This window comes from Kribbella pratensis, assembly GCF_004365355.1.
GTDB lineage: Bacteria > Actinomycetota > Actinomycetes > Propionibacteriales > Kribbellaceae > Kribbella.
The window spans coordinates 1284810-1733748 of the sequence record NZ_SODP01000002.1 but is presented as its reverse complement, the minus strand read 5'-3'; the positions used below and the strand labels follow the sequence as shown (position 1 = coordinate 1733748).

The window sequence follows — 448939 nt, the reverse complement described above, 5'->3', positions numbered from 1 at the left end:
GTCTCCCGTGCTGCGGCGCCGTGCTGCGGCGCCGCACTCGCGTCCCGCGCTGCACCGGCGTCCCGCCCCGTCCCGGCGCCCCGCCCCGTCCCGGCGCCCCGCGCCGGACCCGTCTCCCGTGCTGCGGCGCCGTGCTGCGGCGCCGCACTCGCGTCCCGCGCTGCACCGGCGTCCCGCCCCGTCCCGGCGCCCCGCCCCGTCCCGGCGTCCTGCGCCGGACCCGTCTCCCGTGCTGCGGCGCCGTACTCGCGTCCCGCGCTGCACCGGCGTCCCGCCCCGTCCCGGCGTCCCGCGCCGGACCCGTCTCCCGTGCTGTGGCGCCGTACTCGCGTCCCGCGCTGCACCGGCGTCCCGCCCCGTCCCGGCGTCCCGCCCCGTCCCGGCGTCCCGCGCCGCACCCCGCGTCCGCGCCGCGCCTGCCGGGCCTCGTCTCGGTTGGGGAGGATTTTCTACCCGAATCGGTAGATAATCCTCCCCAACCCGGCGGTGCTCAGCACGCGGGCGAGGGATGGGCCGCCGGGCGGTGGTGGGTTTGGGCGGTCGCTTACGCGTCAAGGGCATGACATACGGTTTGGTATGTGCAGGAGATCAGGACACCGGCTGAGCTGTCGCTGGTGAGCGGGGGTGACCCGATCGTCAAGTGGGCGGCGCAGGGGCTTGCTGCTGGGGCCGATCCTGGACGCCGGTCTCGAGGCGTGGTCCGGGCGTGGCGCCAGGGCGACGCGGTGGCGGTTGCCTCGCCTGACGTGTCCAAGCATGATCGGCTCGCGGTGGTCGGGCAGGTGGAGGATGCGGCGCCGCTGGTGCGCGACGTACTGCGTGAGGTCGGCCCGTCGTACCGTCCGTTCGGGGACGAGGCGCTCGTGCGCGACCTGGCGGAACGTGTGCCGGGGTTGACGTTCTCGGCATCGTTCGGGTGGATGGACGCGTCCGAGATACCGGACCTGACCACGACGGCCGCCTGGCTGGACGGGGATGCCGGTGTCGAAGAGCTCCTGACCGAAGCGTCGCCCAAGTCGTACGCGTGGCCCGGGCGTTCCGGCGTACGGCGGTGGGCTGCCCTGACCGGGGATCGTGGTGAGCTGCTGAGCATCGCGGCCGATGCGTGGAGTGCGCCGGGGGTCGGGTTCCTGGCCGGGGTCGCGACGCATCCCGTTGCTCGGGGCAAGGGGTTGTCGCGACAGGTGTGCGGGTTCGTGACGGCTGAGCTGGTCAAGCGGCACGGGCGGGTCGCGTTGATGGTGGACGGCGACAACGCGGCCGCGATCGCCGTCTATCGGCGACTCGGCTACACGTACCGCCGAGTCGCCGCTGCCGGGATGCGCTAGCGCGTCGGCTGCACCGTGAGGGTGGGGCCGGCGGGCTTGCTTGGCTTCACGATCGGCGTCTTTGTCGGCGCGGCGGTCGGGGTCGGAGTCGGGGTCGGAGTCGGGGTCGGGGTCGGCGTCGGGCCTGCGGTCGGCGGCGGAGTCGTGCGGGTGGCCGGTGCCGGCGGCGGGACGAACGGCGCCCTGGTGGTGTCCTCGCAGTTGTCCGGACCGGTGTCGCCGTTCTCGTCCGGAACGACGACGGCCTGTGGGAACAGGTTGCTGGTCGTGTCGCGGGACTGCGTGCCGTAGTTCGTCGCGCAGTCCTGCTGCTCCAGGCTGATCGGATTCCCGTCCTGGTCGTACAGCCGGACCGAGACTTGCTTGCCCTGGGCATCGAACGGGTAGATGTTCGTGACCGAGTTCCCGTTCAGCATCAGCCCGTTCGACGGCGGGTTGTAGTGCGAGGAGCTGCCCCGGTAGTCGTTGTAGTTGTTGAGGAACCCGAACGAGGCACCGACGTACGCCGCCGCCAGGAACGACGGCACCACGATCGCCGCGACGACGTTGAGCGGGACGACGTACCACAGCCAGCGCCGGTCCTGCTGTGTCTTCCGCCCGATCCAGATCGACACCGCCGCGCCGGCGATCGCCCCGACGACCGTCACCGACGCGGCGCCGAACAGCGCGAAGAAACCGCCGGCACCGATCACGCCGCGGACCACCCACCAGACCGGCTGGCCGATCGTGACGAGTTCGTGCCGGATATTCGGCGGGATCTGGTCGATCCACCCGCGGATGGCGGCGGCGCCGCGCGCCCCGTGTGGGGTGTCCAGCACGATCCGCGGGTCGTGGCCGCGCAAGGCCTGGACGCCGAGGAACGCCGCGACGAACAGGATCCCGAGCCCGAGCAGCCCGAAGAACGGGGTCTCGTCCCGCGACCACGCGAAGATGCTGACGGCAACGAAGAAAGGTCCGGCGATCGCGGAGATCAGCCCCCAGCGCAGGGCCTTCCAGCCGGCGTCCAGATCGTCCTGGCTGACCGGCGCGGACCGCGGGGGATAACCGGCCGCGGTCCGCAGCTCATCGGCGTACTGCGCCGGCGTGCCGAGGCGCTGCTGCAGGTCCGCGAGCGTCGGCTCCGCGCCGAACTCCGCCGCCACCTCGGTCAGGTGACCGCTGACGTCCTGGAGCACGTCCTCCAGCTCGCCGGGCGGCAGATCGTTGAGCTGAGCCCGCACCTGGGCCAGGTAGAGCGCGACCGCTCCGGTCAGGGTGCTGTTCACGCGGCCTCCTTCTCCAGCAGCAGCACCGACATCGTGTCGGCGAAGTGGTTCCAGGTCTTGGTGGACTGCGCCAGCAGGTCCCGGCCGGTCTTGTTCAGCCCGTAGTACTTGCGGTGCGGGCCTTCCTCGCTCGGCTGCACGTACGACGTCAGCGCGCCGGCCGCGAACAGCCTGCGCAGCGTCCCGTAGACGGACGCGTCCGCAACGTCCTCCAGTCCGGCCGCGCGCAGGCGGCGCAGGACGTCGTACCCGTAGCCGTCGGCGTCGCGCAGCACGGCAAGCACCGCGAGGTCCAGGACGCCCTTGAGTAGCTGGCTCGTATCCATCAGGTCTCCTCCAGCAGGTGTTCCGCGCAGAACAGTACTACACACTGCGGAGTACTGCGGTAACCAGTCTGATGGTTCCGCAATTTCGATCAAGTCGGCGGCGGTGGATGGGGGCACAGTGGTGGGCATGGCGGATGTGTTCGAGGAGTTCGTGGCGGTGGTGGCTTCCGGGATGGCCGAGCCGTGCGAGTCGGTGCACGGCATCGGGCTCGCGGAGCGCGTGCATCTGTCCCGGTTCCACTTCGACCGGGTGATCGGTGCGGTGGCCGGCGAGTCGCCGTTCGCGTTCCGGCGGCGCGTGCTGCTGGAGCGGGCGGCGTACCGGCTGCTGACCGAGCCGGTCGCGGTACTCGAGGTTGCGGTCGAGGCCGGGTACGGATCGCACGAGGCGTTCACCCGGGCGTTCGCCAGGGCTTATGGGATGTCGCCGCGGGACTGGCGACGGGAAGCGTCGCGGGTGTTCTTCCTGACGGCGCCGAGTGGAGTGCATTTCCAGCCGCCGGCCGGCCTACGGCTGCCGGCCCGTAGAAAGGTGAGAGGGATGGACGTACTGGTCAGAATGGTCGAGCATCACGTCTGGTTGACCGGCGAGATGATCGAACGCGGCGCCCGCCTGGACGCCGCCGTACTGGACCGCCCGATCGAGCTGTCCGTCGAAGGTATCGACGACGACATCTCGATCCGGTACCTGCTGGACCGCCTGGTCTGGCAGGAGGAGATGTGGCTCGCGTCCGTCGAGGACCGCCCGTTCCAGGTCCCCGAATGCGGTCGCGACGTCACCACCCCGATCTCCGAACTCCGCGTCCGGCACGCCGAAGCCGGCTCGCGTTTCGTTGCCTTGGTCAACCAGCTGAACGAGGACGGCCGCTTCGACGAGAGCTTCGTCGACACCACCTGCGAACCACCACGCGTCTTCACCTACGGCGGCATGGTCGCCCACGTGCTGACCTTCGCAGCCCACCGCCGCTCCCTCCTGATCGGCGCGTTCTACACGGCCGGCATCCAGGACCTCGGCTTCGGCGACCCCATGCAATTCGTAGCCGAAGGCAACTAATCCTGCGAGTCGCGGGATTTGGCTGGAATCGTCAGCCGATTCTCACGACTCGGCAACTGGGTCAGAAGCCAAACTCCACGACTCGGCGGAGCGATCAGGCGGCGAGTCGGGGGTGGCGGCGGGTGTGGAGGTCCTCGGCGATGCGGGCGATGACAGTGCCGGGGGTCTGCAGAAGGTCGTACGCCGTGATCACGCGGACCAGCCAGCCTTCGCGTTCGAGGTTCTCCCGCCGGCGGATGTCCTGCCGCCATTGACGGGCATCACCCAGGTGGTGCCCACCGTCGTACTCGATCGCGAACTGGACCTCCGGGTAACTCAGGTCCGGCTGCGCCAGCCAGCCGCCCCCGGAATCAGTGACGACGTGACCGATCCGCGGCTCGGGGAGTCCGTTGAGAACGATGATGAGCCGCAGCCGGGATTCCATCGGCGAGTCAACGCCCGGCCGGACGAGCGCAGCCGCTTCGCGAGCGAGCCGGACGCCCCGAACGCCGATCGTCGTGGCCGCCAACTCGACCAGGTGCCCCGGCCTGAGATCGGTCCGCCGTACAAGGGCGTCTCCCGCTGAGACCAGCTCGACGAGATCGCAGTACGGCGCCAGGTCGAGGAACGTTCGCTCGGGCGGTGTCATCGGCAGTCCATCCCGCAGTACCCGCTCGAGGCTCCGTACTTCGTGAACGCGCAGGCCGCTGACCCGCGGAAGACTCACCCGCGGATCGCGCTCGACAGTCACATGTACGACGTCACCGGCGCGATCGTCGGCGGTCCACAGACTCAATGCGGTCTGGTGGCTCACGACTGCGCCGGGCGTCAGCAACAACGCGGCCTCGGCCTGCACCCGGGGCGTCACCGCGACGTGCGCGTCGACGTACACCGACCCCAGCACCCGCCGGTAGTGCACTCCGCGCAGCACACCCCGAGACATTCCCGCGACTCGAGCCTCCGCTGCCGTGAACACCACCCGGCCATTGTCCAGATTTCCCCGACCGGGTGACGTCCGTTGTCCACAGCCCGCCGAGTCGTGGCGATTGGCTGCTACCCCACACTGCGAGTCGTGGATCGAGGCCAATTTTCACAGCCGATTTTCACGACTCGGCCAAGAGGCAGGGCCGGTCGGCGGGCCTGGGTCGGGGGAGGGTTAGTTCTTCGGGTCGTGGAGGTTGGGGCGTTGGGTGGGGGTGGTGATGTCGACGTCGATGGGGTGGAGCTGGGTGGGGGCGGTGATCTTGCCTGAGGTCAGCGGGACGTTGAGTTTGCTGGTGGTCAGGTCGATGTCGATGGTGGCGCCGGTGTCGTTCGGGGTGGTCCACTCGGTGTCGGAGAGCGTGACGGCCAGGCCGAGGACGCGGCCCTTGGGGATGACCTGGTCCTGGGCGCGGAGCGGGACGTTGACCGTCGTCCACGTGCCGGGCGTGAGCGGCGTCGGGTTCGAGAGTGACTTGCTGTGGGCGGCGTCGATCCAGCCGCGGCTGACGATGCCGTGATCGCTCTGGGTGGTGAGCTTGTCGACGGTGAAGTAGCAGCTGTCGTCGAAGTCGGTGCTCGAACCCTCGCAGGTGCTGTTGTCAGTGGTACGGATCCCGGAGTACCGCTCGGCGTCGCCGTACTCGATCAGGCGGGCGGTGATCGGGGTCGTCGCGGAGTCGGACTTCACCCGGAGCGTGACCGACGGAGTACCGCTGATCCGCATCGGGGCGGTCAGCGGTGCGGACAGGAACATCTGCCGGCCCGCGATCACCTCGGTCGGATCCGCGACGATGTCGTCCTCGGTCAGATCGGGATCGTCGGTGATCATCACCGAACCCTTGCCGGCGGCACCGAGTTTGCCGGCCGACAGCGGCACCGACGTCGGCCGGTTCACGGCCGGCCAGGTCGTGTAGTTGCGCCAGACATCGGGTGAGGTCTCGATCGAGACGGCCGGCTGTTTCATCACGCCGTTCTGCAGGCCCTGCAGCCAGTAGTCGAACCACTCGTGCAGCTCGTCCACCCACTCGTCGCGGCGGAACTCGAACGGGTCGACGTGGTCCTCGAGCCCGAGCCACAGCTTGCGCGGCACGTTGTTGCGCGACAGCGCCGACCACCACTGCGAGAAGTGGTTGGTCTGCACGTTGTAGTCGCTGAGCCCGTGCGTCATGAAGACCGATGCCTTCACCTTCGACGCGTTCTTCGTGTAGTCGCGCTCGGACCAGAACGTCGTGTAGTTGCCGGTGTCATCGTCGTCGTTGTCACCGAGGTCACCGCGTACGTCGTCACACGCGGGGCTGTCGTGGCCGACGTACCCGCCGAGCCAGGGCATGTAGTCGTCCGAGTACGGAACACCGCCGGAGCGGGTGTAGTCGTACCACGAGGAGATCGCCGAGATCGGCACGATCGTCTTCAGGCCCTTCACGCCGGTCGCCGCGACGCCGTTCGCGAGCGTTCCGTCGTACGACTTGCCGATCATCCCGACCGCGCCGGTGGTCCAGGTCGCCTTCACCGCTTGCCCGTCGGCAGTGTGCGCGGTGTTGCGTCCGTTCAGCCAGTCGATCACGTCCACCACGGACCGGATCTCGTCGGGGCCGCCGACGTCACCGCAGCCGGTCGACCGTCCGGTGCCCAGGATGTCGACGCCGACCATCGCGTACCCGCGCGGGACGAAGTAGTTGTCGTAGAAGAGCGGCATCTTCTGAATCGTGCCGTCGCTGTCGTACGTCTTCTTCTCGTTCTCGTTGCCGCGTCCGCAGCAGGAGTAGTAAGGCGAGGCGTCCATGATCACCGGGATCTTCACACCGGTGAGGACGGGCTCGCTGGGACGGACGATGTCGACCGCGATCACGTCGTCCTTGCCGTCGGAATCGGTGTCCATCGTGGTGTCGACGTACACCGATTCGCGGATCGCGTTGGCGTAGTCGTAGACCGGCTGCGTGCTCTTGGTGCGCGCGTCGACGTGCTGCGGCACACTGGATGCTGCCGGGGCGGCAGCGGGCCCGTCCGGGATCGGAGCAGCCACGGCGGGGCCGGTGACGGTCCCGAGGCTGAGCACGGCGGACGAGACCAGGATCGTCATCCTGGCGCGGACGGTCGTCATGGCTGGGAAGGCTAGTCACTCGCGCGCCGCAACGCCAGGTTCTGCCGGGATTGGCAGCGATCTGCCCGATACTCAGCGTGAGAACGGGCGATTCGATAGGGTGACCGCCACCGCCCCCGGGGGGGACGCACGAAAGGGTAGGCCAGTGAATCTGCGAGCACCGGTGACATTGCTGGACGTTGCACAGCGTGCGGGTGTGTCGGTCGCGACCGCCTCCCGTGTGCTGAACGGCGGGGACCGGGTACCCCGTCCGGAACTGCAGGAGCGGGTCAAGGCAGCCGCCGACGAGCTCGGCTACACGCCGAACGCACAGGCACAGGCCCTGGCCAAGTCGTCGACGAACCTGGTCGGCATCCTGGTGCACGACATCGAGGACCCGTACTTCGCCGCGATCGCGAACGGCGTGATGCGCGCCGCGGACGAACGCAACCTGCTGGTGATGATGGCCAGCACGTTCCGGGACTCCGACCGCGAGATCGCTTACCTGTCGTCGTTGCGGGCGCAGCGGGCCCGCGCCGCGGTGATGATCGGTAGCCGTCGGACCGATGCCGACAGCCTCTCCCGGACGGCGTCCGAGGTGGAGAGTTTCCTCAACTCCGGCGCGGGTCTCGCGCTCGTCAGTCAGTCCGGGATGCCGGCGCACACGGTCGAGCCGGACAACCGCACCGGGTCGGCCGATCTGGCTCGCGAGCTGGTCGCGCTCGGGTGGCGGAAGTTCGCCGTACTGGGCGGTCCGGAGACACTTGCCACGGCACGCGATCGGCGGGCCGGGTTCGTCGACGGTCTGGCCGAGGCGGGGTTGCAGCCCGTAGCGATCGAGACCGGTGATTTCACCCGCGACGGTGGGTACGCCGCTGCCGAGGGGCTGCTTGATCGGCATGCCGATGTGGACTGCATGTTCGCGGTGAACGACGTGATGGCAGTCGGTGCGATGTCCGCCTTGCGGACGCGTGGGGTCGATGTACCGGGCAAGCTCGGGGTCGCAGGTTTCGACGACATCGCGACGCTGCGCGACGTGTGGCCCGGATTGACGACCGTGCGGCTGCCGCTGGAGCAGATGGGCCGGCGTGCGCTCGAACTCGCGATCGAGGGCGGCGACGTGACGACGGAGACGTTCAAGGCCGAGGTAGTACTGCGGGAGAGCACCGCGAAGGCCTGAAATATGCTCGCGGGGTGACTGTCTCCGAGATCTTCGACCCGTCGGCCTGGAAGCAGGTGGACGGCTTCGAGCTGACCGACATCACCTATCACCGGGCAGTTGACGCCGGCGTGGTGCGGATCGCGTTCAACCGGCCCGAAGTACGCAACGCGTTCCGGCCGCAGACCGTCGACGAGCTGTACCGCGTGCTCGATCATGCGCGGATGTCGACCGACGTCGGGTGCGTGCTGCTCACCGGCAACGGTCCCTCGCCGAAGGACGGCGGATGGGCGTTCTGCTCAGGCGGCGATCAGCGGATCCGCGGTAAGGACGGTTACAAGTACGCCGAGGGCACGACGGCGGATTCGATCGAGCCGGCCCGCGCGGGGCGGCTGCACATCCTCGAAGTACAACGGCTGATCCGCTTCATGTCGAAGGTCGTCATCTGTGTCGTTCCCGGGTGGGCCGCGGGTGGTGGACACAGCTTGCACGTGGTCGCGGACCTGACGCTGGCCTCGGCCGAGCATGCGCGGTTCAAGCAGACCGATGCGGACGTGGCGTCGTTCGACGGCGGGTTCGGATCGGCGTACCTGGCCCGTCAGGTCGGGCAGAAGTTCGCGCGGGAGATCTTCTTCCTCGGCGACGAGTACTCCGCCGAGGACGCGTACCGGATGGGCATGGTGAACAAGGTCGTGCCGCACGCCGAGCTCGAGGCGGTCGCCCTCGAGTGGGGCAAGAAGATCTGCGCGAAATCGCCGACCGCGCAGCGGATGCTGAAGTACGCGTTCAACCTGATCGACGACGGACTGGTCGGCCAGCAACTGTTCGCGGGCGAGGCCACCCGCCTCGCTTACGGCACCGACGAGGCCGCCGAGGGCCGTGACGCGTTCCTCGAGAAACGCGACCCGGACTGGTCGCCGTACCCGTACGCCTTCTAGTTGCCTGCGGCATCGGCTGTGACGCCCTTGCCGGACCTCGGGTCGACCAGTTCGCTCTGGTTGCTAAGGGCAACCGTCCGGGTGCGTGCTTGTTTGGTTTGCTTCTACTGCGCCACGCCGTACAGGCGGTCGCCGGCGTCGCCCAGGCCTGGGACGATGTAGCCCTTGTCGTTGAGGTGGGAGTCCATGCCGGCGATGACGAGGTTGCACGGTACGTCGAGGTGGGTGAGTTCGCGTTCGACGCGCTCCACGCCTTCGGGGGCGGCGAGCAGGCAGATCGCGGTGATGTGGTCGGCGCCGCGGTCGACGAGGAACTGGATCGCTGCCGCGAGCGTGCCGCCGGTCGCCAGCATCGGGTCGAGGACGTAGCACTGGCGCCCGGACAGGTCCTCCGGCAGGCGCTCGGCGTACGTCGAGGCCGTCAGGGTCTGCTCGTTGCGGACCATCCCCAGGAATCCGACCTCCGCGGTCGGAAGCAGCCGGGTCATGCCCTCGAGCATGCCCAGCCCGGCCCGCAGGATCGGCACCACGAGCGGCTTCGGTGCGGCCAGCTTGACGCCCTCCGCCTCGGCGACGGGGGTCTGGACAGTGACCGGACCGGTGCGGACGTCCCGGGTCGCCTCGTAGGCGAGCAGCGTGACGAGCTCCTCGGTCAGCCGGCGGAACGTGGGTGAGTCCGTGTGCTCGTCGCGCAGCGCGGTGAGCTTGTGGGCGACGAGCGGGTGGTCCACGACGAGGATCTGCATAAGCCGGAACGCTACCGTCGGCGATTCGCGTCGGGAAACCTCGCTCGCTGTCACACTCGAAAGTGCACCGGAATCTGCCCTGCTTCGCCCACCAGGGAGTACGCCGATGACCCTCGAGCCCAAACCGCGCCTGGTGGTACCCCGCCGTGACCTCGACCGGCTGCGCCGGCGGGCCGAGTTCCTGCGCGAGCTGGAGGAGGCGAAGGCACTCCGCGACCGGATCGCACCCCGGCGGGCGCGGGTCCGGCAGTTACGCGAGGCGATGCGGAGAGCTACCTACCATCACTAGGAGGAGTCGCCGGACCTCCGACTGTTGACCGGTGTTGGTGGATCTGATATCGCTCCGAGATCGCATGGAGAGGCGGAGTCTGGGACGATGACCCGGTGTCCGATGCCATAGCTGGGCCGATGACCACTGACCTCGATTTCGCGGTCGCCGCTTACACCGAGGACGGGAACTGGACCGTCACCCCGCTGGTGCTCCGTGGTGAACCGGACCTGTCCACGCTGGTGTCGGCGCTGCGCCGGTTTCCTGGTGAGGGCGGTGTACTGGGCATGGTGTCGGTCGACGAGGACTTCTTCGTGCTGGTCCGCGTCGCCGGTGGCCGGGCCCGGCTGCTGATCTCCGACGTGACCGCCGCCACCGAGTGGCCGATCGCCCGGCAGGTCGTCGACGAGCTGGACATCCCGCTGGCCGATGACGACGACGAACAGGTCCCGGCCGGCGATCTCGCGATCATCGCGGACCTGGGGATGACCGCGATGGACCTCGGTGCGCTCTGCGACGACGTCGACCTCTACCCCGAGGAGATGCTCGAGGAGATCGCGGAGGCGCTTGGGTTCGGCAACCAGTTCCACGACGCGATCGAAGCTGTTGGCTAGCCCACTGCTGCGGCGCGAGTGGTCGCGGTTGATGACGCTCGCGCTGGAAGAGGGCGAGAAGGCGCTTCCCGACGTACCGATCGGGGCCGTTGTGGTGGATGCCGACGGCCAGGTGATCGGGCGCGGGCACAACGAGCGCGAGACGACGGGTGACCCGACCGCACATGCCGAAGTACTCGCGATCCGGGAGGCGGCGCGGCACGTCGGCGAGTGGCGGCTCAGCGGGTGCACGCTCGTCGTCACGCTGGAGCCGTGCACGATGTGCGCCGGGGCGATCGTGCTGGCCCGGCTCGACCGGCTGGTCTTCGCGGCGTACGACGAGAAGGCGGGCGCGGTGGGATCGCTGTGGGACGTCGTTCGGGATCGCCGGCTCAACCATCGGCCCGAGGTGATCGGCGGTGTGATGGCCGACGAGGCGGGCGCGCGGCTGCGCGATTTCTTCATTCGTCACCGGCCTTGATATTGTCCTCGGCGGTGGCGTGTCCGAGCGGCCGAAGGAGCGCGCCTCGAAAGCGCGTGACGGGCAACCCCCGTCCGAGGGTTCAAATCCCTCCGCCACCGCCAACCGCCCTCCGGGGCGGAAGATAGGCCGAAGACCCTGATGCTGTGTGATGCGTCAGGGTTTTCGTCTCTCGGGACCTGACGTTCGACGGGAGGGCCCCAATGGATGTATCGGAGCTCGACCGGATCCTGCTGGCGGGGGCTGTGATCCTGCTGGTCGCGGTCGTCGCCGTCCGGCTGACCGCGCGGCTCGGGCTCCCGTCGCTGCTCATCTACCTCGGGATGGGTCTGGTGCTCGGCGAGTCGGGGCCGGGGCACATCCATTTCGAGGACGCGCAGCTGGCGCATGCGCTGGGGTTCGCGGCACTGGTCGTGATCCTGATCGAGGGCGGTCTGACCACCCGGTGGAACGAAGTACGCCCCGTGATGCCGCTCGGGCTGGTCCTCGCGACGGTCGGGGTCGCGATCAGCGTCGCTGTGGTCGCCTGTGTAGCGCATTTCGTCCTCGGACTCAGCTGGCAGCTGTCGGTGCTGCTCGGTGCCGTGACGTCTCCCACGGACGCGGCGGCCGTGTTCTCGGTGCTCAGACGGGTGCCGATCCGGCCCCGGCTGCGTGGGGCGCTGGAGGCAGAGTCCGGTCTGAACGACGCACCGACCGTCCTGCTGGTCACCCTGGTGAGCACGGGCGAGGTCGGCGAGAAGGGCGTGCTGTCGTTCACCGGCCTGGTGCTGTACGAGCTCGTCGTCGGCGCCTTGTTCGGTCTGCTGATCGGGTGGGTCAGCGTCGGCCTGATCCGCCGGATGGCGCTCGGCTCCGCGGGGCTCTACCCACTCGCGGTGATGTCGGTCGCCTTCATCTCGTACGCCGGGGGCTCCGTCCTGCTGCACGTATCCGGATTCGCGGCCGTTTACGTGACCTCGCTGGTGCTCGGGCGGGCGGAATTGCCGCATCGGATGGCGACCCGGTCGTTCGTGGACGGAATCGCCTGGCTCGCGCAGATCGGGCTGTTCGTGATGCTCGGGCTGCTGGCGTCACCCGGACGGTTCCGGCTGAACGACGTACTTCTCGCGCTGGTGATCGGGATCGCGGTGACGGTGGTTGGGCGGTTCCCGTCGGTGGCGATCTCCGCGGCCCCGTTCCGGCTGCCGTGGCGGGAGTGGACGTTCATCTCGTGGGCGGGGCTGCGGGGCGCGGTGCCGATCGTCCTGGCGACGATCCCGCTCGCCGAGGGAGTGCCGCAGGCGGACCGAATCTTCGACGTGGTCTTCGTGCTGGTCCTGCTGTTCACGCTGCTGCAAGGGCCGTCGCTGCCGTGGCTGGCGGCCCGTCTCAAGGTGCTCGACGAGAACGCGGCCCACGAGGTCGACATCGACGTGGCTCCGCTGGAGTCGCTCGGCGCGGACATGCTCCAGGTCTACGTCCCGAGCGAGTCGCGGCTGGCCGGCGTCGAGATCGGCGAACTGCGGTTGCCGCCGGGCGTCTCGGTCTCGCTCGTCATCCGCGGCGAACATACCTTCGTGCCGGACCGCCGGACGGTCCTCCGCGCCGCCGACTCGATGCTGGTCGTTGCCCCGAGCGCCGTCCGCGAACAGGCCGTCCGCCGCCTACGAGCCGTGTCCCGGGCCGGCCGCCTGGCCGGCTGGTTCGGCGAACGCGGCCGCGAACAGCACTGAGGTCAGTTCGGGTTCTGGCCGGAGGGGACGGGCTGCGGGGTGTGGATGACCGGGAGGCAGACGGTGGTGCCGGCGGGCACCTGGACCGACGGGATGCCCTTGAGGCGGACCGAGCCGAAGCCGGCGCCGATGACCAGGTCGACGGTGTGGTCGGTGCGGCCGTCGGCGACCAGCACGGCCTTCTGGTTGAGCTGACCGGCGACCAGCGCCAGCTCGGGCGAGTTCGCCGCGACGCCGCGGAGCTCGGCCACGTCGACCTTGTTGCCCTTGGGCTCGTTGGAGATCTTGCCGATGTTGAACCCGCGCTGCTTCAGCGCGTCGGCGACCCGCTGCGCGGAGCCTGCCCGGGCGCCGCCGTTGTACACGTTCAGCACGACCTGCTTCGGGACCAGCCGGTTGTTCGGGAGCTTCTGCTCGACACACGTCGGCTCGGCGCTGCTGTTGATCAGCGAGTTCCAGCCCCACCACCCGCCGCCGGCCAGAATGCCCAGCAGGATCACCATCGTGATCGGCGTACGCCAGCGAATGCGCGAATGCGGCCGCGGTTGCGGATGGATCGCTGTCATCGGCTCAACCCCCCGTGAGCAGACATGGGTCAGTCCACTACCAAGACCCGAGCGTGCAGGACCTGACGCTGCTGCAGCGCGGCACGGAGGGCGCGGTGCAGGCCGTCCTCGAGGTACATGTCGCCCTTCCACTCCACAACATGCGCGAACAGGTCGCCGTAGAAGGTCGAGTCCTCGTCGAGCAGCGCGTTCAGGTCAAGGGTGCCCTTCGTCGTGACGAGTTCGTCCAGCCGCACCTGCCGTGGTGGCAGCGAGGACCAGTCCTTCGGCCGCAGCCCATGGTCCGGGTACGGCCGGTCTTCCCCGACACGCTTGAAGATCACCTCCCGAAGTCTAGCGGGGTAGAAGGTCTCAAGTGGAGGTCATGAATGTCACCGGAATAGTCCGCTGCTCGCATACAACCTTTCGGCGTCGCCAAGCGTCCTAACAGGACGGCGAGGACTAGCATGCCGACCGGGTAGTACCGAGGGATTCCAGGCAACCGGGGAAAGGCACGCTGGCCATGGCTGAGTCAGGCGACGTCGTAGAGACCGTCAAGCAGGGGTACGCGTTCGAGGGGCCGGCACTCGAGCTGGGTGCGTTGCTGGTCGACGGTGAGCCGAAACCGGAGGCGGCGGTCCGGATCCCGCTGGGGATGATGAACCGGCACGGCCTGGTTGCGGGCGCCACCGGTACCGGTAAGACGAAGACTCTCCAACTGATGGCCGAGCAGCTGTCTGCGGCCGGTGTGGCGGTGTTCGCGGCCGACATCAAGGGCGACCTGTCGGGTGTCTCGCAGCCTGGCGAGGGCAACGACAAGCTGCTGGCGCGGACCAAGTCGATCGGCCAGGACTGGACCGCGACCGGGTTCCCGACCGAGTTCTACGCGCTCGGCGGCCAGGGCACCGGGATCCCGATCCGCGCCACGATCACCTCGTTCGGGCCGGTGCTGCTCTCCAAGGTGCTCGGGCTGAACGACGTACAGGAGTCGTCGCTCGGGCTGATCTTCCACTACGCCGACAAGGCCGGGCTGACGCTGCTCGACATCAAGGACCTGCGCTCGGTCATCCAGCACCTCACCTCCGACGAGGGCAAGGACGACCTGAAGGAACTCGGCGGGCTCTCCGCGGCCACCGCGGGCGTCATCCTGCGGTCGCTGATCGGGTTTGCGGACCAGGGCGCGGAGGCGTTCTTCGGCGAACCGGAGTTCGACACCGCCGACCTCCTGCAGCAGCGGGACGGCAAGGGCCTCATCTCGCTGCTCGAACTGCCGAACCTGCAGGACCGGCCTGCGCTGTTCTCCACGTTTCTGATGTGGCTGCTCGCCGACCTGTTCCACGACCTGCCCGAGGTCGGTGACCTGGACAAGCCGAAGCTGGTGTTCTTCTTCGACGAGGCGCACCTGCTGTTCAACGACGCGTCGAAAGCGTTCCTGGACGCCATCGCGCAGACCGTCCGGCTGATCCGGTCGAAGGGTGTGGGCGTCTTCTTCGTGACGCAGACGCCGAAGGACGTGCCGGACGACGTACTGGCGCAGCTCGGTTCGCGGGTGCAGCACCAGCTGCGGGCGCACACGCCGAACGACGCCAAGGCGCTGAAGGCGACCGTATCGACGTTCCCGACCTCGTCGTACGACCTGGGCGAGGTGCTGACCCAGCTCGGGATCGGCGAGGCGATCGTGACCGTGATGAACGAGAAGGGTGCGCCGACCCCGGTCGCGTGGACCCGGTTGCGCGCGCCGCAGTCGCTGATGGCGCCGGCGTCCGCGGAGCAGCAGACCGCGGCGGTGCAGGCCTCGCCGAACGACGCGAAGTACTCGCAGGCCATCGACCGCGAGTCGGCGTACGAGATCCTCGCGGCGAAGGTGCAGGCCGGCGCGGCGCAGGCCGAGGCCGAGAAGCAGGCCAAGGAGCAGGCCAAGCAGCAGCCGGAGTCGCGGCCGCGGGCGCAGAAGCAGGAGAAGTCGATGGTCGAGCAGGTCATCGGCTCGTCGGCGTTCAAGCAGTTCGCCCGGTCGGCCGGCCGGGAGATCGTCCGCGGGCTCTTCGGTTCTGCTCGAAGGCGCTGATTTTCCTTCCTTGCAAGGCAATCCGGCGTCTGATTGTTGATCAAACGACTGATTACCGAAGGATTGTCGATCGTTTCCAAGTCGTCATCCACAGCCGCGCCGCGACGGATTGGGACCTGACGCTCACTCGTCGTACCGTGTGAGGTGATGGTTGCACAGAGTAGGCAAGCGGTGCGTTCCTGGGCGCTCTGGACCCTGACGGTCCCGGCGTTCGCCGTCGTGGTGCTCGTGGACCTGGCCGCGATCGGGTACGGCGTGAAGGCGTTCACGGACCGTCCCGACTGGCGCGGGCTGGATGTGGTGTTCGCGCTGACGGTCTCCGCCCTGATCTCGGTCGAGGGCGCGCGCCGGGTGGAGAACCGGCGGCGGCGCGGCGGCGCGCTGCACAAGGATCTCGCCCCCGCCTGGATGATCGCCGCGACCGTGATCCTGCATCCGGCGCTGGCGATCCTGGTCGCCGTGCTGCTCCGGATCTGGTGGCGGATCCGGGCCGGCAAATGCATCCCGTACCGATGGGCCTTCTCGACCGCGGTCCACGTGCTCGCGGTCGGCGCCGCGCACGAGGTCTTCGTCTCGCTCCGCGGCGTCACCGGCGGCGACTTCGGTCTGGTCGTCTCGATGGTCGGCGCTTCGGCGGCGTACGTCGCGACCGACACCGTGCTCTGCGGGCTGGCGATCTCACTGATCATCCCGGGCAGCAGTCGCCGCGAGGTGATCGGCGGTCTGGACGACTTGGGCACCGACGCGACCGCCGCCACGCTCGGATGCCTGCTCGCGGCCGCCTGCCTGATCAGCCCGTGGTTCGCGTTCGTCGCGATCCCGATCACGCTGACCGCGCAGCGCGCCCTGCTCCTCGGTCAACTGGAGTCCGAGGCACAGACCGATCCGAAGACCAGCCTGACCCGGGTCGACTGGTGGCGCCGGCGGACCGAGGACATGCTGCGGACCGTCCGGGCCCAGCGCGAGCCGATGGCGGTCCTGCTGATCGACATCGACCACTTCAAACAGGTCAACGACCGGCATGGCCATCTCGTCGGCGACGAGGCCCTGCGCGCGGTGGCGACGATCCTGCGCAGCGCGATCCGGGCGAAGGACGTGATCGGCCGGTTCGGCGGCGAGGAGTTCGTGATCGCGCTCCCGGACACCGGGCTCGACGAGGCGACCATCACCGCCGACCGGCTGCGCAACGCGGTCTCCGCCAGCCCGCTGGCCGCGATGTGCGCCGGCGTTCTCGACGCACCGGACCTGGATCCGGACACGTTCCACCTGACCGTGAGCATCGGCGTCGCCGTGTATCCGAACGACGGAGCGACCGTCGACGACCTGCTGCTCCGCGCCGACCGCGCGATGTACGCCGCCAAGGCCGCCGGCCGCAACCGCGTTCGCCTGGCCGCCGACACGATCGCGCTGCCCAGGCTGAGCGGCTCGGACAAGATGTACGACGCGACAGAACCTTTGACCCCGGCGCGGCGTCCTGTTGCCTGAGGGCAACTGGACGGAGGCCGCCGGATGGGTGCTGCGGGGAGTCGCGACGACGACTTCACGGCCTTCGTGCTGGCCAGGTCCGCTCGGCTGATGCACTTCGCGCGGATGCTGTGCGGGGATGCGGGGCTCGCCGAGGATCTGGTGCAAACGGCGTTGGAGAAGGCGTACCTGCGCTGGGACCGGATCGAGATGGCTGATCCCTTTGCGTATGTCCGGCAGGCGGTGGTCAACCAGCACCTGTCGTGGGTGCGGCGACGGCTCTGGCGGGAGCGGCCGAGTGGCGATCCCATGGACCTGGAGCCTTGGGCCGGCGCCCTGAGTGATTCGGCCGGGCTCAGCGATCGTCGGCTGGCGTTGCTCAGTGCTCTGCGGTTGCTGACCCGGCGGGAGCGTGCGGTCGTCGTACTCCGGCATGTGGAGGACCTGTCCGAGGGGGACACCGCTGCCGTTCTTGGGGTGGCAGTCGGCACGGTGAAAAGCTCGAACGCCCGGGCCTTGCGGAAGCTGCGCGCCGCGCCGGCGTTGGCTGGAGTGGGAGAGACGGTATGACCATCGAGAGCGAGCTCCGCGAGCTGCAGACGGACAGCCCGGCGCTGGACCCCGCGCGGGTGATCGCCGGAGCGCGCCGGCGGCGTCGCCGTGGGGTGCTCACGGCCGCCGCGGCATCGGCTGGAGTCGCTGGAGTCGCAGCAGTCGGCCTGCTGGTCGCGCAGGATCCGGTGGCGGTTGGTCCTCCGGTGGCTGCGACGCCCTCGTCGGTGACCCCGTCTGTCACGCCGCCGCGATACGTCTTCCAGAACACCCGACCTGCGGTGGTCCCGCTCGCCGCCGGTGCCGAGGTGAAGATCGGGCCGTACCTGTCCTTCAAGACCAAAGGCACCCAGTGGGCGGTGATCAGCCGGCGGCCGGGTGAGCCGGCGTACGAGCCGTTCGGCTGGCGGCAGACAGTCGGGAACGCCAACATCGGCGACGGCGCGGATCCGGGGCTGCAGATCGCCGACAACGTGGTGACGTCGGTGTTCAGGAGCGAGACGGCGACCACGGTCGTCTACACATCCGGCCGCAAGGCCTGGTACGGGCAGATCCGCCGGCTGGCTGGTATCCCGGGTTGGGTCGCGGCGACGGCGGTGCTCCCGGTCGACGCGCAGTCGGTCTTCGCGTACGACGCCGACGGCAAGCTGGTCGGGTGTCTCGGTGATCCCAAGGACGATCCGTTGCGCCGGTGAAGAACCTTTCCCGCGGCGGGCACGTCCTTCAGCCCGACAACGAAACCTTGCGAAAGGCAACGAGATGCGAGACACGAGAGGGCTGGCCCGGCTGTTGCCGGCCGGCCTCGCCGCGGTCGCGGTGGCGGGCACGATGATCGCTGTCGCGGTATTCACCGGGACGAGCGACAAGGCCGCCGCTCAGGACACCGCGGTGGCGGGCGGTCCGGGTGGGACGATCGTGAAGAGCACCACGCCCGCGGGGCCGGTGAAGAAGGCGCCTAAGGCAACGAAGTACCAGGTCCAGAATGCCCGGCCCGCGGTCGGGACGCTGGCCGCCGGGCAGGAGGTGAAGCTCGGTCCGGGGCTGTACTTCAAGACCAAGGGCACGCAGTGGGCGGTGATCAGCCGACAGCCGGGTGAGCCGGCGTACGAGCCGTTCGGGTGGCGGCAAACCGTTGGTAACGCCAACATTGGCGATGGTGCCGACCCGGGAATGCAGTCGGTCGGCGGTACGGTCAGCTCGGTCTTCAAGAGCTCGCAGGCCGCGACCGTCGTCTACACGGTCGGCACCAAGGCCTGGTACGGGAAGATCTACCGGCTCGCCGGGATCACCGGCTGGGTCGAGTCTTCCGCGCAGGTGACTCCGTTGACGCCGCAGAACTCGCGCAGCAACGGCGTCTTCGTGTACGACGCGCAGGGCAAGCTGCTCAAGCGCTTCGGCGGCGGCGCGGACCCGCTGGCTCGCTGACACCGGGACTCCCGTACGTGGGCGGGCGTACGGGAGTCCCAGCTTGCATCAGCAGGTGCCGAAGGTACCGGCCGAGATCCAGGCCTTTGCGACGTACATGCCGGTATTCACGCGGAGCCAGATGTTGGTGGTGCCCTGGGAACCGGTGACGGTCTCACCGGTGGTCTGGCATTCGACGGTGACCTGTGCGGACTTGCCGGCCATGCCGACGACTGCGCCGGTCGAGTTCGGCGCGTTGCGGACGTTCAGGTAGCCGGACGAGATCGAGACCGTGCCGCGGCCGCCGTCACCCGTCCACAGATAGGTAACGTCGACGAACGAGTTGTCGGCCAGCTTCAGCGCGTCCCAGAACACGCCGTCCGCAAGGTCTATCCCAGCGGGGTTGGCGACGGTCCGACCGAACTGATCCTTGCCTCCGTTGTACCCGTCCTGGTACGCCGCCTGCGCCTCGGGCTTGCCCTGTGGGAGGTCCTTCCACATCTCGCGGGTCGCGCTCGGGTTCCAGTAATCGTCCTTCGTGTTCCACGGCCCGACGTCCCACACCGGCTCGAAGGCGCAGCGTGACGCGGTGCAGACCTTGACGGAGTACGTGCCGGATCCGTTGCCGGACAGCCCGCGCCGTGAGGGCAGTGCGACGAAGTGGTCGCGGCTCACGATCACGTGGCCGTTGGCCGTCGTACCGCCGACGAGGCCTTCGCGGGTGGCGAAGACGTGCGACTTGAGCGGCGCGGCCTGAATGCTCATCCGCGGAGCCGCGATCTTGTCGGCCGGCTGCACGGTCAGATCGGCGACGGACGGGCTGCCGCCGGTCGGTGGCGCGGTGAGGATCACCCGCAGCTGGACCTGGCTGCTCGCGGTGGGCAATGCGGTCGGTGTGCCGGTCTTCGCCTCGGTCCACTCCGACCATCGGCCGTCGGCCCAGGATCGTACGTCGACCGACCCGGACATACCGTTTGGTATGGCGGCCGTGTAGCCGACCACCACGGCCGAGGTCAAGGCGGCGAAGTGGACCGGGGTGAGCTCGGCCAGGCCGGAGCGTTGGTTGATCTCGGTCGAGCCGATCGCGGCGGGTGCGTCGCCGAGGACGATGCGGCCGCCTTCAACGCGGACGTTGCTCGACCCGGCGACCGGCTGCGCGACGGTGACGGGCTGCGCGACGGTGACGGGCTGGGAGGCGGCGGGATCGGGTGTGGGCGCGGGATCGGGTGTGGCGGCGGCGCTCGGCAAGGTTGCGGTAAAGATCGCCGCGGTCACGGCCAGACAGGCGGCGAGTGCGGCTGGACGACTGGTACGCATGGGCGGAACCTCCGGGGCGGTGAAGGCTTGTGCACCCAATGTGACAAACAAACACCACCTCTGTATAGGCCCGTGAATAAATTTCTCCCACTCCGAACAGAACCCGATCGGTGACTCAGCGGGTTTGGACCGGTGTGACAGAGGCTGAGGAGAATCGATGACCCGGACCGCGGACGCCGACTTCGAGCGATTCGTCGTGGCGCAGTCGACCCCTTTGCTCCGCTTCGCGGAGATGTTGTGCGGCGATCGGCATACCGCCGAGGACCTCGTGCAGCAGGCGTTGATGCGGTCCTATCCGAAATGGCACCGGCTGGAGGGCGACCCATTGCGGTTCGTCCGGCGGGTGCTGGTCAACCGATTCCTCTCCCAGGCCCGCCGGCGCTGGAACAACGAAGTACCCAGTGATCCGGTAGCAAACGATTGGGACCAGCGAGCGGTGGCGGACTTCGCCGGGGCGGTCCAGACCAGGGAGGCCGTGCTCTCGGCTCTCAACGGTCTGACCGTCCGGGAGAGAGCCGTGGTCGCGCTGCGCTACTCGCAGGATCTCTCCGAGGCCGAGACCGCCGAGCTCCTCGGCATGGCGACCGGGACCGTGAAGAGCACGGCCTCCCGGGCGCTGGCCAAGTTGCGTCTGGCACCCGACCTGATCGACAGCGGAGTTGGAGGAAACTGATGAGTGACGAGCAGCAAGTACGGAACGCGCTGACGTATGAGATCGAGCCGTGGCAGCCGGACGCCGGTGACCTGATGCGGCGCGGCAAGCGGCTGACCTGGCTGCGCCGGGGACTGGCCGCCGCGGGCGTCACCGCCCTGGCGGGAACCGTTGCGACCGTGTCCGCCGCGGTCGGCGGGCCGACCCTTCCGGTCAAGAACCTGCTGGTCGGCGGAAAGCCTCCGGTGCCGGCAGTGATTCCGGCCGGTACGCCGTCGGCGCCGTCGATCGACCCGACCTGCCTTCCGGCCAAGCCGCAGCTGCCAAAGGTGGTCGTGAACACGACGATCGACCCGAACAACCCGCCGACGCCGACATTGCCGGCCAAGCCCACGCTGCCGGCGAAGCCGACCCTGCCGACGCTGCCGACCGGCAAGCCCACGCTGCCGAGCAAGCCGAGCCTGCCGACCACCCGGCCCTCGTTGCCTGCCAAGCTGGCCTGGCCGACGACGAAGCCGACGCTGCCGAGCAAGCCGGGTATCCCCACCGCCAAGCCCACCTGGCCGACCGGCAAGCCCACGCTGCCGAGCAAGCCGAGCCTGCCGACGACAAAGCCCACGCTGCCGGCGCTCCCGACGGGCAAGCCCAGCCTGCCGACGACGAAGCCGACCCTCCCGTCGCTTCCGACCGGCCAGCCGACGCTGCCGAGCAAGCCTTCGCTGCCGGCCAAGCCGACGCTCCCGACCGCTAAGCCGTCGTTGCCCGGCAAGCCCGCGGTCCCGGCCGTGCCGGACTGCGTGCAGGGCGTGCCGACCGGTAAGCCGAGCCTGCCGATCAAGCCGAACCTGCCGAGCAAGCCGAACCTGCCGACGGCGAAGCCGACCGCACCGAAGCCGGCTGTGCCGACCGTGACGGTGTCGGCCGGTGTGAAGGTGACGGTCAAGCCGCACAGCAAGCCGACGCTGCCGTCGATCCCGACCACGAAGCCGACGCTGCCGACCCCGACGTCCAAGCCGAGCTTCCCGACGCCGAGCATCCCGACGGCGTTCCCGACCGGCCACCCCTCCTCAGGCCGGTAGGGCTCCCGGCCACCGGCGAGTAGGCCACCCTGCAAGACCTACTCGCCGGTGGCTCCATCCACGAGCTCGCGGGCCACGTCCAAGTGGCCCGCGTGCCGTGCGTACTCCTGCAGGACATGGAACAAGATCCAGTTCAGCGTCGGCCGATCGTCGGGCCCGAACCGCCCGCCGGCAGACGCAACCGTCGCGGGATCCATTCCGCTGACGACCTGCCGCGTGAACTCACCACCCACGTGCAACTGAGCCAGCAGGCTCTCCAGCGAGTCGTCTGCCGTCACCGCCCAGCGACCGTCGGGATCATCTCCGGAATCACCCCACGGATGCTCGACCTGCTCAGCGGTGAAGCCCCAGCGCAGCCACCGTCGCTCCATGAAGACCAGGTGCTTCAGCAGCTCCAGTGGCGACCATCCCGACGGCAACCGGCTGCCGCGTAGCTCGGCGTCGCTCAGCCCGGTCAGCTTCTTCTCGATGATCTCGCGATAGCGATCGAGGTACTGCAGATGCAGCTCGATCGTGTCTGCGACCTCCCTGGCCGGCTTCACGAAAGGCTCCGCAGGTACTCCGCGGTCGCATCGTCAGCGGGGTAGAACGACTCGATCATCAGCTCGGACACCGTGACGTCGAGCGGGGTGCCGAACGTCGCGATCATCGTCAGCAACGACAACTCGCGCCCGTCGTGCGTGAGCTTGAACGGTATGACGACCTCAGCCGGTCCGGGTGGTGCCGGCTTGTCGTCCACGGCGTACGCGCGGAGTTCGTCGTACAGGTCCTGGAGCTCGGGGTCGGCGGTGCTCGCGGCCTGGCGTTGCAGGCTGGCGAGTGCGCTGGCGCGGACCTCGGCGATGTTGCCGATCCGTTTGGCCAGGCCGTCCGGGTGCAGGGTCAGCCGAAGGGCATTGATCGGTGCCTGGAGCAACTTCTCGTCGACGCCCGCGGTGAAGATCCGGATCCCGGCGTTGGTCTCGACGATGTTCCACCAGCGGTCGACCACGAGCGCCGGGAACGGCTCGTGCGCCTTGAGCAGGCGGCGCAGCGTCGTACGAACGGCAAGCATCGCCGGCGAGTGCAGCGACGCCTCGCTGTAGATCGGCGCGAAGCCGCCCGCGAGCAGCAGTTGGTTCCGGTCCCGCAGCGGTACGTCGAGGTGCTCGGCGAGCCGCAGCACCATGTCCCGGCTCGGTTTGGACCGCCCGGTCTCCACGAAACTCACGTGCCGGGTGGACACCTCGACCCGGTTCGCCAGCTCGAGCTGACTGAGCCGGCGCCGCTCCCGCCACCCGCGCAGAAGCTCGCCCACCGGGCGCTGGAACGTCTCCTCGATCGTTGCTGCCATACCCCGACCGTAGCGGTCGGCGTAGACATCGCCATTACCTCCGACGTCATCGACCGCCGCCCGGGTACGGCGGCAAGGTTCTGGTCATCGAAACCTTCCGAGGAGGAAACACCATGAACGCAACCGCTCTCGCCGACCAGTACTTCGCGATGTGGAACGCCGCCGACGCCGACCGCCGGGCCGAGCTCATCGCCGCAACCTGGACCGACGACGCGACCTTTCAGGACCCCAGCTTCGAGACCACCGGCCACGACGAGCTGAACAAGCTGGTCGGCGCCGCCCAGCAGATGTTCCCGGGACTGTCCTTCGTCCGCACCGGCGACATCGACGAACACCACGCCTACCTGCGCTGGACCTGGCACCTCAAGGCCGACGGTCAGGAGCCGGTGGCCGGGGGTACCGACATCGTCGTCCTCGACGGCGACGGCAAGATCCAGAAGCTGATCGGCTTCCACGATTTCGCGCCTGAGCACTGAGCCGGGCGCCGACCGCGGACGGTTAATTGAGTGGAAGCCCGGCGGCGGCCGGAGCACCATGGGCGGGTGCTCACCGCCGAAGAGCTGGACGTTTTCGAGCGCGACGGGATCGTGAAGGTCCCGTCCGCGTTCTCCGCCGACGATGCCGCGCGGATGCGGGACGCCTTGTGGGACGAGTTGTCCGAGCGGTACGGGATGGATCGTGCCGACCGGTCGACCTGGACGCCGTCGCGGCCGACGGGTTTGAAGAGCACGAAGTCGTCTCGCGCGGCCCACGCGATCCTCGGGCCGCGGGTGCGATCGGCGCTCGACGGTCTGCTGGGTCAGTGGCTCGAGCCGAAGCACCAGGGGCAGGTCCTCGTCACGATGCCGGAGGGTGGGCAATGGGCCGTCCCGCATCGCCAGTGGCACACCGACGTGGGCTTCGACGAGACGCCCCAGGCCGTCAAGATCTGGGCGTTGCTCGGCGATCTCGAGCCGGGTGGTGGCGGGACACCGCAGGTCGCGGGTTCGCACAAGGTGGTCGAGCGCTTCCTGACCACGACCGAAGAGCGCGAGTTCAAGGCCGTACGTGACGAGGTACTGCGGTCAGATCCGTGGTTCCGCAACCTGACGTCCGAGCAGCGCACGGTGGATCCGATGGCACCGGCAGATCTCGACGGTCTGCCGGTCCGGGTCATCGAGCTCACCGGTCAGGCCGGCGACGTGTACCTGACCCATCCGTGGATCCTGCACTCGATCGCGCCCAACGCGGCCGATGCGCCTCGGATGATGCGCAGCCGCTTCATCTACGCTGCTCGTTCATCGTGAGAGGGCGCTGATCAACCTGGCGCACCGGACCGGATCCTCGGTGAGGCCCGCCTGAAGTCCCCACAGCCAGTAGTCGACGGTCCGCCAGATCACCCAGTCGCGTGCGCGGTCCCGGTCCAGGCCGGCTTCGCGAACCGCGAGATCGAAGTACGGGACGATGTCGGTCATCCTGTCGAGGTCCCACCACAGGACGCGGCCGAGGTCGAACTCGATGTCGCCGCGGTACAGCACCGGGTCGACCATCAGCCAGGCCTCCCGGTGCCCGGCGAGGACCTGGCCGGAGTGGAAGTCGCCGTTGACTGCCGCGGTTGACGTCGTCTCGGTCGGGGCGACGTCGAGTGCCTCGCGCAGGATCGCGGCGTCGAACGGACGACCGAGCCGTTCCCACTGCGGCTCGAGCTCGGCTGATCGCGTCGTCACGATGTCCGCGGTCGACGGCGCATCCGCCGGACCGGAGACGGCGATCCTGCGCATCAGCTGCCCGAGGACGACGGTCACTTCGTCGATCGGCCGGGTCAGCAACGGAGTCGACAGCCGCTCGAGCAGCATCGCTCCGGCCTCGGCATCGTCATCCACCAACAGGACCATGCCGCGGCCGTCCCACCATTTCAGCGCCCGGACCTGCTGGGTGACCTCGGCACCGGGCTGCGACATCCGCAGTGCGAGCTCCATGCCGTCCCGCTCGACCGGTACGACGATCGCGTTCGACCCGTGGGCGATCGGCCCTGCTACAGCGAGGTTCCAGCGGCGGCATTGCTCGTCGACTGCTCGAGGCAACGACGCCAGCCAGGCCTGCCCTTCCGTCCACCACCGCGGCATCTCGAGGAACGACTCGGGCAGCTCGATCACCCTGGAACCGTAGCGGGGCAACCCGGGGCAGCGCTTCCGATTTCCAGAAGGCCTCCCCGGAAACGGGATCGCGGACCATGATGTGGGACATGGGCGGAGAGGTTGACGTTGACGGGTTGCAGTTCGACCCGGAGGTTTCCCAGCAGATCGAGTCCGTGTACAGGACGCCGGATGTGGTCGAGCAGCGACGGGTGGTGCGGGCGGCGTTGGCGTTGCGGCCGGGGGACAGGGTGCTCGACGTCGGTGTCGGGCCGGGGTTGCTGGCCGCCGAGATGGCCGCTGAGGTCGGGCCGGACGGGCGGATCTGCGGCATCGACATCAGCGAGAGCATGCTGGCGATCGCGGGGACCAGGACGGAGGTGCCAGGCGGGCCCAGGATCGAGCTGGAGCTGGCTACGGTCGCCCGGATCCCGCATCCGGCGGAGAGCTTCGACGTGGTGGTGTCGACCCAGGTGTTCGAGTACGTCGATGATGTGGCCGGCGCGCTCGTGGAGGTACGGCGAGTGCTGCGGCCGGCCGGTCGCGTCGTACTGCTCGACACCGACTGGGGATCGCTGGTGTGGCGGTCGAGTGACGACGAGCGAATGGCCCGGGTGCTGACCGCGTTCGAGGACCATCTGGCCGATCCACATCTGCCGCGGACGCTGGCCGACGTACTGGCCACGTCCGGTTTCACGCTGACCCACGAACAGGTGGTGCCGATCCTCAACACGGCGTACGACGCGCGGACGTACAGTGCCGGGCTGATCGACATCGTGTCGGAGTTCGTGCCGGGCCATGCCGGCGTGACCGAGGAGGAGGCCCAGGCCTGGGCGGACGATCTGCGGAGTATGGGGCCGAGCTACTTCTTCAGCCTCAACAGGTATCTGTTCGTCGCGTCCGCGCTCTGAGGCCCCGTACCCCGGCGGGTGCATCCTGGGAGAGACACACCCGCCGGGCCGGTCGTTCTCCCGCCCCTCAGTGGGAGAACTCGCGGCTCGGTGAACACCACCCATGCCCGAATGGCACTGACCGAACCGCGGGACCACCTACAGGTACCCCATCCGGCCCCTCCGCACACACCCCGGCACGCGGAGCGGACGGAAAACTTCACGTTCCCCAAACCTTTACAGCTAGTTACCTGACCTCGCACCTGCTTAGGCTGAGCTGCGATTTCGCCCGCCGGGGGTCGGCGCGCGATCGATCAGGGGGAAGGGGAACGGGGCTATGCCGGAAGTGTTCGACGAGTTGACCGACGACGAGCTGGACCAGCTGGAGGCGCTCGGCGCCGCCGAGGACGCGGAGCTGATCCTCGGCCCGGCGACCGGGGATAAAGATGCCTGAGGCAAGGATTTCCTGGCGGGGCGTCACGATGAACAGGCGGACGGTGGCGATGGTCGAGGCCGCCGAGCAGCTGTACAAGTCCAAGTTCGCGATCCTGCAGGGGTCGTACAACAAGGGCGGCGTGGAGGCGTCGGCCGGCACTCACGACGGTGGCGGCGCGGTCGACATCGACGTACGGACGAAGAGCGCCGCGCAGCGGGTCGCGGTGGTGAAGGCGATGCGCGCGGTCGGGTTCGCCGCGTGGCTGCGGACACCGGCGCAGGGCAAGTGGCCGTACCACGTGCACGGGATCGCGGTCGGCGACAAGGACCTGTCCCGCGGCGCGGCGATCCAGGTGACGGAGTACCACCGCAAGCTCAACGGGCTCGCCAACCGGGGCAAGGACGACGGGCCGCCCGGGTACTACGGGATGACCTGGGAGCTCTACCTGAAGGCACACCCGCCGAAGCAGCCGGTGCCGGACTCGACGATCTCGCTGGCCGCGATGGCGTACGCGCGGACGCATGACGCGATGACCGGTGTGTGGGGCGCGGACCGGGCCCGGGTGATCGCCTGGGCGGCGCACCCGCGGGTCGGCGCGATCACCAAGGCCGAGACGGTGCCGGCCGCGGGCGTGCCGTGGCACCTGCATTTCCAGCGGGTGATCCGGAAGGTGCAGCTGCACTTCAAGCTCGAGGTCACCGGGATCTTCAACAACTCGGTCGCCGCGGAGATGAAGCGATACGGGTACACGATCGTCGCCTGAGTTCGTTTGCGGGCGGACGCGACATGGGCAAGGCCCCACCGGTAGCAGCCGGTGGGGCCTTGTTGGTCCACTACCGCCCGGGCATCCCCGGTGCAGCTGTGGAGGTGGAGAGCGGAACCGACGCCGATGCAGGGGTCAAGACGTCAGCTCCGCTTGTCTATGGAGTTGTCACTATCGAGTCGACTGCCCAGACCTGCGCCTGGTGGAACTCGAGGTGCTGGCGCATCGCCGCCGGAGCGCCGTCGTCTACGCCGAGGTGATTCATGGTCGGTACGACGACCGCGCGGACGTCGGACCTCTTGACTTCGTCGAGCAGTGCGTGGAACGCAGCGGACTCGGCCGCGTCGCGCTCGGTGTAGACGGTGCCGAGGGTGAAGCCCTCCGCGCTGGCGAATGCGGCGAGTGAATCGGTCGCCGCGGCCAGCTCCTCCGCGCAGCTCAGCGCGTCGGCCCGTACATACCCGAGCAGCGTCGGCCGGGTGGTCATCGCTCTGCCGTGTCCACCAGCACCGGCTCGCTCGTCACCCGGAGGGAGGCGAACCGCCGACGCATGGCTTCCTCGTACTGCCCGGCCTGCTCCACGTTCGTGGTGTGGTCCGCGATCGGGTGAGCGCCGAACCAGACCCGCACCCGACGGTGCGTTGCGGGGGTCTCGAGCGTCTCGGTCATCGCGATTCCTTCAGCAGTGTGTGGTAGGCCCCGAACGGCTTTGTCCGGCGCTGAGTAAAGAACACAACATCGGCGGGCCCTTCGGAACCGTTTGGAAGGGACCTTTACAGAGGCCTAACGCAGCGTAGGGAAACCCTACGAACCCGCAGGTCATCGGCCTCTCGGACCGGTACCCGGGGAGTCGGGAAACCATGTCAAGAATGTTTGCCGCAATGTGCCGATAACGATTCGGAGACGCCCCCGGGGTATTCGGCCGGGCTAAAACTATGACGTCCTGCTAACCCTTTGCGCTGACTCGCTCACGTACCGAGATGACCAATTCCGTGCTGTTGCTGCTGGCAACAAGATCGATCAGCTCCGGCTGAAGTGTGCGGGATGACGCGGTACGACGATCAGCGAGAGGACTGCCGCGCAGACGGCCAGCGCCGCGATGAGGTTGAGGGTGAGGCGTAGTTGGAGGGCGAGCGCCATCGCGGGGGCGGCCAGGGCGCCGATCAGCAAGGCCAGTGAGTCTGCGGCGAAGAAGAGTGCGCCGACGCTCGCGAGCACGGCGGTTGGTGCTGTCCGTTGGATCGTGGTCTGGGCCGTGATGAGGAGGATGCTGCCGGGCAGGCCGATCAGAACTGCTGCGGCGACGGCTAGCGGGACATTCGGCGCGTTGAAGAGCGCGAAGTACGCCAAGGCTGTGACGAATTGAGTGAGGGTGAGTAGTTCGCGGGTGCCGAGGAGTCGGGCCGCCCTGGTGCTTGCGGCGGCGCCGATGAGATATCCGGCGCCGAGGCCGGAGATCAGGTAACCGACGACGTACCCCGGAGCGTGCAGGCGGTCGACGGTGAACGGTACGAGGAGCGCGGTCAGGCCGGCGTTCGCGGTGAGGAAGACCGTCTGGCCGATGAGGATGCCGCGGAGCGCCCGGTGGTTGACGACGGCGCGAAGCCCTTCGAGGGGTCGCGGTGGTACGCCGGTGGTCGGGTGGCGGCGGGTGTGGACCGTGGCGATTGTTGCCGCCGACAACAAGTAGCTGACGATGTCGACGATGAGCACGCACGTGATCCCGGGGCCGGCCAGCAGGAGCGCGCCGAGCGGTGGCGCGGCCAGCCGGATCGCGCTGCTGGTGACGGCGTTGATGGCGTTGGCTCTCGCGAGTTCACTCCCCGTGCCGACGACGGCCGGCAGCAGAGCGCGTACGGCGGGCCGGAAGACCGTGGTCGCGGTGTTCTCGAGCAGGATCGCGAGGTAGATCAGCCAGACGTGATCCCGGTCGGCGAACAGGATCAGTCCGACCGCGGCAGCGCTGGCGAGATCCGCGATCCACATCGCCCGCGCCAGGTCCCAGCGGTCGAGCAGTACGCCGGCCCAGGGGCCGATCAGCAACGCGGGAAGGGCTTCCAGGGCCAAGGTCAGTCCCGTCGCGACCGCCGACCCGGTCAACGTGAACACGTAGAACGGGATCGCCACGATCAGCAGCCAGGACCCGATGCCCGACACCGCGCCGCTGAACCAGAGCCTCCGGAAATCTCTCACGGCGCAGCAATCTATCTTCATGGAATAGACAGTCGCAATAGTGTTCTGTGAAGATATGGCTCATGGAGTTGGGTGAGGTACTGCGCGACCGTCGCAAGGCGGCCGGGCGGACCATCGCGTCGGTGGCCGTCGATGCCGGTCTGTCCGTCCCGTACATCGCGAATCTGGAGAACGGGCGGGGCAACCCCACGGTCGCCGCGCTGGATCGGCTTGCGACGGCGCTGGGGGCGGAGCTCGAGGTGAGGATCGGGGACTCAGAGCCACCTGCTCTACCGTCGGCCGGGACCGAGTTGGTGTCCGGGTCCGATCGGGCCGGCTCGGTTGTCGCGCTGCTCGCCGCTGGATCTGCTGGATCTGCTGGATCTGCTGAAGCCGGCGGGGCCGCTCGTGGCAGGTCTCGTGCGGCGGTCCGCCGCGATCTGGTCGCGGCGCTCGACTCGCTCGCCGTCTTGCTCGGTCGCCCGCCGAGCGCGGCCGACCTGAGCCGGTTCCTTGACCTCGTGGTGCTCGCGCAATCCGGTCGCGGGCTGTGATCGGCGCACCGTAAGGTCCGGGGCATGGACATCGGTGCGCGGATCGCCGCGGCTCAGCTGACCGGTTCGGCGCGCTCGAAGCGGCAGGTGATCGCCGGGCCGCTGGCCGGACTGCTGCACGACGACGATGCGTGGTACCTGTCCGGCGTACTCGCGGCTGAGCCCGGGCAACCGTTCGATCCGGACGAGATCCCGTGGGCGATCGACACGATCCGCCAGGCGTTCGCCGCCGAAGGACGATGGGTGCACGCGGAGTTCGTCGACGAGGCGAACCCCGGCTTGGCCGAGGCACTCGCGGCGCAGGGGATGACGATCGTGTCGCACCTCCCGCTGCTCGTGGTCGAGCCTCTTGAGCTGATCGTTCCGTCGTTGTCGGCAGGTACGACGGTGCAGGTGGTGTCGTCTCCGGAGGAGCAGGCCGTGGCGAATGCGGTCGCCGCGGAGGCGTACGAGATGGACAGCGCCGACTTCGCGTACAAGCCCGACCCTGCGGACGGCGGTGCGGTGATCGTTTACGTGGACGACGTACCAGCCGCGACCGCAGCGTGGACCGCAGTCGCCGACGAGGTCTCGGAGGTCGCCGGCGTAGGGACCATCCACAGCCACCGCCGGCGCGGCCTGGGCGCGATCGCCACCGCCTACGCAACCCAGAGCGCCTTCAACCTAGGCGGCGCAACACTGGCCTGGCTAACCCCCGGCGACGACGGCGCAGACCGCATCTACCGCCGCCTCGGCTACACCCCCCGCGCCACCGCCGTACACCTAGGCGACCCCGACGGCCATTTGGCCGACCTGCGGTGATCAACTGCGGCTGTCTGGGCGGAGAAGTCGGGTGATCGTGGTGTTGAGGGTCTTGTTGGCGGTTCGGGTGGAGAGGCGGCCCGCGGCGACCGACTCGCCGGCGGCGTGGCCCAGGGCGACGACGGACGTGACCAGCCAGTCGACCGGAAGTTCGCGGGTGATTTCGCCGGTGTTCTGACCTCGGCGGATCAGTCGGGTGAAGCGCTCGGTCACCGGGTCGTGGCGCTCGTCGGGGCCGGCGGTTCGCGGTACGTGCAGGAGCAAGGGGTGTTGCTCGAAGGTCCGCCAGCTCAGGTTGATCAGCCGCAACAGCTTGTCCAGCGCGGGTCCTTCGTCCAGTTCGAGGTTGTCGATCGCCTCCAGCGTCTCCTGAGTGAATTGATCCAGGACGGCATTCAGCAGTACGTCGCGGGACGTGAAGTGTGCGTACACGGTCTGCCTGGTCACGTGCGCCGCTTCCGCGATGCGCTCCAGGCTCGCGTCGGGCTGCTCGTCGAGCAGGACCACGGCCGCCGCCAGGATCGCCGCCCTGCTGCGGTCGGCGTCGGCGCGGCGGCGTCGTACCGGCTTGTTCTCTGACACCTTGTAAAGGTTAACCGAGGCGCTTATCTTTGACAGCATGTCAGAGTTAAGCGCACGGGAGTTCGTCGCGGACTTCTTCGGCTCGTTCACCCGGGAGGTCGTCGCGGGCGGCGACGCCGCTGAGGTTGTGGACCGGTACTACACACCCGACATCGAACAGATCGCCGACGGCATCACGCTCGACCGGCAACGCCTGATCGACCACCTCCGCCCGATCCGGAAGAACCTGGTCTCCTGCTCGTACGACGTCCACGAAGCGATCCGCACGGAGGACCGTCTGGCCGCGCGGTTCACGATCCACGCCGAGATGCGCCGCGGACGGACGATCTCCACCGAGGTCTACCTGTTCGGCGAACTCGCGCAGGACGGCCGGATGCGACGTACGACCCAAGCAACCCGCAACCTCAGCGCATCATGACGACGTTCCACGTGCTCGGGATGACCTGCGCGCACTGCGTCGGTTTCGTCACCGAGGAACTCGAAGCACTGCCCGGCGTCGACGCGGTCACGATCGATCTGGCGACCGGAATGGTTGACCTGACCACCGATCGCCCCATCGAACCGGCCGCGATCCGGACCGCGGTTGAAGCGGCCGGCTACGAGGTCGCGTCGTGAGCCGTAGTGCGATACGTCAGGAGAGCGACGCCGCTGGGGAACGACGTACTGCCGGTCAACGTCAGCTTCTGTGATGAGCCGTCGGGGAAGAGACGGCGGCCGGTGGCGACCACTGACGGATAGACGAACAGGCGGTACTCGTCGACCAGGTCAGCTGCGATTAGTTGATGGGTGACGTCGATGCTGCCGGTGCAGACGATGTCTCCGCCGGCAGCGTCCTTCAGTCGGCGCACCTCGTCCAGATCGCGGAGGATGGTGGTCGGCTCCCACCCGGGATTCTGCAGCGTCGAGCTCATGACGTACTTCTGCACCTGGTTCAGGTACGCCGAGATGCCGGTCGGATCGTCGGTCTGTTTGGGCCAGAAGCCGCGCAGCTGCTCGAACGTCACGCGACCGGTGAGGAACGCGTCGGCGCGTGCCATCTGCTCGCGCAGCGCTTCGAGCACCTCCGGGCCGCCGTCGGCCGGTCCGAACCAGTCACCCGCCTCGATGACACCGTCGACGGTGATGTTCTGGGTGACGATCAGGTCTCGCATCAGACTCCTCCTGGCTGGATTCACCTGGTACGTCGGAACCAACCGTCATCGCTCGACATGCCTTCCCGTCGGCACCTCGACGGATACCCCTCGAGGTGCCGAGCCGTCCGCCCGACCCGGCACGTCAGCGGACCGTGAATCCCGCGTTCCGGAACGCTTCCGCGAGTGACGTCTCGTCCATCGGGGTCTCAGCCTGCTTGCCACCACGACCCTGGCCGCCCTGACCACCGGGCCCGCGGTTCCCGCCGCGCCCGCCCTGGCCACCACGGCCGCCTGATCCGCCTGGCCCGCGACCCTGCTCACCGGAGCCGCCTCGTCCTTGACCGCCCTGGCGGCCTTGACCGCGGCCGCCTTGGCCGCCCTGGTTTCCGCCGGACCGGGCGCCGCGATCGCCGGGACGTCCGCCGCCGGCGCCCGGTTCGTCGTCCAGGCGCAGCGTGAGTGAGATCCGCTGCCGCGGGATATCGACCTCGAGCACCTTGACCTTGACGATGTCGCCCGGCTTCACGACCTCGCGCGGGTCCTTGACGAAGTTCTTCGACAGCGCGGACACGTGGGCCAACCCGTCCTGGTGCACGCCGATGTCGATGAACGCGCCGAACGCGGCCACGTTGGTGACCTGGCCCTCCAGCCGCATCCCCGGCTTCAGGTCCGCGATCTTGTCCACACCTTCGGCGAACACCGCGGTCTTGAATGCCGGCCGTGGGTCGCGACCCGGCTTCTCCAGTTCGGCCAGGATGTCCCTGACGGTCGGCAGGCCGAACATGTCGTCGACGAAGTCCGCTGCCTTCAGCCGCTTCAGCTCAGGCGAGCCGATCAGCGACTTCACGTCGGACCCGGTCGCGTCGAGGATCCGGCGTACGACGGGGTAGGCCTCCGGGTGCACGCTCGACGTGTCGAGCGGGTCGTCACCGTCGGGGATCCGGAGGAACCCGGCCGCCTGCTCGAACGCCTTCGGGCCGAGGCGTGCGACCTCGCGCAGCGCCGTACGCGACTTGAACGGGCCGTTGACGTCGCGGTGCTGGACGATGTTGTCGGCCAGCCCCGGCGTGATGCCGGAGACGCGGGTGAGCAGCGGCGCGGACGCGGTGTTGAGGTCGACGCCGACCGCGTTCACACAGTCCTCGACGACCGCGTCGAGCGATCGGGACAGCGAGTTCTCCGGGAGGTCGTGCTGGTACTGCCCGACGCCGATCGACTTGGGATCGATCTTCACCAGCTCGGCCAGCGGGTCCTGCAGACGGCGCGCGATCGAGACCGCGCCGCGCAGCGACACGTCCATGCCGGGCAGCTCCTGCGAGGCGAATGCGGACGCCGAGTAGACCGACGCGCCTGCCTCCGACACGACCGCCTTGGTGAGCTTCAGCTCGGGGTGCTTGGCGATCAGTTCACCGGCCAGCTTGTCCGTCTCGCGCGACGCCGTACCGTTGCCGATGGCAATCAACTCGACGTTGTGCGCGGCGGCGAGCGCGGCCAGGGTGGCGATCGACTTGTCCCACTGGTTCTGCGGGACGTGCGGGTAGATGACGCCGGTGTTGACGACCTTGCCGGTGGCGTCGACGACCGCGACCTTCACGCCGGTGCGGAAGCCCGGGTCGAGGCCCATCGTCGCGCGGGTGCCGGCCGGGGCGGCCAGCAGCAGGTCACGCAGGTTGGCCGCGAATACCCGGATCGCCTCGTCCTCGGCGATCTGGCGCAACCGCATCCGCAGATCGATGCCGAGGTGCACGAGGATCTTCGTCCGCCAGGCCCAGCGGACCGTCTCGACGAGCCACTTGTCGGCCGGGCGGCCCTGGTTCTCGATGCCGACCTTGCGGGCGATGGTCGTCTCGTACTCCGTCGGTCCGTCGACCTCGACGCCCGCCGGCAGCGGCTCGACCGTGATCGTCAGCACGTCCTCCTTCTCGCCGCGGAACAGGGCGAGGATCCGGTGCGACGGCATCTTCGTGAACGGCTCGTCGAAGTCGAAGTAGTCCGAGAACTTCGCGCCGTCGGTCTCCTTGCCTTCCCGCACGGCGGACGCCAGCCGGCCCTGCTCCCACAGGCGCTCGCGCAGCTCACCGATCAGGTCGGCGTCCTCGGCGAACCGCTCGACCAGGATCGCGCGGGCGCCGTCGAGCGCTGCCTGCGGGTCGGGGACCTCGGCGTTCACGAACACCGCGGCCGCGGCGAACGGCTCGACGTCCGGGTCGGCCATCAGGCCGTCAGCGAGCGGCTCGAGGCCGTTCTCCCGGGCGATCATCGCCTTGGTCCGGCGCTTCGGCTTGAACGGCAGGTAGATGTCCTCGAGCCGCGACTTGGTGTCCGCGGCGAGGATCTGCTCCTTCAGCGCGTCGTCGAGCTTGCCCTGGCTCTCGATCGAGTCGAGCACGGTCTGCCGGCGCTCCTCGAGCTCACGCAGATACCGCAGGCGCTCCTCGAGCGTGCGCAACTGCGCGTCGTCGAGCTCTCCGGTGACCTCTTTGCGGTACCGCGCGATGAACGGCACGGTCGACCCCTCGTCGAGCAACGCCACCGCCGCCCGCACCTGGTTCTCACCCACCTCGAGCTCATCCGCGATCCGCCGCTCGATCGACTGCACCACCACTGTCCGATTCCCCTCTACCGACAAACCCGCCGAACATTCTGCCCCGGCCGGGCTCCATATCCTTCCCCATCCCACCCCCCACCCCGAAACCCGTCCCACCCCCACCTGTGGACAACCCATGCGATCATCAACCGGGGAGGAACCGCATGGGGCAGTTCAAGCAGTACGTCGAGAGCTACAACCCGCCACGCCTGCACCGCGCGATCCAGGTAGTGGTCCCACTGGCCTTCGTCGTGAAGGCAGCCGTGAACCCCACCCTCGAGAACGTCCTCTGGGCAGCGAGCCTCGTCGTACTGATCCTTCCCTTCGGCATCGCCCCTGAGGCGCATGCCGCCCGCATGGCTGCCCTGGACAGGCGTCCTATCCTGAGCGTCGTCTTCATGTCTCTGGTGCTGGCCGCCGGGCTCTTCGCCATGCTCGTCGAGATCCTCGGTCTCACCCGCACCACCAGCATCCTCATCGCGGTCCCCGTGGCCCTGGCAGCGCCACTCTCCAGCGTCGTCCGCCGACGTGAACGTCCCCGCGGATCGGAATGACCCGAAACGTCAACTGGCCGGGCCGCGGTCCGACGTGGATCGCTGTGCCCGCGCTCGTCGCGATGCTGTTCGGCGGACTGACGTTGCTCGAGCTGGACAGCCGGGTGAGCCTGAGCCATGAGCTACTCGCCGGCGGTGCCGAGAGCGCGGCGAGTTCGGTCGAGGTGGTGGTTTACCCGGGGAAAGGCAGTCCGCTCATCGGTGAGGTTCGGGTCGTCTTCGCCGCCCCTGGCCGGGGGCAGGTCCGGACCGTTCTCCAGTACTGCGAGGACGATCGGCAAGGGATGCCGGAGGGAGTGCAAACACCCGCGCCCGGCACTCGCTACGCGATGCCCCTCCAGATCGTCTACTTGCCGTCCGATCCGTCGACCGCACTGGCGGCCGTCGATGCTCGCGATTGGACCATGGACAGGCGCACGCCACGCAACGGCTGGGGCCTGCTTGTCGGCGGATCGACGTTTCTTCTGCTGGCAATGGTGCTGCTTACCATCGGTGCCCGCCGACGCGGCCTGTCCTGGTGGGAGTGGTACTCCGAAGGCAGGCTCGAAAGGACTGGGCCGCAATGATCGGCGGATCGAGCCTGGCGCGGTCTGGTGCCGCCGTCAAAAGGTGGCACGAGAAGTTCGAACGCCGGAGCCAACGACGTCCCGGTCGGACGATGCGGCTCTTCGCGTTGGCGGGGGCGCTGTTCACCGTGAATGGACTGACCGAGGCAAACGGCTGGCACGACGTTGCGTCGCTGGCCTCGGTGCTGGTGCTCTTGAGCTTCGTTATCGTCGCACCGCGAGCCCTGTACGACGGACGTTCGGGCCCGTGGGCGGATCGGCACAAAGTGCTCTCGTGGTTGCTGGCTGCTGTGTTCATGGGCGCCGCAGGCTTCTTGGCGGTGTCAGCGTTCCTGGACGATTGGAAGTTCGGGCTGTTCGTGATGATGCCGGTTGCAGCCTTGACCGTCGCCAGGTTGATTGCGGATCGCCGCAGGGTGAACACGGACAAGGGGTCGTCGTCCGGACTGGACGACGACCCCTCGGTTCTCCGCAGATCAGGCTGCTTCGAGGAGTAGCTCTTCCTCGTCCTCAACCTCGGACGCCGGCTTCGGCTGGCGCATTACGGTGAGTGCGATGGCTACTGAGGCGGCGACGATGGCGGCGGCTACGGCGAAGGAGAGGTGGTAGCCGTCGGTCAGGGCCTGGAGGGCCGGCTTGGTGCTGCCGGCGGTGCGGGTGGCGGAGAGGGTGGCGAGGATGGCCAGGCCCAGGGCGGCGCCTACCTCGCCCATGGTGCCGATCAGGCCTGACGCCAGACCGGCGTCCTCGGGCTTCACATCTGACATCGACAGACCCATCAGCGCCGGGAAGCAGACGCCGCCGCCCAGGCCCAGCAGTACCAGCACCGGCAGTACGTGGACGAAGTAGTTGCCACCGACCGGAGCCTGGGTGAAGAGCGCCAGTCCGACGACGATCAGGGACAGTCCGGCGATCAGCGGGCGGCGCGGGCCGAAGCGCATGACCAGCTTCTCGGAGTACTTCACCGACAGCAGCCCCATCACCACGGTGGTCGGCAGGAAGGCCAGTCCGATCTGGAGTGCGTCGTACCCGAGCACCCGCTGCAGGTACAGCGAGCCCAGGAAGAAGATGCCGAACATCCCGGAGGCGGACAGCGCCTGGATCAGGTTCGCGCCGGTCAGCGTCCTGGAGCGGAAGATCCGCAGCGGCACCAGCGGGTTGGCCGCGGTCGCCTCACGGGTGATGAAGCCGGCCAGCAGTACTAAGGTCGCCGCAGCCAGCGCCAGCGTCCGCGGAGCGGTCCAGCCGAGCTCAGCAGCCGGCTTGACGATGGTGAAGACGCCCACCATCAGCGCCGCGGTGATCAGCACCGCACCGGGTACGTCGGTGCCCTTGCCGATCCCCAGGCCCTTGTCCTTCTCGATCAGCTTCACCGCGAGTACTGCGGTCAGTACGCCGAGCGGGAGGTTCACGAAGAAGATCCAGTGCCAGCTGATCGCCTGCGTCAGGACGCCACCGGCCAGCAGACCGATCGACCCACCGGCGGACGCGACGAACGCGTACACGCCGATCGCCTTGGCCTGCTCCCGCGGCTCGGGGAACAGCGTCACGATCATGCCGAGGATCACTGCGGAGGTCAGCGCACCGCCGACGCCCTGGATGAACCGGGCGATGACGAGCATCTCCTGCGTCTGCGCCAGCCCGCACAGCACGGAGGCGGCGGTGAAGACGACCAGTCCGGCGGTGAAGATGTTCCGCCGACCGAGGAGGTCGCCCAGCCGGCCGGCCAGCAGGAGCAGGCCGCCGAAGGCGATCAGGTAGGCGTTCACTACCCACGCCAGCGAGGAGCTGGTGAAGCCGAGGTCGTCCTGGATGGCCGGCAGGGCCACGTTCACCACGGTTACGTCGAGCACGATCATCAACATGCCCGCGCAGAGGGTGTACAGAGCCAGCCAGCGCGAGCGGCCGCCCTGCGTGGCCGGCGTAGTCGCCAGGGTGTCGGTCGTCGCGTGCATCTCGAGGTCTCCTTGCAGTTCGTCGTTTTTGGGCCTTACACCCATACGTCGAACTGGCAGACCTCAGATTGACACGTCTTCAGAAGTTTTTTCGCGACGCTGCCGAGACAGTGCGTACGCCGTGAGCGCCGGGACCAGTCCGGACCCGACCACGAGCAGTGTGGGCACCTGTGACGCCAGAGCGAACCAGGTGAGCAGTACGACGACCCCGCCGGCCACCGGCAGCGGCCTTCGCAGCAGGAACAGGTTCGCGGACCTGAACACCGTCTTCATGGTCGCGTCATCGCCCGCCTGAGGCAGGACAGCCAGTCCGCTCAGGTAGAGCCCGAGGATCATCCCGGTGAGCGGAATCAGCACCACCAGCGCGAACACCCGCGCCGGTCCCGAAGCGAACGCCCAGAACGAGAGGCCGAACGCCAGCAGCACCGCACCGGCGTACAGACCGAAGCCGGACAGCCAGAAGCGCTTCATCGCCCAGCGGAACTCCCCGAAGTACCGCCGCAGCAGCTTCGGCTTGTCCTGGCTGATCGCGTCCGCCAGCACCCGCTGCAGCGCGAACGCAGCCGGGAAGAGCGTGAGGATGCCCAGGCTGAGCACGAGGAACACCAGCTGCAGCATGAGCAGGTCTCCGACGACCGACAGCTTCGCCAGTACCGCGTTGGTGCGGCCGACGCCTCCAGCACCAGGGGGAGCAGCCACCGATCGCCTCCTCGTTCCGTCCGAGCGTCCCTTGATCGTATGATCACGAACAATCACGCAAAGATCAGGGGATCGCATGCTTGCACAGGAGCGCCACGAGCTGATCCTGCGGAGCCTGCGGCGGCACGGCCGGCTCCGGGTGGCCGATCTGGTGGCCGAGCTGGGCGTCTCCGCGATCACAGTACGCCGGGACCTGGCCGAACTGGACTCCGCCGGCCTGCTCCGCCGCGTGCACGGCGGCGCGATCGGCACCGGCACGGCCGACCAGGGCGCCCGCGGGAGCCAGCTGACGATCGGCATCATCGTCCCGAGCGCGGCGTCGTACTACTCCGATGTGATCCGCGGCGCCGAGGCGATGGCCGACCGGTACGGCGCGCGCCTGGTCCTCGGCGTCTCCGGGTACGACGTGACGATGGAGCGCGACCGGATCGACAAGGTGCTCGGGATCGGGGTGGCCGGCCTGCTGATCAGCACCGCGCTCGGCGACGGCGACGCCGACCGGCTCGATTCGAGGCTCGACGACATCGACGTACCGGTGGTGCTGCTGGAGCGGGCGTTCGGGTTCCCGCACGTGAACCGCGAGTACGACCACGTCCGCACCGACCACGCGTACGGCGCGATGCTGGCGCTCCGGCATTTCGTCGCACTCGGCCATCGCCGGATCGCGATCAACCTGCAGGCCACGGTCACGGCGTACTGGCTCCGCAGCGGCATCGAAACCGCCGCGAAGGCGCTCGGCGTCGAGGTCTTCCTCTCACCCGTCGACCTCCCGATGCGCGGCGACGACCCCGGCGCCATTACCCAACTGGACGCCTTCCTCGCCGAATGCAAGTCGTTCGGCACCCGCGCCGTCCTGGTCCACTCCGACGAACACGGCGCCCGCCTGGTCGAACGAGCCATGGAACTAGGCCTCCGCGTCCCCGAAGACCTGGCCGTCATCGCCTACAACGACGTCACGGCGTCGCTGGCCGTAGTACCCCTCACCGCCATCTCCCCACCCCGCCGAGCCCTGGGCGAAACCGCCTGCGACCTCCTCCTCCGCAAACTCCAGTCACCCACCACCCCGACCCAGCACCTAAGCCTCCTCCCCACCCTCAACATCCGCACCTCCTGCGGCGCCCCCGACGTCCTGGTCGCAGGGTAAATTCAGAGGACTGCACCGGAATCCTGGGGAGAGTCACGATGGAGTACGCCGAGTTCGCGGTCGAGTACAAGCGGGTATTCGAGGTGATCCTCAACGGCCGCGGAGACCGGGACCTGACTTCAGATATCGCGCGGCTGCATGCCCTGGCCGAACAGATCGACGACGAGGACGACCGCGACGACGCTTTGTTGGAGGTAACGGGCATCGAGGACGTCATCTCCCATGGCACCGGAGAACCTCCGTCCGAGGTCATCCAGCAGGCCCGTGCGGCGTACGCCGAAGCTGTCCGCGACGACGGCACCGATAACGAACGCTTGGCCCGCGCAGAGGAAGGGATCCAGGCTCTGATGGACATCGAGAGCGCCACTCCGGAAGAAGAAGGCGCGATCGGTTCCATGGAACACACGCTGCGGATGCTGGCAGACGCTTTGCGACCCGACGTTCGATGAAGGTCACGACCTTCCGGGAGCTGATGCGCGAGCAGGCGAACGCCGCCGTGCGGATCTCGGGGGCGCACCACTCCTCGTGGAACGGGCGGTACGGGGCGCCGATCGCGGAGACCAGCAAGACGGGCGGTACGGCGAACTGGAACCACACGATCTCGTACAACCCGCGCCATGTGGACGAGCCGCTCCAGGACATGTTCCGCAACAATCGGGTGCACAACCAGGACAAGGCCGAACTCCGCAGGTATCGCGATGCGCTGCGGGTGGTCCTGCACGAGAACGCACATCTGCTGTCGTCGGAGGGCCGGGAGCACTCGCAGGCGGAGGCCGCCTTCAGCCGAGAGCCGGGCGTTCGCCCGCTCGAGGAGGGTGTGACCGAGCTCTACTCGCACCAGGCGTTGAACGAATACATCGACGAACTGGGGATCGACCAGGTCGCGCCTGGCATCAAGGAAGTCAGGACGCAGAAGGTCTACCCGGAGTACACGCCCGCGGTGGAGGGCTTCGCCGAGAGGATCGAGCAGAAGTCGGGAGTCCAGCGAGACGAACTGATCGGTCGGCTGGCCGTCGTTCCTGCCGATCAGAAGTTCAAGGTGGCCGCGGCGGCGATGTACGACAACAGCCGCCTGCGCGGGATGATCCCGGAAGACCAGCGGGAGCACGCCATCGGGCAGGTTGCGAAAGCGATGAGCGCCGAGTTCGGTCGAGTGGACAAGCTCCCCCAATCCGCGGACGCTGACGCGCGGCGAGCGGTCGGTATGCAGGCAGTCGTCGAGGGCTCGAAGGTGATCAGCCGGCTGAAGAAGCAGTGGCAGATGCCGGCGTCGGGTCAGCAGGTGCAGCGTGGCGTCGGTGCCGAGCAAGGGCGGACCGGTCAGCCAGAGCGCGGCGGCACCCCCCAATCTCAGTCGGCGACTGGGGCGTCGCTGGCGTCCTCGGCGGCCACGGCAGCACCTGCGTCTCCGGCTGCCTCGGCCGCCGCGGCGTCCTCACCGGCCCCACCGAGCCCACCTGCTCCGGTGTTGCCGCCGGACATTGCGGCGGCGGCTCGGGCTGGGTTGTCTGGGCCTCCGTTGGGGTCGGCTAGTCGGTTGAGTGCTGATCGGCAGGGGGCGCGTGGTGCGGGGGCGTCTGCGCCGGCGGCTCAGCGGCAGGGGCCGGCCGGGCAGCGGCCAGGTCCTGAGACTCAGCGCTGATTGGCCGCCGCGAGCTCGGGCGCTGGCCTGGGCCGGAATTCTGATCGGTCGGGTTCCGATGTTGATCGAATGTGATCGTTCGAGCGGTGAGGTATTGACGAGGAAAGCCCTTTCCCATACTTTCGCTGCACTTGAGGGGTCGCGGGCCCCCGGCTGAAACAGGCAGCGAAGGAGTTCCCCTGTGAGACGAGGTGTGGGACTGACCGTGCTGGCGGCTGCGCTCAGCGTGGTGGTCAGCGGTTGTGGCAGCGGGGTGATCGACAAGAGCACGGACGGCGTACCGCCGGCCGAGGCGACCGGGACGTTGCGGGTGCTGATCCCGTCGTTCCCGCCCAGTACCAAGGGCCGGGAGGCGTTCCAGAACGTCGTCGACGAGTTCCACAAGACCTATCCGAAGATGAAGGTCGAGCCGGACTTCGCGACGTACAACAACCTGAACGAGAAGCTGGCCACCTCGATCGCGGCCGGGATCCCGTACGACGTGATGGTCACCGGCGTCGGCTGGGTCCAGCCGTTCGCCTCCAAGAACATCTTCGAGGACCTGGGCAAGTACGGCGTGACGCCGGACTTCATCAAGGAGAAGAGCACCCCGGCGCTGATCCCGGCGGTTACGTACGACAAGAAGTTGTACGCCTACCCGCTGCTCGCCGACGCCCGGGCGGTCGCGCTCCGCAAGAGCGCGTTCATCGAGGCGGGCCTCGACCCGAACAAGCCGCCGACGTCGCTGGCCGAGATCAAGGTCGCGGCCGAGAAGCTCACCAAGCGGGACAAGAACGGCAACATCACCCGCAGCGGTTTCGATCTCGCCTCCGCGACGGGCTTCCGGCAGTCGTTCACCACGTTCCTGGCCTCGACCGGTACGCCGCTCTACGTCGGCGGCGAACCGAACTTCGACAACAAGGCCGGCCTGGACACGCTGCTGTGGATCAAGTCGATGATCAACAACGTCCAGCCGTACGGACAGACCAACGCTGCCCAGCAACCTCTGGTGCTGACTGGTGAGGCCGCGATGGGGATCGTCAACGGTGCCGTCGACTGCTCGGACAAGGGCATCGGCAAGAAGAACTGCGACGACCTGAAGTTCTTCCGCTTCGACAGCGGCAAGGAGATCGAGTACGTCGGTGGCGACCTCGCCTCGATCGGTTCCCGCAGCCATCACAAGGACGCGGCCTGGGCGTTCATCCAGACCATGGTCAACAAGCCGACCCTGGACGCGATCGCCAAGCTGAACAAGAAGATCCCGGCGTACAAGGACGCCGGCAACTCGCCGCAGGCGCAGTCGAACCCGTTGAGCAACTTCACCGCGAACGGTCTGCAGTACGCCGCGAACGAGAACGAGGTGCCGTCCAACTGGCTCGAGATGCGCGGCAACTTCGACATCCAGCTCACCCAGGCGGTCCTCGGACAGAAGGATCCCGCCAAAGTGCTGCACAACCTGGCAGGACAGTCACGATGAGCACAACTCTTGAACGTCCAGCACTGGACACCCCGCGCAAGGTCCCCACGGCCAAGGACACCGGCACGCTGCTCAAGGGCCAGAAGCGCACCGGTTGGGCACTGCTCGCGCCGGCCCTGCTGCACTCCGCCATCTTCATCGTCATCCCGGTGGTGGCCGTCCTGGTCCTCAGCCTCACCGACTACAGCTTCGGTGACACCTGGTCCTGGGTCGGGTTCGGCAACTACGCGGACCTCGCCCGCGACGTCGACTTCCTCGCCTCGCTGTGGCACACGGTCCTGTATGCGATCGTGGTGATCCCGATCTCGATGGCGATCGCCCTCGCGGTTGCGGTCGGGCTGAACCAGAAGATCCGCGGCCTCGGCTTCTTCCGGACCGCGTTCTACATCCCGACGGTGACGGCGACCGTGGCCATCGCGACCATCTGGCTGTGGATCTACAACCCGGGCTCCGGCCTGGCGAACGGCTTCCTCAGCCTGTTCGGGTTCGCCCCGAACCGCTGGCTGGCCGACCCGGCGACCGCGCTGCCGTCACTGATGGTTGTCGGCATCTGGCAGGGCCTCGGCACCAAGATCATCATCTACCTGGCCGCGCTACAGGGCGTCTCCCGCGATCTGCTCGAGTCGGCCGACCTGGACGGCGCCAGCCGCTGGCAGCGTTTCGTCAACGTCACCTGGCCGTCGCTCGGCCCGGTGCAGTTCTTCGTGCTGATCACGTCGATCGTCGGCACGTTCCAGGTGTTCGACCTCGTGTACGTGATGACGCGCGGCGGACCCGGTAGTGACACCCGCGTGCTGGTGCTCGACATCTACCAGAACGCGTTCCAGGACCTGAAACTCGGCTACGCGTCCGCGGAGACCGTGATCATGATGATCGTGATCGCGGCCTTCATCGGAGTCGGGCGCCTGCTCCAGAGGGCGGACACCAATGACTAGCGCTGCATTGCCTTCGACCGGTACCACCGTGAGCCGGCGGCCGTCGTCGCTCCGGCCGGGGCGGATCGCGTTGTACGTCGTCCTCATCGTCGGCGCGCTGCTGATGATCGTGCCGTTCCTGTGGATGCTGCTGACGTCGTTCAAGAGCGACCTCGAGGTGCAGCAGTTCAACTGGCTGCCTGGTGAGCTGCGCTGGCACAACTTCGTCGAGGCGATGCAGAGCGCGCCGTTCCTGCGGTACTTCCGCAACAGCCTCTTCATCGCGGTCGGCGAGACCGCGTTCACGCTCGTCGTCTGCACGATGGCCGGGTACGCACTGGCCAAGGCCCCGATCCGGGGCCGCAAGTCGCTGCTGAACTACTTCATCGTGCTGCTGCTGGTGCCGTTCCAGATCATCCTGGTGCCGCTGTTCATGATCGTGAAATCGATCCCGCTGTTCGGCGGTAACAACATCCTCGGCCACGGCGGGATCGGCTGGCTGAACTCCTGGTGGGGCCTGATCATCCCGCTGGGCGCGGCGCCGCTGTTCACGTTCCTGGCCCGGCAGTTCTACGTGTCGCTGCCGGACGAGCTCGCGCAGGCCGCCCGGGTGGACGGTCTCAGCGAGTTCGGGATCTTCCTGCGGATCATGACCCCGCTGATCAAGCCGGCCCTGATCACGATCGCGGTCTTCCAGATCGAGGCCGCCTGGAACGGGTTCCTCTGGCCGCTGATGATCACCACGTCCGACGAGATGCGGCCGCTGCAGCTCGGGCTGGCGATCTTCTCGCAGAACCCGGCCGAGATTCAGTGGCCATACCTGATGGCCGGTACGGCGCTGGCGACGCTGCCGATGATCGTGCTGTTCGTGTTCGCCCAGAAGCGCTTCGTCGAAGGTATGGCGAACGTGGGCATCAAGGGCTGAGACCCAGCCCAGACCCTCGAACAGGTGCTCACCCCGCCCCGGGTGAGCACCTGCGAGGCCCCCTCCACATGCGGTGGTCCCGAAGAAACACCGGAGCTTCCCACGTAGTCCCCCCACTGGGTCACTCGTCACGTTTATCGGCGCAGTGTGCCCGCCGTTACAGCATTCCTGAGGTTTTTTCGCTAGTTCCCGAAATGATTTGCCGAACTGCGTGCGATGTACGACGTTTCGCATGCGCGCGACGACGTTCGGTGAGGGATCAGGCGGTTCGTTGTCTCCCGTTGGGTTGACCTGCCGGCTTGGGTACGATCACGGCGTGACTGCCGGGTCGGCTGCTTCCAGCCATGCACGAGTTGGGGTCCCGGCTGCGTTCTGAACGCCGCGCGGGCTCCACCGGGCGCTTCTCTCCCCGTCTGCATTTCCTGTCACGACCCACGAGAGAAGCGAATCCTGAACGATTTCACCGCCCAGCTCATCGACGAGTTCCGGACGAACGCCGGCCAGGTCGGCGGTCCCTTCGAGAACTCAAGGTTGTTGCTCCTGTCAACAACTGGCGCGCGCTCCGGGCAGCCGCGCACCGTCATCCTCGGGTACTACCCGGACCGTGACCGGGTCCTCGTCGTCGGCTCGGCCGGCGGCAGCCCCAACCACCCGGCCTGGTACCACAACCTGCTCGCCGATCCCGAGGTCACCGTCGACCTCGGCCTGTTCACCTATCCGGCAACAGCAGTCGTACTGCGTGGTACCGAGCGTGACGACGTGTTCGCGCGACTGGTCGAGGCTGATCCGGGATGGGGCGACTACCAGGCCCGCACGACCCGGACCATCCCGGTCGTCGCGCTCGTCCAGCGGCCCGGTCCGCCACCGGGCGCCGACCGCGGGTTCGCCGAGGCTTTGAAAACCATCCATGCGGCGTTCCGGCGCGAGCTTTCCCTGATCCGGGCCGAGGTCGCGAAGTCCGGCAGGCTGGGCGCCCAGCTCCGGATCAACTGCCTGACTGCTTGCCAGGGCCTGCACTATCACCACACCGGCGAGTCGACCGGCCTCTTCCCGGCGCTGGTCCAGCAGCACCCCGAGTTTGCCGACGTCATCGCCGTACTGCAGACCGAGCACGACAAGATCGCCGTCCTGCTGGAGGAGTTGGAGCGGCTCGCCGCGACTCCGGGCACGGAGATCCTGCCCCAGGTCGACGAGCTGATCGCGCAGCTCAAGGCGCACCTGGATCGCGAGGAGGCGGAGCTTCTGCCCTACCTGTGAGGCTGACGCTGGCCTCCTGACCGAGGGCTTCCCGGTCGGCCAGGCTCCGATGACACCCGGAGCCTGGTCGGCCGATCCGGAGTCAGCGGCGGGCCAGCAATGCGTAGGAGTTCGGGAGGCGGCCGGACCACGCGGCGGCGTTCGTGTCGTCCTGCGGTCGCCAGAACGGTTCGGCGTACTCATGGAGGGCTTCGAGGTGCAGACCGGCCGCGGTGATCGCGGTGACGATCTGGCCGAGATTCCACTGCCATTCCCGAGCGCCGTTGCCGGGGAACGTGTCGTTGACGTGCGATTCGGCGAAGTAGCTGCGGTCCGGCCGGATCCGCGGCTCGTCCTCGTCCCATGTCCACAACGGCACGGCCGGGTGCGCTTCGTACATGAACAGATGCCCGCCTGGCCGCAGTACCCGCGCAATGTCCCGAGCCCAGGCGTCGAGGTCGCGCATCCAGATCAACGCGCCCTTGCCGGTGTACACGAGATCTGCACACGCATCCTTCACCGGTACGCCGGGCACTTCCGCCACCAGGTAGTGACACGCCATGCTCAGCTCCCGAGCACGCCGTTGCGCCGCACCCGCAGCCACCGAGCTGTAGTCGATCCCGATAACGCGTTGCGCGCCCGCTTTGACGAGCCCGATGTCATCCAGCCCATGCCCACTCTGCAGATGCACCACTACCGGTTCTTGAGCTAGCACCGGCGCGAGCAACCGAAGCTCCCGCTCCAAGAGCAGCCCGTCTCCCCGAGCCGCCTCGAGTAGTTCGTCATACTCCCGAACATGCTTCGTCGAGGCCTGCTCCCAAACCACCCGATTACCCGCTACCACCTCGTCCATGGGCAAAGTCAATCTCATCAAGCAACTGCATATCGTGTAGATCCTGCGGTCTGAGCTCGTACCCCTGGTGCGATCGCCGCTGTGCGCTGGCGGGCATGCATCGGACTGGCTGACCGCCGATCCGCCCGTCGACAGCCGGTGGGATGAAGTAGGTGTTGCCATCGAAGTCGAGTTGTTCGGTGCCTCCGCCCGGCATCGGCGTACTCGGATGGAGATCGATCCGATGCCCGTCCACGTGGGTCAGTTGCACGGTGACCTGCAGGTAGCGCGCGTCCGTTATGTCGTACTCCAGCGCACCCAACAGCTCCACCACCCGATCCAACTCCGGTCGGGCCACGCCCAGATCCAGATCTTCGTGCGCCCGTGTCTGCCGACCGACCAGCGCGTCCACGCCCCAGCCGCCGTCGACCCAGACGTCCAAGCCGGTCAGGGCATCCAGCACCTTCAGTACCCGCTCCGCCGTCATCTCGGTCATCGGGCTATCTCGTAACGAAGGCTCACCACGCCGTCGGCCGTGGTGCTGCTGGATATAAGACGCAGTCGGGTCGGGAGCGCCCCGGGCTCGAGCTCTGGTCCGTCGAACACAGTCGGCACACCCGCACCTCCGATAGCGGCTGGGAACAGAATCAGATGCAGCTCGTCGATCAGATCAGCTCGCAGCAAGGCGCCGTTCAGCCCGCCGCCGGCCTCGGAGACGACACACGTGACGCCGAGCCGATCACGCATCCGGCGTAGCGCCAGGTCCAGATCCACGTGGTCCTCGCCGGCGACGAGGTACGGAATGTTCTTGCGTCGCAGGTAGGCGAGGTAGGCCATCGGGGTGGCGCGGGACGCGAGGACCAAGAGGTCGATCCCGGCCCCACCCTTCTCCGTCCACAAGACCCGCCCGCGACTATCCACAACTGTGAACCATTTGCGATGCCCCGGATCGTTCACCACGTCGTCCGGCAGGAAGTCGTCGTACGAACTGGTTGCCTCGGGCAACTCCAACGGGCCGCTGTCCGCGGTGACGAACGTTCCGCTACCTTCGAGGATCGCCGTCGGCGCGTACAGCTTCTCCAGCAACGCCGTCCGCGCATCATGCGCCGGCACAAACCCCTCCGGCCACAACGATCGCCACAGCTGCCCGGCCTCGTCGGACAGCAGGAGACGGTCCCGGCCGACGGTCACACGCCCGTCGACCGAGGCTGCCACTGACACCACCACTCGCGGTCTGGCGCTCATGAAAGCCTTCCTATCAAGGCCTTCCGACAGTTTTCATTCGTTGTGCAGGACTTTGGCGATCGTGGTGTGGGCCGCCGATCGCGCAGGGAAGTAGGCGCCGGCGGCGGCGATGAGGATGCCGGCGAGGATCAGGAGGGCCAGGAGCGACCAGGGGTAGACGTGGAGCATGAACGCCGGGATCTCGACCTGGGCGCCGTTGGCCATCGCCGGTACGACCAGTCGATGCGCGACGATGCCCAACGGAATACCTAGCACGCCGCCGACGGCGCCGAGGGCGGCCATCGAGGTGACGACCATGATGGTGACCTGGCTGGGGGTCATGCCGATCGACTTGAGCATGCCGAGGTCGCGGCGGCGTTCGCGGGTGTTGAGGATGACGGTGTTGAAGACACCCAGCGCAGCCACCGTCCCCAGCATCAGAGTGAGCAGTACGACAGTCGCCAGCACGATCGCCACGAAGGTACCGGCATCCTGCCCGTCAGCCCGCATCAGACCCGAGTCGCCCGTCTGGACCGCCGCTACGAACGCGTCCAGGTTCGTACCCGGCTTGACGTTGATCTCGTACAGCGATGCCCGCAGCGACGGCGCCACCAGCGCCAGCGTCTGCCAGTTCGACAGCACCTCGTCGCCTGAGTTGTACATCGCCTTCCCGACGATCTGCGCTCGTACGCTCTTCCCCTCCGACTGCAGCGTGATGGTGTCGCCGACCGCCAGTCCACGCTGTCGCAGGAACCGCTCCGAGACGACCACCTGACCCGGACCGTCGAACCAGCGCCCGTGAAGGATCCGATAGCCGAGCTGCTCGAAGTCCCCGCGATAGAAGGACACCTGTAGGTCGGTACTGGTCCCAGCCAGCCGCATCGGCAGATTCGCACTCGCCGTCACCGACACCGCGCCCGGGGTGGACCGGATCAGCGCCTCGTCTGCCGCATCGCTCAGTTTGGGCGCGGGTGGCGCCTGAGGATCGTTTGGTGCCGGCCCACCGTCAGTCGGGCGCGCAAACAGCGACACGTCCACAGCGTCTACTCGACTAGCAGCAGTCTGGTACGTCATCAGCGACTTCCCCAGCCCCACCGCCAGCGTCACACTCGTCACACCAAGTACGACGGCAGCCAGCGTCAACGCCGTTCGAGCAGGACGTGCGAATGGAAGCCCCAGCCCGAGAGACACGGACCGCGGCAGCCGGGTACCGCTCAGCCAACGCTGCACCCGCAGCCCACGCCCCGCCCGCGGTGCGCTACCCGCGCTGATCGCCTCAGCTGCCGACAGACTCCGTGCGCGCAGCGAAGGCAAGAGAGCAGACAGCGCAACCAGCACCGGTACGCCGAGCACGACGGCCACGTCGACCCAGATCGGCACGGTGACGCCGTCGGCGCCGTAGTTCTCGAAAGCCCTTGTCAGCAGGGACTCTGCGAGCACGTTGCCCAGCACTGTGCCGCCGGCACATCCGATGATCGCGGGGATGGAGATCATCGTCAGGTACACAGCCATGACCTGCGTCGGTGTGAACCCAAGCGACTTCAGCACGCCAATGTGCTTGAAGCCGGAGACCACAGCGCCACTGACCACGTTGGCGACGATCAGGACGGCGACCGCCAGCCCTAGCCAGCCGAACACCATCAGGAACGGCACAAACGTGTTCGGCTCACCTGTGGCGAGTGCTCGCAGCCCGAGGTACGACTGCGTACCCACCAGCGCGCCGGACGGCAGCCCGGAGGTCACAGCGGCCTGACCGGCAGACACCTGCTCGTTAGTGGCCGCCTGTGCGAAGCGGTACAGCATCTGTGTGGCCGTCGGCTTGAACGAGGTCATCTGCGCCGGTACGACCCACGCATCCGCGGACTGACTCACGCTGTACGCGAACCCGACGATCGTCAGCGTCTGTCCAGCCGCGTTCATGGTCGATCCGAGAGTCGGTGCTCCGAACCCGTCAGACGCCGTGGGATTCCGGTTCAGCACGATCTCACCCGTCTTGGCCGCCCAGCGTCCCTTCCAGACGTTGAGGCGGTCGACCGGTCCACCCGGGTCCGCGCGGCCAACTGTCACCAGGGACTGCGGCTCGCCGAACTTCCCGTTGGACCCGAGGTCCAGCGTCGCCATCGCGAACGGACCGGCGTACGCCTTCGCAGCTGACGCCGACGTGGTCAGCTGACTGTCGCTGACCTTGCTCGGGTCGTACGACGCGACCAGGTGCGCACCGCTCTGCCGCGCGTACGCCTGGTCGAACGGACCGCTCGAAGCGGCCAGCAGCCCCAGTGCGACGACGATCATCGTGGTGGAGAGCAGTACGACGACTCCGATCACCACGGTCTGCACGCGACGTCGGCGTACCGCTGCGCGCGACACCGGCCAGACGGCGCTCACGCCGTACGCTCCAGACTGCGTTCGCCGGCGATCTGCCCGTCGACGAAGTCGATGACCCGGCTGGCGCATCGCGTGGCCAGCTGCTGGTCGTGGGTGACCAGTAGCAGCGTCTGACCGATCTGGTTGAGGTCCAGCAGGAGGTCCATCACCTGCTCGCCGGCGCGGGTGTCCAGTGCACCGGTGGGTTCGTCGGCGAGCAGAATCGCCGGGCGGTTCATCAGTGCGCGAGCGACCGCGACACGCTGGCGTTCACCACCACTCAGCTGCGCTGGGTACGTGTTGCGGCGGTCGCCGATGCCCAGCTCCTCGAAGAGCTCGAGTGCGCGCTTCCGTGCGTGCGGGGCCGACGTACCGGTGAGCTGCGCGGCCAGTGCGACGTTGTCGAGAGCAGACAGGTCGTCCAGTAGGTTGAAGAACTGGAAGATCATGCCGATCCGACGGCGCCGGAACAGTGCCAGCCCCTTCTCGTTCAGCGACCCCAGGTCGTCGCCGTGCACCACGACGGCTCCCGACGTCGGTCGGTCCAGTCCGGCCACCATGCTGAGCAGTGTCGACTTGCCGCTGCCGGACGGTCCCATGACCGCGACCGCCTCGCCGGCGTGGATCTCCAGCGACACACCGCTGAGCGCGACCGATTCGCCGTACTCTTTGCGTACGTCGGTGAGCCGTACGACCGCCTGTTCGTTGCCTAGGTCCTCCGTCATGCTCCTCACGCTAGGGCCGCCCGGCCGCCGCTGACGTCACCCTGCCGGCGTAATCTCCGCCGGCCGTCATCCTGCAGATGTACGGCGTGGGCCGGGTGGATGATGCGCTTTGCCGAACAGCTTTGGGACAGTGGATGCGTGATCACCCTGTGGCTGCTCGTCGCGGTACTGGCCGTGCTGGCCGGAGTGCTCGCGTTCGCGCTCGTGCGGGCGCGGCGTGCTCACACCCGGGCGCTGGAGGAGCGCGGGTGGTTGCTGGAGCGTGAAAGGGAGACGGCGGCCCGCAGCGCGGTCGACGCCGAGCGGGCGCGGATAGCGCATGACCTGCACGACATTGTGAGCCACAACGTCAGCGTGATGGTCATCCAGACGGGTGCGGCGCGGCAGGTCCTGGCAACGTCGCCTGGTGACGCGGAGGCGGCTCTGCTCGCAGTAGAGGCGGCGGGGCGCGACACCATGGCTGAGCTGCGCAACCTGCTCGGTCTGCTCGCACCGAAGGCCTCAGGTGAGGATGACGAGGCCCTGTCGCCGCAGCCGAGCCTGAGCCGGCTCAGTGAGCTGATCGACCGGATCGCCTTTGCTGGACTACCTGTGGAAGTGCGGGTCTCCGGAGAGCCTCGACCACTCCCGACCGGGCTCGACGTCACGGCGTACCGGATCATTCAGGAGGCGCTGACGAACGCGCTGAAGCACGGCGATGGGGTGAAGGCTGAGGTGACAGTGCGGTACGCGCCTCATGCTCTGCGGGTGGAGATCCTCAACACCGGGCCCAGCATCCTGACCGGAGGTCGGCCATCCACTCCGGAAGGCGGCGGACGCGGTCTGCTCGGTCTGAAGCAGCGGGTGGCCGTGTACGGCGGTGACCTGGACGCCCGGCGCCGTCTGGGCGGTGGCTTCCGGGTCCGCGCCAAGCTCCCGCTGGAGCGCCCATGACAACCAGAGTGGTGATTGCGGACGACCAGGCGCTGGTGCGTACCGGCTTCCAGATGATCCTCAAGGCCCGCGGCATCGAGGTCGTCGGCGAGGCCGCAGACGGCGCCGAGGCGGTGGACGCCGTACGACGCCTGCGCCCGGATGTCGTACTGATGGACATCCGCATGCCGGTCATGGACGGCCTCGAGGCCACCCGCCGGATCCTCTCCGGCCCGACCGACTGCCGCGTGCTGATCCTGACGACCTTCGACCTCGATCGCTATGTGTACGCCGCACTTGCGGCCGGCGCGAGCGGCTTCTTGCTGAAGGACGTCACGCCGGAGCACCTGGCAGCCGCAGTACGCCTGGTCACCACCGGCGACGCGCTCCTGGCCCCGTCCATCACCCGCCGCCTCGTCGAACGGTTCGCCGTACCGGCCGCCGCGCAACCAGCCATCCACCGCGACCTGACCAGCCTGACCCCGCGCGAACTCGAAGTACTCACCCTGATGGGCCAAGGCCTCTCCAACGCCGAGCTGGCCACGGAACTAGCCCTGAGCGAGGCAACCGTCAAAACCCACGTCGCCCGAATCTTCGCCAAACTAACCCTCCGCGACCGAGCCCAAGCCGTAGTCCTCGCCTACGAAACCGGCCTGGTCTCCCCGGGGGCGCGCGACGACCGCTACAGCTAGTGCCGCTGCAGGGAAGGTTCGGGTCGTAATCCACCCACCGTCGTGCCGCGGTCGTACGCCGATCCACTGGCCCAGCCCGCCCCGACGGACCGACCACGTTTGGTGGGTCAGCCAGCACATTTGGTGGGTATGCCCACCAAATGAGGGGTTGGCCACCTTGAATACGACTGGCCAACCCCTACTTTGATGGGCATACCCACCAAACGCCGCTCGGTCGAGCGAGTCCGGACAACCACCTGGGGAGGATTACCCCCCGAATCCGGCACACCATCCTCCCCAACCTCGATCCCTTGATGCCCTGAACGGCACTGGGGCATACCAACCAACACCAACCGCTCAGGCCCGCCCCAGCCCGCCCCAGCCCGCAGTGGCACGGACCGGGCAGGATTACGACCTCAACCCTTCTTGACGCGGCACTAGCTGCGCCTTGGTGACCACTAACTCTGGAAATCTTCGGGTGCGGATGTCGAGAACGTCGGGTTGGCTTCGTCCCGGGGGTGTAAGAGGTCGCGAGGAGCTAGGAGAAGTAGCGTCATGATTCAGATGGATAACGTCGGCATTGTTGTTGAGGACACGGATGCCGCTGTTGCGTTCTTCACCGAGCTCGGGCTGGAGTTGGAGGGCCGGACGCAGGTCGAGGGGGCGTGGGCGGACAAGACGGTCGGGATCGACGGAATTCGCTGCGAGATCGCGATGATGCGGGTTCCGGGTGGGCACGGGCGGCTCGAACTGTCGCAGTACCTGACGCCTGTGGCGAGTCCCGCCGTACCGGAGAACGCGCCGTACCACATCGTCGCGATGCACCGGGTGATGTACCGCGTCGACAGCATCGAGGAGCTTCTGCCCCGACTGCGCGCACACGGCGCCGAACTCGTCGCCGAAGTGGTGGAGTACGGCGACATCTACCGGCTCTGCTACGTCCGCGCCCTCGGGGGCGTCATCATCGGCCTCGCCGAGCAGCTCAACTGAGACAGGGAGAATCTGATGGCGAAGTACCTTTTGCTGAAGCACTACCAAGGCGGTCCGGCCCCTGTCGTGGACGCGGGGCCGATGGACAAGTGGACGCCGGAGGAGGTCAGCGCACACATTCAGTTCATGAGCGACTTCGGCGCGCGGCTGGAGGAGACGGGCGAGTTCGTCGATATGCAGGCGCTGATGCCCGAGGGAGCGTTCGTGCGGTACGGCGGGGAGGGGCAGCCGCCCGTGACCGACGGACCGTTCGCCGAGACCAAGGATCTGATCGCCGGCTGGTACGTCATCGACGTGGAGTCCTGGGATCGCGCGGTCGAGCTGGCGAGTGAGCTGTCGGCGGCCCCCGGACCCGGTGGCAAGCCGCTGCACGAATGGCTCGAGGTCCGGCCGTTCTGGGGCGAGCCGCCCACGGTCACCGAGTGAACGAGCAGTTGCTGCGGGACCTTGTGCCCGCGGTGATCGGTGTCCTCGTCCGGCGTGGTGCCGACTTCGCGCCGGCCGAGGACGCCGTACAGGACGCTCTGGTCGAGGCTGTACGCGTGTGGCCGGACGACCCGCCGCGGGATCCCAAGGGCTGGCTGGTGACCGTTGCCTGGCGCAAGTTCCTCGACGCCACCCGCTCAGAGAACTCTCGCCGTCAGCGCGAGGAACGGGTCGAAGCCGAGCCGACACCCGACCCGGGCGGAGCGTTGGACGACACTCTCCAGCTGTACTTTCTGTGCGCGCACCCGTCGTTGTCTCCGGCATCATCCGTCGCCCTGACGCTGCGCGCGGTCGGAGGATTGACGACTCGCCAGATCGCACAGGCGTACTTGGTGCCCGAGGCAACGATGGCCCAGCGGATCAGCCGCGCCAAGCGGACCGTCTCCGGCGTCCGGTTCAACCAGCCCGGCGACGTCGCCACGGTGGTACGAGTGCTCTACCTGGTCTTCAACGAGGGGTACTCCGGCGACATCGACCTCGCCGCCGAGGCAATCCGACTCACCCGGCAGTTGGCGGCGATGACGAACCACGAGGAGGTCGCCGGTCTGCTCGCCCTCATGCTGCTCCACCACGCCAGGCGTCCGGCACGCGCCCGCGCCGACGGCAGCCTTGTACCGCTCGCAGAGCAGGACCGCAGCCTGTGGGACACCAAGCTGATCGCCGAGGGCGTCGACGTACTCCAGACCGCCCTAGCCCGCGACCGTCTGGGCGAGTTCCAGGCCCAGGCCGCGATCGCCGCCCTCCACGCCGACGCCCAGACCGCCGAGGAGACCGACTGGGTGCAGATCGTCGAGTGGTACGACGAACTGGTCCGCCTCACCGACAACCCGGTAGCCCGCCTCAACCGCGCCGTAGCAGTAGGCGAAGCCGACGGTCCCCAGGCCGGCCTGACCGCCTTGGCCGAGCTGGACCCCGCACTGCCCCGCCACACCGCCGCGGCGGCCTATCTACACGAGCGCGCCGGCGACCCAGCCACAGCAGCCCGCCTGTACGCCGAGGCCGCCCACGCCGCCCCCAACCTCCCCGAACGCGAACACCTGACCCGCCAGGCCGCCCGCCTCAACACCCAACTACGCAACTGAGTCAGTGCCGCCCGTTGCCGCCGTCGCTACGGCGGCGTTGGAGCGTGAACTTCTCGAAAACCGACAGCTCGCCGGTGGGCGTGATGATGTTGTAGTAGGTGACGTAGATGCGGGTCATGTCACCGGGGTGACGGCCCGGGTCGACGCTGAACTCGGCGAAGCCGTACGGATGCTCCGCGTCGCGGACGCCGATCCAGACCGCGGTCTCCTTCTCTTTGCGCGAGTTGAACTTACCGAGGTGCTCCATCTGGACCAGTGCCGAGTGATGCCCGTGACCGTCGGCGTCGTCGGTGGTGAAGCTGTTGTTGGTGATGCCGGACACGCCGCCACCACCGAGGACCATGTGTGTCGTGCCGTGCGCGCTGTCGATCACGTCGAGCGCGGTCTGACTCGGGTTCGGCGTCAGGGTGACGCTGCCGGGGACGACGCCACGCACCGCCAATGAGCGCTCGTAGTCGTGCTCGTGGCCACAGACCACCAGGTCGACGCCGTACTTGTCGAACAGCGGTCCGTACGCCGCGCGCAGTGCGACGTCGGCGCCGTTCGCGGCGGTCGCGGAGCTGATCATCACCTGGTGCATACAGACCACAATCCAGTCGATGTCCTTCGAAGCCCGCGCCGACTTGAGCTCCCGCTCCAGCCAGGCGAGCTGCCGACCGCCGGAATAGCCGTTGATGTAGATATCGCCGCCCTCCTGAAGGGCGATGTCGTCGTTCTGCAGGGCTATCACCTTCACCGAGCCAACCGTGAAGGAGTACCAGAGGTTGTCGAGCTCCGGCTGGTTCTCGGTCGAGGGCAGCTCGAAGTAGGTCTGGTATGCGTCGAGACCGAGCTTGCCGTTACCCGACTCGATCTCGTGGTTACCCGCGCACGGCATCCACGGACGGAATCGCGCCGAGCGGCTGTTGTTGGCGAGGAAGTCGTGCCAAACGCGGATGCGGTCGGGGCCGGTATTGGCGTAGCAGAGGTCACCGTTGAGGAGGTGGAACAGCGGGCCGACCTTCTCGATACCGGTGACGATGTCGGCAGAGGCGGGTGTGGCGTTGGGCTCGAAGTCCCGGCCCGAGGCGTCGGCCGGGTTCGCTCCGGTCTTCCACGTCACACTCGGCGAACCCTGGTCGCCGAAACTGGTGAATGTGAACGGAGCCCTGCCGGACGGCGCCGTGTGGAAGGTGCCGGCGTCGGGGGTGGAGCCGTCGTGCTGCGCTGCGTACAGGTAGTCGGTATCCGCCCTGAGCTTGTCGATCAGCGCGTGATGGACCCAGACGGTCCGCCCAGAGGTGCCGTCCATGTAGGTCTTCGTTGTCGCGTGCACTGTGGAGCCGAAGCCTCCACTCAGCGTGCCGTAGACGACGCGCGGCTTCTTGACGGCTGCGTCGGTGACCCACGAGACGACCATCTGGTGGCGCGGGTCCGCGCCGAAGGTCAGGTGCAGGCCCTGGACGGGCGTGGTGGTCGAGCCGGTGGTGAGCCCGGTGACCTCGGACTTCGCCGGGACCGCCTCGGCGGTTCCGGCGCCGAGGATCAGTGGCCCGGCGGCGGCGCCGGACACAGACGCGCCGAAGACGCCGAGCGCGTTGCGGCGAGAGATTCGAGTTTGCTTGGGTGCTTCGGACATTCCGGGGCCTTTCGCGTCGTCGGGTGCGGCCGAACACCAACCGGAGAGCAGCGGTTCGAACCTGACAGCGGTCTGCGGCAGGCCAGTGGTGCGCACACTGACGGACGCTAGGAACCACGGACGACCGGCGCGGCGGGACGCGGATGAACGTCAGATGGCAGTCAGCACAACGGACGGCGACTCACGACGGCCGGGTGCGGCGGGCGAACGCAAAAAGGCCGGACCACGGTCGTGATCCGGCCCTCTGAGGTGGCGGAGGATACGAGATTCGAACTCGTGAGGGGTTGCCCCCAACACGCTTTCCAAGCGTGCGCCCTAGGCCTCTAGGCGAATCCTCCAAGCGGAGAGGATACCGAAGGGGACGGGGGAATCCGAAATCGGGGCGTGGACCTCGGAGCCGCTCGTCTAGGGTCGGGCGCATGGACGAGCTGGTACTGCGGCCTGTCGGGCCGGCAGACGTGGACGCGTTGCAGGAGCTGATTGAGTCCGATCCTGGGTACACAGAGCGGATTACCGGCTACCCGCCGGGTCCGGCGGGCGCCCAGAGCTTGCTGATGATGCGCCCAGAGGACCTCGCGGAGGAGTCGAAGATCGTCCTGGGGGCCTTCGCGGCGGACCAGCTGGTTGCGGTTGTTGACCTGCTCCGGGGCTTCCCGAACGACCACACTGCCTTCATCGGCCTCTTGGAGGTCCACGCCAAACACCAGGGCCTCGGCCACGGCAGTACGACGTACAGCCTCGTCGAGCGGTACGTGGCGACCACCTGGCCCGAGATCCGCACCCTGCGCCTCGCTGTCGTGGACAGCAACGCGCAGGTCGCCACGGGGTTCTGGCTGCGGCAGGGGTTTGAGCCGACCGGTGAGGAGCGCCCGTACCGGTACGACAAGCTCGAGTCGATCGCCCGCCTCTACGAGAAGCCGCTACCCGAGCAGAGTGGGAGCTAGCGTCCGCCACTGCTCGATCGGCTGCGGACCTGTCTCCCCAGTGATGACGTTGACTGCGACGTGGTCTGCCCCGGCGTCCAGGTGCTCGCTCACCTTGGCCTTGATGTCGGCCGGACTGCCCCACGCCGCCAGCGCGTCGACCATGTGGTCGGGCAGCTCAGCCTGATCATTCTCGTCGAACCCCTGCCGCTTGAACGACGCGATGTACCCGGGGATGCGCGTGAAGAAGCTGATCGTGTCCCGAGCGATCGCCCGCGCCCGGTCCGGGTCCGTTTCGAGTACGACGAGGTGGCTGACGGCCAGGAGCTTGTCGGGGCCCAGAACCTTCCGCGCCTCCGCGGAGTACGCCGGACCGATCAGGAACGGGTACGCCCCGGCAGTCCGCTCGCCGGCCAACGCCAGCATCTTCGGACCGAGCGCAGCGAGCACTCGACGCTCCACAGGTACGTCCAGCTCGTCCAGGTACGCGGTGAGCGTCGCGATCGGCTTGGGACCGTGCGCTCCGCCGAGACCAGCGGTGAACCGCCCTGGCGCAGTCGCTTCGAGCGCGGCGTACGTCGTACTCACGTCGGCCGCGCTGTACTTCGACACCCCCAGGATCCCGCTGACGAACTTGATCGCCGTCGTCGCTCCGACCAGATCTGTGATGGTCTGCAGCCCGGGCAGCGGACCGCCGGACAGCCAGATCGCCGGATACCCGAGCTGCTCCGCCGCCTGCGCCGCGGCGATCGACTCAGCACTGCTGTCAAGCCCGGTCGTGATCCCGAACGGGCCGAATTGATGATCCGTCACTCAGCCAGAGTGAGCCCGGATCGGGTCGGACGGCCAGGCTGTTCGCTCAGAGCGTGTGCGGTGGAGTCCGATTCCCGGTTCGCGCGAGGGATCCCGTACACTCATGGCTGGTTCCCCGCGTGGCGGTATCTCGCCCAAACCCCCCAGGGCCGGAAGGCAGCAAGGGTAAGTGAGCTCTTCCGGGTGCGCGGGGAATCCTTATGTCCGGGGCCTGGCGTCGTGAGGAGTCCGATGAATCCCGAGAGCCGTTACCTGCAGGAACTGATCATCGCCGAGCTCGGCGTACCCGCGAAGTTCGACGTGGACACCGAGATCGAGCAGCGGGTGGAGTTCCTGGCCGACCGGCTCCGGACGACCGGCGCGACGGGCTACGTGCTCGCCATCAGCGGTGGCGTCGACTCCGCCGTCGGAGGGCGCCTCGGGCAGCTCGCGGTCGAGCGGATCAGGTCCGAGGGCGGTCAGGCGACGTTCATCGCGATGCGGCTGCCGTACGGCGTGCAGGCCGACGAGGCGGACGCGCAGCGCGCGCTGCAGTTCATCAAGCCGGACGAGACGCTGGACGTGAACATCAAGCCGGCCACCGACGCCATGGTCGAGTCGGTCCGGCACGCCGGGCTCGGCGACCGTGAGGACTTCCACGTCGGCAACATCAAGGCACGCCAGCGCATGGTCGCGCAGTACGTCGTGGCCGGTGCCCGTGGCGCACTCGTCATCGGGACGGACCACGCGGCGGAGGCGGTGATGGGCTTCTTCACCAAGTACGGCGATGGCGCCTGCGACCTGACCCCTCTGTCCGGTCTGAACAAGCGCCGCGTCCGCGCGGTCGGCGAGCGGCTCGGTGCGGACCCGGAGACCACTGGCAAGGTGCCGACGGCCGACCTGGAGACGAACAACCCCGGCGTACCGGACGAGGCCGTGCTGGGCGTCACGTACGACGAGATCGACGACTTCCTCGAGGGACTCGACGTCGACGAGAAGGTGGCGCGCACGATCATCGCTACGCACCGCCGTACCGCTCACAAGCGCGCAGTGCCGCTCGCCTTCAGCTGAGCAGGAACTCCGTCACCAGCTCGGCGTAGAGGTCCGGCTGCTCGGCGTGCGCGAAGTGGCCGGCCCTGGCCGCGTAGTAATAGGTGCCGTTCGGTACGTCGGAGCGGAACAGCTCGATCTCCTGCTCGCTGGTGGCGGGGTCGTACCCGCCCTTGATCAGTAGAGCCGGCTGGGTGAGCTGAGCGAAGTACTGCAGGACTGGTTCGCCGAAGCTGGCCGACCTGGTGATCTGGTCGTGGAAGTGGCCGGAGCGCGAGTGGTACTCGCCGGAGATCTCGGTGTCCGCCGGCAGCTGGAGGTCCCGGGAGTCCGGTCCGGTGTAGATCTCCATCCTGCGATCGCCGAGCTGAGCGAGCACTGCGATCCGTTCGTCCCACATGGCCTTCGTTGCCGGACCAGTGTGGGGCGGCGGGGCTGCCACGCCAGGGAGCAGCGGAAGCGCTGCGCGGAGGAGAGTGTCGCTGGCGAGGACCATGTCCCAGCCGGGGTTCTCGAAGACGACCTTGGTCACGGCGTCCGGGTGAGGGACGGCGTACCGCAGCGCCAGGCGCCCGCCGTACGAGTGGCCGAGGATCGACCACTGCTCGACCCCGAGCTTCTCGCGGAGTGCCTCGAAGTCGGCGATCAGGTCGTGCTCGCTCACCGGTCCGGTCAGGGGGTCGGACTGCTGTACGCCGCGCTGGTCGACCGCGATCAGCCGGAAACTCTGGCCTAGGCGATCGCCCTGGAATGCCAGAAAGTCGTACGAGCCCGCGCCGGGACCTCCGTGAATGAACAGCAGTGGCGGCGCGTCCTCTGCTCCGCGCTGGACGACGTGCAGCCTGGTGCCACGGATCTCCATGAGCATGGCAGGGAGCGTACGGCGGCAGCGGGTCGCGTCGTCAGGCAGCGTGACTGAACTGTCGGACGCGGTTGGCGAGGCGGGCCAGCCGGATCGTGGCGATGTTCCGGTACGCCGGACGCAGAACCGTCGCCAGCGGACCGGACTGCTCGAACGTGTGGGTGACGCGGCTGTCCGGACCGATCGTCCACGTCCCGACCTCGCGGAACCCGGGCACCTGCCAGCTGATCTCGATCCGGTCCGGCTCGACCACTGTGTACTGCAGCTCGCCGGCGAACCCCGGCCGGACCCGCAGCGCATAGCTGCTGCCGGGCTCCGCCTCGGCAGGTCCGTCGATGGCCAGGAACGCCTCGTTCCACTCCGGGAGCGCGAGCGCGTCGAGCAGGACGTGCCGGATCGCCGCGGGACCGGCGTGGATGACTTCGGTGGCCTGTTCCATGACTAGTTCTCCTGAGTGGCGAGTTCGGGATGCCGGCGACGGGCCAGGGCCGCGCCGGCCGGGAAGGCGTCGGCGAGCGTGCGGAGCGTGCTGATGGTCTCGTCGAGGGCCTGTCCGGCGACGAGGTCGTTCATGGTGCGGTGCAGCCGGTTTTCGGCGGTGACGATGCGGCGGTGCAGGGCCCGTCCCTGCGTGGTGAGGCTGAGCGTGAGGTAACGCCGGTCGACCTTGTCGATGCCGCGTTTCACCAGTCCTTGGGCGACGAGGCGATCGACAAGACGGCTCGGGCTGTTGCCCGTTTCGCAGACGAGCAGCCCGCCGAGAGCATTGAGTGTGAGCGGACCGTGGTCCCGGAGGACGCGCAGAACCTCTGCCTGGGAAGGCGTTATGCCCAGCGGGCGCAGCTCGGCGGCGAGCAGCCGATTGCCCTCGCGCTGGATCGCCAGCACGAGATAGCGAAGCTCCTCGACAACCTTCATGGCTAATACATTACACGACACGTATGTCATGTCATCTATCGGTCAGCGAGTCTTCCGGAATCGGTCGGTAACTGTTGCCTGAGGCGACGGGTTCCGGAAGAGTGCCGGAGAAAGTCCGGTTGAGGTCATGGCCAAGGCGACGTGCTGGCTGGCACAGTGTCTGCATGAAGGGTCTGATGCAGAATTACCAACTGTCCCTGGACACGATCTTCCGCCGGGCCGAGCAGTTCTACCCGGACAAGACGGTCTATACCGGCGGTCCGGCGCCTACCAAGATGACGTACGCCGAGTGGGCGGGGCGGACCAGACGACTGGGCGGCGTCCTGGACACGCTCGGGATCACCGCCGATGGCCGCGTCGGGACGTTCGCGTGGAACTCAGGGCGCCACCTCGAGCTGTACTTCGCCGCGCCCTGCACCGGGCGGGTGCTGCACACGCTCAACATCAGGCTCTTCCCGGACCAGATCGTCTACATCGCGAATCACGCCGAGGACGAGGTCGTGTTCGTCGACCGCTCGCTGCTCGGGTTGTTCCTGCCGCTGCTCGAGCGGCTCCCGGAGCTCCGGCACGTGGTCGTGATGGACGACCTGCCGCCTGGGGCGCCGGGTGCGGAGGTTCCGGACGACCCGCGGTTCCACGACTACGAGGAGCTGCTGGCCGCGGCGGAGCCGGTCGAGTTCCACGTCGAGGACGAGAACCAGGCCGCCGCCATGTGCTACACGAGCGGTACGACGGGGCATCCGAAGGGCGTGGTCTATTCGCATCGGTCCACCTGGCTGCACTCGATCGGCGTACTGACGAACGCCGGGATCGGGCTGGCCGAGACGGACACGGTGATGCCGGTCGTGCCGATGTTCCACGCGAACGCGTGGGGTCTCGCGCACGCCGCGCCGATGGCGGGCGCGTCGCTGGTGTTCCCAGGGCCGGACATGACCCCGGCGGGGATCCTCAAGCTGCTCCAGGAGCAGGAGGTCACGCTCTCGGCCGGGGTGCCGACGATCTGGCAGGGGCTGTTGCCGTTGCTCGACGGCGTCGACTTGCCGAAGCTACGACGCATCCCGTGCGGCGGCTCCGCCGTGCCCCTTGCGCTGTCGGAGGCGTTCCGGGAGAAGCTCGGCCGGCCGATTCTGCAGGCGTGGGGGATGACGGAGACCAGTCCGGTCGCGACCGCCTCCCATGTTCCCTCGAGAAGCACTGATCTTCCCGAGGAGGAGCAGGCCCACCTTCGCGCCCGGGCCGGTCTGCCGCTGCCCGGGGTCGAGGTGCGCATCGTCGAGCCCGGTTCGATCGAGGCGCTGCCTTGGGACGACGAGGCCACCGGCGAGCTGCAGGTCCGTGGCCCGTGGATCGCCGCTGAGTACTACCGGCCGGACGACGGCGCCCAGCTGAACACCGAGGACGGCTGGATGAAGACGGGCGACGTCGCCGCAATCGACCAGTACGGTTCAGTGCGGATCGTCGACCGGACGAAGGACCTGGTGAAGTCCGGTGGCGAGTGGATCAGCTCGGTCGAGCTGGAGAACCTGCTGATGGCCCATCCTGCGGTGCGAGAAGCCGCAGTCATCGGGGTGCCGCATCCCAAGTGGGTCGAGCGGCCGCTCGCGTGCATCGTCGTCCAGGAGGGCGCGACCGTGACCGGCGAGGACATCCTCGAATACCTCCGTCCGCTCGTCGCGAAGTGGTGGGTCCCGGACGCGGTTGAGTTCATCGACGAGGTCCCGAAGACCTCGGTCGGCAAGTTCTCCAAGAAGGACCTCCGCACCAGGTTCGCCAACTATCACCTGCAGTGACTCCGTGCCGGACTCACGTTGGTTGCCGTGGGCATGCGAGGTGCATGCCCACGGCAATCATCAGGAGTTGCCCGGGTCAGGCGAAGTCCACTTGGAAATGATTGCGAAGGTGGGTGAGGGTCGCGTCCACGAACTCCGCCGGCCAGGGGTTGTTGGTCAGCTTGGCCAGGGCCGTGCCGCGGGTGATGAACTGGCGGCAGATGTACTGATTCGCCGCGATGATGTCGGCGGGATCGGTGCCCGCTGCAGGGATGGCTTCGAGGGCGGCGCGTTGCTCGTCGGAGAGTAGGGCGTTGAGGCGCTTGGCTCCGGTGGTTCGGCGTACGCCGCGTTCGGCCAGCATGAGCGCGACGAGTTGGTCGCGAAGGGCGCCGACGCCCTGGTTGCCGACGATTCGCTCGTCGCGGCCGAGGACCGTGACCAGGTTCCCGAGGAAGTAGAAGAAGAGGTTGACGTTCGGCGTCGGCCAGTACGGTTCGCCGGGCTGACCGCCCTTCGCGACGATGTCGCCATCCGGAAACAGCGTCCCGTCCCGGTCGAACAGCACGCGCACGCCGTCGTACTGATCCCGTTCGAATGACGCCAACGGGTGCACGAACAGATCCACGTGCAGCCAGTCCGGTGTGATCCCGAGGCCGCCGATCAAGCCCGGGACCTCGTCCGTCAACACGGTCGGCCCGGTCAGCTCCCGCAGTACGTCGTCCCAGTGCTCTCCGAACCACTGCAGGCTGTCGTCCGTCACCACGAGATGCAGGTCGACATCGCTGAACTGGTCGGCCGCGCCCGTCGCATAGCTCCCGATCAGGTAGACCCCGAGCACCCGCTCGTCCCGGGGTAGGACGTCCGCTGCTCGTGCAATGACAGCCTGCTGCCTCTCGTCCCCAGTCAACATCGCTCCACGCTAGGTCGTCCCTGGCGTTTTCCGGGATCCGGGGCCTACGGTCGCGAGGTGACGACTCGACAGGCCCTTCTGACGCGATTGGTCGGGTCGATCGTCGGCATTTCCCGGGATCGGCCGGTGCGGGTTGCGGTGGACGGGCCGGATGCGGCCGGCAAGACGACGCTGGCCGACGAGCTGGCAGATGCGCTGTCCGGCATCCGTCCCGTGATCAGAGTCAGCGTCGACGACTACATCCGCCCCGCCGAACGGCGACCCCAGTCGCCGGGCGTCCCGGCAGCGGGCTACTTCGACGACAATTTCGACCTGGCTGCACTGATCGCCGGATGCCTGATTCCGCTGGGGCCGGGCGGCGATCGCAACTATCGGGCCCCGGACGGCACGAGCGGAAGGGCGCCGTACGACGCGGTGCTGCTGGTCGATGGAGTGTTTCTCTTGCAGGCACGACTTCGCCCGTATTGGGATGTCGGTATCTATCTGCACATCGGCCCTGACGAGATGCTGCGGCGAGGGGTGCTCCGCGACCGCGATCAATATGGCGGGGAGAGCGCCGCGCGGAGCATGTTCGAGACGCAGTTCGTCCCAGGCTGGCGCGCGTACCAGGCTCAGCATGATCCGGCCGCGGCCGCGACCATCGTCATCGACCACGAAGAGCCATCCCGCCCGGTGATCCGGCCGAGCAGCGCGGGCGACGGAAATGTCGGGTGGCAGCGCTAGGGTTGCGGGCGTGGAAGCACCCCTTGCGCTGTATCGCCGGTACCGCCCGGAGACGTTCGCGGAGGTGATCGGGCAGGATCATGTCACGGCGCCGTTGCGTAACGCGTTGAGCAACAACCGGGTCAATCACGCCTACCTGTTCTCCGGACCGCGCGGGTGTGGAAAGACCACCAGTGCGCGGATCCTCGCCCGCGCGATCAACTGTGAGAAGGGCCCGATCGCCGAGCCGTGCGGGGTGTGCAAGTCGTGCACCGACCTGGCCCGCGGCGGTCCCGGCAGCATCGACGTGATCGAGATCGACGCGGCGTCGCACGGTGGCGTGGACGATGCGCGTGATCTCCGCGAGCGTGCGTTCTTCGCGCCGGTCGAGAGCCGCTACAAGATCTACATCATCGACGAGGCGCACATGGTGACCACGCAGGGCTTCAATGCTCTGCTGAAGCTGGTCGAGGAGCCGCCGCCGCACCTCAAGTTCATCTTCGCCACCACCGAGCCGGACAAGGTCATCGGGACGATCCGGTCGCGTACGCACCACTACCCGTTCCGCCTGGTGCCGCCGAAGGTACTGGCCGACTATATGGCCAAGCTGTGCGAGTCCGAGGGCGTGGCGATCGAGCCGGCCGCGCTGCCTCTCGTTGTGCGCGCCGGTGCGGGCTCGGTGCGTGACTCCCTGAGTGTGTTGGACCAGCTGATCGGTGGAGCTGGGCCGGAAGGGGTGACGTACGAGCTGGCGGTCGCGCTGCTCGGCTTCACTCCCGATTCGCTGCTCGATGCGTGTGTGGACGGGTTCGCGGCGCATGACAGCGCGGCGGTGTTCGAGACGATCGAGAAGGTCATCGAGACCGGTCAGGACCCGAAGCGATTCGCCGAGGATCTGCTGCGGCGATTGCGCGATCTGGTCGTGCTGTCCGCCGTACCGAACGCGGTTGTGTCGGGTCTGATCGAGGCAGCCGAGGACCAGGGCGAGCGCCTGCAGACGCAGGCGGCCGGGATCGGTCCGGCCGAGCTGACGCGCGCGGCGGACATCGTCGCCGCCGGTCTGCTGGAAATGCGCGGCGCGACCGCGCCCCGCCTCCAGCTCGAACTGATCTGCGCCAAGGTTCTCCTCCCCGGCGCCGACGACTCCACCAACGGCATCCAGGCCCGCCTGGACCGCATGGAACGCCGCCTGGACATCGGAACACCAGCTGGCACGCCGGGTGGCGCACAGCCAGCTACCGCGCCTGCGGGCCAGCCGCCGGCATCCGGCGCTGCCAATGCGGTACAGCCATCGGGCGCCGGTACTCCGGGTGCTGTTGCGCCCGGCGGCGCCTCGGACGACTCCGGCGTACCCGGGGCAGACGCCGCATCAAGCAGAGCGGCTGCGCGAGCTGCTGCAAGCGGTGGGGGCCCGGCCCAGGCCGAGTCTGCTGATGGCCCAGCCGACGATGTTCCCGCGGGTCGAGCTGGTGCAGGTGATGCCGGCCCTGCAGCGCCGACGCCCGCAGCGGCGCCATCGGCAGGATCTGCGAGCTCGCGGTCGGCAGCCGGCGCGCGCGGTTCTTCGGGTGGAGCTGGCGGTGGGCGTACGGGGGCATGGGGCGATGGAGCTGAGTCCTCGGCCGTCCCTGTAGGTGCTAGCGACGTCGCCGCCAGTGAGGTAGCTACTGGTGGTGGGGCTGCGGGTTCTGGTGGTGCTGTTGGGCTGGCGGATATTCGGCGGTTGTGGCCTGAGGTTTTGGAGGCTGTGAAGAGCAAGCGGCGGTTTGCCTGGATCATGCTGAGCCAGAACGCGCAGGTGATTGCGATCGACGATCAGACGTTGACGCTCGGGCTGGTGAACGCGGGGGCTCGGGAGAGCTTCGCGCGTTCGGGGAGTGACGAGATCCTCCGTCAGGCGATGAACGACACCATCGGCATCGACCGCCGAGTCGAAGCCGTCGTCGACCCCTCCACCGACCCAGGCGCCGCAGGTTCCGGAAACGCCGGTGGTCCCGGTGGTTCCGGAGGCGCCGGTGGTCCCGGTGGTCGACCGAGTGGTGGTCACAGCGGCGGTGCACCAGGCGGATTCGGTGGAGGTGCGCCCGGTGGTCACGGTGGCGGTCCGGCTGGGCCAGGTGGCGGTGCTGCGGGCGGGTCGAGTGGTGGTGCCGGGGGCGGACCTGCGGGAGCCGCCGACGCTGCGACCGGTGGTGTGCCGGCCGGTGGTGGGCCGGGTGGTGGTGGGGATGCAGCGGGTGCTGGACGCGGGCTGGAGGCTGCCGGGATGGCGGGCTCTGGAGCGAGCGGCTCAGACGCAGGCGGTCCAGGCGGTCCAGGCGGCCCGGGCGAGGCTGGTCGGGGCGTCAGTGGGTCGGATGCGTACGGATCTGACTTACGTGGTGCGGGATCGGTGTTGGCCGAGCCAGCTGGTGCAGGTCCAGGTGGTCCGGGGACAGAGGCCCCGGCCGGTCGCGGGAGCGCCGGGGGCGGCGCTGACGGCGTTGAGGCGGCTGGTCGCGCCGGTGGAGGCTCGGGCCTCGGCAGGGCTGATGGCCGCGGTTCGGCGGGTCGGGCGGGAGCAGCCGCCGGTGCCGGTGCGGGTGCCCGTGCGGCAGGTGAGGCGGGAGCAGCCGCGGGTGCGGCAGGTGGGGCGGGTGCGGGTCGGGAGTGGGCGGACGCGGCGGGGAGTGTTGCGTTGCGGGAGCCGCCTGATTCGGAGTGGGACGTGCCTCCTGGGTCGGATCCGTGGGACGACCAGCGGGCTCCGGTGACGCCTCAGGCGGCGCCTGTGGATCGGCGGGAGCAGGCGGCCAGTAAGCGGCGGGCGGCGGAGGCTGCGGTGGCGGCTGAGCAGGCTCGGGCTGCGGCGCGGGCCCCGGTCGTGCCTGAGGCGCCGTTGACGCCGGAGGAAGAGGCCGCCTCGATCGGCGAGGACGACGTGGTGCTGGATGACGATCCGCGGACGCATACCGAACTGCTGAGGGAGACCCTTGGCGCCCAGATGATCACCGAAGAAGCCAACTGAGTCCTGCTGAAAGTCACTCGCACAGGCTCGTCCACAGCTCTCGCCAGAGCGGCGCGGTGGGTGTCCACATGATCCACAACCCTGTGGGAAAAGATGTCCACAAGGCTGTGGATAAGTTTGGGGAGACTGGTCGGTTTCTGGGTGTTCGTGGGGTTGTCCGAGCGACCGGCTAGTGTTGAGTCTCCGGTCGTCGGACGCGTGTCGGGGGCCGGATCAAGCAAGCTCGGGGCTCGGGAGAGCGGTTCGGACGAGGAGATCGCAGTGTTCGACGGTGGCGGTGCTGGGGGCTTCGACATGTCCAACCTGCTCGCGCAGGCGCAGGCGATGCAGAACCAGCTGATGGAAGCGCAGGCAGACCTCGAAGGTCAGGAGATCGAGGGGTCGGCCGGTGGCGGTCTGGTGACTGCCCTGGTGTCTGGCACGGGCGAGCTGCTCAGCCTGAACATCAAGAAGGAGGCCGTCGACCCCGACGACACCGAGACGCTGGCCGACCTTGTCGTCGCCGCGGTGCGCGACGCGTCCGAGAACGCGAAGCAGGCCGCTGCTGCCGCGATGGGCCCGCTGGCCGGTGGGCTGGGCGGTGCGTTCGGCGGCGAGGGCGGGATCCCCGGCTTCGGCGGCGCTCCGGCCGGGCAGTCGGCGCCGGCAGGCTTCGGCCTGCCCAGTGCGCCCCCGGCGGTCGAGTCCGCGCCCCCAGCGGTCGAGCCAGGGGCAGGCGATGACCCTGAGAGCGGCCCGGGCGAAAGCCGCGGCCAGGCGCAGGACGAGACTCGTGGCGGCGTCGGGTTCGTGAACCCGGGCAGCGGGACCGGCGCGTCCGGTCAGAACCCGGGCTGAAGTGTACGAGGGAGCCGTTCAGGATCTCATCGACGAGCTGGGGCGGTTGCCCGGAGTGGGTCCGAAGTCCGCGCAGCGGATCGCGTTCCACCTGCTCGCGGCCGACGAGACCGACGTACGGCGGCTGGCGCATGTGCTCGTGCAGGTCAAGGAGAGGGTCAAGTTCTGCGAGATCTGCGGCAATGTCGCGGAGGAAGCGCAGTGCCGGATCTGCCGTGACCCGCGCCGGGATCTGAGTCTGATCTGTGTGGTCGAAGAGGCCAAGGACGTGGTCGCGATCGAGCGCACCCGCGAGTTCCGCGGCCGGTACCACGTGCTCGGCGGGGCGATCTCGCCGATCGAGGGGATCGGGCCGGACGAACTGCGGATCAAGGAACTGATGCAACGGCTGGCCAGCGGTGAGGTGACCGAGATCATCCTGGCCACCGATCCGAACCTGGAGGGTGAGGCGACGGCCACCTACCTGAGCCGCCTGCTGCGGCCCATGGGGTTGCGCGTCACCCGTTTGGCTAGTGGACTTCCTGTAGGCGGTGACCTCGAGTATGCCGACGAGGTCACACTCGGACGGGCGTTTGAAGGGCGACGATCAATCGATGACTGAACCAACCGATATTGCAGAGCGCGCATTGGCCACGGACTCCGAGGACCTCACCGAGTTCGCCGAACAGATCGCCGACCAGGTCCGGAGCTTCCTGATCTCGGTGCGCGACATCGCCGCGCAGCCGGACGAGGACGGGGTCGACGAGGGCCTCGCCTCGCTGCCGTACCTGCTGCTCGAGGTGAGCCAGCTGCTGTTGGCCGGCGGCCGGCTCGGGGCGTTCGAGGACTTCGTCCCGGAGGAGCGGTTCGAGAGCGACGCCGGTCCGGACCCGGACCTCGATGCGATGCGTGACCGCCTGGCGGCGCTGTTCGAGGGCCTGGACGAGTACGCCGAGGTCTTCGACCCGTACGCCGCTCCGCCCGAGATCACCGTGAACCGGCTCTCCGACGACCTCACCGCGATCGCGAACGACCTGGTGCACGGCCTCGCGCACTACGAGGACGGCCGGGTCGTCGAGGCGCTCTGGTGGTGGCAGTTCTCGTATGTCTCCACCTGGGGTGCTGCCGCGAGCGCGGTACTTCGGGCCATCCAGTCGCTGATCGCGCACGACCGGCTCGAGCCGGCGCACGACGCGGAGACCGAGGCGACCGACCGCGAGCTCGTCGAGGTCGCCGAAGAGGCCGTCCAGCGCCGCTGAACACAGGTGTCAGTTCATGAGCTGACCCGGCGGTTGCCGGATGTCGGCACGGTGCGGCGGGTCAGCCGGGCGTTGGCGGTTCTCGACCTGGTGCTCAACGAGGACGAGAGCACCAGGTACTACGAGTTCGACGCGCGCTGGTCCGAGACCGAAGAAGCCGCGCTGATGCGGGACGGGTCGGGTGACGAGTACTCGATCGTGTTCTCGCCGGACGGCGCATTCGCGTACGGGTTCGACCACGAGTCGCCGATGTCGCCGTACGCGAACGGGCACAAGCCCTGGCCCGGCCTGCTCGATGGCGTGCCTGAGGTCTTCCACGCCGCGCGAGACGAGAAGGCGTTCAGCGACGACGGCGTGCCGCGCGCGACCGTGTGTTTCTGGCGTACGACGGATGCCCCGGTCTGGAGCTCCGGCCCGGTGGAGAGCGCCCACCGCGACGGCGCCGACTGGCTGTTCGAACTGGTCGCGGACTGCCGGCCCGAGGCGTACCTGACGTTCGCCGAGGAGTACTACGAAGTCGCGCTCGACCTCGACGCGATCCGGCACGTGTACGCGCTGATGCCGCTGTCCGAGTACGTCGTCACCTCGCTGAACAGGCAGCGACGATTGCGCGATCTCTCCGAAGGGATCGCCGAGATCGGTTACCCGCGGTCCTGAAGCGCGTTAGCGTGTCGCCCGATGACAACGCATCCACACGATCCGGCCGTGGTCGGATCGTTCGCGATCCAGGGCCGGCTCGGCCGTGGGGCGATGGGTGCGGTCTACCTCGCTCGTTCGCCGGGCGGGCGGCTGGTCGCGGTGAAGGTGGTTCGCGACGAACTCGCCGGTGACCCGGGATTCCGGGCGCGGTTCGCGCGCGAGATCGACGCTGCGCGGAAGGTCAGTGGCGCGTTCACCGCTGCGGTCGTCGACGCCGATCCGGACGCGGATCGCCCGTGGCTCGCGACGGAGTACCTGCCGGGACCGACGCTGCAGAAGGCGATCGAGACGTCCGGACCGTTGTCGCCGTCCGGCGTGCAGTCGCTCGCGAGCGGGTTGGCCGAGGCGTTGATGGCGATCCACGCGAGCGGTGTCGTGCATCGCGACCTGAAGCCGTCGAACATCGTCCTGACCGACAACGGCCCGCGCGTTATCGACTTCGGTATCGCGCGAGCGCTGGAGGAGGCGAGCCTGACCGCGACCGGGATGGTGATCGGTACGCCGGGCTACCTCTCGCCGGAGCAGATCACCGGGACCGGGATCGGGCCGGCGAGCGACCTGTTCGCGCTCAGTGCGGTCCTGGTGTTCGCGGCGTCGGGGCGCGGTCCGTTCGCGACCGGGAACCCGGCGTCGATGCTGCACCGGATCGTCCACGAGCATCCACACATCCCACCGCTCCCGGGTCCGCTGCACGAGGTCGTACGCCGGTGCCTCGCCCGCGATCCCGCGCAGCGGCCGACACCGATGGAGATCCTGCAGCTTCTCGGACCGCCCGTCCCAACAGCCCTTCTCCATCCGCCCACGATCGTCCTGCCACCTGCGACAAGGGTCCTGCCGCCAACGGTAGGAGGGGCATTGCCGGTATTACCCACGCCCGTTCCGCCGCCGGCTGGGGCGTTCGCCGACGGCCCGACGCCGGGTGGTGTGACGGGGCCAGCCGTGGTTGGGGCGAGTTTCGCGACGAGTCGGATCCGGCCGGTGGTGTTCGCGGCGATCACCACGCTGCTCTGCCTGGCATTCGCTCCGCGCGACCCGCAACTGCAGGTCCTGCACCCGATCATCTCGACGCTCCTCGGCTTGGTCTCCCTCACCTTCTTGTACTTCGCGATCCGCCACTGGATCCTCGTACTCAGGCCAAAAGTCGTCCTTCGCCTGTCTCCACAGGGATTGACGGTCAACCGCGCCTACAGCGAAGCAACCATCCCCTGGTCCGGTGTGACGCGGCTCCACGTCGGCGGCGACAGTAAACGGCCCTGGCTGATCGCCTGGCTCGAACCGCAGTACGCGAACAAGCTGCCGATCTCCCACCGTCGCCACCACGGCGGCCTGCGCGTCTACCCGATCGCGCACGGCGCTACCCATGCCCGCCGCCAGACCCAGGTCAACGAGCTCCGCGCTGCCCTCAACTGGTACGCGGGCCGGATCCACGACAATTCCTACTGATGAAGACCAGACCAGCCACCGCCGCGGACAGCGCCGCGATCAGCGAACTCCTCATCCAGTCGTGGGGCAGCCACATCGCGGTCGCTCACGGGGTCGCGTACGACGCCACCACGCTGCCGGCGATCCTGGCGGAGGAGGACGACCGGATCGTCGGATTGCTCACGTACAACCTGCAGGATGAGGAGATGGAGGTCGTCACGCTCGACGCTCCGGTGCCCCACCTCGGCGTAGGCACAGCCCTTCTCAACGCGGCCGCCGAAGCAGCAAAAGCGGCGGGTGCCCACCGGCTCTGGCTGATCACGACCAACGACAACGTCGACGCCCTGCGTTTCTACCAACGCAGAGGGATGCGCATCGTCGACGTCAGGCCCGGTGCAGTCGACGAGTCCCGCAAACTCAAACCGTCGATCCCCGCCACGGGCGCGTACGACATCCCCCTCCACGACGAACTGGTCCTCGAACTCCGCCTGCCCGACCAGCCCAGCTCGGACAAGCCAGCCACCGACGAGCCCAGCGGCGTCTAGTCGGGCAGCATCGGCATCTCCAGCCCCTGCCGTTTGCCGAGCAGGATGCCGCGAGTGATCGCGTCGGTGCCGAACTTGTCCTTGACCTGATCGAGCGCCGAGTCGAGCTCGTTGTTCGCCGCCTTGTCGAACGGCAGCGCCAATTGCAGAGCCGCTTCGTTCTCCAGGTTGCCGACGGAGATGCCGATCATCGTGATGCCCTGCGCGGCGATCAGCGGCTGCGCCGCCCGGAGCAACGCCCGGGCCGTGATCAGGATCGCCCGCGTCTGATCCGTTGCCTGAGGCAACGTATGTGAGCGGGTCGCCCGGGTGAAGTCGTCGAAGCGCAGCCGCAAGGTGACCGTCCGCCCCGAGCGCCCCGCGTTGCGCATCCGGCGGCTGACTCGATCCACCAACCCGGCCAGCACGGCGTCGAGCGTCGCCGGCGACTTCGGTGACCGACCCAGCGCCCGCTGCGAGCCGATCGACCGGCGCCGTCGCCCGACCTCGATCGGTCGCGGGTCCCGGTTGTGCGCCAAAGCATGCAGATGCCGCCCGGACGCCCGCCCGAGCATCGCGACCAATGCTGCCTCCGGCAGGACCGCGACATCGCCGACCTTGGTGAGCCCACGGCTGCGCAACTTCTCCGCGGTCACCTCGCCAACACCCCACAGCCGCGAAACGTCCAACGGATGCAGGAACTCCAGCTCCCGGTCCGGCGCGACCTCGAGCAGCCCGTCGGGCTTCGCGACCCCGCTCGCCACCTTCGCCAGGAACTTCGTCCGCGCCACCCCGACCGTGATCGGCAGCCCGACGCGCGACAGCACCTCGGCCCGCAGCCGTCGCGCGATCTCCACCGGAGTACCGCGGATCTTCCGCAGTCCGCCGACATCCAGGAACGCCTCGTCGATCGACAGTCCCTCGACCAGCGGCGTCGTGTCCTCGAAGACCTTGAACACAGCCTTGCTGGCCTCGGAGTACGCCGACATGCGCGGCTCGACGATGATCGCGCCGGGGCAGCGGCGCAGCGCCTGGCCGCCGTTCATCGCCGTACGCACGCCGTACGCCTTGGCCTCATAGCTGCAGGCCAGCACCACGCCCGCGCCGACGATCACCGGCCGGCCGCGCAGGCGCGGGTCGTCCCGCTGCTCGACCGACGCGTAGAACGCGTCGAGATCGGCATGCAGGATGTTCGCACCACCCAAGGACACGAACACATGTTCGCATATACCACCGACAAAACGAGATAGGGAGAATTCCCGAGGCGGTGACCGACGATGTCAGGAAAGAATGCAGCTTATGGACCTGTCGGCGTACCGCGATCTCTGGAAGACCCACGGCGTGGTGGCGCTCCTGGCCTCGGCGCTGGTCGCACGGATGCCGGTGCTGGCGACGATGGTCCCGCTCGCGTTCCTGGCGAAGGACGCCGCCGGCAACTTCGGCTGGGCCGGAGTGGTCGCGGGCGCCTACTCGGTCGGTACTGCGGTCGCCAGCGTGGTCTGGTCGCGGATGGCGGACCGCAAGGGAGCACGGAAGGTCGTCATCGGCACTGGGATGGCGTGGGGGCTGTGGATGGCAGTGCTCGCCCTGATGCCCTACAGCTGGTACCGACTGCTCCCGATTGCCGCCGTGCTGGCCGGTGTGTTCGTGTCGCCGGTCACCTCTGCACTCCGCGCCAACTGGCCGCGCATTGTGCACGGCTCTCGTCTACGGGCCGTCTACTCGCTGGATGCCACCGCGCAGGAGCTCCTGTTCGTCTTCGGCCCGATGCTTGGCGCGGTGATGGTCAGCTTCGCCAGTCCGCGCGCCGGCCTGCTGGCGTGCGCAATCACAGCAGCCGCCGCGATCTGGTGGTTCGGGATGAACCAGCGGACCGACGTACCGCACGACGAAGCAGCCGGACCGCGTCCTACTGCCTGGCAGCTGATCTTCCATTCGCACCGCACGCCGATCCTGCTCGCCTGGGCCTGTTTGGTGATGGGCTTCGCGTCGATGTCGCTCGGCATGGTCGCCGTGGCCGATGAGCACGGCAACCGTTTGATCGCAGGCATTCTCGAGACTGTGGCCGCGGTGGGGAGTGTGACCGGCGGCGTGATCAACGGTGCGCTCCCCGGCGGCCGTACGTCGGCAGTGTGGCGGCGCATGCTGGTGTTCTCCGCGTTGGTCACGGTCTGCATCTTCGCCACGTCGTCCGTTGTCGCACTCGCGATAGCGATGTTCGCGACGGGCTGCATGATCGCGCCGACTGTCGCGGCCCTCTACGAGCGCGTGGGCGCGCTGACGCCCAGAGCTGCGCACACCGAGATCTTCGGCTGGACGCAGAGCGGCGGCATGGTTGGGTCGGCGATCGGCTCCGCTGTCGCCGGTGCAGTGGTCGAGGCGTTCGGCGTCCGCTACGCGTGGGTCCTCACGGCCGTCCTCGCCGTACTGGCGACTCTGTCCCTGCTCCGCGTGCCGCCCCATCGGCCGGCCGAGACAAGTGTTGTTGAGGGTACGGCGGTCGCGGCGTAGCGCACGCGGTAGTTCGCCTCGAGTACGCCGCCGTCGCGTGCGCACATCGAGATCAGCCGGAGCGGACGGCGATCCAGCAGCATGCCCCGGCCTGCGGCGACGGGGTGGATGAGCAGCGAGACCTCGTCGATCAGTCGCCACTTCAGCAGCGAGCGGATCAGCGACAGACTGCCGATCACGTGCAGGTCGTCGCCTGGCACCGACTTGAGGGCGGCGAGGACGCGGCGGATGTCGCCGTGCAGCAGTTCGGTGCCGGGGCGGGCGACCACCGGACGGGATCCGACCACCAGGTTCCGGGTGTGCTCGAGGCCGGCCAGCGTTCCGCCGTACCGCTCGAAGGTCTTGCGGCCGAGCAGGACGGTACCGGCTCCGGCGACCAGCGCCCCGAGGGCCGGCCGGGGCTCGGGCAGCCACTGCTCCGGCCGTTCGACGATCCCGTCTTCGGACATGCACAGCCTCGCGACGATGTTCCGCATATCAAGCCAGATGCAAACTCCGGGCCGAAGGTTGTCAGTCCTTCCGGCGGCCGCGGTGCAGTTCGGTCTCGAGGGCGTCGAACCGGTTGATCCAGAACTTGCGGTACCGGTCGAGCCAGGTGTCGATCTCGCGCAGCGGGCCGGGGTCGACGGCGTACAGCCGCCGGGTGCCGTCGACGGTCACGGTCGCGAAGCCGTTGTCGCGCAGTACCCGCAGATGCTGCGAGACGGCCGGCTGGCTGATGCCGAACTCCGCGCCGATCGTGCCGGCGATACTGCCGGCCGGCAGCTCACCGTCGGCGAGCAGCTCAAGGATCCGCCGCCGGACCGGATCGCCGAGAATGTCGAACGCGTGCACCGGACAAGTATTTCAGTGATGACTTATATGAACAAGTCACCGGACGGTTTGCGGTTGGCGACGGCCGGTCCCGGGGAACCTTCCGGTACTGACAGTGATCTGCAGGACGGGCCGGCCCGGGTGCTGGTCAGCCGGTAGGCAACGGTCAGGTCACGGCTAGAATGACCGCGAGACTACGCCTGGTGCAACGCCGCACGGCGTACCGCAACCAGTGGTTTGAGGAGAAACACTGTGGGACGCGTCGTACACAAGTACGGCGGTTCTTCGGTCGCCGACGCCGATTGCATCAAGCGCGTGGCCCAACGGATCGTCGCGACAAAGAAGGCCGGGAACGACGTCGTAGTGGTGATCTCCGCCATGGGCGACACCACCGACGAGCTGATGGACCTGGCCCAGCAGGTCTCTCCGCTGCCCCCGCCGCGCGAGCTGGACATGCTGCTCACCTCGGGTGAGCGGATCTCCGCCGCGCTGCTGGCGATGGCGATCGCCAACCTGGGCTACGAAGCACGCAGTTTCACCGGTTCGCAGGCCGGTGTGATCACGACGTCCGCGCACGGCAACGCGCGCATCATCGACATCACGCCGGGCCGGATCGAGGGAGCCCTCGGTGAGGGCCACATCGCGATCGTGGCCGGTTTCCAGGGCGTCGCCCAGGACACGAAGGACATCACCACGATGGGCCGCGGCGCCTCCGACACCACCGCGGTGGCGCTGGCCGCCGCGCTCGAGGCGGACTACTGCGAGATCTACACCGACGTGGACGGCATCTTCACCGCGGACCCGCGGATCGTGCCGGCCGCCAAGCACATTCCGAAGATCTCCTACGAGGAGATGCTCGAGATGGCCGCCTGCGGCGCCAAGGTGCTCCACCTGCGCTGCGTCGAGTACGCGCGGCGCTACAACGTCCCCGTCCACGTGCGTTCCTCCTTCTCGCAGAAGGAAGGCACCTGGGTCGTCGATGCCAAGGAAATGGATGAGATGGAACAGGCGATAATCTCCGGCGTGGTCCAGGACCGCAACGAGGCCAAGATCACGGTCGTCGGCGTACCGGACAAGCCCGGTGAGGCGGCCCGGATCTTCGAGACGGTCGCCGGTGCCGAGACCAACATCGACATGATCGTGCAGAACGTCTCGGCGATTGCCACCAACCGCACCGACATCTCGTTCACGCTGCCCCGCGTCGACGGCGCCCGGGCGATGTCCGCACTCGCCCGGATCAAGGACGAGGTGGGCTACGAGCAGTTGCTGTACGACGACCAGATCGGCAAGGTCTCGGTCGTCGGTGTCGGAATGCGCTCGCACCCGGGCGTTTCGGCGAAGTTCTTCTCCGCGCTCGCCAACGCAGGCGTGAACATCGAGATGATCTCCACGTCGGAGATCCGGATCTCGGTGGTCGTGGACGAGAACCTGGTGGATGCTGCCGTGACCGCGGCGCACACCGCATTCGATCTGGACGACGAGCACACCCAAGCTGTCGTGTACGGAGGAACTGGACGGTGACCCCTGTGAGCGCTGTGGAGAACACGATCGAGGACCGGGCGGGTCTGCCATCGCTGGCGGTGGTCGGTGCGACCGGAGCCGTCGGGTCGGTAATGCTGACCCTGCTCTCGACCCGGGAGAACGTCTGGGGAGAGATCCGGCTGATCGCGTCCGAGCGCTCCGCGGGTAAGCGGCTGAAGGTCCGCGGCGAGGAGGTCGAGGTCGTCGCGATCAGCGAGGACGCCTTCGACGGGATCGACGTGGCGATGTTCGACGTACCGGACGAAGTGTCCGCGCACTGGGCGCCGATCGTGGCGGCCAAGGGTGCGGTCGTAGTGGACAACTCGGGCGCGTTCCGGATGGACCCGGACGTCCCGCTTGTGGTCCCCGAGGTGAACGCCGAGGCGGCGCGCAACCGGCCGAAGGGCATCATCTCCAACCCGAACTGCACGACGCTGTCGATGATCGTGGCGATGGGCGCGCTGCACCACCGCTACGAGCTGGAGCAGCTCGTCGTCGCGTCGTACCAGGCCGCGTCGGGCGCCGGGCAGGCCGGTATCGACGCGCTGTACGACCAGCTCACGAAGGTGGCCGGCAACCGTGAGCTGGGCAGCTCGCCGGGCGACGTACGGCGGGTTGTGGGCAACGATCTGGGCCCGTTCCCCGCGCCGCTCGCGCTGAACGTCGTGCCGTGGGCCGGCTCGCTCAAGGACGACGGCTGGTCGTCGGAGGAGCTGAAGGTCCGCAACGAGTCGCGCAAGATCCTCGGCCTGCCGGACCTGAAGGTGTCCGCGACGTGCGTGCGGGTCCCGGTCGTCACCACGCACTCGTTGTCGGTGCACGCGCGGTTCGTCCAGGAGGTCGACGCCGACGGCGCCCGGGAGGTACTGCGGGACGCTCCCGGCGTACTGCTCTTCGACAACCCGGCCGAGGGTGAGTTCCCGACGCCGGCCGATGTCGTGGGCACCGACCCGACCTGGGTCGGGCGCATCCGCAAGTCCCTCGACGACCCGAACGCCTTGGAACTCTTCGTCTGCGGCGACAACCTCCGCAAGGGCGCCGCACTCAACACGGCCCAGATCGCCGAGGTCGTGGCCAAGGAGTTCACCCCCGCCGCCTCCTGATCCGCGCCGACGTCTCAGGGGTCAACCCCTGAGTTCGTGGGTTCGGCCGCCAGAATCTCGGGGGCCAACCCACACACTGCGGGGTTGACCCCTGAGATGGGGACGGCTGGGGGTTAGAGCCAGTTTTCGCGGGCGGCGTGGAGGGCTAGTTGGAAGCGGGTGCTGGCGCCGGTGCGGTTCATCAGGCGTTCCAGGTAGCGGAAGAAGGTGCGGCGGCTGATTCCGAGGGTGCGGGCGATGGTGTCGTCGGCTGCGCCGGTGGCCAGGAGGGCGAGGAGGCGGCGTTCGATCGGCTCCAGGCGGTCGTCCTCGGTGCCGACCGAGGCGTGCAACGGCAGCGCATTGCGCCAGCACAGCTCGAACATCCCGATCAGTGCGGTCAGCAGGCTGCTGGGCCGGATGATCAGCAGTGAACGGTTCACCTCGGTGTCACGGACCGACATCGAGACGTAGGCGATCGACCCGTCGATGATGGTCAGCTTCGCCGGTACGTCCGGCAGCACGCGAGCCTGCTCGCCCGCCTCCACGCACGGAAGGATGTTCTCGGTCAGGTAACCCGGCACCTCGACGGACTCCGGCGAATACACGACCCGGTAGGCGACGCCACGCTTCAGGTGGTCGATCTCCTCCTGGTTGGGGCCGCCGATGTAGTACGGCGGGGAGTCGATGGCCAGGATCTCGCGCTGTGCGCCGCCCTTGATCTGGTGGATCCGCTCGACGATCGCGCTGCCGGTGACCACCTCGATCAAGTGGGTGGTGGACTCGTTGTGCACAGTCCGGCGGAACTCGTCGTACGCGTTCAGGACGTCGATGCGGGCCTGCTTAAGCTCCGACTCGCGGCGCAGCGTCAGGGCCTCCAGACCGGCGTCCGGGGGCACCGGCAGGTAACGGGAGTGGTCCGAGCCGGACCGCCGGGCCAGACCGGCCTGCACGAGTCCGCTCAGCACGGAGTCGATCGGGTGTTCCCGGTCAGGGACTGCGTCGTCCAGTTCGGTGATCGACGACGGTCCGGTCCGCAGCAGGTGCTGGTAGACCTCGATCTCGTCGTCGTTGAGCCCGAGCACCTTCAGATGGCCGGCACGCTCCGTGTCGGTTGTGCTCACGTTGCTCCCCTCCCTTCCCAGTGCTGTCACCGTCCGCTACCGTCCCTCAAGCGTAGATGGGGCGGTCCAGCGCCGTCGGCACGGTCCGTGTCGACGTGTATGCGTCCAGCGAGATTTGTTGTCCAATCAACATTCTTGTGCCGTGTCACCATCTGGCCACCATTTCCGCGCAGTTGTGAGCGAGAATTGAGGTCCAGCAGCCCGGCGACGGACCACCTGAGCGCCGCCGGGCTGCTGTTCCAATTCTGGCCTCTGTTCGCTGTCTCGTCAGCGGAGCCTGTTTCGGTTGGGTCTCGATCCCGGCGCATCGGTGCCCTCGCACTTCCGTGCCATCACCGGCTGTGCTGAAGGGTGTACAAACTGTGGCATCTCCAATCGTGAGGCCGATGAGGAGGAGAAGCCCGATGCGACCGGTTCCGCCGTGTGCCGCAGCCGCTCGTGTCGATGCTGCCGTCCCCAGCGCGCTGGCATCTTTGCAGGGATTCCAGCCGCCGCTGTCCTCCGCCGGCCTCCGGTCCGTCTCCACACCTGCTGCGCGCACCTGCCGGCGTCCGCAGCCGCTCTGGGGACGGATTAGAGGCGCGATGACCGCCGCCCTGGTCATCGTGCCGGCCGATCCGGTACGGCGTGCGTCCGCTTCCGCCCAGCGTGGACGTTGCCCCGGATCGACGGTGGGCCCCCGGAAGGTGCAGACCGGTGCTCCGTGGATGGTGAGGCTGTCCATGGGGAGCGCGGATGTGATGTTGCGCGTCACGTCCTCCGCCCGGCTCGCTCCGGCCAGGAAGCATCTTCCGGGGTCCCGCCGATAACAGTGCTTTTCGGCCTCGCCTCCGGCTCGGCGTGGTCATCGGTCAGGTCTGGTGTGGCAGGTCACGTCAACTTCGCGTCGGTGCGTAGCGTCGTACCCATGAATTGACCGCGATTTGACTTGGCTGCAAGGCGTTTTGGTCGTCGCTGCCTGTCAAATGTATATTCCGGATAACGATCGGCGAAGGACGACTCAGGTGTTACTGATGCAGTGTCGTACGGGGTTTCGTAGCCGTCTGTACGTCGTTGCTCACTAAGGAGGACCGCTGTGTCGTCGGCGTTGAAGCCGATCCGCTACTCTGCTTCCCGGTCTGCGTGGCACGCCGCCGTACCCCGGGCGGCAGTCGCCGAAACCCAGGTGCCCGGCCATCGTGGATCCAACTTTCCGGCAGAGAGAGGCGTCGCCTGAATGAACGCGACTAGCGTCGACGAGGAGTTCAACCCGTCGGTGCACGTGTACGAACCACACAAGGTCGGCCTGCCGGCCCTGCGCCCGTACTTCAAGGCGCTGTGGCAGCGGAGAGAGTTCGCAGCGGAGATGTCCCGGACCAACATCCGGGGTGCGCACACGAACACCTTCTTCGGCCAGGTGTGGCTGGTGCTGAACCCGCTGTTGCTCGCCTTGGTCTATTACCTGCTCACCGACATCATCGCCGGTGGCAGCACGAAGGTGGACGCCGGTCTGCGGTTCGCTCACATGTGCGGCGGCCTGTTCGCCTTCTACTACTTCTCGGGTGCGATGACGGCCGGTGCGGCCAGCGTGGTCGGCGGCGGCAAGCTGCTGATGAACCAGTCGTTCCCGCGGATGCTGCTCCCGCTGTCCGCGGTGCGGACGGCGTTCTTCCGCTTCCTGCCGACCTTGGTCGTGTACGTCGCGATCCACGTCATCGTGGGGCTGAAGCTGCACTGGCAGATGCTGCTCGCGCCGGTGTTCCTGGTGCTGCTGACGATCTTCGCGGCCGGTATGGGGATGATCTTCGCCGCGCTGCAGGTGTACTTCCGGGACACCACCAGCTTCCTGCCGTACTTCGTGCGCATCTGGCTGTACATGTCGCCGGTGCTCTGGTTCGCCGAGCAGGCGCCGGCGAAGTTCAAGGGCTTCATCCAGTACAACCCGCTCTACTCGCTGCTGGGCGGCTGGACCGACCTGCTGGTCAAGGGCCACATCCCGGAGTGGAAGATGTGGGCGGGCGCCGTGGTGTTCGCGGGAGCCGCGTTCGTGATCGGCTCGTTGTTCTTCATGTCGAGGGAGCGTGAGTTCGTTGTCCGTCTCTGAGACCGAGAAGAAGCCGATGCACAAGAGCCCCTCGGACATCCCCGCCGTCAAGGTCCAGGACGTGTCGATCACCTACCGGACAACGTTCGAGCGGGTGCCGACCTTCAAGAGCGCGATCATCCGGCTCGGCCGCGGCGAGCGCGCCGTCCGCGAGGTCAAGGCCGTCCAGAACGTGTCCTTCGACGTCAACCACGGCACCACGATCGGCATCATCGGCGCGAACGGCGCCGGAAAGTCGACGCTGATGCGCGCGGTGGCCGGCATCCTGCCGCCGACATCGGGCCGGATCGAGGTGCACGGCCGGGTCTCCACGCTGCTGTCGCTGGGTGTCGGCTTCAACGCCGCGCTCTCTGGCAAGGAGAACGTGGTGCTGGGCGGCCTGGCGGCCGGCCTGAGCCGCAAGGAGATCGAGGCGCGGTACGAGGAGATCGCCGAGTTCGCCGAGCTCGGTGACTTCATGGAGATGCCGATGCGGACGTACTCGTCCGGCATGTTCAGCCGGCTGGCGTTCTCCGTCGCGGTGCACATGGACCCGGACATCCTGCTGATCGACGAGGCGTTGTCCGCCGGTGACGCGTCCTTCAAGACCAAGGCCGCGGCCAAGATGGGCGAGCTGGTCTCGAACAGCCGGACCATGTTCCTGGTCAGCCACGCGATGAGCAGCGTCCGCGAGATGTGCAACGACTGCATCTGGCTGCACAAGGGCAAGCTGATGATGCGCGGCGAGCCCAACGAGGTCATCCAGGCCTACACCAAGTTCCTGCAGGTCGGGGAAGAAGAAGCCGTCTCACTCGAGGACCTCTGACCGATGTCACGCAGCTCGGCGCCGGACGTGGGAATCATCACGACCGGTCACGACGTGGCCGACGCGCGCCTGCACAAGATCACCGCGGCCCTGCAGAACCGCGACCTCACGGTCGAGCTCTGGGGCCTCGGTGAGGCCGCCGGCGGGCCGGCGGGTGCGGTCGTGCACGCCGGACCCCGCGGCACGATGGTGCACCGGCTGGCCCGGACCGCCGTGCTGCCGTGGCGGACCAACGCGAAGGTCGTGATGACGGTCGATCCGGACATGATCCCGATCGCCCGTCTCGTCACCGGCCTGCGGCGGCGGAAGCTGGTCGTCGACGTCCACGAGGACTACGAGCGGCTGCTGGCCGACCGTGCCTGGGCCAAGGGCCCGGCTGGTCTACCGGCCCGGTTGATCGTCCGCGCCGGTTCGAAGCTGGCCGCGGGCGCCGATCTCACCGTGGTCGCCGACTCGCATCTGGCGCCGCACCAGGCCAAGCACCGCCTGGTGGTTCAGAACCTTCCTGACCACGGCTTCCTGGCTCCGGCCCCGGCGACCGGCGCTCCGCGCGCTGTGTACGTCGGTGACCTCCGGGAAAGCCGCGGACTCTTCGACATGGTCGAGACCGTCGCTGCGGCGCCGGAGTGGTCCCTCGACCTGGTCGGGCCGGTCGCACCGTCGGACCGGGACAGGCTCGAAGCCCGGATCGAGGAGCCCGAGCTGGCCGGCCGCGTCCGGCTGCACGGGCGCCAGCCACCCGCGGACGCCTGGCGGATCGCGCAGGGTGCCTGGGCGAGCCTTGCCATGCTGCAGCCGACCCCGGCGTTCATCGAAGCGATGCCGTCCAAGATCTACGAGTACCTCGCCAGCGGTCTTCCCGTGCTCTCCACCCGGCTGCCCCGGCAGACCAGGGTGATCGAGGAGTCCGGTGGCGGAGTCCTGGTGGACTCGGTGGCGGAGGCTGCCGAGACCCTGCGGCGCTGGTCCGCGGACCCCGGTGAGCTGGAGAAGTTGCACGACCACGCGCTGCAGTGGGCAGCGGAGCACCTGCCGACCAATACGCCGTACGACGACCTGGCCGACGCGATTCTCAATCTTTTAAGAGGAAGTGCATGACCGACCGCCCTCACCTGTTGTACGTCGCCTGGGGCTTCCCGCCCTGCCGGGGCGGCGGTGTCTACCGGGCACTGGCCACGGCCAACCGGTTCGCCGCGCTCGGCTGGAAGGTGACCGTGCTGACGGCCGACCGCGACACGTTCTTCCGGTTCACCGGTGCGGACCTGACTCTCGAGGAGCGGGTCGACCCCTCCGTCGAGGTCGTCCGGGTGCCGTTCGAGTGGCCGATCCTCGAAGCCGACCTACGCAAGTGGTCCAAGCGCCGGGCGCAGAACCCGAAGCTGTGGAGCAAGTGGCGCACCAAGCAGGACCAGATCCCGTTCCCGGAGACCGGGTACGGGCCGTGGCGCTCGGTGATCGAGAAGGCCGCGGAGCGGATCCACAAGGCCCACAAGGTCGACCTGACCGTCGCCACCGCGAACCCGCATGTCGCGTTCACCGCGGCGTACCACCTGCACAAGAAGTTCCAGGTGCCGTACGTGATGGACTACCGCGACGCGTGGCTGCTGGACGTGTTCACCGGCGACCGGCTGCACGAGCCGAACAGCCGCGCGGCCAAGTGGGAGAAGAAGCTGGTCGAGTCCGCTCGCGAGGTCTGGTTCGTCAACGACCCGATCAAGGAGTGGCACGAGAAGCTCTACCCGGCGCACGCGTCGAAGATGCACACGGTCGCCAACGGCTTCGACCCCGACCTGGTGCCCGACACCGCCGACCGCGGCGCGGTCACGGACCGCCCGCTCGTCTTCGGGTACGTCGGCACGGTGTCGCCGAAGGTGCCGCTGACAGAGTTCGTCGAGGGCTGGAAGCTTGCCAAGGAGCAGTCCGAGGAGCTGGCCGGCGCGAAGGCCAAGATCCACGGCTACCTCGGGTACTACGCGCAGCCGCGGGCCGACATGCTCGCGACGATCAACAGCGCGTCCGAGGCCGGGGTCAGCTACGAGGGTCCGGTCGGCAAGGCCGAGATCGCCAAGGCGTACGACGAGTTCGACGTGCAGTTGCTGATGCTGGGCAAGGGGCGGTACGTGACCAGCGGCAAGGTGTTCGAGTACCTCGCGACCGGGTTGCCGGTGGTGTCGGTGCACGACCCGGAGAATGCGGCGTCCGACGTACTGCGGGGTCATCCGTTGTGGTTCCCAGTGTCGGACGTGACGCCGGAGGCGATCGCGGCGGCGCTGATCGAGGCGGCGCACGCGGCGCGGACCGCGGACGAGGGGATCCGGGCGAAGGCGCGCGAGTTCGGTGCGTCGTACCGGCGGGACCTGCAGCTGGATCCGCGGATCGAGTCGCTGGCTGCGTCTGTGAAGGGGGTTGCGGCGTGAACAACACCGTCGTCCTGCTGTCCACGCGGCGGCTTCCGCCGACGTACTTCGACCAGGTCCGCGAGGATCTCGGCGACCCGAACATCGTCATCGACGTCGTCGGCTGGGTAGCCCCGTCGGCGTGGGTCGCCGACAAGGTCAACACCTTCACCCTCATCGGCCCCGGCCGCATGCCCGCCCAACCGGCCCCCGACCCGGAGCCGGCCGCGGAGGTGTCGGAGGAAGCTCCCGACGCCGTCATCGCGCCGGAAGCGGTCGCCGATCCGGAGACTGTCGTCGCCGACGAGGCAAAGATCGCCCCGGCTGCCGCCGAGGTCGCCGCAGCCGAGCCGGCGCCGCAGTCGGCACCGCAGCCGTCGCCGCAGTCGAAGCCCGTCTCGAAGCCGAAGCCGACCGGGGCCAAGCGGGTTGTCAAGGCTGTGGAGTGGCGTGCTCGTAGGGCTCGTAAGGTTGCCGGTCGGATGTTGCCTAAGGCAATTAAGACGTCGGCGCCGGTGAAGTATCTGCGTGGGCAGCGGGCGACGAACGATCTCGGGAAGAACTACTGGGAGCGTGTGCTCAGCCGCCGCGACGTGATGGCGACCATCGACAAGGCCGACGTGGTGGTGGCGCTGGATGCCGGTGCGATCTGGGCCGGCTGGAACCTCGGCCAGCGGAAGTCGAGCACCCCGGTGGTGCTCGGTCTGCCGGCCGCCCGCCGTGAGTTCGACCAGTTGAAGGCACCGGCAGGTAATGGGTGACACGACGACGATGACGATCCGCGAGCACCTGCCGGCGCCGCTGGCCCGGACCGCGGGAGCGGTCCGGCGGCGCCTACGGGGCTTGCGGTACTCGTTCGCGCAGCTGCCGGCGTTCCCGCCGGCAGCGACGACGCCGGTGCGGATGTGGGTCGGACCGACCAACTCCGCCGGTCAGGGCCACGCTTGGGCACGGGCTGCTCAGACCCTGCCGGACGTCGACGCCGTCTCGTTCACCCTGCAACGCAAGGGCCAGTTCGAATTCACCAACGACTACGGCGTACCGCTGGCCTGGTTCGGCCAGCCGCGCTGGCAGCGCGCCCAGCAGCAGCACATCCTGTCGAACTACACGCACGTGATGGTCGAGTCGCTGCGCCCGGTCTTCGGCTCCCGCGGCTACCCGGACGCGACCCCCGACATCGAGGCGATGCTCGAGAAGGGCATCAACGTCTCACTGCTCTTCCACGGCTCGGACATCCGCCTGCCCAGCCGGCACGCCAAGCGCGAGCACTGGTCGCCGTTCACCCCGGGTGACGAGCTGACCGAGCGGCTGGAGGCGCAGGCACGCCGGCACGCCGAGCTCGTCGAGTCGCTGAAGCTTCCGGTCTTCGTCTCCACGGTCGACCTGCTGGACGACGTACCGAACGCGCAGTGGCTGCCGGTCGCGATCGACCCGGCGCCCTGGCAGCAGGCGGCCCGGCCGCTGTTCGGCCACGCCAAGCCCGTCGTCGCTCACGTTCCGTCGAACGCGAAGCTCAAGGGCACCGCGGAGATCGACTCCGTCCTCACCGCGCTGCACGACAGCGGACAGATCGAGTACCGGCGCATCACCGGCGTCCCGCACAGCGGCATGCCGGCCGTGATCGGCGACGCCGACATCGTTGTCGACCAACTCCGGATCGGTCTGTACGGCGTGGCGGCTGCCGAAGCGCTGGCTGCCGGGCGGATCGTCGTTTCGTACGTCGGTGACGGTGTGCGTGACCGTGTGCGTAGTCTGGCCGGGCGAGAGGTGCCGATCGTGGAGGCGGATCCCCACACCCTGGGTGATGTCGTCACCGGTCTGATCGCCGATCGCGACGCCGCTGCCGAGCGGGCGGTTGCCGGTCCCGGCTTCGTCACGGAGCTGCATGACGGACGCCGCTCGGCCGAAGTACTGAAACCCTGGCTGACCCAGAAGGAGACCCTGTGACGTCCCGCATCGCGCCATCCGCCGACGTCGACGACAGCGCCCAGATCGGCGACGGTTCGTCGGTCTGGCACCTCGCGCAGATCCGCGAGAACGCCGTCCTCGGCAAGAACTGCATCGTCGGCCGCGGCGCCTACGTCGGGACCGGGGTCCGGATGGGCGACAACTGCAAGATCCAGAACTACGCGCTGGTGTACGAGCCCGCCTCGCTCGAGGACGGTGTGTTCATCGGACCGGCCGTCGTACTCACCAACGACTACTTCCCGCGCGCGGTGAACCCGGACGGTTCGCCGAAGAGCGGGCACGACTGGGAACCGGTCGGGGTGACGATGAAGGAAGGCTGCTCGCTCGGTGCGCGCAGCGTCTGCGTGGCCCCGGTCACCATCGGCCGCTGGGCGACCGTCGCCGCCGGTGCGGTGGTGACCAAGGACGTGCCAGACTTCGCGCTGGTCGCCGGGGTTCCGGCTCGTCGGCTCAAGTGGGTCGGCAAGGCCGGAGTTCCGCTGCTCGACGTCGGGGACGGCGAGTGGAAGTGCCCGAACACGGGCGAGATGTACATCGAAACCGACGGGCGGCTGCGGCCGGCCGAAGAAAACCTGGAGGAGAACTGATGGTGCAGCCGATTCCGGCCGCGAAGCCGATCATCGGGAAGGAGGAGCGCGAGGCCGTCGACCGTGTCATGCAGTCCGGCATGCTGGCCCAGGGCCCCGAGGTAGCGGCGTTCGAGCAGGAGTTCGGCGCAGCGCTGGTCTCCGGCCGTGCGTGCGTCGCGACGAACTCGGGCACGTCGGGTCTCCACCTCGGCCTGCTGGCCGCGGGCGTCGGACCGGGTGACGAGGTCATCGTCCCGTCGTTCACCTTCGCCGCCACCGCGAACAGCGTCGCGCTGACCGGCGCCACCCCGGTGTTCGCCGACATCGAGCCGACGTACTTCTGCCTGGACCCGAAGGCGGTCGAGGCAGCGATCACCGAGAAGACCAAGGCCGTCATGCCGGTGCACCTGTTCGGCCACCCGGCCAACATGACCGCGCTGCAGGCGATCGCGGACAAGCACGGCATCCAGATCTACGAGGACGCCGCGCAGGCCCACGGCGCCACCTGGAACGGCGCGCCGGTCGGCACCTTCGGCGAGTTCGCGATGTTCAGCCTGTACCCGACCAAGAACATGACGTCCGGTGAGGGCGGTATGAACTCGGTCGCGAACGCCGAGATCGAGCGCCGGATGCGGCTGTTCCGCAACCAGGGCATGCTCAAGCAGTACGAGAACGAGGTCGTCGGCCTGAACAACCGGATGACCGACCTGCACGCCGCCATCGGCCGGGTGCAGCTGACCAAGGTCGGCGGCTGGACCAAGCAGCGGCAGGAGAACGCGGCCTTCCTGGACGCGAACCTCGCCGGTGTCGGCATCCCGGCCGTGGCCGCCGAGGCCAGCCACGTGTACCACCAGTACACGATCCGCGTGACCGAGGACCGCGACGGCTTCGCGAACGCGCTGCGGACGGAGTACGGCGTCGGCTGCGGCGTCTACTACCCGATCCCGAACCACCGGCTCCCGTCGTTCCAGCGCGAGCTGGACCTGCCGGAGACCGAGAAGGCCGCGGCCGAGGTGCTCTCGCTGCCGGTCCACCCCTCGCTGTCCGAGGACGACCTGAACCGGATCGTGGCCGCGGTGAACACCGTGGCGAAGGCGGGTGCGTGATCATGGCGAACCTGCGTGCGGGCCTGATCGGCCTGGGCATGATGGGACGGCACCACGCTCGCGTGCTGGCCTCCCTCGAGGGCGTCGACCTGGTCGCGGTCGCCGATCCGGGCGGTGACAAGTTCAACGTGGCCGGCGGTCGTCCGGTGCACGAGAACATCGAGCAGCTGATCGCCGAGAAGCTCGACTACTGCATGGTCGCGGTGCCGACGCAGTACCACGCCGAGATCGCGAAGGCGCTGGCCGAGGCCGGCGTGCACGCGATGATCGAGAAGCCGCTGGCCGGCTCCTCGTCCGAGGCGACCGAGATCGCGAAGGCGTTCGAGGCGGCCGGGCTGGTCGGCGCGGTCGGTCACATCGAGCGGTACAACCCGGCGCTGCAGGCGCTGCGGGTGCGGCTGGAGGCCGGCGAGCTGGGTGAGACCTACCAGATCACCACGCGTCGGCAGGGCCCGTTCCCGGCCCGGATCGCCGACGTCGGCGTGGTGCTCGACCTGGCCACCCACGACATCGACCTGACCGCGTGGGTGACGCAGTCGCCGTTCGTCACGGTGTCCGCGCAGAGCGCCCACAAGTCGGGCAGGCAGTACGAGGACCTGATCGCCGTGACCGGCAAGCTGGCCGACGGCACCGTCACCAGCCACCTGGTCAACTGGCTGTCCCCGATGAAGGAGCGGCTCACCGTCGTCACCGGTGAGAAGGGCGCGTTCATCGCCGACACCCTGACGGCCGACCTGTCGTTCCACGCGAACGGCACGGTGCAGACCGCGTGGGACGACGTCGCGCACTTCCGCGGCGTCAGCGAGGGCGACATGATCCGGTACGCGATCAGCAAGCCCGAGCCGCTGAAGACCGAGCACGAGGCCTTCCGCGACGCGGTCCTGGGCAAGGAAGCCGACATCGTCACGCTGCAGCAGGGTCTGACCACCGTCGCGGTGGCCGAGGCCGTGATCCAGTCCGCCGCCGAGGATCGAACCATCAAGGTCGCTGGGGAGTCTGCCTAGCATGAAGGTTCTGAGTGTTGTCGGGGCTCGCCCACAGTTCGTGAAGCTGGCGCCGGTTGCGGAGGCATTCGCCGCGGCGCAAGAGCAGCATGGGCACCAGCACGTGATCGTGCACACCGGGCAGCACTACGACAAGAACATGTCCGACGTGTTCTTCGCCGACCTGCGGATCCCGGACCCGGACGTCCACCTGGGCGTCGGGTCCGGCAGCCACGGCGTCCAGACCGGCGCGATGCTGGCCGCGATGGACGCCGTACTGGACGAGCACAAGCCCGACTGGGTGCTGGTGTACGGCGACACGAACTCGACGCTCGCCGGTGCCCTGTCCGCGGTGAAGATGCACCTGCCGGTCGCGCACCTCGAGGCCGGCCTGCGCTCGTTCAACCGGCTGATGCCGGAGGAACACAACCGGGTGCTGACCGACCACGCGGCCGACCTGCTGCTCGCCCCGACCCAGGTGGCGATGGACCACCTGGCGAACGAGGGCCTGACGGACAAGTCCCGGCTGGTCGGCGACGTCATGACCGACGTCTGCTTCCGGGTCCGCGACGCGGTCGGGGACAAGCCGCTGGACCTCCCGTTCAAGCAGGGTGAGTACGTCGTCTCGACCATCCACCGGGCCGAGAACACCGACGACCCGGCGCGACTGGCCGCGATCGTCGACGGTCTGGCGGCGGCCGGTTCCCCGGTGCTGCTGCTGGCCCACCCTCGCCTGGTCGCGAAGTGTGCGGAGCACGGCATCAAGCTGGAGCGCCCGGACGGTTCCCTGCACGTCCGCGAGCCGCTGGCCTACCCGGAGATGGTCGCGGCCGTCCTCGGCTCGGCCGGTGTGGTGACGGACTCCGGCGGTCTCCAGAAAGAGGCCTTCCTGCTCGGCCGCGTGTGCACCACGCTGCGCACCGAGACCGAGTGGGTGGAGACGCTCGAGGACGGGTGGAACGTTTTGACATCCGACGTGAGTAAGCTGCCCGAGTTGGCCGCACGGCCGGCTCCCACGGGGGAACGCCCGATGCCCTACGGCGACGGCCACGCTGCTGAGCGTGTCGTCGCCACTCTCGCGGAGTAACTACATGACGAAGGCCGCCGAAGAGAACCAGACGCCGTCGACCCAGGAGCTGCCTGGGTCGACAGATGTGGGGACCCCGCCGCCCGGCGCGCCCGTCAGTGTCTTCCCCGGCGAGTCCGGCACACCGCCGGCTTCTCGCAGCGGACGACTGCCACGAGTCGAGTCGCTCACCGGCCTTCGCTGGTGGGCGGCCTTCTTCGTGTTCTGCCATCACATGACCAACCTGGCGCCGCTGCCGATCTTCGACTTCCTGAAGTACGGCACCTCCGGCGTCACGTTCTTCTTCGTCCTGTCCGGTTTCGTGCTCACCTGGTCTGCCCAGAAGGGCACGAAGATCCGGACGTTCTACCGGCGCCGGTTCGCCCGGATCTTCCCGCTGTACTTCCTCACGCTGGTCGCGGCGTTCTTCGTCTTCTACCGGGCCGACCCGCCGGCCGGGATGTCCTGGATCAAGCCGATCTCGGTGACCGTGATGGTGCTGTCGTTGTTCCTGGTGCACGGCTGGTCGAACAACCCGACCATCCTGTACGGCGGAAACCCGGCTGGGTGGACCTTGTCGGTGGAGGCGTTCTTCTACGCGTACTTCCCGTTCGTCTGGCGGGCCACGCAGCGGCTCAAGACGACCGGCGGCCTGATCCTCTGCGTCGCGGTGCTCGTGGCGGGCGGTGCGTACCGGCTGGCGCTGTTCCACTACAAGGACGTCGTACCGATCCTGCCGCAACCGATCCTGCATTCGGTGGCGTTCCTGTTCGGCATCGGCCTGGCGATCTCGCTGCGGTCCGGCTGGAAGCCGCGGATCCCGGTGTGGTTCGCGTTCCTGGTCACCGGCGGCGGTCTGTACATCCTCTGGTACTCCGGTGCGCACCCGGCGAACTTCCCGGGCGCGGTGACCATGGGTCTGTGCCAGAAGGAGATCCTGACGTTCCTGTACGGCTTCCTGATCCTTGCGGTCGCGTCCCGCGACACCCGCGGCGGCCGGTCGCTGCTGCGCAGCAAGCCGATGGTCGCGCTCGGCCAATGGTCCTACGCCTTCTACCTGGTGCACGCCACGATCCTGTACGCGATCAAGGAGCACCACGGTGTGGCCGGCCCGATCGGCTGGTCCAACCTGACGTGGTACGCCGGTGTCCTCGTCCTCTCGATCATTGCCTCGTGGCTGCTCTTCAAGTTCGTCGAGCACCCGCTGGAACGGAAGCTCCGGGGCCCCCGATGAAGAATCACTACCTAGTGGAGAACCTGTGCGTGTCAGTGTTGTTGCCTTAGGCAAGATCGGACTGCCGTTGGCGGTCCAGTTCGCGGCCAAGGGCCATCAGGTCGTCGGCGTGGACATCAACGAGAAGTTCGTCGAGATGGTGAACGCCGGCAAGGAGCCGTTCCCGGGTGAGGCCCACCTGCAGGAGCTGCTCGCCGAGACCGTGGCCGACGGCCGTCTGCGGGCGACCACGGACTACGCGGACGCCATCCCGAACAGCGACGCGGTCGTCGTGGTGGTGCCGCTGTTCGTCGACGAGAAGACCGGCGAGCCCGAGTTCGGCTGGATGGAGAACGCGACCCGTTCGCTGTCCGAGCACCTGAGCCCCGGCACCCTGGTCAGCTACGAGACCACGCTCCCGGTCGGCACCACCCGCAACCGGTGGAAGCCGATGATCGAGGAGATCTCCGGCCTGACCGAGGGCACCGACTTCCACCTGGTGTTCTCGCCGGAGCGGGTCCTCACCGGCCGGGTCTTCGCGGACCTGCGCAAGTACCCGAAGCTGGTCGGCGGTCTGTCCGAGGAGGGCGCGAAGCGCGCCATCGCCTTCTACGAGGCGGTGCTGGACTTCGACGAGCGTCCCGACCTGCCGCGCGCGAACGGCGTCTGGGACCTCGGCTCGGCCGAGGCGTCCGAGCTGGCGAAGCTGGCCGAGACCACCTACCGCGACGTCAACATCGGCCTGGCGAACCAGTTCGCCCGGTTCGCCGGCCAGAACGGCATCGACGTCCACGCCGTGATCGAGGCGTCGAACTCGCAGCCGTACAGCCACATCCACCGGCCCGGTATCGCGGTCGGCGGCCACTGCATCCCGGTCTACCCGCGGCTGTACCTGTGGACCGACCCGGAGGCAACCGTTGTCCGGGCCGCCCGCGAGGCGAACGCCGGCATGCCCGACTACACCATCGGCCTGCTCGAGGGCGCTTTCGGCGACCTGAAAGGCGCGAAGGTGGTCGTGCTCGGCGCGGCGTACCGTGGTGGCGTGAAGGAGACGGCGTTCTCCGGTGTCTTCCCGGCCGTCGAGGCGCTGAAGGCGCGCGGCGCCGAGGTGTCCGTGCACGATCCGCTGTACACCGACGAGGAGCTCCAGGGTCTCGGCTTCACGCCGTACACGCTGGGTACTCCGGTCGACGCGGCCGTGCTGCAGGCGGACCACGCGGACTACGCACAGCTGAGCCCGGCCGACCTGCCGGGTGTGAAGGTGCTCGTCGACGGTCGCGACCGCACCGACCCGGCCCGCTGGGCCGGCGTGCGTCGGATTGTGATCGGAAGGTCGGTCAGCCAGTGACAACTGCCGACCTGCGGGTCGTGATGATGGTCGCGAACGACGTCACCAACGACAGTAGGGTCCGCAAGGAGGCCGCAGCACTGGCCGAGACCGGAGCAGAGGTAACTGTGCTCGGGGTCTCGGCCAGCGGCCTGCCGTCGAGGGAGATGCTCGACGGTGCGCTGATCGTCCGGGTGGCAGTGCCGTTCGCACTGCGTGAGGAACGGAAACGAAGCCGTACGGCGCGACGCAACTGGCGGCCGCCGTTGGTGGGGTACAAGCACCGCACGACCTACGTGGCGCGCAGCGAGCGGATCCAGGCCGAGCTGAAGGAGCTCAAGGCCGACTCCGGGCACGCGATCGCGCGGGCGAAAGCGGGCCAGGGGAATCCACTCCAGTTCAAGGCCGGCGTCGGCACCCGCCTGCTCCGCCGGGCGCGCTGGAAGGCCGCCGAGCGGGCCAGCTGGGTCCGCAAGGGCGTTGGCAACAAGGCCGATGCGCCGTTCAAGTTCAGCTGGCGGGCGTACGACGGTGTGCTGCACCGGCTGCCCTGGCCGGCGCCGTGGCGCAAGCTGCACCCTGAGGCGCTGGACCTGGAGCTCGCGTTCGGCGACCTGATCGACCGCCTCGAGCCGGACGTGGTGCACGCGCACGACATGCACGTGATCGGTGTCGCGACCCGCGCCGCCGGTCGCGCGAAGCTGCGTGGCCGCACGCTGAAGGTGGTCTACGACGCGCACGAGTACGTCGCCGGCCTCTCGCAGTACGGCGCGCGCACCCGGCGTTCGATCGCGGCCTGGGCCAACCACGAGCGCGAGTACATCGGCGACGTCGACCGGGTGATCACGGTCAGCCCGGCGATCGCCACCCGGCTGCAGGCCGAGCACAAACTCAAGCTCAAGCCGACCGTCGTGATGAACACCCCGAACCCTGCGGACGTGTCGGTCGAGGTGTCCGACATCCGCAGCCAGCTCGGCCTGGCTTCCGACGTACCGCTGCTGGTTTACAGCGGTGGCGTGACACGGGCGCGTGGCATCCACACCGCCGTGCAGGCGCTGGTCGACCTGCCGGATGTGCACCTGGCTGTCGTGTGCGTGCCCGGGGTGGCGACGGACGCCGTACGCGAGCTGCAGACGCAGGCTGCGCAGCTGGGGGTGGACGACCGTCTGCACTGCCTGGACCCGGTGAAGCCGGACGAGGTGGTCGCGTTCCTGCGTACTGCGGACGTCGGGCTGATCCCGATCCTGCGGTACCCGAGCCACGAGATGGCGCTGCCGAACAAGCTGTTCGAGTACGCCTTCGCCGGTCTGCCGGTGGTGGTCAGTGACATGCCGAGCATGAAGGAGTTCGTCGAGCGCACTCGCATCGGCGAGGTGTTCACCGCCGAGGACACCAAGGGCCTCGCGGCGAAGGTACGGACGGTCCTCGGGGACCTCGACAGCTACCGGGAGCGCGTCGCGGACCCGGTGTACCAGCAGGAGGTGTCCTGGTCCGGCCAGGCTGCCAACCTGCGCGCGCTGTACGGCGAGCTCACCGGGCGTCAGCTGGACGTCGTCCGTCGGCGCGGGTCTGTGGAGAAGCGGCAGCCGCACCTGCTGATCGGTCCGGTCAACAGCGCCGGCCAGGCCTGGCTGTGGGCGACCGCGGTCGAGCGCGAGGTGCCGAACGTCAAGGTCGAGTCGCTGACCACGGGCAGCGGCACGTTCGACTTCAAGGTGCACCGCACCGGCACGTACAAGCAGTACCGGACCGACCTGCGCTGGCAGCTCGAGCTGACCGCGTACGCGTTGCGTGAGGTCACCCACGTGCTGTTCGAGGCCGGCCGGCCGATGTTCGGTCAGCAGCGCGGGCAGATGTGGACCACCGACGTACCGATCGTCGAGCAGGCCGGGATCAAGCACGGTGTGCTGTTCCACGGCTCTGAGATCCGCGACCCGGCCATGCATCGGGCGCGCTACCGGTACTCCCCGTTCCGCAACCCCGAGGACGAGCTGACCCAGCGGCTGCAGTCCGGCAACGACAACATGCGCCGGCACCTGCAGGGGTACGACGGCCCGGTCTACGTGACCACGCCGGACCTGCTGGAGTTCGTCGAGAACGGCATCTGGATCCCGCTGGCCGTAGACGTCGAGGGCTTCGCGTCGAACCGGCCGGTGCTCGAGCGCGAGGTCCCGGTGGTACTGCACGCACCGTCGGCCAGCGCGCTCAAGGGTTCGGCGTACGTCGACCCGGTGCTGACCGATCTGGACGCGCGCGGCCTGATCACGTACCAGCGGGTGCAGGGTGTGCCGCATGCGGAGCTGGCCGAGATGGTGAAGGACGCCGACATCGTCGTCGACCAGATGCTGCTCGGCTCGTACGGCGTCTTCGCCTGTGAGGCGATGGCCGCCGGCCGGGTCACCGTCGGCCACATCGCGGACCCGGTCCGGGACCTGCTGCCGAGCGAGCTGCCGATCGCCGAGGCGACGCCGGACGACCTGGCCGAGGTGATCGAGCGGCTGGTCAGCGAGCGCGACTCGGCCCGGAAGATCGCCGACGCCGGCCCTGGCTACGTCCGGGACCTGCACGACGGACACCGGTCGGTCGAGGTGCTGCTGCCGTTCCTCAACAACGAGCTCACCCCACGTGAGGCCGGCGAGTAAGTGCGGATTCTGATGATCGCGCAGTCCCCGATCGCCGGGGACTCGCGGATCCTGCGGGAGGCCACGGCGCTGGCCGCGGCCGGTCACACGCTGCACGTGATCGGCCGCGACGTCCCTGAAGGCTTCGAGATCGGGCCGGGCATCACGGTGGAGTCGGTCTCCCGCTCCTCCGGTCTACGGAGCGGGAACGGCGGTCTGGCGGTCGGCCACGGGCGCAACGGGCCGAAGGTGCTGGTGCAGCGCTTCGGTCGGTGGCTGCTGCTGCCGGAGCACCGCAACCGCACAGAGAAGCATTGGCGTACCGCTGCGGCCCCGGTTGTGGCCGCGGCGGGACCCGTTGACGTCGTCCATGCGCATGACTTCAACACGCTGGAGCTTGCGGCGGAGTACGCCGAGAAGTGGTCGGCGTCGCTCGTTTACGACAGCCACGAGCTGTGGTTCGACCGGGCGCTGCCTGGCCGGCCGACTCCGTTGTGGCGGGCGCGCGGGCGGCGGTACGAGGTTTCGCTCGCGTCGCGTGCACGGGTCGTGTTCACGGTGTCCGACGGGATCGCGGAGCGGTTGCGTTCACGCGGGTTGGCGGACGTGCGCGTCGTACGGAACACGTTCCCGCGCGCGGACGACGTACCGCCGGCGCCGGACCGGCCGGAGGGGTTGCTGTACGCCGGACGCGTCGGGGCCGGACGGGATCTGCCGACGGTCGTTGCGGCGGCGCGGCAACTGTTGCCGTTCCGGACGGTGCTGATGGGGTCGGTGGATCCCAACTATCGCTTGGATCTGGGCCCGGTGGAGACGGTGCCGGAACGCTCGATCGACGAGGTCGACGACACGCTCCGCACGTACGGCATCTCGCTCGTCACGCTGACGAACACCTGCGAGAACCACCGCCTTGCCCTTCCCAACAAGCTGTTCCATGCGGTCCGCGCCGGTGTTCCGGTTGTCGCCGCCGACCTCCCCGAGCTGCGCGCGGTCGTCACGCAGTACAAGCTCGGCGGTTTGTACGAGCCCGGCAACGCGCAGTCGCTGACCGACGCGGTCCGCTCGGTGATCGACAACTACAGCACCTACACCGACGGCGTCCGATCGGCGGCCGCAGAACTCAACTGGGCAAAGGATTCCGCGACCCTGGTCGCTGCGTACGCCGACCTGTCCGGCTGACGCCGCAACCTTTCCCGCCCTCGCTGTATCAGAGGGTGTGAGAGGGGTGCACATGAATCGACGACTCATTGCCTTGGCCAGTGGCGCTGCGCTTGCGCTGACCGCTTTGATGCCGGCGGCTGCAAACGCCCATGGGGCGGCGAAGCCGGACCCGACCAAGCCCGGCGCGACGGTGCCGGGGACCAACCGGAAGATCACCGCGGCGCAGGCCAATGCCTGCTTCGTCTGGCAGGGCGGGGTGACCGCGAGCGGCGGCCACCACTTCGCGGACCCGACCGCGACGGTCCCGCCGCAGGTGCCGGACGACTGGACCACCGCCGGCGTGTACACGCCCGGGCAGGTCCGGCTGAGCGCGCGGCAGACCATCGAGCCGGACATCTCCGGCACCGATCGCTACGGGTACGTCGTGATCGGCGACACGCTCTACTACAGCTATTACCAGGTGTACGGCGACGGGACCATCGACAACCGATCGCTGAGCCGCGTCGGTGGCGGGTGGGGCAGCTTCACGTTCCTGGAGACGTCCGACTACGAGAGCCCGGACAACGGGACGAAGAAGATCTACCGGTCGACGTCGTACGCGCTGCGCAACGACGGCGTGCTGTACCGCTGGAACGTCGGCGAGAAGGGCTGGCGCGCCAGCGGGTCGTACCCGGGCTTCTCGTCGGTCAAGACGATGACGCTGATCGCCAAGACCCCGACGTACGACACCTTCCTCGCGAACACCCGCGGCGGAGCGCTGTACACGATCCGGATCCCGTCGGCGTCGCCGATGAAGCCGGTCGTGAAGCAGGTCCGCACCCGCACCTGGCAGGGCTTCGAGACGCTGTCCGCGATGGGCTGCGGCCAGTACGGCACGCTGCTGCTCGCGATCGACAAGGACACCAAGAAGAACTACCTGTACGCCGTAGGCCACGCGAACGGCCTGTCGACCGTCATCCAGTCCCGCGGCGAGGTAGCCGGCAACTTCAGCGACCCAGTCAACTTCCGATGGGTAACCATCCCCGTCTACGACACCGCTAACGGCGAGTAGTAGCGGAGTCCTGGGTCAGCCAGGATGCGGTGGCCTGATCCGCTGGGGTGTAGGTAATGACGAACTGGCTGTTGTCGCCTGGGAGTTGAAGGGACTCCAGGGTGAAGGTCAGGCGGCCGGCGCGTGGGTGGTTCAAGGTCTTCGGGCAGTGGGAGCGGTTCTGGACGTTCTGGGAGAGCCAGAAACGCTCGAAGTCGGGGCTGGCGGTGCGGAGTTCCTGTACCAGTGCCGCCAGCTCCGCATCGTCGGCGTACTCCGCCGATGCGCGACGGAGCAGAGCGACCGCGTCCTCGGCGACGGATTCCCAGTCGGCGTAGAACTCGCGGGACGACGGATCGATGAAGTACAAGCGGGCCAGGTTTCGCTGCGCCGGATCCTCGAAGTCGGCGATGACTGTGGTCGCGGCGGAGTTCCAGGCGAGTACGTTGCTCAGCCGGTCGACGACGATCGCAGGGAGGTCCTGCATCGCGTCGAGCATCGCCTGCAACTGGGGGCGGACAGGTGCCTTCGGGGGTACGGCGGGCGGGGCCGCGCACGCCAGCGAGCGCAGGTGATCGCGCTCGGCCTGATCCATCCGCAGCGCATCGGCGACCGCGGTGAGGACCGCGACGGACGGGTTGCCGGCGCGGCCCTGCTCGAGCCGGATGTAGTAATCGACGCTCACGTTGGCGAGGAGCGCAACCTCCTCGCGACGGAGGCCGGTGACGCGACGGTCCGGACCGGGCCGCAGACCCAGGTCCTCAGGGCGCACCCGGGCCCGTCTGGTCTGCAAGAACTCTCCCAGCGCACTCACCCGTCCAGTATCCCCGGAACGCTCAACACACTGGGTGGTACTGCCAGACCTACGGTCGAAGCGGATCTTCTGAGCCGGCCGGGTCCGTCGGACCGTAGAGCCATGAGTACTTCACGTATCGCACTCGTCACCGGCGCCGCCAGCGGAATCGGTGCTGCCATCGCCACTCGTCTCGCCGCAGACGGTGCAGCTGTCGCACTACTCGCCCGCCGTCGCGACCGCCTCGAGAAGGTCGCCGCGCAGATCGCCGAGGCCGGGGGTACGGCGCTCGTCGTACCGGCGGACGTCACGTCGGAGGAGTCCGTGGCCGAGGCCGCGGCTCAGGTCCAGGAGCGTTTCGGCGACCTCGATCTGCTGGTCAACAACGCCGGGCTGATGTCGGTGGTCCCGTTCGCGGACGGGCCGGTCGCCGACTGGCGCCGTACCGTCGAGGTCAACCTGACCGGCGTCATCACGGTCACGCACGCGTTCCTCCCGGCGCTCAGGCGATCAGCCGAGAATAGGACAACCGACCTCGTCAACGTGTCCTCGCTGGCCGCTGACAGGTTCAACCCTGGCATGGCGGCGTACGGCGCCTCGAAGGCCGGCGTCAGCCACCTGACCCGGACGCTGCGGGCCGAACTCGCCGGTGAAGGCATCCGGGTAACCAACCTCGAACCCGGCATGATCGACGGCACTGAACTGGCCGACAGCTTCCCAGCCGATCTGCAGGCGATGGTGAACGACCTACGCAGCAACCTCCCCGCCGTCCCGGTCACTGAGGTCGCCGAACTCGTCGCGTACGTCGTCACCCGCCCGCGCGACGTCAATCTGCCGCACCTGATCATCCAACCGTCGAAGGAGATCTAGCACCTGTTCGCACGGTCTGGAACACGATCGTTCAGACCACAAGGTGTAGCTTCACCGCGGCGACGGCGACCTCGATGCGTTGGCCCCAGGTTGCGGTGAGGGTGTCGGATTCGATTCCGTCGCCGAAGACGACGAGGTCGGACTCGGCGGTGATCGTCAGGGAATCGGGGGCCTTCAGCAACCCTTCGGTGTTGGTGGTGCCGGTTGCTGGTGATGGCCAGGCCTCGCGGACGAACCAGCACAGGGTCGGATCGGTCGGTGCTGGCAGGCCGAGCGGGCTGCGTCGTTCCTGCCAGACGGATCGGCACCAGCCGGTCGATCCAGAGCCGGTGCCGATCAGGATCCCTGACGACGACTGGCGCTCGGGCAGCCCGTCGGGCGAGGTGAGGCGGTAGCGCGCGGACTGGTGCGTACGGTGGCCGACGTACACCTCGTTCAACGCCAGCAGTTGCTGTCCGTCATCGGTGCTCGCGGCAACCATCGTCCGTTCGGCGACGGTCCGGGTGGTGAGGAGGTCCGCGATCGCGTCCGGCTCGTGCGGCACGAGTACGCCGGGATTGCGGGCCGGCTCGGGGTTGATGCCGATCACCGGCTGGCCGTCGAGGTACTTCGCGACGTTGGCGACCAGACCGTCCTGGCCGACCGCGATCACGACGTCCTCCGGCCCGAACCCGAACCGGTCGAGGTCGTTGCGCTCGGCAACAGCTCGCCGCCAGTCCAGCGGGATCGCCGCCGACACCGTGGCGAGCGCGTCCTGCTGGGCCTGGTGCCGTGCATCGAGCTCTGCCAGGTCGCGCCCGCGCCCGGCCAGGAAGAACCCGGCCTGCTGCCTCGTCCCATGCCGGGCGACCAACTCGGTCAGCTCGGTCGCCCGATGCACGATCACCGCTCTTGGGGGGAGGCTCATCGTGTTTCGGCCAACTTCGTCAATAGTGGGGTGAGCAGGTCCGGGGTCAGGTTCAGCGTGCCGATCTCGGGCAGGGCGCCCTGCTTGATCGCGAGCGCGAGGATCGTGCCTTGGTCCAGGTCGGCGTACGCCTCCAGCAGAGCCTTCTCCGCAGCAGCCTCCGCGGCGCCGATGACCCGCTTCGCGTCGGCCTCGGCCTGGCTCAGCGTTCGCTGCTGGCTCGCAGCCGCCTCGGTCGTGATCGCCTCGGCCGCCACGGCTTCGGTCGCGCGCAGACGCTCGTTCTGACCGCGCTGGTTCACGAGCTGCTCCTCGCGGCGGGCGAGCTCGATCTGGTTCTGCAGCTCGTTCTCGGCGATCGAACGCTCCCGTTCGACGGCCATCGCGCGACGTTCGTACGTCGCCTTGTCCGCGGCCTGCTGCACCATCTCGCGCGTCGGAGTCTGTAGCGCCTTCTCGACGTCCCGCTCAGCCCGTACGGCGACCACCCGCACGTCCTCGACGCCGATGCCGAGACCGGTCAGGCGCTGGTCGTTGCGCAGCCCGCTGCCGACCGCCGTACGCAGACCTGTCATGCCCTCGGACAGCGCCTCGGTCAGCGTCATGCGGGCCAGCAGGTCCAGTGCGGTCTGCTGTGCCAGCTCGGTCAGCAGACCGCCGAGCTGCTCGAGCGGGGTGGCTCGCCACAGCCCCGTGTCCGGGTCGATCCCGAAGTCGAGGCGGCTGGACGCCAGCGCCGGGTCCGTGACGCGATAGGTCACGCTCGCCTGCACGGCGACGTCCTGGAAGTCCTGCGTGCGGCCGTGGAACAACAGCGGCTGCTCGCGGTCGTCGATCGGGATCTCGCTCAGCGACGAGTTCAGCGCCCGGAACCAGAACGCCTGTCCGGCGCCGTCGTGCGCAAGCTTGCCGTTGCGCAGGTGCCGCACGTGGGTGGTCGGGTTGGCTCGCAGGTGGCTGATGAAGCGGAACCGGGTGATGTCTGCCATCTCTTCGTTCTCCTTGTCGTCACTATGACGATAAGTCCGGAGGTGACTTCTCGTCAAGATGACGATTAGAGTGGGTTCCATGGACTTCGAGCCGCTCGGCCTGGCCGCCGACCTGGTCATCCTGACCGTGCGCGACGGTCGCCTCCAGGTGCTGCTGATCCGCCGCGGCATCGCGCCGTACCAGGGTCGCTGGGCGCTGCCCGGCGGGTTCGTCAGACCTGACGAGGACCTGGAGACGACCGCTCGCCGCGAGCTCGCGGAGGAGACCGGGCTGTCCTCGGAGCGGATCCACCTCGAGCAGGTCGCGACGTACGGCGCTCCTGATCGCGACCCGCGCGGCCGGGTGGTCAGCGTGGCGTACCTGGCCCTGGTCCCGGACCTGCCCGCGCCGGTCGCCGGGTCGGACGCGGCGTCGGCGCACTGGGTCGATGTCGCCGAGGTCGATGCCGGGCGACTGGCGTTCGACCATCACCGGATCCTGGCGGACGCGGTCGAGCGAGCCCGCGCGAAGCTCGAGTACTCGCCGCTCGCGACGGCGTTCTGCCCGCCGGAGTTCACGATCTCCGAGCTGCGCGGGGTCTACGAGGCGGTCTGGGGTACGCCGCTCGACCCGCGCAACTTCCACCGCAAGGTCACCAAGACCGCCGATTTCGTCGTACCCACCGGCGGTACGACGACCCGCGACGGCGGCCGCCCCGCCCAACTCTTCCACCGCGGCACCGCCACCACGCTGCACCCGCCAATGACCCGCGGCTGAGTCTGAGGAGGTGAGTCGAGGCGCGGGGTGAGGGTGGTGATCGCTGGAGGTGGAGGTCGTGTGGAGTGGAGCGGAGGCGCCTGGCGAGGGTGGAGTTGTGTGGGGGTAGAAGGACGCGGGTCAGGTTGTGTGGAGGGTGTGGGGTGCTGGCTTGACCTGCAGTCGGCTTGAGGTGCTTGCCTGTCGCCCATGACCTTCGCCGGACGACACGTCCTGATCACCGGAGCCGGCCGCGACACGGGGCGCAAACTCGCCCTGGCCTTCGCCGCCGGAGGTGCCCACGTCCTCGCAACCGCCCGGTCGCTCGCCGCCGCTGAGGAGACGGCCGCCCTCATCCACGCAGCCGGCGGTACGGCGACCCCCGCCGTACTCGATCTTGCCGACCCGGCGTCGATCGAGCAGTTGCCCGTCGACCGCCTCGACATCCTCGTCAACAGCGGCGCCCGCTACCTGGACGACGTGGCCTCGCCCGCCGACATCGCCGACACCATCGCAGTCGCTGCAACCGGGACCGTTCTGCTGACCGAACGACTACTTCCCCTCCTCCGAGCCTCCAGCCGCCCCGACATCGTCAACCTGATCTCGGCCGCCGGCGAGACCGGCCAGCACCGCTCCGAAGCCCACGCAGCCTTCTACGCCGCGAAGCATGCCCAGTCCGGCTACGCCGAGATCCTGTCCGGACGCCTACGGCTGGAGGGCATCCGGGTGATCTCGCTCTTCCCACCAGACTTCGTCCAAGACGGCCCGCGCGAACCAGGCGCCACCCTGACCGCCGACTCGGTCGTCGACTGCGTCCTGTTCGCCACTGACCTACCCCGCGACTGCTTCATCCGCGCCTTCCATTTCGAACAGCTAGCTCCTCGGCCGTGATCAGGTCGGCAGGCACTTGGAGTCCCCAGTCCGCCGAGTCGTGGCGATTGGCTGGTGCCCCTAACCCCGAGTCGTGGATCGCGGCAGATCTTCAGAGCTGATTTTCACGACTCGGCGGGAGGGGGACGAGCCGATGCGCACGACTGGGAAGAGCTGTGTCTTCAGGTTGCTGTTCGGCTTCGGAGGGCTAGTTCTTCGGCGGTGATGAGGTTGGTGTGGGTGCCGGGGGAGCCGCAGGCCCAGGCGCCGGCGATGGTGCCGGCTTGGGCGGCGTCCTGCCAGGGGGCGCCGTCGAGGTAGCGGGCCAGGAAAGCGGCTACGTAGGCGTCGCCGGCGCCATTGGTGTCGACGACGGGGCGGTCGGGGAAGGTGACGGCGGGGAAGTGGCGGGCGGGTTCGCCGCGGACGTGGAGGTAGCTGCCGTCGGCGCCGGCCATGGCGACGACGACTTCGGCGCGGCCGTTGGCGAGGATCCACTCGACGCCGTCGGACGGGAGGGAGCTGGTCGAGACGAAGACGATGTCAGAGGCCGTCGCGAAGTCCTTGTGGTGGTCGTTGCGGCCGTCCCAGTCGTGCAGGTCGGTGGAGATCGAGCGGTCGGCGGCGATCGCGTCGCCGAGGGCGTCGCGGGCGTAGTCCATGATCGAGACGTGGACGTGCTGCGCCTGGCGCATCACCGGTCGCCACAGGCCCGGGTCGACGCGCAGCCCGGCCGGGTGGCGTCCGTCGTACATCGAGAGCCGGCGACCGTCCGGGCTCACCAGGTTCACCGATCGACGGGTGCCGCTCCGGTGCAGCGCGACGCGCAGCGGGAGGCCGAGCTCCTGGTACGTACGCCGGATGCGGGCGCCCTCGGGGTCGTCGCCGATCACGTCCACCAGCCCGGCGTTCAATCCGAGTAGGTGGCAGCCGAGCGCGACACCGTGCCCGGTGTGCCCCAGGTACGACTCGATCGGATCGACCGCGATCGAGTCGGCATCAGCCAACGGCAGGCTCGGCACCCGCACGATCGTGTCGATCCCCACTCCACCGATGACCAGCACATCCAACTCCACGGGTCCCGTCATACCCGACTTTCGCCGACGATCACAGGTGTCTTCCGCAAGCTGAACGTACAGTTGGTCTCCCGGCACCGTCAGTCCAGGCGCAATCGCCGACAGCTCCCGACCTCAATCAGGCGCTGCCGGAGACCGCGTTCATTGCTTGATCGGGGCGCCGGTCTTCTCCTGGAGCTCGTCGAAGGTGACGCCGTCGGCCAGCTCGACCAGCTGCAGGCCGTCGTCGGTGATGTCGAGGACGGCGAGGTCGGTGATGATCCGGTTGACGACGCCGCGGCCCGTGTACGGCAGGTCGCACTCCTGGAGGATCTTGTGCGAGCCGTCCTTTGCGACGTGCTCCATCAGCACGATCACCCGCTTGGCGCCGTGCACGAGGTCCATCGCGCCGCCCATGCCCTTGACCATCTTGCCGGGGATCATCCAGTTCGACAGATCGCCCTTGGCCGAGACCTGCATCGCGCCGAGGATCGCCGCGTCGATCGCACCGCCGCGGATCATCCCGAACGACAGCGACGAGTCGAAGAACGACGCGCCGGGGAGCGTCGTGACGGTCTCCTTGCCGGCGTTGATCAGATCCGGGTCCTCCTCGCCCGCGACCGGGTACGGCCCGACGCCGAGGATGCCGTTCTCGGACTGCAGTACGACGGTGACGCCGTCCGGGATGTAGTTCGGCACCAGTGTCGGCAGGCCGATACCGAGATTCACGTACGAGCCGTCCTCCAGCTCGGCGGCTGCCCGCGCCGCCATCTGCTCACGGGTGAGTGGCATGCTCAGGCCTCCTTCATCTGGACGGTACGCTTCTCGATCCGCTTCTCAATATCCTTGCCGACAGCAACAACTCGCTGGACGTACACACCGGGCAGGTGGATCGAGTCCGGGTCCAGCTCACCAGGCTGGACCAGCTCCTCGACCTGCGCGATCGTCACCCGGCCGGCCATCGCGGCCAGCGGGTTGAAGTTGCGAGCGCTCCGGTCGAAGACCAGGTTGCCGTGGGTGTCGCCCTTCAGCGCGTGCACCAGGCCGAAGTCCGTGGTGATCGAGTCCTCCAGCACGTACGTCGTGCCGTTGATCTCCCGCGTCTCCTTCGGCTCCGAGGCCTTCGCGACCGAGCCGTCCGCGTTGTACTTCTGCGGCAGCCCGCCCTCCGCGACCTGGGTGCCGACACCAGCCAGGGTGTAGAACGCTGCGATCCCGCAACCGCCGGCCCGCAGCTTCTCGGCCAGCGTGCCCTGCGGCGTCAGCTCGACCTCGAGCTCCCCGGACAGGAACTGGCGAGCGAACTCCTTGTTCTCCCCGACGTACGACGAGGTCATCTTGGCGATGCGCTTGTCCGCGAGCAGGATGCCCAGGCCCCAGTCGTCGACGCCGCAGTTGTTCGACACCACGCTGAGCCCGCTCACTCCCTTGTCGTGCAGAGCGCTGATCAGCTGCATCGGGTTGCCGCACAACCCGAAGCCACCGACCGCAAGGCTCGCCCCGTCCCCGATGTCCGCCACCGCTTCCTGCGGCGACCCGTACGTCTTGTCCATCAGCTGCTCCGTTGCAGTCGTCGGTGCCGATTCGCTCCCGACTCTAACCAGCAGCACCGCCGGCCGCGATGTGGCTGCCACCACACCTCAGCCAGGACCTAGGCCGACTCCTCGGACGCATTCAGCGCGCGGAGCTCGTGCAGGGCCTCGAAGTGGGCGTCCTCGAGGTTGGGGAGGTTGAGTACGGCCGAGAGGTGGGTCCGAGCCGCCGGAACGTTCCCGGAGTGCCGGGCTGTACGCGCCAGCCCCAGCCGCGCCGCCGCGACGGTCTCGGTGAGTTCTGCGTGCTCACCGATGGACAGGGCGCGGCTGTAGTCCGCGTGGGCGTCCTCCAGCTTGCCCAGCCGCCGGTAGAGGTCAGCGCGCTCACACAGCAGCAGCGCCGTCTCCTCAGCGAGGCACAGCTGCTCCGCGAGCTCCAGCGCCTCGGTAGTGATGTCCAGCGGCTCGTCGACGACCTGGCGGAGCGAGCACAAGGCCAGGAACATGCCCCAGCGGTCCTCGAGCATCCGGAAGCGGCCCAGCGCCGTACGCAAGGCCTGCGCGGCATCGCCCGGCGCAGCCGCAGTCAGGCCGGGATAGCCCCGGCAGAGCTCCACGGCGGCCCGCGCCCACGCGTCGCCGGCCTCGTTGCGCTCCAGCACGTCCTCGACCACACCGGCAGGCTCGAACGGTCCGAAGACCAGTGCCCAGAGCAGCACAGTCACGGAGTACCGGAAGGGGCCGGTCGTCGTCAGGACGATCTGTTGAGCGAGCTCCAGCTGCTCCTGCTCGGCCGACCCGGCGCCGTGGATGACGGCGAGCAGGTACTCCTCATCGAGCCCGACCGGGACGGTCCGGCCGAGCATGCTCAGGACCCGCTCAGCAGCGGCCGCTGCCTCGTCCTGGAGCCCGTTGGACCACCAGTACGCCGAGTAGCGCGCAACGAGCCGCAGGGCGGTCCGTAGGTCGCTCTCACACGCGCGCTCGATCGCGCTGACGACCTGGTCCGCCTCCAGACTGTGTGGTTCTCCGGAGCCCCCCAAGTTCACGTACCTCATTGTTGCGCGGCCGTGTTAACGCCGTGTCACAGGGGTCGCGGGGTCAGAATCTCAGGACGCCCCAGCGGTCCGGCCGGTGCATGTCCTCGATGTGCTGCGGGGACCAGACCCAGAACTCGATCTGCTCGCCCTTCACGTACGCACCGTCGACGACCTCGTGCGGCCACTCGCAGCGCATCAGGTTCATCCGCCACTCGTCACCCCGGTTCGGCGGCGTCGCCCGGCCTTCGTTGTACGGCGCGAGGTCGGCCCACGGTAAGGCCAGTTCGACCGACCACGCGGTGTCGGTGTCGGACGGGTCGTTGACCGTGCCGTCGACGTGGATCGCGGTCCGCAGACCGGGCAGGTTCGTCGGGTCGATCGGCAGGCCGCCGTCGACGTACGGCTTGGGCAGTGTCAGTTCCCAGATCGTGCCGAGCGGGTTGATCTCGAACTCGTAGTAGTTCAGCCCGTCGCCGTCCGGGTCCAGGAACAGCTCGAAGTTGTTCTCGTGGAAGAGCTTGCTGTTCTTCTCGGTCATCGTCGACCAGATGTGCGGCTCCTCGAGCAGACCGCCGACGTACAGGTACTGGTCGTCGTACATCAGCTTCGCCCGGGTCCGGAACCGCGGCGCGGGGCCGTCGTGGATCGGGACGAAGTCCGTCGTCCAGGGCGCGGCCTCCCAGGCGGGATCGGTCAGGGTGCCGTCGAGGTTCGGCGCGGTCGCGGTCCGCGGGCACTCGTAGACGGGCAGGTCAGGCATCGGCACGCTCCAGCAGTCGGGCGACGAGATTGGCGAGCAGGAAGGTGATCGCGGTCAGCGCCGGTACGACGGCGATGATCCACGGCGAGTCGAGATGACCGGTCAGGAACGCGACGACGAGCGCCACCATGAACGCGACCCCGAGGAACGGGACCAGTCGCGGGTGCGGCATCGCCAGCCGGCTGAGCGCGAGGCCGCCGAGCACCATCGTCACGACGACGATGACCACCAGCAGCGGGAGCCCGAGGGCACCGCAGTTCGTGGTGTCGCGGAACCGGTCGCAGCTGCGTTCACTCAGCCAGACGAAGGCGATCGTCGCGAACCCGCAGAGCAGGCCGACAACAGCCAGGATCAGCGCCGGCGGCAGCGGCGGGGCGTCGTACCGGCCCGCGCGGGCCTCGTCCTCTTCCTCGTCCGCGGCCTCCAGAACGGCTTCCAGGTCGTCCGGCATCCGGTCGTCGTCCTGACTCATTCCCGAAGGCTATCGGGCTCCCAGGGAGTTCGCGATCGCGTCACGCACCTCCGCGTCGGTCGGCGTGGGTACGCCGCGTTCGGCCGCGAGCTCGGCCAGCGAGGTCATCGTGACGTCGTGCAGCCCACAACTCGTGAATGTGTGAAACACCGTCATGGCGGGATCGACGTTGACCGAGAAGCCGTGACTGGTGACGCCGCGCCGGATCCGCATCCCGATCGAACACAGCTTCCGGCCGTCCTCGGTCCACACCCCGACGAGGCTGCTCGCGCCCTTCGGCGTGTCCCGGCGTACCAGCGGGAAGCCGAGCGATCCGAGCGCGTCGATCAGCCCGTTCTCGACCCAGCGGACGATGTCGACCGGCCCGCGCTGTTTCAGGTCGATGACCAGGTAACCGACCAGCTGACCTGGCCCGTGGTACGTCGCGAAGCCGCCGCGATCGACCGCGATGGCCGGCGTACCGGCGGGCAGATCGTCCGGGGAGGTCCGCGGGCCGTAGGTGATCACCGCCGGATGGCTCAGCAGGAACAGGCGGTCCTCGGCGTTGCCCTCGATCCGCTCCTCGACCCAGCCCCGCATCTCCTTCGTGGCGACGTCGTACTCCACCTCACCCAGCTCAACTCGCTGCATGCGTTCAGCCTAGGCATACGGTGCGCGGTGCAGGATGTCGTAGAGCGTCACGCGGTCCAGCAGGAGGCCCTCCGGCTGCAGCCATGCTTGGAGCTGGCTGGCCGCGGTCTGGGCGGGCAGGCAGGTGATGGCGGCCTCGGATCCCAGCGCGGCGGTGATGCCGCCCTGGCCGTCGACCGGCGGGTGGACGACCAGGAAGCCGCGAACCTCGACCGGGTCGAGCCGCTTCCGCCAGGCGGCGACGGCGACCTCCAGACCTGCGACCGGGCTGTCGAGGGGTACGCCGTTCAGCTGCAGGGCGCCGTACACGTCCAGCGCGTAGTGCCCCGGCGGTCCGACGACCGATGAGATCAGGGCGACGCGATGACCGTTGAGGAGTAGGTGGCTGACCGCCACGTCGCCGATCCGCGCGCCGTGCACCAGCTTCGAGGCCGGGAGCGCGTTGACGACGGAGTCCAGCAGCCGGGCGGTCCGCCGATGCCGCAGTACGTCGGCCGGTGCGAGCCACGCCGTACGTCCGTCGTCGACCAGCGGCTCGCCCGGTCGGCCCCACAGGTTGAAGTCGTACGCCGCGGTGGCGTCGATCGCCCGGTCCAGCTTGTGGACCTTCGACCAGCGGCCGGTGAGGAAGCGGGTGAGCACCAGGCCTAAGAGCAGGGCGATGATCACCACCCGCTGGAGCGCGGTGGCGCCGCTCTTCGAGAAGGGGAACAGCACCAGGAAGTACAGGATCGCGGTGACGATGCCGAACGCCTTCAGCAGCCGGTGCAGCGGTATCCGTCTGCTCCAGTGCGGCGGCATTGCGACCACGATCATCGCGACCGTGCCGACGGCGAAGACGATGTCCGACACGCCTTTGAGACCGCCGATGGCGATGATCGCGATGTCCAGCACGGTCAGGACGGCCAGCGACAGCAGCGCCGGCAGTCGCCACCGTCCGAACGCCGGGACCACCTCGATGCCGCCGGACAGCGGCTCGGGCACCGGCTGCGAGGCCTGCGCCGAGGTCTGGGTCCAGGTGAAGGGATCCGGCTCAGGCTGGGGCTCGGGTTCCGGGTCGGGCTGTCGGGTGTACGTCGGCTCGTCGTACGTCGGCGTACTCGTCTGGCCGTCCAGCGTGCGGTCGTACGCCGCGCGCTTCGCCGGATCGCCGAGCGTGGTCCACGCCTCCTGCACGAGCCGGAACAGCGCCGCGTTGCCGCCCTGGTCCGGGTGGACCTGACGGACCAGGCGCCGGTACGCCGACTTGATCTCCGCCGTCGTGGCGGTTCGCTCGACGTTCAGCACCTCGTAGTGGTCGGACACCCCAGCGCACCTCCACGAGACCCCTGAAGCGCACTCAGGGCCAGCCACCTAAGTGACTGGCCCTGAGTGTTGGTCGGGCTGACAGGATTTGAACCTGCGACCTCTTCGTCCCGAACGAAGCGCGCTACCAAGCTGCGCCACAGCCCGAAGTCGCGAGTAGCTTACATGTGCTCAGCGTCCGAACGAAATCGGGTTAATCCGTGGGACGAGCGTGAGCAGCGTCGCCTCCGGCCGGCACGCGAATCGGACCGGCGCGTACGGCGAAGTGCCGAGGCCGGCCGACACGTGCAGAGCCGCCTGGCGGCCGTCGTATCCCCAGGTGGACAGGCCCTTCACGCGGGACGTGTCGAGGTCGCAGTTGGTCACCAGCGCGCCGTACAACGGCACCGCCAGTTGGCCGCCGTGCGTGTGACCGGCGAGGACCAGGGGATACCCGTCGCCGACGAACCCGTTCAGGACCCGCTGGTACGGCGCGTGGGTGACGCCGACGGACAGGTCGGCCGTCGGGTCGATCTCGCCCGCGACCTCGTAATACCGATCGCGTTTGATGTGCGGGTCGTCGGTGCCCGCGAAGTCCAGGCGCAGGCCGTTGACCTTGAGAGTGGCCTTGGCGTTGTTCAGGTCGGTCCAGCCGGCGCCGGTGAACGCGCGGCGCATCTCCTCGTACGGCAGGTCGGGGCCGTGCGGCTTGTGGCGCTGCTTGTGGGCCGGCAGCAAGTACTTGCCCGGGTTCTTGAAGTGCGGCTTCCAGTAGTCGTTGGAGCCGAACACGAACACGCCGGGCAGGTCGAGCAGATCGCCGTACGCACGCAGCAGCGGGCGGACCGAATCCTCGTGCGAGAGGTTGTCGCCGGTGTTCACGATCAGGTCGGGCTCGAGCGCGGCCAGCTCGTTCACCCAGCGGATCTTCTTCTCCTGCGTCGGCCACAGGTGCAGGTCGGACAGATGCAGCACCTTCAGCGGGTCACTCCCCGCGGGCAGCACCGGCACAGTGACTCTGCGCAGTGTGAACCAGCGCACCTCGATCGCGGCCGCGTACGCGACGCAGCCAGCACCCACGGCACCCACTACGGCTGTGGTCTTCAGGGTGTTACTGGCGATCCCGCGCAAGCTCATTCCTCCAGCCTGCCACAATCGTGGTCATGTCCAACTCCGGAATGAAGCAGCGCCTGCACGACGACATGACCGCGGCCCTGAAGGCACGCGACGAGATCCGCAAGTCGACGCTGCGGATGGCGCTCACCGCGATCACCAAGGCGGAGGTGGCCGGCAAGGAGGCCCGCGAGCTCAGCGACGCCGAGATCGTCGACGTGCTCGGCTCCGAGGCGAAGAAGCGCCGCGAGTCCGTCGTCGCCTACCGCGAGGCCGGCCGCGCCGAACTCGCCGACAAGGAACAGGCCGAGGCGGACATCCTCGCCGAGTACCTCCCCGAACAACTCACCGAGGACGAGATCAAAACCCTCGTCACCGAAGCCATCGCAGCAACCGGCGCCGCCGACCTGGGCCCCCGCGGCATCGGCAAGGTCATGGGCGCCCTCCAACCCAAGGTCAAAGGCAAGGCCGACGGCTCCGTAGTCTCCGCCGAGGTAAAGCGCCAACTCGGCGCCTGAGGGCCGGTCCGTCGAGTCGTGGAGAGTGGTTCAGAAAATCTGCCGTGATCCACGACTCGGCGTTCGGGGTCGGAACCGTTCGTCACGACTCGGCGAGGGTTGCGGATGATGCAGGCCGACGGGGCCTCGTCCGGGTGGACGAGGTCCTTCGCATTAGCCGTGGCCGCGGCCGCCGCAGTTGGGGTATTTGGGGTTCCAGGGTGGGCAGTTGGGGTTGATGGTGGTGGGGCCGCCCGGGGGTTTGGTGGTGTTCTGGGGCTTGTTCGGCTGGTTCTTGTTGTTGCCGTTGGAGACGTAGATCGTCACCAAGGAGCCTTCGGGGGCGCCGTCGCGTTGGCGGGGGTCGGTGTAGGCGACCGTGCCGGCGGTCTCATCGGAGTTGACCGTGCCGGAGGCGATGGCGACGTCGAAGCCGGCCTGGCGGAGCTTGTTCGCGGCGTCGTCGGGGTTCATGCCGTTGACGAACGGGAGGCTCTTCACGTCGCCGCGCTGGATCTTGTCGGACGGCGCGACGAAATGCGTGGTCGGGTAGTCCTTGAGCGCGCCCTGCATTGCAGTCATCCAGAGCGGACCGGCGGTGCCGGAGCCGGACGCGTCGTACATCTTCTTGCCGTTGAGGGTCTGGCCGATCAAGTTTTTGTACGGCAGCGAAGCGTCCGCCACGACTGACGCGGCGGCCAGCTTGCTGGAGTATCCGGCGTACCACACCGCCTTGTTCGCGGTGATCGTTCCGGTCTTGCCGGCCAGGTCGCTCTTGCCGAAGTTCAGCTTGGAGCCGGTGCCGCCCTTCTGCATGACCTGATGCAGTACGGCATTGACGCCGTCCGCGACCTCAGGCGCCAGGGCCTGCTTGCAGTCGGCGCCCCGGGTTGTCACCGACTTGCCGGCCGCGTCCTTGATCGAGGTGACCAGCCACGGCGTGCAGTACATGCCGCGGGCGGCGAAAGCGGCGTACGCGCTGGAAAGCTGGAGCGGGGTCACGTAGCCGACGCCGAGCGTCATCGAGGCGACCTGCTCGAGCGGCTTCGCTGTCTGGGCGTCGCCGGTCTGGGCGTCGTACAGCCCCAGGGACGCGGCGATCTTGGCGATCGGGCACAGACCGATCTTCTGTGACAGCAGCAGGAAGTACGTGTTCGTCGACTTCTGCGCGGCCTGGATCATGGTCGGGTCCGGGACGTTGTTCGTCGAGTTGCTCGGTTGGTAGCTCGGGTCCCGGGTGGTCCCGTTGCAGGTCTGGAACTTTGTGTCCCGCAGGTCGAGCGTGTTGGGCGAATTGATCTTGTAGGTCAACGGAATGCCCTTCTGGATCGCAGCGGCGATCGTGAAGGCCTTCATCGTCGAACCGTTCTGGAACCCGCCGTACCCACCTGGGTACGACTTCTCGACGTTGTAGTTGTACGACGTCTGGTTCTTCTTACCGCCGTACGGCTTGCTCTGCACCATGGCCTTCACCAGACCGGTGCCCGGCTCGACGATCGTGATCGCCGCGATGGACTGGTCGGTCGGCTTCGAGTGGATGTCGATCGAGTGCTGAGCAGCGGCTTGCGTCTTCGGGTCCAGGGACGTCTTGATCGTCAACCCGGCCGTCTTCAGGTAGTTCGCACGGTCGGTCTTGGTCTTGCCGAAGGCCGGGTTGTCCTCGAGTTGAGCGACGACGTACTCGCAGTAGAACGGATACTTGCCGTTCGCGCAGCCGAGCTTGTTGGGACGGACCTTGGCTGGGTCGATGACCGGGGTCTTCAGGGCGGAGTTGGCCTGGGCGACCGAGATGACGTGCAGTTCGAGCATCCGCTTGATGACCACGTCGCGGCGGTCCTTGGCGCGCTTGGCGTTGTTGGTCGGGTCGTAACCGGTCGGGTTCTTCACCAGGCCGGCCAGCATCGCGGCCTGGGGCAGCGTCAGCTGGGAGGCGTTCACCGAGAAGTAGTGCTGAGCCGCGGCCTGGATGCCCCACGCGCCGTCGCCGAAGTTGGCGAGGTTGAGGTACTTCTCCAGGATCTCCTGCTTCGAGTACTGCTTCTCGACCGCGATCGCGTACCGCAGCTCGGCGACCTTGCGCTGGTAGTTGTCGGCGGTCGCCGCCGCGACCTCCTCGGGCGTCTTCGCCTTCTCGACCAGGCTGATCTTCACGTACTGCTGGGTGATGCTCGAACCACCCTGCTGCACCGAACCGGCGGACTGGTTCTGCAGCAGCGCGCGCAGCGTGCCCTTGAGGTCGAGCGCGCCGTGCTCGTAGAACCGGTCGTCCTCGATCGCGACGATCGCCTTCTGCATGATCGGCGCGACCTGGGCCAGCTTCACCGGAGTCCGGTTCTGCTCGGCCAGTGTGGCGATGACGGAACCGTCCGCCGCCAGGATGACGCTCTTCTGCTTGACCGGCACCTCGTCAAACTGTTGCGGCAGGTCTTGGAGGGTGGTGGATGTCTTCTCGGTGGTGAACCCGGCGAGCCCGGCGAAGGGGATCGCGAGACCGGCGGCCAGAGCCCCCGACAGCACGCTCACCCCCAGGAACAGAACCACCGATTGGACGACTCCACGGTCACCTTTCTCCCTCACGCGCATGGTTATAGAGACTACGGGATGCGTTGTTTGGGTTACGGCGGCGCTTATGACTTCAGTCACACCTGCTGGACAAAGTTCATCCAAAAGAACGAGGGCCCGAGCAGATCGCTCGGGCCCTCGCTGTCAACTACAGCTGTACTTCGTTATGCGGCGTACTGGTGTGCCTGTACCTCGGCCGGCTCCAGGGCCAGCTCCAGCACATCGCGGACGTCGCTCACCGGGTGAACGGTCAGCTCCGCGAGCACGGACGCGGGTACATCCTCCAGGTCCGGCTCGTTCCGCTTCGGGATCAGGATCGTGGTCAGCCCTGCCCGGTGTGCGGCGAGCAGCTTCTGCTTCACCCCACCGATCGGGAGCACCCGTCCGGTCAGCGACACCTCACCGGTCATCGCGACCTCCGAACGGACCGGCCGTCCGGACAGCAGCGACGCCAGCGCCGTCGTCATCGTCACACCCGCCGACGGTCCGTCCTTCGGGACAGCACCGGCCGGCACGTGGATGTGTGCGTTCCGCTCGGCCAGGTCGCCTACCGGCAGTCCCAGCTCCGCACCGTGCGAGCGCAGGTACGACAGGGCGATCTGCGCCGACTCCTTCATCACGTCACCGAGCTGTCCGGTCAGCGTGACCCCGGTCGGGCCGGTCTCCTTGTCGGCCAGCGACGCCTCGACGAAGAGCACGTCACCACCCGCACCGGTCACCGCCAGTCCGGTCGCCACACCCGGAAGCGCCGTACGCTCGGCCGACTCCGGAGTGAACTTCGGCGAACCCAGGTACTCCTTCAGGTCGGTCCCACCGATCGTCAGGCTGCCCAGGTCCTCACCAAGGGCCAGCTTCGCCGTGACCTTCCGCAGTACGCGGGAGATCGACCGCTCCAGCTGCCGTACGCCGGCCTCCCGGGTGTACTCACCCGCGAGCACCCGCAGGGCCGAGTCCTCGATGGACACCTCGTCCGCCGTCAGGCCCGCCCGCTCCAGCTGACGCGGGAGCAGGTGGTCACGGGCGATGATGACCTTCTCGTCCTCGGTGTACCCGTCCAGCTGCACCAGTTCCATCCGGTCCAGCAGCGGCGCCGGGATGGAGTCCAGCACGTTCGCCGTGGCCAGGAAGACCACGTCGGACAGGTCCAGCTCGACCTCCAGGTAGTGGTCCCGGAAGGTGTGGTTCTGCGCCGGGTCCAGGACCTCCAGCAGCGCGGCCGTCGGGTCACCCCGGTAGTCCGCACCCACCTTGTCGATCTCGTCCAGCAGCACGACGGGGTTCATCGAACCCGCCTCGGTGATGGCCCGGACGATCCGGCCCGGTAGCGCACCGACGTACGTACGCCGGTGACCGCGGATCTCGGCCTCGTCCCGCACGCCACCCAGAGCGACCCGGACGAACTTCCGTCCCATCGCACGGGCCACGGACTCACCCAGCGAGGTCTTACCCACACCAGGAGGACCGACCAGGGCCAGTACGGCGCCACTGCGGCGTCCGCCGACCACTCCGAGACCACGGTCCGCGCGGCGACGCCGTACAGCCAGGTACTCGGTGATGCGCTGCTTCACGTCATCCAGACCGGCGTGGTCCGCGTCCAGCACGGCCCGCGCCTCGCGGATGTCGTAGCTGTCCTCGGTCCGCTCGTTCCACGGCAGCTCGAGAACGGTGTCCAGCCAGGTACGGATCCAGCCGACCTCGGGGGACTGCTCGGCGGTCCGCTCGAGCTTGTCGACCTCGGTGAGCGCGGCCTTGCGGACGTGCTCCGGCAGGTCGGCCGCCTCGACGCGGGCCCGGTAGTCCTCTTCCTCGGACTCGGCCTTACCGTCCAGCTCGGCCAGCTCCTTGCGGATCGCGGCCATCTGCTGGCGCAGCAGGAACTCCCGCTGCTGCTTCTCCATACCCTCCTGGACGTCCTTCTGGATCGTCTCGGAGACCTCGAGCTCGGCGAGGTGGTCCTTCACCCAGCCGATCAGCTTCTCCAGCCGCTCGGAAACGTTCGCGTTCTCGACCAGCCAGGACTTCTGCTCGTTGTTCAGGTACGACGCGTAGCCGGCCAGGTCGGACAGCTCGGAGGGGTCGTCCACCTGCTTGATGGAGTCGATGACCTGGTACGCGCCGCGGCGCTGCAGCACGGAGGTCGTCAGAGTCTTGTACTCGCGGGCCAGTTCGACGGAGCGGTCGTCGGTGATCTCGTGCATCACCGTCGCGCCCACCCAGAGCGCCGCACCCGGCCCGGTCGTCCCGGCGCCGATGCGGACCCGCTGGGTCCCGCGGATCACGGCCGCCTGGGCACCGCCCGGCAGCCGGCCGATCTGCTCGATCTCACCGAGCGTTCCGGCCTTGGCATATTTACCGTCGAGCCGCGGCACCAGGAGCACCTGGTCCTGACCCGCGGCCTGCGCGGCGTCGATGGCCGCCCGGGCCTCGCTGTCGGCGAGTCGGACCGGCACGACCATTCCCGGCAGGACCACGACGTCGTCCAGCGGCAGTACCGGAAGATTCAACGTATCGGTCACGCTGTCACACCCTTTTCCAAGTTGAGTCTGACAGGCTCAACCGTTGGCGCCACCAGGTCATTCCCGGGGCCTTCGGGTGTTCGCTGACGGTGAAATCAAGTAATCATGCGGTCAGCAGGTCGCCGATCTCGCGTAGGCCGGTCAGGTCGTGGACGTCGTCGGCCAGGGCCGGCACCTCGACGGTCCGGATGGCGCGGTGGCCGCGGCGGAAGCGGTCGGCGCGGCGGTCGTCGCCCACGACCTGTTGCATCTTGTCCGCGTGCAACCGCAGTACCGCGGCCGTCAACGGCGACTTGTCCGCTTCCTCGAGCTTCTCGGCTGCAGCGAGTGACCGCTCCGCCGACAATTCCGTGGCCTGCGAGTTCGTCACCCGATTCAGCACGACGCCGGCCAGCGGCATTCCCTCGGCGCGCAGCCGCTCGGCGAAGTACGACGCCTCGCGGAGCGCATCGTTCTGCGGGCTGGCCACCACCAGGAATGCGGTGTGCGGCTCCCGCAGCAACGCCACCGTCTGTTCGGCCCGCTGGCGGAATCCGCCGAACAGCGTGTCGAACGCGGCAACAAACGTTTGTACGTCGGTCAGCACCTGGGCGCCGAGCACCTTGTTCAGCACCGACATCGCCATGTTCACGCCTGCCGACATCAGCTTGAACGGCCCACGCGCCGGCGCCAGCAGCAACCGGAGGAAGCGACCCTCGAGCAACGAAGCCAACCGCTCCGGTGCGTCCAGGAAGTCCAGCGCGGATCGCGACGGCGGGGTGTCGACGATGATCAGGTCCCAGTCGCCGGTCTGCTCGGCCTGCTTGTGCAGCTGCCCGAGCTTCTCCATCGCCATGTACTCCTGCGTGCCCGCGAACGACGAGGAGAGCGCCTGGTAGAAGGGATTCGCGAGGATCTGCTGGGCCTTGTCCGGCGTTGCGTGCTGCAGGACGACGTCGTCGAACGTCCGCTTCATGTCGAGCATCATCGCGTCCAGCCGCCCGCCGTTCGCGGCCTCCACATCGGCCACCGCGCGCGGCGTGTTGTCGAGTTCGGTCAGCCCGAGCGACTGCGCCAACCGCCGAGCCGGGTCGATCGTCAGTACGACGACCTTCCGCCCGCGTTCGGCCGCCCGTAGTCCCAGCGCCGCGGCCGTGGTGGTCTTGCCGACCCCGCCCGCACCGCAGGTGACGATGATCCGCGTCCCCGCATCGGCGATGAGCGCATCCAGATCGAGTTCCGTCATCCGCGTCCTCGCTTCGCTGCGGGCGCGGATGACGGATTCGTGCTCTGCTTGTTGATTCGTTCGCTACGCTCACTCATGGCGCAACTCCTCGGCCAGGTCGAACAGGGCGCCGTGGTCGATACCCTCGGGCTGTAGCTCCAACTCGACAACTTTCTTGCCCAGGGCATCTATCCGGTCGCGGTTCTCGCGTTCGAGCCCGACCCGGATGGCGTGGTCGTGCGCCTCGTTCGCGAGCGTCTCGACCAGGTCGGCGCCGACCGTGATCCCAGCGGCCTTCAGGCCCCTGGTGAGCTCGGCGGCGGGCAGTTTCTCCTTCACGGCAAGGGCCAGCGCGTCATCGTCGAGCGGGCTGTTGCGGACCATGTTCACCACGATCGAGCCGATCCTCAGGTCGATCTTCTCCAACTGCTCGACCGCGTCCAGTGTCTCCTGGACCGGCATCTCCTCGAGCAGCGTGACCAGATGGACCCGGGTGACGTCCGAGCGCAGCATGCCCATGATCGCGTCCGCCTGGTTGCGGATCGGCCCGACCTTGGCCAGCCCGGCGACCTCGTGGTTCACGTTCAGGAAGCGCCCGATCCTCCCGGTCGGCGGCGCGTCCAGCACCACGGCGTCGTACGCGAGCCGGCCGTGCGCCTTGCGGCGGGTCGCCTCGTAGACCTTGCCGGTGAGCAGTACGTCGCGGAGCCCCGGCGCGATCGTGGTGACGAAGTCGATCGCGCCGACCTTCTCCAGCGCTTTGCCGGCGCGGCCGAGGTGGTAGTACATGTCGAGGTACTCCAGCAGCGCGGCCTCGGCGTCCACGGCCAGCGCGAACACCTCACCGCCGCCGGGGCCCTGCGCGATGCGGCGTTCGACGTACGGCAGGGGAGGTACGTCGAAGAGCTGGGCGAGTCCTTGGCGGCCCTCGACCTCGCAGAGCAGGACCCGCTTGCCTTCCTCGGCCAGCGAAAGAGCCATCGCGGCCGCAACAGTCGTCTTCCCGGTCCCCCCTTTACCGGTGACCACGTGCAGTCGCGCCATAGGTCCCAGGGTAGGACGTGTGCCAGGACACACCGTTCCTGACCGGGGCAGTGGGGCGGGGAAGGTATCAGTCCTGACCGGGGCGGTGGGGCGGGGAAGGTATCAGTCCTGACCGGGGCGGTGGGGCGGGGAAGGTATCAGTCCTGACCGGGGCGGTGGGGCGGGGAAGGTATCAGTAGAGTCCCCTGCATGAAGAAGTTCGAGTACTTCACCGCGCCGCTGCTGGTCCACTCGACCAAGGAGATCCTGGACAACTTCGGCCAGGACGGCTGGGAGCTGGTCCAGGTCGTCCCGGGGCTGAACCCGGAGAACCTGGTCGCCTACTTCAAGCGGGAGATCGAGGACAAATGAGCCACCCCGAGGAGAAGCTCGCCGGGCTCGGCCTGAAGCTGCCCGACGTGGCCAAGCCGGTCGCCGCGTACGTCCCGGCGGTCCGGACCGGTGACCTGGTCTACACGTCCGGTCAGCTGCCGCTGCGCGAGGGCACGCTGATCGCCACCGGCAAGGTCGGTGGCGAGGTCAGCGCCGAGGTCGCCAGCGAGTGCGCCCAGCAGTGTGCGCTGAACGCGCTGGCCGCGGTCAAGGCCGAGATCGGCGACCTGGCGAACGTGAAGCGCATCGTCAAGGCGGTCGCGTTCATCGCGTCCACGCCGGACTTCACCGGCCAGCCGCAGGTCGCCAACGGCGCCTCCGAGCTGTTCGGCCAGGTCTTCGGCGACGCGGGGCAGCACGCCCGCAGCGCGGTCGGCGTACCGGTCCTGCCGCTGGACGCCCCGGTCGAGGTCGAACTCATCGTCGAGGTCGGTTAACCCGATCGTGCGGGACCTGAAGTCCGAACTGATGACCGGCCGGATGGCCGAGACAGCCCTCGAGCACGCCCGGACCGGCCGCACCCCGGTCGAGGCGCGACCGGCGTCCACAGTCATCCTGCTCCGCGACGCACCAGCCGGAGCAGCCGGAATGGCCGGCGGCCCGGAGGTCTACTTGTTGCGGCGGCAGCGGACCATGGCGTTCGCCGCCGGGATGACGGTCTTCCCGGGCGGGCGGGTCGATCCGGCCGACTCGGCGATCGCGGGCTCCTGGTCGGGTCCGCCGCCGGAGGACTTCGCCGCCCGGCTCGGCTGCTCTGCGGAGCTGGCGGCGGCGTATGTCGCCGCCGCCGTCCGCGAGACGTTCGAGGAGTCGGGCGTCCTGCTCGCCGGCCCGTCCAGCGAGACGGTGGTCGGCGACACCACCGGCGCGGACTGGGAGGCCGACCGGGTGGCGCTGGAAGCCGGACAGTTGACGTTCGCCGACTTCCTCCAGCGGCGCGGGCTCCTGCTCCGCGCGGATCTGCTTCGCGCGTGGGCGCACTGGATCACGCCGGAGTTCGAGCCCAAGCGGTACGACACCGCTTTCTTCGTAGCGGCACTCCCGGCCGGTCAGCTGACCCGGGACGTGACGAGCGAATCCGATCAGGTCGCGTGGGTCAGGCCGGGAGACGCGGTGGCCGCGGTCGACGCGGGCGAGACGCTCATGCTGCCCCCGACGTACCTGTGCTGCCGCGATCTCACGCAGTACGACGACGTCGCCGCGGTACTGGCCGGTGCAGGCGACCGTGAGATCCGGACGATCATGCCGACCGTGCGGATCGACGGCGACCAGGCTTATCTGGAGACGACATGACCGAGTACGCGACGCTCGTGCGGGCGGACAACCCCGGCCCGATGACGCTGGACGGGACCAACACCTGGATCCTGAAGGCGCCGGACGGCGAGCGCTCGGTCGTCGTCGACCCCGGCCCGCTGCTCGAGGAGCACCTCACCGCCGTCCTGGAGGCGGCCGGCCCGGTGGCCGTCGTACTGCTGACGCACAAACACCCGGACCACTCCGAGGGCGCCGCCTGGTTCGCCAACCGGGCCGGCTGCGGCGTACGGGCGGTGGATCCCGCTTTCCGGATCCCGACCGATCACGCCCACGGGCTGTCCGAAGGCGACGTGATCACCGCCGACGGCCTGCGGATCGAGGTCCTGCCGACGCCCGGCCACACCCTCGACTCGGTCTGCTTCTGGCTCCCGCAGGACGGCTCGCTGCTGACCGGCGACACGGTCCTCGGCCGCGGTACGTCGGTCGTCGCACACCCGGATGGTGCCCTGGGCCCCTACCTCGACTCCTTGAACAGCCTCCGCGCCTTCGCCAACTCACCGGCCGGCGTCGCGCGCCTGCTGCCGGGCCACGGCCCCGTCATCGACGACCCCGCCGCCGTACTCACCTACTACCTCAACCACCGCGAGGAACGCCTGAACCAGGTCCGCGCGGCCATCGCCGAGGGCCACACCACTCCCGAGGCAATCGTCGAACACGTCTACGCCGAGGTGGACAAGACCCTCTGGCCCGCCGCCGAACGCTCGGTGCGGGCCCAGTTGGACTACCTGAACGGCTAGAGCTAGCGCGCCCGGCGTTGGAGGCGGTCGACGTCGAGGAGTACGACGGAGCGCGGCTCGAGGCGGACCCAGCCCCGGGAGGCGAAGTCGGCCAGCGCCTTGTTCACGGTCTCGCGGGAAGCGCCGACGAGCTGGGCGAGCTCCTCCTGGGTGAGGTCGTGGTGGACGTGTACGCCGTCGTCGGCGGTGCGCCCGAACCGGCTGGCCAGGTCGAGCAGGGCCTTGGCGACCCGGCCCGGCACGTCGGAGAAGACCAGGTCGGCCACCACGTCGGAGACCTTGCGCAGCCGCCCGGCCAGCTGCAGCAGCAGGCCGCGGGCGACCGCGGGGCGCCCGTCGAGCCAGCGGAGCAGCTCGTCGTGGGTCAGCGACATCAGCTGGGCGTCGGTGACGGCGGTGACGGTCGCGGACCGCGGTCCCGGGTCGAACAGCGACAGCTCGCCGAACATCTGGCCCGGGCCGAGCACGGCGATCAGGTTCTCCCGGCCGTCGGCCGACGTACGCCCGAGCTTGACCTTGCCCTCGACCACGACGAACAGCCGATCACCGGAGTCGCCCTCGTGGAACAGCACCTGGCCGCGCCGCAGCCGGCTCTCGGACATCGATGCGGCCAGGGCGTCGGCCGCCTCGTCATCGAGCTGACTGAACAGCGGTGCCTGTCGGAGCACTGCGGCATCCACTTTGGGCCTCCTAGGACCTTCGACCACGACTGCGGACGTGGGATCCGCCACGTCCGTCGACCGATATGTGTACACCCGGTCGCCACAAAACCGTAGCCCCTCGGGTGTCGGCACCGCCACGTAGGCTTGCCTCCATGCCATCCCCGCGTGTCGCGGAACCAGTCCCGGGAGCCCTCCCGACGGTCTCGCTGAACCTCCCCCGCAAGGCCCCCGTGGTCGTCGACGAGACCCACACCCAGCTCGTCCGCCGGGCCCGCAAGATGCACAAGGTGCTCACCGACACCTACCCGGACGCCCACTGCGAGCTGGACTTCACCACCCCGCTCGAGTTGCTGGTGGCCACCATCCTGTCGGCCCAGACCACCGACGTCACGGTGAACAAGGTGACGCCCACGCTCTTCGCGAAGTACCCGACCGCCCAGGCGTACGCCGAGGCCGACCGGGACGAGATGGAGGCCATCCTCAAGCCGACCGGCTTCTTCCGGGCCAAGACCAACAGCGTGATGAAGCTCGGCCAGGCTCTCGTCGACGAGTACGACGGCGTCGTGCCGAACAAGCTGACCGAGCTGGTGAAGCTCCCGGGCACCGGCCGGAAGACGGCCAACGTCGTCCTCGGCAACGCCTTCGGCATCCCCGGGATCACGGTCGACACGCATTTCGGCCGCCTGGTCCGCCGGTTCGGCTGGACCACCGAGGAGGACCCGGTCAAGGTCGAGCACATCATCGGCGAGCTCTTCCCGAAGAAGGACTGGACGATGCTGTCGCACCGGCTGATCTTCCACGGCCGCCGCCGCTGCCACGCCAAGAAGCCGGCCTGCGGCGCCTGCCCGATCGCCCAGTGGTGCCCGTCGTACGGCACCGGCCCGACCGACCCCGAGGTCGCCGCGAAGCTGGTGAAGGTCCCGGCGTGAACCGTCCAGCACGATCGCGTACGACGTCCCGCCGCCGGCCACTGGTCCGTGCGGCGACGGGCGTCGCGCTCGCGATCCTGCTGGCTGCCTGCGGCACGGAGAAGCCGGGAGCCACGTCAACGCCGACTCCGGTCGCGGGCGCGGACAAGCTGGCGGCCTGCCCGTCGACGCCGTCGAGACCACCCACCACCGGCGCATTGCCGGACGTCACGCTTCCGTGTCTGGGCAGCGGCCCGGACATCCGGCTCGCCGACCTCCGCGGTCCGCTCGTGATCAACGTGTGGGCGCAGTGGTGCGGTCCGTGCCGCGACGAAGCGCCGTACCTCGCCAACCTGGCGAAGGCGGGGACGGTCAAGATGCTCGGGATCGACTACGACGACCCGCGGCCGGAGCTTGCGGTGAAGTTCGCGACCGACGAGGGGCTGACGTATCCGCACGTCGTCGACCGGGACAAGGCGATCCAGCGTGCGTTGAAGATCGGCGGCCCGCCGCTGACCGCCTTCATCGACAAGGACGGCGCTGTCGCCTTCGTGCATCGCGGCGTGCTCACCTCGCAGCACCAGCTCGATCAGCTGGTCGAGGAGCACGCGCGATGACGTTCGATGTGGAGATCCCGGACTGGCTGCGTCCGTTGGCGAAGGCGTCCGACGACGTGGACCCGAACCAGTTGTCCCGCTTCCTGCCGCCGGACGATCCGTCGGTGCGGAAGTCCGCCGTCCTCATCTTGTTTGCCGAGGGCAACGACGGTCCCGAGGTGCTGCTGACCGAGCGGGCCTGGACGTTGCGCAGCCATGCCGGGCAGATGGCGTTCCCCGGCGGCGGCGCCGATCCCGAGGACGGGACCGGTGACGAGGGTCTGGTCCGGACCGCATTGCGCGAGGCCGAGGAAGAGACCGGGCTGGATCCGGCCGGCGTCGTACCGTTCGCGATCTGGCCGGCGCTCTGGGTGCCGGTGAGCAACTTCGGTGTGTCGCCGGTGCTCGCGTGGTGGCGGAAGCCGTCGCCGGTCGCGGTGGTCGACCCGGCCGAGGTCGCCTCGGTGCACGAGGTGCCGATCAGCGCGCTCGCCGACCCGGCGAACCGGATCAGCTGCCTGCACCCGTCCGGCTTCACCGGTCCGGCGTTCGTCGTCGACGACCTCTACATCTGGGGCTTCACGGCGGGGTTGCTGGATAAAGTGCTCCTTCTCGGCGGATGGCGCCGCGACTGGGACCCCTCGGTCGTCGTACCGTTGCCCGACCGACTGGTCGAGGCGGCCTGGCGGAGGCACGGGGACAAGTCGGAAGGCGTGGAATGAGCTGGCTCGACTGGGCGGTGCTCGGCACCGCGGCACTGGTGGCGATCTCGGGGTACGTCGAAGGGTTCGTGCTCGGCGCCTGCGCCACGCTCGGCCTGCTCGGCGGCGCCGCGATCGGCGTCTGGGGCGTTCCGAAGATCCTGGACCACTTCTCACCGAGCGTGACGGTGTCGTTCGCCGCGCTGGTGCTGGTGGTGGGACTGGCCGCGCTCGGGCGAATGCTCGGGGCAATGGTCGGCACCAGAGTGCGCAACCGGCTGTCCTGGAAACCGATCCGGTTCCTCGACGCGCTCGGCGGCGCAGCGCTGGCGGCCGCCTCGGTGCTGATCGTCGCGTGGGTGCTCGGCGTCGCAGTGAGCGGGGCTCGCATCCCCAGCGTGACGTCGGCGGTCCGCGGGTCGCAGGTGCTGGCGAAGGTCGACGAAGTCCTGCCGAGCAGCGCCGATCGGGCGCTGCAGTCGTTCAACGACGTGGTCAACACCGATCTGTTCCCGCGGTTCCTCGACCCGTTCGTGCCGGAGCGGATCCGCGACACCCAGCCGCCGGACAGCGCGATCGCGCGCCAGCAGCCGGTGCGCTCGGCGTACTCGCGGATCGCGAAGGTGACCGGCGTCGCCAGTTGCTCGCGCGGTCTCGAGGGCAGCGGGTTCGTGTACGCGCCGCAGCGAGTGATGACGAACGCACACGTCGTGGCCGGCGTCAGCTCGCCGCAGGTCGAGGTGAACGGGAAGAAGTACGAAGCCAGGGTCGTCGTGTTCGACCCCGAGACCGACATCGCGGTGCTGTACGTGCCGAACCTGAAAGAGCAGCCGCTGACCTTCGACTTCGCCGGTAAGGCCGACGACTCGGCGGTCGTGCTCGGCTACCCGGAGAACGGTCCGTTCGACTCCGAGCCGGCCCGGATCCGCTCCGAGGAACGGCTCCGTGGCCCGGACATCTACGGCGACAAGACCGTCACCCGCGACGCGTTCTCGATCTGGGCCTCGGTCCGCCCCGGCAACTCCGGCGGCCCGCTGCTGTCGGCCAAGGGCACGGTGTACGGCGTGGTCTTCGCCGCCTCCGTCGAGGACAACCGGACCGGCTACGTCCTCACCGCCGAACAGGTCTCCGCCGACGCCCGCACCGGCACCACCGCCACCCAAGAGGTCTCCACCCAATCCTGCACGTGACGCAGCGGAATCCGTCGTACGCCGCGTTGAAGGAGTGTGACGGTGACGACGAGGTCGCTCCCCTTCGATGAGCTGGTGCAGTCGAGCGAACGCCGGCTGCTGCGGCTCGGGCTGATGCTGAGCGGCAGTGTGCACAGCGCAGAGGACCTGGTCCAGACGGTCTTCACGCGCGCACATCGCCGGTGGAACCGGATCGGTGCGCTCGAACACCCTGAGGCCTACCTCCGCACGATGGTGGTGAACGAGTACCTCAGCTGGCGCCGCCTGCTGAAGAACCGCGAGGTACCGCTCGCCGAGCCTGTCGAGCAGCCGACCACCGAGGACATCAGCGCCCGTCAGGCCCAACGCGACGCCACCTGGCAACTCCTGTCCGGCTTGCCCCGCAAACAGCGTGCTGTCCTGGTTCTGCGGTACTACGAGGACCTACCGGACAGCGAGATCGCCGACGTTCTCGGCATCACGCCTGGCACCGTCCGCTCCAACGCCGCCCGAGCCCTGGCAACGCTCCGCGATCGTCTGCCCGAAGAGGAGGCCTGACATGGCCAAGCTGACCGATGAAGAGCTCGGCGACCTCCTCCGTGAAACCTTCGCGGACCGGGAGACCCTGGCCGATCACCTGCCTGAGGCGACGAAACGCCGCAACCCTGGCCCGGTCCTGCTCGCCGCAGCCGCCATCCTCGCCGTACTCGCGGGCGTTCTGTACGGCGTGCACCGTGCCGACCGGCCGGATCCCGCGCCACCCGTGGCGACCGCCCCGGAGCCGGGTGACATCTGGGGCGCCGCGATCGTCACCATCGCGCGGAAGTTCGCTCCGGCCGGTGGATGGCAGTCGATCGAGGTGTACGGGCCGGGGGATCGCCCGCAGTCCCTTCCGCCGAAGGCGACCCCGACCCCCGTCGTGAAGATGACTGCCCAGGACCGGAAGCGGATCGAGCAGGTGGTCGCGCCGGTCGCGCCGATCGTCTGGGACGGCCGGGACTCCGGAAACTCCTGCGACGGCCGGCGGGTAGCGACCGTCACGGTGGGTTCGATCGTCGACAAGGGAGATCACCAGGAGGTTGCCGTCAGCATCTTCTACGATTGTGGCCGCGGCTGGCTGCCGAACTACCGCATCGAGAAGGTCGACGGGGTCTGGAAGGTCACCGGGACGATCGGCTATCCGGAGGGTGTCGAGCCTGTCGGCGGCTGTCCTACGCCGCTAAGGACTTCAGCCAGTCCACGACCAGGCTGTTGAACAGGTCCGGTGTCTCCTCGTGGGGGAAGTGGCCGGCCGTAGCGATCAGCTCGTGGCGCAGGGGTGCGGCGACCAGTTTCGGCGGAGTGGTCGCGGTGGGGGAGACGGCGGAGTCCTGCGCGCCGTGGACCTGAAGCACGGGTACGGCGACCGGCGTACGCATCTTGTTCGTGTACTTGCGGCCGTCCGGACGGAGCCGGGAGCGGGCGAACCAGCGGTGGTACTCGAGGGCGCAGTGCGGCGCCGGCCACACCTGGAGCGCCGCGCGGTAGCGGCGAGACGCCTCCGCGTCGGGGAAGGTGCCGTCCGGCGCGGCCCAGGCGCGGAGGAGGCGTTCGATGTGGATGCCGTCCTGCGCCAGCAGCCGCCGCTCCGGGAAGATCGGCAGTTGGAACCAGGCCGTCCGGCTCAACGCCTTGGCCCGGCCAGCGCGGGCCAGCACGAGCGGATGCGGCGCCGACACGGCGGTCAGCCCACGGACCTGCCGGGGCGCCAGGACTGCGGCCGACCAGCCGATGAAGCCACCCCAGCCGTGCCCGACGACTGCGGCGTCGGTCGAACCGAGGGAGCGGATCACGCCGGAGACGTCAGCTGCGGCGGTGTACGGGTCGTAGCCGCGGGGTGTTTTGTCGCTGGCGCCGTACCCGCGCAGATCCATCGCCACCGCGCGATAGCCGGCGGCCGCGACGACCGGCAGTTGGTGGCGCCAGGCCCACCAGAACTCGGGAAAGCCGTGCAGGAACAGGACCAGTGGGTCGTCGGCCGCGCCGCATTCGGCCACATGGAACCGGGCCCCGTTGGCCGCGACCAGTGAGTGCGACCAGGGGCCGTCGACCAGCAGGTCGACGACTCCCGCCGGGCTCAGCGCCGTACGCCCGACTCTGGCAAGGCCGCGTGCTCCTCGTCGCCCTTGCCGATCGCCTTGAACACCTCGACCGACTGCTTCGAGGTCTCGATCGTCCGCTCCGGACCCTTCGCGCTCTTCAGCGCCCGCCTCCCGATCAACACCAGGATCGCGGCGATCAGCAGGTAGGCTCCGGCCACGATCAGGAACGCGACGGCCGGGTGCAGGCCGGCCGCGGTCAGTCCGTACGCCGCGGAGATGCTCAGCAGGATGACCGCGAGCAGCGCCAGGAATCCGGCCGCCGAGAACATCCCGGCGCCCGTGCCGGCCGCGACCGCGGTCTTCTTCAGCTCGGTCTTGGCGAGCTCGACCTCGCTGCGGACCAGGCTGGACAGTTCCTTGCTGGCATTCGCGACAAGCTGGCCGACCGTGGGCTCGTTCCCGTTCTGCCCCATCGACATCGCAAAACTCCTTCCCACGTGTCCGTAGCCTGACACTACAGTCCGTACCCGCCGTCAATCGGCGTACGCGCGGTTTCGGCGAGCCAGCAGGAGCGCGGCGATCAACGCGGCCAACACCGAGGCGACCAGTACGGCGGCTTTGGCGCGCTCGACCTGGGCGGGATCGCCTTCGAAGGCGAGCTGTGCGATCAGCAGCGCGACCGTGAAGCCGATGCCGGCCAGCACCGACACCGCGGCGACGTCTCGCCAGGCCAGGTCGGAGTTCAGCTCGGCCCGTGTGAAGCGTGCGGTCAGCCAGGAGCCACCGAACACCCCGACAGACTTGCCGACCAGCAGCCCGGCGACCACGCCGATCGCGACCGGGTCGGTCAGCATCTGTCGCACGGCGGTCCCGCTCAGCGTCACGCCCGCGGCGAAGAGCGCGAACACCGGTACGGCGACACCCGCGGACCAGGGGCGCAACCGGTGCTCGATCCGCTCCGCCGGCGCGTGCTCCTCACCGGGATCGGCGACCACGCGGGTGACGAGGCCGAGCGCGACACCGGCGATCGTCGCGTGGATCCCGGACTCGTGCATGCACCACCACGTCGCCAGTGCGATCGGTACGTAGAGGAACGGCGTACGGACGCGACGTCGCTGGAGCAGGTACCAGACCGCGATCAGGGCGATCGCGGCGAGCAGCCAGAGGAGATGGAAACCGTGTGAGAAGAACACCGCGATGACGAGGATCGCGCCGAAGTCGTCCACCACCGCCAGCGTGAGCAGGAACGCGCGCAGCGCGCTCGGCAGCGACGACCCGACGATCGCCAGCACGGCCAGCGCGAAGGCGATGTCGGTCGCGGTCGGCACCGCCCAGCCGTTGGGTTTGCCGTCCTTCGCGATCAGGTTCGTGATCAGGTAAATGATTGCCGGAAGCACCATTCCGGCGACGGCGGCGACCACCGGCACGACGGCCTCGGTGAGCTTCGACAGCGTGCCGACCACCAGCTCACGCTTCAGCTCGACACCGGCCAGGTAGAAGAACAACGCCAGCGCGCCGTCCGACGCCCAGGCCTCGACCGTCAGCGGGCCGAGCCGGGCGTCGCGGAGGTGGTGGTACGCGTCCTGCCACGGCGAGTTCGCCCAGACCAGCGCGATCACGGCCGCCCCGAGCAGCAGCAGCCCGCCGGTCGTCTCGGCGCGCAACGTCTCGGCGAGGAACGCTCGCTCGCGGCCGAGAATGCGCGGGAAGGCGCGTTTTCGCTGCCGGATCCGTGGGTGCTCGCTCATGGACGGCCCTTCATTCGGGGTCGGTCGGACGGAATGCCGACCAGACTTCCCGGCGCACCAGCCCACATTCTAACGGCTGGTGTTTGCCCGTGGCGGCTTGTTGCGGCAGGGTTGGGCCCGGTGCGCCGGGAAGTCTGGTCGGCAAACTCGTGCCCACACCGGGCGCGAGTCCGCTGCAGCTGCCCGAGAGGTGCCAGAGCCCTGTGAGAGACACCACCGGACCCCGCGGACCCGGCGTACGCTGCGAGCGTGCACGGAGAGCAGATGGCCGAGGACTTCCCGGTGGTCGGGCTGGACGACGACGCCCGGCAGGCGGTCGAGCTGCTGGCGTCGCACCGGCTCCCCGGGCTGATCGTGACGCAGGCCGACGGCAGTCCGTGCTGTGTGCTGCCGGCCTCGCAGGTGGTCCGCTTCCTCGTCCCGTCGTACGTGCAGGACGACCCGTCGCTGGCCCGGGTGATCGACGAATCGCTGGCCGACCGGGTCGCGGACAAGCTGGCAGGTCTCACCGTCCGCAAGCTGCTCCCGGACGAACCCCGGGAGATCCCGGTCGTCAACCACGACGACACGATCCTGGAGATCGCCGCCGTGATGGCGCGGCTGCGGAGCCCGCTCGTGGTCGTCATGCGCGACCGGCACATCCTCGGCGCGGTCACCGCGTCCCGCCTGCTCGAGCTGGCCGTCACTCCGCACTGACCCACGGGACGGCCGGATGACGGTCGTCGCGATCACGGTGTTCGTGATCGCGTACGTGCTGATCGCGACCGAATGGACGCACAAGCTGCTCGCCGTGCTCGGCGCGGCCGGGGTGCTGTTCGCGCTCGGGGTGACCGACTCCGAGCACGCGTTCTACTCCCCGGACACCGGCATCGACTGGAACGTCGTCTTCCTGCTGTTCGGGATGATGGTGATCGTCGGCGTACTCCGTCGTACCGGGGTGTTCGAGTACGTCGCGATCTGGGCGGCCAAGCGGGCCAAGGGATCGCCGTTGCGGATCATGATCCTGCTGACCCTGATCACGGCGGCGGCGTCCGCCTTCCTGGACAACGTGACCACCGTGCTGCTGCTCGCACCGGTCACCCTACTGGTCTGCGACCGGCTCGGGATCGACCCGGTCCCGTTCCTGATCGCCGAGGTGATGGCGTCGAACATCGGCGGCGCCGCGACCCTCATCGGTGACCCGCCGAACATCATCATCGGCAGCAAGTCGGGTCTCACCTTCAACGACTTCCTGCTGAACCTCACACCGCTGGTCGTGATCGAGCTGGTTGTGTTCTGCCTGGTGCTGCCGTGGCTGTTCAAGGGGTCCTTCGCGGTCGACCCCGAGCGGGTGAACGACGTGATGCGGCTGAACGAGCGGGAGGCGATCGAGGACCGCACGCTGCTGATCAAGAGCGGAGTCGTGCTGCTGTTCGTGTTCGTCGGCTTCGTCGGGCGCTCGTTCCTCGGCATCGAGCCGTCGATCGTGGCGCTGCTCGGCGCCGGGGTGCTGGTGCTGATCTCGAAGGTGCCGACCCGGCACTACATGGCCGCGGTCGAGTGGCAGACGTTGCTGTTCTTCGCCGGGTTGTTCGTGATGGTCGGCGCCCTCGTGAAGACCGGCGTGATCGCGAACCTCGCGGATCGGCTCGGCTCGGTGATCTCCGGGCACGCGCTCCTGGCCACGATGCTGATCCTGGTCGTCTCCGCGGTGCTGTCGGGCGTCATCGACAACATCCCGTACGTCGCCACGATGAGTCCCGTCGTACTGGAACTGACCAAAGGGATCGCCGATCCGGGACAGGCGCACGCGCTGTGGTGGGCGCTCGCGATCGGCGCCGACTTCGGCGGCAATGCCACCGCGGTCGGCGCCAGCGCGAACGTCGTGGTGATCGGCCTGGCGCTGCGGGCCGGGTCACCGATCAGTTTCTGGGCGTTCACCCGCAAGGGCGTGGTGATGACCGCGATCACGATCCTGGTCGCCGCCCCGTACCTCTGGCTGCGCTACTTCGCCTTCTCCTGAAGGCCATCCGCGGTGAGCTCGGTCGCCAGCGCTTCGAAGTCGGCTGCGACGACGTCCGGTGCGAGGAATGACTTCGGGTACGGCGTCTTCCGGCGGTCGATGTACAACCCCTGGAGACCGGCGCGCCGGGCGCCGTCGATGTCCCACGGGTGGACCGCGGCGAGCGCCATCCGTTCCACGGGCGCTCCGCACACCTCGGCGGCGTAGCGGTAGGCGGCGGGGTGCGGCTTCCAGCGCTGAGGGGTGGCGACCTCGAGGCGGTGCTCGAGGAACGGCATGATCCCGCCCTTCTCGAAGACCTCCTTCGACATCGCCGCCGACCCGTTCGTCAGCGTGATGATGCGGATGCCGGCCTCGTGGATCCGGCGCAGTCCTGGTGCGACGTCGGGGTGCAGCGGCAGGCGGGTGAAGCCGGACAGCACGCGCGTGACGGTCTCGTCGTTCGGCTCGATCCCGGCGGCGATGAGTTGTGCCTCCAGGAGTTCGGCGGCGAGCTCGCGGAAGTCGGCGTACGCATCGACCGCGGTCAGCGCGAACCCGTCCCGCAGCGTCGCCGCGAACCACGCGTCGAGGCTGTGCCTGGGCAGACCCACCGCCTCGAACCCGTCCCGCAGCGGCTCCATGTCCGTCAGGGTCTCGTTGACGTCGAGCACCAGTACGTCGATCATCACGACTCCTCATATCTTGGATCGTTCGTTCCAAGATAAGATGCCAGGTATGGCGGATGTCAAACACTTCGACGAGGCGGAGGCGCTGGCCACCGTCGAGCAGCTGTTCTGGCGTCGTGGGAGCGCGGCCACCGGGATCCAGGACGTGGTCGCGGCGACCGGGCTGAGCCGGTCGAGTCTGTACAACGCCTTCGGCGGGAAGGACGACCTGTATGCGGCGGCAGCCCGTCGATACCTCGAGCACCGGTCCCGGCCGATGTTCGATCAGTTGGCCGCGGACGGTCGTGGGCTGGCCGCAGTACGCGCGTTCTTCGACCGGTTGCTGCGACTGCGGCTGTCGGGGGAGTACGCCGGATGGGGCTGCATGATGGCGAATGCGAACGCCGAGAACCCGCCCGACGCAGTACGGGCGGTGCTCGCGGAGCATCACGCCGTACTGCGGGATTCGCTGGCGGCCGCGTTGACGGTTGCTCAGAGCAACGAGGAGTTGCGGTCCGGGGTCGAGGTCGAGGGCGCGGCGGAGCTGCTGACGCTGCTCGCGTATGCGGTGAACCTGCGGTCACGAGCTGGTGCGACCCGGGCGCAGCTCAGGTCGGCGGTCACCGCGGCGCTGGCTGCGCTGGCTAGCTGATCCAGACGCGCGGATCGGGGCCCTTCGGGACGATGCCCGTCGGGTTGATGTTGTGGTGGGTGACGTAGTAGTGCCGCTTGATCTGGTCGAAGTCGACCGTCTCGCCGAAGCCAGGGCGCTGGTACAGGCGGCGCGCGTAGGCCCAGAGGTTGGGGAACTCGGTCAGCTTCTGCCGGTTGCATTTGAAGTGCCCGTGGTACACCGCGTCGAAGCGGACCAGTGTGGTGAAGAGCCGGATGTCCACCTCGCGAAGCGTGTCGCCGAGTAGGTACTCACGGTCCTGCAGCCGTTCCTCGAGGACGTCGAGACGCGCGAACAGGGCGTCGTACGCCTCGTCGTAGGCCTCCTGGCTGGTCGCGAAACCGCAGCGGTACACGCCGTTGTTCACGTCGCGGTAGATCTCGTCGATCAGGACGTCCATCTCCGCGCGATCCGGCGGGATCAGTTGCGGGGCGCCGGGCTTGTGGAAGTCGGTCCACTCGGTCGACAGGTCCAGGGTGATCTGCGGGTAGTCGTTCGTGACCACGTCGCCGGTGTTTGTGTCGACGATTGCCGGCACGGTCACACGTCCGTCGTACGACGGGTCTGTGCGCAGGTAGGCCTCGGAGAGGAACTTGATGCCGAGGACGGGGTCGGTGTCGTCCGCGTCGAGGGTGAACCGCCAGCCGCGCTCGTCGCGGATCGGGTCGACGATCGCCAGACTGATCGCGTCCTCCAGGCCGAGCAGCCGGCGGACGATGACGGATCGGTGCGCCCACGGGCAGGCCAGGCTGACGACCAGCCGGTACCGCCCCGGCTCGACCGGCCAACGGCCTTGGTCGTCCGGGCCCTCACCGGGTGCGGAGCTCGAGTCCCGTGTGATCCGGCCGGTGAATCTGTTGCCCTGCCGCTTCCATTCGCCGGCCGATGACGTCTCCTGCACGAACTGTCCCGGGGTCATAACGACAAAACTACCTCCCGCTGGGAATTGGCTGGGGCTGCGGATCGTCACTGGCCGTGAGACGGCACTGGACGTTACAGTCGGGCTGACAAGGTCGTTCGGGACAAAGTAGTCGCGAGCGTCTTGCGCGGTACGACTGACCGCGGCCCGCGTACCCCGGCAACCGGTTTGCCGGGCAGATTCCCAGGGATACTTGAGCTCATGGCCCGCCCACGGAACAACCCCGGCGATCTCGCCGAGCTCCCTACCGAGCTGCGGACCGATCGTCCGAAGGGTGACCAGATTCGCGAGATTCTGGAGAACCTCACCCGCTCGCTGGCCGTCGGCACCGTGCTGCCGTCCGAGCGCGTCCTGGCCGAGCGCTTCGGCGTGGCCCGGATGACGGTCCGGCAGGAAGTGGACCGGGTCGTGGCCGAGGGCCTGGCCAACCGCCGGCCCGGTGGCGGCACCTTCGTCGCCGAGCCGCGCCCGTCGCGGATGCTCGCCTCGTCGTTCAGCCAGGACATGATCAACCGCGGCATCCAGCCCGGCGCCAAGGTCCTCGAACACCGCGTCGGCGCCGCCGACGAGGATCTCGCCCGCGAGCTCGAAGAGCCGATCGGCACCCCCGTCCTGCACCTCGTCCGCCTCCGCACCGCCGACGGCGAACCGATGGCGATCGAACGCACCGCCCTCTCCCTGCACCGCTACCCCGGCCTCGACGAGATCGACTTCGCCGAGAAGTCGCTCTACACCGAACTCTCCACCCGGTACGGCGTGACGCTCGGCATGGTCTCCGCCTCGATCGTCGCCGCCCCGCCCGAGCCCGGCGACGCCGAACTCCTCGAGATCGACAACTCCACCCCCTGCCTCATCATCACCGTCGCCCCCCGCACCGCCACCGACCAGGTGATCGAATTCGGCCGCTCCGTCTACAGGTCCGACCGCTACGACATCACCGTCGCGTACCGCGCCACCTGAGAACCGGAGTCCTCCAGGTAGGAGGGGCTAGAGATCGAGGTAGGAGTGGACCTCGGTCAGGATGAGGTCCACTGGTTGTGCGGAGTCGACCTGTAGGTAGCCCTCGGATGGGCGTTTGGTTCGGTGGAGCCAGGTTTGGAACAACTGGTGGCCGTCGGGGTCTGTGTCGCCTGCGTCGATCGCGTGCAAGTTGATGGCTCGGCGTTGGCTTCGTAGCGGGACCCGGGTCCTCAGCCGGCCGTCGATCAGCGTGAGATCGTCCGTGACCAATTCGACGTACCTGTAGGCGACGTCCCGCTCATCAGCGATCGCGCGGCCCGTCGTGACAATCTCGTCGTACCCGCACGGGCTGTCGATCACCACGCTGAAGCCTTGGGCCAGGAAGCTTCGCGTCAGCTCATACATGACCGGATACGCGACCCGGCCGCTCGCCTCGACCGATACGCCGCCGTCGAGAACCGCGCTCCTGATCACATCGAGATCCACGACGGCCGCGCCGTACCTTGAGCCGACCTGACGCGCGATCGTGGATTTCCCGGATCCCGGAAGGCCGGACATCTGCAGAAGAAACTGCTTCATGGCTGCCTAGACGTTCAAACTGCGGAGAACGTTCGGGGTTTCGCCGCGCTCTGCCAAGCGTGTGACGATTTCGACGGTCAGCGCCTGGACGAGCATCGCGCCGACCATCGCCGACGTGGCACCGGCGAGTTCCGGCGAGCCGGGAACCTCGATCAGGGCATCACCTGGTACGCCGCAGTTGTCGATCACTACGTCCGCGGTCTCGAACAACCGCTGACCACCTGGAGCCCGCGACGTGGTGGAGGTCGTGTGCGCAAGAGACGTCAGCGCGATCACCTGCGCGCCCCGCTCGCGTGCACCCAGAGCGAACTCGACGGGTACGGCGTTCCGCCCCGAGTTCGACGCGATCAGTACGACATCGCCGGACGCCAACTGATTGACCTCCAGCAGTACGGCGGCCAGCCCGGGCAGCCGCTCGAGCAGCGAGCTCTTCTGCAGCCCCTCGTGCAGCATCAGCCCGGGTTCGAGAATGGCCCGTACGTCGGCCAGCCCGCCGGCCCGTCCGTACAGCTCCTCGGCCAGCGTGTGGCTGTGCCCGGTCCCGAACACCCAGAACCGCTTCCCGCCGGCAAGCGCCTCCGCGACCAGCCCCGCCGCCACCCGGATCGCCCCGAGCTGCGTCTCGGCCGCCTGGTGCGCGATCGCCAACGCCTTACCGAAGTACTCCTCAGCCCCAGCCATACGCCGAACCTATCGCCCACGCTGCTGAACCAGCGAGGTGCCCGTCTAGACCACTACTCCGATCGCCGTACGGTGGTGCGCCGGCTGGTCCACTTCGTCGACGAGCGCGACCGCGAGATCGGCGTACGAGATCCGCGCGTCGGCATCCGCAGGCACGACGCGGTACCGACCGTGACGGGAAGCATCGGCGTGGTCGAAGTCCCCGGCCGGAGCGATCGAGACCCAGTCGAGCGCGGACGCCGTGAACACGTCCAACGCTGCCTGGTGTGCGCGGAAGAACGACCGGTACTCCCGCGGGTATCCGTCCGTGTCCATCAGCAACGTCCCGTCGGCAGCCGGCAGGATCGACGCCAGGCCGACCCACACCAGTCGGTTCACGCCGGCCTTCGAGAGCCCCTCGACCAACGCCCGCGCCGCAGCCGGGAAGAAGACGCCCGGGTCGCTCGAGCCGTCGTACACCGCCGCGATCACCGCGTCGTACCCCGCCGCGAGTTCCGCGAGACGCCCAGCATCCGTCACGTCGCCGCCACCTGCCGTTCGCGATACTCCGACCACCTCATGGCCCCGCCCAGCAGCCTCCTCCACAGCCGCCGAACCGGCTCGGCCCCGCGCGCCGATCACCAGAATCTTGCTCACCGCAACCTCCTTGAACTAGGTACGGCGACCGTAGGCGGGGGCGTGGTTACCGATTGGATACCGTGGTGAGCGTGGAGGCGTTGAGAGCGGACATGTTCGAGGAGATCTGCCCGTCGACGCTGTTGCCCCTCCGGGTCGGCGGCGACAAGTGGGCGGGCCTTGTCCTGCGCTGTCTGGAGGACGGCCCGCGGCGGTACTCCGAGTTGCGCGTCCCGCTGGCGCGCGTCAGCCCGAAGATGCTGACGCAGTCGCTGCGGGCGCTCGAGCGCGACGGGTTCGTCCGGCGGACAGAGTACGCCGCGCCGGTACGACGGGTCATGTACGAGCTGACCGACCTCGGCCGCAGCCTGCTCGAGCCGTTGCGGGCCTTCTGCGATTGGGCCGAGGACCACTGGGACGAGCTCCTGGACGCGCGCGAATCGTAGGTGCGGCCAACGCTGGGGTCACGGACGACGAACCCGTCTCCGCTTACACTGCCCGGGTGGACGAGCAGACTCCGACCGCCCTGACTCAGTTGCCGAGCTGGCTGCTGACCCAGAGCGCGGCCCAGGCGCACCGGATCGTCACCGAGTCGTTCGCTGCCGGGGGTGCGCGGGCGTACCACTTCCGGCTGCTCGCGACGCTGGTGGAGTTCGGTGCGGCCAGTCAGGCGACGCTCGGGCGGCGTAGTTGCATCGACCGCAGCGACGTAGTTGCCGCGCTCAACGAGCTGGAAGGCGACGGGTACGTCGAACGCAGCCCGGACCCGACCGATGCCCGACGCAACATCATCACGATCACCACGGCCGGCAAGCGGCACTACAAGCGGCTCACGAACCTGGTCGGCAAGGCGCAGGAGGAGATCTTCGCGCCGCTCTCGGCCACCGACCGTGCCCGGCTGGCCACGATCCTCACCAAGCTCCTGGGCTATCACCAGGACCTGTAGGACTACCCGTTCGGCAACTGGGCGCGGGCTGCCCGTTGAGTACGGCGTACGCGCAGTTCGCGAGCGTGAACCCGCCGGCGGGCGGCCCGCGAGATCTTCCGGCGTTCCTCGGTCACGGGGGTCGGCTGGGAGTCGGTCTGCATCGCGTTCACATCCGGTCCGATGCACGGTCCGGCGCGATGGTTCCGCCGTACGCCGGATTTCTGCTCCGCCCGACCCGGAATTGGTCCTGTTCGGCGCAGATTCGAAACGACTCGGCGATACACCGGTTCCGTGGCAGGGTCAGCGTTGGTAGAAAGGTAACCGGGCGCGCCGGCGCGCCGAAGCCAGCGATGAGGAGTCGTCGACGTGACGAATGCAGAGTCACCCAAGCCCGAGGCGCAGTCCGACGCGCTGTCGAACCTGATGCACGAGGAGCGCCGCTTCGAGCCGCCCGCCGAGCTCGCCGCGAACGCGAACCTCAAGGCCGACGCGTACGAGCGGGCCGCGGCCGACCCGGAGGGGTTCTGGGCCGAGCAGGCCAAGCGCATCACCTGGGCCACCGAGCCGACGGAGACGCTGGACTGGAGCAACCCGCCGTTCGCCAAGTGGTACGCCGACGGCAAGCTGAACGCGGCGTACAACTGCGTCGACCGCCACGTCGAGAACGGCCTCGGCGACAAGGTTGCGTACTACTTCGAGGGTGAGCCCGGTGACACCCGCGAGATCACCTACGCGCAGCTCAAGGACGAGGTCAGCAAGGCCGCCAACGCGCTGCTCGAGCTGAACGTCCAGGCCGGTGAGATCGTCGCGATCTACATGCCGATGATCCCCGAGACCGTGGTCGCGATGCTGGCCTGCGCCCGGATCGGCGCCCCGCACACGGTCATCTTCGGTGGCTTCTCCTCCGAGGCGCTGAAGGACCGGATCCTGGACTGCGACGCCCGCGTCGTGATCACGTCGGACGGCGGCTACCGCCGGGGCGCTCCGGCGGCGCTGAAGCCAGCCGTGGACGCCGCGTTGGAGGACTGCCCCGACGTACGGAATGTGCTCGTGGTGAAGCGCACGGGCCAGGAGACCGCGATGGTTGAGGATCGCGACCTGTGGTGGGAGGACTTCGTCGGCAAGCAGTCCGCGGACCACACGCCGGAGGCCTTCGACGCCGAGCACCCGCTGTACGTGATGTACACGTCCGGCAGCACGGGCAAGCCGAAGGGCATCCTGCACACGACGGGCGGCTACCTGGTCGGTACGTCGTACACGCAATGGGGTGTCTTCGACCTCAAGCCGGACACCGACGTGTACTGGACCGCCGCCGACATCGGCTGGGTCACAGGCCACAGCTACATCGTGTACGGCGCCCTCGCGAACGCGACCACCTCCGTGCTGTACGAAGGCACCCCGGACACCCCACACCAGGGCCGCTGGTGGGAGATCGTGCAGAAGTACAAGGTGTCGATCCTGTACTGCGCCCCGACCGCGATCCGCACCTTCATGAAGTGGGGCGCGGACATCCCGGCCAAGTTCGACCTCTCGACGCTGCGGGTGATCGGATCGGTCGGCGAGCCGATCAACCCCGAGGCGTACATCTGGTACCGCGAGAACATCGGCGGGAACAAGGCGCCGGTCGTCGACACGTGGTGGCAGACCGAGACCGGTATGCACATGATCTCGCCGCTGCCTGGTGTGACCGCCGGCAAGCCGGGCGCCGCGATGCGGGCGATTCCGGGTGTGTCGGTCGACGTGGTGGACGACGCGGGAAACTCGGTGCCTGATGGGTCCGGCGGGTACCTCGTGATCACCAAGCCGTGGCCGGCGATGCTCCGGACGCTGTGGGGCGACGACCAGCGCTTCATCGACACGTACTGGTCCCGCTGGCCGGGCGTGTACTTCGCCGGCGACGGCGCGAAGAAGGACGAGGACGGCGACCTGTGGCTCCTCGGCCGCGTCGACGACGTGATGAACGTGTCGGGGCACCGGCTGTCCACGACCGAGATCGAGTCCGCCCTGGTCTCGCACCCGAAGGTGGCCGAGGCCGCCGTCGTCGGTGCGTCCGACCCGACCACCGGTCAGGCGATCGCCGCGTTCGTCATCCTGCGCTCCGAAGCTGGTGACGGCGGCCCCGACGTGGTCCAGGAGCTCCGCAACCACGTAGCCAAGGAAATCGGCCCGATCGCCAAGCCCCGCCAGATCATGGTCGTCTCCGAACTCCCCAAGACCCGTTCCGGCAAGATCATGCGTCGCCTCCTCCGCGACGTAGCCGAAAACCGCGAGGTAGGCGACGTCACCACCCTCGCCGACTCCACCGTCATGGACCTCATCAAAACCAACCTCGCCGCCGGCAAATCCGACGAAGACTGACCCGCTCCACCATCCGCAACCTCCCGGCCCGGCAGCCGAGTCGTGGATCCAGGTCCGCGAAACGGACCGCAATCCACGACTCGGCAAACCCACCGCGGACCATCTCCCACGACTCGGCGGCAGAGCGTCAGGCGGGCGGGTCGAGGAAGGACCGCAGGGACTCGAGAGTCGTGACGGCGGTCGGCGGGAACTGGTACTGAGGACCGCTGGGACCTTCCTCGGGGCCGCGGAGGTAGCGGTTGATGAACTGCTGGGTTTGGTGGAGGACGGTGGCGCACTGGATCGGGGTGATCTGGCCGGCAGTGAGGGCGTCGGCGAATTCGTCGAGGTCGAGGAGTTGGTAGCGATTTGCGGCCGGTGGGATCAGTAGGTCGACGTACAGGTCGCGGACCAGCAGGCCGGTGTCGGTGTGGTCGATCTCGACGAGGTCGACGTACCACCAGCCCTCGACCGGGCCCTCGAAGACGGCCGGCTTGGTCAGTTGGATGCCCTCGTTGAGGAGTAGGTAGCTGCGGTCGACGGTGGGGCGGCCGGGCACCTGGTACTTGGGCAGGATCTTGACGTCGTAGGCGACAACGTCCCCGACCCGCCGGCCGGGGCACCACTGGCCGCTTCTATGGAACACCTGGATGTCATCCACCGCGTGACTCTTTCACGGGAGGACCCTGGGTGGGGATTACCGTCGGGGGGTGACGGCGGTGCTTGCGATCATTCATGCGGGGTTGGCGGCTGCGTGGGTCGGCGGGATGGCGTACTCGTTGTTCGTGGTGCAGCCGAAGCTCAAGCGGTACTTCGGGGCGGACAGCGACGGGCGGGAGCAGCTCACCGCGGTGATTGCCTCGGGCAACCGGTGGAAGGTGGTCGGGCTGATCGGCGCGATCGCCGTCACCGGGCTTGCGATGCTGCTGATCGACCACCACGACTGGTGGATCCACGCGGTCAAGGGCCTGCTACTGCTGATCGCGACCGGCATCTTCTGGTACGTCTCCTGGCGCCACTGGCCGCAGCGCGTATTCGCCACCGCGGCCGAGCTGCCCGCACTCCAGCGCCGGCTGATCGTCCTCGCGACGACGATGCTGGCGCTGGCCGGAGCGGCGTTCGCGCTGGGCGTGCTCGCAGTACACCTCTGAGAGCTTGGTCACAGAAACGATCGCTTGTGTCACTCATCGCGAGAAATACATTGGGGAGGAATGCATCTCGCGAGGCAGAGGAGCGACCGTATGTGTGGCATCACCGGGTGGGTGGCGTACCGGCAGGACCTCGGCGCGGAGCGGGAGGCCGTCGACGCGATGACCGAGACGATGTCGTGTCGCGGGCCGGACGCGAGAGGCACCTGGTACGCGCGGCATGTCGCGCTCGGGCATCGCAGACTCGCGGTCATCGACCTCCCCGGCGGGGAGCAGCCGATGACCACCGAGGTCGTCCACGAAGGACGCACGATCACGCTCGGGATGGTCTACAGCGGTGAGGTCTACAACTACACCGAGCTGCGCGACGAGCTCCGCCGCCGCGGGCACGCGTTCACGACCGACTCCGACACCGAGGTCGTACTTCGTGCGTACGTCGAGTGGGGTACTGCGTTCGCCGAGCGGCTGAACGGGATGTACGCGCTGGCCATCTGGGACCCGCGGACCGAGACCCTGGTGATGGTCCGCGACCGGATGGGCATCAAGCCGTTCTTCTACTACCCGACCGCGGACGGCGTGCTGTTCGGTTCCGAGCCGAAGGCGATCCTGGCCAATCCCGCCGTACCGGCCGTCGTCGAGGCCGAGGGCCTGCGCGAGCTGCTGACGGTGTCGAAGACGCCCGGCAAGTCGCTGTGGGCCGGGATGTTCGAGGTCGAGCCGGGCACTGTGGTCACCGTCGATCGTGCCGGCATCCGTCGCAACGCTTACTGGCGGTTGGAGACCAGGCAGCACACCGACGACCAGGACACGTCGGTCGCGCACATCCGCGAGCTTCTCGACGACATCACGCGGCGGCAGCTCGTGGCCGACGTACCGCGGTGTGTGCTGTTGTCGGGCGGGCTCGACTCCAGCGCGATCACGGCGCTCGCGGCCGGTCAGCTGGCGGAGGAGGGGAAGAAGGTCCGCAGCTTCGCGGTCGACTTCGTCGGTCAGGAGGAGAACTTCCAGCCGACCGAGCTCCGCGGTACGCCGGACACGCCGTACGTGCATGACGTCGCGGATCTGGTGCATTCGCAGCACTCCGACATCGTGCTGGACAACGCCGTGCTGACGGATCCGGAGATCCGGCGGAAGGTTGTGCGGGCGAACGATGCGCCGCTCGGCGGGGACATCTTCAACTCGCTGTACCTGCTGTTCGCGGCGATCCGGGAGCAGTCGACGGTCGCGCTGTCGGGCGAGTCGGCCGACGAGGTGTTCGGCGGGTACCTGTGGTTCCACGACCCCGAGGTGCGGAACCGGCCGATGTTCCCGTGGATCGCCTACACGCTGTCGCGGCGGCAGCCCGGTCAGGTCCACGCGCTCCGGAAGGACGTGCTGAGGCAGCTCGATCTCGGCGGTCATCTGCGGGACCGGTACGCCGAGGCCGTGCGCGAGGTCGAGCGGCTCGACGGTGAGTCCGACGACGAGTGGGCGATGCGGAAGGTCTGCTACCTGCACCTCACCCGGATGGTGCGGATCCTGCTCGACCGCAAGGACCGGATGAGCATGGCGGTCGGGCTCGAGGTGCGGGTGCCGTTCTGCGATCACCGGCTGGTCGAGTACGTCTACAACACGCCGTGGTCGATGAAGACGTTCGACGGGCACGAGAAGAGCCTGCTGCGGGCGGCGACCAGCGACGTACTTCCGCAGTCGGTGGTGGACCGCCGCAAGTCGCCGTACCCGCAGACGCAGGATCCGGCGTACGTCGAGGCGCTGGCGGGCCAGGTCCGCGAGCTGGTGGCGGATCGGCATCCGGTGTTCGAGCTGGTGGACCGCAAGGGCGTCGATCAGGCGGCGCGGTCCGCGGATGGGGTGGCGCGGCGGCAGCTGGAGCAGACGCTGTCGCTGGCGACCTGGATCGACCTGTATCACCCCGACATCAGGCTCTCGCTGTAGGAGTTGTTTGGCAGGCTGTGCCAGGATGGCGCTTCCCCTCGGAGGTGATCGACATGGCGGCGGCGGAGACTCTGCTACTCCTGGTGAGCATGCACCGGATCGTCAGACACCTGCGCCGGAGCAGGACCACCACGGTCATGCACCCGACGCAGTTCCTGGCGCTGATGCTGATCGCCGACGAGCAACCGATCCGGATCGGCGAGATCGCCACCCGGGTCCCCTGTTCGCAACCCACCGCGACCACGACGGTCGCCGCGCTGGAAGAGGCGGGCCTGGTCCGCCGCGAGCCGGACCCGGTCGACGGCCGCGCAACCGCCGTGGTCCTCACCGAAGCCGGCGCCGCCACAGTCCAGGCCTCCGGCCAACAGGCCGCCGACGAACTCTCCCACCTCCTCAACCGCCTCGACGACACCGACCGCGCCCTGGTCCTCAAAGCCGGCCAAGCCCTCTCCCGAATAACCAAAGACCTGTAACGGGGTTTCCCGGGGCATCCGGGGGCAGATACAGAAAGCCACTCCCACAACCGCAACTTCCCGCTACAGTTGATCTTGCTCGTGGACAGAAGAGTCCCTTGAAGTGGACCCGGCAGCCATCCGGACGGTCGGTGAGCCGGGTCTCGCGCTTCTTCAGAGGTCGCGCAGGCCACTGAACGTCGCCACTGTGCGGCGCCAGTGTCCTGCGCGAGCCCACGCCCACCCGATGGCATCGGGCACCCACAGCAGTGGATCCAGCTTCGGCACCATCAGCTCCCACCTAAGTTCGAAGCACTCGAAGCGCTGGCATGCGGCATGCAGCGTCTCTCGGTCCCTCGCAATCGTCGACTCGTCCCGCTCGATGACGAGGCGCTCCGCGTCAGCTGCCGTGTCGCGAACGATGGCCTCGAGACAGCGTCGCCTGTTGGCGAGCGTCTCTCGCTCGGTCGCATAGATGTCGACCATCAGGTGTAGCCCGGCGATGACGTCAAGGATCTGCTTGCGGCGCGCATCGGTCTCGTGCCTGAAATGCAGGCGTTCCTGTCCGGGCAGTAGCAGGCCGCGGAGCGCCTTGCGGTTGACCGCGACATCACCTGATGGGCACCGAGCGGCAACCATCAGGAATCCCCGAGTCTTGTTCTCGTCGACGAACACGTGGATTGGCATTTCCCCGCCTTGTTGAGTGGCAAGGGTCGAGATTCACACGTGTGCGGACTGATCGTCGAGCGTGACACCGGGGCATCTCGGGGCAACCTGGGGCAGATTGGGAAATGCGCCCGTCGCACGTAAATCAAGGCGTTATGGTGGTGCTGCCTCGGGATAGAGAATCCCTTGGAAGTTGGGCGGGCAGCTCACCGGACGGTGGACGAGCCCGGTCCGCGCAGGTGGGAGCCGCCGGAGAGGTGAGTCCTCCGGCGGCTCCTGCAGGGTTAGTTGCGGTTGAGGGTGAAGGTGGTGGTTGTGTTCTGGATGTCTACTGCGTTGTTGGTGAGGGTCAGGTTGTTGAAGGTGGCGGAGCCTACGGCCGGGCCTTGGCCGGGTTCGGGGAGTTCGTTGGCCCAGATTCCGAAGCCGGACTTGCTGTCGAAGGCGTCGCCGGATTTGCGTGCTCCGGAGATGGTCGTGTTGGTGAAGACGGTGTCCGCGACTGGGAACTGCGGTTGCCCGCCGACGTAATTGGTCTGGAACATGATTCCGCTGTACGTCGGATCGACGACGTCGAGATCATTGACGCGAATCCCCTGGAAGATCTTCGATGCCGAGAAGATCCACACCGCGGGGAAGGCCTGATTACCCCAGAAATGCCCACCCGACCGCACCACCGAGGCATTTTCGAAGACCGTCGGCGGCGTAGCACCGAAACCGTTCATCGGAATGCCGAAGTCGAGCGAACTGATCGTGATCCCGGGATACGTGAGCATGTCCGCCGCGTACAGATTTCGGAAGATGTTGTTCGTCCCGCCGTACACCGCGAAGCCGGCCGCCCGCCACGTCAGCGACGCGGACAGATTCTCGAAGACGTTGTCCCGGACCTCGCCGCCGCCGTTGTCGGTGGCGTTGAAGAGCGCGAAACTGTCGTCACCGGTCGACCGTGCGTCGTTGTTGCTGACGGTGTTCCCGGCCGATCCGTTCGTCATGTTGATGCCGTCGGCGAACGTGTCCCGGATGCGCGAGTTCTTGATCACCGAGTTGTCGGTGTTCGCGCCCCAGTACAGGCACATCTGGTGCTCGACCCAGATGTTGTCGATGGTCATGTTCGACGTACCCGCGAAGTTGAAGACCTTCCCCGGACCGTCGTTGCGGCTGTCGTAGTTCCCGAAGTACGAGAATCCGCTGAACGTCGACCCGTTCGCCGACGACTGCGCGTCGAACCCGACATCGGTGTTGGACTGGTTCTGCGGAGCCACGAACCGGGTGAACCACGGCCCCGCGCCGACGACGCGGATCGCACGGCCGTAGACGTTGAACTTCGACGAAGTCTGGTAGTCACCCGCCGGCAGATACACGCCCTGCAGCGTGGTGTCCTGCCGCACCCGGTCGAGCGCGTTCTGCACGTCCTGCTGCGTGAAGCCGGCCGGCGTCACATACCCGGCGCCCGGATTCGGGATCGCCGTGACGGCCTCGGTGTCGATGAAGTCGATCGCGTACGTCGAACCGTTCGACGGGTCCTTCTGCAACCGGATCTTCGTCCCGACCGGATACGTCTGGTCGAGCATCAGGTTGGCTTCGTCGTAGATGTGCCGCGCCGGCCCTGATCCGGGCGAGTTGTTCGGCGACGCCTCCGCGCCGTACAACCAGGCGTACTTCGAGGTCAGCGGCAACGTTTTCGCGAAGCTGCCGTTGATGTACACGCTGATCGACGAGCTCTGCCCGCCGCCGGCTGCGGAGTCCGGCATGGAGAACCGCGTGACCAGCGTGTTCGTCGACGCCCGCGTGGTGAACTCGACGTACGAGCCGTTCGAGTTGAGCGTCACCGCACGCCGGCCGGACGCCTCGCCGGCCAGGTCGCCGATCGCCCGGTTCGGGCCGATGCCGGTCGCGCCGCCGCCGACCGAGGCGTCCTCGGCCTCCAGGTGGTCGTACGGCATGTTCGCGCCACGACCGACGAACAGCGGCCGGTCGCTCGTGTTGTTCGTCCGCTTCACCGGCAGCTCGTTGGCGTCGTCTGCAATCACCACGCGCACGGTGTAACGCCCGTTCGCCGCGGTCCAGTTGCCAACAGCAACAGCTGAGCTGGTCGCGCCCGCCGCGATCGCACCGTTGTACGAACCGGTCAACGTCGTGACCACCGACGACCCGTTCAGTACCGTCAGCGTAATCCCGTGCGCACCAGACGCAGAGGCGACGCTGCCTTGGTTGCGTAGAGCAACGGAGAAGGCGACGGAATTGCCCGCCGATGGGTTGCCGGGCGTCCAGTTGACCGCCGACGCGACGAGGTCGGAGCTCGCGACCGGCGTCACCACCAGCGGCCCGGAAGCGTTGGCGGTGTTGTTCCCGTCGTTCTGCTCGATCACCGTGTTTGCCTCGTCGACCTTGGCGCTCAACGCGTACGACCCCGCGTCGCGCGTTCCGATCGACGCGCTGATCGTCGTCGACGCCCCGGCCGCGAGCGCGCCGACTGCCGCCGTACCGACCTTGGTGTTCCCGAGGTAGAAGTTCACGTCGGTCGCCCCGGAGCCCGCCGTACCGCCGTTGTTGACCGTCGCGCGGACCGTGATCGCGTCGGTCTCGACCGGCGACGTCGGCGTCCAGCTGACGCCCGACAAGGTGAGGTCCGGGTTCGGTGCCGGTACGCCGAGCACCTGCAACTCGGCGACCTGCCCGGCCGGTGCGCCGGTGTTCCCGGTGAAGTTCAGCCGTACGTCGGCGACCCGCGCGCTGACCGGGATCGTGACGCTGTTGCCGCTCGCCGGGTTGAAGTTGTACGACGCGGACGCAGCGATCGTGGTGAAGGTGGACGAGCTCTGCTCGCGACCGAGGATCGAGAAGGTCTGAGTGCGAGGACCCCACGCCGGGTCCGGGTTGAGCCGGACCACGATCGAGCTGAGATCCGCGTTCGCACCGAGCTGTGTGGTCAGCGTCGCCGGGTTGGCATTGCCCTCCCAGTACGTCGTCACGTCGTCGTCGTTCGCGTTCGCAGGCACGTAGGTGAACGTGTATCCGGACGCGGTGATCGGCTTGTGCAGCGCAAGATTGCTGCCCGGGCCGCCGCTGCCGTTGCGGGTCACGACCGCGCTGTTCGCCGATTGGTTGCCAGCAGCATCTTTTGCGCGAACGAAGTACGAGACCGAGACGTTGGCCGGCTGGTTGTCGGTGTACGTGAGCACGTTGCCGGCCACGCTCGTCCGCAGTTGACCGTTGGCGTAGACGTCGTACCCGGTGACGCCGACATTGTCGGACGACGCGTTCCAGGTGAGGCGGATCTGGCCCGCGCCGGGCTCGGTGAAGGCCAGGCCACCCGGGGCGGTGGGAGCCTGGGTGTCACCGGTCGCCGGTCCGTAGACCTCGAGCTCGGACAGTTGCCCGGCCGGCCAACCGGTGTTCGCCGTGATCCGGACCCGGACGTACCGCGTGGTCGCCGTACCGTAGTCGACCGTCACGGTGTTGCTCGGCGGGCTGAACGTGCGCGCCGCGGACGCCGACAGGTCGGTGAAGCTCTGCCCGTCGACGCTGCCCTGGACCGCGAGGGTCTCGTCGCGGGCGCCCCAGTTCGCGGTCGGCAGTTTGAGCACGACCTGGTTGGTCGCGACCGACGAACCGAGGTCGACCTGGACCCACTGCGGGAACGCGTTGTTGGCGCTCTCCCAGTAGCTGCTCTGGTTGCCGTCGGTCACGTTCGACGCGACGTAGGTCTGGGTGCTGCTACTGGCCGAGGCGGCTTTGCCGGCGGCGAGGTTCGGTCCGGCGAGTACGGCGGCCTGTGCGGCGGGCGCCGGTCGGACGAGGGGTGCCGCCGCGAGACTCGCAGCCAGCAAGGCGGTCAGCAACCGCCATCTCGGAATACGCATGGGCCTCTCCTGGTGGGCGGGTCAGGGAAGAGCTGCCGCGCGGGAGTTCAAAACTTTCGCTCCCTTGCTAATTTCTTGCGCGACGATGGCTCATTGTTACGGCACCATCACGCAGGCGTCAACGGTTCAGGAACGACGAAGGCCCGGCTCGCACACAGCGAGCCGGGCCTTCGGGGAACAGCTTCAGTGCTTGGGTCAGTGCTTGTGTCAGTGCTTGGCAGGGCCCTCCGCGCCGGCGCCGGTGAAGGCGCGGACCGAGAGCTCCTTGTAGCGCAGCTCGCTCGTCTTGTCCCGGCCGAGGTACGTGCCGAGGACGCCGAACAGGAAGCCCAGCGGGATCGACACGATGCCCGGGTTCGACAGCGGGAACCAGGCGAAGTCGGCGCCGGTGATCATCGATGTCGGCTTGCCCGACACCACCGGCGAGAACACCACCAGGACGACGGCGGAGATCAGGCCGCCGTAGATGCTCCAGGTCGCGCCCGCGGTGTTGAACCGCTTCCAGAACAGGTTGAACAGCAGAGCCGGCAGGTTCGCCGAGGCCGCGACCGCGAAGGCCAGCGCGACCAGGAACGCGATGTTGAGCTTCTGCGCCGGGATCGCCAGCGCGATCGACACCGCGCCGATCCCGACCGCCGCGAACCGCGCCACCCGCAGCTCGGCCTTCTCGGACGGCTTCTCCTTGGCGATCACGTTCGCGTAGAGGTCGTGCGCGAACGACGACGCCGACGTCAGCGTGAGCCCGGCGACCACCGCGAGGATCGTCGCGAACGCGACCGCCGCGATCAGCGCCAGCAGGATCGCGCCACCGATCGAACCGGCGCCACCGCCCAGGGACTCCGCCAGCAGCGGCGACGCGACGTTGCCCTTGGACTCGGCCACCGCCGAGCCCTTGCCGGTGTCGAGCAGTGCCGCCGCGCCGAACCCGAGGGCCAGCGTCATCAGGTAGAACACGCCGATCAGACCGATCGCCCACTGCACCGAGCGCCGCGCAGCGCGCGAGTCCGGCACGGTGTAGAAGCGGATCAGGATGTGCGGCAGACCCGCCGTACCCAGGACCAGGGCGAGGCCGAGCGACAGGAAGTCGATCTGGCCGGTGAGGTCCTTGCCGTACAGCAGACCGGGCTGCAGGAACGACTCACCATGACCGGACTTCGCCGCGGCCGAGCCGAGCAGGTCCGAGAGGTTGAAGTGGAATTTCAGCAGTACGAGGAACGTGATCACGACGGTGCCGGCAATCAGCAGCACGGCCTTCACGATTTGCACCCAGGTGGTGCCCTTCATGCCGCCGACCGTCACGTAGATGATCATCAGCGCGCCGACCAGGATGATCACGGCCGCCTTCAGGCCCTCGCTCTTCACGCCGAGCAGCAGCCCGACCAGCGCGCCCGCGCCGACCATCTGGGCGAGCAGGTAGAAGATCGACACCACGATCGTCGACGTCGCGGCCGCCGTCCGGACCGGTCGCTGCTTCATCCGGAACGCGAGCTGGTCGGCCATCGTGAAGCGGCCCGAGTTCCGCAGCAGTTCGGCGATCAGCAGCAGCGCGACCAGCCAGGCGACCAGGAACCCGATCGAGTAGAGGAAGCCGTCGTACCCGTAGAGCGCGATCGAGCCCGAGATGCCGAGGAACGACGCCGCGGACATGTAGTCACCGGAGATCGCGAGGCCGTTCTGCGCGCCGCTGAACGAGCGGCCGCCGGCGTAGTAGTCGGCAGCGGTCTTGTTCTGCCGGGACGCCCACCAGGTGATGTACAGCGTCACGGCGACGATCGCGCCGAACAGCGAGATGGTCAGTGCCCGGTTGCCCGGCTCGGTGGCCAGCGGGATGAGAAGCGAGTTCACCGGCGGCGCTCCCTCTTGTACTTGGCGTTCAGGCCGTGGGCCAGCGGATCGAGCTTGCGGTTGGCGAACCGGCCGTACAGGGCCGCGATCACGAACGTCGACACGAACTGCAGCAGGCCGAAGATCAGCGCGACATTGATGTGGCTGTCGCCGATCCGGTGGCTCATGAAGCCGCGGGCCCAGTTGCAGCAGGCGACGTAAGCCAGGTACCAGGCCATGAAGGTGATGGTCCACGGCACCACGAAGTTCTTGTAGCGCCGCCTCAGCTCGGTGAAATCGGCCGCCTCGTACACAGCCTCGTAGGCGCGGGCATCCCGCTCGCGCACCGCCTGGTCGTCCATCAGATCCCCTTTTGCCCGGACACGAACAGGTGCACGTTAGCCGCAAGTCGCACGTTTGTGACCTACTGCAACCAAAACGTTTCTACAGATGCGGTGCAACCGGCCCATCGACGGTACGGCGGTAATTGGCGAACTCGCTGGGGTGCGCCCGGAAACAATCGGTGAAGTACGGCATCCGCAGCGCCTCCGGCGGCCGGGCGGTGTGCTCGTAGATCAGCTCGATCTGGTCCAGGACCTGGTCGCGGCGGGTGTCCTTGAGTACGGCGACCCGCGAGTGCGACTGGGCCAGCTGCCGCAGACCCTCGCGGTTCAGGTCGTGCCAGTGCCGGAACCGGAGGAACTCCGGCGGGGTGAACAGGTTCGACTGGTCGAGGATCGGCACCGGGTCGAACCGGTCGCTGCCCCCGGCGCCGTCGCCCTGGATGACCTGGAAGATCCGGCGGACCCACGGCACCACCGTGTCCGCATTGTTCCAGAGCAGGCCCAGTACGCCGTTCGGCCGCAGCACGCGGGCGATCTCCGGCAGCGCGCGGGCGTGGTCGAACCAATGGAACGCCTGCCCGACGATGACCGCGTCGACCGAGGCGTGCGCGAGCGGGATCGACTCCGCGGCGCCGACCATCGTGTCGATGCCGGAGCGCCGGCGGCAGACCTCGAGCATCTCCTGCGACGGGTCGACCGCGATCACGTCGTGTCCGAGCTCCGCGGCGACCGCGGCGAGCTTGCCGGTGCCGGCTCCCAGATCGAGGACCTGCAGTCCGCGGCCCGGGCCCAGGATCCAGGCCAGCGACTCGACCGGGAACGTCGGCCGGCCCACGTCGTACGCGGCCGCGACGGCGCCGAACGACGTCGCCCGCGCCGCGTGCGCGCCGTTGGCGGGGCTGTCCGCGGAGTCCCCGGCTGGATCATCGGTGGTCATCACCGTAAATCATGCCGTAGTGGACGGCCTGCGTGTCGTCACTCGCCGAGCTTCTTCTGCTCGATGTGCGCGTTGAGCGCGGCCAGCTCCGGGTGGACGTCCAGGATCGCGACCAGTTCGGCGCAGCTGAGCCGGGGCGCGTCGAAGTCCTCGATCAGGGCGTCGAGCAACTTCCAGTCGTCCGCGGTGTCGAGCGTGAGCCGGTACTGCGCCGCGTTCCTGGACCCGCCCGACCAGGGCAGATTCAGCAACCGCATCTCGCCGGACCGGTTCTGATGCAGGTACGGCGTGACGTGCTCGCGGTCGGCCTTGAGCGTGGCCTTCGCCTCCGCGTCGTACAACCGGGCGGTAGAGAAGATCTCGAAGTCCATGCCGCGAGGGTAGGTCCGCTCGAGGCAGTTCGAGATATACAGGTCGAGGTCGTTCTCGGCCCGCCACCGATCGACGCCCGCGGCAACGATCTCCGGGTCGATCAGCGGGCAGTCGGACGTCACCCGGACGACCGCGTCCAGCTCGTGCTCACGGGCGGCGCCGGCGAACCGGCTCAGGACGTCGTCCTCGCTGCCGCGGAACACCGGGATGCCGTCCTCGTGACACACCTGCACGACCAGGTCGTCGTGGACGTTGGTGGTGGTGGCAACGATCACCGGCAGGCCGGTCCGGCTCAGCCGGTCGAGGTGGTGCTCGAGGTAGGAACGGCCCGCGACGCTCAGCAGGACCTTGGCCGGCAGCCGCGTGCTGGTCACGCGCACCTGCGTGATGATGCCTACTTTCAGGAGTTCCATCGGAACATCTCCCGGATCTCGGCCGGACCGGCGACATGGTCGACGCCCAGCTCGGTATCGGTGAACTCACGCGCGACCGCCGGCGGGACGAACGGCTGGTCGAGCTCCGGCCACAGCCGTTTGATCCGCGCCTGGCCGCCGAACGACGGGTGCTCGTTCTCCAGCACCATAGGATCACCGTAGACCCCGGGCTGCAGTCCGAGCGAGGCGCCGTACAGAACGGCGGAGCTGAGGCGGTTGGACGCGACGCGCTCGTGCTTGCGGAGCTCACGGAGCTGGTTGACCAGGAACTTGGCGTTGGTACGGCGCCAGTGCAGGCCGCGGTAGCCGTGCGTGATGACCCGGAATCCGGCGTCCTTGTAGACGTTGCGGATCGCGGGCTTGTCGTACTCGTTCCAGTACAGGCAGACGGTGACCGGGCCGGTCTCGTGCTCGTTGATCGAGGCAACGATCCGGCCGTGGTCGCCGAGCACGTGCTGACCTTCCCAGCCGTGGAACGGGTAGAAAATGGTGCCCTTGGCACGTTTCGCGGGGGTGGCGAGCTCGGGGTGTACCTTGAGCAGGTACAGCCAGACCGAGCCGATCACCGAGTAGTTGCGCAGGCCGAGCGCGTGCCCGCGGCGGCGGACGCTGTCGGACCAGACGAACTTCGGCATTCCCGGCGCGAAGTTCGTGCCGTGCGCGAATCCGTCGAGGATGTTCCAGCCGTGCTGCAGGTAGCCCCAGATGCGTGGTGGCTTCGAGAGCCCGGCGTACGCGGCCATGATGTTGGCGTGGCCGTAGAAGTGGTTGGCGTGGTGCATCAGCGCCTCACCTTCCGCAGTACCCGCTTGAGGCGGCGGCGGATGACGCGAGCCGGGTTGAGGACGGCATGGCCGACGCGATACGGGAGCGAACGACGGATGCCGCTCACCGTCCCTTCGAAGAGGATCGCGCGGGCGCTCGCGTGGGCGAGCTCGTCGGCGAGCCGGGCGACTGTCGCGAGCTGCTCGGCGCTGCCGCGCGGCCGGATCACTTCGTCGGGGTTGAACTCCCGCTCCGGCACGGTGATCCCCGCCATCGCGGCCAACCGCGCGGTCAAGGCGTGCGGATCAGCTGCCGCCGGCCATGGTTGTCGAGAGCCACTTTCCAGCGCCCGCTTCGCGAACCGCTCCAGGTGCTCCACGACATCCAGCTCCTGCGGTTCCCCGAACAGCCGGTACGACGCCCCGTCCAGGATCACGTTGTCCGGCGACCCTGCGCCCCCTGCCGCCAGCCAAGCCACGTACCCAGGAATCACCCGCCGAAGCTCGGCCTGATCATCACAGCGCAGGGCCAGCAAAAGGTGCTCCTCCAGCAAGACACCTTCGCCCTCCGGCACGACCCCCGCAGGCAACACACTTCGAGCATCCGCTCCAACCACGAAGTACCAAGCCGGCGCCAGTTCCACCCCGAGCCCGGCCGCAGCTGCATCGAGCACCACCCGATACGGATCCATCAAGACCGGCCCATCGTTCCGTGAAGCAACATGCCGGGCCGCGACAACACCGGCAAACCCATCAACCGCGCTCAGCGCAACCTCCGCCTGAGTCAGCGACGGAAACACCGCATAGGTCCGCACGCTGCCTGCATGGGCAGCAAGGGCTTCTTGGAGTGCGGCGGTGAGAGGTTTGAGACCAGCTGGCGCACGGTCGGCGACGTCCCGCCCCCAGTCCTCGTCCCGCGGTAGAGCCGCCGCGATGTCCGGCTGCACCAACCGCTGGAACCCGAAGGAGTTCTCCGCCCCAAGCAACAACCGCCCACCCGGTGCGAGCTGCCCCTGAAGTCGCGCAAGCGCCTCACCCCAGGAGAACTTCGCTGTGTCCGGCCCGACCAGCCGCTCCAACCCGTCCAACGCAACGACCACGTCGTACCCGCCGCTCTTGTGGTCGAGCGGGAAGCGGTCGAGAGAGCCGCAGAAGACCTCGCCCTTGGTGGTGGAGAGGAGTTCGGCCAGCTCTTCGGCGTCCGGCGCGGAGCGGACGAGCAGATCCACGGACGTTACCTGCACCGCGGCGGCGGTGATGAGGTCGGCAGCGTGAGGTCCTGCGATCAGGACGGAGTCCTCCGGCTGCAGGGCGGCGGCCAGGAGTGCTGTGGCTGCGGGTCCGGCGGCCGCGGGGCGGGCGTCGCCCGGGTGCAGGTCCGACCAGTTGAGCATCTCTCCGCCGATCAGGTTCGATCGGGTCACATCTGTCACGTTAGCCAACCAGTCTGAGCAAGGTCTCGATCACCCGGTCCACGTCACCGTCGGTGAGGGCCGGGAAGAGAGGGAGGGACAGTTCCTCGGCGTAGTACCGCTCAGCATTCGGGCACAAGCCGCGCTGGTAGCCCTGCCGCGCGAATACCGGATGCCAGTACACGGGAATGTAGTTGACCTGGACGCCGATTCCCGCCGCGCGCATCTGCTCGAACACCTCGCGCCGACGCCCGCCGAGGACGCGGATCGGGTACAGGTGCCACATCGGGTCGACGCCGTCGCGCTGCACCGGCGTACGCAGACCGTCCACGCCCGCGAATGCGTCGTTGTAGCGCGCGGTGATCTCTGTACGACGGCGTTTGAATTCCGCGAGCCGGGTGAGCTGCGAGAGGCCGAGCGCCGCGCCGAGATCCGTGAGGCGGTAGTTCACGCCGTACTCGTGGACCTCTTGGTGCCACGGGCCCTCGTCGGTGAGTTCGAAGCGCGAAGGGTCGCGGACGAGGCCGATGAAGTGGAACTCGTGGGCGCGCTGGGCGATGGCCGGGTCCTTGCAGATGACCGCGCCGCCTTCGCCCGTCGTGAGGTTCTTCGTCGGGAAGAACGACATGGTGGTGACATCGGCCAGGTCACCGACGGGGACTCCGTCAGCAGATCCGCCGACGGAGTGGGCGGCGTCGGCCAGCGTCTGTGCGCCGACCCGGTCCGCCAGCGGTTGTAGCGCGGTGTAGTCGGCGGCTTGGCCGGCATAGTCGACCGCGGCGATGACCCTCGACTGCTCGGTGAGAACAGCTTCCACAGCGGCGGGGTCGATCAGGCCCGTGTCGTAGTCCACGTCGGCGAAGGTCACCTTTGCGCCGAGGATGGCCGCGCAGGACGCGGTGGCTACGAAGGTCATGGGGGTCGTGATGACCTCGTCGCCCGGTCCGACGCCGAGGGCGGCGTACGCGATGTGCAGCGCTGCGGTGCCCGACGTACAGCTGACTGCTCGATGTCCTCCGGAGAGCTCCGACACGGCCTGCTCGAAGGCGGTGACTGCCGGCCCGGTCGTGAGCCAGTCACCCCGCAGTACGGCGGTGACCGCCGCGATGTCCTCCTCAGAGATCGACTGGCGTCCGTACGGCAGCACGGTCAGACGTCGCTCTCGAGGATCTTGCGGATCTCCTCGATCGAGTACCACTGGTCGTTGGTGTCCGACGCGTAGTGGAAGTCGCCCGCGACAGGCCGGCCGTCGGCGGGCGGCTGGTAGCCCCAGGTGGCCAGGTCCGGCTGCAGCACGAAGCGGTTGCCGAGGGACAGCGCGCGGCGGCCTTCCTCCGGGCTGATCATCTCCTCGTGCAGCTTCTCGCCGGGGCGCAGCCCGACGTCGTGCATGCTCGCGCCGGGCGCGATCGCCTCCGCCAGGTCGGTCACCTTCATCGACGGGATCCGCGGCACGTACAACTCGCCGCCGGTCATCAGGTCGAACGAGTCGACGACGAACTCGACCGCCTCCGGCAGCGTGATCAGGAACCGGGTGCAGCGCAGGTCGGTGATCGGCAGCGACTGGCCGGCCGCGTGCAGCGCGCGGAACTTCGGGATGATCGAGCCCCGGCTGCCCATCACGTTGCCGTACCGCACGACGCTGAAGCGGGTGTCGTACGCCGCCGCGTAGTGGTTGCCGTTGATGAACAGCTTGTCCGCGGTCAGCTTGGTCGCGCCGTACAGGTTGATCGGGCTCGACGCCTTGTCCGTGGACAGCGCCACGACCCGCTTCACACCGCAGTCGATCGCCGCCTCGATGACGTTCTGCGAGCCGATCACGTTGGTCTGGACGAACTCCCAGGGGTTGTACTCACCGCTGTCCACCTGCTTCAGCGCCGCGGCGTGGACGACGTAGTCGACCCGGTGCATCGCCCGCAGCAACCGGGAGCGGTCGCGGACGTCGCCGAGGAAGAACCGCAGCCGCGGGTCGTCGCCGAACAGCTGGCGGACCTCCCACTGCTTCAGCTCGTCGCGGCTGAAGACGATGATGCGGCGCGGGTTCAGCTGGTCCAGCACGTGCCGTACGAAGCTCCGGCCGAACGACCCGGTGCCGCCCGTGACCAGGATGTCTGAGCCGGTAAGGATTGACACGCGAGCGGGACCCTTCTGACGGACAGTTCCGAACCGCACACACGCGGTACGGACCTCGAAACAATAGCTGCCCCGTGAACCAGTCCTTCAATCCACTGTCTCAGCCCGGGGTGATCAAACGTACGCTGGCCGCCGTGAAACGCGTCGGAGTGCGATGTGATGTGGGGCCGGACCGGGGCATCGGCCACGTGATGCGCTGCCTGGCGCTCGCCGAGGAGGTACGCCGGCGCGACGTCGAACTGCTCTTCGTCTGCGACGCGCACACCGTGCCATGGGCCGCGGACCAGATCGCGGCGCGCGGTATCGACGTACATCCCGCGGTTTGGACGCCTGCCGAGCACGTCGAGCTCTTCGGACGGCTGGGGCTCGACGCGGTCGTCTTCGACTCCTACGACCTGGACGCGTCCGTCTACGCGGCGGTCCGGGCGCTTCCGACGTTGGCGATCGTCGACGGCGACTTCCGTGGCGCCGAGGCCGACGTACTGGTCGACCAGAACCTCGCCGCCGAGCACGACCACCCCACGCTGCCAAGGGACTCGGTCCGGCTGGCCGGTCTGCCATACGTGATGATCCGCGACGAGGTTCTCGACCACCGTCCCGCGGAGCCGCCGACAGCCCGGGAGACCGCAGTACCGAAGGTGTTCGCGTTCTTCGGTGGCACAGATGCCTTCGGCGCCGGCCCGTACGTCGCCCGCGCGCTCGCGGCGACCGGTCTGCCGTTCGAGGCTACCGTGGTCGCGCCCAGTCCCGAGCTGGCCGCACGGATCGCTGCGGTCGAGCTGCAGCCGCATCAGCGGCTCCAGACCATCGGCCCGACCAATCAGCTGGCCGCGCGGGTTCGCGAGGCCGATCTGACCATCAGTGCGTCGGGTACGTCGACCTGGGAGCTGCTGTGCCTCGGTGCAACGACCGGGCTTGTCTGTGTGGTCGACAACCAGGTGATGGGCTACGAGCGGGCTGTCGGCACTGGTGCGGCGGCTGGACTGGGTCTCTTGAGCGCACTGGAGACAGACGCGTCGTCCGCGGTCACAACTCTCAAGCGGTTGCTGACTGATCCGGCAGAGCGTGGCCGGTTGGCGAGCGCCGGGTGGGCGCTGGTCGACGGTCGAGGGCGAGAGCGGGTCGCCGACGCCCTCCTGCGACTCACTTGAGCTCGTAGATCGTTGCGTCCAGAGTCGCGTGGCGCAGGCGGACGTAGTTGCGGAGCGCGGGCGACACTCCGCCGGCGCGGTTGTCGGCGTACAGCCAGCGCACTCCGGCCTGGCGCAGTCGCTCGATCGACGCCGGGGTGGGTGACTTGAAGACGATGTCGTTGGCCGCCAGCTCACTGCTGTCCCAGTACGGGATGAGGCTCGGGTTGCCACCGGTGGTGAGGGCGATCCGGTTCGCCTGGTTGGAGTACGACCAGCCTTCGATGAGCACTGGGCGCTCCGACAACGCAGCGAGCCAGAAGTGGCGACTGTCGCAGATGCCGTCGCGCTGGATGATGCAGTGCGCGTTGGTCGCGACCAGATCGCCCGGTGTGCTGTTTCGCTGGAGCCACCGGGCAGCGCCTGCTTCAGCGGCCGTCGCACCGCCGCGGAACGGATGAGCGAAGACCAGATTCGACGCCTTGTCCGAAACGAGCGCCTGCAGAGGCACCAGCGCTGCACCGATCATGCACGCTGCCACCGCGGCACCGAGCAACGCCACGAAGAAGTTGCCCGGTCTCCGCGCCAGCTTCCACACGACGGCCACCAGCACAGCAACCGCCAGGACGGCCGCCAGCGTCCACAGCCACGGCCCCTTGATGCCGGGCAGATCAGCGGACTGCCATCGAGCGATCGCCAGCGCGACCAGACCGAGCAGTCCGGCTGCCCCGACGAGCACGACGGCTCGTCGATCGCCGAGCCGCCCGACCAGGTTGGCCAGCCCTGCAGATGCGAGTACGGCGACCACGGGGAACGCCGTACGGAGGAAGTAGAGCTGACTGACACCGGACTGTGTCGTCAGCAGCGTGCCCAGCAACCCGGCGACCACGAAGCCGGCCAGGAAAACCGCCCCGGTGTCCCGCCACCTCCGCCCGAGGAAGAACAATCCGGAGGCCGCCAGCGCCCAACTCAGCAAAGTCGTTGCCCCAGACAACAACTGCGCATGCGGATTCGGCATCAGCAGCGAGTACGGCGCCAGCTGGACGAACGTCTCGAACGGCTTGATCTCCGTACCCCAGGTGCTCCCGCCGAAGATCGTGATCAACGCGGCCACGAACACCGCGAGCGACAGCAACCCACCGAAGAACGCAGGTCGAGTACTCCGCCGCGCCAGCCCCAACTGCAGGAACGCGAACGCGAAGCCGACTCCCACTAGCGGCAGGATCGTCGACTTCGCCCCGGCCGCGACCAGCGCGAGCAGCACCAGCAACACCCACCGGCTGCGCGGCTTGCCGTCGGACCGCAACAGGTCCACCGTCACGACGCACACGGCCAGTGCGATCAGTACTCCGAGGTTCTGCGTCGGACTCAGGTACGCCGCGACCGCAGTGGACACCCCGCCCAGTCCAGCACTGGCGAACGGCTGCATGGCCCCACCGAGGCCGGCGACGAACACAGCGAGCGGCCCGGCCCAGGTCGCGCCCGACTCCGACGTCGGAGCGAGCCGAGTGGTCAGCGCGAACACCAGACCACACCCCGCGAGGAAGAGTGGCAGCCAGCTCAGCGAATGGATCAGATCGGTCAGATCGATCCGCGTACCCCACTGCGTCGCAGCCGTCGCCTGGTGGAAGAACGTGTGGTATTTCATCGGCTCCCCGCCGAGCCACAGCGTCGAGATCGGTACGTCGTACTTCGCGCTCGCGGCCAGCGCCTGCTGAAAGGCCAGATCCGGGTACGCGCGCAGCGGATCGGTGTACGCCGGGAGGAACTGCCCCGGACCGCGCCGATAGACGATCAGCAGCACCACCGCGGTCGACGCCGCGAGCAGCCACGCTTGCAGCGGCCGCAGCGGCTGCTCGACCCGCCGCCAGACCCGCGCCCGGGCGTCACTGTCGACGAACGCGACCACCAGCACGACCGGAGCCCAGACCCACGACCACGCCTGCAGACCGATCGACGCACTGGCCAGGTAGACCAGCACCTGCCCGGCTGTCCCGACGGCGAACCCCGCGGACAGGTCCTCGACCAGGTTTCGCGCGTACCCGCCGATCAGCCTCCACAGCGCGAACCCGGGGAGCATGACCACGACCCCGGTGAACAGCACGAACCGGACGAGCTCGAAGAACGTCGCGTGCAGCGCGAGCAGGACGAGCGCCAGCACCACGACGGCCAGCCCGGCGACCAGACCGGAAAGGGAAGGCCCCGCAGTACGCGGCCCCCGCCGCCTCGCTCTCGCGCGCATGCCGTAACACTAATGTGAAATTCGCCGCAGAGCGTGCCCGGCGACTCACGGGTGGTCACCTCGAGGTCACCGTGATGCCTTAAGCTCGACGCCCTATGAGTTGGTACGACGCGCTCGAGGCCGGTGAACTGACCGTCCGGCCGTCCGTTGACGCGGCCAAGCGGTTCGGGGTCTCGATCGACCGGATGTCGGTCTCCGCCTCCGCCGGTACGCCGCTCGCCGAGGTGCTGGGTGCGGTCGAGCGGTCGACCGCGGACGTGATCGTGCTGCGCTACCCGGCCCGCGAGACCACCTGGTTCGCCGCGCTGGCCAACGGACCGCGGCAGGCGCTCCTCGCCGACACTGTCGTCTACTGGTCGCTGCCGACCGGCAAGGGCCGGCGCCCCGCGCCGCTGGCCGGCTTCAGCACGCGGCTCGAGCCCACCGCCGACGACGATCTGGTCGACGACCTGGTCGCGGACGTCTTCGGCGACTCCGGCAACCACTACTGCTCGAACCCGCTCTTCGACCGGACCCTCGCGCTGGCGGGTCGGCAGGACTGGGCCCGGCGGCGCATCGCCGAGGCAGGCGCCGTCGTACTGCGGGGGCCCGACCGCCGGGTGCTCGCGCTGGCGGCGATCGACCAGCAGCGCTCCTGGACCGAGATCCAGCTGGCCGGCGTCGTACCGGCCGAGCAGGGCCGCGGACGCTACGGCCACCTGCTCGCTGCGATCGAGGATGCGTGCACCTCCCGGCGGCTGGTCGTCTCGACGCAGGGCCACCAGACCGGCATCCAGCGGATCTGGGCACGTTACGGGTTCGAACCGGTGCATAACCTCCTGACCGTTCACCTCGTTGCCGCTACGTAGTCCCCCTGGGGCCCGCGTACCGCTGTCGAGGGAGGAAACACCGGAGTGACGCCGCGGCTGAGCGTGGTGGTGCCCTTCTACGGCGTCGGTGAGTACCTCGGAGACTGCCTGGAATCGATTGCCCGGCAGGCCTGGACCGACTTCGAGGCGATCCTCGTCGACGACGGTTCGCCCGACGACAGCGCCGTCGTCGCCAAGGAGTTCTGCGACCGGGACCCGAGGTTCCGGCTGATCCAGCAGGTCAACGCCGGTCCCGGCCCTGCCCGCGACCGAGGGATCAGCGAGGCGACCGGCGAGTACCTCGCGTTCGTCGACGGCGACGACCTGGTCTCGCGGTACGGGTTCGCGGCCCTGGTCCGGACCTTGGACCGAACCGGTTCGGACTTCGCCGGCGGCAACGCGCGGCGGTTCAACAACAGCTTCGGCGTCCGGCCGTCGTGGCTGCACAAGCAGCCGTTCGCCCGGGTCCGGCACGCCACGCACGTGACGGAGTTCCCCGACCTGGTCCTGGACCGGATGCTCTGGAACAAGGTCTACCGCCGGTCGTTCTGGACCGAGTACGGCTACACCTTTCCGCCGATCCGGTACGAGGACTACCCGGTCGCGCTCAAGGCGCACCTGGACGCAGTCACCGTCGACACCATCACGCAGGCCGTCTACTACTGGCGCGAGCGGGAGTCCGGCGAGTCGATCACCCAGCAGAAGTTCCAGCTCGGCAACATCCGGGACCGGGTCACGTCGGCCGGCATGGTCCTCGACCTGGTCGAGGACGCCCCACCGGTGGTCCGCCGGCGTACGCATGCCCACCTGGCGCAGATCGACGTGCTGACGCTGATGTCCGCGTTCGGCACCGTCCCGGTCGAGGAAGAGCAGCACCTCGTCGACCTGTCGCGCGAGCTGCTCGACCGGATCGACACCGACGTACTGGCTGCCACTCATCGCTACGACCGGATCCAGCATGCTGCTCTTCGCGCAGGTGATGTCGACCTGCTTCGTCGGCTCGCGGTCTTCCGCAACTCCGGCGGGCTTCGCGGCGGCGCTCGGGCGGTTCCGCGCGGCAAGCGTTCGCGGCAGCTCGACTACAACTACCCGGGGCAGGGCGAGACTGTCGTACCGCGGCGGCTGTACGGGCTGCGTGAGCAGGACCTGACGCTCGCGACAAGCGTGCGTGAGGTCGTCTGGGTCGATGGCAAGTTGTCGGTCAAGGGCACCGCCGAGATCCGCCACCTGGAGACCGATCGCTCGTCGAAGCTGCAGATCGCGCTGGTCGTCGACGACGCGTCACATCCCCTCGAGGTACGCCGGTACGCCGCGCTGGACCTGCACGGCGACAAGTCGCTCGTGGGATTCGAAGTACTGCTGGATCCTGAACTGCTCGCTCGTTGCACAGGGGCGCCCGCGCACTTCGAGGTGCGGATGCGATCCGGCCGGCGGGACCGGAAGGGCATGCTCGGCGGCCAAGGACCGGGCAGCCCCGGATGGGCGCCGGGTGCGTGGATCGACGAGACCAACTGGATCCAGCCCGGGCCGGGCAAGTACGGCTGGTTCTCGCTGCGACGGTTGACGGACCCGTGCCGGTTGACCGCGGTCGAGCAGACCGACGACGAGTTCGTGCTGCACGGGCGGGCGTCGTTCGACGAGCCGGAGTTGCACCTCAGCCGGCCGGTCGTCGGCGGTGAGGAAGAGATTCCGCTGCAGGTCGACGGGCGTGACTTCACCGCCCGGCTGCCGATCCGCGACATCCTCGCGGCGGCGAACCACGACGATCCCTTCGGCCAGCGGACGACCCGGTCGTTCCGGGTCCACGGTCCGGATGGGCAGCAGCGCGTGCTGCTGTGGACCGCCGGCGACTCGGCCGTCTCGCGCGTCGTCGACGATCGGGTCGTCACGCTGACCCGGTCGACCGGCGGGTACGTGAACCTGCACGAGTCGCCGATCCGGACGACCGCGGCCCATGCTGTGGCTGAGGGCAACCAGTTGGTCGTGCGCGGTTCCGAGGGCCGCGACGTCACCTTCAGCTGGCGGCGGTACCTGGCCGACTCCGACGATCACCTGGACGTCGAGTGCCGTCGTACCGTGTCCGCCGACGGGTGGTCGGCTGCGGTCGACGTCGACGCGCTGATCCCGGTGACGGCGGTGAAGGTGTCAGTCGACCCGCTGGCCGCGTTGGCCGACTGGATCCTGTTCGCGACCTCCCCCGACGGTGCGGCGCACGCCGTACAGTGCGAGCCCTTCCTGTGCAGCCGGTTGCCATTGGCAATCACATATGGCACGCACGGGACGCACGCGCTGGCCGTCCGACCCCATGCCGGCACTCTGCACGTCGAGGCGCGCTGATGCATCATCACAACCACTACTACGGCCAGACGCACATCCTGTCGCGGTACGCCGGGTTCGACTTCGACCATCCACCGCGGCTCCGGGGTTACCTGCAGCACGGCTGGAACATCGGCTGCGGCTGGAACCCGGTGCACGAGTTCTACGACGGTGCCTGGCGGTTCACCTGGAGCGATGCGCCGCGGCGTCGCGGGCACGCGCTCGGCCGGCGGAACTACCACAGCATCGGTGCGCCGTTCCTGTACCTGATGGAGCTCGAGCCGGAGAAGGACGAACCGGTGGAGCGTGAGGGCACGCTGTGGTTCCTCTTCCACGGATGGGAGGGCGGCAAGATCCACGGCGACCACCGGCGATTGATCGACGAGATCCGCGAGACCGAGCCCGGCCCGGTGACGTTCAGCCTGTACTACACGGAGTACGACCGGCCCGAGGTGCGCGGGTTCTACGAGGACGCCGGGTTCCGCGTGGTGTCGTTCGGGCGGCGCGGGTTCTCCTACGAGGGGACCGATCGGCGCTTCCTGTTCAAGCAGCTCGCCGAGCTGCGCAAGCACAAGCGGGTCGCGGCCAACCGGCTGTCGACCGCGATCTTCTACGGTATCGCGGCCGGCTGCGAACCGGCGGTGTACGGCGATCCGATGGAGATGGAAGGCGAGAACCCGTTGTTCGGCGGGCAGAGCCGGATCGAGCGGCTGTGGCCCGAGATGCTCGGCAAGTCGATCGACCTCGAGGCCTCGCGTGCCACCACCGACCTCGAGCTCGGGAAGCCCTGGATGATGCCGCCCGCAGAACTGCGGAGTCTGTTCGATTGGAGAGAGCGTGTCTGAGGTCCAGGTGGTTCGCGGGGAGATGCAGCCGTGGACCGATCACACGACGCCGCGGCCGGCGCTGGCGGCGCTGCTGACCGACGTCGTCCCGGCCAACCGCCGGACGCTGATCCTCGGGCCGCACGCGCCGCAGCAGATCGAGTCCGTCCTGGCGCACTCCGCCGACGTGACGATCCTGGTCCGCTCGGTCGCCGACGCTCAGCAGCTCGGCGAGGACTTCGGGCCGTGCCTGCAGGTGATCGCGGGCGCGCTGGACGGGCTGGAGGGCGAGCCGTACGACGTCATCATCGCGACCGACGGGCTTGACCGCGTGCTCGGCTACGACAGCACCGACCTGTCGTGGACGGAGCGGCTCGCCGCGTTGTCCCGGCTCGCGACGCCGGACGCAGTCGTCGTGCTCGCGCTGGAGAACGAGTTCTCACTCCTGAACCTGCTGGACAGCCGGCCCGCGCACGAGCGCCACGGCGACGACGAGTGGCGCCCGCTCCACGACGACCCCACCCGCCCGGTCTCTGTCGACCAGCTGAAGGCCGCGCTGCCGTGGCGAGCCGAGGTGTACGCCGACTTCGCGTCGCGCACCTTCGTTCGCGCCGACGTGGCCGCAGGCGCCCGCCCCGGCGAGCTGCCCACCCGGCTGGCGATCGGAGCGCTCGAGGCCATCGACGTACCGCTCCTGTCCCCACCGCACGAGGGGGTCGACACGGCCGCGCGGGCGGGCCTGCTGGCGTCGGTGCCCACCGGCTGGCTGGCGATCTCCGGGGCCCAGCCGTCGCACGATCTGTATGCGCAGACAGCTCAGGCTGTCCTGACCGCCGACCAGAACCTGACCGGCTGGGACACCACAACGACCATCGGTCCAGGCGCCGCCGAGTCCGATGTCGAGGCGCGTCCCACGGAGGCGCTGTCCTTCGACCCGTCCGTCGTCCCGACCACCGTTCCCTCAGGTGTCTCGGTAGAGACCGTGTTGTTCCGCCTCGCGGCAGCCGAGGACGTGCCCGCCTTCCGCAAGTTGGCTGCCGACCTTGGCGAGTGGGTGACCGCGTCTCGCGTGATCGTGCGGTGGGACGACATCATCTTCGACGGCGAATCCTTCGCGTACGGCGTCTCGCCGTGGGTGGCCCAGGAGTGTGTGGACAAGGACGATCTGCTGACGGCCGCGTGGGTGCGGTTCCAGGATCGCCTCCTGGGGCAGCACCGGCGGCACCCGTGGCCGCCGTGGATGGTCGGCGACGACCTGGTGTCTGCGTGGCTCGGGATGTCCGGGATCGAGCCGCCGGAACAGCTTCCGGCAACCTCGCCGGACACCCCACCGGCGACCGCGCAACAAGTTGCTCGCGGCAAGGAGTTGGCGGCGGCGCTGGACCTGGTCCTCGAGACCCGCAAGGGCACGGTCGACGTACGCACGGCTCTGGCCGCCGCCGAGGAAGCCAAGAAGGAGTTGTTCGAGCTCAAGGGGCACGTGTACGGACTCGAGCGGACACTCGGCTTCCGCAACAAGGCGATGAAGACGCGCGAGAACCGCATCCGCGAGCTCCGCGGCCAGTTGCAGCGGCTCACCACCGCCCATGAGCGCATCCGCGGTTCCCGGACGTACGCCGTCTCGCGGGTGATCTTCCACGCAGCACAGGTCCGCAAGCCCAAGACCGTTGCCCGCAAGGTCGCCCGCCGGATCCGGAAGCGATGAGCAGTCCGCGCCTGAGTGTGGTGGTGCCGTTCTACAACGTCGGTGCATACATCGGGGACTGCCTGGACTCGATCGCGCGACAGACCTGGGGCGACTTCGAGGCGATCCTGGTCGATGACGGCTCGCCGGACGACAGCGCCGTCATCGCGAAGGAGATGTGCGCCCGCGACTCGCGGTTCCGGATCGTCGAGCAGGACAACGCCGGGCTCGGCCCGGCCCGCAACACCGGGATCGAGCACGCGACGGGGGAGTACCTCACGTTCGTCGACAGCGACGATCTGGTCACCCGCCACGGCTTCGGGTTGCTGATCAAGGCGCTTGACCGGACCGGTTCGGACTTCGCCGGCGGCAATGCGCGACGGTTCAACAACAGCTACGGCGTACGGCCGTCTTGGCTGCACGGGCAGACGTTCACCGAGGACCGGTTCGCGACACACATCTCCGAGACGCCGCAGCTCGTGCTCGACCGGATGGTGTGGAACAAGGTCTACCGGCGGTCGTTCTGGGACGAGTACGGGTACCGCTTCCCGGCGATCCGGTACGAGGACTACCCGGTCACCCTCAAGGCGCACCTCGACGCGGTCACCGTCGACACGATCGCGGCGCCGGTGTACTTCTGGCGCGAACGCGAGTCGGGTGACTCGATCACCCAGCAGAAGTTCCAGCTCGCGAACATCCGCGACCGCGTCGTCTCGGCGGGCCTCGTGCTGGACGAGATCGAGGACGCGCTGCCGGAGATCCGGCACCGGGTGCACGCGCATTTCCGTCAGATCGACCTGCACTCGATCTTGTCCGCGTTCGGCACGGTCCCGCCGGAGGAGGAGCAGCATCTCGTCGAGCTGACGAGCGAACTCCTCGGCCGGCTGGATGACGCCGTACTCGAGACGGCGTCGCGGGTCGCCCAGCTCCAGTTCGACGCTGTCCGTGCGGGCGACGTCGAACTGCTGCGCCTGGTCGCCCTGGACCCGGACGCGGTGAAGGAACACCTGCCGCTGTCCAAGACCGACTTCACGCTCGCGACGAGCATCCGGGAGGTGAGCTGGATCGACGGCGAGCTGTCCGTACGCGGCACCGCCGAGATCCGCCACCTGCAGTCCAAGCCGTCGAGCCTCCGGGTCGGTCTCGTCATCGCGGGCCGGAACTATCGACTTCCAGTACGGCGGTTGCCGGCGACCGACCTTCGGGGCGAGGAGAGCCTCGTCGGGTTCGAGGTCCGGGTCAGCCAGGAACTGCTCGCCAAGTGCCCGGCAGGCCCGTCGCATTTCGACGTACGGATGCGTGTCGGCGGGATCCGCCGCCGGGACCTGCTGCGCGGTCAGAAGGCCGGCAGCCCGGGATGGCCGCCAGGGATGTGGATCGACGGCACGAGCTGGATTCAGCCAGGTCCGGGTAAGGAAGGCGCCTTCGCCGTACGGCGGTTGGCGGATCCGTGCCGACTGACGTCGGTCGAGCAGACGCCCGATGCGCTCGTGCTGCACGGACGGTCGGCGTTCGACGAGCCGTCGTTGTTCGTCAGCCGGCCGTTGTCTGGCGGCGAGGAGGAGCTGCCGCTCGAGGTCCATGGTCGCGACTTCACTGCGCGGCTGCCGATCCGGCCGATGCTCGAGGAGATCAACCCGGACGATCCGTTCAGTCAGCGCACGACGCGGGCGTTCCGGATGCGTGGTCCGGAAGGCCGCGAGCAGGTGCTGCTGTGGACCGCGGGCGACCGGCTGGTCTCACACGCCGAGGGCGGCCGCGTGGTGATGCTGACCCGGTCGACCGGCGGGTACGTGAACCTGCACGAATCCCCGATCCGGATGACCGCCACCGCAGCAGTTGCTGCTGGCAACATGTTGGTCGTGCGGGGCCCTGACTGGGGTGACGTCGACTTCAGCTGGCGACGGTATCTGCCCGACTCCGACGACTACGTGGACGTTGCGTGCCGTCGTACCGTGTCCGACGACGGTTGGGCGGCAGTCGTCGAGATGGCGGCGCTGGAGCCGGCCGACTGGATCCTCTTCGCGACGGCGCCGGACGGTACGTCGCACGCGGTGCAGTGCGAACCGTTCTTGTCGAGCCGGCTGCCGCTGACCATCACCCGCGCCCGCCACACGTACGCCGTACGCCCGCTGGCCGGCACCCTCCACCTCGAGGCCACCTAGGCTGCCGAAGCGCGCAGTTTGGTGGGTATGCCCACCAAACTGTGGGTTGGCCCACCGGATTCCGGTTGGCCAACCCACCTTCTCGTGGGCATACCCACCAAACTGCACGGGGTTAGCGGCGGGCGATGAGGAGCTGGTGGGTGACCGGCCAGTCGACGGGGTCACCGTCGGGGGTGGTGATGGAGGCGACCGGGGCGATGCGGTTGTCGATGACCCAGTCGTTGCGCCACGCGTTCGAGGCCGGGTCGATGGTGAAGCCGGCGCGTTCGGCGACCGCGGACCAGCCGGCGAAGTTCAGGCCGCAGAACTGTTCGTGCGTCTCGCTCAGCCAGTTGTCGACGTAGTCCTTGCGGGTCAGGAAGTCCATCGCGTCGGCCAGCCGGAGCGTGATCCTGTCGCCGGTGAGGTCGAACGTGAACGGGACTTTCGCGTTGCGCCGGAAGTCGTGCGCGAACTGGAAGAACCGTGCGCGAGTGGAGAGCTTGGTGATGTACGCCGCTGGGTCGTCGAGCACTTCGAGTTCGGTGACCTCGGCCGGGTTCGCCCCGTCGCTGTCGTCGAGTTGCAGCACGACCGGGCGATCGGGCTCATCGGGGCCGCAGACGTCGGAGTTGATCCAGACGCCGTGTGGTGCGGTGTGTGCGAAGAGCGCGTCGGCGAAGCGCTGGACGGTGCCGGGGCGCGAACCGTCGGCGTACGACCAGATCTCGTGGGTGAGCGCGAGCGTCAGCGTGGTGTCGATCGACCGCGGCGGGAAGACGGCCGAGCCGAGCATGTTGCGTTGGTAGAAGTAGACGTTCGGGTTCGTGAAGAGGCCTTGCTCCTTCTTGTGTACGCATTCGGCGTACAAATGCCGGGCGACCTCGACCCCGATCAGGTCCGACTCGTGGAAGCGCGGGTCCGCATCGATCAGTTGCAGGGTCGCGCCGGTCGCGCAGCCGATGTCGAGGATCCGGCCCGGGCGCACGAAGTCCTTGATCTGTTGCCATTTCCGGTCGGCGGCGGTCTCGAAGGCGTCGGCGTACGTCTTGTAGTCGCGCGTGGTCGTCAGGCCGCCGTCGTCACCGACGACCGGGTCGTTCACGCAGCGCGCTACGTGCGCGTCCAGAGCGTACCGTTCGAACACGTCCACGGTCGCCGGATGCGCCAGCTCCTTCCACTGCTCGTTGCCCGCCGCAATCATCAGCAGCACGTCCCACGGCCGCGCCGTACCCTCGGGTTCGACTCCGATCACCTGGTATCCGAGCTGCTCGTACAACTTGCTCACCTCAGGCGTCGAGCAGGCGACCACGGTGTTGTCCGGCGTCAACCGCATCAGGTCGTCGGTCCCGGCCTCGATCGCCTTCACCGTGACCTCGGCGAACTCATCCGTCGGCGGCGTATCCACCACCCCCACCACCAACGACCGAATCCCCGTCCCCACACTGAACCGCTCGATCGCAGCCTCCCGCCGATCGAACCCCACCGGATTCCGCTTGGTGGTCGAGTGATTGGCCGAAGTCACCGCCCACACCACGGTCCTCCCCGCGAACCGCCGCAGGAACTCCCCCTGGAACCGCGTCAACACATGATGCCGCCCAGGAAACAACAAGTACTCGGTCACGCCGGACCCTTCCGTGCGTAGCATGCGTCGGACACGACGACATGATCGCAAGGAAAGGGGCTTCGGTGGTCCGCTGGGTGGCTGCGGCCGGGTGCCTGTTGCTGGTGCTCGCCGGGTGCGGAGCCGCCGAACCGCCGGCGGCCGGAGCGCGTCCGCCCGGCGACGCGGCATCCGTGCCCTCGGCAACTCCCTCGACGACTCCAGTGCCGTCGCCGAACTGGACCGAGCTCCCACGGACGTCGGTCACGCCCGCGCCGCCGGCGAGGTTCCGGTACCGGACTGCTCAGCTGGAGGCGGCCCTTCCGTCGATCTACGGGAAGGCGAAGCTCGAGAAGTTCGGCGCGATCTTCCCGCCGCTCGCAACGGCGAGGTCCGCGGTCGACCCACTGCCGCCCGGACAGGTTTCGCCGGAGCTGTGCCGGAAGTTCATCCAGTTCGACGGGACGCCGGGGATCAAGGGCGACTTCGTCGCACCGGGTACGCCGTCGGCGCTGACGGACGGCGGTGCGCCCATGGGGCCGTTCCTGACCGGTCCGCAGGTGTTCGCAAGCGTCGTCGAGCTCCCCGGCGCGCTCGGTGACCGGCTGCTCGACCAGCGCCTGCCCACCCCGGCCGAGTGCGCGCACATTCAGCTCGACGGCCATGACCGGGCCTCGATGGTCGAGCGTCCGGTGCCCGGGTTCGGCGTCCGCGCGCGGTACGTCGTGACCAGCTATCGGGTCGCCGACGTCCGCTCCGTCGAGCGAAAGCTGTACTACCGGACTCCGACCTACGTCGTGGAGGTCCGGATGACGGGAAATGCCGCGACCGATGCCACGTTCTTCGCGTTCGCCCGGGTCACTCGTGATCGGCTGGCCGCCGCGTTGAAGGGCTAGAGCAGGTCCCAGGTTAGGGGAGTGCCGGCCTCGGCGGCCACGCGGAACGGGCGGCCCTCGACCTGCGAGTAGGCGTCGGGGGCGAGACCGCCGGCCGGGCGGATGGAGCGGACGTTTTCGGGGGTGATGGGGTCGCCTGCTTGGACGTCGCGGGTGACGTAGAGGGAGCGGCGGAAGCGGAGGACGTTCTCTTCGGCCTGCTTGGGGCCGATGACCGGTTTGCCCAGGGAGAGCTGGGCGACGCGGGTGCTCTCGACGAGGAGCTCCAGCTCCCACGGTTCGAGCGAGAACGCGGAGTCGACACCACCGTCGACCCGCTTCAGCGTCACGTGCTTCTCGATCACCGTCGCGCCGAGCGCCACGGCAGCCACCGCCGCGCCGATGCCCATCGTGTGGTCCGACAGGCCGACCTGTACGCCGAGGGCGTCGCGCAGGACCGGGATGCCGCGCAGGTTCGACTGCTCCGGCGGGGCGGGATAACTCGCCGTACACGACAGCACGATGATCTGCTCGTTGCCGGTCGAACGCGCCGCCCGGACCGCGGCGTCGATGTCGGTGAGTGTCGCGGAGCCGGTCGAGATGATGATCGGCTTCCCGGTCTCCGCCATCCCGCGGACCAGCGGCAGGTCACCGATCTCGTTCGACGCGACCTTGTACGCCGGGACGTTCAGCTTCTCGAGGAAGTCGATCGCGGTCTGGTCGAACGCGGACGAGAACGCGACGAGCCCGAGCGACGTCGCCAGCTCGAAGATCGGCTCGTGCCAGGCCCACGGGGTGTGCGCCTCCTCGTACAGGTCGTACAGCCGCGCCTCGCTCCACAGCTCGTGTTCGACCGGCAGCCGGAACGCCGGCAGGTCGAGGTCGAGCGTCATCGTGTCCGCGGTGTACGTCTGTAGCTTCAGCGCCTGCGCGCCGGACTCCGCGACCGCCCGGACGATGTCGAGCGCCCGCGCCAGGTCCCCGTTGTGGTTCCCGGACATCTCGGCAATGACGAACGGCTGATGATCCGGTCCGACCGGCACACCGCCGATGTCGATGGTGCTCATTACTTCCCCTTGCGTCGATCCTGCTTGCGCAGGCTGATGGGTATCACGGTGAGTTCGCGGCCGTCGGCGTACCGGACCTCCGGCGTACCTTCGACGAACCGGAAGCGCCGGTTCATCTGCCGGACCACCGTGTTGTGTTCGAGCACCTCGCCGCTGAGTACGTCGAGGTCGAGCTCGTCGAACGCGTACGCCGTGGCCTCGCGCATCACCTCGATCCACGCGGGCAGCGTCTCCCCGCGCTCGGCGAGCCCGTCGGCGTCCAGGAAGAACCCCCACGCACCCGACGTGCCCTCGAGATCGAAGAAGTTCACGACGCCGGCGGTCGCACCGTCCCGTTCGTAGATCAGGACGCGGCGGCTCGGGTCCTTCGACGTCTTCGCCCACCACGCAGCGTGTTCGTCCGCGGAGATCTCGTGGGAGGTGATGCTGACGTCACGATTGGCCTGCTGGTTCCGCAGCCGCCGGATGGTGTCGACATCAGCTTCAGTCGCGGTGCGCAGCATGTACCTAACCTAGCGCCATCTCAGCAAGCACTGTTCTAGATGGCCTTCGGTGTGTAAACATCTTTCGACTTCACGTTGAATGACGGTCGGAGAGTGACATGAGAGTCTGGCGAGCGATGGGTGTTCTTGGTGTGGCGGCGGGCCTGGTGCTCGGCGGTCTGACAGGTACGGCGTCGGCCGCGCCCGCGGACCAGCAGAAGTGTGCGCCCAGCGCGACCACTCCGCTGCGGCAGTTCCGGGCGAGCTGGATCTCGTCGGTGGTGAACATCGACTGGCCGTCGAAGACCGGTCTGAGCGCGGCGCAGCAGCAGGCCGAGCTGATCGGCTGGCTCGACGACGCGGTCCGGCAGCACCACAACGCGGTCATCCTGCAGGTGCGCCCGACCGCGGACGCGTTCTGGCCGTCGAAGGTCGAGCCCTGGTCGCAGTACCTGACCGGTCACCAGGGCGGTGACCCCGGCTACGACCCGCTGGCGTTCGCGGTGGCCGAGGCGCACAAGCGGAACCTCGAGCTGCACGCGTGGTTCAACCCGTACCGGCTCTCGATGGGCACGGACATCAACGCGCTCATCCCGACGCACCCGGCCCGGCAGCACCCCGACTGGGTCGTCACGTACGGCGGGAAGCTCTCCTACAACCCCGGCATCCCGGCGGCTCGCAAGCTCGTCGAGGACGCGATCATGGACGCGGTCTCGCGGTACGACATCGACGGCGTGCACTTCGACGACTACTTCTACCCGTACCCCGTGGCCGGCCAGACGTTCGACGATGCCGCCACCTTCGCGCAGTACCCCGACGGTTACACCAACCTGCAGGACTGGCGGCGGCACAACATCGACCTGCTGATCCACGAGCTGACCGAGAAGATGCATGCGATCAAGCCGTGGATCAAGTTCGGCATCTCGCCGTTCGCGGTCTGGCGGAACAAGGCGACCGACCCGGAGGGCACCGACACCACGGCCGGCGTGCAGACCTACGACGACCTCGCGGCGGACACGCGCAAGTGGGTCCGCGAGGAGTGGATCGACTACATCGTCCCGCAGGTCTACTGGGCCGGCGGATTCGCGCCCGCCGACTACAACAAGATCGTCCCGTGGTGGGCCGACCAGGTCCGCGGTACGCACGTCCACCTCTACATCGGCGAGGCGACGTACAAGGTCGGTACGTCGACGCAGTCGCCGGACTGGTCGGACCCGCAGGAGCTGAGCGACCACCTGGCGTTCGACAGCGCGATCCCCGAGGTGAAGGGCAACATCTACTTCTCCGCGAAGGACGTCCGCGCCGATCGCCTCGGTGCGACCACGCTCCTCAACAACACCTGGTACACCAAGCCGGCGCTGATCCCCGCTATGCCTGCGCTCGACTCCCGCCCGCCGCTCCCCGCCCACGCGGTCCACGCGTCGCGCACTGCGGACGGCGTACAACTCAAGTGGTCCCGCACGTCGAACGACACCACGTCGTACGCGATTTACCGTCGTGAGCTCCTCGGCAGCGACCACTGCCCGGACAACGACGCCCGCAACCTGCTCGCGACCCTCCGCTCCACCGGCGCCACCCAGTCGTACGTCGACCCGACCGCAACACCCGGCAAGGCCTACATCTACACAATCACCACCCTCGACCGCCTCTCCAACCAAAGCACCGGCATCCCCGCCGTCTCGCTCCGCTGACTCCTACGGGCTCGTGGGTCCCGGCGAGGTCGGTTGTTGCGTCGGGGCCGAGCCTGTGGGGAGGCTGGCGGTCGGCACGCTGGCCGTCGGCAGGCTGCCGGTTGGGAAGGGCTGGGTCGGTTGGGTTTGACCTGGTGACTGGCTGTTGGTCGGGCTGGTTGGGGAAGTGGGGGTCGGGCCTGGGCTGCCGGTGGGTGAGGGCGTTCGGGTCGGGAACGGGGTCTCCGGTGGTGGGGGATAGATCTGGTAGACGCGGACACTGCCCAGCTGGAACCTGAGCTCGGTCAGCTTGTCCAGGTTCTTCGGTGGTGCACTGACGCGGTCGTCGAGCAGCAACCACTGCACGTCGTACTTCGTGCGCAGCGTCTCGATCACCTGGCGGGTGGGGTTGCTGAATACCTCGTCGTTCAGCTGCAGCCGCTCCTGGTCCGCATAGGGCCCCTGCACGCCGGCGGGATACGTGTCGTCGACCCTGGCCTGGTACGCCCACCCCTCCACCAGCACGTGCCGCTCGGCGTAGCCGGCGATCCAGTACGAGCCGATCTGACAGTGTGACGCTCTCGCCTGGTGGCAGTGCACGTTGGTGGCGATCCGGTCGTCCGACCCGGAGTTGCGCCGGATGAACCGCGCCGCCTCGATCCCGCCCGGCGCGATCGACTCGTACGACGTCAACGGCGGGCCGGCGAACTTCCGTACGGACGCCACCGTCGGCGACACCGTCGTACCGACCAGAGCTCCCACGGCGATGACAGCCCAGGTACGCCGAGAGCCGCGCAGTACCAGCCCGAAGACGCCGATGCCGATCGCAGCGATCACCAGTGCGACAACGAGGCCCTGTCCGAAGCAGCTCGCCGACGTGCACGACTTGTCCGAGCGATAACGACCCCAATAGATGGCTGCGACGCCGATCACCAACGCAACCGCAGCAATCCAGTACTGCCGCCGCTCCAGTGACCCAAGCCCCCAGGTCGCAAGCAGTACGCCGAACATGAACCCGGTCCGAATGAAGAACAGTTGCGTGTCACCGCGATCCGCCAACAGCGACGCACCCAGCAGCGCCGCGACGAATCCGCCGACCAGGAAGACCAGCATCGGGTCGTGCGCCAACCGAGGCTTGATCAGCAGCGCACCGACCACCGGCATGACCCACCCGACCACAACGACCGCAGCGATCACCGGGACAGCGGACCCACCGCCCATTCGATCCGCCAGGCTGTCGAAGGTCGCCCCCGGATCGAACCGCACGCTCGACGCGGCGCCACGCAGTACGAAGAAGAACGTCAACGCATACGCCGTCGCGACGCTCACGCCGAGCACGAGAGCACGCAGATTGAGCCGGCCGGCCCGGACCGTCAGATAGATCCACGCAACGGCCAGACCGGTCGCGTAGACAGGCAGTGCGGTCGCTTTCGTCAACGCCAGCGCAGCAATGAGGACACCTGCTGCAACGAAGAGCCGAAACAACTCACCGCGCGTCCTGGCCGACTGACGCCGCAGAAGCAACGTCGTGACCGCGATCAGCGGCAGCAGCAACACCGTGGAGAACGCCTGCGGCGGATTGGTCAGCTGTCCGAGGGAAAACGGCCCGTCCGCGAACACCCGGTCGGACACCGCCCACGGCCAGGCAACCAGGTCGCCTGCGGCCACCACGAGCCCTGCAGCGATCGGTGCGGCAACGGCACGACCAGTCAGCATCATCCCGACCGCGGCCGCACCCAGCACCGTCAGCAGGATCCACGCGAACGGCACCATCCGATGCGTGAGTACGTCGAGCGGAACACTCGTGATCCAGTGGGCGGACGCGATGTGGTCGTACGCCGTCCAGTGGCTCGTCAGCCAGTCGCCATCGGCGTACGGGACGCGCGGCGGGAAATGGTGCGTCACTTCACCCGCCAGCGCGAGGCTGTGCGGTGCGTCCGAGTCGGGCCGCAGCGCCTGCGATCCGTTGAGCGGAATGAGCCGCGAGCCGACGCGCACGAACCACGCGGCCGCGACCCCGACCGCGACCATCGCACCGGCGATCGCCCACCACGGTGTCGGCCGCTCGGGCAGCTTGAGTCGCGGTAATGCTCGCCACACCCCGAGCGCCAGCGCCGGCATCAGCAACGCCGCGAACGGCATCTTGAACAGCATCCCGATCGGGTAGACCAGCGCCTCGACGGCCAGGCCGAACGCGGTACCCAGGACGATATCGGCCGAGAACCACCCGACACCGCCGGTCAGCCGGCGCCAGAACATCGTGCCCGGTACGACGATCACGATCAGGAGATAAGCCAGGTACGCCGCGGGCATCCAGGGCGGATGCTCCTGCAGCGCCACGAACCAGGCCAGCGGCAGGACGGGCAGGCTCGCGAAGGCCGCGATCCGCTTACCCCGCCCCGCGATCGGCTTGCCGCGTCCCGCAGTACGGCGCCTGCCCGCTCTGATCATCGCGCAAGTGTATGAGTCCGACGAGTCGCGTTCGTGGCCGGTGAGCCGTTTACCACGGTGAAGATCGCATTTACACTCAGTAACCTCCCACACCGCTCAGTCGCCGGGAGGTCCCGATGGTCAAACGGTTGACAGCCTGGGTGCTCGATGGTGACCCGCTAGGCTTCGGGACTATGAGTTCGGTGGCGCGGGGTCGGGTCAGGGAGATGATGGGTGAGGTAATGACGGCCCAGGGCCGGTCATTGCCGGCCGACGACACAGCGGATCTCCGCGAGATCGGCTTCCGATCACTGGACTTCTCCGAGTTGGCCCTCCGGGTGGAGGACGAGCTCGGCGACGAGCTGAACTTCGACGCCCCTGGGCTGCGCCGGATCGCGACGGTCGGCGACGTACTGGATTTCATCGAGCAGCTCCAGTCCGCGTGACGGCCGCCGTGACCAGCCGCCGCCGGACCACCGCCCTGATCGGTGACGACAACACTGTCGTCGTCGCCGGTAAGCGCCTGACCTGGCGGACGCTGCACAAGCTGCCGCAACTGCCTTCGCCCGCAGCGGTCCTGGTCGACAGCGGCGCCGACGCGCTCGCTGCCGTTCGGCACCACGCCGTCCACGGCACTGAGCTGCTGGTCGCGACCCAGTCCCGGGTGGATCTGCGGATGCGCGAGGAGCTGGGCGAGTCCGGTTTCGCCATCGTCCTGCCCGATGGGGCAGTGACGCCGGCCAGGCTGAAGCGCGTCGAGGAGTCCGGTCGTGCCTGGCTCCTCACGTCCGGCTCGACCGGTCGTCCGAAGCGCATCGGCCACACCCTCGAATCCCTGACCACGGTCACCGGGGATCAACCGCCACGCACCTGGTTGCTGCCGTACTCGCCCGGGACGTACGCCTGGTGGCAGGTCGTCACGCTCTCGCTGACCCAGGCCGACCAAGGCCTGGTCGTGATCGAGCCCAATGAGCTCGAGGAATGGCCGGCGGTCGCGGCCGAGCACGGCGTCACAGCAGCCTCGGGTACGCCGACGTTCTGGCGGCAGGCCATCTACCGGGACGCCGACGCACTCGCCGCCGTACCGCTGGAGCAGATCACGCTCGGCGGCGAGCCGGTCGACCAAGCGATCCTCGACCAGCTGCGCGAGGTCTTCCCGAAGGCACGGATCTCCTGGATCTACGCGTCCTCCGAGGTCGGCGCCTCGATCGTTGTGCACGACGGCAAGGCCGGGTTCCCCAAGTCCTGGCTGGACCGCGAGCCCGATCCGGAGCGTCCGGTGCTGAGTGTCGAGGGCGACGAGCTGGTGATCCGCTCGCCGCACCACGGCGCGGGCCTGGTCGGCGCCGTACACACCGGCGACAGGGTCGAGTACGACGGCGACCGCGTGCTGATCACCGGGCGGCTGGACACCGACGAGATCAATGTCGGCGGATCCAAGGTGTCAGCGGGCGTGGTCCGCAACGTGCTGATGGGTCATCCGGGTGTTTCGTGGGCGCGGGTGTTCGCGCGCAAGGCACCGCTGGTCGGCCGGATGGTCGCGGCCGAGGTCGTCCCGAACCGCGCGCTCGGCCCGATCACGGATGCCGACCTGGTGCAGTGGTGCTCGACCCGCCTGCCCGACTACGGCGTACCCAGAAGGATCAAGTTCCTCGACGAGATCCCGCAGAAGGAAACCCTGAAGAGTGATGTCTGAAGTCAGTCTTGTCCCGCCGGCCACGGTCGTGCTGGTGTCGGGCGGCTCGCGCGGTCTCGGCCTGGCGATCGTCACCGACCTGCTTGCGGCCGGCCTGAAGGTCGCCGCCTTCGCCCGGACCGTCACGCCGGAGCTGAGAGCGCTCGGCGAGAAGTACCCGGACCACCTGCACTACGGCTCGGTCGACGTCAACGACGCCAAAGCCGGTCAGGCCTTCGTCAAACAGGTCGAAGAGGTCCTCGGGCCGATCGATGCCTTGGTCAACAATGCGGCGATCGGTCAGGACTCGCTGCACGTCCACACGTCCGCCGACCACCTGGCCGAGATCATCCAGACCAACCTGACGTCGCCGTTGATCCTGACCCGTTTCGTCCTGCGCCGGATGCTCGCCAAGGGTCTGAAGGGCCGGATCGTCAACATCACCTCGATCTGCGCGCAACGCGGCTATCCCGGCCTCGTGGCGTACTCGGCCACCAAGGGCGGTATGGATGCGGCCACCCGCTCACTCGCTCGTGAGCTCGGTGGCCGCATCCTCGCCAACTCGGTCGCGCCGGGCTTCTTCGCCTCGGAGATGTCCGCGGTCCTAGGTCAGACCCAGCTCGACCAGATCGTCCGCCGTACTCCGACCGGCCACCTGACCGAGCCGGAGGACGTGCTGCCGGTCGTCCGCATGCTCCTGCTGGAGAACACGAACATCAACGGTCAGGTGCTGGTCGTGGACGGCGCCGCCTCCATCTGAGTCAGGCTCTCGACCGGCGCCGGTTCGGTGCGGAACCAGTTCCACGGACGGACGCTGATCACGATCATGGTCAGGCTGAGTCCGGCGTACACCAGTGCGCCGATGAAGGCTGCGTGGACCCCGTCGACCAGGACCTCCCGCGGTACGACGGAGGTCGAGTTGCGGCTCGCCGTACCGAAGATCGTGACCAGGATGCCGAGGCCCAGTGCGCCGCCGACCTGCTGGACCACGTTCAGCATGCCCGACGCGGCGCCCGAGTCCTGCGGTGCGACACCGGAGATGGCCCGGCCGACCAGCGGGATGAAGATCATCCCGGCACCGCCGCCGAACAGCAGCAGCGGACCGACCACGTCGTGCAGGTAGGTGCTGTGCGCGTCCAGTCGCGTCAGCCACACCGTGCCCAGTACGACCAGCGTCGATCCGGCCAGCATCAGCTTCGCGCCGTCGATCCGTGCGACCAGCCGCGGTACGACGCGCGACGCGGTGAACAGCAGACCGGTCATCGGCAGGAAGGCCAGGCCGGCCGACAGCGGGCTCAGCGCGAGCACGCCCTGCAGGTACTGCGTCAGGAAGAAGAACATCCCGAACATCGTCCCGACGACGAGCAGCATGGTCAGGTACGACGTCGACCGGGCGGCGGACTTGAACAGCCGCAGCGGCACGATCGGGTGGCTGACCCGGCGCTCGATCAGTACGAACGAGACCAGCAGCACCACGCCGGCCGCGAAGGCTGCCAGTACTTCGGCCGACGTCCAGCCGGCCTCGGCGACGCGGATGAAGCCGTAGACGAGTGACGTGATGCCGAGCGTCGACGTGAGCGCACCGGCCACGTCGAAGCGACCGGTCTCAGGCTCGGTCTCGGTCAGCACGCGTCGCGCGGCGAAGACCAGCGCGATACCGATCGGGACGTTCACGAACAGGCCCCAGCGCCAGGACGCCCACTCGGTCAGCATGCCCCCGAGGACCAGGCCGACGCTGCCGCCGCCGGACGAGACGAGGCTGTAGTAGCCGAGTGCTTTCATCCGCTCGGGACCTTCGCGGTACGTGAGCATGAGCAGCGTCAGCGCGGCCGGAGCGGCGATGGCGCCACCGATGCCCTGCAGGACCCGGGCGGCGAGCAGCAGCTCCGCGTTCGGCGCGAGACCGCCGAGCAGCGAGGCGAGCGTGAAGACACTGATACCGGTGATGAACACCCGGCGGCGGCCGAGCAGGTCACCGGCGCGGGCGCCGAGGAGCAGGAGACCGCCGAACGCGAGTGCGTAGGCGTTCTGCACCCACGACAGGCTGGACGGGCTGAAGTGCAGGGCCTGCTGGATATGCGGCATCGCGATGTTCACCACGGTGCCGTCGAGGATCACCATCAGCTGGGTGACCAGGATGACTGCGAGTACTACCCCCGGCCGCCGAGCGGGCGTGCCGGATCTGGCGCCGGCCGGCGCCGCGGCTGTTGCCGACATGTTGCTCCTTACCCCGAGGGGGTTACAGTTGTGAGAGGAAAGCGGAGCGCTCCTCCGGATACGATACGGAGGCATCCTCCGCTTTGCAAGCGATATTCTGAACAGACCCGTGCGAGGAGGTTGGATGGCGCCGCAACCGCTGCCGTGCACGCGGCCGACCCGTGCGGACGCGGCCCGGAACTACGACCGCCTGGTGACGGCCGCCCGGGAAACCTTCGCCGAGCACGGCACCGACAGCTCGCTGGAGGAGATCGCCCGCCGCGCCGGAGTCGGCATCGGCACGTTGTACCGGCGGTTCCCGAGCCGGACCGCGCTGCTCGAGGCCGTCTACGTCGAGGAGATCCAGTCGGTCTGCGACCGGGCGTACGACTTCGACCGTGAGTTGGAGCCGTTCGACGCGCTGGCCGCGTGGCTGCGCAGCTTCCTCGGGTACGGCTTGTCCAAGGGCACGCTGGCCAGCGAGCTTACGGTTGCCCTGGGCAAAGATTCGCCGTTCTTCAAGGCCTGCAAGGTGAACGTGCAGGAGGCCGGGAATCTTCTGCTGGACAAGGCGAAAGCGGCCGGCGAGGTGCGGGCGGAGCTCGACCTGGCCGACGTGATGCGGCTGGTCGGCGGCATCAACATGGGCCGCGACATCGAGCCCGAGCAGGCCAACCGCCTGCTCGACATCGTGTTGTGCGGGCTCAGACCCGCTGCTGCCGCAGCTTCTCCAGCGAAGGGTTAGCAGCGTCCCGCTCGGTGTAGTTGAGCTCCCGGACCGGCCACTCGATCGCCAGCTCCGGGTCGAACAGATCCACGGCCACCCGCTCCGGCGACCAGTGCTCGTTCACCAGGAAGTTGTACGTCGTGTGCGGCGTCACCGTGCAGAACGAATTCCCGACCTCGCGCGGCACGTACAACGCCTGCTCCGGACCGAGCTCGAACGTCTCCACCCGGCCGAAGGTCTCGTTGTCCCGCAGGTCGACGATCGCCGCGAACACCCGACCCGATGACGGCGACATGTACTTGTCCCACGGCTCGGCGTGGATGCCACGGACGATCCCGGCTTCGGCGAAGTACGCGACGTTGTGCTGTACGACGTCCATCCCGAGCTCGGCCAGCTTCTCGCGGTGGAAGTTCTCCTTGAACCACCCGTCGTGGTTGGGCTTCACCTCGAGCTCGATCCGCAGTACTCCAGGGATTGTGGTCTCCTCGATCTTCACCTCCGCACCTGCCGGCGGGCGTCGAGCTGGGCCTGGTCGGCGGCGGTCAGGCCCGCGTGCCATCCCGCGCCGTTGGTGATCCGCGTCCGCCGGGTCGTCGTGTTCGGGAACAGCTGCGTGAACAGCGCGTCCACCTGCTCCTCCCGCTTGGCCAGCACCGGCAGCAGACGACCCGCATCCGCTTCCGGTACGGCGGCCTGCGTCGCGGCCGCGGTCTGCTCCAGCCGTTCGCCGATCCGCAACGCATACGCCATCAGGAACGACTGCCGGAACGAGCGCGTCCTGGACTCACCCCGATGACCGATGTGCTTGCCAGCGGCAATCATTGCCCGGTTCGCCTGCACGAGCAGCGAGGTGCTGAGGATCTCCGTGTGCTGCAGATCAACCTCCGCGCCGACGATCGTGACCACAGCCAGGTCGTCGATCACTACCGTCCGGCACCGGTTTGCCGACGCGACCGCGCCGACCAGTTGCGCCTTGGCCGACACGTACGGCGTCTCGACCCACAGCCGCCGGGCAGCTGAGTCGTCCGGGAGCTCCACGTCCGCCTCGACCAGCGCACTGTCCAGCGAGAACTTGGCCATCAACTCCTGCGCCTTCCCCGACAGCGCCTCGGCCTCATCCGGAAACTCGGTCGCCTCCGCCTTGGCGAGCAGCGCACGAATCCGCGCCAGCATCTTCCCGTTCGCCGGCACGACATGGTGCGGCTGGCGGACCGTCGTACCGGGCAGTGGAAAGATCCGCGCCAGGACCGGGAGCGTTTGGAGGAAACCGGCCAGGGACAGCGCGTGGTGCAAGGTGAGGTAGCGGCCGACGCGAGCACCGGCGGCCCACGCCGTCAGGCTCAGCTCGGTGAACGGCTGCGGGACGCCGAGGTCACTCAGTTGTTCGAGCCAGCGGGAGTCGATCGTCGCGGCCTTGTAGCCCACGTGTTCGGCGGCGATCGCGGCCAGCAGCAGCGGCTCGACGCCGGGATCCAGGCTGCGGCGGCCGTGCTGGACGACGTCGGCCGGCGCCCAGCCGCGCTCCCAGGTGGTGCGGAGCAGTCCGGTGAGGAACGCCTGCACACAACGGTCCACCTGCGCCTGGTCGCGCTCGTCGTACGCGCCCAGTCGGGCCAGGTGTTCGTCGGCGCGATCGTCGCGCATCGCCACGACGGCAGCCGTGATCGGTAACAATTGCAGGATTTCCTCGTCACTCACGCCGACGAGTCTGACACCCAGCGAAGTTCCTGCCCAACCGGGAATCCGTTCCCTTGTGGATAACCCCGGCGAGTCTGCAGGCTGCCCGAAAGAACGCTGACAAGCGAAGCCGGGCACCTGGCCCGGCGGCAACACATCGGGGAGGGGACTGGAATGACGTTGACGGTGGGGGAACTGCGCACGGCGTTGAGCGGGACCGTGTTCGCACCGGAGGACGCGGGGTACGACGAGGCTCGGCGGTTGTGGAATGCCGAGCACGTCCGGGAGCCGGCTGTGATCGCCCAGGTGCATTCGGCCGAGGACGTCCAGGCCGCCGTTCGGTACGCGGTGGCGGAGGGACTGGAGATTGCCGTCCGCGGCGGCGGCCACAACATGGCAGGACTGTCGTCGGTGGACGGTGGTCTGATGATCGACCTGAGCCGGCTCAACCAGGTCGCTGTCGATCCCGAGGCGCGGCGTGCTCGCGTTGGCGGCGGAGCGCTGCTGCGGGATCTCGACGGCGCTACGCAGGAGCACGGTCTCGCGGTACCGGCGGGCATCGTCAGCCACACCGGCGTCGGCGGGCTCACGCTCGGCGGCGGTATGGGGCTCCTGACCCGGATGCACGGACTCAGCATCGACAACCTGGAGTCGATCCAGGTCGTCACCGCCGACGGCAGCATCCTGCGTGCCGCCGAGGACGAGAACGCCGACCTGTTCTGGGCCGTCCGTGGTGGCGGCGGCAACTTCGGGGTCGTCACCGAGTTCGAGTTCCGGTTGCACCGGGTCGGACCGATCGTGAACTACGGCATCGCGTTCTGGGGCCAGGAGCAGGGTTCCGAAATGCTGCGCGCGGCGCGCGACGTGATCCCGGCGCTGCCCCGCGAGGTCAACGTGGTGATCGCCTGCCTGAACGCGCCACCTGCGCCGTTCGTCCCGGCGGAGCATCACTTCAAGCTCGGCTACGCGCTCGTGATGGTTGGCTTCGGGTCGCCGGAGCAGCATGCCGAGGCGATGGCCCGGATCCGTGGGCTGGTGCCGCCGCTGTTCGAGTTCGCCACCCCGATGCCGTACGCCGCCGTACAGCAACTGCTCGACGAGCCGAACGCGTGGGGTGCGTTCCACTACGAGAAGGGCACGTACCTCGAGGCGCTGACCGACGCGGCGATCGACGTGATCACCGACCAGGTCCCCCGGAAGACGTCGCCGATGTCGGCGACGATGTTCTATCACCTCGACCAGGGCTACCTCGAGACGCCGGACGACGCCACGGCGTTCAGCGGACAGCGGGGCGAACGCTATGCGATGTTCGTGATCGCGACCACGCCGGTCCTCGAAGCGCTGGAGCCGGAGCGGGCGTGGGCACGGTCGTTCTGGGACGCCATGCAGCCGCATGCGATCAGCATCGGCAGCTACGTGAACGGTATGGCAGAGCCCGAGGAGGCGCGGATCCGGGCGTCGTACGGCGACAAGTACGACCGGCTGGTGGAGCTGAAGCGGAAGTACGACCCGGACAACGTGTTCCACCGGAACCAGAACATCAACCCAGCGGCAGCTGGTAGCTGATGAACTTCTGGTGAGTGACGAAGCCGAGGCGCTCGTACAGACCGAGGGCTCCGGTCGGGTTGTCGGCGTCGACTCCGAGCGCGGCCCGCTGGTACCCGGCCTCTGCGGCCTTGGCGAGCACCTTCGCCAGGGCCGCGCGGGCCAGTCCGCGTCCGCGGTACGCCCGCCGGGTGCCGACCTGGCCGATGTACAGCTCCCGGACCCCCGTCACCTCGGTGTCGGCGTCCCACTCGTAGGCGTTGGCGTACGCCGCCACGACGTCGCCGTCCAGGACGTAGTACGACTGCTGGCCGCGGAAAGCACGTGATCCGACGTTCCTGGCTCGCCAGCCCTCTGTGGTGGGCGGCGTCCAGCCCCAGTGGTCGGAGAAGGCCTCGTAGTGGGCCAGCCGCAACGCTTCCTCGTACGATGTGTCGTACGACCTCAGCTTGAGCCCGCCGGCGACCGGCGCGTCCGGGATCGGCTGGTCGAGCGGCCGGCGCATGTCGAAGAAGTAGCGCTCCTCCTCGAATCCGAGGTTGCGCAGCATCCGGTCCGCGCCGGCATTGGCGCTGCTCGCGCCCACGCCGACCTGACCGGGGGCTTCCGGGTGTTTGGCGGTGTGCAGTTCGCCGGCGCGCTGGATCAGCCAGCGCATCAGCATCGTGCCGAGGCCCCGCCGGCGCCATTCAGGGTGGATGGTGCCCTCGACATTGACCCGGTCCACGTCCACCACGGCGGACTTCACATGCGCGATGCCGTAGCCGATCATCCGGTCGCCGGACCACAGGCCGATCGTGTCGTGGGCCAGGTCCAGGTGCGGGTGCTCCAGCTGCTCGGCCAGGTCCTCGGCGCTGTAGTTCTCGCCGTCCTGGTCGACCTCTTCCTTGGCGGCGACGAGCTCCGCCCACGCCTCGACGTCATCCTTGTCGATCGGGCGCGCCTCGATCCCCTCCGGCCACTTCATGGCACGAAGGTACGGCGTCCGGAGGGTCGAGGCACGTCAATTAGCTCAGCTGTTCGGCGAGCCACCGCACCGCCATCGGGTAGCGGTACTCGATCCCGCCGTGCGTGCCCTCGAACAGCTCGAAGTGCATCCGTTCGTCCGGCAGACCGGCCTGCTGCGCGGCCCGGTGGAACGCGGTCGCGCCCAGGTCGAGGTAGTACTCGTCCTGCTTGCCCGCGTCGATCCACACCGCGCGGAGCGAGCGCAGTGCATCGGCGTACTGCGGCTCCTTGACCATCTCCACCGGGTCCCGCGACAGCCAGCGCGCCCAGACGTCCGGGACGATCGACCCGAGGTCGTCGAACGGCAGTAGTACCGTGCCGTCGGGCTCAGCGGAGTACGCCGACGCGTAGCCGTACATCTCCAGCAGGTGCAGGTCCTCGTTCGTCGTACGGCCGGTCCGGGTCGCCAGCACCTCGAAGTACTTCTCGTAGCTGCCGTCGTACTTGTCCCGCAGCGTCCGCGCACGCTCCGGGAACTCCGGCCGGTAGCAGACGTCGAAGAGCGCGTCACCGGCGTGGGTGGCGAGTGCCCCGAACACATCCGGCCGCAGCAACGGCGTCACCATAGCCGTGTACCCACCACTCGACTTGCCCGTCACAGCGCGGTGGTCGCGGTCGGCCACGGTCCGGTACGTCGAGTCGATCCACGGCACGATCTCGTCGCACAGATACGACTGGTATTGCCCGGTGCCCGGCGAGTCGAGGCACTGGCTGCCGCCGTACTTCGTCCAGGAGTCGACGAACACCACTACCGCCCGCGGCACGCTCTCGTCCGCGAACATCGCGTCCAGCAACTCCGGGTACGGCTGGCGGAACGGAGTCCGGTTGAACCACATCCCGACGTGTCCGGTGTAGCCCATCGTCACGTAGATCGACGGGTAGCGGTCCTCCGACTCGTCGTACCCCGGCGGCAGGTAGACCAGCACCGGGCGCTCGTGCGGATCGCCGAGCGGGTTCCCGCGCAGCAGTTCGCTGGTGAACGTCAGTTGTTCCAAGCGTCCGTTCAGCTCGGCCGACCACGGCAGCATCCGTACCTCCAGTGAGTCACATCGCGTCAGGGGCCTCGATACCGAGCAGGCCGAGTCCATCCTGCAACACGGCGCGGGTTGCAGCGCAGAGGGCGATCCGGCTTGCTCTGGTCGTGCCTTCGCTGCTGAGAACCGGGCACTGCTCGTAGAAGATGGAGAGAGCGGACGCTACGTCGTACAGATAGGTGCATAGTCTGTGTGGCTGGAGCGTCTCGGCGACCTGCGCGACGGTGGCCGCGAAGCCGGTCAGGAGGAGGGCCAGCCGCTGCTCGGCGGGGTCCTTGAGCTCGGTGACCTCTGTTGCCGTCTCAGCTTTGGACAGGAGTCTGGTGAGCCGGGCGTGCGCGTACTGGAGGTACGGTCCGGTGTTGCCGGTCATCGCGACCATCCGGTCCAGGTCGAACACGTAGTCGTTACCCCGGTCGCTCGACAGGTCCGCGTACTTGACGGCGCCGATGCCGACTGCCCGCGCGGTCGCTGTCCGGTCGACTCCGTCCCGGCCTTCCAGCAGAGAGTCGGCCCGGGCGACTGCGCTGTCCAGTAGTTCGACCAGCTTGACCGTGCCGCCGGCTCTCGTTTTGAAGGGCTTTCCGTTCGGCCCGAGGACGGTGCCGAACTCCACGTGCTCGGCCGGCACGGTCTCCGGCAGCCAGCCGGCCGCTCGGGCCAGCGTGAAGATCATGTCGAAGTGCAGCGCCTGCCGGTGGTCCACGACGTACACGATCCGGTCGGCGTGGAGGGTGTTGATCCGGTGTCTGATCGCGGCCAGATCGGTTGCGCTGTAGCCGAATCCGCTGTCGGACTTCCGGACGATCACAGGGAGCGGACTGCCGTCGCGGCCAAGAAATCCGGGGAGGAAGGCGCACATGGCGCCGTCGGACTCGGTCAGGAGGCCCTGGTGATCGAGGTCGGCGACGACCTGTGGGAGGCCGTCGTTGTAGGCGCTTTCACCGACTACGTCTTCTCTTGCGAGGTTCGATCCGAGTAGGGCGTAGACCTTCTCGAAGTCGTCCAGGGAGACGTCGACCATGTGTTGCCAGCCGGCGAGGGTCTCCGGATCGCCGGACTGTAGCTTGACGACCCGCAGCCTGGCCTTGTCGGCGAAGTTGCCATCAGCATCGAAGTGTTTCCGGCTCCGCTCGTACAGGTGCTGCAATCCCTCCAGATCAAGGGATTCCGCGGTCCCGCCCTCCTCGAGCAGCTGCTCGATCATCATCCCGTACTGCGTTCCCCAGTCGCCGACGTGGTTCTGCCGGATCACCTCGTACCCGACGTACGTCAGCACGTTGCACAGTGCGTCGCCGATCACCGTCGACCGGAGATGGCCGACGTGCATCTGCTTCGCGACGTTCGGCTGCGAATAGTCGACGACGACCCGTTGCCCGTTGCTGGTAAAGGATTCCGGCTCGTTGACAGCCTTGGCCAGGGTGGACTGCAGCAGCGTCAGGTTGATGAATCCGGGCCCGGCGATGGTTGGCTGTTCGCAGAGGTCGTCGAGGTTCAGCTCTTGCAGCAGGCGTGCCGCGACATCCCGCGGCGGCTGTTTGAGCGAGTTGCCGATCCGCAGGGCCAGATTGCTCTGGTAGTGGCCGAACTCGGGCTTGGTGGCCGCCCGCAACTCCGGGTCGTAGGGCGTGCCGAAGGCGGCCTCGGCGGCAGCGGACAGTCTGGTGGCAAGGACAGGCAGAACTGCGGACATAACAGGGTCCTTCGAAGAGACGCGACTGGAACAGGCTGGGGTGTTCAGACAGTGCGTCGTCGTCGCAGGCTGAAGCTCACGCGCAGGGCGTGGGACGGCTTCAGGCTGATCGACATGTCAGCCATTATGCACGAAGTACGCCGAGGGCGCCGGTGACCGGTCGGCCAATGGCACGATCGCGGGGACGTCGGTCTCGCCCAGGAAGACCCGCCGTACGACGCGCTCGGCCGCCTGGCCGTCGTCGAACTCGCAGAACTTCTCCCGGTAGAGGTGCCGGTGCTTGGCCGCCTCCGGCGTCGCGAAGGTGCCGTTCCGCAACGCGGCGAACAGCTCGTCGGACGATCGCGTCACCACCCCGGGCGGGAAGTCGGCGACGTCGAAGTACGTCCCGCGCCGGCTGTTGTAGAACCCCTGGTCCTCGACGTGCAGCATGATCGGCCGGTCGAGGTTCGCGTAGTCGAAGGTGATCGACGAGTAGTCCGAGATCAGTACGTCGGCGGCCAGCAGCAGGTCCTCGACCCGCGGATGCCGGGACACGTCGAGCACCTTGCCGTCGTGCGATTCCGGTGCCGTGGACAACGAATAGTGCGTCCGCACGAGCACCCGGCCGTGGTCGCCGGCCGCGCCGGCCAGCTGGCCCGGGTCGAGCTGGAGACCGGTCCCGCCGAGGTCCTTCAACCCGGTCGGCAGGCGGACCGAGTCGACCCCGTCGCGGAAGGTCGGCGCGTAGAGGATGACCAGGTGCGAGTCGTCGAAGCCCAGCTCGGCCCGGATCGCCCGGACGTCGTCGAGGGTCGCGGTGAGCAGGCGGTCGTTGCGCGGATAGCCGTACTCGAGCTCCTCGAAGTACGCCGGGTAGGTGCGCTCCCAGATCTCCGAGGAGTACCGGTTCGAGGAGAGGTTGAAGTCCCAGCGGTCGACCTGGCGCATCAGCTCCTCGAGGTCGAGGTCCTTCGCCGCCTGCGGGAAGTTGCGCAGATCGGTGCCCATGGTCTTCAGCGGCGTACCGTGCTGGGTCTGCAGGTGGATCTGGCCTTCGCGCTTCTCGACCTCCTTCGGCCAGTTCATGTTGCTGATGAAGTACGTCGCCTTGCTGAGCAGCTTCTCGTACGCCGGGGAGTCCGCGACGACGTACTCGACGCCCTCCGGGATCGCGCTCAGGTGATCGTTGTCGACCACCCAGACCCCGCGGATGTGCGGCGCGAGCTCGGCCGCCTTCTCGTAGATCGCCCGCGGGTTGCAGGCGTACTGCTTGAACCAGTACGCCGTGTACGCGGCCAGGTTCGGGTCGAGCTTGCTGCGGCGCAGCATCTTGCGGACCGTCTTGCGCGGACTCTGGCCGTGCAGCATCCGCGAGCTGAGCTTCAGCGTCGAGTAGGTCGCGTAGTCGTCGTGGATCAGCAACCAGCGCTTGAATCCGCGCGCCGTCCGGTCCGTGGTGTAGCCCTCGGGCTTCCAGCGCTTGGCGAACGCGTGGGCCGCGTGGAAGAACTCGGCCCGGTCGTCGGGGTCGATCCGCTCCGGCTTCGCGAGTACGGCGACGATGTGGTCCAGCGACCGGTCGAACGCGAACCGGCGCCAGCCGGCCAGGTCAGGGTCGGACTGGATGAACGCGTGCACCCGGTCGTACTGGTCGAAGATGTCCCACTGGCGGCGCCCGCTGGTGGCGTGGATGTTGCCGCCGGTCCGGTGCTGCCGGTAGTGCACGACGACCCGGTCCAGGGTGGCGATCCGCTCGGCGGTCAGCATCGTCGAGTACGTCCAGGGCGCGTCCTCGTAGAAGCCGGAGGTGAACGCGAAGCTGTGCCGGGTGAGGAACTCCCGCCGGTACGCCTTGTTCCAGACCACCTCGAGGAAGGTCAGGAAGATCGGCCGCTCGGCCGCGGTGAACACCCCGGCCCCCTCCCGCGCGAACGCCTCCTGGCGCTGGCTCGCGACCACCCGCCCGTCCCAGAAGATCCGCTCGTAGCCGAACAGCACGATGTCCGGCTGGTTGGTGTTGTCGATCCGGGTGGCGATCGCGTCCAGCGAGCCCGGCGTGTAGGTGTCATCGGCGTCCAGGAACAGCACGTACTCGCCGCGGCACTCCTTCAGCCCGGCGTTCCGGGTCAGCCCGAGCCCGATGTTCTCGTCCAGGTGCAGCGCCCGGACCCGCGGGTCGGCCGCGGCGTACTCGTCCAGGATCCGGCCGGAGCCGTCCGGGTCCGCGTCGTCGACGCCGATCACCTCGAAGTCGGTGAACGACTGGCTCAGCACAGAGTCCAAGCACGGCCGCAACCACGCCCGCGAGGCATGGCAGGGGACCACAATGCTGAACCTGGGGACGGTGCCGAGCGCCATACGACGTCATCCTAGGCTGCACGCATGAGTACTGATGTGTTCGAGCCGTTGGCTGGGCTGGAGGGGGTCGGGTCGGCGGCGGCTGCGGCCCGGGATGCGGTCGACGTACTGCTCCGGGACCGGGGGTTGCGCCGGGTCGGTTCGGACATGACAGCCGAGGCTCTGCTGCGCGGCGCCCACGCGTCCGCCGCCCTGGCCGGCAGTACGTCGACACCGGACGAGGTACGCCAGGGCGCTGCCGACGGGCTGGCCTCCGGCGCGGTCCGGCTGACCGGTGAACTGATGGCACTCGCGCCGCAGCTGGACAAGGCGCCGGTGCAGGTCTGGACCAGACTGCACCAGTTGGCCGCGGCCGATCTGAGCGACGAGGACCAGTTGGGCCATCTTCGGACCAGTCGGGAGCCGGTGCCCGACGACATCCCCGGGCTGCCGCCGGCGCCGGGCGCGGACGAGATGTGGGAGCGGTTGAGCGCTCTCGCGCAGAACCTGACCCGCCCGACCAAGGCGCCCGGGCTGGTCGTGGCCGCGATCGTGCACGCCGAGCTCGCGGTTCTCCGCCCGTTCCCGAGCGCGAACGGACTGGTTGCCCGGGCCGCCGAACGCTGCCTATTGGTTGCCCGAGGCATCGACCCGGTCGCGGTGACGGTACCCGAAGGTGGTCACTATGTGTTGCAGGCATCGTATGCGAGCGGCCTGACCGACTACGCAGTGCAAGGATTGACCGGAGTTCGTGATTGGTTGCTGCGGTCCTGCGAAGTCGTGACAAAAGGTGCCGAGCTGTCCCCGCTCGTGTCCTGAGCTCACATGCGGACGGCGTTCTCGATTGAGAACGCCGTCGCTGGCACAACACCCTGGTTACCATGCGTGCACCGGTTTGCCGCCACAGGACTGGCCTGGGTCGCGCTGCCCGTTTGGGATGGGCTGGTCGCCGCGTGGGTGCCTGGTTGCCGTGCAATCTCTACCGGACCCGAAAGTCCTTTGTGCTTCCTTTGTACTCCTGAAACCCCTTTCTGGGAAGGGGATGCGGCGCCTTCATGGAGTTGAGAACAATGAAGCTCTCTTCAGCTTTCAAACACTCCGGGAGCGCCGGCGGGAGGCTAGCAACAGTGCCCCGGCGGCAACGGCCGCGACCACGCCGGCGGCTACGGCACGTCGCCGTACGCCGGGAAAACCCGCGCGCTCGACGGGCTCGGCGAACTCCAGCACCGGCCACCCGCGCTGGACCGCGATGCGGCGCAACGCCTTGTCCGGGTTGACCGCGAACGGGTGCCCGACCGCGGCCAGCAGGGGCTCGTCGGTGATCGAATCCGAGTAACCGTAGGAGGTTGCGAGGTCGTAACCCTCGGCAGCGGCCAGCGCCTCGATCGCGGTCACCTTGTTCGGACCGTAGGCGTAGTCAGCGATCTCGCCGGTGTACTTGCCATCGGCAACCACCATCCGAGTGGCGATCACCTTGTCGGCGCCGAGCATCTTGCCGATCGGTTCGACCACCTCCGCGCCGGACGACGACACGATCACCACGTCCCGGCCGGCCGCGTGGTGCTGCGCGATCAGCTCGACGGCCTCGGTGTGGATCATCGGCCGGACGATGTGGTCCAGGGTGTCGGCGACGATCGCCTTGACCGTCGCGACGTCCCAGCCGGTGCACATGGCGGAGATGTACTCGCGCATCCGCTCCATCTGGTCGTGGTCGGCGCCGCCGAGCAGGTAGACGAACTGGGCGTACGCACTGCGCAGCACGGTCCGGCGGTTGATCAGCCCACCCGCGTAGAACGGCCGGGAGAACGCGAGCGTGCTGGAGCGCGCCAGAATGGTCTTGTCCAGATCGAAGAAGGCCGCCGATCGAGCCGTCCCGGGGTCCGCCATGGGACCGAGCATAGGCAGCTGCGCGAAACGCCGAGGGACCCGGGCTTTTGTGTGGGCCGGTATCCCGTTAGACTGGTCGGCAGTGTGACAGTGACACTGGCCGGAAGCGCCCGTTCGGGCGCGACCAGCGCTCGGGCAACAGACGTTCAGTCGAAATTGAACTGAGATGTGTGAAGCCCGATCTCGGGGGGTACATACCTCCTGACAGTGGCAGACTGTCGCCTCCTGAACGGCCCCCGGCTCCTCCCCCCGAGCCCGTGGCCGAAGACGGCCCCCGGTCACCCCCCCGCCGGGGGCCGTCGCCTTTCTCCCTTCAGCCAAGTAAGCGTAAAGATTCTCGCTTTTCCGGGCGTGAGAGCGTTCCCACTTTATGCAGGGTCTTGACAATGTAATTGCTTGGTCACAGGTTGTAGAACATGAAACCGCCTGCGTACCGCCCCCAGGCAGCGGTCGTCATCAGCCTGCTCGCCGTCCTCATGGCCTTCCTGGCCCCCGGTGCCGCCTACGCGGCTACCAATCTCGTCACGAACGCCGGCTTCGAGTCCGGCACGCTCTCCGGCTGGTCGTGTCCTGCCGGTGGCGTCACCACGACCGCTCCGCACTCCGGCTCGTACGCCCTCCAAGCGACCCCGAGCGCGAGCGATATCGCCCAGTGCTCGCAGTCCGTAGCGGTACAGCCCAATACGGCGTACACGCTGTCGGCATGGGTCAAGGGATCGAATGTCTACCTTGGCGTGGACGGTGGCCCCTCCACGTGGGCAACCTCGTCCACGTGGAGCCAGTTGACCGTTCCGTTCACGACGGGCGCGTCGGCGACCTCGGTGACGATCTACGTCCACAGCTGGTACGCGCTCCCGGCGTACCAGGCCGACGACGTCGTACTGGATGGTCCTGGTGGTGCGCAGGACACCACGCCGCCGTCGACGCCAGGTGGTCTGACGGTCGGTAGCCCGACCTCGAGCTCGCTGAAGCTCAACTGGTCCGCTGCATCCGACGCGAACGGGATCGACCACTACGACGTGGTCCGCGGGACCGGAGCCGCCCAGAGCGTCGGCAACGTCACCAGCTGGACCGCCACCGGTCTTGCCGCTAGTACGACGTACTCCTTCAAGGTGCGGGCGTGCGATCCGAGCGGGAACTGCTCGCCGTACGGCGCAACCGTGTCGGGCACGACGTCGGACGGTGGCACCAACCCGCCCGTCGGCAATCTGCCCGCGCATGTGCTCACGGGGTACTGGCAGAACTTCAACAACGGCGCGACGGTGCAGAAGATCTCCGACGTGCCTGCGGCGTACGACCTGATCGCAGTGGCCTTCGCTGACGCCGACTCGTCCCGGCCGGGTGCCATCACGTTCAACCTCGACAGCGCTGGGCTCGGTGGCTACACGGTCGCCCAGTTCAAGGCCGACATCGCGGCGAAGCAGGCGGCCGGTAAGAAGGTCATCCTGTCCGTCGGCGGCCAGAACGGCACCATCTCGGTTGCTGATCCCACAGCGGCCTCCAACTTCGCATCCAGTGCGCTGTCGGTGCTGCGGACCTACGGATTCGACGGGATCGACATCGACCTGGAGAACGGGGTCAATGCGCAGTACATGGGTCAGGCGCTGCGCAGCCTGCAGAGTCAGTTCGGTAGCGGACTCGTGATCACCATGGCGCCGCAGACGATCGACATGCAGAGCACGTCGTTCGAGTACTTCAAGCTGGCGCTGGCGATCAAGGACATCCTGACCATCGTCAACGTGCAGTACTACAACTCCGGCTCGATGAACGGCTGCGACGGACAGGTCTACTCGCAGGGCTCGGTCGACTTCATCACCGCCCAGGCCTGCCTCATGCTGCAGGGCGGGCTGCGTCCCGACCAGGTCGGCTTCGGCCTGCCGGCGTCGTCGCGGGCGGCGGGGAGCGGGTACGTCTCGCCCACGGTCGTCAACAACGCTCTGGACTGCCTGACCAAGGGCACCGGCTGCGGCAACTACAGGCCGAGCTCCCCGTGGCCCTCGCTGCGTGGAGCGATGACCTGGTCGACCAACTGGGACGCGTCGAACGGCAACCAGTTCGCGAACCAGGTCGGCAGCCACGTGCACTCGCTGCCCTGATCATGCACAGTTATCGACCGGCTCCGGTGCTGGAGGCGCTCGGTGTCTGCTCGGAGGACGAGCAGCTCTACCGGGCGCTTCTGGCCCGACCGGAGTCCACGGCAACTGACTTGACCACGTTCGTCGACTGGCCCGCCAACCGGGTCGGCCGGCATCTACGGTCCCTGCTGTCGCTCGGCCTGGCGTCCCGTACGCCGGGCCGTCCGGCCCGCTACGTGCCCGCAGTACCGGAGGCCGCGGTCGAGCTACTCGCGCTGCGGAAGCAGGCTGCGATTGTGGAGGCGCGACTGGGCGCTTCGGTGCTGACTGCCGAGTTCCGGCAGCCGGACGCGTTCACAGTGATCCGGGGCACCGAGGCGATCGCGCAGCGGTTCTACCAAGCGCAGCAGTGCGCGCAGGACGAAGTACTCGTGCTGGATCGCATGCCGTACGCCGTGGAGCCGCGTCGGGCGCACGGTGTGAGGTACCGAACGATCTACGACATGGCGTCGTTGTCGGAGCCGGGAGATCTGATTGCGGCCCGATCGTCGGGCTGCTGCCGGATGCTGCGCGACGTACCGCTCAAGCTGATCGTCATCGACCGTCGGACTGCTCTGCTGCCGACGGCATCCGATGTGGTGGTTGAGCTCGGTCCGTCCGGCCTCCTGGACGCCCTGCTCCGCCTGTTCGACCTCTTGTGGCAGCAGGCGAGTCCGCTGACGCCGGCGGTCTCCGAAGGTCCGCTGACGGCTGACGACCAGCAGCTCCTGTCGCTGGCTGCAGCAGGTCTGACGGACCAGGCCATAGCCCGCCGGCTAGGAGTGGCTCAACGAACCGTAGAACGGCGAATGCAACGCATTCTCAAGGCACTGGACGCTAGAACCCGCTTCCAGGCCGGACTCCGCGCCGGGCAGCGCGGTCTGCTCGTCTAATCGGTGACGTCAGCCACTGTTGCGTTCAGAGCCTTGTTGAGCGCCTGGGCATCCACGGTGATGCCGACGCCGTGGTCCCCACCGCCAATCGAGATGGTGCCGGTGATCCGCTCGTCCGCGATCACCGGCCAGGCGTGCGTGCTGCCGAGCGGCGTGATCGTGCCGCGGACGTAGCCGGTGACGTCGAAGGCTGTGTCCTTGTCGGGCATCGAGATCCGGTTGACGCCGAGCAGCGACCGCAGCTTCGGCCAGGCGATCTCGCGATCACCTGGCACCAGGACGAACCGGTAGTCGTCGTCCGCCAGGCGCACGACGATCGTCTTGATCAACCGCGCAGGCTCGATACCCCGCGCTGCCGCCGCTTCCTCCAACGAGTTCACCCGGCCGTGCCTGGTCACCTCGTAGGTGAGACCCAACTGGTCCGCCGCATCCGTCGCCTTCGTCACCTGGCTAGTTTTGCACCTTGCTCGGAACGTTCTTGAGCAGGACGGCAAGGATGAACGTCACGACGAACAGTGCCCCTGCCTCCGCTGCCACCCCGGCCCACTCCGCGCGGCTCCACGCCGTACCTGCGAGGCCTCCGAAGACCGAGGACCCCAGGTAGAAGGAGAAGAGGTACATGCTGGACGCCTGTCCGGTCCCGACTCCGCTCGCGTGCGCTCGAGCCGGCACCCAGCCGCTGGCGACTCCGTGCACCGCGAAGAACCCGGCAGTCATCACGGCCAGGCCCAGCACGATCAGCGGCAGTGGAGCGGCGAGCGTGATGGCCACTCCGGCCAGGGTGATCAGACACCCGATCGGCACGACCGCCCGTCGTCCGTAGCGGTCGGCGAGCGTTCCCGCCGTCGCCGAGCCGGCCGAGCCGAGCAGATAGACACAGAAGACCAGCCCTGCTGCTCCAGCGCTCAGTTGGTACGGCGAGCCGGACAGTCGGAAGACCGCTCCGTTGTAGACCGCCACGAACGCACCGACCGCTGTCGCGGCAATCCCGTAGAGGGCTAGTAGGGCTGGATCTTTCAGTACCTGGACCGAGAACAGGTCGCGGCGGCGACGGGCCGGGTTTGGTCGGAAGTTGCATGACGCGGGAAGGAGCAGCCAGACGACCGCGGCGCACAGTACGCCGACCGCTGCGATCCCGCCGGTCGCGAACCGCCAACCGCCGAGGTCCGACAAACCTCCCGCGATCAAGCGTCCAGCCATGCCGCCAACCGCAGTACCGGCGATGTAGAGACCGCTGGCCCGCGCGTGGCTGTCCTGGTGTACCTCCTCGCGCAGATAGGCCATCGCGACCGCCGGCAGACCGGCCATCGCGATTCCCTGCAGGCCTCGCAAGGCCAGCAGCGTGTGCCACGTCGGAGCGAACGCGCTGAGCAGTGCGAACCCGGTGGTCGCAGCAACCGACCAGCGCATCAGATTGGTCCGGCCGAGAACCTCTGACGCCGGCCCGGCGACCAGCAGCGCAAGACCGAGTCCGAACGTGGCGAACGACACGCTGAACGCGCTCTGGCTGGGGGAGACGTGGAAGGCGTCGACGAGCTGGGGCAGCAGCGGCTGCGTGCTGTAGAGCAGAGCGAACGTGGCCAGTCCGGCCGCGAACAGCGCGACGGAGAGCTTGCGGTACTCCGGGTCTCCGGGCAGGTACCCGGTCTGGCGGGCAACGGACTGGTGCATGTCTGAGACGGTCGCACGCCTGCAGTGATACGTAAAATGTCAATTTCAGTAGGAATCGATACGCTTTCAGTATGCATATCGAGGATCTGCGGTGGTTCGCCGTACTCGCGGAGACCGAGCACCTGACCGAAGCGGCCGCCGCGCTCGGGACCAGCCAGCCGAATCTGTCCCGATCGCTGCAGCGGGTCGAGCGAGCGTTCGGGGTGGCGTTGTTCGAGCGAGAACGCCGCGGCGTGCGGCTGAATCCGTACGGTCGGCTCGTTCTCGAGGCCGCGCGGGCCGGCACGGCCGCGGTCGACACGGCCAAGCGCCGGATCGACGCACTGGTCGACCCGGAGTCCGGCACTGTGCGGCTGGCGTTCCTGCACTCGGTCGCGACGAGCCTGATGCCGGACCTGCTGAAGGCGTTCCGCGCGGATGCGCCGAATATCGGCTTCGAGCTGCGGCAGGAGCCGGCGCACGACATCGTCCAGGACCTCGAGACCGGCGAGGCCGAGATCGCGATCATCGCGCCGCGGCCCGACCCCGCTCACTTCGGCTGGCATCTGCTGGAGCGGCAGCGACTGTGCCTGCATGTGCCGCCTCGGCACGCTCTGGCGTCTCGGCATCGGGTCGAGCTGGAGGAGGTCCGGGACGAGCCGTTCGTCGCTCTGCAGCCCGGCTTCGGCTTCCAGCGGGTGACGGACCGGTTGTGCCAGGCCGCAGGCTTTACTCCGCGCTTCGCCTTCCAGGCGACCGACCTCGCCACGATCGACAGTCTGGTCGGTGCCGGACTCGGTGTGGCGATCCTGCCGGCCGGTGCGGTCCGCGGGAACGACAGCGGCGCGGTGTCGATCCCGCTGGCCGGCGTACAGGCCCGTCGGGAGATCGGGATGTCGTGGCGACTGAGTACGCCGCTGACGCCGGCAGCGGAGCGTTTCCGGACGTTCGTCCGGTCCCGGGCGGCCACGTCCAGCTGACTGCGATGACAACGACTTCCGTAGCGTTCGTCCAATTTTCCAGGTGTCGACTTGCAGTGAGAGGCCTTTCCACCGCACTCTTTCCTGCGTGAGGAAGCGCCTGGGTTCTTTCCGGCCGAGTCGCCGGCTGCTGTTCGCGGCCGGGACGGCGGCGGCTGCGTCGACGGTTGCGGCGGCGTCCGCGGCCGAGGCGGCTCCGGTCTCTCCGCAGTCAGCGACCGACGGCACGACCGGACTGGCCTATCTGGGCAACTATGGCTCCGGTGTGCTCGGCGCCTGGGAGCGTCAGGCCCGCGCGATCTCGAACGAGGCGCAGATCCGCAGGACCCGTGAGAACGACGGCGTCTTCATGTTCGGCGACAGCATCGGCGTCCAGGACGGACCGGCGCTGGCCCGGCAGTTGGCCCAGCTCGGCATCATGACCGCCGTCCACAACTGGGCCGGGCGCCCGGTGACGCCCGCGGTCGACGCGTTGGACACCTGGGCCCAGGAGTACGGCCTGCCGCACCGGATCCTGATGTCGGTCGGCTCCAACGACATCTTCACGCCGCCCGCGGTCGCTGCGCAGGTCGACCGGACCATGCGGATCGTCGGCCCGGAGCGGACCGTCTACTGGGTCAACGTCCAGGCCGCCCGCACCGCGTTCATCCCGGAGATCAAGGTTGCCGACCAGCGCAACAGCGCCTGGATCAACCTGCAGCTCGCCGAGGCCGCGCGCCGCTACGACAACCTGCGGATCATTCACTGGGCCGAGCACCTGGCGTCCAGCCCGAACCGGCTGGCCCGCTATCTCCGCGACGGCCTGCACCCGTCGATCCCGCTCGGGCGGAACGCCCGCAACGGCCTGATCATCGAAGCGATCAAGGCCGGCTGAGTCGCTTTCCGGAGTACGGCGGGATGCCGGACGCGCATCCCGCCGTACCTCTCGGGTCAGAATCCTGCGGTGATGCGGGTGAAGTCCCAGTCGCCTTGAGCGATGCCGCTGCAGTTCGAGACCACGCCGCCGCCGGCGCAACCGCGGTCGCGATTGACCGACCAGAACGCCAGCCGGCCGAGCCCGTTGCTCTTGGCCCAGTTGGTGATGTTCTGCCAGGTCGCGGTCGTCGTCATCTCCTGCTGGTCGGACAGACCGTTCATGCCGGAGATGCCCTGGTGTGCGTACGCCTCCGCGGTGGACCAGCCGAAGGTCGACTTCAGCTTGTTGTTCAGGCCCTGGGACGCGCCGACCGTGTCGTTGTAGATGTTCGAGCTACCGAAGTCGAACGGCATCAGCGTGAAGATGTCGATGTTCGCGCCGAGTGCCTTCGACTGGTCGATCAGCCGGTTGCCGTAGTACGTCGGACCGGTCGTCGACGTACCGAACGTGACGATGGTCCGGATACCCGGGTTGTTCTGCTTGACGATCTTCAGCGCGGTCAGGATGCGGTCCTGCACGGCCTCGTTCTCGAACTCGTCGGAGTTCTCGATGTCGATGTCGATCGCCTTCAGGTTGTAGGCATTGATGACCTGCTGGTACGCACCGGCCAACGCCTCGGGCGTGCCGCAGTTCGGGCCGAGCTTGTTGCCGCTCCAGCCGCCGAACGACGGTACGACGTCACCGCCGCCGGCCCGGATCGCTGCGATGGCGCTGGCGTCCGCACCGCCTTGGAGTGGCCGGGTGCTGTCCCAGGCCGGGCTACAGCCGCCGCCCGACAGGACGAAGGCCATGGTGAACCACTTGATCCCGGTTGCGTTCATCACGGTCGACGGGCTCGGCGGGTCGCCCCAGCCCATGTACAGGTACGGCGCGGCCTGCTTGGTGCCGGTGTTGCCGCCGCCGGTGCCTGTGGTCACTGAGACGGTGTTGCTCTTGGGTCCCTCACCGACGCTGTTGGACGCGCTCACCTGATACGAGTACGACGTGTTCGCGCTGAGGCCGGAGTCCGTGTAGGACGTGCCGCTGGGCGAGCCGACCTTCGAGCCGTTGCGGTAGACGTTGTAGCTCGTGGCGCTCGAGGCAGCGGACCAGGACAGGTTCACGGACGTGCCTGACGCCGTACCGGAGAGGCCTGTGGGTGCGCCGGGGGCGGTGCCGCCACCGCCGCCCGAGCAGGAGCCGCCGTTCAACCGGCAGGCCGCGATCCCGGCGAAGTTGCCTGGGCTGCCGTTGAAGCCGAAGCTGACGCTTGCGCCGGGCGCGAGCGGTCCGGCCCAGCTCGGCGGCGTAAACGTGTGCGTCTGTCCGCTGCTGGTGTGGTTGGCGTCCCAGGTGGTGGTGACGGTGTAGCCGGACGGGAAGTCGAGGGCGACCGACCAGGTGCTGAGCGAGCTGGTGGTGCCGTTTGTGACAGTCACCTTGCCCTCGAAGCCGCTACCCCAGTCGGACACTTTGGTGAAGGTGGCAGAGACTCCTGCCGCGCTGGCCGCCTGTGCGGTCAGCAGAGCGATGACCACGGCCGAGACGGCCGCTATCGCCAGAGTGATACGTCGTTTCATGATGCTCCGATCAGTGGGCGGTACGTGATCAGACCCGGCCCCAGAGTGCGGGGACGTTCGGTGGCTCCCAGCCGGTCAGGGAAGTGTGGCCCTGGATGCACTTGTAGGTGACGCCGTTGTAGGTCACCAGCGCACCGGTTGCGTACGTCGTGTTCGGCGCCCACGGGGTGGCCGAGGTGGGCGGCGTCGTCGGCGGCGTGGTGGGAGGCGTGGTCGGGGGAGTCGTGGGAGGTGTCGTGGGCGGAGTGGTCGGCGGAGTGGTCGGGGGAGTCGTGGGAGGCGTGGTGGGCGGCGTCGTCGGAGGGCCGCTGCAGCCGGCGGTGTCGGCGTTGACCGAGTCGACCACGTTGTTGAAGAGAGTCACGCCCGGGTCGAGTGCCTCGAGGGAGTACATCATCGCTCCGGCCAGACCGTTGCAGTGCTGGTAGTCGGCCTTGGCCTTGATCGACTGGGCGTTGTCACCGGACCAGAACGTGCCGTTGCTGTAGAACCAGGAGGACTTCGTCGCGTCGTCGAAGTACGTCGATGACGGGTTGTCGACGAAGCCGGTCAGCTCCTTGTAGAACGAGACACCTGGCACGTTGCCGCTCAGGGCGTGTCCATCGGCCGGTCCGGTTGCGGTCTGGTACTTGCCGTTGGCCGCGGCCGGCACACCCTTCCATCCCCTGTAATAGAAGGGGTATCCGATGCTCAGCTTGTTCGCCGGGAACCCACCGGGGATGCCGTACGCCGAGTCGCCGGTCGTCCACGCCTTCACCGCAGCGTCGACGGAGTACTTGCCCTGACCCGGTGGGATCGGGTTGCTCGGGTCGTTCGGCGCTGTGTAGAGCGGGTCCTGGAAGTTCGTCGGCCCGGTGGCTTCCCAGCCACCGTGCATGTCGTACGTCATCACGTTGTTGTAGTCGAGGTACTGCCCGATCTTGTTGGTCTCGATCGTGGCGATCTTGTCCTGGCCGGCCGGAGTGGCAGCGGTCAGGTAGTACCGCTTGCCGGTCTGGCTGCCGTACGCATCGAGCTGGCTGCGGAACTCGGCCAGCAACGACGTGAAGTTCTGCTTGTCCGCAGCGCTGTAGTGGTTGCCGACGTGCCCGTTCGGCGAGCCGGGGTACTCCCAGTCGATGTCGACGCCGTCGAAGATGCCTGCGGCCGAACCAGCGCCGCCGAACCCGTCGATGACCGGCAGGTCGCCCTTGAGGAACATGTTCACGCAGGAGCTCACGAACGCTTTGCGCTTGGCGTCGGTGGAGGCGGCGTCGGAGAAGTACTTCGAATAGGTCCAGCCGCCGATCGAGATCAGGATCTTCAGGTTCGGGTACTTCGCCTTGAGCTTCTTGAGCTGGTTGAAGTTCCCCTGGATCGGCTGGTTCCACACGTCACCGACTCCGTCGACGCTGATGTCCGCGCCGTACGACTTGCCGTAGTCCGCGAACGCATCGCCCGCTCCGTCGCCGGCGCTCGGGTTGTTCTCGTCCTGCGAAGCGGCCTTGTTGGCCATGAAGCAGGTGTGATTCGTGGGATCGATGTTGGCGAACGCGTAGTTCAGGAAGTTCAGCTTGCCGGCCGCGCCGGTGGTGATCAGGTTCTTCGGGTAGAAGGCGTTGGCGTAGATACCCCACTGGGTGAAGTACGCCGTTTTGACGCCGCCGCTGGACGCCTGCGCCGTGGTCGCAGCGTTGGCGGTGGTGGCGTCCTGGCCGGCGAGCGAGACGCCGGCGGCGGTGAGCAGGGCCGTGGCCGCGACGGCTGAGGTGGCGGCAAGCATGCGTAATCGACTCATCAGAGATCCTCCGGAGCGATGGGACGGAAGCGGTCCGGTGAAATTTAGTTAAAGACGCTTCGAAAGGAACCGTAACTGTTCCCGGCGGGTTGGTCGCCGGCTCGCCGTGGCGGGTTCCCGCTGCTGACGGAAACCCGACAACGCTTTGTCCACAGGGATTCCGCTCGGGTGCTCGGAGCAGGCCTGACGACGGCATCTTCTTGGCATGGACAACTCACCATCCACCTCGGTGCTCATGGCAACTACCAACGAAGCCCTGCTCGACGATCTCCTGCGACTGGCTGCGGCCGCTGCTGTCACACCCCTTGTCGAGCCGGACCTGCACGGCCTCCGGCGCAACTGGCAGACCTGCTCGCTGGTTGTGATCGGCCGCGACCTGGCCGAGCCGCTGGCCCGCCTCCAGCCCGCCCATCGACCAGGAGTCGTCGTGGTCGGCTCGGCGCGCGACGGCGACGAGCTCTATCGCTGTGCCTTCGACGTCGGCGCTGATGTCGTCTGTCGTCTACCCGACGACGAGTCCTTGCTCGCCGGCAAACTGGCCGACGCCCTGGACGGGGTGAATCGCAAGGCTGTCACTCTCGCCTTCGTCGGCGGCTGCGGGGGAGCGGGAGCCACCACGCTCGCCGCTGCGGTCGCGGTCCTTGGCAATCGGCGCGGATTCCGGACGATGCTCATCGACGGCGATCCACTCGGCGGGGGCATAGAGCTTGCCCTAGGCATCGAACGCGATCCCGGCGACCGTTGGCCCAAGCTTCTGAATGCATCGGGTCGTGTCAGCGCAGCGGCCCTTCGCTCTGCGCTGCCGTCCGTCGACGGCCTCGCCGTCCTGTCCTGGGATCAGTCCGATGTCACCGTGCTGCCGCCGGACACGATGAGCTCGGTCATCGGCGCCGCCCAACGCAGCAACGACCTCGTCGTACTGGACCTCCCTCGCCGCGCTGACCCGACCGTCGAGGAAGGCTTCATCCGCGCGAACGCGACTCTCCTCGTCGTCCCCTGCGACGTCCGCTCCGTCGCGGCTGCCAAACGCCTCTCCGGCCCGCTTCGCTCCGTCGCCGGTGACCTCCGCGTAGTGGCCCGCAGCACTCGTCCCGCCCTGTCGCCCGCTGACGTGTCCACCCATCTCTCATTGCCCTTAGCAACAAAACTCGGCCTCGATCGCACCCTCCCGACCGCCATGGACCAAGGCCACTTCACCCCCGGTCCCCGAAGCCCCCTGACCCGAGCCGCCACGACCCTCCTGAACCTTTTCGACCTGGCCAACCCGGCAGCGGCATGACCGCCCCTGTCCTACCTATCAGAGTTGGTGATTCTGTGACCACCACAGTCGTCCCCGCCGACCTGCTCGACCGCGTTCGCGGCACGCTGGCGGTCACCGGCGCCGAGCCGACTCCCGTCCACGTAGCGGCGGCCCTCCGTGCTGACGGCACCATCTGCGGCGACGCCATGGTCCTCGCCGTCGTCACCGCCCTCCGCCGCGAAGCCCTGGGTGCAGGCCCACTCGACAGCCTCCTGGCCGAGCCGGGCGTCACCGACATCCTGGTGAACGGCCCCGACGAGGTCTACATCGACCGCGGCCACGGCCTCGAGTTCGTAGCCATCCGCACCGGTGACGAACCCGCGATCCGCCGCCTGGCCACCAGACTCGCCGCCGCAGCCGGCCGTCGCCTCGACGACTCCACGCCGTACGTCGATGTCCGCCTGGCTGACGGCACCCGCTTCCACGCCGTACTCGCACCGATAGCCGCACCAGGCACCTGCCTGTCGCTCCGCGTCCCGTCTCGCAAGGTCTTCACCCTCGACGACCTCGTAGCTGCCGGCGCACTCCCGCAAGCCGGCGTCGCAATCCTGCGCGACCTACTGGACTCCCGCCTGGCGTTCCTGATCAGCGGCGGCACAGGCACCGGAAAGACCACCCTCCTCAACTCGCTGCTCTCCCTGGCCGACCCGTCCGAACGCCTGGTCCTGGTGGAGGACGCCAGTGAACTACGCCCCAACCATCCCCATGTGGTCCGCCTGGAAGCGCGGCCGCCCAACGTGGAAGGTACCGGCGAAATCTCCGTCCGAGATCTGGTCCGCCAAGCCCTCCGCATGCGCCCGGATCGTTTGGTTGTGGGCGAGGTCCGCGGACCGGAAGTCGTGGACCTCCTGATCGCGTTGAACACCGGCCACGAAGGCGGCTGCGGCACCATCCACGCCAACTCGGCCGCCGACGTACCCGCTCGCCTAGAAGCGCTAGGTGCCCTGGCCGGGATCACCCGGGAAGCCATCCACAGCCAGATCGCCTCAGCTCTCCACGCCGTGATCCACCTGACCCGAACCGCAACCGGCCGCCGCCGAATCGCCGAGATCCACACCTTCACCCCTCACCCCAGCGGCGCCCCAACCACCCACCCCGCCGTCACCTTCCACCCCGACAACACCCTCACCCTCCACCCACCCGCCCACCTCTTCACCAACCTCCCCGCAACTGCGGTCGATGCAGCATGACCCCAGCCTTCCTAGCCGCCATCCTGACCCTCCTAACCTGCACGCTCACGCTCCCACCCCCGGCCCCCCTCCACCGCCTGCAAACCCAACCAAACCTCACGCCCCCACACCCAACCCCCAACTCACAGCCAACCTCCGGTCCCCTGCCAACCCGCAGCCGGCCGCCAACCCGCGGTCCACAGCCGAGCCGCGGCCCGCAGCCGACCCGTGGCCCGCTGCCACCCGGCCCGCAGCCAACCCGCAGCTCGCAGCCGACCCGCAGCCAGCTGCCAACCCACGGCTCACAGCCGACCCGCGGCCCGCTGCCACCCGGCCCGCAGCCAACCCGCAGCCCGTACCCGACCCGCAGCCCGCTGCGAACCCGACTAACCCGGGCGGCTCTCCTAGCCCCGCCAACCGCCTTGGCCACCGCGATCCTCGGCTCTCAAGCCCTCGTCTCAACCCTGGCGATCGCCGCAGTACTAGTCCTGATCGCCAACCAACGAGCCCAACACCAGCAGCAGAAATCCACCGCCGCCCGCCGCGCCAACATCATCGAAGCCCTCGACGTACTAGCCGCCGACCTCTCGGCCGGCCGCCCACCCATCGCTGCCCTCGAAGGCGCAGCCTCCATCAGCCCAGACCTAGAAGTAGCCCACGCCGCAGCCAAACTCGGCGCCGACGTCCCCACCGCCCTGATCCGAGCATCAAACAAACCAGGCGCCAACAGCCTCCGAGCTCTAGCCGCCGCCTGGCGAGTCACCGAGGAATCCGGCGCCGCCTTCGCCGCCCTCACCGAACGCTTAGCCAACTCCCTCCGAGCCGACGAAGCCATCCACCGCCAAACCGAAGCGAGCCTCTCCGGCGCCCGCTCGACCGCCCGAATCCTCGCCATCCTCCCCGCCTTCGGCATAGCCCTCGGCTACGCGCTAGGCGCCCACCCTTTCACCTTCCTCACCACTACCCCACCCGGCTGGCTCTGCCTAGCAGCAGGCCTGGCCCTCACCACCACAGGCCTCCACTGGACCACCCGCCTCTCCCAACCCGCAACCCCCATACGAGTTCCCCATGCCTGAAGCCGTCGCCGCCGCAGGCCTCCACCGGATCACCCGCCTCTCCCAACCCGAAGCCCCTGTACGAGTTCCCATGTCTGAAGCCTTCGCCGCCGCAACAGCAGTTGCCCTGGGCATCTATCTCGCCCTCCCACCGCGCCCCAACCTCCGCCGCCTAACCCGACCCCAACCCCGCACCAACCCGCGAACCCCACCCCACCACCGACTAGCCGCAGCCACCACAGCCCTAGGCGCCCTACTCCTCATCGGCCTCCCCCGGGGCGCGATCCCGGCCGCCATAGCCCTGTACGCCGTCCCGCGAGCCCTCTCCCGCCTAGAACCAGCCACCACCAAACAACGCAACGCCCAGCTAGCCCGAGACCTCCCCCTAGCCATCGACCTACTGACCGCCTGCCTCCGAGCCGGCCGCCCACCTCAACACGCGCTGACCCTCGTAGCCGAGGCCCTCCCCGGCTCCCTAGCCGACCTCTTCACGAAGATCGCCCACCACCTAGCCCTCGGCGCAGACCCAGCCACCGCCTGGGCTCACCTACGCGCCGAACCCACCTGCGCGCCCATGGCCCGAGCCATCACCCGCTCCCTCCGCTCCGGCGCCCCGCTCTCCAAGACCCTGGAACACCTAGCCGACGAAACCCGCCGCTCCCACCACCACGCCGCCGACCAACAAGCAAGAGCCACCGAATCCCGAGCAGCCCTCCCACTAGGCCTCTGCTTCCTCCCAGCCTTCGTCCTCCTCTCCATAGTCCCCACCATCGCCGGCTCCCTGATCCCGTACGTCCTAAACCCCTAACCCCACAATCCACAACCCCAAAGTCCCCACCAAAAACCCCACCCAACAACGGCATGTTCTCAACGAATCACAAATCCTCAGGAGGCAACACATGTCCACCCAGGTAGTAGCCCTCAGCAACCACTTCCACCCCACCCAGCCCGGCCCACTCGACGCCCTCATCCCCAGCGATCTCAAAGCCACTCACTCCCACACCCCCGAGCCCTTCGATTCCTCCGTCTCAAACCAGCTTCCGACTCACATCCCCGCGCCCTTCGACTCGTCCGTCTCAGAGCAGCTTCCGACTCACACCCCTGGGCACCTCTTGTCCCAAGCCCTCGAGCACCTGCCGCACACCCCCGAGCACCTGCCGCACACCTCCGAGCACCGCCGCGCCCACACCCTCCGTCGCGTCCGCTCGCGCACCTTCCGGCACATCCGCACCCGCACAGAACGCGGCGCCGCAACCGCCGAGTACGCCGTCACGATCGTCGCCGCCTGCGGCCTAGGCGGCATCTTGGTAGCCCTCCTCAAATCCCCCCTGATGCAGAACGCCCTCAAAGCCCTCATCAATTACGCCCTGAAAATCGCCGGCGTAGACGGCGTCCACCTCTAACCCACCCCCACAGTCAGGCGACCGGTCGGCCCACCCCTCCCCGACCGGTCGCCACCCCAAGGGAGCCCCAATGCCCCACCTGCCCGCCCATCACCCCAACCCCACAATCCGACCCACGGTCTCCCGCCCCACTGCCCTCTCCAACGACACTGCGTTCTCCCGCCACACTGCGGGCTCTCGCCCCACCGCCGGCGCACGGCCCACTACCGGCCTTCACCCCACCGCCGGCTCGCAGCGCACCAGTCGCTCGCGGCCCACCACCGGCTCCCACCCCACCACCGGCTCTCACCGCACCGACGAGTGCCACCGTACCGACCGAGGCGCGGTGACGGCCGAGCTGGCTATCGCTCTCCCCGTCCTGTTTTCCCTGCTCCTACTAGGCATCTGGTCCATCGGCCTAGTCGTGCTCAACATCCGATGCATCGACGCGGCCCGAGACGTAGCCCGCGCAGTAGCCCGCGGCGAACCACCCGATCAAGCAAAGGCCCTCGGCCACCGCACCATCCCCACCGGCACGATCACCATCACCCGCGAGTCCTCGGACATCCACGTAACCGTCACAGCAACCTCAACCCACACCCCTCCACTCCTCACCCTCCTAACACCCACCCACCTAACAGCAACCGCCACCCTCCAAGCCGAACCAGAGACGGCCCCATGACCCACCCGGAACGAGGCAGCGCCACAATCCACACCCTCCTGGCCGCCTTACTCCTCACAACAGCCCTAGCCGCAGCAACTCTCTGGTCCACCATTTCCATCGCCCGCCACGAACTCGCCGCCGCCGCAGACCTAGTCGCTCTAAGCGCCGCCCAATCCCTCGCCACAGCAGCCAACCAACCCACAAACGCCACCGCACCGACTGCGACCACCGGAACGACCGCCATCACCGGACCGACCGCCATCACGGGACCGACCGCGACTTCCACACCGACAGCGACCTCCGCACTGGCCGCCAAGCTAATTCCGTCCACGGGCGCGGAACTCACAACGGCGCTCACACCGACGACAGCCGCCGTACGCACCCCGGACTTTGCACCGAGCACGTCCTCCGCGCACCCCGCCACTTCCCTGACCACGCAGCGACTTCGCGACACGCGCCCGTCAATCGCCGATCAACCCTCGACCACCACCGCACCCGCAACGCCGTGCGAAACCGCCGCCCGCATCGCGATCCTCAACAAGGTCCACCTGACCAACTGCAACACGACCACCGATGCCGTAACCGTGGAGGTATCGCTCAAGCTAGATCTTCCGCTCGGCCATCCAACCCTCAGCGCGACTGCCAGGGCCGGTCCGCTCTGACGCCAGCCCATCCGGCAAACTTGAGCCTGGTTCTGGTGTGGTCGCGATCTGGTCGCAATCTGGTAGAGATGCCGCGTTGATGTGGACTACTCGTGTTGCCGCGCTCCATGATCTGGAACCGAGTCCAACTCATCTTCCCGGACGTACTTCCCCGACGCCCGGACGGATACCTCGGAGGCACGCTTGCCCGACCGGATTCGGCTGTTGCTGGTCGACGACCAGATCCTCAGCCGAGGCTTGCTCCGCAGCCGTCTGGAGCGCGAGCGCGATCTGGAGATCGTTGCCGAGCTCAACAGAACCGACGACGTCGTAGGCGCAGCGAAACGACACCGCGCCAACGTCGCCCTGCTCGACGCGGCCGGACCGGGGAATCACAGCATCACCGTCACCACCAAGCTCCGCACGTCGATGCCCGAATGCCGTGTCGTCATGCTCACCACATACGGCCGGCCGGTACACCTCCGCCGCGGCCTAGACGCCGGAGCGAAAGGCTTCGCGCTGAAGGACTGCCCGGCCCCTCAACTCGCAGACGCAGTACGCCGCGTGCACCTTGGCCTCCGCGTAGTCGACGCCAACCTGGCCGCCGAGACCCTCCAGTACTCCGAAACTCCACTCGACCAGAACGAGACCGACACCCTTCGAGCCGCCCGCGAAGGCGGTTCCGTAGCCCTCATGGCCCGCAAACTCCAGGTCTCCGAGCGCGTAGTCCGAACACGCCTCTGGTCCGCAATAGGCAAAACCGGAGCCCGCACCCGCTCCGACGCCATCCAAGTAGCCGAACAAAACGGCTGGCTCCTCGACTAACCCAACCCAGGCCCGCCGTACCCAAGCCGAGAGAATCCGCAGGTAGCGCGGTACGTATCGCCGCGTACGGCGGTGGGTTCCGTTGCATGTGGTGTGGTGCCGCGTGGGGTGGGCGGGTTGGGGGAGACTTGGGTGATGGATGGTGGGCGGAGGCGGGTGGTGGTCGTTGATGCGGCCAACGTGGTGGGGTCTCGGCCGGATGGGTGGTGGCGGGACCGGGTCGGGGCTGCTCGGCGATTGCTGGTTCGGCTGGCTGCTTTGCAGGAGCGGTTGGTGGATACGGAGCTGGTTGTCGTGTTGGAGGGTGCTGCTCGCCGGGCCGTGGCTGGGGATGATGCGCCGGATACCGGGGATGTTCGGGTCGTGCTGGCGCCGGGGTCTGGGGATGACACGATCGTGCGCGTGACTGCTGAGCTTGTTGGGCAGGCGGATCGTCCTGAAGTCACAGTCGTCACGGCAGACCGCGGCCTGCGCGAGCGACTCGAACCCGAGGCCGCGACCACCGGCCCACGCTGGCTCCTCGACCAACTCGATGATCTGCCGAGGTAACCAGGCCAGTCCACGCGCCCTCCACGCACTGGCAGGCACCGCTCGAGCAGGCCAAGTGGGTGAGCCGCGGCTGGTATGCCTTTGCGCGGGTTCGCCGTGTGCGTGTCTGTCGTTGAGTCTTCCGACGGGCCAGTTGCTCCGTCGGTGAGCCCGTGCGTCGTCCGCGCGCTGGCGCTTGTCGGCTGCGCACGGCGGCGGGCGGCTCCGGGCAAGTCTTCGCGTGGTTTGGCCCTGCGGGTTGGCCGTGTAGGTCAGTCGGTGGGAAGTGGCGCCGGGTCAGCTTTTTCGTCGGCGGGCGCGTGCCTTCGTGCCGTGCGCGCTGGCGCTGGTTGGGCTGAGCGCTGTGGTGTGCCGCGCCGGGACAGCCGGTGTTCGCCCGTGGCCGCCGTACAGCTAATTCGCCTGCTCCGTGGTTGGCCGTTTGAGTGTCCTTCGGCGGAAGGTCCCAACGGGTGTCCGCCGGCGAGCTCGTGCTCTCCGGACTGCTCGTGGTTCGTCCGCGCGTTGGCGCTGGTCGGGTTGAGCGCTGGGGTGCGCTCGGCGGGTCAGCCTGTGTTCGCCTTTGCGAGGTCGCCGTACAGGTTCTTCGCGTACTCCGTGGTCGGCCGCCTGCGTCCGCCGGTGGCAGCAGCTCCCAACGGGGGAGTTCGTGCGCTGGCGAGTTCGTACGCCGGACTGCTTCTGCGTCGGGTCGTTCGTGCGGCGGCCATGCTCCTGCGGCGGTCTGGTTCTGTGTTGGCTTGCTTGGCTTGTTTCTGTTTGAGCAGTTGGCGTATTGCGGGCCGCGTCGTCGAGCTACCCGTAGCCGGTCAGGGCACAGGGCCTGCGGTGTCGTCGGTGGGTGGGGTTATGCGCAGGCGGATAGGAAGTTGCCGGTGTGGGTTATCAGGAGGTGGGGGCCGGGGGTGGCGGGGAGGTGGGCTTGGGAGGTGTGGATGGGGTGGCGGGTGCCGTCGGGGGTTATGACCAGGGTGTTGGGGGCGTCCAGGGCGATTAGCTCGTCGTCGGCTCGGACGAGGACGGGGGCCGTGTAGGACCAGGAGAGGGCGGTTCGGCCGGCGGATAGGGCTTCTAGGGTGGCGGTGGGGAGTTCGGTGGGGCCTTCGGCGTCGGCGTCTACGGCGATCCAGGTCGTCGGAGTGCCGGGCGGTGTGAATGAGGTGGGGTTGTGCCAGTCGCTGCCGCCGATGGGGGTTGTGCCTTCGAGGCCCCAGGCCTGCCACCAGGCGATGGGGCCGCCCCAGGTGTGGTCCAGCCAGGAGGAGTGCCAGATTTCGGCCAGGGGTGGGTGTTCGGGGAGCGGGTGGCGCCAGGCGCAGTCGCCGCCGAGGGGGTGGTTGATCGAGAGGAGACCGCCGCGGCGGGCGACCTCGGAGACCCAGGTGGCGGCGGGTTGGCGGAAGTCGATCGGACCGATTTCGCCGAATGCGTTGGCGTGGCCGGTGTCGGTGGTGACTTCCTGGCCGGGGATGAGGCCGATGCCGAAGCGTTTACTGAGTGACGGGAGTTCGGCGTGGTGGGCGACGGTGTTGTGATCGGTGACGGCGAGTACGTCGAGGCCGGCCGACACCCCCAGGGCGGCGAGGTTCGCGACTGGGGTGGAGCCGTCGGAGTGGAGCGAGTGTGCGTGGAAGTCGCCTGCGATCCACTTCAGGCCGGAGGATGCGGGGAGGGTACGGCGTGGTGGTCGCTGCGGTACTGCGATGGCGGCGGTCGCGTCGGCGTACTCGTTCAGGCCGGGGATGTTGTCGACGGGGCCGGTGGTGGCTTCGACGAGGAGTTCGACGCCTTCGAGCGGGATGCGGTGGAGGCCGAGGACGACCCACCAGGTGCCTGGTTCGAGTTCGCCGGGGAGGTAGCCGGGGGTGGCGGCCTCGGGGGTGAAGGCGAACGTTTGGCGGGCGCCACCGGACCAGCCGCGCCAGCCGCCGGCGCCTTCGCAGCCGATGTCGATGACGGCGCCTTCGACCGGCGGGACAGTGAGCGTGACGAGGAGCCCGGCGCAGTCGGCCGGGATGTCGACGGGAAGCGAGTGCCAGACGGACTCGGCCCGATCGTCCAGCGTCCAACGGCGGCGGTACGAGGTGACGGCCATCAGACGATCTCCCGGCTCTTCGTCGTCGGGCGGTAGCGGCGCGAGGTGGGCATCAGGCGACGGGGGCTGGTTGGCGGGCCAGTAGTTCGCCGGATTCGCGGTCGTAGAGGAGGACCCGGGTGGCGGGGGCGGTGAGGACTACAGCGCTGCCCGGGGATGGTTCGGCTTCTTCGGGGACGGTGACGCCGACGAGTGTGCCGTCGCAGTCGACGGTGACCAGGGATTGAGTGCCCAGGTTCTCGGCGACGACAACGCCGCCGCGAAGGGCGGGACCGCTGATGTCACCCGACGCGACGGTCAGGTACTCGGGTCGGATGCCTACCGTCACCTCGGCGTCGGCCGGAACCGAGACCGTTGCCGCAGGCAAGGAACCGCCCGGGACGGAAACCACACTGATGTCCGATTCGGAGGTCACCTTGCCGGGGAGGAGGTTCATCGGGGTGGAGCCGATGAAGTTGGCTACGAAGGTGTTGCTGGGGCGAGCGAAGACCTCGCGGGGCGAGCCCAACTGGCGGAGCTTGCCGGAGTCCATGACGGCGATGCGGTCGGCGAGGGCTAGGGCCTCGGCCTGGTCGTGGGTGACGAAGACCGTGGTGATGCCGAGGTCGCGTTGGAGCTTCTTCAGGAAGGTGCGGGCCTCGAGGCGGAGCCGGGCGTCGAGGTTCGACAGCGGCTCGTCCAGCAGCAATACCTTGCCCTCGGATGCGATCGCACGGGCCAGCGCGACACGCTGCTGCTGGCCGCCGGAGAGTTGCGCCGGCTTGCGCTCCAGCAAGCCCTGCAAGGAGAGCTCGCCCGCGGTGCGCGTAGCAACGCCGGAGCGGGTGGCCGGGGCGACCCGGCGTACCTTCAAGGGATAGGTGATGTTCTCGGAGACGTTCATGTGGGGGAAGAGCGCGTAGTCCTGGAAGACCATCGCGACCCCGCGCTTGCCCGGCTCCAGGCGCGTCACATCGGCTGAGTCGATGCGGACGGTGCCCTCGGTCGCCGCCTCGAGACCGGCGATCGTCCGGAGCAGGGTTGTCTTGCCGCAACCGGACGGGCCGAGGAGGGCGAAGAACTCGCCGTCGGCCACGTGCAGGTCCAGCCCGTCGACGGCGCGGACGCCGTTCGGGTAGACGGTTGCGAGGCCTTCGATGTCGATGCCCGCCATCAGCTCTTGATCCCTCCATGGAAGCGGAACCCGTATCGCGAGTTCACCAACAGGTACAGCACGACGACCGGGATGGAGAACAGCAGCGAGAACACCGGCAGCACCTGCAGGTTCACACTGCCGCCTTCGTCGGTGAGGGTCTGCATCAGCACCGCACCGGGCTGTTTCTCGATCGACCGGATCAGCAGGAAGGGCACCAGGAAGTTGCCCCAGGAGTTGACGAACGCCCAGACCATGATCGTCGCGAGCCCGGGCCGTGCGACCGGGAGTACGACGTCGCGCAGGATCTGGCCGGTCGACGCGCCGAAGACGCGCGCCGACTCCTCGTAGGATTTCGGCACCGCATCGACGAAGTCCTTCAGGATGAAGATTGCTGCCGGCAACAATCCGCCGGTCATCACCAGCGCGACGCCGAACCGCGAGTCGATCAGCCCGAGCTGGAACATCATCACGAAGATCGGCACCATCGCCGCCGTACCGGTGACCACCGACGACAACAGCAGCAACCCGTAGAGCAACGCGTCCCGCCCGGGGATGCGCACCCGCGACAGGGCGTACGACGCCAGCGCGGCGAACGCCGTCACGGCAACAGCGGTCGTCACGCAGATCAGCAGCGAGTTGACCATCGAGTGCATTGCATACGGATGCTCGAGCGTCTTCCGGAAGTTCTCCAGCGTCCAGTCCGGCCAGTGCACGCCGAGACCCGGCGAAGCGTCGAACGGCGCCGACGCGATCCACAGCATCGGTACGGCGAAGAACAGCGTGATCGCGCAGATCAGCACGTAGAACCCGATGCGTCGTACGACGAAGTCCGGCCTCATGAGCGCCTCCGAAGCAGTCGCAAGTACACCAGCGAGACCAGCAGGTTCGCGATCAGCAGCAGGAACGAGATCGCCGACGAGTACCCGAGCTCACCGCCCTGCAGCGCCACGTTGTAGATGTACACCGGCACCGTCTCGGACTCGTGGTTCGGCCCGCCCTTGGTGAGCAGGAACGGCGAGAAGTCGTTCGCCGTCCACAGCGAGATCAGCAGCGTGTTCGTCAGCACGTGTCCGCGGATGTGCGGGAACACCACGTCCCGCAGCGTCTGCCAGCCCGATGCGCCGACCATCCGCGCCGACTCGAGCTGCGACGGCGGGACGGCCTGCAGCGCGGACGAGTAGAGCATCATCGAGAACGCCGTACCGCGCCACGTGTTGAAGACCACGAGGCAGGCCATCGGGTAGTCGATCAGCCAGGCGGTTCCCTGTGTGCCCAGCAGACCGTTCAAGGTCCCGCCGTCCCGGTCGAAGAACGCGACCCAGAGGTACGCGACCACCGTTGACGGCAGGATCCACGCGAGCAGGACGAAGGCCTCGACGGTACGGCGTACGGCGGGACGCGTACGCCGCATGATCCAGGCCAGCGTGAAGCCGAGGACGTTCTGCCCGATGATCGCCGAACCGAGGACGAACACCATCGTCAGCCACAACGCGTTGTGGAACAGCGCGTCGTTCAAGGCCTTGGTGTAGTTCGACAACCCGACGATCGACGGCGACACGGCCTCGACGCCGGTCAGCCGGTAGTTCGTGATGCCGATGTAGATCGTCCAGAGCGCGGGGAAGATCAGGAAGGCCCCGATCAGCAGGAACGCGGGCGCGACGAAGCCGAAGGCCCGGCCGACGCCGAGCCCCGCGACATCCCGTGCGGGAGTACGCCCCCGCACGGGAGCAGATGCGGAAGTCATCAGTTACTGGTGACCTTGTCCTTGCTGCCGGCCGCGGTCTCGACCGCCTTCTGGTACGCCGATGCCGCGGCGTCGGTGCTCTTACCGGCCACCACGTCCGCGGTCGCCTGCTGCAGTGCCGCCGAGATCTTCGGGTACTCCGCCAGGCCCGGGCGGAACTGCGTGATCGGCAGGACCTTGTCGGCGATGAAGCTCAGCATCGGGTCGCTCGCCAGTACTTCGCTGTTCACGTCGGACCGCTGCGTGATCTTGGCGGCTCCGTCGAGCGACGCCTTCACCATGTCGGCCGAGTTCATGAACTGCAGCAGCTCCCACGCCTGCTGCGGGAACTTCGTGTTCGGGTTGATCACGGTCGCGCCGCCACCGGACATCGAGACGAAGTCCTGGCCCTTCACGCCCGAGCCGGGCTTCATCGCCGGGATCAGCGCCCAGCCCACCGCGGTGTCGCGGTCGGCCATCTTGGCGACGCCCTCCTTGGGCTCGACCACGCTGCGCCAGAAGTAGTCGCTCTCGCCCAGGATGCCGATCTTGTTGGCCGCGAACTCGGCGAACGACTTGTCCCGGCCCTTGGCCTCCTTCTGCAGCACGGGGTCGCCCAGACCGGTGCTGTAGATCTGGTGGTAGAAGTCCAGCACCTGCCGCAGCTGCGGGGTGTTGCCCAGCCACTTGCCGTCGGTGTTGACGGTCGCGCCGGTGCCGACCAGCAGCGGCAGCACGCCTTGCATGGTGGTCGCCTCGCCCATCGCCGTACCGGCGTTGATCTGGATCGGCGTCACTCCGGGCAGCTTCTTCAGCGCCTGGCCGGCCGAGATGATGTCGTCCCACGACTTCGGCTGCCAGTCGGCCGGCAGACCGGCCTGCTGGAACAGCTTCTTGTTGAAGTAGAGCACCCGGCCGTCGGTGCCGCCCGGTACGCCGTACCGCTGGCCGTTGTAGCTGCCGAGTGCCTGCACCGACTCCGGGATCTGCTTCCAGCCGTCCCAGTCGTTCACCTTGGCGGCGTCGCCGACGGTGTCGGTGAGCGGCTTGATGTAGCCGGCCTGCGCGAACTCGCCGACCCAGATCCCGTCGATCTGGAACAGGTCCGGTCCGGACTTGTTCGACAGGTCGAGCGACAGCTTCTGCTTGTAGACCTCGTCGTCGGAGCCGTCGCCCTGGAACTTGACCGTGACGTCGACGCCCTTGCCCTTCTGGTCGGCGACGAATTTCGGGATCAGCACGTCCGACAGGAACGTCGCCCCGGCGCTGCTCTTGCCGCCCTTGACCGAGTTCGAGCCGATGGTCAGCTCGACCTTCTTGGCGTCGGCGTTCCGGTTCGCGTCCTGGCCGCCGCTGCTGCCCTTGTCGGACGAGCCGAGGCATCCGGTGAGCAGCGCAAGGGCGGCGGCGCCGAGGACGCCGGCGGTGGTCAACCGCGAGAGAGATCGCATCAAGGCTCCTAGCGAAAGTGGTCCGGCGACAGTGCCAGTGACATGCCGGTCAAAGATTGTCACTCTCGAACGACTATGTGAAGACTTTTTCCCAACCCTGGGTGAACGTTGACGGGTGCTGTAGGCAACCAAGTGCTTCCTGTCAAGCCGGGATTCCGCGGTACGCATTGCGGAAAAGTTAAAGGATGCTCAAGGTTCTGTGGCAACAGGTAGTTGACTAGATACAGAGCGTGAGATTCGGAGCTACTGTCTTGCCGACCGGTTTAGTGGATCGGAGGTGACAGACATGGGACTGCTCCACGGAGTTGCTTGCCTTCTCGACGACCTGCTTGATCACTGCCATCACTGGTGTTGGTGGTGACCGCGGCCGCCTGGTGACGGCTGCGGACCTGACGGTCGAGCGGTGACGACGACGCCGGGCTCCCGCTGACGCGCAAGCAGCGGGGATTCCCGAAGTCATCCCCGAGCATCGAGTGGCCGTCGTTCGCTTCACCAGACACAACTGAAGATTCACGTCGATTCGAAGGAGAGAAACGGTCGGCCCCGACATGATGTCGGGGCCGACCGTCTGTCTGGCTGGAACCTCCTCAGGTCAGCTCTGGGCCAGCTGCATCATCTGCTTCGGCAGCACCGTCATCTGGGCCGGGATCGGCAGCTGCGGCCGCAGCAGCGACAGCAGACTGGCTGCCGCGCCCGCGATCGGCAGCGGCAGGGCCAGGCCCAACGACGCCAGCAGCGCGTTCACGAGCGCCAGGACTGCGCCGAGGATGTCCAGGCTCGGCACCGGAAGCCCGGACCACGCCTGGATCGGCGTGCCGGCTGCGCTCATGCTGCCGGTCGGTTGCGCTTGCTTGGCCTTCCCCTTGCCAAGCAGCGATGTCAGGGCGAGACCGCTGGCGGCGTTCACGAACGTGCCCGCGCCCTCGTCGTAGCTCCACTTCTGCCCGGAGCCGTCACGGCAGGGCAGCACCAGTAGTGGCGCGGCGGCAGGAACCTTCGCCAGGTCCGCACCGCTGTCCAGGCAGGCTCCGGTCTTGGCAAGGGCGCCACCGACGCTCTTGCTCATCGCGACCTGCAGCTGGCCGGACTCGGTGTAGATCCACTCCTGGGTCTTGCCCTCCTTACCCGGAGCACACGCCATGATGACGGCCATCGGGACCTTGGCGGCCGCGACGAACGTCAGGCAGTAGCGCGTGTCGGAGCGAGTGGCGATCTGTTGTGCCACGCCCACCGTGACGCCCGGTGTCTTCGAACCGCCGGAGACGGGGTTCGCCGCCTGGGCCGGTACGGCGGTGGCGAGTGCGACGCTGACCGCGAGGACTGCCACGCCGGTGCGGCTGAACAGCTTACGGATGATCAAGACAACCTCCAGAGGTCGTGCTATCTCGCAGGCGTCAGGTCGTCGGGACCCCGTGCGCAGCCGGTACGCCGGCAGTGACTCAGCGCGACGTTGACGCCACAACAAGTAAGGCACAGGTGTCGCGGAGGAGGTTATGGCGATCTTGCGAAACTTGATGCCAATGGCAACTAACTGCCACCCGAATCTCGTTGCGCAAGGCATCGAAATCGGGCTGCCGGGTCGCCGTGCGACCGCTGTGAGGTGATCGAGATCTTACGGCAATCCGGTGATATTCCGGTAGCTCCGCGGTGCAGTTGATGCCGTAGGCAACAGAGTGGTCAGTGCGGCTGTTTGGTCTCACCGGGGTCCGGTGCGAGCTCCTGCTCGGTGGCCAGACGGTCGTCCGCGGGCGTATCCGTGGTGGTCTCGAGGGCGGGCGTGGCGGTGTCACCCTCTGTGACCTCTCCGCCGACGGTGTCACTCGGCGTACTCGTCGCCTGGGCGCGCAGCTCACGCATCTCCTTGCGCCGGCGGTAGCCGCGGCCGAGACCCTTCTTCACCAGCCAGAGCCCGACGATGAGCGCGGCACCGGCCAGGGCGCCGAGGAAGAACACAGTTGGCACCGAGACGCCGAAGTCGACGCCGAAGACCTCGAGCTTGGTGGATGCGGTCGAGGACACCGAGACGCCCAGGCCGAACAGCACCGCGAGGGCGATCAGAACAATTCCGAGGACGGCCATGGCAAGCTGCCTTTCTGCCGGCCGTTCGAGCCGGCCCTTCAGGCCTCACTGCTGAGCAATGCGGAGAGCAGCGCCACCGCGCCGCTCTTGTCGAGTGGGTTGTTCTGGTTCCCACACTTGGGCGACTGTACGCACGACGGGCATCCATCCGTGCAATCACAGTGTGCAATCGCCTCACGTGTCGCGGTCAACCATTCGCGCGCCGCGGCGTACCCGTGTTCGGCGAAGCCGGCCCCGCCGGGGTGGCCGTCGTACACGAAGACGGTGAGGCAGCCGGTGTCAGCGTGGCGGGCGGTGGAGACGCCGCCGATGTCCCAGCGGTCGCAGGTGGCGAACAGCGGGAGCAGGCCGATCGACGCGTGCTCGGCCGCGTGCGCAGCTCCCGGTACGTCGGACAGGCCCAGGTCGGCGACCGCGGTGTCGGGCATCGTCCACCAGACCGCCTTGGTCCGCAGTGTGCGCTCGGGCAGGTCCAGCGGCTGTTCGTCGAGTACGTCGCCGGTCGCGATCAGCTTGCGCTGGTACGAGATGACCTGGCTTTTCACCTGGACCCAGCCGCGCGACAGCTCCGCCGTCCCCCAGGTACACGTCTCCTCGGTCGCCAGGATGCTGATCTCCGTCGTGTCCCGCGCGAACGTCGTGTAGTCCGGAGACGCCGGCTCGACGACAGCGGCGTGCTCCTCGAGGTCGAGCGACCGGACCAGGTACGACTCGCCGGCGTGGACGTAGACCGCGCCCTCATGGACCGAGGAGTGCGCCGAGCCGCCGTCGACCGTGCCGAGCAGCCGACCGGTCTGGTCCTCCACGATCTGCACGGTCTTCCCGCCGGCCGATCGGATGTCGATGGCGTCGACTGCCCGCTCGCGGCGCGTCCAGAACCAGCCGTGGGGTCGCTCGCGCAGCAGACCCTGCCGGACCAGCTGGGCGATGACGGACTCGGTCGTACTGCCGAAGATCTCGAAGTCGTCCGCGGTCAGCGGCACCTCCTGCGCGGCCGCGCACAGCTGCGGCCCGAGGACGTATGGGTTCTCCGGATTGAAGACGGTCGCCTCGACCGGTCGACCGAAGATGGCGCGCGGATGACGCACCAGATAGGTGTCGAGTGGGTCGTCGCGCGCGATCAGCAACGCCAGCGCATCCCCACCGGCTCGGCCAGCGCGTCCGGCCTGCTGCCACAGCGATGCACGCGTGCCAGGCCAGCCCGAGAGCAGGACGGCGTCGAGTCCGGCGATGTCGATGCCCAGCTCGAGCGCATTGGTGGCCGCAACCCCAGTCAGCTCGCCGCTCTGCAACATCCCCTCGAGCCGTCGACGTTCCTCCGGCAGGTAGCCGGCTCGATACGCAGACACCTGGTCGATCAGGGTTGGGTCGACCTCGGCGAGGTTCTCGCGGGCTGTCAGCGCGACCGACTCCGCACCCCGGCGCGAACGGACGAAGGCAACAGTCCGGACACCGGAGACGACCAGATCGCTCAACAGGTCGGCCACCTCGGCCGTGGCGGAACGCCGTACCGGTGCGCCGTTCTCGCCGTGCATCGCGGTCAGTGGCGGCTCCCAGAGACCAAAGGCGATGCCGCCGCGCGGTGAGCCGTCTTCGACAACCTCCACCATCGGCAGACCGGTCAAGCGTTCGCCTGACACGGCCGGCTCGGCGACAGTCGCCGAAGCGCAGATGAAGATCGGATGAGCGCCGTACTGCGCGCAGACCCGGCGCAGTCGCCGCAGTACTCCGGCGACGTGCGCACCGAAGACGCCGCGGTAGTGGTGGCACTCGTCGACCACGACGTACTGCAGGCAGCCCAGAAAACGCGCCCAGCGTTGGTGATTCGGCAGCACCGAGCGGTGCAGCATGTCCGGGTTGCTCAGCACGTACGTCGCATGGTCGCGCGCCCAGTCGCGCTCGCTGCGCTCGGAGTCGCCGTCCAGCGTGGTCGCACGGAGACCAGGCACGGTGTACGACGAGACTGCGCGCAGTTGGTCGTGGGCCAGCGCCTTCGTCGGAGACAGGTACAGCACCGACGCCGTCCGGCGATGTGGTGACGCTGCCTGCGCAATGCTCAGCGTTGCGAAGGCGGGCAGCAGATAGCCGAGTGATTTGCCCGATGCGGTCCCGGTCGCGACGACGACATGCTTCCCGGCGTACGCCGCTTCGGCCGTGGCGACCTGGTGGGTCCACGGAGCAGTGATGCCGGCGTCGCGCAACTGGCCGAGCACCTCGTCCGGGACCCAGCGCGGCCAATCACACGTTTGCCCCAATCGCGCCGGCACGGACTCGACATGCGTCAACCGGTCGTCACGACCAGCGGCCAGGCGTTTCAGGACAGCCTCGGCCTCACCACCTGCACGCATACCGTGAGCCTAGTGCGCTACACGGACAGCAATCTGCTGAGGACGAGCTGAGAATGCACGTGCGTGGTGCACGGTCGGATGCACACGGCTTTTTGGGGAGGGGAATCGACTTCGGTCTGGCGAGATGAAAGAGTTTTCGGTAGCGGGTCTTACTCACGGTCCGTACATGGTTGAATGCAGCAGTTCACGGGATCGGAGGCCGAAGTGGATCTGTCGCTGACCGCGCGCGCCGAGGGCGGGCGGACCGTCATCGAGGTAGCGGGGGAGATCGACGTCTACACCGCACCGAAGCTCCGCGAGAAGATCGCCGCACTCGTCGACGACGGGGTCTACGACCTGGTCATCGACCTGGAACGCGTGGAGTTCCTGGACTCCACCGGCCTCGGCGTTCTCGTCGGCGGGCTGAAACGGGTGCGCACCCACGACGGATCACTGTCCCTGGTCTGCACCCAGGAACGGCTGCTGAAGATCTTCCGGATCACCGGGCTGACGAAGGTGTTCGACATCCACCCGGACGTCGCCTCGGCGATCTGACCTGGGCGATTCGAAGCGAAAAGGTGTCCGCAGGGCTACGAAGAGTGAGCTGCTTGCTCAGACACCCGGGTATGGCGTAGACCACCCTGTCGTCAGGTCTGGTCGGGAACCCGTTAGAGTAGCCCACCGCGCCAGTCCTTTGGCGTTGTGTCGTATTCCCCAACCCTTCGGTTGCGGCAGACGGGGGCCGTCAAGCCTGGATGGGTTGCCTACAAGGAGGACGGATGTCCGCACGGCTTGTGCCACAAGCGGTGGATCTTTCGTCGAGCAACACCACACTGGTGATCGTCGTCGGGGTGATCGCGATCCTCGCGGTCGTCATCGCGATGGTCTTCCGGGGCCAGGTGCTTGCCGCGAACGATGGCACCGAGAACATGAAAACGATCGCCGCGGCGGTTCAGGAAGGTGCGTCCGCGTACCTGAACCGGCAGTTCCGGACATTGTCGATCTTCGCCGTTGTCGCGTTCCTGCTGCTGTTCCTGCTGCCGGCTCACACCGACGGCGGCAACGAGACCACGCTGAAGATCTTCCGCTCCGTGTTCTTCCTGGTCGGTGCGGGCTTCTCCGCCGCGATCGGATACCTGGGCATGTGGCTCGCGACGCGCGCCAACGTCCGGGTCGCCGCGGCTGCCCGCGACGAGGGCCGGAACCCGGCGATGCGGGTCGCGTTCCGCACCGGTGGAACCGTCGGCATGGCGACCGTGGGCCTCGGCCTGTTCGGCGCCGCGCTGGTCGTGCTGCTCTTCAAGGGTGACGCCCCGACCGTGCTCGAGGGCTTCGGCTTCGGCGCCGCGATGCTCGCCATGTTCATGCGTGTCGGCGGCGGTATCTTCACCAAGGCCGCTGACGTCGGCGCCGACCTGGTCGGCAAGGTCGAGCAGAACATCCCCGAGGACGACCCCCGCAACGCGGCGACCATCGCCGACAACGTGGGCGACAACGTCGGTGACTGCGCCGGTATGGCGGCCGACCTGTTCGAGTCGTACGCCGTGATGCTGGTGGCCTCGCTGATCCTGGGCAAGGCCGCGTTCGGCGAGCAGGGCCTGATCTTCCCGCTGATCGTTCCGACGATCGGCGCCATCACCGCGATCATCGGCGTCTTCCTGACCCGTCCGCGGACCGGCGAGAACGGCCTGCGCACGATCAACCGGGCCTTCTACATCTCCGCGATCATCTCCGCCGTGCTCTGCGCGGTGGCGGCGTTCGTCTACCTGCCGGGCAGCTTCAAGGACCTGACCGGCGCCACCGCGACGATCGCGGCGTACGACGGCGACCCGCGGCTGATCGCGACCGTGTCGGTGATCATCGGCATCGTGCTGGCGGCCGTCATCCTGGCGCTCACCGGCTACTACACCGGCACCGAGGACAAGCCCGTCCGGGATGTCGGCAAGACCTCGCTGACCGGCGCCGCGACCGTGATCCTGTCCGGTATCTCGGTCGGCTTCGAGTCCGCCGTCTACACCGCCGTGGTGATCGCGGCGGCCGTGTACGGCGCCTTCCTGGTCGGCGGCTCCGGTGTGGTCGCGCTGTTCGCGATCGCGCTGGCCGGTTGCGGTCTGCTCACCACCGTCGGCGTCATCGTCGCGATGGACACCTTCGGTCCGGTCTCCGACAACGCGCAGGGCATCGCCGAGATGTCCGGTGACGTCGACGGCGAGGCGGCCCAGATCCTGACCGAGCTGGACGCGGTCGGCAACACCACCAAGGCCATCACCAAGGGCATCGCGATCGCGACCGCCGTGCTGGCCGCGACGGCGCTGTTCGGTTCGTTCACCGACTCGATCCGGACCTCGCTGGTCGACAACTACCCGAAGTTCGAGGCCGAAGCACTGGTCTTCAACCCGGGCACGCTGGTCGGCATCATCCTCGGTGCGGCCGTGGTGTTCATGTTCTCCGGTCTGGCCATCAACGCCGTCGGCCGCGCCGCCGGTGCGGTCGTCTACGAGGTCCGTCGCCAGTTCCGCGACATCCCCGGGATCATGGAGGGGACGGGCAAGCCGGAGTACGGCAAGGTCGTCGACATCTGCACCCGGGACTCGCTGCGGGAGCTGGCCACGCCCGGTCTGCTCGCGCTGACCGCCCCGATCGCCGTCGGCTTCGGCCTCGGCGCCGCGGCGCTGGCCGGCTACCTGGCCGGTGCGATCGGCGCCGGCACGCTGATGGCGGTCTTCCTGGCCAACTCCGGTGGTGCCTGGGACAACGCCAAGAAGCTGGTCGAGGACGGCAACTGGGGCGGCAAGGGTTCGCCGGCTCACGAGGCCACCGTCATCGGTGACACCGTCGGCGACCCGTTCAAGGACACCGCCGGCCCGGCCATCAACCCGCTGATCAAGGTGATGAACCTGGTCTCGGTGCTGATCGCTCCGGCCGTCGTCGGGATGTCCGCGATCGGCGACAACCCGAACAAGGCGCTCCGGATCATCATCGCGGTCGTCGCGGTGGTCATCCTGGCCGCCGCGGTCTACGTCTCCAAGCGCCGGGAGTCGGTCATCTCCGACACCCCGGCCGAGGTGAACGCGGCCGCGTAGTCCGTAGTAGCTGTTGAAACGGCCCGTCGATTCGGCGGGCCGTTTCACATGTCTGGACCCAGAGCGGTCGCCGTTTTACTGTCAGTACGACGAAACGTCCGTTGCGCGGGAGGTGGCACCACGTATGTCTCCCCGTCGCTCGGCGATCGCCTTCCTGCTTCTTGTCGTGGCGTGCCTGGTGGGTACGGCGCAGTCCGCGAACGCTGCGACGCCCGATGTCACATATCTCAACACCGCCCACAAACTGAACCTGACGATCATCCAGGCGGCCCACGCGGCGAATGCCGACGGCCAGAGCTCGTGCGTGCGAGGCGTCGGCACGTTGATGGAACGCGATCACCTCAGGCTCGCTGCGCAGGAGTCCGAGCTCGCCGGCCGGTTCGGCATCAAGCTCGCGACCCTGCCTTCACCGGCACAGCGTGAGGAACTCGACGCGCTCGGAGCCAAGGCCAACAGCCCGGCGTACGACGCGTCCTGGCTCGCGTTGCAGCGGAAGCTGCACCAGGAGTACCTGGCGTTGATCGACGGCGACGTGCCGAAGAGCGCGTCGCCCGCCGTCGAGTCACTGGCCGACGGCGCCAAGCCGGTGGTGCAGATGCACCTGGACATGGTGACGCCGTCCTGCCACCTGGTGACGAGCAAGCCAGTAGTGCCGACCGGAGACGGCGGCCAGGTGGCCGACGCCCAGAAGGCCCGCTCGCGTGCGGCCTTGATCCTGCTCGGCATCGGAGTACTGCTGCTGCTCGGCAAGGCGATCTCGATGAAGCGGCGGCTCCTTGGTTTTGCATTGATCGGCGCGGGGCTCCTGATGGTGTTCGGAGGTCAGCCCGGTAATGCCGGGCAGGTCCCGAAGGCCGGAAATTCCGCGGAAGAACGGGAAGCTGCGATCCCACCGGTCCGGCTGAAGCTGCAGGGTGTTGAGAACGCACCGGTGCAAGCGGTCGCGACCGGCACCGACGGCCAGCTGCAGATGCCCACATCGCCCAATGCTGTCGGCTGGTGGGCGGCCGGTGCTGCGCCTGGCTCGGACGGTGGCACTGTGCTGCTCGCCGGCCATGTAGACACGGCCCGGTCCGGGCGCGCGGTGTTCGCGGGGCTGTCCGAAGTACCGGTCGGTGCCAAGGTCTCGGTGACCGGCGGGGATGGGCACGTGCACCGGTACAAGATCGTGGCCCGGCGCACCTACCTGCAGACTGCGTTGCCGCGCGACCTCTTCCAGGGCGCCGGAAAGCCGCGACTGGTGCTGGTCACCTGCACCGGTTCGTACGACCACAAAGCACATCGCTATTCGCACAACCTCGTGCTGTACGGCGTGCCGGTGGTCTGAGCCGTTTGGTAGTCACTCCCACCTGCGACCGACCGAAGTACGGCCGCCCGTCGACTTTCGGCTGATGTGGGAAGACCCGTGGATAGGGGATCGTCGGGGTCGTGGTCAGGGCTTTAACCGATAGCAGGCGGAGTCCGGCGGACGGCAGAATCAACCCACGGGTGGACACACCGGATCCGCCCGGGGTCCGATGATCCCGACCCCGGAGACCTCGATACTGAGTGCTACACAGTCCACTACCAGGTGCGCCACCGAAAGAGGAGTACGGCGATGATCGAGGCAAAGGGCCTCACCAAGCGATACGGCGCAACAGTTGCCGTTGACAACCTGTCTTTCGAGGTGAAACCCGGGAGGGTGACCGGCTTCCTCGGCCCGAACGGGGCCGGCAAGTCGACCACCATGCGGATGATCCTCGGACTCGACACCCCGACGTCCGGCGAGGTCACGATCGACGGGCAGCGCTACCGGGATCTGCACAGGCCGCTGACCAAGGTCGGCGCGCTGCTGGACGCCAAGTGGGTGCACCCGAACCGCTCGGCGCGTGCGCACCTGACCTGGATGGCAGCGTCCAACAAGCTGCCGAAGGACTCCGTCGACAAGGCGCTGGAGATGGTCGGCCTGTCCGCCGTCGCGAACAAGCGGGCCGGTGCCTTCTCGCTGGGTATGTCGCAGCGGCTCGGTATCGCGGGCGCGCTGCTCGGCGACCCGGAGGTGCTGCTCTTCGACGAGCCGGTCAACGGCCTCGACCCCGAGGGCATCGTCTGGATCCGTACGTTCATGCACCGGCTGGCCGACGAGGGCCGGACCGTGCTGGTCTCCAGCCACCTGCTGTCCGAGATGGCGCTGACCGCCGAGGACCTGGTCGTCATCGGCCGCGGCAAGCTGATCGCGCAGAGCACGACGCAGGAGTTCGTCGACCGCGCCAGCGGAACGACGGTGAAGGTCCGTACGCCGCAGCTCGACCAGCTGGCCGGCGTACTGCAGGAGCAGCAGATGGTCACCCGGATCGAGGACGTCGAGAACGAGGGCAAGGTCCTGTTCGTCGAGGGCGATCTGACCACCGACCAGGTCGGCGAGGCCGCCGCCGCGCACGGCATCGTGCTGCACGAGCTGACGCTGCAGCGCGGTTCGCTGGAGCAGGCGTTCATGCAGATGACCGGTGACTCGGTCGAGTACCACGCGCACGACGAGATCGCTGCTGTGACCCAGCTCGACGCGCCGTCGGGCGCCGAGGTGGCTGCGGGTCCGAAGGAGGACAACTGACATGTCGGTGATCACTGTCGAGCGGATCAAGCTCTTCTCCACCCGCTCGCCGTGGTGGTGCATGATCGTCGCCGCCGTGCTGACCGTCGGGTTCGCGGCGCTGACGACCGGCTTCCTCAAGGGCGCCGACGAGCAGCACGCGACGATCTTCATCACCCAGCCGGGCGCGCAGCTCAGCCAGATGGTGATGATGGTGATGGCCGCGCTGGCCGTCACGACGGAGTACCGGTTCGGCACCATCCGGACCAGCTTCCAGGCCGTTCCGCAGCGTGCCGCGCTGCTGCTCGGCAAGACCGCGGTGGTCGCGTTCCTGTCCGGTGTCATCGGCCTGATCGCGTCCTTCGGCGCGTGGGGCGTCGGCAGCCTGTTCGCGAGCAACGCCGACCTGTCGATCAACACCGGGGCGGAGTGGCGGCTGCTGGCCGGTCAGGGCCTGGTCTTCGCGATCTCCGCGGTGATCGCGGTGGCGGTCGGCATCCTGATCCGGCAGAGCGCCGGCGCGATCGCGATCCTGATCCTCTGGCCGCTGCTGGTCGAGAACCTGGTCAACCTGATCCCCAAGGTCGGCGACGACCTGGCCAAGTGGGCGCCGTTCGCGAACGGCAGCTCATTCCTGAACCAGGGCCAGGACTTCGGTCTGGCCGGCGCGGGCGCCGGGGGCAGCGACTTCGCTCTCAGCCCCTGGTGGGCACTGCTGTACTTCGCCGGCTGGGCGGCCGCGCTGATGGCGATCGCCCTCTTCTCGGCGAGCAAGCGCGACGCGTAGAAGCCACCCCGGTCGAGGTTGAGGGGCCCTGGCCGGGGCAGGGAGCCCGGTCGGGCTGAGGGGTCCTGGCCGCGACGGCCCGTGGTACATCCGGGAGACCGGATGGACCGCGGGCCGTTTCTCCTGTTGATCAACGGTTGGCGGCTGGCCCGGCGAGCGTCTACGGTGCCGCGCATGACCGATTGGGCGCAGGTGCGCGAGGCGGGCTACGCGGTCCCTGAGGGCCGCTCCACGGGTGAGCTGGTGGCCGAGCTGGTGGACATGCTGCGATCACCGGATCCCGTCGTACGGGACCGGTACGGGTACTCCGTCCTCGCGACCTGGATCGGCCGCGGCGTGCTGACGGCCGAGCGGTTGCGGGCGCTCGGCGACGAGCTGGTTCCGCGGCTCGGCGACCCGGAGATCCAGGTGCGGACGTTCGTGCCGTTGATCCTCGACTCGATCGTGACCGCGGGGGTCTTCGAGCCGCACTGGGTCCCGCCGTTCGAGCGTTGGTACGTCGCCGAGGAGGACCTGCGCGGGTACGACGAGAAGCTCGGCTGGCTGCACGCGGTGGCGCACGGTGCCGACCTGCTCGGGACGCTCGGGCTGCACGCGGCGGTCGAGCCGATGCAGATGCTCCGGCTCGGGATCGGGCGGTTGCTGACGCCCACGTCGTACGTGCTGCGGGACATGGAGGACGATCGGCTCGGGTACGCCCTGGCCGCGACGCTCACGCGCGAGGACCTGACCGAGTCCGACGCCGTCGACTGGCTCGACCCGGCGATCCGCGCGCTCTCGAACCCGCCGGCCGAAGGGATCACTCCCGAGGTGACGAACACCGTCCGGACTTTGCGGGTTGTATACGTGCTCGCCGATCACGGTGTGCGGGTCGGTGATGAGAAAAAGCTCACGCCGGTCCCGCACCGCGAAGAGGTCAAGACGAAGCTGGCGGACGTGTTCCGGATCATCACGCCGTACTATCTCTGAGCGCTCTCAGGTAATGCAGGGCTCGGGGCAACTACCTTGTGGGGTAGGACGCATCCGACTTTCGTCTCGTTTTTCCCTGAATCCTCCCCGAGCAACGGCATGTCGAGATCCAGGGCGGAGTACAGGTGAAGTCAGGTGGCAGTAGAGGGCTCGTCCGTGACAAGGTCTCTGCTGGCAGGCCATGGCCCCCTCCCATGGTGGTGCCAACGCCACTACCCGAGTAGTGCCAACACCATCAGATCTGGTCCCCGGCGAGGTTAGCTTTGAGGTACAAAGCCGTCGGGGGCAGCGGGTTCTAGAGAGGGCGCGTGGAAGTCATGGTTGCGACATACCTGAAGAGATGGGTCGGCAACCGCATTCTCAGTAGGACCACCCGAAAGGGTGGTCTCGACCTGTCGAAGATGCGGATGTTTCCCAGCTCGGTCTCGATGCCGCTGCGCCGGCAGGGTCTCGACCCGGTGCCGGAGCTCGCGGAGGTGCGGGAGACCGAGCCGGTGCACAAGCTGGCCCACCTGTTCGGGCTGAATGTCTGGGTGGTCAGCGGGCATGCCGAGGCGAAGGCCGTGCTCGCCGATACGACGAACTTCAGCAACGACATCCGGCCGCTGGTCGGCTCGGACCCGAACAAGCCCTCGGAGGGTATCGGCGGGCTGGGTTTCACCGATCCGCCGGACCACACGCGGCTGCGCAAGCTGCTCACCCCCGAGTTCACCAAGCGCAAGCTGGCCCGGCTCGAGCCGGCGATCGAGAAGATCGTCAACGACCAGCTGGACCAGATGGAGGCGAAGGGTCCGGTCGTCGACATCGTGTCGGACTTCGCCTTCAATGTGCCGTTCCTGCTGATCGCCGACCTGCTCGGCGTCGAGGAGCAGGACCGCGATCGCTTCCGCGCGCTTGGGCCGGCGCGCTTCGACCTGTCCGGTGGCGGGATCGGGGTGTTCGGGTCGGCGTCGGAGTCGAGGGACTTCCTGTTCGAGATCGTCCGGAAGCAGCGGACGAACCCGGGCGACGGGCTGATCGGGTCGATCATCCGCGAGCAGGGTGACGACCTGGACGACATCGAGCTGGGCGGGCTTGCTGACGGGGTGTTCCTGGGTGGGTACGAGACGTCGGCGAGCATGCTCGCGCTCGGCACCTTGGTGCTGCTGCGCGACCCGGCGAACTTCGAGATGATCCGGAACGAGCCGGGCGCGGTCGACGTGATCGTCGAGGAGCTGCTGCGTTACTTGACGGTTGTTCAGGTCGCCTTCCCGCGGTTCGCGCGGCACGACCAGGAGCTGTTCGGCCAGCAGGTGAAGAAGGGCGACCTGGTCGCGGTGTCGCTGTCCGGTGCGGACCGCGACAAGCAGATCTTCGGCGCGGACGCCGAGGACTTCTACCCCCGCCGTACGGTGTCCGCAGCTCACCTCGCCTTCGGCCACGGGATGCATCGTTGCGTCGGCGCGGAGCTCGCGCGGATGGAGCTACGCGCGGCGTTCAGCGCGCTGGCGCACCGCTTCCCGGACCTGTCCCTCGCCGTACCCGAGGAACAACTCCGCTTCCGCGACTTCTCCATCGTCTACGGCGTCGAATCCCTCCCCGTCCATCTCCACGCAGCGTCCACGAACCAGGCCGCCGTCTGACGCCACCGCAACTGTGATCGCACTCTGCCTCGCCCCACCCGGGCGAGGCAGAGTTGTTTGTGGGGTATCCGCCGGCGGGCCTCAGCGCAGGTCACTTCGGCGTGACTTCGGACAGGCGATGGGGGCCTAGGACACGTCATGCCCTGTTCACAGGCCCCGACAAGGTGTCCAGACCCACGCCGAACCCCGATGAGGGGCGGAGCGTCTATTTCGGATGTGACGGATGCGGAGTATGTGGCTGGGTTGGCGCGGAAGCGGGTTGTGGCAGGGGCGGTGTTTCGGGCGGCTGACGGGCGGGTGCTTCTGGTTGAGCCGTCGTACAAGGTGAACTGGGAGATCCCGGGAGGGTCCGTCGAAGCGGACGAGTCGCCCTGGGACGGGGCAGCCCGCGAGTTGCAGGAGGAGTTGGGCTGGGAGCAGCCCGTGGGGCGGTTGCTGGTCGTGGATCATGTGCGCACGCAGCAGCATCGGCCGGAGGGGATTGTGTTCCTCTTCGACGGCGGCGTACTGAGCGACGCCGAGGTCGACGCGTTGAGGTTCCCCGACGGCGAGATCGTGTCGGCCGGGTTCTATGACCCGACGGAGACTCGGCGGTTGGTGAAGCCCCTGCTGGCTGATCGCATCGAGGTGGCGCTGACCGCCGCGAGCGACGGCTCGACCTGGTTCTGCGTGAACGGGAAGCCGGTCAGGGCAGGTTGAGGTGGTGGGCGAAGTGGGTGAGGTCGTCGAGGGATTGGGGGTTGATGACCAGGCGGGTGACGCCTTGGCGTTCGTACGACGTGAGTGCTTCGGGGGTCAGGTCAGTTGAAGCCCAGCGGGTGTACTCGAAGTTGTCGCGGCCGGAGCGGGCCAGTTCCCATTGGGCTGCGCGTTCCGTGGGTGGGAGTGCTCCTCCTGGGAAGTAGCCGTCGCCGCGAAGGGCGGCTCGGCGGGCGGCGGCGCGGGACGAGCCGCCGATGTGGATGGGGAGGGGAGCGATCGGGTGTGGGTAGCTGGTCACGTTCTCGAACGTGAAGAACTCGCCTGAGTAGCTGACACCCTCGGGTCCGCCGGACCACAGCAAGCGCAGTACGTCGATCGCCTCGTCAGTACGCCGTCCACGTGTCGCGAAGTCGACCCCGACAGCGCGGGCCTCACCGGGCAGGCTGCCGAGGCCGACGGTCAGCAGGCGCATCCGGCCTTTGGACAGTACGTCGATCGTGGCGAGGCGCTTCGCGAGGGTGACGGGGTGGTGGTACGGCAGCAGCAGTACCGCGGTGCCTAGAAGGAGCCGCTCGGTCGACGCGGCGACGTACATGAGCAGGTCGAGCGGATCGGCGTACTCGAGCGTCGTCGGCAGCTCGAAACCGCCCAAGGACGCGCCGCGGTAGAGCGCGACGTGCTCAGGCACGTACAACCCCTCGAACCCGCAGGCCTCAGCGTGCTGCGCGAACTCGACCAGCCGCTCCGGATCCATCCCCTGCCCCGGCGTGCTGTAAGTGACGGCGAATTTCACCCGCCGACCCTAGAACCCTGCCCCTGGGGGCAACGCAAATTGCTGCACTGACGGTTCTCGTGAGTAGTGTCTTTGTGGCACTAGGTGGCCGTTGGCCGGATCGGGTCGTGACAGGATGCGGGGTGGGTGGTCACAATGGGCGGTCCGGCCCGAAGTGCGGGTGACGGAACATGGGGAAGGGCCGTCGGCGGTATGGGCATTGGCGAGATGGCGACGGGCGATGAGTTGACCGCCCGGATCGCCGCCGCGATGACCGCCGCCCAGTCGGGTGGCCATGTGATCGCGGCCGCCGAGCTCGAGGCGATCCGGGCCGAGCTGGGTGACGAGCCGAGCTACCGGCTGGCCGCCGTCGAGTACGTGCGCGGCGTGTCAGCTCACTATGCGAGCGACGCCGACGAGGCGCTGCGGGCCGTCGACGCCTGTATCGAGGTCGCCCGGGCGATCGACGAACCCGGCTGGGAAGCCAACGCCCTGCCGATCCGCATCATCAACCTCGCCCGCAGCGGCCGCGGCGGCGATACCGTGAACGACCTGGTCGCAGCCGAAGCCGCCTTGAGCCGGACCAAGGACCTCGGACTGACCGCCTGGGCCCACACCGGACTCGGCTACGCGTACGACGTCCTCCGGCTGTTCGAGCTCTGCATCCCGCATTACGAGCTCGCGACCGGGCTCGACGCGGACGTGTTCGAGTTGGCCGAGTCCGAGGCCATCGATCGTTTGAACCTCGCCGAGACGTACCTGCGCTGGGCGCATGAGCTCGAGCGGCTCGGCGATCCTTTGTATACAAGGGAGATCGAGGAGCGCCTGGCCTCAGCGGCGTACTGGGCGCGCGAGGCCGAGCGGGTGATAGTGGACGACCAGAGCCAGGAGTTCTGGCGTCTGAGTGCCCGTCTGTGGCTTGCTGCGGCCACAACTGCCGAGGATTCGGACCACGCGGTCGCCGAGCTGACCGAGATCCGCGACGAGATGAGCAAGGTCGGCGAGACCGAGCGGCTCGCGATCGCCGGCGCGTACCTGGCCAGGGCCCTGAAGGCGCAGGAAAAGCTCGACCAGGCCAAAGCCGCGGCGGACCGGGCGGCCGCCGATCTGATTCCGTTGGCCGACCCATCGACACATGTGCTGGTCCTGCAGATCCGTTCGGAGATCGATGCGCTCGACGGGACTCCGGGAGCCCTTGCGGGCTTGGAGTACGCGCGTTCGGTGGCGCGCGGGTGGTGGAAAGAGCGGCAGCGGGCGCTGAACGCCGTACGGCATGCGCTTGCCGTGCACGATCTCCCGGCCCGGCACGACGCCGAGTGGCATGCGGCGCGGCAGGATCCGCTGACCGGCGTAGGAAATCGCCGCGCGCTGGACGAGCGGCTCACCGCGGCCCGTGACTCCGGGCGTGCGGTCACCTTGCTGGCCATCGATGTGGACAACCTGAAGATCGTCAACGACACCTTCGGGCACGCCTGCGGGGACGAATTGCTGCAGGTTGTGGCAAATCTCCTGGTAGAACAGGCGCGAGCGACCGATGCCGTGGTTCGATCGGGAGGCGACGAGTTCTTCGTGGTCCTCGACCAGCCCGACGCCAAGGGCGGCGCCCAGCTGGCCGAGCGGATCCGGACCGCCGTCGAGGCGATCGCGGCGTCGACGGACAAGCCGTGGTTGCGCCGGCTCGGGCTGAGCCTCGGGTACGCCGCGACCGCCGAAGGGCTCGGTGTCGACCAACTGATCGCGCGGGCGGATGTGCGCCTGTACGAGGACAAGCGCCGCAATAGGTGATGGGCACTGCAAGAGGGTGAGTCAGGGTAGGGGAGGTGTGGTGCGCGAGACGTCGGGGGTGACGGCACGGATCGCGGCGGCGATGACGCGGGCGCAGTCAGGCAGTCCGGCCGAGGCTGCGCTCGAGCTGAACGAGTTGCTGGCCGAGCTGGATCCGGAGCCGAGTCACGAGCGGGCGGCGGCCGAGTACGTGCGGGCCGTCGCGGCGCATCACGCCACCGATTCGGTCGAGGCCCTGGACGCCGTCGATAGCTGTATCCGGGTCGCCCGCGCGATCGACGAGCCGGGTTGGGAGGCGAACGCGATCGCACTGCGGATCGTGACGCTGATCCGCACCGGCGAGGGCGGTGACTCGGTCGCGGATCTGGTCGCCGCGGAGAACGCCCTCTCGCGGACCCGCGATCTCGGTCTGGCCGGCTGGGCGCACACGGGCCTCGGCTACGCCTATGACCTGCTCCGGCTGTACGAGTTGTGCATCCCGCACTTCGAGCTCGCCGCGGAGGGTGATCACGATCCGCTCGGCCTGCCCGAGGCCCCGGCGATCAACCGGCTGAACCTGGCCGAGTCGAACCTGCGCTGGGCCCACGAGCTCGAGCGGCTCGGCGACCCGTCGTACGACGAGGAGATCAAGGAGCGGCGGCGGGCAGCTCATCGGTGGGCGGGCGAGGCGGTCGACGCGATCCTCGCGGCCGACCTGCTCGGGTACTGGCCGATGGTCGGGCGGATGTGGCTCGCCGCGAGCAACGACGCAGGGGACGCGGGCGAGGCGGCGGTGATCCTGAAGGACTGCCGCGACCAGCTGGCGAAGCTCGGCGATCTCGAGCTGGCCGCGATCGCGGGCGCCTACCTGGCCAGGGCGTACCTGCGGCTCGGCCGGGTCGACGACGCGATGGAGGCTGCGGGACGGTCCGCGAGTGAGCTGCCGCCGACGTCGGATCCGCCGGTCGAGGCGCTGATCCGGCACACCGCCGTACAGATCGTGGCCGAGTCAGGCGACGTGGGTGCGTCTACCGGGTTGCAGTACGCGCGGGCGATCAGCCGCGGGTGGTGGGCAGAGCGGTTGCGCGGGCTGTACGCCGTACGGACTGCCCTGGCGAACCATGAGCTGTCGATCCGGCACGACGCGGAGTGGCGGGCCGCTCGGGAGGACCCGCTGACCGGTGTCGGCAATCGGCGCGCTCTGGACGAGCGGATGTCGGTGGCACGGGACTCCGGTCGATCGGTCGCGGTGATCGCGATCGACGTGGACAACCTCAAGGTGATCAACGACAGCTACGGACATGCGTGCGGTGACGAGGTACTGCGGCGCGTCGGGCAGCTGCTGACGGAGCAGTGCCGCGCGGAGGATGTGGTGGCGCGGGCGGGCGGGGATGAGTTCGTCGTCGTACTCGACAACCCGGACGAGCGCGGCGCGCCCGAGCTCGTCGAGCGGATCAAGGCCGCGGCGGATCGGGAGGCGGCGCACGCGCTGGCGCCATGGTTCGCCATGCTGCGGCTGAGCGTGGGGCAGGCGAGCAGCACGGACGGTACGTCGGTCAGCGACCTGCTGACCGAGGCGGACCGCCGCATGTACGCCGAGAAGCGCCGACGTCGCCGGGCCGCTCAGTAGTCCAGGAAGCCTTCTATGACGAGGTTTCTGATCTGCGGAAGGTAGTCGGAGAGTACGTCGACCACTGGCCGGTCCATCAGGTCCGCCAGGGCAGCGAGGATCTGGCCCACGCTCAGGTCACCGTCACACGCACCGACGAAGCCGGCCAGGACGGTGTCGACCTGCTCTGCGCGGCGCATGCCACGCTGGCGCCGTAGGACGATCGTGGCCGGGTCCTCAGCGCCTGGCTGACCAGTGGTCTCCTGGATGACGTCGTCCGCGACACGGAGGTGCAGAGCGGTCAGGTCGGCGGGAAGGCCTTCCAGACGTTCGAAGCGATGCAGGACGTGCGGACCGATCGGGCGCTCGATCTCGTACGGCCAAGACTCGGCATCGAGCGTGCCTTCGACGTTGTGCAGGGTGATCCAGCCCATGCCGATCGCTTCGACGCTGTGTTCGTCCAGGTAGCGCATCCACTCGTCGTACCGGGTGGTGTACTGCGGTGAGTCGTGCAGGCCGGCGTCGCGTAGCCAGAGTTCGACGTACTCGGACGGGTCGAGCTGCTCGCGCTGGACGGCCCAGGCAGAGCGGTCTGCGGTCCAGCCGGCGATGCGGTCCTGCCAGTCCTCGCCGCGGACGCAGGTCCAGTTGGCGAGCAGTTGGCACCAGCCGCCGTCGGTGAGGTGGCCCGGCGCCTGCCTGATGAGTTGCTCGACGACGGCGTCACCGGCGTACCCGGTCTCGCGGTAGGTCAGGTCGCCGCCGGGTGGGGAGATGACGTACGGCGGATTGCTGACGATCAGGTCGAACCGCTCACCGCGGACCGGCTCGTACAGGCTGCCATCACGTACGTCGAGGTCGATGTGGTTGAGCGCCGCCGTCCAACGGGCCAGCTGCAACGCTCGCGGGTTGACGTCGGTGGCGACGAGCTGGTTGACACGGTCGGCGAGGTGGAGCGACTGAATGCCACAGCCCGTGCCGATGTCGAGCGCACGATCTGCCTTGATCTGGACGGTGAGGTGGATCAGGCTCAGGCTGGCCGGGGCGATCCCGAGCACATAGTCGGAGCGCATCGCCTCCCGGCGCCCGTCGAGCCCCGGGGTGGGGTCGGCAACCACCCACCACTCCCGCTCGTCCTCCGCGAACGGGCGGATGTCGAGCACGGCCCTTGCCTCGCCACCCGATATCGCAATGATGCCCAGAGCAACTAGATCGATGCCCGGGAACGCCTTGTTCACAAGCGCTTCCGGCACGGGCCGCTGCAAGAGGAACAGCCGGATCATCGTGTCAAGTGCGTCCCCCGAGTCCGTACGCCGAGCCGCCGGCGCCGTCTCGTTGCGCCCCAGGGCCCCGTTGGCCTGCTCCCCGAGCCGCTCGGCAACCCCGTCCACGGTGTACCTCGCGGCCGTGAACGCCGCCCGCAGCCCGCCCACGTCGTACCCCGTCAACTCCCGCATGCGCACATCCTCCCACCACCTCCGACCCCTCCTGCCGTTCCCGCTCCCGTCCCCCCGCCCCGACGCGACACATTAGATAGGTCCACCCATCCTGTTGGGGGTTCCACACCCTGGATACGGGTGAGGAACCCCCAACCAGGTGGGTTAACCCATCAAATGCGAGCGGGGCAGGGCGGGGCGGGGCGGGGCGGGGTAGGTGGGATGGGCGGGGGCGGGCGGGGTAGGTGGGATGGGCGGGGGCGGGCGGGGTAGGTGGGATGGGCGGGGTGGGCGGGGGCGCTGTGGGTGTTATGGGTTGCAGGTGAGTTTGGCGTCGGCCCAGTCGGCGTGGTCGCTGGTGTTGCCATCGCCTCCGTCGGTGACCTGGAGGGTGAGGGTCTGGGCGCCGGTGACGTCGACCGTCGTACTGGCGGTGGGAGACGTGCCGGTCAGTTGGTCCGACGTGTACTTCGCGGTGCCGTCGGTGAGCACCTTGAAGGTGACCTTGCCGCGGTCCTCCATCTCGTCGTCGATGCCCAGCTTGCTGGTGAACGTCGTGCAGTTGCCGCCGAGCCGGACGCTCACCGACGAAGGAGCGTGCGCGCCGAGGCCCTTCGCATACGTGACGCCGTCCAGCGTGATCGGGCCGCCGTCGCCGGTGCCGTCCTCGCCGTTGCTGTGGTCGCGTTCGACCGGACCCCAGCCGTTGGTGGAGTCGAGGAACTCCAGGTCGCTGACCCAGTTCTCCCCGGTGGGTGCCGGTGGCAACGGTTTGTCGGCGATCGTGGCGGCGAAGAACCCGAGCCCGCCGCCGGGTAGCTTGATCGCTTTCACGGTCTTGCCGGGATCGAGCGGTACGGCGGTGTAGAAGACGCGATAGTCCGTCGTCGTATTGCCCAGACCGGCCGGCGTGTAGCGCCCCTTGACCGAGACGGCGAGCTTGGCGCCGCCGGTGGTCGGGTCCTGGCAACACCAGTTCGGCAACTGGAAGGTGCCTTCGGACGTGGTGCCGTCGGTGTAGATGATCGTGACGGCTCCACGAGCGTTGAGACTGGCGCCGGCGCCGAGGAGTGCGAGGTGGGATCCGGTGCCGGAGACGAGGATCGGCGCGGACTGATTCTTCACCACATTCGGCGTGCCCGGCGCTCCGGTCGGCCAGGTGAACTCGGCGTCCTGGACCGTGACCTTTGCGCCCGGCGAGTAGCCGGCGGCCGCGAGCGCTTCGCCGTTGAAGCTGTCACCCGATCCGTCGAAGTTGCCTTGTTTATAGGTGTTTGCGTCGGTGATGCCGACCAGGTTGGCTGCCTGGGACAACGATGCGTACGGCAGTTCGGCTGTTGCCGAGGCGGAGTTGGAGTAACTCTTGCCTTGGGCAACATAGCTCGCCTTCAGCTGCAGGGTGAACCTCGCCGGCTTGACGTCCGCGCCGGGTGTCACCTGCAGCTTGGTGGCGACGGTCTGGCCGGAGCGGACCGACGCGAACTGGCCGGCACCGGTGACAGTCCAGCCGGCCGGAACCTGCATGGCCAGGTCGACGTTGCGCAGGGTGCCGGGGGTGTCGTTGCGGAACGTCGCAGTCACCTCGGTTGCCTGGCCAGGGGCGTTCCAGAGCGACGGTGTGGTGAGCTCCGGAGTGCCGAAGGTGTTGGCGACGTCCGCGCCGCCCACCGAAGAGGTGCCGGAGAGAAGGACCACGGCGGACCGCGAGGTGGCGATCGACGCGGTCTGCACGGTGACGACGCCGTTGGCGAAGCTCCACTTGGCTGGGCGTCCGTCGATGGTGACGTTGTGTGGCGCGGTGCCGGTGTGGACGGTGAGTTCGTACGGGCGCGCCGCGGGCTTGCCGTCGTACGAACCGTTGCTGCGGCCGATGTTCACGGTGATGTCGCCGCGGCCGTCGGTCGGTGCGTCGACGGCGAACGTCTGCGTGGCGGACTTCGTCGATCGAGTCACGCGGTCGTCCTCGTAGAGGTTGAACGACGACTTGCCCGATGGATAGATGTCGACGGTGACTGGGTCGCTCGGCTTCTGCTCGGCGGCGTTGTTGATGCCGGACTTCCACATCGGTACGACGGCGCCCGCCTTCACGAACAGCGGCAGCGTGTCGAGCGCGGCGTGGTAGCCGTTGACCGTCGTCGGACCTTGGTACACCCGACCGGTCCAGTAGTCGACCCAGCGTCCGGCCGGCAGGTAGATCCCGTTCTTCACCTCGTCCGCGCCGTACATCGGCGCGACCAGGAACTCCTTGCCGGCCAGGAACTCGTACTTGGTCGTGTCGTCCCACGTGCGAGGGTCGTTCGGGTACTCCAGCACCAGCGACCGGTTCAGCGGAGCGCCGGTCCGGTGCGCCTCAGCGGCGTACGTGTAGAAGTACGGAAGCAGGCGCTCGCGCAGCTTCAGGTACTTGCGGTTGATCGAGGTGTACGGGTCGCCGTACGCCCAGGGCTGCTTGTACGCCGGGGTCGACCAGCCGGACATGCTCATGAACGCCGGGTTGAACACCTTCCACTGCAGATCACGCACGTACGACGTGGCGCTGCCGCCGAAGATGCCGTCGACGTCACCCGCGCTGTAGGCGATGCCCGAATTGCCGGAGCCGGTGATCGCCGGGATCTGCCACTTGATCGCGTCCAGCGAGCCACTGTGGTCGCCGGTCCACTGCACCGCGCACCGCTGCGCGCCGGCCCAGCCCTCGACCATCCAGGCGAACCCGCGGGCGTTGCTGTACTGCTCGATGCCGTCATGCGCGGTGTCGCAGGCACTCAGCGCGTAGCGGTAGCCCGGACCGACCCACGCCACGTCCAGCTTCCGGACGCGCACACCGGCGTCACCGACCTCGGCCGACTGACGGTCCAGGTTGGACTGTGTCCACAGGCCCATCTGGATGTTCCGTGCCCGCAGTTCGTCGCCGGTCTGCTTCAGCGCGGGGATGTCGCGCTTGCCCCACCACGTGCCGTCGACCTGCTCGGAGTCGGTGTTGGCGGAGTACCCGCAGCCGTAGTCGTCGTTGACGAGCATCCAGCCACCCGGCATGTCCTCGTCCTTGAAGCGCTGTGCGACCTTCACTGCGTCCAGCGTGGTGACCTTGTCGGGGTTGACCTTCCAGTCGTTGCTGGGGTCCGGGTCCGTCGCATAGTGACCGCGGTTGTAGCAGTCGGAGTCGCCGTACTCGAGCCCGTAGATCGGCGGCATGAACGGCCGGCCGGTGAGCTCGGTGTAGCGGTCCAGCGAGGTCTTCAGATCGCCGATGAAGTAGTACGCGTCGAAGCGCTTCTCGTCGTGCGTAGTTACAACCGGACTGGTAAAGCTGTAACTACCCGGGTCGAACGTGTTCCGGAGTACGCCGTACCCCGCGGTGCTCATGTAGTACGGCGACGCGTTCGGGTTGCCGCCGTCCTCCCAGTTGAAGTCCTTGGAGATCTTGATCGTCTGGTCCCGGTGCGAGAAGCGGCCGTTCTGCATGCCGCCGCCGAAGAACTGCTCGTTCGCACCACGCGCCAGCGTCTGGGTGGTCGACGTGTCCGTCCAGGACAGCGGCGCCGCCTCGGACCAGACCAGTTGTCCGTTCGACCGGTACACGGAGAACTTCAGCGGGCTCTTCTGCGCACGGACCTCGATCTTGCCGGTCGTGAGCGAGTAGTAGGTGCCACAGTCGCGCCAGGAGGTCGGCGGCGTGCCGTAGTTCGTCTTGGTGACGATGGTGGACGCCGGGGCGCCCGGATCGGTGGGCGGGGTGTTCGCGGGGTCGGTGAAGTTCCCGTCCGGCGCCATCCACAGCCGGAAGACGTCGTCCTTCAGGAACACCACTCGCACCTTCGCCGCGCCGGCGCTGAGGGTGTACGTCGCTTTGCCGGCCGCGAACCCGGTGATGTCACCGAGCGTGGTGGCGGCGGCCTGCGCGGGAGCCGCGGTGTACACAAGTGCGCCTGCTAACAGAGCTAGGGCGATTACTGAACGTTTCATGCGGACAAAGATGCTCACGAGTGCCTCACTTCACGCATCAATGAACAAGATGTGCACAGTGAAGCGCACCGGCGACCCGTTGTCATCAGGTCACCCGTGACGAAGTTGAAACCATGTCGCCATCACGGGGTGAAACAAGGCGATGACGATGAGTCGCATGAGCAACCGGCGTCCCAGCAGCCCCAGCAGTCACGTCTTCACCAGGCGTCACGTCCTGGGCGCCGGCCTGACCGCCGGCCTCGCGGTCGGTGTTGCCGCGGCCTGGCCGGGGTTGGCGCAAGCTTCCCCGATCGATCCCGACGGCTCCGCCGGCCTCGCGCCGGACCCGATCCGCGCGCAGGACGACCCGAACTTCCATCCGGTGAAGTTCCGGCTGCCGGCGCCGACCGGGCGGAAGGCGCTCGGGACGACCGCGGTCCACCTGATCGACCGGTCGCGGCCGGATCCCGCCATGCCCAGCGGGCAGCGCGAGTTGATGATCAGCCTCTGGTACCCGGCGGGGATGTTCGGGTCGGCGCCGTTCGCGAAGTACATGCCGCCGCGGACCGCGGTCGAGGTCGACGACGCGTGGACGGGTGAGTACGGACTGGCGCTGCCGAGCGGGTCGTTCGACTTCGCCGCCACCGAGACACACGCGCGGGTCGACGTACCGGCGCAGCCGATGCGGCATCCCGTCGTACTGTTCTCGCCCGGTTTTCAGTACAGCCGGTTCGTGAACACCGCGCAGGTCGAGGACCTTGCCAGCCGTGGGTACGTCGTGGTGACGATCGACCACTCGCACGAGACGCCGGTCGAGTTCCCCGGCGGACGGTTCCTGCCGGGCGCGCCGGAGTCCGAACCGCCCGGTCCGGACCAGATCCGGGCGGCGGTCGAGACCCGGACCGCGGACGCGCGGTTCGTGCTGGACCAGCTCGAGCGGATGGCCGACGGCCGCAAGGTCGATGCCGATGGCAAGGATCTGCCGAAGGACCTCGCGGACGGGCTCGACCTGCGCAAGGTCGGCATGTTCGGTATCGGCCTCGGTGGGTATACGGCCGCGAACGCGATGCTGCAGGACCAACGGATCTCGGCCGGGATCGACCTGGACGGCACACTCCAGGACGACCGGAAGAACGGTCCGCTCGGCGATGTGGCGGAGCAGGGGCTGGACCGGCCGTTCCTGCTGTTCGGATCGGGGGAGACGCAGCGGACCGATCCCGCCGGGGATACCTACGACGCGTCCTGGGCGAGCTTCTGGAAGGCGCAGCGCGGCGGCAGACTCAACCTGACGCTGGTGAACACCAGGCAGAAGGCATTCACCGACTACCAGTTCATCTTCTCCCAGCTCTTCCACGACATCTACGGCGAGGACCCGATCATCACCTCGGTGATGAAGGCCCTCGTCGGCAGCGCGAAACCGGCCCGGAGCGTGCTGGCGCAGCGCGAGTACATTGCCGCGTTCTTCGACCAGACGCTGCGTCGCCGGCCGTCACTTCTGCTCCGCGGCGGCTCCCCGAAGTTCCCGGAAGTGCGCTTCGTCCGCTGAGACGGCGTACTCTCGACAGAGATTCGCCACGCCCACCGTGGCGGCGTCGCGACGCGCGGTGACTGGTGGGGTGTTCGCCACTTTCTGAAATCCTGGGAGGCGGACCGGGGGTGGTAGCGGTTACGGTGCGTTGAGAAATGCGTTGCCGTCGGCCGTACTCTGTCCTCGGGCAGGGTCGGTCCGTGTCCGGGGGAACAGACCCGAAGCCGGTGCCGTTTGGGATTGGGGCGTTGGTCGCAGGACGAGAGTCGCGAGAGTAGGGAGCGCAGTGGCAGGGGCAGCAGCAGGGACGAAGACAACGGCAGGGACCCGTTTGGTGATCGTCGAGTCGCCGAAGAAGGCGCGGATGATCGCCGGCTTCCTGGGGTCCGGGTACGTGGTGGAGTCCAGCTTCGGCCACATCCGCGACCTGCCGAGCGGCGCGGACGAGATCCCGGCGAAGTACAAGGGCCTGCCCTGGGCACGCCTCGGCGTCAACGTCGAGGACCACTTCGACCCGCTGTACGTCGTACCGGCCGACAAGCGGGCGCAGATCCGCAAGCTGAAGGACCTGCTCAAGGGCGCCGACGAGCTCTTCCTCGCGACAGATGAGGACCGCGAGGGCGAGGCGATCGCCTGGCACCTGCTCGAGGAGCTGAAGCCGAAGGTCCCGGTCAAGCGGATGGTCTTCCACGAGATCACCCCCAAGGCGATCCAGGACGCGGTCGGCAACGCCCGCGACATCGATGAGGCCCTGGTCGACGCCCAGGAGGCGCGCCGGATCCTCGACCGGTTGTACGGGTACGAGGTCTCCCCGGTGCTGTGGAAGAAGGTCATGCCGAAGCTGTCGGCGGGCCGGGTCCAGTCGGTCGCGATCCGGATGGTGGTCGACCGGGAGCGCGAGCGGATCGCGTTCCGCAGCGCGTCGTACTGGGACCTCGACGCGACCCTCGACGCCGGTGAGAGCCGGACGCCGCGGCAGTTCCCTTCCCGCCTGGTCTCGGTGGACAGCAAGCGGGTGGCGCAGGGCCGCGACTTCAGTTCGACCGGTGAGCTCAAGGGCGCCAACACCGTCCATCTGAACGAGGAGACCGCGACCGCGCTGGCCGGTGCTTTGCGCGACTCGCAGTTCACCGTCCGGTCGATCGAGTCCAAGCCGTACACCCGCCGGCCGTACGCGCCGTTCCGGACCACCACGCTGCAGCAGGAGGCCGGCCGGAAGCTCGGCATGTCCGCCTCGCAGACGATGCAGGTCGCCCAGCGGCTCTACGAGAACGGCAACATCACCTATATGCGTACCGACAGCGTCACGCTGTCGGACACCGCGATCACCGCGGCCCGGGCCCAGGTCCGCGAGCTGTACGGCGCGTCGTACCTGCCGGACAAGCCGCGGGTCTACACCTCCAAGGTGAAGAACGCGCAGGAGGCACACGAGGCGATCCGGCCGGCCGGCGAGACCTTCCAGACTCCGGCCCAGACCGGTCTGTCCGGTGCGGAGTTCCGGCTGTACGAGCTGATCTGGATGCGGACGATCGCGTCCCAGATGAAGGACGCCGCTGGGAACAGCGTCTCGATCCGGATCGACGCGACCGCGTCCACGGGTGAGAAGTGCGAGTTCACCTCGTCCGGCCGGGTGATCACGTTCCACGGATTCCTCAAGGCGTACGTCGAGGGCCAGGACGACCCGTCCACCGGGTCGGACGACCAGGAGACCCGGCTGCCGGACGTGGCGGAGGGCGACGTACTGCCCGCAGTCGAGGTGCTGGCGTCCGGGCACGAGACGAAGCCGCCTGCGCGCTACACCGAAGCCACGCTGGTCGGCGGGCTGGAAGAGCGCGAGATCGGGCGGCCGTCGACGTACGCCTCGATCATCGGCACGATCCAGGCCCGCGGGTACATCTACAAGAAGGGTCAGGCGCTGGTTCCGGCCTGGCTGGCGTTCGCGGTGGTCCGGCTGCTCGAGGAGCATTTCACCCGGCTGGTGGACTACGCGTTCACCGCGACGATGGAGGACGTGCTCGACGAGGTCGCGGCCGGCGATCTGCAGCGTGAGGGTGTGCTCGAGCGGTTCTACTTCGGTGACAACGACCTCGAGGGCCTGCACTCGATGGTCAACGATCTCGGCGATATCGACGCCCGCGAGATGTCGACGTTCCCGGTCGGCGGTGACGACAGTGGGATCGTCGTCCGCGTCGGTCGGTACGGACCGTACGTCGAGGACAAGGACGAGCGGCGCGCGAATGTGCCGGAGGACCTGCCGCCGGACGAGCTGACCGTCGACAAGGCGCAGGAGCTGCTGGCCCAGCCGTCGGGTGTCGAGCTCGACCTCGGTACTGCGCCGGACACCGGCCTGCGCGTTGTCGCGAAGGCAGGGCGTTTCGGGCCGTACGTGACCGAAGTACTGCCGGAGGATGCGCCGAAGGGCGCCAAGCCGCGGACCGGGTCGCTGCTGAAGTCGATGACGCTGGAGAACGTCAGCCTCGACGACGCGATGAAGCTGCTGTCGCTGCCGCGCGTGGTCGGCAAGGACCCGGAGTCGGGCGACGAGATCACGGCGCAGAACGGGCGCTACGGGCCGTACCTGAAGAAGGGCACGGACTCGCGGTCGCTGGCGACCGAGGAGCAGATGTTCGACATCACGCTCGACGAGGCGCTGAAGATCTACTCCGAGCCGAAGCAGCGCGGCCGCCGTGCCGCGGCCCCGCCGTTGAAGGAGCTCGGCGAGGACCCGGAGTCCGGCAAGCCCGTGGTGGTGAAGGAAGGTCGCTTCGGCCCGTACGTCACCGACGGGGAGACGAACGCGACGCTCCGCAAGGACGACGCGGTCGAGACGATCTCGCTGCTCCGCGCGGCCGAGCTGCTGGCGGACAAGCGAGCCCGCGGCCCGGTGAAGAAGACCGCGAAGAAGTCCACGGCGAAGAAGACGACCGCGAAGAAGACGACGGCCAAGAAGACGGCGGCCAAGAAGACGACGGCCAAGAAGACCGCCACGAAGAAGACGGCGGCCAAGAAGGCAACGGCCAAGAAGACCACCGCGCAGAAGACGACGGCGAAGAAGTCCTGAGGGAGCGCGGATGACGAGCGCGGTCGAAGTCAGCGCGCAGCGGTTGCGTGAGCGGGGCGAGCGGGTCACGCCCGCCCGGCTCGCGGTGGTCGAGGTGCTGGCGGGGACCGAGGAGCACCTGAGCGCGGAGCAGATCGGCGAGCGGGCCGAGCAGCTGCGCCCGGGGATCCACCGCGCGACCGTGTACCGGGCGCTCGACGCGCTCGGCGAGTTCGGGCTCGTCACGCACGTCCACCTCGGACGCGCAGGGACGACGTACCACCTGGCCGGCGACCTCGCCCCGCGCCACCTGCACCTGCGTTGCTCGGAGTGCGGCACGGTGTACGACGCCCCGGGCGACGTCCTCGAATCGGCCCGGAAGAAGCTCGCCCGAGAGCTCGGGTTCCACCTCGCGCCCGAGCAGGTGGCCCTCGTCGGAGTGTGCCAGAACTGCAGCCGCTGAGGTCCGCTGTCCATATCTGTTCATCGGTGTGGATTCATGAACAGAGTTGGCTTAGGGTCTGGGGCTGTGACCTATGTCGAGGACTTTGCCTCCGGTGAGAACGTGCTGGCGCCGCGCGCCTGGCTGGACGACGACTCCGGGCGGTTGGCGCTCAACGGGGACTGGAGTTTCCGCCTGTCGCCGACGGTGGCGGACGCGCCGGACGATCTGAAGGACCCCGACACGTCCGGCTGGGACACGATCGCGGTCCCCGGTCACTGGCAGCTGAGTGGCTACGGCGCTCCGGCGTACACGAACATCGACTACCCGTTCCCGCTCGAGCCGCCGTACGTGCCGACCGACAACCCGACGGGCGACTACGTCCGGGTCGTGACGGTGCCGGCGGACTGGGACGGCGCCCGGATCGTGCTGCGGTTCGAGGGCGTCGACTCGCGGTTCGCGGTGTTCGTGAACGGCTCCGAGGTGGGTTGGTCGTCGGGGTCGCGGCTGCCGTCGGAGTTCGACATCACCTCGTTGGTTGCCCCGGGCAAGGAAGCGCGCATCGCGGTCCGCGTGCACCAGTGGTCGCTCGGCAGCTACGTCGAGGACCAGGACATGTGGTGGCTGTCCGGGATCTTCCGCGAGGTCAACCTGCTCGCGCTCCGCCCGGACGCGCCGACCGACGTCTTCGTCAAGGCCGCGTGGGACCACATCGACGGCAACGGCACGCTCCTCGTCGAGTCCGACGTACCCGGCACTGTTTCGGTGCCTGAGCTGGGTCTCTCGGTGACGACGGGTGAGCATGTGCGTGTCGAGGGTGTGGAGCCGTGGAGCGCCGAGGTGCCGCGGCTGTACGACGCCGTACTGCGGACCGCGGGCGGCGAGGTGCGGCTGCGGATCGGGTTCCGGACTGTCGCGGTCGTCGACGGGATCTTCACGGTCAACGGCAATCGCGTGCTGTTCAACGGCGTCAACCGGCACGAGTTCCACCCGGACCGGGGTCGCGCGCTGACCGAGCAGGACATGCTGGACGACGTACTGATCATGAAGCGGGCCGGGATCAACGCGGTCCGCACGAGTCACTACCCGCCGCACCCGCACTTCCTGGCGCTGTGCGACGAGTACGGGTTGTACGTGATCGACGAGTGCGATCTGGAGACGCACGGCTTCGGCTACGAGCCGCAGCCGCCGAAGCTGCCGAACCCGGTGATGGATCCGCGTTTCCGCGACGACCTGGTCGATCGGATGCGGCGTACCGTGCATCGCGACAAGAACCACCCGTCGATCGTGATCTGGTCGCTCGGCAACGAGTGCGGGATGGGTTCCAACCTGAAGGACATGTACGACGCGGTGAAGGAGCTCGACCCGTCGCGGCCGGTGCACTACGAGCGTGACACCGAGGCAGAGTTCGTCGACATCTACTCGCGGATGTACACGTCGCCGGAGGGATGCGCGGAGATCGGGGCGGACACCTCTCTGTACCGGAACCTGCCGTTCATCCTGTGCGAGTACGGGCACGCGATGGGCAACGGGCCGGGCGGGCTGGTCGACTACCGCGAGGTGTTCGAGAAGTACCCGCGCTGCCAGGGCGGCTTCATCTGGGAGTTCATCGACCACGGTCTGCGAACGACGATCGACGGGCGCGAGGTCTACGCGTACGGCGGGGACTTCGGCGAGACGATCCACGACGGCAACTTCGTCTGCGACGGGCTGCTGTTCCCGGACCGTACGCCGTCGCCGGGAATGCACGAGTACATCAAGGTGATCGAGCCGCTGCGTATCGTTGCTGACGGCAACCGTGTGTCGATCACCAACCGTTACGAGGTGCTGGACACCAGTCACCTTCGGTTCACGCTGTCGCTCGAGGCTGAAGGTGAGGTCATCGGGGGCGGCGGGCTGCAGGTGCCGGTGATCGCACCGGGTGAGACCGTGTCGGTCGAGTTGCCGCCGGAGATCGAGAAGGAACGCGGGGCTGGTCGGCCGGAAACCTGGCTGACCGTCACCGCCGAACTCGCCGACGCGACGTCCTGGGCGGACGCTGGGCACCGCGTTGCCTGGGGCCAGATCCGCCTCGACGAGCCGGCTCTGGCGGCTGCTGTTCCGGCGGGTTCGCCGGCCGAAGGAACCGTTGGTGTGCAGGGCATCGACATCGCTGGTCTGCGGAACATTCGGCTGGACGTTTGGCGGGCCCCGATCGACAACGATGCGATTCCTGGCGTTGCGGCGGCCTGGCGTGAGCAGGGGCTCCACCGGGTGCAGCACCGGATCGTTTCGCAAGGTGAGCGCGAGGGTGCCTGGGAGGTTGTCACCCGGACTGCGCCGCCCGCGCTCCAGTGGGGTCTGCGGAGTACGTGGCGCTGGACGGCCGTCGAGAACGGCCTGGTGCTCGAGCTCAGCGTCGTACCAGAAGGCTTGTTCCCGGAGGTGTTGCCGCGGCTCGGCATCACCTTCGAGCTACCGAAGGTGGAGCGGGTCGAGTGGTTCGGCACCGGCCCCAACGAGGCGTACGTCGACACCCGCGAGGCAGCCGCCGTCGGCAAGTACTCCGCCACGGTCGCCGAACTGCAAACGCCGTACGTCCGCCCCCAGGAGAACGGCCACCGCGTCGACACCCGCTGGACCCGGCTGGACGGTCTACGCATCGAAGCAGTCGACGAACTCTTCGGCCTGACCGTCCGCGACTGGACCACCCAGGCGTTGGAGGCGGCCGAGCACACCGCGGACCTGGTCCCCGGCGACACCACCTACGTCACCCTGGACATCGCCCAAACCGGCGTAGGAACAGCCGCCTGCGGCCCATCCCTCCCCGACCGAGACAAACTAAAAACCGCCCCGGCCGCCCTGACCCTCCGCTTCACCCGCTGATACCGGATCCCCAGGCCATCACAATCCCGCGACAGCGGGCGTCGCCTTCGTGCGTCGCAGCTGAACCGCACTTTGTGATGGCCTGGGGATCCGCCTCCTCCGACGAGCGTTTAGCGCGCGAGTGCTGGGCCGGTGGAGGTGGCCGCCAGACTTCCACACGCGGTCACAGTCGGTCTTCGCGGAGATCCGCGATCACTTCCGTCGAGTCGGTGGAAGTATCCACGTCGCCTGGCGGCAGCTCTAGCGGTATGGGATCGTCCGCCGGGATCAGGCGACCACGGCGGACCAGATCGGCACGGATGTTGGCATCCTTCATGCCGCGAGGATAGGCCTGAACGGATCTCTAGATAGCGATCGAGGGTCGGGCGCGTACGCGGGTGTTTGGTGGGTGGTAGGCGGACCAGGCTGTGGTTAGGCGGTGGACTGCTTCGGTGAGGGCGGGTTCGGGGGCTCGGAAGTGGAGGCGGATGTGGGTGTCGCTGGCGCCGGTGATGTCGAGGCCGGCGCCGGGGAGGATGGCTAGGCCATGGCGTAGGGCGGTCTGGGCGAAGGACGTGCCGTCGCCGTACGGGAGGCCGACCCAGAGGCACTGGCCGCCGGTGACCGTTGGGATGTCCCACGTGGGGAAGGCCTGCGTGAGGAGCTTGTGCAGGTGGTCGTGGCGGCTCTTGAGGGTCTCGTGGAGATCAGGACCGTCCAGGAGGGGCAGCAGGTGTACGGCGGCCAGCTGGGTGGGGACATTGCCGCCCAGGTCGTGTACGGCGCGGAGGCGGGCCAAGCGGTTGATCAGAGGTGTTGATGCGCGGATCCAGCCGATGCGTAGGCCGCCCCAGATGCTCTTGCTGAGTGATCCGATCGAGATGACCGCATCGGAGTACGCCGCCAACGGCACGGGCAGCACCTCCCCAGGGAAGCCAAGGTCCGCCGGAACCTCGTCCTCGATCAGCGGGATGCCGGCACCGGCCAACCGCTGGCGGGTGAGCGCAGACATCACCGAGCCCGTCGGGTTCTGGTACGTCGGGATGACGTAGGCGAGCGCAGGACGCCGCTCCCGCACAGCCGCCTCCAACCCGTCCAGTCCGACCGGCACACCACGCAGTACTGCGCCTTCCTCGCGGAACACCTCCAACGCGCCCGGGTAGGTCGGCGCCTCGACGAGCACCTGGTCGCCAGGTGACACCAGAGCATGCGCCAGCAACGAGAGGGCCTGTTGGCCGCCGTTCGTGACCAGGATCTGCTCGAAGGACGTCCGTACGCCGCGAGCCGTGTACCGCGCCGCTAACGCCTTCCGCAGCGACGGGTGACCGTACGGGTAGTAGCCGATGTCGTCGCTGATCCGGCTGAGCTGCGGCGCGATCTCGACGAACGCCTCGGCAAGCTGCGGCGGCGGAGAGCCGGGCGCGGCGCAGATGGCGAGCAGTACGTCGTCGTCGCGCGCCTCGAGCGAGTCCAGAAAGATCGGGTCGACCGGAGCGTCCTCGACAGGACCTCCCGACGGTACGCCGGCCACGCGCGTGCCGCTGCCCTGCCGTCGAGTGATCCGACCCTCGGCGCGGAGCAGGTCGTACGCGGCGACCACCGTCGTACGGCCGACTGCGAGCGCGCCGGCGAGTGCCCGGTCCGGCGGTAGGAGCACGCCCGGAGGGAGTTCGCCGTCGTCGATCAGGTGGCGGAGGCGGGCCGCGAGCAGCACGTACAGCGGGCCGCGGCCGGACGACCAGCGGCCCAACCGCTCGACTACCTCGATTGGTCTCATCTGCGGACCAATTCTGCCGGATTGGCTCTGGGGTCGCCAGACCAAGCCCAGAACGATGGTGTTATGGCCACCTTTCCGCGCAACGAGATCATGTCCCTGACCGCCGAGCAACCCATGCACGACCTGGGCGAGAGCTACGGACCGGACCTCCGGCTCGGCGATGTGCTGACGCCGGAGCTGGCGGACCTCGAGCTCGGCTACGGTACGGCGGCCGGCGACCCTCGGCTGCGGAGCGCGATCGCCGAGCGGCACGGCGTACGGCCCGATGAAGTTGTCGTCACGGTCGGCGGGATGCACGGGATCTTCCTGCTGTCGTATCTGCTGCTCGAGCGTGGCGGGCAGGTCGTGACGACCAACCCGCTGTTTCCGAACACACGCAACATCTATGCGTCGCTGGGCGCCGACGTGCGGCTTGTTCCCGTCAGCTTCGACGAGGCATACCGCGTCACCAGCGACGCTGTCCGGGCGCAGCTGACGCCGGAGACCAGGCTGGTCAGCCTGACGACTCCGCAGAACCCGTCCGGCGTCGCAATCTCGCTGGAAACCCTGCAGGACATCGTGATCGCGATGAGCGAGGTATGCCCGGACGCCTATTTGATGGTCGACGAGACGTACCGGGTGGCGGCGTACGGCGACGATCCGATTGCGGAGACCGCGGTCCACCTTGGAACCAAGGTGGTGTCGGTCGCCTCGTTGTCGAAGTGCCATGGAGCGGCAGGGTTGCGGATCGGGTGGGTCGTGAGCACGGATGCCGAGCTGGTGGAGCAGCTGTCCACGGCGAAGTTCAACACGGTTGTGTCCGCGGCGCCGGTGTCTGAGGCCCTCGCGGTGCGAGTGCTCGAGCAGGAGGAGCAGATCCTCGGCGTGCGAAGGTCGTGGCTGGAAGAGAACCTTCGGATTGCCGAGAACTGGGTCAAGGAAAACAGCGACGTGGTCGAGTGGGTCCGGCCGGATGCCGGGGCGTTGTGCGTGGTGCGGTTGAAGGTCGACCCTGTGCGATTCAAGCAGGAGGCCGCGGAGCGGGGCGTGCGGCTGGCGGATGGGGGCTGGTTCGGGGACGAGCCGCGGGCGTTCCGGCTGGGGTTCGGGTACCCGGCGGCGGGTGAGCTGAAGGCGGGCCTGGATGCGCTGCGTGAGGCTGTCCATGCGGCCCACTAGTCTTTAGGCGTGCCGGAGGCTTACGACCCGCTGACCGATCCCGCACCGGCGCATGATGTGCGCGCGGTGTTGCGGATCCGCGCGTTCCGGCGGCTGTGGATCGCGTTCGGGCTGTCCAGTCTCGGCGACTGGATCGGGTTGCTGGCGCTGACCGCGATGGCGAAGGCGTTCGCCGGCGACAACTACCAGGCGGCGAACTTCGCGATCGGCGGCGTGCTGTTCCTCCGCGTGCTGCCCGCACTGGTGATGGGTCCGGTGGCCGGCTGGATCGCGGACCGGCTGGATCGGCGCTGGACGATGATCCTCGGCGACCTGATCCGGGCGGCGTTGTTCGTCACGATCCCGATCGTCGGCACGCTGACCTGGTTGCTGATCGCGACCGTGCTGATCGAGATCGTCAGCCTGATCTGGGGGCCGGCCAAGGACGCCTCGGTGCCGAACCTGATTCCACGGCACCGGCTCGAGGCCGCCAACCAGATCAGCCTGATCACGACGTACGGCACGGCTCTTCCGGCCGCCGTCATCTTCACCGCGATCACGCTGGTCACGCGCTGGGCGGGCGATTTCTCCATCGATCTTGCCGTCTACGTGAACGCCGCGACGTTCGTCGTCTCAGCGTTCGCGATCGTGTCGGTCGCCGAGATCGGCCGCGCGGTCCACGACCACGAGGACCACCCGACGCTGTGGCGGACCATGGTCGAGGGCTGGTCCTATGTCACCGGTACGCCGGTGGTCCGCGGCCTCGTGGTCGGTATCTCCGGAGCGTTCGCGGCCGGCGCGGTCGTGGTCGGACTGGGTCGCACGTATGTCGAGGATCTCGGCGCCGGCGACCCGGGGTACGGCGTGTTGTTCGGCGCTGTCTTCGGTGGTCTCGCGCTGGGCATGGGATTCGCGCCGCGGATCTTCTCGGGTTTGTCCCGGCGGCGGTTGTTCGCGGCCGGGCTGGTCGGGTCGGGCATCTGCCTGGCCGGGCTGGCGCTGATCCAGCAGATCGAGATCGCCACGATGATCGCGGTCCTGCTCGGGTTCTGCGCCGGCGGATCGTGGGTTTCCGGGTACACGCTGCTCGGTCTCGAAGTCCCGGATGCCGTTCGCGGGCGGACGTTCGCGTTCGTGCAGTCCGCCGTTCGCACGGTGCTCGCGATCACGCTGGCGATCGCGCCGTTCGCCGCCGGTGCGATCGGTCGGCATACCTGGACGATCGGCGGCCACTCGGCGACGTACAACGGTGCTTCGATGACGATGCTCGTGGCCGCGATCGTGGCCGGGGTGATCGGTCTGCTCTCCTGGCGGCAGATGGACGACCGCCCGGGTGTTCCGTTCTGGCGCGACGTGCGGCGGAGCTTCGGGAAGACGCGCGGTGACTACCCGACGACGGGGCTGTTCATCGCCATCGAGGGCGGCGACGGGGCCGGGAAGTCGACACAGTCCGCACTGCTCGTGAAGTGGCTCGAGGAGCAGGGGCAACAGGTCGTGCTGACTCGCGAGCCGGGCGCGACCGAGCTCGGCAAGACACTGCGGCAGATCGTCCTCGACCCGGCGACGGGCGACATCTCACACCGCACGGAGGCGCTGCTGTACGCCGCCGACAAGGCGGAGCATGTCGACTCGGTGATCAAGCCGGCGCTCAAGGCCGGGGCAGTCGTGATCACCGATCGGTACGTCGACTCTGCGCTGGCCTACCAGGGATCCGGGCGTGATCTGGATGTGTCCGATGTCGAGCGGGTGAACCGCTGGGCCACCGACGACCTCAGGCCGAACCTCACGATCCTGCTCGATCTGCCGCCGAAGCGCGGGCTCGGCCGGTTCGAGGAGCGGGACCGGATCGAGGCCCAGTCCGACGAGTTCCACGAGCGGGTGCGGCACGCGTTCCTCGAGCTGGCCGCAGCGGAGCCGCAGTACTACCTGGTCATCGACGCGTCCCAGGACCGCGAGGACATCGCCGAACAGATCCGCGCCCGTCTCCAGCCGATGCTCCCGAAGGTGGATTTATGAGCGTATGGGACGACCTGGTCGGACAGGACCCGGCAGTCGCCGTACTGCGGAAGGCTGTCGCCGGCGCCGCCGCCGTACTGCGGGGAGAGAGGGGCGCCGCGGTTGCCGGGATGACGCACGCCTGGCTGATCACAGGCCCGCCCGGGTCGGGCCGGTCGAACGCGGGCCGAGCGTTCGCGGCTGCCTTGCAATGCGCGAACCAGGGCTGCGGCGAGTGCAACGAATGCCGTACGGCGCTCAGTGGCGCGCACCCCGACGTGTCGTTGATCCGGACCGAGCTGTTGTCGATCCGGGTCAGCGAGGTCCGCGAACTGGTCCGCCGGGCCGCGATGAGCCCGACGCAGGGCCGGTGGCAGGTGATGGTGATCGAGGACGCGGATCGCCTGACCGAGCAGGCCGCGGACGCGTTGCTGAAGAGCATCGAGGAGCCGTCGCCGCGGACCGTCTGGGTGCTGTGCGCGCCGACGGTCGAGGACGTCGTACCGACGATTCGTTCGCGCTGCCGGCTGCTGGTGCTGCGGACGCCGCCGGTCGCCGCGGTCGCGGAGATGCTGAGCCGGAAGCTCGAGGTGGATCAGGATCTGGCCTGGTTCGCCGCGCGGGCTGCGCAGGGACACATCGGCCGGGCGCGGGCGTTGGCCCGTGACGAAGAGGTCCGCGAGCGGCGGAACAAGGTGCTCGAGGTGCCGTTCGCGTTGCGTGACCTCGGAGCCTGCCTGAAGGCGGCACAGCAGCTGCTCGACGCGGCCAAGGTCGAGGCCAAGGCCAGCGCCGAGAAGGTCGACGAGAAGGAGCGGTCCGCGCTCGAGCAGGCACTCGGCGTGGGGACGAAGGGCGCCAAACCGCGCGAGGCGAACGCCGCGCTGAAGGAGCTCGAGGACCAGCAGAAGGCCCGCGCCAAGCGCTGGGAACGCGATGTGCTCGACCGCTCACTCGTGGATCTGATGGCGCTGTACCGGGATGTGCTGGTCGTTCAGACGCGATCCGGTAGCGAGCTGATCAACGCAGAGTTGCACCGGAACATCGAGCAGCTCGCGGCACGCACGACACCGGAGCAGACGGTGCGCCGGATCGACGCGATCGGGATGTGCCGCGAGGCGATCGAGGCGAACGTCGCGCCGCTGGTCGCGCTGGAGGCGATGACCGTCTCGTTGTTCGAAGGACGTAGCGACGGGTTCACGATTCCGCGCCGCGTGCTGCGCTGAGGCCTTGGTCACGTTCCGGGATGCACGTCCGATAACTGGGCGGCCGGTGTAACACCGAGACCGGCGGGTCCGATGACTGGGTGTCCGGGTGAAGCAGACCGCTCGGCACCCTTTTTCGCCGAAACGGACGCCGATGAACCAGCCGCCCTCCGAGATCCAGCCTGTGCGGCAGCCGTTGCCGCCGGCTGAGTCATGGCTCGAGGGTGTCCCGACGCCGGCGCAACAGAAGCAGGACGGGTACGCCGTCGCAGCGCTCGCGACCAGCCTGCCCGGCATGGTGCCGATCGCCCTCGTGCTCGCCGGGATCGCGTTGCGCCGGATCAAACGGACCGGTGGCCGCGGGAAACGGCTCGCGTACGGCGCGTTGCTGGTCTCGCTGTGCTGGGTGATCGCGACCGCGGTGGCAGTGACCCTCAACCTGATCGGCGAGCACCGGGCCGGAATCGGCCGGACGGTGCCGATCTCGCAGGTCGCCGTCGGCCGGTGCTTCGACGCGGACCTCGACGCTGATGCGCTGAAGCTGGTGCGGATCGCGGACTGCGCCGCGCCGCACACCGGTGAGGCGTACGCGAAGGTGAGCGCGGCGCTGGCCGGGTTGTCCGTCGCACAGACCGGGACCGTGGCGACGCAGCAGTGCGCGGGGGCGTTCGTCGAGTTCGTCGGGAAGCCGTACGAGCGGTCCGAGCTGGACATGTACTACGTCGTACTGGAAAATCGTGACGTTGCTGACGGCAACGTCCTGTGTCTGGTCGGAATGCCGGGGACCAAGCTGACGGGTACGATGCGCGGATCACAGCGGTAATGCCTGCGGGGGAGCAGTGGGGATAGCGTGACTCAGCCACCGTACGAACCAGAACGTCCGCAGGACAGGCCGCACGACGCCACCCAGGACGTCACCCAGTCGTTCTCCACCGAGGATCCGACCCAGGTCTTTCCGAGCCCGGACCCGACGCGGGCGTTTCCGACGTACGGGCGGCCGGAGCAGGGTCATTCGCAGCAGACGGGGTCGGCGCAGGCCGGGTCGCCGTGGGTGGCTCCTGGACAACCGCAGCCGGCTCCTGGCCAGCCGTCCTTTGGGCAGGCGCCTTATGGGCAGGCGTCATTTGGGCCGGGGCAGCCGCAGTACGGCCGGCCCGGGCCTTATGGTCAGCCCCCTCATGGGCCGCAGCCGCCGCAATCGGCGTACGGGCAGGGGTATGGGCCGGGGCAGTATCCGGCGCAGTACGGGCCGGCGCCGGTGCCGTACGGGTATGGTTACGGCTACACGGGGTCGAGCGGGACGAACGGGCTGGCGGCCGCGTCGCTGGCGACCGGGATCGGCGGGATCTTCATCGGCCTGTCCGCGCCGGTAGCGATCGGGCTCGGCATCGCCGCGCTCGTCCAGATCAACCGCCGCCACCAGGCCGGCAAGGGCATGGCGATCGCCGGGCTGGTGATCGGTTCGCTCGTGACGATCGGGTACGTCGCCCTGATCGGGGTCCTGATCGCGCTCGGCTCGACGTACGACGACTACTCCGGATCGCCCGAACCGGTCTCGTCGTACTCCACCGGCCCGACGACCAGCGTCGACGACCTGGCCGTCGGTGAATGCTTCGACGACGGCAGCGAAGAGGCCGAGGTCGTCCGCCAGCCGTGCACCGTCGCCCACGACGGCGAAGTCATCGCCGACGTCACCCTCCCCGAGGGCCCGTACCCCGGCGACAACGGCATAGACAAAGCCGCAGACCGCGCCTGCAGCCCCGAGTTCACCAGCTACGTCGGCAAATCCCCCGAGGACTCCGAGCTGGACGTCTCCTACTGGACCCCCGACAGATACCTCTGGGCCGACCACGACCGCCTCGTCGTCTGCGCCACCTACGGCCCTGACCACGAAAAACTAACCGCCACAGTAAAAGACAGCCACCGCTAGCTAGCGGCGGGCACTGATGCCGCCGACCATCCACAGGGGGCCGCCGGTGGCGCAGTCGCGGCCCGTCCAGGTGGGCTGGAATCTGTCTGCGCCTCCGCCGCCCATGGTGATGGGGGTGCCGGAGCGTGCGACGACCTTGTTCGCGGCGTCGAGGATCTCGAAGGACGTTGAATCTCCCCGGACGGTGTATCCGCGCGGCCACACGAGAACTACGTCGGATTGAGCTGCAGGCCGTACGCACCCGTTTGCGTCGGTGGTCAGCGTCGCTTGGAGGGCCGCTTCCATTCCACTGAGATTGTCGACATCGGAGGTGACGATTCGAGGCGGGACGGCGGCGGCCGTCGGCCCACTTGCTGCCGGTGGGTGTCCGTCGCCGGGGCGGACGGCCCACGTAGTACCGGCGATCACCACGGCGGCGGCGAGTGCCGTGCCGCCGATCGCTAGGCGTCGGCTTCGGGCACGACGGTGTCGGATGCGCTCGGCGACCGCCTCCTCCGCCAGGTCGACAGTGTTGCCGGCCTCGGCGGCTGTGGTGCGGAGTAGTTCTCGCAGGTCCGTGGTCATGGGGTGCTCTCCTCGGTGACGCCGAGTTGCGTGGCGAGCTTCGCTCTTGCATCGGCCAGGTGACGCTTCACGGTGCCTTCGGCGCAGCCGAGTTCGTCCGCGATCTCGCTGACCGGCAGGTCTTCGTAGTAGCGCAGTACGACGCACGCTCGCTGTTTCGATGACAGGGTCGCCAGCGCCCGTCGGACGTCGTCCGCCACCGCCAGCCGGTCGTCGTCGTGGTGCGGGAGGTCGACCAGCAGGTGGCGGGTCGCGTTCCACCGCCTGAGTCGGCGGCGGCTGTCGATGTACTGGTTGAGCATCGCGCGCCGCACATACGCCTCGAGTTCGTTGACGTCCCCACCGATCCGCCGCCGACTGAACACCCGGGTGAGCGCTTCCTGGACGAGGTCGCCGGCTGTACTCGCGTCGCCGGTCAGCAGATACGCATAGCTCCGAAGCGCATCACCCCGCGCAGCCAACAACGCCCGAAACGCGGGCTCCCAGTCAGCCACCACCCCACCCCCTCTCACCCACCAAGACGAACAACCCACCCACGACGTTGGGGGCCAGCCGAACAATTCTCAGCCCGGTCCTCAGCAGACCGCCGCCTTCCGTCGGTTGCGCGAGGGGCTGTCTGGCGCGGCGGATTGTGGTTCTGCAAGTACCCTGACGGCGTGGGTATGGTGATGGCGGTGTCGTTCGAGCGGTACGGGCGGCTTTATTACCTGGACCCGGGTGAGTTTCGGCCCCGGGTGGGGGACAAGGTGCTCGTGCCCACTGACGACGGGCCTGAGGTGGCTGAGTGCGTGTGGGCGCCGCAGTACGTCACCGAGGAGATTGGTGGGCTGCCGCTGTGCGCTGGCATCGCCACCGCGAAGGACCTGGATCGCGACGAGCAGAACCGGCAACGGCGGGCTGATGCGCGGGTGATTGCCAAGCGGACGATCCGGCAGCACGGGTTGCCGATGAAGGTGGTCGGGATCGATTTCGTCGACCGGCGGCCGGATGTCGACCAGCTGGTGATCGTGTACTTCTCGGCCCCGCACCGGGTGGATTTCCGCGAGCTCGTACGGGACCTCGCGCGGGCGCTCCGGGCGCGGATCGAGCTGCGGCAGGTCGGCGCCCGCGACGAGGCGCGGTTGCAGGGCGGGATCGGGCCGTGTGGGCGGGATCTGTGCTGCGCGACGTTCCTGAAGGATTTCGAGCCGGTCAGCGTGCGGATGGCGAAGGACCAGGATCTCCCGCTGAACCCGCTGAAGATCTCCGGCGCGTGCGGCCGGCTGATGTGCTGCCTGAAGTACGAGCACCCGCTCTACCAGGAGTTCAACGCGAAGGCTCCGGCTCTCGGGACGTCGGTGGAGACCCCCGCGGGTGATGGAGTGGTGGTCGGGCACAACGTGCCGAGCGACACCGTGGTCGTCCGGCTGGCCGCCTCGGGCCGGCGCTGCGCCTGCAGTCGCGCGGACGTGTGCTCGCCGCGGCAGCAGTACGAGGCATCCAGTACGACGACCCCGGACGCCGCCCCGATCGAACCAGTCGGTACGCCGGACGCCCTGCCCCAGCCGGATGCCGCGCCCCGAAAGGACTCGGCGCCCCAGAAGGATGCCGCGTCCCAGAAGGAGGCGGCGCCCGCCGCGGACGTCGTACCGGAAGAGCACCAGGACGAGACCCGCGAGGAGCGGCGGGTCCGGAAACCGCGCCGGCGCCGCCGCCTGCACCATGACGACGAGGGAGAAACCGCGCAGTGAGATTCCGCAGGTCGACCGTACTGGTGGCAGCTCTTGCGGTCCTGGCGAGCGGATGCGGGGTGGCCAGTCGCGCGCAGAACGCGGGCAGCGGCACCGAGGTGCCCGGCATCGGCAGCAACCCGCCGAGTGCACCTGTGGGCCCGATCCCGGCCGGGCTGGAGAAGTTCTACCAGCAGAAGCCGGACTGGGAACGCTGCGGCTCCAACCAGCAGTGCGCGACCATCCTGGTCCCGCTGGACTACAGCAAGCCGGCCGGCCAGACCATCGAGCTGCGGGCGCGGAAGGTGCTGGCTCGGGACCGCGGCGGTCGGCTCGGCACGCTGTTCATCAACCCTGGCGGTCCGGGCGCCTCGGGGCAGGAGTTCGCCGGGCAGGCGCCGCTGCTGTTCGGCGCGTCGCTGCTGCGGAAGTTCGACATCATCGGCTGGGACCCGCGGGGCGTCGGGGAGTCCACGCCGGTCAAGTGCCTGGACACCGAGCAGCTCGACACGATGATCGCCGCCGACGGCAGCCCGGACAACGCGGCTGAGATCGCGGACCTCGACAAGGAGGCGAAGACCTTCGCCGCTGCCTGTGAAACACGTTCGGGCCGACTCCTGCCGCACGTGTCGACCAAGGACGCCGCCCGCGACATCGACGTACTCCGAGGCATCGTCGGGGACCCCCAGCTGTACTACCTGGGGATGTCGTACGGCACGTACCTCGGAGCGACGTACGCCGAGCTGTTCCCGAAGAACGTCGGCCGGATGGTGCTGGACGGTGCGGTCGACCCGTCGATCACCAACGAGCAGATGGGGATCGCGCAGGCGAAGGGCTTCGACAAGGCGCTGGACGCGTTCGCGGAGGACTGCGCGCAGCGGTCCTGCAAGCTCGGCAGCAGCAAGACCGAGGTGCTCGCGAAGGTCGACCAGCTGATCAAGGACAGCGACGCGAATCCGCTGCCCGGCGACGGGGATCGCAAGGTCACGCAGGCCCTGGTCATCCTCGGCCTGATCTACCCGCTGTACTTGAAGGACTTCTGGCCGCGGCTCGAGGACGCCGTCGCCGATGGCCTCGCCGGGAACGGCGCCCGCCTGCTCGCGCTCGCCGACGAGTACACGGACCGGCAGAAGAGCGGGTACGCCGACAACTCGAACGAGGTCAACATCGCGATCAACTGCCTCGATCACCCCGATTTCACCTCGATCGCGCAGATCGAGGCGAACCTGCCGGCGTACAAGGCGGCGTCACCGCGGTTCGGCGAGTTCCTCGCGTGGTCGTCGGTGTCGTGCGCGAACTGGCCGGTGAAGCCGGTCAACCAGCCGCACAAGATCAAGGCGGCCGGCGCGAAGCCGATCATGGTCGTCGGTACGACGCGCGACCCGGCCACGCCGTACGAGTGGGCCGTCGGGCTGGCGCACCAGCTGGAAAGCGGTGTCCTGGTCACGCGTGACGGCGACGGGCACACGGCGTACCTCTCGGGCAACGCGTGTGTGAAGAACGTCGTCGAGAGCTACCTCGTGCAGGGCAACACCCCGGCCACCGACATCAAGTGTTAGTTCGGGCGGGTGTCGCCCGGTGCGACCGGCAGTTTGAGGGTGTCGGTCGCCTGCTCGAGGACGGCGCGGAGGCCCGCCTCATCCTGCGGGCGTCCCCCGACGGTGATCTCCACGGCTGACGTCTTGCCGCCGTCGAGTGAGATCCAGCGTGAAAGACCCATCCGCGGCCCGCGGGCCTGGTCGGTGTACGTGTAGACCAGCGTGCCGTTGTCGCGGCTGAGCACCTTCAGGTCGCGCTCGTCGATGCTGTGCTCGCGGCCGGCGACCAGCTGATCCGGCGTCTGCTTGCTGCCGCGCGTGTCGAACCGGACCTGCCAGACGCCGGTCGGGTCGAGGAACTTCGGCCGCGTGCCGTCCTGGGCGCTCTTCCAGCCTGCCGGGACCTCCGCGGACACGGGGTCGTCGTCGGTGCCGAAGTCCTGCACGACATAGTGCAGCGAGCCCGGCTCGAGACAACCGGCACAGGTCGGAGTTTTGGGTGGGGCCGAGCTCACAATCCCCACCGAGGTCCTGTTGTCGGTGGCGAACGGATTGCCGCCGTTGATGGCGAGCACTGCGCCGAACACGGCTACGCCGACGGTCATTCCCGCCAGCGTCATCAGCAGCGCCTGGTGCCTGGGCGTGAGCATCCCGACCTCGCTTCCCTCTCTCCCGGCCGATTATCGCTGACGAGAGGGGCGTCACCGCAAACCCGCGCGTACGCTGGCACGTCGTGGAGATGTCCGAACCCGCGTTCCAGCAGGCGTTGCAGCGCTACGACAAAGGTACGGCGGAGCGCGCCGACTTGAAACTGCTCACGAAGGAACTGCTGAAAATCCTGGTGGCAAAGGCGCCAGGTCACGCCGTCGAGGTCCGCGTCCCGCCGTACGGCGCGGTGCAATGCATCGAAGGTCCGCGACACACCCGTGGTACGCCGGGCGCCGTGATCGAACTGACGCCGGAGCTATGGATCGACGTCGCACTGGGCCGCACGACCTGGGCCGACGCCCGGTTGACCGGCAAACTCCGCGCCAGCGGCGAGCGCACGGACCTGACCGGTCTGCTGCCACTGGTCCGGACGTGAATGAGCCGCGGCGCTCCCCTGCAGCGCCGCGGCTCACGTTCGTCGGTCAGCAGCTCGGTCAGTGGGCCGAGGTCGACCAAACCGCCGTACGGCCGTACACGATCACCAGGCGGCCGTCGTCCCGCATCTGCAGCACGGAGCCCTTCCGGACCGTCTTGCTGGACCAGAGCGCCTTCTTGGCGGCGCTGTAGACGACGAAGTTGCCGTCCTGCTGCATGACGGCGAATGCGCCCTTGCCGGCAGTCCTGGTGGACCAGACCGGGGTCTTGCCGTTCTTGACCATGACAAGGTTGCCGTCGGTCTGCATCTGCAGGCGGAAGACCCGGCTGGGCGAGAACAGCATGTCGTAGGGGTTCAGTAGGCGGCCGGAGCCGAGCGTGCCGATCACCATGTGCCGGTACCAGACTGCCTTGTTGCGGACGTTGTAGATGACCAGGTTGGAGTCGTTCTGCACGGCGAGGTACGCACCGGTGCTGCCGCCGGTGTTGCTGGCCCAGACCGGCGTACGGCCGGAGATGACGACCAGATTGCCGTCGCGCTGCATGATCAGGCTCGAGGCCTTGCGGTTCGTCATCGAGCCCCACAGCGCGGTGCGGCCCTTGTAGAGGACGGCGTTGCCGTCGGTCTGCATGATGAGCGTGTAGATCCCGTTGGGCGAGCGACGGTACTGACCCGGCTTCAGGTACTCACCCGGCTTGAGCACCGACGACACGGCGGTCGCGCTCGTGGCGGCGGTGTTCGCGGTGCCGGCAGTGGTCGCGGTGCCGGCGGCCTGCGCGGCCGGGGGAACAAGCAGGGTGGCACCGGCGGCAGCGCCGACGGCGAGCGTGGCGAGCAGCCGGGTGCGCGCCGACTTGATCGAGATCATGCGGTTCGTCTCCGTTTCCCGAGAACCCGCCGGGCGGTCCCGGCCGGTGAGATTGACGCCCTGGGCAACCAATCGGTGCCACGCTAGGACGCTCGGAGGGTCGCCGCCGGACGTTTCGACGGTGATCGAAAGGGTGGCCGGAAACCAGGTTCGTTCCTACCGGTAGGACCTGTCACTATGTTGCGGTGGCAGCAAGTCTTCGCACGCGACTGGCCCGGTTGCGTGTCGATCTGACCCCGTGGCGTGGTTCCCGTGACTTCCGCATCCTGCTGGTCTCGGGATCGGTGTTCTTCCTCGGCGGAATGGTCGGGTACGTCGCTCTGCCGTACCAGCTGTACCAACTCACCGGATCGAACTTCGCCGTCGGCGCGATGGGTCTGGTGACGATCGCCCCACTCGTCGTCTTCGGCCTGTACGGCGGTGCGCTGGCCGACCACGTGGAACGCCGGAAACTGCTGGTCGGCACCGGGATCGCGCAGGTCGCGATCTCCGCGCTGATGGTCACCAACACCCTGCTGGCGCACCCGCAGATCTGGCTGATCTACGTCTGCGGCGCGCTCAACGCCGTCGCATCCTCGCTGCAGCGGCCCTCGCGGGAGGCGCTCCTGCCGCGTGTGGTCCGTCACCAGGAGATCCCGGCGGCGGTCGCGCTGAGCTCCTTGACCGCTCAGGTCGGCCAGCTCGCCGGTCCGGCGCTGGGCGGCGTACTGGTCGGCTCTGTGGGCGTGACCTGGGCGTTTGCCGTCGAGCTGACCGGAATCGTGTTCGCGACGTTGCTCTACACCCGGCTCGGCTCGTACCGGGCCGGTGATCACACCACCGCGCCGAGTCTGCGGGCGATCGGCGGCGGGATCATGTACGCGTACCGCCGCAAGGACCTGCTGGCGACGTACCTGGTGGACATGGTCGGGATGTTCCTGGCGATGCCGATCGTGCTGTTCCCGGCGTTTGCGACGGACGTCCTGAAGGAGCCGAAACTGCTCGGTCTCCTCTACAGCGCCGAGGCCATCGGTGCGATGTGCGCGAGCCTGACCAGCGGCTGGGCCAAACACGTCCATCACCAGGGCCGGGCGGTGGTGCTGGCCACGATCGGCTGGGGTGCCTCGGTCGGCATCGCCGGACTGGCGCCGAACATCTGGTTCGCGATCGGGTTCTTCGCCCTGGCCGGGGCGGCCGACATGGTCTCGGTGCTGTTCCGCTCGGTGATCTGGAACCAGACGATCCCCGACGAGATGCGCGGCCGGCTGGCCGGGATCGAGATGCTCGGGTACTCCCTCGGCCCGCTCGGCGGCCAGGCGCGTTCCGGTCTCGTCGCCGACCTGACCAGCGTCCGTACTGCGATCGTCAGCGGCGGCGCTCTGTGTGTCATCGGAGTGGTCGGCACCGCCGCCTGGCTGCGCGAGTTCTGGCGGTACGACGCCCGCACCGACGAACACGCCGTCCGCGAAAGGGACCTCCGAGCGGCCCGTTAGGCTTCAAGTCATCATGCGTATCCGCCGTGTAGTGACCGCTGGGCTGGCCGCAGTACTGCTGGCGGGCTGCAGCGGTCCCGGTCAGGAGGACGCGCCGAGCGCGCCGCCGCTGGTGTCGGTCTCGCAGATGCCTTCGGAAACCCCGTCGCAAACGCCGTCCGAGACACCGTCGCCCAGCTCGAAGCTCGCGGACACGCTCTGCGTGCGGATGGACGCCTCGTTGGTGCAGTCAACGCTCGCGGTGCCGGTCGCGAACATCCACCCGGAGACACCACCGGTCGACTTCGGCATCCCGACGTACGACGTCTGTCAGCTGACGCTCAGCACGGCTCCGAACGGGCCGGTGCTGAACGTCGAAACTTCGGTGCTTCCGGCAACAAAAGCGACGTTGGTGGCGAGCCAGAAGGCGTACGCGGCGACGAAGCGTGAGCCGGCCAAGCCCGCACTGCTGGGCGACGGCGGGTACGGGACGAGCACGTTCGTCGTGTTCCTGCTGGACGGCAGGCTCTACCGGATCGCCGGGCCCAAGGCCACGCTCGCGAAGTACGTCGTGATCGGTCAGGACGTGATCCGGCAGGTGCCGGGCCTGCCGGATCCGCCGCTGGAGATCACCCGGCAGGAGTGTGAGCGCGGTTCGTCCGCGGCCGAGAAGGTGATGGGCGGTCCGGCGATGGTCCGGCGGGACGGTGAGACGACCCTCGGCGATCCGGTCTGCGGCTGGGTCACCTCGACGAGCGTGCTGTACAGCTCGGTACGCCGTACTCCGCAGGCCAAGGCGCTGATGGTCCCGATCCGCAAGGCCGCGACGTCGCAGTCCCTTCCGCTCGGCGACGAGGGGTACGTCGACACCGCCACCGGCCGGACCACGATCCGCGTCGGGGACGACAAGATCGTCGACCTCGTGCCGCTGCCGGCGCGCGCGATCAACCCGGACCTGATGACCCAGTTCGCCCTCGCGATGTCCCCGCTCTACACCCGCTGAGCCCGGTTCTTCGGTACGGATCCGGCCTCGGCGATGGTGGCGATCGCCTCGGTGATCTCGGTGGGGGTGCGGGCGGCGTAGCCCAGGACGAGGCCGGGGGCGTGCGGGAGTTGGCTGTGCCAGGACAGGGGGTGGGTCTTGACGCCTCTGGCCAGGGCTGACGCCGCCAGCTCGACGTCGTCGGTGGGGTCGTCGAAGGTGATCGTGAGGTGCAGGCCGGCGGCGGCGCCGTGGATGGTTGCGGTGGGCAAGTAGTTGTGGATGGCGGTGACCATCGCGTCGCGGCGGACGCGGTGCCGGCGGCGGAGGACGCGGAGGTGGCGTTCGAGTTCGCCGGACTCCATCAGGTGGGCGAGCGTGAGCTGCGGGAGCGCCGCGTTGCCGAGGTCGGCCAGGCGTTTGCGGCCGATCAGTTCGTCCTTGTACTGCGGGGGCGCGAGCATCCAGCCGATCCGCAGCGACGGGGCGAGGAGCTTGGAGATGCTGCCCGCGTAGATCACGTGCTCGGCCAGCATCGCGCGGAGTGCGGGCACCGGCGGGCGGTCGTAGCGGTGCTCGGCGTCGTAGTCGTCCTCGATGATCAGTCCGCCGTCCGCGGCCCATTGGATCAGCTCACGACGGCGTTCACCGTCGAGGACCACGCCGGTCGGGAAGTGGTGGGCCGGTGTCACCATGACCACGCTGGCGGCGGATTCTCGCAGTACGTCGACCTGTAGGCCGCGGTCGTCGACGGGGACAGGTGGGGTCTGCATGCCCCAGTTCTGCAGGTGCTGCCGCGATCCGAGCGAGCCGGGATCCTCGACGGCGATCTCGTGTACGCCGCGCTGCGCGAGCACCTGCGCCACCAGCCCGATCGCCTGCGCGACACCGGCCACGATGATCAGGTCGTCCGGGTCGGCCGCGATGCCCCGGTTACGCGCGAGCCAGTTGGCGACGGCTCGTCGCAGGGCAGGAGTCCCCGCCGGATCGCCGTACCCGAAGCTGGCCGACTCCAGGTCACTCAACACCGCCCGCTCACCCCGCAACCACGCCGCCCGTGGAAACGCGGCCAGATCCGGCACTCCCGGCGTGAGGTCGATCCTCGCAGGTGCCGCGCGAAGGGTGTCGAAGATCTCGAGTCCCGCGTCGAAGAGATCTGCGGAAGGACAGGAGGTGTCGCCCGTTCCGCTGTCGTCTGTCGGCGCGTGAGGCGGGCGCGGACGTATACGTAGACGACTACGTCCTGTCGTTGTGCTGGTCGAGACGGGAGGACCGACAACCACCGTTCCGGCTCGGCCGCGAGCGGTGATGTGGCCGTCTTCGGTGAGGCGTTGGTAGGACTCGGTTACCACGCCTCGGGAGATGCCGAGGTCGGTGGCGAGGGTGCGGGTGGCGGGGAGGCGGGTGCCGACGGGGAGGTGGCCGGTGGAGATCGCGGTGCGGAGGCGGTCGGTGAGCCAGTCCGCGAGACCGCCGGGTGGCGCCTCGGCCGGATCCAGCTGAAGGAAGTCCGCGCCTGTTTTGGACCGACCACTTCTCTCCATATTGGACCTGTTCACAGGACCATTGTGGTCGGACCGTAGAGGTATGAAAACCGACTACGTCCACGGTTACACCCCGGCAGAGACCCGCCGCCTGACGGACCAGGCCGGAACGCTCGCCGACCTCCTCCATGGCGGCACCACCTACCCAGCCGGCAGCCGGGTCCTGGAAGCGGGCTGCGGAGTCGGCGCGCAGACCGTACAACTGGTGACTCGCAGCCCCGGCATCGAGCTCGTATCGGTCGACGTCTCCGAGGACTCGCTCGCCCAGGCGAAGGCCCGCGTCGCCGCAGACGCTCCGGACGCCGCAGTTGACTGGCGCCACACAGACCTCCACGACCTGCACGGCGAGAAGTTCGACCACATCTTCGTCTGCTTCGTCCTCGAGCACCTTGCCGATCCGGGCAAGGCTCTCGTCAGCCTCCGCGATCTGCTGAACCCGGGCGGCACGATCACGGTGATCGAAGGCGACCACGGCTCCGCCATCTACCACCCGCGCAGTACGCAGGCCCAAGCGGCCGTCGACTGCCTCGTCGACCTCCAGGCCGAAGCGGGCGGCGACTCGCTCATCGGCCGGCGCCTCCATCCGCTCCTCGAACAGGCCGGGTACGACGACGTACACGTCGAGCCGCGCACCGTATACGCAGACCGGACGCTCCCGCACCTCGTCGACGGTTTCACCCGCAAGACGTTCATCGCGATGGTCGAGTCGGTCCGGGAACGCGCGCTCGCGGCCGGCCGGCGGACCGAGGCCGAATGGAACGCGGGCATCCGGGACCTCGAGAAGACCGCCGAGCCCGGCGGCACCTTCCACTACACGTTCTTCAAGGGAGTTGGTCGAACATGATCGCTCTGCTCGTCCTCGTCGCCGCGGTCTGCCGGGCCCTGAACCGCAACCAGCGCCGGCAGATCCGCCCGACCCTCAACGGCATCGAGGACCGCGACCTGCAACGACTTGTGGCCGATCTCCGCGCACTCAGCTGACCAGTTCATGAACGCCTGGTAAACAGGGAGTATGTCCCCGACTGAGCAGCTAGAGATCGAGACGAAGTACGACGTCGACGACAGCGTGATCCTGCCGGCGATGCACGAACTGCCCGGAGTCGCGAGCGTTGCTCAACCCGTCGAGCTCGACCTGGAGGCGGTGTACTACGACACCGCCGACCTCGACCTGGCCGCGAACAAGGTGACGCTGCGCCGCCGGACCGGTGGCGAGGACGACGGCTGGCATGTGAAGTTCCCGGTGTCGTCGGGCGAACGGCTCGAGGTCCGTCATCCACTGGGGAGATCGGTGCAGAGCGTGCCGAGTGCGGTCATTCGCACGGTCCGCGTGTATGTGCGCGACCGCGCACTCGTCCCGGTCGTCAGGTTGCAGACCAGGCGCATCGTCCACCGCCTGCTCGACGCGGACGGCGACGTCCTCGCTGAGGTCGCCGACGACAACGTGACCGCGACGGTCGAGGGCGACGAGCCGGAGAGCTGGCGCGAGTGGGAGGTCGAGCTGGTCGACGGTGACAGGCTGCTGCTCGAGGACGCCGGTGAGCTGCTGAAGTCGGCCGGCGCGCGTCCCGCGAGCGGTCCGAGCAAGTTGGCGCGGGCACTCGGCAACCGAGTGCCGTCGACCGATTCGATCAGCATGCCGAAGAAGCCGCTGACTTCGGACCTTTTCCGCGCGTACGCCGGTGCGCAGGTGAAGGCGATCCACGAGCGCGACCCCGAGGTACGGCGTGATGTCCCGGACTCGATCCACAAGTTCCGGGTCGCGACGCGGCGACTGCGGTCCGCGCTGGCAACGTACCGTCCGGTGATCGACCGCGAGGCCGGCGACGAGATCCGCGCGGAGCTGAAGTGGCTCGCGGGCGAACTCGGCGTCGCGCGCGATGCGGAGGTGCAGCGCGAACATTTCGCGGCCGAGGTCGCTGAGCAGCCGGTCGAACTGGTCATCGGCCGGGTCGCCGGACGGATCGACGACCACCTGCGCGGAGTCTACAAGGACGGCCGCGCGGGTGCGCTCGCGGCGCTGGAGAGCCCGCGGTACTTCCGGTTGCTCGATGCTTTGGACGAACTGCTCGCGAAGCCGCCGGTGACCGGCGACGACCGCAAGGCGAAGAAACAGATCGACGACATCCTCGGCCATGACCGCAAACGCATGCGCAAGGCGGTCAAACGCTCGAAGGCCGCGGGATCCGTCGCCAAGCAGGATCACGAGCTCCACGAGGTCCGCAAGGCCGCCAAGCGCCTGCGGTACGCCGCGGAGTCCGCCGAACCCGTCCTGGGGGACGAGGCGACGGCGCTGGCTGCGCGGGCCGAAGAGGTCCAGGAGATCCTCGGCGAACACCAGGACTCCGTCGTCTCCCGCGACCTCCTTCACCGCCTTGCCCTCGAAGTCTTCGCCGACGGCGGCAATCCGTTCACCTTCGGCCGCCTCCACGCCATCGAAGAAGCCCGCGGTAATACGTCCCGGGCGGCCTTCTACGAACTCTGGCCGACCCTCAAGTTCTGACGATCGTGCAGGAACGTGAGCCGGGCGGTCAGGTACTCGCCTACCTGGCCGCCCGGAGTCTGGGGTTGGGGCTGTCAGGCAGGTCCGCGTCGAATCAGCAGGACCTGCCTGACAGGTCTTAGTGTTGGACTGCCTTCTCGGCGCCGGCTCCGGTGAGGGAGCGGACCTCCATTTCGGCGAAGCGGTCGACGTCGACCGGCTCCTTGCTGGTGATCGTTCCCAGCCAGCCGAGGACGAAGGCCAGCGGGATCGTCACGATGCCGGGGTTGTCGAGCGGGAACCAGTGGAAGTCGATACTGGTGTCGGTGATCATCGACAGGCTCGCGCCGGTCTTCTTGTCGACCTTGCCGGACACGACCGGGCTGAAAACGATCAGGATGATCGTCGAGGCCAGGCCGCCGTAGATGCTCCACAGGGCGCCGCGGGTGTTGAAGCGCCGCCAGAACAGCGAGTACAGGATCGTCGGCAGGTTCGCACTCGCCGCGACCGCGAACGCGAGCGCCACCAGGAACGCGATGTTCTGGCCGTTCGCGAAGATGCCGCCGATGATCGCGACGATGCCGATCACGACCGCGGTGTACCGCGCCACGCGGACCTCGCCGTCGCCGCTGATCTGGCCGTTCTTGATGATCTGGCCGTAGATGTCGTGCGCGAACGACGTACTCGCGGTGATCGTCAACCCGGCCACCACGGCGAGGATCGTGGCGAAGGCGATCGCGGAGATGACGCCGAGCAGGACCTCGCCGCCGAGTTCGAAGGCGAGTAGCGGGGCGGCCGAGTTCGCCTTGCCCGGTGCGGCCTTGATCCGGTCCGGTCCGACGATTGCGGCAGCGCCGTACCCGAGGACCAGGGTGAACAGATAGAAGATGCCGATGATCCAGATCGCCCAGCTGACGCTGCGGCGGGCTTCCTTCGAGTCCGGAACCGTGTAGAAGCGCATCAGCACGTGCGGGAGACCGGCGGTGCCGAGCACCAGCGCGAGAGCCAGCGAGATGAAGTCGAGCTTGGTGAGGCCGGTGGCGCCGTACTGCAGGCCGGGCGACAGCAGCTTCTCGCCGGCGGCCGGGCTCTTGTCGACCGCTGCGCCGAGCAGGCTGGACAGGTTGAAGCTGTACTTCGCGAGCACCCAGAGCGTCATGATGCCGGCGCCGATGACCAGCAGCACGGCCTTGACGATCTGTACCCAGGTGGTGCCCTTCATACCGCCGACCAGGACATAGGTGATCATCAGGATGCCGACCACGGCGATCACGATGCTCTGTCCGGCCCGGTGGCTGACACCGAGCAGCAGCGCGACCAGACCGCCGGCGCCGGCCATCTGCGCCAGCAGGTAGAAGAAGCAGACGACGAGGGTCGAGATCGCGGCCGCCATCCGGACCGGCCGCTGCTTGAGCCGGAACGACAGCACGTCGGCCATCGTGAAGCGGCCGGTGTTCCGTAGTAGCTCGGCAACCAGTAGCAGTGCGACCAGCCACGCGACCAGGAAGCCGATCGAGTACAGGAAGCCGTCGTACCCGTTCAGCGCGATCGCGCCGGCGATGCCGAGGAACGACGCGGCGGACAGGTAGTCGCCGGAGATCGCGATGCCGTTCTGCGGGCCGGTGAAGGACCGGCCGCCGGCGTAGAAGTCGGCCGCCGTCTTGTTGTTGCGGGAGGCCCGGAACACGATCGCCAGCGTGGCCGCGACGAACAACGCGAAGATGATGATGTTGACTGTCGGGTTTCCGATGTCTGTTGCCAGCGGCAACATCAGTGGGGCGGTCACTGTGCTTCTCCCTCGATCTGGTGGCGCAGCTTCTCGGCGTCGGGGTCGAGCCGGCGGTCGGCCCAGCGGACGTAGATCAGCGTGATCGCGAACGTCGACACGAACTGGCCGAGCCCGAAGAGCAGGGCGACGGTGATGTTGCCGCCGACCTTGTGCGACATGAAGTCGTGTGCGTAGGCGGCGAGCAGGACGTAGACGAAGTACCAGACCAGGAACAGTGCGGTCATCGGGAACACGAACCGCCGGAACCTGCGACGCAGTTCGGAGAAGTCCGGCGAAAGCTGGACGTCCCGATAGGTCGTCAGGTCCGGATCGCGTGTATCACTCATCGCGAGCCTCCAGGAGGGATCGAGCCGGGCGGAAGAGGCCGGCTGCGTCGTACTGTGGCCTGGGTCACGGCGGACGCGACAGCACCGGCGCGCATCGAGCGCTCAGCGGAGCAGACCAGTCGTTCGGTGGATCACTCAGCTGCGCCGAGCGGTAGGAATCACACGACGAACGGTCTCAGCGCGGTGGCAGGCCGCGGTCGACGTCGACGGCCTCCGGGGTGTGCAGGCGAACCATGCTGCGGGCGGTCCCGGCCGGGATGCGATCCGGGGTGAGCTTCGAGACCACGATGACGGTGATGAACGCGAGCGGCATCGTCCACGCGGCCGGCTGACCGACGAGCGCCCGCGGCCAACCTCCTTGCGGTGCACCGGCCACGTGGATCAGAGCGGCGGCGCTGGCCGCGATCCCGCCGACGACCAGCCCGGCCGCCGCGCCAGTGGTCGACATCCGCCGCCACCAGATCCCCAGCACGAGCAGCGGGCAGAACGTCGACGCAGCAAGCGCGAAGGCGAGTCCGACGGTGTCCGCGAGGCTCAACGAGCCCGTCACCGTGAACGCCAGGTACGGCACGACCATTGCGATCAGCGCCGCGATCCGGAAGCTGTTCACCGCGATGTAGTCGCCGCCGGTCCACTCGCGCAACCTGCTCCGCAGCAGGTCCTGGTCAATCACCCCGGCGATCGCGACCGTCAACCCCGACGACGTCGACAGGAACGCCGCGAACGCCCCGGCCGCGACCAGTGCACCGAGCAGATCCCCTGCTGTACCAGGGAAAACTCGCCCAGGCAGCTCGAGTACGACGGTGTCCCCGCCGCTGGCCACGAGATCGGGCGCGAACGTCCGCCCGAGGACGGCGTACATCGGCGGGAAGAGGTAGAACAGGCCGAGCAACGCGAGCACGACGACCGTCGTACGGCGGGCCGCGCGGCCGTCGGGGTTGGTGTAGAAGCGGACGAGCACGTGCGGCAGCCCCATCGTCCCGAAACAAAGGGCCAAGAGCAACGAATACGTCGCGTACAGCGGATGGTCGCGACCGCCGGCGCGGGACAGCGGTTCGGCCCACGCGGCGGCCGCGCCGTGGAGCGAGTCGAGTACGCCGGTCGGCTGGTGCCACGCGAGCAGGATCACGAAGATTGGTGCTGCCAACGCTGTCAGCTTGAGCCAGTACTGGAACGCCTGGACGAACGTGATCGAGCGCATCCCTCCGGCGGCAACGTTGATCACCACGATCACCGCGACGATCATCGCCCCGACCTGCGGCGGTGCGCCGGTGACGGTTTGGACGGCGAGTCCGGCTCCGTGCAGCTGCGGCAGGAGATAGAGCGTCCCGATCCCGACCACGAGACCGGCGCAGATCCGGCGTACGGCGGCGGACTCGAAGCGGGTCTCGGCGAAGTCGGGCAAGGTGTACGCACCGGACCGGCGCAGGGGAGCCGCGACGAGGACCAGCAGCATCAGGTATCCGACCGTGTAGCCGACGGAGAACCACAGCATGTCGGCGCCGTTCACCAGCACCAGGCCCGCGACGCCGAGGAACGACGCGGCCGACAGGTACTCGCCGCTGATCGCCGAGGCGTTCCAGCGCGGGCTGACGGCGCGGCTGGCGACGTAGAAGTCGCTCGTCGTCCGCGAGATCCGCAGCCCGAACAGCCCGATCCCGATCGTTGCCGCGACCACCAAACCGATCGCGCTCAGACTGATTGCCGGTGACATTTAGTGCCTCCCGGCGCTATTTCCGTCCGACGAACTCGGTGAACTCGGCCTCGATCCGCTCGGCGTTGCGGACGTAAACGCGGGCGGCGACGTACACGACCGGATAGACCAGGATGCCGAGGATCACCCAGGGCAGCGGCAGACCGAAGATGGACAGGGTGCGGGTCGGCGGGACGAGCCAGAAGAGCAGTGGGATGCTGCCGAGGACGAGCAGTACGCCGGCGATCACGGCCAGCGTGAGCCGGAGCTGGGACTGAACCAGCGAGAGCATGTAGATCTCGCCGAGCCTGGTCTGCTCGTCGATCTCGCGGGTGCCGGTGGGGATGATCGGACGCCGTGCCGCGCTGGTCCGCGGGCTGGTGACCCGGACCCGACGCGGTCCCTCCGGTGTACTCATCGACGAGGCCGTCTCATCGCAGCGAGGTCGATCGGACCAGGAGGTCGCGCAGCTCGCGCGTGTGCCGTCGGCTCACCGGAAGCCAGTCGCTGCCGACCCGGACCGCGCACCGGCCGCCGTCGACGCGCATCTCGTCGATATGGGCCAGTGCGACCAGCGTGCTGCGGTGGATCCGCGTGAATCCGGCGTCGCGCCAGCGCTCCTCCAGAGTGCTCAGCGGGATGCGGACGAGATGCGAGTTCTGGCCCGTGTGCAGGCGGGCGTAGTCGCCCTGCGCCTCGACGTACCGGACTGTGGAGCGCTGGACGAACCGCGTGACGCCGGCCAGCTCCACCGAGATCGTCTCGTCCTCGGTCTCGTCGGGCGACTGCAGCGCAGCCGGTGCGCCGGCAGTGACCACCCGGCGTACCGCCTCGGCCAGTCGCTCGGCCCGGACCGGCTTCATGACGTAGTCGGCCGCGTCGAGCTCGAAGGCGGCCACGGCGTGTTCGTCGTACGCGGTGACGAAGACGATCCGGGGACGCGGCTGGCGGAACTTGGACAGCACGCTGGCCAGGTCGATGCCGTCCAGACCGGGCATCTTGATGTCGCAGAACACCACGTCGAGGTCAGAGGCCTGCAGGATCTTCAGCGCCTCCGGGCCGTCGGATGCGGTCTGGATGTCGCCGATCCGGGGGTCCTGGCTGAGCAGGTACACCAGCTCGGCACGGGCGGGCTCCTCGTCGTCCGCGACCAGCGCGCGCAGCGGAGTGTCGGCCATAGGCGAACAGTAGCGGCCGGATCCGGCTCTACGACAGCATCCGGGGTGGGTGGTCGGCTCGGTGGTCCCAGCGCAGCCGGCTCGAGCCGAAGCCCGCAGCATGTACGCCGTCGTGGCCGCGCGGACGCCGGCAGTAGTAGTACGGCGAGTACAGGTCCTTGCAGGAATCGTCGTGGCTCGTGTACGCGAACTCGAGGTCCAACCGGTTGTCACTGGTCATGGAAGCCGCTCTCCGTAACGGTCCGCTCCGATCCCAGTATCGCGCGACACCCCCAGTACCGCACGACATGGTGGGAGCGGGTGGCGGCCCCCGCTCCCACCGCGGCTGCCGGTCTACTTGATCATTCCGTGCGGATCGAGCACGTACTTGCGTGCTGCGCCGTGGTCGAACTCGGCGTACCCGGTGGGTGCCTCGTCCAGCGAGATGACGGTGGCGTTCACGTTCTTCGCGATCTGAGTCCGGTCGTGCAGGATCGCCTGCATCAACTGGCGGTTGTACCGCATCACCGGGCACTGACCGGTCGTGAACGACAGCGATTTCGCCCAGCCGAGGCCGAGCCGGATCGACAGCGAACCGGTCTTCGCCGCTTCGTCACTGGCCCCGGGGTCGCCGGTGACGTAGAGCCCCGGGATACCGACCGCGCCACCGGCGCGGGTGACGTCCATGACCGTGTTCAGCACGGTCGCCGGCCGCTCGGCCTGGGCGTCGCTGCCGTGACCATGGGCCTCGAAACCGACGGCGTCGATCGCGCAGTCCACCTCGGGTTCACCGAGAATCTGGTCGATCTGGTCCTTCGGATCGCCCTGCGACACGTCGATCGCCTCGCAGCCGAAACTGCGTGCCTGGTCGAGTCGCTCCTTCTGCAGGTCGGCGACCATGACGACCGCCGCGCCGAGGAGGAACGCCGCGGTGGCCGCGGCCAGCCCGACCGGGCCGGCGCCTGCGACGTACACCGAAGAACCGGTGCCGACGCCGGCGGTGACGGCGCCGTGGTACCCGGTCGGGAAGATGTCCGCCAGCATGGCCAGGTCGCGGATCTTCTCCATCGCCTGGGCCTTGTCCGGGAACCGCAGCAGGTTCCAGTCGGCGTACGGCACCAATGCGTACTCCGCCTGGCCGCCGACCCAGCCGCCCATGTCGACGTACCCGTAAGCCGATCCAGGCCGGTCCGGGTTCACGTTCAGGCAGACCCCGGTCTTGCCTTCCTTGCAGTTGATACAACGTCCGCAGGCGATGTTGAACGGTACCGACACCAGATCGCCGACCTTGATGAACTCGACGTCCCGGCCTACCTCCACCACCTCACCGGTGATCTCGTGGCCGAGCGCGAGCCCGGGCGGTGCTGTCGTCCGGCCACGCACCATGTGCTGGTCGCTGCCGCAGATGTTGGTCGCCACCACCTTCAGAATCGCGCCGTGCGGAATCTGCCGGCCGACGTTCGCGGGGTTGACCCCCGGTCCGTCCTTGAGTTCCAAGGCTGGGTAGTCGATGGTCTCGACCGCCACAGAGCCTGGCCCCTTGTAGATAACTGCCCTGTTTCCTGGCACGAGCGATGCTCCTCTCCAGGATCCTCCATCCGCGGGACGGGTGGAGCCGTACACTGTCGCGGGCCGCGATCGCCACTGCGAGAGAAGAGGCGATCCGGTCGTCGCCTGCCCCCGGTCGATGTCGTCAGGGGATGGTCCCGACGCTAGTCCGCCACGCCGGAACCGTCAACAAAACAAGGTCTTTCTACGGCGAGGCATGCACTCCTGAGGAGTATTTGGGGATGCGGAAAGTTACCTTCGTGCCCGCGTCCAGAGCCGTCTCCACGACCAGGCCGTACGTGTCGCCGTACACCTGCCGCAGCCGGGCGTCGACGTTGCCCAGGCCCACTGAGTCGCTGCCGGTCTCGCCGGACAGGGCGGCCCGGATCACCTCGGGGTCGCTGCCGGCGCCGTCGTCCTCGACGCTGATCTCCGCCTCGTTGATCCGGTCCCGCGCGCGGATCGTGATCGATCCGGCCCCGGCCTCGAGCCCATGCCGTACTGCGTTCTCCACCAGCGGCTGGACGACCAGGAACGGGATGACCACCGGCAGCACCTCCGGCGCGATCTGCAGCGACACCTTGAGCCGATCACCGAAGCGGGCCTGCTCCAGCACCAGATAGCGCTCCACGTTGCGCAACTCGTCGGCCAGCGTGGTGAACTCACCGCCACGCCGCAGTGCGTAGCGGGAGAAGTCGGCGAACTCCAGCAGCAGTTCGCGCGCCCGCTCAGGGTCAGTGCGGACGAAGGACGCTATCGCGGCCAGAGCGTTGTAGATGAAGTGCGGGCTGATCTGGGCGCGCAATGCCCGCAGCTCGGCCTCCATAGCCCGCGTACGTTCCTTGTTGAGCTCTGCAAGCTCCACCTGGCCGGACACCCACCGCGCGACCTCTTCGGTCGCCCTGACCAGGGCAGCGGAGGTGTTGTTGCTGTACGCGACCAGTACGGCGACCACGCGCTCCTCTGTGACGATCGGTGCGACCACCGCCGTACGGATCGGGCACTGTGGATCGCCGCAGGCCACGTCATGTGCACCTAGTACTGCGGTTCGGCCTGAGCGGAGCGTCGGCGCCGCGCGGTCCTTGGCATCACGCCGGTGGTTGCTCTCGTACGCTCCACCGACGCCGTCCCACGCCAGTACGCCGGACGAGTCGCAGATCGCGATGGCCGCCGTACCGAGGAGGTCCCTGAGGTGGCGGCTCGCTTTGCCGGCCGCTGCGGGCGTCAGGCCTTCGCGCAGGTGCGGGCTGGCCAACGAGGCGGTATGCAGGGTCGCATACGTCGCCTTGTCGGCCGGAGTCCCGAAATGCTTCCTCCGCCGCGCGAACACCCCCTGACGGTAACCGCTCAGCCCTCCGCACGCGGCCTGAACGCCTCCAGCGCCTCCGTGTCGGAGTACGTGCTCAGCAGGTACTCCGCAACCCACGCCTCCCGTCCTGGGTACGTCGACTCGCGCACGATCCGGTCCGCGGCCGCAGCCGCGTCCAGCGCGGATCGACGCAGTTGCACGCCGTCTGCGGTGAGGAGCGCCCAGCTCGGACCGGGTGCGCCGTACGGCATGCCGACGCTGCCCGCGTTCACCACGAGGCGCCGATCGACCTGACGCGCGAACGGCATGTGCGTGTGACCGCACACCACCGTCCTGACGTCAGCCGGCAATCCGTTGAACACCGTGGACCACCGCGAGATCGGACTGTCGACCAGCACCATCTCCTCGTCGTCGCGTGGAGTGGCGTGGCAGAACAGCGCGTCTCCGATCGTCACAGTGGTGGGCAGTCCGGCCAGCAGTTCAACCTGGTCCGGTCGCAGCTGCTCGGCAGCCCACGGACTCACCTCATCCGGCGGCTTGGCGTCGTACGTCCCCCGAGCCATCTCCACCAGCTCCCGGTCCGCGTTGCCGCGCACCCACACGGCCCGATCGCCCAGCGCCGTCAAGACATCCAGCGTCTCCACCGGCTGCGGCCCACTGGCGATGTCCCCGGCCAGCACGATCACATCAGCGTCCTGAGCGTCGGCCAGCACCGCCTCCAGTGCAGGAAGCACCCCATGAATGTCAGCCAGTACGGCAACGGTCGTCATACCCGCAGTCTGCCGCGAAAACCCTTGCTACGAAGGGACATCTGCTCAGAGCAGATCAGCGGGCGAAGTCGATCAGGTTGGCGGCGACGACGTCGGTCGCTCGTTCACACTCCGCGGTATCGAGGGAGCAGCGAACGACAGTGGTCTTGGTGTTCGGGTCCTGACCGCCCCCGGTCACCACCGTGGACATCAGAAGATGCTGGTCGTCCTCCGCAACAGCCCGGTAGAAGCAGCCACTCCACTGGCGTCCGACGGCGCCGCTGTGCGAGTCGAGCGCGGTGATGATGTTGCTGCAATAGCTGTCACCGTACGCCGGTGTGCCGATCGCGACGGCGTCGTCGGGCGTGAACCCGGTGATGTGGTAGTCGCAGGTCGTGAATCGCTTCTTGCCGGTGGCGATCTCGACCACTGTGGAGCAGCCGTCAGCGCTGCTGTTCCACGGCTGCGTCGACGCCAGGCGACCGTCGTCCGAGACAGCCATCACGTCTCCGGCGACGGTCTTCATCAGAACGGGCTTCGCGGCGCCCGGCGTCCAGCTGTAGAGCTTCATGGTTGTCAAGGCGCCCTTGACGTTGGCCTTGTAGTAGATCTTGTCCTTCGCGTACGCGAGCACGTGGATGCTCTGGACGTCCGGGAGCTTCACCGATTGCTGCGAGCCACCGGTCTCCGAGTAGAGCGTCGCGCCGTACGTCTGCTCTCCGACGACCACCGGCGGGGTTGCCGCGTACGCCGCGGCCGTCTGATCGGCGGTCCCGGTGAGCGTCATGACCTGCGGCGTACGGCGTACCACCGCTCCGGCGGAGTCGACCTTCAGCAGCTCACCGCCGGCGCTGGTTGCGAGCACGCTGCTGCCCAGCCGGACGACGCTCATCAGGCTTGCACTGACTGGGACCTTTAGTTCCTTGCCGGCGCCGAGCACCGTGCGGTGGACCCAGTACGTCAGCTGCGGACTCTTGCCCTGCGTCAGCTTGGCCGCCTCGAGAGCGACCGGGCCGGAGGGGGCCTCTGGTGTCATAGACGACTTCTGCGTGAGTGATGGCTTCGGCGTCGGGGTCGGCTTGGGCAGGACGACTGGCGTCGAGGTGAGCATCGGGGTCGGCGACGGCGCCGGTGACGGCGTGGGGCTCGGAGTGCCGCCCAGTGGTGCGGCGAGGGTCGAGGCGGCTGCCTCGGGGCGCTGGCGGTAGGCGAGGGCTCCGCCGACCGCGACAGCAGCCACTGCGATGGCCGCTACGACAGCGATCAGACGGCCGTTCAGCTCCCGCTTGGGCGGAGTCGTCAACTCAGTCCCCGATCAGTAGTGCGCCCTTGGCAGGGGGCGTGGCGAGTTCGCAAGCACCGGTAGAGACAGTGCAGCGGATGATGGAAGCAGGTGTGTCCTCACCGGTGTCGGCGAGGAGGAGCAGGTGCTGGTCGTCTTCGGGGACCCACTGGCGGAACACTCCGGACCACTCGTGCAGCAGGGTGCCCTTCTTGGCGTCCAGTACGGCCGCGATGCCGTTGCCGTACCCATCCTGGTACATCGGACCGGCGATCGCGGTCGCGCCGTCCGGGGTGAAGCCGACGATCTGGTAGTCGCAGGTGCGCCAGAGCCGTTTGCCTGCCGGCACCGTCAGGAGGCTGCTGCAGCTGTTCTGGTCGGCCAGCGTGGTCAGCGAGCCCGCCGTACCGACACTGGAGACAGCCATCGCGCTCGGGACTGCCTTGAGCGGCGTCGCCTTCGACTCACCCGGAGTCCACTCGTACAGGCTCGTCGCACCGTCCTGGGTCGTTCCGGCGTCGAAGTACACCTTGCCGTTGAGATAGCCCAGCAGGGAGGTGTTCCACACGCCCGGCACAGTGACCTTCTCTACGCCGGCGCGGCCCTGGTCCTGCTCGGCGTAGATGGTCGCTCCCGCCATCGACTCGCCGGTGTCCTTCAGACGCGAGCCGACGTACGCCGCGCCGAGGCCGTCGTCGGTGGTGACGATCTGGGTGATGTCCGGGGTCCTGGCGGTGATCCTGCCGTCGGTGGCGATCGTCAGCATCTCGGTGCCGTAGCCCTTGGCGACCACCGCGAGGGCGGACGAACCGAGCCGGGCGACCTCCTGGATGTCGGCGGTGCCCGGGACCTTGATGTCCCCGCCGGCGCCGCCGCGGATCGTCCGGCCGGTCAGGTACGCGATCTGCGGCGCCCGGCCGGTCGGCAGCTTGTCGAGGACGATCTTCGTCTTCAACGGTCCGGCCGGCGGCGTACTGCTCGGCGTCGGTGTCTTGGAGGGCGTCGGTGTCGGCCTGGTCGTCGTGGGGTTGCTGGTGACGGGGGACGGCGAGGTGGACAGCGGGGCCGCCTCGGCCTCGGCGGTCTGTGGGCCCTGGCGGTAGGCGAGGGCTCCGCCACTCGCGATGGCGCCCACCGCGACGGCTGCGACGAGCGCGACCAAGCGGCCGTTCTGCACTCGCATCGGCGATCTCCTAACGAACGAACCTGGTCATGGCACGGCTGGTGGGGACCGTGCGGCGGACCACGGCCGGGCGGGCCCAGGGGGCCCGTTGTCGGGGGATCTGACGTCGGGAAACACCGCTTTGTTCACTCCAGCGAACGAGTCGCAGGACGGATCGAGCATAATTGCGCCATGGACCAGCCACCCCGGATCGGCCGGTACTCCCTGGTCCGCCGGGTGGGTGCCGGAGGTTTCGCGACCGTTTGGCTGGCCCGGGACGAGCAGTTGGACGCGGAGGTCGCGGTCAAGATCCTGTCCGAGAACTGGGTCGAGGACGAGGACGTCCGCCGTCGATTCCTGGCCGAGGGCCGGTTCCTGCGCAAGGTCGATTCGCTGTACGTCGTCGGCGTCCATGACATCGGTGAGGCCGAGGACGGCCGCCCGTTCATGGTGCTGACGTACGCCGACGGCGGTACGCTCGCGGAGCGGATCAAGGCCGGGCCGCTCGAGGTCGGCGAGGCGGTCCGGATCATCACGCAGGTCGGACGTGGCCTGAAGCACCTGCACGCCCGCGGCGTACTGCACCGGGACGTGAAGCCGGCCAACGTACTCTTCCGCACCGACTCCGCCGCGGGTGATCGCGCGATGCTGTCGGACCTCGGTCTGGGCAAGTCGCTGGCCGAGGTGTCGCGGATCACGATGCCCGGCGGCACTCCGGCGTACGTCGCACCGGAGCAGGTGATGGGCGACCGGCTGGACCACCGAGCAGACCTGTACTCACTGGGCGCCGTCGCGTACGCCGCCTTCACCGGTCAGGCACCGCATGGCGTTGCCAGCCTGGGCGCGGTGATGCAGATCGACGCACCGCCGCCGTCGATGACCACGCTGCGCGAGGACGTACCGGACGCGATCGATGTCGTCGTACGGCGTGCTCTCGAGCCGGACCGCGATCAGCGCTGGCCTGATCTCGACAGCTTCCTCAATGCGCTGCGAGAGGCTCACACCACGGGCAAGGTGCCCGCTGGGTTGGTTCCGGCCGCGGAGATGCCTGCACCTGCACCGCCGGCCGCTCCTGTCGACCAGGCGACCGCACTGGCCAGCTCGAACGAGCAGACCGTTCCGGTGAAGCCCAAGCGCCGCAGGCGTGCTGCAGTGATCACCACGCTCGCCGCGCTGGTTCTTGCGGCAGGTGGTGGTTACGGCGGCTACGAGTACGTCCTGACCCGCCCGATCAAGGTGGACAACAAACCGCTGTCGGTAGAGGTCCCACGCTCGTGGAAGCAGAAGGCAATTGACGGACAGCAGTCGCTCCTCGTCAGCACCAAGACGTCCACGTGGCAGACGGACTCTGCGGTCCAAGGCGTGTTCGTCGGCGTGGTGAACGCAACCCAGCTGCCGACGAGCGTCACGGCTCCCGACGGCTGCACCGCCGGCTCCGGAGGCCAGAGCACCGTCGATGGCCAGCCGGCAGTCACGTTCGAGCTCAGCTGTGGATCCAACCCGGGCATCGTCGAGCAGTACCGACAGGTGAACTCGACCACGCAGCTCCGGATCCAGGTGCGGGCATCCGACCAGAAGACCCGGACCAGCGTGCTCGACTCGGCGGCGTACAAGCCTTAAGGCACCAGCGACGTCAGCGACGAGATGGATGCCTTGTGCAGGCGGGGGATGACGTTCAGCGTGGCCGGGTCGGACGCGTACAGGTACGAGCCGGACTCGTAGACCAGGTACGCCGTCCCGTTGTACTCCGTGATGCCCTCGGTCATGCTCGGCGCGCGGAAGCAGCTCAGTGCGGCCGCATCCAGGTCCTTCTGACCACGCTTCACCACATAGATGTTGCTGCGGTTCCCACGCCCGTACGACGTGCTGTAGATGAAGTGGTTCGCGGTGACGGTCAAGCCTTGCGTCTTGGTCGGGATCTCCACGCACCGGACTGAGTGGTCAGCGTGCCGTCGTCGGCGATCTTGTACTCGTACATGGTCCCGCGACCGGTGTCGTTGAACGTCCCGGCGAACAGCGAGTCGCCGTAGCTCCCGATGAAGGACGAACCGGCCACATCGCGCGCAGTACCGACCTGTGCGAGGTACGGCGTACCCGCGGCCTTCAGGGCGTCGCGTAGCTCGGTCAGCCGGTACTTGCGGATGCTGCTGCCCTGCCCAGCCACGAAGGCCCAGCCCTTGCTCACGGTGATCCCACCGACATGCGATTCGGCGATCGCGACAACGCCGACCGTGGACCCGGTGGACGGGTCGATGCCGTAGATCTCGGAGTCGGCGCCTTCGCGGTACGCCGCGACGAGGAGCAAGTCCTTCCCGGAGCCGTCCCAGTTGTACCAAGTACCCGCGCCTTGCGGGGTGTACGTGCTGAGGTTCCGGATGCTCGCACTGTTGCTGAACCGCGCGTCGTACTTCTTCGACGCGGACGGCCCGTCGTAGAACGTGGCGCCGCCGGTGGTGGCGGTGTCGCAACTGATCGCGGCGTGCGCGGGCAGGGCTGAGGTGAGGGCCGCGGTGAGGGTGGCGGCGGTGGTGAGGAGGGCGGTCGGGATGGCGAGAATGCGCATGGTGACCTCCGGAGGTTGGGCGGAAACCTACGAGAATTTCAGAGTAGATCGGCAATGAGTAACGCGCGAGGGTGAACTGAGCGTCGGCCTCGGGAACGGACGCCGTACGGTTGTCGCATGACCGATCTGTCCGCGGCGATCGACCGCGTTCTGCCCAGCGTCCGTGCCGACCTCGAGGACCTCATCCGGATCCCGTCGGTCAGCTACGAACCGGCCCGTGCGGCCGACGTCCAGCGGTCAGCCGAGGCGACCGCCGCGTTGTTCGAGGCCGAGGGCTTCACGGTGAAGATCGTCCGCGCCGGCGACGGTGCGCCGGCGGTGATCGCGAAGAAGCCGGCCCCGGCCGGGAAGCCGACCGTGCTGCTGTACGCGCACCACGACGTCCAGCCGACCGGACCGGTCGAGCAGTGGACCTCGGACCCGTTCGAGCCGACCGAGCGCGACGACCGGCTGTACGGCCGGGGCGCCGCCGACGACAAGGCCGGGATCGCGGCGCACCTCGCCGCCGTACGGGCCTTCGGCAACGATCTGCCGGTGGGCGTGACGGTGTTCGTCGAGGGCGAAGAGGAGATCGGGTCTCCGACCCTGCTGCAACTGCTCGACGAGTACTCCGAGGATCTCGCCGCGGACGCGATCGTGATCGCGGACTCCGGCAACTGGGAGGTCGGTACGCCGGCCCTGACCGTCTCGCTGCGCGGCCTGGTCGAGGCGTACGTCGAGGTGCGGACGCTCGACCACGCCGTACATTCCGGTCTTTTCGGCGGGCCGATCCCGGACGCGCTGTCCGCGCTGTGCCGGCTGCTCGCCACCCTGCACGACGACAAGGGCGACGTCGCGGTCGACGGGCTGCACGCGTCCCGCGCGGCGGACGTGGTCTACCCGGAGGACCGGCTGCGGTCCGAGTCCTCGGTGCTCGATTCCGTCCGGCTGACCGGTTCGGGTTCGCTCGTGGACCGACTGTGGACCCGCCCGGCCGTTGCAGTCGTCGGTATCGACGCGCCGTCCGTTGCGGAGGCCAGCAACACGCTGGTGCCGGTCGCGCGGGCCAAGGTGAGCCTGCGGGTTGCCCCCGGCGACGACGCGATCAAGGCCAGTGCGGCATTGCGTGAACACTTGGAGAACCACGCGCCCTGGGGTGCGCAGGTGACCGTGACCGAGGGCCAGAACGGCCAGCCGTGCAGTGTGAACGCGCGCGGCGCCGGCTACGAAGCGGCCCGTTCGGCGTTCCAGGAAGCGTGGGGCGTGGAGCCTGTGGACATGGGGATGGGCGGCTCGATCCCGTTCATCGCGGAGTTCCAGCAGACGTTCCCGCAGGCAACGATCCTCGTCACCGGCGTCGAGGATCCCGACACCCGCGCCCACGGAATCGACGAGGGCCTGCACCTCGCCGAGTTCGCGAAGGTGTGCCTCGCAGAAGCTCTCTTGCTTCAGAACCTGGCGAACCAGGCGTGATCGGGCTTTCCGGCGACCCAGTGTTTGGCATAGGTTTCGGCGAGTGAAGATCGCAGTCGTACGGGAGACGAGACCGGCGGAGCGCCGGGTCGCGCTGGTGCCGGAACAAGTCGCGAAACTGATCGAGCTCGGCTACACGGTCGCGGTCGAGCCGGCCGCCGGTGAGCGCGCGCTGTTCTCCGACGACCAGTACCGCGACGCCGGCGCCGAAGTGGCCTGGGGCGCCGACCACGCGGCCACGATCGTGGCGTCGGTCCAGCCGCTGGAACGCGAGCGCCTGCAGCGGTTGCACGCCGGTACGGCGCTGATGTCGTTCCTGCCGACCAACCCTCCGGACGTGGTGCGAACCGCCACTCGCGCCAAGCTGACCGCGTTCGCGATGGAGTTGATCCCGCGGATCTCCCGGGCCCAGTCCATGGACGCGCTGTCCTCCCAAGCGCTCGTCGCCGGGTACCGGGCCGCGATCGTCGCCGCCGAACGGCTCCCGCGGTTCTTCCCGCTGAACATGACCGCGGCCGGCACAGTCCCGCCGGCGCAGGTCGTCGTACTAGGAGCCGGTGTCGCCGGTCTGCAGGCGATCGCGACCGCCAAGCGCCTCGGCGCGGTGGTGAAGGCGTACGACGTGCGTACTGCGGCCGCCGAGGAGATCGCGTCGATGGGCGCTGTACCGATCGAGCTCGAACTGGGGACCCTCGACGGACCCGGCGGATACGCACGCGAGATGACACCCGAGCGCGCACAGCTCCAGCGAGAACTGCTCACGCCGTACATCGCCGCCGCCGACGCGCTCATCACCACAGCCGCGGTGCCTGGTCGTACTGCGCCTTTGCTGGTGACGCGATCGATGGTCGAGCAGATGAAGCCGGGATCGGTCGTGGTCGATCTGGCGTCCGAGCAGGGCGGCAACGTCGAGGGATCCGTCGCCGGGACCGAGCTGACCATCGGCCAGGCGCTCGTCTGGGGCGGCGCGAACGTGCCTTCGCAGATGGCCGGTCCGGCATCGCGGCTCTACGGTCAGAACATTGCGAACCTGATCCGGCTGATGACCCGCAACGCCGCCTTCGACCCCGACTTCGACGACGAGATCGTCCGCGGGTGCTGCGTCACCCACGACGGCAGCGTGCTCCACGAGCCCACCCGCGAGCTCCTGAAAGGCCAGGCCTGATGACCGAGTCCATTGCGCTGCTGACGATCTTCGTCCTCGCGGCGTTCGTCGGGGTCGAGGTGATCAGCAAGGTCTCCTCGACGTTGCACACCCCGCTGATGTCCGGGGCGAACGCCATCCACGGTGTCATCCTGGTCGGCGCCATCATCGTCACGGGCTCGGCTGATTCCGTCATCGTGGTGATCGTCGGGCTGCTGGCCGTCGTCCTCGCGACCGTGAACATGGTCGGCGGGTTCGTGGTCACCGACCGGATGCTGGAGATGTTCAAAGGTCCGGCGGCTCGTAAGAAGGAGCTGCACAAGTGATCCCCACCTGGGCCCAGATCGGCTATCTGGTCTCCGCGGTCTGCTTCATCGTCGCGCTGAAGGCGCTGTCGTCGCCGCGGAGCGCGCGGACCGGCAACCTGATCGGCGCCGCGGGCGCGGTCCTCGCGGTCCTCATCACGTTCGCGGCGTACAAGCCGGACCACCTCGCGCCGATCCTGATCGCGCTCGTGATCGGCACCGTCGGCGGCGTGATCGGTTCGCGGCGGGTGCAGATGACCCAGATGCCGCAGCTTGTTGCCTTGTTCAACGGTGTCGGCGGCGGCGCGGCCGCGCTGGTCGCCCTGCTCGAGCTCGACGAGGTCTCGTCCGATGCGACGGTGGCCGCGATCGCTTCGGCGTTCACGATCCTGGTCGGAGCGGTGAGCTTCTCCGGATCGGTGGTGACGTTCACCAAGCTGCAGGAGCTGATGACGACGCGGCCGGTGACGTTCCCCGGTCTGCCGGTGCTGTTCGTCGCGTCGATCCTCGGCGGGCTGGCGTTGGGTGTCTGGCTGGTGTCCGACCCGCGCGTGTGGGTCGGCGTACTGCTCTGCCTGCTGGGCCTCGCGATCGGTGTGATGCTGGTGCTGCCGGTGGGTGGCGCCGACGTACCGATCGTCATCTCGTTGCTGAACGCCTTCACCGGTCTGACGGTGGCCGCGGGCGGTTACGTGTTGGGCAACACGCTGCTGCTGATCGCGGGCACGCTCGTCGGCGCCGCCGGTACGTTGCTGACCAAGCTGATGGCGGACGCGATGGGGCGGTCCGTGTTCAACATCCTCTTCGGCGCGATCCGGGGTGGGTCGACGCTAGGCGCTGGTACGGCGTCCGATCGACCGGTGATCTCGGGTGGCCCGGAGGACGTGGCGATCCTGCTCGGGTACGCGAACAAGGTCATCATCGTGCCCGGGTACGGTCTCGCGGTCGCCCAGGCGCAGCACGTCCTGCGTGATCTGGTCGAGGAGCTGCAGTCGCGGGGCGTGAAGGTCGACTATGCGATCCACCCGGTCGCCGGCCGCATGCCCGGCCACATGAACGTGCTGCTCGCCGAGGCCCAGGTCCCGTACGACCAGCTCCGCGAGATGGACGACATCAACGGCGACTTCAAGACCACGGACGTGGTCCTGGTCGTCGGCGCCAACGACGTGGTCAACCCGGCGGCCCGCAACACCCCGTCGGCCCCCATCTACGGCATGCCGATCCTGAACGCCGACGAGGCCCAACGCGTCATCTTCCTCAAGCGCTCGATGCGCCCCGGCTTCGCCGGCATCGAGAACGAACTCCTCTACGACCCGCGAACAACGCTGCTGTTCGGCGACGCCCGCGACTCCCTCACAAAACTCCTGGGCGCCCTCAAGACCGTGTGACTCCGGGAAAACGCTGTCATCCGAAAAGGCGCGTACTAAACCACAGCGCGACGTTTCCGCGCAACCACCTGACATCTTCCTGCCCGAAATTCCCCACACTCAGGTCCAGTCCGGTAAGTAGACCAGCACCCCTTGGCCGCCTCCGGTCAACGACCTACCCCGGCCACCCCGCTTCGTTGCCCGCCCGCACGCCCCTCTGTTTGACTTTCCCCACGAGAGGCCCGGGCGGCGCACCCATTTCCCCTCTCCTTCCCCCGCTCCAAGGAGATCCCCATGCCCTGCCCCCACCCACCCCTTTCCCGCTCCTGGGACTGGGGCTAATCCACCCACCCCCGCTGCGCCGCCCGAACCCCCAACTCAAACCGCCCCGAAGCCCCCACCTGCTCACTGAGCTTCGCCGCAATCCGCCGCACGGTCCGCATAGAAACCCCAAGCTTCCGCGCCACCTGCTCGTCGGTCGCACCGCGCACCAAGAGCCTGAGGAACTCCGCCTCCTGCGCGCTGATGTCGCCTGCTCTCGCTAGCTGCTGCTCTCCGAACGGTTCGGCCGCTCGGTCCCAATAGCTGAGGAACAGCTCCTCTGCCATCCGGACCACCGCGCGACTGTGGTGAACGACGGCGCCAACCGTGTGGTCGTCGGGGTTGATCTCCAGGACCGCCGAGTCGGCGTCGAAAATGACCAAGCGAAAGGGCACTGACGGCGTGATGCGAACCTTTCCGCCCTGGCCGGCCAGGAAGGCCAGGAATTCGGGAACTCCTGGTCTTTTCCAGTAGGACTCCGGGTAGAGGTACCGAATCTCTACGCCGGCCGCAAGATATGGCTTGTCAGGGAAGGTATCGGGGTCGATTGTCGTGACTGCATCGGCCTGTATCAATCCCCAGATAGATTTTGTCGGGTTGAAACGCTGCATTCTTTGATTGGCGAGCTCACGGCCTTCGAGGATTTCGACGTCCTGCGACTTTCTCTGGACCAGAAAGTTTGCGAGATCCGCGGTGAACCTGCTTGCGGCCAGTTGGTCCGAGCGGAGCTCGTCGTTCAGTGCGTCGATTTCCTGCTGCCTGCGGGCAGCGAGGCGTCCGAACGTGACCGACGGATCGAGCGGGTACTCGACTCCCTCGATCCAGCTCGGCACGACAAACCCAAGCTCGCGCAGTTCCTCCAGATCGCTGGACGTCTCGCCTTCGCTCTGCCCCAGTGCGGAGGCGAGATCACCCAGCCGCGAGCTTCGCCCTAGCTCCGGCTGTTGCAGCAGAGTGCGGTAGACCGCCAGCAGATGCTCGGTGAGCCCTGCAGCGTCAAACACGCCTCAGACCCAGCCGCGCTTCGCGGCTGCTACGCCGAGTTCGAAGCGGCTGGCGGCGTCGAGGCGTTCGGAGAGGTTGGCGGTGATGCGACGGGCGGTGCGGAGGGAGATGCCGAGGAGCCGGGCAACCTGCTCGTCCTTGGCCCCGCCGGCCAGCAGCCGCAGCACTTCGGCCTCGTGCGGGGTCAGCGGGGCCTCGTCCTCGCGGTTGTCGGGCTCGAACATCTCTGCGGCGCGGGACCAGTACGCATCGAACAGCGCCAGAGCAACGGAGACAACCGCCGGAGTGCGGTGAATCACGGCTCCAGCGGTCGGGTTCTCGGGGTCCATGGGCATGATCGCGATCTCCTGGTCGAAGATCAGCAGCCGCATCGGCAGCGTCGGAGTCACCCGAACCTCGCCGCCGAGCCGGTGCATCATGGAGGCGTACTCCACTGCCTGTTTCGAGGCGGTCATGTTCTGGAGGTACACGGTTCTCATCTTGAGGCCGCGTCCCAGGTGCTCGAAGTCAGGGGATCGATCTGATTTCGGGACCGTGTCGTCGAAGTGCGCAGGTACCAGGCCCCAGAACGTGGTCCTCGCCTTGAGTGCAAGTTCCTCGATCCGGCGAGACGCGTTCGCGCGCCCCTTGAGCACCTCGACGTCTCCGCTGCTTCGGGACGTCAGTAACTCGTTGTACTGCTCGGCGATAACCTCGGCGGACGCTTCGGCTTCCTTCAGTTCGCCGAGCGCCTTGTTCAGCTCGGTGCGGCGCCGTTCCGCCAGGCCGGTCAGTCCGACGCGCGGGTGAACTGCATGCTCGCCGTCGGGGTTGGTCCAGGTCGGCACCAGGAGATCCAGCCTCCGGAGCTTGCCCATCAGCTCCTCGACTTCGCCCGTTGAACGGTCTACTAGCGCCGCAATCTGCTCGGGCGTACTGTCTGGGTGACTGAGAAGGGCGTGATAGACCGCGAAAGTGGCTTCGTCCACCCCCAGCGGCTCGAGCACGATCCCTCTCCTTCAGAAACTTGTCGGAACCGACCATATACAGACAGCGTCGATAAAGAGGACACGTAGGTCGATTCCGGATTATTTCGAAAGGTCGTAGTGTGATCAAGAAGGTGCTGAGCGTAGTTGGAACCGCGCTGCTTCTTGTGGCGGCCGCTGCATTGCCTGCCTCGGCCGCCGGCGGGTCCGAGCCGGCTTGCGGCCCCGGACAGACCTGCTGGTAGTCCTGGTCCGCGCGCCGAGCGGCGTCCCGTAGACTGTGGGTGTGGCTCGTGGCGATGGTCGGCTTACTCATGAACTCGACCCGCAGGATTTGGGTCCGCAGGATGCTTGTGGGGTGTTCGGGGTCTGGGCGCCTGGTGAAGAGGTTGCCAAGCTCACCTACTTCGGACTGTATGCCTTGCAGCACCGGGGCCAGGAGTCGGCGGGGATCGCGGTCAGTAACGGGTCGCAGATTCTGGTCTACAAGGACATGGGGCTGGTCAGTCAGGCCTTCGACGAGGCGACGTTGGCCTCGCTCCGGGGGCATATCGCTATCGGCCACTGCCGGTACTCGACGACTGGCTCCAGCGTGTGGGCCAACGCGCAACCGACGTTCCGGTCCACGGCGACCGGTTCGATCGCGCTCGGGCACAACGGCAACCTGACCAACACCAGCGAACTGGCTGCCAGCCTTAACGGCGAAGGTGACCTGGATCTCGGTCTCGACGCCGACGTCGACCACGCGAAGGCGAACGCCAAGCACGGTGCGTCGTCCGACACCGACATCCTCACCTCGATGCTGGCCGGGTACCCGGACCTGACGATCGAAGAGGCCGCCGCCAAGATCCTGCCGAAGGTCAAGGGCGCGTTCAGCCTGATCTTCATGGACGAGAACACGCTGTACGCCGCCCGCGACCCGCAGGGCATCCGTCCGCTCGTCCTGGGCCGGCTCGAGCGCGGCTGGGTGGTCGCCAGCGAGACCGCGGCTCTCGACATCGTCGGCGCCTCGTTCATCCGCGAGGTCGAGCCGGGTGAGATCGTCGCGATCGACGCCGACGGTCTGCGCTCGACGAAGTACGCCCAGCCGGACCCCAAGGGCTGTCTGTTCGAGTTCGTGTACCTGGCCCGCCCGGACACCCAGATCTCCGGTCAGCGGATCTACTCGACCCGCGTCGAGATCGGCCGCAAGCTGGCCAAGGAGCACCCGGCCGAGGCCGACCTCGTCATCGCGACGCCCGAGTCCGGCACGCCGGGCGCGATCGGGTACGCCGAGGAGTCCGGCATCCCGTACGGCTCCGGCCTGGTCAAGAACGCGTACGTCGGCCGCACGTTCATCCAGCCGAGCCAGACGATCCGCCAGCTCGGCATCCGCCTCAAGCTGAATCCGCTGCGCGAGGTGATCGAGGGCAAGCGCCTGGTCGTCGTCGACGACACGATCGTCCGCGGCAACACGCAGCGCGCGGTCATCCGGATGCTGCGCGAGGCCGGCGCCAAGGAGATCCACGTCCGCATCACCGCGCCGCCGGTGAAGTGGCCGTGCTTCTACGGCATCGACTTCGCCAGCCGGGCCGAGCTGATCGCGAACGGGCTGAACACCGAGGAGATCTGCCGTTCGCTCGGCGCCGACTCGCTCGGCTACATCAGCCTCGACAACCTGGTCGAGGCGACGACGGTCCCGAAGGAGCGGCTCTGCCGGGCCTGCTTCGACGGTGTCTACCCGGTCGCCCTGCCCGACCCGGAGCACCTCGGCAAGCACCTGCTCGAGCTGCCGGTGACCGACGTCGACGGTCTGGCCACGGTCTCCGGCGGTGGCGGGGCCGCCGACGCCCTGAGCCGTCCGTGATTGCCGGGCCGTCCGTGATGCAGAGCCGCCCGTAATCCAGTCCCCCGGGAAGACGGCCGTACGCCGGACGCCCGGAGTACCGCCGTACCGAGGAGAAGAACGTGAGCGAAGGCGCGAGCTATGCGTCCGCCGGGGTCGACATCGAGGCCGGTGACCGCGCCGTCGAGCTGATGAAGGAGTGGGTGGCGAAGGCGACCCGCCCCGAGGTGGTCGGTGGGCTCGGCGGGTTCGCCGGCCTGTTCGACGCGACCGCCCTGACGTCGTACCGTCGACCGTTGCTGGCGACCTCGACGGACGGGATCGGGACCAAGGTCGCGATCGCGCAGAAGCTGGACAAGCACGACACGATCGGGTTCGACCTGGTCGGGATGGTCGTCGACGACCTGGTCGTGTGCGGCGCGGAGCCGCTGTTCATGACCGACTACATCTGCACCGGCAAGGTGGTCCCGGAGACGATCGCGCAGATCGTGAAGGGCATCGCGGAGGCCTGTGTCGAGGCCGGTACGGCGCTGGTCGGCGGCGAGACCGCGGAACACCCGGGTCTGCTGAAGGCAGACGAGTACGACGTGGCCGGCGCCGCGACCGGCGTGGTCGAGGCGGACGAGGTGCTCGGCGCGGAGCGGGTGCGCGCAGGGGACGTCGTGCTGGCGATGGCGTCGTCGGGACTGCACTCGAACGGGTACAGCCTGGTGCGGCACGTGTTCTTCGACCGGGCCAAGTGGACGCTGGACCGCGAGGTGCCGGAGCTCGGTACGACGCTGGGCGAGGTCCTGCTGACGCCGACCCGCGTGTACGCCAAGCACTGCCTGGAGCTGATCCAGGAGCTGAACAACGAGGACAGGCGGCCGCTGCACGCGATGTCGCACATCACCGGCGGTGGCTTCGCCGCGAACCTGGCGCGCGTGATCCCGGCCGAGCTGTCGGTCCGGATCGACCGGTCGACCTGGACGCCGGCGCCGATCTTCGGGCTCGTGGGCCTGCTCGGCGATGTCGCGCTGCCGGAGCTGGAGAAGACGCTGAACATGGGCGCCGGCATGGTCGCAGTGCTCGACCCGTCGGCGGCCGATGCCGCAATCCAGGCGCTGGCCGCCCGCGACATCCCCGCATGGGTATGCGGTGAGGTCACTGCGACGCCAGGCGGCACCGTCACCCTCGAAGGTACCTACGCCAAGTAAGGCACGCATCCAGCACCACCTGGGAGCGGCTCCGGAACGAGCTGTCCGACGCCTCGGGCAGCTACGACCGCTGATCCGCCACAGGTGGTGCTGGTGTGGTGGTTCTCGTCGGACGCACGGTGAACTGCTCAGTCACCCCGAGGGGCGCCTGAGCAGCTCAGCCGGGCTGATGCTTACCGACGGGGGTGGTAGTCGTCGGCGTCGTCTCCGTCGCCGTCGTTCTCGCCGTTCGCAGAACGGTCGCCACCCTGGTCACCGGACAGCTCACGCTTGAGCTGGTCCAAGTCGGTGTCCCAGGTGCGGTACTTCAGGTCGCGTGCGACCTTCGTCTGCTTGGCCTTTGCACGGCCGCGCCCCATAGCGTCGACCCCCTCGCACAAGTCAACCGGGTACGCTGCGTGGCGCCCACGGATCAGTCGTCAGTAATCGTGATTCAAGGATACCCGGAGCGCGGGATCGACACACGCACCGCCCCCGCCCAGAGGTCCGATCACAGCATCGGCGGGGCGGGCCGATCCCCTCAAACCGGCCCACCCCACCGCGTCCGGCCCCGCTACTTCACTTCGCGACGTGAGCTAGCCCACAGTCCGACGATCGTCGGAAGGACGATCCAGACCCCGACCGCGGTCAGCGTCTCGGGCACCATCCCGTGCAGATCCCGCTCCGCGATCCGGCCCAGCGCGCCGAACACGTCCAGGTAGTTCGCGTTGTCCTTGAACAGCGCCGGCCCGGCCAGCGACCACGCGGTCGGCGCGATGAAGAAGGCCAGGATCGCGACCGCGGTCTGCGGGATGACCGCACCGAAGGCGGCGCCCATCACGACGTTCAGCGCCACAGTCAGATAGGCGCCGGCCAGTTGCCCGCCCAGTCCGGCGTACGACGCAGCGTGGTCGGTGATGCCACCGGCGAGCGCCGTGCCGGCGAGAGCCATCGCGACGACCCCGGTCATCACGACCACGCTCAGTACGACGGCCGAGACGAACTTGGCCAGCTGCACCCGGACCCGGCGCGGTGACAGCGTGAATGTTGTCAGCGCGGTCCGCTGCGTCCACTCCGAGGTCATCGCCATCACGCCGATCACCGGCAGCAGCAGCATGACGCCGGTGGATGCGGCGCCGAGGAAGCCGTCGAAGCCGGCTGCGCCCTGCGGCAGGTGGGTGATCTGCCAGGTCAGCGCGGCCACAGCGACCAGCAGGATCGCGGCGATCAGGACCCGGCCGCTGCGGGTGTTGACGGATTTGCGTAGTTCGATGGCGACCAGTTTCAGGAACGACTGGCCGCGGGCGGGCGGCAGCGTGGTCGCTACCTCGGCCCGGTGCTTGGCCGGAGCGGTGGTCGGGACGTCTTCGGTCACAGTGGTCATAGCGATGAGCTCCAGAAGAAGGATTGGGTGTGATCAGGCGGCCGCGGCGGTGGGCGCTGCGGTCAGCTGGAAGAACAGGTCCTCCAGGCCGGCGCCGTCGCTCTGGCGGAGTTCGATCAGGATCTGACCGGCAGCGGCGGCGGCGCGCCCGACCTGCTCGGCGGTGGCATCGACGCGCAGCGAGCCGTCGGCGAGCGGCTCGAGGCTCAGGCCGGCCGCGGTCAGGGCCTCGTTCAGGCGGATCGGGTCGAGGCCGCGGACGAGAGTGCCGGTCCCGGCGAGCAGTTCGTCCAGCGAGCCGTTGGCGACGATCCGGCCGCCACCGATGACGACCAGGCGGTCGACGGTCGCCTGCACCTCACCGAGCAGGTGGCTGGACAGGATCACGGTGCCGCCGCGGGCGGCGAAGTCCTGCAGCAGCCCGCGCATCCACCGGATGCCCTCCGGGTCCATCCCGTTGGCAGGCTCGTCGAGGATCAGTACGGCGGGGTCGCCGAGCAGCGCGGCCGCGATACCGAGCCGCTGCCGCATGCCGAGCGAGTACTGACCGACGCGGCGCTTCGCGGCGTGGCTGAGTCCGACCGCCTCGAGCATCTCGTCGGCGCGGGTCTTCGGCACCCCGAGCAGGCTGGCGTTCAGCAGCAGCGTCTCGCGGCCGGTCCGGCCCGGGTGCTGCGCCGCGGCGTCCAGCATGACTCCGACGACCCGGCCCGGGTTCGGCAGGTCGGCGTACCGCTTGCCGGTGATGGTGGCGGTGCCGGAGCTCGGCGGTGTCAGGCCGGTGAGCATCCGCAGCGTGGTCGACTTGCCGGCCCCGTTCGGGCCGAGGAAGCCGGTGATGCTGCCGGGCTGAACGGTGAACGACACGTCCTGGACAGCCGTGGTGCTGCCGTAGCGCTTGGTCAGGTTCTCGACGGTGATCATGACATCGAGTCAACCGCCGGCGACCCCCCTCGCACATCGGACGAGGGGCTGCGGCCACCCCCTACGAAAGTCGTCCGGGACACCCCCGGAACCCACCCGGAAGGGGGACGTGATCGCGTCGACCGTCGAACTACAGTGACGGAATGCGACGGTTGCGCCGGTGGTACGCCTGGTGGGTCAGGCATGCCCCGCGCGTGCGCGACTTCCTGTTCGTCGCCTTCAGTCTGCTCACGATCGTCGCGCAGGCCGCGTCCGGCGGAGGCGGTTGGAGCCCCAAGGACTGGTACGTCCTCGGTGCCGGCATCGTCGCCTCGGTGGCGCTGCTCTGGCGCCGGCGGTTCCCCGTCACGGTCACCGCGATCGCCGTTGTCGCGATGCTGACCGGCGGGATCTTCGTCCCGATGGGGCTCGCGCTGCTGACGCTCTCGATCCGTCGCCGCGACCTCGCCCTGGCGATCCTCGGTCTGGCGTCGTACGCCGCCTACGTACTGAACACCTGGGGTGGCAAGGGATCGATCTGGGTCTCCATCTTCACCGGTCCGTTCCTGGTCGGAAGCTGGATCGCGGTCGGCGCGTACGTCGGAGCGCGCCGCGACCTGATGGCATCGCTGCGGGACCGGGCCGAGCGTGCCGAGGCGGAGCGTGAGTTGCGCAGCGAACAGGCCCGGCTCGGCGAGCGATCCCGCATCGCGCAGGAGATGCACGACGTACTCGCGCACAAGGTCTCGCTGATCGCCTTGCACGCAGGCGGTCTCGAGGTGAACCCGGCCGTCGGCGCGGACAAGGTCGAAGGCTCGGCCAAGCTCATCCGCGAAACCGCCCGGCAGGCGATGGAGGACCTCCGCGAGGTCCTCGGCGTACTCCGGTCCGACGTCAGCGTGGCAGGCGCAGACCTGTCGCCCGTGCCCCACGCCGCGGATCTCGAGCGGCTGATCGAGGCGTCCCGCGACGCGGGGGTGACCGTCGGGTACGACGTTGCGCTGCCGCCCGACGTACCGGATTCGCTCGGGCGGACCGTCTACCGGCTGGTGCAGGAGTCGCTGACCAATGTGCACAAGCACGCCCGCGGCGCTGCGACCGAAGTGTGGGTCCATGGCGCGCGGGGCGAGGGTGTGACGGTGAGGGTGACGAACGTGCGGCCGGTGGCTGCTGATTCACTGCTCCCTGGCGCCGGTGCGGGACTGGTCGGGCTGCGCGAGCGGGTGCAGCTGGTCGGTGGCCGGCTGACCACCGGGCCGACGCTCGAAGGCGGCTGGCGGGTCGAGGCCTGGCTGCCGTGGGATGACCGCAAACAAGATGCCGAGCCCGAGTTCGTGGACACGGCGTCGAACCGCGACGAAGGGGAACGATGACGCGGCTGCTGATCGTGGACGACGAGGCACTGGTCCGGGCCGGGCTGAAGATGATCCTTGAGTCGGACGACGAGCTCGAAGTGGTCGCCGAGGCCGACGACGGCGCGGACGCCGCGGCGATGGTGAAGGAGCATCGGCCGGACGTCGTACTGATGGACATCCGGATGCCGCGGCTGGACGGGCTGGCGGCGACGCGGGAGGTTCAGGCGCTGCCGGATCCGCCGAAGATCGTCGTACTCACGACTTTCGATCTGGACGACTACGTGTTCCGCGCTCTACAGGCCGGGGCCAGTGGGTTCCTGCTCAAGGACACGCCGCCGCGCGAGCTGGTGCAGGCGATCAAGGTCGTCGCGGCCGGGGACGCGATGCTGTCGCCCGCGGTGACGCGGCGTCTGATCGGGCACTTCGCCGGCGACCCGCGGACGGACCGGCGGCGGGTGGCGCGTGAGCGGATCAGCAAGCTCACCGAACGCGAGCGCGAGGTGCTGGTCGAGGTCGGCCGCGGCCTGCAGAACGCCGATATCGGCCGGAAGCTCTTCATGAGCGAGGCCACCGTGAAGGCGCACGTCTCCCGAGCGCTGGTGAAACTCGATGCCACGAACCGCGTGCAGGTGGCGATCCTGGCGTACGAAGCCGGTCTGCTCGACGATTAGTCGCGCGAGAAGAAGTACCAGGCGGTGACAGCCACGGTGACGACCGTCAGCGTGATCCAGACCGGGTAGTACCAGCCCGGCGCACTGTGCCAGACAAAGTTCTCCTGCCCGGAGAAAAAGACCCGCCAGAAGGACTTCCCGGTCTCCTCGGCCTTCTCGGACACACCCCGAACCGTGCCGTAGAAACCCGTCACCACCGTGGCGACCCACAGCGGGCCCATCAGTCGCCGCATCAACCCTCCGTTGCCTCGTGGGCAGCGTAGGGAGGGCGGGTGAACGGCAGGTATGCACAAAGGAAACCGGCCCGGCCGTCGGAGGGGTGGGGGCGACGGCCCGGCCGGTTTCATGGTCAGCGCGCCTGGGGGGATAGGACGCTGACGACCAGCGGCACCCGATGGGGGGAGGGGTGCCGACCGGTCAGGACTCAGATGCGGCCGAAGGCCACGCTGCTGGTCCAGATCTTCGCCTTGGCGACCGGGCGACCCGGCTTCGAGGCGTGCCACAGCATGTTCCCACCGGCGTAGATGCCGACGTGGTACACGCCGCCGCCACCGCTGCGGAAGAACACGAGGTCACCCGGCTTGGCGGCCTTGCGGCTGATGTGCTTGGTCGCGCTGTACTGCTGGCGCGACGTGCGCGGCAGCTTGTGACCGGCCTTCTTGTACACGTAGCCGGTGTAGCCGGAGCAGTCGAAGCCGCGGGTCGTCGTGCCGCCGTAGCGGTACGGCGTGCCCTTGAGCTTGGCCGCCTCCCGGAGCACCTTGGCCCGGAAGGTGGTGGTGCCGCTCGCGGCGGCATGGTTGCCGTACAGCACCTTGTGCTTCGCGGCCCAGGTCAGCCGACCCCAGGTCTTCTTGTCCGTGTAGCCGGTGGCCTTCAGGCCCCACGACGTCTGGAACTTCTTCAGAACGCGGACGGTGCTGCTGCCGAAGTAGCCGTCCGGACCGAGGTGCAAGGCCCTCTGGACGTACTTCACGGTCGGACCGGAGTCACCCAGCCGGAGCAACGGCCGGCTCGGGATGCTCATGTGGCCGCGCTGCTGAGCAGCGGTCATGGTGGTTGCCGAGGCGGTTGCCGGGGTGGTGCTGATGCTGAGGGCGGCTCCACCGCCGACAGCGAGGCCGACCGACAGAACGGCGGCTGCGGCGCGAGGTGCGCTGCTGGACTTGCTGGGCCTACGGTGCTTCGCCAGGGTCCGGCCGGGCGGCCGGTCGGTACTGGAAAGCTGGGTGACGGCGCGCGAAAGCGACGTCCGTCGGGCAGTGACGGGCATGGTGGTCTCCCGACGCCTGTGAAGTTAGCTGTCGGGTTCGGGCTGGGATTCATAGCCCGGTCCGCTCCCGCGGACTTCACCCCAGGGTTTCGACCACTCACGGTCGAGACCCAACTTCCTGGGTCCCCCACCCCTGCCATGGTGTTCGAGGGGAGCACATGGGCCCTGGCAGGGCTCGGCGTTGACCCACGTGCGGTTCGTGTTGTTTACCGAACCGCCGACGACTGTATAACAGAACGATCACGACGCAAACCCTCAGATCCACAAAGACCCTCCCAAATGCCTCTGAGAGGGCATCTGACGGATCAGCGAGCCTGGGTGAACACCAGGTGTCCTGAGCGCGTCTGAGCGGGGCTCAGGCGGGAAATGAGGGGTTCGATGTGACCTCGGTCACAATTGATGGTGGCTATCTGTGACAACGAGCACAGAGGGTGGTCAGGGCACCCTAAAATCCTTGCGAATTCAGCTATTTCCGAGCAGCTCCCGGAACCGTTCCAGCCCCACGTTGCCGCCCGACAGGACCACTCCGACGCGCTCCGGCATCCCGTGGATCCGTCCGGCCAGCACTGCGGCCAGTGCGCTCGCCCCGCTCGGCTCCAGCACGATCTTCAGCCGCTCGAACGCGAACGCCATCGCTGCCACGATCTCCTCGTCGCTGACCAGCTCGAACGACTCCACCAGCCGCCGGTTCACCGCGAACGTCAGTTCGCCGGGCGTCGAGATCGCCTGCCCGTCCGCGATCGTTCGCGGTACGGCGATCTCCACCCGCTCGCCCGCGGCCAGTGAGCGGGCGTGGTCGTCGCCCGCCGCCGGCTCGACCCCGATCATCCGGATCCCGGGGCACATGAGCGTCGCCGCGGTCGCACAACCGGCCATCAACCCGCCGCCGCCGACCGGGACCAGCAGGGCGCCGAGGTGCCCGACCTCTTCGAGCAACTCGAGCGCGACGGTCCCTTGCCCCGCGATCACGTCGTAGTTGTCGTACGGCGGGATCAGCGTGTGGCCGCGTTCGGTCGCCAGCTCCTGCGCGAGGGCGGCCCGATCCTGCGTGTAGCGGTCGTACGTGACCACCTCGGCGCCGTACCCGCGGGTGGCCGCGACCTTCGTCGGCGGCGCATCCTCAGGCATCAGGATCACCGCGGTCGTCCCGGCGAGCTGCGCCGCCAGCGCGACCGCCTGCGCATGATTGCCGGAGGAGTACGCCGCGACGCCCGCGTCGAGCTGCTCCGCCGTGAGCCGGCTGATCGCGTTGTACGCGCCCCGGAATTTGAACGCACCGATCCGCTGGAAGTTCTCGGCCTTCAGGAACACCTCCGCCCCGACCCGCTCGTCGAGCGTCCGCGACGTGAGGACCGGCGTTCGGTGGGCGACACCCTTCAGGCGCTCAGCGGCGGCCCGGACATCTGTGAGACTCAGCACGATCCGACGTTATCTGCGGGCGATGTCAAAGTGCGCCGACCCGCTCCGTACTGATGAACGAGAGGCGCCCACCCCGGGGGCCGCGGGTGAAGGAGAAACCGTGAAGTACCTACTGGTTCTGAACATCAACCCCGACGTGATCGCGGCGCTGCCGGAAGCCGAGCAGCAGGCCATCGGATCCGGGCACCAGAAGTTCATGGACACGATCAAGGCGTCGGGCGAGTTCCACAGCACGGTCGCGCTGCAGCAGCCGGCCCAGTCCGCGGTCGTCACGGTCCGGGGCGGTCTCCCGGCGGTGACAGACGGGCCGTTCGTGGAGTCGAAGGAGTTCCTCGGCGGCTATTACCTGGTGGACGTGGCGTCCCGGGAGCGCGCGCTGGAGCTGGCCGCGATGATCCCGGACGCGGCGATCGAGGGCCTCGGCGTCGAGGTTCGCGGGGTCGAGTTCGCGGACGGTCTCTGAGCGCTCCCTCTGACCGCTCCGCAACGAAGGGGGTTCTCCACAGGTTGTGGAGAACCCCCTTGTTTTGTTGACGTTTCAGCTGGTCTGGTCGTCGATGTTCGCGTCGACGGCGTTCCGCTTGATGGAGTCGATCCCGTTCAGCGCGGAGGCCTTGGTCTTGTAGCTCTCGCTGCTGGTCGCGATCACCTCGCCGTTGCCGGCCTTCAGGCGAAACCGGAACTCGCCGGACTTGTCCTCGTACAGCTCGAACTTCCCCGCCATCGGTGTACCTCCGTAGAAGATGTGATCACTCCGTTTCGGAGCGTAGTCCCCTCGGGCGGGTGGTGGGGTGCGTACACGCCTAGGAGAGCGTCTGCCTACTCGCGGATGCCGCGGATGCCTGCGACGACCAGGTCGAGGCCGATCTCGTAGTACCGGTCTCTCGACTCCGGGCAGATCAGTGCGCCGGCGGCGGAGGTGATCAACGGGTAGCGCTCCGGGGACAGCGCGCCTAGAGACGCTCGCTTACGCCGTAGGGAGGCCTCGCGAGCCTCAGGGTCGTTGACCTCGCGGGCGATCGGGTCCGTGGTCACCAGTGAGATCAGTGAGCAGATCGCCTGCCGGCCGACCTCGGCCGCGTCGTCGACGGTGAATCCGCCCTCGACGAGCAGCTCCAGTGCCCGCTCGGACAGCGCCAGGCCGGGCTCGGTGATCAGGATCCTCGGCAGCGTCAGGTCCGCAAGGCGAGGGTGTCCGCGGAGCGCGGTCACGAACGCGGTCAGCAGCGCGTGGAGCTGCTTGTCCCAGCGCTCGTCGTTCGGCGCCGGGAGGACGACGTCGGCCAGGATGCGGTCCCCGATCGCGGCCAGCAGGTCGTCCTTGTCCTTGAAGTGCCGGTACAGCGCCATCGGCGTGACGTCGTGCTGCGCGGCCAGCTTCCGGAACGAGACCGCGGCCGGTCCTTCGTCGTCGGCGATGGCCAGCGCGCTGTCGACGACCTTCTCCGGATCGAGGCGGCGGGAGGTCTCTTTGGTGATCACGTTGACAAGTCTACACCGTAGACCTACTGTCTACTCCGTAAGCTTACGGCGTATACATACAGCGTAGACTCTCAACCGAGCGAGGTACGGCAATGCGACGCAGTCCTTGGGCCACCCTGGCGGTGCTGGCTCTAGCGCAGTTCATCGTGGTGCTCGACGTGACGATCGTGAACGTCGCGTTGCCCCACATCCAGGCGGATCTGCACTTCTCCGCCGATTCCCTGCAGTGGGTCATCAACGCGTACACACTGCTCTTCGGAGGCTTCCTGCTCCTCGGCGGGCGGATGGCCGACCTGCTCGGTCCGCGCCGGGTGTTCACCGCGGGCCTGGTGCTCTTCGGCGCGACCAGCCTCGTCGCCGGCCTCTCCAACTCGCCGGAGTTCCTCATCGGCGCCCGTGCGATCCAGGGCCTCGGCGGCGCGCTGCTGTCACCCGCGGCGCTGGCCATCCTGACGATGACCTTCGCGCACGGACGCGAACGCAACATCGCGATGGGCGTGTGGGGTGGTCTCGCCGGTCTCGGCGGCACGCTCGGGGTGGTCGCGGGCGGCGTACTCGTGGACTCCCTCAGCTGGCAGTGGGTCTTCTTCGTGAACGTGCCGATCGTGATCGCGCTGATCGCCCTCATCCCGGTCTTCGTCCCGGACCTGCGGCACTCGACGGGTCGCCGTACGTTCGACACGCTCGGCGCGGTGCTCGGCACGGCTGGTCTGATGTCCGTCGTGTACGGCGTGGTGCGGTCCGAGCCGTCCGGTTGGGGATCGTTCGAGGTTGTCGGCGTACTGACCGCTGGGGTGCTGCTGCTGGTGGCGTTCGTGGTGGTGGAGTCGCGATCGGCTGCTCCGTTGGTGCCGCTGCGACTGTTCCGGTCGCGGGCGCTGAGCGTGTCCGGTGCGACGCTGGCGCTGAACGGCGCCGGGTTCCTGTCCATGTTCTTCCTGACTGCTATCTACCTGCAGCAGGTGCGTGCCGACAGTGCGCTCGAGGCCGGCGTTCACTTCTTGCCGATGGGCGGCGCGGCGATCGTCGGTGCGGTGCTGGCGTCCCAATTGGTGCAGCGACTTGGCACGCGGACCGTCCAGATGGCCGGCGCGGTCCTGAGCGTCATCGGCCTGCTCCTTCTCTCGCAGGCTGACGCCGCCGGTAGCTACAGCTCGGAACTCCTGCCCGGTCTGATCATCTTCGGCTTCGGCATCATCGGCGTCGGCGTACCTGGGCAGATCAACGCAGTGTCCGAGGTGCGGCCTGTTGAGGCCGGTGCGGCGTCCGGTGTGGTCAACGCGATGTACCAGGTCGGTGGGGCGCTGGGGCTGGCGATCGTCACCACCCTCTCCATCAGCCACACGACCAGCGAGCTCACCCACGGCGCGACTCAATTGCAGGCCCTGCAGTCAGGCTACGAACGCGGCCTGCTGGCAGCCGCCGCCTTCGCCGTCGCCAACGTCCTGCTGACCATGGCGACACCCCAACTCCAGCCCACCTCAGAACAACTCACCGAGGCCACAGCCGCCGCATAAGTTGCCCGCAGCAACGTCCGGCCCGACTACGGTGGTTGCCATGCAACCCCTAGCCTGGCCGGACTGCCGCAATGCAAGGGATCTCGGCGGACTGCCGGCGACAGCTGGTCAGCTCCGGACGGGCCGCCTGATCCGCAGCGACAATCTCGACCAGCTCGCCCCCGCCGGCCTCACCGCCGTACACGCCGCTGGAATCAGCCGGTTCGTGGATCTCCGCAGTGCTTGGGAGTGCGAGACGTTCCGATCCCCGTATGCCGACGATCCGCGGCTGATGAATGTACCGCTCTGGGACCCGGGCGACCCGGACGTGTCGGAGCTGGGGTTGTTCGAGCAGTACCGGATTCTGCTCGACGACTTCGCCGAGCGGGTCGCGGCGGCCGTCGTGGCGATCGCCGATGCGCCGCCTGGATGTGTGGTGGTGAGTTGTCATGCAGGTAAGGACCGGACCGGGGTCGTCGTTGCGTTGACGCTTGATCTGATCGGAGTGCCTCGTGAATTGGTTGCCGCTGACTACGGAGCTTCCGGGGCGGCCGGCGAGACGATCGTGCGGTTGCTCGATCACGTGCGGGCGCAGTACGGCGGAACGGCTGCCTATCTGCTGAATTCCGGGGCAAGCAGTGAGCAATTGGGTGGATTAGTGGGTCGGCTGACCGGGTGAAGCCCGGGGTGGTCCCCGATGTTTGTGTTGTCCGTTGCCGGGAGGGTTGGAGGCTCGGACGGACAAGAGGAGATCGGGATGCTGGTGCAAGGAGTGGTTGCGTTGGTGACTGCTGCGATGACGGCGGTGGTGCCGGCTTCGCCTTCTAGAGGTGGCGATTTGCAGAAGAGCCTTGACGGAGTGGCGGCGATCGGGGCGCTGGCCGAGGTGCGGAGCGGGACGCAGGTTTGGCGTGGGAGTAGCGGGGTTGCCGAGTTGGGGACCTCGCGCAAGGTTCCGGCGGACGGGCGATTCCGGGCCGGGAGTATCACGAAGACATTCGTCGCCACCGTCGTACTGCAGTTGGTTGCCGAAGGGCGGATCCGGCTCGATGACTCGGTGGAGCGTTGGTTGCCGGGCGTCGTGCCGAACGGCGAGAACATCATCGTGCGCCAATTGCTCAACCACACCAGCGGTTTGTACGACTACAAGAACACGCTGCCGATGCCGCCGAAGGAGGAGTTCTACGCGCTGCAATACCGGACCTGGACGGCGAGCGAGCAGATCGAGCGGGCGCTGGCACATCCGCCGGTGTTCGACAAGCCGGGTTCGCAGTACGACTATTCCAACACCAACTACCTGCTCGTCGGCGAGATCATCAAAAAGGTCACCGGCCGGACGTACTCCGACGAGATCGAGCGCCGCATCATCCGCCCGCTCGGACTGCACGGTACGACGATGCCGCGGACGTCGACGCGCATCCCCGGGCCGCATCCGCACGGATACGTACCCAAGGACGGCGGGCAGCTCGACTGGACCGAGATGAGCCCCACCCTCTTCGGCGCCGGCGGAGACATCATCTCGACGACCCACGACCTCAACCGCTTCTTCTCCGCCCTGCTCGGCGGGCAGCTGCTCCCGGCGCGGCTGCTCCAGGCGATGAAGACGCCAGGCACCGAGACCAAGGCGTACGGCCTCGGTCTGTCCTGGCACGACACCGCCTGCCATATCCGTGTCTACGGCAACGACGGCGATGCCCTCGCCTACCAGGCCTACTCGTTCTCGACGGCCGACACCCGCCGGCAGGCAACCGTTGCTGTCACGCCGCACTTTCCGACCAACCCGGACGACACCGTCGACACGTTCCTCGACAAGGCGTTCTGCTCGTGACACGTTGACCGCATGACCCGGTTCACGGATGAAGAGATGCGCGCAGCAATGAGCACGACCCGCGAGTACACGGTCGTGCTCCTGGAGGCAGGTCCGCAGTACGGCACCGAGGGGGCCGACGCGATCGTCTGGGAGCACGGCCGACGCAACTTCGAGCTGCGGGCGGACGGTCTGTTGAACATCGTCTTGCCGATCCGGGACGATTCCCCGCTCTGCGGCGTCGGCATCTTCTCGGGTACGGCGGACGACGTACGACGGATCATGGACGACGACCCGGGGGTGCGCGCAGGGGTGTTCACCTACCGGATCCACCCCACCCGGAGCTTCCCAGGGGATGCCCTGGGAATGTGAGATTGTCCGGCAATCGGTTTGGCCCCTCGGCGAAACGGCGACACTGGGATGGATGCGTTGCTGCCGTCGACCGAGGGAGACCGGGACCTTGGAACTCGCCACGCTCGATGCCGACGACTGGCCCATCGCCCGGGAAGTTCGCCTCCGGGCGCTCAAGGATTCCCCGTCGGCGTACATCTCGGAGTACGAGGACGAGGTGGCCGTCGGCGAATCCGGCTGGCGGGAGCGCTTCACCCGGATGCGATGGGTCGTCGCCCGGGAGCAGGCGCGGGTGATCGGACTGGCGAGCTCGGTCCGCGTCGACGGCCGGCCGCCGTACGAGCGGCACGTCGAGTCGGTGTGGGTCGATCCGCGCCACCGCCGTACTGGCGTACTGCGGGCGATCTTCGGCCACCTGACCGAAGTCGAGCCAGATGTCACCGAGTGGCGGGTGTGGGTGCTGGACACGAATGCCGTCGCGCGCCAGGTCTACGAACGCATCGGATTCAGCCCGACTGGCGAATGGCAGCCGCTATCCGACGGCTCCGGTCGGCTCGAGATCCGCCTGCGCCTTGACGCGCCCGGGCGGCCTGGCTGACACGCCGTACCCACAAGAGGCCCACGTCTCCAATCCAAGCTCGGCCAACGCGTCGCGATCAGACAGCTCTGACGTATACCGCCAGAGGACTTGCTCCCACCGCAGCTCGTCTTCTTGCCAGTGCTCGATGAATCTCACGCACAGTTCCGGGGTGATGCTCGAGGCCCGCTTCTCTGCGACCCGCAGGGACTCGTGCGCGTCCAACATCTTCAGATAGTCGACGGGGTTCGCCGACAACTGGGCGCGGGACAGCGCGGCGATCGTCTCCTCGATCGTCTCAAGCCGGACTTCAGTGAACTCACGCCAATGACTCTGCCGGGCTGCTGCTGCCAACTGCTCCTTGAAGGTCCAGTGCCGCGTGCTCTCGAACAACGCGTACAGGCCTTCGGCCAGAAGGTCGCCGAACTCCTCGCGATCAGCGCGTCCAGGATCCGCGAACGGCGCGTACTTCTCTTGCCGGACCTCGCCGATCTTCGGCAACGAGCGCTCGGCCGCGTGCCGGGCGAAGAAGAGCCAGTCCTCGTTGTAAACGTCCGCGAAGAAGGACAGTCCTGGATGTTGCAGGTTCACGCCGAGAGCAGCACCGCTGACGAACACGTCCTGCTTGAAGCCGGCGAGCCGACGTGCGTGACAGACCACCGAGTTGTCCGGGAAGTACCGGCTGACCATCGACGCGACTGGGTGCCGGTCGAGAGCCCCGGACAGGCGCTCGACATCCCACGGATTGAACTGGCTGATGTCGTCATCAACGAAGAGGATCTTGTTCCAGCCGCGCATCCGCCCGAGCAGTAGGCCTATATTGCGCTTCGCGCTGAGGTCGCTGGACCGGCCGGCGGAGGCCATCTTGAACTCCGGGCCGGACGTCAGTGGAGCGTCGTACGGAAGCCTGTAGTTGTCAGGCACCTCGACCACGAGTGCCCTGGCGCCGAACGTCTTCTCCACACGGCGCACGACCTGGCCGACCTGCGCCTGCCGACTGCACAGGACGACGAGCGGCACGGACAGCGTGGCCGACAGTGCGATGACATCCTTCAAAGCCGAGGCCGGCCTGGCGGCCGGGACCACGATCGCGTCCAGCCCGCTCCGCGCGGCCGGTGCCGCACTCGCGGCAGAGATGTCGCGTAATAGCGATGCATGAGATTGGCCGTGCTTGAGCTGACGGCTCATTCGTCCTCCTCCTCGGGGGACCACTCGTAAAGGCGGTTCTCCGGGATTTCCAGGTCAGGTGTGACGGCCTCGCCGTTGATCACTGGCACGCGCAGGAGCAAACCGAAAATCCCGCCCGGGAACCTGTTGGCCAGATAGGCCTCGTTACGTTCGCGGACGGCGTCATCGGTAAGGGTGCGTGCTGCGCCCAGGACACCGCGGCTGTAGACGCCATTGCAGATGGTGATAGTCCGGCTGTGGTTGAACGGATTGCGTAGCCGTGCGAGAAGAGCGACATCCTCGACCAGCTCCCGCGGAGTCTTGCCTTTCCAGGCATCCTGGGCCTGGACTGCTTCGAGCTCTGCCTTCGACGGTGCATCCGCGTCGGCGTCCTTGAGCTCTTCCCACAGTGGCCGATACTCACGGCCGTCGCGCGACCGGAAGATCTCGCCGTCGGCCAGGTCGTCGACGGTCATCTGCCGGATCGGCAACTGATCGAGTTGTCGCAGCAGGCGACTGGTGACCTGGTTCCAGGCGATGCCGCCGAGCAGGATGAGATGACCGGACAGATGGTCCGCAGTCACCTCGGAGGGAAGGTGGTGCCGCACGCGGAGCTCCGGGTTGGAGGCGCGTACATGACCCCACATCTCGATCAATGCGTCGAGGTCGGCGTACTTGTACAACCTGGTGTGGTTCGGGTTGTCCTCTTCCGCGAGTGGAGAACGACCCTCCACCGGCGCTTCCGGGCAGATCAATGTGATCGGCCCGGACTCGAAGTCGAATGTGTACGACCCGCCGATAGGCGACGGGTCGGCTTGATGGCGAACTGAGTCCCGCAGGGCAACAAGTTCGCGCTGGAGAGTGTTGAAACGCTCCCGCTCCGACGAGGTCAGATCCTGCTCACGCGGCAACCGCGCCCCTGCCGGTACGACCGACCGCGCGAACAGCAATGCGTACGATCGCAGCCGCTCCTCGGGCGGAAGCTTCGGGTTGCCCTGCGATTCCCAGGAGCTGATCGTCGCGACCGCGACCCGCGAATCGGTACTGAACGCATGCGACAGATCCTTCTGGGTCAGTCGATGCGACTGCCGGAGTTCGCGAAGTCTCCTGGCGAGTCGTACGGCCTCTGGTGAGGGGGCCACTGTCACTCCCGAATCTGCTCAGCCAACGACGGGCTCACGGATCCGCCTGATCCTATACCCGCTCTACCCGACTCCACTGACTACATCTGAACCCCGCACCGAAGATCTTCCGATGCCCAGCGACGCTCAGATTCGTCGACTCCCTGCGTTTCCCCGATCACAGTGCGTGCACCCCGAGCCGCAGTACACCATCGCTCTACCGTAGTACCGAACTCGACCTGAATCCAACTGAACCCGCACAATACGCCGAAATCCGGCCTATCTCGGTCCTGTCTCAGCTGTCGGGCCCCGATATTCCAGTGACGCCGGTGGTCTTACCCGCGAGGATGGCGCGCGTGGATGAGGTCAAGGTTGTCGTTGCCCATAGCGAACGCGCGACACTGCGAGTCGGTGACGTGTTCCTGAAGATCGATGCCGATCAGACGAATATCGACGTCGAGGTCGAGGCGATGGCCCTCGCGCCCATCCCGACCCCGGAGATCCTGTGGCGCAAGCCGCCAGTACTCGCGCTCGGAGCCGTCCCCGGGATGGCGCTCGGCGTCCTCGGCGAGCCTTCGCCCGCGTCGCCGGCCGCCTGGGCCGCGGCAGGTGCCGCCATCCGAAAGCTCCACGACGCGCCTCTGCCGCCTTGGCCCGGAAAGAACCTCGACGACATCACCGCGCACCTCGACAGCGAATGCGACTGGCTCATCACGAGCGGCACCCTTCCCGCCGACCTGGTCAAGCGCAACCGCGAAGTCGCCGAGGCCGCACTCCGCCCGTGGACGCCGGCCTTCATCCACGGAGACCTGCAGATCACCCACATCTTCGTGCAGGACGACCAGGTCACAGGCATCATCGACTGGTCCGAGGCCAGCCAAGGCGATGCCCTGTTCGACCTGGCCACCCTCACCCTGGGCCACGAGGAATGCCTCCCCGACCTCCTAGCCGGCTACGGCACCGACGTAGACCTCGACGTAGTCCAAGGCTGGTGGTCCCTCCGAAGCCTACGAGCCAGCCGCTGGCTCGTAGAACACGGCTTCGACCCCAACTCCCCAGGCTGCGAATTCGACGTACTCCGAGCCCGGATGTGACGGTGCCCCCGACCGGGCGATCTGGTCTCCGATACACGCGATCGCCCGCTTGTCCGCCTACGTGAAGCGGTATGTGGCGGCGACGAACCTGAATCGCAGTCGATGGACTTTGACATCATTCGCGGTGGTTGGATGTCGCGGCGTCGGTCGGGGTCACAGGCTTACCCGTGCCGGCTTCTACGACGTACGCCAGGAAATCTCGGATGTCGGCGAGTAGTTCGGTCTGGTCGTCGTACGTCGAGGTGCCGGTGCCTTCGCGTAGGCGCAGGCCCTCGGTCAGCACTCGGTGCCAGCGTTCGTCGTAGTACGTCAGCGCCCAGCGGGCGGCGCGGGACTTTGCGGTCATCTCGCCGGTCACCAGGAGGTGGTCCAGGCGCACAGAGCCGACGATGCAGTGTGAGAGTAAGTAGTCCCGCTCCCGCTCATCCGTAGGGAGGTCGGCAGGACTCACACGGGTCAGCCCCTCGGCGTTGCGGCGCCAGTAGGTGTCGAGGTTCTCCACGGTGTACGCACGCAGCGCCTTCTCATCGGTCCAGATCTCGAGTGTGGACAGCTCCGGTCCAGCGACCGTGATCCCGGCCCGCGCCAGCTCATGCCAGGCAATGATCCACGTCGGCGACGCAAGCACCTCAAGCTTCCCGGTGTGCATCATCTCCGGCACCGGCGGCACTGTCCGCGGATCACGCGCCAGATCAGAGGCCAGCAAGTACGGCCCATCAAAGTGCACAGAGGAGTACGCCGCCAGCTGCGCATGCACGCCCCGCAACACCTCGACCTCAGCCGGCTCCAGCCGCCGAGCAACCGTCGCCACAAAGTCGACATCAGACTGCCGCGGCGCCCACTCCCCGAACACCACCCCACCACGCAAATAAACCCCAGTCACCAACCCCACCGGCAACTCCCGCTCAACCAACCCCAAATACCGCTCACACAAATCCCGCACCGGCCCGGGCAGCACCACAAGTCCTCCTGTCCACCACGCCGCGAGACCCACGCCCCGCACCCGATGGGATGCCCAAACCCAACCCGGAGTTCGAACCCATGCCCACGCCAACCGACAAGATTGCTCGCTGGCTGGAGGGCGATCGACGCGCGTGACAAGTCGCGCGATAAGCCGGCAGTCGCGTGTGGGCGAGAGATCGCAAGGGATGCGAGTGGTCGAGTGCCCGTCGGGCTGGCTGGGCCAAGCAACCCCGGGTTCTGACCGGACGTGGAGCGCTTAGCGAGACAGCTGCGCTGGGCGTGATCAGCGACACGGCGCGGGGCTTCTTGGCATGCGTCGTCGGTCGCGCGATTAGCGCGTGCAGGCGGGCGCTAAGCCCGCAGCCGCGAGCGATAGCTGGGCACGGATGGCGGCGATGAGCCGGAGCGTGCGTGGGAAAGGAAATTCCTCCCCACCGTCTCCATCGGCTGACGCACCAGCCGACGGATGTGCACAGCCTGGGCGGTCTACGCGACCCGACCTTTGCACGCGCCGCGGAACGGTTGCACGAGGTAGCGTGCAGGTCCGACGTGGCTTCAGTACGCCGGTCGTGTGAGCTGGGCAGGTTCTGGCTGGACTGGGTTAGTGGCCGGAGCCTGTCACCATCTTGCGGCGTTCGGACTCGTGGGCTCCGCCTTTCTTCTCGAGTGTTGTGCAGGCGTCGACGATGTCGCGGGCGAGTGTGTCGACATGCTCACGGCTCATGGTCTCCTTGACCAGGGCGCGCATGATCGTGACGTCTTGGGCGTTGGGTGGCAGGGTGTACGCCGGGACCATCCAGCCGCGTTCGGCCGACAGTTGCCATGAGACATCGAACTCGTTGAAGTTGCTCCTGTCGGTCAACTGGAAGGCAACCAGTGGAAGCTGCTCTTCATCGGCACCGATCAAGGTGAAGCGGCCAGTATCCTGCAGCTTTTCTGCCAGCATCCTCGCGTTCTCCTGCATGTTCTTCATGATGTAGCTGTAGCCGGCCCGGCCGTAGCGCACGAAGTTGTAGTACTGCGCCAGCACCATCGAGGAGCCGGTCGAGAAGTTCAACGTGAAGGTGGCGTCGGTCTTGCCGAGGTAGTTCTCCTCGAACACCAGGTCGGAGGCGAGATCGGACCTGTCTCTGAAGATCAGCCATCCGATGCCGGGGTAGACCAAACCGAACTTGTGTCCCGAGACGTTGATGGAGTGGACCTGCTCGAGGCGGAAATCCCATTCGGAATGCGGGTACAGGAATGGCCAGACGAATCCGCCGCTCGCGCCGTCCACGTGCAGCGGTACGTCGATGCCGCGTTCGCTCTTGATCCGGAGCAGGAGGTTGTTGATGCCGACGACGTCATCCTTGTGACCGGTGAAGGTGGTTCCCAGTACGGCGGCCACGCCAATGGTGTTTTCGTCGACGTGGGGACTGACGTCGTCCGGCCCGATCGTGTACTTACCTGGCTGCAACGGCACGATCCGCGGCTCGACGTCGAAGTACCGGCAGAACTTCTCCCACACCACGTGGACATCTCCGCCGAAGACCAGGTTGGGATTTGCCGTCGACTCCCCGGCAGCCTGGCGGCGCTTGCGCCAGTTCCACTTCAAGGAGAGAGCGCCGAGCATGATCGCCTCCGATGAGCCCTGCGTACGTGCGCCGGTCGTCTCGCCTGGGGCGTGGAACAGATCGGCGAGCATGCGGATGCAACGCCGTTCGATTTCGGCGGTGCGCGGATACTCGGCGTGGTCGATGAAGTTCCGGTGCAGGTTCCCGGCGATGATCCGTTGTGCCTCCGGCTCCATCCAGGTCGTGACGAAGGTAGCGAGGTTCCGCGCCGGGTCACCTTCCAGCGCGATGTCCTCGGCCACCAGTCGCATCGCATCCGTGGCCGTCATGCCCGCCGCAGGAAACTCGCGACTCGGCACCTCTTCCGTGGCGAAGCGATTGCCGAAGAGTGCAGCGTCGCGGAGGTTCTCTGTCGTTGCCGTCATTGGATTCTCCTTTGAGGTCGCGGGTCTTCAGGTTTTCAGTGGTTTCTCCGCCGCTCGCACTGCACGCTTCCAGGCCGGGAGCATCAGGATCGCCCCGAGCAGGAAACACAGTGCGCCGAGCAGCGTGCCGCCGACGGAGACCGGATCGCTGATCAAATCGTCGGAACTGTGGAGTACGAAGCTGGCGATCGCGGAGGCCATGAAGAGGATCGAACCGACCATGTTCAACCAGGCGATCCACCAGGGGAACGAACGCGGTCGGAAGGTGAACAGGCGTCCTAGAGCGAGAATGGCGAACAGGCTCGCCACCAGGAACAGCGTCGATCCGTAGAAGTCGGGCCGCCAGACCCGACGGTCCTGCTGTTCGGCCGTCACGTTGTGCAGAAGCGCGGCAAAGGTGCTGATGTTGAAGAAGATCGTGCCCGGAAACTGCGCAACCGCTGCAAGCCAGTTGCGATCATGCGGCAACCAAGCTCTGAATCGAACCGGCGCCCGCCGGTACTGCGACTCAGCGTCGACCTCGGTCATCGCCGGTGACTGAACCTGCACGAGCTGCGCAAGCGACGCCGACGTGAAGAAGATCGAACCGACGAAGTAGGTGACGCTGTCGGCAGCCTGGCCGACTGCGTTCAGGTAGGCGGGCACCGATCCCAGCACGAACAACGCAGAGCCGATGCTGAACAGCAGCGCGACCACTCTGTTGAGATCGATCGGCCTCGGCGTCATGGCGACTCCGCCACCCAGCACTTGGTGGCGGATCGCCGTACGCTCGCGGCCGTCCGGTACTGGCCGTCCATCGGATGGGGCAAGGCTCAAACCCTGTTTGTCATCGGCCACGCTGCCCGCCCTCGGCGCTATGGACCACCTTCGGTTCGTGTTCTACGCGCCCCACGCTCATCGAAATCGACCGCAACACACATCACCCACGGAGGATGAAACGCGCCTGCGCCGCGCGCACGCATCCCTCGAGGCCCAGCGGAAGGCGCTTGACGAATTCGCGGAGCAGAGCGCCGGGCAGACATGCGCCGGGCGTGATCAGCGTCACGGTGCGGGAGGTGCTTGCCGTACGTCGTCGGTCGCGCGATAAGCGCGTGCGTGGGAAAGAAAAATCCCCTCCCCGGTGTGCGGAGAGGGTGGTGGTGGTCAGGGGCGGTCTCGAACCGCCGACCTTCCGCTTTTCAGATCGCGAGACCGCAGCATTCCACTGGAATCACGACCGTGCCCGAGGTCGCCGCTAGGCGTCGAGCGTTGCTCCCAAGACACTGTTGTTGCTACAGCGGCCGCTACACCTGACAGTCAATCCCGCTATGTTCCAGCCCCCATCGACCTGGATCGCCAGAGCTGGAACATACGGGATTGGCGTGGTTGGGGATGTGCGCCGGCGGGGCGTACCCGGACAGGCCGTGCGCGGGTTGTCCCGGGTTGCCGCGGACATACCGCAGGTCACAGCGTTGCCGGGACAGCCGGGACAGGTTGTGGGTAAGTGCAGTGCTGCGGATGGAATGCGAAGGTCGATCGTGCAACCACCGCGTACCAGATGGTGCGAGCCACTAGGCTCAGTGAGCAGCTGCTGCCCCACACGGGCGGCCGGACCACCCGGGCGGACGGCAGTCGGAACGCGGAGAGTGGGGGTGGCGAATTGTGCTCATAGTTCCAGACACGACGGTCTTCCTGGCCGACCCAATGTGCTCAGGAGACGCGTGGGAAGTTCTTGCGCACGCCGCGGGCGTATGGAATCTGAAGATCATGGTTCCAAGTGCGGTGTTCGTGGAAGCGGTCGGAGGCTATCAACGTCAGCTCGTCGAACTGGCAGCGGCATTTGATGGATTCGCTGAAAAGAAACGGTTTCGTGGCCTCGGACTGATTGGTGGTCTCAAGGATGTAGAGATGGCCATTCATGAAGCGTCGGAGACGTATGCGGAGAAATTGACCCAGATTCTCTCGGATCTTGATGCAAGTATCCTACCTTTGCCGGATGTGCCACACTCCGTGCTCGTCGAGCGGGCGGTGTCACGGAGGAAGCCGTGCGACGATCACGGAGACGGATATCGAGATACTCTGAATTGGCTCACGATACTTGAACTCCTCAGAAACTATCCCGACGATATCGTTTGGGTCTCAAATAATACGAAGGATTTCGGCTCTGGTGTTGAGACAGAGTCGGGATCGAGAGGCCTGCACCATGAACTCCTGGATGAGTTGAACGATACTGGTTTCGCAGGTCGGGTCAGGTACGCGGCGGAGTTGAGGGAGATCATCTCGGAACTGGCCGCGGCTCTAGCGCCAGAACTCCCGCGGGACATGCACAACCTGAAGGATCAACTGCGGACCCAAACCCTGAGTCGGTTCGTTGCTCAATCTGTGTTCCCAGGTATCGCGCCAACGTTGTTGGATCCGCGACGATGTGCATTGCCAGTCGAGACAATTACTGCGGAGCTTCTCGCCGTCGGCGAACTCGAGAACTTTCGGATGGAGATCAGAGGCTCGGCAGGAAAGGGCGAGGCTCTAGTAGATTTCGTCGTCACCGGCGAGTCGGGCATCGTGCTGACTCTTCCCAATGTTTATGCGAGCGAGCCGACAGCGACGGTGTTGCCTGACGGCTCCGGTGTCGAGATTCAGATTTCGAAGCCGCTTAGATACCATGGCTACCTCACGACAAACTCAGTCGGGAATCCGCTCGCCGGGGAAATTACACGAATCGTAAGCAAGGGCGATGATCCGGGACGAGGTGAATGGCAAGAGAGGGACGCACGAGATCAGTTGCTGCAACGAACCAGCCTCTTGGAGGGTATCGACCCCAAGGTGTTCGAAGGGCTGCGGCCAAAGTTCGACCCCAAGCTGTTCGAGGCGCTGCGGCCAAAGTTCGACCCCAAGCTGTTCGAGGGACTGCGGCCAAAGTTCGACCCCAAGGTGTTGGAGGCGTTGCGGCCAAAGTTCGAACCCGGGGTGTTGGAGGCGTTGCGGCCGAAGATCGACCCCAAGCTGTTCGAGGGACTGCGGCCAAAGTTCGACCCCAAGCTGTTCGAGGGACTGCGGCCGAAGATCGACCCCAAGCTGTTCGAGGGACTGCGGCCGAAGATCGACCCCAAGCTGTTCGAGGGACTGCGGCCGAAGATCGACCCCAAGCTGTTCGAGGCGCCCAGGCCGACGACCCCTGCTCCTCACGAGCCAGATGAGACGACGGGGCCGGGTGATCGGTCCGACTCGAGCTTGCCGCACGAAGACGCAGACTCGTCGGGGCTCAGCGCGGCAGCACCGCAAGCCTCGGCAGACTCCGAACCGGCCGACGCTGCGCCCAAGCCCGGATCAGACGAGAACTCAGGCGATGGTCGACACGAGGCACCGGCGGATGGTGAGACCAGACCCGACGAGACCTGATCCCGGAAATCATGACTGACCATCAGGGCCGCCCCAATCTGCGCAGGTACGGATTCGCGTGTCCGACGTAGTCCGAGGCGGCGGCACGTCCTGGGTCAGTTCGTACATCCGGCCGTCGCGGTCGCGTTCCAGGCGAGGTTGCAGTTGGGGCGCACTGCGGCTACGGGGAGTAGCGATGAACCCGGCGCTGCGTCGAATTTGACGGCCCGATTCCGGGCCGAGCTGGTCGATCCGGCAAAGGCAACCCTGGCGCGCTCGGCCGAGCAGATCCGAGGACCGCACACCCTGCCCGGCGGGTCTCGCTACGAGCAACATCCGAGAGGTGGGGGTGCCCTCTGTTGATGGAGCGTGTCTGGGCTGGCGACATCGACATGTCGTACGCCAAACTCACCCCTCATGACAGTCCAGCAGCCACCTGAGCCTCCCAAGACAGACCTGGCGGACAAGCTACTTGCCGGCGGTGTCAGCTCTATTCCGCTTGCGGGCGGCCTCGCGGCAGCCTGGTATCAGCACCTGATGGAAGGTCCGTACAACAAGCGACTTGAGGCCTGGCGAGCGACAATCACGGACGCCGTGAACGAGCTAGCAGAGAAGTACGACGATCTTCTCGACAATGAGGTGTTTCTAGACGCCTTCGTCAATGCGACGCGCGCGGCTCAGGCGACTCATCAGCAAGAGAAGCTCGACGCCCTGAGAAACGCGGTCCTCAACTCGGTTGCGTCGGACGCGCCCGACGTCGATGAGCAAGCCCGATTCTTCCGACTGGTCGAACAGTTCTCGGCGGCTCACGTACTCCTGCTCGCTCGCCTAGGAGGAGGCCACCGCGGCTCGATCTATGACGCCTTCCCCGAGCCCGACAGCCGACGCGAGTGGCGCGACCTTCTGATAGCTGACCTGGCCGGCGCGCGCCTTATCAACGTTTCGATCGACGGATTCCACAGCGCTGAGGTGACGGGTCTCGGCAGACGCTTCCTCGGGTTCATCTCCGAGGCCAACTGAAACAACGAGGCGCCCCTACCCCGCCACGGTCGGTGGGCGCAGTCCAAGTGACAGGCTCGGATGTCGGATCGAGTGCCTAGACCGAACTGACGGGTGACCGCTTGAATTCTGTGTCGAGCCGCCGGCTTCCGCCACAGGTCGCGAGACCGCAGCGGTCCACCGCGATTGCAGTCGTGTCTGAGGTCGCCGCTAGGCGCCGAGCATCGGTCGGCCTTCGCTGATGTTGCTACAGCGACAGCTACACCTGGCCTCCGCCCCCATGTTGCAGCTGTGTGACGCTGCTGCTCGGGCTCAAGGTGCCGCCGCACATCGTGCAGGCGATTGTCGGGCACGCCAACCTGGACGTGACGATGACGATCTACGCGCACACCTCACTGGAGGACAAGCGCGAGGCACTCCGGAAACTCCAAGACCACCTTCAGTAGTTGATGGCGGGCGCCCGACAAGGGCGCCCGCCGGTTCTAGACGGAAGCTACCCCGGTGGCCTGCTTGAGCTTAGCCCGCGCCGCTTCAGCACCGAGTTGGCCGCCTTCTACCGCGCGATGCATGGTGAAGAGCAGCCGAGTGTCGAGCACCGCGCCGCCCATGCCCGCGAAGATGGCCACCTCGGGAGCGCCAGCGAGTGCGACGTCGCGCAATCCGGGAGGCGTCTGGAGGTTGTGGTTGACGATGTACCACCGTGCATCGGGCCGTTTGTTGCCCCGCCCGATGTAGACCTCGACAGCCTTGCCAATCTGCAGTAGATCCGAAGCCTTGGCACCCTTCTTATAGCCCTTGACCTCCGCGAGAGAGACCCAGTCGCCGTCGATGATTCGGAGATCTTCCTGTTTGAACTGTGCATTCTCGCTCAGCTCATCGGCGTCCACGACCGTGAAGCCAAATAGCCGAAGCGACTCAATCACGGCTTCAACAAGCTCGTCGCCCTGGGCGACAAGGAGGCGTCGTGGACCTGCTGCCGCCGCGGCCTGGGCAGCCTCTTGAACGGCCGATGCTTGCTTGAGTCGGTCCTCATGGGCGAGCCGGAACTCCTCGGCTTCCGCCTCCAGCCGGGCAATCTCCCTGGCGGCATCGATCTCGGCCTTGGTCATCCAATCGCTGTGCTCGGTCCACGTCGCAAAGGGCGGGAAGCTCCGTTCGTCGATCTGCTGCCACCAGCGGACCGCTGCCTTCAGCCACTCTGCACCGTCAACGACGGCAGTCTCGGGGAGCCACCACAGATGACCCGCCTCATCTGCATCCGACCGTTTGAAGTAGCCGGCGAGAGTGTCGCCCGCCGAATCTGCCGCGAACTCAGTGACCTGACGACCTGGGGGTGCCGGAGCAGCGGAAGAGCCAAAACTCCACTTGATTACTTTGTATTCCGAGCCTGGCTCTGGGAGGACGTTGCGCTTCACAAGACCCGTCACCCCCAGTTGCGCCGATGCATCCCCGAGCACAAAGTTCCGTGCTCTAGCGCCTTCGACCCGCCTGACGCGTGCTTGCCGCCTTGAGTTGTCGCCAATCGGAATCCACTCATCTACGGCGGCTGGGGGACCGCCGAACTGCAAGACCTGAAGATGGTCTCCAAGCCCTTCAGGAGGAGCGCTTCCGACCAGGACGGCCGCGTCGAACTCGCGCTGATGTAACCCGGCAGCATCTTCCCGCGAGACGAACTCAACCGTTGGGAAGAGTCTCGCGATCGCCTCGGCCAATTGGCTACCGGCGTCAACATTGACCGCCATAGCCCACGGGCGGGCACCGTAGTGAATTAGTTCACCTGCCATTGAACCCCCCTCGCACCCCGAACCCCAGCCTCGACTGCTACAGCCATTGCTGCAGTTGGATGGCTCGGTCTGCGTCATCGATAACGAATCCGCAGGTCAGAAGGGTGGTCAGGGGCGGTCTCGAACCGCCGACCTTCCGCTTTTCAGGCGGACGCTCTACCAGCTGAGCTACCTGACCGGGGAGAAACGGCGGCGGCGGTGTTGTGGACACCGCCGCCTTCTCCTGGCGACCCAGACGGGACTCGAACCCGCGACCTCCGCCGTGACAGGGCGGCACGCTAACCAACTGCGCCACTGGGCCAAATGACTCGACGATCGTACAGCATCTTCGAGCTAGGTTTTGCACCGGCCTTTCGGCCGTATCCCCAACGGGATTCGAACCCGCGTTACCGCCTTGAAAGGGCAGCGTCCTAGGCCACTAGACGATGGGGACTCGGACCCGCGGGAGCCGAAGCTCCAGGGACAGCCGTAAGCATAGAGGAGTTGGGCCGCCTGTCCAAAACGAGTTCCGGGTGCGTGACGGACGCGACAAGAACGAGGGCGCCGTACGCCGGGAAAGGTCGGCGTACGGCGCCCTGGGCCGGGTGAGACGTCCGGCCGGGAAGCGCCTGACGTCAGGTGGTTGCGTCAGGCGCGATCAGCTGTGGGTACTGCGTTGTGAAGAGGTCGTTGAACGTCCGCGACGGCAGGATGTAGCCCCGCGGCCGGAGCGAGGCGGCGAGTCCGGCGGCCCACAGTGCCGAGTTCATCCGCTGGTTCGGTGTGCCGTGATGGCCGGCGCTGGTGAAGCCGCAGTCGCCCAGCTGGTAGAACATCTGGCCGAAGTCGTGCACCCGCTTCCAGTTCATCGACTCGCCCCGCCCATGGGTGAGGAAGTAGGCGCTGAACGCGTCCGCCTCCAGCTCGGCCCACCGTGACGCCTCGGGCGCCGCCAGCTCGGGCCGCATGAGCCCGTCGGAGAACTGCACCTGGTGGCCGAACTCGTGCGCCAGGATCGCCGACGGCGCCACATCGGACAGGCCCACCCGGGCGAACCCGTCCAGTACGCCGTCGCCGTACGCGATCCGCCGGTGCGACTTCCCGTACCCCGGAACGTCCTCGCCGCCGGGCGCCGCGAACGCGTTGAACGAGAAGATCGGCAGGTCGCCCCACCCGAGCACAGGGCTGCGAAGCTCCCGGGCGATCAGGTCGGCGGAGAATCGCGACTGCGCCGGGTTCGCGCCGTACAGCACGGTGAAGACCCGGTAGTCGCGTTCGGCGTCCAGCATGATTCGCCCGTGTGCAGGCACCAGCTCGACGTCGCTCGACGGGATGTCCCAGAACCCCTTCAGGCCCTCGAAGGTCTTGTTCACCGTGTGAGTGAACTCACCTCGCGCACCGAAGGTGAACGGGCCCTGCTGCGGGAAGTAGAGCGCATCCATCAGCGGGATGTCGTAGATCACGATGGTCAGCAGGGCGGTCAACTGGTCGATCGTCATCGACGCCACGTCGGGCAGGATCGCGGTCAGCACCGCCGGTGTCGCGGTGGAGCACTCGTACTGCGTGGGGTCGATCGCGTTCAGCAACGCGTCGCGGACCGGGTTGTCCGGCAGCCCGAGCCGCTCCCGGACGGCGTCGGCCTGCGCGCGCATCTCCGGCAGGTGGTCGATGACCTGCTGAGCCTCGGCGGATACCGGCGGAGCAGCGGTCACCGGTGGAGCAGCGGCAGCGACGCCAACCGCAGAGGCCGGGGTGGCCAGCAGGCCGAGCGACAGGCCCAGACCGGCGACGGCCGACCAGACAATGCTCTTCCTCATACGAACTCCTATGGACGGGGGCCTCAGTATCAGCAGCCGCAGGAGCCCGCTACGAGCGTTTGACGCTGTCAGAATCCGGCATGGCGGGAATCTGTCGCCCGGTGGTACACAGGGGCATGGAACCGCTGCGGGCGTTGGGCTTGTCGGCCGAGGCGGAGACGGCGTACGTCGACCTCCTGCATGACAAGCCGGTGGACGACGAGGCGGCCGTGGCCGAGCTGCTCACCCTCGGCCTGGTCGAGCGGTCCGACGGTGAGCTGGTGATCCGCCCGCCCCGACGGGCGATGGATGCGCTCGCCGAGCGTCACACCAGGCAGGCAGCGCTCGCCCGCGACAGCGCTGAGATGCTCAACGAGCTCTGGAAGGCCGCTGCGGGCAAGCAGGACTATCTGGAGGTGCTCCCGACGTACGCCGCCTCGCAAGCGGTTCTCAACAGCGTCCAGGACGACGCCCGCGAACAGGTACGCGCGATGACGATGGGCAACCTCGCCGCGCGGGAACTGCGGATCGTCGAGGGCATGTTCGAGGCGCTCGAACGCGGCGTCCGGTACGACGTCATTTACGGCGCGCACGTCCTCCAGGACGTCAACGCGCTGCACCTGGTCCAGTCCTGTATCGAGGCCGGCGAGCAGGCCCGGGTGTTCCCGCACGTGCCGCTCAACATCACGATCGTCGACGATCGCTGGGCGTTGGTCGGAGCCAGGGCGGAGGGAGAGAAGGGTCCCGGTTTCGTTGCTCTGGTGGTGCACGACTCCCCGCTGCTCAGCGGGTTCGCCCGGATCTTCGAGGCGTTGTGGCGGATCGCGGTGCCGATCACCGGTGGGACCGAGCTGAACGACGTGAACGCCGCGCCGAGCCTGGAGTCGAAGCGGCTGCTGACGTACCTGAGCGCGGGACTGACCGATGAGTCGATCGCCCGCGAGTTCGGCGTGAGCGAGCGGACGATCGCGCGCCGGATCGGCCGGTTGCAGGAGGCGCTCGGAGCGCAGACGCGGTTCCAGCTCGGCGTACAAGCGTCGCGTCAGGGCTGGCTGTAGGTCACTACGCTGGAACCGTGATGGAGATGAGCCGGGCGAACTTCGAGGCGCTGGTCTCGCAGGCGCTGGACGAGATACCCGAGGAGCTCGCGGCGTTCATCGAGAACGTCGCGGTGTTCGTCGAGGACGATCCGCCGCCGGGCGATCCGGAGCTGCTCGGGATCTACGAGGGCATCCCGCTGACCGAGCGCGGGCACGAGTACGGCGGCGTGCTTCCGGACCGGATCACGATCTACCGCAACCCGACGCTCCGGATCTGCGAGACCTTCGGCGAGGTGCTCGACGAGGTGAACGTCACAGTAGTGCACGAGATCGCGCACCACTTCGGCATCGACGACGCCCGGCTCCACCAACTGGGCTACGGCTGAGCGTAGGCCGATCGAGCCTCGGTCGGGTAAGGTCGGGCGGCCGGTATCGGGGACCGGTCCAGTCCGTTTTAACGATCGAGTGAGGCTTCGCCATGAGCGATCCCCAGCCGCCTGTCTGGAACCCCGAGAACCGCCCGGTCCACCCGCATGGCGCTACGCCGCCGACTGACCTCCCGCAGTACGCTGTCCGCCCGCCGCAGCACGGCACCCCACCCCCGCCGTACGGTGTGCAGCCTCCGCCGTACGGCGCCCAGCCTCCGCCGTACGGCGCCCGGCCGCCGCATCTGCCGCCGGCGAAGAGCAAGACGCCGTGGTTGGTGGCAGGCGCCATCGCTGTCGTGGTGGCGCTGGTCGGCGGCATCGTCGTGTTCATGACCCGTGGGAGCGACGACGCGACGGCCGGCAGTCCGATGCCGACCGCCGGCTACACCGACCGCGTGACCTCGAGCGAGACCCCGTCACCGACGCCCACAGTGCCGTCGTACACCCCCGAACCGACTCCCACCCCGCAGCCTCCGGTCGAACGCCGTCGGACCCTGCGAGACATCGACAAGGGTTTGCTGGTCTACGACGACGTGTACGTCGACCCGGCGCCAGGATGGAAGAAGGTCCACTCGTCAAAGTACAGCGTCTCGCTGCTGGCGCAGGGCCGGGGCGCGGCGTACGTCGTCGTCAGCCCGGTCGCGTTCCGTGCCGACCGCATCGCGACTGACGCGGCGAATGTCGTGGTGAAGATCGACCACCTCGTCGCCGTCAAGAAGGAACCGGTCGAGGTGGTCACCTCGGCGAACTCGAACATCGACAGCCAGGCGCAGATCGCCTTCACGGGCCGGATTCATACCCCGGCGGGCGCCAGCATCTCGATGGTCGCCCGCTGTGTCGGTATGACCGGGGTCGAGTCGATCCACAACGTGTCGATCATGGTGTGCGTCGAAGGCCGCAAAGACGACCCTGAGGCCGCCTTCCGCGACATGCCGCGGATGCTCGCCTCCGTCGCCCGGTCCATCTAGGACCGGTTGAAGAGCAGCTTCCACGGCATCAGGGCCGACTCGAGCTGGACCTTCAGCGACATCTTCGAGACGCCCTCGGTCCGCTCCTCGAAGCGGATCGGCGTCTCGGCGATCTTCAGGCCGCGCTTGACCGTCCGGTAGTTCATCTCGACCTGGAACGAGTACCCGTTGCTCCCGATCGACGCGACGTCGATCCAGCGCAGGGTGTCCGCCTTCCATGCCTTGAAGCCGGCCGTGGCGTCCTTCACGTGCAGCCGCAGGATCGCGTTCACGTAGAAGTTCGCCCAGGCGGACAGCGCCCGCCGGTGCCAGCCCCATTCGGCGGCCGCCGAGCCGCCCGGGACGTACCGCGAGCCGATCACGACGGCAGCGTCGGTGGTCCGCAGCATCTCGACCATGGTCGGGATCACCGACGCCGGGTGGGACAGGTCCGCGTCCATCTGGATGACGATGTCGGCACCCTCGTCGAGCGCACGGGTGATCCCGGCGACGTACGCGCGGCCCAGACCGTCCTTGACGGTCCGGTGGAGTACGCCGACCTTCTCCGGCGACGCCTTCGCCAGCTCGTCGGCGATGTCGCCCGTACCGTCGGGGGAGTTGTCGTCGACAACGAGAAGCTCCAGGCCGGGCAGGTTCAGGTCGGACAGGAGTCCGGCCAGCACGGGCAGGTTCTCCCGCTCGTTGTAGGTCGGCACCACGACCACGATCTTGGCTAGCTCACCCATGACTTTCCTTTGTCGGAGACACCGAAAGCTACCGTATCCGCCGACCACAGCTGATTTCAGAGTTCGGAGAGGGCCTCTTCGACGGTGCTGTAGATGCGGAACTGACCGCCGAGACCGGTCACGGTGAGCGGACGGTCGACCGGTCTGCCGACGCCGACCAGGGCCAGGGTGATGTTGTGCTGGCCGGCCAGGTTGCGCGCCTCGACCAGGTTGCCGAGGCCGGCCGAACTGCAGAACGTCACGGCCGACAGCTCGATCAGCACCAGCCTGGCAGGCGGTGCGACCGCGGCGCGGATCGACTCGGCGGCGAAGTCGGTCGTGGCGATGTCGATCTCACCGGACATCCTGACGAGCAGTACTCCGGGTTCCAGCTCCACGGTCACTGCGTCGAAGGTGGTTCGGATCATCTCGCCGTCCCGCGGGTCTGGGTGGCTTGTCACGCGGGTATCTCCCCCGGGGTAGCGCCACGAACGCGGGTCCTGGCGGATATGGGACTGCCCTTCGCCCTCACCGTATGCCCCAATGCACAAGCGTCACAACGGGTCTGGCGGTGATCGACCCCGGAGCGTGACCTCACGTCCGGAAGCGCTTCAGAGTAAAGCAAACGTCAGACCCACGACGGTGATAGACAAGTCGCTATGGGCGTTCTCGACGGCAAGGCGGCATTGGTCACCGGCGGTTCGCGCGGCATCGGGGCGGCGATCGTACGCCGGCTGGCCGCCGACGGCGCCGTCGTCACGTTCACGTACGCGAGTAGCGCGGACGCGGCCGACAAGGTGGTCGCCGACGTCAAAGCCGCGGGTGGCGACGCCATCGCCGTACAGGCGGATCAGTCGGACCTGTCCGGGATCGACGGACTGTTCGAGCGGGCGGCCGACCCGACCGGGACGCTGGACATCTTCGTCTGCAACGCGGCGCAGGCGATGGTGAAGCCGATCGCCGAGGTCACGGTCGAGGACTACGACCAACTGTTCGCGACCAACGTCAAAGGTCCGTACTTCGCCATCCAGCGGGCCGGCCGCGTCCTGCCCGACGGCGGCCGGATCATTGCCCTGTCGACGCTGAATACGGTCGTGCCCGGTCCCGGGATCTCTCTCTACGCCGCCAGCAAAGCGGCCCTCGAGCAATTCGTGAAGATCGCCGCCCGCGAGTACGGCCCGCGCGCGATCACCGTCAACACGGTGTCGCCGGGCGCGACCGACACCGACATGTTCCACGATCACAACCCGCCGCCGGTCCAGGATGCGCTGGTGGGCATCACCGCGCTCGGCCGGATAGGTGAACCAGCCGAGGTGGCGGACGTGGTCGCGTTCCTGGCCGGCCCGGACGCCCGGTGGATGACCGGTCAGAACCTCCGGGCGACCGGAGGGATGCTGGTCTGATCACCAAGGACCTGCTCGAGGCAGTCGACGCCGCCGCCGATCCGGCCGTGGCGGAGGTTCTCGCGCGCTACTTCCAGCTCCAGCCCGGCGGCTACGGGCACGGCGACCAGATGGTCGGCGTGAAGCTGTCGACGATCCGCGGAATCCTCAAGCCGTACCTGCCGGCCGGTCTGCCGCTGCCCGAGCTGGAACAGGCCCTGACCAGTCCGATTCACGAGCATCGCCTGGCAGTCCTTTGCCTGCTGGCCGATCGCGCCGCGCGCGCCCTCAAGCCGCGTACGGCGAACCCGGACGAGCTCACCGCGATCCACGACCTGTACGTCCGCAGTACGGCGTACATCAACAACTGGGATCTCGTCGACTGCAGCGCTCCGCAGGTCGTCGGCGGGTACCTGCTCGACAAGCCGCGGGACGAGCTCTACACGCTGATCCGTTCGAGCAGCCTGTGGGAACGCCGGATCGCGCTCGTCGCCACGCAGTTCCTGATCGGTCGAGGCCAGATCGACGACACCTTCAAGCTGGCCGCCGAGGTCCTCGACGACCGGGAGGACCTGATCCACAAGGCGTCGGGCTGGATGCTCCGCGAGGCCGGCAAACGCGTCTCCGAGGCCGAGCTCCGCGACTTCCTCGACGAGTACGCGACCCGCATGCCGCGCACGATGCTCCGGTACGCGATCGAACGTCTCGACCAGGTCAGCCGCAAGCACTACCTCGCCCTGCGCTGACCAAAAGTCGACAAATCAGCTCGGACGCGAAAGGTCGGCGTGGGCGTCGGCGAGCGGCGGTGCCTCGAGCGCGCAGTGCCGGTGGTGATGCTCGGCCGGGAGCAGATGGCGCTTCCCGGAACGATCGCCGAGGGTGATCCAGGCGATCAGGGCGCCGGACGCCGCGAGCACCGCGGAGATCCACAGGGCCTTGCCGAATCCGTTGTGGAAGGCAACGGGATCGCGGTACGCATTGCCGGTGATGCCGGCTGCCACCGGGATCGCGGCGACCGCCATCAGCTGTGCGGACCGGGCGACCGCGTTGTTCACGCCGGAGGCGATCCCCGCGTGGTGGTCCGCGACCGATGACATGACGGTCGCGGTCAGCGGTGCGACGGTCGAGACCAGACCGAGCCCGAGCAGTACGACGGCCGGCAGTACGGTGCTGAAGTAGCTGGACTCGTTGTCGATCCGCAGCATCAGCAAGAACCCGCCCGCCATCAGCAACGGTCCGACCGTCATCGGGATGCGGGGGCCGATCCGGTCCGACAGGCCGCCGGCGTACCCGGACAGGAAGAACATCAGCACGGTCATCGGCAGCAAGGACGCGCCGGCCCACAACGCGGAGTAGTGCAGTCCGGTCTGCAGGTAGACCACGACGAGGAACGTCGCCGTTCCGAGTGCGCCGTACACCACGACGGTGACCAGGTTCGCGCCGGTGAAGCGCCGGTTGGCGAAGATGCTCAGCGGCAGCATCGGATGCGAGCTGCGGCGTTCCACCTCGATGAACCCCGCGAAGGACAGGACGCCGATCGCCAGACTGGCCACGACGACCGGATCGCCGAAACCGTGGTCGCCGGCACTGATCAGGCCGTACGTGAGGGCGCCCAGGCCGAGGGTGGCCAGGATCGCGCCGTTGAGGTCGAGCTTGCCGCCGGCGCTCTCGTCGCGGCTCTCGGGCACATGGCGGAGCGTGACCAGGACGGTGACGAGAGCGATCGGGACGTTGAGCAGGAAGATCAGCTGCCAGTAACCGCTGTCGACCAGGGTGCCGCCGACGAACGGTCCGATCGCCGCCGCGACCGAGGTGAGGCCGGACCAGGCGCCGACCGCCTTGCCGCGGTCGGAGTGCTGGAACGAGGTCTGCAGGATCGCCAGGCTGCCCGGTGTCAGCAGCGCACCGCCGATGCCCTGCAGGACCCGGCCGGCGATCATCACCTCGAGGGTCGGCGCGATCGCGCACACGACCGACGCGATGCCGAACCAGATCACCCCGACGACGTACGTCCGGCGTCGTCCCATCCGGTCGCCGATCGAACCGCTGAGCAGCACCAGCGAGGCGAGCATCAGCATGTAGCCGTTGACGATCCACTGCAGGCCCGCGACGTCCGCGTTCAGGTCCTCACCCATCGCCGGGAGCGCGACGTTCACGACCGTCCCGTCCAGGAACGCCATTCCCGACCCGAGCGCCGTCGCCGCCAGCACCCATCGGCCCCGGGCCGTACCCAGAGCGATCCGCTCATCCGTCATGTAGTCAGCGTGGCAGATCCAGTTGGAGGACGACGAGGGCCTTGCTTGCCGGGATGCCGGGCTGGATCCCGAGGATGGGCGGATCTCCGACCGCGCAGCGGGTCTCGGTCAGTAGCGGGCAGATCGCGTTGAGCAGACCGCTGGTCACGGTGACATCGGTCGGCAGGCTCCCGCCGGCGGCTGAGGTCAGCGGCCGGATGGCTGCGCCGGCTCGCGTCGACGTCGACGGAGAGGCGAGCACCGCCGATCCGGACAGCGTGTATGTGAGCTTGATCCGTGTGGCCGAGACGGTCAGCGGCAGGTCACCCGGGGCTGTGACTGTGGTGTGCTGGATCGGCACCGCCTGGTCGTCGGCGACCACCTTCAGGTTGGTGACGCGCGGCGTTGTCGGGGCCATCATTCCGGGCAGGTGGTCGCCGGACGACGGCAGCTGCAGCGGCAGGATGTCGGTGGCCGCGGGCAACATCACGTTCTCGGTCATGTCGAACGAGCCGTTCCGCTGCGGTACGGCGATCAGCTGGATGCCGGGCACGGTCTCGCCCGGCCCGAGCGTGGTCGGCCTCGGTGTCGGAGCGCTGCCCGACGGCCGCGAACTGTTCAGCCCGGGACTCGGGGCGACCGGGAGCGCGCCGGCGCCCGAACAAGCGACGGTCGCGCTGTACCCCAGCACCAGCGCGACCGTCGCCAGGATTCGAACTCGCGTCCGTCCGGTCTCCTCCACCCCCGATGTCCGCTCGGGGAGGAACCCGGGAAGCAGCCGCGAGTCAGGTCCTGACACGAGTCACCGTCTCCCCATAACGGACCCGGCCATAATCGAGACCAGTGCGGCCCCTTCCGGACAGGTCGGACTTGCGCTTACGATACGCCCGAATTCGTGGGGCGGGGAAATGCTTACGCTATTTTCTGGCGAACGTCGGAGGGGGAAGGAAATGCAGGAACGGAGCGTGTCCGGGCAATTCCGGGCGGTATCCCTAAGTATTTCGAGAATTCGTGGTCCGGTAATTCGCAGGGTGTTGTCGCTGCTGCTCGCCGTGACGGTGGCGGCAGCGCCGGCTGTCCTCGCGGTGCCGGCGCAGGCTGCCGCGGGGGCCAACCTGTACTTCGTCCAGGGTCTGCCAGGGCGCAGTCTGGACATCAGTGTCGACGGTCACCAGGTCGCCGCCGCAGTCGCGGGCGGGAAGCTGGTCGGGCCCTTCGGGGTAGCGTCCGGCAAGCGGATGATCACCGCGAAGCAAGGCGGCAAGGTGGTCGTCCAGCGTGAGATCTCGGCCGGTTCCGGTGCCAGTCTGGACGTCGTCATCCACCAGCCGGTGTCGCCGACGGGTCAGCCGCTGATCACGACGTACGCGAACAAGCTGACCGCGGTGCCGGTGGACAAAGCCGGGTTGCGGGTCGCGCACGACGCGGCGGTCGGGCCGGCCGACATTCGGGTCAACGGAAAGGTGCTATTCCGTAACGTAGCGAACGGTGAATCACTCGACGTGGTCGTTCCGGCAGCGACCTACAAGGTGGATATCGTTCCTACCGGCGCAACGTCACCAGTTGTTCTCGGTCCGTTGGACCTGCCGGTGAAGGCCGGTTACCTGACCCGGGTGTTCGCGATCGGCGCACCGAGCCAGAAGACGATGACCGTTGCCCTCGGCACGATCAAGGTGCCGGCCACCGGGTCGGCGAAACCGGGTGTGGTGAACACCGGAACAGGTGGACAGGCGGCAGGGCTCGACCAGGCGCAGAGCCCTGCCGGACAATCCGGACTGTGGGTCGTGGTGTTCCTCGCCGCACTGGGGGTCGCGGTAGTCACTGCCCGGAAGGTGGTCCGCCGCTGAAGAGCGGACTGGTCGGTACGGCGCTGTGCTGTCTTGCCCTGGCGGGTTGTGCCGCCGGGGCAGACGGTGCGGTGCCGACGCCGACCCCGACGTTCGGCTTCACCTTCGAGGGCACACCGTCCGCTGTGCCTACTCCGACGGAGCCGCTGTCCGCACCGCCGGGACGGGTCGGCACGCCGGCTCCGAGTCAGCGCGTGCGCTTCGTCCCGCAACAGGTCGTGCTGCCGGGCGGCAAGGACGCACCGGTGCTGCCGGCAACTACCGTCGGCGGGCAGCTCCAGGTGCCGGCCAAGCCGCAATGGGTCGGCTGGTGGGACGGCGGCGCCGAGGCCGGCGACCCGTTCGGCTCGGTCGTGCTCGCCGGTCACGTCGACTCGAAGAACCAGGGCCTCGGCTTCTTCGCCCGTCTCCTCGGCGTACGTCGGGGCGAGACCGTCGTGCTCAACGGCTCCGGCCATACGGCGTCGTACCGGGTCGTGTCGATCGAGTCGGTCCGCAAGGACGCCCTCGCGACCAAGAGCGGCGCTTTCGACCAGACCGTGGACCATCGCCTGATCCTGATCACCTGCACCGGCGCCTATAACGCCTCCCAAGGCGGCTACGAGGACAACCTGGTAGTCACCGCGACACCGATCGGCCTGGCCAAGTAGACCGGTAGGCTCCCCGGTCATGGCCAGGTATTTCGACATCCATCCCGAGAACCCTCAGCGGCGGTCGATCGGGCAGGTAGTGGACCTGCTCCGCGAGGACGGGCTGATCGCGTACCCGACCGACTCCTGCTACGCGCTCGGCTGCCAGTTGGGGAACCGGGACGGGATCGAGCGGATCCGGACGATCCGGCAGCTGGACGACCGGCACCACTTCACGCTGGTGTGCGAGAACTTCGCCCAGCTCGGGCAGTTCGTGCACATCAGCAACGCCGTCTTCCGCTCGATCAAGGCGGCCACGCCGGGCAGCTACACGTTCATCCTCCCGGCCACCAAGGAGGTCCCGCGCCGGTTGCTGCACCCGAAGAAGAAGACCGTCGGCGTCCGCATCCCGGACCACGTGGTCACCCAGGCCCTGGTCGCGGAGCTCGGTGAACCGCTCGTCTCCAGCACCCTGCTCCTCCCCGGCCACGAGGAGCCGATGACGCAGGGCTGGGAGATCAAGGAAGAACTCGACAACCAGATCGACGCCGTTATCGAAGGCGAGGCCGGCACCGAGCCGACCACCGTCGTCGACTTCTCCGAGGACGTCCCGGAACTCGTCCGCGTCGGCGCAGGAGACCCGTCCCCGTTCGAATAGGGCCGGCCTACCACCGGTCCCAGTGCAGCACCTGCTCGCGTGGAACCCGCTTGGCCGGGCGGAAGTCGGTCCCGATCGTGAACGCCAGCGGGATGAAGGCGGCCAGCATCACGTCGTCGTACGGAACCCGAAGAACCTTCGCGAGCTCGCGCTCGAGCGGCCCCTGCGCGGTGGTCCACACCGTGCCGAGGCCGCGCTCCCGGGCGGCGAGCATGAAACTCCAGACCGCCGGCAGGATCGACCCCCACGTCCCGGACTGCTCCGCAGCCGATGCCCGGTCGGTGCGACCTTCCACGGCCGGGATCACGAACGCGGGGACCCGGTGGATGTTGTCCGCCAGGTAGCGCAGGCTGTCGAAGACCCGCTCGGTCGAGCGGGCGTGATGGTTCATCCGTCGTACGTCGTCCGCGGTCAACGGCTGACCCGCCGCCTGCGAGAGCGCCCGCCGGAAGATGTCCGCCACGGCCCGGCGCTGTGCATCCTCGGTGACGACGAGGAAGTGCCAGCGCTGCCGGTTCCGGCCGGTCGGTGCCTGGGTGGCGAGGTCGACGCATTCCTCGATCAGCTTGCGGGGGACCGGCCGGGAGAAGTCGAGGCGCTTGCGGACAGCGCGCGTCGTGGACAGGACCTCGTCGGCCGACAGGTTCAGAGCCATCCTCAAATCCTTCCGTTAGCAGATAGTCTGCTTCAGAACTATCTCACATCCCCTTGTCGAGGGCCTGACGATGAACTGGCCCGCCCACCTGCACGTCCGGTACTGCGAGAAGGTGCACCCGAACAGCACCTCCGTCTGCTGACACACTGTCCGGCGTGACCTACACCCTCGACCTGAAACCCGACGAGCTGCTGACGACCACCCGGACCGTCCGCAAGCGCCTCGACCTCGAGCGGCCCGTGCCGATGGAGCTGATCCGGGAGTGCATCGAGATCGCTCTGCAGGCGCCGTCGGGGAGCAACCGGCAGACGTGGCACTGGCTGGTGATCACGGACGCCGAGAAGCGTGCGGCGATCGGCGAGTATTACCGCCGCTCGGTCGAGGAGTACCTGGCCGGCCCGGGTGCGGCGGGCAAACTGCACGCCGACGACCCCGAGCGTGGCCCGGTCCAGCGCCGGGTCGGCGACAGCGTGGCCTACCTGGGCGAGCGGATGGGCCAGGTCCCGGTGCTGGTCATCCCCTGCCTGAAGGTCCGTTCGCTGCCGGCAGGAAACCAGGCCGGTCTGTGGGGCTCGATCCTGCCGGCAGCCTGGAGCTACATGCTCGCCGCCCGGGCCCGTGCTCTCGGTACGGCGTGGACCACGCTGCACCTGAGCTTCGAGCAGGAGGTGTCCGAGCTGCTCGGTCTTCCGGAGGACATCCGGCAGACGGTGCTGATCCCGACGGCGTACACGATCGGGACCGACTTCAAGCCGGCCGCGCGTCAGCCGCTCGACGAAGTTCTCCACATCGACGGCTGGTGATCATGAGGCGGCCATCTCCTCGATGGTCAGCCCGCTCAGCACCGAACGGGGCTCGGTCACCGTCAGGTCCAGCCCCGGATCGGCGTCCGCGTCCTTCACCTTCACCAGCAGCCAGTCCGCGCCGGTCCGGGTGAAGGCCCAGGCACCGTTGAGCTTCACTCCGTGCAATTGCACCTTCAAATGCCCGCGCTCGATCGCCTCGGCCGGATCGACGAGCTGGTGCCGGTCGTCGCGGGTCAGATTCGTGTAGACGCCGGCGTCCCAGACGATCACGGCGCCGCTGCCGTACTGCGCGTCGCGGTGCACGCCCTCGTACGACGCATACTCGAGATCGTGGTCCGTGGTGAACACCGCGAGCCGCTTGACGATCGGGTCGAGCGACGGCCCGCGCGGCACCGCCCAGGACTTCAGCACCCCGTCCACTTCGAGCCGTACGTCGTAGTGCAGCCGCCTCGCATCGTGCAGCTGAACGACGAAAATCGGCTTCGGCATCAGGCTCCTGAGGATTTTGAATTACAGCTAACGGTCGGTCGTGATGCAGTTGTAGGCTGGCGTCTGGTTGGGAAACCAACCCCCACAACCTTCCCATCACATCCGCCCCTGTCCAGAAGCAGGTGCCATGCCCGTAGCCCCCTCACCGGCGCGGCCGATCGCCGTCCAGATCCTCATCGGCGGACGCTGGATCGCAGGCCAGGAGCTCGGTCGACGGACCGGGACGACCGGGGCCGACGAGGTTCTCGTCAGCCACCACGGCCATCTCGTCTGGGTCGACCAGCGCTCGGTCCGCGAATCCTGAAAGCTGAAAGCCCTTACAGTTAAGGGGTTTCAGCAGAGAGCTTTCGCAACCAGGTTGCCGATCTCGACCGCGGACGCGGACCCGGACGGGTCGAACAGCGTCCTGGTCAGCGCGAACGCAACGCCTGAGCGCGTGTCCGCCCAGGCGATACTGCCGCCCATGCCCGGCCACCCGAACGTCGTCGGGCTCTCTTCCGCCGTGGATCCCAGCCGGCCGATCGAGTAGCCGAGCGCCATCGTTGCCGGATTGCCGAGCAACTCGTCCGGCGCGACCAGAGCCGTGCCGGTGATCACGGGCACGGCCTCGGGGCGGACCAGCCGAACGCCGTCGACCTCGCCGATCAGCCCGGCGTACAACCTGGCGATGCCACGAGCGGTCAGGATCGCGCTCGACGGGTCCTCGATCGCCAACTGCTCGGGCCGGTTGAGCTTGGCGGCCCGCGGCTGCATCGACGGCGGCACAACCTTGCTGAACATCCCGGCCAGCATCTCGAACGTCTCGTCGGCGCCATCGGGCTCAACGAGTGGCATCAGCCGGTCCCGCTGGTCGGACGGGAGCGCGAAGAACACGTCGTTCTCGATACCGAGCGGGGTGATCAGCTCCCGCAGTACGTCGGAGATCGACCGGCCGGTCGCGCGCCGGACGATCTCACCGACCAGGAGGCCGAACGTCTCCGCGTGGTACGTCATCTTCGTGCCGGGCTCCCACCACGGCTCCGCGGCGGCCAGGTACGCGGGGATCGTGGGGAACGACTCGTGAGTCGCGTCCGGCGGCAGCGCCGGCAGGCCGACCGAGTGCGTCAGCACGTGCCGCAGCGTCGCCTTGTCCTTCCCGTGCGCACCGAACTCGGGCCAGAGGTCCACGATCGGCTGGTCGTAGTCGAGCACCCCGCGATCCACCAGCACGTTCGCGACCGTCGCGGATGCGCCCTTCCCGGTGGAGGCCGCGTAGTACAACGTCTCCGAGGTCACGCCATCGCCTGCGACAGCGTCGACCAGCAACTCACCGTGCCGGTACACGGCTACCTGCAGCCCGAGTTCCGTCTCGACCAGTTCGTCGATCCGCCTCTGCACTACCTCTTGAAGGTCCATACAGGTACGTCGGAGCGAGTCCGGAGCCTTTGACACCATCTATGCATAGTCCAACGCGAACCTGACCGTGCGCTCCACCTCCGCGTCCGTCCCGACCGGGCAGACCAGGAATTCCGTCGTACCGGCGTCCGCGTAGCGCTGGAGTTCCTTGGCCACCGTCTCCTCGTCGCCCAGTACTGCGGTCTCCTCGGGGCCGGCCTTGCCACCGCGATCGAGGACCGCGCGGTACGACGGCATGTCGCCGGCCGCGCCGTAGTGGGAGCCGATCCAGTTCCGCGTTGCATCCGGATCGTCGGTGACCGCAACGCAGACGCCCGCGATCACCTGGGGCTGCGGTCGGCCGGCGGCGGTCGCCGCTGCGTCGATCGCCGGGCGGATGAAGCTCTCGATGACCTCGGGCCCCGCCCAGCTGGTCGTCGTACCGGCGGTGAGTTCGCCGGCGGTCTTGAGCATCCGCGGGCCGAGCGCGGCCAGGATGAGTTCAGGCGCATCGGCTCCGGCAATCGCGAGCTGGCCGCGGGCGGTCAGCCGCTCGCCCGTGTGATCGGTCGGCTCACCGGCGAGCAGCGGACCGAGCGCTTCGAGGTACTCGCGGACGTATGCCGCGGGACGGTCCATGGAGAGGCCGAGCATTCCTTCCACCATGTGCGGGTGGCTCGCGCCGACGCCGAGCGTCAGCCTGTTGGCGGTCAGCGCCTGCACGCTGAGCGCCTGCGCCGCGAGGGCGAGCGGGTGGCGCGGGTACACCGGCACCACGCCAACGGCGTACCCGATGGTCGAGGTGTACGGCGCGACGCCGGCGATCAGCGTCAGCGCATCCCAGCCGAGTCGCTGGCTGAACCAGACCCGGTCGATGCCGTTGTCCTCGGCGGCCTTCGCGGCGGCGCCGATCTCGTCGATGGTCTTGCCCTCTTCGTCGATCCACAGTCCGATCCTCATGTCCACCAGTCAACGAGGCCCGAGGCCGCCGACCCAGACGCAGTTACGCTGTACAGCGATAAGGAGTCGTGATCGCTGATGGAGCTGCGTCAGTTGCGGTACTTCGTCACCGTCGCCGAGGAACTGCACTTCGGCCGGGCCGCCGAGCGACTGAACATCGTGCAGCCCGCCGTCAGCCAGCAGGTCGCCCGCCTCGAACGCGAACTCGGCCTGCGACTTCTGGACCGATCGTCCCGGCACGTGCGGCTGACCGGCGACGGCGAACGCATGCTGCGCGAGGCCCGGGCCGTCCTGTCCGCCGCCGATCGAGCCGCCGAGGTCGCCGCGGAGCTCGCCTCCGGGCGTTCCGGCGTACTCCGCATCGGCACCGCGCCGGGGTTGCGGGACCGGCTGGAACGCGGCCTGGCTGCCCTCCGGGTCCGCACGCCGGACCTCGAGATCCAGCTCAGCTCCGGATCGACGGCCGAGTACCTGACTGCGCTGCGTTCGGGGGAGTTGGACATCGCCTTCGTCCGCGGCGACGTCGCGGCCGCCGATCTGCAGGTCATCGAGCTCTGGCGCGATCCGTTGTCCGTTCTGGTCCCGGCGGCGTACCGGTCGGACGACGGAGTGAAGATGATCGACCTCGCGGGGCTCCCGCTCCGGCTGCCTGCCGATGACACCTGGCTGCGCGACCACCTGGTGGCCGCCTGCCGTGAGGCCGGCTTCGAGCCGTTGATCGGTCGGCCGATCGAGGACTTCGAATCGGCGGTCGTCGAGATGTCGACCGGGTCGCCGGCCTGGACCGTCGTCTACGGGACGGCCTGCGAATCTGCCGAGGGCGCGCTCTGGATGGGCCTGCTCAATCCGCCGGGCACGGCGCCGGGCAACCTGGTGCTCGGGCCGGGGCAGACGGAGTGCGCTCGCGTCCTCGTCGAGGCGTTCGGCGATGAGCCCCCCGGCGGGCCCTGACAGCTCCGCCGAGGGGTGTTGATTACTCAACAGACACGGGATCGTACGGCGGAAAGCCCGTTCCGAGGAGGGCTCGTCTCATAATTAGCCACGCTCTTTCGGTGACCGGTTGCTGGCTCCCGGTGAGCGGTTGCTGACGCTGCGGGGATATTGTTGGTAGTTGCAACCAAAATATCGGGCTGGTGTGAGGACAAGTCAGCCGTTTCCGCCCCGGGACAGTGCACGGCACTGCCTCGGTCGTCGCGATCCCGCCGTACGAACGGAAACTGATGTCTGCCACCACCCGGACCTCGCCGGCCACACCCTCGGCCGACGCACCGCACCGCTATCGCTCCCGGTACGCCAAGGGGGAGCCGGACACCACGCCGGCAACGCCGCCCCCACCACCGGCTCCGCCGACGGCTGCCGCTGAGCTGTCGCACCGGGAGATCCTGGAGATCCTCGCCGGGCTGCTCGCCGCACTGTTCACCGCGGTCCTGAGCTCGACGATCGTCAGCAACGCGCTGCCGACGATCATCGCGGACCTCGAGGGCTCGCAGACGCAGTACACCTGGGTCGTCACCGCCAGCCTGCTCGCGATGACCGTCTCGACGCCGGTGTGGGGCAAGCTGTCGGACCTGATCAGCAAGAAGCTGCTCGTGCAGCTTGCGATCATCATGTTCGTCACCGGCTCGGTGCTGGCCGGCGCCTCGCAGAACGTGCCGTTCCTGATCGGCTCGCGGGTCCTGCAGGGGCTCGCGATGGGCGGGCTGATGGCGCTCGCCCAGGCGATCGTCGGCGCGGCGATCCCGCCGCGGAACCGCGGCCGGTACTCCGGCTACATGGGTGCCGTGATGGCGCTCGCGACCGTGTCCGGACCGCTCGTCGGTGGCGTGATCGTGGATACCTCGTGGCTGGGATGGCGCTGGTGTTTCTACGTGTGCGTGCCGCTCGCCGTACTGTCGCTGATCGTCCTGCAGCGGTTCCTGCACCTGCCGGTGGTGAAGCGCAAGGTCAAGATGGACTACCTCGGCGCGCTGCTCATCGCGGGCGCCGCCAGCCTGCCGCTGATCTGGGTGTCGTTCGCGGGCGAGCACTTCCCGTGGTGGTCGTGGGAGACCGGCGCGTACCTCGGCGGTACGGCGGTGCTCGCGCTGCTGGCCGTGGTCGTCGAGGTGCACGCCCGTGAGCCCCTCGTACCGGTTCGGGTGGTGCGGGAGCGGACGACCGCTTTGGCGATCCTCGCGAGCCTCTCGGTGGGGCTCGCGATGTTCGGCAGCGCGGTGTTCCTCGGGCAGTACTTCCAGGTGGCGCGCGGGTACAGCGCGACCGAGGCCGGGTTGCTGACGATCCCGATGATGTTCGGGTCGTTCCTCGGGTCGGTCGGATCGGGGCAGCTGATCACGCGGTTCGGGAAGTGGAAGCGGTACCTGGTGCTCGGCGGGTTGTTCCTGACCGCGGGGCTCGGCGTACTCGGGACGATCGACCACACATCGCCGTACTGGTACATCGGGCTCGGGATGCTCTCGATGGGCATCGGGATGGGCATGATGATGCAGAACCTGGTGCTCGCCGTACAGAACACTGTCGACGTCAGCGAGGTCGGAGCGGCGAGCGCGTCGGTCACGTTCTTCCGCAGCCTCGGCGGTGCGGTCGGGGTATCGGTCCTCGGCGCCGTGCTGGCGACGCGGGTGACGGATCTGATCAGCGAACACCTTCGCCAGCTCGGTCCGGCGGCGGCCGCTGCGGCGCAGGGTGGATCGGGGAGTGTGCTCGACGTGAACTCGCTGCCGGCGCCGGTCGCGGAGATCGTGCGGCATGCTTACGGCGACGCGACCGGGCGGATCTTCGTGATCGCGGCCGGTGCTGCTGTGGTGAGTCTGCTGGCGGTGCTGTTCATCCGCGAGGTGCCGCTGCGGAAGACTGTCGCGATGGGTCCGGACGGTACTGCGTCGGACCCGACCTCGGCTTCGGGCCTGCCCGGCGCGACGTCGGCTTCGGTGCCCGGCGGGACCGCGGCTTCGGGCCTGGCCGGCGCGACCGCGGCTTCGGATGACCCGGCCGAACGTGCGGCCGTGGTCGCGCTCGACGTCATCACGTCCGCCGAGCGGACGGCCCGCGAACGTGAGCGCGAAGCCAACGAGCGCGTGCAGGCGGCCGCGGCCGTGATCCGGCAGATGCGTACCGACGTGAAGGACCTGTTCACCCGCGTCGACCAGCAGATCGCGGACCTCGAGGACACGCTCCCCGGCGCCGCAATCCCACAACCCGCCGCCGCGATCCTCGACTCCCAACGCCCCCAGGGCGAGCTGGTCGACGAGCTCCGCCGGTACGAACTGAGCGTCCTCAGCGCCAGCCAGCGTACCGCCGACCACCTCCGAGCCACCGCCCGCGCCGAAGCCGACCAGCTCCTAGCCGAAGCCAAGTCCCAGGAAGAAGAAATCCGCGCCCGCATAGCCGAACTTCAACTAGTCGAGGAACGCCTTCTAGGCACAGTCCGCGACACCCTCTCCACCACCCCACCTCCACCCACTCCCGCGCCATCCACCCCGAGTACGCCGTATGCGCCGGGCACCGCGTCCGCTGTGGCGGGCGGCCAGGGCGGCCTGGGCGGCGCGGGCGGTCAGCCTGCGCCGACGGGCTCGCCGTCGAGCACGCCGCCTCCGTTCCAGTCGGACGGCCCATCGCCGTACCTCCCGCACGCAACCGGCAACGGGTACCCCGACGCCACCGCCAGCCCCGACCGTCAGCCCTTCGGCTGACCCGCCTCGCCGCCGAGTCGTGGCAAATGGCGCCGGCACCGTCCGCCCAGTCGTGGGTTTCGGTTGTTTTCAGCAGCCCGGATCCACGACTCGGCGAATGGCCCGTGCGCCAATCGCCACGACTCGGCGGCGGGTGGGGCGGGTGGGGGTGTCGGTGGGGGGTGGCATGCTTCGGGTAGGGACGGTGGTGAGGGAGTGGTGTGGGGTTGTGGGACGTGGAGCAGGTGCTGGGGTTGGCGCCCGATGCTGCGTCCGCGAAGGCTGGGCAGGGGCTGGCTCGGGTAGAGAAGTGGACGGAGGCCGGGGCGTCCGACCGCGCGGTGTGGGGGCTGTGCCAGGGGAGCGGCAAGCAGCCGTACCAGACTGCGGTCGACCTGAGCGGACCGGCGTACAAGTGTTCGTGCCCGAGCCGGAAGTTCCCGTGCAAGCATGCCCTGGGACTGCTGCTGCTCAACGCTGCCGGCGAGGTGCGGCCGGCTGACGAGGTCGACTGGGTGAAGACGTGGATGGACCAGCGTGCCGCCCGCGCCGACCAGCCGGAGCGGAAGCCGGGTGAGGTTGCCGACCCGATCGCGGCCCAGCAGCGTGCTTCGCGTCGTGCGGATCGGGTCTCGAGCGGCATGGCCGAGCTGAAAGGCTGGCTGGACGATCAGGTCCGCGTCGGCCTCGGCGGGTTCGACCAGCGTGCGTACACCGAGCTCAGCCGCCTCGCCGCGCGCATGGTCGACGCCCAAGCCCCAGGCGTTGCAGGAGCAGTACGCCGGGCAGCCGGCGTCGTCGGGCGCGGTCACGGATGGCCGGGCGAGCTGCTCGAGGAGCTCTCCCTCGTTCACCTCATCGTCTCCGCCCACGACCGCCTCGCCGACCTCCCACCATCGCTCGCCGACACCGTTCTGAGCAGGATCGGCTGGTCGACCGAGACCGCCCGCGTCCTCGCCGAGGGCGAGAAGGTCCGGGACGACTGGCTGGTGCTCGGTCGTGTGATCGAGCCCGACGACCGCCTCACCGTCCGCCGCGTCTGGTTGCGCGGGGCAACAACCGGCCGTCTCGGCCTGATCCTCACGTTCGCCGCAGCCGGCCGCCCACTGGACCCACTCCCCGCGCGGCCCGGCGAGTACGTCCCCGGCACGCTCTCGTTCTACCCGGGTGCCCTCCCGATGCGCGCCCTCCTCACCCAGACCGATCCCCGCCAGCCCGCGCCACGTCCGGCCGGTCTCACAGCCCGGCAAGCTCTGGCGTCGTACGTCGAATCGCTCGCGGCCGACCCGTGGAACGAACGCTGGCCATTGGTCCTCCAGGACGTGCGACCGGCCGCTCACGGTGAGGGATGGGCGTTGGTCGATGCGGACGGGGACGGACTCGAGCTGCTGCCGGGCTGGGATGCGTGGAAGCTGCTGGCAGTGTCGGCCGGGGACCCGATCACGGTCGCGGGCGAGTGGAACCGCGCCGGTCTCCGACCGATGACGTGCTGGCGCGACGACCGGCCGGTGATCCTGTGAGCGCAGATCGGCGGGTGCGGTCGTGAAGGGCTGGGACGGTCTGGTCAGCTCGGCGCTGCTCGGCACCGACCGTCGGCCGGCACACTTCGAAGAGCTCCCGGAGCACATCCAGGAGCGGCTCGGCGACGGCGGCCTCCTCGACGCCGCAGCGCTCGCGACGGTGTACAAGCGTGCCGGCCGGAAGCCGCTTCGCGAACTCGAACCGATCCCGGCTGCGCCAGGCGAAGACCGGCCGTTGCCGCGACCGGTGGCGACCCGGCGGCTGGCCGCAATGCTCGGCGGGTTCCAGACCTCCGCGCTCGGCGAGTGGTTGCGTGCGGCCGACGCCCGTGGCTGGGGTGTGCCGCCAGAGCACTTACCTGCGCTCGCGGACTATGCCCGCCACCGGGCCGAGTACCGTCCGCTCGTGATCGCGGCCGCCGGCCGGCGTGCTCGCTGGCTCGCCGATCTCAACCCCGAGTGGCGCTACCTCCACGCAGCCGTTGCTGAGAGCAACGACCCCGAGTACTGGACCCACGGAAACGCCGTCCAGCGGCGCACCTGGCTACGCACCCTCCGCCAGCAGGATCCGCACGCGGCTCGCGAGGCCCTGGCGGAGGTCTGGCCGACCGAGTCCGCAGCCACCCGAGCCGATTTCCTCGGCCTGCTCACCGACGGTTTGTCCTTGCAGGACGAGGACTTCCTTGAATCAGCGCTGGACGATCGTTCCCGCGAGGTACGTCGAAGCGCCGCGCGTCTGCTCGCCCGCATACCAGGCTCGAAGTACGGCGAACGCATGACCGAGCGTCTGCACTCGCACCTCGTCCCGAGCCAGGGCGTACTCGCGGTCGACCTGCCGAAGAGGCTGTCGCAATCGATGGAGCGCGACGGCATCGACTCGCAGAATCCGGAAGGTATCGGCAAACGCGCCTGGTGGTTCCTGCAGATCGTTGCCAACACACCGTTGTCGGCGATGGAGCTTGCCTGGTTGCAGACGCCTGTCGAAGGGTGCGCGCCCGACATTCTCCAAGCGGGCTGGACCGAGGCCGCTATCCGTGAAGGTTCAGCCGAGTGGGCGCGTGCCCTCCTGCAGTCCGAAGCCTCGACCGGGGACCGCAGCCCGGCGGAGCTGTTGCGCTTGTTACCCGCCGACGAGTGGGCCCGCGCGGTCGACGTACTGCGGAAGACGGTCGACGTCACCGAGCTCGTCGGCGGGCTGCCCGTCCCCTGGCCGGAGTCGCTCGCGAGCATGATCCTCGACCAGCTCGCGAAGGTCGGCTCCAACCGCGCCTGGGCCCGCCTCGCCAGCATCGCGGCCCGCGCCGTACCACCCGACGTACTCGACCATCCGATCACCCGCGAATCCACCGGCGAGGAAGACACCTGGCGTCGCCGCCTGGTGGAGACCTTGACCTTCCGCCGCGAAATGTACGAGGAGCTCTCATGACAGAGTTGGCGACCACCGAAGTCCTTCGCCCGCACGCGGAAGTCGAGTATGCCGGCGAACTGCAGGCGCTCAAGGCCGCCGATGACAAACCGCGTCCGCCTGCCTGGCAGCTGTCGCCGTCGGCGGTAGTCACGTACCTGCTCGGCGGCAAGGCGGGCGACACCGAGATCTCACCGAAGTACGTCGGGCCGCGGCGGCTGGTCGAGGTCGCGGTCGCCACGCTGGCCACGGATCGAGCGCTGCTGCTGCTCGGTGTACCAGGAACGGCGAAGACCTGGGTGAGTGAGCATCTCGCGGCCGCGATCAGCGGTGACTCGACGCTGCTCGTGCAGGGTACGGCGGGCACTGCCGAGGAAGCGATCCGCTACGGGTGGAACTACGCCCAATTGATTGCCCAGGGCCCCAGTGAGGCGGCGCTCGTGCCGAGTCCGGTGCAGCGCGCGATGGCCGAGGCGAAGATCGCCCGGATCGAGGAACTCACGCGGATGCCGTCCGACGTCCAGGACGCGCTGATCACGATCCTGTCCGAGAAGGCGCTGCCGATCGCCGAGCTGGCCACGGAAGTCCAAGCCCGTAAGGGATTCAACGTCATTGCCACCGCCAACGACCGTGACAAGGGCGTGAACGAGCTGTCGTCGGCGTTGCGCCGGCGGTTCAACACCGTCGTACTCCCGCTGCCTGAATCCGCGGACGACGAGGTGGAGATCGTCGCGCGCCGGGTCGCACAGCTCGGGTCGGCGCTGGAGCTGCCGCAGCCGGACGACGCGCTCGACGAGATCCGCCGCGTGGTGACGATCTTCCGCGAGCTGCGCTCAGGCCGGACGGAGGACGGACGTACGGCGGTCAAGTCGCCGTCGGCCACCTTGTCGACAGCGGAGGCGATCAGCGTCGTCACCGGCGGTCTCGCGCTCGCCGCCCACTTCGGCGACGGCGTACTGCGGCCGACGGACGTTGCCGGCGGCATCCTTGGTGCGGTCGTGAAGGACCCGTCGGCGGACCGGGTGGTGTGGTCGGAGTACCTCGAGACCGTGGTGCGCGAGCGCGACGACTGGGCGCCGTTCTACCGGGCCTGCCGAGAGATCTCCGGATGACCGTTCACCTGCTCGGGATCCGGCACCACGGGCCGGGATCGGCGCGCGCGGTGGCGACCGCGCTGGCCGAGCTCCAGCCTGACGTCGTGCTGATCGAAGGACCGCCGGAGGCCGACAAGATCGTCGAATTGGCGGCCTCGGAGGAGATGGAACCGCCGGTCGCGCTGCTCGCGTACGCCGTCGACGACTCGACGCGGGCTGCGTTCTGGCCGTTCGCGGTGTTCAGTCCCGAGTGGCAGGCGATCAAGCACGGACTGGCGGCCGGGGTTCCCGTGCGGTTCTGCGACCTGCCCGCGGCGCAGCAGTTCGCTTCAAGCGGTGGGCGGTCCGCATCGATGGATCCGCTGGCGACGTTGGCCGAGGCCGGCGGGTACGACGATCCCGAGCGCTGGTGGGACGACGTCATCGAGTCGCGCCGCGACGGCGCCGAGCCGTTCACGGTGATCGCCGACGCAATGCGCGAACTGCGTCGCGACTCGGAGGCGAAAGGCCGCGAGGCACAACGCGAGGCCTATATGCGGACCGTGCTGCGCAAGGCGATCCGCGAGGGCTTCGAGCGGATCGCGGTGGTCTGCGGTGCCTGGCACGTTCCCGCGCTCGAACTGCCGTTGCCCCCGGCAACACATGATCAACGAATCCTCAAAGGTCTGCCGAAGCGGAAGGTCGCGTGCACCTGGGTGCCGTGGACGCACGGCCGGCTGGCGGCTACGAGCGGGTACGGCGCCGGCATCACGTCACCCGGCTGGTACCACCACCTGTTCACCGCGCCCGATCAGATCACCACGCGCTGGCTGTCGAAGGTCGCCCAGGTCCTGCGGGACGAGGATCTACCCGTCTCCAGCGCACACGTGATCGAGGCGGTGCGACTTGCGGACACCCTGGCGGCATTGCGGGAACGCCCGCTCGCCGGTCTGAGCGAGGTCACCGAGGCGACGCGGGCTGTGCTGTGCGGCGGGAACGACGTACTGCTGGATCTCGTCACGCGGGAAGCCGTTGTCGGTGAGCTGCTCGGGTCCGTGCCGGGTGAGACGCCGCAGGCGCCGGTTGCGGCAGACCTGGCGGCGCACGCGCGGCGGTTGCGGATGAAGCGGGACGCGACCGAGCGCGTGATCGAACTCGACCTGCGGAAGTCGAACGACCTGGAGAAGTCCAGACTCCTGCACAGGCTGAGGATTCTCGGTGTGCACTGGGGTGTCCCGGCCGTCGATGAGCGGCGGGCGCAGGGCACGTTCCGGGAGATGTGGCGCCTGGCGTGGGATCCGGGACTCGAGGTCGAGTTGGTTGCCGCCGGCGCCCACGGTACGACGGTCCTCGGCGCTGCGACCACCGTGATGCTGAAGGCCGCCGACTCGCCAACATTGGCTGACGTCACGGGCGCCCTCGAGAAGTCGCTGCTCGCTGATCTCGCCGACGCACTTCCGCCATTGCTCCGAGGGATCGACACCCGTGCGGCTGCCGATGCGGACGTCGGCCATCTGATGGCGGCGCTCCCCGCCCTCGCGCGAGCCTCGAGGTACGGCGACGTACGCGGGACAGACACCGCCGGACTCGCCTCGGTCGCGGGGCGGATGGTGTCGCGCGTGTGCGCGGGCCTCGGGCGGACGGTCCACGGGCTCGATCCGGATGCGGCGACCGCCGTACAGGAGCTGATCGACGGGGTGCAGGACGCGACCGTGCTGCTGGCCGAGGACGTGCGCGCCGAGTGGCTGAACACGTTGGAGGGGTTGAGTGATCGCGCCTCGGTGCCGCCGCTGATCCGGGGGCGGTTGACGCGGTTGATGCTGGACACCTCGCGGCTGCCGGATCATGAGGTAGCACTGCGCTTGGGACGGGCGTTGTCTCCCGGTACGGCGACCGCGGAGGCGGCCGGATACGTCGAGGGATTCCTTGCCGGCGGCGGGTTGTTGCTCGTGCACGACGAGCGGCTGCTCGCACTGGTGGACGACTGGCTGGGCGCGATCCCAGACGATGCGTTCGTCGAGGTGCTGCCGCTGTTGCGCCGTACCTTCGGCACCTTCGCGGCGCCCGAGCGGCGCTCGATCGGGGCGCGGGCTCGGGTGCTGGCGGACCCGGCGTCGATTGTTGTTGCTGATGACAACGACCTGGACGCCGAGTTGGCGGCGACGGCGCTGCCGGTCGTTGCGCAGCTCTTGGGGGTCTCATGAACGACGAGCGGATGCGGCGGTGGCGGCTGGTGCTGGGTGGCGAGGCCGAGGAAGAGACGGGTACGACGCTGTCGTCCGAGGATCGCTCCGTCGACGCCGCGTTGGCCGCCTTGTACGACGCCGCGGAGGGCGAGGCCGGCAGCCAGCGGTCGTCCGGGTTGGGCTCGTCCGCGCCGCGAGTGGCGCGGTGGTTGGGCGATATCCGGCAGTACTTCCCGAGCACCGTCGTGCAGGTCATGCAGCGGGACGCGGTCGAGCGGCTCGGCATCACGCGGATGCTGATGGAGCCGGAGCTGCTCGGCGCGGTCGAGCCCGACGTACACCTGGTCAGCACGCTGCTCGCGCTCAACGAGGTGATGCCCGAGGAGACCAAGCAGACCGCGCGGGAGGTGGTCGGCCGGGTCGTCGCCGAACTCGAGGCTCGCCTGGCGGAGCGGACGCGGGCAGCGGTCACGGGCGCGCTCGACCGGGCCGGGCGTACATCGAGGCCGCGGCACTCGGACATCGACTGGGACCGGACGATCCAGGTCAACCTCAAGCACTTCTCGCCGACGCTCGGGACGATCGTGCCGGACCGGTTGATCGGCTACGCGCGGCGCAATCACAGCGTGCAGCGGGACATCGTGCTGGCGATCGACCAATCAGGCTCGATGGCGGAGTCGGTGGTCTATGCGTCGCTGTTCGGCGCCGTGCTCGGCTCGATCCGGACGCTGCGGACGTCGCTGGTCGTCTTCGACACCGCCGTGGTTGATCTGACGGATCAGCTCGAGGACCCGGTCGACGTGCTGTTCGGGACGCAGCTGGGCGGGGGGACGGACATCAACCGCGCGCTGGCGTACTGCGAGGAGCTCGTGACGAAGCCGGCCGAGACGGTGCTCGTGCTGATCTCGGACCTGTACGAGGGCGGCGTACGGGAAGAGATGCTGCGGCGGGCGCGTTCCTTGGTGGAGTCCGGCGTACAGGTGATTGCTCTGCTGGCGCTGGCGGACTCGGGCACCCCGTCGTACGACGCCGAGAACGCCGCGGCGCTGGCGGATCTCGGCGTACCGACGTTCGCCTGCACACCGGACCTGTTCCCGGACCTGATGGCCGCTGCCATCCGGCATGAGGACATCACCAGCTGGGCATCCACCAACCTGACGTGAGAGGAATCCGATGACCACCGTCGAACTGACCCGCTTCCGCGTGCCGGCCCAGAAGACCGAGGAACTGCTGGCCGCTCGCGCAGAGATGCTGAAGGACTTCGAGGCCGACCGCGCCGGGTTCTTGGGCGCGCGGCTGGTGCGGCTGCCGGACAACGAGTGGCTGGACATTGTCGACTGGGCGACGCCGGAGGACTTTGCCACCTCGCGAGAGAAGGGCCCGAACCTGCCCGGGATCGCCCGCTTCTTCGCAGCAATTGACTCGCTCGTCGTGGCCGAAGAGGGCACTCTGGCCGAGTGAAGATCAGCAGGATCGAGCCGAGCGAGTTCGACCGCGCCGCCGAGTTGTGGGAGGCGTCGGTGCGGGCGACGCACGACTTCGTCACCGAGGCGGATCTCGATGTCTTCCGGCCGTTGGTGCGGGCATCGTTCGGCGAGATCGAGCAGCTCGCGGGTTTACGGACCGACGACGGGTTGCTGATCGGGTTCATCGGGGTCGAGGACGGCAACGTCGAGATGCTGTTCCTGGACCCGGCGTATCGCGGTCAGGGCGGCGGGAGTCTGCTGCTGGAGCACGCGTTCGCGCACTTCGCCGCCACCTCGGTCGACGTCAACGAACAGAACCCGCAGGCCATCGGCTTCTACGAGCACCACGGCTTCGTGCAGGTCTCGCGCAGCGAGACAGACTCGACCGGCAAGCCGTATCCGATCCTGCACCTGAAGCGTTAGCCGGCGATCTCGAGGATGTCGATCGGCGTGTTCGGGTCGGCCTCGGCGAAGCGGAGGGCCCACTGGACAGCCTCCTCCTTGGAGTCGACGCGGATGATCGAGACGCCCGCGACCAGCTCTTTCGTCTCGGCGAACGGGCCGTCGATCACCCGCGGCTGACCCGGCACCGGGAACGTGACCCGCGCACCCCGCGAGCTCGGCATCAGCCCCTCACCGAGCACCAGCACCCCGGCCTGACGCATCTCCTCGAGCACGGCGTCGGCCCGCTCCAGGATCTCCGGATCGGGCGGGTTGCCCGCCTCGAGACTGTCATTGGTCTTGTGCAGCAGCATGTACCTCATAGCCGAGACCTTAGGCCCTGTCTAGTGCACCCCAGAACGCATCAGGGATCTCGTGATCGAGCCACGCCGCGATCTCGGTGATCTCCCGCGGGCTCCGCGCCCCGACGACCACGGCCGGTACGGCGGGATGCCTCAGCGGGAACTGCACCGCAGCGGCCAGCAGCGGTACGTCGTGCCGCCGGCAAAGCTCGCGCAGTCCGTCGATGCGTCGGAGCACGTCCTTCGGGACCCGCTCGTATCCGTGCGGCGCGCCGTCCGCGGTGTCGGGGAGGACACCGCCGTGGAACACCCCGGCGGCGAGCACCGCGATGTCGAGCTTCTCGCACAGCGGCAGGAGCTCGTCCTCGGCGGTCTGGTCGAGCAGTGTGTACCGACCGGCAAGCAGGACGCAGTCGACTCCTGAGGTCTCGCGGAGGAAGCGCGCCGCCACGTCCGCGTGGTTGACGCCGAGCGAGATCCCGCCGATCGTGCCGCGCCCGCGAAGCTCGGTGAGCGCGCGGAACGCCTCGGTCGACGCGGTCAGGTAGTCGAGGTCGGGGTCGTGGATGTGCAGGATGTCGATCCGGTCGATGCCCATCCGCTCCAGGCTCGCCTCGAACGAGCGGATCGTTGCGGCGTACGAGAAATCGAGCCTCGGTCCGAGCCCGGCCGGCGGCTCGGCCCAGATCGGCTGGAGATCCGGGCCGCCCGGTTCGATCAGTCGCCCGACCTTGCTGCAGAGCACGAACTCGCCGCGTGATCGACCGCGCAAGGCCAGGCCGGCCCGCTGCTCGGACAAGCCGTAGCCATAGACCGGCGCGGTGTCGAACAGACGGACGCCCAGCTCCCAGGCCCGATCGATCGTCGCCACCGCCTGCTGCTGCGAAACCGCCGCGAACATTCCCCCGATGGACGCGAGCCCCAGCCCCAACTCACTGACCCGCAGTTCCGTCCGCCCCAGCTCAACTGTCCGCACGCCGACGACCCTAGGAGCCTCCACCGACAGTTCCGGCCGCTAACGACAGGAGGTAGTCGCGGATCGACGCCCGCCGAGCGCTCGGCCCCGCGTGCCGGAGTCCACGCCGGCCGACTACCTCCTGTCGTTAGCCGCGCAGACCTTCCGCGGGGCAGGCGCGAGCGGCACTATGCGGGGATGGGCGAGATCGCGGAGCGGTACAGGCGGCGGGCCGATGCGTTCGAGCAGAAGGTTGCGGCCGTGGCGCCGGACCAGTGGGAGAACCAGTCGCCGTGCGCGAAGTGGACCGCGCGGGATGTGGTCGAGCACGTCGTCACGATGCACGGGGTGATGCTCACTCCGGTCTTCCGGAAGTTGGAGCCGGCGGATGATCCGCTGTCCGCGTTCCAGGAGGCGCGTGCTGCGATCGAGGACGTTCTCGACGACCCCATCGCAGCGTTGACGGAGAGCGATACGCCGGGCGGCCGGATGACGGTCGAGCAGCACATCGACCAGGTGGTCTCCGACGACCTTGTCCTGCACGGCTGGGATCTGGCGCGCGCGACCGATCAGGACGAGACGATCGAGCCGGTCGACATCGAAAGGCTCTGGGCGACAGCGGTGACGATCCCGCCGGACCTGATGGCGAAGTACCGGATGCCCGGCGCGTTCGGCGAGGGCATCGAGGTGTACGGCGCCGAAGTACCTGTCGCGCCCGACGCGCCGCTGCAGGATCGTCTATTGGGGCTGCTCGGTCGCCAGCCGTAGGCGGCTGGGGGCGTAGTAGATCTCGGGAGTCGGGCAGAGCGGAGCCTGGCGGAGATCGGACGGCTGCGTCATGAGTTCGGCGTGACCGCGGGCGATCGCCGGGTCCAGGTACTCGTGCCCGGGTAGGTCCGCGACCGCTGTACGGCAGCCGAGCGCCATGCCCTCGAAGAGCGCCGTCGTCGAGACGCCGATCTGGTACGTCGCTGTCGCGAGCAGCTCGAGCGTGCTGCCGCCGGTCGACAGCTGTACGCCGGACGGGATCGTGTAGTCCTCCGGGCGTTCGCTCGGGTGCAGCCGGTAGACGACGTCCAGGTCCGGATCCTCCTTCGCCACCGCGTCCGCGACCTGGACGAGCTCCGCGCCGACGGTGCCTTGTGACAGGAACACCACCCGCCGCGGGTCCTTCCGTCCGGGCGCCGGCAGGAACGTCGCGCCGACCACCTCGGCCCGCATGCCGGCGGGCAGGTCCGCGACATCGGTCCAGTACGACCCGAAGCACCACAGCTCGTCCGGCTGATCCGCGACCGTCGGCCGGCCGGGGTAGCTGTAGCCAAGGTGGAACGGGCTGATCGCGCCGTGCTGCAGTTCGACCACGCGGATCCCGAGGTCGCGAGCCGCGCCGACGATGTGCTGGTGGAAGTACGCGACGACGACGTACACGGTCTTGATCCGGTGCCGCTTGAGCAGCGCGCGGTACAAGGCGCGCAGGCGCAAGTGCTTCGGTACTTCGCGGGCGAGGATCGCGCCGACCGGGACCCGGACACCGGTGAGTTTCTCCAGCGCTGCGCCGATGCCTCGGTCGTCTGTCGTGCGGGGATGGATCGCGCCGGCCGCGGACGTGAAGAAGTCGAGGTTCTTGCTGCCGGGGAGCGGGGTGCCGTTGATCCCCGAGTCGAGGATCAGGGCGTTGTCGCCGAGCGTTGCGCGGAGTACGTCGGTGTAGATCTCTACACCGTTCGGTTTCCGCGGATGCGGTACGACGAGGGCGTCGTACCGGCCGGGGAACGGCGAGCGGGTGACGATCCCGGCGACATGCTTCGCGACCAGAGCGGCCTTGTCGTACGGCGTGCGTCGTACCGGATGGGGTGCGCCGTGGATGCCGGTGCGGCGGGTCAGCTCATGGAAGACGCGCATCCGGATGATCGGCCAGGGGTGAGCGCCCTTGATCTGCCACTCGAGCAGCCCCAGCTCCGTCTCCACCTGCCAGATCGCCCGGCACAGCGCCGCCACCGTCGGCCGGTCCGGGGCCGTGGCCGGACCCGTGCCGTTCCCGGTACTCGTCATGGTTGATCCCTACTATCCCCGCGAGGCTGCCGACGCCCGAGAAGAACCGGCGGACAGCCTTCAGCAGGTGCGTCTTCCGGCCGAGCAGCAGCCCGGCGAGGGCGAACCCGACCGCCGAGATCACCCGGGCCGAAGCATAGGCCAGCACCAGCACGTAGCTGATCGCGCCCGGGCGGATCAGCAGGCGGCTGATCGTGTCGCCGGAGCCGGAACGGAAGGCACGCCGTACCAGCCAGCGCAGAGTGGTCCGGCCGACCGGCACCTCCTCCGCGATGCACGCTTCCTCGCACCACACGATCCGGAACCCGGCCCGGTGGACGCGGAGGAAGAAATGCAGGTCGCTGGAGCCGGTGTAGCGGAACGCGGGATGGAATCCGGGCGTGACCGTGTGGTAGACGCGACGGCTGACCAGCGTGTTGTTCGTGTACGCCTTGCGGAGTTCCTCGCCGGTAGTGTGCTTGCCGGTCGAGTCGTGGACGTCGCTGTAGTGGTTCCACGGCGGGGCGCAGGGCGGGAGGTTGCCCTTCACCGGGCCTGTGACGACGTCAGCGCCGGTGGACTCCCACGCGTGCAGGAGCTTCTCGAGCCAGCCGGGCGGGGCCGTCTCGTCGTCGTCCACGAAGATCAGGGCGTCGTCGTTCCAGCACAGCTCAACCGATTTCTCGCGGGCGAAGGGGATTCCCGGCTCCGGTTCGGCCACCGATTCGATCGGGTACGGCGTACCCTCGCCGAACTCCTCCAGCACCGCCGCCGCCGACCCGTCCGCATCGTTGTCCACAACCACGATCCGGATCGCATAATCCAAGTCCGCCGGCAGCTCCTGAGCCTGCAAACTGGTCAATAACCCCCGCAACAGAGCAGGTCGCCTGAAGGTAATCACCGCAATGGCGACGCTGGTGCTCATGGCGCCCGAGACTATCGGTCCCACCCAACAACCGCCCATCCAACTCGTGTGAGATGGGCCGTCGGGAACTGTCGGGGGCTTGGTCACCTGCTGGTGGGCTGGGACAGGTAATAACAGGTGTTCGGCCCCGGATGGTGTTCAAGCCCCCGCTGAGCCGCGCCAACCGTAGCCCCCGAAGCAGCTCGACGCGCCTGAAATTGCAGGAAGTTGCAAAAGGTGTAACGCGGGTGGCTGTTCGCGCGATTTATGGCCGGGACCACATCCGGTCCAGTCCGCCCGATTGAGGTTCTTGGGGGTTGTGGTGTCTCGTAGTGCTCGTTTGTTGCGGCTGGCTGTGCCGGCTGCTCTGATCGCGGGGTCGGTGGTGGTTGTCACCGGGTCGTCCGGCACGGCCGCGTTGTCGGCCGAGCAGGGCCCGTACCGGCCGCCGTTCGCGGCGGGGAAGCACAAGGCCGAGTTCGAGCCGAATACGGTGCTCGTCAAGTTCAAGCCGAAGGCGTCCTCGTCGGCCCGGAAGGCCGCGGTGTCGAAGTACGGCGCGACCGCCGAGGACTCGGTGGCCTCGAAGGTCGTGAAGCTCAAGAGCGACGTACCGGCGCCTGACCTCCTCAAGAAGGTCAAGGCCGACCCGGCGGTCGAGCTGGCCTCGCTGAATTACAAGCGGTACATCTCGGCCGTCCCGAACGACGAGTACTACACCACTGACCAGAAGACGTATCTGAACACGGTGCGGATGCCGCAGGCGTGGGACGTGTCGAAGTCGAGCGGCAGCCAGATCGTCGCGGTCCTCGACACCGGCGTCGACGCGGGTCACCCGGACCTGGTAGGTCACCTGGTCCCGGGCTACAACGCCGTCTCCAGCACCCGTCCGAACCCGGTCGACGACAACGGCCACGGCACCATGACGCTCGGCATCATCGCCGCCGCCGCGAACAACGGCGTCGGCGTCGCAGGCGTCGGCTGGAATGTGAAGGCGATGCCGGTCAAGGTCCTGGACGCGAACGGCTCCGGGTACGACGAGGACATTGCAGAGGGCATCTACTGGGCCGTCGACCACGGCGCCAAGGTGATCAACATGTCCCTCGGCGGGCCGGACGATAACCCGATCCTGCACCAGGCGATCTCTGATGCCGTCAACGATGGCGTCACCGTCGTGGCGGCCGCCGGGAACGACGGCAGCGACGACCTGCAGTATCCGGCGTCCTATACCGAGGTGATCGCGGTCGCGGCGACCGACGCGAGCGGTTCGCTGACGGACTTCAGTTCGTTCGGCAACTGGGTGGACATCGCGGCACCCGGCGTGGACATCCTGAGCACCGGTCCGCGGAACCTGACTCCCTCGGGCTACGAGCCGTACTGGTACTGCACCGGCACCTCCTGCTCGGCGCCGATCGTCACGGGCGTCGCGGCCCTGGTGAAGAACAAGTGGCCGGCGTTGACTCCCGCTCAGGTCGCGCAGCGGGTCGAGAACCTCGCCCGGGACGCCGGCCCACGCGGCATCGACCCGTACTACGGTCACGGCATCGTCGACGCCTACGCTGCCCTGGGTGGTAAGTGGGCGCAGGACTTCCCCGTCAATGCGCCAGACGGCAACGACCAGCCGGCGCGGGCGACCGCGATCTCACTCGGCTCGGTCAGTGGGACGATCAACACCGAAGGCGAGACCGACTGGTACAAGGTGACCTCGGATGCGGCCCGAATCCTCACATTCAGCGTGACCGGCCCCGAGTTCAACCAGGACAAGTACACGGCGAACTTCGGTCCGCGGCTCCTCGTCTTCAACTCCAACCTCAGCGCGGTCGCCGGTGACGTGAAGGCGTACCCGGACTTCTACCCGAACACCAATCGGCCGATCTGGGGGCCGCTCACGGTGAGCGTCGGCGCCGCCGTCCAGGCAGGTGACACGTACATTGCCGTCCGCAACGACAACGGCTCGCGTGACACTCGGTCGTACACGCTGACCGTCAGCGAAGTCACGGGCCGTTCCTCCGGCGTGCTGTACGCCTACCCAGTCCGGGATGTGAGCCCGGCCGACCTCGGTGTCGGTGCCCCGCTGACCTCGACGCCGACCGTCACCTTCGCCTCTGACATGGATCCGGCGCGGATCACCTCGGACACCGTGTTCCTGCAGAACGGGAAGACCGGCGCCGTGGTGCCGGGCACGGTCGCGTACGACGCCGCCGCCCGGACGTCGACCATCACGCCGAACGCGCCGCTCACCGAGGCCACGCCGTACCGGATCACCGTGACGCTCGGGGCGTTCGCTCCCAACTCCCGCGATTCAGGATGGAGCAGCGTGTTCTCGACGGTCGACCTGACTCCGCAGGCGTTGACCGTGTTCAGCGGGAGCGGCGCCTACCTGGCGGCCAACCTGTCCTGGACGATTCCGGCGACGCCGGATCTCGATCAGGTGATCGTCCGGCGGAACGTCGGGAGCAAGGCGCCGACGCCGACGACCGGCACGCTCGTGTACGCGGGCACCGGGACGTCGGTGAAGAACACCGGCCTGGCGCAGAGTACGACGTACACGTACGCGGCCTGGGTCGTGGATCGGACCGGGCACTACAGCCCGATCGCGGTCAAGCAGTTGCTCGGGATGAAGTCGGGGATCGCGGTGACGTCGACGCTGATCAACTACGGCGGGGCGATCACGATCAAGGGCAGCACGCTGCGGATCGACAATCTGGCGTACGCCGGGCTGCCGGTGAACGTCTACGTACGGCCGAAGACGTCCTCGAAGTTCACGTTGCTCGCGGCGCTGAAGACGTCCTCGACCGGGACGCTCTCGGTGACGCACAAGCCGCTTGTGTCGTCGGTCTACATGCTGACGTTCCCCGGTAGCGAGTCCCTGATGGGCACCCGTACCGCCGACGTCACCGTCCAGGTCAGGCCGACGATCTCGGCCGCTCTGTCGCCGGCGTCGATCCGGCTCGGTGGGACGACCGCGTTCAGCGGGTACGTCCTTCCGGCGCACTACGGCCAGACGGTGTACCTGCAGCAGTACGGCAGTAAGGTGTGGAAGTCGATCGCCTCGGTCAAGCTGAGTACCTCGGGCAAGTACGCCTTCGGCATCAAGCCGGCTGTTCGCGGACAGATCGCCTATCGCGTGTACTTCCCCGGCGATGCCGATCACGCCCCGGCGTACACCGTCAACAAGATCGTCACCATCAGCTGACCGCAACGAAGTGGGGAGGATCCTGTTCCGATTCGGGCGCAGGATCCTCCCCAGCTTCATTTCCTGAGTCTGTACCTGTGGGTACAGTGGCGGGGTGGAGACGGTGGAGCGGTTGATTCGGAGTACGCAGGAGTTGTTGTGGGAGCGGGGGTACGTCGGGACCTCGCCGAAGGCGATTCAGCGGGCGGCCGATGCCGGGCAGGGGAGTATGTATCACCACTTCGCGGGGAAGGCGGAGTTGGCGAAGGCTGCTATCGAGCGGTCGGGGGCTGAGCTCAGAGCAGCTGCTGATGTGCAACTGACCGGCGAAGGGTCGGCCAGTGAGCGGATCGCGGGATATCTCGAGCGGGAGCGGGATGTGCTCAAGGGATGCCGGGTCGGCCGGTTGACCGCGGATCCTGACGTGATTGCGGACCCGATGTTGCGGGCACCGGTTGCCGAGACGTTCGAGTGGTTGCGGACGCGGCTGGCCGAGGTGGTTGCGGAGGGCAAGCGTTCGGGTGAGTACCCGGAATCGCTGGATCCGCAGCGGATCGCGGCGACGGTTGCGGCCGTGTTGCAAGGTGGGTATGTGCTTGCTCGAGCGGCCGGCTCGGTGGAGCCGTTCGAGTTGGCTGTCCAGGGATTGATCGACTTGTTGCCGGAGGCTACGAAGTGAAGATCGGTGCGGTGTTCCCCCAGCTCGAGATCGGCGCGGATCCGAAGGTCGTGCGCGACTGGACGACGACCGTGGAACAGGCCGGGTACAACCATGTGCTCGCCTACGACCACGTGCTCGGCGCGGATCCCACGAACCGCCCGGGTTGGACCGGCTATACCGACAAGTCCTTGTTCCATGAGGTTTTCGTGCTGTTCGGGTACATGGCGGCGATCACCACCAAGCTCGAGCTGGTGACCGGCGTACTCATCCTGCCGCAACGGCAGACGGCGCTGGTGGCGAAGCAGGCAGCCGAGGTGGATGTGCTGTCCAACGGGCGGCTGCGGCTCGGTGTCGGCATCGGGTGGAACCAGGTCGAGTACCAAGCACTCGGCGTGCCGTTCAAACAGCGTGGGGCAGTGCTGGAGGAGCAGGTCGACGTACTGCGCAAACTCTGGTCCGAGCCGGTGATCTCGTACGACGGCAAGTACCACGAGATCGTCGAGGCCGGCCTGAACCCCCTGCCCGGCCGCCAGATCCCGATCTGGTTCGGCGGCAGTGCAGACGCCGTACTCCGACGCACCGGCCGGATCGGCGACGGCTGGATGCCGCAATCGCCGCCCGACGACCGGGCCAAGCAACAGATAGCGATGATCCGCGAAGCGGCGGAGGCCGCAGGCCGGGATCCGCAGTCCGTCGGGATCGAGGCGCGGCTCACCCTCGGCGCCGTACCCGAGCAGGACTGGCCTGCATTCGCCGACGGCTGGCGCGACCTAGGCGCCACCCACCTGTGCGTGAACACGATGAACATGGGCTTGGCCACACCACAGGACCACGCCAAGGTTCTCGCCGAGGTGCTGCCGAAGCTGGGCTAATGCCGGTTGGCCGTCGAGCCTCGGATGGCCAGGGGGCAGGGGAGGGTGACGATCTGGGTGGGGCGGTCGGGGTCGGCTATGCGTTGCCGGAGGAGGTCTACGCCGGTTTCGACGATGGTGTGGGTGGGTTGGTCGACCGAGGTGAGGTCGAAGGCTTCCCAGGCGGCCATCTCGGTGTTGTCGAAGCCGATCACCCAGACGTCGTCGGGGACTCGCGCGCCGACCGCGCGGGCGCCGTCGAGGATGCCGAAGGCGAGCAGATCCGTGACGGTGTAGATCGCGGTCGGCGGATTCTTCCGGGACAGGAGCTTCTTCGCGGCGGCGTGACCGTCGGCGTGCGGTACGCCGACCGTCACCACGTTGCTCGGCTTGATCTTCACGCCGGCGTCGGCGAGAGCCGCGCGGAAACCGAGGTCGCGGTCGCGGGACGTGTTCCCGGTGGGAACGAGCGTGACGAGTCCGATGTCGGTGTGGCCGTGGTCGACGAGATACTTCCCCGCGTCGTACGCGCCCTGCCAGTTGTCGCCGACGACCTGATCGCAGTCGAGCTCGTCGATCCCGCGGTGCACCAGCACGGTCGGCGTGCCCGAGGCAAGCGCCATCGTGTGCAGCTTCGAGTCGTACGTCGCCGACGTCAGCAGGAACCCGTCGACGAGACGCTGGTGCAGCACCTCGGCGACCGTCTCCTCCCGATCGTGCTCGATGTTCCACAGGATCATGTGCAGACCGATCGAACTGAGCACGCGGCCGATCTCGTCCAGCAGCTCGGCGTGGAACGGGCTGGTCACGCGCGTCATGAACACACCGATCGTGTCGGTCCGCCCGGTCTTCATCGCGCGCGCCAACGCGTTCGGCGTGTAGTTGGCGTCCTTCAGCACCTGCAGGACCCGTGCCCGGGTCTCCGGGTTGACCTTCGGGTTGTTGGTCAGCACCCGCGAGACCGTCGCCTGCGAAACTCCTGCCAGCCGGGCCAGGTCCCTGCTCGTCGGTGGTCGTGCCATCGAACCCCGCCTCCCCTCGTCGTCCAAATGCTGAACCCTACTCAAGAGTCTCGCCCCAGACCGTTGACCACGCCGAAGCCAGTGTGTATACGTATTCATTGTATACGTATTCATCCCTCCGTGGATGGGAGATTCCGGTGCAGACACAACTCTCCAACCTGAGCCGCCGCAGGTTTCTCGCCGGACTGACGGGACTCACGGCCGCCGGAGTACTGGCCGGCTGTGGTGGCAACGGCAATGCAGGTGGTGGTGGGGGCAAGAGCCTCACCTTCCTCAACTGGGAGCAGGTCAAGGGCAACCCGCTGGAGCAGGCGATCCAGGCCTTCGAGAAGGAATCGGGGACGAAGGTCACCGTCCAGCCCGCTGTCACCCAGGAATACGACACCAAGATGCGCACGCTGATCGCGGGCGGCAGTCCGCCGGACGTGATGCGGATCAACGACGACTTCGTCCGTGGCTTCTCCCAGCAGGGAGCGCTGCTGGACCTGAAGCCGTACATCGACAAGGACAAGCTCGACACGTCGCAGTTCGCCAAGGAGACTTTCGACTTCCCGCAGCAGCCCGACGGTTCGCACACCGCGTGGGTCCTCGGCTACCAGCCGCGGCTGATCTTCTACAACGTCGATCTGTTCAAGCAGGCCGGCGTGCCGTTGCCGCCGACAACCTGGACGGACGAAGGCTGGACCTGGTCCGACTTCGAGGAGAAGGCCAAGAAGCTCACCGACCCGGCGAAGAAGCAGTACGGCGCGCTGGTCTACCTGGACACCGGCTACGAGCAGACGTTCACCGTGAACCACGGCAGCCAGACGGGCATCTTCTCCAAGGACGGCACGCAGTTCACGCTGTCGGACCCGAAGGAATCCGAGGCGCTGCAGTGGGCGACCGACCTGACCTGCAAGGACAAGGTGCAACCGCCCTGGTCCGCGTTGCAGCAGGACAACATCCAGAACCAGATGTTTGCCCAGGGCAAGATCGCGATGATGTTCGCGACCTTCGGCACGGTGCCGTACCTGCGGCAGACCGTCAAGGACTTCACCTGGGACGTCGCTCCGCCACCTGGTGAGGTGGAGCAGAAGACCGAGTCCAGCGTGATCGTGTTCTGCGTCCCGAAGAAGGCGAAGAACCCCGATGCGGCCTGGGACCTGCTGAAGTACCTCGCCAGTGAGGAAGGCGGCAAGATCCTGCTGCAGGGCGGCGCGTTCACGCCGATCAACCTCAAGGCGGCGGCCGAGCTGGCGCCGAACGGGAAGGCGCCCGCCCATATCGGGCTGTTCGCCGAGGCCGCGAAGCACCTGACCGCGACCAACCAGACCAAGAACACCATCGGCGCCCGCGAGCTGTACCGGCCCGCGCTGGACAACGCCTACAACTGCGAGAAACCGGTCGCCGACGTTCTCCAAGGCGTCAAATCACAGGTGGAGAACGCCTTGAAGGGTTGATGTCGATGGCAACCATCACGATGACGCGCCGTACCTCCGACGCCGTCAACACAGCCGACGTACGCCGGGCCCGCCGGAAACAGAACCTCACCGGCTGGCTGTTCATCAGCCCGATCGTGGTCGGGGTGGTGGCGTTCCAGTTCTTCCCGATCCTGGTCTCGATCGCCGCCTCGCTGACCGACTGGAACGGCATCTCGGCGCCGAAGTTCGTCGGCCTGAAGAACTTCAGCGAGATGTTCACCGACGACCCGTTGTTCCTGCAGACGTTCAAGAACACGGTGTACTTCACGCTGGCGAGCATCCCGCTGACGATCGGCATCGGCCTGGTGCTGGCCTTGCTCTGCGCTCGTCCGATCCGCGGCGTCGCGTTCTTCCGGACGGCGTACTTCGCGCCGTACGTGACGAATGTGGTGGCGATCGGGTTCGTCTGGTTCTGGTTCTTCCAGCCGGACAACGGCGTGATCAACGGTCTGCTCAGCCAGCTCGGGATCAACGGCCCGCAATGGCTGTCGAGCTCGAGCTGGGCGATGCCTGCTGTGATCATGGTCAGCGTCTGGCAGGGCATCGGCTACCCGATGATCATCCTGCTCGCGGGTCTGCAGGGCCTGCCGAACGAGTTCTACGAGTCGGCGAAGATCGACGGGGCCGCCGCATGGCAGCGGCTGCGGTTCATCACGTTGCCGCTGCTGACGCCGCACTTCCTGTTCCTGCTGATCACGCAGTTCATCTCGTCGTTCCAGGTGTTCGGCCTGATCTACGTGATGACCAAGGGCGGGCCCGGCCACGCCACCAGCGTCTACATCTACAACATCTATCAGAACGCGTTCAGCTACGGGAAGGTCGGCTACGCCTCGGCGATGGCGTGGATCCTGTTCGTGGTGATCGCGGCCGTCACCTTCCTGCAGTGGAAGCTGCAGAAGAGGTGGGTGTTCTACACATGAGAATCGTCGGAAAGACTTCGCAGTACGTCGTGATGACGTTGTTCGCGGTCGCGTTCCTGGCGCCGCTGGTCTGGATGATCAGCGCGTCGTTGCGGCCCGAGGCGAAGGTGCTCAGCTCGCCGCCGAAATTCCTCCCCACGGACACGCAGTGGAGCAACTACGGCGAGGTGTTCGACCTGATCCCGGTGTTTCTGTGGAACAGTGTCAAACTCGCCGGGTTGAACGTGATCGGCATTCTGATCGTCGCGTCGATGGCCGGCTACGCGTTCGCGCGGTTGCGGTTCGCCGGCCGGGACATCGCGTTCATGGTGCTGCTCGCCACGTCGATCATCCCCGGTATCGCGTACCTGATCCCGCAGTACATCGTCTTCCAGCACATCGGCTGGGTGGACACGCAGTACCCGCTGTGGGTGCCGAAGGTGCTCACTCCGGTGTTCGCGACATTCCTCATGCGGCAGTCGTTCCTGACGATTCCGAACGAACTCGAGGACGCCGGCAAGATCGACGGTGCCTCGACGTTCGGAATCTACTGGCGGATCATGCTGCCGCAGACCAAGCCGGCGCTCGCCGCGATCGGGGTCTTCACGTTCCTCGAATCGTGGAACGACCTGTTCGGTCCGTTGATCTACATCACGTCCGAGAACCTGCAGACGTTGCCGGTGGCACTCGCGCAGTTCCAGGGCGAGTACTTCACCAAGATCAGTCTGCTGATGGCAGGCGCGACGATCTCCGTCGTACCGGTCATCGCCGTCTTCCTTTTCGCCCAGCGCTATTTCATCCAAGGCATCACGATGACAGGAATGAAGGGGTGAGCATCGTGCCCGATCGGGTCGTTGCCATGCAGATCGGAGCCATCTCGTTCGTCGACGAAGGCGTCGACCGGACACTCGATATCCTGGCCGAGCGCGGCGCGGTCAACGCGCTGTTCCTGGCCACACCGACCTGGACCCGGGGAACCGGCGGCCGGCAGATTCCGGGCTACCCGATCCCCGACCACGGCGTCCAGGATTACGACCTCGGCTGGGTCGGCGGGAACTACGCGACCCCGCATCCGCAGTACTACGGCAACACCGTGCTCGGCGACGTCGGCCGTGCACCCGAGCACCCCGAGCTGGACCTGCTCGGCGAGGTGATCCCGAAGGCCCGCGAGCGCGGCATGAAGTCGTTCGCGTGGATGGAGGAGAGCGGCGGCGCGCGCGAACTGCGAACGTACCCGAACTTCGCCAAGGTGCTCGAGGTCGACGCCTGGGGTCGCCCGGGGCGGCGGCCGTGCTTCAACAACCCGGACTACCGCAACTGGCACCTCGGGTTCGTCGAGGACTACGTGCAGAGCTACGAGCTCGACGGTCTGGCCTGGTGCTCGGAGCGGCCCGGTCCGCTGAACATGCTGATGCAGGGCACGGTCGACGTGTCGGAGATCGGCTGCTTCTGCCCGCACTGCCGTGCTGTTGCGCGCGAGCGTGGCATCGACGTCAACAAGGCGATGCAGGGATACCGCGAGCTGGTCGAGTGGAACCAGCGGGTCGGCGCGGGCGAGCGGCCGGTGGACGGCGCGTTCGTGACGTTCTGGAGGATCCTGCTCAACTTCCCCGAAGTACTCGCCTGGCAGACGTTGTGGACCGAGAGCCAGCGGCAGCTGTACCGCGACATCTACGGCGTCGCCAAGGCGATCTCGCCCGAGGTGCAGGTCGGCTGGCACGTCTACCACAACATCTCGTTCAGCCCGTTCTACCGGGCGGACCAGGACTACACGGAGATGGCGAAGTTCTCGGACTTCATCAAGGTCGTCATCTACAACAACTGCGCCGGCCCGCGGTTCTTCACCTGGGTGAAGAGCATCTGCGGTGCGCTGTTCGCCGACGCGGAGCCCGAGGACGTGTACCCGTTGATGATGAAGCTGCTGCAGCTCGACGAGGGTTCGTACGAGAAGCTGCCGCAGACCGGCTTCACCGCGGACTACGTACGCCGGGAGACCGAGCGGGCCGTCGCCGGTGTCGGCGGGCAGAGCGCGATCTACCCGGGCATCGACATCGACATCCCGGTCGGCGTCGCGAAGCAGCGCGGGCTGGAGAAGCCGCGTGACGTCGGCACCAAGATCAACTGGGACGACAACGAGGGCGAGCTGACCGCCTGCACGCGCGAGTCGGTGCGGGACGCGACGCTGGCCGCGTTCGAAGGCGGCGCTGAAGGCGTCGTACTCAGTCGCAAGTACTCCGAGATGCTGCTGGAGAACCTGTCCGGTGCCGGCGACGCGGTCCGGAGTCTCCCGTGAAGCCTTGGTATCAAAGGACTTTGAGGTGGGCGCAGACGAATCTCACCGAGAAGGATCCGGCCCGGTACGACGCCGAGTGGTGGCGGGAGCACTGGCGTCGTACCAAGGTGCAGGGGGTGATCGTCAACGCCGGCGGCATCGTCGCGTACTACCCGAGCAAGTTCGAGCTGCAGCACCGGGCGGAGTACCTCGGTGATCGCGATCTGTACGGCGAGATCGCCAAGCTCGCGCAGGAGGACGGGCTGACGGTGCTGGCCCGGATGGACTCGAACCGGGCGCACCAGCCGTTGTACGACGCGCATCCGGACTGGTTCGCGATCGATGCCGACGGCAACCCTTATCGGGCCGGCAACTTGTACGTCGCCTGCGTCACGGGCCCGTACTACAAGGACTTCCTGACCGGAATCCTCGAGGAGATCATCGAGCGGACCTCGCCGGACGGGTTGACCGACAACAGCTGGAGCGGCCTCGGCCGGGACTCGATCTGCTACTGCCCGAACTGTCGTGACAGCTTCGGGCAGGACCTGCCGGCGTCGCCGGACTGGGCCGATCCGGTGTACCGGCAGTGGATCCGCTGGAGTTACGACCAGCGGCTCGCGGTCTGGGACCTGAACAACGAGGTGACGAGGCGTGCGGGCGGTCCGGACTGCTTGTGGATCGGGATGAACGGGGGCGAGGTCGTTGCCCAGAGCAAGAGGCTGCGCGACGACGTCGAGATCTGCAAGCGGGCGTCGATCTTCATGCTGGACTCGCAGTGGCGGCACGAGGAGTCCGGGTTCCAGGCGAACGCGGACTCCGGCAAGCGCCTGCACGGGTTGCTCGGCTGGGACACGCTGATCCCGGAGAGCACGGCGATGTACGACGCCGGCGTACCGACGTTCCGGCTCGGGAGCAAGCCTGAGCCGGAGGCGCGGATGTGGGCGATCGAGGGGTGGGCCGGCGGGATCCAGCCGTGGTGGCACCACATCGGATCGGTGCATGACGACCGGCGGCAGTATGCGACGGCACAGCCGCTCTTCGAATGGCACCAGGCCAATGAGGAGTTCCTCGTCGATCGCGAGCCGGTGGCTACGGTCGGGCTGTTGTGGAGTCAGCGCAGTGTGGACTTCCACGGCAAGGACGAGCCGGAGACGGTGAGTCAGCTGCCCTACCGTGGGTGGGTCGATGCGCTGGTCCGGGCGCGCATCCCGTACTTGCCCACGACTGAAGTCGATGAACGCTTCCAGGTGCTTGTTGTGCCGAACGTGGGTGTGCTGACCGACGAGCAGATCGCACAGTTGCAGGCCTATAGCGGCCGCCTTGTCGTGACCGGGGAATCGGGGCTCTACGACGAGTGGGGCGATCGCCGGGACGACTGGGCGTTGGGCGACCTGCTGGGAGTCCGGCACGCGGGCAAGCGGCTGGGCGACGGGACGGTGACCGACTGGGAGAACTACGACAGCCACAGCTACCTGCGGATCGAGGACCGATCGGTTTTCGACGGCGACACCGACGTACTGCCGTTCGGCGGGCAGTTGGAGCTGGTGGAGGTGGTGGAGACCGGCAAGCCTGCGCTGACCTGGATCCCGCCGTTCCCGATCTATCCGCCGGAGAAGTCGTGGATGGAGGAGCCGCGGAGCGATACCCCGGCGCTGGTGCTCGGCGAGCGTACGGCGTACCTCGCGGCGGACCTCGATCGGCAGTACGCGAAGCATCATCACCCGGATCACGGCAAGGTGCTCGCGAACCTGGTCCGGCACGACGGCATCCCGCTGCGCGTGGACGGTGCCGGCGTACTGGATTGTCAGCTCTACAAGCAGGGCGACCGGCACATCCTGCACCTGGTCAACCTCGATCAGGGTGGCGCCTGGCGCGGTCGTTTGGAGGAGTTCACGCCCGCGGGCCCGTTCACTGTGTCGCTCAGGGTGACCGGGTCGCGAGCGCGACTTCTCGTCTCGGGTGATGAGGTAGAAGTGAAGGAGCAGGACGGCTGGATTACGGTCGAGGTAGACCGGATCACCGATCACGAAGTCGTAGTACTGAGCTAAGGGAGCGACACGTGTCCATCGACGTCACCGGCCCGATGAACGAGCGGTACGACGAGATTCTCACCGAGCGTGCGCTCGGGCTCATCGAGACGTTGCACCGCACGTACGACGGGCGGCGCAAGGAGCTGCTGGAGCGCCGCGAGCAGCGGGTCGCGGAGATCGCGGCCGGGGCGTCGCTGGGGTTTCTGCCGGAGACGAAGGATGTCCGCGACGACCCGGAGTGGCGGGTCGCGCCCGCGGCTCCGGGCCTGGTCGACCGGCGGGTGGAGATCACCGGCCCGACCGACCGCAAGATGACCATCAACGCGCTGAACTCGGGCGCCAAGGTCTGGCTGGCAGACCAGGAGGACGCGAACACGCCCACCTGGGAGAACGTGGTCGGCGGCCAGCTGAACCTGCTCGACGCGATCAGCCGTCGCATCGACTTCAGCACCGACGCGAAGAGCTACGCGCTGAAGCCGGACGAGGAGCTCGCGACGATCGTCGTACGGCCGCGGGGCTGGCACCTGCCGGAGAAGCACATCCAGGTCGACGGGGAGCCGGTCAGCGGTTCGCTGGTCGACTTCGCGCTGTACTTCGCCGCCTGTGCGGAACTGCAGCTCGCCCGCGGGCAAGGACCGTACTTCTACCTGCCGAAGATGGAATCGCACCTCGAAGCGCGGCTCTGGAACGACGTGTTCGTGACCGCCCAGGACACGATCAGAATCCCGCGCGGGACGATCCGGGCGACCGTGCTGATCGAGACGTATCCGGCCGCGTTCGAGATGGAGGAGATCCTGTACGAACTGCGGGACCACTCCGCCGGGCTGAACGCCGGGCGCTGGGACTACATGTTCAGCGTGATCAAGACGCACCGGACCCGCGGCAAGGACTTCCAGCTGCCGGACCGCAACAGCGTCACGATGACGGTGCCGTTCATGCGCGCGTACACCGAGCTGCTCGTGCGGACGTGCCACAAGCGCGGCGCGCATGCGATCGGCGGGATGGCGGCGTTCATCCCGAGCAAGGACCCGGCGGTCAACGAGCAGGCGTTCGCGAAGGTCGAGGCCGACAAGACCCGCGAGGCCGGCGACGGCTTCGACGGCTCGTGGGTCGCGCACCCGGGCATGGTTGAAACCTGCCGGACCGTGTTCGACTCGGTCCTCGGCGACAAGCCGAACCAGGTCGACAAGCTCCGCGAGGACGTTGCGGTGACAGCCGATCAGCTGCTGGATGTCGCCTCCACACCGGGTGAGGTCACCGAGGCCGGCCTGCGCAACAACGTCAGCGTCGCCGTGCAGTATCTGGCCGCCTGGCTCGAGGGCACCGGCGCCGTCGGCATCTTCAACCTGATGGAGGACGCGGCCACCGCGGAGATCTCTCGCTCACAGATCTGGCAGTGGCGGCGCAACGAGGTCGTCCTCGACACCGGCGAGACCGTAACCACGGATCTGGTCGAGCGCATCGCGGACGAGGAGATCGACAAGCTCGGCAACCCCGGCCGCTATGACGCAGCCCGCTCGCTGTTCCTCGAGGTCGCCCTCGCCGACGAGTACATCGACTTCCTGACCCTCCCGGCGTACGAACGCTTCAACTGACAAGGAGCTCTGCCGCCTTCCGGCGCCGCTGGTCGCGATCGGGGGCTTCCCGCCGGGGGAAGCCCCCGCCTGCTCCCGCAGATATCCCCGGCTATGAGGGATTTCTGTGGTGACGCCGGCTCAAGCGGGTCACCGTAGTGGCACGTCTTCGCGCAGGAACCTTGCCCTACCAGCCGTCGTTGGAACCACCAACGAATCCTGGAGGGAAAGTTGTACCCGCCGTCCCCGAAAGAAGTCGCGAGCGCGTTCGATCTGGGTAAACCCGTCGGCGAGCTCCAGCATTTCAGGCGGGGTGGTGCCGACACCTGGCGGCTCAACACCTCAACCGGGAGCTATTTCGTCAAAGGCTACTTTCCGGCGATCGGCAGTCAGTTCGACGGCGGGCAGCTGCTCGACCAACTGGTAGTCGCGATGGCGTTCGAGCGCGAGGCGCGTGCAGCACGCATCCACATGCCAGAACCGGTCAGGCCGGTCGATCCGCTCCTGGATTGGCTGGCGCGCATCGGGGATCGGTTGTTTCGGGTTTACCGATGGATCGAGCACCGGACGTACGACCGCGACGTCTCGGCCTGGCTCGGGCGGACGATGGCGCAAGTCCATCAACTGCAGCCCCTCGGACTGGTTGGCCTGCCTGAGTGGTGGCGGCCGGCAATCCAAGCCCCCGAGACCTGGGAGAGCTGGTTCGCCGGGGCCAGAGATCGTGACCTGTCCTGGGCAGGTCTATGCGCCGATAGCCTCCCGCACATCATCACGTCCACCGAACGCATCACAGAGGTGCTAGACGTTGCCCCAGACATCGTCACAACGCATGGCGACTTCAAGACCCACAACGTCGTCATGTCCGACTCCGGGCCCGTCCTGGTCGACTGGGACAGCGTGCGGACCGACAGCGCGGCACTCGAGGCCGGCCGGGTCGCGTACATCTTCGGCGCAGGCAATCGCGAGCAGACCAACAAGATCCTCAGGGCGTACGTCGAAGCCGGTGGCGAGCTCGGATGGGCCGGACCAGACCTCTTCCTCAGCGTGACCAGAAATCACCTGCAGATCCTCGCCGAGCAGATCCGCGTCTCACTCGGCGAGGCCCCCGCCGCCCGCTGGATGGGCGCCCCCGCGACGATCGACGCCACCATCGCCAACCTGCTCCGAGACCTCCCCGCCAAGCTCGACCATCTACGTTATGGACGTCCGCAATAACTACCGACGAAGAGTCGGTCACAGAAGGCGGCGGCGTTCTGTCTTACTGGAGAGGACTTGACGTTGGGAGATACTGATGGCAGACGGCAACGACTTTCCCGCTCCAGTGGAGGGGCTGCTGGTTACGCAGTTTCTGACCGTGCGTGATGTCGCCGTGTCGCGGGAGTTCTACGCGAACATCTTTGGCGGGACGGTCGTGCGGGCCGAGAATCCGGCGACCGTCAAGGTCGCCAACACCTGGATCATCATGAACCCCGGAGGCGGACCGACCCCGGACAAACCCGACGTGACGTTGACCGCGCCCGAGCCGGGTGATCCGGTGTCGGCGTTCCTCAACGTGCGGGTTGCCGACATCGACGCGTTCTACGCCGACGCCCTTGCCAAGGGCGGGCAGTTCCTGACCGCGCCGATCGACCGCCACGCGGAGGTGCGGTGCTATCTGCGTGACCCCGACGGATACCTCATCGAGATCGGTCAGACGACCGGCCTGCTGTAGGCGGGTCGACGTTGACGGTGGGGATGCCGCCGCCGGCTCGGGCGATGATTGCGAGGGACGGGTCCGAGCTGGGGTTGCTTTCGCGGTGGATGGTGAAGGCGGGGACGTGGACGAAGTCGCCGGCGACCGCGTCGAGGTACTCGTCGGTGCCTTCGAACTCGAGGCGGAGTACTCCGCGGACGATGTAGAGGCTGCTCTCGTTCTTGTCGTGGTGGTGCCACCCGGAGATCGCGCCGGGCTGGGTGATGACCTGGCCGGACCACAGGATCGGGAGTTCGAAGGCTCGCATCCGGAGCATCCCGGACGTCGGGTCGGCGGCGACCAGATCGCCGGCTTTGATCACGCGAACAGGTTCAGCCATACGGTCAGTTTGCCTCCGTCCGGCTCAAGTCGGCACGTCGGTGGGTGTGTACGGCATAGGCTGCGGAGATGGCGAGCATTGTGTTGCGAGTTCGGCTCATCAGCGGTGACCAGCTCGACGTCACCTTCGAGGAGGCGCAGGTGGCGGACGACGTTGTGGTCGAGCGTGCCGTCGCAGCGCTTTCCGGCGATACCGGCACGCTCCGGTGTCGACACGGCGATCGGCTCCTCGTGCTGTACGCGCGGGGAGTCGCAGCTCTGGAGATCGCTCCACGCGGCGCGGTGCTGTAGGCGGCTCAGCGAGCCAGCTGCGGCGCGAGTGCCCTCGCGACGGCGGCGGTTTCGGCGTACACGCCGGGTTTGCCGGGCTGGGCGCATCCTTGTCCCCACGAGACGACGCCGAGCAGCCGGCCGTTCAGCACCAGCGGGCCGCCGGAGTCGCCTTGGCAGGCGTCGATGCCACCGTTGAGGTAGCCGGCGCAGACGTTCGTCGCGGCGGCGTACCCGTTGGTGACGTAGCTCTTCACCGACAGGCAGGTCTTGTCCCCGAGGTCCGGGACCGCCGCCTTCTGCAGCGTGTCGTCCATCCCTGTCCCTTCCGTGTCACCCCACCCATAGACCGTCGGTACGACGCCATTACGGTCCGCCCGCGCCCGCGTCTCCAGCGGCAGCACCGGCACTCCGGTGAACGGCTTGGCCAGCGTCAGTACGGCGAAGTCGTAGCGGTTGTCCTTCGTGTTGTACCCGGGATGGATCCAGACCTTGCTGATCGCCGACGTCTGGCCCACGGAGTCGTCGGCGAGATTCGCCCGCCCTTGGACGGCGTAGTACGTCGAGATGTCCTCGTCCATGCAATGTGCTGCCGTGACGATTTTGTTCGGCTTCACGAGTACGGCGCCGCAGTACCGCCCGCTGGACGACGCCGACTGCGTGTTGTTCAGCGCGATCGCCCACGGCGCCTCGGTGGCACTCGCCAACGTCCCACCGACGACGACTGGTTTGGCGCCGGCCGTGACGGCCAGCAGAACCCCGACAACAAGTGCAGCCCGCTTCAACATCAACTACTCCACGTGAGAGGAAGATCGCTGCAAGTAAACTCCCACGCCGAGCAGGATCGTCCCCAGCCCCCACGCCGCACTTCCGGTAGTCCGGCGGCAGCAGTCACGAAGTAGTCGGCGCCTGCAGGCTGCCGTAGCGCTCCATGCGTTGCCAGCGGAGTCGGGTGCCGGCCAGGGCGGTGAAGACCGACTGGATGACGACCAGGTACATCAGCTGGCGGTAGACGAACTGCTGCAGCGGCAGCGTCCACAGGGGACCGGCACGTTCGCCATCCAGGCGGAAGGCGTAGAAGCCCATGACCAGTTGCAGGAGCACGAAGCCGAGCCACACGGACATGACGCGGACCGGGTTGAGGAACACGAGGCCGTAGATCGCGAACACGTCCACTACCGGCGCCAGCAGCGGAAGCAGCACCTGGAAGAGCATCAGGTAGGTCAGCCCGCGTCGACCGAACTTCCCGGCCGTACCGCGCTGCACCATCGCGCCGCGATGCTTCCACATCGCCTGCAGCGTGCCGTAGCACCAGCGGTACCGCTGCCGCCACAGCGCGCCGAGCGAGGCCGGAGCCTCGGTCCACGCCACCGCGCTCTCCTCGTAGACCACCCGCCACCCGTCCCGGCACAGCGCCATGGTCAGGTCGGTGTCCTCGGCGAGGGTCACGTCGCTCAGCCCACCGATCCGCTCCAGCGCCGTACGGCGGAATCCGCCGACCGCGCCGGGGACGGTCGGCATGCATTCGGCCAGGTCGAACAACCGCCGGTCCAGGTTGAACCCGATCACGTACTCGATGTGCTGCCAGCGACCGAGCAGGCCGCGCCGGTTGCCGACCTTGGCGTTGCCCGACACCGCCCCGACACTCGGATGCGCGAACGGCTGGACGAGATTCCGGACCGCGTCGGGTTCGAAGACCGTGTCGCCGTCGACCATGACGATCAGCTCGTACCGCGCGGCGCGGAGGCCGGTGTTGAGCGCGACCGGCTTGCCCGCGTTCGGCTGCCGGATCACGCGGACCCAGCGCAGTCCCTCGTTCCTGATCAGCGCCTCGACAAGGTCCGCCGTACCGTCGGTCGACCCGTCGTCGACGACGATCACTTCGACCGGATGGTCCGACGCGACCAGCGACCGGATGGCCGCCTCGATCCCCGCGCTCTCGTTGTACGCCGGAACGATCACGCTGACCGGTTCGGTGACCGGTGGTCCCCAGGTCCAGTCGCGCATCCGGGCGTGCCGCCGCGCGGCGACGACGGTGGTGATCGCCCGCAGCACGCTCAGCGCGCCCGCGGCGTACAGGAGCCAGGTCAGCAACGACAGGACCGCATCGCTGATCCGCATCACCCAGATCACGGCGAGACCGCGGCCGCGGTCGAGCAGACCGGCCTGGCGCGTCGGGTCCGGCAGACCGACGGCGTCGCTGACCGTGGCGAACCGGAACCCACGGGCTTTCAGCCGGGGCAGCAGTTTGCTCAGCGCCTCGACGGTCTCGCTGCGGTCGCCGCCCGCGTCGTGCATCAGCAGCACCTGTCCGGCTGTGCTGCGCGGCATCGAGTTGGCGATCACCTGGTCGGTCCCGGGCCGCCGCCAGTCCTCACTGTCCTGGCTGGTCAGTACGGCGAGGTAACCCGCCTGGCGGATCTGCTGCAGCGCGGCCCAGTCGCGATCGGTCAGCGCCCTGGGTTCCGACGAGTACGGCGGACGGAGCAGCGTCGTACTGACCCCGGTGGCGCCGGCGAGGATGAGCTGGCTCTGCCGGAGCTCGAGCGAGCGCCGCCAGCCCGCGGTGGTCGACAGATTCGCGTGGGTGAAGCTGTGAACGGCGATCTGATGGCCTTCGGCGACTATCCGGCGGGCCAGCTCCGGGTGCGCGGCGACCGCTGTACCGACGACGAAGAAGGTCGCGTGGACCTTCTGCGCGCGGAGCAGGTCGAGGATCCTGGGCGTCCAGACGGGGTCGGGCCCGTCATCGAACGTGAGCGCGATGGTACGAGCGTGCGGTGACACCGAGCGCGGCACGCCGGGGCCGGCGTCGATGACCGGTCCACCGGTCACGATCGACCGCGGGACCGTACTGGATCCGCCGGTCGACTTGACCGCGCCGTCGGGCTCCGCGCCGAACATGTGGTGCGTGTAGCCGTTCAGCAGCAGCATGGTGGACAGGCAGACGAGCAGCATCGTCAGCACGATCCAATGCGTGCGGAGCGGGACCTGCTTGGCCCGTCGTGCGACCGGTCTGCTCACGGCTTGGTCGGCGTCTTGGTCCGCCCCGGCGGCGTGGTCGGCTTGTTGCCGTGCGTGGTGGTCGTCGTCGCCGTAGGGGCAGCGGTGGTCGGCGAGTTGGTCCGCCCGGGCGGTGTAGTCGGTGCCGTTGTCGGTGCGACCGTCGGAGTCGGGGGCGCAACAGTCCCCGGCGGGACGACGGGCGTGGAAACCCCGGTGGTCGGGACGCTCGTCGGACCGCCGGTCGGGGTCGTGGAGTCGATGGTCGACGACGGCTGCGTCGAGGAACTCTCGGACGGTCCGTCACCTGGTGTCACGGTGTGGCCACCGGTCGGCCGCGGAGTCTGAGCTGCGGCCTCGGCAGGCGGAGTGGCCGGCCGGTGCTGAGGCTTGGCCTCGGGGAGCGGGATCAGCGGCGTGTCCAGGCGTGGTCCGCCGAGAAGGCTACTGCCCATGAGGATGAGGTAACCGACGGTAGGCACCGCGAGGAGCGCGCCGGTTCTGCGGATGGTACGGCGGCGTCGCCCGGTCGAATCGAGGAAAACCGGCCGCCGAGCGGAAGGCGGTCTCACAAGCGCGAGAGCTTAACCGAATCGAGTCGGTTTCGGGACGTTCGGGTTCTTGCAGCTTGCTGCAATTGTCTGCGTACCGAACTCTGGGCGGAAATCACCCCGCGATGCCGCGTCTGGGGGTGGAGGTGGCTACTGTCGTCAGGTGCAGAAATGGCCTGGTCGTCCTTACCCTCTCGGCGCCACGTACGACGGCGCCGGGACGAACTTCGCGCTGTTCTCGGAGGTTGCCGAACGAGTAGATCTGGCGCTGGTCGGTGACGACGGCACCGAACAGCTGGTGCCGCTGACCGAGGTGGACGGCTTCGTGCACCACGCCTACCTGCCGGCGGTGCAGCCCGGGCAGCGGTACGGCTTCCGTGTGCACGGACCGTACAACCCGGCCGAGGGACACCGCTGCAACCCGTCCAAGCTGCTGCTGGACCCCTACGCCAAGGCGATCGAGGGACAGATCGACAGCGACGAGTCGCTGTTCAGCTACCGGTTCCAGAAGCCGGACGAGCTGAACACGATGGACAACAGCGGACACACCATGCACTCCGTGGTGACCAACCCGTTCTTCGACTGGGGCAACGACCGCCCACCGGGCCACGCGTACCACGAGACGGTCATCTATGAGGCTCACGTCAAGGGCCTCACCAAGACCCACCCGGGCCTCCCGGAGGACATCCGCGGGACGTACGCCGGTATCGGTCACCCCGCAACCATCGAGCACCTCAAGGAGCTCGGGGTCTCGGCGATCGAGCTGATGCCGGTGCACCAGTTCGCCCAGGACGGGACGCTGCAGGAGCGCGGCCTGTCCAACTACTGGGGTTACAACACGATCGGCTTCTTCGCGCCGCACAACGCCTACTCCTCGACCGGCATGCGCGGCCAGCAGGTGACCGAGTTCAAGGCGATGGTGAAGGCGCTGCACGAGGCCGACATCGAGGTCATCCTGGACGTCGTCTACAACCACACCGCGGAGGGCAACGAGTTCGGCCCGACGCTGTCGTTCAAGGGCATCGACAACGCGGCGTACTACCGGCTCGTCGACGAGGACAAGCGGCACTACTACGACACCACCGGCACCGGCAACAGCCTGCTGATGCGGCACCCGCACGTGCTGCAGCTGATCATGGACTCGCTGCGCTACTGGGTGACCGAGATGCACGTCGACGGCTTCCGCTTCGACCTGGCGGCCACCCTGGCCCGTCAGTTCCACGAGGTCGATCGCCTGTCGGCGTTCTTCGACCTGGTCCAGCAGGACCCGGTGGTGAGTCAGGTGAAGCTGATCGCCGAGCCGTGGGACGTCGGCGACGGTGGCTACCAGGTGGGCAACTTCCCGCCGCTGTGGACCGAGTGGAACGGGAAGTACCGCGATACCGTCCGCGATTTCTGGCGTGGTGAGCAGTACACACTGGCCGAGTTCGCGTCTCGGCTGACAGGCTCGTCGGACCTCTACCAGGACGACAGTCGCCGGCCGCTGGCGAGCATCAACTTCGTCACCGCCCACGACGGCTTCACGCTGCACGACCTGGTCTCGTACAACGAGAAGCACAACGAGGCGAACGGCGAGGGCGGCAAAGACGGCGAGAGCCACAACCGCTCCTGGAACTGCGGCGTCGAGGGCCCGACCGACGATCCCGAGGTACTGCGACTGCGAGCCAACCAGCAGCGTAACTTCCTCACCACGCTGCTGATCTCGCAGGGCGTGCCGATGATCGCCCACGGCGACGAGCTCGGCCGGACGCAGCAGGGCAACAACAACGTGTACTGCCAGGACAACGAGCTCTCCTGGGTCAACTGGGAGCTGACCGAACCACAGAAGCACCTGCTCGAGTTCACCCGCTCCGTGGTCCGGCTGCGCAACAACCACCCGGTGCTGCGTCGCCGCCGGTTCTTCCACGGCGACACCGGCGTCGACGGCCTGGGTGACCTGGTCTGGTTCACGCCGAAGGGCACCGAGATGCAGAACGGCGACTGGCAGCAGAACGACGCCCGCGCGATCGCGGTCTTCCTGAACGGCGAAGCGATCTCCGAGCCGGATCCCCGCGGCGAGCCTGTAGTCGACGACTCGTTCCTGATCCTGATGAACAGCAACTACGAGCCCGTCGACTTCCTCCTCCCGCCGGAGGAGTACGGCGAGAGCTGGACGGTGGCTGTGGACACCACGAAGGCGACCGGCGGAGCGACCACCGAACCGTACGTGGCCGGCAACACCATCCAGCTGGAGGCTCACAGCACGCTGGTCCTGACCCGCCCGAGGCAGGCCGCCGGATGAGGGGGGTCCCACAGGCCACCTACCGGTTTCAGCTCCGCGCCGAGTTCGGCTTCGACGACGCCGCGGAGGTAGTCCCGTACCTGCAGAGCCTGGGGATCTCCCACGCGTACTTGTCCCCGATCCTCCAGGCGGCGCCCGGCTCCGCGCACGGGTACGACGTGGTGGACCACAGCCGGCTGTCCGAGCCGATGGGCGGCCGGCCGGCGTTCGAGCGGTTGTCGGCCCGGTTGGCCAAGAGCCGCATGGGTGCGATCGCGGACGTCGTGCCGAACCATGTCGCCGTACCGACGCCGGCCAGTTTGAACAAGGCGCTCTGGTCGGTACTGCGGCTCGGCCCGGGCTCGCAGTACGCGGAGTGGTTCGACGTCGACTGGGGTTCGGGCAACCAGCCGCTGCTGATGGCGGTGCTGGGTCAGCGGATCGGCAAGGTGCTGGCCGACGGTGAGCTGTCCGTCGAGGACGGCGTACTGCGGTACTACGACCACGAGTACCCGCTCCGCCCGGGGACCGAGGACCTGCCGATCGCTGAGCTGGTCACCGAGCAGTGGTACCGCCTCGCGCACTGGCGGGTCGCCGACGAGGAGCTGAACTACCGGCGCTTCTTCGATGTCGACACCCTCGCTGCGATCCGTCAGGAAACGCAGGAGGTCTTCGACGCGACCCACCAGCTCCTGCTGGCATTGCTGAACGAAGGCAAGCTCAACGGCTTCCGCATCGACCATCCGGACGGTCTGGCCGATCCACGCGGCTACCTGCGTCGACTGGCCGAGCGCACCGGCGGCGCGTGGGTAGTAGTGGAGAAGATCCTCGAGGGCGGCGAAGAGCTCCCTCGCGACTGGCCCTGCGCCGGCACGACCGGGTACGACGCCCTGCTGCGCGTCGGGGGTCTGTTCGTCGACCCCTCAGGCGCCGCACCGCTCACCGCCCTGCACTCCGAGCTCACTGGCGCGCCGGCTGACTTCGCGCCGATCGTGGAGGAGGCGAAGCGCGAGATCGTCCAGCACGGCCAGTACGCCGAGGTGCATCGCCTCGTGGAGCTGCTCGCGCGCATCTGCCAGGACGACGTACGGCTGCGCGATCACACCCGGCGCGCGTTCCACGAGGTCGTGGCTGAGCTACTGGTGCAGTTCGACGTCTACCGGGCGTACGTCGTGCCGGGGGAGGAGCCGTCTCCGACGGCGGTGGCTGCGTTGGAGCGGGCAGCGGAGAAGGCACGCGGCAATCTCGACGAGGACCGGCAGGCCACGCTCGACCTGGTCCTGCACCTCCTGCTCGGCCGGGAGACCAGCACGATCGACGAGCGGGCGCGAGCCGAGCTGATCGTGCGCTTCCAGCAGACCTGTGGTCCGGTCATGGCGAAGGGCGTCGAGGACACCGCGTTCTACCGGTGGTTCCGGCTGACGTCGCTGAATGAGGTCGGTGGGGATCCGGAGCACTTCGGCGTCACGCCGGAGGAGTTCCACGCGTACGCGGCCCAGCTGAACAAGAACTGGCCGAAGACGATGACCACGCTGTCGACTCACGACACGAAGCGCTCCGAGGACGTGCGTGCGCGACTCGGCGTCCTGTCCGAGCAGCCCGCGGCGTGGTCCGAGGCAGTCAGCGAATGGCGTCGCCTGTCGGAGGACCACCGCAGTCCCCTGTTGGACGGCAGCACGGAGTACCTGTTCTGGCAGACCCTCTTCGGCACCTGGGACGACGGACCGCTCGCTGAGGACCGCATGCAGGGCTACCTGCTCAAGGCGATCCGCGAGGCCAAGCGCAACACGTCCTGGACCTCGCAGGACGAGGAGTACGAGCAAACGGTCGCCGCCTTCGTCAGCGGTGTCTTGCATGACGAGAGCGTGCTCGACTCGGTACGCCGCTTCGCCGACGACCAAACCGGCTACATCAGGGCAGCCACCCTCGGGCAGAAGCTCGTGCAGCTCACGATGCCCGGCGTACCGGATGTCTACCAAGGCACCGAGCTGGTGGACCTGTCCTTGGTCGACCCGGACAACCGGCGGCCGGTGGACTACGAGCGGCGCATCGAGCGGCTGCTGCATCTGGATGGTGGTGGCAAGCCTGAGGACCTGTCCGACGAGAAGCTGCTGATCACCTCACGCACACTCCGCCTCCGCCGGCAGTACCCGGAGGCCTTCGCCGGCAGCTACACGCCGCTCCCGACCTCCAACGGGCATGCGGTCGCCTTCGCGCGTGGCGACGCCGTCATCACCGTGGCGACCAGACTGCCGGCCGCACTGCAGCGTCTCGGTGGCTGGGGCGACAGCACGGTCGTGCTGCCGAGCGGGCAGTGGAAGAACGTGCTGACCGGTCGCGAGGTCGGCAGTGGTGCTGCCAGGATCGAAGACCTGCTGACAGACCTTCCAGTGGCCCTGCTGGTCAGGAGCTGACATGCACAACTTCCGCGTCTGGGTGCCTGAGGCAACCAACGTCGACCTGGTCCTGCGCGACGGCGTGCTGCCGATGCGCTTCGCGCCGGACGGCTGGTGGGAACGGCACGTCGTCGAGGCCCATCACGGCACCGACTACGCGTACTCCGTCGACGGCAGCGACCCGATGCCGGATCCACGCAGCCCGTGGCAGCCGGACGGCGTCCACGGGTTCAGCCGGGTCTTCGATCCCGACCGTTTCGAGTGGACCGACGACAACTGGACAGGCCGCGACGTCCGCGGGTCCGTCTTCTACGAGCTGCACCTGGGCACGTTCACCGCGGGTGGCACGCTGGAGGCGGCCGCAGAGCACCTGGACTACCTGGCCGTGCTGGGCGTGGAGGTCGTGTCGCTGCTACCGGTCGCCGCGTTCCCCGGCGTACAAGGCTGGGGGTACGACGGTGTGGACCTCTACGCCGTCCACGAGCCGTATGGCGGACCGGAGGCATTACAGCGGTTCGTCAACCAGTGTCACGAGGCCGGACTGGCCGTTTGTCTGGACGTCGTCTACAACCACCTCGGCCCGAGCGGGAACTACCTCGCCAAGTTCGGTCCGTACTTCACCAACCGCCACTCGACGCCATGGGGTCCTGCGGTCAACCTCGACGACACGGGCAGCACAGAGGTACGCCGGTGGATCTGCGACAACGCACTCCGCTGGTTCCGCGACTTCCACGTCGACGCGCTGCGACTGGACGCCGTACACGCATTGGTCGACGACAGCCCGAGGCATCTGCTCCAGCAGCTGTCGGACGAGACCGCAGAGCTCTCGCAGGAGCTCGGACGACCGCTCGGCCTGGTAGCGGAGTCCGACCTCAACGATCCGCGCACTGTCGAGCCGGTGTCCAAGGGTGGCATGGGCATGACCGCGCAGTGGAACGACGACTTCCACCACGCGCTGCACTCCCTGCTGACCGGCGAGCGCTTCGGGTACTACGTGGACTTCGGCGACCCGGCTGTGTTCGCGAAGACGCTGACGAGGGTGTTCATGCACGACGGGACGTACTCGACGTTCCGTGGCAAGATCTGGGGACATCCGGTCGACCCGCAGAAGGAACACGGCGGTCAGTTCCTCGTCTACACGTCGAACCACGACCAGATCGGCAACCGGGCCCTCGGGGACCGCCCGGCGCTGACGCCGGGGCAGCTCGCCATCGGCGCCGCGCTGGTACTGACGTCGCCGTACACGCCGATGCTGTTCATGGGTGAGGAGTGGGGCGCCTCGACGCCGTGGCGGTTCTTCACCGACTTCGGTGAGCCGGAGCTGGCCGAGGCGGTCCGGACCGGGCGCCGGCGGGAGTTCGCGGAGTTCGGCTGGGACGCAGACGAGATCCCGGACCCCCAGGATCCGCAGACCTGGCGCAGCTCGGTCCTCGATTGGTCGGAGCCGGACGAGTCACCACATCGCGAGGTGCTGATGTGGTACCGGCACCTGCTCACGTTCCGGGCCCGGATGCCGGAGCTGCGCGACGACCGGCTCGAGTCCGTCGGGATCTCGTTCGACCCGGCCGGCGCCTGGCTGGTGGTGACGCGCGGCAGCCTGCGGGTGGTGGCGAACTTGGCCGCCGACGCCGCGATCGTGCCGGTGGACGTGCCCCCGGAGTACCTGGTGATGGCGTTCGGAGCGGCCGAGCTGGCCGAAGGTGGCCTGTGGTTGCCCGGTCACGGCGTCGCGATCGTCTCCGTCTGAGACTTTCCAACGCTGCACATATGTGGGGCAAACCAACAGATCCCGGCGTTCGAGCGTGTTGATCCGTGGTGATTCCCGGAATCGCTTGTCTGGTGATGCGGTTGTGACGGACCGTTGATGGGCCAGCAGGGGTCGGGGGGTCAAAGGGAGGTCCGGATGACTGTCGGAGGCGTCGACACTTACTACGACTACGACGAGAAGCAGTGGAAGAGCCGGAGGCTGGGCGGCGGTCCGATCCGTCGCGGCCCGGTGTGCCCGGCCCCACGTACCGCGGACCACGCGGTGCACGACACCACCCACGAGCGGCGCGCGTCCGGCCGCGACCACGACGTACCGAAAACCACACTGCACTGACGACAACCGGTGGCAGGGCCCGCCAGACCAGGTCACCGTTCCACCTCTGAAGAGTCGTATGAGCGGCCGTCCTGGAGGCACCCGGACGGCCGCCGACGGCATGACCGGCCGGGGTCCGGAGCGAGGTAGCTTCCGCGTCGCATAGAGTGACAGCTGTCTCGAGAGGAAGGACTCCGCGCGATGGCTGACGCAGACGAGCAGGTGGGCTCGCCGTACCCCTTCGACACCACGAAGCCGAGTATCGCCCGGACGTACGACTACTTGCTCGGAGGCAAGGACAACTTCGCGGTGGACCGCGCGTTCGGCGACCGGTTCATCCACGAACTGCCGGGCTCGCGGATGATCGCGTACGACAACCGCGGCGCGCTGATCCGGGCGGTCCAGGAGATCGTCACGAACACGCCGGTGCGGCAGTTCATCGACCTCGGCAGCGGCCTGCCGACCGCCGACAACGTGCACCAGGTCGCCCAGCGGTACGCCCCGGACGCGAAGGTGGTGTACGTCGACAACGACCCGATCGTGCTCGCCCACGGGCGCGCGCTGCTCGCCGAGAACGACAACACCACCGTGATCCAGGCCGACCTGCGCGAGCCGAAGGCGATCATCGAGCACCCCGACACCGTGCGGCTGATCGACTTCAGCGAGCCCGTCGGCGTGATCTTCAGCGCCACCCTCCACCATGTCAACGACGACGAGGACCCGGCCGGCATCGTCCGCTTCTGGCGCGACCGCATCGCGTCCGGCAGCCACGTCTTCATCAGCCACTTCCGCAGCGAGAACGACCCGCGGAGCCAGGAACTCGAGACCCTCCTCCAGGGTTCGCTGGGCCGCGGCCGCTGGCGCACCGACGACCAGATCCTCGCGCTGTTCGGCGAAGGCTTCACGGTCCTGGAGCCCGGTCTGGTGCCGGCTTCGGAGTGGCGCAACGACGACGCCCCCGAAGACCCGAACGACTACCAGAGGCTGATCGCCGCGGTGCTCGCCCGCAAGAACTAGTGCCTGGTCAAGCAACGTTCGGGTTGTATTCCCCACCCGAGGGGTTCTCCCCTGCTGTTGTGCCTTCTGACCTCGTACACCAGCAAACAAGGCCCAACACACGCGGATAACCCTTCCTGTTGCGACCCCGGTGAGCGGTCGTTACGACCACAACCTTTCTTGACGAGGCACTAGGTGCTGCCGTGCCTCAGTCAGTGATCGATTTGCGCAGGTAGGTCGATCGACAGGGTCCTGGATAGGTGTTGGCGGGCTGCCGTTTCGAGCTCTTGGGGCCACGGCAGTCCGCAGCGTGCGTGGAGGGCGCGGGCCAGCGGTAGGAAGTGCGTGGCGCAGGTGATGTTGGCGGTGATGACCGCTTCGCGGGTGGCTTGAAGGGGTGGAAGGCCGGCGAGGATCTGCTGACGGTCGGCAGGTAGAAGGCGGTCGAGGTGCAGGACGCCGCCGCGGTCTTCGACGGCGACGTCTTCGAGCATCAGGTCGATCAGCATCTGCCGCAGCAGGCCGGCGCCCGACTCGCCGACGACGTACTCCTCGCGTCCGATGGCGACCGGCAGCAGGCCGAGGACGCGGAGGAATTCCACGGTGATGAACTCGACGCGGGCAGGGTCCGGCTGTTTGGGTGCGCCCGGCGCCGCGAGATCAGCACTCAGGCCGTGCGGGTCGTACACCGGCTTGGCGGTCGACCGTGTGCGGCCGGCGATCGCGTCCGGCGTACCCACCGAGACGTCGAAGCGGACCCAGTCCGGCGTGATGTGATTGAAGACCCGCGGGCCGAGCGCGCGACGGAACACCGTTGGGGAGATCTCGTCCGAGGTCTTCGGCCAGTCGTCGCAGAAGCTGTCGACAGCGTCCGCGGCGACCACGACCCACAGATCGATGTCGCTGAACCGATCGTCCGTTCCCCGGCCGAAGCTACCGACCAGCCACACGCCCAGCACTCGATCGTCCTGGCTGAGAACGTGTTCGGCCCGTTCGATCAGGGCTTGCTGGCCCGGGTCTGCCGCGCCGCTGCTGGCCGAATATTCGCGAGCGTTGTCAGTCATGAGCGTCCATGATGCTCCTAGGCTTCTGGCTTTCCGGGGAGCGTAGCGACTGATAGGGGTACGGCGCGGTATGGAGGCGGCTGAGGTTGTGCGGGCGGTGGATGCGGTCAAGGTGATCGCTTCATCGCTGGATCTGGCAGTGGACGATGTGAGCTTTCTGCACAACTCGAACAAGCTGGCGCTTCGGCTGTTGCCTTGTGACGTGATGGCTCGGGTGGCGCCTGCGAACGAGCAGAATGCGCAGTTCGAGATCGACCTTGCTCAGCAGTTGGTCGAGCTCGGGAGTCCGATGGCTGCTCTCGAACCTCGCGTGGAGCCGCGGGCCTATGAGCGTGATGGCTTCGTGGTCACGTTCTGGACGTACTACGAATCCGTGGTCCCCGACCCGATCGCCCCAGCCGACTATGCCGACGCGCTCGAACGGCTGCATGCCGGTATGCGCAAGGTCGACCTCCCGTCGCCGCATTTCACGGATCGGATCGCGGAGGCCCAGGAACTCGTGGCGAACCGCGAGAGTACGCCGGAACTCTACGACGCCGGCCGGGAGCTTCTCGACGACGCATTGCGCTACCTCCGGCGAACGATCATCGAGCGCGGGGCGCCGGAGCAGCTGCTGCACGGCGAGCCGCATCCGGGAAATCTGCTCAACACGAAGCAGGGGCCGCTGTTCATCGATCTCGAGACGTGCTGTCGTGGGCCGATCGAATTCGACGTCGCGCATGCGACCGAGGAGGTCAGTGCGCTGTACCCGGGAGCCGATCAAGACTTGGTCAGCGTGTGCCGGATCCTCGTGCTGGCGCTGGTCACAACGTGGCGCTGGGATCGAGGCGACCAGTTCCCGAACGGCCGCCAGTTGGGTCTCGACGGCCTCGCCGAGCTGCGAGCAGCGCTCGACTCATCGCGTTAGAGCTGATCAAGGGCTGCCTGCAGGAACGCATCACGTCGCGCAGTCGCCTCGCGGCTGTACAAAGTGGTCGGGGTGTTGAGGGCGGCGACGGCGTCCCAGTACGGGATGTTGGCGGCCGCCGTACCAGACGCCTCTTCCCAGGCTTCCACGATGTCTGTGGTCGTCGCGCCGTACGTGATGGCAATCTGCTTGCGCAGTTCGCCCAGATCGACGCCGGGGTTGCCGACACCAGCCGTCTTCCAGTCGATCAACGTGCAGCCGTCGCCGTCCGTCCAGGCCACGTTGCCGGGCCAGACATCGCCGTGGACAAAGACGTTGTCGCCCTGCGGCTGGGGGATGCTCCGGATTACCTCGTCTGCTTGTCTGAGGAGTGGCGATGTCGGCATCCGACCCAGCAGCCGGTCTCTGGCGAAGTTGTCGACCGCAATGGGACGTGTTCGGAGCGGTAGGTGAGGGCCAGGGGCGAGTTGGATCGCATGCACCTGGGCGAGTGCCGCACCGGCGCCGCGGAGCCGGGCGACGGATAGCGCTCGTGGCCAGGTTGTGTTGCCTGTGGCAACGGTCTCGAGGGTTGCCGGTACGCCGGCTGCGCGGCCGGCGAGGTCCTTGGCGATGAGCCGCGGAGCTCGCAATCGGTGGAGTTCGGCAACCTCGAGCGCGGCCGCGCCCGTCGCGATCAACTCCGCATCAATGCGTGGAGTGAGCGAACGCAGGACGAAATGCCTCGAACGACCACGTACGTCGACGCTCAGCCGCCAGGGACCTTGATCGCCGTGGAGCGGCTGCACCGATGTGATCGCGGCACCGCTGCCGATCGAGTCGACGGCCCAGTTCACTGCCCGCTCGGTCGGCTGCGCGCCGCCTGCACCTCTACCCGTCCCGCACTCAGAGATCCTGGCACGCGACCGGGCAGGGGTCTAGGGCATGTCTCCCAATCCCGTGCCTACTGCGCGGCACTCGGCACGGCACCTCGCCGCACGGGTGCAAAGGCCACGATGCTCCGCATCGAGACCTTCGCCCCCGCGCGCCGATGCACCGCACCGAGCACCTGCTCGCGACGGCGGGGGATTGGGAGACATGCCCTAGGGCGTGAACAGCTTCCACTGACCCTCGGAGACGACCTCCACGGTGCCGTCGACGACCTTGATGGCCGAGTCGTCGTCGATCGCGTACGTCGGCGCGGGAATGTGTGCTGCCCACTTCTCGGCGTTGGCCAGCGAGGCATCGGTGTGGTCGGGGTGTTCGAAGTGCGGGATGACCGCGAAGTCGACGAGTCCGGCTCCTTCGCCGGTGACGAGCAGGCGATGCAGGTCGCCTTCGGGAGTGGTGAAGACGATGTCTTCCGACTTCAGTGGTCCGTCGGTGCCGCGCGGCTGTTCGGTGTACGTCTCCACGAAGGTGGACGTCGCGGCGATGCTCCCGGCGCTCACCCCGACGTACACCGCCTCCGGCCGCAGCGTGGGCAGGAGGTCGGCGAGTCCGGAACGGCGCATCCAGTTGGCGAGGAACAGCGGGTCGCCGCCCCAGAACAGCAACGCGTCCGCCTCGCGGACCGTCGGCATCCAGGCATCCTCTTCGATGCTCGGCAGCACCGACAGTTCGAGGACTCCTAGGGATTTCCAGCCCAGATCGGCCAGATGCGACGGACCATTGCCGGTGATCATCCGGTACGACGCGAACTGCCCGCCGCGGAACGGGTAGATCGCGGTCGGGATGACGAGGGCAGTCGACTCGGCGATCGGTTTGCCCAGCAGCTCGACCAGCGCGTCCTGGATAGTCGGATTGTGGATCCCGGCAGAAGTCAGCAGAAGCTTCATGGTGCCTTTCCTCGGTTGTCCGTACGGGGAGCGTGCGGCCGCTCAACTCTGCAACGAACAGCCCCACCCCGATCCGACACCGCCACCAAGAATTTGTCCAGAACCCCGCCGGCTGCCCTAGCCGTTCGTCAATCGCTGGGCATCCAGGAACTGCGCCTTCGTGAGGAAGGCGAATTGGGCTGTCTTGGTCGAGCCATCAGGTCGGGGGATCTTGGCCTCCGGGCCGAGGGTGAAGCCGGTGCGGTGGAAGCGGTCGATGGCGCGGCTGTTGCGTACGTCGGGATCGACCACCAGGCGCGGATGCCCGAGATGCACGAACACGAACTCTGCGAGGGCCCGCAGCAGATTGCCGGTGAAGCCCGGCTGCGGATCACCGGGTGCGATCAGCAGATGCAACCCGAGATCGCCGGCCTTGACGTCGTACGCCGCACCGGCCGGATCCGCCTGCGGGTCGTAGGTTTGCAGCAGCGCAACCGGTGCATCGTCCAGCCGTACGACGTACACGTGATGCGTGGGCACCGAATCCAGGAAGCGATACGTGGCAGCGATCTCGTCGCGCGACAGCCCGCCCATGCCCCAGTACGTCGCCCGCTCCGCCGTCACCCACTCGTGAATCAGATCGAGGTCCCGCACCGGATCGGCCTCCTCGAGCCGGACCCTGCCGAACCCGTCCACCTCGACCGAGTAGCCGCGATCCTCACGGCCCGTCGCAGCGATCGCCGGGGCCAACGATCCGCTCAACCACAACGGCAGCTGGTCGTGATGATGTGGATCCCCGAGTATGCCGGACGCGCCGAGCGGCACGATCCACCTGCTGGCTGAACGATCGGCAAGATCCCAGGCGTACCGCGCCGCCGACGCACGGATACACAGGTCGGTGAGTCCCGGCAGGCTTGACGTCGACATGACGCAGTGGTGATCCCCGGAGAGCGCCAGGTCGTAAGGCTCCTCGTCCCGCGCGAACACCGGCCCGCGCAACGCATGCAGCGGCGAGAGCTGATGTGTCTCACCCCACGGCGGCCGGGGCTTGTGCGCGGCAACCTCCTCCAGCGCCTCCCGCGCCAACCAGCCGAAGTTGATCTGCGGAAGGTCCGCAGCCACCAGGCTCTCGAGCGCATAGGAGACGTGCGTCAACGGATCCATCCACGGCGCGAACAGCTCCGCGACCTCGGCGTCCTCGAGGATCGTGAAGTGATCCGTGAGCCGCGCGATCAGTGCCGTGCGGAGCGCGGCGTACGACGAGGCCGTCGTACTCGCCGCGTCCATGTGGCGGTCCCAGGCGAGCAGTTCGGTGCGCAGGGCAACGGCTTGGGTGGAGAGGTCCTCGAGGTCGATCAGCAGGTCGAGGACGAAGCCGGCCGAGCCGAGGAACGTGTCCTTGTGGATCGACGGCATGTCGTCGACGGACCAGTCGTCGCGAGCGTTGACCAGCTCGCGGATGCGGTCCGAACGGTGCGGTGCCGCGAACTCGACGCCCAACGGCGCCGCGAGTTCGCGAGCATTCGCCATCACCACCGGACCGTTCACGTCCTCGCGCGGCATCGGGTCGTACCACCCGTCCCACGTATGCTCAGCCTCCCAGGCCGGTACGACGCGCATCCTGTTGCTCGCATGGCGCCGCGGTACGAGCCCGGCCGTCCGATGCAGCAGCCCACCCGCGGTGTCGGCCGCCAGGACCACATTCACCGGTTCGACCCAGTCGTCGAACGCGGAATCGACATCCGTGACAGTGGTTGCCCGCAGCAACTTAGCCATCACCTCGAACCCGAGCCGGCCGGTCACCCGAGGTGGGCACCGCAGACTGATGCCGTCCTGGATGATCGGCCCACGCTCGGTCTCGATCACCTCGACCTCGATCGGGTCCGCGCCGGCGACCTCGACCACCTCACGATGTGCGGCGGCCGGCTTCCAGCCGTCCGGGCCCAGGGCCTCCACCCCAGTAGCCGTTCGACGGAGGCGCTCGGCGTACAGATCCTGGTAGTCGGCCATCGCGTTCGTGATCGCCCATGCGACGCCACCCGTGTGACCGAAGTGCGCCAGGCCGGGAATGCCAGGCACGGCAAGACCCAGTACGTCGTACTGCGGGCAGGTCAGCCGGATCTGCTGGTACACGCCCGGGCTCTCGATGTACCGATGCGGATCACCGGCCACGATCGCCTGACCCGACGCGGTATGCGACCCGGGGATCAGCCACCCATTACTTCCGGCCCCATGCGGCCCCTCGGACGTGAACAGGTCCAACGCGTCCTCGCCGAGCTGCCGCGCGACATGGGTCCGCCACAACTTCGTCGGGAAGCCGGCGAACAGCACATGCACCGCCAGCCAGATCCCGAGCGGCGTCCACGGCTCCCACTCCTGCAGCGTCAACCCGGTCTCGGCGAACTCCGGCGCCCGCGAGGCCCCGCCCGGCAGCGCATGATTCACGCCTTCGACGTACGCCGTGACCCACTCGCGCGTCGCGTCGTCGAGCGACTCGAAGCACCGCTGGGCCGTGTCAGCGAGCCGGGCCTGGCGGGCGAAGACATCCCATCCAGCGGCGTCCGCGCCGAGGAACGCGGCGCTTGTCCCGAGGTACCTGCGGCGTTCGAGCTCGATCTGCCAGGCGCGGTCCCGGGCTGCGTTGACCCCTTGGAGATACACCAACGCGAGAGGATCGCCGGCCTGGAGGTGCGGCACGCCGTACGTGTCCCGGAACACTCTCGCATTCACAACGCGCCTCGCTTCAGTTAGGTTAGGCTGCGCTAATTTCTGGGCTAACTTACTCAGCAGCAATCCGTCATCGCAAGAGCATTGTCGCTGGAGGTGTCGAGTGGGGCACGGCTGGGAAGGCGTGGTGCTCAAGCTGTTCCGCGGAAAGGACTTCGTCTTCACCGTGACGGGCGCCGAACAGGTCACCGAGCGCTACCGTCGGGTGCATTTCACCGACGGCGGTCTGCTGCAGGCGATCGGCGTACACCCCACGATGTGGGTGCGGCTCTGGTTCGACAACGCGGGCAAGCCGCACCAGCGTGCGTACACGTTGGTCGATCCGGACCTCGAGGCCGGCACGTTCAGCCTGGAGTTCGCGCTGCACGCCGGGTGCGCGAGCGACTGGTCCCGGAAGGCCGAGCCCGGCGACACGATCGAGGCGACCGTGCAGGGGACCGGCTTCGAGGTGCCGGACCCGTTGCCGCCGCGGATGCTGGTGATCGGCGACCCAGCCTCGTTGCCCGCGATCAACTCGCTGCTCGCGGTCGCCCCGAAGCTGCCGGCGACGATCTGGTTCGAGACCACCCACGACCTCGACCACCAGCTGCCGTTCCGCACCGAGGACCACCACGACCTGAGGACCGTGCCGCGCTCGCGGCTGGTCGAGCACGTGAAGACCGAGCTCAAGGACGAGATCAGTCCCGACACGTTCGTGTGGATCGCGTGCGACACCGCGACCACGCGCACGCTCACGTCGTACGTCCTGAAGGATCTCGCCGTGCCGAAGCATCGCGTGAAGTCCCTCGGCTACTGGAAGGCCGCGTAACCTTGCCGGCGTGATCACGCCGCTCGACCTCACGGACCGCACCCTCGCCGAGCGGCTGCTGCACATCCAGCACGCTGCGTACGCGGCCGAGGCCGAGCTGATCGGCTTCGACGGCATCCCGCCCCTCCAGGAAGACCTGGCCGGACTCATGCAGTCCACGGAGCACTGGCTCGGCAGGTACGACGGAAGCACGCTGGTCGGCGCGGTCGCTTATGAGTTTCCGGACGACGACACGGTCGAGATCTCCCGCTTGATCGTCGACCCCGCCCACGCCCGCCGCGGCCACGGGAGGGCCCTCCTGGACCACCTCGACCGACTCGAACCCCGCCCGATCAGCCTGGTCTCGACCGGCTCGGCCAACACCCCGGCCGTGAGTCTCTACAAGTCCCGCGGCTACGCAGAGGCCAACAGGCTAGAAGTCGCCCCCGGCGTCTTCATCACCCAGTTCAGGCGCGGGTCCTGACTTGCTCGAAGCCGTAGTACAGCGCGAGCAGGAAGACGATCAGCAGCGTCACCTGGGCCGAGATGAACGAGATGCCGATGCAGGCTCCGTAGATCACCGTCCCCATGGAATAGCGGATCAGGGACTTACGCATCTGCGACTTGGTCATCTCGTGCTCGACCAGGTGGTGGCGCAGGACGTACCACCAGATCAGGCTGAACGCGATCGCCGCCAGCGTGAGGTTCGCGCTGTAGACGGCAGCCGCGACGTTCGCGTTGATCGAGTGGTCCTCGAGATGTTCGGCGAACAGGCTGGTCGGGAACGGCAGCAGCGTCGCCCACAACAGCAGCAACAGGTTGAGGAACATCAGTCCGCGATCCGCGCGCTGGATCTGGCGGAACATCGAGTGGTGGTTGACCCACATGATGCCGAGGATCGCGAAGCTGGTCAGGTACGCCGCGAACTGCGGCCACTCGTCCAGCAACGCCGGCCACAGCCGCTGCCCCTCCTCGAGCTCGGGACTATGCAACTCGAGGACGAGAAGGGTGATCGCGATCGCGAAGACGCCGTCACTGAACGCTTCCAGGCGGTTGGTCTCCGCAAGGTCGGACTGAGTGCTCACGGGCACACAGTCTGACCTAGTACACCGGTGAACGAGCCCTCGTACCGGTCCGCCTTGAGCGAAATCGGACTGGGTGCCGTCGGGCACCCAGTCCGACGCCGCACGGGTCAGTCAGTCGTCAGTGAAACAGCAGTCCAGCTGATGGCCGGGAGCGTAACGGTCAGTTTGCCGTCGACGAGGGTGGCCGTCTCGAGCCGTTGCGGGACCACGTGATCGGGGTCGGTGGCCGAGTTGACGGCCAGCGGATCCGCGGCATGCATGATCAGCGCTTCAGCGATGGTCGTGACGCCGGTGCGGCTGACGTCGACGGTGACCTCGATCGGGCCCTCGGTCGACCGGTTGACGGCGAAGATCGCGACCTTGCCGTCGTCGTACGTCGCGACCGCGTCGACCGCCGCGACCTCGCCGTACTTCTCGGTCGTGGTGAGCGGCGAGTCGGTCTCGACCCGCAGGACCTGGCCGGCCGCGAGCCGGGACGTGATCGCGAACGGGTGGAACGTCGGCTGCCGCCACGCCGCACCGCCGGGCTCGGTCATGATCGGGGCGATCACATTCGCGAGCTGGGCGAGGCAGGCGACCCCGACCCGGTCGCTGTGCCGGAGCAACGAGATCAACAGGTTGCCGACGACAACGGCATCGGTGGCGTTGTACTCGTCCTCGATCCGTCGCGGCGCCACCTCCCACTGGTCGTGGGGGCCGTCGGTACGGCGGGAGCGCTCGCCGTACCAGACGTTCCATTCGTCGAACGAGATGCCGATCTTCTTGCTGCTCTTGAGCTCGGCGCCGACGTGATCGGCGGTCGCGACGACGGACTCGATGAAGCGGTCCATGTTCACCGCGGACGCCAGGAACGAGGCAGTGTCGCCGTCGTCGTTCCCGTAGTACGCGTGGCAGGAGATGTACTCGACGAACTCGTACGTCTCCCGCAGTACGTCGCGCTCCCACGTCCCGAACAGCGGCATCCTCGACGACGACGATCCGCACGCGACGAGCTGGAGATCCGGCTCGATCATCCGCATCGCCCGCGCGGTCTCGGCCGCGAGCCGCCCGTACTCCGTCGGCGTCTTGTGCCCGACCTGCCACGGTCCGTCCAACTCGTTGCCCAGGCACCACAGTTTGATCCCGTACGGCGCTGCGCCGTGCTGCTCGCGCAGGTCGGACAACGCCGTACCGCCCGAGTGGTTGGTGTACTCGAGCAGGTCGAGCGCCTCCTGGACGCCTCGCGTGCCGAGGTTGAGCGCCATCATCGGCTCGACGCCGGCCTTCACACACCACTTGCTGAACTCGTCGAGACCGAACTCGTTGGTCTCGACGCTGTGCCAGGCCAGGTCGAGCCGGCGCGGCCGCTCGTCCCGCGGGCCGACACCGTCCTCCCAGCGGTAACCGGAGACGAAGTTGCCGCCGGGATAACGCACCACGGACACGCCGAGCTCACGGGTCAGCTCGAGGACGTCCTTGCGGAAGCCGTCCTCGTCGGCGGTCGCATGTCCGGGTTCGTAGATGCCGGTGTAGACACACCGGCCCATGTGCTCGACGAACGTCCCGAAGGTACGGCGGTTCACGGGCGCGATCGTGAACGCGGGGTCGATGGTCAGGTTGGCAGCGGGCACCAGGTTGCTCCTGTCATAGGTGTCTAGCCCTTGATCCCCGCGTCTCCGACACCGCGGACGACGTGGCGCTGGAACAAGGCGTAGACGATCAGCAGAGGTAGGCCGCCCAGCACGGCGGATGCCATGATCTGGGCATAGCGCAGGCCGTACGAGCCCTGCACGTTGGCCAGGCCGACCGGGATCGTCATCATTGACGGGTCGGTGGTCACGATGAAGGGCCAGAGGAAGTTGTTCCAGGCCCCGATGAACGTGAAGATGCCGACGGCAACCAAGATCGGCCGCGACATCGGCACCATCACGCTCCAGACGATCCGCCACCGGGACGCGCCGTCGACCCGGGCAGCGTCCTCGTAGTCGCGGGAGATGCCGTCGAAGAACTTCTTCAGCACGAACACCATCACCGGCGCGACCACCTGCGGAAGAACGATGCCCCAGTAGGTGTCGACCAGGCCGAGGCCGGTCATCTCCTGGAACAGCGGCACGATCAGCACCTGCGGCGGCACCAGGATGCCGGCGATGATCAGGCCGAACAGCACCCGGCGGCCCGGGAACGTCGTCCGCGAGAAGCCGTAGGCCGCGAGGACGGAGACGAACAGCGTCAGCGCAGTCACGAGGATCGAGACGACCGTGCTGTTGAGGAACCAGCGGATCAGATCCCCTTGCTCGATCACGCTCCGGTAGGCGTCTCCGGTCGGTGCCTCTGGCAACCAGGTGATCGGGGCGCGGGTGGTCTCCGGCTCCGGTTTCAGCGACGTGTCGAGAGCCCAGAGCAGCGGGACGAGCCAGAGGGCCGCCAGGATCACCGCACCGACGGCAGTCGCGGTTCCGGCGAAGGTCCAGCGCGGTTTCACCGGTCCACTACGGGCAGGCCTGGTTGCGGGCGCGGCCGACCGCCGTTCGGTCGGCATCGTCGTGGTCGTCATGCCGCCTCCCCTCGGCCGGAGAACAGTTTGAACTGGGCGACTGCGACGATCACGATGATCGCGAAGAACAGGTACGAGATCGCCGACGCGTAGCCGATCCGGTAGCTGGTGAAGCCGGACTCGTAGATGTACTGGATGATCGGCCGGGTCGCGTAGTTCGGCCCGCCGTTGGTCATCAGGTAGATCTGGTCGAAGATCTTCAACGACGCGACCAGTTGCAGTACGACGATCAGCCCGGTGGTCCGGCTCAGCAACGGCAGCGTGATCCGGAACAGCTGCTGCCGGCCGTTCGCCCCGTCGATCGCGGCCGCCTCGTAGACCTGCGCCGGAATCCCTTGCAGGGCAGCGAGATAGAGCAGGAAGTTGAACCCGACCGTCCACCAGACGGTCGTGATCACCACCGCGAGCATGGCCCGGTTCTCGGTGTTCAGCCAGTCGATCTCGGCGAATCCGCCGGCCGTCAGGAGTCCGTTCACCAAGCCGAATCCGGGCTGGTAGATCCACACCCAGATCAGCGTCACCACGGTGGCCGGCAGGACGAACGGAGCGAAGTACGAGAACCGCAGCAGCCAGCCGAGGATGCCCTTACGGTTGGCGAGCAAGGCCATCAGCAGTGCGATGATCACCAGCGGCGGCGTACTCATCGCGGTGAAGACGAGCGTGTTCTTCAGCGACGACCAGACGGCCGGGTCGCCGAACAGGTCCCGCCAGTTCTGCAGGCCGAGGAACTCGTGTTTGACGCCGGCCAGGCTCGTGTTGAAGAAGCTGTTCCAGAAGCCGGACGCGATCGGCCAGAGCATGAACAGTGCGAACAGCAGCAGGAACGGCGCGACGAAGAACAGGCCGCCCCAACGTTGTTTCCAATCCGGTCCTTGCATGGGCGTTCTCCTGTCAGACCGGGGACGGGGTGTCGAGGAGCTTCTGGGTGGCAGCCTTGAACTGCGCGAGCGCAGACTTGGGCGTGGCTTGTCCGGTCGCGATCCCGCTGAAGGCCGCCGCCGACTCGTTCTCCAGCTGTGCTCCCGAACCGCTGAACCACGCATCCGGGTCGTAGAACACGTTCGGAGCGACGCTGCGGTACTCCGCCTGCGGCTTGAGATCCAGGTACTCCTGGCTCTTCACCACCGGCTGGTACGCCGGGATGTGGCCGCCGGCTGCCCATTCGACGCTGTGCTTGAGCATCCAGGCGATGTATTCGACCGTCGCCTTCGTGTCGTCGGCGTTACGGTGCGCCTGGTGCGGCAACACGAACGTGTGCGAGTCGCCCTGGAACTTCGGTACGTCGTACACGACCGGGAACGGCGCCATGCTGAACGGCAGCTTCGCGGTCTGGTACGTCGTGACCTCCCACTCGCCGTTGAAGCTCAGCCCGGCCTCGCCGTTGCTGAACTGGGCGACCATGGCCGAGTAGTTCGCCGACCGCGGCGTGAGGCCTTCGCTCGCCAGTTTGGCGATCAGGTCCAGGGCCTCGAGTGCCTTGGCATCGTCGATCACCAGTTCCTTGCCGTCAGGGCTGAAGAACTTGCCTTCGAGCTGGCCGTAGAGCGTCCACCACAGCCGCCACGGGCTGGTGGTGTCGACGGAGACGGCGTACTTGCCGGTCGCGTCCTTGACCGCCCGGAGCATGTCGAGGAACGCGGTGACTCCCGTGACCGGCTTGATCTTGTTGTCCGGTCCGAGCAACCCGGCCTTCTTGCAGATCTCCAGGTTGTAGTAGAGGACGAACGGGTGCTGATCCAGCGGTACGGCGTACAGCTTGCCGTCGATGACGCAGCGGTCCCAGGTCGCCGGCAGGAAGTCGGACTGGCGTACGCCGGCGTTCTCGAGCAGCTCCACCGGGATCGGGTCGAGCATCGTCGTCGGGCTGAACCCCTTCAACCGGGACATGTGCATGGTCGCGACCTCGGGCGCCCGGCCACCGGCCGCCGACATCGCGAGCTTGGTGTAGAACGGCGGGCCCCAGGCCAGCGTGTGCGCCTGGAACGCGACGTCGGGGTGCTCGGCGACGTACTGGTCGTGGATCTGCAGCAGGCGAGCACCGTCGCCGCCGCCGAACAGGTTCCATTCGCGAACTCTCGGCTTGGAGCCGAGAGCGCCGCAGCCGGTCAGGGTGAGAGCGCCGAGCAGACCACCAAGAACTGCTCGGCGCCCCGGTCGGAAGGGCGGGGCGTCACTGGTCATGCGGCCTCCCGGCCTGGACTGAGGAGCGGAGGGAGCGGAGCGACCGGAGCGACGAGGGAAGGCCGGGAGTTACAGCCGCATGGCCCGCCTCGCCGGAGGCGTGGCATCAGTACAGTCATCTGTCCTCCAGGGCGGAGTGGAGCACGACTCCTACACCGATGTACTACATCGGTGTAGAGAGGATGCCCGAGTGCTCCTGGACCGTCAAGACTTCAGTTCGGGCCGAGGGTGGATTCCCTGGTGTGGAGTTCGAAGGGGGCGACGATCTCGTGGTGCTCCGAGACGTCGCCCGCCATCCGCTGGACCAGGAGCTCGACCGCGGTCCGGGCGATGTGCACCCGGCTCGGGTCGACCGTGGTCAGGGTCGGGCTGCTGTAGCTGGCCTCGTCGATGTTGTCGAAACCGGCGACCGCCACGTCGTCCGGGATCCGCACGCCGCGCGCGGCGAGGGCCCGGATCGCGCCGAGCGCCAACGTGTCGTTGAGGGCGAAGACGGCGTCGAAGCGTTGGCCGGTCCCGAGCAGCTCGGCCATCGCGTCCGCCCCGCTCGACCGATGCCACTTCCCGCCCGAGACCGCGAGCTCCTCCAGCACGGGAACGCCGTACTCCGCCAGCATCTCGGCGTAGGCGGCGTACCGGATGGCGCCGGTGCCGACGCGCTCCCGGGGCCGGATGCCGATCACCGCGATCCGCCGGCGGCCCTGGTCGAGGAGATGCCGTACGACGGCCTTGGTGCCCTCGACGTTGTCGATCATGACGTGGTCGACCGGGCCGTGGAAGATCCGCTCGCCGAGCAGCACCATCGGTGTGTTCGTGCGGAGCTGATCGACGTCCTCCGGGCCGAGACCGAGCGGGCTGTACAGCAGGCCGTCCACCAGATGCCCGCGCGGCCGGGCCAGCGCGGTCAGTTCGCGTTCGCGGTCGGCACCGGTGGTCTCGATCATCACCGTCAGGCCGTGCTCGCCGGCGGCCGCGATCGCCGCGTCGGCGAGCTCCGCGAAGTACGGATTGCTCAGCTCAGGTACTGCGAGGCCGATGACGCCGGTCCGCCCGGACTTCAGGTTCCGGGCGGAGATGTTCATCCGGTAGCCGAGGGCATCGATCGCCGCGAGCACCTTGGTCCGGGTCTCGGCGCGGATGTACGGATAGCCGTTCATCACGTTCGAGACCGTCTTCGGAGACACGCCGGCCTCGCGCGCGACGTCGCGCATCGTCACTGCCATGGCATCTCCCTCATGGGCAGCCACGGTAGTGCAGAGCTCACTCCTGCGCGGCCGCCTCGTCGTGCGACGGACGGCGTGGCGAGTTCGGCTGCGGGCCGGCCGACGTGCTTCCCGGGTGATCGGGGATGTCCGGCTCGTGGTCGTCGTCCAGCTCCACACCCTCCTCCCGCAGCACGTCGTCCACCGCAGCATCTACCTCGTAGCCGGGATTTGGCAGACCTGGCCTGTCGAAACTCATCGCGCCCTCCAAGGCAGTTGGTTGCTGCCCCCACCATACGACCGCCCACGAGAAACCGAAAATGAACAAAAGCAGCCCAGGAGAAACAGCACAAGAAGCAGAAAGACAAGAGAAAAGATATGGGGGAGTGGTCGACCGAGCATTTGCCGGCAGGTCAGATCGGGGACCTGGAGGGCAGTGGACCGGCTTTCCGGATGGTAGTTGCCGCTGGGTGCGAACTTTCTTCCGCAAAGCAGCCCGGAACCGCCGGCCTGACGCGGCAACTGGAGCTCGTTGGGGTCGGTGCGGTCCGGATGTGAGCCACTCGGCAACCGAAGGTATCCCGCTAGCCTCAGGCGTGCGGACCTCCTCTTCGATGCCGGTGCCGTGGTTTGCTCAGTGGTGGAGGTCCACCTCCGCGTCTGCTCGCCGCGGCGCGCCCACGGGGAAGCAGGTTTGGGGAGGATCTTCTATCCGATTCGGTACATGATCCTCCCCAGTCCGGTCGTTCTAGTTTCATGATTTCCTGTTGGAGGCTTTGAATGGATCTTGCAATGCAGCCTCGTTATGGGATTTCACCTGGTGGAGTTCGCGGGGGCTCCAGGTCGGGGGCGACCTAGAGTAGCGGGCATGGACATTGCAGGGCTGTGGGATCCGGAGCCGGGCTGGTTGAACACCGCGTCGTACGGGCTGCCGCCCAAACCGGCGTGGGAGGCGTTGCAGGCTGCGCTCGCGGACTGGCGGGTCGGCAGGACGAGCTGGGAGCCGTGGGACGAGTCGACGAGCCGGGCCCGGGAGTCGTTCGCCCGGCTGATCGGGGCGGACGCCGCGGACGTCTTCGTCGGCAGCACGGTGTCCGCGGCGGTGGTGCCGATCGCGGCGGCGTTGCCGGACGGCGCGAAGGTGCTGACCGACGACGTCGAGTTCACGTCGAACGTGTTCCCGTGGCAGGTGCACGCGGACCGCGGCATCGAGGTGATCGCCGTACCGGGTTCCGAGCTGGTGGCCGCAATCAAACCGGGGATCGACCTGGTGGCGGTGAGCGCGGTGCAGTCCTCCACCGGCGTCGTGCTCGATCTGCCGGCGGTTATTGCTGCCGGCAAGGAGATCGGCGCGTTGGTGGTGATCGACGCGTCGCAGGCGCTCGGTTGGCTGCCGATGCGGATCGACGGCGTCGACGCGTTGATCGCCCACAGTTACAAGTGGTTGATGTCACCGCGTGGCGCGACGCTCGGGTACCTCTCGCCGCGCCTGCAGGAGCGTTGCCGCCCGGTGGCCGCCGGTTGGTACGCCGCCCGCGACGTCCACGGTTCGTACTACGGACCCGTGATGGAGCTCGACCCGGGCGCGCGGCGATTCGACCAGTCGCCGGCCTGGTTCAGTTTCGTCGGCGCGGCGCCGGCGCTCGAGCTGATCGAACAGATCGGCGTCGACACGATCAACCGCCACAACCTCGACCTCGCGAACGCGTTCCGCGCCGGCCTCGGCCTGGAACCATCGAACAGCGCCATCGTCAGCACCAGCCTCCCCGGAGCGCAGGAGGCCTTCGCAAGCGCAGGCATCCGGGCCGCCGTCCGGGACGGGAAACTGCGCGCGTCGTTCCACATCTACTCGACCGATGACGACGTACAGCACGCTCTCGCGGCCCTCAAACCCCTGCTTTAAGAGCTTAGTGTCCCGTGAGCGATGTGGCTTGGCGCTATCGGCGCCCAGGCACGCACCTCGCGGCACTTGGCCAGCGCCCACGATGCTCCGCATCGAGGCCACTGACCAAGCACCCCGATGCACGCACCTGAACGCCGCTATCGCTCAAGCCACATCGCTCACGGGACACTGTCCCGGCGTTAGGGTGCCCCATGCGTGGATTGAGTATCGGGCAGGTGGCGGAGCGGACCGGGTTGAGTGTGCACGCCCTCCGGTTCTACGAACGTGAGGGCCTGCTGGCCGATCCGGTCCGGCGTGAGTCGAACGGCCGCCGTGTGTACACCGAGGATGACGTCGAGTGGCTGGACATGTGCATCAAGTTCCGCTCGTCCGGGATGCCGCTCGACACGATCCGCAAGTACACCGACCTGGTCCGGCAAGGCCCTGGCAACGAGCAGGACCGGCTGGCCCTGCTCCGCAGCCATCAGGACCACGTCACGTCCCAGATCCAGGACCTGACCGAGTGCCTGAACGTGATCAGCCACAAGGTCGGCGTCTACGAAGAGCACCTGGAGGCCGGCACCGCCGAGTGCTTGTGGGTGGGGCCGGCCCGGGCCGGCACTAGCGAGGCGTCCTGAGGGCTGACTCCATGGCGGTGAGAGTCGATCGCATGTTCGCTGCCAGTTGATCGAGCCGGCCCTGGATGATTTCCGCGGCGCGCTCCGGGTTCTGGACCGCGCCCATCCGCAGGCCGCTGTCGCCGGGGCCGTGGGTGAACGTCTGCCGCACGAGCGTCTCGACGCCCTGGTCCTCCAGTTCATACTCCCAGTGCGCGAGCGGCACGTCCTCACCGCCGTACACGTCCCAACCGAAGCGGTACGGCGCCTCCGCGACGGTGACCGTGCAGGTCACGTAGGTCTCGAAGCCGTCCTTGAAGCGGTTGCGCGCCTCGAAGCGAGCGCCCTTCTCGATGCGGTCGTCGAGCCAGGCGCCGTAGTAGCACTCCGGGCTCCACTCGCCGTACCGGTCGATCGCGGTGATGCCGGACCACAGCTCGCGGATCGGCAGCTTGATCAATACCTCGACGTCGGTGGTCGAGCCGGTCACTCCGTAGTCATTCATGCCCGGTACGTCGGACGCCCCTCGCCGGCCTCGACATTTACGTGATTCCCGGATCGAGAGGGAGGAGCCGGGCCGCGATCGCCTCCGCCGGACCGGGGGCGACGACGGCCAGAGCGTCGGCGACAGCCGGCCCGCGAAGCATGGCGGAGCCGCCGTGGCCGATCGGTACGGCGCCGTGTGCCGTGAGCCGGACCGGGACGAGCCGGGTGCTGGTCGGGTGACAGCTGACACCGCCGGGTACGGCGATATGGCCGAGCTCGGGAAGCCGGAGGCCGCGCATGCGGGTAATGGCCGCGACGCCGAGCGTCAGGAAAGCGACGAGGGCGGCGAACGGGTTGCCAGGCAGTCCGAGGACAAGTCGTCCGTCGGACAACCGCGCGAGGGCCTGGGGATGACCGGGGCGGCAGGCGACGCCGTCCACGACGATCTCCGCGCCGAGCGAGGTGAGCGCAGCTCGCAGATGATCGGCAGGCCCCGAGGCCGACGAGCCGGAAACGAGGGTCAGGTCAGCGCGTGTCTCGCTGAGTGCATTGGTGAGTTCGTCCAGCGAGTCCGGCAGATGCCTCACCGAGGGCGTGGACGAGCCGGAGGCGACCAGCCGCGCACCTGCGCGCGTGACCAGCCCGGGCAGCATCGGCCCGATCGCGTCTCGCACCCGACCCGGGCCAGACGGTCCTCGATGAACTAGCTCGTCGCCCGTCACGAGCGCGGCGACAGTCGGCTGGGGGATGACAGTCAGCCGGTTGAGCCCGACCGTTGCGGCCAGCCCGAGCACCGCCGGGCCGATGACGACGCCGGCCGGCAGCAGTTGCTCGCCCGGCCGGCACTCCTCACCTGCTCGCCGGATGTGGCGGCCGTCCTCGGCCGGTCCCTCCAGCCGATCGCCGGTCACCACCGCGTCTTCGGAGCGCACCACGGAGGTCGTGCCGGTCGGTAGCGCCGCTCCCGTGACGATCCCCGTCGCCTGCCCGTCCGCCAACGTCCCCGGATCCGCCGCGCCGGCCTCCACATGTCCGTTCAGCCGCCAAGGACCAGCACCACGTACGGCGTACCCGTCCATCGCGGCCCGGTCCACCGGAGGGACCGCGCCCGGCGACACCAACGGCGTACCCAGAACACAGCCGTCCGCCTCGGCCAGTCCGCGCGAAACCACCTTGCCAGGTCGCGCCGCGGCGTGAGCCAGTACCCGGGCCAGATCCCAGGCCACGGCTGCTCGCCGGGCTCGAAGACCGCGGCCCTCGTCCTCCACACGACTACCCTCTCCAACCCACACCCGGTTGTCGAACGCACCCGGCCCGCCGGACTGTGTGGGATGGGTCACCGAGCGGCCTGGAGGCGGCGGGCAGCCAGGACTGCCGCGGGGGACAGGTCGGTGGCGCCGGACTCGGCGTGCGTGATCAGCGCCTGCTTCATCCGCGGGTCCCAGGTCGCCTTCAGGTGGTTGGCGATCACGGTGGCAGCGTCCTCGAGGGAGCGGTGCGCGAACTGGGCCGCGATCTCGTTCGCCAACCGCACGTACGGCGGGATGCCGCCGCTCATCGGTTGCCTCCTGCAACGACTGGCTCGGGCACGGCGTCCGTGGCGATCGAGGCGGGAATGAGGTCCACCTGGACCGCGGTGACTTTGTACTCCGGGCAGTTGGTGGCCCAGTCCGAGTTGTCCGTGGTGACGACGTTCGCCCCGCTGACCGGGTGGTGGAACGTCGTGTAGCAGACGCCGACGGGCATCCGGTCCGAGATCTTCGCCCGCAGCTCGGTCCGCCCGACACGGCTCGACAACGCGACCAGGTCGCCGTCGGTCACTCCGCGCACCTCGGCATCGTGCGGATGGATCTCCAGCACGTCTTCGGCATGCCACGCGACGTTCGCCGTACGCCGGGTCTGTGCGCCGACGTTGTACTGCGAGAGGATCCGCCCGGTCGTCAGGATCAGCGGGAACTTCCGGGTCGACCGCTCGGACGTCGGCACGTACATGGTCTCCATGAACCGGCCCTTGCCGCGGGTGAATTCGTCGGCGTGCATGATCGGCGTACCGTCCGGGTGCTCGACGTTGCACGGCCACTGGATCGACCCCAGCTCGTCCAGCTTCGCGAACGAGACGCCTGTGAACGTCGGCGTCGTCACCGCGATCTCGTCCATGATCTGCGCAGCCGAGTCGTAGTGCATCGGGTACCCCATCGCCTGCGCGATCTCGCAGATGATCTCCCACTCCTGCTTCCCGGTCCGCGGCGCCATGATCGGCCGCACCCGGTTGATCCGCCGCTCGGCGTTGGTGAACGTCCCGTCCTTCTCCAGGAACGATGTCCCCGGCAACAGAACGTGGGCGAACTTCGCGGTCTCGTTGACGAAAAGATCCTGTACCACCAGGAGATCCAGCGCGCCGAGCGCCGCGAAGACATGCTGCGTGTTCGGATCCGACTGCGCGATGTCCTCGCCCTGCACGAACAGCGCCTTGAACGATCCGTCGATCGCGGCGTCGAACATGTTCGGGATTCGCAGCCCCGGCTCGTTGAGGATCGGCGTACCCCACAGGTGCTCGTAGATCGACCGTACGTCGTCGTCGGACACGTGCCGGTATCCGGGGAGCTCGTGCGGGAACGAACCCATGTCGCACGAACCTTGTACGTTGTTCTGGCCGCGCATCGGGTTCACGCCGACGCCGGCGCGGCCGATGTTCCCGGTCGCCATCGCGAGGTTGGCCATCCCCATCACCATCGTCGAGCCCTGGCTGTGCTCGGTGACGCCGAGGCCGTAGTAGATGGCCGCGTTCCCGCCGGTCGCGTACAACCGCGCCGCGGCCCGGATCTCGTCAGCCGGCACGCCGCAGATCTCGGCGATGGCCTCGGGACTGTGCTCGGGCCGCGCGATGAACGCCTCCCACGACTCGAAGTCCTCGCAGCGGCTCGTGACGAAGTCGCGATCCACGAGTCCTTCCGTGACGATGACGTGAGCGAGGGCGTTGATGATCGCGACGTTCGTGCCCGGCCTCAGCTCGAGGTGGTGCGCGGCCTCGACATGCGGCGATCGGACCAGGTCGATCCGCCGCGGGTCGATCACGATCAGCTTCGCGCCCCGGCGGATCCGCTGCTTCATCCGCGACCCGAACACCGGGTGCGCGTCGGTCGGGTTCGAACCGATCAGCAGGATCACGTCGGACTCGTCGACCGACCTGAAGTCCTGGGTGCCGGCGGATTCGCCGAAGGTCTGCTTCAGCCCGTACCCGGTCGGCGAGTGACACACGCGCGCACACGTGTCGACGTTATTGTTGCCGAAGACGGCTCGCACCATCTTCTGGACGGCGTACACCTCTTCGTTGGTCGTCCGCGACGAGGTGATCGCACCGATCGAACCCTGGCCGTACTGCGCTTGGATCTCCCGCAACCGGCGCGCCGTGAAGCCGATCGCCTCCTCCCACGACACCGTCCGCCACTCGTCGGCGATCGTGTCCCGGACCATCGGCTCCAGCACCCGGTCCGGATGCGATGCGTACCCGAACGCGAACCGGCCCTTCACGCACGAATGGCCCTCGTTCGCGCCGCCGTTCTTGTACGGCACCATCCGGACCAGCTCGTCACCGCGCAACTCGGCCTTGAACGAGCACCCGACACCGCAGTACGCGCAGGTCGTCAGGACGGTCCGCGTCGGCATCCCGAGTTCGACCACCGACTTCTCCTGCAGCGTCGCCGTCGGGCATGCCTGTACGCACGCGCCGCACGACACACAGTCCGATTCGAAGAACGGCACCCCGGCGCCGGCCGCGACCTTGGAATCAAATCCACGCCCCTCGATCGTCAGAGCCAGAGTCCCCTGTACTTCGTCGCAGGCGCGGACGCAGCGCGAGCAGGCGATGCACTTCGACGCCTCGAAGTCGAAGTACGGGTTGGAGGTGTCGGTCTCGAGATCCATGTGGTTCGCGCCGGCTTCGACACCCGAGCCGTAGCGGACCTCGCGCAGACCGGTGACGCCGGCCATGTCCTGCAGTTCGCAGTCGCCGTTGGCCGAACAGGTCAGGCAGTCGAGCGGGTGGTCGGAGATGTACAGCTCCATCACACCGCGGCGCAGCTTGCCGAGCCGCTCATTCTGGGTGCGGACGTTCATGCCGTCACGGACCGGCGTCGTACAAGAGGCCGGAGTGCCTTTGACCCCGTCGATCTCGACCACGCACAGCCGGCACGACCCGAACGCCTCGAGGTTGTCGGTCGCGCACAGCTTGGGTACGTCGACACCGGCTTCCTTCGCGGCGCGCATGACCGATGTACCGGGTGGGACTCTGAGGTTGATCCCGTCGATGGTGAGCTCGACTGTCGCCTCGCCGGGGCGGGCCGGCGTACCGAAGTCTGGTTCCTTGAGCAGGGTCATGCGTTGAAGTCCTCTCCGAAGTGGCGGACGGCGCTGCGTACGGGCATCGGGGTGAGGCCGCCCATCGCGCAGAGCGAGCCGTCGGTCATCAGTTCGCACAGGTCCTCGAGAACCAATAGGTTCTTGTCCCGGTCGGTCCCCGCCACGATCCGATCAATGGTTTCGACACCGCGGACCGCGCCGACCCGGCACGGCGTGCACTTGCCGCACGACTCGGCCGCGCAGAACTCGAACGCGAACCGCGCCATCGCGGCCATGTCCACGGTGTCGTCGAACACCACGATCCCGCCGTGCCCGACCATCGCGCCGGCCTGTGCGAACGCCTCGTAATCCATCGGCAGGTCGAACTGCTCGATCGGGAGATAGGCGCCCAGCGGGCCGCCGACCTGAACGGCTCGCGTCGGCCGCCCACTGGCTGTTCCGCCGCCGAAGTCGTTCACCAGTTCGCCGAGCGTGATGCCGAACGCGGTCTCGACGATCCCGCCGTGCGCGACGTTGCCGCCGAGCTGGAAGACGCTGGTACCTCGAGATCGGCCGGAGCCGTAGCTGGCGTAGATCTTCGCCCCGTGCGCGAGGATCGTCGGCACTGTCGCCAAGGACAATACGTTGTTGACCACGGTCGGCCGGCCGAAAAGCCCTTGCAGAGCGGGGATCGGAGGCTTGGCGCGGACCATGCCGCGCTTGCCCTCCAGGCTCTCCAGCATCGAGGTCTCTTCACCGCAGATGTACGCACCCGCGCCGACCCGGACGTGCAGGTCGAAGCCGAACCCTGAGCCCAGAATGTCCGGCCCCAACCATCCTTCCTGGTGCGCCCGCGCGATCGCTGCCTTGAGAGTCGCGACGGCGTCCGGGTATTCCGAACGCAGGTACACGTACCCTTCCGCCGCGCCGACCGCGTACGCCGCGATCGTCATCCCCTCGATCAACGTGAACGGATCGCCCTCGATCAGCATCCGATCCGCGAACGTGCCCGAATCCCCTTCGTCCGCGTTACAACACACGAACTTGAGATCCGCCTCGGCGCCGAGCACGGTCCGCCACTTGATCCCGGTCGGAAACCCGGCGCCGCCGCGTCCGCGCAACCCCGACTCGACGACAGCCTCAACCACGTCGGCCGGCGTCATCGCGAGCGCTTCGCGTAACCCGCGCATCCCGCCGTGCGCTTCGTAGTCCTGGGCCGACAGCGGATCGATTACGCCGACCCGCTTGAACGTCAACCGCTCCTGCCGCCGCATCCACGGCAGTTCCTCCACCAGCCCGAGACTCTCGCCTTCGCCGGCGAGCATCCCGGCCGCGATCAGCCCGTCCACACCCTCAGGAGCCACCGACCCGTACCCGACCCGCCCCACGGCCGTCTCCACCTCCACCAACGGCTCCAACCACAACATCCCTCGCGAGCCGGTGCGAACGACCTCCACCTCGCGGCCCTGGGTCTGCGCAGCGATCCGCTCCGCCACCTCGTCCGCTCCCACCGAGCGAGCCGCCGAGTCACGCGGTACGAAGACCCTCATCGCGCTTCTCCCAGCAAGGCGTCGAGGCGAGCCGGGCTGACTCGGCCGTGCAGCTTGCCACCGACCTGCACCGTCGGCCCGAGCGCACAGTTCCCGAAGCAGAACACTTCCTCGAGCGTGATACGCCCATCGACCGAGGTCTCGCCCAACCCGCAACCGGTACGCAGCCGGGCGTAGGCGGCCAACTCGACCGCCCCCACCGCCCGACAGGCCTCCGCCTGACAGACGGCGACCGTCGTACGGCCCGGAGCGGTCCGCCTGAAGTCCTTGTAGAACGTGACCACCCCGTGCACCTCGGCCACCGACAAGTTAAGTACGTCGGCCACCACCGCAACATCGTCCTGCGCGACGTACCCGAGCTCCTCCTGCACCGCATGCAGGATCGGGATCAGCGCGCCTCGCAGCCCCTGCAACTCCGAGGCGATCTCCCGCACGCGCTGCGCCCGCCCGGGCGCGGGCACAGACCTGTCGACCACGACCTCACTCGTCATGTATACAACATTCCGTCGCCAGCGCCACGCGGTCAAAGCAATGCTGCCTATCGCGCGATAGGCAGCAGCTATCACGTCATGCAGTACGCCGGTCCGTAGAGCGCGGCGGGGTGGTTCTCGGCGTAGGCCCAGTAGCGGTCGCCGTAGGACCAGTGCCACCACTCCGTGGGGTAGTTGACGAGGCCGGCGGCGGTCAGTACGTCGGCCAGTAGGGCGCGGTTCGTGCGGGCCTCGCGGCTGATGTTGGTGGCCGCGAAGAAGCAGGCGCCGTTGCTCTGTTCCGGGGTGGCGTCGATCGGGGTGCCCAGGTCGAGCGGGCCGTGAGCGCCGACCAGGGTGAGGTCGACTGCTGCGCCGGCTACGTGCGGCGCGACTTCGATCGGTGAGACGAAACGACTGGCAAGCACGTGTACGTCGTGGTCGGAGATGCCCGGATGGAGCCGTTCCAGCTCGGCGCGGTAGCCGTCGTAGATCTCCTGCTGGCTGTCGATCGGGCGGAGTCCTTCGACGACGTGCAACCGGATCCCCGCCGGCAGGAATGTGTCGGCCAGCGCGAGTCGGTCCGCGACGCTCTCCCGTGCGAATTGGCGACCGGTCGTCACCACACCCCGCGTGAACAGCTCGACCAACGGTTCGCCGTTCTCGATCGCCGGGATGCTCGTGATCCGGTCGTCGCTCAGTAGTACGGTCATCCGCGCGCCACCGCCGTACGGATCAGCGTGTCGACGACCTCGGCGTACGACAGTCCGGCCGCGGCCCACATCCGCGGGAACTGCGACGCCGGCGTGAATCCGGGGAACGTGTTGATCTCGTTGACCACCGGATCCCCATCGCTCGGCACGAAGAAGTCCACCCGGGCAAGCCCCGCACACCCGAGGACCTCGAAGACGTCGATCGCCGTACGCCGCAACCGCTCGGCCAGCTCGGGATCCAGCGGAGCCGGTACGACGAATCGCGTGGCAGCGCTGTCGTACTTGGCGGTCGCGTCGAAGAACGGCTGGTTCGGGTCAGGGTGGATCTCCAACGCGGGTGCGGTCTCGATCCGCCCGTCCGGGAACTCCAGCACCGCCAGGTCGATCTCGCGGCCGACCATCTCGCGCTCAACGAGGACCTGCGGATCGAGTACGGCGGCGTCCGCGATCGCAGCCAGCAGCGTCGGAAGGTCCGTTGCCCTGGACACCCCGAAACTCGATCCCCCGTTGCCCGGCTTCACGAACAGCGGGAAGTCGAGCCCGGCCGCCTTCACCTTCTGAAGAGCTGCTTCGGTGTCGGTCAGCTCGGCCCCGCGAAGTGTCACACCCGGCGTGACCGGGATTCCGTGCGCTCGCAGGACCGCCTTGGTCAGATGCTTGTCCAGACCGACGGCGCTGGCGGCGATACCGCTGCCGACGTACGGAACGTGCAGCTGCTCGAGAAACCCTTGCAGCCGGCCGTCCTCACCGCCTTCCCCGTGTAACGCCGGGATGGTGACGTCGCAGGCCTGCAGGATCTCGATCGCCTCGTGTTGCCCGTCCACCCAGTTGCCATCGGCATCGATCACCATCGGGATCGCCATATGGCCGAGGATTTCGACCGCCTTCACGATCCCTTTGCCGCTGGCAAGCGAAACCTGATGCTCCGGACTCGCCCCGCCCATCACGACTGCGATCCTCATCGGTTGCCCTCCTCGTAGCGACGAGGCACCCGCGATCCGATGCCGCAGTAGATCTCGTGCGGGATCGTGCCCGCCCAGTCGGCCCACTCGGAGGCGGTCGGTTCGCCGGAGGATCCGTCGCCGAAGATCGTGACCGGTTCACCCGGCTCGACCGCGATATCACCCGCATCGACGACGAACTGGTCCATCGCGATCCGCCCGATCACCGGCATCCGTACGCCGTGGCACTGCACGCTCGCCTGCCGGACAGCGACCCGCGGGATGCCGTCGGCGTACCCGATCGGGACGAGTCCGATCGTGGTGTCCCGCTCCGCCACGAAGTCGTGCCCGTACGAAACCCCTTCGCCCGCACGGATCCGGCGTACCTGAGCCAGCTTGCTCATCAGTCGCATCGCCGGCCGCAGCCCGAGGCCGACTTCGTCGATCCCGTACAGGCCGGCGCCGATCCGGACCAGGTTGCAATCCGGTGCGTCGAGCGTGATCGCACCGGCCGAGTTCGCGAGATGCACGACGCTGGGGCGTAGCCCGGCCCGGTGCGCGAGACCCACCCCGGTCCGCAGGAGTTGCAACTGCCGCGTGCTCTGCACGGCGTCGGCGGAGTCGCCGTGCGAGAGATGCGACCAGATCCCGCGGACCGTGACGGCGCCGAGCGCCTCGTAGTGCGCCGCCGTTCGGGTGAGCTCGATCCACTGGTCAGGTGCACTGCCGGCCCGGTGGAGACCGGTGTCCAGCTTGAGGTGCACCGACTGGACGGATGGGATGGAGACGACCCGCTGCAACTCGGCGACGGTCGAGACGCTGACGTCCACGTCCACATCGCCGAGCAGCATCAGTTCCGCGGCGTCGTACAACCAGGTCAGGATCGGTACGGTCAGCCCGGCCGCGCGCAGCTGCAACGCCTCGTCGGCATGCGCGACCCCGAGCCAGGTCGCCCCGGCCTCGACCGCCGCGCGGGCCACCGGTACGGCGCCGTGCCCGAAGGCGTCGGCTTTGACCACGGCCAGGACCTCCTGCGGCACCCGCCGCCGGAACGTCCGGACGTTGTCGCGAATGGCGGACAGGTCGACGACGGCCTCCGACAATCCGGCGATCCCACGTGGCGCCGGGCGGTGGCGGGACTGAACCAGGAACATGTCAGTCATTGTTGTTTCTGGCAACGATCCGCTTCATCGGAGCGCGGACGGATCTACGCAGCCGCTGTCTACGACCCTGGTATGACCGGCCTCCTCCACATGAACGAACTTTCCCCGATGACCGAACTTTCCGGGGGATACTGGACGGGTGGAGGCCACCGATCACCTGAAGGCGTCGTTGTCCGCGGCGATCGCGCTGGCGAACACCTTCGGATCCGACCCGCGCCAGGGCCGTCCGGCGACGACTCCCGACGCCGAAGCGGTCAGTGCCGCGCTCCGGCTGACGACGAACCGCGTGCCGGAGATCGACGTCGCCGACTACGCGGCCGGCGCCAAGATCTTGTACGACGCTTTGCGCCGCCTGCCGGATGTCGACGGCGCCGCCGACCTGGTGAACGGGTTGCTCCGCGAGACCAAGGCAGCACCCCAACTCGTCCGCCGCGACGGAGCGCCGTGGCACCTGCACTTCGGCAGCCCGGACGAGGCCGCCGGCTGGCTGGCCGAACTCGCTACCGCGGTGGCGATGCTCCTCGGCAGCGACGAGGTCGAGCGCCTGCGTCGCTGCGAGGCCACTCGTTGTGAAGACGTATTCCTCGACTCGACGCGCAACCGCACGCAGCGGTTCTGCTCAACGGCCTGTCAGAACCGCACCAAGGTCGCCGCGCACCGCGCGCGCGTCTCCTGACGCCGTCACCATGGTTGCCTCGGGCAACCAGCCGAGCTTGTGGTAGAGGTGGAACCCGTCGGTGGTCGCCATCAGCAAACCGGTGCTCGCACCGCGCTCGAGCGCCCGCCGGCTCAACGCCCCCATGACGATGCTGCCGAGGCCGCGCCGCCGGTACGCCGGTTCGGTCTGGATGTCATGCATCACCGCATCGTCGCCCACGATCGCCACCATGCCGTGGGCCGCGACCGTGCCGTCGATCAGCACCCGCGCGTACTCCAGCGAACCGACCGACTCGAACTCCGCGGTCGCCAAGGGGTGTTCGCGCAGGTCGATCGACATCAGCGTCTTCTGCTCCTCGAACGGCCGCGCCCCGGCAGCCGCGAGTCGACGTGCAATCCCGTTACCGTCTTGCGTGGTAACTGTCAGCCAGGTGTCGGCGGTGAGCTCCCGGACGAGCCGATCCACGGTCTCCGGGTCGTCGCTGCGCGCGAACAGTTCCCGCTCGCGGCCGGGCAGGCGCAGTACGGCGGCATAGGCGTCGGCGTACTCGATCACCGGCTCCAGCCCGCGGCACAGTCGCCAGCCCTCCACCCATCGCCTCACGAGGTCCATGACGGTGAGTGTAACTGTTTATCTTGGATTAGTCAGTTACGTCGTTCCGAGGACGAAGGTCTGGATCGCGACGACCGCGGCGCCGCGGGCCCACTCGCTGAAGTCGGCGGGCTGCAGGACCATCGGCAGCTCCGCGGCCGACGGGTGCCGATCGGCGTGCAGGCCGGCCAGTAGGTCGTCGTGGGCGACCTCGGCCAGCCGGACGCCCTCACCGCCGAGGACGACGAGTTCGGGCATGGTGAAGTTCGCCGCGGCCGCGATCAGCTTGCCGAGAGCGCGGCCGGCGCGGCCGATCACCTCGCGCGCGGCGGGATCACCCTTCGCGGCGAGATCGAGCGCCTCGTCGTACCCGACCGGTCGGCCGATCGCCGTACCGACCTGGTCGGTGATGGCGCCGACGGTCAGCAGGCTCAGCGCGCAGCCGCGGTGACCGCGGTCGCAGCGCGGACCGTCCGGGAGGAGCGGGTGATGACCGATCAGGCCGATGGTGACGTCGGGGCTGTCGACGACCTGGTTGTGGACGACGAGCCCGTACCCGACGCCGGCGCCGATCGTGACCAGGACGAAGCGGTCGGAGTTGCGGCCGGCGCCGAACCAGTGCGTGGCCTCGGTCAGCGAGGTCAGGTCGTTCGCGACCACGATCGGGACGCTGGTGTGCGCCGCGAGGATCTCGCCGAACGGCACGTCGACCCAGTTGAGGTACGGACCCCAACGGACCTCGGATCCGTCGGCGACGCGACCGCCGATCGAGACCCCGAGCCCGGTGATCGCAGTACCGCCCGGAACCTGGACCGCCAGCTCGTCCAGGATCTCGAGAACGAGGTCGGCCACCGCGGACGGGGTGGGATCGGTGAGCGGACGCTCGACGCTCGCGATCACGTCAGCGCGCAGAGTCGTGAGTACGCCGATCGCTGAGTCGCCGGTGAGCTTGATGCCGACGAAATGGTGCGCGTTCGCGTCGAGATCGAGCGGTTGCGACGGGCGGCCGACCCTGGCGTCGGTCGGACCGCCTTCGACCTCGACGAGCAGGCCCGACTCGACCATCGGCTTCGTCAGGCGCGTCAGGCTGCCGGGGGACAGGCCGACGCGACGGGAGAGCTCGGCGCGCGACAACGGCCCGTCCAGCAGGATCTCCAACGCCACCTGCCGTGACGGGCCGGACAACGGCTGCCAGGCACCCACTGCGTCAGGGTAACCGGCGCATCAGCCGGACGAGTCGATGGCGCTAGGGGTGAGGACGCCGGGACGTGACCCGGTCCGCGGTTCTGGCCGCACAAATCCCGGCGTCAAGCTCACCCAATGACAGACAGATGTCCACACCACTCGGATCGAGTGAACACCGTGCGGGCGGAGTACCCAACTCTCATCGAAGTATGCAACGGATTTCACCCCGTGGAGCCTGGACAACGGTGTCAGATTGTGCCCGCCCGTCAGCGCGGGAGCTTCCGGGTGTCGATCAGGTGCTGGGCGACGTCGCGGAGCTTGGTGTTGGTGTCCTGCGAGTACCGCTTGAGGATCGCGAACGCCCGATCGTCGTCCACGTCGAAGCGCTCCATCAGGATGCCCATCGCCTGACCGACCAGTTTCCGCGCGTCGACGGCCTGCGCCATCGTCTCCTCGTGCCGCGCGGACGCCACCGCGACCGACGCGTGCCGCGCGAGGATGTGCGCGATCGCCTCGTCGTCCTCGGTGAACGCGTCCGGGAGCGGGCTGTACAACCCCAGTACGCCGACGGTCTGTCGCGTTGCGTCACCCGTCGCGAGCGGTACGTCGAGAACGCTGCGCACTCCCAGCGCCGACACCTTCGCCGCCCACTCGGGCCAACGGTCGTCGGTATCGGTGTCGCGGATCAGGATCGTCGTACGCTCGCGGAGCGCGGTGACCAGCGGACCGTTGTCGGTGTCGATCTGCAGCTGGTAGACATCCGCGACCACCGGGTCGGTGACCGCGGCGACTTCCGGCCGCGAACCACGCGTGTACAGGGTCACGCCTGCGTACGTGCAGTTAAGAGCCTGTAACGCAAACTGCACAACAGCGTCGATGGTCTCCTCGACACCAGGCGCATCATGCAACTCGATCGCCAGCCGGGCAAACGTATCCGCCGACGTAGCGAGGTCAGGCTCTGTCACAGGGGCTCCAGGGCATGGTCGTGCAATAGGCACGGTAATCATGCAGCCCCCAGCCACCAGAGCGTTAGCCACTCCACCGAAACGAGACCATGCCGGAAATCCGAGCAGATTGTTGTATACCCTGCGGTGCGCGGAGAAGCCCCTCGCGGTGATACGCAGAAGCCCTCCGCAGTACTGCGGGAAGCCCTCGCGGTACTGCGGGCAAGACCCCCGCGTAGCACCGCGATGGGTTCTACTCACCTGCTCGGCTCGTTTGCTGGTGGGGCTGGTTACAGTTTGGCGTGTGGCGGACTTGACTGGTCTGTTGAGTGGGCGGACCAACTGGCGGCGGGAGGTTGCCGCGCCGATGCGGTCCTTTCTTCGGACCGAGGCGGGGAGTTCTGGGGTACTCGCGGCAGCGATCGTCCTCGCGTTGCTGTGGGCGAACCTGTTCCCGGGTATGTACGACGACCTCTGGCGCACCCATCTCTCGATCGGGCTCGGGGACAACGTACTGAGTTTGGATCTCCGGGAGTGGATCAACAGCGGTCTGATGACGCTGTTCTTCCTGGTGGTCGGGCTGGAGGCGCGTCGCGAGTTCGATCTCGGTGATCTCCGCGACCGGACCCGGTTCATCCTGCCGATGCTGGCCGGGATCGCCGGCATGGTCGCGCCCGTGCTGATCTATCTCGCCTTCAACGCCGGCGGACCGGGCTCGCACGGTTGGGGTGTCGCGATGTCCACCGACACCGCGCTCGCGCTCGGCCTGCTCGCGCTCGTCGGTCGCGGCGTACCGGACCGTGTGCGGGTGTTCCTGCTGACCGTCTTCGTCGTCGACGACCTGCTCGCACTCGTCGTCATCGCGGTCGTCTACAGCGAGGACATCCAGCTGATGCCGCTCGTGCTGGCGATCATCGCGTTCGCCGTCGTGCTCACCCTCTCGCTGTTCCACGTCCGCAAAACCTGGCTGTACGCCGTGCTCGGCGTGCTCATGTGGGCCGCCCTGCTCAAGTCCGGTGTCGACCCGGTCGTAGCAGGACTGGCGATCGGCCTGACCGCGCCGGCGTACTCACCCGGAAGAGAAGAGCTCGAGCAGGCCACCGGCCTGTTCCGCCTGTTCCGCGAGCAACCGACGCCGGAGCTCGCACGCTCCGCGACCGTCGGCCTGACCACGACGATCTCGCCGAACGAGCGCCTGCAGTACCTCTACCACCCCTGGACCAGCTACCTGATCGTCCCGCTCTTCGGCCTCGCGAACGCCGGCGTGACGATCGACATGGCGTTCCTCGGGCGGGCGTTCACCTCGCCGATCACGCTCGGCATCCTGCTCGGGTACGTAGTCGGCAAACCGGTCGCCGTGACGTCGGTGTCCTGGCTGCTGGAGCGTCTCAGCGCCGGCCGGATCCGGGCGGGCGTCGGCTGGGCCGCGGTGCTCGGCAGCGGAACGATCGCCGGGATCGGGTTCACCGTCTCCTTGCTGATCGCAACGATCGCGTTCGACGGACCGCAGCTCGCCGAGGCGAAGGTCGGTCTGCTGTCGGCGGTCGTGATCGCGTCGGCGCTCACCTGGGTGGTGTTCCGCGCGGCCAAGCTGCTCTCCCCGCCCAAGAAGGCGTTCGCCCTGCTCGGCAACGCGGAGCAGCTGCAAGACCTGAGCGACCCGGTCGATCCGGAGCGTGACCACATCCGCGGTCCGAAGAACGCGTCGGTGACGCTGGTCGAGTACGGCGACTTCGAATGCCCGTACTGCGGCCGGGCCGAGCCGATCGTCCGCGACATCATGCAGGACGACGACCTCCGATTCGTCTGGCGGCACCTCCCGCTGTCCGACGTACACCCCAGAGCCCAGATCGCCGCCGAGGTGTCGGAGGCGGCGGCCGCGCAAGGCGCGTTCTGGGAAATGCACGACCTGCTGCTCGCGAACCAGGACAAGCTGCAGCCGGCCGACCTGATCCGGTACGCCGAGCAGCTCGGCCTCGACGCGGACAAGCTGCACGACGACGTGAAGCGGCACGTGGCCGCGGCCCGGGTCGCGCAGGATGTCGAGTCCGCCGACACCAGCGGGGTCTCCGGTACGCCGACGTTCTTCGTGAACGGTCAGCGGCACTACGGCGCGTACGACGTGGAGTCGTTGAAGGCGGCAATCAAGGTGGCCCGCGCGCGGGCCAAGATCACCGAACATCATGGCTGAATTTTGACGCACTAGGGCATTTCTGCCACTGTTCGCGGCACTGCCGGATGGCTGACCCTGACTGCATGACCAACATGACCCAACAGATCGACCAGGCCGCCGTCGCACACTTCGCGGAGCGGCTGGCTTATGAGACAGACGTGTCGGATGTTGCCTCGGACATCGGTGGCGGGGTGACGGGCTGGGTGCTGATCGACAGCCGCAGTCAGGAGAGCTGGGACCAGGGCCACGTACCCGGTGCGGTCCACCTGCCGACGAGGGAGATCGCGGCTCGCGCGGCGTCCGTCGTACCGGAAGGTGTGGCTGTCGTGACGTATTGCTGGGGGCCGGGTTGCAACGGCGCGACCCGGGCTGCGCTGGAGTTCGCGAAACTGGGATATCCGGTCAAGGAGATGATCGGCGGCTTCGAGTACTGGACCCGCGAAGGGCTGCCGGTCGAGACCGCCGAAGGCATCGATCGCCGGCTACCGGATCCGCTCACCGCGCCACGCGGAGTTGCGTGCGCGTGCTGAAAGCCCTGTAAATCTTGAGGTTTTACACAGATCGAACTCGCCGTGGTGAAACGCTGACTCTCTGTACGTTACCCTCGTATCGGGTGCGAAGACGCCTCGACGCGAGGAGAGAGTGTGACCGATCAGCCGGTGAATGACGGTGGGCTGGTCGCGCACGGGATCGACACCACGCGTCCGAGCGTGGCGCGGGTGTACGACTACGCCCTCGGCGGCAAGGACAACTACGAGTCCGACCGCGCGCTGTACCGGCAGATCATGAAGATCGCGCCGGAGACACCCGTCTGGGCCCGGGCGAACCGGGCCTGGCTCCGCGAGGTGATCACCTGGCTGGCCGACGAGGCCGGCGTACGGCGGTTCATCGACGCGGGCTCCGGCCTGCCGACCGCGGAGAACACCCACCAGATCGCCCAGAAGGTCAGCGCCGACGCCTCGGTGATCTACATCGACAACGACCCGTCCGTGGTCGCCCACGGACGGGCCCTACTGCTCGACAACGACCGGACGCACTTCACCGCCGCGGATCTGACCAGACCCGACGAGGTGCTGGCAGACCCGGGGATCAGGGACCTGCTGGCCGGCGGCGAGCCGGTCGCGCTGGTGATGGCGCTCATGCTGCACCACATCGCCGACTACGAGCAGACGCGGGAGATCGTCCACAAGTACGTCGACGCGCTGCCGCCGGGGTCGTATCTGGCGATCACGCATGCGTGCAACCCGGGCGACGGCGGCCCGGTCGACCTGCTGGTGACCGAGCTGCTCGAGAACGTCAAGGACGCGTTCCCGACCCTGGCGTTCCGCTCGGTCGCGCAGATCTCGTCGCTGTTCGGCGACCTGGAGATCCTCGAGCCGGGCGTCGTCCCGCTGGGCGAGTGGCACGTGCCCGGCGGTCGGGTCGAGGAGGAGCACCCGCCCGACATCCGCGACGCCATCTACGGCGCGGTCGGCCGCAAGGCCTCGAGCTAACCCCGGAACCGGCCCGGGAGCAGCCCGGAGCAGGCCGAGAGCCAGCCCGGAGCTGGCGCGAGAGCTAGCCCAGGTTGGCCAGGTAGTCCGCGTTCCCGCGGATCGCGGCCTCGTAGCGCTTGATCTCGGCCGAGTCGACCTTGTCGGCGATCACCAGCAGCAGCGTGGCCAGCGCCTTGTCGTTCTTCCCGGCAGCGTGCAGCGTCAGCGCCTTGAAGACCCTGAGCGAGTCCGATTCCGGGTACTCCGCGCACGCGTCCTTGAACACCGCCAGCGACTCGTCGAACCGCCCGAGGTTGCGCAGCGTGCTGCCGTACTGCAGCAGGCACTTGCGGCGCGTCTCCCCGGTCAGCCCCGGCAGGGCGCGCTCGTAGTACCCGACCGCTTTCTCCTCCAGGCCGGCCGTGTCGTACGACCCGCCGACCTCGTAGAGCACGTGCGGGTTGTCCGGATGCTCGCTCAGCAGCTTCTCGAAGAAGGCGATCGTCGGGCCCATGTTCGCCCGGTCCCGCTTCGAGAACCCTTCCTCGATCGTCGCCGCCAGCTCCGGCGTGAGTTCAGTCGTCACATCTCCATCATGCCGCGTCCGATTGGTCACCACGTCGCTGCTGCCACGGCCACGACCCGGAGATCTCCACTTCGAGCGCGAAACTGAGCACCACCCGGATCACCACGATGAGGCCGAGCACCAGCACGCTCTCGAGGGAGGTCTCCACGATGATCGTGCGGATGATGTCGCCGACGATCAGGATCTCCAGGCCGAGCAGTATCACCCGGCCCAGATCGACCCGCAGCTGGTTGTAACTCCCGGCGCCCTTGCGGATCACGTCGTACGCGTACCGGATCAGGACGGCGGCGAGGCCGACGGCCATGATGACCACGCCGGAGCCCTCGATCACCCGGGCCACACCGGCGAAGACAGACTCGAAGTCCACCCTCCAGAGGTACCAGTCAGGCGGCGCTCTCCGCACCCGCCTCGCCGGGGCAGATGTTCTGGTTGAGGTGGAAGACGTTCGCCGGGTCGTACGCCGTCTTCAGCGCCACCAGCCGCTCGAGCTTCGCCGGCGGGAACGCGCGCTGGATCGGGTCGCCGTTCAGCGTGTTCACGTACGCCCCGCTCGCGTACGGCGCCAGCGTCGCGGCGTACTCGCGCAGCCGAGCGATCCGGGCTTGATCCTCGTCCGCGTCCTCCCACCGAGTGGCAGTGACGAACTCGAACAGCGTCTCCCGATGACTGAACGCCGCATCCCCATCCGGTACGTCGGCGATCGCGCCGCCGTACGCCTGCAAGCTCGCGGACGGACCCGGCGTCCGCAGCAACGCGCGGATCGCGTCGTCGGGCAGCGACTTGAAGTAGTGGCCCTTCCAGTAGCGCCGGTACCGGTGACCCTGAATGCTGTCGTCGCGGGTCTGCAGCTTGAGGTACGTCGTCTCCTCGACAACCTCGCCGACCACCGGCCCGAGTGCGCGGAGCGCCGGCAGCAGGCTGTACCCGCCCTCGCCGACCCACACGTACCCGACCGTCACCGAGTCCGGCTTGATGCTTGCAGTGAACGTCGCCTCGCGCGGCGCCTGCTCGTTCAGGTCACGCCAACCGCGCAGCACGTGGAAGCCTGCCGACGCCGGGTAGGTCAGCTCGACGATCAGCGCCCGCGTCCCGATCTCGTGGAGCTGGAACTCGAACCGTGTGACGATCCCGAAGTTGCCGCCACCGCCGCGCAGGCCCCAGAACAGCTCGGGATTCTCGTCCGCAGTCGCCCGGACCACCGAACCGTCCGCAGTAACGACCTCGTAGGACACGACGTTGTCGCAGGCCAGGCCGAACCGCCGGGCCAGCCACCCCATCCCGCCGCCGAGCGTCAGCCCGCCGACGCCGGTGTGCGAGACGTTGCCCGCGGTCGTCGCCAGTCCGTACTCCTGCGCCGCCTTGTCCAGCTCGCCGAGCAACGCGCCGCCCTGCACCCAGGCCCGCTTCTGCGAGGGGTCCACATGTACTGCGTTCATCGGCGTCAGGTCGATCATCAGCCCACCATCGGGGACGGACAGGCCGGCGATGTTGTGACCGCCGCAGCGGACCGCGATCTCCAGCCCGGCCGCCCGGCCGAACCGCACTGCCTCGACGACGTCCGCGGTGCTCGAGCACCGGGCGATCGCGGCCGGACGGCGGTCGATCATCGCGTTCCAGACGGTCCGGGCCTCGTCGTAGCCGGCGTCGCCGGTGCGCAGCATCGTGGTCATCGCTCTCAACTCCCTGTCGTTCGTCTGTCGTTCTGGTCTGTCCACAACCCTGACAGCGAAGCGGTACTTCGATAAGGTCCAGTTCTGTGAGCCGAATGAGGACCAGTTCCGGGACCGGAGAACTCCTGGTCGAGCTGCAGCGCGACAACGGCGTACCGCTGCATCAGCAGTTGGAGAGCGGGATCCGGACGCGGATCCGGGCCGGTCTGCTGCGGCCGGACACGGTGATGCCGTCCACCCGCGCGCTCGCGCAGGACCTGGGGCTGTCCCGCGGCGTGGTCGTCGAGGCCTATCAGCAACTCGTCGCCGAGGGGTACCTGGTCAGCCGGGGTGGCGGGTACACGCAGGTTGCGGACATCGCCGTGGTCGAGCCGACGGCTGCGCTGAGGTCCGCGAGCGGTCCTCCACGGATCGACTTCCGCTACAGCCGGCCGGACGTCTCGCAGTTCCCCCGCGCCGCTTGGCTCCGATCGATACGCCGGGTGCTGAACGAGACGCCGTACCGCAGCCTCGCGTACCTCGACGGTCGCGGCACGGTCGAGCTGCGTACTTCGCTCGCCGACTACCTCAATCGAGTCCGCGGTACCGCGGCGCGCCCGGAGAACATGCTGGTCTGCAACGGGTTCGCGCAAGGATCACGGCTGCTGCTGCAGGTGCTGGCGGCGCAGGGGTACAAGCGACTGGCTGTCGAGGACCCGTCCGACAACGACCTGCGTGAGGTCGCCGCGGCGGCGGGGCTCGAGACAATCGGCGTACCGGTCCTCGAATCGGGGGTCGATGTCGAGGCGCTCGAGAGGTCCGGTGCCGATGTGGTGCTGGTGACGGCTGCCCATCAATTCCCGACCGGTGCGGTGACCTCGGCCGAGACGCGGGCGGCGCTGGTGGCATGGGCGACCCGGCGCGACGGGCTGGTGATCGAGGACGACTACGACGCGGAGTACCGCTACGATCGCGAGCCGATCGGCGCGATGCAGGGGCTGGCGCCGGAGCGCGTGGCGTACGCCGGAACGGCGAGCAAGACGCTTGCGCCCGGGCTGCGGCTGGGCTGGCTGATCCTGCCGGCCTGGCTGGTCGAGCCGATGGCGCAGGCGAAGCTGATGGACGACCGCGGGTCGCCGGTGTTCGATCAGCTGGCCTTCGCGGACTTCGTGGCGCGGGGTGAGTTCGACCGGCACCTGCGGCGGATGCGGCCGCGGTACCGGCTGTTGCGGGACACGCTCGTCGACGAACTTGCGGCGCGGATCCCGGAGCTCGAGCCGGTCGGGGTCTCGGCCGGTCTGCACGTGATGACGTTCCTGCCGCCCGACCTCACCGAGGACGCGGTGCGGGCGGCGGCGCTGGAGCGCGGGCTCGGCGTATACGGGTTGGCGCCGTACTGGGTGGGCGGATCGGGGCCGGCCGGGCTGGTCTTCGGGTACGGCTCGCTCGCCCAGAAAGAAGTTGTCGAGGGCATCGAACTGCTCGCGGACACGATCGCGGCGGTGCGCGGATGATGAATAAATATCCAGTTGGTTGCAATTCGATCCGGGCGGTTCTACTCTTGGTGGAGTGATCGCCGAAGCTCGCATGGACTCGCTCATGAACCAGGCCTGGCCCGCCGCCGACAACACCGAGCTGGACGGCTGGCTGGTCCGCCGCAACGCAGGCGTCACCCTGCGAGCCAATTCGGTGCTGCCCGCCAACGCGCCGTTCGATGTCCACAGAGCCTTGGATTACGTCGAAAACCTGTATCGCGCGCATGACATCACGCCGTCGTTCCAGATCAGCCCGGCGGTCCAGCCGAGCGACCTCGACGTCCACCTCGAAGCCCGTGGGTATGCGGTGCGCAACCCCACGCTGGTGCAGTGCGCGGCGCTCCCCGACGTACTCGCGAAGCTGCCCGTCACGGCGGACGAGGTGAATATTTCCACGTCCCCGTCCGCCGCCTGGATGGACTGCTGGTGGAGCGTCGACGGCCGCGGCGGCGCGGCCAGCCGGACCACCGCCGAGCAGATCCTTGCCCGCGGCAAGGCTCTCTACGCGAGCATCCCCGACGGTGAACAGGTGAAGGCGATCGGCCGGCTGGCTCTCGTCGACGACACCGCCGGTCTCTACTGCCTGGCCGTCGACGAACGCTTCCGGCGCCAGGGCCTTGCCTCCGCCGTCATCCGCGGTTTGTTGCAGGCGGCAACAGCCAGATGGGTCTGGCTGAGCGTGCTGGAAGACAACATCCCCGCCCGCACCCTCTACGACAACCTCGGCTTCCGGACCGTCTCGCGGTACCACTACCGCGTCAAAGCGTGACCTTCTGCAGGTGATCGAGGACGACGAACTCGGCGCCGGTTCGCTCCACCGACTGGCGAAGCGGGGCCAGGTCGGTCCAGGGGATGCCGGGGTCGTCGAGCGGCTTGTCGAAGTCGTCCCAATGGGTCGCGATCACCTTGCGGACCGGCTTGACGGTCTGCAGCAGGCGGTCTGTGATTCCCGGTTCGCCGCCGGGGGCCGCGAAGACCACGTCGACCTGCAGATCGCGCAACGCGTTCGGGTCGAAGTTCGCCGTACTCAGGCTGAGGATGCGCAGGCCGCCGATCGTGATCACGAACGCGAGCGTGCCGCCCTCGACCAGGTCCTCGATCACGCGCGGACGCTGCGGTACGTCGTACCGGTAGCCCGGGTACGCGTACGTGTGCCGCTTGCCGCTGCAGGAGTGCAGCGACGGGAACACCTCGATCGAGAAGCCGTCGAACGGCAGGTACTCGCCGCCGCGGACAGGTGAGAGCAACTCGTTCGGCGTCCGCATCGCACGCAGCAGGTTGGCGTGCGTCTCGGTGCACAGCACGGTCGCCTGCGTCTTCTCCGCGACATACGGCACGTCGGCCATGTGGTCGTAGTGCCCGTGATGGACCAGGATCGCGTCGGCCGTGGTCAGGTGCTTGTCGATCACCTCGGGCTTGATCACCAGCTTCGTCTTCGGGTCCGCACCTTCCGGCGTGAACGTCCCGGTCTTGAACCGGGTCAGCCACGGATCGGTCAGTACGACGCTCTTGCCGCACCTGAGCTGCCACGCGTGTGTCCCGAACCAGGTCAGTTCCACCGGCTCACGCTTGCCTGCCGGCCCCGTCGGCACTGTCGGCGCCGTCGCTGCCTCACTCCGGCCTTCGAGCCCGACCACACCGGCCGCCCCGACCGCAGCTGCTCCAACCGCCGCCGCGCCGGTCAGCATCCCTCTCCGACTTACCTTCACGCTGTCTCCTCTGGTCGTCCTGGACCGTCAGTCAAGGCGAGCGCAGCAGCGGGTGTCGAATATGCTCTCAGGCATGAGGCGATTGTCTGGAGATATCACCGCAGGTCAGTCCGGTCATGGGGCCTCCCGGCCTGGACTGAGGAGCGGAGGGAGCGAAGCGACCGGAGCGACGAGGGAAGGCCGGGAGTTTCAGCCCCATGACCCGCCGCGACGGAGTCGCGGCAATTAGTACAGTCATGCTGACTGAGAGGCATCTGCAGATTTTCATCGCGCTCGCCGAGGAGCAGCACTTCGGCGACGCGGCCCGGGTCGTCGGCATCACCCAGCCGCCGCTGTCCCAGGGCCTGCGTCGCCTCGAGGCTCTCGTCGGCGCCAAGCTGTTCGAGCGCGGGGCCGGACGGGTCGAGCTGACTCCTGCCGGAGCCGCGCTCCTGCCGTATGCACGCCGAGCGCTGACCTCGATCGAGGAGCTGCACCAGGCCGCGGTCGACCGCGATCCCGAGGGGCCGGAGATCCGGCTCGGTCTGGCGCCCGAGGTCCCACCCTCAGCCGGTGCTGCCGTGGCCGCCGCGTCCGGCGCGGTGATCCCGGGTAGCCGGGTCACAGTCGTCACCGCCTCGACGAGCTCACTGATCAACCAGGTCAACACGGGCCGGCTGACGCTGGCCGCCGTACTGCATCCCGTAGTACTGGATGGTCTGGAGGCCGGCCCGGTCTCGCTGCTTCCGACCTGGGTGCTCGCGCCGGCCGGGTTCGTGGACGACGAGGTCGTCGGGTTGCGGCAGCTCAAAGGGTTGCCGGTAGCGATCCGCCCGCGGACGGAGGCTCCGGCGGCCCGCGACCTCTTCCTGGACACGCTCGCCTTGCATCGACCCACCGGCGGCACGGTCGTCGTCACCGATGAGCGAGCCGGGCTGGCGATGGCCGCGGCGGGCCAGGCGATCGTGGTGACCGCCGACCCCGCCTTGACCGCGCCCGGTGTGACCCGCCACAGACTGGCCGACGATCCGCTGCCGTTGCGGCTGAGACTCGTGTGGTCGAGGACGCGTACGCCGTTCCTCCGGCCGAACGACGTGATGGCGCAACTGACGGAAGCATTGGTGGCATCGTGAACGCCCGCATCCGCGCGGTCTTCGAGGACGCCGGCGTACGCGGCTGGCTGCACGCGGTCGCGCTCGACGAGCCCGAGTCGACGGTCGAGGTTGACGCGGACGGCATCGTGCCGCTCGCCTCGGTGTACAAGCTTCCGTTGCTGGCCGGCTTCTGCCGGCTCGTCGATCTCGGCGAGATCGATCCGCGGCAGCAGCTCACGCTCGACCCGTCCACGAAGACCAGCGGACCCACCGGATTGTCCACCTTCGCGGATCCGGTCACGGCATCGCTGCGAGACCTCGCGCTCTCGATGATGACGCTGTCCGACAACGCGTCCGCGGATGCGCTCCTGGATGTCGTCAGGCTCCAGCGGTTGGCCGAGCTGCTCAAGTCCTTCGGTCTGCAAAGGACCTGGGTACGCCGCGGTACCGCGGGCAATCTGCGTGATCTGCAACGCCGTACCCGAAAGAACGATCCGGATGCGGCCCTCGCCGTACTGGCCGACAACGATCAGACCGATCCTGCTGGGGTTTACGAAGCGGCGAACGCGTCGGCGGCCAGCGCCCGCGACATGACGCTGTTGCTGCGGCGGCTGTGGGCAGGGGAGTTGCTGTCGCCGGAGCAGACCGAGTTCGTCAAGGCGACGATGCATCGGCAGGTGTTCCTGCACCGGTTGGCCTCCGGCTTCCCGCACGACGGCGTACGCGTCGCAGGGAAGACGGGGACGTTCGGGGCGTTGCGGCACGAGGTCGGCGTGGTCACACTGCCGGGCGGTACGGCGTACGCGATCGCGGTCTTCACGCTCGCCGCGCGGGGCGACATCCGCCAGCCACGCGTGGACGCCGCGATCGGCGAGGCGGCCCGCCTGGCCGTCGATCTGCTGCGTTAGACGATCGCGAAGGCTTCGATCTCGAGGAGGACGTCGGGGTTGAACAAAGCGGCCACCTGTACGGCGGAGGCGGCCGGTTTGGTGCCGGGGATGTACCTGTCGCGCACTGCGCGGATCGCCGGCATGTGCGCCATGTCGGTGACGAAGATCGTCATCTTCGCGATGTCCTCGAAGGTCGCGCCGGCGCCGGCCAGACAGCGCTCCAGGTTCGCGAACACCTGCTCGGCCTGGGCGCCGGGATCACCGACGCCGACGAGCTTCCCGTCGGGGTCCAGGGCGACCTGTCCGGCGATCGCCACCCACTGCCCGTGACCGGTCACGACATGGCTGTAACCGTTGCCTGGGGCAACTCCAACTGCGCGCGGATACTCCAGCTTGCTCATGCACCAGATATACCCCGGCAAGGGTTGAGAAACCGGTTTCCGTCAGGAGAGGATACGAGGGTGGGCCGGACACCGAAGGACTCGATCACGATCGCAGACGTCGCGCGGCTGGCGGAGGTGTCGCGGGCCACCGTGTCCCGGGTGATGAACGGCCGGCTCAGTGTCGCACCCGAGATCGTCGCCCGGGTACGCGCGGCCGCGGACCAGCTGAACTACCGGCCCAGCGACCTGGCCCGCAGCCTGTCCCTCGGCCGGACGAACATGGTCGCGCTGGTGGTCCCCGATCTGGGCAACCCGCTGTTCCAGCAGATCCTTCGCGGCATCACGAACGCGTCCGCCGCGGCCGGGTACCGGGTGCTGGTCGCCGAGACCGACGAGGACCCGGCCGCCGAGGCCGCGATCGCGATCGAGGCGCGGCGGCGGTGCGACGCGCTGATCATGGTCTCGCCGCGGTTGGACGAGGAGGCGCTGCTCGAACTGTTGCCACAGGTGCAGCCGGTCGTCCTCGTCAACAGGCAAGGCCCGGCGGATGTCTCGTCGGTGGTGGTCGACTACGGCCGCGCCGTCCGGATCGTCGTCGATCATCTGGTCGGGCTGGGGCATCGGCGGCTGGCGTTCCTGGCGGGGCCGGCGGCGAGTGCGTCGAACACGCTTCGGCTGCGGGCTCTCGAGGTCGCCGAGCGGGAGATCCCGGGGCTGGACCTTGTCCGGCTCGAGTGTGGGCGGTCGATCGAGGACGGGTACGCCGCGGTTGAGCGGGTCCTCGAGTCGCACGTGACCGCGGTGGTCGCGTTCAACGACCTGGTCGCATTCGGTTTGCTGGCCAGGCTCAACGAGGTCGGTGTCGCCGTACCGGCTGATCTTTCCGTGACCGGGATGGATGACATCGGGCTGGCGCGGTTCGCCGTACCGTCGCTGACGACGGTTCGCGTGCCGCAGAAGGACCTCGGGGAGCTGGCGTGGCGGCGGTTGCACGCGTCGATCGCTGCACCGAACGGCGACGCGGACGACGTACCTGAGCTACGGCTGGCGGTGCGTGCGAGCACCGGGCCGGTGCCGCAGCAGCCGCGGTTGCGTGGCGGTACTGCGCGTGGCCGGCTCGCGTGGCAGCAGCAGGGCGACATCTTCGCGTTCGGGAGCGATTCCGGGATGCTGGCGCGGTATGAGTTCGGGCGGAGAATGCCGCAAGTGCACGCGCCGCGGCCGTACCTGCACCCGGTCCGTACGCTCGGCGGCCACCCGTTGACCGAGGTCAGCCCGGTCGATCACCGGCATCACTACGGCGTCTCGCTCGCCGTACCGGTCGTCAACGGCACGTCGCACTGGGGCGGCCGGACGTACGTCCGCGGCCAGGGCCCGACCCTGCTGACCAACCACGGCCAGCAACGCAGCCGCGGGGTGACGGCCACCGAGCACGAGCTGATCGACGACATCACCTGGTACGACGAACAAGGCCGACCGCAGCTGGTCGAACGCCGTCGTCTCGCCGGAGAGCTCGCTGCCGGCGGCTGGCGACTCGACTGGCAGAGCGTCCTGACCGCGCGCTACGGATCGGTGCAGCTCGAGAACCCGACCACGGCCGGTCGAGAAGGCGCCGCGTACGGCGGTATCTTCTGGCGACTGCCTGTGGCCGAGACGACGCTGCTCTCAGCTGATGGTGAAGGCCTCGACGCGGCGTTCGGTTCGACGAGTCCGTGGCTGGCCTTCGTCCAGGGCGACGTGACTGTGTTGCTGATGCAGCCCGATGACGTACGGCGGTGGTTCCTTCGCACCGACTCGTACGTCGGTGCGTGCCCAGCGCTCGCCTGGGACAGTCCACTCACGCTGCAACCCAACCAGGAGGTGGCGCTGTCGCTCACCGCGCTCCTGCTGGATCGACCGGTGGACCTGGCCGAGGCTGAGTCGTTGGCAGACCAGTTGTAGGCGACGACGCCAGCGCGGATTGCCAACGGCGAGGGACCCGGCCGGCGAGGCGTGCGGCTCGTCCCGCGGAGACGGCGTCACGCATCGCGGCGGCCATCAGGGCAGGCTTCTCCGCACGGGTGACCGGGGTCGCGAGCATAACCGCGTCGCATCCGAGCTCCATCGCGAGTGCGGCGTCGCTCGCCGTACCGATCCCGGCGTCGACGATGACCGGCACCTCGGCCGCCTCCGCGATCAGCGCGATGTTGTGCGGGTTGCGGATCCCGAGCGCCGAACCGATCGGCGCGGCCAACGGCATGACGGCCGCACAGCCGGCCTGCTCGAGCCGGCGCGCGAGGATCGGGTCGTCGTTCGTGTACGGCAGCACGGTGAAACCGTCCGCCACCAAGGCTTCCACGGCATCGAGCAGCTCGAACGGGTCGGGCAGCAGCAGGTGATCGTCGGCGACGACCTCGACCTTGATCAGGTTGGTCTCCAGCGCCTCCCGCGCCAGCTTCGCGGTCAGCACAGCCTCGGCGGCGGTGTGACAGCCGGCCGTGTTCGGCAGTACGTCGATGCTGTGCTTCTTGAGCACGTCGAGCACCGAGCCCTCGTGCCCCGTGCCGAGGCGGCGCATCGCGACCGTGGTCAACTGGGTGCCGGAGGCAATCAATGCCTCCTCCATCACTTCCAGGTTGGCCGAACCGCCGGTCCCCATGATCAGTCGGGACGTGTACGTCCGCCCGCCGAGCTCCAGTGGGTCATCCATGTCAGCCTCCCTGCGTCGCGCTGACGATCTCGACCCGGTCACCGGGCTGCAACGCGGTCTGCGCCCACTCGGCCTTGGTCAGCACGTTCTGATTCACCGCGACCGCGATCCCCGTGGTGCGATCGGAGTACTCCGTGATCAACTCGGCCACGGACTTGCCGGCCGGCACGTCAACCGCCGTACCGTTCACCCAGACGGATTCCATCGCGCTTCCTCCCTACGCCGGAATTACCCGATTCAGGTTCAGCGGTCGGTGACGGGACAGTCACCCTCTCAGCCCACTCCCTGCGAGCTCCCGCGGACCTCTCGACTATAGCGCCCTGGTGGCAAGGGGCAGTTATCGTGACCAAAAGTGCCTGGGGAGGGGAGCGTCTTGGCGAAGCGGGTTGCGATCTCGGACGTGGCGGCTCGGGCAGGGGTCAGTCCGACGACGGTTTCCCATGTGGTGTCCGGGCGGCGGCATGTGTCGGAGGTGACCCGGGCTCGGGTGCGGTCGGTGATGGACGAGCTTGGGTGGGAGCCGAACCAGCTCGCGCGCAGCCTGCGGATGCAGCGGACGCAGACGATCGCGCTGATCGTGCCGGACATCACCAACCCGTTCTACCCGTCGGTCGCGCGCGGGCTGCTCGACGTGGTCAGCGAGCCCGGGTACCAGGTGCTGATCGGCAACACCGACGGCTCGCCGTCGGCCGAGAAGGATCTGGTCGCGCGGATGGTGACTCGCAGTGTCGACGCGATCGTGTTCGCCGGCTACTACAGCAAGGCGGGTGATGTCGCGGCTGCCGTCGAGGCGGGGATCCCGGTGGCGCTGATGGGCGGGCGTCGAGCGTCGGTGGGGATCGACGTACTGACCTCCGATGATCTCGCGGCGGGGGAAATCGCTACGCGGTACTTGATCGGCCGTGGCTATCACCGGATCGCGTTCATCACTGGTCCTTCGGGCGACGGGCCGCCTGCCGATCGTGTGAAGGGCTACCGTCGTGCGCTGACCTCGGCCGGGCTGCGGTTCAACAGTCAGTTGGTCGTCCGCGAGGAGTTCTCCCGAGCCGGCGGTGCTGCGGGCCTGCAGAAGTTGCTCGAACTGCGCAAACCGCCGCGGGCCGTGCTCTGCACGAACGACATGGTCGCGATCGGCGCCCTCGATGTCGCCCGCGCCCGCGGCCTTCGTGTGCCTGATGACCTTGCTGTGATGGGTTTCGACGACATCGAGGCGGCAGCGCTGATCTCGCCGTCGCTGACCACGATCGCGGGCGATCCGCGCGAGCAGGGTCGCGCGGTCGGCCGGGTTCTGCTGGGCAGGCTGGAGGGGACGGCTTCCAGCCTGCCGCAGCGCATTCTGTTCGCGCCTTCCGTCGTACCGCGGGAATCCGCCTAGGGCGCGGTGACCGACGTCACGGTCGAGCCCGAGATGTACGTCGGCCAGACGCCTACCGTGACGGTGATCTGGCCGTTCGCGTTGGGTGTCATCGTGCTGGACAGGCCGTAGAGGCTCGTGACCTGGACGGGGCCGGTCGCGTTGACCGTCACCGTCGAGTTGGATCCGGACGCGGCCCAGATCGCGCGGAACGGCGTACCGTCGTTCGCCGCGTAGACCTGGTCGATCAGGCCGTTGCCCGGGTTCTCCTTGCCGAGGAACGTCGCGCCGCGGAGCTGACGTGCGGCTGTCGCATAGGCGACGTACGACGGCTTGGGCGTGTACTTCCCGAGCGCGTCGGCCTCGTTGTGCACGAGCCCGAAGTTGTTCTCCGCCGCGGCCGGATCGATGCCGTCGTTCTTGAAGTCGTACATGTAGAACCGGTCGACATCGTGTCCGGGAACGTTGAGCATCTCGCGCGCCATGTACATCGCCTGCGTGGGCTCGTCGACCGGTACCGCGCTGCCGGAGCCGGTGTACCAGCCCGCCTCGGTGATCCAGATCGGCTTGTCGACGCCTCCGTTGTACTGCCGGATCGTCGCGCGCACCTGATCGATCGCGGTACCGAGACTCTCGGGCGCGTGCAGGAAGTTGTACGGGTGGATGGACACGACGTCGAGGTACTTCAAACCGCCCAGCTGGCAGAAGGTCGTGAACCAGTCCTGCTGCGTCACGTCGGTATCACCGCCGCCGACGATGGTGAGAGCGGGATGGGTGGCCTTCAGCTTCGTGTACGTCGCTTTGAGCAGTGCGAGGTAACTGTCGGGGGATTTGTTGGCCGGACCGGCTGCATTGACGTCCCACTCGTTCCACACCGCCAGGTTGTGGATCTGCGGGTACTGGTTCGCGAGCGCGTTGGCGTAGTTGGCGAACGCGGTCCGGCCGGCGTCGGTGTACGGCGCGTTGAAGAGCTGATCGGGGCAGTCGTAGAGGCAGTTGCCGTAGTCCGCGACCATGAGCGGGTCGAGACCGTTCGACTGGTAGGACTGCAGGTACGTGGTGACCTTGGCCGGGAACGCGTACGTGCCGGCGGTTGTCTCGGCGGCGGACCAGTACGCCTCATCTCTCGCCGTTCGAGCACCGGCCTGGCTTACCAACGGGATGAGGTCAGGCGCCCAAGAGCCGGCGAAGTGCGTGCCGACCCCGTTGTACGACGCGGGCGTGGTTGCGGCGACCGCATCGACGTTGACGGAGGCCGTCGTGCCGCCGCCGATGATCAGGCTCTTGTCCAGCGTGAGCATGATCGCCTTGGCGGGACCGTGCCAGACGCCGTCGTCGGCGCCGCCGAAGTGCAGGTAGGCGGTGCCTCCGTTGAAGGTGGTGACATTGAGCTGCTGCCACGCCGTGGAGCCGGACAGAGTGAGCCGTTGCTGGTGGACCTGGCCGGTCGCATCGGTCAGCCGGAGACCGATGGCTGACAACTGACTCGTCTTCACCCAGAGGCTGAGCGCGGTCAGGTTGATCGGGACGAGGTTGCGCTGGATCGCGACGTAGTTGCCGCCGCCCGTGAAGTCACCAGAGAGCTTCGCGGACTGCGCGCCGGACTGCGGACCCGTCGTGTCGTAGGTGAGGTTGCCGGTCGCGCCGGGGAACTCGCTGCCGGGATAGAACGACCAGCCTTCCGCCGCGCTCTCGTAGTCGCCGAGGGGTGTCGTCGGCTTGGTCGACAGGGCGTTGAGGGTGAAGTCGTCGAGGCTCACGCTGCTGCTCGTCGCGCCGGTGATCGCACCCTTGTCGAGAACGATCTCGAGGCCCTTGGCGGGACCGTGCCAGACGCCGTCGTTGGCGCCGCCGAAGTGGCCGTACTGCTTACCGCCGTCGAACCGGGTGACGCTGAGCGGCTGCCAATCAGTTGCCCCAGACAACGTTAGGCGCTGCTGATGGACCTGGCCGGTGGAGTCGGTGATGCGGAAGGTGAGGAAAGACAGGTTCGGGGACTTGGCCCAGAAGCTGACGCTGGATGCGTTGACCGACGGGAGGGTGCGGTTGACGCTGACGTAGGCACCGCCGGCGCTGAAGTTTCCGGACAGTTTGCCTGAGCCGGTGCCGGAGTGGTTGTCGGTGGTGTCGAGTGCGAAGCTTCCCGTAGCGCCAGGGAATTCGCTGCCTGGGTAGAAGGTCCAGCCTTCTGCGGTGTTCTCGAAATCGCCGACCCGGTTGGTGGTGAGGCCGGCGATCGACGCCGTATTGAGCGGGCTGAGGATGGCGAAGGTCGTTTGTGCGCTGACTGTGCCGGCCTGGACGGTCAGCTTGTACCAGCCGCGGGTGGTGACCGAGACCTGCAGCGTGCTCGCGGCGGCCTGGCTGCCGGTGGCGACGACGATGCCGTTGACGTCGGCCGCCGACCACGTCACCGAGGACGCATCGGTGCTGAGGCCGATCTTCACCTGCTGGCCGTCGGTGAACACGTTGCCGAGGGTGAGGGGAGCGAGGGCGAGGGTCGCCGCGTGGGCCGGGACTGTGGTGCCGATGGTGCCGAAGCAGAGGAGGAGAACTCCGAGAACGATGGCAAGACTACGTCTCATGCCGACTCCTTGAATCAGGGCGGTGTAGGTGAGACGTCGGCTGCCACGACGTGATGCAAATCGATTTGTACTATCGCTGTGGGTGATCGCGGTGTCAACAGCTCAGCTTGGCTCTGCTCCCGTCAGCTGACGGCTGCTCCTGTCAGCTGAGGGCTGTTCCCGTCAGGCGAGCTCGGCTCCGGTCAGGAGGGCGGCGAGTTCGGTCGGGCGGTACAGCACCTGTTTGCCGGTGCGTTGCGGCTCGACCAGACCGGTACGGCGGAGCAGTTGCAGATGCTGGCTCACGGCCGACGGCGTCACTTTCAGCTCGCCGGCCAGGTCGGTCGTAGTGCGCGGATGCGTCAGCAGCTCGAGAATGTGCGCGCGAGGCGTACCGATCAACTGGGCCAGATCTTGCTGTGAGGGCGGCTCGACGACTGACCACAGGTTGGCTTGGCCGCGTGGCGGGTAGCCCAGTATCGGGTCGGCTCCGGGGTCGAACGGGATCACCGCGTGCGGTCCGAACAGGCTCGGCTGCAGCACGAGTCCGCGGCCGTCGACAGCTTCGGTCCGGCTCACGGCTGCTACGCGGTCTACCTTGAGCAGTCCGTCTGCGTAGGTGATCGCGGGTGCCAGTCCGTTGAGCATGGCGCCGGTCCCGTGCTGGGTCAGGACGTGGCCGCGGTAGCTGATGTCGGCCGAGAGCAGAGTGCGCATCCGGTCCCAGTACGGCGCCATCATGGCGTCCCAGTACTGATGGAGTGCCTCGATGACCTTGTCGATGGTCAGGTCTGGCGGGAGCTCACCGTTCACTGCGACGACCTGCCGCTCGAACGTTTCACGGTCCACATTGGCGATTACCTGCAGCTCGTCGGCGAGCTGGGTGAGCGGGGAGGTCGGCCGTGGTGTCAGGAAGTCGGGGCTTCCCATCGTGTCGTTGACGAGCCACCGCAGTACGTCCCAGTCGAGCTCCGCGACGCGAGGCTGGACCGCCCTGATCCAGCCCAGCTGCAACGGGAACCGGCCCGGCTCCCGCAGCGCGCGCAGCGACAACACCATCTCCGCGACCGGCGACACCGCAAACCGCACCTCCGCCAGATCACGCGAAGTCAGCTCGTATGTCAGCACCCCAGTCCCTCCGCCGATGTAGCCCGATCCTAAATCGACAGTCCGTTCTGCCCCGACTACCGGTGTCCCACCCCGTCGTCCGACGCCGATCCCGACCGCCGCTCGCCATGCCCGCCTCTGTCGTTGCCGGGTTCGGTGCGTGCGTGCTGACCGCCTTTGTCGTCGTTGGGCTCGATGTGCGTGACCGGCCGTCCGTTGTCGTCGCCGGCTTCGCTGGTCCGGTGCGAGGACGGCGTACGCAGGCCGCCTTTGTCGTCGCCGGGTTCGGTGTGCGCGCGCTGACCGCCCTTGTTATCCCCGCGCTCGGCGTGTGCGCGCAGGCCGCCTTTGTCGTCCCTGGGCTCGGTGTGTGCGTGCCGACCGCCTGTGTCGTCGCCGGGTTCGGGGTGTGCGCGCAGGCCACCTTTGTCGTCGCCGGGTTCGGTGTGCGCGCGCTGACTGCCCTTGTCATCCCCGCGCTCGGTGAGTGCGCGCGGGCCGCCGTTGTCGTCGCCGGGCTCCACGTGCTTGACCGGCCGGCCGTTGTCGTCGCCGGCTTCGGTGGTCCGGGGCGAGGACGGCGTACGCAGACCGCCGTTGTCGCCGCCAGACTCAGTGATCCGGTGGTGCTGCCCGGCTTTGTCATCGACCGACCAGGCTGCGGTGCCGATGCCGGCCGTCGCCCCGAGGACGATCACAGCCGCACCCGCCCAGGCGAGGTACCTCCGCGACCCCACTCCACTCGCCCGAACGCTCTGCTGGTTCACGCTGTTCTGCTCATCAGTTGTCATGCCTCGATGCTCACGTGCCACGACGGGCACCGACCATCGGACCTTGGTCGTACTACTCCTGGCCGACAACGTGCCGAATCCCGGTAACTGTCGGTGGGTAGTGGCAGGGTCCATGTCGACGAGAGAAGTGGAGGAAGCATGGGTTTTCGCACGATGGACGACGACGAAGCCGCGGAGTTTCTCGCGCAGCCGCTTGTTGCTGTGCTGGCGATCGACGATCCAGGCTGGTCGCCGCATGTGACGCCGGTGTGGTTCCATCACCTGCCCGGAGAGAACAGATTCCAGGTGATGACGCCGGCGAAGTCGAAGAAGGCGAGGCTGCACCGCGAGGGGTCGGGCGAGTTGTCGCTCTCGGTCCAGACAGCCGACGGACCAACCGCGAAGTACCTCAATATGCAAGGTGTGGCCCGGCTGCTTCCGCTGAGCCCCGATCTGCTCAACGCGATGGTGGAGAAGTACCTGCCGGAGGAGTTCCGCGCGGCGTACCTGGCCGATCCCCCCGAGGACTCGATGTTCGACATCACTCCGCGACGTATCACCACGGGGGTCATCGGCTGACACTTCGACTCGCTGTCTCGTCGTACCCGGCATGACCACTACGACGCGACTGAGCGAGCTCAATGGGGATTACGTGCTCGACACCGGGCGGACACGGATCGGATTCGTCGCGCGCCACCGGATGGCCACCCGGGTGCGCGGGCGGTTCGACCTGTTCGAAGGCGCCGTGCACCTCGACGGCGACGAGCCGAGCAGGTCGAGTGCGCAGCTCACGATCCGGGCGGAGAGCCTCGAGACCGGCAATGAACGGCGCGATGCCCAACTCCGCAGGGACTTTCTCGGCGCGGCGACGTACCCGATCATTACCTTCGTCTCGACGAAGGTCGAGCAGGTCGGCTCGACGACGTTCGACGTGACGGGAGACCTGACGATCCGAGGCGTGACGCATCCGGTGACGGTGCCGTTCGAACTGACCGGCACCGACGACGGCGTCGCCTTCGCTGCCACGGTGACGATCGAGCGCGCCCGTTGGCGGGTGAACTGGAACGCGTTCACCACGGCACTTGTCGGCCCGACCGTGGTCCTCGACCTCCAGGTCGTCGCGACGGCTTAGTCACCGCGACGTTCTGGCCTTCGCGACGGCTTAGTCTTCGCAGGCGATTCCGTCGTGATCGGCGTCCAGGCGGTACTTGTCGGTGCCGATGACCTCGATCGGACCTTCGACGTACTCCGGGCCGTTGCCGCTGCCGCCTGAACAGTCAACATCGCTGGCGATCGGGACGCAGCCGGAGTAGTTCGGGTCGCAGCCCGAGGACTGTTCCGGCTCGTCGACCTTCGTACCGACGGCGGTGATCTGCGTACGCGGCTCCTTGGCAACCTCCTGCCTGAGCAGGTGTTTCGCCGTCTGTACGCCGTTCACGAACGTCACGCGGTAGGTCAGTCGACGCGTGCCGTTGACGCCTGCGGTGCGGATCATCTTCTCGCCCTTCGCGAGCGAGTCGTCGGTGACCGTCCTCTTCTTGAACGGGATGGTGCGCAGCTCGACGACCTCCTTCGACGTGGTCGTGGTCGTCCGTGTCGGTGTCGGTGTGGCCTTGGTGATCGGCTTGGGCGCGGTCGTGGGTTGGCTGATGACCGGCGATGGTTGCGGTGTAGTGGTGACGTGGACGCTGGCGATCGCGGCCGGCTGGCCGGCCGTCGTACCCGAGTCCGCTCCACATCCAACGGCGAGTACGCCGACCGCCGCGATCAGCGCAGCACGAATGAATGACACGGTGTTCCCCCCAACCCGCCGTCGGTTCCCCCCGGCGGCGGGATTGTCAGCGCCCGGACGACCCGGGCGAATTCTGATCTGTACCACCATCCCGAACGCGGGCGCGAGGGCTCACGGCGGACCGGGTTGGTTTTGTGACCTGCCGTGCGTTACCGGCCATGGATCAGTGATAGGCGCCCGACAGCAGATGCGAGCCGATCGGGCTGATCGTGTGCCGCACAGCGCCGCCCGCGCGCCGTGTCGTCACCAGCCCGGTCCGATGCAGCACGCGTGCGTGCTCGCTCGCGGAGGCCAGCGAGATCCCCGCGCGGGCCGCGAGTTCGCTGGTCGAGCACGCGCCGGCCGAGATGGTCCGCAGTACCGCTGCCCGCGTCCGGCCGAGAAGATCCGCGACGGCGCGCTCGGGATCGGCGTACTGCTCGATCGGCTCGGCCCACGCCGGGTCGTGCTGCACCGGATAGACCAGCACCGGCGGAAGGCTCGGGTCGGCGGGCATGATCGGGTGCCGCCAGCAGAAGTACGACGGCACCAGCCGCAACCCGCGTCCGTCGAGGTCCAGCTCGCGATCGATATGCCCCATATCGACATGCAAGTACGGCGGCTGCCACTGCAACACCGGATGCAAGGTCCCCGCGAGCGACTCGAACCCGCCGGTCGTCACGGTATCGCTGTGAACCTTCACATCCCGGCTGATCATTGCGTTGATAACCGGCATCAGCGGCGCGATGTTCGTCCGATGAAAATGCTTCAGCCCATGACAGAGCTTCGCCAGTACGTCGGGATCGCCGGCCGCGAGCCGCCGCGTCCAGTTCGGCAACCGCACCTGCTCAGCAAGGATGCTCAACTCGGCCGCGAGCCGCTCCGGCGGCGTCGCCGCGACCGCCGCCAGCCCCGCGTCCAACCCGTCCGCCGACTCGGCCGGCGTCAGAAAGTCCGGCGAATACCCGACCGGCTGCGCCAGCACCATCAATTCCCGCTCGAGCGCCGTCAGCCGCGCCCGCGTCCGCAGCCGCCAAGCCCCGAACAAGTCAGGCTCGTCGTCGGTCTGCACCATATGCATCCCGAGCAACACTTCCCACAACGGATCCGGCTCCCGCGCGATCGTCGTACGAGCCAGATCAGCACACCCGAACTCGATCCGAAAACCCACAACGCGTTCCTCCCCCGAGGATCAGCAGTCTCACCCTGCCCCAACTCCACTACACAGCGTAAGCGCCCCCAGGGTCACACCCCACCCAAGCAATCCCACCCCAAACCTGACACACTGTTCCCCTCACCAACTGAGGGCCTCTAGCTCAACTGGCAGAGCAGCGGACTTTTAATCCGCGGGTTGTGGGTTCGAGTCCCACGGGGCCTACCAAATGCCCAGGTCAGGGCACACATGACCGCAGCGACCACTCCCTCAGCCCACACTTTTGCCACCCTTTTGCCCGTCCGGCTCTTCTGCGAGGCCAGTACCGAGCACCGCGTTGAGGGCTTCGACGGCACCGGCGTTGCGGATCTTCCGACCGAGGTATCCGTCCTGCGTCATCGAGACTCGGCTGTGCCCGAGCTGGTCCGCGATCTGCCGTGCCGAATGGCCGGCATCGTCCAGCAGGGTCGCGAGCGTCTTGCGGAAGTTGTGTGACTTGACCCACTCCAGCGACTCGATGTCGGCCCGCACCTTGCGGAGATCCCGGAGCGTGTTGTTTGGGTCGCGAAATCCGCCGATGCTGTTCGGGAACACCGGCCAATCGAGCTTGACCCCTGCCGAGAATCTGCGACGGAGCATGTCAAGAGCCCGATCAGGAAGGCCAAGAGTTCGCTCTCCGGCCTCAGATTTGGTTACGCCTCTGACGAGGCCTTGCCCAGTGACCCGGCCAATCGTCCAGTCGATATCTACCACGCCAGCCGACAGGTCCACGTCGGCCCAGATGAGTGCCAGAGCTTCGCCGATCCGGACGCCGGTACTGAGCATGAACAGACTCAGGTCGGGAATGTCCGACTTCACAGCGCGCTCATTCTCTGAGACTGACTTGAGCCACAACTCGACCTGCTCGACGGTCAGGGATCGGGCGAGCTTCTTTCTACGTGAACTCTCGATCCGTCGAATCTCGCGGACGGGATTGGCGTCAAGTGGTCCACTCCGAACAGCCACACCCATCACGCCGGACGTCACGCTCCTGCAGAGCTTGGCGGTTGGGACCCCGGATTTCGCCTTGACCTTGTGGATGAACGTGTCCACGCGAGCGGTGGTCACCTCTGCGAGCCGAAGTTCCCCGAGTGCCGGACGAACGTGCTTTTTCAACACCGACTTGTAGCTCTGCACGGTCCGTGGTGAGCGAGAGCCGTCCTGCACGAGTTCGTCAATCTCCTGGACCCATGCGTCGGCTACCTCGTTGAAGCGGTGATTCGGTGTCCACGTACCAGCTTTGCCCATCTTGGCACGCTCCCGCAGGGCGTTCTGCAACTTCGATGTGGCGGCGCCCTTGGTCTTGCCGCGCCGTTCGACGCGAACGATCTCGCCATTGAAGTCCCGAAAATTCGCGATCGCGCGGTGTGCCTTGCGGCCCTTGGAGTCGGTCACCTCGTGCGTTCGGATCTGTCCCCAGGTTCCGATGGGGAGCGGCTCTCTCGCCATAGCTACGCAGCCCCGTCGAGCGACTTAAGCCAGCCGTAAACGACTTCCTGTTGGTAGCGAACGTATCGACCGATGCGAACGCCTTTCGGGCCATATCCAGTCGTACGCCACTTGTACAGAGTCGGCACCGGTACGCCGAGGAACTCGGACAGGTCCTCGATGCTCCACAGCCGATCGTCTCGATGCTTCGGCACAGGCACTTCATTCCTCCTTTGACAGTTACGTGTCAGTCGTTGTTCTCGGCGAGTAATTCCTTCACGAGTCGTCGGTGCTCACGAGCTTTGGCGGCTGCGGTGTTGGCGAGCAGCGCGTCACCGGTGGTTTTCCAGCCGGTTCCGGCGTAGGTGAAATTGCCGACGATGAGGGTTGTTTCGGTGTCGTCGGTGTGGTCTTGGGTGCGGTGGTGGTCGCGTCGCCAGTGGGCGCGGGCTTCGCGGAGTGCTTTGAGGGTGGTGGAGTACTGGCGGGATTTGGTGGAGAAGTGGCCGCCGAAGCCGAGCATGTGTGCCCACTTGCGGAGTCGCCGGTAGGACAGGCGTCCGGAGTTCTTGGCGGCTTCTTGCTCGTCGAGGTCGGAGCCGGGGTGTCCGAGTCGCCAGCAGGCGTCGACCAGTCGGCCGGCGTGGCTGTACTGGTTGGCGTACCGGTTGACTGTCGCGGCGGTGAGGCGTGCGGAGGAGTGTCCGGTAGCTTCGGCACCTTTGGTGGCGTACTTGGCGAGGTACCCGGCGACGGCGGTGTCGGTGATAGCACCGTCGACGGCTTGCCGTACCGCCCGTACGTCGAGCTGGGTTCCCCAGGAGATCAACCAGCCCTCGGGGTTGTCGGGGTGCGGCAGCGAGTGGAACCGGGTGGTGATGGCGGCGCGGCGTACCGCGTCAGCAAGCATGGTGAAGGTCGCGGCGCAGGCTGGAGGCTCGATGACGCTGGGGTCGAGTGGGTCGACTCCGTCGAGGCGCATGAGGGCGTGGAAGTGGGCGACGCCGCGCGCTTGGAGCTCGGCGACCTTGCCGTAGGAGAGCTTGACGGTCGCGCCGTGCTTCTTGGCTTCGGTGCGGAGGATGTCTTTGGCGCGTTCCATGGTGCGTCGCCAGAGTTCGCCGGACAGGGCGTTCCAGACGACCTGGTGGTCGTGGTCGTAGCAGTCCAGGCACAGCGGCGTGCCGAGGATCTTCTCGCCGTCGCGGTGAGTCTGGTGGCACCTCAGGTCGACACCATGGGGGCACATGTCCCGTTCGCGGCGAGGTCGGCAAGGCCGGTTGCGGACCTGGCCACCTCGAGCGCGGATCGCCCGGGTGCCGTGCACAGGACCGAAGGTTGGGGCGGTGAAGGTGACGAACACGGACGGGTGCTGAGCCACCGTCGTAGGGATGCCCTTGCCGCCCTGGAGACCTGCCAGAACGAGCTGGTAGGTGTCGCGTCGGTAGGTCTCTGCACAGGACGGGCAGACGGCGGCACGGCGGTTTCCGCAGGCTTTGTAGATGACCTGTCCGGGCATGTCGTCGGTGTGCCGGGTGGAGATGATGCGGCCGGTGCGTTCGGAGACGACATGGGATTCGCCGCGTAGCCGGATGGGGGCGACACAGCCGCCTGCGGAGGCGGTGTGGTCGAGCCAGGCGGTGTAGTCCGCGGTTGATGCTGCCCGCTGGAGGGCGTGTTCGACGGCGGTGGTTGGGGTGTTGCTGTTGTCCGTTCCGGGGATGAACTTCCGTCCGGACTTGGGTTCGTGGACGGAGAGGAGTTCGATGCCGCCAAGGAGCCCGGTGAGTACGTCGATTGCTGTGGCAGTGTCGTCGGGTGCGCCGTTCTGCGTGTGCGTCATTGTGGGGCCTCCTCTCGGGTGTTGAGCCGGTGGACGGGAAATCTTGCTGGCCGGCCAGCAAGGTTTCGGAGGTGCTGGTGGGGGCGGGGCGGAAAGATCTGCGGTTGACCGGTGTTGACGGTTACGTGTCACGCGGCGGTGGGGCCGCTGTTGCCGGGTCGCGCGGGGTCGAGGGTGGCTGCGCCGAAGAGTTGGTATCCGCAGCCGGGGCAGTAGCGGCCTTCGGTGTGTCCGTCGACGGCGATGACGGTGTAGTCGTCGCCGGGTTCGAGGACAGTGGGGCACCAGTCGTGTCCGTCCAGGTGGTCGTTGGCGACCCAGTCGCAGAGAAAGGTGCTGTCGGCAACGGCGTGGTAGACGGTGACCTCGGCGTAGGCGTTGATGTAGGTCTGGTGGTCGAGGTTGTGGATGGTGGTCATGGTCTATGCCTCCTGTATTGGTTGTCGGTGGGTGGTTCGGTGTTCACCCCCGTCTCCGGAACCCCGTGGATTCCGGAGGCGAGAGCCAGCAACGAACCGTGGTTTCGCTTGGTGTTACTCGTCGGGTTCGAAGGTGGATTCGCAGACGCCGCAGGTGATGTCTCCTTCTTCGAGGACTGCTTTGGCGACGCGGATGCGTCGTGGGCATTGGCATGCGCACGCGATGGCGTTGTTGTTGTTCTTCTTGGAGGTGCCGGCCACCATTTCGGGGTGGCGGTAGGCGATGAGCGCCTTCTTCAGTTCGGTGAGAACGCTCTTGTAGGTGGTCGCGGTTTCCTTGCGGAGGGTGCAGGGAGACCAGCCGATGCGTTCGTCTTTGGTGGTGTCGAGGCCGAGTTCGGAGGCGAGTGCGGCGAACTTCTGGTTGTGCCAGCGACCTTGACGGCTGGTGTCTTTGATCTCGCGGACGTTGGCGAGAGCATGTGCGGCTTCGTGGAGCAGCGTGGTGAAGACTTCTTCGACGGGTCGTTTGAGTCCTTCGCCGGAGATGAGGACTTCGGCGAGTGCTTGTTCGCCGTGCTGCCAACGAGCGGCGGCGAAGTGTCCGTATTTGGCTTGTTTGCTGGCGGTGCCGGAGCCGACGATGACGACGACGGCGGGGATCTCTTTGTGGTTGGTCCGGATCGCCGTCCAGGCGGTTTCGAGTGCGGAGACCAGTTCCGCGGTGGTGTATTCGTCTTGACGCTTACGTGTCAGTCGAGCCTTCGGTGACCCGGTCCGGGTCTTCGAGCCGTTAACGGCAGTGGCCTTCTTGGCTCGTTTGATGGTGACCGAGACGGCCGGGTGGCTGCCGCCAGTGCCGAGTTCCTTCAGCTTGTTGCGTACGGCAATCAGCGATGTGTAGCCGTGAGCACGTCCACCTTCGGAGGCCCGCACGGTGTCCATGTGGGCTTGGACCGCCTTGTGAGCGGCAGTTGGTGTGCCGTTAAAGACGGCGGTGGTCTTCGTGACCGTCCAACCAGTAATGCCAGACAACGCTTGGGTGTTGTGGTTGGTCAGGCCGGTGAGCTTGGTCGTGGTCGCGGGCTTGGCAGCAACCACGGGAGCCGGGACCGGAATGGCCGGCATATCGATCAGGTCGAGTTGGCCGGGAACCTGGATCACGGGCGTGAGGTCGATGGTCATCGTGTGCTCCCGCTGGCAGCGTCGCCAGAGAAGTGCTCCGAGAGCATGCCGTCGATGGACCTAACACGCTGTTCGTTGTCGTGAGCCCACGTGTTTTCGAGTGAGTCGAGTTCGAGTTCGAGATCGTCTGCGTCGTCGTCTCGAAGTGACACCGATGCGTGATCGGCGAGCCGTGTGATCTTGGCTTCCGGGTGGGTGCTGCTGGTGACGCGGTACTTGCTGCTTCGGTAGGTGGTCACCATTGCTCTCCCCTTTCGTGTGCTTGGGTTTTGGCGCAGATCAGGTGACAGGGGCGACCGGTGTAGGGATCGCGCATGAAGGCGTTGTGTCCGCAGATGTCGCAGGGCCAGGGGTCGCCGACTCTCGTGTGTGCCCAGTCCTCGGCTCGCTCGGAGCGGTGCGTCTTCTTGGACGGGGCCTTCTTCGTGACCGGCTCTGTGGCCGGCGTGGTTGTTGTTGGTGGGAGGTCTGATGGTTCGACCGGCATGGCCTGCTGGCCTTGACAGTTACGTGTCACGCGGCGTTTCGTTGCCGCGCGCCTCATTTGCTTCCGTCCCAGACCGAGAGGGTTGCGTCGATGTGCATCTTGAGGTCGTAGACGTCGTTCGACACGACCGCGGCGTAGTACAGGTACTCGTCGTCGTTGGGGTCTTCCTCGCGGTTGTACCGCTCGTGTGAGAGAACGTCGTCGTATAACGCCTGCATGGCGCTGCTGATCAGTCGGTGGTGGTTGCGGACGAGTTCTTCGAGGGTTCGGATTCGGCTCATGGCTGGTCCTCCGTCCACTCGGTGGGGATGTAGATCTCGTCTTGGTTGCGGGTCACGTTCTCGGCGATGTGGTCGACCTGGTGGTCTTCGAGGAGTTGTCGGGCTTCGTAGAGCGCGTCGATGAGTTGGCTGATCGCGGTGACGGAGCCGGTGATGAGTTCGATCTCGATCGGAGTCCCGCCGAGGTCGATCGCGACGAGTGGGGTTTCGCCGTTGCAGGCAAGGTTGATTCCGGCAACGGAGTTGTCGGTGAAGTCGTAGCCGACGATGATGCGGTCTTCGCGGTCGCCGCCGTTGGCGTCGTAGTAGGAAGTCATCAGGCCACCTCGGAGGTCTGCCGGATGACGTAGGCGCGTTGCCACGAGCCGTTGTGTGCCCAGCTGGTGCGGCCTGCTGACCAGCACACGCCGCAGCGGCGGGGTTGGTTGGGTGAGTAGGCGAAGGCTCCGCAGTCGTGGAGCCAACCGGTGTTGCCGTCGTTGTCGTGGACGCTGGTGAAGGCGTCGGGGGGAACAGGCTTGACGATGATCATGGGGTTATGCCGCCTTCCGGAGGTGTACTGCGCGGCGGACGATCTGGTTAACGTGACGGTCGTTGAGGTAGGCCGTCTTGAGTCGGCGCGGGAATCCGCCTTCGGCGCGGAGCAGTCCGACGCCAAGGGCTTCGGGTTCGATGTCCACGGCGGTGTGACCTTGGGAGGCCCAGCCGGTGCCGAGGATGATGTCCGAGCTGGAATCGGTCGCACACCGGAACGCGAGCCGGTAGCCGAACAGGTCCCGCAGCGAGGTCGGGACGATGTCAGCGGATGGCCGCTGGGTGGATGCGACGGTGATGATGCCCGCAGCGCGGCCACGGGCGACGATGTCGCGCACCAGGACGCGGAACTCTTCTTGCTGTTCCTTGGTGCCTACGGTGACGGTGAAGTACGCCAGCTCGTCGATGCACAGAAGCTTGGCGCGGAAGCCGTCGCCATCGACGATCTTCTTGCGGCCCGTGCGGGCCAGGTGCAGGTAGCGTTCATCGAGGTCGTCTTGCAGGGTGTGCAGGACTCGCAGTGCCTTGCGCATGTCGTTGCCGACGAACTCTTTCGCGACGGGCGCGTACGGCAGTAGTTCGACGATCTTGCCGTCGATGAGGACCAGGTCCACGTCCGAACACAGTGCGGCGTGGGCGACGATGTTGCCTTGGGCTACGGACTTGCCCGCGCCGGGTTCGCCGCCGATGAGGATATTGCGATACATCAGGGTCACGTAGACGGGCTTGCCGCGTGTATCGAGGCCCAGGTAGATCGGGTTGTAGATCGAGAGCGCACCCTTGGGTACGGGGGTGGCCCCCGGCTCGCGCCGGGGGAACACCTTGAAACGAGTGGCTTTGAAGCTAGACATAGTCGGACACGTCTTCTCCGTTGGCGCCCAAGATCACCGTCTGGCTGTCGTTCACGGCAGCGGTGGTCTTGGTCTTGGATGTTCGAGTACGGGTCTCACCAGTGCCGGTTTTGGCCGGCCTTTCGGTGGTGAACTCGTCGGGGACGCTGTCTGTGTTGTCGGGCGTGAGGAACGCCATGACTGCGTCGTCGGCGACGGCCGCTTCGGGCACGCCGCTGGTGTCTTCGAGCAGTGGCGAGTCGATGGTCTTCGCCAGGGGGTCGCGACGGTCGATGTCGATCCGCACAATGGCGGCGTTGCGCTTCGACCGGGCGATGGTGGCCTTGCTGGCCCAGCAGGCAGACGCCAGGCTTTCGGCCTTGTTGTCGAGGTCTTCGACCGACTGTCCGGGACGCATCCACAGCCAGACGACCTGACCGGTCTTCGTGGCAAAGCAGCCCAGGATGAACGGCAGGTTCCCTGAGTAGTTCAGGACCCGCATCTCGATCAGGCAGGCGCGCAGGCGGTGCCGGGTGGTGACACACCAGATCCGGTTCATGGCGAACCGGCGTGCAGGGTTGTCGGTGACGATCCAGCCGCACAAGACGACGATTAACAGGGCGTTGAGCCACAGTGGGTTCGACTGGAAGTAGCCGGTGATCGCGCTGCCGTGGGCGATGACGATGTAGGCGATCGCGGCCAGGACGTAGAGTTCCCAGCGCCAGCGCCAGACGGTGAGCAGCAGTTTGACCGGCCAGGACTGGTTCGGCCGGGTGATGGTTTCGATCGCACCGCGTGCGGTGCTGCGCGCTCGACCAGAGGAGCGCTTACGGGTAGATTTGGGCATGACAAGACCTCCCTCATAGGGGGTTGCGTCAGGAGAGACACGAAGCCGGGAAAGGTTTCCTAGGCCAAGAGCCCGACTTCGTGTCCAGTTCCAGGGAGCGGCCCTTTCGAGGGCCGTTCTTGGTTTCTAGCTGTTGGAGCTGAGCGGTGTTGACACGTAAGCGTCAACGACGGTGGCTCCACCCGATTCCGCGGGCGAGGCCGACTTCCAGACCGCGTACGCGTAGTCGCGTGCGGCGCACAGATCGAGGCGACGATCACAAGCCTCGCGGTACAGATCGAGCAGTTGCCAGAACGCCTCCGAGGCGTAGACGGCCGTAATGTCGTTGCTGATCGCAACGACCGGTTCAGCCCGGTTCAGGCTGTCGGCGATTGCCTTGTCCAAGAAGACGATCACCAGTTCGATCTCGATGATTTCGTTGCACTTGGCCACGTACTCGGACCGTGCTTGATTCGCTGTGATGGTTCGATGTTCCATCGATTGCGACATGACTACCCCTCTAACTGAGCAGTTGCACGAAGTCACGGGACGTGTGGAGATCAGGCCTTGGCGTTGGTGGCGTTCAGGGCCTTCGCCTTGTACGCAACACCGTTCTTCCCGTTGGTGGCCCACGGGATGGCTTCCAACTCGACCGGCACGACGACAGCGCCAACGGTCACCTTCGGGGCAGTGTTGCCCGCCAGGGTCACGTTGATCACCTCGCCGCCCGACACGTCGAGCACCATCACCTGGACAGTCCACAGGAGCTCATCGGTGTTCCGGTCCGTCTTCTGACGACCCGGACGCCCCTTCTCGCCCTGCTCTCGCTTCTCCTCCACTGCCCGGCAGACCGTGAACGTCTTGCCCGTGGTGTCGATGTTCAGCTTCATCAGGAATCGCCCTCCTAGGCGTTAGATCGGCACCCTCATCGGTGCCGCTGAGCAAGCGAGCTAGCCTCGCTAGTCAGATTTGATGTGGCCTAAGCTACCTAAGCTGCCTAGCCAGGTCAAGAACCTGGATGCGTTTTCCCTAGGCTGCCTAGCCAGGCGTTAACCTGAGGGTATGGAGCTTGACCCGAACGACCCGCGTCCGCCGTATAAGCAGGTAGCCAACACACTGCGTGCGGCGATCCTCACCCATCGATACAACGCGGGCGAGAAGCTGCCATCGCAGAACGACCTCGCGACCCAGTTCGGGGTTGCCCGGATGACAATCCAGCAAGCGCTCCGCCTGCTGCGAGACGAGGGGCTGATCGTCTCTCGTGCTGGCAGCGGGGTGTATGTCCGCGATCGTGCCGATCAGGCCGTGGGGCTACGCCCGTCCATCGAGCGCGCATTCGAGCACCCTAGAGTGACCATCGACTTCGCAGGTCTCACAGGAGAGACCCTGCTCGGGGCGCTAGAAGAGCCCGTCGATCGGATCCGACGCGGGCGACTGACTCCGGAGTCGATCAGCGTTCGGCTGCTGATCCCGGACATGTCACAACCGTTGGCCGTGCCATCTCGGGCTGGCCGCAAGCCAGGGGACGACCCCGCAGTCCGTGGACGCGCCGAGCAGATCGCACACCGATCGGCCGGCCAAATCATTGAGTCCATCGAGGAGCTCGGCAAGATCGGCTTGGTTCAGAAGACCAACGTCGAGTGCCGTGTCATGAGCCTCCCGATGATGTTCAAGCTGTACCTCCTCAACGAGGAGGAGGTCTTCTTCGGCTTCTATCCCGTGGTTGAACGGGACGTCCGTATCGATGGGAAGAACGTCCCCATCTTCGATGCCGTAGGTAAGGACACCGTGCTTTTCCATCACTCAGTTACCGATGACGACCGGGCTACCGGTTCGCAATACGTCGACCAGGCTCGAATCTGGTTCGAGAGCGTCTGGGGCACCATCAGTCGGACCCACACGCCGTGACCGGCGAATCCCCTGCCTCTGTCTTCCGCCGTACCCAAGCCGTGCTCCTGGACTTCGACGGTCCCGTATGCTCGGTGTTCGCGGGCTACCCGGCGACACAGATCGCACAAGAACTAAAGGCGCTCATCCAAGACGCGCTAGGTCACCTTCCTCGACCCATCGCCGAGGCTAATGGTCCGCATGAGGTTCTGACGGCGACCGCCTCCTTCGGCGACGACCTCTGGCGACGAGTAGAGCAAGCCCTCCAAGCCGCTGAAATCAAGGCCGTGGAGAGCGCTACGGCAACCCCAGGTGCAGACGCGTTCCTTAGTGCATGTGGTGCCTCAGATCGCCACGTAGCGATCGTGAGCAACAACTGCGAGGCGTCTGTCCGTACTTACCTCGATCACGCTGACCTCGCGTCCCGAATCCAGCACATCCAGGCCCGGGATCCACTTCATGTGGACCGGATGAAGCCGAGTCCATTCCTCCTCGAGCAAGCAGCCCGAGCCCTCGCAGTCAGCCCGCCGCAGGCCGTCCTGATCGGAGATCAAGTCAGCGACATCAAGGCCGCACTAGCAGCCCGCTGCGGGAGCATCGGATACGCCAACAAGCCAGGAAAGTCGGACGACCTTGCGGCGGCCGGCGCCGATTCCATTGTCGAGGACATGAACCTCCTGGCTATTGCCGTCTCCGACCTTGCTTAGCGACGACACCCTGTCATGGGACAAGTTCACTCACGACTTCTCGGGTCTCGATCTGTGGCGCGCCTCGCGCTTCTCTATCAGCAGCGAATCGCACGGAGCATCACGACGATCCGGTTCGCCATGCGTCCCTGATGCTCGCCGCGACCTTCGACAGGTCCACGCCGTCGTCGGCAGACGAATCCGGCCAAATTGTGCCGAATCCGTCACCTGACCATCGCGGCACTAAGTGAAGGTGCAAATGGAAAATACTCTGCTCTGCGGCGGCGCCTTTCGAGGTAATGAGATTCATCCCATCCGGTGATAAAGCCAATTCGATCGCGCGGCCAACTCTCACGCACTGTCCCGTCAGGCTGCCAGCCAGTTCTGGGGACGCCTGCCAGAGATCGCTGACATGAACCCTCGGTATTACCAACGTGTGGCCGATCGTTGCCGGATGCAGTGGAAAGAATGCGATCCAATCTTCGCCCTCCGCGACAACCTGAGCCGGGTGCTCGTCACCATGCGCGATGCGGCAGAAAGAGCAATCATCAACGCCTGGCGACCTGGCAGTCACCTGCCTGCCGCCGCCGCTGCCTTCTCTATCCACGCGGCCATATTAGCGTAGCCACTGTCGCTGTTCCATCGATAGAAGTCGTAGCCTGCAGGCATTCTGCCACAACAATCAGTCGTCAGACCGTTAAGGTCTTTAATCTTTGAAACATCGATCCCTAGCAGGCCGTGCCCAAGGTACTCGCTGCGTTCAATTTCATATTTAACCCAGCGGCTCTGATTCGTATGTGCGCCGACTAATACGACCGTAACCGAGGTTCCATCCATCTGTTCATCAATCCAACGCTTAATCGCAGAGTCGCCGATCCTCTTCAGCTTCTCAAACTCGGCGGCGTCGACAAAACCACGTGCCGACCGATCCTGCGTAACCCAACTGTTCCTGACCACCATTGCACGGGAAACATCGTCGTACTTGAAGCTAAAGAATGTACGCCTAGCCATTGGTTACCTTCCGAAAGTAGATGGCCGCAATCACATCGATCGCTACTATTGTGCCGTAGAACAGAACCAAGTGCCATCGCAGCATCGTCCGAAGCCATTTACGAAATGCTTTTGTCTTATCTACTGACATTACGTAATCAACGGGTTGCGACGCTGGCGCCTCGGCTACCTTGTTATGCAAGGCAACGAACCCGCGCTCAAGCCATAAATAGTAGCCGTCCATGGCCCAAAATAGCGTCGTCGACGTCACCGCGAACACTAGTAATGCACGTCTGTCGCCGATCGCGGCAAACGCTGCAAGACCGCTCGCGACTGAGACTGCCCATCCTTTGAAGAGGAACGAATTCTTCGACATCCGTATGATACTGCCTTGGATGAACTCAAGGTGCTTGACTCGGGCCTCGCTGAAGTCCTCCTCAGGAGGAGGGCCAGTTTTCTCTGACTCGCGTAGCGCCCTAGCAAGACGCCTAATCACCGAACTATCGTCCATTTGCGAGCCGCTTGAAGGACGAGGTTGCCCTGCCTAGATCTTCTAGGGACTTCCACTGTGTGCCATCACCTGGTCCGCGGACCACATATGGAAGCAGTCGACCGCTCTCACTTTTCAGCTCCTCGACGCGCGGATAGAGACCGAGGTACTCCTGTCCGGCTGGCTTCACGCCTGGGCCACTGACCAACGGCATGATTCCGATCGACTGACCACTGCGGTAGCCATCGAAATACCCAAGCTCCCAAGGCATCCACTTGGATGTTGTCGACGATTCCGAGTATGCGTAGACAAGGGACAGCGACTGCTTCATTCGCCTTCGGAGTAGATCGGCAGTCTCAGCAGTCACCGAACTGCGATCCAGCTGCGCATCCTCTATCCAGTCGACGTAAACGGTTCGTCCGGATCTTTCGAGGATCTTCTTGACACCCAGGATTATTTCGGCGTCCCGGAAGCTGTGGCTGAGGAAGATGTCATAGCTATCCAGCTTCGCCGACTTGCGGAGCGCTTCTCGCGCCCCGCCGAACACCACGGACCCAGCTCTACGGCCTTCAGCTCGAACCTCTGTCACCGTGTAATACGTCACGAGTAGCACCCTTTCGACCCCACCATCAGTTCCCCCCGATGGCTCAGGTCGTTGATGCTATCCCAAGTCTGCTTTTCCGTCGCGAGCGAAACCCGTTCTCAATCGGCTGCCAAGCTGCTGCTACCTGACAAGTTTCTCTACGTCTTCAAGACGGGCCCTTCCAGGGCCCGAAAGCGCGCCGCCACCGCAGGACGGGACGCCTGCCTCCCGCTCCGCTTCGCTCCGCTTCGCTGCGCTCCCGGCGCGTCCCTTGGCTTGGCGCGCACGTGCCAAAGGGTGCCGGTCGAAGACAGCAGACCTCGCCATCAACGATCCGACACCCCTGCCGGCGCATCACTCGCCGAAAGGCCGGCCACTCACCTTCGCCTGCTGGCCCACGCGCGAGTTCGCCGGTGGGTCCCGCATCGCCCCGACAGCAATCATGGAAGGGATCGGTGCGGCACGGCACGCGTCAAGGGCAAGTCGCTCCGCTCCACTCGCAAGCTCGACCCTTGACCCGCACCGCACCGCACCTAAGGGCGGCAGCTATCGGGGCGATGCGGGAGGTCTGCCCGTGCGCTTGACACGTAACTGTCAAGACGTCCCGGAGGCATCCGATTCGTTGGGCCACTCCGGCGCGGGCGAGCGGTTGAAATGACGAACGCCAAGCAATGAGGTGCTCATATACGGCGCAATATCGATCGGAGGCATCCAGGAATTTACAAAGCGGATATAAAGTTGAAACACTGCGGTGAGTATCACATCGCCAGGCGAATTGGGCTTCAGGAACACCAACTCCGTGCCCGGCACGGGAGAGCCAATGAGATTGAAGGGCAAATCTCGACGGCTCCAAAGCAGCGATCCCTTATCGAGTACGTAAATTCCATCGGGCCACAGATTGGGATCATGCCTCTCGCACCATTCAACAACATGGCGGGCCAACGTACCCATGGAAATCGTCGACGTATACGCGAAGACGTATCCGGCGGTCTGCTTACCGGCGCCAGCGTCCGCATGAGCAGGCCCGCGTAAGCCGGTATCTGCATAATAGGCCGTCTTGGGGAGATCCTTCACGCGCGCAATCTGATCGCATGCATTGAGGACTTCCTTTTTCGTGAGCCTCGATTTGACTTCGATCACCCCAAAAACGCATTCCACTGGCACAACTTGGTGACTGTCGCTCACAAGAAACGGCGGCGTTACCGGATCAGAGATCAGAATGTCACACTGTCCTGACGTACGTCCGTCAACAGATACGACTTCGCTGCTGCCCAGTACGGAAACAGTCCGTGGCATCCGTTCGCTTAGAAAGATGCGAATTGGATCCTCACGTGACGCTCCGCGAGCGCCACGATGCCTGATGTGGGCGGTCTCCTCGAATGCACCCTGCAGCTTCTTCGCCGATGCGCGGAGGATCTCGGGAAGCTTGCCCTGACCCGAAGCGTCCGTTGATGACATGCCGCCATCATCCCCATTCACCAGAGCAGCGACTAGCGCTCGCTGCCCCTGCGCGCGGCCTGTTGCGTGGCATCGCTTGGCCATACATCGATCGGCCGCAGGTGGTAGTCGGCAAACCAATCCTCGACGGAACGCCCCTCCCGATGATCTGGAACATAGACCACGCAGGCCGCCCAGCCGCCAGAGTTGGTCTGTCGCCACTCCAGAATCAGGCCGGGCCACGGCCCGCGCTCCCGAGCCGTACGCAGCACCCAGCAGTGCCGCATCACGAGGTTCGGAGGCGACTCCCGAGGGTATCGACGATTGCTCCCCATGCGGAGAACTATAGAACGGCTGTTCGATCACAAGTTGACACCTACGTGTCACTGAAGGGCTGTCGGGGAGGGAAGTCGGCAAGCCGCCGCATCGTGCGAACGCAGGTTGCCGCCCACCAAATTGCCCACCATTTTGGACGCGAACTAGCGCCAAGCGATGAGAACCGACGGCAGGTGCTCTGAGTAAGACTTCCCAGGTCAGACGCAATACTCGATCAGCGATGCGGACCACTGCACAACGTGGATACCCAATCCGCGGGTTGTGGGTTCGAGTCCCACGGGGCCTACCAGTTTCTTTGTATGAGTCCGGGTCATCCTTGACAGGTTGGCTCGGGCTCTTGCTTACGTGGCTCCGGTAGATGGTTGACGGTGGCTTCGGTTGTTTCTTGACACTCGACTCATGTTGCAGGAGTTGAGCGTGCAGGAGCAGAAGTACCAGGCGGTACTCGCGGTGCTGTCCGATGGACGGTCGGTGAGCGAGGTGGCCGAGCAGTGGGGCGTGTCGCGTCAGTCGGTGCATGCCTGGCTGCGGCGTTACGAAGACGAGGGCCTGGCCGGGTTGGCGCCGCGGTCGCGCCGGCCGGCGTCGTGCGCGCATCAGCTCGGCGGGGTCGTCGAGGCCAGAATCTTGGAGCTGCGCCGGGTGCATCCAGGCTGGGGCCCGCGCCGGATCCTGTACGACTTGCAGCACGATCAGACGCTCGCCGAGGAGTTGGTGCCGTCGCGGTCGGGGATCTACCGGGCGCTGGTGCGGGCCGGGCTGCTCGACCCGCGAGCGCGGCGGCGCCGCGGCGAGCATTGGCGCCGGTGGGAACGGGCTGAGCCGATGGAACTGTGGCAGATGGACGTGGTCGGCGGGTTCGAGCTGGCCGACGGGCGTCGCGCGAAGGCGCTGACCGGGGTCGACGACCACTCCCGGTTCTGCGTCTGCGCGTATCTGATGGTCCGTGAGACTGCGCCCAGGGTCTGTGACGGGCTCGCGGCAGCGATGCGCACCTACGGCGTGCCGGAGGAGATCCTGACCGATAACGGGAAGGTGTTCACCGGGCGGTTCAACCACCCGCCCGTGGAGGTGCTGTTCGACCGAGTGTGCCGCGAGAACGGCATCATCCACCGGCTTACCGAGCCTCGCTCACCCACCACGACCGGCAAGGTGGAACGGTTCCACCGCACCCTGCGCGCGGAGTTCCGCACCGACCGGATCTTCCCTGACCTCGCCACCGCGCAGGCCGAACTCGACGCCTGGGTGTGCGGCTACAACACCCACCGACCCCACCAAGGCATCGGCATGATCCCGCCCGCCGAACGCTTCCAGCGCCGCATCGAACCCCTCCGCATGCCCACGACACTCACCGGCGTGCTCGAGGACCGCACCGGTGACGACTGGATCGCCCGCCGCGCCGGATCCAACGGCGTCATCTCCGTGTCCTGGCAACAGATCTGCCTCGGCAAAGCAGCCGCTGGCCACAACGTCGACGTCCACGTCACCACCCAGCTCCTCCACATCTGGGACGGCCGCCAACTCCTCAAAACCGTCCCCCGCACCACCCACGGCGACGTGCGAAAGAAGCACGCGTCCATCCCCCGAAACCAGGACTAACCTCAAACCAGAAGTGTCAACCAACAACCGAAGCCACCACGTCAACGATCACCCGAAGCCAAACAGGCCTACCGCTTTCCCCAGGTCAGGCGCAGATCGGCGCCTCGGCCGGGACCGTCGGGTCTGCGTTAACTCTCCCAATACTCAGAGTGGTCGCAGGCGGCTGGCTGCGCGTTGTTGAGCGACGTTTCGCATCCTGTCGCACTGCTCTCGTTCCTCCGATCTCCAGCCCGCCCAGCCGTTGAGCTACCACGTGCAGCTGCGCGGTGGAGGGCAGAGATGAGCAGACCGCACCTTCCGATCGGAACGTGGGGCAACATCCGATCCCGTGGTGAGAGGAGAACGTCGTCGGTCCGATTCCGAGAGGACGATCCGCCAAACCTCCAGGTGAGGACCCAGTTTCCTCGATGCCCGTGGTGCCCCGTGCTTCCTCGCAGCATCCCCGAGGTCTCGTCGATCAAATGCGCGTAGAAGCCACCGTCAACGCCGAGCCGGACCAGCCGCCCCACCGCGAGAACAGAGGGTCGCCCGCCGTCGTCACAGGGCCTGGTAGTAGTTGTGGATGGTCGCCGCCATCAGCTTCCGACGCTCGACCAAGAACTCTTTGTAACTCCCGGCTTTGACCTCGGCCAGCTTGGCTGGGACGGCGTTCTCGGCGAGGTTCGCAGCCAAGTCATCAGGATCTGTGATCTCTCCGAGGACTAGCTGCGCGGACTCGGTCTGGGTGGCGATCTCGGCCATGTACTGCATCGGCGGCTTGTTGCTGATGCTGATGTTGATCGCCGTCTCCGTGAGCGCGAAGTTCGCAACCTGGTTGTAGTCGCCGCGGTCCGGGTAGCCGTTCTTCTGCAGGTAGTCCTTGGGCACGATGTGGTGAATGTCGCCCGACTGTTGTTGCATGGCCGCGACGGTGATGCCCTTTGACAGAAATCCGCGAGAATTGTTCGCCACCTGTGCGGCCAGGAACGTCTGGAAGAACGGACTGACCGTGCTCGTCGTCTCGAGAGCAGCAGGGAGAGCGACTGCCCAAAAGGCATCCGACAGTTCGGACTCCTCAACCTGCTTGAGGTAGTTCGCGGGTCCCTGTTCGCCGATCCGGCGAATGTCTTGCTCCCAGGTCGACTCGAAGCTGCCGGAGTGGCGGCCGGTGAGCATCGACATCACGAACCAGCGCTTCACGATCCGCTTCCGCTCGCCTTCACTCATGCCCTTGTCCTCGCGCAGGCGCAGGTAGAGGGCGTAGGCGAAGTTGAGGGCGTTCTTCGAGTTCACCATGCCCGGCGTGATGAAGCCTGCGGACTTGATGAGCATCAAGAAGTTGTCGAAGTGGTAGTTGTTCACGATCTGCAGCAACGCGCGTTCGAGCTTGTCGTACGCGACAGGGATCCGCTCCTCGTCGACCCTCCGGGTCTCCGGATCGCGCCCTGACAGCTCGCTCACGATGCTTGACGCCTTGCCGCGGCTGAAGCCGACGAGGCCGGTGACTCGAATGATGTCGCTGTACTCGGGGTCGTAGAGGTCCTCGGCCTCGTCCTTCAGCCAACTGATGGCCTTGAGGTATGGAGTGCCCGCGAATTCGTGGTCGTTCTCGTTGATATCGGCGTAGGCGTGGGGTGCGACAGCGAGGTGGCAGAAGTAGTCGATGAGCTTGCGCAGGTTTCGGCCGCGATCGCCGTAGGTCGCGATCTTGCTCATGGCGAAGTCGGCACTGCTGAGGGGGACGCCCTTGGAGTTGATCCGGATAAAGATCTCGGAGACGGTTTCGACGTCGAGGTCGTCGGCGAGCCCGATGATGCCGATCTGGGCGTTCTTGATGCCTTCGAGCCGGGCCAGGTTCGTCTCGAACGTCTTGGCGTCGACGTCGGGGTTGCGCTCGAGGTACTCGCGCGCGAAGGACAACGGCGAGTCGGCGTTAAAGTACTCGCTGATATCGGAGATCCACTGCGGGTTCTTGCCGATGACCGGGGTTAGGGTCGCGAACTCCTCGGTGATCGGGTTGAACGCGATCGTGATCCGAACGGCCTTGTACTTCTTATTGATCACCTTGAGCCCGGCGACGGCGGCGCGGAGGGCAGTGATCCGTTGTTGCCCGTCGATGAGGATCTGCTGGTGGGCTGCGACCTGGCCACCCTTGAGCTTGGCGCCGACCGACTGCCACGTGATGAGATAGCCCACGGGGTAGCCCTTGTAGAGCGAGTCCATGAGGTCGCGGACTTTGATGCTGTCCCAGACGAACGGGCGCTGGAGCTCGGGGATGGCGATGTGGTCGCTCTTGACGGCAGCCAGCAACTGCGTGACCGCTGACTGCGTTACCGAGTACTTCGCCATTCATGTCTCCTCTTCGTGCGAAGGAAAGGTTAGTGCGGACTTCCGACATCCGCACCGGCTAAGTGACCGACTTGGCGGTACTGAGCAGGCAACTTGTAATGCGGTGGCAAGGAATGGACTTATCCGCCCACTACTTCGCCGTTACTCGATGAGGCTGTAGGAGCCATCGGGATGACGAACGAAGTACTCCGTGTAGCCCACCGGATTGCCTCGGCGGTGCTTGGGCAGGAAGACACCATATGTGCGATCGGCCCACCCTGGGCAAGTGCGACGCACATCAGCCGGCCGAAAGCGCTCGGGTAAGTCGCCACGCCTGCGTGCAAGGCGGATGTCTTCGACGAGACGGCTCACGACTTCACTGTCGCACGACTTGCTGACTCGCTCCAGTTCACGACCATCACACCGACGGGCAGGAACCTCAACCACTCTGGGCTGGGTCGTCGAGAACCGCGTGACGATCACGAATGCCACCTCCCCAACGAAGGCGATGTGTATTAAACCCGGAATGGCTGAAGATGCGAGCTACAGTCAGTCGCGTCCTGTAGACACTTGGCGCGTGCCACTTAGCGGCAAAGGTGCCTCATTTTGAACCACGAGTCGACAGATCGCACCGCGTCTACCACTGCAGGTGTCTTGGCGGTCATGCGGAAGCGGCAACAATGGTCGCAAGCCGTCGAGCGCCTTCGGGACCTCGCCGTTTCGCGCGGGGACGGGCCCCATAGTGCCGCTGAAGAGTACGGCGAGGTGTATCGCGGACGCCGCGGGGCGATGGTTTTCGATGTGGTGGTCTCCCGGCAGCGGAAGTATCACAAAGTCGTCTTGCCGCGCGTCGAGAAGTGGGCCGCTGCAGGTGACCCCTCCTTGGCGAGGCTGGCGCAGAGCCAGGTGCAGGCCGAGCAGTTCGGGCTGCAGCGGACCGAGCCGGTAACGCTTCAGACGGTGGCGGCTAACCTCCTCGCCTTTTGCCGTGACCAAGCGATTTCGGAGGACGAAGGTTGTCGAGCATGGGCCGACGGGGTTCAGGGTCTCGAGCACGCTCCGAAGTTGGACCCGATCGTTGGCGGGGTGTCGGGGATCGGTCCGGCACTGTTCGCATACATGCGCATGCGATGTGGATCCGACGCCTTGAAGCCGGATCTACGGGTCGCCGGTGCACTCCGCAAGCTGGGGTTCGACGTGCCGGGCGATGAACATTCCATCCTGGTTGTGGCGCGGGCAGCGGCGGCCGAGCTTGGCGTCAGCCTGCTCGTCCTCGATCAACTGCTGTGGGGCCGCGACGGTTGAATCTCAGTGACGAGTCACACCTGTAGCGAACCTGGTGAGCCAGCGCGATTCCTCTGATGCACCGCAAGCCACCATCTCCACTTTGCAGCTTCGGCGCAGGCAGTCCCACTCGTTGTTGAGCGACGTTTCGCATCCTGTCGCATTGCTCTCGTTTCGTCCGATCTCCGGCCCGCCCAGCCGTTGAGCTGCCACGTGCGGTTGGACGCTGGAGGGCGGAGATGAGCAGACCGCACCTTCCGATCGGAACGTGGGGCAGCATCCGATCCCGAGCCGAGAGGAAGGATGGCAAAGGCAAAGTCGTTGCCTGGCGCGCCGCCGCCTACTCCGTGACCACGACGGGCGCACCCGTGAGGTACCGCGTCCGCCAAGACCAAGACCGCAGCCGAGTACCGCCTCCTCACGAAGTTGTGAGGCCGCGCAAAGATCACACAGTCCGGCGAGCTAAGCCCGGCGGATAGGATCAACGACCTCATCGACCTCTGGATCGAGAAGTTCGAGGAACGCATCGAAGACGGCCGTCGATCTCCGACGACGCTGACGACGTACCGCACGGCCATCAAGAACTACGTACGGCCGGCACTCAGTGAACTCCTGATCGGTGAGGCAACCACGCAACGCATCGACAGGGTGATCGGAACCATCAAGCGCAACGCCGGCCGCCCCACCGCGAAGACTTGCCGTGCGGTGATCCCCGGGATGATGCAACTCGCCGTCCGGTATGGCGCCCTGACCGTCAACCCGGTCCGCGAAGTCGAGGCGGTCGAGTCCCGCCCGAAGAACCCGCCCCGCGCCCTGACCAACGAGGAGATCGCCGGCCTCCGGCAACTCCTGACCACCGACGAAGCCGCCGTGCATGCCGACCTGCCGGACCTAGTGCTCTTCATGCTCGGGACCGGAGTCCGGATCGGCGAGTCGCTCGCCGTTCTTTGGTCACAGGTCAACCTCGAGTCCGGCGCAGTCGAGATCACTCACACCATGGTTCGCGTCCCAGGCCAAGGCTTGATCCGCGAGGCCCCGAAGTCCAAGGCCGGCGAACGCGCCCTACCCCTCAGAGACTGGGCCGTCACCATGCTCCGCCGACGCCACACAGCCGGCATCCACCTCGACGCCCCATCTTCGCCGACTCCCGAGGAGGCTTCCGCGACCCATCCAACGTCCGCCGAGCCCTCCGCCGTGCACTGTCTCCCGTAGCCAGCAGTGCTCGCTGCGACCTAGGCAGGACTCTCCGATCCATCCGCCTCCAAGCCGGCCTCACCCGCAAAGAGGTCGTCACGAAACTCGGCTGGCCAAAGACCAGACTCGAGCTCATCGAGAGCGGCCGCATCAAGCTCGGCCGAGAACTCGTAGCCGCCCTCGTGAAGACCTACCGCATAAACCTCGACGCATCCCCCACCCTCAGCGCCCAAGTCGACCAAGCAGCCGAACCCTCGCTCTCAGACGTCCTCACCTGGATCCGCTCCCACACCTTCCGCAAGACCACCGCCACCGCCCTGGACCGCCGAGGCCAATCCGCCCGCCAAATAGCCGACCACCTAGGCCAAGCCCAAGTTTCCATAACCCGAGACGTCTACATGGGCCGCCGAATCCACAACCCCTCCGCCGCAACCGCCCTGGACCAGGAGTTCGCCGACCTCGAATTCTGGTGAGAACGGCACCGCGCGTTTGGCCTCTGGAGGTTGGGTCGAGCTCGCGCTGGCCGTTGACGGCGGCACCTGCGTCGGAGCCGGGTGCCCGTCGGCACACCGCGGGGCGGCCACCTGACAGGCTCGGAGTCGTTCTGGATCGCCGTCGACTGCGATGTACCCGGCGGCTACACAGACGAGTAATGCTGCACCCACTTGCAGAGACCAGCCGCAGCTCCCGCATGCAGTCTCAACCTGCCAAGATCTGGGTGATCTTGGCAGTGCTATTGGCGAGATCGGCGACACTCCCACATCAACGACTCATGACCCGCGCCTTCAGGCTCAGCAGCTGCCGTCACTGATCACGCTTTCCACTTACTCCGACGCCGCTCAACAGATGTCCCCTCCGTGCCTCGGC

The 448939-nt window shown here is 67.7% G+C and carries 431 protein-coding genes, 7 tRNA genes, 1 other RNA gene, 1 pseudogene and 2 riboswitches; of the genes and pseudogenes, 226 read left to right on the top strand and 214 right to left on the bottom strand.

Annotation, left to right across the window (positions count from 1 at the left end; all coding sequences use genetic code 11):
• A pseudogene (locus EV653_RS42260) lies at window positions 1-344 on the bottom strand (hypothetical protein); the annotation flags it as partial.
• 234 nt (window positions 345-578) lie between these two features.
• Between EV653_RS42260 and EV653_RS25065 the strand changes: the two are divergent.
• Window positions 579-1328 carry a GNAT family N-acetyltransferase gene (locus tag EV653_RS25065; RefSeq protein WP_134106116.1) on the top strand — a complete coding sequence of 250 codons (750 nt, stop codon included), beginning with the start codon at window positions 579-581 and terminating at the stop codon, window positions 1326-1328.
• Here the strand turns inward: EV653_RS25065 and EV653_RS25060 are convergent.
• Together EV653_RS25060 and EV653_RS25055 are read right to left on the bottom strand one after the other, a co-directional pair.
• On the bottom strand, window positions 1325-2593 hold the full coding sequence (locus tag EV653_RS25060; protein ID WP_134106115.1) for an HAAS signaling domain-containing protein: 1269 nt from the start codon (window positions 2591-2593) through the stop codon (window positions 1325-1327). The genes EV653_RS25065 and EV653_RS25060 overlap by 4 nt on opposite strands.
• The gene (locus EV653_RS25055) at window positions 2590-2919 is read right to left on the bottom strand and encodes a PadR family transcriptional regulator (RefSeq protein WP_130445805.1); all 330 of its coding nucleotides are present in this window, start codon (window positions 2917-2919) and stop codon (window positions 2590-2592) included. The genes EV653_RS25060 and EV653_RS25055 overlap by 4 nt, the downstream gene beginning before the upstream one ends.
• 127 nt (window positions 2920-3046) lie before the next feature.
• Between EV653_RS25055 and EV653_RS25050 the strand changes: the two genes are divergently transcribed.
• A complete protein-coding gene (locus EV653_RS25050; protein WP_134106114.1) occupies window positions 3047-3973 on the top strand; it encodes a helix-turn-helix domain-containing protein in 927 nt (308 codons plus the stop codon).
• Window positions 3974-4067: 94 nt separating this feature from the next.
• Here the strand turns inward: EV653_RS25050 and EV653_RS25045 are convergent, their stop codons facing one another.
• Together EV653_RS25045 and EV653_RS25040 are read right to left on the bottom strand one after the other, a co-directional pair.
• Entirely contained in the window at window positions 4068-4895 is an 828-nt protein-coding gene (locus tag EV653_RS25045) for a hypothetical protein (RefSeq protein ID WP_134106113.1), read from the bottom strand.
• A 213-nt stretch (window positions 4896-5108) separates the two neighbouring features.
• Window positions 5109-7037: a Xaa-Pro dipeptidyl-peptidase gene (locus EV653_RS25040; protein ID WP_134106112.1), complete on the bottom strand. Its 1929-nt coding sequence runs from the start codon at window positions 7035-7037 to the stop codon at window positions 5109-5111.
• Between the two features lie 145 nt (window positions 7038-7182).
• Between EV653_RS25040 and EV653_RS25035 the strand changes: the two genes are divergently transcribed.
• A complete protein-coding gene (locus tag EV653_RS25035; protein WP_134106111.1) occupies window positions 7183-8196 on the top strand; it encodes a LacI family DNA-binding transcriptional regulator in 1014 nt (337 codons plus the stop codon).
• A gap of 14 nt (window positions 8197-8210) precedes the next feature.
• Complete coding sequence (locus EV653_RS25030; RefSeq protein ID WP_134106110.1) at window positions 8211-9113, top strand: 1,4-dihydroxy-2-naphthoyl-CoA synthase; 903 nt, start codon at window positions 8211-8213, stop codon at window positions 9111-9113.
• 104 nt (window positions 9114-9217) lie between these two features.
• Here the strand turns inward: EV653_RS25030 and upp are convergent, their stop codons facing one another.
• Window positions 9218-9859 (bottom strand): uracil phosphoribosyltransferase, encoded by a 642-nt coding sequence (gene upp / locus EV653_RS25025; RefSeq protein ID WP_134106109.1) that lies wholly within the window; start codon window positions 9857-9859, stop codon window positions 9218-9220.
• A gap of 106 nt (window positions 9860-9965) precedes the next feature.
• Here upp and EV653_RS25020 point away from each other — a divergent pair, with 106 nt between their 5' ends.
• The 5 genes from EV653_RS25020 (at window position 9966) to EV653_RS25000 (ending at window position 12916) form a co-directional block, all read left to right on the top strand.
• Complete coding sequence (locus tag EV653_RS25020) at window positions 9966-10148, top strand: hypothetical protein (protein ID WP_134106108.1); 183 nt, start codon at window positions 9966-9968, stop codon at window positions 10146-10148.
• 119 nt (window positions 10149-10267) lie between these two features.
• The gene (locus EV653_RS25015) at window positions 10268-10741 is read left to right on the top strand and encodes a tRNA adenosine deaminase-associated protein (protein ID WP_134106107.1); all 474 of its coding nucleotides are present in this window, start codon (window positions 10268-10270) and stop codon (window positions 10739-10741) included.
• 31 nt (window positions 10742-10772) lie between these two features.
• A complete protein-coding gene (locus EV653_RS25010) occupies window positions 10773-11201 on the top strand; it encodes a nucleoside deaminase (protein ID WP_134106783.1) in 429 nt (142 codons plus the stop codon).
• 13 nt (window positions 11202-11214) lie between these two features.
• Window positions 11215-11305: transfer RNA gene (locus EV653_RS25005), tRNA-Ser, on the top strand.
• Window positions 11306-11404: 99 nt separating this feature from the next.
• On the top strand, window positions 11405-12916 hold the full coding sequence (locus EV653_RS25000) for a potassium/proton antiporter (protein ID WP_134106106.1): 1512 nt from the start codon (window positions 11405-11407) through the stop codon (window positions 12914-12916).
• A 2-nt stretch (window positions 12917-12918) separates the two neighbouring features.
• On the opposite strand, the gene EV653_RS24995 is transcribed toward EV653_RS25000, so the two are convergent.
• On the bottom strand, window positions 12919-13482 hold the full coding sequence (locus EV653_RS24995; RefSeq protein WP_134106105.1) for a LytR C-terminal domain-containing protein: 564 nt from the start codon (window positions 13480-13482) through the stop codon (window positions 12919-12921).
• Window positions 13483-13511: 29 nt separating this feature from the next.
• Complete coding sequence (locus EV653_RS24990) at window positions 13512-13805, bottom strand: type II toxin-antitoxin system VapB family antitoxin (RefSeq protein WP_130445815.1); 294 nt, start codon at window positions 13803-13805, stop codon at window positions 13512-13514.
• A gap of 179 nt (window positions 13806-13984) precedes the next feature.
• On the opposite strand from EV653_RS24990, the gene EV653_RS24985 reads away from it, so the two are divergent.
• The 5 genes from EV653_RS24985 to EV653_RS24965 all read left to right on the top strand — a co-directional run bounded on the left by EV653_RS24985 (window position 13985) and on the right by EV653_RS24965 (window position 18970).
• Window positions 13985-15529: a helicase HerA-like domain-containing protein gene (locus EV653_RS24985; RefSeq protein WP_134106104.1), complete on the top strand. Its 1545-nt coding sequence runs from the start codon at window positions 13985-13987 to the stop codon at window positions 15527-15529.
• Between the two features lie 147 nt (window positions 15530-15676).
• On the top strand, window positions 15677-17014 hold the full coding sequence (locus EV653_RS24980; RefSeq protein ID WP_134106103.1) for a GGDEF domain-containing protein: 1338 nt from the start codon (window positions 15677-15679) through the stop codon (window positions 17012-17014).
• Window positions 17015-17038: 24 nt separating this feature from the next.
• Window positions 17039-17563: a SigE family RNA polymerase sigma factor gene (locus EV653_RS24975; protein WP_134106102.1), complete on the top strand. Its 525-nt coding sequence runs from the start codon at window positions 17039-17041 to the stop codon at window positions 17561-17563.
• On the top strand, window positions 17560-18240 hold the full coding sequence (locus tag EV653_RS24970; RefSeq protein ID WP_134106101.1) for a hypothetical protein: 681 nt from the start codon (window positions 17560-17562) through the stop codon (window positions 18238-18240). Before EV653_RS24975 ends, EV653_RS24970 begins: the two co-directional genes overlap by 4 nt.
• Window positions 18241-18304: 64 nt before the next feature.
• Window positions 18305-18970, top strand: coding sequence for a hypothetical protein (locus tag EV653_RS24965; RefSeq protein WP_134106100.1), 666 nt, complete (start codon window positions 18305-18307; stop codon window positions 18968-18970).
• Between the two features lie 48 nt (window positions 18971-19018).
• Here the strand turns inward: EV653_RS24965 and EV653_RS24960 are convergent, their stop codons facing one another.
• The gene (locus tag EV653_RS24960; protein ID WP_134106099.1) at window positions 19019-20266 is read right to left on the bottom strand and encodes an SH3 domain-containing protein; all 1248 of its coding nucleotides are present in this window, start codon (window positions 20264-20266) and stop codon (window positions 19019-19021) included.
• Between the two features lie 157 nt (window positions 20267-20423).
• On the opposite strand from EV653_RS24960, the gene EV653_RS24955 reads away from it, so the two are divergent.
• Window positions 20424-20939 carry a SigE family RNA polymerase sigma factor gene (locus EV653_RS24955; protein ID WP_134106098.1) on the top strand — a complete coding sequence of 172 codons (516 nt, stop codon included), beginning with the start codon at window positions 20424-20426 and terminating at the stop codon, window positions 20937-20939.
• Window positions 20939-21997: a hypothetical protein gene (locus EV653_RS24950; RefSeq protein ID WP_134106097.1), complete on the top strand. Its 1059-nt coding sequence runs from the start codon at window positions 20939-20941 to the stop codon at window positions 21995-21997. The genes EV653_RS24955 and EV653_RS24950 overlap by 1 nt, the downstream gene beginning before the upstream one ends.
• Window positions 21998-22035: 38 nt before the next feature.
• Here the strand turns inward: EV653_RS24950 and EV653_RS24945 are convergent, their stop codons facing one another.
• Window positions 22036-22539 carry a DinB family protein gene (locus EV653_RS24945; protein ID WP_134106096.1) on the bottom strand — a complete coding sequence of 168 codons (504 nt, stop codon included), beginning with the start codon at window positions 22537-22539 and terminating at the stop codon, window positions 22036-22038.
• On the bottom strand, window positions 22536-23330 hold the full coding sequence (locus tag EV653_RS24940; protein ID WP_134106095.1) for a helix-turn-helix domain-containing protein: 795 nt from the start codon (window positions 23328-23330) through the stop codon (window positions 22536-22538). The genes EV653_RS24945 and EV653_RS24940 overlap by 4 nt, the downstream gene beginning before the upstream one ends.
• A 113-nt stretch (window positions 23331-23443) precedes the next feature.
• Here EV653_RS24940 and EV653_RS24935 point away from each other — a divergent pair, with 113 nt between their 5' ends.
• Window positions 23444-23806, top strand: coding sequence for a nuclear transport factor 2 family protein (locus tag EV653_RS24935; RefSeq protein ID WP_134106094.1), 363 nt, complete (start codon window positions 23444-23446; stop codon window positions 23804-23806).
• Window positions 23807-23872: 66 nt separating this feature from the next.
• A complete protein-coding gene (locus tag EV653_RS24930; RefSeq protein WP_166679547.1) occupies window positions 23873-24616 on the top strand; it encodes a phytanoyl-CoA dioxygenase family protein in 744 nt (247 codons plus the stop codon).
• On the opposite strand, the gene EV653_RS24925 is transcribed toward EV653_RS24930, so the two are convergent.
• On the bottom strand, window positions 24608-25465 hold the full coding sequence (locus EV653_RS24925; protein WP_134106092.1) for an aminoglycoside phosphotransferase family protein: 858 nt from the start codon (window positions 25463-25465) through the stop codon (window positions 24608-24610). The two genes, EV653_RS24930 and EV653_RS24925, sit on opposite strands and share 9 nt — an antisense overlap.
• An 89-nt stretch (window positions 25466-25554) precedes the next feature.
• Here EV653_RS24925 and EV653_RS24920 point away from each other — a divergent pair, with 89 nt between their 5' ends.
• Both EV653_RS24920 and EV653_RS24915 read left to right on the top strand, forming a co-directional pair.
• Window positions 25555-26355: a methyltransferase domain-containing protein gene (locus tag EV653_RS24920; protein ID WP_134106091.1), complete on the top strand. Its 801-nt coding sequence runs from the start codon at window positions 25555-25557 to the stop codon at window positions 26353-26355.
• A gap of 461 nt (window positions 26356-26816) precedes the next feature.
• Window positions 26817-27533, top strand: a complete 717-nt coding sequence (locus tag EV653_RS24915; protein WP_238160066.1) for a hypothetical protein — start codon at window positions 26817-26819, stop codon at window positions 27531-27533.
• Window positions 27534-27690: 157 nt separating this feature from the next.
• On the opposite strand, the gene EV653_RS24910 is transcribed toward EV653_RS24915, so the two are convergent.
• From EV653_RS24910 to EV653_RS24900, 3 genes are all read right to left on the bottom strand, one after another.
• Window positions 27691-28020 (bottom strand): hypothetical protein, encoded by a 330-nt coding sequence (locus tag EV653_RS24910; protein WP_134106089.1) that lies wholly within the window; start codon window positions 28018-28020, stop codon window positions 27691-27693.
• Complete coding sequence (locus EV653_RS24905) at window positions 28017-28202, bottom strand: hypothetical protein (protein ID WP_134106088.1); 186 nt, start codon at window positions 28200-28202, stop codon at window positions 28017-28019. The genes EV653_RS24910 and EV653_RS24905 overlap by 4 nt, the downstream gene beginning before the upstream one ends.
• A 351-nt stretch (window positions 28203-28553) precedes the next feature.
• Window positions 28554-29726 carry an MFS transporter gene (locus EV653_RS24900; RefSeq protein WP_166679546.1) on the bottom strand — a complete coding sequence of 391 codons (1173 nt, stop codon included), beginning with the start codon at window positions 29724-29726 and terminating at the stop codon, window positions 28554-28556.
• Between the two features lie 62 nt (window positions 29727-29788).
• Here EV653_RS24900 and EV653_RS24895 point away from each other — a divergent pair, with 62 nt between their 5' ends.
• Together EV653_RS24895 and EV653_RS24890 are read left to right on the top strand one after the other, a co-directional pair.
• Window positions 29789-30259, top strand: coding sequence for a helix-turn-helix domain-containing protein (locus EV653_RS24895; RefSeq protein WP_134106086.1), 471 nt, complete (start codon window positions 29789-29791; stop codon window positions 30257-30259).
• A gap of 24 nt (window positions 30260-30283) precedes the next feature.
• Complete coding sequence (locus EV653_RS24890) at window positions 30284-31060, top strand: GNAT family N-acetyltransferase (protein ID WP_134106085.1); 777 nt, start codon at window positions 30284-30286, stop codon at window positions 31058-31060.
• On the opposite strand, the gene EV653_RS24885 is transcribed toward EV653_RS24890, so the two are convergent.
• Complete coding sequence (locus EV653_RS24885) at window positions 31061-31642, bottom strand: TetR/AcrR family transcriptional regulator (RefSeq protein ID WP_238160063.1); 582 nt, start codon at window positions 31640-31642, stop codon at window positions 31061-31063.
• Window positions 31643-31679: 37 nt separating this feature from the next.
• Here EV653_RS24885 and EV653_RS24880 point away from each other — a divergent pair, with 37 nt between their 5' ends.
• On the top strand, window positions 31680-32060 hold the full coding sequence (locus EV653_RS24880) for a nuclear transport factor 2 family protein (RefSeq protein WP_134106083.1): 381 nt from the start codon (window positions 31680-31682) through the stop codon (window positions 32058-32060).
• Window positions 32057-32257, top strand: coding sequence for a heavy-metal-associated domain-containing protein (locus EV653_RS24875; RefSeq protein ID WP_134106082.1), 201 nt, complete (start codon window positions 32057-32059; stop codon window positions 32255-32257). Before EV653_RS24880 ends, EV653_RS24875 begins: the two co-directional genes overlap by 4 nt.
• Here EV653_RS24875 and EV653_RS24870 read toward each other — a convergent pair.
• Together EV653_RS24870 and EV653_RS24865 are read right to left on the bottom strand one after the other, a co-directional pair.
• Entirely contained in the window at window positions 32239-32793 is a 555-nt protein-coding gene (locus EV653_RS24870) for a dihydrofolate reductase family protein (RefSeq protein WP_134106081.1), read from the bottom strand. The genes EV653_RS24875 and EV653_RS24870 overlap by 19 nt on opposite strands.
• Before the next feature lie 124 nt (window positions 32794-32917).
• The gene (locus EV653_RS24865) at window positions 32918-35377 is read right to left on the bottom strand and encodes a Tex family protein (protein WP_166679597.1); all 2460 of its coding nucleotides are present in this window, start codon (window positions 35375-35377) and stop codon (window positions 32918-32920) included.
• 149 nt (window positions 35378-35526) lie between these two features.
• Between EV653_RS24865 and EV653_RS24860 the strand changes: the two genes are divergently transcribed.
• The 3 genes from EV653_RS24860 (at window position 35527) to EV653_RS24850 (ending at window position 36979) form a co-directional block, all read left to right on the top strand.
• Complete coding sequence (locus EV653_RS24860; protein ID WP_134106079.1) at window positions 35527-35916, top strand: hypothetical protein; 390 nt, start codon at window positions 35527-35529, stop codon at window positions 35914-35916.
• Between the two features lie 44 nt (window positions 35917-35960).
• On the top strand, window positions 35961-36482 hold the full coding sequence (locus tag EV653_RS24855; RefSeq protein WP_134106078.1) for a hypothetical protein: 522 nt from the start codon (window positions 35961-35963) through the stop codon (window positions 36480-36482).
• Between the two features lie 92 nt (window positions 36483-36574).
• A complete protein-coding gene (locus EV653_RS24850) occupies window positions 36575-36979 on the top strand; it encodes a hypothetical protein (RefSeq protein WP_166679545.1) in 405 nt (134 codons plus the stop codon).
• Here EV653_RS24850 and EV653_RS24845 read toward each other — a convergent pair.
• Both EV653_RS24845 and EV653_RS24840 read right to left on the bottom strand, forming a co-directional pair.
• Window positions 36959-38437 (bottom strand): DHA2 family efflux MFS transporter permease subunit, encoded by a 1479-nt coding sequence (locus tag EV653_RS24845; RefSeq protein ID WP_134106076.1) that lies wholly within the window; start codon window positions 38435-38437, stop codon window positions 36959-36961. The two genes, EV653_RS24850 and EV653_RS24845, sit on opposite strands and share 21 nt — an antisense overlap.
• Before the next feature lie 63 nt (window positions 38438-38500).
• A complete protein-coding gene (locus EV653_RS24840) occupies window positions 38501-39136 on the bottom strand; it encodes a DUF624 domain-containing protein (RefSeq protein ID WP_238160060.1) in 636 nt (211 codons plus the stop codon).
• A 76-nt stretch (window positions 39137-39212) separates the two neighbouring features.
• Between EV653_RS24840 and EV653_RS24835 the strand changes: the two genes are divergently transcribed.
• The 7 genes from EV653_RS24835 (at window position 39213) to EV653_RS24805 (ending at window position 46474) form a co-directional block, all read left to right on the top strand.
• Window positions 39213-40280 carry a LacI family DNA-binding transcriptional regulator gene (locus EV653_RS24835; protein ID WP_134106074.1) on the top strand — a complete coding sequence of 356 codons (1068 nt, stop codon included), beginning with the start codon at window positions 39213-39215 and terminating at the stop codon, window positions 40278-40280.
• Between the two features lie 38 nt (window positions 40281-40318).
• Window positions 40319-40729, top strand: coding sequence for a hypothetical protein (locus EV653_RS24830; protein ID WP_134106073.1), 411 nt, complete (start codon window positions 40319-40321; stop codon window positions 40727-40729).
• The gene (locus EV653_RS24825) at window positions 40726-41922 is read left to right on the top strand and encodes a hypothetical protein (RefSeq protein ID WP_134106072.1); all 1197 of its coding nucleotides are present in this window, start codon (window positions 40726-40728) and stop codon (window positions 41920-41922) included. Before EV653_RS24830 ends, EV653_RS24825 begins: the two co-directional genes overlap by 4 nt.
• Window positions 41923-42103: 181 nt before the next feature.
• Window positions 42104-43378 (top strand): extracellular solute-binding protein, encoded by a 1275-nt coding sequence (locus tag EV653_RS24820; RefSeq protein ID WP_134106071.1) that lies wholly within the window; start codon window positions 42104-42106, stop codon window positions 43376-43378.
• Window positions 43375-44313 (top strand): carbohydrate ABC transporter permease, encoded by a 939-nt coding sequence (locus EV653_RS24815; protein ID WP_134106070.1) that lies wholly within the window; start codon window positions 43375-43377, stop codon window positions 44311-44313. Before EV653_RS24820 ends, EV653_RS24815 begins: the two co-directional genes overlap by 4 nt.
• On the top strand, window positions 44306-45217 hold the full coding sequence (locus EV653_RS24810; RefSeq protein ID WP_134106069.1) for a carbohydrate ABC transporter permease: 912 nt from the start codon (window positions 44306-44308) through the stop codon (window positions 45215-45217). The genes EV653_RS24815 and EV653_RS24810 overlap by 8 nt, the downstream gene beginning before the upstream one ends.
• Window positions 45218-45634: 417 nt before the next feature.
• Complete coding sequence (locus EV653_RS24805) at window positions 45635-46474, top strand: nitroreductase/quinone reductase family protein (protein ID WP_370358703.1); 840 nt, start codon at window positions 45635-45637, stop codon at window positions 46472-46474.
• Window positions 46475-46556: 82 nt separating this feature from the next.
• On the opposite strand, the gene EV653_RS24800 is transcribed toward EV653_RS24805, so the two are convergent.
• Genes EV653_RS24800 through EV653_RS24780 form a run of 5 tightly spaced genes read right to left on the bottom strand, consistent with a single transcriptional unit; the run spans window position 46557 to window position 51598 of the window.
• Window positions 46557-47306, bottom strand: a complete 750-nt coding sequence (locus tag EV653_RS24800; protein ID WP_134106067.1) for a class I SAM-dependent methyltransferase — start codon at window positions 47304-47306, stop codon at window positions 46557-46559.
• Window positions 47284-47781: a nucleotidyltransferase domain-containing protein gene (locus tag EV653_RS24795; protein WP_134106066.1), complete on the bottom strand. Its 498-nt coding sequence runs from the start codon at window positions 47779-47781 to the stop codon at window positions 47284-47286. The genes EV653_RS24800 and EV653_RS24795 overlap by 23 nt, the downstream gene beginning before the upstream one ends.
• A complete protein-coding gene (locus EV653_RS24790; RefSeq protein WP_134106065.1) occupies window positions 47778-48530 on the bottom strand; it encodes a RibD family protein in 753 nt (250 codons plus the stop codon). The genes EV653_RS24795 and EV653_RS24790 overlap by 4 nt, the downstream gene beginning before the upstream one ends.
• 33 nt (window positions 48531-48563) lie before the next feature.
• Window positions 48564-50894, bottom strand: a complete 2331-nt coding sequence (locus EV653_RS24785) for an ABC transporter permease (protein ID WP_134106064.1) — start codon at window positions 50892-50894, stop codon at window positions 48564-48566.
• Window positions 50891-51598 carry an ABC transporter ATP-binding protein gene (locus tag EV653_RS24780; protein ID WP_134106063.1) on the bottom strand — a complete coding sequence of 236 codons (708 nt, stop codon included), beginning with the start codon at window positions 51596-51598 and terminating at the stop codon, window positions 50891-50893. Before EV653_RS24780 ends, EV653_RS24785 begins: the two co-directional genes overlap by 4 nt.
• 138 nt (window positions 51599-51736) lie before the next feature.
• On the opposite strand from EV653_RS24780, the gene EV653_RS24775 reads away from it, so the two are divergent.
• The 5 genes from EV653_RS24775 to EV653_RS24755 all read left to right on the top strand — a co-directional run bounded on the left by EV653_RS24775 (window position 51737) and on the right by EV653_RS24755 (window position 55739).
• The gene (locus EV653_RS24775) at window positions 51737-52531 is read left to right on the top strand and encodes a sensor histidine kinase (protein WP_238160056.1); all 795 of its coding nucleotides are present in this window, start codon (window positions 51737-51739) and stop codon (window positions 52529-52531) included.
• Entirely contained in the window at window positions 52528-53202 is a 675-nt protein-coding gene (locus EV653_RS24770) for a response regulator (protein ID WP_134106061.1), read from the top strand. Before EV653_RS24775 ends, EV653_RS24770 begins: the two co-directional genes overlap by 4 nt.
• Window positions 53203-53736: 534 nt before the next feature.
• Entirely contained in the window at window positions 53737-54171 is a 435-nt protein-coding gene (locus tag EV653_RS24765; RefSeq protein WP_134106060.1) for a VOC family protein, read from the top strand.
• 15 nt (window positions 54172-54186) lie between these two features.
• Window positions 54187-54597: a YciI family protein gene (locus EV653_RS24760; RefSeq protein WP_134106059.1), complete on the top strand. Its 411-nt coding sequence runs from the start codon at window positions 54187-54189 to the stop codon at window positions 54595-54597.
• On the top strand, window positions 54546-55739 hold the full coding sequence (locus EV653_RS24755; protein ID WP_202871810.1) for an RNA polymerase sigma factor: 1194 nt from the start codon (window positions 54546-54548) through the stop codon (window positions 55737-55739). Before EV653_RS24760 ends, EV653_RS24755 begins: the two co-directional genes overlap by 52 nt.
• Before the next feature lies 1 nt (window position 55740).
• Here EV653_RS24755 and EV653_RS24750 read toward each other — a convergent pair whose 3' ends face one another.
• Entirely contained in the window at window positions 55741-57357 is a 1617-nt protein-coding gene (locus EV653_RS24750) for a purple acid phosphatase family protein (RefSeq protein ID WP_166679544.1), read from the bottom strand.
• Between the two features lie 250 nt (window positions 57358-57607).
• A tRNA-Ser gene (locus EV653_RS24745) sits at window positions 57608-57695 on the bottom strand.
• A gap of 81 nt (window positions 57696-57776) precedes the next feature.
• Here EV653_RS24745 and EV653_RS24740 point away from each other — a divergent pair.
• On the top strand, window positions 57777-58301 hold the full coding sequence (locus tag EV653_RS24740) for a GNAT family N-acetyltransferase (RefSeq protein ID WP_134106057.1): 525 nt from the start codon (window positions 57777-57779) through the stop codon (window positions 58299-58301).
• On the opposite strand, the gene EV653_RS24735 is transcribed toward EV653_RS24740, so the two are convergent.
• Window positions 58278-59093, bottom strand: coding sequence for a TIGR03620 family F420-dependent LLM class oxidoreductase (locus EV653_RS24735; protein ID WP_134106056.1), 816 nt, complete (start codon window positions 59091-59093; stop codon window positions 58278-58280). The genes EV653_RS24740 and EV653_RS24735 overlap by 24 nt on opposite strands.
• 106 nt (window positions 59094-59199) lie before the next feature.
• On the opposite strand from EV653_RS24735, the gene ffs reads away from it, so the two are divergent.
• An RNA gene (ffs, locus tag EV653_RS24730) (signal recognition particle sRNA small type) lies at window positions 59200-59296 on the top strand.
• A gap of 28 nt (window positions 59297-59324) precedes the next feature.
• Complete coding sequence (gene nadE, locus EV653_RS24725) at window positions 59325-60143, top strand: ammonia-dependent NAD(+) synthetase (RefSeq protein ID WP_134106055.1); 819 nt, start codon at window positions 59325-59327, stop codon at window positions 60141-60143.
• On the opposite strand, the gene EV653_RS24720 is transcribed toward nadE, so the two are convergent.
• From EV653_RS24720 to EV653_RS24710, 3 genes are read right to left on the bottom strand one after another with little or no spacing between them, the layout of a single operon-like run.
• Complete coding sequence (locus tag EV653_RS24720; protein WP_134106054.1) at window positions 60136-60990, bottom strand: alpha/beta fold hydrolase; 855 nt, start codon at window positions 60988-60990, stop codon at window positions 60136-60138. The two genes, nadE and EV653_RS24720, sit on opposite strands and share 8 nt — an antisense overlap.
• Window positions 60991-61024: 34 nt before the next feature.
• A complete protein-coding gene (locus EV653_RS24715; RefSeq protein ID WP_134106053.1) occupies window positions 61025-61423 on the bottom strand; it encodes an SRPBCC family protein in 399 nt (132 codons plus the stop codon).
• Between the two features lie 2 nt (window positions 61424-61425).
• Window positions 61426-61902, bottom strand: a complete 477-nt coding sequence (locus EV653_RS24710) for a MarR family winged helix-turn-helix transcriptional regulator (RefSeq protein ID WP_134106052.1) — start codon at window positions 61900-61902, stop codon at window positions 61426-61428.
• A gap of 164 nt (window positions 61903-62066) precedes the next feature.
• On the opposite strand from EV653_RS24710, the gene EV653_RS24705 reads away from it, so the two are divergent.
• Window positions 62067-63692, top strand: coding sequence for a long-chain fatty acid--CoA ligase (locus EV653_RS24705; protein WP_166679543.1), 1626 nt, complete (start codon window positions 62067-62069; stop codon window positions 63690-63692).
• Window positions 63693-63768: 76 nt separating this feature from the next.
• Here EV653_RS24705 and EV653_RS24700 read toward each other — a convergent pair whose 3' ends face one another.
• Window positions 63769-64584: a nucleotidyltransferase domain-containing protein gene (locus EV653_RS24700; RefSeq protein WP_134106051.1), complete on the bottom strand. Its 816-nt coding sequence runs from the start codon at window positions 64582-64584 to the stop codon at window positions 63769-63771.
• 57 nt (window positions 64585-64641) lie between these two features.
• Between EV653_RS24700 and EV653_RS24695 the strand changes: the two genes are divergently transcribed.
• From EV653_RS24695 to EV653_RS24660, 8 genes are all read left to right on the top strand, one after another.
• Window positions 64642-65307, top strand: coding sequence for a uridine kinase (locus EV653_RS24695; protein ID WP_202871809.1), 666 nt, complete (start codon window positions 64642-64644; stop codon window positions 65305-65307).
• Entirely contained in the window at window positions 65288-68293 is a 3006-nt protein-coding gene (locus EV653_RS24690) for a DNA polymerase III subunit gamma and tau (RefSeq protein WP_134106050.1), read from the top strand. Before EV653_RS24695 ends, EV653_RS24690 begins: the two co-directional genes overlap by 20 nt.
• Window positions 68294-68554: 261 nt before the next feature.
• On the top strand, window positions 68555-69130 hold the full coding sequence (locus tag EV653_RS42255; protein WP_238160052.1) for a YbaB/EbfC family nucleoid-associated protein: 576 nt from the start codon (window positions 68555-68557) through the stop codon (window positions 69128-69130).
• Between the two features lies 1 nt (window position 69131).
• A complete protein-coding gene (gene recR / locus EV653_RS24680) occupies window positions 69132-69731 on the top strand; it encodes a recombination mediator RecR (protein ID WP_134106049.1) in 600 nt (199 codons plus the stop codon).
• On the top strand, window positions 69724-70368 hold the full coding sequence (locus EV653_RS24675) for a DUF5063 domain-containing protein (protein ID WP_134106048.1): 645 nt from the start codon (window positions 69724-69726) through the stop codon (window positions 70366-70368). Before recR ends, EV653_RS24675 begins: the two co-directional genes overlap by 8 nt.
• Window positions 70369-70374: 6 nt before the next feature.
• Window positions 70375-71025, top strand: a complete 651-nt coding sequence (locus EV653_RS24670; protein ID WP_134106047.1) for a hypothetical protein — start codon at window positions 70375-70377, stop codon at window positions 71023-71025.
• A gap of 21 nt (window positions 71026-71046) precedes the next feature.
• A complete protein-coding gene (locus tag EV653_RS24665) occupies window positions 71047-72510 on the top strand; it encodes a serine/threonine-protein kinase (protein WP_134106046.1) in 1464 nt (487 codons plus the stop codon).
• The gene (locus EV653_RS24660) at window positions 72510-73034 is read left to right on the top strand and encodes a GNAT family N-acetyltransferase (protein ID WP_134106045.1); all 525 of its coding nucleotides are present in this window, start codon (window positions 72510-72512) and stop codon (window positions 73032-73034) included. Before EV653_RS24665 ends, EV653_RS24660 begins: the two co-directional genes overlap by 1 nt.
• Here EV653_RS24660 and dinB read toward each other — a convergent pair.
• Complete coding sequence (dinB, locus tag EV653_RS24655) at window positions 73031-74224, bottom strand: DNA polymerase IV (RefSeq protein WP_370358490.1); 1194 nt, start codon at window positions 74222-74224, stop codon at window positions 73031-73033. The two genes, EV653_RS24660 and dinB, sit on opposite strands and share 4 nt — an antisense overlap.
• An 88-nt stretch (window positions 74225-74312) precedes the next feature.
• On the opposite strand from dinB, the gene EV653_RS24650 reads away from it, so the two are divergent.
• Entirely contained in the window at window positions 74313-75524 is a 1212-nt protein-coding gene (locus EV653_RS24650) for an MFS transporter (protein ID WP_238160051.1), read from the top strand.
• On the opposite strand, the gene EV653_RS24645 is transcribed toward EV653_RS24650, so the two are convergent.
• Together EV653_RS24645 and EV653_RS24640 are read right to left on the bottom strand one after the other, a co-directional pair.
• On the bottom strand, window positions 75407-75973 hold the full coding sequence (locus tag EV653_RS24645; protein WP_166679542.1) for a dihydrofolate reductase family protein: 567 nt from the start codon (window positions 75971-75973) through the stop codon (window positions 75407-75409). The genes EV653_RS24650 and EV653_RS24645 overlap by 118 nt on opposite strands.
• Window positions 75974-76034: 61 nt before the next feature.
• A complete protein-coding gene (locus EV653_RS24640; protein WP_134106041.1) occupies window positions 76035-76358 on the bottom strand; it encodes an ArsR/SmtB family transcription factor in 324 nt (107 codons plus the stop codon).
• A gap of 231 nt (window positions 76359-76589) precedes the next feature.
• On the opposite strand from EV653_RS24640, the gene EV653_RS24635 reads away from it, so the two are divergent.
• Together EV653_RS24635 and EV653_RS24630 are read left to right on the top strand one after the other, a co-directional pair.
• On the top strand, window positions 76590-77858 hold the full coding sequence (locus EV653_RS24635) for an aspartate kinase (RefSeq protein WP_134106040.1): 1269 nt from the start codon (window positions 76590-76592) through the stop codon (window positions 77856-77858).
• On the top strand, window positions 77855-78961 hold the full coding sequence (locus EV653_RS24630; protein ID WP_202871808.1) for an aspartate-semialdehyde dehydrogenase: 1107 nt from the start codon (window positions 77855-77857) through the stop codon (window positions 78959-78961). Before EV653_RS24635 ends, EV653_RS24630 begins: the two co-directional genes overlap by 4 nt.
• Window positions 78962-79074: 113 nt before the next feature.
• On the opposite strand, the gene EV653_RS24625 is transcribed toward EV653_RS24630, so the two are convergent.
• On the bottom strand, window positions 79075-80064 hold the full coding sequence (locus tag EV653_RS24625) for a helix-turn-helix domain-containing protein (RefSeq protein ID WP_134106039.1): 990 nt from the start codon (window positions 80062-80064) through the stop codon (window positions 79075-79077).
• A gap of 1216 nt (window positions 80065-81280) precedes the next feature.
• Here EV653_RS24625 and EV653_RS24620 point away from each other — a divergent pair.
• The 15 genes from EV653_RS24620 to EV653_RS24550 are packed head-to-tail and all read left to right on the top strand — an operon-like array spanning window position 81281 to window position 98413.
• Window positions 81281-82147, top strand: a complete 867-nt coding sequence (locus EV653_RS24620) for an ABC transporter permease (RefSeq protein ID WP_134106038.1) — start codon at window positions 81281-81283, stop codon at window positions 82145-82147.
• Window positions 82134-82952: an ABC transporter ATP-binding protein gene (locus EV653_RS24615; protein ID WP_238160050.1), complete on the top strand. Its 819-nt coding sequence runs from the start codon at window positions 82134-82136 to the stop codon at window positions 82950-82952. The genes EV653_RS24620 and EV653_RS24615 overlap by 14 nt, the downstream gene beginning before the upstream one ends.
• 3 nt (window positions 82953-82955) lie before the next feature.
• Window positions 82956-84050 (top strand): glycosyltransferase, encoded by a 1095-nt coding sequence (locus EV653_RS24610; protein ID WP_134106037.1) that lies wholly within the window; start codon window positions 82956-82958, stop codon window positions 84048-84050.
• Window positions 84047-85369, top strand: a complete 1323-nt coding sequence (locus EV653_RS24605; RefSeq protein ID WP_238160048.1) for a glycosyltransferase — start codon at window positions 84047-84049, stop codon at window positions 85367-85369. The genes EV653_RS24610 and EV653_RS24605 overlap by 4 nt, the downstream gene beginning before the upstream one ends.
• Window positions 85366-86109 (top strand): hypothetical protein, encoded by a 744-nt coding sequence (locus tag EV653_RS24600; protein ID WP_134106036.1) that lies wholly within the window; start codon window positions 85366-85368, stop codon window positions 86107-86109. Before EV653_RS24605 ends, EV653_RS24600 begins: the two co-directional genes overlap by 4 nt.
• The gene (locus EV653_RS24595) at window positions 86102-87295 is read left to right on the top strand and encodes a hypothetical protein (protein WP_134106035.1); all 1194 of its coding nucleotides are present in this window, start codon (window positions 86102-86104) and stop codon (window positions 87293-87295) included. Before EV653_RS24600 ends, EV653_RS24595 begins: the two co-directional genes overlap by 8 nt.
• On the top strand, window positions 87292-87903 hold the full coding sequence (locus tag EV653_RS24590; RefSeq protein ID WP_134106034.1) for an acyltransferase: 612 nt from the start codon (window positions 87292-87294) through the stop codon (window positions 87901-87903). The genes EV653_RS24595 and EV653_RS24590 overlap by 4 nt, the downstream gene beginning before the upstream one ends.
• Window positions 87900-88991, top strand: coding sequence for a DegT/DnrJ/EryC1/StrS family aminotransferase (locus EV653_RS24585; RefSeq protein ID WP_134106769.1), 1092 nt, complete (start codon window positions 87900-87902; stop codon window positions 88989-88991). The genes EV653_RS24590 and EV653_RS24585 overlap by 4 nt, the downstream gene beginning before the upstream one ends.
• A 2-nt stretch (window positions 88992-88993) precedes the next feature.
• Window positions 88994-89995 carry a Gfo/Idh/MocA family protein gene (locus EV653_RS24580; protein WP_134106033.1) on the top strand — a complete coding sequence of 334 codons (1002 nt, stop codon included), beginning with the start codon at window positions 88994-88996 and terminating at the stop codon, window positions 89993-89995.
• Between the two features lies 1 nt (window position 89996).
• Window positions 89997-91061: a non-hydrolyzing UDP-N-acetylglucosamine 2-epimerase gene (gene wecB / locus EV653_RS24575; RefSeq protein WP_134106032.1), complete on the top strand. Its 1065-nt coding sequence runs from the start codon at window positions 89997-89999 to the stop codon at window positions 91059-91061.
• A gap of 4 nt (window positions 91062-91065) precedes the next feature.
• Window positions 91066-92274, top strand: coding sequence for an acyltransferase family protein (locus EV653_RS24570; protein WP_134106031.1), 1209 nt, complete (start codon window positions 91066-91068; stop codon window positions 92272-92274).
• A 25-nt stretch (window positions 92275-92299) separates the two neighbouring features.
• Window positions 92300-93601 carry a nucleotide sugar dehydrogenase gene (locus tag EV653_RS24565; protein ID WP_134106030.1) on the top strand — a complete coding sequence of 434 codons (1302 nt, stop codon included), beginning with the start codon at window positions 92300-92302 and terminating at the stop codon, window positions 93599-93601.
• Window positions 93598-96222: a glycosyltransferase family 4 protein gene (locus EV653_RS24560; RefSeq protein WP_134106029.1), complete on the top strand. Its 2625-nt coding sequence runs from the start codon at window positions 93598-93600 to the stop codon at window positions 96220-96222. Before EV653_RS24565 ends, EV653_RS24560 begins: the two co-directional genes overlap by 4 nt.
• 12 nt (window positions 96223-96234) lie before the next feature.
• The gene (locus EV653_RS24555) at window positions 96235-97380 is read left to right on the top strand and encodes a glycosyltransferase (RefSeq protein WP_134106028.1); all 1146 of its coding nucleotides are present in this window, start codon (window positions 96235-96237) and stop codon (window positions 97378-97380) included.
• Between the two features lie 52 nt (window positions 97381-97432).
• Window positions 97433-98413 (top strand): hypothetical protein, encoded by a 981-nt coding sequence (locus EV653_RS24550; RefSeq protein WP_134106027.1) that lies wholly within the window; start codon window positions 97433-97435, stop codon window positions 98411-98413.
• On the opposite strand, the gene EV653_RS24545 is transcribed toward EV653_RS24550, so the two are convergent.
• Window positions 98400-99206, bottom strand: coding sequence for a helix-turn-helix transcriptional regulator (locus EV653_RS24545; protein WP_166679541.1), 807 nt, complete (start codon window positions 99204-99206; stop codon window positions 98400-98402). The two genes, EV653_RS24550 and EV653_RS24545, sit on opposite strands and share 14 nt — an antisense overlap.
• A gap of 102 nt (window positions 99207-99308) precedes the next feature.
• On the opposite strand from EV653_RS24545, the gene EV653_RS24540 reads away from it, so the two are divergent.
• A complete protein-coding gene (locus EV653_RS24540; protein WP_134106025.1) occupies window positions 99309-100055 on the top strand; it encodes an SDR family oxidoreductase in 747 nt (248 codons plus the stop codon).
• A gap of 31 nt (window positions 100056-100086) precedes the next feature.
• Here the strand turns inward: EV653_RS24540 and EV653_RS24535 are convergent, their stop codons facing one another.
• On the bottom strand, window positions 100087-100962 hold the full coding sequence (locus EV653_RS24535; RefSeq protein ID WP_134106024.1) for a hypothetical protein: 876 nt from the start codon (window positions 100960-100962) through the stop codon (window positions 100087-100089).
• The gene (locus EV653_RS24530) at window positions 100959-101951 is read right to left on the bottom strand and encodes an SPFH domain-containing protein (RefSeq protein ID WP_134106023.1); all 993 of its coding nucleotides are present in this window, start codon (window positions 101949-101951) and stop codon (window positions 100959-100961) included. The genes EV653_RS24535 and EV653_RS24530 overlap by 4 nt, the downstream gene beginning before the upstream one ends.
• Before the next feature lie 79 nt (window positions 101952-102030).
• On the opposite strand from EV653_RS24530, the gene EV653_RS24525 reads away from it, so the two are divergent.
• Window positions 102031-102708 (top strand): NUDIX hydrolase, encoded by a 678-nt coding sequence (locus EV653_RS24525; protein WP_134106022.1) that lies wholly within the window; start codon window positions 102031-102033, stop codon window positions 102706-102708.
• Between the two features lie 189 nt (window positions 102709-102897).
• Window positions 102898-103578: an SDR family NAD(P)-dependent oxidoreductase gene (locus EV653_RS24520; protein ID WP_134106021.1), complete on the top strand. Its 681-nt coding sequence runs from the start codon at window positions 102898-102900 to the stop codon at window positions 103576-103578.
• A 161-nt stretch (window positions 103579-103739) separates the two neighbouring features.
• On the opposite strand, the gene EV653_RS24515 is transcribed toward EV653_RS24520, so the two are convergent.
• From EV653_RS24515 to EV653_RS24470, 10 genes are all read right to left on the bottom strand, one after another.
• Complete coding sequence (locus tag EV653_RS24515) at window positions 103740-104645, bottom strand: carbohydrate kinase family protein (protein ID WP_166679540.1); 906 nt, start codon at window positions 104643-104645, stop codon at window positions 103740-103742.
• 129 nt (window positions 104646-104774) lie between these two features.
• Window positions 104775-105404: a CoA transferase subunit B gene (locus tag EV653_RS24510; protein WP_134106020.1), complete on the bottom strand. Its 630-nt coding sequence runs from the start codon at window positions 105402-105404 to the stop codon at window positions 104775-104777.
• Between the two features lie 2 nt (window positions 105405-105406).
• Entirely contained in the window at window positions 105407-106165 is a 759-nt protein-coding gene (locus tag EV653_RS24505; protein ID WP_134106019.1) for a CoA transferase subunit A, read from the bottom strand.
• Window positions 106166-106263: 98 nt separating this feature from the next.
• Window positions 106264-107196 carry a tetratricopeptide repeat protein gene (locus EV653_RS24500; RefSeq protein WP_134106018.1) on the bottom strand — a complete coding sequence of 311 codons (933 nt, stop codon included), beginning with the start codon at window positions 107194-107196 and terminating at the stop codon, window positions 106264-106266.
• A 52-nt stretch (window positions 107197-107248) separates the two neighbouring features.
• Complete coding sequence (locus EV653_RS24495; RefSeq protein ID WP_134106017.1) at window positions 107249-107947, bottom strand: carbohydrate-binding family 9-like protein; 699 nt, start codon at window positions 107945-107947, stop codon at window positions 107249-107251.
• Window positions 107940-108419 carry a hypothetical protein gene (locus EV653_RS24490; RefSeq protein ID WP_134106016.1) on the bottom strand — a complete coding sequence of 160 codons (480 nt, stop codon included), beginning with the start codon at window positions 108417-108419 and terminating at the stop codon, window positions 107940-107942. Before EV653_RS24490 ends, EV653_RS24495 begins: the two co-directional genes overlap by 8 nt.
• Before the next feature lie 9 nt (window positions 108420-108428).
• Window positions 108429-109049, bottom strand: coding sequence for a lipoyl(octanoyl) transferase LipB (lipB, locus tag EV653_RS24485; protein ID WP_134106015.1), 621 nt, complete (start codon window positions 109047-109049; stop codon window positions 108429-108431).
• Between the two features lie 9 nt (window positions 109050-109058).
• Window positions 109059-110354, bottom strand: a complete 1296-nt coding sequence (locus tag EV653_RS41765) for a J domain-containing protein (protein WP_202871807.1) — start codon at window positions 110352-110354, stop codon at window positions 109059-109061.
• A gap of 70 nt (window positions 110355-110424) precedes the next feature.
• A tRNA-Pro gene (locus EV653_RS24475) sits at window positions 110425-110501 on the bottom strand.
• 24 nt (window positions 110502-110525) lie between these two features.
• Window positions 110526-111470 carry a metallophosphoesterase gene (locus EV653_RS24470; RefSeq protein WP_134106014.1) on the bottom strand — a complete coding sequence of 315 codons (945 nt, stop codon included), beginning with the start codon at window positions 111468-111470 and terminating at the stop codon, window positions 110526-110528.
• Between the two features lie 26 nt (window positions 111471-111496).
• Here EV653_RS24470 and EV653_RS24465 point away from each other — a divergent pair, with 26 nt between their 5' ends.
• Window positions 111497-111964 carry a GatB/YqeY domain-containing protein gene (locus EV653_RS24465; RefSeq protein WP_134106013.1) on the top strand — a complete coding sequence of 156 codons (468 nt, stop codon included), beginning with the start codon at window positions 111497-111499 and terminating at the stop codon, window positions 111962-111964.
• 153 nt (window positions 111965-112117) lie between these two features.
• Here EV653_RS24465 and EV653_RS24460 read toward each other — a convergent pair whose 3' ends face one another.
• The 4 genes from EV653_RS24460 to EV653_RS24445 form a co-directional block, all read right to left on the bottom strand.
• A complete protein-coding gene (locus tag EV653_RS24460) occupies window positions 112118-114484 on the bottom strand; it encodes a penicillin-binding protein (RefSeq protein ID WP_238160046.1) in 2367 nt (788 codons plus the stop codon).
• A gap of 185 nt (window positions 114485-114669) precedes the next feature.
• Entirely contained in the window at window positions 114670-117021 is a 2352-nt protein-coding gene (lon, locus tag EV653_RS24455; RefSeq protein ID WP_134106011.1) for an endopeptidase La, read from the bottom strand.
• A 103-nt stretch (window positions 117022-117124) separates the two neighbouring features.
• Window positions 117125-118246 (bottom strand): ArsA family ATPase, encoded by a 1122-nt coding sequence (locus tag EV653_RS24450; RefSeq protein ID WP_134106010.1) that lies wholly within the window; start codon window positions 118244-118246, stop codon window positions 117125-117127.
• 69 nt (window positions 118247-118315) lie between these two features.
• Window positions 118316-119269 (bottom strand): ArsA-related P-loop ATPase, encoded by a 954-nt coding sequence (locus EV653_RS24445; protein ID WP_134106009.1) that lies wholly within the window; start codon window positions 119267-119269, stop codon window positions 118316-118318.
• A 189-nt stretch (window positions 119270-119458) separates the two neighbouring features.
• Here EV653_RS24445 and EV653_RS41310 point away from each other — a divergent pair, with 189 nt between their 5' ends.
• From EV653_RS41310 to EV653_RS24430, 4 genes are read left to right on the top strand one after another with little or no spacing between them, the layout of a single operon-like run.
• Complete coding sequence (locus EV653_RS41310; protein ID WP_165553378.1) at window positions 119459-119620, top strand: DUF4177 domain-containing protein; 162 nt, start codon at window positions 119459-119461, stop codon at window positions 119618-119620.
• Entirely contained in the window at window positions 119617-120078 is a 462-nt protein-coding gene (locus EV653_RS24440; protein WP_134106008.1) for a RidA family protein, read from the top strand. The genes EV653_RS41310 and EV653_RS24440 overlap by 4 nt, the downstream gene beginning before the upstream one ends.
• A gap of 7 nt (window positions 120079-120085) precedes the next feature.
• Window positions 120086-120934, top strand: a complete 849-nt coding sequence (locus tag EV653_RS24435; protein WP_238160045.1) for an NUDIX hydrolase — start codon at window positions 120086-120088, stop codon at window positions 120932-120934.
• A complete protein-coding gene (locus EV653_RS24430) occupies window positions 120931-121692 on the top strand; it encodes an MBL fold metallo-hydrolase (protein ID WP_134106007.1) in 762 nt (253 codons plus the stop codon). Before EV653_RS24435 ends, EV653_RS24430 begins: the two co-directional genes overlap by 4 nt.
• Window positions 121693-121694: 2 nt before the next feature.
• On the opposite strand, the gene EV653_RS24425 is transcribed toward EV653_RS24430, so the two are convergent.
• Window positions 121695-122372, bottom strand: coding sequence for a Crp/Fnr family transcriptional regulator (locus EV653_RS24425; RefSeq protein WP_130445909.1), 678 nt, complete (start codon window positions 122370-122372; stop codon window positions 121695-121697).
• Window positions 122373-122506: 134 nt separating this feature from the next.
• Between EV653_RS24425 and nth the strand changes: the two genes are divergently transcribed.
• From nth to EV653_RS24395, 6 genes are read left to right on the top strand one after another with little or no spacing between them, the layout of a single operon-like run.
• Window positions 122507-123283 (top strand): endonuclease III, encoded by a 777-nt coding sequence (nth, locus tag EV653_RS24420; RefSeq protein ID WP_134106006.1) that lies wholly within the window; start codon window positions 122507-122509, stop codon window positions 123281-123283.
• Window positions 123280-123879: a TlpA family protein disulfide reductase gene (locus EV653_RS24415; RefSeq protein WP_238160043.1), complete on the top strand. Its 600-nt coding sequence runs from the start codon at window positions 123280-123282 to the stop codon at window positions 123877-123879. The genes nth and EV653_RS24415 overlap by 4 nt, the downstream gene beginning before the upstream one ends.
• On the top strand, window positions 123876-124580 hold the full coding sequence (locus tag EV653_RS24410) for an NUDIX hydrolase (RefSeq protein WP_134106005.1): 705 nt from the start codon (window positions 123876-123878) through the stop codon (window positions 124578-124580). The genes EV653_RS24415 and EV653_RS24410 overlap by 4 nt, the downstream gene beginning before the upstream one ends.
• Window positions 124577-125749: a MarP family serine protease gene (locus tag EV653_RS24405; protein ID WP_134106004.1), complete on the top strand. Its 1173-nt coding sequence runs from the start codon at window positions 124577-124579 to the stop codon at window positions 125747-125749. The genes EV653_RS24410 and EV653_RS24405 overlap by 4 nt, the downstream gene beginning before the upstream one ends.
• Before the next feature lie 42 nt (window positions 125750-125791).
• A complete protein-coding gene (locus EV653_RS24400) occupies window positions 125792-126286 on the top strand; it encodes a SigE family RNA polymerase sigma factor (protein WP_134106003.1) in 495 nt (164 codons plus the stop codon).
• A 1-nt stretch (window position 126287) separates the two neighbouring features.
• The gene (locus EV653_RS24395) at window positions 126288-126983 is read left to right on the top strand and encodes a hypothetical protein (protein ID WP_134106002.1); all 696 of its coding nucleotides are present in this window, start codon (window positions 126288-126290) and stop codon (window positions 126981-126983) included.
• On the opposite strand, the gene EV653_RS24390 is transcribed toward EV653_RS24395, so the two are convergent.
• From EV653_RS24390 to nhaA (EV653_RS24380), 3 genes are all read right to left on the bottom strand, one after another.
• Entirely contained in the window at window positions 126940-127764 is an 825-nt protein-coding gene (locus EV653_RS24390) for an alpha/beta fold hydrolase (protein ID WP_238160041.1), read from the bottom strand. The genes EV653_RS24395 and EV653_RS24390 overlap by 44 nt on opposite strands.
• 80 nt (window positions 127765-127844) lie before the next feature.
• Entirely contained in the window at window positions 127845-128288 is a 444-nt protein-coding gene (locus tag EV653_RS24385) for a phage holin family protein (protein WP_134106001.1), read from the bottom strand.
• Between the two features lie 54 nt (window positions 128289-128342).
• Window positions 128343-129557, bottom strand: coding sequence for a Na+/H+ antiporter NhaA (nhaA, locus tag EV653_RS24380; protein ID WP_134106000.1), 1215 nt, complete (start codon window positions 129555-129557; stop codon window positions 128343-128345).
• Window positions 129558-129806: 249 nt separating this feature from the next.
• On the opposite strand from nhaA (EV653_RS24380), the gene EV653_RS24375 reads away from it, so the two are divergent.
• Window positions 129807-130253, top strand: a complete 447-nt coding sequence (locus EV653_RS24375) for a CBS domain-containing protein (protein WP_238160039.1) — start codon at window positions 129807-129809, stop codon at window positions 130251-130253.
• Window positions 130254-130269: 16 nt separating this feature from the next.
• The gene (locus EV653_RS24370; protein WP_134105999.1) at window positions 130270-131559 is read left to right on the top strand and encodes an SLC13 family permease; all 1290 of its coding nucleotides are present in this window, start codon (window positions 130270-130272) and stop codon (window positions 131557-131559) included.
• Here the strand turns inward: EV653_RS24370 and EV653_RS24365 are convergent.
• Window positions 131541-132227 (bottom strand): haloacid dehalogenase type II, encoded by a 687-nt coding sequence (locus EV653_RS24365; RefSeq protein WP_134105998.1) that lies wholly within the window; start codon window positions 132225-132227, stop codon window positions 131541-131543. The genes EV653_RS24370 and EV653_RS24365 overlap by 19 nt on opposite strands.
• A 49-nt stretch (window positions 132228-132276) precedes the next feature.
• On the opposite strand from EV653_RS24365, the gene EV653_RS24360 reads away from it, so the two are divergent.
• Window positions 132277-132858, top strand: coding sequence for a TetR/AcrR family transcriptional regulator (locus tag EV653_RS24360; protein WP_134105997.1), 582 nt, complete (start codon window positions 132277-132279; stop codon window positions 132856-132858).
• On the opposite strand, the gene EV653_RS24355 is transcribed toward EV653_RS24360, so the two are convergent.
• The gene (locus EV653_RS24355; RefSeq protein WP_134105996.1) at window positions 132851-133798 is read right to left on the bottom strand and encodes a glutathione S-transferase family protein; all 948 of its coding nucleotides are present in this window, start codon (window positions 133796-133798) and stop codon (window positions 132851-132853) included. The two genes, EV653_RS24360 and EV653_RS24355, sit on opposite strands and share 8 nt — an antisense overlap.
• Before the next feature lie 201 nt (window positions 133799-133999).
• On the opposite strand from EV653_RS24355, the gene EV653_RS24350 reads away from it, so the two are divergent.
• On the top strand, window positions 134000-134758 hold the full coding sequence (locus EV653_RS24350) for a GntR family transcriptional regulator (protein ID WP_134105995.1): 759 nt from the start codon (window positions 134000-134002) through the stop codon (window positions 134756-134758).
• Window positions 134759-134785: 27 nt separating this feature from the next.
• Here the strand turns inward: EV653_RS24350 and EV653_RS24345 are convergent, their stop codons facing one another.
• Genes EV653_RS24345 through EV653_RS24335 form a run of 3 tightly spaced genes read right to left on the bottom strand, consistent with a single transcriptional unit; the run spans window position 134786 to window position 136654 of the window.
• Window positions 134786-135337, bottom strand: coding sequence for an AAA family ATPase (locus EV653_RS24345; RefSeq protein ID WP_134105994.1), 552 nt, complete (start codon window positions 135335-135337; stop codon window positions 134786-134788).
• 6 nt (window positions 135338-135343) lie between these two features.
• Window positions 135344-136018 (bottom strand): sugar isomerase domain-containing protein, encoded by a 675-nt coding sequence (locus EV653_RS24340; protein ID WP_134105993.1) that lies wholly within the window; start codon window positions 136016-136018, stop codon window positions 135344-135346.
• A 45-nt stretch (window positions 136019-136063) separates the two neighbouring features.
• Entirely contained in the window at window positions 136064-136654 is a 591-nt protein-coding gene (locus EV653_RS24335; RefSeq protein ID WP_134105992.1) for an NAD(P)-dependent oxidoreductase, read from the bottom strand.
• Between the two features lie 71 nt (window positions 136655-136725).
• Here EV653_RS24335 and EV653_RS24330 point away from each other — a divergent pair, with 71 nt between their 5' ends.
• Both EV653_RS24330 and EV653_RS24325 read left to right on the top strand, forming a co-directional pair.
• Window positions 136726-137079: a winged helix-turn-helix transcriptional regulator gene (locus EV653_RS24330; protein ID WP_202871806.1), complete on the top strand. Its 354-nt coding sequence runs from the start codon at window positions 136726-136728 to the stop codon at window positions 137077-137079.
• 56 nt (window positions 137080-137135) lie between these two features.
• Window positions 137136-137579 (top strand): MarR family winged helix-turn-helix transcriptional regulator, encoded by a 444-nt coding sequence (locus tag EV653_RS24325; protein ID WP_134105991.1) that lies wholly within the window; start codon window positions 137136-137138, stop codon window positions 137577-137579.
• Between the two features lie 2 nt (window positions 137580-137581).
• Here EV653_RS24325 and EV653_RS41305 read toward each other — a convergent pair whose 3' ends face one another.
• Complete coding sequence (locus EV653_RS41305; protein WP_166679539.1) at window positions 137582-137722, bottom strand: hypothetical protein; 141 nt, start codon at window positions 137720-137722, stop codon at window positions 137582-137584.
• Between the two features lie 262 nt (window positions 137723-137984).
• On the opposite strand from EV653_RS41305, the gene acs reads away from it, so the two are divergent.
• On the top strand, window positions 137985-139919 hold the full coding sequence (gene acs / locus EV653_RS24320) for an acetate--CoA ligase (RefSeq protein ID WP_134106756.1): 1935 nt from the start codon (window positions 137985-137987) through the stop codon (window positions 139917-139919).
• 127 nt (window positions 139920-140046) lie between these two features.
• Here the strand turns inward: acs and EV653_RS24315 are convergent, their stop codons facing one another.
• The gene (locus EV653_RS24315) at window positions 140047-140559 is read right to left on the bottom strand and encodes a DUF402 domain-containing protein (protein ID WP_134105990.1); all 513 of its coding nucleotides are present in this window, start codon (window positions 140557-140559) and stop codon (window positions 140047-140049) included.
• A 49-nt stretch (window positions 140560-140608) separates the two neighbouring features.
• Between EV653_RS24315 and EV653_RS24310 the strand changes: the two genes are divergently transcribed.
• The 3 genes from EV653_RS24310 (at window position 140609) to EV653_RS24300 (ending at window position 143454) form a co-directional block, all read left to right on the top strand.
• Window positions 140609-141049: a hypothetical protein gene (locus tag EV653_RS24310; protein ID WP_134105989.1), complete on the top strand. Its 441-nt coding sequence runs from the start codon at window positions 140609-140611 to the stop codon at window positions 141047-141049.
• 90 nt (window positions 141050-141139) lie between these two features.
• Window positions 141140-142981 (top strand): asparagine synthase (glutamine-hydrolyzing), encoded by a 1842-nt coding sequence (asnB, locus tag EV653_RS24305; protein ID WP_134105988.1) that lies wholly within the window; start codon window positions 141140-141142, stop codon window positions 142979-142981.
• Window positions 142982-143034: 53 nt separating this feature from the next.
• Window positions 143035-143454, top strand: a complete 420-nt coding sequence (locus EV653_RS24300; protein WP_134105987.1) for a MarR family winged helix-turn-helix transcriptional regulator — start codon at window positions 143035-143037, stop codon at window positions 143452-143454.
• A 153-nt stretch (window positions 143455-143607) separates the two neighbouring features.
• Here the strand turns inward: EV653_RS24300 and EV653_RS24295 are convergent, their stop codons facing one another.
• The 10 genes from EV653_RS24295 to pseB form a co-directional block, all read right to left on the bottom strand.
• Entirely contained in the window at window positions 143608-144120 is a 513-nt protein-coding gene (locus tag EV653_RS24295; RefSeq protein WP_134105986.1) for a hypothetical protein, read from the bottom strand.
• A 263-nt stretch (window positions 144121-144383) separates the two neighbouring features.
• Entirely contained in the window at window positions 144384-147962 is a 3579-nt protein-coding gene (locus EV653_RS24290; RefSeq protein WP_134105985.1) for a discoidin domain-containing protein, read from the bottom strand.
• A gap of 207 nt (window positions 147963-148169) precedes the next feature.
• Entirely contained in the window at window positions 148170-149807 is a 1638-nt protein-coding gene (locus tag EV653_RS24285; protein ID WP_134105984.1) for a solute symporter family protein, read from the bottom strand.
• On the bottom strand, window positions 149804-150148 hold the full coding sequence (locus EV653_RS24280) for a DUF485 domain-containing protein (protein ID WP_134105983.1): 345 nt from the start codon (window positions 150146-150148) through the stop codon (window positions 149804-149806). Before EV653_RS24280 ends, EV653_RS24285 begins: the two co-directional genes overlap by 4 nt.
• Window positions 150149-150230: 82 nt before the next feature.
• Window positions 150231-151067: a class I SAM-dependent methyltransferase gene (locus EV653_RS24275; protein ID WP_134105982.1), complete on the bottom strand. Its 837-nt coding sequence runs from the start codon at window positions 151065-151067 to the stop codon at window positions 150231-150233.
• A gap of 38 nt (window positions 151068-151105) precedes the next feature.
• A complete protein-coding gene (locus EV653_RS24270) occupies window positions 151106-151852 on the bottom strand; it encodes a cytidylyltransferase domain-containing protein (RefSeq protein ID WP_238160037.1) in 747 nt (248 codons plus the stop codon).
• On the bottom strand, window positions 151840-152655 hold the full coding sequence (locus EV653_RS24265) for a hypothetical protein (protein ID WP_134105981.1): 816 nt from the start codon (window positions 152653-152655) through the stop codon (window positions 151840-151842). Before EV653_RS24265 ends, EV653_RS24270 begins: the two co-directional genes overlap by 13 nt.
• Window positions 152655-154061, bottom strand: a complete 1407-nt coding sequence (locus EV653_RS24260; RefSeq protein WP_238160035.1) for a hypothetical protein — start codon at window positions 154059-154061, stop codon at window positions 152655-152657. The genes EV653_RS24265 and EV653_RS24260 overlap by 1 nt, the downstream gene beginning before the upstream one ends.
• A 10-nt stretch (window positions 154062-154071) precedes the next feature.
• Window positions 154072-155196, bottom strand: coding sequence for a UDP-4-amino-4,6-dideoxy-N-acetyl-beta-L-altrosamine transaminase (gene pseC / locus EV653_RS24255; protein ID WP_134105980.1), 1125 nt, complete (start codon window positions 155194-155196; stop codon window positions 154072-154074).
• Window positions 155197-155198: 2 nt separating this feature from the next.
• A complete protein-coding gene (gene pseB, locus EV653_RS24250; RefSeq protein ID WP_134105979.1) occupies window positions 155199-156182 on the bottom strand; it encodes a UDP-N-acetylglucosamine 4,6-dehydratase (inverting) in 984 nt (327 codons plus the stop codon).
• A gap of 134 nt (window positions 156183-156316) precedes the next feature.
• On the opposite strand from pseB, the gene EV653_RS24245 reads away from it, so the two are divergent.
• A complete protein-coding gene (locus tag EV653_RS24245; protein WP_134105978.1) occupies window positions 156317-157333 on the top strand; it encodes a PseG/SpsG family protein in 1017 nt (338 codons plus the stop codon).
• Here EV653_RS24245 and EV653_RS24240 read toward each other — a convergent pair.
• Entirely contained in the window at window positions 157326-159554 is a 2229-nt protein-coding gene (locus EV653_RS24240; protein WP_134105977.1) for a hypothetical protein, read from the bottom strand. The genes EV653_RS24245 and EV653_RS24240 overlap by 8 nt on opposite strands.
• A gap of 95 nt (window positions 159555-159649) precedes the next feature.
• Between EV653_RS24240 and EV653_RS24235 the strand changes: the two genes are divergently transcribed.
• Genes EV653_RS24235 through EV653_RS24210 form a run of 5 tightly spaced genes read left to right on the top strand, consistent with a single transcriptional unit; the run spans window position 159650 to window position 167391 of the window.
• Window positions 159650-160402, top strand: a complete 753-nt coding sequence (locus tag EV653_RS24235; protein ID WP_134105976.1) for an N-acetyltransferase — start codon at window positions 159650-159652, stop codon at window positions 160400-160402.
• Window positions 160403-160447: 45 nt separating this feature from the next.
• The gene (locus EV653_RS24230; protein WP_134105975.1) at window positions 160448-162739 is read left to right on the top strand and encodes a glycosyltransferase family 2 protein; all 2292 of its coding nucleotides are present in this window, start codon (window positions 160448-160450) and stop codon (window positions 162737-162739) included.
• Complete coding sequence (locus EV653_RS24225) at window positions 162739-163563, top strand: hypothetical protein (RefSeq protein ID WP_134105974.1); 825 nt, start codon at window positions 162739-162741, stop codon at window positions 163561-163563. Before EV653_RS24230 ends, EV653_RS24225 begins: the two co-directional genes overlap by 1 nt.
• Window positions 163556-165247: a hypothetical protein gene (locus EV653_RS24215; RefSeq protein ID WP_166679538.1), complete on the top strand. Its 1692-nt coding sequence runs from the start codon at window positions 163556-163558 to the stop codon at window positions 165245-165247. The genes EV653_RS24225 and EV653_RS24215 overlap by 8 nt, the downstream gene beginning before the upstream one ends.
• Window positions 165244-167391: a glycosyltransferase family 2 protein gene (locus EV653_RS24210; RefSeq protein ID WP_134105971.1), complete on the top strand. Its 2148-nt coding sequence runs from the start codon at window positions 165244-165246 to the stop codon at window positions 167389-167391. The genes EV653_RS24215 and EV653_RS24210 overlap by 4 nt, the downstream gene beginning before the upstream one ends.
• Before the next feature lie 112 nt (window positions 167392-167503).
• Here EV653_RS24210 and EV653_RS24205 read toward each other — a convergent pair whose 3' ends face one another.
• Complete coding sequence (locus EV653_RS24205) at window positions 167504-168994, bottom strand: class I SAM-dependent methyltransferase (protein WP_238160034.1); 1491 nt, start codon at window positions 168992-168994, stop codon at window positions 167504-167506.
• A 41-nt stretch (window positions 168995-169035) separates the two neighbouring features.
• Here EV653_RS24205 and EV653_RS24200 point away from each other — a divergent pair, with 41 nt between their 5' ends.
• Window positions 169036-169869 (top strand): hypothetical protein, encoded by an 834-nt coding sequence (locus EV653_RS24200; protein WP_134105969.1) that lies wholly within the window; start codon window positions 169036-169038, stop codon window positions 169867-169869.
• On the opposite strand, the gene pseI is transcribed toward EV653_RS24200, so the two are convergent.
• Together pseI and EV653_RS24190 are read right to left on the bottom strand one after the other, a co-directional pair.
• On the bottom strand, window positions 169866-170915 hold the full coding sequence (pseI, locus tag EV653_RS24195; protein ID WP_134105968.1) for a pseudaminic acid synthase: 1050 nt from the start codon (window positions 170913-170915) through the stop codon (window positions 169866-169868). The two genes, EV653_RS24200 and pseI, sit on opposite strands and share 4 nt — an antisense overlap.
• Window positions 170915-171418, bottom strand: a complete 504-nt coding sequence (locus EV653_RS24190) for a GNAT family N-acetyltransferase (RefSeq protein ID WP_134105967.1) — start codon at window positions 171416-171418, stop codon at window positions 170915-170917. The genes pseI and EV653_RS24190 overlap by 1 nt, the downstream gene beginning before the upstream one ends.
• A gap of 98 nt (window positions 171419-171516) precedes the next feature.
• On the opposite strand from EV653_RS24190, the gene EV653_RS24185 reads away from it, so the two are divergent.
• A complete protein-coding gene (locus EV653_RS24185) occupies window positions 171517-173088 on the top strand; it encodes a glycoside hydrolase family 10 protein (RefSeq protein ID WP_134105966.1) in 1572 nt (523 codons plus the stop codon).
• A gap of 3 nt (window positions 173089-173091) precedes the next feature.
• On the opposite strand, the gene EV653_RS24180 is transcribed toward EV653_RS24185, so the two are convergent.
• Window positions 173092-175518 carry a hypothetical protein gene (locus tag EV653_RS24180; protein ID WP_202871805.1) on the bottom strand — a complete coding sequence of 809 codons (2427 nt, stop codon included), beginning with the start codon at window positions 175516-175518 and terminating at the stop codon, window positions 173092-173094.
• A 173-nt stretch (window positions 175519-175691) separates the two neighbouring features.
• On the opposite strand from EV653_RS24180, the gene EV653_RS24175 reads away from it, so the two are divergent.
• From EV653_RS24175 to EV653_RS24165, 3 genes are read left to right on the top strand one after another with little or no spacing between them, the layout of a single operon-like run.
• On the top strand, window positions 175692-175943 hold the full coding sequence (locus tag EV653_RS24175) for a phosphopantetheine-binding protein (RefSeq protein ID WP_134105965.1): 252 nt from the start codon (window positions 175692-175694) through the stop codon (window positions 175941-175943).
• Window positions 175940-177193, top strand: a complete 1254-nt coding sequence (locus tag EV653_RS24170; protein WP_238160033.1) for an AMP-binding protein — start codon at window positions 175940-175942, stop codon at window positions 177191-177193. The genes EV653_RS24175 and EV653_RS24170 overlap by 4 nt, the downstream gene beginning before the upstream one ends.
• Entirely contained in the window at window positions 177186-177932 is a 747-nt protein-coding gene (locus tag EV653_RS24165) for an SDR family NAD(P)-dependent oxidoreductase (protein ID WP_134105964.1), read from the top strand. The genes EV653_RS24170 and EV653_RS24165 overlap by 8 nt, the downstream gene beginning before the upstream one ends.
• On the opposite strand, the gene EV653_RS24160 is transcribed toward EV653_RS24165, so the two are convergent.
• Window positions 177896-179389: an MFS transporter gene (locus EV653_RS24160; protein ID WP_134105963.1), complete on the bottom strand. Its 1494-nt coding sequence runs from the start codon at window positions 179387-179389 to the stop codon at window positions 177896-177898. The genes EV653_RS24165 and EV653_RS24160 overlap by 37 nt on opposite strands.
• Window positions 179390-179513: 124 nt before the next feature.
• Between EV653_RS24160 and EV653_RS24155 the strand changes: the two genes are divergently transcribed.
• Window positions 179514-180113: a TetR/AcrR family transcriptional regulator gene (locus EV653_RS24155; RefSeq protein ID WP_134105962.1), complete on the top strand. Its 600-nt coding sequence runs from the start codon at window positions 179514-179516 to the stop codon at window positions 180111-180113.
• On the opposite strand, the gene EV653_RS24150 is transcribed toward EV653_RS24155, so the two are convergent.
• Both EV653_RS24150 and EV653_RS24145 read right to left on the bottom strand, forming a co-directional pair.
• A complete protein-coding gene (locus EV653_RS24150; RefSeq protein WP_238160031.1) occupies window positions 180073-180591 on the bottom strand; it encodes a dTDP-4-dehydrorhamnose 3,5-epimerase family protein in 519 nt (172 codons plus the stop codon). The two genes, EV653_RS24155 and EV653_RS24150, sit on opposite strands and share 41 nt — an antisense overlap.
• Window positions 180588-181793, bottom strand: a complete 1206-nt coding sequence (locus EV653_RS24145; protein ID WP_238160029.1) for a DUF2786 domain-containing protein — start codon at window positions 181791-181793, stop codon at window positions 180588-180590. The genes EV653_RS24150 and EV653_RS24145 overlap by 4 nt, the downstream gene beginning before the upstream one ends.
• 153 nt (window positions 181794-181946) lie before the next feature.
• Between EV653_RS24145 and EV653_RS24140 the strand changes: the two genes are divergently transcribed.
• A complete protein-coding gene (locus EV653_RS24140; protein WP_134105960.1) occupies window positions 181947-183338 on the top strand; it encodes an FAD-binding oxidoreductase in 1392 nt (463 codons plus the stop codon).
• Here the strand turns inward: EV653_RS24140 and EV653_RS24135 are convergent.
• From EV653_RS24135 to EV653_RS24120, 4 genes are all read right to left on the bottom strand, one after another.
• A complete protein-coding gene (locus tag EV653_RS24135; protein WP_134105959.1) occupies window positions 183313-184284 on the bottom strand; it encodes a GNAT family N-acetyltransferase in 972 nt (323 codons plus the stop codon). The genes EV653_RS24140 and EV653_RS24135 overlap by 26 nt on opposite strands.
• A gap of 40 nt (window positions 184285-184324) precedes the next feature.
• Window positions 184325-185353, bottom strand: coding sequence for an alpha/beta hydrolase (locus EV653_RS24130; RefSeq protein WP_134105958.1), 1029 nt, complete (start codon window positions 185351-185353; stop codon window positions 184325-184327).
• A gap of 16 nt (window positions 185354-185369) precedes the next feature.
• Window positions 185370-187040, bottom strand: a complete 1671-nt coding sequence (gene argS / locus EV653_RS24125) for an arginine--tRNA ligase (RefSeq protein ID WP_134106746.1) — start codon at window positions 187038-187040, stop codon at window positions 185370-185372.
• A gap of 129 nt (window positions 187041-187169) precedes the next feature.
• Entirely contained in the window at window positions 187170-189392 is a 2223-nt protein-coding gene (locus EV653_RS24120; RefSeq protein ID WP_134105957.1) for a bifunctional glycosyltransferase/CDP-glycerol:glycerophosphate glycerophosphotransferase, read from the bottom strand.
• 24 nt (window positions 189393-189416) lie between these two features.
• Between EV653_RS24120 and EV653_RS24115 the strand changes: the two genes are divergently transcribed.
• Window positions 189417-190190 carry a Fic family protein gene (locus EV653_RS24115; RefSeq protein ID WP_134105956.1) on the top strand — a complete coding sequence of 258 codons (774 nt, stop codon included), beginning with the start codon at window positions 189417-189419 and terminating at the stop codon, window positions 190188-190190.
• Between the two features lie 270 nt (window positions 190191-190460).
• On the opposite strand, the gene EV653_RS24110 is transcribed toward EV653_RS24115, so the two are convergent.
• Entirely contained in the window at window positions 190461-191258 is a 798-nt protein-coding gene (locus EV653_RS24110; protein ID WP_238160024.1) for an HAD family hydrolase, read from the bottom strand.
• Window positions 191259-191674: 416 nt separating this feature from the next.
• Here EV653_RS24110 and EV653_RS24105 point away from each other — a divergent pair, with 416 nt between their 5' ends.
• Both EV653_RS24105 and EV653_RS24100 read left to right on the top strand, forming a co-directional pair.
• The gene (locus EV653_RS24105) at window positions 191675-193354 is read left to right on the top strand and encodes a chitinase (protein ID WP_134105954.1); all 1680 of its coding nucleotides are present in this window, start codon (window positions 191675-191677) and stop codon (window positions 193352-193354) included.
• A gap of 2 nt (window positions 193355-193356) precedes the next feature.
• Complete coding sequence (locus tag EV653_RS24100; protein WP_134105953.1) at window positions 193357-194265, top strand: helix-turn-helix transcriptional regulator; 909 nt, start codon at window positions 193357-193359, stop codon at window positions 194263-194265.
• Here the strand turns inward: EV653_RS24100 and EV653_RS24095 are convergent.
• Window positions 194262-194711 carry an aminoacyl-tRNA deacylase gene (locus tag EV653_RS24095; protein WP_134105952.1) on the bottom strand — a complete coding sequence of 150 codons (450 nt, stop codon included), beginning with the start codon at window positions 194709-194711 and terminating at the stop codon, window positions 194262-194264. The two genes, EV653_RS24100 and EV653_RS24095, sit on opposite strands and share 4 nt — an antisense overlap.
• A gap of 4 nt (window positions 194712-194715) precedes the next feature.
• Window positions 194716-195936 carry an MFS transporter gene (locus EV653_RS24090; RefSeq protein ID WP_134105951.1) on the bottom strand — a complete coding sequence of 407 codons (1221 nt, stop codon included), beginning with the start codon at window positions 195934-195936 and terminating at the stop codon, window positions 194716-194718.
• A gap of 71 nt (window positions 195937-196007) precedes the next feature.
• On the opposite strand from EV653_RS24090, the gene EV653_RS24085 reads away from it, so the two are divergent.
• Together EV653_RS24085 and EV653_RS24080 are read left to right on the top strand one after the other, a co-directional pair.
• Window positions 196008-196895, top strand: coding sequence for a LysR family transcriptional regulator (locus EV653_RS24085; protein WP_134105950.1), 888 nt, complete (start codon window positions 196008-196010; stop codon window positions 196893-196895).
• Window positions 196896-196983: 88 nt separating this feature from the next.
• The gene (locus tag EV653_RS24080; protein WP_166679537.1) at window positions 196984-197769 is read left to right on the top strand and encodes a hypothetical protein; all 786 of its coding nucleotides are present in this window, start codon (window positions 196984-196986) and stop codon (window positions 197767-197769) included.
• 56 nt (window positions 197770-197825) lie between these two features.
• Here the strand turns inward: EV653_RS24080 and EV653_RS24075 are convergent, their stop codons facing one another.
• Together EV653_RS24075 and EV653_RS24070 are read right to left on the bottom strand one after the other, a co-directional pair.
• Entirely contained in the window at window positions 197826-199370 is a 1545-nt protein-coding gene (locus EV653_RS24075; RefSeq protein ID WP_134105949.1) for a cellulose binding domain-containing protein, read from the bottom strand.
• A 28-nt stretch (window positions 199371-199398) separates the two neighbouring features.
• Window positions 199399-201147 carry a glycosyl hydrolase family 18 protein gene (locus EV653_RS24070; RefSeq protein ID WP_134105948.1) on the bottom strand — a complete coding sequence of 583 codons (1749 nt, stop codon included), beginning with the start codon at window positions 201145-201147 and terminating at the stop codon, window positions 199399-199401.
• Between the two features lie 205 nt (window positions 201148-201352).
• On the opposite strand from EV653_RS24070, the gene ssd reads away from it, so the two are divergent.
• The 6 genes from ssd (at window position 201353) to EV653_RS42750 (ending at window position 206735) form a co-directional block, all read left to right on the top strand.
• Window positions 201353-202426 carry a septum site-determining protein Ssd gene (ssd, locus tag EV653_RS24065; protein ID WP_134105947.1) on the top strand — a complete coding sequence of 358 codons (1074 nt, stop codon included), beginning with the start codon at window positions 201353-201355 and terminating at the stop codon, window positions 202424-202426.
• A gap of 35 nt (window positions 202427-202461) precedes the next feature.
• Window positions 202462-203637 carry a TadA family conjugal transfer-associated ATPase gene (locus EV653_RS24060; RefSeq protein ID WP_238160022.1) on the top strand — a complete coding sequence of 392 codons (1176 nt, stop codon included), beginning with the start codon at window positions 202462-202464 and terminating at the stop codon, window positions 203635-203637.
• Between the two features lie 401 nt (window positions 203638-204038).
• The gene (locus EV653_RS42250; protein WP_238160020.1) at window positions 204039-204692 is read left to right on the top strand and encodes a type II secretion system F family protein; all 654 of its coding nucleotides are present in this window, start codon (window positions 204039-204041) and stop codon (window positions 204690-204692) included.
• Window positions 204685-205479, top strand: a complete 795-nt coding sequence (locus tag EV653_RS42245; protein WP_370358450.1) for a type II secretion system F family protein — start codon at window positions 204685-204687, stop codon at window positions 205477-205479. The genes EV653_RS42250 and EV653_RS42245 overlap by 8 nt, the downstream gene beginning before the upstream one ends.
• 91 nt (window positions 205480-205570) lie before the next feature.
• On the top strand, window positions 205571-206074 hold the full coding sequence (locus EV653_RS42240; protein WP_238160018.1) for a DUF4244 domain-containing protein: 504 nt from the start codon (window positions 205571-205573) through the stop codon (window positions 206072-206074).
• A 70-nt stretch (window positions 206075-206144) separates the two neighbouring features.
• Window positions 206145-206735, top strand: coding sequence for a TadE family type IV pilus minor pilin (locus tag EV653_RS42750; RefSeq protein WP_370358447.1), 591 nt, complete (start codon window positions 206145-206147; stop codon window positions 206733-206735).
• On the opposite strand, the gene EV653_RS41300 is transcribed toward EV653_RS42750, so the two are convergent.
• A complete protein-coding gene (locus EV653_RS41300; RefSeq protein ID WP_166679454.1) occupies window positions 206665-207153 on the bottom strand; it encodes a hypothetical protein in 489 nt (162 codons plus the stop codon). The genes EV653_RS42750 and EV653_RS41300 overlap by 71 nt on opposite strands.
• A 409-nt stretch (window positions 207154-207562) precedes the next feature.
• Between EV653_RS41300 and EV653_RS24035 the strand changes: the two genes are divergently transcribed.
• Window positions 207563-208183: a response regulator transcription factor gene (locus EV653_RS24035; protein WP_134105943.1), complete on the top strand. Its 621-nt coding sequence runs from the start codon at window positions 207563-207565 to the stop codon at window positions 208181-208183.
• A 402-nt stretch (window positions 208184-208585) separates the two neighbouring features.
• Complete coding sequence (locus EV653_RS42235; protein WP_238160016.1) at window positions 208586-208732, top strand: hypothetical protein; 147 nt, start codon at window positions 208586-208588, stop codon at window positions 208730-208732.
• Window positions 208733-209579: 847 nt separating this feature from the next.
• Here EV653_RS42235 and EV653_RS24025 read toward each other — a convergent pair.
• From EV653_RS24025 to EV653_RS23990, 8 genes are all read right to left on the bottom strand, one after another.
• Entirely contained in the window at window positions 209580-210827 is a 1248-nt protein-coding gene (locus tag EV653_RS24025) for a CehA/McbA family metallohydrolase (RefSeq protein ID WP_134105941.1), read from the bottom strand.
• A gap of 52 nt (window positions 210828-210879) precedes the next feature.
• Window positions 210880-211980, bottom strand: a complete 1101-nt coding sequence (locus EV653_RS24020) for an ABC transporter ATP-binding protein (RefSeq protein WP_134105940.1) — start codon at window positions 211978-211980, stop codon at window positions 210880-210882.
• On the bottom strand, window positions 211980-212801 hold the full coding sequence (locus tag EV653_RS24015) for a carbohydrate ABC transporter permease (RefSeq protein ID WP_134105939.1): 822 nt from the start codon (window positions 212799-212801) through the stop codon (window positions 211980-211982). Before EV653_RS24015 ends, EV653_RS24020 begins: the two co-directional genes overlap by 1 nt.
• Complete coding sequence (locus EV653_RS24010; protein ID WP_134105938.1) at window positions 212798-213706, bottom strand: carbohydrate ABC transporter permease; 909 nt, start codon at window positions 213704-213706, stop codon at window positions 212798-212800. The genes EV653_RS24015 and EV653_RS24010 overlap by 4 nt, the downstream gene beginning before the upstream one ends.
• Entirely contained in the window at window positions 213706-215136 is a 1431-nt protein-coding gene (locus EV653_RS24005) for an extracellular solute-binding protein (RefSeq protein ID WP_134105937.1), read from the bottom strand. Before EV653_RS24005 ends, EV653_RS24010 begins: the two co-directional genes overlap by 1 nt.
• Before the next feature lie 592 nt (window positions 215137-215728).
• Window positions 215729-216496, bottom strand: coding sequence for a ricin-type beta-trefoil lectin domain protein (locus EV653_RS24000; protein ID WP_166679536.1), 768 nt, complete (start codon window positions 216494-216496; stop codon window positions 215729-215731).
• A 317-nt stretch (window positions 216497-216813) separates the two neighbouring features.
• The gene (locus tag EV653_RS23995) at window positions 216814-217215 is read right to left on the bottom strand and encodes a hypothetical protein (RefSeq protein WP_134105935.1); all 402 of its coding nucleotides are present in this window, start codon (window positions 217213-217215) and stop codon (window positions 216814-216816) included.
• A gap of 38 nt (window positions 217216-217253) precedes the next feature.
• Entirely contained in the window at window positions 217254-219563 is a 2310-nt protein-coding gene (locus EV653_RS23990) for a DEAD/DEAH box helicase (RefSeq protein WP_166679535.1), read from the bottom strand.
• Window positions 219564-219737: 174 nt separating this feature from the next.
• Between EV653_RS23990 and EV653_RS23985 the strand changes: the two genes are divergently transcribed.
• From EV653_RS23985 to EV653_RS23950, 8 genes are all read left to right on the top strand, one after another.
• A complete protein-coding gene (locus EV653_RS23985; protein ID WP_441294978.1) occupies window positions 219738-220097 on the top strand; it encodes an STAS domain-containing protein in 360 nt (119 codons plus the stop codon).
• A gap of 224 nt (window positions 220098-220321) precedes the next feature.
• Window positions 220322-222625: a sodium-translocating pyrophosphatase gene (locus EV653_RS23980; RefSeq protein WP_134105934.1), complete on the top strand. Its 2304-nt coding sequence runs from the start codon at window positions 220322-220324 to the stop codon at window positions 222623-222625.
• A 124-nt stretch (window positions 222626-222749) separates the two neighbouring features.
• A complete protein-coding gene (locus EV653_RS23975) occupies window positions 222750-223952 on the top strand; it encodes a DUF4142 domain-containing protein (RefSeq protein WP_134105933.1) in 1203 nt (400 codons plus the stop codon).
• 270 nt (window positions 223953-224222) lie between these two features.
• The gene (locus tag EV653_RS23970) at window positions 224223-225215 is read left to right on the top strand and encodes an ABC transporter ATP-binding protein (protein WP_134105932.1); all 993 of its coding nucleotides are present in this window, start codon (window positions 224223-224225) and stop codon (window positions 225213-225215) included.
• 1 nt (window position 225216) lies between these two features.
• Window positions 225217-225981 (top strand): hypothetical protein, encoded by a 765-nt coding sequence (locus tag EV653_RS23965; RefSeq protein ID WP_134105931.1) that lies wholly within the window; start codon window positions 225217-225219, stop codon window positions 225979-225981.
• Between the two features lie 174 nt (window positions 225982-226155).
• The gene (locus EV653_RS23960; RefSeq protein ID WP_134105930.1) at window positions 226156-226950 is read left to right on the top strand and encodes a DUF2785 domain-containing protein; all 795 of its coding nucleotides are present in this window, start codon (window positions 226156-226158) and stop codon (window positions 226948-226950) included.
• Between the two features lie 317 nt (window positions 226951-227267).
• Window positions 227268-228572, top strand: a complete 1305-nt coding sequence (locus EV653_RS23955) for a cytochrome P450 (protein ID WP_134106734.1) — start codon at window positions 227268-227270, stop codon at window positions 228570-228572.
• Between the two features lie 216 nt (window positions 228573-228788).
• Entirely contained in the window at window positions 228789-229271 is a 483-nt protein-coding gene (locus tag EV653_RS23950; protein ID WP_202871803.1) for an NUDIX domain-containing protein, read from the top strand.
• Here the strand turns inward: EV653_RS23950 and EV653_RS23945 are convergent.
• On the bottom strand, window positions 229258-230067 hold the full coding sequence (locus EV653_RS23945) for a TIGR03619 family F420-dependent LLM class oxidoreductase (RefSeq protein WP_134105928.1): 810 nt from the start codon (window positions 230065-230067) through the stop codon (window positions 229258-229260). The two genes, EV653_RS23950 and EV653_RS23945, sit on opposite strands and share 14 nt — an antisense overlap.
• A 207-nt stretch (window positions 230068-230274) precedes the next feature.
• Here EV653_RS23945 and EV653_RS23940 point away from each other — a divergent pair, with 207 nt between their 5' ends.
• Window positions 230275-231831, top strand: coding sequence for a GGDEF domain-containing protein (locus EV653_RS23940; RefSeq protein WP_134105927.1), 1557 nt, complete (start codon window positions 230275-230277; stop codon window positions 231829-231831).
• A 40-nt stretch (window positions 231832-231871) separates the two neighbouring features.
• A complete protein-coding gene (locus EV653_RS23935) occupies window positions 231872-233440 on the top strand; it encodes a GGDEF domain-containing protein (protein ID WP_238160011.1) in 1569 nt (522 codons plus the stop codon).
• Here EV653_RS23935 and EV653_RS23930 read toward each other — a convergent pair.
• Together EV653_RS23930 and EV653_RS23925 are read right to left on the bottom strand one after the other, a co-directional pair.
• Window positions 233434-234876, bottom strand: coding sequence for a DUF7059 domain-containing protein (locus EV653_RS23930; protein ID WP_134105926.1), 1443 nt, complete (start codon window positions 234874-234876; stop codon window positions 233434-233436). The two genes, EV653_RS23935 and EV653_RS23930, sit on opposite strands and share 7 nt — an antisense overlap.
• 288 nt (window positions 234877-235164) lie before the next feature.
• A complete protein-coding gene (locus EV653_RS23925) occupies window positions 235165-238818 on the bottom strand; it encodes an NPCBM/NEW2 domain-containing protein (RefSeq protein WP_166679533.1) in 3654 nt (1217 codons plus the stop codon).
• A gap of 157 nt (window positions 238819-238975) precedes the next feature.
• Here EV653_RS23925 and EV653_RS23920 point away from each other — a divergent pair, with 157 nt between their 5' ends.
• The 4 genes from EV653_RS23920 to EV653_RS23905 all read left to right on the top strand — a co-directional run bounded on the left by EV653_RS23920 (window position 238976) and on the right by EV653_RS23905 (window position 246672).
• The gene (locus EV653_RS23920; protein WP_166679532.1) at window positions 238976-240343 is read left to right on the top strand and encodes an alpha/beta hydrolase; all 1368 of its coding nucleotides are present in this window, start codon (window positions 238976-238978) and stop codon (window positions 240341-240343) included.
• Window positions 240344-240659: 316 nt separating this feature from the next.
• Complete coding sequence (topA, locus tag EV653_RS23915) at window positions 240660-243386, top strand: type I DNA topoisomerase (RefSeq protein ID WP_134105924.1); 2727 nt, start codon at window positions 240660-240662, stop codon at window positions 243384-243386.
• Window positions 243387-243396: 10 nt separating this feature from the next.
• Entirely contained in the window at window positions 243397-243828 is a 432-nt protein-coding gene (locus EV653_RS23910; RefSeq protein WP_134105923.1) for a Fur family transcriptional regulator, read from the top strand.
• 66 nt (window positions 243829-243894) lie between these two features.
• A complete protein-coding gene (locus EV653_RS23905) occupies window positions 243895-246672 on the top strand; it encodes a glycoside hydrolase family 2 TIM barrel-domain containing protein (RefSeq protein WP_238160009.1) in 2778 nt (925 codons plus the stop codon).
• Between the two features lie 163 nt (window positions 246673-246835).
• Here EV653_RS23905 and EV653_RS41295 read toward each other — a convergent pair whose 3' ends face one another.
• Both EV653_RS41295 and yczR read right to left on the bottom strand, forming a co-directional pair.
• Window positions 246836-246988, bottom strand: a complete 153-nt coding sequence (locus tag EV653_RS41295; RefSeq protein WP_166679531.1) for a hypothetical protein — start codon at window positions 246986-246988, stop codon at window positions 246836-246838.
• A gap of 27 nt (window positions 246989-247015) precedes the next feature.
• Window positions 247016-248428: a MocR-like transcription factor YczR gene (gene yczR, locus EV653_RS23900; RefSeq protein ID WP_134105921.1), complete on the bottom strand. Its 1413-nt coding sequence runs from the start codon at window positions 248426-248428 to the stop codon at window positions 247016-247018.
• A 63-nt stretch (window positions 248429-248491) separates the two neighbouring features.
• Between yczR and EV653_RS23895 the strand changes: the two genes are divergently transcribed.
• The 5 genes from EV653_RS23895 to EV653_RS41760 all read left to right on the top strand — a co-directional run bounded on the left by EV653_RS23895 (window position 248492) and on the right by EV653_RS41760 (window position 254695).
• A complete protein-coding gene (locus EV653_RS23895) occupies window positions 248492-249586 on the top strand; it encodes a pyridoxal phosphate-dependent aminotransferase (protein ID WP_134105920.1) in 1095 nt (364 codons plus the stop codon).
• A 9-nt stretch (window positions 249587-249595) separates the two neighbouring features.
• Entirely contained in the window at window positions 249596-251581 is a 1986-nt protein-coding gene (gene tmk, locus EV653_RS23890) for a dTMP kinase (RefSeq protein WP_134105919.1), read from the top strand.
• The gene (locus EV653_RS23885) at window positions 251578-252786 is read left to right on the top strand and encodes a DNA polymerase III subunit delta' (RefSeq protein ID WP_134105918.1); all 1209 of its coding nucleotides are present in this window, start codon (window positions 251578-251580) and stop codon (window positions 252784-252786) included. Before tmk ends, EV653_RS23885 begins: the two co-directional genes overlap by 4 nt.
• A gap of 133 nt (window positions 252787-252919) precedes the next feature.
• Window positions 252920-253588 carry a DUF4190 domain-containing protein gene (locus EV653_RS23880; protein WP_134105917.1) on the top strand — a complete coding sequence of 223 codons (669 nt, stop codon included), beginning with the start codon at window positions 252920-252922 and terminating at the stop codon, window positions 253586-253588.
• Window positions 253589-253615: 27 nt separating this feature from the next.
• Window positions 253616-254695, top strand: a complete 1080-nt coding sequence (locus tag EV653_RS41760) for a DUF4190 domain-containing protein (protein WP_134105916.1) — start codon at window positions 253616-253618, stop codon at window positions 254693-254695.
• On the opposite strand, the gene EV653_RS23870 is transcribed toward EV653_RS41760, so the two are convergent.
• Together EV653_RS23870 and EV653_RS23865 are read right to left on the bottom strand one after the other, a co-directional pair.
• Window positions 254696-255259, bottom strand: coding sequence for a hypothetical protein (locus EV653_RS23870; RefSeq protein ID WP_134105915.1), 564 nt, complete (start codon window positions 255257-255259; stop codon window positions 254696-254698).
• Window positions 255256-255753, bottom strand: a complete 498-nt coding sequence (locus EV653_RS23865; protein ID WP_134105914.1) for a SigE family RNA polymerase sigma factor — start codon at window positions 255751-255753, stop codon at window positions 255256-255258. Before EV653_RS23865 ends, EV653_RS23870 begins: the two co-directional genes overlap by 4 nt.
• 168 nt (window positions 255754-255921) lie before the next feature.
• Here EV653_RS23865 and EV653_RS23860 point away from each other — a divergent pair, with 168 nt between their 5' ends.
• Both EV653_RS23860 and EV653_RS23855 read left to right on the top strand, forming a co-directional pair.
• Window positions 255922-256989 (top strand): PSP1 domain-containing protein, encoded by a 1068-nt coding sequence (locus tag EV653_RS23860; protein WP_134106730.1) that lies wholly within the window; start codon window positions 255922-255924, stop codon window positions 256987-256989.
• The gene (locus EV653_RS23855) at window positions 256986-258527 is read left to right on the top strand and encodes an alpha/beta hydrolase (RefSeq protein WP_134105913.1); all 1542 of its coding nucleotides are present in this window, start codon (window positions 256986-256988) and stop codon (window positions 258525-258527) included. Before EV653_RS23860 ends, EV653_RS23855 begins: the two co-directional genes overlap by 4 nt.
• On the opposite strand, the gene EV653_RS23850 is transcribed toward EV653_RS23855, so the two are convergent.
• Window positions 258524-259156, bottom strand: coding sequence for a hypothetical protein (locus EV653_RS23850; protein WP_134105912.1), 633 nt, complete (start codon window positions 259154-259156; stop codon window positions 258524-258526). The two genes, EV653_RS23855 and EV653_RS23850, sit on opposite strands and share 4 nt — an antisense overlap.
• 89 nt (window positions 259157-259245) lie before the next feature.
• Between EV653_RS23850 and EV653_RS23845 the strand changes: the two genes are divergently transcribed.
• Complete coding sequence (locus EV653_RS23845; protein ID WP_134106728.1) at window positions 259246-259590, top strand: sterol carrier family protein; 345 nt, start codon at window positions 259246-259248, stop codon at window positions 259588-259590.
• Between the two features lie 58 nt (window positions 259591-259648).
• On the opposite strand, the gene EV653_RS23840 is transcribed toward EV653_RS23845, so the two are convergent.
• The gene (locus EV653_RS23840; RefSeq protein WP_134105911.1) at window positions 259649-260458 is read right to left on the bottom strand and encodes a hypothetical protein; all 810 of its coding nucleotides are present in this window, start codon (window positions 260456-260458) and stop codon (window positions 259649-259651) included.
• Between the two features lie 185 nt (window positions 260459-260643).
• On the opposite strand from EV653_RS23840, the gene EV653_RS23835 reads away from it, so the two are divergent.
• Together EV653_RS23835 and EV653_RS23830 are read left to right on the top strand one after the other, a co-directional pair.
• Window positions 260644-261930 (top strand): MFS transporter, encoded by a 1287-nt coding sequence (locus tag EV653_RS23835; RefSeq protein ID WP_134105910.1) that lies wholly within the window; start codon window positions 260644-260646, stop codon window positions 261928-261930.
• A gap of 13 nt (window positions 261931-261943) precedes the next feature.
• Window positions 261944-262912 (top strand): hypothetical protein, encoded by a 969-nt coding sequence (locus tag EV653_RS23830; RefSeq protein WP_134105909.1) that lies wholly within the window; start codon window positions 261944-261946, stop codon window positions 262910-262912.
• Here EV653_RS23830 and pdxR (EV653_RS23825) read toward each other — a convergent pair.
• Entirely contained in the window at window positions 262900-264435 is a 1536-nt protein-coding gene (pdxR, locus tag EV653_RS23825; RefSeq protein WP_134106726.1) for a MocR-like pyridoxine biosynthesis transcription factor PdxR, read from the bottom strand. The genes EV653_RS23830 and pdxR (EV653_RS23825) overlap by 13 nt on opposite strands.
• A gap of 43 nt (window positions 264436-264478) precedes the next feature.
• Between pdxR (EV653_RS23825) and EV653_RS23820 the strand changes: the two genes are divergently transcribed.
• From EV653_RS23820 to EV653_RS23815, 3 genes are read left to right on the top strand one after another with little or no spacing between them, the layout of a single operon-like run.
• Entirely contained in the window at window positions 264479-265279 is an 801-nt protein-coding gene (locus tag EV653_RS23820; RefSeq protein ID WP_134105908.1) for a methyltransferase, read from the top strand.
• Window positions 265276-265416, top strand: coding sequence for a hypothetical protein (locus tag EV653_RS41285; protein ID WP_166679530.1), 141 nt, complete (start codon window positions 265276-265278; stop codon window positions 265414-265416). The genes EV653_RS23820 and EV653_RS41285 overlap by 4 nt, the downstream gene beginning before the upstream one ends.
• A 31-nt stretch (window positions 265417-265447) precedes the next feature.
• Window positions 265448-266935 (top strand): CYTH and CHAD domain-containing protein, encoded by a 1488-nt coding sequence (locus EV653_RS23815; protein ID WP_134105907.1) that lies wholly within the window; start codon window positions 265448-265450, stop codon window positions 266933-266935.
• A 118-nt stretch (window positions 266936-267053) separates the two neighbouring features.
• Here EV653_RS23815 and EV653_RS23810 read toward each other — a convergent pair whose 3' ends face one another.
• The 11 genes from EV653_RS23810 to EV653_RS23760 form a co-directional block, all read right to left on the bottom strand.
• On the bottom strand, window positions 267054-268685 hold the full coding sequence (locus tag EV653_RS23810) for a solute symporter family protein (RefSeq protein WP_134106724.1): 1632 nt from the start codon (window positions 268683-268685) through the stop codon (window positions 267054-267056).
• An 11-nt stretch (window positions 268686-268696) separates the two neighbouring features.
• A complete protein-coding gene (locus EV653_RS23805) occupies window positions 268697-269029 on the bottom strand; it encodes a DUF485 domain-containing protein (RefSeq protein ID WP_134105906.1) in 333 nt (110 codons plus the stop codon).
• A 175-nt stretch (window positions 269030-269204) separates the two neighbouring features.
• Window positions 269205-270743, bottom strand: coding sequence for a sodium/solute symporter (locus EV653_RS23800; protein WP_134105905.1), 1539 nt, complete (start codon window positions 270741-270743; stop codon window positions 269205-269207).
• A 16-nt stretch (window positions 270744-270759) separates the two neighbouring features.
• Window positions 270760-271140 carry a hypothetical protein gene (locus EV653_RS23795; protein WP_134105904.1) on the bottom strand — a complete coding sequence of 127 codons (381 nt, stop codon included), beginning with the start codon at window positions 271138-271140 and terminating at the stop codon, window positions 270760-270762.
• A 13-nt stretch (window positions 271141-271153) separates the two neighbouring features.
• Window positions 271154-271900, bottom strand: a complete 747-nt coding sequence (locus EV653_RS23790; RefSeq protein WP_134105903.1) for a LytR/AlgR family response regulator transcription factor — start codon at window positions 271898-271900, stop codon at window positions 271154-271156.
• 28 nt (window positions 271901-271928) lie between these two features.
• Window positions 271929-272120, bottom strand: coding sequence for a hypothetical protein (locus EV653_RS23785; RefSeq protein WP_134105902.1), 192 nt, complete (start codon window positions 272118-272120; stop codon window positions 271929-271931).
• 113 nt (window positions 272121-272233) lie between these two features.
• The gene (fdhA, locus tag EV653_RS23780) at window positions 272234-273448 is read right to left on the bottom strand and encodes a formaldehyde dehydrogenase, glutathione-independent (RefSeq protein ID WP_134105901.1); all 1215 of its coding nucleotides are present in this window, start codon (window positions 273446-273448) and stop codon (window positions 272234-272236) included.
• Window positions 273449-273632: 184 nt separating this feature from the next.
• A complete protein-coding gene (locus tag EV653_RS23775; RefSeq protein WP_134105900.1) occupies window positions 273633-274757 on the bottom strand; it encodes a sensor histidine kinase in 1125 nt (374 codons plus the stop codon).
• A 17-nt stretch (window positions 274758-274774) separates the two neighbouring features.
• Window positions 274775-275506 carry a metallophosphoesterase family protein gene (locus EV653_RS23770; RefSeq protein ID WP_134105899.1) on the bottom strand — a complete coding sequence of 244 codons (732 nt, stop codon included), beginning with the start codon at window positions 275504-275506 and terminating at the stop codon, window positions 274775-274777.
• Between the two features lie 55 nt (window positions 275507-275561).
• Window positions 275562-276788, bottom strand: coding sequence for a hypothetical protein (locus tag EV653_RS23765; protein ID WP_134105898.1), 1227 nt, complete (start codon window positions 276786-276788; stop codon window positions 275562-275564).
• A gap of 1 nt (window position 276789) precedes the next feature.
• Complete coding sequence (locus tag EV653_RS23760; protein ID WP_134105897.1) at window positions 276790-277950, bottom strand: hypothetical protein; 1161 nt, start codon at window positions 277948-277950, stop codon at window positions 276790-276792.
• A 171-nt stretch (window positions 277951-278121) separates the two neighbouring features.
• On the opposite strand from EV653_RS23760, the gene EV653_RS23755 reads away from it, so the two are divergent.
• Window positions 278122-279549: a serine/threonine-protein kinase gene (locus EV653_RS23755; protein ID WP_134105896.1), complete on the top strand. Its 1428-nt coding sequence runs from the start codon at window positions 278122-278124 to the stop codon at window positions 279547-279549.
• On the opposite strand, the gene EV653_RS42225 is transcribed toward EV653_RS23755, so the two are convergent.
• The gene (locus EV653_RS42225) at window positions 279546-279854 is read right to left on the bottom strand and encodes a hypothetical protein (RefSeq protein WP_238160003.1); all 309 of its coding nucleotides are present in this window, start codon (window positions 279852-279854) and stop codon (window positions 279546-279548) included. The two genes, EV653_RS23755 and EV653_RS42225, sit on opposite strands and share 4 nt — an antisense overlap.
• Entirely contained in the window at window positions 279824-280492 is a 669-nt protein-coding gene (locus tag EV653_RS23750) for a hypothetical protein (protein ID WP_238160001.1), read from the bottom strand. Before EV653_RS23750 ends, EV653_RS42225 begins: the two co-directional genes overlap by 31 nt.
• A 117-nt stretch (window positions 280493-280609) precedes the next feature.
• Here EV653_RS23750 and EV653_RS23745 point away from each other — a divergent pair, with 117 nt between their 5' ends.
• The 4 genes from EV653_RS23745 to EV653_RS23730 are packed head-to-tail and all read left to right on the top strand — an operon-like array spanning window position 280610 to window position 284781.
• Complete coding sequence (locus tag EV653_RS23745; protein ID WP_134105895.1) at window positions 280610-281944, top strand: dipeptidase; 1335 nt, start codon at window positions 280610-280612, stop codon at window positions 281942-281944.
• A 43-nt stretch (window positions 281945-281987) separates the two neighbouring features.
• Entirely contained in the window at window positions 281988-283109 is a 1122-nt protein-coding gene (locus EV653_RS23740) for an NAD(P) transhydrogenase subunit alpha (protein WP_134105894.1), read from the top strand.
• Complete coding sequence (locus tag EV653_RS23735; protein WP_134105893.1) at window positions 283109-283414, top strand: NAD(P) transhydrogenase subunit alpha; 306 nt, start codon at window positions 283109-283111, stop codon at window positions 283412-283414. Before EV653_RS23740 ends, EV653_RS23735 begins: the two co-directional genes overlap by 1 nt.
• The gene (locus tag EV653_RS23730; RefSeq protein ID WP_134105892.1) at window positions 283411-284781 is read left to right on the top strand and encodes an NAD(P)(+) transhydrogenase (Re/Si-specific) subunit beta; all 1371 of its coding nucleotides are present in this window, start codon (window positions 283411-283413) and stop codon (window positions 284779-284781) included. The genes EV653_RS23735 and EV653_RS23730 overlap by 4 nt, the downstream gene beginning before the upstream one ends.
• Window positions 284782-285098: 317 nt before the next feature.
• Here the strand turns inward: EV653_RS23730 and EV653_RS23725 are convergent, their stop codons facing one another.
• The gene (locus EV653_RS23725; RefSeq protein ID WP_134105891.1) at window positions 285099-286085 is read right to left on the bottom strand and encodes a helix-turn-helix transcriptional regulator; all 987 of its coding nucleotides are present in this window, start codon (window positions 286083-286085) and stop codon (window positions 285099-285101) included.
• 3 nt (window positions 286086-286088) lie between these two features.
• Window positions 286089-287072, bottom strand: coding sequence for a helix-turn-helix transcriptional regulator (locus EV653_RS23720; protein ID WP_238159999.1), 984 nt, complete (start codon window positions 287070-287072; stop codon window positions 286089-286091).
• Between the two features lie 259 nt (window positions 287073-287331).
• On the opposite strand from EV653_RS23720, the gene purF reads away from it, so the two are divergent.
• Window positions 287332-288897, top strand: coding sequence for an amidophosphoribosyltransferase (purF, locus tag EV653_RS23715; RefSeq protein ID WP_370358424.1), 1566 nt, complete (start codon window positions 287332-287334; stop codon window positions 288895-288897).
• 101 nt (window positions 288898-288998) lie between these two features.
• Window positions 288999-290072, top strand: a complete 1074-nt coding sequence (gene purM / locus EV653_RS23710; RefSeq protein ID WP_134105889.1) for a phosphoribosylformylglycinamidine cyclo-ligase — start codon at window positions 288999-289001, stop codon at window positions 290070-290072.
• A gap of 173 nt (window positions 290073-290245) precedes the next feature.
• Here purM and EV653_RS23705 read toward each other — a convergent pair whose 3' ends face one another.
• From EV653_RS23705 to EV653_RS23695, 3 genes are all read right to left on the bottom strand, one after another.
• Entirely contained in the window at window positions 290246-290431 is a 186-nt protein-coding gene (locus EV653_RS23705; RefSeq protein ID WP_130387089.1) for a DUF3073 domain-containing protein, read from the bottom strand.
• A 194-nt stretch (window positions 290432-290625) separates the two neighbouring features.
• Window positions 290626-291435 (bottom strand): ABC transporter permease, encoded by an 810-nt coding sequence (locus EV653_RS23700; RefSeq protein WP_134105888.1) that lies wholly within the window; start codon window positions 291433-291435, stop codon window positions 290626-290628.
• Window positions 291436-291468: 33 nt separating this feature from the next.
• Window positions 291469-292359, bottom strand: a complete 891-nt coding sequence (locus tag EV653_RS23695) for an ABC transporter ATP-binding protein (RefSeq protein WP_134105887.1) — start codon at window positions 292357-292359, stop codon at window positions 291469-291471.
• A 143-nt stretch (window positions 292360-292502) separates the two neighbouring features.
• Between EV653_RS23695 and EV653_RS23690 the strand changes: the two genes are divergently transcribed.
• On the top strand, window positions 292503-293711 hold the full coding sequence (locus tag EV653_RS23690; RefSeq protein ID WP_134105886.1) for a sensor histidine kinase: 1209 nt from the start codon (window positions 292503-292505) through the stop codon (window positions 293709-293711).
• On the top strand, window positions 293708-294364 hold the full coding sequence (locus EV653_RS23685) for a response regulator (RefSeq protein ID WP_134105885.1): 657 nt from the start codon (window positions 293708-293710) through the stop codon (window positions 294362-294364). The genes EV653_RS23690 and EV653_RS23685 overlap by 4 nt, the downstream gene beginning before the upstream one ends.
• On the opposite strand, the gene EV653_RS23680 is transcribed toward EV653_RS23685, so the two are convergent.
• From EV653_RS23680 to EV653_RS23670, 3 genes are all read right to left on the bottom strand, one after another.
• Complete coding sequence (locus tag EV653_RS23680) at window positions 294361-294597, bottom strand: hypothetical protein (protein WP_134105884.1); 237 nt, start codon at window positions 294595-294597, stop codon at window positions 294361-294363. The two genes, EV653_RS23685 and EV653_RS23680, sit on opposite strands and share 4 nt — an antisense overlap.
• Before the next feature lie 191 nt (window positions 294598-294788).
• On the bottom strand, window positions 294789-295637 hold the full coding sequence (locus EV653_RS23675; protein ID WP_134105883.1) for a C40 family peptidase: 849 nt from the start codon (window positions 295635-295637) through the stop codon (window positions 294789-294791).
• Window positions 295637-295804: riboswitch (cyclic di-AMP (ydaO/yuaA leader) on the bottom strand. (Overlaps the previous gene by 1 nt.)
• A gap of 295 nt (window positions 295805-296099) precedes the next feature.
• The gene (locus EV653_RS23670) at window positions 296100-297056 is read right to left on the bottom strand and encodes a pyridoxal-phosphate dependent enzyme (RefSeq protein WP_134105882.1); all 957 of its coding nucleotides are present in this window, start codon (window positions 297054-297056) and stop codon (window positions 296100-296102) included.
• A 100-nt stretch (window positions 297057-297156) separates the two neighbouring features.
• Here EV653_RS23670 and EV653_RS23665 point away from each other — a divergent pair, with 100 nt between their 5' ends.
• Window positions 297157-297519, top strand: coding sequence for a YciI family protein (locus EV653_RS23665; protein ID WP_134105881.1), 363 nt, complete (start codon window positions 297157-297159; stop codon window positions 297517-297519).
• A gap of 75 nt (window positions 297520-297594) precedes the next feature.
• Here EV653_RS23665 and EV653_RS23660 read toward each other — a convergent pair whose 3' ends face one another.
• Complete coding sequence (locus tag EV653_RS23660; RefSeq protein ID WP_134105880.1) at window positions 297595-297780, bottom strand: YegP family protein; 186 nt, start codon at window positions 297778-297780, stop codon at window positions 297595-297597.
• Between the two features lie 95 nt (window positions 297781-297875).
• Window positions 297876-298538 carry a TetR/AcrR family transcriptional regulator gene (locus EV653_RS23655; protein ID WP_134105879.1) on the bottom strand — a complete coding sequence of 221 codons (663 nt, stop codon included), beginning with the start codon at window positions 298536-298538 and terminating at the stop codon, window positions 297876-297878.
• 92 nt (window positions 298539-298630) lie between these two features.
• Between EV653_RS23655 and EV653_RS23650 the strand changes: the two genes are divergently transcribed.
• The 5 genes from EV653_RS23650 to EV653_RS23630 all read left to right on the top strand — a co-directional run bounded on the left by EV653_RS23650 (window position 298631) and on the right by EV653_RS23630 (window position 302790).
• Window positions 298631-300055: an MFS transporter gene (locus EV653_RS23650; protein WP_134105878.1), complete on the top strand. Its 1425-nt coding sequence runs from the start codon at window positions 298631-298633 to the stop codon at window positions 300053-300055.
• Between the two features lie 40 nt (window positions 300056-300095).
• Window positions 300096-300713 carry a tyrosine-protein phosphatase gene (locus EV653_RS23645; protein WP_134105877.1) on the top strand — a complete coding sequence of 206 codons (618 nt, stop codon included), beginning with the start codon at window positions 300096-300098 and terminating at the stop codon, window positions 300711-300713.
• A gap of 78 nt (window positions 300714-300791) precedes the next feature.
• Complete coding sequence (locus EV653_RS23640) at window positions 300792-301862, top strand: serine hydrolase domain-containing protein (RefSeq protein ID WP_134105876.1); 1071 nt, start codon at window positions 300792-300794, stop codon at window positions 301860-301862.
• 12 nt (window positions 301863-301874) lie between these two features.
• A complete protein-coding gene (locus tag EV653_RS23635) occupies window positions 301875-302213 on the top strand; it encodes a hypothetical protein (protein WP_134105875.1) in 339 nt (112 codons plus the stop codon).
• Window positions 302214-302301: 88 nt separating this feature from the next.
• Entirely contained in the window at window positions 302302-302790 is a 489-nt protein-coding gene (locus EV653_RS23630) for a GNAT family N-acetyltransferase (protein WP_166679529.1), read from the top strand.
• On the opposite strand, the gene EV653_RS23625 is transcribed toward EV653_RS23630, so the two are convergent.
• Together EV653_RS23625 and EV653_RS23620 are read right to left on the bottom strand one after the other, a co-directional pair.
• Window positions 302725-303957: a hypothetical protein gene (locus EV653_RS23625; RefSeq protein WP_134105873.1), complete on the bottom strand. Its 1233-nt coding sequence runs from the start codon at window positions 303955-303957 to the stop codon at window positions 302725-302727. The two genes, EV653_RS23630 and EV653_RS23625, sit on opposite strands and share 66 nt — an antisense overlap.
• Window positions 303954-305078 (bottom strand): XRE family transcriptional regulator, encoded by a 1125-nt coding sequence (locus EV653_RS23620; protein ID WP_134105872.1) that lies wholly within the window; start codon window positions 305076-305078, stop codon window positions 303954-303956. The genes EV653_RS23625 and EV653_RS23620 overlap by 4 nt, the downstream gene beginning before the upstream one ends.
• A gap of 335 nt (window positions 305079-305413) precedes the next feature.
• Between EV653_RS23620 and EV653_RS23615 the strand changes: the two genes are divergently transcribed.
• Window positions 305414-306151 carry a phosphotransferase family protein gene (locus EV653_RS23615; protein WP_134105871.1) on the top strand — a complete coding sequence of 246 codons (738 nt, stop codon included), beginning with the start codon at window positions 305414-305416 and terminating at the stop codon, window positions 306149-306151.
• A gap of 115 nt (window positions 306152-306266) precedes the next feature.
• On the opposite strand, the gene EV653_RS23610 is transcribed toward EV653_RS23615, so the two are convergent.
• From EV653_RS23610 to EV653_RS23600, 3 genes are all read right to left on the bottom strand, one after another.
• Window positions 306267-307034: an aminoglycoside adenylyltransferase domain-containing protein gene (locus EV653_RS23610; RefSeq protein ID WP_134105870.1), complete on the bottom strand. Its 768-nt coding sequence runs from the start codon at window positions 307032-307034 to the stop codon at window positions 306267-306269.
• 681 nt (window positions 307035-307715) lie between these two features.
• On the bottom strand, window positions 307716-309092 hold the full coding sequence (locus EV653_RS23605) for a glutamate decarboxylase (protein ID WP_134105869.1): 1377 nt from the start codon (window positions 309090-309092) through the stop codon (window positions 307716-307718).
• Between the two features lie 27 nt (window positions 309093-309119).
• A complete protein-coding gene (locus EV653_RS23600) occupies window positions 309120-309929 on the bottom strand; it encodes a hypothetical protein (protein ID WP_202871800.1) in 810 nt (269 codons plus the stop codon).
• 804 nt (window positions 309930-310733) lie between these two features.
• On the opposite strand from EV653_RS23600, the gene EV653_RS23595 reads away from it, so the two are divergent.
• The 3 genes from EV653_RS23595 (at window position 310734) to EV653_RS23585 (ending at window position 313894) form a co-directional block, all read left to right on the top strand.
• Entirely contained in the window at window positions 310734-312470 is a 1737-nt protein-coding gene (locus tag EV653_RS23595; protein WP_134105868.1) for a PIN domain-containing protein, read from the top strand.
• 396 nt (window positions 312471-312866) lie between these two features.
• A complete protein-coding gene (locus EV653_RS23590) occupies window positions 312867-313469 on the top strand; it encodes a hypothetical protein (protein ID WP_134105867.1) in 603 nt (200 codons plus the stop codon).
• 272 nt (window positions 313470-313741) lie between these two features.
• The gene (locus tag EV653_RS23585; protein ID WP_202871799.1) at window positions 313742-313894 is read left to right on the top strand and encodes a hypothetical protein; all 153 of its coding nucleotides are present in this window, start codon (window positions 313742-313744) and stop codon (window positions 313892-313894) included.
• 36 nt (window positions 313895-313930) lie between these two features.
• Here EV653_RS23585 and EV653_RS23580 read toward each other — a convergent pair whose 3' ends face one another.
• From EV653_RS23580 to EV653_RS23560, 5 genes are all read right to left on the bottom strand, one after another.
• On the bottom strand, window positions 313931-315190 hold the full coding sequence (locus EV653_RS23580; protein ID WP_134105866.1) for a hypothetical protein: 1260 nt from the start codon (window positions 315188-315190) through the stop codon (window positions 313931-313933).
• A gap of 147 nt (window positions 315191-315337) precedes the next feature.
• Window positions 315338-315410, bottom strand: a tRNA-Phe gene (locus EV653_RS23575).
• Between the two features lie 46 nt (window positions 315411-315456).
• A tRNA-Asp gene (locus tag EV653_RS23570) sits at window positions 315457-315533 on the bottom strand.
• Window positions 315534-315592: 59 nt separating this feature from the next.
• Window positions 315593-315665: transfer RNA gene (locus tag EV653_RS23565), tRNA-Glu, on the bottom strand.
• A gap of 181 nt (window positions 315666-315846) precedes the next feature.
• On the bottom strand, window positions 315847-317028 hold the full coding sequence (locus EV653_RS23560; protein ID WP_134105865.1) for a hypothetical protein: 1182 nt from the start codon (window positions 317026-317028) through the stop codon (window positions 315847-315849).
• Window positions 317029-317144: 116 nt separating this feature from the next.
• Here EV653_RS23560 and EV653_RS23555 point away from each other — a divergent pair, with 116 nt between their 5' ends.
• The 3 genes from EV653_RS23555 (at window position 317145) to EV653_RS23545 (ending at window position 319443) form a co-directional block, all read left to right on the top strand.
• Window positions 317145-318065 carry a LuxR family transcriptional regulator gene (locus tag EV653_RS23555; RefSeq protein WP_166679528.1) on the top strand — a complete coding sequence of 307 codons (921 nt, stop codon included), beginning with the start codon at window positions 317145-317147 and terminating at the stop codon, window positions 318063-318065.
• Between the two features lie 20 nt (window positions 318066-318085).
• Window positions 318086-318433 (top strand): metallopeptidase family protein, encoded by a 348-nt coding sequence (locus EV653_RS23550; protein WP_134106718.1) that lies wholly within the window; start codon window positions 318086-318088, stop codon window positions 318431-318433.
• 92 nt (window positions 318434-318525) lie between these two features.
• Entirely contained in the window at window positions 318526-319443 is a 918-nt protein-coding gene (locus tag EV653_RS23545; protein WP_134105863.1) for a hypothetical protein, read from the top strand.
• On the opposite strand, the gene EV653_RS23540 is transcribed toward EV653_RS23545, so the two are convergent.
• Both EV653_RS23540 and EV653_RS23535 read right to left on the bottom strand, forming a co-directional pair.
• On the bottom strand, window positions 319440-320168 hold the full coding sequence (locus EV653_RS23540; RefSeq protein ID WP_134105862.1) for a polyprenol monophosphomannose synthase: 729 nt from the start codon (window positions 320166-320168) through the stop codon (window positions 319440-319442). The two genes, EV653_RS23545 and EV653_RS23540, sit on opposite strands and share 4 nt — an antisense overlap.
• A gap of 56 nt (window positions 320169-320224) precedes the next feature.
• On the bottom strand, window positions 320225-320608 hold the full coding sequence (locus tag EV653_RS23535; protein ID WP_134105861.1) for an STAS domain-containing protein: 384 nt from the start codon (window positions 320606-320608) through the stop codon (window positions 320225-320227).
• Between the two features lie 198 nt (window positions 320609-320806).
• Between EV653_RS23535 and EV653_RS23530 the strand changes: the two genes are divergently transcribed.
• Both EV653_RS23530 and EV653_RS23525 read left to right on the top strand, forming a co-directional pair.
• Window positions 320807-321550, top strand: coding sequence for an SDR family oxidoreductase (locus EV653_RS23530; protein ID WP_134105860.1), 744 nt, complete (start codon window positions 320807-320809; stop codon window positions 321548-321550).
• Window positions 321502-322275 (top strand): DNA alkylation repair protein, encoded by a 774-nt coding sequence (locus EV653_RS23525; RefSeq protein WP_238159996.1) that lies wholly within the window; start codon window positions 321502-321504, stop codon window positions 322273-322275. The genes EV653_RS23530 and EV653_RS23525 overlap by 49 nt, the downstream gene beginning before the upstream one ends.
• A gap of 15 nt (window positions 322276-322290) precedes the next feature.
• Here EV653_RS23525 and EV653_RS23520 read toward each other — a convergent pair whose 3' ends face one another.
• Window positions 322291-323784 (bottom strand): MFS transporter, encoded by a 1494-nt coding sequence (locus EV653_RS23520; RefSeq protein ID WP_134105859.1) that lies wholly within the window; start codon window positions 323782-323784, stop codon window positions 322291-322293.
• Window positions 323785-323788: 4 nt separating this feature from the next.
• Window positions 323789-324562: a hypothetical protein gene (locus tag EV653_RS23515; protein ID WP_238159995.1), complete on the bottom strand. Its 774-nt coding sequence runs from the start codon at window positions 324560-324562 to the stop codon at window positions 323789-323791.
• A 232-nt stretch (window positions 324563-324794) separates the two neighbouring features.
• Here EV653_RS23515 and EV653_RS23510 point away from each other — a divergent pair, with 232 nt between their 5' ends.
• The 3 genes from EV653_RS23510 to EV653_RS23500 all read left to right on the top strand — a co-directional run bounded on the left by EV653_RS23510 (window position 324795) and on the right by EV653_RS23500 (window position 326897).
• Complete coding sequence (locus EV653_RS23510; RefSeq protein ID WP_238159993.1) at window positions 324795-325610, top strand: DUF4397 domain-containing protein; 816 nt, start codon at window positions 324795-324797, stop codon at window positions 325608-325610.
• 71 nt (window positions 325611-325681) lie between these two features.
• Window positions 325682-326260 (top strand): class F sortase, encoded by a 579-nt coding sequence (locus EV653_RS23505; RefSeq protein ID WP_238159991.1) that lies wholly within the window; start codon window positions 325682-325684, stop codon window positions 326258-326260.
• 19 nt (window positions 326261-326279) lie between these two features.
• Window positions 326280-326897 carry an L-threonylcarbamoyladenylate synthase gene (locus EV653_RS23500; RefSeq protein WP_134105857.1) on the top strand — a complete coding sequence of 206 codons (618 nt, stop codon included), beginning with the start codon at window positions 326280-326282 and terminating at the stop codon, window positions 326895-326897.
• A gap of 7 nt (window positions 326898-326904) precedes the next feature.
• Here EV653_RS23500 and EV653_RS23495 read toward each other — a convergent pair whose 3' ends face one another.
• Window positions 326905-327552, bottom strand: coding sequence for a nitroreductase family protein (locus EV653_RS23495; RefSeq protein WP_134105856.1), 648 nt, complete (start codon window positions 327550-327552; stop codon window positions 326905-326907).
• A 155-nt stretch (window positions 327553-327707) separates the two neighbouring features.
• Between EV653_RS23495 and EV653_RS23490 the strand changes: the two genes are divergently transcribed.
• On the top strand, window positions 327708-328355 hold the full coding sequence (locus tag EV653_RS23490; protein ID WP_202871797.1) for a nitroreductase family protein: 648 nt from the start codon (window positions 327708-327710) through the stop codon (window positions 328353-328355).
• Here the strand turns inward: EV653_RS23490 and EV653_RS23485 are convergent, their stop codons facing one another.
• Window positions 328356-328847 (bottom strand): DNA polymerase ligase N-terminal domain-containing protein, encoded by a 492-nt coding sequence (locus tag EV653_RS23485; RefSeq protein ID WP_134105855.1) that lies wholly within the window; start codon window positions 328845-328847, stop codon window positions 328356-328358. It lies immediately after the preceding gene.
• A gap of 127 nt (window positions 328848-328974) precedes the next feature.
• On the opposite strand from EV653_RS23485, the gene EV653_RS23480 reads away from it, so the two are divergent.
• Window positions 328975-329151, top strand: coding sequence for a hypothetical protein (locus EV653_RS23480; protein ID WP_202871796.1), 177 nt, complete (start codon window positions 328975-328977; stop codon window positions 329149-329151).
• A gap of 29 nt (window positions 329152-329180) precedes the next feature.
• On the opposite strand, the gene EV653_RS23475 is transcribed toward EV653_RS23480, so the two are convergent.
• Together EV653_RS23475 and EV653_RS23470 are read right to left on the bottom strand one after the other, a co-directional pair.
• Window positions 329181-330242: a serine hydrolase domain-containing protein gene (locus tag EV653_RS23475; protein ID WP_166679527.1), complete on the bottom strand. Its 1062-nt coding sequence runs from the start codon at window positions 330240-330242 to the stop codon at window positions 329181-329183.
• A gap of 39 nt (window positions 330243-330281) precedes the next feature.
• Entirely contained in the window at window positions 330282-331181 is a 900-nt protein-coding gene (locus tag EV653_RS23470) for a TIGR03564 family F420-dependent LLM class oxidoreductase (protein WP_134105853.1), read from the bottom strand.
• 78 nt (window positions 331182-331259) lie between these two features.
• Between EV653_RS23470 and EV653_RS23465 the strand changes: the two genes are divergently transcribed.
• The 9 genes from EV653_RS23465 (at window position 331260) to EV653_RS23425 (ending at window position 342925) form a co-directional block, all read left to right on the top strand.
• Window positions 331260-332132: a LysR family transcriptional regulator gene (locus tag EV653_RS23465; RefSeq protein ID WP_134105852.1), complete on the top strand. Its 873-nt coding sequence runs from the start codon at window positions 331260-331262 to the stop codon at window positions 332130-332132.
• 269 nt (window positions 332133-332401) lie between these two features.
• A complete protein-coding gene (locus EV653_RS23460; RefSeq protein ID WP_134105851.1) occupies window positions 332402-334873 on the top strand; it encodes an MDR family MFS transporter in 2472 nt (823 codons plus the stop codon).
• Window positions 334874-335073: 200 nt separating this feature from the next.
• The gene (locus EV653_RS23455; RefSeq protein ID WP_134105850.1) at window positions 335074-336372 is read left to right on the top strand and encodes an SWIM zinc finger family protein; all 1299 of its coding nucleotides are present in this window, start codon (window positions 335074-335076) and stop codon (window positions 336370-336372) included.
• 22 nt (window positions 336373-336394) lie between these two features.
• A complete protein-coding gene (locus EV653_RS23450; protein ID WP_134105849.1) occupies window positions 336395-337798 on the top strand; it encodes a DUF5691 domain-containing protein in 1404 nt (467 codons plus the stop codon).
• Window positions 337795-338889, top strand: a complete 1095-nt coding sequence (locus EV653_RS23445; protein WP_134105848.1) for an ATP-binding protein — start codon at window positions 337795-337797, stop codon at window positions 338887-338889. The genes EV653_RS23450 and EV653_RS23445 overlap by 4 nt, the downstream gene beginning before the upstream one ends.
• Entirely contained in the window at window positions 338886-341054 is a 2169-nt protein-coding gene (locus tag EV653_RS23440; RefSeq protein WP_134105847.1) for a DUF5682 family protein, read from the top strand. Before EV653_RS23445 ends, EV653_RS23440 begins: the two co-directional genes overlap by 4 nt.
• Window positions 341051-342199, top strand: a complete 1149-nt coding sequence (locus tag EV653_RS23435) for a VWA domain-containing protein (protein WP_134105846.1) — start codon at window positions 341051-341053, stop codon at window positions 342197-342199. The genes EV653_RS23440 and EV653_RS23435 overlap by 4 nt, the downstream gene beginning before the upstream one ends.
• Window positions 342200-342209: 10 nt before the next feature.
• A complete protein-coding gene (locus tag EV653_RS23430; protein ID WP_134105845.1) occupies window positions 342210-342497 on the top strand; it encodes an antibiotic biosynthesis monooxygenase family protein in 288 nt (95 codons plus the stop codon).
• Window positions 342494-342925 (top strand): GNAT family N-acetyltransferase, encoded by a 432-nt coding sequence (locus EV653_RS23425; RefSeq protein ID WP_134105844.1) that lies wholly within the window; start codon window positions 342494-342496, stop codon window positions 342923-342925. The genes EV653_RS23430 and EV653_RS23425 overlap by 4 nt, the downstream gene beginning before the upstream one ends.
• Here the strand turns inward: EV653_RS23425 and EV653_RS23420 are convergent.
• Both EV653_RS23420 and EV653_RS23415 read right to left on the bottom strand, forming a co-directional pair.
• Entirely contained in the window at window positions 342922-343266 is a 345-nt protein-coding gene (locus EV653_RS23420; protein ID WP_134105843.1) for a YciI family protein, read from the bottom strand. The genes EV653_RS23425 and EV653_RS23420 overlap by 4 nt on opposite strands.
• Window positions 343267-343276: 10 nt before the next feature.
• The gene (locus EV653_RS23415; protein WP_202871795.1) at window positions 343277-344221 is read right to left on the bottom strand and encodes an aldo/keto reductase; all 945 of its coding nucleotides are present in this window, start codon (window positions 344219-344221) and stop codon (window positions 343277-343279) included.
• Between the two features lie 177 nt (window positions 344222-344398).
• Between EV653_RS23415 and EV653_RS23410 the strand changes: the two genes are divergently transcribed.
• Window positions 344399-344968 carry a TIGR03086 family metal-binding protein gene (locus EV653_RS23410; RefSeq protein ID WP_134105842.1) on the top strand — a complete coding sequence of 190 codons (570 nt, stop codon included), beginning with the start codon at window positions 344399-344401 and terminating at the stop codon, window positions 344966-344968.
• Here EV653_RS23410 and EV653_RS23405 read toward each other — a convergent pair.
• Window positions 344939-346102, bottom strand: a complete 1164-nt coding sequence (locus tag EV653_RS23405; protein WP_134106706.1) for a hypothetical protein — start codon at window positions 346100-346102, stop codon at window positions 344939-344941. The genes EV653_RS23410 and EV653_RS23405 overlap by 30 nt on opposite strands.
• Window positions 346086-347156: a glycosyltransferase gene (locus tag EV653_RS23400; protein WP_134105841.1), complete on the bottom strand. Its 1071-nt coding sequence runs from the start codon at window positions 347154-347156 to the stop codon at window positions 346086-346088. The genes EV653_RS23405 and EV653_RS23400 overlap by 17 nt, the downstream gene beginning before the upstream one ends.
• Before the next feature lie 298 nt (window positions 347157-347454).
• Between EV653_RS23400 and EV653_RS23395 the strand changes: the two genes are divergently transcribed.
• The 3 genes from EV653_RS23395 (at window position 347455) to EV653_RS23385 (ending at window position 351843) form a co-directional block, all read left to right on the top strand.
• Window positions 347455-350331, top strand: coding sequence for a S8 family serine peptidase (locus tag EV653_RS23395; protein WP_134105840.1), 2877 nt, complete (start codon window positions 347455-347457; stop codon window positions 350329-350331).
• A 94-nt stretch (window positions 350332-350425) separates the two neighbouring features.
• Window positions 350426-350989 carry a TetR/AcrR family transcriptional regulator gene (locus tag EV653_RS23390; RefSeq protein ID WP_134105839.1) on the top strand — a complete coding sequence of 188 codons (564 nt, stop codon included), beginning with the start codon at window positions 350426-350428 and terminating at the stop codon, window positions 350987-350989.
• Window positions 350986-351843, top strand: a complete 858-nt coding sequence (locus EV653_RS23385; protein ID WP_134105838.1) for an LLM class F420-dependent oxidoreductase — start codon at window positions 350986-350988, stop codon at window positions 351841-351843. Before EV653_RS23390 ends, EV653_RS23385 begins: the two co-directional genes overlap by 4 nt.
• Here EV653_RS23385 and EV653_RS23380 read toward each other — a convergent pair.
• Window positions 351840-352844 carry a LacI family DNA-binding transcriptional regulator gene (locus tag EV653_RS23380; protein ID WP_166679526.1) on the bottom strand — a complete coding sequence of 335 codons (1005 nt, stop codon included), beginning with the start codon at window positions 352842-352844 and terminating at the stop codon, window positions 351840-351842. The two genes, EV653_RS23385 and EV653_RS23380, sit on opposite strands and share 4 nt — an antisense overlap.
• Window positions 352845-352981: 137 nt before the next feature.
• Here EV653_RS23380 and EV653_RS23375 point away from each other — a divergent pair, with 137 nt between their 5' ends.
• The 8 genes from EV653_RS23375 to EV653_RS23340 all read left to right on the top strand — a co-directional run bounded on the left by EV653_RS23375 (window position 352982) and on the right by EV653_RS23340 (window position 362790).
• Entirely contained in the window at window positions 352982-354283 is a 1302-nt protein-coding gene (locus tag EV653_RS23375; RefSeq protein WP_166679525.1) for an ABC transporter substrate-binding protein, read from the top strand.
• Between the two features lie 5 nt (window positions 354284-354288).
• Window positions 354289-355224 carry a carbohydrate ABC transporter permease gene (locus tag EV653_RS23370; RefSeq protein ID WP_238159989.1) on the top strand — a complete coding sequence of 312 codons (936 nt, stop codon included), beginning with the start codon at window positions 354289-354291 and terminating at the stop codon, window positions 355222-355224.
• The gene (locus tag EV653_RS23365) at window positions 355221-356036 is read left to right on the top strand and encodes a carbohydrate ABC transporter permease (protein ID WP_134105835.1); all 816 of its coding nucleotides are present in this window, start codon (window positions 355221-355223) and stop codon (window positions 356034-356036) included. The genes EV653_RS23370 and EV653_RS23365 overlap by 4 nt, the downstream gene beginning before the upstream one ends.
• Window positions 356033-357496, top strand: a complete 1464-nt coding sequence (locus EV653_RS23360; RefSeq protein ID WP_134105834.1) for a hypothetical protein — start codon at window positions 356033-356035, stop codon at window positions 357494-357496. The genes EV653_RS23365 and EV653_RS23360 overlap by 4 nt, the downstream gene beginning before the upstream one ends.
• 20 nt (window positions 357497-357516) lie before the next feature.
• Window positions 357517-359523, top strand: a complete 2007-nt coding sequence (locus EV653_RS23355) for an alpha-amylase family protein (protein WP_238159987.1) — start codon at window positions 357517-357519, stop codon at window positions 359521-359523.
• 11 nt (window positions 359524-359534) lie between these two features.
• Window positions 359535-361100 carry a malate synthase A gene (gene aceB / locus EV653_RS23350; RefSeq protein WP_134105832.1) on the top strand — a complete coding sequence of 522 codons (1566 nt, stop codon included), beginning with the start codon at window positions 359535-359537 and terminating at the stop codon, window positions 361098-361100.
• Window positions 361101-361310: 210 nt separating this feature from the next.
• Window positions 361311-362294, top strand: a complete 984-nt coding sequence (locus EV653_RS23345; protein WP_166679524.1) for a phosphotransferase — start codon at window positions 361311-361313, stop codon at window positions 362292-362294.
• A gap of 76 nt (window positions 362295-362370) precedes the next feature.
• A complete protein-coding gene (locus EV653_RS23340; protein ID WP_134105830.1) occupies window positions 362371-362790 on the top strand; it encodes a VOC family protein in 420 nt (139 codons plus the stop codon).
• On the opposite strand, the gene EV653_RS23335 is transcribed toward EV653_RS23340, so the two are convergent.
• Window positions 362756-363151, bottom strand: a complete 396-nt coding sequence (locus tag EV653_RS23335) for a cupin domain-containing protein (RefSeq protein ID WP_134105829.1) — start codon at window positions 363149-363151, stop codon at window positions 362756-362758. The two genes, EV653_RS23340 and EV653_RS23335, sit on opposite strands and share 35 nt — an antisense overlap.
• Window positions 363152-363219: 68 nt before the next feature.
• On the opposite strand from EV653_RS23335, the gene EV653_RS23330 reads away from it, so the two are divergent.
• The gene (locus tag EV653_RS23330; RefSeq protein WP_134105828.1) at window positions 363220-363441 is read left to right on the top strand and encodes a hypothetical protein; all 222 of its coding nucleotides are present in this window, start codon (window positions 363220-363222) and stop codon (window positions 363439-363441) included.
• 5 nt (window positions 363442-363446) lie between these two features.
• On the opposite strand, the gene EV653_RS23325 is transcribed toward EV653_RS23330, so the two are convergent.
• From EV653_RS23325 to EV653_RS23315, 3 genes are all read right to left on the bottom strand, one after another.
• Entirely contained in the window at window positions 363447-364208 is a 762-nt protein-coding gene (locus EV653_RS23325; protein WP_134105827.1) for a S1 family peptidase, read from the bottom strand.
• A gap of 103 nt (window positions 364209-364311) precedes the next feature.
• A complete protein-coding gene (locus EV653_RS23320; RefSeq protein WP_238159986.1) occupies window positions 364312-366444 on the bottom strand; it encodes a bifunctional polysaccharide deacetylase/glycosyltransferase family 2 protein in 2133 nt (710 codons plus the stop codon).
• Window positions 366441-366878 (bottom strand): hypothetical protein, encoded by a 438-nt coding sequence (locus tag EV653_RS23315; protein ID WP_134105826.1) that lies wholly within the window; start codon window positions 366876-366878, stop codon window positions 366441-366443. The genes EV653_RS23320 and EV653_RS23315 overlap by 4 nt, the downstream gene beginning before the upstream one ends.
• A 259-nt stretch (window positions 366879-367137) precedes the next feature.
• On the opposite strand from EV653_RS23315, the gene glgX reads away from it, so the two are divergent.
• The 5 genes from glgX (at window position 367138) to EV653_RS23290 (ending at window position 374727) form a co-directional block, all read left to right on the top strand.
• Window positions 367138-369255 (top strand): glycogen debranching protein GlgX, encoded by a 2118-nt coding sequence (glgX, locus tag EV653_RS23310; protein WP_134105825.1) that lies wholly within the window; start codon window positions 367138-367140, stop codon window positions 369253-369255.
• The gene (gene treY / locus EV653_RS23305; protein WP_134105824.1) at window positions 369252-371648 is read left to right on the top strand and encodes a malto-oligosyltrehalose synthase; all 2397 of its coding nucleotides are present in this window, start codon (window positions 369252-369254) and stop codon (window positions 371646-371648) included. The genes glgX and treY overlap by 4 nt, the downstream gene beginning before the upstream one ends.
• 1 nt (window position 371649) lies before the next feature.
• Entirely contained in the window at window positions 371650-373377 is a 1728-nt protein-coding gene (gene treZ, locus EV653_RS23300) for a malto-oligosyltrehalose trehalohydrolase (RefSeq protein WP_134105823.1), read from the top strand.
• Window positions 373378-373533: 156 nt separating this feature from the next.
• Window positions 373534-373731: a hypothetical protein gene (locus EV653_RS23295; protein WP_134105822.1), complete on the top strand. Its 198-nt coding sequence runs from the start codon at window positions 373534-373536 to the stop codon at window positions 373729-373731.
• 180 nt (window positions 373732-373911) lie between these two features.
• Window positions 373912-374727: an SAM-dependent methyltransferase gene (locus tag EV653_RS23290; RefSeq protein WP_134105821.1), complete on the top strand. Its 816-nt coding sequence runs from the start codon at window positions 373912-373914 to the stop codon at window positions 374725-374727.
• Window positions 374728-374918: 191 nt separating this feature from the next.
• On the opposite strand, the gene EV653_RS23285 is transcribed toward EV653_RS23290, so the two are convergent.
• The gene (locus EV653_RS23285; RefSeq protein ID WP_134105820.1) at window positions 374919-375770 is read right to left on the bottom strand and encodes a nucleotidyltransferase domain-containing protein; all 852 of its coding nucleotides are present in this window, start codon (window positions 375768-375770) and stop codon (window positions 374919-374921) included.
• Between the two features lie 70 nt (window positions 375771-375840).
• Here EV653_RS23285 and EV653_RS23280 point away from each other — a divergent pair, with 70 nt between their 5' ends.
• Window positions 375841-376677 (top strand): phosphotransferase family protein, encoded by an 837-nt coding sequence (locus EV653_RS23280; protein ID WP_134105819.1) that lies wholly within the window; start codon window positions 375841-375843, stop codon window positions 376675-376677.
• Here EV653_RS23280 and EV653_RS23275 read toward each other — a convergent pair.
• From EV653_RS23275 to EV653_RS23265, 3 genes are all read right to left on the bottom strand, one after another.
• On the bottom strand, window positions 376674-377513 hold the full coding sequence (locus EV653_RS23275) for an aminoglycoside phosphotransferase family protein (RefSeq protein ID WP_202871794.1): 840 nt from the start codon (window positions 377511-377513) through the stop codon (window positions 376674-376676). The genes EV653_RS23280 and EV653_RS23275 overlap by 4 nt on opposite strands.
• Before the next feature lie 246 nt (window positions 377514-377759).
• Complete coding sequence (locus tag EV653_RS23270) at window positions 377760-378494, bottom strand: Type 1 glutamine amidotransferase-like domain-containing protein (protein WP_134105818.1); 735 nt, start codon at window positions 378492-378494, stop codon at window positions 377760-377762.
• 117 nt (window positions 378495-378611) lie between these two features.
• Window positions 378612-381203: a GNAT family N-acetyltransferase gene (locus EV653_RS23265; RefSeq protein WP_134105817.1), complete on the bottom strand. Its 2592-nt coding sequence runs from the start codon at window positions 381201-381203 to the stop codon at window positions 378612-378614.
• Between the two features lie 100 nt (window positions 381204-381303).
• Here EV653_RS23265 and EV653_RS23260 point away from each other — a divergent pair, with 100 nt between their 5' ends.
• Together EV653_RS23260 and EV653_RS23255 are read left to right on the top strand one after the other, a co-directional pair.
• Entirely contained in the window at window positions 381304-382008 is a 705-nt protein-coding gene (locus tag EV653_RS23260; protein ID WP_134105816.1) for a siderophore-interacting protein, read from the top strand.
• A gap of 10 nt (window positions 382009-382018) precedes the next feature.
• On the top strand, window positions 382019-382471 hold the full coding sequence (locus EV653_RS23255) for a GNAT family N-acetyltransferase (protein WP_134105815.1): 453 nt from the start codon (window positions 382019-382021) through the stop codon (window positions 382469-382471).
• On the opposite strand, the gene EV653_RS23250 is transcribed toward EV653_RS23255, so the two are convergent.
• The 7 genes from EV653_RS23250 to EV653_RS23220 form a co-directional block, all read right to left on the bottom strand.
• On the bottom strand, window positions 382455-383072 hold the full coding sequence (locus EV653_RS23250) for a TMEM175 family protein (RefSeq protein ID WP_166679523.1): 618 nt from the start codon (window positions 383070-383072) through the stop codon (window positions 382455-382457). The genes EV653_RS23255 and EV653_RS23250 overlap by 17 nt on opposite strands.
• 107 nt (window positions 383073-383179) lie before the next feature.
• The gene (arfA, locus tag EV653_RS23245) at window positions 383180-384682 is read right to left on the bottom strand and encodes an arabinosylfuranosidase ArfA (protein ID WP_134105813.1); all 1503 of its coding nucleotides are present in this window, start codon (window positions 384680-384682) and stop codon (window positions 383180-383182) included.
• A gap of 23 nt (window positions 384683-384705) precedes the next feature.
• Window positions 384706-385605, bottom strand: a complete 900-nt coding sequence (locus EV653_RS23240) for a carbohydrate ABC transporter permease (protein ID WP_238159984.1) — start codon at window positions 385603-385605, stop codon at window positions 384706-384708.
• Window positions 385602-386483 (bottom strand): carbohydrate ABC transporter permease, encoded by an 882-nt coding sequence (locus EV653_RS23235; protein WP_202871793.1) that lies wholly within the window; start codon window positions 386481-386483, stop codon window positions 385602-385604. Before EV653_RS23235 ends, EV653_RS23240 begins: the two co-directional genes overlap by 4 nt.
• 13 nt (window positions 386484-386496) lie before the next feature.
• Entirely contained in the window at window positions 386497-387786 is a 1290-nt protein-coding gene (locus tag EV653_RS23230; protein ID WP_134105812.1) for an extracellular solute-binding protein, read from the bottom strand.
• Between the two features lie 212 nt (window positions 387787-387998).
• Entirely contained in the window at window positions 387999-389009 is a 1011-nt protein-coding gene (locus EV653_RS23225) for a LacI family DNA-binding transcriptional regulator (protein ID WP_134105811.1), read from the bottom strand.
• Window positions 389010-389046: 37 nt separating this feature from the next.
• A complete protein-coding gene (locus EV653_RS23220; RefSeq protein WP_134105810.1) occupies window positions 389047-389247 on the bottom strand; it encodes a hypothetical protein in 201 nt (66 codons plus the stop codon).
• Window positions 389248-389856: 609 nt separating this feature from the next.
• On the opposite strand from EV653_RS23220, the gene EV653_RS23215 reads away from it, so the two are divergent.
• Complete coding sequence (locus EV653_RS23215; RefSeq protein ID WP_134105809.1) at window positions 389857-390891, top strand: aminotransferase class V-fold PLP-dependent enzyme; 1035 nt, start codon at window positions 389857-389859, stop codon at window positions 390889-390891.
• Window positions 390892-391082: 191 nt separating this feature from the next.
• On the top strand, window positions 391083-391508 hold the full coding sequence (locus EV653_RS23210) for a MerR family transcriptional regulator (protein ID WP_134105808.1): 426 nt from the start codon (window positions 391083-391085) through the stop codon (window positions 391506-391508).
• On the opposite strand, the gene EV653_RS23205 is transcribed toward EV653_RS23210, so the two are convergent.
• From EV653_RS23205 to alr, 9 genes are all read right to left on the bottom strand, one after another.
• A complete protein-coding gene (locus EV653_RS23205) occupies window positions 391492-391992 on the bottom strand; it encodes an SRPBCC family protein (RefSeq protein WP_134105807.1) in 501 nt (166 codons plus the stop codon). The two genes, EV653_RS23210 and EV653_RS23205, sit on opposite strands and share 17 nt — an antisense overlap.
• Window positions 391993-392029: 37 nt before the next feature.
• Window positions 392030-393241 carry a molybdopterin molybdotransferase MoeA gene (locus EV653_RS23200; protein ID WP_134105806.1) on the bottom strand — a complete coding sequence of 404 codons (1212 nt, stop codon included), beginning with the start codon at window positions 393239-393241 and terminating at the stop codon, window positions 392030-392032.
• 68 nt (window positions 393242-393309) lie between these two features.
• Window positions 393310-393531, bottom strand: a complete 222-nt coding sequence (locus tag EV653_RS23195; protein WP_134105805.1) for a formate dehydrogenase subunit delta — start codon at window positions 393529-393531, stop codon at window positions 393310-393312.
• Window positions 393528-396350, bottom strand: a complete 2823-nt coding sequence (fdhF, locus tag EV653_RS23190) for a formate dehydrogenase subunit alpha (protein WP_134105804.1) — start codon at window positions 396348-396350, stop codon at window positions 393528-393530. Before fdhF ends, EV653_RS23195 begins: the two co-directional genes overlap by 4 nt.
• A complete protein-coding gene (locus EV653_RS23185) occupies window positions 396347-397861 on the bottom strand; it encodes a formate dehydrogenase beta subunit (RefSeq protein ID WP_134105803.1) in 1515 nt (504 codons plus the stop codon). Before EV653_RS23185 ends, fdhF begins: the two co-directional genes overlap by 4 nt.
• A complete protein-coding gene (locus EV653_RS23180) occupies window positions 397858-398352 on the bottom strand; it encodes an NAD(P)H-dependent oxidoreductase subunit E (protein WP_134105802.1) in 495 nt (164 codons plus the stop codon). Before EV653_RS23180 ends, EV653_RS23185 begins: the two co-directional genes overlap by 4 nt.
• A 71-nt stretch (window positions 398353-398423) precedes the next feature.
• Complete coding sequence (locus tag EV653_RS23175; RefSeq protein WP_134105801.1) at window positions 398424-399044, bottom strand: M15 family metallopeptidase; 621 nt, start codon at window positions 399042-399044, stop codon at window positions 398424-398426.
• Window positions 399041-400006, bottom strand: coding sequence for a D-alanine--D-alanine ligase family protein (locus EV653_RS23170; protein ID WP_134105800.1), 966 nt, complete (start codon window positions 400004-400006; stop codon window positions 399041-399043). The genes EV653_RS23175 and EV653_RS23170 overlap by 4 nt, the downstream gene beginning before the upstream one ends.
• Complete coding sequence (gene alr / locus EV653_RS23165) at window positions 400003-401139, bottom strand: alanine racemase (protein ID WP_134105799.1); 1137 nt, start codon at window positions 401137-401139, stop codon at window positions 400003-400005. Before alr ends, EV653_RS23170 begins: the two co-directional genes overlap by 4 nt.
• 148 nt (window positions 401140-401287) lie before the next feature.
• Between alr and EV653_RS23160 the strand changes: the two genes are divergently transcribed.
• Window positions 401288-401824 (top strand): CGNR zinc finger domain-containing protein, encoded by a 537-nt coding sequence (locus EV653_RS23160; RefSeq protein ID WP_134105798.1) that lies wholly within the window; start codon window positions 401288-401290, stop codon window positions 401822-401824.
• On the opposite strand, the gene EV653_RS23155 is transcribed toward EV653_RS23160, so the two are convergent.
• From EV653_RS23155 to EV653_RS23145, 3 genes are all read right to left on the bottom strand, one after another.
• Window positions 401768-402418 carry a GNAT family N-acetyltransferase gene (locus EV653_RS23155; RefSeq protein ID WP_134105797.1) on the bottom strand — a complete coding sequence of 217 codons (651 nt, stop codon included), beginning with the start codon at window positions 402416-402418 and terminating at the stop codon, window positions 401768-401770. The genes EV653_RS23160 and EV653_RS23155 overlap by 57 nt on opposite strands.
• A 36-nt stretch (window positions 402419-402454) precedes the next feature.
• Window positions 402455-403600: an ROK family transcriptional regulator gene (locus tag EV653_RS23150; RefSeq protein ID WP_134105796.1), complete on the bottom strand. Its 1146-nt coding sequence runs from the start codon at window positions 403598-403600 to the stop codon at window positions 402455-402457.
• 248 nt (window positions 403601-403848) lie between these two features.
• Window positions 403849-404547: a GAF and ANTAR domain-containing protein gene (locus tag EV653_RS23145; protein WP_238159983.1), complete on the bottom strand. Its 699-nt coding sequence runs from the start codon at window positions 404545-404547 to the stop codon at window positions 403849-403851.
• A gap of 283 nt (window positions 404548-404830) precedes the next feature.
• Here EV653_RS23145 and nhaA (EV653_RS23140) point away from each other — a divergent pair, with 283 nt between their 5' ends.
• From nhaA (EV653_RS23140) to EV653_RS23130, 3 genes are all read left to right on the top strand, one after another.
• Entirely contained in the window at window positions 404831-406717 is a 1887-nt protein-coding gene (gene nhaA, locus EV653_RS23140; protein ID WP_202871792.1) for a Na+/H+ antiporter NhaA, read from the top strand.
• A 65-nt stretch (window positions 406718-406782) separates the two neighbouring features.
• Entirely contained in the window at window positions 406783-407229 is a 447-nt protein-coding gene (locus tag EV653_RS23135; RefSeq protein ID WP_134105794.1) for a rhodanese-like domain-containing protein, read from the top strand.
• A gap of 114 nt (window positions 407230-407343) precedes the next feature.
• Window positions 407344-408192 (top strand): SAM-dependent methyltransferase, encoded by an 849-nt coding sequence (locus EV653_RS23130; protein WP_166679522.1) that lies wholly within the window; start codon window positions 407344-407346, stop codon window positions 408190-408192.
• 64 nt (window positions 408193-408256) lie between these two features.
• On the opposite strand, the gene EV653_RS23125 is transcribed toward EV653_RS23130, so the two are convergent.
• From EV653_RS23125 to EV653_RS23115, 3 genes are read right to left on the bottom strand one after another with little or no spacing between them, the layout of a single operon-like run.
• Window positions 408257-408760: a tetratricopeptide repeat protein gene (locus EV653_RS23125; RefSeq protein ID WP_238159981.1), complete on the bottom strand. Its 504-nt coding sequence runs from the start codon at window positions 408758-408760 to the stop codon at window positions 408257-408259.
• 7 nt (window positions 408761-408767) lie between these two features.
• A complete protein-coding gene (locus tag EV653_RS23120) occupies window positions 408768-409127 on the bottom strand; it encodes a DUF1622 domain-containing protein (RefSeq protein ID WP_202871791.1) in 360 nt (119 codons plus the stop codon).
• Between the two features lie 16 nt (window positions 409128-409143).
• A complete protein-coding gene (locus EV653_RS23115; RefSeq protein ID WP_134105792.1) occupies window positions 409144-410430 on the bottom strand; it encodes an FAD-binding oxidoreductase in 1287 nt (428 codons plus the stop codon).
• Window positions 410431-410525: 95 nt separating this feature from the next.
• Here EV653_RS23115 and pdxR (EV653_RS23110) point away from each other — a divergent pair, with 95 nt between their 5' ends.
• The gene (pdxR, locus tag EV653_RS23110) at window positions 410526-411923 is read left to right on the top strand and encodes a MocR-like pyridoxine biosynthesis transcription factor PdxR (protein WP_238159979.1); all 1398 of its coding nucleotides are present in this window, start codon (window positions 410526-410528) and stop codon (window positions 411921-411923) included.
• Window positions 411924-411978: 55 nt separating this feature from the next.
• Complete coding sequence (locus EV653_RS23105; protein WP_134105790.1) at window positions 411979-412713, top strand: GNAT family N-acetyltransferase; 735 nt, start codon at window positions 411979-411981, stop codon at window positions 412711-412713.
• Here the strand turns inward: EV653_RS23105 and EV653_RS23100 are convergent.
• A complete protein-coding gene (locus EV653_RS23100; RefSeq protein ID WP_238159976.1) occupies window positions 412703-413653 on the bottom strand; it encodes an MBL fold metallo-hydrolase in 951 nt (316 codons plus the stop codon). The two genes, EV653_RS23105 and EV653_RS23100, sit on opposite strands and share 11 nt — an antisense overlap.
• 236 nt (window positions 413654-413889) lie before the next feature.
• On the opposite strand from EV653_RS23100, the gene EV653_RS23095 reads away from it, so the two are divergent.
• A complete protein-coding gene (locus EV653_RS23095; protein ID WP_134105789.1) occupies window positions 413890-414765 on the top strand; it encodes a LysR family transcriptional regulator in 876 nt (291 codons plus the stop codon).
• A complete protein-coding gene (locus EV653_RS23090) occupies window positions 414762-415634 on the top strand; it encodes a serine hydrolase (RefSeq protein WP_134105788.1) in 873 nt (290 codons plus the stop codon). The genes EV653_RS23095 and EV653_RS23090 overlap by 4 nt, the downstream gene beginning before the upstream one ends.
• On the opposite strand, the gene EV653_RS23085 is transcribed toward EV653_RS23090, so the two are convergent.
• Entirely contained in the window at window positions 415631-416017 is a 387-nt protein-coding gene (locus EV653_RS23085) for a RidA family protein (RefSeq protein ID WP_134105787.1), read from the bottom strand. The two genes, EV653_RS23090 and EV653_RS23085, sit on opposite strands and share 4 nt — an antisense overlap.
• 60 nt (window positions 416018-416077) lie before the next feature.
• On the opposite strand from EV653_RS23085, the gene EV653_RS23080 reads away from it, so the two are divergent.
• Entirely contained in the window at window positions 416078-417940 is a 1863-nt protein-coding gene (locus EV653_RS23080; protein WP_238159975.1) for a DUF6807 family protein, read from the top strand.
• Here the strand turns inward: EV653_RS23080 and EV653_RS23075 are convergent.
• Both EV653_RS23075 and thiS read right to left on the bottom strand, forming a co-directional pair.
• Window positions 417873-418688 (bottom strand): thiazole synthase, encoded by an 816-nt coding sequence (locus EV653_RS23075; protein ID WP_134105785.1) that lies wholly within the window; start codon window positions 418686-418688, stop codon window positions 417873-417875. The two genes, EV653_RS23080 and EV653_RS23075, sit on opposite strands and share 68 nt — an antisense overlap.
• Before the next feature lies 1 nt (window position 418689).
• The gene (thiS, locus tag EV653_RS23070; protein ID WP_134105784.1) at window positions 418690-418893 is read right to left on the bottom strand and encodes a sulfur carrier protein ThiS; all 204 of its coding nucleotides are present in this window, start codon (window positions 418891-418893) and stop codon (window positions 418690-418692) included.
• A riboswitch (TPP riboswitch) is annotated at window positions 418886-418997 on the bottom strand. Its footprint overlaps the gene before it by 8 nt.
• 64 nt (window positions 418998-419061) lie before the next feature.
• On the opposite strand from thiS, the gene EV653_RS23065 reads away from it, so the two are divergent.
• Window positions 419062-420063, top strand: a complete 1002-nt coding sequence (locus tag EV653_RS23065; RefSeq protein ID WP_166679521.1) for a LacI family DNA-binding transcriptional regulator — start codon at window positions 419062-419064, stop codon at window positions 420061-420063.
• Here EV653_RS23065 and EV653_RS23060 read toward each other — a convergent pair.
• The 3 genes from EV653_RS23060 to EV653_RS23050 all read right to left on the bottom strand — a co-directional run bounded on the left by EV653_RS23060 (window position 420060) and on the right by EV653_RS23050 (window position 424504).
• A complete protein-coding gene (locus EV653_RS23060; protein WP_134105782.1) occupies window positions 420060-422627 on the bottom strand; it encodes a glycosyl hydrolase in 2568 nt (855 codons plus the stop codon). The two genes, EV653_RS23065 and EV653_RS23060, sit on opposite strands and share 4 nt — an antisense overlap.
• Window positions 422628-422789: 162 nt before the next feature.
• The gene (locus tag EV653_RS23055) at window positions 422790-423734 is read right to left on the bottom strand and encodes an ArsR/SmtB family transcription factor (RefSeq protein ID WP_134105781.1); all 945 of its coding nucleotides are present in this window, start codon (window positions 423732-423734) and stop codon (window positions 422790-422792) included.
• 56 nt (window positions 423735-423790) lie between these two features.
• On the bottom strand, window positions 423791-424504 hold the full coding sequence (locus EV653_RS23050; protein ID WP_134105780.1) for a hypothetical protein: 714 nt from the start codon (window positions 424502-424504) through the stop codon (window positions 423791-423793).
• A 138-nt stretch (window positions 424505-424642) separates the two neighbouring features.
• On the opposite strand from EV653_RS23050, the gene EV653_RS23045 reads away from it, so the two are divergent.
• Both EV653_RS23045 and EV653_RS23040 read left to right on the top strand, forming a co-directional pair.
• Window positions 424643-425062, top strand: coding sequence for a pyridoxamine 5'-phosphate oxidase family protein (locus tag EV653_RS23045; protein ID WP_134105779.1), 420 nt, complete (start codon window positions 424643-424645; stop codon window positions 425060-425062).
• A 31-nt stretch (window positions 425063-425093) separates the two neighbouring features.
• Complete coding sequence (locus tag EV653_RS23040; protein ID WP_134105778.1) at window positions 425094-425615, top strand: YceI family protein; 522 nt, start codon at window positions 425094-425096, stop codon at window positions 425613-425615.
• A gap of 30 nt (window positions 425616-425645) precedes the next feature.
• Here EV653_RS23040 and EV653_RS23035 read toward each other — a convergent pair whose 3' ends face one another.
• Both EV653_RS23035 and EV653_RS23030 read right to left on the bottom strand, forming a co-directional pair.
• Window positions 425646-426275, bottom strand: a complete 630-nt coding sequence (locus EV653_RS23035; protein WP_166679520.1) for a G5 domain-containing protein — start codon at window positions 426273-426275, stop codon at window positions 425646-425648.
• 163 nt (window positions 426276-426438) lie between these two features.
• Window positions 426439-427425 carry an ArsR/SmtB family transcription factor gene (locus EV653_RS23030; protein ID WP_134105776.1) on the bottom strand — a complete coding sequence of 329 codons (987 nt, stop codon included), beginning with the start codon at window positions 427423-427425 and terminating at the stop codon, window positions 426439-426441.
• Between the two features lie 134 nt (window positions 427426-427559).
• On the opposite strand from EV653_RS23030, the gene EV653_RS23025 reads away from it, so the two are divergent.
• Window positions 427560-427635: transfer RNA gene (locus EV653_RS23025), tRNA-Lys, on the top strand.
• A 42-nt stretch (window positions 427636-427677) separates the two neighbouring features.
• Here the strand turns inward: EV653_RS23025 and EV653_RS23020 are convergent.
• The 13 genes from EV653_RS23020 to EV653_RS22960 form a co-directional block, all read right to left on the bottom strand.
• Window positions 427678-428841 carry a tyrosine-type recombinase/integrase gene (locus tag EV653_RS23020; RefSeq protein ID WP_238159974.1) on the bottom strand — a complete coding sequence of 388 codons (1164 nt, stop codon included), beginning with the start codon at window positions 428839-428841 and terminating at the stop codon, window positions 427678-427680.
• 56 nt (window positions 428842-428897) lie between these two features.
• Window positions 428898-429089, bottom strand: a complete 192-nt coding sequence (locus EV653_RS23015) for a helix-turn-helix transcriptional regulator (RefSeq protein WP_238159973.1) — start codon at window positions 429087-429089, stop codon at window positions 428898-428900.
• A 32-nt stretch (window positions 429090-429121) separates the two neighbouring features.
• Window positions 429122-430717: a replication initiator gene (locus tag EV653_RS23010; RefSeq protein ID WP_134105773.1), complete on the bottom strand. Its 1596-nt coding sequence runs from the start codon at window positions 430715-430717 to the stop codon at window positions 429122-429124.
• Window positions 430718-430845: 128 nt separating this feature from the next.
• A complete protein-coding gene (locus EV653_RS23005) occupies window positions 430846-431136 on the bottom strand; it encodes a hypothetical protein (protein WP_134105772.1) in 291 nt (96 codons plus the stop codon).
• A gap of 114 nt (window positions 431137-431250) precedes the next feature.
• Window positions 431251-432321 carry a hypothetical protein gene (locus tag EV653_RS23000; RefSeq protein WP_134105771.1) on the bottom strand — a complete coding sequence of 357 codons (1071 nt, stop codon included), beginning with the start codon at window positions 432319-432321 and terminating at the stop codon, window positions 431251-431253.
• Complete coding sequence (locus EV653_RS22995; RefSeq protein ID WP_134105770.1) at window positions 432318-432563, bottom strand: hypothetical protein; 246 nt, start codon at window positions 432561-432563, stop codon at window positions 432318-432320. The genes EV653_RS23000 and EV653_RS22995 overlap by 4 nt, the downstream gene beginning before the upstream one ends.
• A gap of 298 nt (window positions 432564-432861) precedes the next feature.
• Entirely contained in the window at window positions 432862-433089 is a 228-nt protein-coding gene (locus EV653_RS22990; RefSeq protein WP_134105769.1) for a hypothetical protein, read from the bottom strand.
• Window positions 433086-433406: a hypothetical protein gene (locus tag EV653_RS22985; RefSeq protein WP_134105768.1), complete on the bottom strand. Its 321-nt coding sequence runs from the start codon at window positions 433404-433406 to the stop codon at window positions 433086-433088. The genes EV653_RS22990 and EV653_RS22985 overlap by 4 nt, the downstream gene beginning before the upstream one ends.
• A complete protein-coding gene (locus EV653_RS22980; RefSeq protein ID WP_134105767.1) occupies window positions 433406-433621 on the bottom strand; it encodes a hypothetical protein in 216 nt (71 codons plus the stop codon). Before EV653_RS22980 ends, EV653_RS22985 begins: the two co-directional genes overlap by 1 nt.
• A 4-nt stretch (window positions 433622-433625) precedes the next feature.
• Window positions 433626-434474 (bottom strand): FtsK/SpoIIIE domain-containing protein, encoded by an 849-nt coding sequence (locus tag EV653_RS22975; protein WP_134105766.1) that lies wholly within the window; start codon window positions 434472-434474, stop codon window positions 433626-433628.
• The gene (locus tag EV653_RS22970; protein ID WP_134105765.1) at window positions 434467-435300 is read right to left on the bottom strand and encodes a hypothetical protein; all 834 of its coding nucleotides are present in this window, start codon (window positions 435298-435300) and stop codon (window positions 434467-434469) included. Before EV653_RS22970 ends, EV653_RS22975 begins: the two co-directional genes overlap by 8 nt.
• A gap of 126 nt (window positions 435301-435426) precedes the next feature.
• Window positions 435427-435789 carry a hypothetical protein gene (locus EV653_RS22965; protein WP_134105764.1) on the bottom strand — a complete coding sequence of 121 codons (363 nt, stop codon included), beginning with the start codon at window positions 435787-435789 and terminating at the stop codon, window positions 435427-435429.
• A gap of 50 nt (window positions 435790-435839) precedes the next feature.
• Window positions 435840-436169 carry a hypothetical protein gene (locus EV653_RS22960; RefSeq protein WP_134105763.1) on the bottom strand — a complete coding sequence of 110 codons (330 nt, stop codon included), beginning with the start codon at window positions 436167-436169 and terminating at the stop codon, window positions 435840-435842.
• Window positions 436170-436341: 172 nt separating this feature from the next.
• On the opposite strand from EV653_RS22960, the gene EV653_RS22955 reads away from it, so the two are divergent.
• Both EV653_RS22955 and EV653_RS22950 read left to right on the top strand, forming a co-directional pair.
• On the top strand, window positions 436342-437187 hold the full coding sequence (locus EV653_RS22955; protein WP_134105762.1) for a GntR family transcriptional regulator: 846 nt from the start codon (window positions 436342-436344) through the stop codon (window positions 437185-437187).
• Window positions 437184-437873, top strand: a complete 690-nt coding sequence (locus EV653_RS22950) for an HAD family hydrolase (RefSeq protein WP_166679519.1) — start codon at window positions 437184-437186, stop codon at window positions 437871-437873. Before EV653_RS22955 ends, EV653_RS22950 begins: the two co-directional genes overlap by 4 nt.
• A 100-nt stretch (window positions 437874-437973) precedes the next feature.
• On the opposite strand, the gene EV653_RS22945 is transcribed toward EV653_RS22950, so the two are convergent.
• The 5 genes from EV653_RS22945 to EV653_RS22925 all read right to left on the bottom strand — a co-directional run bounded on the left by EV653_RS22945 (window position 437974) and on the right by EV653_RS22925 (window position 441373).
• Window positions 437974-438459 carry an HIT family protein gene (locus EV653_RS22945; RefSeq protein WP_202871790.1) on the bottom strand — a complete coding sequence of 162 codons (486 nt, stop codon included), beginning with the start codon at window positions 438457-438459 and terminating at the stop codon, window positions 437974-437976.
• The gene (locus EV653_RS22940; RefSeq protein WP_134105760.1) at window positions 438423-438863 is read right to left on the bottom strand and encodes a TIR domain-containing protein; all 441 of its coding nucleotides are present in this window, start codon (window positions 438861-438863) and stop codon (window positions 438423-438425) included. Before EV653_RS22940 ends, EV653_RS22945 begins: the two co-directional genes overlap by 37 nt.
• Complete coding sequence (locus EV653_RS22935) at window positions 438856-439218, bottom strand: hypothetical protein (protein WP_134105759.1); 363 nt, start codon at window positions 439216-439218, stop codon at window positions 438856-438858. Before EV653_RS22935 ends, EV653_RS22940 begins: the two co-directional genes overlap by 8 nt.
• Before the next feature lie 124 nt (window positions 439219-439342).
• A complete protein-coding gene (locus EV653_RS22930) occupies window positions 439343-439936 on the bottom strand; it encodes a toll/interleukin-1 receptor domain-containing protein (RefSeq protein WP_134105758.1) in 594 nt (197 codons plus the stop codon).
• Window positions 439937-440509: 573 nt separating this feature from the next.
• Window positions 440510-441373 carry a DUF6602 domain-containing protein gene (locus EV653_RS22925; protein WP_134105757.1) on the bottom strand — a complete coding sequence of 288 codons (864 nt, stop codon included), beginning with the start codon at window positions 441371-441373 and terminating at the stop codon, window positions 440510-440512.
• Window positions 441374-442090: 717 nt separating this feature from the next.
• On the opposite strand from EV653_RS22925, the gene EV653_RS22920 reads away from it, so the two are divergent.
• The gene (locus EV653_RS22920; RefSeq protein ID WP_134106685.1) at window positions 442091-443287 is read left to right on the top strand and encodes an IS481 family transposase; all 1197 of its coding nucleotides are present in this window, start codon (window positions 442091-442093) and stop codon (window positions 443285-443287) included.
• A gap of 537 nt (window positions 443288-443824) precedes the next feature.
• Here EV653_RS22920 and EV653_RS22915 read toward each other — a convergent pair.
• A complete protein-coding gene (locus EV653_RS22915) occupies window positions 443825-445615 on the bottom strand; it encodes a GmrSD restriction endonuclease domain-containing protein (RefSeq protein WP_134105756.1) in 1791 nt (596 codons plus the stop codon).
• 642 nt (window positions 445616-446257) lie between these two features.
• Here EV653_RS22915 and EV653_RS22910 point away from each other — a divergent pair.
• From EV653_RS22910 to EV653_RS42745, 3 genes are all read left to right on the top strand, one after another.
• The gene (locus EV653_RS22910; protein WP_134105755.1) at window positions 446258-446899 is read left to right on the top strand and encodes a hypothetical protein; all 642 of its coding nucleotides are present in this window, start codon (window positions 446258-446260) and stop codon (window positions 446897-446899) included.
• Between the two features lie 627 nt (window positions 446900-447526).
• Complete coding sequence (locus tag EV653_RS42220; protein WP_134105754.1) at window positions 447527-448090, top strand: site-specific integrase; 564 nt, start codon at window positions 447527-447529, stop codon at window positions 448088-448090.
• Entirely contained in the window at window positions 448012-448545 is a 534-nt protein-coding gene (locus EV653_RS42745) for a helix-turn-helix domain-containing protein (RefSeq protein ID WP_370358698.1), read from the top strand. The genes EV653_RS42220 and EV653_RS42745 overlap by 79 nt, the downstream gene beginning before the upstream one ends.
• The last annotated feature ends 394 nt before the right edge of the window (window positions 448546-448939 follow it).

What these genes read in the sequence shown, in the direction of transcription:
- EV653_RS24955 (WP_134106098.1), top strand. Translation starts at nt 20,424, where the DNA reads ATGACCCGGACCGCGGACGCCGACTTCGAGCGATTCGTCGTGGCGCAG.
- EV653_RS24340 (WP_134105993.1), bottom strand. Translation starts at nt 136,018, where the DNA reads ATGGCTGGGGCTGAGGAGTACTTCGGTAAGGCGTTGGCGATCGCGCAC.
- EV653_RS23545 (WP_134105863.1), top strand. Translation starts at nt 318,526, where the DNA reads ATGAGCGATCCCCAGCCGCCTGTCTGGAACCCCGAGAACCGCCCGGTC.
- EV653_RS23060 (WP_134105782.1), bottom strand. Translation starts at nt 422,627, where the DNA reads ATGAGACGTAGTCTTGCCATCGTTCTCGGAGTTCTCCTCCTCTGCTTC.
- EV653_RS24520 (WP_134106021.1), top strand. Translation starts at nt 102,898, where the DNA reads ATGACCTTCGCCGGACGACACGTCCTGATCACCGGAGCCGGCCGCGAC.
- EV653_RS24010 (WP_134105938.1), bottom strand. Translation starts at nt 213,706, where the DNA reads ATGACTTCCGCATCTGCTCCCGTGCGGGGGCGTACTCCCGCACGGGAT.
- EV653_RS24845 (WP_134106076.1), bottom strand. Translation starts at nt 38,437, where the DNA reads ATGCACGCGACGACCGACACCCTGGCGACTACGCCGGCCACGCAGGGC.
- EV653_RS23795 (WP_134105904.1), bottom strand. Translation starts at nt 271,140, where the DNA reads ATGAGTACACCGGAGGGACCGCGTCGGGTCCGGGTCACCAGCCCGCGG.
- EV653_RS24895 (WP_134106086.1), top strand. Translation starts at nt 29,789, where the DNA reads ATGGAGTTGGGTGAGGTACTGCGCGACCGTCGCAAGGCGGCCGGGCGG.
- EV653_RS24700 (WP_134106051.1), bottom strand. Translation starts at nt 64,584, where the DNA reads ATGTTGACTGGGGACGAGAGGCAGCAGGCTGTCATTGCACGAGCAGCG.
- EV653_RS24075 (WP_134105949.1), bottom strand. Translation starts at nt 199,370, where the DNA reads ATGAAACGACGTATCACTCTGGCGATAGCGGCCGTCTCGGCCGTGGTC.
- EV653_RS24140 (WP_134105960.1), top strand. Translation starts at nt 181,947, where the DNA reads ATGACGTTGACGGTGGGGGAACTGCGCACGGCGTTGAGCGGGACCGTG.
- EV653_RS23240 (WP_238159984.1), bottom strand. Translation starts at nt 385,605, where the DNA reads ATGACGACCACGACGATGCCGACCGAACGGCGGTCGGCCGCGCCCGCA.
- EV653_RS42245 (WP_370358450.1), top strand. Translation starts at nt 204,685, where the DNA reads ATGCCTGAAGCCGTCGCCGCCGCAGGCCTCCACCGGATCACCCGCCTC.
- EV653_RS23785 (WP_134105902.1), bottom strand. Translation starts at nt 272,120, where the DNA reads ATGACCAGTGACAACCGGTTGGACCTCGAGTTCGCGTACACGAGCCAC.
- EV653_RS23210 (WP_134105808.1), top strand. Translation starts at nt 391,083, where the DNA reads ATGCGTGGATTGAGTATCGGGCAGGTGGCGGAGCGGACCGGGTTGAGT.
- EV653_RS23410 (WP_134105842.1), top strand. Translation starts at nt 344,399, where the DNA reads ATGGGCGAGATCGCGGAGCGGTACAGGCGGCGGGCCGATGCGTTCGAG.
- EV653_RS23845 (WP_134106728.1), top strand. Translation starts at nt 259,246, where the DNA reads ATGTCCGAACCCGCGTTCCAGCAGGCGTTGCAGCGCTACGACAAAGGT.
- EV653_RS24760 (WP_134106059.1), top strand. Translation starts at nt 54,187, where the DNA reads ATGGCGAAGTACCTTTTGCTGAAGCACTACCAAGGCGGTCCGGCCCCT.
- EV653_RS23330 (WP_134105828.1), top strand. Translation starts at nt 363,220, where the DNA reads ATGGCGAGCATTGTGTTGCGAGTTCGGCTCATCAGCGGTGACCAGCTC.
- EV653_RS23735 (WP_134105893.1), top strand. Translation starts at nt 283,109, where the DNA reads ATGACCGAGTCCATTGCGCTGCTGACGATCTTCGTCCTCGCGGCGTTC.
- EV653_RS23445 (WP_134105848.1), top strand. Translation starts at nt 337,795, where the DNA reads ATGACAGAGTTGGCGACCACCGAAGTCCTTCGCCCGCACGCGGAAGTC.
- EV653_RS24290 (WP_134105985.1), bottom strand. Translation starts at nt 147,962, where the DNA reads ATGCGTATTCCGAGATGGCGGTTGCTGACCGCCTTGCTGGCTGCGAGT.
- EV653_RS23175 (WP_134105801.1), bottom strand. Translation starts at nt 399,044, where the DNA reads ATGACCGTACTACTGAGCGACGACCGGATCACGAGCATCCCGGCGATC.
- EV653_RS23910 (WP_134105923.1), top strand. Translation starts at nt 243,397, where the DNA reads ATGACGAGCGCGGTCGAAGTCAGCGCGCAGCGGTTGCGTGAGCGGGGC.
- EV653_RS24025 (WP_134105941.1), bottom strand. Translation starts at nt 210,827, where the DNA reads ATGGCCGTCACCTCGTACCGCCGCCGTTGGACGCTGGACGATCGGGCC.
- EV653_RS24570 (WP_134106031.1), top strand. Translation starts at nt 91,066, where the DNA reads ATGACGAAGGCCGCCGAAGAGAACCAGACGCCGTCGACCCAGGAGCTG.
- EV653_RS23285 (WP_134105820.1), bottom strand. Translation starts at nt 375,770, where the DNA reads ATGACTGACAACGCTCGCGAATATTCGGCCAGCAGCGGCGCGGCAGAC.
- EV653_RS24130 (WP_134105958.1), bottom strand. Translation starts at nt 185,353, where the DNA reads ATGCTGCCGTGGTCGGCCGAGCTGAACGGACGCTTGGAACAACTGACG.
- EV653_RS24495 (WP_134106017.1), bottom strand. Translation starts at nt 107,947, where the DNA reads ATGCCTGACCTGCCCGTCTACGAGTGCCCGCGGACCGCGACCGCGCCG.
- EV653_RS23985 (WP_441294978.1), top strand. Translation starts at nt 219,738, where the DNA reads ATGCAGCAGTTCACGGGATCGGAGGCCGAAGTGGATCTGTCGCTGACC.
- EV653_RS23940 (WP_134105927.1), top strand. Translation starts at nt 230,275, where the DNA reads ATGGCGACGGGCGATGAGTTGACCGCCCGGATCGCCGCCGCGATGACC.
- EV653_RS22970 (WP_134105765.1), bottom strand. Translation starts at nt 435,300, where the DNA reads ATGCCCAAATCTACCCGTAAGCGCTCCTCTGGTCGAGCGCGCAGCACC.
- EV653_RS23975 (WP_134105933.1), top strand. Translation starts at nt 222,750, where the DNA reads ATGTCTCCCCGTCGCTCGGCGATCGCCTTCCTGCTTCTTGTCGTGGCG.
- EV653_RS23400 (WP_134105841.1), bottom strand. Translation starts at nt 347,156, where the DNA reads ATGAGCACCAGCGTCGCCATTGCGGTGATTACCTTCAGGCGACCTGCT.
- EV653_RS24470 (WP_134106014.1), bottom strand. Translation starts at nt 111,470, where the DNA reads ATGAGCTTGCGCGGGATCGCCAGTAACACCCTGAAGACCACAGCCGTA.
- EV653_RS23555 (WP_166679528.1), top strand. Translation starts at nt 317,145, where the DNA reads ATGGAACCGCTGCGGGCGTTGGGCTTGTCGGCCGAGGCGGAGACGGCG.
- EV653_RS24555 (WP_134106028.1), top strand. Translation starts at nt 96,235, where the DNA reads ATGATCGCGCAGTCCCCGATCGCCGGGGACTCGCGGATCCTGCGGGAG.
- EV653_RS23220 (WP_134105810.1), bottom strand. Translation starts at nt 389,247, where the DNA reads ATGAGTTTCGACAGGCCAGGTCTGCCAAATCCCGGCTACGAGGTAGAT.
- EV653_RS41310 (WP_165553378.1), top strand. Translation starts at nt 119,459, where the DNA reads ATGAAGAAGTTCGAGTACTTCACCGCGCCGCTGCTGGTCCACTCGACC.
- EV653_RS23690 (WP_134105886.1), top strand. Translation starts at nt 292,503, where the DNA reads ATGCGACGGTTGCGCCGGTGGTACGCCTGGTGGGTCAGGCATGCCCCG.
- EV653_RS23880 (WP_134105917.1), top strand. Translation starts at nt 252,920, where the DNA reads ATGAACCAGCCGCCCTCCGAGATCCAGCCTGTGCGGCAGCCGTTGCCG.
- EV653_RS23440 (WP_134105847.1), top strand. Translation starts at nt 338,886, where the DNA reads ATGACCGTTCACCTGCTCGGGATCCGGCACCACGGGCCGGGATCGGCG.
- EV653_RS24650 (WP_238160051.1), top strand. Translation starts at nt 74,313, where the DNA reads ATGGACCTGTCGGCGTACCGCGATCTCTGGAAGACCCACGGCGTGGTG.
- EV653_RS23460 (WP_134105851.1), top strand. Translation starts at nt 332,402, where the DNA reads ATGTCTGCCACCACCCGGACCTCGCCGGCCACACCCTCGGCCGACGCA.
- EV653_RS24360 (WP_134105997.1), top strand. Translation starts at nt 132,277, where the DNA reads ATGGCGGATGTCAAACACTTCGACGAGGCGGAGGCGCTGGCCACCGTC.
- EV653_RS23520 (WP_134105859.1), bottom strand. Translation starts at nt 323,784, where the DNA reads ATGACGGATGAGCGGATCGCTCTGGGTACGGCCCGGGGCCGATGGGTG.
- ssd (WP_134105947.1), top strand. Translation starts at nt 201,353, where the DNA reads ATGGACAACTCACCATCCACCTCGGTGCTCATGGCAACTACCAACGAA.
- EV653_RS23990 (WP_166679535.1), bottom strand. Translation starts at nt 219,563, where the DNA reads ATGCGTGCAGGTGGTGAGGCCGAGGCTGTCCTGAAACGCCTGGCCGCT.
- EV653_RS23760 (WP_134105897.1), bottom strand. Translation starts at nt 277,950, where the DNA reads ATGCGAGTGCAGAACGGCCGCTTGGTCGCGCTCGTCGCAGCCGTCGCG.
- EV653_RS24155 (WP_134105962.1), top strand. Translation starts at nt 179,514, where the DNA reads ATGGCGCCGCAACCGCTGCCGTGCACGCGGCCGACCCGTGCGGACGCG.
- EV653_RS24920 (WP_134106091.1), top strand. Translation starts at nt 25,555, where the DNA reads ATGGGCGGAGAGGTTGACGTTGACGGGTTGCAGTTCGACCCGGAGGTT.
- EV653_RS23280 (WP_134105819.1), top strand. Translation starts at nt 375,841, where the DNA reads ATGGAGGCGGCTGAGGTTGTGCGGGCGGTGGATGCGGTCAAGGTGATC.
- EV653_RS24405 (WP_134106004.1), top strand. Translation starts at nt 124,577, where the DNA reads ATGAGCTGGCTCGACTGGGCGGTGCTCGGCACCGCGGCACTGGTGGCG.
- acs (WP_134106756.1), top strand. Translation starts at nt 137,985, where the DNA reads ATGCACGAGGAGCGCCGCTTCGAGCCGCCCGCCGAGCTCGCCGCGAAC.
- EV653_RS22910 (WP_134105755.1), top strand. Translation starts at nt 446,258, where the DNA reads ATGCGGAAGCGGCAACAATGGTCGCAAGCCGTCGAGCGCCTTCGGGAC.
- EV653_RS23700 (WP_134105888.1), bottom strand. Translation starts at nt 291,435, where the DNA reads ATGACCACTGTGACCGAAGACGTCCCGACCACCGCTCCGGCCAAGCAC.
- thiS (WP_134105784.1), bottom strand. Translation starts at nt 418,893, where the DNA reads ATGGAATCCGTCTGGGTGAACGGTACGGCGGTTGACGTGCCGGCCGGC.
- EV653_RS24120 (WP_134105957.1), bottom strand. Translation starts at nt 189,392, where the DNA reads ATGGCGCTCGGCACCGTCCCCAGGTTCAGCATTGTGGTCCCCTGCCAT.
- EV653_RS23800 (WP_134105905.1), bottom strand. Translation starts at nt 270,743, where the DNA reads ATGTCACCGGCAATCAGTCTGAGCGCGATCGGTTTGGTGGTCGCGGCA.
- EV653_RS42240 (WP_238160018.1), top strand. Translation starts at nt 205,571, where the DNA reads ATGTCCACCCAGGTAGTAGCCCTCAGCAACCACTTCCACCCCACCCAG.
- EV653_RS24490 (WP_134106016.1), bottom strand. Translation starts at nt 108,419, where the DNA reads ATGAGTCAGGACGACGACCGGATGCCGGACGACCTGGAAGCCGTTCTG.
- EV653_RS24835 (WP_134106074.1), top strand. Translation starts at nt 39,213, where the DNA reads ATGCTTGCACAGGAGCGCCACGAGCTGATCCTGCGGAGCCTGCGGCGG.
- EV653_RS23755 (WP_134105896.1), top strand. Translation starts at nt 278,122, where the DNA reads ATGGACCAGCCACCCCGGATCGGCCGGTACTCCCTGGTCCGCCGGGTG.
- EV653_RS23085 (WP_134105787.1), bottom strand. Translation starts at nt 416,017, where the DNA reads ATGAGCAAGCTGGAGTATCCGCGCGCAGTTGGAGTTGCCCCAGGCAAC.
- EV653_RS23650 (WP_134105878.1), top strand. Translation starts at nt 298,631, where the DNA reads ATGCGACGCAGTCCTTGGGCCACCCTGGCGGTGCTGGCTCTAGCGCAG.
- EV653_RS23435 (WP_134105846.1), top strand. Translation starts at nt 341,051, where the DNA reads ATGAACGACGAGCGGATGCGGCGGTGGCGGCTGGTGCTGGGTGGCGAG.
- EV653_RS23995 (WP_134105935.1), bottom strand. Translation starts at nt 217,215, where the DNA reads ATGGCCGTCCTCGGAATTGTTCTGATCGCCCTCGCGGTGCTGTTCGGC.
- EV653_RS23235 (WP_202871793.1), bottom strand. Translation starts at nt 386,483, where the DNA reads ATGCAAGGACCGGATTGGAAACAACGTTGGGGCGGCCTGTTCTTCGTC.
- EV653_RS24410 (WP_134106005.1), top strand. Translation starts at nt 123,876, where the DNA reads ATGACGTTCGATGTGGAGATCCCGGACTGGCTGCGTCCGTTGGCGAAG.
- EV653_RS22990 (WP_134105769.1), bottom strand. Translation starts at nt 433,089, where the DNA reads ATGAGCCGAATCCGAACCCTCGAAGAACTCGTCCGCAACCACCACCGA.
- EV653_RS24770 (WP_134106061.1), top strand. Translation starts at nt 52,528, where the DNA reads ATGACAACCAGAGTGGTGATTGCGGACGACCAGGCGCTGGTGCGTACC.
- EV653_RS24790 (WP_134106065.1), bottom strand. Translation starts at nt 48,530, where the DNA reads ATGAGCGCCAGACCGCGAGTGGTGGTGTCAGTGGCAGCCTCGGTCGAC.
- EV653_RS24995 (WP_134106105.1), bottom strand. Translation starts at nt 13,482, where the DNA reads ATGACAGCGATCCATCCGCAACCGCGGCCGCATTCGCGCATTCGCTGG.
- EV653_RS23645 (WP_134105877.1), top strand. Translation starts at nt 300,096, where the DNA reads ATGCAACCCCTAGCCTGGCCGGACTGCCGCAATGCAAGGGATCTCGGC.
- EV653_RS24190 (WP_134105967.1), bottom strand. Translation starts at nt 171,418, where the DNA reads ATGCTGCGCACCGCGACTGAAGCTGATGTCGACACCATCCGGCGGCTG.
- EV653_RS24070 (WP_134105948.1), bottom strand. Translation starts at nt 201,147, where the DNA reads ATGAGTCGATTACGCATGCTTGCCGCCACCTCAGCCGTCGCGGCCACG.
- EV653_RS24185 (WP_134105966.1), top strand. Translation starts at nt 171,517, where the DNA reads ATGAGAGTCTGGCGAGCGATGGGTGTTCTTGGTGTGGCGGCGGGCCTG.
- EV653_RS24905 (WP_134106088.1), bottom strand. Translation starts at nt 28,202, where the DNA reads ATGACCGAGACGCTCGAGACCCCCGCAACGCACCGTCGGGTGCGGGTC.
- EV653_RS24275 (WP_134105982.1), bottom strand. Translation starts at nt 151,067, where the DNA reads ATGACCACCGATGATCCAGCCGGGGACTCCGCGGACAGCCCCGCCAAC.
- EV653_RS24105 (WP_134105954.1), top strand. Translation starts at nt 191,675, where the DNA reads ATGAAACCGCCTGCGTACCGCCCCCAGGCAGCGGTCGTCATCAGCCTG.
- EV653_RS24450 (WP_134106010.1), bottom strand. Translation starts at nt 118,246, where the DNA reads ATGACGGAACTCGATCTGGATGCGCTCATCGCCGATGCGGGGACGCGG.
- EV653_RS23980 (WP_134105934.1), top strand. Translation starts at nt 220,322, where the DNA reads ATGTCCGCACGGCTTGTGCCACAAGCGGTGGATCTTTCGTCGAGCAAC.
- EV653_RS24910 (WP_134106089.1), bottom strand. Translation starts at nt 28,020, where the DNA reads ATGACCACCCGGCCGACGCTGCTCGGGTATGTACGGGCCGACGCGCTG.
- EV653_RS23170 (WP_134105800.1), bottom strand. Translation starts at nt 400,006, where the DNA reads ATGAGGATCGCAGTCGTGATGGGCGGGGCGAGTCCGGAGCATCAGGTT.
- EV653_RS24110 (WP_238160024.1), bottom strand. Translation starts at nt 191,258, where the DNA reads ATGGCGGACCCCGGGACGGCTCGATCGGCGGCCTTCTTCGATCTGGAC.
- EV653_RS24850 (WP_166679545.1), top strand. Translation starts at nt 36,575, where the DNA reads ATGCGGCTCTTCGCGTTGGCGGGGGCGCTGTTCACCGTGAATGGACTG.
- EV653_RS24960 (WP_134106099.1), bottom strand. Translation starts at nt 20,266, where the DNA reads ATGCGTACCAGTCGTCCAGCCGCACTCGCCGCCTGTCTGGCCGTGACC.
- EV653_RS23485 (WP_134105855.1), bottom strand. Translation starts at nt 328,847, where the DNA reads ATGCCGAAGCCGATTTTCGTCGTTCAGCTGCACGATGCGAGGCGGCTG.
- EV653_RS23925 (WP_166679533.1), bottom strand. Translation starts at nt 238,818, where the DNA reads ATGAAACGTTCAGTAATCGCCCTAGCTCTGTTAGCAGGCGCACTTGTG.
- fdhF (WP_134105804.1), bottom strand. Translation starts at nt 396,350, where the DNA reads ATGACCCTGCTCAAGGAACCAGACTTCGGTACGCCGGCCCGCCCCGGC.
- EV653_RS24935 (WP_134106094.1), top strand. Translation starts at nt 23,444, where the DNA reads ATGAACGCAACCGCTCTCGCCGACCAGTACTTCGCGATGTGGAACGCC.
- EV653_RS41305 (WP_166679539.1), bottom strand. Translation starts at nt 137,722, where the DNA reads ATGCAGACCGACTCCCAGCCGACCCCCGTGACCGAGGAACGCCGGAAG.
- EV653_RS23820 (WP_134105908.1), top strand. Translation starts at nt 264,479, where the DNA reads ATGAAAACCGACTACGTCCACGGTTACACCCCGGCAGAGACCCGCCGC.
- EV653_RS24830 (WP_134106073.1), top strand. Translation starts at nt 40,319, where the DNA reads ATGGAGTACGCCGAGTTCGCGGTCGAGTACAAGCGGGTATTCGAGGTG.
- EV653_RS23675 (WP_134105883.1), bottom strand. Translation starts at nt 295,637, where the DNA reads ATGCCCGTCACTGCCCGACGGACGTCGCTTTCGCGCGCCGTCACCCAG.
- EV653_RS23225 (WP_134105811.1), bottom strand. Translation starts at nt 389,009, where the DNA reads ATGGCAGTGACGATGCGCGACGTCGCGCGCGAGGCCGGCGTGTCTCCG.
- EV653_RS25015 (WP_134106107.1), top strand. Translation starts at nt 10,268, where the DNA reads ATGACCACTGACCTCGATTTCGCGGTCGCCGCTTACACCGAGGACGGG.
- EV653_RS24225 (WP_134105974.1), top strand. Translation starts at nt 162,739, where the DNA reads ATGCATCATCACAACCACTACTACGGCCAGACGCACATCCTGTCGCGG.
- EV653_RS24985 (WP_134106104.1), top strand. Translation starts at nt 13,985, where the DNA reads ATGGCTGAGTCAGGCGACGTCGTAGAGACCGTCAAGCAGGGGTACGCG.
- EV653_RS23625 (WP_134105873.1), bottom strand. Translation starts at nt 303,957, where the DNA reads ATGAGCCGTCAGCTCAAGCACGGCCAATCTCATGCATCGCTATTACGC.
- yczR (WP_134105921.1), bottom strand. Translation starts at nt 248,428, where the DNA reads ATGAGACCAATCGAGGTAGTCGAGCGGTTGGGCCGCTGGTCGTCCGGC.
- EV653_RS24710 (WP_134106052.1), bottom strand. Translation starts at nt 61,902, where the DNA reads ATGAAGGTTGTCGAGGAGCTTCGCTATCTCGTGCTGGCGATCCAGCGC.
- EV653_RS24385 (WP_134106001.1), bottom strand. Translation starts at nt 128,288, where the DNA reads ATGTCGATGGGGCAGAACGGGAACGAGCCCACGGTCGGCCAGCTTGTC.
- EV653_RS23215 (WP_134105809.1), top strand. Translation starts at nt 389,857, where the DNA reads ATGGACATTGCAGGGCTGTGGGATCCGGAGCCGGGCTGGTTGAACACC.
- EV653_RS23465 (WP_134105852.1), top strand. Translation starts at nt 331,260, where the DNA reads ATGGAGCTGCGTCAGTTGCGGTACTTCGTCACCGTCGCCGAGGAACTG.
- EV653_RS23115 (WP_134105792.1), bottom strand. Translation starts at nt 410,430, where the DNA reads ATGACCACGATGCTGCGCACCGGCGACGCCGGCTACGACGAGGCCCGG.
- EV653_RS22955 (WP_134105762.1), top strand. Translation starts at nt 436,342, where the DNA reads ATGGAGCTTGACCCGAACGACCCGCGTCCGCCGTATAAGCAGGTAGCC.
- EV653_RS24705 (WP_166679543.1), top strand. Translation starts at nt 62,067, where the DNA reads ATGAAGGGTCTGATGCAGAATTACCAACTGTCCCTGGACACGATCTTC.
- EV653_RS24810 (WP_134106069.1), top strand. Translation starts at nt 44,306, where the DNA reads ATGACTAGCGCTGCATTGCCTTCGACCGGTACCACCGTGAGCCGGCGG.
- EV653_RS23530 (WP_134105860.1), top strand. Translation starts at nt 320,807, where the DNA reads ATGGGCGTTCTCGACGGCAAGGCGGCATTGGTCACCGGCGGTTCGCGC.
- EV653_RS24645 (WP_166679542.1), bottom strand. Translation starts at nt 75,973, where the DNA reads ATGTCCGAAGACGGGATCGTCGAACGGCCGGAGCAGTGGCTGCCCGAG.
- EV653_RS23660 (WP_134105880.1), bottom strand. Translation starts at nt 297,780, where the DNA reads ATGGCGGGGAAGTTCGAGCTGTACGAGGACAAGTCCGGCGAGTTCCGG.
- EV653_RS24980 (WP_134106103.1), top strand. Translation starts at nt 15,677, where the DNA reads ATGGTTGCACAGAGTAGGCAAGCGGTGCGTTCCTGGGCGCTCTGGACC.
- EV653_RS23635 (WP_134105875.1), top strand. Translation starts at nt 301,875, where the DNA reads ATGACCCGGTTCACGGATGAAGAGATGCGCGCAGCAATGAGCACGACC.
- EV653_RS24660 (WP_134106045.1), top strand. Translation starts at nt 72,510, where the DNA reads ATGAAGACCAGACCAGCCACCGCCGCGGACAGCGCCGCGATCAGCGAA.
- EV653_RS24395 (WP_134106002.1), top strand. Translation starts at nt 126,288, where the DNA reads ATGGCCAAGCTGACCGATGAAGAGCTCGGCGACCTCCTCCGTGAAACC.
- EV653_RS24875 (WP_134106082.1), top strand. Translation starts at nt 32,057, where the DNA reads ATGACGACGTTCCACGTGCTCGGGATGACCTGCGCGCACTGCGTCGGT.
- EV653_RS23290 (WP_134105821.1), top strand. Translation starts at nt 373,912, where the DNA reads ATGGCTGACGCAGACGAGCAGGTGGGCTCGCCGTACCCCTTCGACACC.
- pdxR (WP_134106726.1), bottom strand. Translation starts at nt 264,435, where the DNA reads ATGGAGAGAAGTGGTCGGTCCAAAACAGGCGCGGACTTCCTTCAGCTG.
- nadE (WP_134106055.1), top strand. Translation starts at nt 59,325, where the DNA reads ATGAATCCCGAGAGCCGTTACCTGCAGGAACTGATCATCGCCGAGCTC.
- EV653_RS23850 (WP_134105912.1), bottom strand. Translation starts at nt 259,156, where the DNA reads ATGCTCACGCCCAGGCACCAGGCGCTGCTGATGACGCTGGCGGGAATG.
- EV653_RS24510 (WP_134106020.1), bottom strand. Translation starts at nt 105,404, where the DNA reads ATGCCACTCACCCGTGAGCAGATGGCGGCGCGGGCAGCCGCCGAGCTG.
- EV653_RS24940 (WP_134106095.1), bottom strand. Translation starts at nt 23,330, where the DNA reads ATGGCAGCAACGATCGAGGAGACGTTCCAGCGCCCGGTGGGCGAGCTT.
- EV653_RS24115 (WP_134105956.1), top strand. Translation starts at nt 189,417, where the DNA reads ATGAGTACTGATGTGTTCGAGCCGTTGGCTGGGCTGGAGGGGGTCGGG.
- EV653_RS23000 (WP_134105771.1), bottom strand. Translation starts at nt 432,321, where the DNA reads ATGACCATCGACCTCACGCCCGTGATCCAGGTTCCCGGCCAACTCGAC.
- EV653_RS23135 (WP_134105794.1), top strand. Translation starts at nt 406,783, where the DNA reads ATGACCAACATGACCCAACAGATCGACCAGGCCGCCGTCGCACACTTC.
- EV653_RS23965 (WP_134105931.1), top strand. Translation starts at nt 225,217, where the DNA reads ATGTCGGTGATCACTGTCGAGCGGATCAAGCTCTTCTCCACCCGCTCG.
- EV653_RS25010 (WP_134106783.1), top strand. Translation starts at nt 10,773, where the DNA reads ATGACGCTCGCGCTGGAAGAGGGCGAGAAGGCGCTTCCCGACGTACCG.
- EV653_RS24750 (WP_166679544.1), bottom strand. Translation starts at nt 57,357, where the DNA reads ATGTCCGAAGCACCCAAGCAAACTCGAATCTCTCGCCGCAACGCGCTC.
- EV653_RS24370 (WP_134105999.1), top strand. Translation starts at nt 130,270, where the DNA reads ATGACGGTCGTCGCGATCACGGTGTTCGTGATCGCGTACGTGCTGATC.
- EV653_RS24505 (WP_134106019.1), bottom strand. Translation starts at nt 106,165, where the DNA reads ATGGACAAGACGTACGGGTCGCCGCAGGAAGCGGTGGCGGACATCGGG.
- EV653_RS23045 (WP_134105779.1), top strand. Translation starts at nt 424,643, where the DNA reads ATGGGTTTTCGCACGATGGACGACGACGAAGCCGCGGAGTTTCTCGCG.
- EV653_RS23470 (WP_134105853.1), bottom strand. Translation starts at nt 331,181, where the DNA reads ATGAGGATCGGACTGTGGATCGACGAAGAGGGCAAGACCATCGACGAG.
- EV653_RS23335 (WP_134105829.1), bottom strand. Translation starts at nt 363,151, where the DNA reads ATGGCTGAACCTGTTCGCGTGATCAAAGCCGGCGATCTGGTCGCCGCC.
- EV653_RS24090 (WP_134105951.1), bottom strand. Translation starts at nt 195,936, where the DNA reads ATGCACCAGTCCGTTGCCCGCCAGACCGGGTACCTGCCCGGAGACCCG.
- EV653_RS22940 (WP_134105760.1), bottom strand. Translation starts at nt 438,863, where the DNA reads ATGGCTAGGCGTACATTCTTTAGCTTCAAGTACGACGATGTTTCCCGT.
- EV653_RS25020 (WP_134106108.1), top strand. Translation starts at nt 9,966, where the DNA reads ATGACCCTCGAGCCCAAACCGCGCCTGGTGGTACCCCGCCGTGACCTC.
- EV653_RS23680 (WP_134105884.1), bottom strand. Translation starts at nt 294,597, where the DNA reads ATGCGGCGACTGATGGGCCCGCTGTGGGTCGCCACGGTGGTGACGGGT.
- EV653_RS24550 (WP_134106027.1), top strand. Translation starts at nt 97,433, where the DNA reads ATGAATCGACGACTCATTGCCTTGGCCAGTGGCGCTGCGCTTGCGCTG.
- EV653_RS23075 (WP_134105785.1), bottom strand. Translation starts at nt 418,688, where the DNA reads ATGGATGACCCACTGGAGCTCGGCGGGCGGACGTACACGTCCCGACTG.
- EV653_RS22980 (WP_134105767.1), bottom strand. Translation starts at nt 433,621, where the DNA reads ATGATCATCGTCAAGCCTGTTCCCCCCGACGCCTTCACCAGCGTCCAC.
- EV653_RS22995 (WP_134105770.1), bottom strand. Translation starts at nt 432,563, where the DNA reads ATGGTGACCACCTACCGAAGCAGCAAGTACCGCGTCACCAGCAGCACC.
- EV653_RS24860 (WP_134106079.1), top strand. Translation starts at nt 35,527, where the DNA reads ATGGGGCAGTTCAAGCAGTACGTCGAGAGCTACAACCCGCCACGCCTG.
- EV653_RS24350 (WP_134105995.1), top strand. Translation starts at nt 134,000, where the DNA reads ATGGCCCGCCCACGGAACAACCCCGGCGATCTCGCCGAGCTCCCTACC.
- EV653_RS24240 (WP_134105977.1), bottom strand. Translation starts at nt 159,554, where the DNA reads ATGCGCGCGAGAGCGAGGCGGCGGGGGCCGCGTACTGCGGGGCCTTCC.
- EV653_RS24825 (WP_134106072.1), top strand. Translation starts at nt 40,726, where the DNA reads ATGAAGGTCACGACCTTCCGGGAGCTGATGCGCGAGCAGGCGAACGCC.
- EV653_RS24100 (WP_134105953.1), top strand. Translation starts at nt 193,357, where the DNA reads ATGCACAGTTATCGACCGGCTCCGGTGCTGGAGGCGCTCGGTGTCTGC.
- EV653_RS23230 (WP_134105812.1), bottom strand. Translation starts at nt 387,786, where the DNA reads ATGACCAGTGACGCCCCGCCCTTCCGACCGGGGCGCCGAGCAGTTCTT.
- EV653_RS22935 (WP_134105759.1), bottom strand. Translation starts at nt 439,218, where the DNA reads ATGTCGAAGAATTCGTTCCTCTTCAAAGGATGGGCAGTCTCAGTCGCG.
- EV653_RS23895 (WP_134105920.1), top strand. Translation starts at nt 248,492, where the DNA reads ATGGCCACCTTTCCGCGCAACGAGATCATGTCCCTGACCGCCGAGCAA.
- treY (WP_134105824.1), top strand. Translation starts at nt 369,252, where the DNA reads ATGAGGGGGGTCCCACAGGCCACCTACCGGTTTCAGCTCCGCGCCGAG.
- EV653_RS24595 (WP_134106035.1), top strand. Translation starts at nt 86,102, where the DNA reads ATGGGTGACACGACGACGATGACGATCCGCGAGCACCTGCCGGCGCCG.
- EV653_RS24530 (WP_134106023.1), bottom strand. Translation starts at nt 101,951, where the DNA reads ATGGCAGACATCACCCGGTTCCGCTTCATCAGCCACCTGCGAGCCAAC.
- EV653_RS23325 (WP_134105827.1), bottom strand. Translation starts at nt 364,208, where the DNA reads ATGTTGAAGCGGGCTGCACTTGTTGTCGGGGTTCTGCTGGCCGTCACG.
- EV653_RS23705 (WP_130387089.1), bottom strand. Translation starts at nt 290,431, where the DNA reads ATGGGGCGCGGCCGTGCAAAGGCCAAGCAGACGAAGGTCGCACGCGAC.
- treZ (WP_134105823.1), top strand. Translation starts at nt 371,650, where the DNA reads ATGCACAACTTCCGCGTCTGGGTGCCTGAGGCAACCAACGTCGACCTG.
- EV653_RS24445 (WP_134106009.1), bottom strand. Translation starts at nt 119,269, where the DNA reads ATGGCGCGACTGCACGTGGTCACCGGTAAAGGGGGGACCGGGAAGACG.
- EV653_RS24515 (WP_166679540.1), bottom strand. Translation starts at nt 104,645, where the DNA reads ATGACGGGACCCGTGGAGTTGGATGTGCTGGTCATCGGTGGAGTGGGG.
- EV653_RS23920 (WP_166679532.1), top strand. Translation starts at nt 238,976, where the DNA reads ATGAGCAACCGGCGTCCCAGCAGCCCCAGCAGTCACGTCTTCACCAGG.
- EV653_RS23270 (WP_134105818.1), bottom strand. Translation starts at nt 378,494, where the DNA reads ATGAAGCTTCTGCTGACTTCTGCCGGGATCCACAATCCGACTATCCAG.
- EV653_RS23540 (WP_134105862.1), bottom strand. Translation starts at nt 320,168, where the DNA reads ATGGGTGAGCTAGCCAAGATCGTGGTCGTGGTGCCGACCTACAACGAG.
- EV653_RS23430 (WP_134105845.1), top strand. Translation starts at nt 342,210, where the DNA reads ATGACCACCGTCGAACTGACCCGCTTCCGCGTGCCGGCCCAGAAGACC.
- EV653_RS23605 (WP_134105869.1), bottom strand. Translation starts at nt 309,092, where the DNA reads ATGACGGCAACGACAGAGAACCTCCGCGACGCTGCACTCTTCGGCAAT.
- EV653_RS24740 (WP_134106057.1), top strand. Translation starts at nt 57,777, where the DNA reads ATGGACGAGCTGGTACTGCGGCCTGTCGGGCCGGCAGACGTGGACGCG.
- nhaA (WP_134106000.1), bottom strand. Translation starts at nt 129,557, where the DNA reads ATGAGCGAGCACCCACGGATCCGGCAGCGAAAACGCGCCTTCCCGCGC.
- EV653_RS23040 (WP_134105778.1), top strand. Translation starts at nt 425,094, where the DNA reads ATGACCACTACGACGCGACTGAGCGAGCTCAATGGGGATTACGTGCTC.
- EV653_RS24355 (WP_134105996.1), bottom strand. Translation starts at nt 133,798, where the DNA reads ATGACCCCGGGACAGTTCGTGCAGGAGACGTCATCGGCCGGCGAATGG.
- EV653_RS24005 (WP_134105937.1), bottom strand. Translation starts at nt 215,136, where the DNA reads ATGCGATCTCTCTCGCGGTTGACCACCGCCGGCGTCCTCGGCGCCGCC.
- EV653_RS25050 (WP_134106114.1), top strand. Translation starts at nt 3,047, where the DNA reads ATGGCGGATGTGTTCGAGGAGTTCGTGGCGGTGGTGGCTTCCGGGATG.
- EV653_RS41295 (WP_166679531.1), bottom strand. Translation starts at nt 246,988, where the DNA reads ATGAAGGATGCCAACATCCGTGCCGATCTGGTCCGCCGTGGTCGCCTG.
- EV653_RS23050 (WP_134105780.1), bottom strand. Translation starts at nt 424,504, where the DNA reads ATGACAACTGATGAGCAGAACAGCGTGAACCAGCAGAGCGTTCGGGCG.
- EV653_RS23745 (WP_134105895.1), top strand. Translation starts at nt 280,610, where the DNA reads ATGACCGATCTGTCCGCGGCGATCGACCGCGTTCTGCCCAGCGTCCGT.
- EV653_RS23420 (WP_134105843.1), bottom strand. Translation starts at nt 343,266, where the DNA reads ATGAGGTACATGCTGCTGCACAAGACCAATGACAGTCTCGAGGCGGGC.
- pdxR (WP_238159979.1), top strand. Translation starts at nt 410,526, where the DNA reads ATGAGGACCAGTTCCGGGACCGGAGAACTCCTGGTCGAGCTGCAGCGC.
- EV653_RS22985 (WP_134105768.1), bottom strand. Translation starts at nt 433,406, where the DNA reads ATGACTTCCTACTACGACGCCAACGGCGGCGACCGCGAAGACCGCATC.
- EV653_RS24780 (WP_134106063.1), bottom strand. Translation starts at nt 51,598, where the DNA reads ATGACGGAGGACCTAGGCAACGAACAGGCGGTCGTACGGCTCACCGAC.
- EV653_RS23180 (WP_134105802.1), bottom strand. Translation starts at nt 398,352, where the DNA reads ATGACGAGTGAGGTCGTGGTCGACAGGTCTGTGCCCGCGCCCGGGCGG.
- EV653_RS23640 (WP_134105876.1), top strand. Translation starts at nt 300,792, where the DNA reads ATGCTGGTGCAAGGAGTGGTTGCGTTGGTGACTGCTGCGATGACGGCG.
- EV653_RS24540 (WP_134106025.1), top strand. Translation starts at nt 99,309, where the DNA reads ATGAGTACTTCACGTATCGCACTCGTCACCGGCGCCGCCAGCGGAATC.
- EV653_RS23500 (WP_134105857.1), top strand. Translation starts at nt 326,280, where the DNA reads ATGGCCAGGTATTTCGACATCCATCCCGAGAACCCTCAGCGGCGGTCG.
- lipB (WP_134106015.1), bottom strand. Translation starts at nt 109,049, where the DNA reads ATGCAGCGAGTTGAGCTGGGTGAGGTGGAGTACGACGTCGCCACGAAG.
- EV653_RS23155 (WP_134105797.1), bottom strand. Translation starts at nt 402,418, where the DNA reads ATGGACCTCGTGAGGCGATGGGTGGAGGGCTGGCGACTGTGCCGCGGG.
- EV653_RS23930 (WP_134105926.1), bottom strand. Translation starts at nt 234,876, where the DNA reads ATGCGGGAGTTGACGGGGTACGACGTGGGCGGGCTGCGGGCGGCGTTC.
- EV653_RS22925 (WP_134105757.1), bottom strand. Translation starts at nt 441,373, where the DNA reads ATGTCATCAACGGACGCTTCGGGTCAGGGCAAGCTTCCCGAGATCCTC.
- EV653_RS25000 (WP_134106106.1), top strand. Translation starts at nt 11,405, where the DNA reads ATGGATGTATCGGAGCTCGACCGGATCCTGCTGGCGGGGGCTGTGATC.
- EV653_RS24165 (WP_134105964.1), top strand. Translation starts at nt 177,186, where the DNA reads ATGTCTGAAGTCAGTCTTGTCCCGCCGGCCACGGTCGTGCTGGTGTCG.
- EV653_RS23295 (WP_134105822.1), top strand. Translation starts at nt 373,534, where the DNA reads ATGACTGTCGGAGGCGTCGACACTTACTACGACTACGACGAGAAGCAG.
- EV653_RS24525 (WP_134106022.1), top strand. Translation starts at nt 102,031, where the DNA reads ATGGACTTCGAGCCGCTCGGCCTGGCCGCCGACCTGGTCATCCTGACC.
- EV653_RS24890 (WP_134106085.1), top strand. Translation starts at nt 30,284, where the DNA reads ATGGACATCGGTGCGCGGATCGCCGCGGCTCAGCTGACCGGTTCGGCG.
- EV653_RS24300 (WP_134105987.1), top strand. Translation starts at nt 143,035, where the DNA reads ATGGCGGCGGCGGAGACTCTGCTACTCCTGGTGAGCATGCACCGGATC.
- EV653_RS23960 (WP_134105930.1), top strand. Translation starts at nt 226,156, where the DNA reads ATGACCGATTGGGCGCAGGTGCGCGAGGCGGGCTACGCGGTCCCTGAG.
- EV653_RS23380 (WP_166679526.1), bottom strand. Translation starts at nt 352,844, where the DNA reads ATGGCACGACCACCGACGAGCAGGGACCTGGCCCGGCTGGCAGGAGTT.
- EV653_RS24665 (WP_134106046.1), top strand. Translation starts at nt 71,047, where the DNA reads ATGACAACGCATCCACACGATCCGGCCGTGGTCGGATCGTTCGCGATC.
- EV653_RS24965 (WP_134106100.1), top strand. Translation starts at nt 18,305, where the DNA reads ATGCGAGACACGAGAGGGCTGGCCCGGCTGTTGCCGGCCGGCCTCGCC.
- EV653_RS23010 (WP_134105773.1), bottom strand. Translation starts at nt 430,717, where the DNA reads ATGACGCACACGCAGAACGGCGCACCCGACGACACTGCCACAGCAATC.
- wecB (WP_134106032.1), top strand. Translation starts at nt 89,997, where the DNA reads ATGAAGGTTCTGAGTGTTGTCGGGGCTCGCCCACAGTTCGTGAAGCTG.
- EV653_RS42750 (WP_370358447.1), top strand. Translation starts at nt 206,145, where the DNA reads ATGCCCCACCTGCCCGCCCATCACCCCAACCCCACAATCCGACCCACG.
- EV653_RS23840 (WP_134105911.1), bottom strand. Translation starts at nt 260,458, where the DNA reads ATGATCTCGATCAAGTCGGCGCGCACCCGGCTGCTCGCCACGCTCGCC.
- EV653_RS23365 (WP_134105835.1), top strand. Translation starts at nt 355,221, where the DNA reads ATGAGAATCGTCGGAAAGACTTCGCAGTACGTCGTGATGACGTTGTTC.
- EV653_RS23955 (WP_134106734.1), top strand. Translation starts at nt 227,268, where the DNA reads ATGGTTGCGACATACCTGAAGAGATGGGTCGGCAACCGCATTCTCAGT.
- alr (WP_134105799.1), bottom strand. Translation starts at nt 401,139, where the DNA reads ATGTTCCTGGTTCAGTCCCGCCACCGCCCGGCGCCACGTGGGATCGCC.
- EV653_RS23685 (WP_134105885.1), top strand. Translation starts at nt 293,708, where the DNA reads ATGACGCGGCTGCTGATCGTGGACGACGAGGCACTGGTCCGGGCCGGG.
- EV653_RS24270 (WP_238160037.1), bottom strand. Translation starts at nt 151,852, where the DNA reads ATGGAACTCCTGAAAGTAGGCATCATCACGCAGGTGCGCGTGACCAGC.
- EV653_RS23580 (WP_134105866.1), bottom strand. Translation starts at nt 315,190, where the DNA reads ATGGCGGTCAATGTTGACGCCGGTAGCCAATTGGCCGAGGCGATCGCG.
- EV653_RS23195 (WP_134105805.1), bottom strand. Translation starts at nt 393,531, where the DNA reads ATGAGCGGCGGCATCCCGCCGTACGTGCGGTTGGCGAACGAGATCGCG.
- EV653_RS24765 (WP_134106060.1), top strand. Translation starts at nt 53,737, where the DNA reads ATGATTCAGATGGATAACGTCGGCATTGTTGTTGAGGACACGGATGCC.
- EV653_RS24265 (WP_134105981.1), bottom strand. Translation starts at nt 152,655, where the DNA reads ATGCACCACGCCAACCACTTCTACGGCCACGCCAACATCATGGCCGCG.
- asnB (WP_134105988.1), top strand. Translation starts at nt 141,140, where the DNA reads ATGTGTGGCATCACCGGGTGGGTGGCGTACCGGCAGGACCTCGGCGCG.
- EV653_RS23830 (WP_134105909.1), top strand. Translation starts at nt 261,944, where the DNA reads ATGCGTATCCGCCGTGTAGTGACCGCTGGGCTGGCCGCAGTACTGCTG.
- EV653_RS24020 (WP_134105940.1), bottom strand. Translation starts at nt 211,980, where the DNA reads ATGGCGGGCATCGACATCGAAGGCCTCGCAACCGTCTACCCGAACGGC.
- EV653_RS23805 (WP_134105906.1), bottom strand. Translation starts at nt 269,029, where the DNA reads ATGAGTGATACACGCGATCCGGACCTGACGACCTATCGGGACGTCCAG.
- EV653_RS24950 (WP_134106097.1), top strand. Translation starts at nt 20,939, where the DNA reads ATGAGTGACGAGCAGCAAGTACGGAACGCGCTGACGTATGAGATCGAG.
- EV653_RS23205 (WP_134105807.1), bottom strand. Translation starts at nt 391,992, where the DNA reads ATGAATGACTACGGAGTGACCGGCTCGACCACCGACGTCGAGGTATTG.
- EV653_RS24720 (WP_134106054.1), bottom strand. Translation starts at nt 60,990, where the DNA reads ATGCTCATGGAGATCCGTGGCACCAGGCTGCACGTCGTCCAGCGCGGA.
- EV653_RS24180 (WP_202871805.1), bottom strand. Translation starts at nt 175,518, where the DNA reads ATGATCAGAGCGGGCAGGCGCCGTACTGCGGGACGCGGCAAGCCGATC.
- EV653_RS23370 (WP_238159989.1), top strand. Translation starts at nt 354,289, where the DNA reads ATGGCAACCATCACGATGACGCGCCGTACCTCCGACGCCGTCAACACA.
- EV653_RS24580 (WP_134106033.1), top strand. Translation starts at nt 88,994, where the DNA reads ATGGCGAACCTGCGTGCGGGCCTGATCGGCCTGGGCATGATGGGACGG.
- EV653_RS23885 (WP_134105918.1), top strand. Translation starts at nt 251,578, where the DNA reads ATGAGCGTATGGGACGACCTGGTCGGACAGGACCCGGCAGTCGCCGTA.
- pseI (WP_134105968.1), bottom strand. Translation starts at nt 170,915, where the DNA reads ATGAGCACCATCGACATCGGCGGTGTGCCGGTCGGACCGGATCATCAG.
- EV653_RS24800 (WP_134106067.1), bottom strand. Translation starts at nt 47,306, where the DNA reads ATGGACGAGGTGGTAGCGGGTAATCGGGTGGTTTGGGAGCAGGCCTCG.
- EV653_RS24175 (WP_134105965.1), top strand. Translation starts at nt 175,692, where the DNA reads ATGAGTTCGGTGGCGCGGGGTCGGGTCAGGGAGATGATGGGTGAGGTA.
- EV653_RS24610 (WP_134106037.1), top strand. Translation starts at nt 82,956, where the DNA reads ATGTCACGCAGCTCGGCGCCGGACGTGGGAATCATCACGACCGGTCAC.
- EV653_RS24975 (WP_134106102.1), top strand. Translation starts at nt 17,039, where the DNA reads ATGGGTGCTGCGGGGAGTCGCGACGACGACTTCACGGCCTTCGTGCTG.
- EV653_RS23770 (WP_134105899.1), bottom strand. Translation starts at nt 275,506, where the DNA reads ATGACGACCGTTGCCGTACTGGCTGACATTCATGGGGTGCTTCCTGCA.
- EV653_RS23860 (WP_134106730.1), top strand. Translation starts at nt 255,922, where the DNA reads ATGGTGATGGCGGTGTCGTTCGAGCGGTACGGGCGGCTTTATTACCTG.
- EV653_RS24135 (WP_134105959.1), bottom strand. Translation starts at nt 184,284, where the DNA reads ATGAAGTGGCCGGAGGGGATCGAGGCGCGCCCGATCGACAAGGATGAC.
- EV653_RS24295 (WP_134105986.1), bottom strand. Translation starts at nt 144,120, where the DNA reads ATGCCAATCCACGTGTTCGTCGACGAGAACAAGACTCGGGGATTCCTG.
- EV653_RS23550 (WP_134106718.1), top strand. Translation starts at nt 318,086, where the DNA reads ATGGAGATGAGCCGGGCGAACTTCGAGGCGCTGGTCTCGCAGGCGCTG.
- EV653_RS24440 (WP_134106008.1), top strand. Translation starts at nt 119,617, where the DNA reads ATGAGCCACCCCGAGGAGAAGCTCGCCGGGCTCGGCCTGAAGCTGCCC.
- EV653_RS22960 (WP_134105763.1), bottom strand. Translation starts at nt 436,169, where the DNA reads ATGAAGCTGAACATCGACACCACGGGCAAGACGTTCACGGTCTGCCGG.
- EV653_RS23790 (WP_134105903.1), bottom strand. Translation starts at nt 271,900, where the DNA reads ATGGCCGACACTCCGCTGCGCGCGCTGGTCGCGGACGACGAGGAGCCC.
- EV653_RS24795 (WP_134106066.1), bottom strand. Translation starts at nt 47,781, where the DNA reads ATGACCGAGATGACGGCGGAGCGGGTACTGAAGGTGCTGGATGCCCTG.
- EV653_RS24160 (WP_134105963.1), bottom strand. Translation starts at nt 179,389, where the DNA reads ATGTCGGCAACAGCCGCGGCGCCGGCCGGCGCCAGATCCGGCACGCCC.
- EV653_RS24880 (WP_134106083.1), top strand. Translation starts at nt 31,680, where the DNA reads ATGTCAGAGTTAAGCGCACGGGAGTTCGTCGCGGACTTCTTCGGCTCG.
- EV653_RS23495 (WP_134105856.1), bottom strand. Translation starts at nt 327,552, where the DNA reads ATGGCTCTGAACCTGTCGGCCGACGAGGTCCTGTCCACGACGCGCGCT.
- EV653_RS23970 (WP_134105932.1), top strand. Translation starts at nt 224,223, where the DNA reads ATGATCGAGGCAAAGGGCCTCACCAAGCGATACGGCGCAACAGTTGCC.
- EV653_RS23185 (WP_134105803.1), bottom strand. Translation starts at nt 397,861, where the DNA reads ATGAGGGTCTTCGTACCGCGTGACTCGGCGGCTCGCTCGGTGGGAGCG.
- EV653_RS24465 (WP_134106013.1), top strand. Translation starts at nt 111,497, where the DNA reads ATGTCCAACTCCGGAATGAAGCAGCGCCTGCACGACGACATGACCGCG.
- EV653_RS23005 (WP_134105772.1), bottom strand. Translation starts at nt 431,136, where the DNA reads ATGACCACCATCCACAACCTCGACCACCAGACCTACATCAACGCCTAC.
- EV653_RS24970 (WP_134106101.1), top strand. Translation starts at nt 17,560, where the DNA reads ATGACCATCGAGAGCGAGCTCCGCGAGCTGCAGACGGACAGCCCGGCG.
- EV653_RS23340 (WP_134105830.1), top strand. Translation starts at nt 362,371, where the DNA reads ATGGCAGACGGCAACGACTTTCCCGCTCCAGTGGAGGGGCTGCTGGTT.
- EV653_RS23475 (WP_166679527.1), bottom strand. Translation starts at nt 330,242, where the DNA reads ATGGACCTTCAAGAGGTAGTGCAGAGGCGGATCGACGAACTGGTCGAG.
- EV653_RS23695 (WP_134105887.1), bottom strand. Translation starts at nt 292,359, where the DNA reads ATGATCACCGTCGAGAACCTGACCAAGCGCTACGGCAGCACCACGGCT.
- EV653_RS24200 (WP_134105969.1), top strand. Translation starts at nt 169,036, where the DNA reads ATGATCGCAAGGAAAGGGGCTTCGGTGGTCCGCTGGGTGGCTGCGGCC.
- EV653_RS23870 (WP_134105915.1), bottom strand. Translation starts at nt 255,259, where the DNA reads ATGACCACGGACCTGCGAGAACTACTCCGCACCACAGCCGCCGAGGCC.
- EV653_RS24690 (WP_134106050.1), top strand. Translation starts at nt 65,288, where the DNA reads ATGTCGGGTGGCAGCGCTAGGGTTGCGGGCGTGGAAGCACCCCTTGCG.
- EV653_RS24715 (WP_134106053.1), bottom strand. Translation starts at nt 61,423, where the DNA reads ATGGAACAGGCCACCGAAGTCATCCACGCCGGTCCCGCGGCGATCCGG.
- EV653_RS23750 (WP_238160001.1), bottom strand. Translation starts at nt 280,492, where the DNA reads ATGCGCATTCTCGCCATCCCGACCGCCCTCCTCACCACCGCCGCCACC.
- EV653_RS23815 (WP_134105907.1), top strand. Translation starts at nt 265,448, where the DNA reads ATGTCCCCGACTGAGCAGCTAGAGATCGAGACGAAGTACGACGTCGAC.
- EV653_RS23405 (WP_134106706.1), bottom strand. Translation starts at nt 346,102, where the DNA reads ATGCGCGTCTTCCATGAGCTGACCCGCCGCACCGGCATCCACGGCGCA.
- EV653_RS24365 (WP_134105998.1), bottom strand. Translation starts at nt 132,227, where the DNA reads ATGATCGACGTACTGGTGCTCGACGTCAACGAGACCCTGACGGACATG.
- upp (WP_134106109.1), bottom strand. Translation starts at nt 9,859, where the DNA reads ATGCAGATCCTCGTCGTGGACCACCCGCTCGTCGCCCACAAGCTCACC.
- EV653_RS24815 (WP_134106070.1), top strand. Translation starts at nt 43,375, where the DNA reads ATGAGCACAACTCTTGAACGTCCAGCACTGGACACCCCGCGCAAGGTC.
- EV653_RS24280 (WP_134105983.1), bottom strand. Translation starts at nt 150,148, where the DNA reads ATGGACGACCAGGCGGTGCGCGAGCGGGATGCCCGCGCCTACGAGGCT.
- EV653_RS24430 (WP_134106007.1), top strand. Translation starts at nt 120,931, where the DNA reads ATGACCGAGTACGCGACGCTCGTGCGGGCGGACAACCCCGGCCCGATG.
- EV653_RS24870 (WP_134106081.1), bottom strand. Translation starts at nt 32,793, where the DNA reads ATGCGAGACCTGATCGTCACCCAGAACATCACCGTCGACGGTGTCATC.
- EV653_RS22975 (WP_134105766.1), bottom strand. Translation starts at nt 434,474, where the DNA reads ATGTCTAGCTTCAAAGCCACTCGTTTCAAGGTGTTCCCCCGGCGCGAG.
- EV653_RS24915 (WP_238160066.1), top strand. Translation starts at nt 26,817, where the DNA reads ATGAACAGGCGGACGGTGGCGATGGTCGAGGCCGCCGAGCAGCTGTAC.
- EV653_RS23095 (WP_134105789.1), top strand. Translation starts at nt 413,890, where the DNA reads ATGCTGACTGAGAGGCATCTGCAGATTTTCATCGCGCTCGCCGAGGAG.
- EV653_RS24345 (WP_134105994.1), bottom strand. Translation starts at nt 135,337, where the DNA reads ATGAAGCAGTTTCTTCTGCAGATGTCCGGCCTTCCGGGATCCGGGAAA.
- EV653_RS25040 (WP_134106112.1), bottom strand. Translation starts at nt 7,037, where the DNA reads ATGACGACCGTCCGCGCCAGGATGACGATCCTGGTCTCGTCCGCCGTG.
- EV653_RS24235 (WP_134105976.1), top strand. Translation starts at nt 159,650, where the DNA reads ATGAGTTGGTACGACGCGCTCGAGGCCGGTGAACTGACCGTCCGGCCG.
- EV653_RS24015 (WP_134105939.1), bottom strand. Translation starts at nt 212,801, where the DNA reads ATGAGGCCGGACTTCGTCGTACGACGCATCGGGTTCTACGTGCTGATC.
- EV653_RS23810 (WP_134106724.1), bottom strand. Translation starts at nt 268,685, where the DNA reads ATGTTGCCGCTGGCAACAGACATCGGAAACCCGACAGTCAACATCATC.
- EV653_RS25055 (WP_130445805.1), bottom strand. Translation starts at nt 2,919, where the DNA reads ATGGATACGAGCCAGCTACTCAAGGGCGTCCTGGACCTCGCGGTGCTT.
- EV653_RS25045 (WP_134106113.1), bottom strand. Translation starts at nt 4,895, where the DNA reads ATGTCTCGGGGTGTGCTGCGCGGAGTGCACTACCGGCGGGTGCTGGGG.
- EV653_RS24210 (WP_134105971.1), top strand. Translation starts at nt 165,244, where the DNA reads ATGAGCAGTCCGCGCCTGAGTGTGGTGGTGCCGTTCTACAACGTCGGT.
- EV653_RS23315 (WP_134105826.1), bottom strand. Translation starts at nt 366,878, where the DNA reads ATGGGCAGTAGCCTTCTCGGCGGACCACGCCTGGACACGCCGCTGATC.
- EV653_RS24535 (WP_134106024.1), bottom strand. Translation starts at nt 100,962, where the DNA reads ATGAGCCTCCCCCCAAGAGCGGTGATCGTGCATCGGGCGACCGAGCTG.
- EV653_RS24755 (WP_202871810.1), top strand. Translation starts at nt 54,546, where the DNA reads ATGGCTCGAGGTCCGGCCGTTCTGGGGCGAGCCGCCCACGGTCACCGA.
- EV653_RS23560 (WP_134105865.1), bottom strand. Translation starts at nt 317,028, where the DNA reads ATGAGGAAGAGCATTGTCTGGTCGGCCGTCGCCGGTCTGGGCCTGTCG.
- EV653_RS24675 (WP_134106048.1), top strand. Translation starts at nt 69,724, where the DNA reads ATGACTGAACCAACCGATATTGCAGAGCGCGCATTGGCCACGGACTCC.
- EV653_RS24605 (WP_238160048.1), top strand. Translation starts at nt 84,047, where the DNA reads ATGACCGACCGCCCTCACCTGTTGTACGTCGCCTGGGGCTTCCCGCCC.
- EV653_RS22965 (WP_134105764.1), bottom strand. Translation starts at nt 435,789, where the DNA reads ATGTCGCAATCGATGGAACATCGAACCATCACAGCGAATCAAGCACGG.
- EV653_RS23590 (WP_134105867.1), top strand. Translation starts at nt 312,867, where the DNA reads ATGACAGTCCAGCAGCCACCTGAGCCTCCCAAGACAGACCTGGCGGAC.
- EV653_RS22915 (WP_134105756.1), bottom strand. Translation starts at nt 445,615, where the DNA reads ATGGCGAAGTACTCGGTAACGCAGTCAGCGGTCACGCAGTTGCTGGCT.
- EV653_RS24085 (WP_134105950.1), top strand. Translation starts at nt 196,008, where the DNA reads ATGCATATCGAGGATCTGCGGTGGTTCGCCGTACTCGCGGAGACCGAG.
- EV653_RS41285 (WP_166679530.1), top strand. Translation starts at nt 265,276, where the DNA reads ATGATCGCTCTGCTCGTCCTCGTCGCCGCGGTCTGCCGGGCCCTGAAC.
- EV653_RS23480 (WP_202871796.1), top strand. Translation starts at nt 328,975, where the DNA reads ATGCCCGTAGCCCCCTCACCGGCGCGGCCGATCGCCGTCCAGATCCTC.
- nth (WP_134106006.1), top strand. Translation starts at nt 122,507, where the DNA reads ATGCCATCCCCGCGTGTCGCGGAACCAGTCCCGGGAGCCCTCCCGACG.
- EV653_RS24620 (WP_134106038.1), top strand. Translation starts at nt 81,281, where the DNA reads ATGAACGCGACTAGCGTCGACGAGGAGTTCAACCCGTCGGTGCACGTG.